We start from the raw sequence: 439,655 nt of genomic DNA on the forward strand, positions 1-439,655 counted from the left end.
TGGTGCGCGCGCGCGTGCTGGCCAAGCGACTCGACAACGCCCCGCTCGCCATCGTCGACAAGCGCCGCGAGCGCGCGGGCGAATCGGAGGTCATGAACATCATCGGCGAAGTCGAAGGCCGGTTCTGCATCCTGGTGGACGACATCGTCGATTCGGCAGGCACGCTGTGCAACGCCGCCGCCGCACTCCGCGAAGCGGGCGCGGAGGACGTCGTCGCCTATGTCACGCACGGCGTGCTGTCGGGCGGTGCGGTCGCGCGCGTCGAGGGTTCGGTGCTGCGCGAACTCGTCATTACCGATTCGCTCGGCAATCACGAGACGATCGGCAAATCGGGCAAGATCCGCCACCTGCCGATCGCGCCGCTGCTGGGCGAGGCGATCAAGCGGATCGCGGACGAGACGAGCGTGAGCAGCCTCTTCGACTGAAGACGGGCGCGGCGCCTGGCACGGCCCGAGGGGCGGCATGGTGTCTGGAACGGGACGCCGGCAAAGCCGCCGTCGATCGGGTTCGCCGGGCGACCCGTCGGCCGCGCTGGTCGCGGCGCTTTGCGCCACGCGGCGGGCGTGGCCGCGCCTGCGACTCAGCGCTGGCTGAGCGCGATGATGTGGTCGAACACGGCGGGGTGCAGCGGCTTGGCGAAGGCGCAGCCATATTTGAACTTGTCGCGCCAGGCGACTACCGCCTCGAGCGGGGCGAGGCCGGGGATCGTCAGCCACACCGCGGTGCCGGGCCAGAGCGTGAAGCTCGTCTCCGCGCGAAAGCCCGACATGGAAAGATCGGTCACTTCGATCTCGAACCGGGTCTGCCCGCGGTCGCGCAGATGCGCGCGCATCTTCACCGATTTGCGCAGTGCCTGGCGATTTTCGTCACCCATGACGGGATCGGGGATGGAGGCGGGCTGGTTCATTCCCCGATTCCTACGCCAAGATCGTTACTTTTCCCCAAACGCCGGCGCGCGGACGCCACGGTTGCGTCGCCGCTTCAGCTCGGCCTTCAGCGCCACCGGATCGGGCGCGACGAGGAAGCCGAAGCTCACCGTTCCACCCTTGGTTTCGACCACATGGTGGAGCCGGTGCGCCTGGACGATCCGCTTCATATAGGCCGATTTCGGCAGATAGCGCGTGGGGATGCGCCGGTGGACGATCACGTCGTGGAAACCGAAATAGATCGCCCCATAGGCCGCGATCCCTGCACCAATCCACGCGAAGCCCGGCCACCAGCCGAGCTGCACGCCGCCGAGCAGCAGCACGAACGACGGCACCGCGAAGATCGCCGCATACAGGTCGTTCAGCTCCCAATTCCCCGAACGCGGCCGGTGGTGGCTCTCGTGCAGGAACCAGCCCGGACCATGCATGATCCAGCGGTGCGCGGCATAGGCGAACGCCTCCATGCCGAGCACGGTCGCGAGGAAAAGCAGGATACCGATCGGCCAGGACATAGCCGCGATATAGGTCTGGGCGCTTGCAAAGGCGAGCCGCGACGTGCTTTAGGCGCGTGCATTCCCGATCCTCGAAAAAGGCGCGCGGCCCCCATGAACATCCACGAATACCAGGCCAAGGAATTGCTGGCCAAGTTCGGCGTCCCCGTTCCCGCGGGCTTTGCGGCGCTTTCCGTAGAGGAAGCCGTCGAGGCGTCGAAGAAGCTGCCCGGGCCGCTCTATGTCGTGAAGGCACAGATCCATGCGGGCGGCCGCGGCAAGGGCAAGTTCAAGGAACTCGGCCCCGATGCCAAGGGCGGCGTGCGCCTCGCCAAGACCGAGGACGAAGTCCGCGCGGCCGCCACCGACATGCTCGGCAACACGCTGGTGACGATCCAGACGGGCGACGCGGGCAAGCAGGTGAACCGCCTGTACGTGACCGACGGCGTCGACATCGCCAAGGAATTCTACCTCGCGCTCCTCGTCAACCGCGCGACCGGTCGCGTGTCGATGGTCGCCTCGACGGAAGGCGGCATGGACATCGAGACGGTGGCGCACGACACGCCCGAGAAGATCCACAGCATCGACATCGACACCGCCACCGGCTTCATGCCGCATCACGGCCGCGCCGTGGCCGCCGCGCTCGAGCTGAAGGGCGATCTGGCCAAGCAGGCCGCCCATGTCGCGTCGAAGCTCTATGCCACCTTCCTCGGCACCGATGCCGAGCAGATCGAGATCAATCCGCTCGCCGTGACCGAGGACGGCAAGCTGATGGTGCTCGATGCCAAGGTCGGCTTCGACGGGAACGCGATGTTCCGCCACAAGGACCTGATGGAGTTGCGCGACGAGACCGAGGAGGATCCCGCCGAGCTGGAAGCCTCCAAATACGACCTCGCCTATATCAAGCTGGACGGCGATATCGGCTGCATGGTCAACGGCGCGGGCCTCGCCATGGCGACGATGGACATCATCAAGCTGAACGGCATGTTCCCGGCCAACTTCCTCGACGTGGGCGGCGGCGCTAACAAGGAGAAGGTGACTGCGGCGTTCAAGATCATCCTCGGCGATCCGAACGTGAAGGGCATCCTCGTCAACATCTTCGGCGGCATCATGCGCTGCGACATCATCGCCGACGGCATCGTCGCGGCGGCCAAGGAAGTGAATCTGAGCGTTCCCCTTGTCGTGCGGCTCGAGGGCACCAATGTCGAAAAGGGCAAGGAGATCCTCGCGAACTCCGGCCTCGCCATCGTTCCGGCAAACGATCTGGGCGATGCCGCCAAGAAGATCGTCGCCGAGGTGCAGAAGGCGGCTTGAACCAACATGTGTCCCCGTCGAGGCGGGGACCCAGACTGGGCACCTGCCTTGGCGGGTGAACATCCTCCCCGGGAGCAGTTTGGGTTACAGGAGCGGATGGAATGAAGGTACTGGTCCCCGTCAAGCGCGTGCTTGACTATAACGTAAAGCCCCGCGTGAAGGCGGACGGGACGGGGATCGACCTCGCCAACGTCAAGATGAGCATGAACCCCTTCGACGAGATCGCCGTCGAAGAGGCGATCCGCCTCAAGGAAAAGGGCGTCACCGAGATCGTCGTCGTCTCGATCGGCGAGCCCAAGAGCCAGGAAACGCTGCGCACCGCGCTTGCGATGGGCGCCGACCGCGCGATCCTCGTCACCAGCGAGACCAAGGTCGAGCCGCTGGGCGTCGCCAAGATCCTCGCCAAGATCGTGGAGGAGGAAAAGCCCGACCTCGTGATCCTCGGCAAGCAGGCGATCGACGACGACAACAACCAGACCGGCCAGATGCTCGCGGGGCTGCTCGGCTGGGGCCAGGGCACGTTCGCGTCCAAGGTGGAGATCGCCGACGGCTCGGTGAACGTCACGCGCGAAGTGGATGGCGGTGCCGAGACGGACACGCTGAAGCTGCCTGCGATCATCACCACCGATCTGCGCCTCAACGAGCCGCGCTATGCCAGCCTGCCCAACATCATGAAGGCCAAGTCCAAGCCGCTGGCGCAGAAGACGCCGGCCGATTTCGGCGTCGATGTCACCCCGCGTCTCACCACGCTGAAGGTGGTCGAGCCCGCCAAGCGCACCGCGGGGATCAAGGTCGCCGACGTGGACGCGCTCGTCGACAAGCTCAAGTCCATGGGAGTTGCGAAGTGAAGACTCTGGTTTGGGTCGAACATGACGGCACCGCCGTCAAGGACGCCACGCTGTCGGCGGTGACCGCTGCATCGAAGCTGGGCGAGGTTCATCTGCTCGTCGCCGGGCAGGGCGTCGACGCCGTCGCCGCGGAGGCCGCGAAGATCGCCGGTGTGGGCAAGGTGCATGTCGCCGACGACGCGGCCTTTGCGCATGCGCTGGCCGAAAATGTCGCACCGCTGGTCGCCGAACTGATGGGGCATCACGACGCGTTCGTCGCGCCGTCCACCACCAACGGCAAGAACATCGCGCCGCGCGTCGCCGCGTTGCTCGACGTTATGCAGATCAGCGACATCCTGTCGGTGGAGAGCGAAGACACGTTCACGCGGCCGATCTATGCCGGCAACGCGATCGCGACCGTGCAGTCGTCGGACGCGAAAAAGGTCATCACCGTGCGCGGCACCGCGTTCGACAAGGCCGCGACCGAAGGCGGATCGGGCGAGATCGCGGCGGTCGCGTCGACCGGCGATGCCGGCCTGTCGACCTTCGCGGGCGCGGAGATCGCGAAGAACGAGCGTCCCGAGCTGACCTCGGCCAAGATCATCGTCTCGGGCGGACGCGCACTCGGATCGGGCGACAAGTTCCACGAGCTGATCGATCCGCTCGCCGACAAGCTGGGTGCGGGCGTCGGCGCCAGCCGCGCCGCAGTCGATGCGGGCTATGCGCCGAACGACTATCAGGTGGGACAGACCGGCAAGATCGTCGCCCCCGAAGTCTATGTCGCGGTCGGCATCTCGGGTGCGATCCAGCATCTGGCCGGCATGAAGGACAGCAAGACGATCATCGCGATCAACAAGGACGAGGACGCACCGATCTTCCAGGTGGCGGACATCGGCCTGGTGGGCGACCTGTTCAAGATCCTGCCGGAACTGACCGAGAAGCTTTGAAGAAAAGGCGACGTGGGAGGGCTTCCCACGTCGCCTGTTGAGATGGCGGCCGCCGCTTGCCCGATCGCGGCCAGAGCGGCGTCGGTTCAGCCAGCGCTCGCGACGGGCGGCACGCCGCGCAACCGGATCGCGATGCCCAGCGCCGCAAGACCCAGCACGCCGCAGAACCCCGCGACGCCCGGCCAGCCCGCGCGGCTCCAGGCGATGCCGCCCAGCGATCCGAGCACGCTCGATCCGGCATAATAGAAGAACAGATACAGCGCCGCCGCCTGGCCTCGCGCACCCGTCGCGCGGCGGCCTACCCAGGCGCTGGCGATCGAATGGCCACCGAAGAAGCCGACCGTCACCACCGCGATCCCGATCACCACCCATGCGAGCGGCGCGGCGGTGGTGAGGGCGACGCCCGCGATCGTCACCGCCACCGGCACCCAGAACACCCGCCGCCTCCCTGCCCGCCCGGCGAGCGCGCCGAACCAGGCCGAGCTGATCGAGCCGAGGATATAGAGCAGGAACACCGCGCCCACCGCCGCCTGCCCGAGGCTATAAGGCGGTGCGAGCAACCGAAAGCCTGCATAATTGTAGATGGTGACGAAGACGCCCATCAGCAGGAACGCCTCGGCATAGAGCCATGGCAGCGCGCCATCGCGAAACAGCCGTGCGGCGCTGCGGGCGAGATCGCCCGGGCGCCCCGCGACCGCAGCGAAGTGGCGCGAGGGCGGCGCGAGGCGGCGGAACCCCTCCGCCATGGCGAGCCCGCTTATCCCGACGCTGCCGAGCGCCCAACGCCAGTCTGCGACGTCCGCGACGAGGCTGGCAACGAGCCGGCCGCCCATTCCGCCCAGTGCCGACCCCGCGATATACAGGCCCATCGCTGCCCCGACCGAGCCGGCATCCACCTCCTCGGCGACATAGGCCATCGCCACCGCGGGGACTCCGGCCAGCGCGACGCCGGTCAGCAGGCGTGCGACGAGCAGGGCGCTCCAACCGGGTGCCAGTGCCGCGGCAAGCGTCAGCGCCCCGGCGGCGAACATCGCCCCCACCATCATCGGCCGGCGCCCGATCCGGTCGGAGAGCACGCCGGCGAACAGGATGCCGATCGCGAGGGGGCCGGTGGCGAGCGATACCGCCAGGCTCGCCCCCTCAGCACTCAGGCGATAATCCTGCGCGAAGAGCGGCAGGAGCGGCTGAACCGCATAGAGCAGCGAAAAGGTCGAAAAGCCGGCAAAGAGCATCGCGAGCGTCAGCCGGCGATAGCCCGCGCTGCCCCGCGCATGCGCCCCGCTCGCGACCGGCGCGTCAGACGCCGCCAAGAAAGCTTGCCACGTTGGCGCCGAGCGCGTCCACCGCATAGCCGCCCTCCATCACCACGACGGTCGGCCAGCCACAGCCGGCGATCTCGCGCGCGAGCACCGCGTAATCGGGGGTGCGCAGCGCGAAATGGCTGATCGGATCGCCCTCCCACGTATCGGCGCCGAAGCTGACCACCAGCAGCCCCGGCGCGAACGCCGCGATCGCGGTCAGCGCCTCGCCCTGCGCCCGCCGGAACGCGTCGAGCGACGTGCCGTGCGGCAGCGGCCGGTTGAGCGTCGCGCCCGCGCCTTCGCCCGCGCCGGTCTCGTCCAGATGCCCCCAGTAAAAGGGGAAGTCGGTGGCCGGATCGGCATGGATGCTGGCGTAGAAGACGTCGCCGCGTTCCCAGAAGATGTCCTGCGTGCCGTTGCCGTGGTGATAATCGATGTCGAGGATCGCGACGCGCTGCACGCCGGCATCGCGCGCCGCCTGCGCGGCAATCGCGGCCGTGTTGAGGTGGCAATAGCCGCCGCAATAATCCGCACCCGCATGGTGGCCGGGCGGACGACACAGGGCGAAGGCCGCGCGATCGCCCGCGAGCACCGCCTGGGTCGCGGCGAGTGCGGACTGCGCGCTGGCATAGCTTGCTCCCCAGCTCTCCGCGGTGATCGGCGTCGTGGCGTCCATGGCGTAACGCCCCATCGCCGCATCGATCCGGTCGAGCGGCACATCGCGCCGGCGCACGACGGGAAAGGCATAGGGGATAGCATCGCCCGAGCGACCGGCCGCCTGCCAGCGCCTGGCCGCGGTCTTGAGGAAATCAATATAGCCCGCATCGTGCACGGCCCTGATAGCCGCCTCGCCCGCATCGCCCGGCAGTTCGGTGGGCCCGATCGCGGCGAGGATCGCATCCACCCGCGCCGGCGTCTCGGCATAGGGCACGAACGCGCCGTTGTGCAGCTCCAGCGCCGGCGCGTGCCGTCGCTGATCGGGGGAAAAGAACAGGCGCATCCGCGTCAAACGCCGCGAACGCCCGCGCGGTTGCTCAACGCGCGAGCGCCTCCGCGATCAGCGCGCGCGAATTGGCGATGCCGTAGAGCGCGATGAAACTGCCCATGCGCGGCCCCTGGCTCGATCCGAGCAAGGTTTCGTAGAGCGCGCGAAACCAATCGCGCAGCTCGGCGAATCCGCCCGTCTTGCCGATCTCGTACACGCTGTTCTGGATCTCCTCCGCGCTCGCGCCCTCGGGCATCGCGGCGAGTTCGGCATCGAGCCGCCGGAGGGCGGCGACCTCGACGCCCTCCGGCGCGCGGCGCTGCAACGTCGGCGCGACGAAATCGCGCGCATAGGCCAGCGCATGGTCGATCAGCCGGTCGAGTTCGGGATAGGCCGCGGGCGAGGCATCGGGCACGTAATTGGCGAGATAGCCCCACACCTGCTCGCGGCTCGCATCGCCCATCACGCCGACCAGATTGAGCAACAGGCCGAACGTCACCGGCAGCGCGCCCGTCGGCACGGCGCCGTCATGGATATGGTGCACCGGGTTGCCGAGCTTCTGCTTGACGTCTTGGACTGCGTAATTGCCGCGGAACTGCCAATATTCGTCCACCGCGCGGGGGATTACGCCCATATGAAGCGACTTGGCCTTTTTCGGCTCGCGATAGGCGAAGAAAGCGAGACTCTCTTCGGGGCCATAGGTGAGCCACTGGTCGAGGCTCAGCCCGTTGCCCTTCGATTTCGAGATCTTCTCGCCATTCTCGTCGAGGAACATCTCGTAGTTGAAGCCTTCGGGCGGACGGCCGCCGAGCACGCGCGCGATCTTGGAGGATTGGGTGACCGAATCGATCAGATCCTTGCCCGCCATCTCGTAATCGACGCCGAGCGCCACCCAGCGCATCGCCCAGTCGACCTTCCACTGAAGCTTGGCCTTGCCGCCCAGAGCCGATTGCTCGATCCAGTCCCCGCCATCCTGAAAGCCGATGATTCCGGCCTCCGCATCGACGACGGTGACGGGCACCTGGAGCACGATCCCGCTGCTGGGGCTGATCGGCAGCACCGGCGAATAGGTCTCGCGCCGCTCGGCACGCAGCGTCGGCAGCATCACGTCCTGAATGCCCTGGAAGTGGCGCAGCACGCCCTTGAGCGCCGCGTCGAACCGGCCCGCGGCATAATAGTCGGTCGCGGAGACGAACTCATAGTCGAAGCCGAACCGATCGAGAAACGCGCGCAGCATCGCATTGTTGTGCGTCGCGAAGCTGTCATGCGTGCCGAACGGATCGGGGATGCGCGTCAGCGGCTTGCCGAGATGTTCGGCGAGCATCGCGCCGTTCGGCACATTGTCGGGCACCTTGCGCAGCCCGTCCATATCGTCGCTGAACGCGATCAGCCGGGTCGGCTGGTCGGACAGCGCATGGAAGGCGTTGCGCACCATCGTCGTACGCAGCACCTCGTTGAAGGTGCCGATATGCGGCAGGCCCGATGGGCCATAGCCCGTCTCGAACAGGATGGGCGCGGGCTGCCCGTCCTTGGCGGGCTTGCCGTCCGGCCAGCGCTTCAGCAGCTTGCGCGCCTCTTCGTAAGGCCAGGCCTTGGATTCGAGAGCGGCGGAGCGGAGGGCGTCGGTCATCCGAAGCTGCTAGTGCATGGGCGTCGCCCTGCACAACCCCGCGGCGCCATCGGGCAAGAGGGCGGATCGCCGGATCGCAGGGTTGCCATTCTGTTCCGGCGGCGTATCTGAAGGCGATGGCGTTGCCCTATCCCGCTCTCCACGCGAGCCATGCCGGCATCTGGATCGCCGACGACAGGGCGACGCGGCCGGTGGGGCGGGGCGAGGCGATCCGGATCGTGGCGGACACGCCGGTGATCCTGCTGAACGCGCCGCTGGTCGGGCAGCGGCTCGGCTATGCGGAGCTGTCGGGGCTCGACCTGCTCGAACTCTACGCCTTTCTGCGTCCCGCGCGCTTCATGGTGCCGACCGCCAAGGGCGTCGCCGCGGCCACCGGGCTGGCGATGCCCGCGCGCGACGAAGACGTCGCCGCGTTCCTTTGCGAGGCGGCCGAGGCGATGCTCGCGGTGCCGGCCGGCGATTGGCCCGAGCGTGAGGGCGCATGGACCGCGGCGCAGTCGCTGCTGCGGATGCGCTGGCCCTGGGGGCCGCTGGTGAACGAGCGGCTCGCGCGACCGGCCGAGAACGAACGCTGGCTGTTCGCCCGGCTTCCTGAATGGGAGGAGGCCGCCCCCCGCCCCGCCCCGCGCACCGTCATGATCGAGCCCGGCGCCGCGGAGGCGCGGCTCGATGCGCTGACCGGCGATGGCGCCGAGGAACGGCCGGGCCAGCGCGCCTACGCCGGGGCGGCGGCGGCCGCCTTCGCACCGCGGGCCATGCGCGACTCGCCCAATCTGGTGCTCGCCGAAGCGGGAACCGGGATCGGCAAGACGCTCGGCTATCTGGCACCCGCCAGCCTCTGGTCGGAGCGCGCCGGCGGGGCGGTGTGGATCTCGACCTATACCAAGGCGCTGCAACGGCAATTGGGCCAGGAGACCGCGCGGCTCTATCCCGACGAAACCGTGCGCAAGGCCAAGGTCGTGACGCGCAAGGGCCGCGAAAACTATCTCTGCCTGCTGAACCTGGAGGATGCGCTGCAGGGCGGCTTTCAGGGCCGCGCGGCGATCCTGGCGCACCTCGTCGCGCGCTGGGCGGCCTATAGCGCGGACGGCGACATGGTGGGCGGCGACCTGCCCGGCTGGCTGCCGACATTGTTTCGCCGCAACGGCCCGGCGGCGCTGACCGACCGGCGCGGCGAATGCGTCTATGCGGGCTGCCCGCATTACCGGAAATGCTTCATCGAACGCGCCGCGCGCGCGAGTGCCGAGGCCGATATCGTGATCGCCAACCACGCGCTGGTGATGGTCAACGCCGCGCGGGGCCGCGAACTGGCCACCCGCCCCACGCGCTATGTGTTCGACGAGGGGCATCACCTGTTCGATGCCGCCGATTCGATGTTCGCCACCGCGCTGACCGGGGGCGAGACGATCGAGCTGCGCCGCTGGATCACCGGACCCGAGGCGGGCGGGCGCGGACGCCGGCGCGGGCTCGCCGCGCGGCTGTCCGACGTGGCGAGCTATGACGAACAGGGCGGCCGGGCGATCGCCGACGCGGTCGATGCCGCACGCGCGCTCGCCTCGGACGGATGGCTCCAGCGGCTGAACGAGGGCCAGCCCTTCGGCGCGATCGAGACGCTGCTCGCGACGGTGCGCGGCCTCGCCTATGCGCGCGCCGAACAGTCCGGCCCCGACGGGCAGGGCGCGGGCTATGGCCTGGAGACCGAACTCGCCGAGCCATCGGCCGAACTGATCGAGGCCGCCGCCCCCGCCGCCGCCGCGCTCGATGCGCTGGTGCGGCCGCTGGTCACGCTCGGGCGGCGGCTGGAGGCGGTGCTGGCCGAGGCGCCCGACTGGATGGACGCGGCGGCGCGCGCGCGGATCGAGGGCGCGATCGCCTCGACCGGCTGGCGCGCCGAGACGGTCGCGGGATGGCTCGCGCTGCTCGCGCGCGTCGGCGGCCCGGCCGACCCCGATTTCGTCGACTGGCTCGCCGTCGATCGGATCGAGGGGCGCGAATATGACATCGGCCTTCACCGCCACTGGCTCGATCCCACGCGCCCCTTCGCCGAGATCGTGCTGAAGCCGGCGCATGGCGCGCTCGTCACCTCGGCGACGCTGACCGGCGGCGGCGATTGGGAAACGGCGGAGGCACGGGTCGGCGCGCCGCACCTGCTGCGCGGCCCCGCGCGGTTCGAAGCGGCGAGCCCCTTCGACTATATCAACCAGTCCGAGGTGCTGGTCGTGACGGATGTGAAGCGCGGCGACGTCGCGGCGCTCGCCAACGCCTATTCGCGACTCATCGTGGCGAGCGGCGGCGGGACGCTCGGGCTGTTCACCGCGATCCGCCGGCTGCGCGCGGTGCACGCGCGACTGGCCGACCGGCTTGCGCAGGAGGGGCTGCCGCTCCACGCGCAGCATGTCGATCCGATCGACACGGGCACGCTGGTCGACATCTTCCGCGACGATCCGCACGCCTCACTGCTCGGCACCGACGCCTTGCGCGACGGCGTCGACGTGCCGGGCGAATCGCTGCGTCTCGTCGTGATGGAGGGGGTGCCCTGGCCCAAGCCCACCGTGCTCCACGCCGCGCGACGGCTCGCGGGGGGCGGCGCGGCCTATGACGACCGGATCGTGCGGGCGCGGCTCGCCCAGGCGTTCGGCCGGCTGATCCGCCGCGCCGACGATCGCGGCGCGTTCGTGATGCTGTCGGCGGCAATGCCCTCGCGATTGCTCACTGCCTTCCCCCCCGGCGTGACGATCGCGCGCGTGACGCTCGACGAGGCGGTGGCGCGCGTCGCATCGCGGCTTTCCTCGCGCGCCGCGCTGGGGCATGGGCGGCGTGAACCGGTGGGAGGGGCTTCTTGAAGACGCTGACGCTGCTGCGACATGCCAAATCGGGATGGGACGATGCCGTGGCGCGCGATTTCGATCGGCCGCTCAACGCCAAGGGCAAGCGCGCGGCGGCGCTGGTCGGGCGCCATATGCGCGGCGCGAACCTCGAATTCGATCACGTCGTCGCCTCGCCCGCGCTGCGCGTCACCGAGACGCTGGACGAGGTGGCGCGGGGTTACGGCCTCATGCCGGCACCGTCATGGGACCGCCGGGTCTATCTCGCCTCGGCGACGACCTTGCTCGACATCGTGCACGAACTGCCCGCCGACGCCGCGCGCGTGCTGCTCGTCGGGCATAATCCGGGCCTTGAGGATCTCGTGCTGACGTTGGTGCCCGATGCCCCCGAACCGCTGCGCGACTCGGTCGAGGAAAAATACCCGACCGCGACGCTCGCCGAGATGACGCTGGACGTGGACGACTGGGCGCGCGTCGCGGCGCGCGGCGCCCGCCTCACCCGCTTCGTGCGGCCCCGCGACCTCGATCCGACGCTGGGGCCCGACGCGCACTAGCGCCCTTCGAGCCGCGCCTTCAGCCCCGCGAACGGGCCCATCTCCACCTCGTCCTCGCTGACGACCCCCGCCGCCCGGAGCGCGGCGGCGGCATTGGGCCCGCGCGGGAACGGGTCGAGCGCCAGCGCCATCGTCTCCGCGGCGGCTTCGCCCAGATCGACCGCGCCGCCTTCGATCGGGATCGTATCGAGCGCCGTCTCGTCCAGTTCCACCTCTTCGGCGTCGCCCAGCGATTCGACGAAGCGCAAGTCGACCGCCTCGTCCACGCCGACCGTCAGCGGCTCGTCGGTGACCGAACAGGCCTGCACCACGGATGCGGTCACCTGCCCCCGGGCGAGGATCCCCGCCGCCTCGCGCCGCACGCGATAGGTCGCCTCGAGCCGCTCGACCGCGACCAGGCCGAACCGGCGCGCGAGGGCGGCCCGTTCCTCGGGGCGCGCCTCGATCGCGACGACGCGCTCGCCCTCGCCGATCGTGTCGACACGCTCGGGGCGGCTGAATTCGGGCGTCACGGCAAGTCTCCGGTCATGAGCAGGGCCACGGGCATCGGCGCCAGCGCGACGGACCAGGCGGTCAGCGAATCGGCGACATGCGCCAGCGCGGCGGCGTCGGGCGCCTCACCGCGGTACAGGTTGCGCACCAAGGCGGGGCCGAGATCGCCCGCGGCGAGGCCGTCGCGGTATGCTCCGAGCCGGCCGCCCAGCATCGCCATCATCCGGCCGATATGCTTGCCGACCACCACGTCGCCGATGCCGAGTTCGCGCAACTGCCCGTCCATGTCGTCGACGAAGCGCTCGGCGAGCCGCGCACCGGGTTCGGCCCCGTCGGGCGTCGCCTCCAGCCGGATCAACAGGATCGCGAGGACGGCCGCGATCATGTCGAACCGGCCGTCCACCGTATCGGGCACCTGCCCTTCCACATACCAGTGCGGCGCGCGGGCGCGCAGCACCACGGCATTGTAGGCGAGAAGCGCCTCGTCGCCGCGTTCGCCCAGCAATCGTCCCAACCAGCCCAACCGCCGCTCCCGTCCGAAACCCTGTCACGCCACGCGCGGCTTGTGCACCCGGCGCTCCTCGCATATCGAGGCGATCGGCGGCCGATGCAATCGCCGCCCGTGTGTCGCGTAGCCCGTCCGGGAGATTTCGAGTGAAGCTTCGTTCCGCCCGCACCGGGCTGGTGACCATCGCGCTGATGGCGGGAATCGGCGCGTCCGGCTGCACCCAGTTGCGCTCGCACCAGGGCTATGTCGTCGATACCGATCTCGTCAATTCGGTCCAGCCGGGCGTCGACAACCGGCAATCGGTGTTGGCGACGCTCGGCAAGCCGACCTTCGCGGCGCAGTTCGATGCCGGCGACTGGTATTATATCGCGCGCGACAGCCGCAACTACGGCTTCACCAACCCGCATGCGCGCGACCAGATCGCGATCCAGCTGACGTTCGATCCGGCCGGCAACGTGCAGACGATCCGCCGCAGCGGACTGGAACAGGTCGCCTCCGTGCATCCCTACGGCAAGACGACGCCGACGCTCGGCAAGAAGCGCGGCTTCTTCGAGGACCTGTTCGGCAATATTGGCACGGTCGGCGCGGCGGGCGGCACCGGCAATCCCGGTGGCGGCGCCGGCGGCGGTCGCGACACGCCCTGACGGGTTCATCACGCTGATCCGGCAGAGTTTTTGCAAGTCGGCGAAGATCGCGCTTGGCGATAGCGCTCATTCTCGATCCATCTCCGATTGCTCCATAATGGTTCCGATCTAGCCTTTGGCCTCCACGTTGGGGGCAGCGGGATGTTCGAGCCGATTCGCGTGATGGATTTCATCACGCATGAGACGATGCTGTGCGCCGGTGTCGGGCTGTTGCTCGGCGGGATCGACGATCTCGTCGTGGATCTGATCTTCATCGTGCAGCGGCTGTGTCGCGGCCCTGCGGCGCGCCCGACGCTTGCGACGCTCCCGATCTCGCCCGCGCGGCTGCGTCTGGCCGTTTTCGTCGGCGCGTGGGACGAATCGGCGGTGATCGGCGCGATGCTCGCCAACGCGGTCGCCCGGTTCGACCATGACGATTACCGGATCTATGTGGGCGTCTATCCCAACGACCGCGCGACAATCGACGCCGCCGCGGCGGTCGCCACGCGCGATCCGCGCATCCGGCTGGTGATCGGCACGCGCGACGGTCCTACCACGAAGGCGGATTGCCTCAACACCGTGTGGCACGCGATGCAGCGCGAGGATGCAGCGCGGGGCCGCCCCACCGATGCGATCGTGCTGCACGACGCCGAAGATTTGGTGCATGGCGGCGAGCTGCGCGTGTTCGACGCGCTGCTGCGGACGCATGCGGTGGTGCAGATTCCGGTGCTGCCGCTCGTCGCCCGGGGGTCGCCGCTCGTGTCGGGCCATTATGCCGATGAATTTTCCGAAGCTTCTTAGGCGTTACCGCAACGAGCGGCTGGCCTCATGCGGAACGAGCTATATAAAGAACAAACGTGGAACAGGGTGTCACCTGCTCCTGTGATTCGCGAGGAGGATAGTGTGCAGCCGGAAAGCAATTCGGATCAGCCCCGCCCAGCGTTCGGAGCTTGGTTGGCGACACAGACGGACCGTAGCGGGCTCGTTGGACAACTTGTGGCGGGAGCGGCTGCCGATCGTCGCTTCCCACGCCAGGGTGACCCGGAAGCGGTTCGCAAGCACCTGTCGGCGATGCAAGCCGATGGCGACCTGTTCGAGGCCGTCGACGAAGCTGAGATTGATTGGCTGGCGTCGTAATGCACGCGGCATGGGAACAGGCATTCGCGCTTATGGCTGGTCACGGCCACAGCGGTGCCTGCGGCATCGTCGTGGAGGGTATGCAGAAGACGCCTCCAGATGCGCCTGAACAGTTCCGCGGATGGCACGCCATCGCAGAATGTCTGAACGCTATCGCCGCTGCGGCGGCGACCCGACATTGATGCGAGGCTCAGGGCTATCGGGCTTCCTCTTACAATAGTTATGAGGTGCGCTAAGCTGTTTCGCGATGCCATACGATCCAGCAAACCGACCGTCATGGGCGCCGGCAGCGGATCACCTTCCGTCTCTGCCTTCGATCACGACTTACTCGGATGCCGATCTGCTCATGCGCTATCAGCAGACGACCGGCGAGCGTGAAGACGCCGTGGCGAACGTTGTCCTCGCAGAGATAAAGCGCCGTAATCTCGACCTTTGATCTGCCAGGACACGGGGTTTCGTTGTTGGAGAGCATAGCGGGTTTAGCCTGTCGCGGCTGGTAGCCTCTGGCGCAGCGGATACGTCGATGAGCGATAAACCGATCGATCCCGGCTGGATGAGCCTCGGGAACATGCGGCAGAACGGAGCGACATCGGTGGATCTGCACTGCCATTGCGGGCATCATGCCACCGTCGATATCGGCCGCCTGCCGGACGCCTTCAAGGTGCCGGCGGTGCGGACCCTCTATCGCTGCTCGGAATGCGGGGCGCGGCCGTATAGCTCGCGCCTGCACTGGCCAACCCGCTAGGGGGCGGGCGGAGGTTACCTCTGCCTCGGTCGCCTTCTTCCGCCGGGTCTAGCTGGCCCGATACCCGCAAATTCGATTGCAAATACCCGGTCTCGCGATCTGCCGCTATCTCAGACTTGGACGCTCAGATGACAAGGAGTTTCCCCGATATCGGCGTATGTCCATGCCCACGAGGAATTGACTATGCCGACCAACACCGATTTTCCAAAGGCGCCTTACCGCTACGATCCATACCGCAACTACAAGTTCCGACTGAAGTGGGACGGTAAGTATGTAGCGGGCGTGTCGAAGGTCAGCGGGCTCACCCGCACGACCCAAGTCGTCACCCATCGCTCGGGCGGCGACCCGTCCACATCGCGGCGCATGCCCGGCCAGAGCGAGTTCCCCGCGATCACGCTGGAGCGCGGCGTGACGCACGACATTGCGTTCGAACGATGGGCGAGCAGGGTGTGGGACTATCACAATTCGACGATCGACGATCAGCAGGGCGGCAGCGGCAACCAGGTCGTCTCGCTCAAAGACTTGCAAAAGGACGTCATCCTCGAAGTATACAACGAGGCGGGGCAGAAGGTCATCGCCTACGATATCTACCGCTGCTGGCCGTCGGCGTTCGTCGCGGTGCCGGAGATGGATGCGAACGGCAACGCCGTCGCGATCATGTCGCTGAAACTCCAAACCGAGGGCTGGGAACGCGACGCCTCGGTCGTCGAGCCCACCGAACCTAGCTACACGCTGCCGGCTAGCTAGCCCGCGACGACGCATGGCACCGCGAAGGTCTCGCGATCCGAAGACCGAGGCTGTTGTTCGTGTCTCGCCGCTGAAATGCGGCCAGTCCGTTCTCAACCACAATGGGACATCCCCGATCGCGCCAGCCACGGCGGAGATTACCTCCGCCGCGTCGCCATTGTTGGCACGGTTTACCGCGCATTTCGCTGTACCGGGTCGGGCGTGATACCCGACCCGGTACCCGCCTCAGCCGATCCCAAGCGCCTTCAGCAGCGCCAGGCCGATTGCGACGATCGGCGTCGGCTTCACCGATGCGAGCACCTCTTCGAGCACCAGGCCCGCGAACTGCTCCGCATCGGTGACGACCGCGCTGACACCACCCTTTGCCGCCTCGGTCACGACCAGCGGCGCAACAGCCGCGATCACGTCGGCGCGCTTATCGGCGCCCGGCTTTCCGGTTACCTCGGCCGCCGTGACCGCCGCGAGGGTCGCAGCGCCGATGGGGTTGCCGATCTGCGCGGCGACCGCGACCGCCTTCGTCAATCCCGAAGCCGCGGCGGTGCCCAGGGTGACGCCCTGAGCCTTCAGGGCGGCGAGCTGCGCATTGGAGATGATGCGAATACCGAACATGCTGACGATCCTTGTGAACGACGGGTGACGCGCGTGTTCAGCCGCCGTCGCCGGCTGGCGCGTATCGGGCCAGCCATGAGGCTGGTCGGATGGTGGAAAGCGCTGTGGGCGCGGCTGAGTGGGAGAGCAGCCACGCTGCCTCGCGCTCAGGACGGTTCGCCATCCGCTAGAAAGACGTTATCCGGGGGTTATGGAAACAGATCGCCGCTTCGTTCTGGGTGCCGCGTTGACGCTGGCTTGCCCGCGCTCAGCCGTCGCGGCGCCCGTACGGATATTCACGCCAGAGGAGTTCGGCGCAAAAGGAGACGGCCGTACAAACGATAGCTTGGCGTTTGGACGGCTGGCGAATGCGGTCAACATGTACGGTGGTGGCACCGTCTCTTTCCGGAAGACCACCTATCTGGTTGGACTGCAGGGTCTCGCGCCAAACGATTTTTACCTTTTTCCGCCGCGAGATCTGCTGACCTTCAAGGGCTGTCACAGCCCTCTACTCCTAGAGGGTAACGGTGCGAGGATACTGTGCGAAACAGGTCTGCGGTTCGGCGTATTCGGACTAGACGGTCTGCCCTCGCATCACCCAATGCCCTACACCGGTCCGGGCCTCGCATCGCCTTACAAGGCCATGATATCGGTTGAGAATTGCACCGCCGCTGTGCAGGTGTCGGACTTCGATCTCGAGGGATGTACCGACGATCTCATCATCGGCGGTCAATACGGCGATGTTGGCTGGCAAATCCCGGCATACGGCCTGTTATTGCGCGATAACCTCGGGTCAGAGGTTATCGAGCGCATACGATCCCACAGCCACCCGCTAGACGGCATTGGCATCATTGGACCCGACAAACCGACCGCAGCGGCTGTCCGAACATTGATTGATGTCATCGCGGATCGGAACGGCCGACAGGGGTGCAGTCTGACAAGCGGTCACGATTATGCGTTTAAACGGTGTAATTTTACGCGAACTGGTCGAGGCAAGATCAGCAGCGCTCCCGGCGCAGGGATCGACATCGAAGCTGAAGATCGGCTGATACGCCATATTTCGTTCGAAGATTGTCATTTCGCCGACAATGCCGGATGCGGCATGGTTGCCGACAGCGGAGACTCAGCGGACATCCGGTTCGATCGTTGCGTGTTCGTCGGGACAACCAGTTGGTCGGCGTGGCCAAGAAAGCCGGGTATGCGATTTATCGCGTGCAAGTTCGTTGGCGCTATCGCGAACGCCTTTGGCAATCCCGACCCATCACGAGCTGCCCAGTTCTATCGTTGCACGTTCGACAATAACCCTGCGCTATCATCAACCGGCAAGGTATACGGCGGATCGAACACCGATCGCCCACTAGCCGATCTTTCCAGCGAAATTAATGTCCTGTTCGACCAATGCAAATTCTCTGCGTTGCATCGCGGATCGCTGCCGTGGTCGACAGGCGCCATCTACCGCGACTGTACGATGGTTGCCGGCTTCGATATCACGAGCCACACCCGTGGTCATTTTTTGGGTTACAATACCATAGTTGGGAAAGTCGATTTAAGCGGGTCCAAGATCGTTGGCGCCGTGATGTTGAATGGCAAGCTGTTGCATTAGAACCTGATCCCGCAAGCCGCAATCCAGCGCCAATGAACCGCGTGCGCGCGGATCGCGCTCCAGCCTGTCGCTCCGAGGGTTAGCCCGGCGCCAAGCACGTAATCGCCGATAGGACCGACCGCGCTGTCGGCAGTGGTTTGGTCGACGTAGCGATGCGCCACAAGGGCGGCGCCAGCTGCGGTGAGCGCGTGGCGGAGCAGGGCAGCAGCGATGGCACGCGCGGCGGTCGCCGCCGGCGCAGATGCGTCGGACATGGTGGTCATCTCCAGGCATGAAAAAGGGGCCGCCGAAGCGACCCCATTAGAATACTGCGTTTAGACCTGGGTTAAGCGGCGCGGCGAGTGAGCAGCCGCGGGAGATAGGCCAATGCAGCCCCGTCGCGATCAGCGAAATAGTCGGCAGCCCGCTGCGGCAGCCATACGTTGCGGAAGTGCGCGCGGAAGTGGTGGATCATTTTTTCGGGGTAGGCCTTTGCCCGCACTGGTTGCCGCTTGTCCTCAAAGGTGTGGATGTACGTTGGCATAGCGTCAGTATCGATCCCATGCTCATCGCGCAGAAACTTCGCGAACATGCGCCCCGACGAGATATCGGGCCATAGTCGCTCAGGAAGCGAGTAACCGAGCGCTTCCATCGGCGCGATTAGTAGCAGGGTGAGCTCCGTCAACACCGAAAAATGCCCGGTCGGCACGCTGTACTGGTTCGCTAAATAGCGTCGAATGTGAAACGGGAGCTCAGCGGGTCGCCTTGGGGCGCCCTTTCCCGACATCCAATCCAGTACCCATTGGGAAACCTGAACGGCGAAGTCGCCAGACAGGTAGCTTGCTAAATTGATGGCGACTTGCGGATGAACCCAGGTGCCGCGTACGTCATTCGCCCCGGTCACGATCGACTGGATGAGGAGGTCCCTGTGAATCTGCAGGGACCTCTCCAACGACGTGATAAACGCTTCGGTCTGCCCAATACGCCGATATGCGGACCACTCCGATCCGGCGGCTTTGCACATCGCTGTAGCGTTGATGTAGCCATCCGTCGCGCGCTGCTGGATCAGCGAACCTTGATATGTGTGCGGCACGAGCGTGAGCTGAAATTGGCTGGCGCTATGCTGTGTCGGTGACGTGCTCATTATCCATCGTCCTACTCGGAACCCGATCGAGGGACGTTGACGATGGTGTCAACACGCAATAGATATCATCCGAAGCCACGGTGATGTCCCTCCCACGGGTCATTGCTTTCACCAGAAGCCGCGTTTGGGTCTAGTCCACCCTGGCGCGGTTTCTGCGTTTCAGAGCCGAATGCTCATCAACCATTCGTAAATACCTGCGAAGGGCCAGTTGCGTCAAGCGACGCCTGACTTTGTCGCTGAAACGGCTCGTGGAACATCCAGTGTTCTCAATTTGGTCAAGTGAAAATGTGCGCGGCGCGCGCTCGTCTGCGGGCCGCCGAAAACGCAAGAGAACGGGTCGGGAACAAAAACTTTTCCTCGGGCTTGGTCACTTTTCGTTCTTCAACGCCGGTTTAGAGACGAATCAAGAACATTAGGTGCGAATCAAACACTGCGCCCGCTCTCGTCGCCGGCGCAGCGTCAGCCCACGCACCTCGACCAGCTTGCCGTCCACGCGCGCCTTGTTCCAGGGCATGAATAGGTCGCATCCACCGCGCCAATCGCCGCGATTGAAGTGGATCGCAGCCCCAGAGCCGCAGAACGCCGGCACGCCGATGTTGTGCGCCAGGCGGGTGGACGCCGCCCACTGGTAAGGGCGCGAGCGGAGCCCCGGCACGCACGCGGCGACGCCATCCTGTTCCAGCTTCACGTCGGCCGCGAGGATCGTTTCGCACTGCGTGTCCGTGTGGAGCGTGCCGACCTTCGACGTGCGATCGGCGTGGCCGAAGCAATAGGTCGGGATCTTCGCCACATCGAGATAGGTGCGGTTGACCTTGCCTTCGTCGGGCTTGATCCCGGCAACCGCGAGCGCGGCGGTCATCACAGCCACGGCGGCAAGGCCTGCGGCGTTGGTCGCTGTGGCCGCCACGCGCGACTTCGGCGCCGCGCCCGCGAGGGGCGGCTTGGTATCTGCCATTGGTGTTCTCCTCTTCAAACTGAAGTCACACGGGCTTCATAGAACGGCTGCTACAGCGTACTTTTTGCAAGGACGTGAAGTCATGAGCGTGATCCTGATAGGTGCCATGATAATCTTCGTCATCGCCGCTGTTTTTTTCTTCATTCGGAGAAGTCGGAGTGCCGCCCGTGCACGGGCCAGAGTGCGTCATCAGGAAAAAGTATTTCCTGACTGGCAAAATGTTCTTGACGAAAGACGAGTGGCGAAGGGGAAGTAGCGTCCTAGCCTTTAAGCCACTTTGCGGCCGATCGCGTTCACGCAGTCCTGGAGCTTATCGAACCTCGCGCCGGTGTCCCGCGCCTGTTCTTTCAGCAGCAGCTTGATCTCGCTCATGTCGGAGGCAAGCCCATCCTGCTTCTGCTCGAGCTTGCCGATCGAGATCAGCATGGCGCGAATGTCGCCGCTGTTGCCGTCGATCCGGTCCTTGAGGCCCTGCTCGACGGTGAGCCGATTATCCTTCAGGTGGTCGATCGCCTTCTCGATCTCCACGCGCGGCATGAAGTCGGAGCACTTCACCTCGACCGTCTTCAGCCGATCCTCGACGCTGTCGTTGTGCCGGTCGATCTGGCCCATGAAGCGGTCTTCCCGCTCCTGCATGGCCTTTTCGTTCTCCAGCCGGGTGGCCCGAAGAGCGCGCAGGATCGTCATGACGCTGCCCGCGAGACCCACGAGCAGGATTAGGCCAGCGACGGTCATATAGCCGTCGAGGATCGTCTTCGGCGCTGCTGGCTCAGCCGCAGCGGCAACCAGCATGGTGATGATCATTTGGTTCTCCAGCTACCCGCAGAGCAAAATGCGAGGCGTCATTCGATGCATCCTGCCCCGCGAAGATACGCGATGGCAGGATCATAAGATGTCATGATGATTCAGTCTGTCGAGCCACCTAAATGCCCGAAGGCGATAGGTCACTCGCCGCGAATGCCGTCTGGCACAGGTGTGATTTGCACCGTATCAAGTCCGCTATTCGCGTAAAGCCGAAACGCCGTCGCCGCTTACTGTTTTAAATTGGGGCGGCCAGGATAGACCTTTAAGAGAGCCACTCGATAATCGAGTAGCGAAGTGCGAAGTTGCTTGGAAGCGCTATCGGCGCCGCGATTTGCACTTGGATGAGCGCGTTTGATTGCCAGTTAAAAGACAGAGGCGCTTGAGCGAACGTGAGATCGCCATTTGGGCCACGTAATGTAAGGACGACGTCGGTGAGGTCTTGGCTAGCGACAGAAGTTGGCAGTGAAACATTGACGAAGTAGCGAAGGTTCCCGCTGACGGGGTTGTAGCTGCCCCAAGTTGGTTGCGCCTTCTCACCACGAACTCGCTGGCGGTACAGCGGTAAGGCACTACCGTTCGACGCTAGCACTGGCGTTAGCAGTGCAGGGGCTACAACGGTGATCGCGCCAGCTACCGGTCGCATCAACCCCGCCGGCCCAACCGCCTGAATTCTGCCGCCGAACACGTTAACGACACCTGCTTGATTGAAGAGACCATTCGCCGCCGCCTGTCCAGTCGGATTTGAATTTCCGGTCACGTCCGCGTCGTAGATGTCGAGAATGGTACCTGTGGAAACGTCGATCCCCGCTCCGTCACCTTGTCCATTTAACGCGTTTGCCCCACCGACAAATTTGCCGCCCCTGATCTGCGCCGTCGTATAATTTAGACTTGCACCTGCCGAGTTGGCGGACACGAAGCGGCTATTAACGATCTGAAGGTCAAGGACGCCGTAAGTTGCGCCGCTAATCACCTGACCTTGCACTGATAAGGCCGGGACCGCGTTCGTCACCTCGATAGCACAATCCTCGTAGATAACGGTTCGAAGATTGAATGGATCAACCGCAGCAGGGAGGGCTCCCGCACCGGCCTGCCCGTAGCCGACACAGCGCAGGGTCCGGACTTTGAAAATCGGGCCGTATTCGTGATAGATGGCCTCGCAGGGCACCAACGCGCCGCCGTCCCAAGTCGTCGTCTCGGTGTTGGAATAGCAATCGACGCGAAGCACCTCGACATCGCCGGTGCTCTCGAAGCAAACTTGAGAATTGAAGGCGCGGCATCGGCGGCGTTCAATACCGCGCATTTTGCGCTGCCCATTGTCACCGCCGTAATCAGCCGAATCATAATGAGCGTAGCCGGTCGCGTCATAAACATCGACTCGTTCGATTATGGTACCAAACGCGTCTTGATTCTTCGCACGGATTGTAACGCCCGCGACCCGGTCGGTCAGCGAACCGCCCAACCCCGAACGCTGGCAATATACCGAGTAATTGCAACTGCCTCCGTTAATATCATCAAGATGATAAACTGTCTGCACCGGGGTAGTCCGAGTTCCAAACGGAACTGGAATAATGTATATTGAACTTACTGATCGTGTGACACCAACCAGCCACTTACCAGAAGGTACAATGATAACCGCCTCTACGTCTGACGGTGGGATCGAAACATAGTGCGAAAGCGAACCGAGGTTAAGTGTTTGTACCATCGGCGCCGCTAGCGCAGTGTTTAAGATAGATCGCGCATCAATTTCCGCGCCGCCCAAGGCACCAAACTGCGCGGCGTAAAACGGCTGGTCCAACGCGAGTTGCCACATCGCACCATCAGCTGAATGGAACCAACTGTAACCCTCTTGTGACGGATCTAGCGTTGCAGCAGTGCGCTGATAGGTAGCAGCGCCACCGTCGTTGGCCGCTTCTCGTCCGCTCGTGCGTATGACATCTGTCGCATCATCGATTGAAGTGGCTGTTGCCTGAGTGAATGTGCCTACGATATAGATCATTTTTCTCTCCGCTGAGGAAGCTAAGCACGGATCTTGTCGTAATGATAGATTGCTTAAGTGGACCATTCAGTAAGCATGTAGCGAATTGCGAAGCCGCTCGGCAGCGCGACAGATGAGGCAATCTGTACCTGGATCAGCGCATCCGATTGCCAATTCCACGACAACGGCGCTTGCGCGAAAGTCAGATCGCCGTCCGGCCCATGCAGCGACAGCATCACATCAGTCAGGTCGCGGCTGGCAACGGAGGTCATCAGCGCGATGTTGACGAAGTAGCGCTGGTTGCCGGCAGCCGGGTTGTAACTGGCCCAGCTCGTCTCGGCTGCTTCTCCGCGGACACGCTGGCGATAGCTGGGCAGGGTGCTGCCGCTGCCCGCGGTCGTCGGCGTCATGATCGGCGTCGCTGCGAACTGAACCGTGCCGCTGTATGCGAATTGAAGACCAGCGGGGCCATTCGCCGTCAGGATTCCCGCGCCATGCCAGCGCACCACACCTGCCTGCTGGTTGAGCCCATAAGATGCACCCTGGCCGGCCGGATCGCTATTTCCGGTCAGCGACGGCGCATAGAGATCAAGCATCGCGCCGATGCTGACGTCGATACCGGCTCCATTACCAAGCCCATTCGCCGCGCTGTTGCCCCCAATATACGTCCCGCCTCTGATAATCGCCGCCGTGTTGGCAAAGCTGGCGCCAGCGGCATTCGCCGATACAAAGCGGCAGTTGAGGAGCTGCAAGTCTTGAACGACGTAGAGGGTGCCGTGGGTCATCTGCCCGATTGCGATGATGGCCGGCACCGCGTTGGTCACCTCGATGTCGCAGTCCTCGTAGATGACGGTGCGAAGATCGTACGCGTCCGCAGTGATCGGATGCGCCCCGGCGCCAGCTTGACCGAAGCCGACACAGCGCAGGCTCCGGACTTTGTAGATCGGGCCGTATTCATGGTAGATGACCTCGCAGGGCACCAACGCGCCACCGTCCCAGGTCGTGATCGAGACGTTGGCGTAGCAGTCCTCGCGAAGCACTTCGGCGTCGCCGGTGCTCTCGAAGCATACCTGAGAGTTGAACGCCCGGCACTCGCGTCGTTCGATGCCGCGGAGTTTGCGCTGCGGCCCGCTACCGCCATAATCGGCGCTGTCATAGTGCGCGTAGCCGGTTGCGTCATAGACATCGACACGCTCGACAGTTGTCCCGCAGCCGTCCACATTCTGAGCGCGGATCGTCACGCCCGCCACACGATCTCCAAGCGATCCGCCGAGCCCGGATCTCTGGCAGTAGACCGAATAGTCGCGCGAGCCGCCATTCACGTCGTCGGTATGCTGGACGACCTGAACCGCGCGGCTGCGCGTGCCGAATGCTACGGGAACGACATAGATCGCGCTGACCGATCGCGTGATGCCGACCAGCCATTTGCCGGCAGGAAGCGCGATGATCGCGTCGACAGCGCTGGGTGGGATCGAGCAGTAATGCGACAGCGGCCCAAGGTTCAGGGTCTGGACCATGGGCGCCGCCAGCGCCGCGTTCAGGATCGGGCGCGCATCGATACCGTTCCCGCCGAGCGCCCCGAACATTGCCGCCATGAACTGCTGACCCGCTTCCAGCACCCACTGCGATCCGTCCGCCGCCTGGAACCAGCTATAATCCTGCTGCGCGGCCGTAAGCGCCGGCATCGGTGCCACCCACCGGACATAGCTGGCCGCGCCACCATCGCCGCGCAACTGGCGGCCGGTCGTGCGGATGCGGTTGATGCCGCCGGCAAAGGCCATCCCCTTTGCCGCAGCGAACAGGCCCACTTCAGTCGCGCTCGCGCCGGGGGAGCCTTGGACGAAGTCGGGAAGCTGGTTGGCGTATGCCTGCGCCCGGTCGGCCTGCGTCTTGGCTGCCGCGACCGCGGCTTGCGCCGTCACCACCAGCGCAGCTGCGGCGATGCTCGCCTGCGACAGGGCGACTTGGATCAGGTCCATGCCAGCGACCGACACCGCAACGCCGCTGTCTCCGATCGTCAGCACGATCCCTGCCGTCGCGACACCGCATCCGCCCCCGCCGACGCTCACCGGCCGGTTAGCGGGAGCGCCATCGCTGTCGATCGGAGAGGCCAGCGCCAAGAAGGCTCCGGTGAGACGCGTCGAGCCCGAGATTTGGATCGCATAGGTTCCGATCCAGGGATCACCCACCTCGCCGGCGTACGGCAGCGCCTGCATTGCCGCCTTGGTGACCTGGAGTGCGGCATGGCCGGTTGGCACGCCCGCTACGTCGAAGGTCGTCGGAAGGATGCGGATGCCGCTCGCCGCAGGATCCGCCGTCTGGGGCAGATCCTGCGTCAGGAACGGGTTGTCGCCGCTCTGGCGGATCTGACCGCGGATCGACAGCGCGGCGAGATCGACGCCGGGGACGGCGATCGGGATCAGGCAGGCTTCGTTGCGCCAGCCACCCAGGGCCTGCGTTGCATATGGCAGCATCATGATGTCCTTGCAGGAGGAAGTTAGCCTGCGACCCAGGCAGAGCCGTTGCAGAAGACGGGCGCCACGACGCTTCCGCCACCCATGAGCGGGCTTAGGAAAGTCGGCGCGGTTGCATCGGTGACCACCGAGCGGGTGCCGCGCGCGGCGGTGTTGCAGGTCACGAGCGCAGAGACGGTGCTGGCGCCGGTGGTCTGCACCGTCGTCCCCAGCACAGTGGCTGCGTAGATGGACGACAGCCTGGCCGACGCGGACCCGATGCCCACGGCACCGTCGTTACTCGGCACCAGCGCCGACAGCCCCATGTTCAGAGACGCACCCCCTGCGCCGCCACCGAACAGGCGGGTAAGCCCGTTGTTGCCGTTATTATAGCCAAGATAGATTCCGTCGCTGCTCGCGTTCATGTTCGCCAAGACACGGACGCTGAAGTAATTGTCCGCTGTCGCCATATCGACGCCGATGCTGCCGGCAGCCTGGCCGCCGACGATCTTGGCGGCGAAGGTCTGGGCAGCGCCCCATGTATTCGCGGTATTCAGGAGCGGCACCGTCGCGCCGCTCGTGCCGGTGTTGGCGGTAGCCGCGGTGCCAAGGCCAAGGTTCGTACGTGCGGCGGCGACGGAGGCAACATCAGACAGATTGTTACTGACGGCTAGCCGTGCCGTGGTGTCGCTGGCGTTGATCGTGATCGGTGCCGATCCGTCAAATGGCACGCCATTAATCGCGCGCGGCGTGGCCAGCTTGGTTGCGGTGCCAGCGTTGCCGGTGACATTCGTCTGGTCGCCGGTGTTCGTGCCGGTGATCCCGTCGAGTTTGGACTTATCCGCCGCGGACATCGTGCCCGCCGCGCTGCTGGTCGCCGCGCCGATCGACAGCGCGAGGTTGCCGGTGAGCGTTCCACCACCGGCGAGCGGCGCCGCGGTGCTGATCGTCAGCGACGTGGGCACGCGTGCGGTGCTGTCTGTGGCGTTCGACCCAAGGCCGAGCGTGTTGCGCGTCGTCGGCGCGTCCGGCTGCGTCAGCAGGCTGAGGCCGAACGGCGTGGTCGCGCGGGCTGTGGGTGACGATGTTAGCGCCGCAATCGCGGCTAAGTCGGCGTCGCTCGGCTGAAACGTGCCGGAGGAACCCGCATAGCCGACGATTTGGTTGAGCGTCATCAGGACGCCGGAACAGGTCGTGCCCGACATGCAGAGGCTCGGCTGCTGTGCCAGCACGGTGTCCGTGCCGCTGGCAGGTCCGGCCGGCGGGAAGGCATTGAGCCGCTGCGCCGCGGCAGGCGCGCATGCGAGGAACCCCGCCGCGATGATTGCGGCGAGGCGGACGAGCTTCATCATGATCGCTCCTATGGGATCTGGGCGTTGGAGAGGCGCTGCTGAAGCGTGGTGATCTGTTCGGTCATCGTCGTGCAGGGCAACTCGGCGTTCCCGGTGTCCATGTTCCCGCGGACTCATGAGACGCGGTTCTGCGGCGACTGGCAGGGCTCGACCTATGGTGGCGGCGACGATGGCGAACGTATCGTGGTCGCCTTCCCCACCGCGGTTTCTCGCGCAGCAGCATGATGCGGGCGGCAGCGTCCCACCCGGACCTGATCGCATTCGCGGAAGCCCTTGCACGGGCTCACGTGGTGCGGGACATACAGGCTGCTCGCAAGGAATCGCCCCGTGCGCACCGTCATCTACGCTCGCTACAGTAGCCAACTCCAGAACCCTCGTTCGATCGAGGACCAGATTGCTGCGTGTCGCGAGCGGGCAGCCCGTGAAGGTTGGACGATTGCGGGCATATACGACGACCATGCAATCAGCGGCGCCGCAGGGCTGGATACGACGCAGCGGCCGGGGCTGCATGCTATGCTCGCCCATGTCGAGGCTGGCGGTGTCGACCAGGTTCTCACCGAAGCCACCGATAGGATCGCGCGTCATCAGGGCGACGCCTTCGCGGTGCGCGAGCGGCTTCAATATGCCGGCGCTCGCCTGTTCACGCTGATTGATGGTGAAGTCGACGAGATCACCGGCACGATCAAAGGCCTGTTCGACGCCCGCATGCGCAAGGACCTCGCGCACCGGGTCAGGCGCGGGCACGTCGGCAACATCAACCAGGGCCGGGCCGCATCGGGCATCGCATATGGCTACCGCCGCGTGCCGCACCTCGACGAGCGCGGCGAGCCCGTTCGCGGCCTGCGTGAGATCGAGCCTGATCAGGCGGAGATCGTGCAGCGCATCTATCACGAGTACGCGGCTGGGCAGAGCGCGCTGGCTATCGCCAAACGGCTGAACGTCGAAGGCATCTCTCCGCCGAGGCGTGGAATCTGGCGAGCCTCGACGCTGATTGGTCACCGCGCGATCGGGTTCGGCATCCTCTGCAACCCCATCTACGTCGGCCGGCTGAGCTACGGCCGGAGCAAGAGCGTCGTGGATCCTCGCACTCGCGAACGTCGGACCAAACCCGGCACGGGCGGCATCCACGAAGGATGGGCCCCTCACCTCCGCATCATTACCGATGCGCTGTTCGACCAGGTGCAGGAGCAAATCGAGCGCCGATCATCACCAAGCCCCGAGCGCCAGCGCCGTCCCAAACACGTGCTGTCCGGCATCGGTCAGTGTGGGATATGCGGGAGCAACTGGATCATCACCCGGAAGGGGTATTGGGGATGCAGCCGGGCCGACGCCGGTCACGCGTGCGCCAACCGTCGGCTGATCCGGACCGAAGAATATGAGCGACGCGTCCTGGACGAGTTGAAGGGGCAGATGCTCGCACCCGACGTCGTGTCCGCTTACCTGCGTGAATACCACCGTGAGCATGCGCGAGTGACGGCCACCATGGCCAAGGATCGAGATCGCACTCAGCGCAAGTTCGACGAAGCAGCGCGCAAGGTGCAGCGCCTGGTGGATGCAGTGGCGGCCGGTGGCAGCGACTTTGCCGAGATCCGCGAGCTGCTCACCGGAGCGAGAGACGAGCGCGATCGGCTGGCCAAGGAGATGGCGAGCATGGAGGCGCTACCGATCCTTTCGCTTCATCCCGGGCTGGCCGACCAGTACCGCCGCGAGGTTGCCGAACTGGAGCAGTCGCTCGCGGACGAAGCCACACGGCTTGAAGCGGTGCCGAAGCTGCGAAAGCTGATCGCACGGGTTGTCGCGATCCCCGCGGACGCGCCACGGGGAGTCGCTCTGGAGGTCGTGCGGCAGATCGACGAGGTGCTGAAGCTCGCCGTCCCCCGGCTCAGTTCGTCGCTGTAGGTCCAGCGAGTTTGTTAGCCTGTGTCCCGGCCAGCTTTTCAGCACAATCGAGGCATTCGGCCAGCTTCAACGCCAACATGGTTTCTTTTGCTTCGTCAGCGCAGCGCAACAATTCACTTAGTGAATCGATCATTGATTTAAGTTGCACACCCAATCCTATCCACGCCACGGACCCTGACGGATCAAGCTGGCATAGCTTAGCCCTGGGCTTTAGCTTCTTACCATCAAATGAAATTAAATCGAACGCAGATAAATGACCATTTTGTCATAGCCCTGCTGTGACAAGCTCGCCGGCTTATTACCATTGGGGAGAGCTGTCAGTCCTTCATCAGCCAGAGCACGCATCCATTGCAGGCGTACCGTAGAAGTGGATTCTGAATTTCGATCGGTTTCAGGCGCCGCGCCTAGAGGATGAGGGGCCTGCACGAACAAACTGAGTAGCAGTTCCCAAGCGTGATCCGTTACCAACTTCATACCAAACATCACGCTGCGTCGCTCGTGATCATCGTACAGCTTCCTAGCCTTCTCACGTAGAAGGGGGTGTTCGTCATCAAACTGCATATATTGGTCTTTGTAATGGCGTCCACGCGCGCTCAGGTAGGCCTGCATCTAGTCGGCGAGAGTGCCGAAGCGTGCCGAGCACGAGGAGCGCAAGCATAGGGTAGCCAAGGAATGCAGGAGCCCTGAGGTAGACGACTGGCAGGATGGTTGGATCGAACGCACGCACACCATGCACGCCGACATCCAGCAGATGAAGGGCAGCGATGTACATGGGCCAGTAGCGATCAGCTCGCGCTGCCACTGCCATCAGGCCGATCATAAGCGTGACATCTACCGCAAGGCCCCACGTGTTCACCTCGGCGTAGGTGCGTCCGGGATAGGTGACCGCCGTGCTGGCAAGAGCCGCCACGAACAGCATGATGCCGACTAGACGCTCTGGCGCTCCTCCCCGGTAAACGGCGTGAGCGGAGACGAGCGCCAGAGCAGCATAGAAGACAAGAATGTGCGTCACTGCCACCTATCCTGATGTGCGTATGATCAGGCCACGGCCAACGTAGGACCGACCACCGCAATGTCGGAGGCTTGGGGGGGACAGTTCGTGTCGCCAAAAGCATGAACGTCATAACCGAGCGAGTCGCCAAGCCGGCGGAGGAGCCGATGGCCGTCAGCGCTGTGTCCGAGGGCATCGCTGATGTGCAACGTCACCCGGCTCATCTGCGAGATGAACTGGTGGCCAGTCAGCGGAGGAAGACCCTCGGCGCTCGATGCCGCTGCGAACGCTGCGTTGACGCGTGCGCTTGCGGCATAGCTGTCGCGGATCAGCCGTTCCATATCCGTTAGGGCGTTTGCGAGCTCATCAAGGTTGGCATGACGCGCCAGGTCATCGCGTCGCTCGACCAGCGACAATGTCAGAGGCGAGGCGGACGGTGTCTGCGAGGACGCCGAACCCGACTGCGAAGACGAGAGCGATGATGGGGATCCAGATGAGGCGAGCGAGGGGGCTGAGGTCATTGTAGGCGGCTCCTGTCGGGCGGAAAGGAACCAGCTTTCGCCACATGGGCATAGCTGGTTCGCTGACCCCAGTTGCCGGTGAAAGCGACGATTTCCCTACCCCTACAGGATCGAGTTCGAATTTTTGGGGGATCTTCATGCCTTGCTCGAAGGCGTGCAGCTGTTCGGCCGCATCAACTCGATCGCGCGCACGAAGGATGCGGATCGCCTCGGTGCAGTAGGTCCCGACCGTGCCGACCGACAGGCCGAGGATCGCCGCGATCTCCTTCGTGCGCTTGCGGTCGTAGGCCAGCCGCAGGCATTCTCGCTGGCGAGGTGACAGCCGGTCAAAACGCTGGTCCGTGAGGATCGTCATATAGATTAACTAGGACGGAACGGCGACGCTTGCGATCCAGAATGTTGCCCGGACACAAACACGCGCGTTTCAGAAAAATACGTCGTCGCCCTCCGCCTTCGGCCTCCTGTCCCTGTCATGGGTTCGGCCGTGGCGATGTTGAAGCTGCGGAAGCGGCGGCCGGAGCTTTCGCTATGGCAACTGCCAAGTGAAGCGGCCGCTGCGCATGACTGTTAAATCGCCCTGAGCGATCACGTCCATGCCGATAAGAAGATCAAAATCGCCGTTGTCTCTGAAGTCTACGCCGTTTACCTCGTCGAACCAGTAATACCCTCGCACCCCGTCGTCATCGTAGATCGCGGCTAGGGCGAAGCGGTACTGGTTATGGTGTTCGATGCTGGAGACCCCGCCTAGGCGCATTTTTCCTCGCGGCCGGAGTCCCATGGCCTGCGCGGCGCTACGGGTGATGCACGTCCTTTGTGCACCGGTGTCGATCAACCCACGGAGTGCGCTGACCGAACTGGATGCTATAAAGGGTGTTGGTGCAACGCCAGGGACCACAATTTGCGCAGGCTGCACCGCTACATCGATTAAAATCCGGCGGTGCCGATCGACCGCTCCTGCGATCGTCCGCACCTAGGCGATAACGTGGGAGAAGAAGCCGAGGTCCACCACCTCGTCAGTCACTTCCTGGATAGAGAACATGTCGTCTTTGTATCGCGCCATGCCGTTGCCTTCAGCGACGCTGGCGCTGGGGTAAAATTCGATGATCTCTCCATGGCGCAGCAATGCCCACTCGCCTTTTCGAGCAGGCAGGTACTGCTGAACGAGGCGCTGGAAACTGTCGAAGTTCCCATCGATCTCGTTTTGAAGGGCGTTCATGGCGGGGGCTCCCATGGCTGTTAGAGATTCCTAACACGCTGCGATTCTCGCATACAACCGCTAATGATCCCTATCGGTGCCCTTTGAGACTTCCTGACACTTCCTGGTACTTCCTGAAGCGCCCTGAAGCCGCGTTGCGGTAACGCCTAGTGCGTTGAAGCGCATGCCAAGACGATCGTCGTCCGCACCGCGCTCGGTGCGGGCATGCCGCTCGCGGGCACGGGCTGCGCCATTTCGGTGCCGATGCTGGAGTCGATCGCGGGCCAGCGCAGCGGCGATCCCTTCGATGCGGACAGTCTGACCGAAGATTACGAACTCGGCCTGCGCATCGCCGAACTGGGCGGCCGGGCGACGTTCGCCAGGGTTCGCGACGAGGATGGCGCGCTCGTCGCGGTGCGTGCCTTCTTCCCCGCCACGATCGATGCCGCGGTTCGCCAGAAGGCGCGGTGGCTGACCGGGATCGCGCTCGCGGGATGGGACCGGACGGGCTGGTCGCGCGCGGCGGCGATCGGCGATCACTGGATGCGAATGCGCGACCGGCGCGCGCCGCTCGCGATGCTGGTGCTCGCGATCGCCTATGGCGCGCTGGTCTGCTGGGGCGCGGACGGCGCGCTGCGCTGGGGGCTCGGCGAGCCTGGGGTCGCGATGCATCCGTCCTGGCTGATCGCGGTCAACACGGCGTTGCTGATCTGGCGGATCGGGTCGCGGATGGCGTTCACCGGCGCCGCCTATGGCTGGCGGGAGGCGCTCTGGGCGGCACCGCGCTTCGTTGTCGGCAACTATATCGCGCTGCTGGCGGCGCGGCGCGCGCTGTTCCGCTATGTGGCGATGCTGCGGGGCGCGCCGACCGTGTGGGACAAGACGGTCCACGCCTTTCCCGCAGAACTGGTCGCAGAGGGTCGGTGAGAGACGGGCGGCCGCTTCGCTTCCTCACTGTCACGATCGTCGGTTGGGTGGGCTTGCGCGCGGCGATGCTCGTGCCGGGCGCGGAACCCCTGGAGCCGCTGATGCGCGCGTTGGCGCCGCCGCTCGTCGCGCAGATATTCCTGCCTGAAGCGGCGGCGTTCGCACGCCCGACGCCATTCTTGCACGTCGCTCCGCTCACCCGCGTGCCGCGTGCCGAGGCGCCAGTGGCGCCACCCGAGAGCCCGCCCGAGTCGCCGCCCATGACCGGAGGCCCGGTTGCCGTCGCCGCGCCACGATCGATGCCCGGCATCCTGACGGCGCCGCTTCGGCCGACGCCGATCGCCGCAGGGCCGGGAAGGCTCGCCGGCAGCGCGTGGCTGCTGGCGCGCGGCGGCGCGGGCGGCACCGTGTCGGGCGGGCAGCTCGGCGCCTCGCAGGCCGGCGTCCGGCTCACCTACGCGCTGGGCCATGGCCGGCGCGTGGCGATCGCCGCGCGGCTCGCCACGCCGCTGAGCGGTACGGGCAAGGAGGCCGCGATCGGACTGGAATGGAAGCCGACTCGGTTGCCGTTCCGCCTGATCGCGGAGCAGCGCTTCGTGCTCGACGGCGGGCGCGGAGGACCGACGATCGGGGTGATCGGTGGCTATGGCCCGGCCGAGATCCTGCCCGGCGTCCGCATCGAGGCCTATGGCCAGGCGGGCGCGATCGCCCGCGACGGGGTGGAGGGGTTCATCGATACCGCCGCGCGCCTCACCCACCCCACCGCGCGGATCGGCCATGCCCGGCTCGATCTGGGCCTCGGCGCCTGGGGCAGCGCGCAGCGCGGCGCCGCGCGGTTCGATCTCGGGCCCACCGCCGGGCTCGCGCTGCCGGTGGCCGGGCGCAACCTGCGGCTGGCGCTCGACTGGCGCCAACGGCTGGCAGGTGCGGCCCATCCCGGTTCGGGGCCAGCCTTCACGATCGGCAGCGACTTCTGAAGCCCCTCGCGGTCGTCCGGCGACGGCCCAGGAAAGCAATTGATACTCACTCGCATCAGCGCTATATGAAGTTCATGGCCTCGCACATCAGCCTCGAAACTCTGCCGCGCCGGTGCCAGGCGACGGTCGAGACGATCGAATGGAACCGCCTCGGTGCGCCCGAAGCGCGCCGCCTGCGCGAACTCGGCTTCGACGAGGGCGTCGGGGTGGAGGTGCTGCACCGGGCCACGCTTGGCCAGGGCCCGATCGCGTGCCGTATCGGCCGCATGACGGTTGCGCTGCGCCGTGCGGTCGCCGCCTCGATCCACGTCGCGCCCCTCGCCCACTGACATGCATGCCGCGCCCCTGGTGGCGCTGGTCGGCAATCCGAATGCCGGCAAAAGCGCGCTGTTCAACGCGCTGACCGGCGCGCGGCAGAAGGTGGGCAATTATCCCGGCGTCACCGTAGAGCGGCATTCGGGACGGCTGATCCTCGAGGATGGCCGTCCGGTCGAGCTGGTCGACCTGCCCGGCGCCTACAGCCTCGATCCCTCCTCCCCCGACGAGCGGGTGACGCGCGATTTCGTGACCGGCACGCAGGCGGGCGAGCGGCTGCCCGATGCGCTCGTCGTGGTGGTCGACGCCGCCAATCTCGACAATCACCTGCGCTTCACGCTCCAGCTCATCGCGCTCGGGCTGCCGATCGTCGTCGCGCTCAACATGGTCGATCTGGCCGAACGCGACGGGCTGACGCTCGACGCCGCGCTGCTCGCGCGCGAGCTGGGCGTGCCGGTCGTCCCCACCGTCGCCGTCCGGCGGCGCGGGATCGACGAGCTGAAGGCAAAGCTGGGCGGCATGGTCGGTGCGGGGCCGGCGCGGCTGCGCGCCTCCGACGGCAGCGTGCAGCAGGATATCGTGACGCTGCAACGCCGCGCCCGCGTCATCGCGCGCGCCGCCACCGTGGCCGAATCGCCCGTACGCCGGTGGACGAACGCGTTCGACGCGGTGGCGCTTCATCCGGTTGCCGGGCCGCTGCTGCTCGTCGCGATCATGTTCGTGATGTTCCAGGCGGTGTTCACCGCGGGTGCCGGACCGGCCGATGCGATCGCCGCCGCGTTCGATTCGGTGGGGCAGGCGATCAAGGGCATCATGCCCAACACCGTGCTGCGCTCGCTCCTCACCGACGGCGTGATCGCCGGGATCGGCGCGGTGGTGAAGTTCCTGCCGCAGATCCTGATCCTGTTCCTCTTCATCCTGGTGCTGGAGGCGAGCGGCTATATGGTGCGCGCGGCCTTCCTCATGGACCGGATGATGGCCGCGGTGGGCCTGTCGGGCCGGGCGTTCATCCCGCTGCTCTCCTCCTTCGCCTGCGCGGTGCCCGGCATCATGGCGACGCGCACGATCGAGGACGAGAAGGACCGGCTGACCACCATCCTGATCGCGCCGCTGATGACCTGCTCCGCCCGCCTGCCCGTCTACACGCTGGTGATCGGCGCGTTCATCCCGAACCGGCAGGTGCTGCCGCTCGTCGGGCTGCAGGGGCTGGTGATGCTCGCGCTCTACGTCATGGGCGTGGTCGGCGCGTTCGTGGTGGCGCTGATCCTGCGCAACACCGTGACCAAGGGCGCGTCGTCGGGCTTCATGATGGAAATGCCCAAATACCAGATGCCGCGGCTGCGCGACGTGGGGCTGGGATTGTGGAGCCGCACCGAAATCTTCCTGAAGCGCGCCGGCACCATCATCGCGACGACGACGATCGTGCTGTGGGCGCTGCTCAGCTTTCCCCGGCCGCCGATCGGCAGCCCGGTGTCGAGCGTCAATTATTCGGTGGCGGGGCGGATCGCCAATGCGATCGAGCCCGGCTTCCGTCCGATCGGCTTCAACCGCGACATCGTGCTCGCGCTGATCCCGGCGATGGCGGCGCGCGAGGTGGCGGTGGCGGCGATCGGCACGGTCTATGCGGTCGATCATCCCGAAAGCGATGCGGGGGGCGAGGCGATGGTCGCCGATCTGCGCGGTCATTGGAGCCTGCCGACGGCGCTCGCCTTCCTGATGTGGTTCGTCTTCGCGCCGCAATGCATATCGACCATCGCGGTGACCCGGCGCGAGACGAACGGGTGGAAATGGCCCGCCTTCATGGTTGGCTATCTGTTCTTTGCCGCCTACATCATGGCCGGAATCACATATTGGCTGGCGGTGCTCGCCGGCTTCTGAAGGGGCGTCATATGGCGGGCAGCGTCAACAAGGTCATCATCGTCGGCAATCTGGGCCGCGATCCCGAAAGCAAGTCGTTCCAGAACGGCGGCAAGGTCGTCAATCTGCGCATCGCCACGTCCGAATCGTGGAAGGACAAGATGTCCGGCGAGCGGAAGGAAAAGACCGAATGGCATTCGGTCGCGATCTTCAACGAAGGGCTGGCCAACGTCGCCGAGCGATTTCTGCGCAAGGGATCGAAGGTGTATATCGAAGGCGCGCTGCAGACCCGCAAATGGCAGGATGCGCAGGGCCAGGACAAGTACAGCACCGAGATCGTGCTTCAGGGCTTCAACAGCGTGCTGACGATGCTCGACGGCCCGAATGGCGGCCAGGGTGGCGGCGGCGGCGGCGGTGGGAGCCGCGGCGGCGGTGACGACTGGGCCGGCGGTGGCGGCGGCAACGATTTCGGCGGCGGCCCTTCGGGCGGTCGTGGCGGCGCCTCCTCGGGCGGCGGTTCGCGCGGCGGGTTCGGCCAAGGCGGCGGCGGTGGCGGCTTCTCGGACGATCTCGACGACGACGTGCCGTTCTAGGCCCGGGCCACGACCCGCTTGACCATGGCCGATGCGGTCGATCCTTCGTCGGAAGCCGAACGCACGCGCGTGATTTCGGCTTACGACATCGAAGCGGTGCGCCACGAGGGCGCCCTCGACGACGTGACTGCTTTCGTGTCGCGGCTGTGCGAGGCGCCCGTTGCGCTCGTCACGGTGGTGGGCGAGACCGAGCAGCTTTTCCTCGCGCGCACCGGCTTCGCCATGACGGGCACGCCGCGCGACATCTCGTTCTGCACGCACGCGATCGGCCAGGACGGGCTGATGGAGGTGCGCGACGCCACGCGCGACCCGCGCTTCGTGAACAACCCCCTCGTCACCGGCGAGACGCAGGTGCGCTTCTACGCGGGCATGCCGCTCGTCACGTCGGACGGCGTGGCGCTGGGCAGCGTGTGCGTGCTCGACACGACGCCGCGTCCGGAGGGGCTCACGCCGCTGCAGCGCGAGGGCCTGACGATGCTCGCCAGCCTGGTGATGGCGCGGCTCGACGATCGCCGCGGCGCGATCGCGCGGACGGTCGATCAGGCGGCCGCCGCGCGCGCGTTGGAGGCGAGCGAACTGAAGTTCCGCACGCTGGCCGACACCATGCCGCAGATGGTCTGGTCGACGCTGCCGGACGGCTATCACGACTATTACAACGCGCGCTGGTACGAATTCACCGGCGCGCCGTCCGGCACCACCGATGGCGAGGGCTGGAACGGCATGTTCCATGCCGAGGACCAGGACCGCGCCTGGACGACCTGGCGCCACAGCCTGGAGACGGGCGAGCCCTATTCGATCGAATACCGCCTGCGCCATTTCGACGGCACCTATCGCTGGGTGCTCGGCCGGGCGCTGCCGATGCGCGACGAGGGCGGCGCCATCGTGCGATGGTTCGGGACGTGCACCGACATCCACGAACAGAAGCTCGCCTTCGAAGAGCGCGAGGTCATCAGCCAGGAGCTGAGCCACCGGATCAAGAACATCTTCGCGGTGGTCGCCGGGCTCATCAGCTTCGCCGCGCGGCGAACCCCCGCATTCGCCCCGATCGCGACCGATCTGCGCCACCGGATCACCGCGCTGGGCCGCGCGCACGACTTCGTGCGGCCGCACAGCGCGCGGTCGCGGCCGAGCGTTAGGCAGGACAGCCTCATCGGCCTGCTCGACGAGCTGTTCGCGCCCTATCAGCCCGAAGAGGGGCGCCATCTCACGGTGGACGGTGCGGACATCGCCATCGACGATCAGTCCGCCACGCCGCTCGCGCTCCTGTTTCACGAGCTCGCCACCAACGCGACCAAATATGGCGCGCTGGCCATCGAGGGCGGTCGCGTCGCGGTCTCGATCGAACAGCGCGGCGACACGGTGCGGCTCGTCTGGCGCGAGACGGGCGGCCCGCGCATCCTCGAAACGCCCGAGCAACATGGGTTCGGCAGCCAACTCATCGAAATGAGCGCTGTCCGTCAGCTGGGCGGGGCGGTCACGCGCGACTGGCGGCCCGAGGGGCTGGCGATGACTGTCCTGGTGCCGATCGAAGCGCTACGGCGGAACTGAAGCGCGCGTCCGTTCCGCTGCCCTCACTGCGAGACCGGGCCGGCGATCAGCCGCCGATCGGTAGAAGCGCGGTGCCGGGTGCCTGGCCTTCGCCCGCCAGCGCGGCGGCGGCGAGGATATCGGCTTCGCTGAACGGCTTGCGGATATAGCCCAATGCCTGGCCCCCCTGCCCGATCTGCGCGGGATTGGCGGTCACGAAGACTACTTTGATGCCATAATCGCGCGCGATGGCCTCCGCGATCGCGGGGCCCGTCGGCCCGTCGCGCAGATTGACGTCGACAAAGGCGAAGCTGCACCCCGGCGCGGCTTCGAGCGCGCTCGCCCGGTCGGCCGCGATCCCGCCCACCACATAGCCCGCATCGGTGAGGATGCGTTCGAGATCGAGGGCGACGAAGATCTCGTCTTCGACGATAAGGGCAGTCTTGCTCACGGCATTTCCTAAAGGGTCCGCGTTGGAACCTTTGCACGCGCCGCAAGTTCCGCGCAACCATTTCGGCTGAGCAGAAACACCGCATGTTCCGCCATCAGATTGGCCCCCGCCGCGGTGGTCCGCTTGCCGCGCGACAGGAACCAGGCGCCCTCCACCACGATCCCGCGGCCGTTCAGGAAATGGCGGAAATCGTCGATCGTCACGTGATGGATGTTGGGCGTGTCGTACCAGCGTTCGGGCAATAGCCGCGTCACCGGCATCCGCCCGCCCCACAGCAGCGACAGCCGAACGCGCCAATGCGCGAAATTGGGGAAGGAGACGAACGCACGCATGCCGATCCGCAACAGATGATCGAGCACGACATCGGGCGCGCGGGCGGTCTGGAGGGTCTGGCTGAGGATCGCATAGTCGAAGCTGCGATCGGGATAGGCGGCAAGCTCGATATCGGCGTCGCCCTGGATCACCGACAGGCCGCGCGCGACCGCGGTGGCGACGTTGCCGGGATCGATCTCCAGCCCGCGCGCGTCGACGCCGCGTCGGTCGCGCAGCGCCGCCATCAACTGGCCGTCGCCGCACCCGATATCGAGCACGCGCGATCCCGGCGCGACATGGTCGGCGATCACCGCCAGATCGGGGCGCAGGCTCATGGCGCGGCCTTCAGCGCGGCCATGAACGCCGGATCGAGCCGTTCCATGAAACGCTCCGGACGGATCGGCGAACGAAAGCCGACCGCTTCATACACGCCGTGCGCATCCGCCGTGACGAGGGCGAAGCGGCGAACGCCGGCCAAGCGCGGATGGTCGACGAACCAGCGCACCATGTCCCGCCCGAGCCCCTGCCCGCGCGCCGTTTCCTCGACCCAGACGTCGGCGATCCAGGCAAAGGTCGCGTGATCGGTAATCACCCGCGCGAAACCGATCTGTTCGCCATTTCGATACGCACCCAGCGGATGCGAGCCGGCGATCGCCCGTTCCACCAGGGCGCGTGCGATCCCGGGCGACCAGTAGCTGGAGGCGAGCCACGCATGGATCCGGTCCATATCGAGCTGGGCGGGATCGTCGGACAGGAGGATGGCGCTCATGCCGATGCCCTCAGAAAACCGTCGACGACGCGGTTGAGCTCGGGCGATTCGAGCAGGAACGCGTCGTGACCGTACGGGCTCGACAGCTCGACGAAGCTGGTCGGCGCTCCCGCCGCGTTCAGCGCGTGGACGATCGTGCGGGATTGCGCGGTGGGGTAGAGCCAGTCGGTATCGAAGCTGACGAGGCAGAAGCGCGCGCGCGACGCGCGAAAGGCGTTGGCGAGCAGCCCGCCATGCTCCTCGGCCAGATCGAAATAGTCCATCGCCCGCGTGATGTAGAGATAGGAATTGGCGTCGAACCGATCGACGAAGCTGATCCCCTGGTGCCGCAGATAGCTTTCCACCTGGAAATCGGCGTCGAAGCCGAAGCTCTTGGCCTCGCGGTCCTGCAGCTTGCGACCGAATTTCTCGGTAAGGCCGGCTTCCGACAGATAGGTGATGTGCGCCGCCATCCGGGCGACCGCGAGGCCCGCCGCGGGTGGCTCGCCATCGGCGTAATAGGCGCCGCCGCGCCAGTCGGGATCGGCCATGATCGCCTGCCGCCCGACCTCGTGAAAGGCGATGTTCTGCGCGGTGTGGCGCGCGGTCGCGGCGATCACGACGCAGGCGCGCAGCCGATCGGGCTGGCTCGCCGCCCAGGACAGCGCCTGCATGCCGCCCATCGACCCGCCGACCACCGCCGCCAGCACGCGCACGCCCAGATGATCGAGCAGCATCGCCTGCGCGCGCACCATGTCGCGGATGGTGATGACGGGAAAGCGCATCCCCCAGGGCACGCCCGTCGCGGGATCGATGCTGGCCGGCCCGGACGACCCCATGCAACTGCCGAGCACGTTGGCGCAGATCACGAAATGGCGCGCCGGATCGATCGGCCGCCCGGGCCCCACCATGCGCGTCCACCATCCGGGCTTGCCGGTGCGCGGGTGGGCCGAGGCGACATGCTGGTCACCGGTCAGCGCATGGCAGATCAGGACGGCGTTCGCGGCATCGGCATCGAGCGTGCCATAGGTCTCGTACGCGATGTCGACCGCGGGCAGGACGCCGCCGCCGTCGAGCCGCAGCGGCTGGGCCAGGGTCACGCGGCGCGAGAGGCCGAAGCGCGGATCGTCGGACATGCCGGCTGGCTAGGGCGCGGCGCTTTGCAACGCAAGCCGCGCGCCGCTATGGCCCGGCCATGACAGCCCCCGCCCCCAAACCCTGGATCCTGGGCATCGCGCCCTATGTTCCCGGCCGATCGACCACCGACGACGGCCGCACCGTCGCCAAGCTCTCGTCCAACGAGAACCCGCTCGGCACCAGCCCCGCCGCAAAGGCCGCGTTCGACGCCGCCGACCGCACGCTGGAACGCTATCCCGATGCGGGCGCGGGCGCGATGCGCGAGGCGCTGGCGGGGGCGTACGGCCTCGACCCCGCGCGCGTGATCTACGGCACCGGATCGGACGAGATCCTGCATCTGGCCGCGGGCGCCTATGCGGGCGCGGGCGACGAGGTGATCTTCGTGCGCTATGGCTTTGCGGTCTACGAGATCGCGACGCGGCGCGTGGGCGCCGAGCCGGTGATCGCGGCGGACGCGGATTACGCCACCGACGTCGATGCGATTTTGGCCGCCGTGACGCCGCGCACGCGCATCGTGTTCGTCGCCAATCCGAACAACCCGACCGGCACGTTCACGCCGCGCGCCGAGATCGCGCGGCTGCACGCGGGGCTGCGCAAAGACGTGCTGCTGGTGCTCGACCAGGCCTATGCCGAATATCTGACGCCCGAGGAGGACGATGCCGGGCTGGCGCTCGCGATGACCGAAGCGAACGTGCTGGTCACGCGCACCTTTTCCAAGATCCACGGCCTTGCCGCCGAACGGATCGGCTGGGGCTATGCGGCCACGCAGGTGATCGACGCGATGCACCGCATCCGCGCGCCGTTCAACGTGACGACCGCCGGCCAGGCCGCCGCGATCGCCGCGATCGGCGATGCGGGCTTCGTTGAGGCGACGCGCGCGCACAACACGCGCTGGCGCGACTGGTTCGCCGGCGAGATCGGCACGATGGGCCTGCACGCGGTGCCGTCCAAGGCCAATTTCGTGCTCGTGCTGTTCGAGGGCGCGTTGACCGCGGAGGCGGCCTATCACGGGCTGATGGACGCGGGTTACATCGTGCGCTGGTTGCCCAATCAGGGCCTGCCCCAGGCGCTGCGCATCTCGATCGGCACCGAGGCGGAGACGCGCGGCGTGACGGATGCCTTGCGCCGGCTGGTCGAGCGGGCGGGCTGATGCTGCCCTTTGCCCGCGTGTCCATCCTGGGACTCGGGCTGATCGGATCGTCGATCGCGCGCAGCGTGCGTGCGCGCATGCCGACGGTGCGGCTGACCGGGCATGACGCCGATCCCGACGTACGCGCGACCGCCGACCGGCTGCAGCTCTGCGACGACATCGCGGAGAGCGCGGGCGCGGCGGTGATCGATGCCGATCTCGTCATCCTGTGCGTGCCGGTCGGTGCGATGGGCGCGCTGGCGGCGGCGTTCGCCGACGATCTGCCGGCCGAGGCGATCGTCAGCGACGTCGGCAGCTGCAAGGCGGAGGTGGCGCGCGCGCTGCGCGAGGCGCTACCGGGTGCGGTGATCGTGCCCGCGCACCCGGTGGCGGGCACCGAGCGCAGCGGCCCCGAGGCGGGGTTCGCCAGCCTGTTCCAGGGCCGCTGGTGCATCGTCACCCCCACCCCCGACGCGCCCGAGGGCGCGGTCGAGCGCGTGCGCGCGTTCTGGGAGCGGCTGGGCGCGGAGGTGGAAACGATGACGCCCGAGCATCACGACCGCGTGCTCGCGATCACCAGCCACCTGCCGCACCTGATCGCCTATACGATCGTCGGCACCGCAAGCGACTTGGAGGCGGTGACGCAGTCGGAGGTCATCAAATATTCGGCGGGCGGGTTTCGCGACTTCACGCGCATCGCCGCCTCGGACCCGACGATGTGGCGCGACGTGTTCCTCACCAACCGCGAGGCGGTGCTGGAAATGCTCCAGCGTTTCAGCGAGGATCTGAGCCAGCTGCAACGCGCGATCCGCTGGGGCAAGGGCGACGAGCTGTTCGACCTGTTCACCCGCACCCGCGCGGTGCGGCGATCGATCGTCGAGCAGGGCCAGGACGACGCCGCCCCCGATTTCGGGCGCACCCACGGGTAAAGGGGATGGCGTTCGTTCGATCGCGCCCGCCCATCCCGTTCGTGCCGAGCTTGTCGAAGCACGCTTGCGCCGGCGAGCCCTCGCATTCGGTACAGGCCCTTCGATAGGCTCAGGGCGAATGGGAGAGGTACAATCCCGCGCGCGGCTGAAATCACACGGTCGGGGTCGCGACGACGCGCAGTGGGGTTCACGCGGCGGCGCGGAGATGTCGTCCGCGCGGCAGCGCGCCGTTATCCGACACTCAGGTGATGAAAGGCCGCTGGCGCGACAGGTGGCTGACCTCCTCCGCGCCTACGCGTGAACACCTGCTTTTCAGAGCGTCCGACTACGGCCGGTCCAGCGCGTTCATCGCGGCGTGCACCCGCGCCTCGATCTCCTCTCGGCCCAGACCCGGCGGGATGACCTCGCCGAAGCGGAAGGTGATCGTGCCCGCCCGCTTTGCGCCCTTCTTGGGCCACAGCACGCCGCTGTCGCACGCGACCGGCACCGTTGGCAGCGCGAGCAGGCGATAGAGGCCGGCAAAGCCCGATTTCAGCGGCGGCTGTTCGCCGGGCAGGACGCGCGTGCCTTCGGGGAAGATCAGGATCGATCGCCCCTGCCCTTTCGCCAGCGCCGCCTCGCGCATCATCTTGCGCAGCGCGGTGGACGAGGCGTCGCGATCGACCACCAGCGCGCCGTAGCGCCGCGTCGCCCAGCCCCAGACCGGAATGTCCGCCAGCTCCTGCTTCAGCGCCATGGCGGGGCCGTCGAGCATGCGCTGCAGCTCCATCGTCTCGAACATCGCCTGGTGCTTGGCGGCATAAAGCGCCGGCCCCTCGGGCAACACGCCCTCGATCCGGACATGGATGCCGAGCAGCACGCGCGTCGCCCAGGCGTGGAACCGCGTCCACACCGTGGCGTGCGCGATCACCGCCTTTTGCCCGAAGAGTGCGCTGACCGGCACCGTCGCCACGATCGGCACCGACAGGCCGTAGAAGATCGTGCGGAACACCAAAGTGCGGATCCAGGCGATCACGATCCCATCCCCGACCAGAGCGCCACGCGGCGCAGCAGCAATTTGTCATATTCGTTGATCGTCGTCATCAGCCGCGGGTTGCTCGGCACGCCGTCGCCCAGCACCACGGTGCCGCGCGGCGCGGCGGCGCGCAATTCCATCGTCGCGCGCGCGACATGCCAGTCCGAGGTGACGAGCCGGATCGTGCGATAATGGTGTTCCAGCATCCAGCGCGTCGTCTCCTCGGCGTTGGACCGCGTGTCGACCGCCTCGCGCCCCAGATCGATGCAGCAGGCGAAGAGCGCGGGCGAAGCGCGATATTCGCGCGCCAGATCGCGCGGGCGCACCCCGGCGCCTACCCCGGTGACGAGCATCCGCTTCGCCCGGTGATCGCGCAGCAGCGCCAGCCCGCGATCGATCCGCCCCGCCCCGCCGGTCGGCACCACGATGCCGTCGGTCGTCCCCTCGTCCAGCGGCCCGGGGAGCGTGAGCATGAAGACCGCGAAGCCCAGCGCCCAGAGGATGCCCAGCACCGAGAGCGCGCGCACGATCACAGCGTGCGCCGCAGACGCGTGACGACCGCCACTCGCGCGACGATCGTCGCCAGCAGCACATAGGCCGGCGGCAGTAGCGCGAGCACCACCCAGTCGCCGGTCGCGAGCGTCACGTTGCCCAGCAGCTCCGATCCGAGCGCGGCCAGCCGCGTGCCCACCAGCAGGATCACCGCCACCGCCGCGATCCCGCCGATCGCGCCGCCGATCGCGGCGTCGCGCGCCAGCCGGCGCTGGAACAGCCGCGCGACCTGCACGTCCGTCGAGCCCAGCATGTGCATCACCTCGATCGTCGCGCGGTGAGTCTCGAGCCCCGCGCGCGCGGCCAGCACGATCACCGCCGCCGTGGCCGCCGTCATCAGCGCCACCAGCGCGATAGCGAGCAGCACCATGGTGTGGAGCACGCCGCTGACGGGGCTCATCCAGCTTTCATGCGCATCGACGCGCACCCCCGCCAGCGGCGCGAGCGCGGCGCGGACGCGGCCGGGATCGCCGCCCGCGGCCAGATCGACGTCGATCATCGCGGGCACGGGCAATTCAGGGTCCGCGCCGTCGCTGCCGAGCCACGGCGCCAGCAGCCGGGCGAGTGCGGCATGATCGACCGGCTGCACGCGGGTAACGCCGGCCACCTGACGCAGGATCGCCGCCGCGCGCGCCGCGGTCACGTCGCGTCGCATCGAATCACCATCCACCACCTGCACCGTCAGCCGCCCGGCCAATTGCCGATCGAGCAGCCGCGACGCGCCCGCGGTGGCGAGCCCCATGGCGGCGGCGAGCAAAGTGAGGAACAGCATGATCGCCATCACCCCCGTCATCGCGCGAAAATCGCCCGCGGTGTCGAGCACCCGGCGTTCGCGGTGGCCCCGGTTCATCGCCACGCCCTCATCGGTCGCGCGGCGGCGGCGGATAGCGCAGCGCGCCGGTCGGATCGAGCAGCCGGCCGCCGTCCAGCCGCATCATCTGCGCGCCGGGGATGCGGCTGAGCAACTGGAAATCATGCGTCGCCACCACCACGGTGGTGCCGAGCCGGTTGAGCGAATCGAACAGGTGGAGCAGGCGCTCGGCCATGTCGGGATCGACATTGCCGGTCGGTTCGTCGGCGACCAGGATCTCGGGCCGGCCGATCACCGCGCGTGCGATCGCGACGCGCTGCTGCTCGCCGCCGGACAGCGTGGACGGCAGCGCGTCGGCGCGGGCCGACAGCCCCACCCAGGCCAGCATCTCGCGCACCGGCTGGACGATGTCCGCCTCGGGCACGCCCGCCACGCGCAGCGGAAGCGCGATATTGTCGTGCGCGGACAGGTGCGGCACGAGCCGAAAATCCTGAAACACCACGCCGATCCGCCGGCGAAACCCGGGCAGCCGGCCGCGCGAGAGCAGCACCGCATCCTCGCCGAACAGCCGGATCACGCCGCGGCTGGGGCGCTGCGCCAGATAGAGCAGCTTCAGCAGCGAGGTCTTGCCCGCGCCGCTGGCGCCGGTGAGGAAATAAAAGGCGCCGCTGCCGAGCGTGAAGCTGATGTCGGACAGCGTCTCCTGGCCCGTGCCGTAGCGCAACCCGACATTCTCGAACTGGACGATGTTCGCCATGACGGGAGCCGCTTGCCGCTTTCTGCCGGAGCCTCAAGAAGATCCATTCGCCTTCGCACGCCGCCCGCGCCGCTTCAAGCTTGCCAGCCGCGCGCGCGGCGTGGCAAGCTCCCGACCGGGGGAAGGCCACGCGTCCGTGGGCCTCGAGTGAAGCGTCCGCATGATTCTGGAATGTCCCGAGTGCAGCACCCGTTATCTGGTGCCCGACAGCGCGATCGGCGTCGATGGACGCACGGTGCGCTGCGCCAATTGCCGCCACAGCTGGTTCCAGCCGGCGGCGCCGCTGCCCGAGCGCCCCCAGCCGCCGGCGATGCCGCTGCCGCCGGTGGGCGGGGAGCCGGTATTCGCGGGCGCGTCGCCCATCTCGGCGCCATCGGGCGCCTCGCCCGTCGCGGCGCCCGCATTCCCGTCCGCCGCCACGCCCCCGTCTTCGCCGATCGCGATGCCGGCGTTCGCATCCGCGCCCTCCGCCGCGCCCGAGGTGATCGTCCCCGATTACGATGCCTTCGCACATCGGCCGCCGTTCCGCGCCAGCGCCAACATGACGCGGCGGTGGACGATCGCCGCGACGATCGGCGCGCTGCTGATGCTGGCCGCGGTCGCCGCGATCCTGCTCTCGGGCACGCCGGGCCTAGCCGGCAAGCTCGGCATCGGCAGCGAGGAAACCGCGCTGCGCCTGAAGGACAATCCGATCGAGCGCCGCCAGTTGGAGAACGGATCCGAGCTGTTCGCGGTGAGCGGCCAGGTGACCAACCCCTCCGCCAGCCGCCAGCGGGTGCCCGATATCCGCGCCGAGCTGCGCGATGCGCAGGGCCGGATGGTGTATAGCTGGACGATCGCCCCGCAGCAGCGCACGCTGGCGCCCGGTGGCGCGATCGACTTCAATTCGGCCAAGCTCGACGTGCCCTCAAATTCGAAGCGGCTGGAGCTGAGCTTCGCGGGCGAGACGCGCCGCTGAGGCGCCGACGACGAAAGGACGTTGCAGCGCCGGTTTCACCCTGCTAGGGGCGCTCGCCTACCTGCTGCCGGCCCGGTCCGGCAGAGTTCATGTGCGGTCGTGGCGGAATTGGTAGACGCGCAACGTTGAGGTCGTTGTGTCCGAAAGGACGTGGAAGTTCGAGTCTTCTCGACCGCACCACCTATCTGCAAAGCCGGGGCTCAGCCGCCCGATCCATCCAGGATCTGCGCGAGCGAGGCGAGCGGCAGCGGCGCCACGAAGCGGAAGCCGAAGCGCCCGTCATAGGCCCAGCACACCGTGCCGAACAACGCGGTCGCGCTGTCGGTGAGCGTCACCTGCCCGGCCTGGCCGCGCTGGACGGGCGATGCGCTTTCCAGCTTCACGCCGCCGGGCGAAATATCGAGCACATGCGCCTTGAGCCGCTCGCCCCCCAACCGCAGCGACGCCGCGGTGACCAGGGGAAAGCGCGGCGTGCGCGCCACCAGCCCGTCGTCGCGCTTGATCCGGAACACCGCATCGACGTCCTGCCGTTCGTCGAATTCGCAGCCGGCCTTTGGGCCGCGTACCCAGCGGACGGTGGCGGCGATCGGCGGCAGGCCGCGCACCTCGACGTCGATCCGGTCGCCGACCGCGGGCATGGCGGTGAAGCGCGCCATCAGCCCGGTCGGCGAGATGTCGTGGACGAGGCAGGCGGAGATCTCGCCGCGCTGCATCACCTTGCCGACCAGCAGCACCAGCGCGTGGCGCTTGCCCTTGCGGCGCTGATCCGACCGTACGGCATTGCCGTCGTCGGCGTTCGCATCATCGATCCCGACCATCATTCCCATGTACCCGATCCAGGTTAATTTTCCTTCGCCGCCGGCGCCGGTCGCGCCCGCGCCGGCTCACCCGGAAGCGACCGCGCCGTCGCCCGGATCATGCGCGCGCGAAATTTCACGCGTTGCCACATGGTTGCGTCGTCCAGCCGCCAGCGCGCGATCGCCTGCGCGGCGAGCGAATCGATCAGTTCCTCGGCCGCGCCGGGAGTCATCGCGGCAAATTCTACGGCGAGCCGCTCCAGATCGGCGCGGTCGGTGATTCGGTGCGGGGCGGAAAGCGAAGGCAGAGGGAGAAGCATCGTCAGTTCACCTGTACGCGGTAGCGAAGTCGAAAGCTGGTGCCGGCGGCATGGGTGCCCGTCATCGTCACGCGGATCGCGCGCACATGGGCATCGCAACCCGCAGCGTCGGCCACGGGAACATAGGCCCAGCTCGATCCGTCGGAGAATTCCAGCCCGTCGCTCGCGCTGGCCAGCGACGTGAAGCGATAGGCGAGCCCCGTCGCGAGCAAGCCGGTGCCGAGCAGGCTGCCGTCCCCGAATTCCACCGGGCCGCTGCCGCTCGCGCCATAATCGGCGATCCGCAGCTTCACCGTGGCGGGGATCGTCTCGGTGATTGCGATCGACCCCACGGGCGCGATTCCGTTGGCGACCGGATTGGTGACCATCAGCGCGTAATCCACCGTCGCCCCCGGCAGCGCCTTGGGATTGGCGGTGCTGACCGAATCGGCGACGACGCTGCTCGACTTGACGAGCGTGAGCGGTGCGGCCGGCGCAACGGCTGCGGCGAAGGCGGCGAGCAAAGGCGCCAGGAGGCGCTTCACGAGCCGCGCCCCGTCAACGCCCGGGCGGCATGGCCGAGGCTCGCCTGATCGAACTTCAGCCGCATCGTCACATAGGGGCCCGCCCGGGTGTAGCGATCCGCCTCGAAATCGCGGTCGCGATAGCCCGCGACGTTATAGCCCGCGCTGATCCAGACATTAGGCGCCGGCGACACCCCCGCCGAGGGGCCGCCGCTGAAGGAAAAGGCGCCCGCGCTCCAGCCATGCTGAACCGAGCCGGCGACACCTAGGTCGAAGCGGCGGCCGATGTCGCGGCGCAGTTCGAACCCGGTCACGTCGACGAAACCGGTATAGGCGTCGTCGGCGAAGCGCCCGGCGATATATTTGGCGCCATAATAGACGGTCACCTCCAGCGCATGGCGCGCGCCTTCGGCGCCGCTGCGATAATCGATCGCGAGATTGTTGATCGCGCGCGTCGTCACCTGATCGCCCACGCCGCCGGCGCTCACGCCCAGCAGATTGGTGTCGGTCAGCCCCGCATCGGCGCGTTCGTGGCGCAGTTCGAGCCGTTCCAGCAGCGACCAGCGGCTGTCGAGCGGGCGCAGCGCCAGCGCGATGTCGGCCGAGGCATAGGTGCCCTGCGCGCCCGCCGCGTCGCGCAGCGTATAGGCCTTGATGCTGGAGGCGAGCGTGCGCCCCTCGCCTAGCGTGCGCAACATGTTGGTGGTGATCCCCCAGCGATCATTGGCATCCGAGCTGCGATGCTCGAGCCGGCCGTTCCACGACCAGCGCGCCGCGCGATAGGTGGCGCCGAGCGTCGCGGCGGCATAGCGGCCATTGGTCTGATCCTGCCCGACGAACCCGCCCGAGGCGGCCGGCTGGAAGGCGTTCACCTGCGCACCCGGATCGATATGGCCGCTGATCGTGCTGCTCGCATCGAGCGTGGCGTCGATCGTCCAGCGCCGCCCGAGCGGCAGCGATTGCGACAGGCCATATTGGGCATAGGTGCGCTGGCCGTTCTCGCCGACCGCCTGCTGGTTGAGCGTGCTCATCAGCTTGGCACCCGTCCACGGTGCGACGTCGAAGCCCAGCCGCGCGGTGTGCGCGACGAAATCGGCGCCGTCGGCGATCTCATAGCCGCCGATCAGCCGGATGCCGGGCGTGACGCGGTACGAGGCGGTGAGCTGGTGGCGGATGGGGAAATCGACGCTGTCCTTGTCGCCGCCCGGCGCGAACTGCGTCTGGCCGCCCACCACCAGCGCGCCGTCGAACAGCGCGCGGCTGCCGCCGAGCGTCAGCAGGCGCGAATCGCGGTCCTTGCCGTCCAGCCCGCGATCCTCGGCGATCTGCACGCCCGCGAACAGCGTGTCGGTGCCGTGCCGCCAGTCGATCCGCGCCTCGCCCGCGGTGCGCTGGCCATCGCCCACCAGTTGCGCCTGATTCCACGCCACCGCGGTGACGCTGAGCGCATTGCTCCACCGCCAATGTGCGTCGAAGCCGATCTTGCGCGTGCCCGCCTCGACGAAATTCTGCTGGCCGACGCCGAAGCCGCTATCCTGCCGGCGGACATAGCCGAGCATGTCGAGCCGGCCGCCATGGTGATCCAGCTCGGCCAGATAGGCATGGCCCGCGGCGAGCCCGCCCTTGCCGCCATCGGCGAATTCGGCGCGGATCTCGGTCGTCCGGGTGAGGTGCGCCTTTACGTCCGCGCCCAGCACGGTCGCGCGGCCGATCGTCTCGTCGCGGATCGCGCCCAGGCCCAGCTCGACCCGGTCGCCCGCCAGCCGCGTCGCGACGCGGGCGGCGGCGGCGAGCTTGGCGGACTGGCCGCTCTCGACCTCGTAGTCGACGACGATGAAGACGGGGTTGAGCGCGGCGTCGCGGCCGAGCACGGGTTCGCGGAAGCGGATCGTGCCCATGTCGGGATCGATGTCGTAATCGATGTGCCGCGTGAGGCTCGTGCTGGAGACGATCACCTCGGAACGGAAACGGTCGCGCACCTCGATCGTGATCTTGTCGCTGTTGGGCACGATGCCGCGCGCTGCCAGGCGATAGGGGCCGGACAGGCCGCTGCCCTGGATCTCGTCGCGCGCGTAACGCTGGTCGGTGTGCGCGGCGAAACCGGTGGCGCGGACCCGGCGGCCCTCATAGGCGGCCTTCACGCCGTTCAGCGTGCGATCGTAGCGCAGCAGCTGCGTGTCGGTGAAGCCGGTCTCGAAATCGCCGAACAGCGCATAGGCCTCGCGGCGTTCCAGACGGACATAGATCTTGCGGCGGGTCGGCGCGTCATAGCCCTGGAGCGCGCCATCGCCATAGACGGTGTAATAGCGGTTCGGATCGATCGTGCCGAGCAGCCCGCGCGTCGGATCATAGGCGCGCTTGCTGTCATAGGCGATCGTCAGCAGCCACGATCCCTTCACGCGACCCTTGGCATAGAGCGCAAGCTGACCATCTGTAGTGACGCGGTCGCGGTCGGCGCGGGGCAGCGCCTCGTCATGCGCGCGCAGCACGTTGTAGCCGAGCGTTCCCTTGCCGAAGCCGACCAATGTCCAGTCGCGCGCGCTCGCCGCCAGCCAGGCGCGGATCTCGGTCTTGCGCTCCACTTTGTCGTCGGTGAGCGTCACGGTGACGTGCGCGGCGCCCGCCTGCGTGGTCGGCTGGAGCGCGACGAACGCCAGCCCGTCGTCGCCGACGACGCGCGCGGTGGTGGCGCTGCGCTCGCGGCCGGCGAGCTGGCGGCCCTGTTCCAGCGCGGCCTCGATCGCGGCGGTGTAGGGCGCATCGACGCGGAACGGCACCAGCGTGCCCGCCTGCACCGGACGCCCGGCCTTGTCGATCACGCGCACCGCGATCAGCGGGCGGGTGAGACCGTCGGCGACGAGCCGGCTGTGCGCGGGATCGAACACCGCGGTGCGGCCCGCGCCCGAGACATGCACGCCGCGCTCGAGCGTGGCGACGGTCGCCCCCCGCGAATCGAGCACCCGCGCGACCAGACGGTTGTCGCCCGCCAGCAGCGGCAGGCCGCTCCATTTCGACACCGCGACGCCGTGGCCATCGGTGTCGGTGGCATCGAAGCTCAGCGGATCGACCTGGGCGCCGTTGACGGTAAGCGCGACCCGCTGATCGGGGGCGTGCTTGATCGCGACGCGCAGCACCGGCGCGCGCGGGTTGTAATCCTCACCCGGGAACAGCCAGCCGGTGCCAGGCGTCTGCCCCGCCAGCCAGTCGCGGTTGCCCGCGGCCACGGCGTCGTCCGCGACCGCGATCGGCAGAGGCTGCACCGCCGCGGCGGCCTTGCCGGTGGGCGCGAGCTGGAAATCGACCCGCTTCATCAGGCCGCCACTGGCCTCGACATAGCGCGCGATCGCGCTGCCGGCGCTGCGCGTATCGCGGTCGCAGGCGACCGGCGCATGCGTGGCAGGCACACTCTGCGTGTCGAGCTGGACGACGTGCGTGCCGGGGCGGACGCCCTCGAAATGGTAGAGGCCGTCGCGATCGGTGACGGTGAAGGTGCCGTCCTCCAGCAGCAGCCGGATGCCGGGCACGCCGCGCCGGTGATCGACGGGATCGCCGCACGCGCCCTCGGTCACGCGGCCGATCAGCGTCATCGCGTCGGTGAAGAGCAGCGCCCCCAGCCGCACCGACGCGATCGCTTCGTTGCTGGCGCCGCCCGAGACCTGGGCGCGGTTGCGCGCCTCGCCGACCGGCGCGCCGGGCGCGACCGTCACCAGATAGCGGAGCTCGACCGATGCACCGGGCGCGAGCGCGGGCACCGCGAAATCGAGATCGCGGCCATTGGGGGTGACGCCGGGCTCCGCACCGCCGCGCGTGGATCCGCGCGTATAATGCAGCCCGATTGGCAGCGTGTCCGCGATATGGAGCGCGCCGGAGGGCGATTTGCCGCGATTGGCGAGTTGCAGGCGATACTGAATCACGTCGCCGGGCGAGGCATCGCGCACCGACGCGGTCTTGGTCAGCAGCAGCGGCGCATCGCCGCTGCGATCGATCGGGATATCGGCATAAAACGGATCGGGCGTCTCGAGCGTCAGCACCCCGCCATAGCTCGCCTCGTTCAGCACGAAAGGATGGCCGGACGGATCCTTGAACGCGGCGAGCGTCGCGTGCGCGACCTTGGACGGCGCGGCATAGCCTTCGGGCGGTACGACCTTCAGCGTATATTGTCCCGGCGGCACGAGGGGGAAGCGGTAACGGCCGGTCTCGGCGGGATAGATACGGCCGCGCGCATCGGTGACGCTCGCGCCGCTGACCACGGTGGAGGGATAGCGGCTGACGCCGTCGTCGCCATAGACGCTGGCGGGCTGACCCTGTGCGTCGAGCAGTGTGACGGTCGCGCCGTCGACGAGTTGGCCGTTGGCCGAATCGAACACCAGGCCGGCGGGATCGATCAGCAGCTGGATCGTCGAGGCCAGGCTGTAATCATCCTCGGTGAACGACAGGGTGATCGCGGCACCACGCTGGTTGCGGATCTCGCAGGGATCGAGCGCGGGGTAGCGGCCGGTCGCGGTCGCGGGGATGCCGCCGGCGAAGATGCCGGTGTCGGCCCCGGTCTCGATCAGCACCAGCGTGGTGTGGATCGTGCCGACCTGAACCGCGATCGTCGCCGTCTCGCGCGTCAGCGGATCATGGTTGCCGGCCTGATTGTCGAGCACCAGGATCATGTCGGTATAGATGTCCACCGCCTTGGCCAGCGGCGAGGCGGCATAGGTGGCGGCATCGATCGGCGCGGGGGTGAATTGCGGGACGCTGCCGCCGGTGTCGCACGCCATGCCGGTAAAGGCATAGCCGGGGGGCGGCAGGTGGAAGCTCAGCACCGTGGGGCGCTTGGCGATCGCCACGTCGAAGCCGACGGTGTTCGACCGTACCAGCTGTTCGGCGGCGCCGTTGCGCACCGTGAGCGTGGCGGTGTTCTCGACATGCGTCTGCGCAAAGGCCGCCGCGGCAAACGCGGAGCAGAGCCCGAGCAGCAGCGCGAGCGCGCGCAAGAGGCGATGGGACAAGGGCATGGCGAAGGGTTTCCCGGCGCGCGGGGGGGAGCGCGCCGGGAAGATCGGTTCCTCTTGGGAAAGGGGGTGTTAGTTGATCGTCACGCGGAAGCTGGCGGCGACGGACGTGCCGCCGGCCAGCGTCGGGATCGTGGCCGTCACCGTCTTGGTGCTGGTGTTGTACGATCCGCCATAGAGGCCGGTGGTCGATCCATCGTCGGCGACCGGCAGGCCGCTGACGAGGCACGCGCCGCCAGCGCCGATGCCGCCAACCGTGATCGATCCGGGCACATAGCTGGTGTTGGCGGGGATCACGTCGGTCAGCGCGACGCCGTTGGCCGGCACCAGCAACGTGCTGTTGGTGACGGTCAGGCAATATTGCACGACGGCACCCGGCAGCGCCTTGGGATTGATCGCGTTGACGCCGTCCGAGAGAACCTGCGCGGTCTTGACGACCGTGAGGTTCACCGAGCGCACGCCGACTTCATAGGCGAGATAGGCCCGCGCCTGGCCGTTGCGCGCGATATCCGGGCCGATGCCATCCGAATCATTGTCGGCAAAGACGACGTCGACCGTGTTGTCCTGGTTCAGGATGTTGAGGTCGGTCGGCACCAGCGCGGCCCCCAGCGTGCCCGACGTGCCGCCGGTCGCCACCGTCGCGCGGAGCGAGACGAAGGCGAGGTTTTCGCCCGCCGTATTGGGAATGTCGCCGACCACGAAGACGGTCGCGGTGCCGTCCTCGGGCAGTTCGTCGATGAACGTGGCGGTGTCGGTGCCTGGGTCATAGGTGCCGTTGCCGTTCGAATCGACGAATACCTTGAGGTTCGTCGCATCGAAATTGTCGGTGCCCGGAAGGACGCCGAGCGAGACGATCTGATCGGCCGACAGGATGAAATCCTGCGTGCCGTTGGTGTTGTTCGTCACCTTGAACGTCAGCACCGCGCCGGTCTGGCCCAGATTGACCTGGGTGTTGGTGGCGGGGCTCGCGACGACCGTCAGGTTCACCTTGCGGTCGACCACGAAGGTCGCGGTGTTCGACGTTGCGGTCTGCGCGGTGCCGTTGACGGTGAAACTCGCCTGCGCGGTGTTGCTGACGAGCGTGCCGGCGGCGGTGCCGGACGTGGATTGCGCATGCGCGGTGCCGGCGCATGCCAGCGCACTGCCGGCGAGCAGCAGGCACCGGAGCCTGGTTGCGATCATAATGGGATCCTCCTGTTATGCGAGCGGGTTACGCGGTCACTTCAACGCGGCCTGGAAGGCGAGTTCGCCTTGCCCGCCGGCCGCGAGCGGGGTGGAAAGCCGCCAGCGCACCGCGGTCACGTCGTCGGGGCGGGCGGGGCGACTGCCGCCGCCGGGCAGCGCGACCGTCAGGGCGGCGAGCGTCCCGTAGGTGCGCCCGTCGACGGACAGTTCGGGGGCGGGCGAGCCGGCGCGCGGTGCGCGGTAGGCGATCGCAGGCGGCAGCGGGTTGGCGAGCACCAGGTTCGCGATCGGCTCGCGGCCGGTGTTGCGATAGCCGAGCACGAAGACGACGCGGTCGCCGGGCACGACGCGCGCGGGCTTGGCCAGCGCGACCCGCGTGGTGCCGTCCGCCGCGGCGGTGCGCGTCTCGACCAGCACGGTGCTGGTGACCTGCAACGGGCCGGCGAGCGCGGGTGCGGCGCTCAGGGTCGCGACGGCAAGGGCGATCAGGGGATGCACGGGCATGGATGAACTCCTCATTGGATCTGAACCTGAAACTGGATGCGGCGGGTGACCGGGCGCGGCACCGGGCCGAGCGCGACATGGACGGCGCTGCCGTCCCCGGCATCGGCCAGCGCGACGCCGTCGAGGCGCAGCGAGCCCGCGACATAGCGGGTGCCGGCGGGCACCGGATCGTCGATCCGCGCATCGTCGGCCGCCACCGCGAACCCGGCGTCGAGCACATAGGTGACGATCGCGCCGCGCACCGGGCGGCTGCTGCCGTCGGGGGCGAGCACGCTCTGCGACTTGACGAGCGTGGGCGGCGCGGCCGCGGCGACGGGGATGGCGAGCGTGGCCGCGGCGCCGGTTACGCCGACCACCGCGTCGCCGCCGCCGTCGCCGCGATCGGCGATGACGGTGCCGGGCGTTCCCGAACCGGTGAGCGCCACGGCGCCGATCGTCACCACGCCGCCGGGCGCGACCGCGCCGGTATCGGCGACGATGACGAGCGCCAGCGTGGCGCCGGGGGCGATCTCGGGAGTGTGGCCGTCGGTCAGCGCCGTATCGACCGCAGGATCGTAGCGGCCATCGCCGTCGCGATCGATCGCGACCGTCGCCGCGCCGCCGGCAACGCCGGAAACCTGGATGGCGAACGCCTCATGGCCGTTGCCGCCGTTCGCGAGCAGCACGGCGACGGGCGTGCCGGCGCCCTGGGGCAGCGGAGCGGTGGCGGCGCGCGCGAGCGTGACGTCGAGCCGTTCGGCGACGATCAGCGCGACGCTGTTCGAGTCGACCGCCTGGATCGCGCCCGCCGAACCGTAACGCGCCGTGGCGATGTTGGTGATCCGGCTGCCCGCATCGGTACCCCAGGCGGGCGAAGCCGCAAGCACGGCCATGGCGACCGAAAGCGCCGTGGCACCTCCGCTCATCCTGCCATGCTTGTGCGATGCCGCCATCTTTGCCTCCGACTCGATGTCGCAAACAAAAATGGCTGACCGTTGTTAATTAAAGACTTTTAAATCGTTTTGACAACGATAGTGAAAGTGGTTCTACTGAAGAACCACCGTGGTTTTATTATCGCTGCCTGGAACGACTGCCAAACCCATCGGGCCGACGTCGGTTCCATCTTGTTCGAATATTTTGAAATCATGTCGATCGGCGTGGATCAGCGGCGGACCTCAGGGCCGGCATCGCGCGCGCTCAGCGGACGGCATGCTCCAGATAGCGGCTGACTGCCGCCACGCCGGTATCGCTCAGCGACACTTCGATCCGGCGCCGGTCGAGCGGATCGGCTACCCGATCGAGCAGCTTCAGCTTGGCAAGGTGATCGATCCACCGCTGCGACGTGGTGACGGGCGCATCCGCGCAGGCGACGAGCGTCTTCACGTTCAGCGTCCGCCGATCGACATGCGCGACATAGAGCGCGAGCAGCATGTCCCATGCCGGTTCGTGGAACAGTTCGTCGGGCAGGAAATCGCGCCGGGCGCGGCGCTCGTCGAGCAGACGTACCGCGCGCGCGCGATGATCGATGTTTGCCGCTCCAGCTTCATCGGATCCGCGTACGACCACGGCCTGCTCGGCCCGGCCGCTAAATTCCGCCGCGACCGCGTGCAGGCGGGTCGTCAGATCCTTGATAAGCGCGACTACCGCTTCCTGTTCCAAAGCGTCACCTTTCGCTCGCCCCCTCGCCCAAGATTTCGCACCGAAATGGTATTTATCCGGTCAGTATCCTTGTGCGTCTATGCAAACGTAACGCGATGCGCCGACGCTGGCTATGGCCGAAGCAATTGGAAATCCGTATTTTCGTCAAAACCGCATCCAGAAGGATATGCATTATCGGCATGGCCGTATCTCCGATAAGGGATAACGCGTGACCACAGCCCAGAAAGAGCCGGCCACCCGCACCGTTCAGGGCACGAACTCCGCTCCCCGAACGTTGGCGCATCTCGCACCGGAAAGGATTTCGTGACCGCCTATCTCAATGCCGTCGCCAGCGCGGTGCCCGATCACGACATCCATGCCGCCTTCATCGGCTGGGCGCGCACGCGGGTTGCGCCGGAAACGCTGCGGCTGTTCGATCGGATGGCGGCGCGCGCCGGGATCGGCCATCGCTGGTCCGTACTGCCACGAATCGGGGATGCGGGATCGCCCGTCGGCCCGGGCGGCTTCTATGCCGAGGGCATGCCCGGCACCGCCAGCCGCATGGCGATCTATGCCGAGGAAGCGCCGCGACTGGCGATCGCCGCCATTGCCGCCCTTGCGGACCGTATCGCGCTCGACGGGATCACGCATCTCGTGGTCGCGAGCTGCACGGGTTTCGTGGCGCCCGGGATCGACCAGATCGTGGCGCAGGCGATCGGCCTGCCCCCGCAGGTCGAGCGGCTGCTGATCGGCTTCATGGGCTGTTATGCCGCGGTCGCCGCGCTGCGCAGCGCGCGGCACATCGTCCGCTCCGATCCGGATGCGCGCGTTCTCGTGCTGACCGTCGAGTTGTCGACGCTCCACCTCCAGGATGCGCACGCGATCGAGCCGCTGCTGGCGATGCTCCAGTTCGGCGACGGCGCCGCGGCCGGGCTCGTCACCGCCGATCCCGCCGGCTTCGCGCTCGACACGCCGTTCGCGACCACCCTGCCCGATTCGGCGGAGCTGATCCGCTGGGCGATCACCGATACCGGCTTCGCCATGCACCTCTCGGGCGCGGTGCCGGGCCGGATCGCCGAAGCACTCGCCGAGCCGGAATTCGCCGCCGCCGCGACGGGGGGCCGCGCACCCGCGACGATCGACGGCTGGGCGGTCCATGCCGGCGGGCGCTCGATCCTTGATGCGGTGGAGAATGCGCTTCATCTGGCCCCCGACGCGCTCGACGACTCGCGCGCGGTGCTGGCGGCGAACGGCAACATGTCGTCGGCGACGCTGATGTTCGTGCTCGAGCGGCTGCTGGCCGGGCCGCGCGTGGAAAACGGCGTGGCGCTCGCCTTCGGTCCCGGGCTCGCGGCCGAGGGCTTCGCCTTCCAGAGCGCCGCATGAGCCTGCGCGTGCGGGCCGAGGCCGAAGAGCTGATGGACGCCGACGATCTCGACGCCGGCACCTATGCCGCGGTGGTCGGCGATCTGGCGAAGGTGAACCGCGCGACCCTGGCCGCGCGGCCGACGCTCGCGTTCCTGATGCGCGCGATCCGGACGAAGCGGCTGCGCCTGCTGGACGTGGGGTTTGGCGACGGCGACATGCTGCGGCGGATCGCGCATTGGGCGCAGCGGCGCGGGATTGCGGCGGAGCTGGTCGGCATCGACCTCAATCCGCGCAGCGAGGCCGCGGCGCGCGCGCATACCCCGGCCGATCTGCCGATCCGCTACCTGACCGGCGATTATGCCGCGCTGGGCGGCGAGCCTTGGGATGCGATCGTCAGCAGCCTCGTCGCGCATCATATGAGCCATGCGCAGCTCGTCGCGTTCCTCCGCTTCATGGAGGCGCATGCGACGGCCGGATGGTTCGTCAACGATCTCCACCGCCATGGCTTCGCGCATCGCGGCTTTCCCCTGCTGGCGACGCTCGCGCGCTGGCACCCGATCGTCCGCCACGACGGCACGCTGTCGATCGCGCGCTCCTATCGGCCCGCCGAATGGGCGCCGATCCTCGCCGAGGCGGGGATTGCCGACGCCCGCGTGTTCCGCGCCTTTCCGTTCCGGCTGTGCGTCGAACGCCGGCGCTGATCGTCGGCGGCGGGCCCGCGGGCGCGGCGACCGCGATCGGCCTGGCGCGCGCGCGCCTGCCGCATCTGCTCGTCGAGCGGGCGCGCGAGACGGGCGATGCGCTGTGCGGCGGCTTTCTCAGTTGGCGGACGCTGGAATCGCTCGAACGGCTCGGGATCGCGGCCGATACACTCAACCCGGTGCGCGTCGGCCGGGTGCGGCTGTTCGCCGGATCGCGCGTCCGCGAAGCCGCGCTGCCGCAACCCGGGCTCTCGGTGTCGCGCCGCCGCCTCGATACCGTGATGCTCGCCGCCGCCGTCGCCGAGGGGGCGGCAGTGGAACGCGGCGTGGAGGTGCGCGCGATCGACGCCGATGGCACGCGCACCGCGGACGGCGCCACGATCGCCGCCGACGCGCTGTTCCTCGCCAGCGGCAAACACGATGTCCGCGGGCTGGCCCGCCCCGAGACGGCGCGCGGCGACGATCCCACGCTCGGGCTACGCATCCGGCTCGCGCCGCATCCGGCCCTGGCACGGATGGTGGGCGATGCGGTCGAGCTTCACCTGTTCGACCGCGGCTATGCCGGCATCGCGCTTCAGGAGGATGGCGCCGCCAATCTGTGTATGGCCGTCCACCGCTCGCGGTTGCGCGCGGCGGGCGATCCGCGGGGGCTGCTCGCCGAACTCGCGCGCGCGCATCCCGCACTGGGCGAGCGGATCGCGTTCGCGGACGATGGCGCGCGGATCGATGCGATCGCCAACGTCCCCTATGGTTGGCGCGAACGCGGCGGCTCGGCGGGACTGTTCCGGCTGGGCGATCAGGCGGGGGTGATCCCGTCGCTCGCGGGCGAGGGCATGGGGATCGCGATCGCCAGCGGCATCGCCGCCGCCGCCGCCTATCGCGACGGCGGGGCCGCCGGGGCGGCGGCGTGGCAACATGGGTTTGCGCGGCGGCTCGCGCGGCCGATCGGCGTGGCCGGGCTCGTTCGCCGCGTCATGGAGAGCCGGTTCGCGCCGCTGGCCACGGGCCTGGCGGGGCCGGACCTGATCCAGATCATGGCAAAGCTGACCCGGATCGCGCCGTAGCGGCTTGACCCGATCCGGCCCACGCACGAACATGGGCGTCATGGACCAGCTCAATCTCTCTGAAGCCGAGTGGCGCAGGAAACTGACGCCCGCCCAATATCATGTGCTGCGCGAGGCGGGCACGGAGCGGGCCTTCGCCGGCGTGCTGACCGACAACAAGCTGCCCGGCCTCTATCGGTGTGCGGCCTGCGCGAACGATCTGTTCGAGAGCGCGGACAAGTTCGATTCGGGCTCGGGCTGGCCGAGCTTTACCCGGCCGATCCGCCCCGATGCGGTGAGCGACCATAGCGACACCAGCCACGGCATGACTCGCACCGAAACGCGCTGCGCGCGCTGCGACAGCCATCTCGGCCATGTCTTTCCCGACGGGCCGCCGCCTACCGGGCTTCGCTATTGCATGAATTCGATCGCGCTCGAATTTCGCGCGCGGGCGCCGGGCACCGCCACTGCGTGACCGCTTGTAGGCGCCGCGCTTAACGCGTAACCGCGCATGGCAAATGGCCCGTGCGCGTACCCCTCGTTCCCCCTGGCGCCGCCGCTTCGTTCGGCTGGTGCAGGTCCTTGTCGGTCTGGCGGTCATGGCCGCGATCGGTCTCGCCATCGCGGTGTATGTCGCGCGCGAGCAATTGCCGAGCTTCGACGAGCTGAAATCCTCGCCCAACGGCCAGATGATCCGCGTCCATGCCGCCGATGGCAGCGTGCTCGTGTCGCTCGGCCCGAGCTTCGGCGAGTGGATTCCCTATGACCGGATCCCGCAGGTGATGCGCGACGCGACGGTGGCGGTCGAGGATCGCCGCTTCCGTTCGCATATCGGCGTCGATCCGATCGGCGTGGCGCGTTCGGTCGAGGTGCGGTTCCAGCGCGGCCATTGGGTGCAGGGCGGCTCGACGATCACGCAGCAGCTCGCGCGCAACGTGTTCCTCTCCAGCCAGAAGAAGTTCGGCCGCAAGTTCCGCGAATGGATCCTGGCGCTCGCGCTCGAACGCAAGTTCAGCAAAGACCAGATCCTCGAACTCTATCTAAACAAAGTCTATTATGGCGGTGGCGCGTACGGCATCGACGCCGCGAGCCGCAAATTCTTCGGTTATGGCGCCGACCAGCTAAGCCTGGCCGAGGCCGCGGTGATCGCCGGGCTGGTGAAGGCGCCCTCCAATTATTCGCCCACTGCGGATGCCACCGCGGCGGTCGGCCGCGCGGGCGTCGTGATCGCGCAGATGGAGCGCAACGGCTATATCAGCGCGAGCGAGGCAGAGGCCGCCGATCCGCACGGCCTGAAGCTCGCGCCCGAGGCCAAGCAGAACAGCGTGCGCTATTTCACCGATTGGGCGCTGCCGCAGCTCGACACGCTGATCGATGAAACGACCGCGCCGCTGGAGGTGTGGACGACGCTCGACCCTGCCATGCAGCGGATGGGCGATGCCGCCGTCCAGCAGAACGTGCCCGCCGGCGCGCAGGGCGCGCTCGTCAGCCTCGATCGCGACGGCGCGGTGCGCGCGATGGTCGGCGGCACCGACTATGTGTCGTCGATCTACAACCGCGCGACCCAGGCCGTCCGCCAGCCGGGATCGGCGTTCAAGCTGTTCGTCTATCTCGCCGCGCTGGAGGCGGGGCACAAGCCCGGCGACACGATCGTCGACGAACCCGTCACGATCGACGGGTGGAGTCCGCGCAACGATTCGCGGCACAATAGCGGCCCGGTTTCGCTACGCACCGCCTTTGCCTATTCGCTCAACACCGTCGCGGCGAAGCTCGGGCAGGAGGTGGGCTTTTCGACCGTGGCCGACATGGCGCGCCGGTTCGGCATCACCACGCCCGTCAACACGCATCCCTCGATGGTACTCGGCACCTCGGACGTGCGGCTGATCGACATGACGCGCGCGTTCGCCAGCGTGGCGTCGAACGGGATCGCGGTGACGCCCTATGGCATCACCCGCGTGACCGCGAACGGCCAGACGATCTACACGCACGAAGTGGATCGCAGCCATGTGCTCGTCGCGCCCTATGTCGCCGCCGAGATGACCGACCTGCTGCAGACCGCGGTGAACACCGGCACCGGCCGCCAGGCGCAGATCGGCCGCCCGGTCGCGGGAAAGACGGGCACAACCACGTCGAACAAGGACGGCTGGTTCCTGGGATTCTCCAGCGGCCTGACCACCGGCGTCTGGATGGGCCGCGACGATGCCCGGCCGATCGCGGGGTTACACGGCGGCACCGCGCCCGCCCACGCGTTCGCCGCCTTCATGAAGCCCGCCACCGCCAACCGGCCGATCGAACAGTTCGAGACTCAGGTGACGATGCCCGAATGGCAGCTCGGCAACGAGGAAGACGCCTATTTCGGCCAGCCCGACAACGGCATGGCAGTGGATGCCGACGGCAACCCCGTGCAGACCGCACCCGCCCAGCCCGCCGACGACGGCCCCGCACCCGACCCGCGCGCGCCGGCGCCCAGCGACGATGCCGATTCCGCGCCGCCGCGCCAGGAGCTCAACCAGGACTGGATCGACCGCGTGACCGGCCGCGATCCCCGCCGCACCGCGCCGCCCGCTCCGCGCGAGCGGGCGCCTCAGGACGACCGGCCGAACCCGTGAAGCGCGGCGCCATGCGCGCGCAGCCATGCGCGTGCAGGCGTCGGATCCTCGCCATAGAGATCGGCGACGAGCGCGTGGAACGCCGCGCCGTGGTTCATGTGTACCCGGTGCGCGACCTCGTGCGCGACGGTGGCACGGCGGACCCAGCCGGGCGCCAGGATCAGCCGCCAGCTATAGCGGATCGTGCCGCTCGACGCGCAACTGCCCCACCGCCCGCGCGCATCGCCCACCGCGACCTTCGCTACGGTGACGCCCGCCTTGGCCGCATATTCGGCGGTTTCGCGCGTCAGCAGGTCGAGGGCGATCCGGGCGAGCCACGCATGGACGCGTCGCGGCAGCGTCTCCACCGGCCCCTGCGCGCAGAGCCGGTCGCCGTCACGCAACAAGGTGCGGCGCGCGCCGTCCTGCCAGTCGAGCCGGATCGGCGCGTCCGCCACCGTCATCGTCATGCCCGGCACGATCGGCTGCGCGGGCGGCAGCCGCGCGCGCTGCTCCGCCACCCATTCCACCTTGCCCTCCGCCCAGGCGAGCGCGGGCTTTAGCGCGGCACGCGGCGGCAGCGTCAGCCGCACGCGCCCACTGGCCGGATCGATCGACAGCCGTGTCCGCCGTGCGCGCGCGTGGCGAACGACCTCTAGCCCCTCGATCACCGCCGATCCGCCGCTCAAAGGATGCGGTCGACGACGAAATCCTCCAGATCCTCGCCGACATCGTCCTCGCTGACCGTCCAGCCGCGCACCGACTGCCCGGCGCGGTGCACCGCCTCGCGGTCGCCGCACACGAGATAATGCCAGCCCGGCAGCGGATCGCCTGCCGCACGCAGCCGATAGGCGCAGGTCGAGGGCAACCAGTCGATCCCGCGCACATTGCCCATCGTCAGCCGCACGCATTCGGGCACATAGGCACGCCGGTTGCGGTAATCGGAACATTGGCCGCTGCGCCGATCGAGCAGCCGGCATGCGACATTGGTGGGCACGAGCTCGCCCGTCTCCTCGTCCTCCAGCTTGTGGATGCAGCATTTGCCGCATCCGTCGCACAGGGCCTCCCACTGGCCGCGGTCCAGCGTCTCGATCGGGCGTTCCCAGAACCGGTCCATCAGTGCGCCCAACGCTCGATCTCGGCGACGATCGCCTGGGGATCCTGTTCGCTGGGCAGGAGCACCAGCGGTTTGCCGGAAGGATCCATCAGAAAGGCGACGCGGCTGTGATTGACCATGTAACCGCCGCCGGGCGCGGGATCGCCCTTGGCATAATAGACGCCATATTCTTTCGCGACCTTGGCGATCGCCGGCGCGCTGCCGGTCAAGCCGACGATGCGCGGCGAGAAGGCGCCGACGAACGCCTTCAGCACTGCCGGCGTATCGCGCGCCGGATCCACGCTGACGAAGACGGGCACGATCCGCGCCGCGAGCTTCGGATCGCTCGTCTCCAGCAGGCGCATCGCCGCGCCGATATGCTGCATGTCGACGGGGCAGACATCGGGGCAGAAGGTGTAGCCGAAATACATGATGCGGTAGCGCCCGGCGAAGTCCCGGTCGGTGACGGTGCGGCCATTCTGGTCGGTCAGCGCGAACGGGCCGCCGATCGCGGCGCCGGCCAGCGGTGCGTGCGCCGGAGGCTCGGCCGCGCGCGAACCGCAGCCTGCCAGTGCAAGCGCCATCAGCGGAAACATTCGGGACATGTTCATGACGTAGCCTTGATCTGATAGCAACCACGGCGCAAGTCATCCCGTCCGTTCTCGCCAGGAAGCCACCATGCCGCGTCCATCGCTCACCGCCGCCCTGCTGATCGCGCCAGCCCTGTTCGCCGCCGCCGTGCCGGCGTCCGCGCAGCTTTCGCAGTCTCAGGGCTATAAATTCCTCCAGGCGGTGAAGGACGGCAAGAACGACGAGGTGATCCAGGCCTTGTCCAAGCCCGGCAGCACGATCGTCAACGCGCGCGACGTGACGAGCGGCGACGGTGCGCTGGCCATCGTCATCAAGCGCGGCGACATGGCGTATCTTAATTATCTGCTGCAGATGGGCGCGGACCCCAATCTGCGCGACGGCAAGGGCAACACGCCGCTGCTGCTGGCGGTGACCGAGGGCGAGACGGACATGATCCCGGTGCTCGCCAAGGCCAAGGCCAATCCGAACCTCGGCAATGCCGGTGGCGAGACGCCGCTGATCCGCGCGGTGCAGCGCCGCGACCTGGCGATGGTGCGCGCGCTGCTGGCGGCCGGGAGCGATCCCGACCAGCGCGACTCGCTCGCCGGGCTGTCCGCGCGCGATTATGCCACGCAGGATCAGCGCAACCTGCCGATCGCCAAGATCTTCGCCGAAACGCCGAAGACCGCCAAACGCGCGGTGGCCGGGCCGAAATTCTGACCGCCGAAGCGGGATGCGTATCGGTCGATCCGGTTTTTCATCCGTTCGTGCTGAGCTTGTCGAAGCACGCGTTCTGCGACGGAGCCATCGCATCCGTGACAGGCCCTTCGACAGGCTCAGGGCGAACGGAGCATAGAATATCATGACATCCTAGGCGAGCGGCAGCACCGCCGCCTCGGGATCGGCCAGCGTCACCAACCGTCGCGCCGCGCGACGGGCAAAGGCCAGGGTGCCCCGTTTGCGGGCATGCGCGGCGAGCGGCAGCGTGTGCGCCTCGCGGACGATCGCCGCGTCATAGCGGTCGGCGACGATCACGCCGGTCCGCTCGGGCAGGAACGCGGCGCCGTCGAGCGGCGTGGCATCGAAGCCGGCCGGCACCGCCCAATAATAACGGTCGCAATGCGCGAGGTAATCGGGCCATTTGCCGTCGCCGAGCAGGTCGGCGCGGGAGACCTTGATCTCGACGATCACCAATTGCCCGCGCGCGTCGATCGCCATCAGATCGGCACGGCGCCCCCCTTCCAGCGGCACTTCGGGAATGGCGATCAGATCGTGGCGGAACAGCATCCGCGTCACGCCGCGGCACACATCCGCGGCGCAGAGCGAAGACTCGGGATGGTCCAGACAGGCGGCGGAGGGCGCGATCATGTCCGCCCGATTAGAACATCATGCGAACGCCGCCAAGGGGCCGACCGCGTCGACGGCCCCATCCGACCGGCGATCTCGCCGCACGATCAGCGATAGAAGATGTGGTTGCCGATCGCGGCGACCTTGGTCATCCGGGCCGATGCCGAGACGCTGCGCGCGTGGAAGAACAGCGCGTCGGGCGCGGGGCTGTCCCAAGCCGCGCGCAACGCCACCTTGGCGACCGCGAGCGCGGTGCGATAGGCGGCGCGCGACGAGTCGATCGACGGGATGATCCCGGCGTGCACGAACGAGAACTGGCCGCGCTGCGTCACGACCGAGCATACGGAGGTGGGGAAGCGCCCCGACTTGGCGCGGTTGATGATGACCTGCGCGACGGCGAGCTGGCCCGAGAGCGGCTCGCCCTTGGATTCGAAATAGACTGCGCCGGCGAGGCAGCGGGCATCGTCGTCGCTGCTGGTGTCCTGCGCGGCGACCGCGGCATCAAGGCTGTCGAAGGTGGCGGGCTGCGGCTTGGGCACATCGACGGGCTGAACCGGATCGGCCTGGGCGGGGGCAGCGGGAAGAACGGGGATCGCGGCCGGGGCGGGCGGCGTGACGCGGAACAGCGCCTGGGTCGTCGAATCGATCAGGGCGGTGGAGCCCATGATGGCGGTGCCCATGGCGCCGCGATCGATCTCGGTGGCTTTACCGGGGGTGCTCATCACGAGCCCGGCAAGCGAAAAGGTCATCACCGCGAAGGTCGCGGCGCGCTGCAAAATCGTCATTCACTCGAATTGTTATGCGGTTGGACCACGGACCCGACCATCAGGATGGTCGTCCGGGCATCCCCCCGACTGCGTAACCGTTCCGGATCGCACCCGAAGCGGCACAACGCCATTTGCGATGAGCCGACTTTGCCGGGGGAACTTTTCGAGTCAATGTTACAGCATCGTTTCAGCGGCGAACCGTTCTGCCGATGGGACGTCCAGTTCGATCACCCACAGATCGGGGTCGCGCCCGCGCCGCCGCTGCCAATAGGATTGGGGATCCTCCGACCGGTTCGACTCGATCAGCGCGGGCTCGCCGGCTGGTCCTACCCCCCGTTCCAGCACGCGCGTCGCGCCCGCCCGATCGACGATGCACACGAGCAGCCCGCCCGCCTGCGCATCGCCCCTGGCCAGCACGACGCCGATCCCGCCGGCATCGTTGGCCCGGCGCAGCAGGGCGCCGACGACCAGACCGGTGGGCAGCCGATCGTTCACCGGCTGCCATAGCCGCTGAGCCCGGCGAGCGCGATCCGCGACTTCATGAAGGTGCCGGTGCCGCGCGCCGCCTCTTCGCCGGTGGCGTCGATCAGCCGGGCATCCGCCACGAACACGCGGCGCTGGCCGCTGATCCAGCGCCCCTCGGCGACCACCGGCCCGGCGCGCAGCGGACGGGTGAAATGGAGATTGAACGCGGTGGTCAGCAGAAACCGGTCGGTCACCAGGCTGTTGGCCGCATAGAAGGCGGCATCGTCGAGCATCTTGAAATAGCTGGTGCCGTGCGCGGCGCCGCCGGCGTGGAAATGGCGCTCGTCGATCGTGAAGCGGATCCGCGCCACGCCCCGCGCCGGAATTTCCAGGATCGATTCGAACAGGCGGTTGATCGGCGCGGCGGCATAGAGCCGTTCGAGCGCGCGGAAATGCGCGTCCTCGCCCGCGCCGGATGGCAAGGGATCAGGCAGCGTCGCGCGCCTCGTCCGCGGTGAACAGCGCGTAGAGCGCATCGCGCGATCCGGCGCCGCGCAGCTTGGCGAGGAACGCCCGGTCACGCATTCGTCGCGAGATCCGCGCGAGCGCCTTCAGATGATCGGCCCCCGCCTCGGTCGGCGACAGCAGCATGAAGACGAGATCGACGGGCAGCGCATCCACCGCCTGGAACTCGATGCCCTGCGCCAGGCGCGCGAAGACGCCGGTCACCGCGGGCAATCCGGGAAGCTTGGCATGCGGGATCGCCACGCCGCCGCCGAAGCCCGTCGAGCCCAGCTTCTCGCGCTCGCCCAGCCGGTCCGCGATCGTCTTCGCATCGCAAGCGACGATCCCCGCCGCCGCCCCGCCAAGCTGCTGGAACAGCGCTTTCTTGTTGGCGACCGACACGCCGGTGAGGATCGCCTCGGGGCGAAGCAGATCGCTGAAATCGAGCATCGTGGTTTCCGGCATGCGGTGGCACGCGGTGGGCGCCATAGCGCCAACCGCGTGCCGACGAAAGCCGCAGCTCCCTATCCCATGTTGCCGGGGATCTCAGGTCAGGCGGCGCGCTGCGGCTCCACCCAGCCGATGGTGCCGTCACCGCGGCGATAGACCATGTTGTACGCGCCCGTTCCGGCATTCTTGAACAGCAGTGCGGCGGTGTTGCGCAGATCGAGCATCATCACCGCATCGGAGACGCTTGCATCGGGCACGTCGACCCGCGTCTCGGCAACGATCAGCGGCGCATCGCCGACATCCTCCTCGCCGGCCGGCTCCTGGAACAGCGTGTAGCCGGCATTGTCATAGCCGTTGGCCTCGGCCATCTCGACCGCTTCGCCCACGTGACGATCCTTCAGGCGGCGCATGTAGCGGCGCAACTGCTTCTCGATCTTGTCGGCGACGCCCTCGAAGGCGGGATGCGCTTCCTGTGCGTCGTGCCGGCCTTTCAGCACCAGGCCCTTCATCACATGCGCGACGATATCGCAGGTAAAACCGTTATCGTGCGGCCCCTTGCCGAAGGTGACCTCCGCCGAGATGGCCCGGGCGAAATATTTGTCGGCGATACCCTGAAGTCGGTCCTCGACATGGCTCTTGAGCGCATCGCCAATGGCGACCTGATGACCAGAAATCCGGATATCCATTCTCTTCTCCATTCGATGTCCGCGGCCCTGTTGAGTCCGCAGAAGGCGTCATCCGGACGCCGCGGCCCCCCATATCGGATCGTCGATCCGTTTCATGAACGCCGCATGGGCGGCAAGTTCTCCCTCGGACGCGGCGAAAATCCGTGGCGGGCGCACCACCCGGGGCGTCTTCGCCGCAACCGGGCCCGCCGCCGCGACGGGTGCGTCCGAGACGAGGCCCAGCCCGATCTGCCGCCCGCCGAGCAACTCGACATAGACCTGCGCCAGAAGCTGCGCATCGAGCAGCGCGCCGTGCAGCACGCGGTGGCTGCGATCGATCCCGTAGCGCGAGCATAGCGCGTCGAGCGTGTGCTTGGCGCCCGGATGCCGTTGCCGCGCGATCTGCAGCGTATCGACCATCCGCGTCCGGTGGCAGACCGGATCGCGCCGACACCGCGTCAACTCGCCGTTGAGAAAGGCGAAATCGAACCCCGCATTGTGCGCGATCAGCGGCGCATCGCCCAGAAAGGCGATCAGGTCGTCCACCGCCTCGTGGAAGCGCGGCTTGTCCGCCAGGAATGCCGCCGACAGGCCGTGGACCGCGAATGCCTCCTGCGGCATGTCGCGCTCGGGGTGATAATAAGCGTGGAAGGTGACGCCGGTCTCCACGCGGTGAACGAGCTCGACGCAGCCGATCTCCACCATCCGGTCGCCACCGGGAAAGCTCAGACCCGTGGTTTCGGTATCGAAGACGATCTCGCGCATCGGGCGGTTATCGCGCCGCCTTGCCGACGAGGCAAGCGATGACGTCGCGCACGGCGTCGCGCGTGTGGTTGAGCGGCACGTCGGTGCGGATCACGAAACGGGCGCGCGCCTGTTTTTCGGCATCGGGAAGCTGGCGTGCCAGAATCGCGTGGAGCTTGGCGGGCGTCATGCCGGGGCGCGCGAGCACGCGCTGGCGCTGCACCGACGGCGCCGCCGTCACGACCGCCACCACGTCCATCGCCGAATCGCCGCCGGTTTCGTAGAGCAGCGGCACGTCGAACAGCAGCAACGGCGCGCCGCGATGCGTGGTGCGGAACAGCGCCCGCTCCTCCGCCACGGCGGGATGGACGATCGCCTCCAGCGCGCGGATCGCCATCTCGTTGCCGAACACCAGCGCGCCGAGTGCGTCGCGATCGACGCCGCGGCGCCCGGTCGATCCGGGAAAGCGCGCCTCGATCGCGGGCAACAGCCGGCCGCGCGGACGCTGCAACCGGCGCACCGTGGCGTCCGCATCGAATACCGGCACGCCTTCGTCGGCGAACATCGCGGCGACAGTCGATTTGCCCATTCCGATCGAACCGGTGAGGCCGAGCGCGATCATGCGACCAGCAGCGCGCGCAACGCGTCGTCGCGCTCGCGCGGGGGCGCCGCACCGAACAGTATCTCGAACGCGAGCGCGGCCTGGCCCACCAGCATCTCCAGCCCGTCGACCGTCTCCAGCCCGCACGCATGCGCGGCGGCCAGCAACGGCGTCTCGAGCGGCGCATAGACGATGTCATAGACCAGCGCATCGTCCGGCAGGGGGGTCAGGTCGATCGCGAGCGGCGGCTGGCCCGTCATGCCCAGCGTCGTCGCGTTGACGAGCAAGGCACATGGCGGAAGCGCGGCGGTGAGCGGCAGCGCCTGCCCCTTCAACCCGAAGGCCGCCAGCAGTGCCGCGCCCTTCAGCGGATTGCGGTTGAGCAGGGTCACGCGGCCCACCCCAATCCGCGACAGCGCGAACAGGATCGCGCGCGCCGCACCACCGGCGCCGATCACCGTAACCGCCTTACCCGCCAGATCGCGATCGGCGATCGGCGCGTAGAAGCCGCCGGCATCGGTGTTGGTGCCGATCAGCGCGCCGTCCTGTCCGCGGAATACGGTGTTGATCGCCCCGATCGTGCCGCGCACGTCGCCCGGATCGCCGACATGATCGAGCGCGGCCAGCTTGTGCGGCACGGTGACGTTGCACCCGCACCATGCCGGATCGGCGCGCCGAGCGGCCAGCCACGCGCCCAGATCCTCGGGCGCCACGCGAGTGGCGCGGTAATCAGCGTCGATCCCCAGCGCCTTCAGCCAGAAACCGTGGATCATCGGCGATTTGCTGTGCGCGACGGGATCGCCGATCACCTCGGCATAAGGCTGGCTCATGAACGGGTTCCGCTTGGGGAAAGGGACGTCGCAACGGGATCGACCGGCGGCGCACGGTATCGGACCATCCGGTTCACGCCGGCATCAACCCGCGGACGCGCAGATAGCCGAGCACGGGCAGCAGCGGCAGGCCGAGCACGGTGAACTGGCTACCCTCGATCCGGTCGAAAAGCTGCGCACCCGGACCCTCGATCCGGTAGCAACCCACGCATCCGGCGATCGCGGGCCATTCCCGGTCAAGATAGGCGGCGATGAACGCGTCGCTCAAGGGGCGGACGTGCATCCGCGTCGCCTCGACATGACGCCAGACGGCGCGGCCCCCTTGCGCGATCACGGCACCGCTCCACAATTCGTGGCGCGCGCCGCTCATCCGGCGGAGATGCTCGGCGGCCTGTTCGCGGCTTTCGGGCTTGTCGAGCAGGCTGCCATCGGCGAGCGCCACCACTGAATCGCTGCCGAGCACCAGCGCCTGCGGATGACGCTGCGAGATCTTCACCGCCTTCAGCTCGGCGAGCGCATCCGCCAGGTCGCGTGGCGAGAGATGCGCGAGCGCCGCCTTGGCCGCGTCCTCGTCGACGCCCGCTGCGACCGCCTCGAACGATACGCCCGCCGCCGTCAGCATCGCGCGCCGCGACTCGCTTTGCGAGGCGAGGATCAGCGTTTCGGTCATTCCGCGACGATGCCCGGCGTGCCACGGCGTTCGTTGCACAGCGCGATGATCGCCGCGGCGGTCTCCTCGATCGAACGGCGCGTCACGTCGATCACCGGCCAGCCATGGTCCGCGAACAGGCGCCGTGCGAACATCAGCTCCTTCTGCACCGCATCCTCGTTCACATAGGCCGTTTCGGGTGCCTGGTTGAGCGAGAGCAGCCGGTTGCGCCGGACCTGGATCAGCCGGTCCGCGCTGGTGGTAAGCCCCACGACCAGCGGGTTCCTGAGCGTATAGAGCGCGGCGGGCGGCGGGCTTTCGACCACGACCGGGATGTTGGCCGTTTTATAGCCGCGGTTCGCCAGATAGATCGACGTGGGCGTCTTGGACGAGCGCGACACGCCCGCAAGCACGATATCGGCCTCTTCCCAATCCTCGTGCGCGATGCCGTCGTCATGCGCGATCGTGAACTGGATGGCGTCGACGCGGGCGAAATAGGCGGCATCCAGAACGTGCTGGCGCCCCGGCCGCGCCTTGGCCTGCTGCCCCAGCAGCCCCGACAGCGCATCGTTCACAGGATCGAGCGGGGCGACCACCGGAAGGCCGAGGCTCGCACAGCGCTGTTCGAGGATCCGCCGGCTCCCCGCGTTCACCAGCGTGAAGATCACCAGCCCCGGATTCTGCGCGATCTCTTCCAAGATGCGCTCCAGATGCGTCTCCGTGCGCACCATCGGCCAGAAATGCCGCACCGTCTCGACATCGTCATATTGCGCCAGCGCGGCCTTGGCGATGTTCTCCAGCGTCTCGCCGGTGGAATCGGAGAGCAGGTGAAGATGGAGCCGCACCGTCACGGGCGCCGGAACGGAACTGTGGACAACATGGGGACGAACGCTAGCGCAACTCGCACGATCGTCCAAGCCACCGGGATGCCGTGGAAAACCGCGGGCTTATCCACATCGCCGCGCACAGGCGCCGCTTTGGCGCACAGCCTGTGGATAACGGGGACGGTGCGATCCGAATCGGCGCGTTCGCGCGGGCGCGCCACGGTCAAGCTGTTGGCATTTCGGGGACGAACGCCTAACCCCCGCCACCCACTGTGCAACTACTGCAACATCCTCTTTTTAGAATCTCTTATAGTGATAGAAGGGCTTTCGCGCTGACCGATCGGGCTTTCGACAAACCGCTGCTCGCCACGCTGAAGGGTGACAAGCCTTTGGTGCCGCCGGTATGGTTCATGCGTCAGGCGGGGCGCTATCTTCCCGAATATCGCGCACTACGGGCGGAGAAGGGCGGCTTTCTCGCGCTTGCCACCGATCCGGAGGCCGCTGCCGAAGTGACCATGCAGCCGATCCGGCGCTTCGGCTTCGACGGCGCGATCCTGTTCTCCGACATCCTGATGGTGCCATGGGCGCTGGGGCAGGATCTGAGCTTTGGGGTGGGCGAGGGTCCCCGGCTGGAGCCCCCGCTGGTCGATCATGCGCTGGCGGCGCTCCAGAGCCATGCCGAGCGGCTCGAGCCGGTCTATGCGACGGTGGCGCGGGTCGCGGCGCTGCTGCCCTCACAGACCGCCTTCCTGGGCTTTGCCGGATCCCCCTGGACGGTCGCCACCTATATGGTGGCGGGGCATGGCAGCCGCGACCAGGCCGAGACGCGGCGGTTCGCGCATCGCGATCCGGCGGCGTTCGGCGCGATCATCGATGCCATTGCCGATCTGACCATCGAATATCTCGCCCGCCAGATCGAAGCCGGCGTCGAGGCGGTCCAGCTGTTCGACAGTTGGGCTGGCAGCCTCTCGCCGACGCAGTTCGAACGCTGGGTGATCGCGCCCACCGCGCGGATCGTGGCGGCGCTGGCGACGCGGTGCCCCGGCGTACCGGTGATCGCCTTTCCGAAAGGCGCGGGGGGCAAGCTGCCGGCCTATGCGCGCGAGACGGCCGCGACGGCGGTCGGGCTGGACGAGACGGTCGATCCCGCCTGGGCACATGCCGCGCTGCCGCCGGGATTGCCGGTGCAGGGCAATCTCGATCCGCTGGCACTGATCGCCGGCGGCGCGACGCTCGACGCAGCGATCGACCGCGTGCTGGGCGCTTTTGCGGAGCGGCCCCATGTTTTCAACTTGGGCCACGGCATCCAGCAGGATACGCCGATCGCGCATGTCGAGCAGGCGCTCGCACGGATACGGAGGACGGCATGATCGGCTGGCTGGGCGCTTCCTATGACTGGGTGAAGGCGGCGCATCTGATCTTCGTGATCTTCTGGATGGCGGGGCTGTTCATGATGCCGCGCTATCTCGTCTATCATCAGGAGGCGCTGGCCCGCGGCGACGCGGCCGAGGCCGCCGCCTGGGTCGAGCGCGAGGGAAAGATCCGCCACATCATCCTGACGCCCGCGCTGATCGCGGTGTGGGTGCTGGGGTTGATGCTCGCCGCCAATCTCGGCCTGTTCGCCGGGCAGCCCGGGCTGGGCTGGCTTCATGCCAAGCTGCTGATCGTGCTGCTGCTGTCGGGCTATCATGGCTGGGCAGTGGGCTATGCGCGCAAGCTCGCGGGCGGCCGCCCGACGATGACGGGCAAGGCGCTGCGGATGATGAACGAGGTGCCCGCGCTCGCGGTAACGCTGATCGTCATCCTGGTGATCGTCCGCCCCTTTTGAGGGCCGCTTGACTTGGAGGTGGGCCGGGCCTAATTCCCGTTCAACGTAAAAACCGGCGTCCTGCCGTGCTTTCCATGCGTGTTCTCCAGCATCGTCCTCGCCGCGAAGATTTCGCCGAACGACGCACCTTTCTGCCGACCTTTCGCGGACACTCCCCATGCATCTCAAAGACCTGAAGAAGAAGAAGCCCGCCGAACTGGTGAGCATGGCCGAGGAGTTGGGCGTCGAGAGTGCGTCCACGCTCCGCAAGCAGGACCTGCTGTTCGCGATCCTGAAGGTGCAGGCCGAGAATGGCGACCAGATCATGGGCCTTGGCACGATCGAGGTCATGCAGGACGGCTTCGGCTTCCTGCGCAGCCCCGAGGCGAACTATCTCGCCGGGCCGGACGACATCTACATCTCGCCCAACCAGGTGCGTAAGCACGGGCTCCGCACTGGCGACACGGTTGAGGGCGAGATCCGCGGGCCCAAGGACGGCGAACGCTATTTCGCGCTGACCAAGCTCACCAGCGTCAATTTCGACGATCCCGATGCGGTGCGCCACCGCGTCAACTTCGACAATCTGACGCCGCTCTATCCCGAATCCAAGCTGACGCTCGATCCCGCCGACCCGACCGTGAAGGACAAGTCGGCACGCGTGATCGACATCGTCTCGCCGCAGGGCAAGGGCCAGCGCACGCTGATCGTGGCACCCCCGCGCGTCGGCAAGACGGTGATGCTGCAGAACATCGCCAAGGCGATCACCGACAACCATCCCGAAGTCTTCCTCATCGTTCTGCTCATCGACGAGCGGCCCGAGGAAGTGACCGACATGCAGCGCAGCGTGAAGGGCGAGGTGGTCAGCTCCACCTTCGACGAACCCGCGCAGCGCCACGTCCAGGTGGCCGAAATGGTGATTGAAAAGGCCAAGCGCCTGGTCGAGCACAAGAAGGACGTCGTGATCCTGCTCGACAGCATCACCCGCCTCGGTCGTGCCTACAACACCGTGGTGCCGTCGTCCGGCAAGGTGCTGACCGGCGGCGTCGACGCCAACGCGCTCCAGCGGCCCAAGCGCTTCTTCGGCGCGGCGCGCAACATCGAGGAGGGCGGCTCGCTCTCGATCATCGCCACCGCGCTGATCGACACGGGCAGCCGGATGGACGAGGTGATCTTCGAGGAGTTCAAGGGAACGGGCAATTCCGAGATCGTGCTCGACCGCAAGGTGGCCGACAAGCGTATCTTCCCCGCGCTCGACGTGGGCAAATCGGGCACGCGCAAGGAAGAGCTGTTGGTGCCCAAGGAGAAGCTGTCCAAGATGTGGGTACTGCGCCGCATCCTCATGCAGATGGGCACGATCGACTCGATGGAGTTCCTCCTCGACAAGATGAAGAATTCCAAGACCAACGAGGATTTCTTCGACAGCATGAATCAATAGCCGCATGCGGCCGGCGCCATGCTGGCGCCGGACTCGCGCTGGCGCGGCCGGCGGTCTTCAGACCCGACCCACCGGTGCAGGCTTGGTCTGCACCCCGCCACGCCTCACCACCCGCAACATGACGAAACCGTCATAGTCTTTGCGGCAAGCGGCCGAACGGCTACATGGCGGCAATGGTCATCTCCCTTCTCGCTGCTGCCGCCACCGGGCCGGGCTCGCCCGCGCTGATCTGGCAGCACATTGTCGCCGATTTCGCGAACATCGGCAGCCCGTCCGCGCTGGCCGCTTTCGTGCAGGTGCTGATGATCGACGTCGTCTTGGCGGGCGACAATGCGATCGTCGTGGGCGCGCTCGCCGCGGGACTGCCGGTCGCGGAGCGCAAGCGTGTGATCCTGATCGGCATCCTCGCCGCGCTCGTGCTGCGCATCGTCTTTGCACTCGGGGTGAGCTGGTTGCTGGGGATGATCGGGCTGATCTTCGCCGGCGGCATCCTGCTGCTGTGGGTGGCGTGGAAGATGTGGCGCGAATTGCGCCACGCCCAGGCGCATCCCGAAACCACCGCCGACGTCCGCCCCGCCAAGAGCTTCATCGCCGCCGCGTGGTCCGTGGCGATCGCCGACGTGTCGATGAGCCTCGACAATGTGCTGGCGGTGGCAGGCGCGGCTCGGGCGCATCCGGGCATTCTGATCGTCGGGCTGCTGCTGTCGGTCGCGCTGATGGGGATCGCGGCCAATCTGATCGCGCGCTATATCGAACGCTATCGCTGGATCGCCTATATCGGGCTGGCCGTGATCCTCTATGTCGCGGGCAAGATGATTTATGACGGTATGACCGACCCGCATGTCGGCATCCTGACCCTGTTCTGAGCTGCCGGAGACCGCGCGATGAAGATCACGATCGACCTCGACTGCACCCCGGAAGAGGCACGCCGCGCGATGGGGCTGCCCGATCTCACGCCGCTTCACGAACGCTATGTCGCGATGATCGGCGACGCGATGCAATCCGGGATCAAGCCCGAGGCAATCGAAGCGATGATGCGCGGCTGGGCGCCGATGGGCGATGCCGGCATGGCGATGTGGCGGCGTATGTTCGAGGGTCAGGCGGGCGGCTGACCCCGTGGATACGATCTTCGCGGTTTCGAGCGGCCGTCCCCCGGCGGCGATCGCCGTCATCCGGATCAGCGGCGCGCGCGCGATGGACGCCGGACGTGCGATCGCGGGCACGCTGCCGGTGGATCGCCGGGCCGGCATGCGGCGGCTGCGCGACGCATCGGGCGGCACGCTCGACCACGGCCTCGTGCTGGCGTTCGAGGCGGGGGGCAGCGTCACCGGCGAAGATCTGGTCGAGCTTCACTGCCATGGCGGACGGGCGGTGATCGCGGCGGTGGAGACGGCGCTGGCAGCGATGCCCGGCCTGCGGCGGGCCGAGCCAGGCGAGTTCACCCGCCGTGCACTGGTTCACGGCCGGATCGATCTGGCGGAGGCAGAGGGTTTGGCCGATCTGCTCGAGGCCGAAACCGAGACGCAGCGGCGATCGGCATTGATGGCCGCGGAAGGGCAGGTGAGCCGCGCCATACGTGGCTGGATGGCTGACCTGTCGGGTCTGGCGGCACGGGTCGAGGCGTCGCTGGATTTTGCGGATGAAGCGGATGTCGGAGATGATGCCGATGGCCTGGCGGACATCGTAGCGGAGGCGCATGCGCTTGCAGCGACGATCGCCGCGGTCGCTGCGGCGCCCGCTGTCGACCGGTTGCGTGACGGAATTAGCGTCGTCATCGGCGGGCCGCCCAACAGCGGCAAATCGACCTTGCTCAACCGGCTGATCGAACGCGACGCGGCGATCGTCTCACCCGTCTCGGGCACCACACGCGACCGGATCGATGCGCCCGTGGTACGGCAGGGGATAGCGTATCTGGTGACCGACACTGCCGGGCTTACCGACCGGACCGAGGACGTGGTCGAGCAGATCGGTGTGGTACGCGCCGGAGAAGCGATCGGTGCTGCGGACATCCTCCTGTGGCTCGCCGACGATCCGCCACCGCGCGCGGATGCGTTGTGGCTGCATGCGCGGGCCGATCTGCCAGGACGGGGTTTGCCGCAGGGAGGACAGCATCTGGTCGTGTCTGAGCATGATCCACAATCGCTCACGACATTGTGGGAGGCGATCGAGGATCGTGCCCGGCATGTGTTGCCGGCTCTTGATGCATTGCCGCTCAAGCGTCGCCAGCAGCAATTATGCCAAGCGGCGGCAGCGGAGCTCGAGACCATCACCACGCGTGACCCGTTGATCGTGGCCGAGCATCTGCGGTGTGCGCGGGTGCCTCTGGCAGGTTTGGTAGGCGACGATGCCACGGAAACGATGCTCGACGCGCTGTTCGGACGCTTCTGCATCGGCAAGTGACGACGTTCCACGTGGAACAATTTTGACGATGTTCGGCGCGGGTCGTAGGGCTGTGGAATGACCCAAACTTCGTTCGACGTGATCGTCATCGGCGGTGGCCATGCCGGTACCGAAGCGGCTGCGGCCGCTGCGCGGCGGGGCGCACGTACGGCTTTGCTGTCGTTCGACGTCGCGCAGATCGGCGCTATGTCGTGCAACCCGGCAATCGGCGGCCTTGGTAAGGGGCACATCGTCCGCGAGGTGGATGCATTCGACGGCCTCATCGGGCGCGCGGCGGACCAAGCCGCGATTCACTACCGCATGCTCAATCGGAGCAAGGGCGCGGCGGTTCAGGGGCCGCGCATCCAGGCAGACCGTCGCCGCTATGCCCAAGCGATCCAACAGGCGCTCGCGTGCGAGCCAAAGCTGACGATCATCGCCGCCGATGTCATCGCGCTGCTGCTTCGCCATGGCAATGTGGCTGGCGTCCGGCTTGCCGATGGTCCTGACATTGAAGCACGTGCCGTCATCTTGGCGACCGGCACCTTCCTTCGCGGCCGGCTGTTCCGCGGCGACGAGCGCGATGTCGGCGGACGGATCGGGGAACGCGCTGCCACCCGGCTCTCCGCGCAGTTGCGCGAACTGAATCTGCCGATGGGGCGGCTGAAGACAGGCACCCCGCCGCGGCTTGATGGGCGGACGATCGACTGGGGGCGACTCGCGGAACAGCCCTCGGACGCCGACCCCTGGACCATGTCGCCCATGACGCAGAGGCGTCCTCTGCCGCAGATCGCGTGCGCGATCGCGCGTACAACGCCCGAAACTCACGCGATCATCCGGGAGGCCCTGGACAGGTCGCCGCTCTTCACCGGCGCGATTGATGCGCAGGGTCCGCGCTATTGCCCCTCAATCGAGGATAAGGTGCACCGGTTCGGCGATCGCGACGGCCACCAGATCTTCCTCGAGCCTGAGGGGCTCGATGATACGACCGTCTATCCAAACGGGCTTTCGACATCCCTTCCCACGGACGTGCAGCAGGCGATGCTCACCAGCATCGCGGGGCTGGAGCGTGCCACGATCACCATGCCGGGTTATGCCGTCGAATATGATTATGTCGATCCGCGCGCACTCGATCGCCGGCTGGCCCTGGCCGTCCTGCCAGGGGTGTTCTGCGCGGGGCAGATCAATGGGACGACTGGCTATGAGGAAGCGGCGGGGCAGGGGCTCGTCGCCGGTTTGAACGCCGCCGCCCATGCGTGCGATCTGGCGGCCGTCCAGCTCGATCGCGCATCCAGCTATATCGGGGTGATGATCGACGATCTGGTCCTGCAAGGCGTGACCGAGCCCTACCGCATGTTGACGGCGCGCGCCGAATATCGGCTGGCATTGCGTGCCGACAACGCAGAGACCCGGCTGGGACCGATCGCGAGCGATGCCGGCTGCCTCTCCGAAGCGCGGCGGCGTCATCAAGGCGAGTGTGCGCAGGAGCGTGCCGCGCTTCGGCAATTGCTCGATACTCCGATAACGGCCTCTGAGGTCTCCGCACGCGGAGCGTCTGTCGGGCAGGACGGCGCGCGGCGTAGCATCTTCGACTGGCTCCGCTTCGAAGGCGTACGGCTCGATCAATTGCTCGATTGTCCGCTGGCTTTGGCCGATGCCGTCGTCGCAGAGATGATCGAAGACGCGCGCTATGCGCCGTATCTCGACCGCCAGGCGGACGAGATCGCGCGGCTGCGGAGCGATGAACGAATCGCTTTGCCGGCCGATCTCCGGTTTGAGGCGATCGCCGGATTGTCCACCGAGATGATCGCGCGTCTATCGGCCGCGCGTCCGGCCTCGCTTGCCGAGGCGTCGCGGGTGCGTGGCGTGACCCCGGCGGCCCTATCTGCTGTTCTACTGCACAGCCGGCGAGCTGCTGCATGACCGAGGCCGAAGCGCGGGGCTTGGCCGTCACCATGATCGGCAACAATGCGGCGGCCCGGGTTGCTGAATTCGCGGCCATGGTGGTGACGGAAAACGCGGCGCAGAACCTGATCGCGCCATCGACGATCGAGACGATCTGGAGCCGGCACGTCGTCGATTCGCTCCAGCTGCTGCCACACGCCGGGGAGCGTTCGGGGCTGTGGATCGACATCGGCACCGGCGGTGGATTTCCCGGCATGATCGTCGCGCTTGTCCGTTCAGGGCCTATCCTGCTGGTCGAACCCCGACGGCGGCGTGCGGAGTTCCTTGAATCCAGCGCCGCAGCGCTGGGCTTGAAGCACGTCACGGTCGTTGCCAACAAGGTGGAGACTGTCACAGATCGGCCCGCCGCGATCATTTCGGCGCGGGCGGTGGCATCCGTCGAAAATCTTTTGCATGCGGCGAAGCGGTGCGCCACACCGGCGACGCGGTGGCTGCTGCCGCGCGGCCGGATCGATTCCGCCGAGCTCGCCAGCTTGCAGAACAGGGGCACCATGTTTCACGTGGAACAGAGCATCACCGATCCTGAATCGCGCATCCTCGTCATAGACGGAGCGGGCGCATGACGATCTGCATCGCCGTGGCCAACCAGAAAGGCGGGGTGGGCAAGACCACCAGCGCGATCAACCTCGCCACCGCTTTGTCCGCAACGGGGATGCATGTGCTGCTGATCGATCTCGATCCGCAGGGCAACGCATCCACGGGCCTCGGCATCGGCCAGTCGCAGCGGACGCGTTCCAGCTATGACCTGCTGGTCGGCAACGTCACGCTCGACGACACGGTGATCGCGACGCGCGTGCCGCGGCTCGATCTGGTGCCGGCCACGGTCGATCTGTCCGGCGCCGAAATCGAGCTGGTGGAGTTCGATGCACGCACCCACCGGCTCGATCGCGCAGTCAAGGGATCGAGCCGCCGTTGGGACATCATCCTGGTCGATTGCCCGCCATCGCTCGGCTTGCTCACGATCAACGCGATGGTCGCGGCAGATTCGCTGCTCGTGCCGCTCCAGTGCGAGTTCTTCGCGCTTGAAGGCCTGTCGCAACTCCTGTCGACCGTCGAACGGATTCGCGCGCGGTTCAATCCCGGGCTGTCGATTCTGGGCGTCGCGTTGACGATGTATGATCGGCGCAACCGGCTCACCGAACAGGTGTCCACCGATGTGCGCGCGGTGCTCGGCCGCGTCGTGTTCGAAACCGTGATCCCGCGCAACGTCCGCCTGTCGGAGGCACCGAGCCATGGGTTGCCCGCATTGATCTACGATCATCGCTGTTCGGGATCGGAAGCCTATATCGCGCTCGCCCGGGAGCTGATCGCGCGGCTGCCCGAATCGGCGGAAGCGGCATGAGCGATCGTCGCGGGCGACCGGCGGGGCTCGGCCGGGGCCTCAACGCGCTGCTGGGTGAGATCGCGCGTGAACAGCCGGTCGAGCCGGGCGCTGCGCCGATGCCCGGCGTGAGGATGCTGCCCGTCAGTTCGCTGTCGCCGCATCCCGATCAGCCGCGCCGCAAATTCGACGAGGCGTTGCTCGACGAACTCGCCGCTTCGATCGCGTCGCGCGGGCTGATCCAGCCGATCGTCGTCCGGCCGCATGGCCATGACTATCAGATCGTGGCGGGCGAGCGGCGCTGGCGTGCGGCGCAGCGTGCGCATTTGCACGAAGTGCCCGTCGTCGTCCGCGAGTTCAACGACGCCGAAACGCTCGAGATCGCACTGATCGAGAACATCCAGCGCCAGGATCTGAACGCGATCGAAGAGGCGCAGGCCTATCAGCGGCTGGCGGGCGATTACGGCCATACGCAAGAGGCGCTGGCCAAGATCGTCCACAAGTCGCGCAGCCATGTCGCCAATCTGCTTCGTCTGCTCGAACTGCCCGCCGCCGTGCAGACGCATGTCGTCGATGGCGCGTTGTCGATGGGGCATGCGCGCGCATTGCTCGGCGCGCGCGATGTGGAAGGCTTGGCCGATCAGGTCATTGCGCGGCAATTGTCGGTGCGAGAAACCGAGAAGCTTACGCGGGCAGCCAAGCCGTCACGGGGCCCGAGGGCCGCGGACGAAGGGAAGGGCGGCGCAAGCCGGCCGGCAGGGCCCGATGCCGATATCCAGGCGCTCGAACACCAGCTTGCCGATTTACTGGGATTGAACGTGCGCATCAGCCATTCGGATAAGGGCGGCACGCTGACGCTCGGCTATTCGACGCTGGATCAGCTCGACATGGTCTGCCAGCGGCTGACCGGAGACACGATCTAGCCGCGTTTGCCCATAGCGTGCGCTATCTCCACAATCACCGATTCCGCGAGCACGGTTCCGGCATTGCCGGGCGCCATTACCGCGCGTTCGGCCTCGCGCACGCGGGCCAGGGCGCGGGCCAGCAAGGGGGCGGACCAGCGGCGCAGCACGCGTGCGGTGCTCGCTTCCTCCTTGTAGAACACCCGGTGGCGCTTCATCACCGCGTCGGCGTTTTCGCCGCGATCGATCGCGGCGCGCATCTCGGCGAGCACGATCAGGCGACGGCCGATCTGCCGCAACCAAGGAATGGGCGAGGTGGTGGCATCGCCCAGCAGCACCAGTTCATGCCCGAGATCGGCGGCGCGTCCGTCGATCAGCGCATCGACCGCGCGCGTGGCCTCCGAATCACCCAGGTCCGCGCCGACCGCGTCGAACGCGGCATCGTCCAGATCGGCGGGGCGATCGGGTGCCGCATCGAGGTAGAGCGCGAACTTCTCGACCTCGCGCGCGATGATCGCACGGTCGCCGCCGCTCGCTTCGGCGATCTTATGGGCAGTGCCGCTGGCGATCCGAAGGCCGTGCTCGCGGGCGAGCGCGACGACGATCTGCTCGGCTTCCATCGCGCTCGGCGCGTAACAGGCGAAGGCGAGCGCATAGGGCGAGTCGATCGCCAGCTTCACCAGCTTGCCGCTCGCTTTGATCGCGGGCGCGATCGCGACGACCGGGTTGCCCGCCCGCTCGGCGGTCAGCAGCGCGGCAAACGCATCGAACGCCTCTTCTCCCACCGGCGTCACGCGCACGAACCGGGCATCGCCGAAGAGCGACAACGCCGCGGCTTCGTCCGCCAGCCGGGCGGGGTCGGCGCGCAGCGTCGGCCCGTCCAAGTCGATCCGCTCGGCCCCGGCCCCCATCGCCTTGCTCAATCGCGCGGCGAGATCGGCGGCGCCTGCATCGTCGGGCCCGTGAAGCAGATAAAGGCGGATCTCGGCGCGGGGGCGGTCGAGCGCGGATCGGATTTGGCTGGCGTTCGCCTTCACGGCGTCGGTTTGGCTGTCCGCCGCTGCGCATAGAGCGCCACGCGCGAGACGATCTGATCGGCAACGATCCCCGCGAGCCGCTCCAGCGCGGTGTTTTCCGCGGCGATGGTGGCATATTCCGAACCCACCACGTCGATCCCCGCGTCGGAGCCCGCGGTCGCGTCGAGCAGCACGGTGCCGTCGGCCAGGTTCACGAGCTGGAAGCGGGCACGCAGCGTCCGCCGCTCGCGCGTCACGCTGTCGTCCTGACGAACGCCCAGTCCCTTGATCTCGTCATTCAGGCGCACGTCGAGCCGATAACGCGGCGTACCGTTCTCCGGCAGCCGATCGCGCAGCGCGTTCGACATGAGATAGCCCGACTTGCCCTCGATCGGCGCGACCTGCACGGCATCGAGCGCGGTCGCGACCGAGCCCGAACCGCCGCCCGCATAAAGCGGATGAAGCCCACAGCCGGGCAGCGCCAGCGCGAGCAGGATTGCCAGCCGCCTCATGCGACGATGTTCACGAGTCGATCGGGCACGACGATCACCTTTTTGGGAGCACGGCCTTCGAGCAGGCGTATGATCTTGTCCGAGGCAAGCGCGGCGGCTTCGATCTCTGTACGCGGGGCGCCCTTGGGAAAGACAAGCGTGTCGCGCAGCTTGCCGTTCATCTGCACCGCGATCGTCACTTCGTCATCGACCAGCATCGCCGGATCGACCACCGGCCAGGCGGCGTCGGCGATCAGCCCGGCATGGCCCATGGTAGCCCAGGCCTCTTCGGCGACATGCGGCGTCATCGGCGCGACCAGCAGCAGCAGCGTGTGCGCCGCATCGGTGCGGTCGCGCGAGGGCGGGGCCTTCTCGATCGCGGTGGCCAGCGTGTAGAGCCGCGCGACCGCCTTGTTGAACTGCAGCGCATCGATATCGTTGCCGATATCGTTGGTCGTGCGGTGCGCGAGCTTGCGCAGCGCGATATCCTCGCCCCCTGTGGGTTCGGCCTCCTGCGCCACCAGCCGCCACAGTCGCTGGACGAAACGCCACGCGCCCTCGATCCCCGCCTCGCTCCAGGGAAGATCGCGCTCGGGCGGAGAATCGGAGAGCATGAACCAGCGCACCGCGTCCGCGCCATATTGATCGACGATCGGTTCGGGATCGACCGTGTTCTTCTTGGATTTCGACATCTTCTCGACGCGGCCCACCATGATCGGCGCGCCCGTCTCGATCTCGGTGCCGTCGCGCACCTGTTCGGGGGCGAGCCAGCGGCCGTCCGCCGATTTGTACGTCTCGTGTGTCACCATCCCTTGCGTGAACAGGCCGGCGAACGGCTCGGCAATGTCGAGCAGCCCGATATGCTTCAGCGCGCGCGTCCAGAAACGAGCGTAGAGCAGGTGGAGGATCGCATGCTCGACGCCGCCGATATACTGGTTCACCGGCAGCCATCGCTCGGCACCGGCGCGATCGAACGGCCGGGCGTCGGGCTGGCTGGCAAAGCGGATGAAATACCAGGACGAATCGACGAACGTATCGAGCGTGTCGGTCTCGCGCACCGCCGCGCCGCCGCAGGACGGACAGGCGACGTGCTTCCAGCTCGGGTGACGATCGAGCGGGTTGCCGGGCACCGCGAAGCTCACATCCTCGGGCAGGACGATCGGCAACTGGTCCTTCGGCACCGGCACCGCACCGCAGGCGGCGCAGTGGATGATCGGGATCGGCGTGCCCCAGTAACGCTGGCGGCTCACCCCCCAGTCGCGCAAGCGATAGACGGTAGTGCCCGTGCCCCAGCCTTCGCCCTCCGCCCGCGCGATCACCGCGCGCTTGGCGTCGGCGATGTCCATGCCGTCGAGAAAATGCGAGTTCACGAGCCGGCCGGGGCCGGTATAGGCAGCGTCGCCCACGAACACGGGCGCGTCGTCGGCGCCTTCGGACACGACGCGCTTGACTGGCAGGCTATATTTGCGCGCAAAATCCAAATCGCGCTGGTCGTGCGCGGGCACGCCGAACACCGCGCCGGTGCCATACTCCATCAGCACGAAATTGGCGACGTAGACGGGCAGGCGCCAATTCGGATCCAGCGGATGCGTGGCGGTGAGCCCGGTGTCGAAGCCGAGCTTTTCCTGCGTGTCCATCTCGGCCGCGGTGGTGCCGCCGCGCTTGCACAAGGCGATGAAGTCGGCTGCCTCGGCATTGGTTTCGGCCAGATGGCGCGCGATCGGGTGATCGGCGGCGACCGCGACGAAGCTCGAACCGAACATCGTGTCGGGCCGGGTGGTAAACACCTCGACGGTGCCGCCGTCCGACAGCGCGAAGCGGAATTGCAGGCCCTGGCTCCGGCCGATCCAGTTTTCCTGCATCAGCTTGACCTTGTCGGGCCAATGTTCGAGCGCGCCCAGGCCGTCGAGCAGTTCGTCGGCGAAGTCGGTGATCTTCAGGAACCATTGCGACAGCTTGCGCCGCTCGACGAGCGCACCCGATCGCCAGCCGCGGCCGTCGATCACCTGTTCGTTGGCGAGCACGGTCATGTCGACCGGGTCCCAATTGACCGCCGATTCCTTGCGATAGACCAGGCCCGCCGCGAACAGGTCGAGGAACAGCGCCTGTTCGTGGCCGTAATAATCGGGCTCGCAGGTGGCGAGTTCACGGCTCCAGTCGAGCGCGAAGCCGAGCCGCTTCAACTGCGCCTTCATCGCCGCGATATTGGCGCGCGTCCAGTTGCCGGGATGGACGCCCTTTTCCATGGCGGCGTTTTCGGCGGGCATGCCGAACGCGTCCCATCCCATCGGATGAAGCACCTCCATGCCGCGCATCCGCCGATAGCGCGCCAGCACGTCGCCCATCGTGTAGTTGCGGACGTGCCCCATATGGATCTTCCCCGAAGGATAGGGGAACATCTCGAGCACATAGCTGCGCGGCTTTGCGGACGAATCGTCCGCGGCGAAGGTCTGGCGCTCGTCCCAGACCCTCTGCCAGGCCGCGTCCGCCTTCAGCGCGTTGAAGCGCGACGCCATGGGCAAATCCTCAGCCCTGGATCGAGGCGCGGCGCAGATCGCGGGCGTGCGTCAGGATGATGTCTTCCAGCTTCTGCACCGTGGCGGCGCGCACGGGCGCCGCGACCCACTGGCCGTTCTGGTTCACCTGGCGCAGCGCCGCGACCGACAGCGCATCGGCGCGCAGATCCTGATCGAGGATCGAGACGGTCAGCTTGATGCGCTCGGCCGGCGCCTGCGGGTTGACGTACCAATCGGTGACGATCACGCCACCATTGGAATCGGTCTGAACCAGCGGCATAAACTTCAGCGTGTCGAGGCTCGCGCGCCACAGATAGCTGTTCACGCCGATCGTCGTGATCTTGGACGGCGACATCTCGGTCTTGGGGCGCACATGGTGCGAACAGGCGACGAGCGGCAGGGCGGTGAGCGCCATCAACGCGATACGCAACGGGCGGAACATGGGCATCATCCTGGCATGAAGAGGGATCGTTCCGGCTCTACAGCCGGGGCCGCGCGCCCGCAAGCACGAGGACGGACGTGCCGGCCGGGGCGAAGACGAGAGCAAGACGAGCAGGGCGCGAGTCTGTGGGGCTTTTGCAACACTCCGACAGAATCCATTACCGATGCTGGTTGCAGGGGATCAAAGCGTGATAGGCGCGTTCGGCACATAGGGCGGAATACACCGCCGGGGGTGGACGTGAAGAACAGGCGCGTGATGTCGGGAATTGCTGCCGTGGCGCTCGTCGCCATGGGCGCTCTCGTCGCGCCTGCCTTCGGCGCATCCGAACAGATGGCGCGCCCGGTTCGCCGCCCGGCGATGCCGGCGCTCAGCATCGCGGGGTTCACGCCCGCCGCCGCCGATCCGCGGCTCGCGGCGGTGTTCGCGCGGGGCGGCCTCGATACGAGCGACTTCCGGTTCACCCCCGCCGATACAAGGCGTGGCGGCCGTGCGGTGACGGTGGCCGTGCGCGCGCGCAACAGCAGTCGCGCGTTCGACGGAACGCGCCTGGCCGCGACCGCGGCGGCGCCGACGGTCGGGCTCGCGCCGGTCGCCTATAATCTGGGCGCGGCGGTCGGCTGGAAGCGGTTCGCGGTCACCGGCGACGTCGCGCATGTCGACCTGGCGAGCACGCCCGGCAGCCGCGACAGCGCCGATCTGGCGCTCAGCTACACCGCCTCGCGTTTCAGCAGCCGGGTGAAGGCGGCGGCCGATCGGCCGATCGCCGGAACGCCGCAGCTCCTGACCGACATGCCGAGCTATTCGGTCGATCTCAGCAGCTCCTATGCGCTGACCCGCAATCTCGCGGTGACGGCGGGCGTGCGCTATCGCACCGATCGCGAGCGGCTGGCGCAGGTGACCGACGATCGGCGTGACAGCCAGGCCGTCTATCTGGGTACCGCCTTCCGCTTCTGATCCGGCCTAGGGTGCAGCGCGTCGATCGCCGCCCAGCCCTGAAATCCCAGCGCCGCGATTCGCCCCCAGCGCCGCGCGTCCATGCCGCCCAGCGCGATCACGGGTATGCCGAGCCCAGCGCCGATCCGCGCTGCGCGCATCGGCCCGATCGCCCGCGCGCCGGGATGCGAGCGGGTCGCATGGACGGGCGAGACGAAGAGCAGGTCGGCGCCCGCGCGAACCCCCGCGATCGCCTCACGCCGGTCATGCGCGGGCCAGGTGCGCAGGCCGCGCCCGACACGCGCGCCATGGATGCCGTCGCCCGCCAGCGGCACCGATCCGGCGACCACGAGCACCAGCCGCCGCGCCAGCGCGATTCGGCGGACGCGGGCATGAAGCCGGCGGCGTTCGGCGGCGGGCGTCGCATGGTGGCGGAACACGACGCCCGATCCGGGCGGCAACGCGCGGAGCGCGGCCCAGAGCCGATCCCCCATCCGCTCGTCGGTCATCAGCCAAGGGTATCGATCGCGCACGGCGCCTCCTATAGCGCGGCGATGATCTCCGACGACACCATCCAACGCCTGGAGGACGTGCGCGCCGCCATAGCGCACGCCGCCGCCCTGGCCGACCGCCCCGCCGCTTCGGTCACGCTGATCGCGGTCTCCAAGACTCACCCGGCGGAGGCGATCGTGCCGCTGCTCGACGCCGGGCAGCGCGCGTTCGGCGAAAATCGCGTGGCGGAGGCGGCGGCGAAATGGCCGGCGCTGCGCGTGCGTTATGCGGGCGTGACGCTCCATCTGATCGGGCAGCTCCAGTCGAACAAGGCGGACGAGGCGGTCGCGCTGTTCGACGCCATCCACGCGGTCGATCGTCCGTCGCTCGTCGCCGCACTCGGCCGCGCGATGGACGCTGCAGGCCGGCGGCCGGACTGTTTCGTCCAGGTGAATATCGGCGAGGAACCGCAAAAGGGCGGCTGCGCGATCGCCGATCTGCCCGCCCTGCTCGCCCAGGCGCGGGAGGTGGGGCTGCCGGTGGCAGGGCTGATGTGCCTGCCGCCCGCCGATGTCGAGCCAGCGCCCTATTTCGCGCTGCTCGCCAAGTTGGCGCGAGACCATGGCCTGTCGCAGCTCAGCATGGGCATGTCGGGCGATTATCCGACCGCGGTGACGATCGGCGCGACTCACGTCCGAGTCGGTAGCGCGCTCTTCGGGGTGCGGGAGGCATGACCATCCCGGTGCGCTTCGCCGCCCTGCTCTTCGATTTCGACGGCGTGCTGATCGAAAGCGAATATGCGGGCAACCGCCAGATCGCCGAATGGCTCACCGCGGCGGGTCATCCGACCACGCCCGAACAGTCGATGGCGAATTTCATGGGGCTCTCAGGCATGGCCTTCACCGGCGCGATCGAGGCTTGGATCGACGCGCCGCTGCCCCCGGGCTTCGCCGAGGCGCGCGCGGCGGAGGATGCACGGGTGATGGCCGATGGGCTGGATGCGGTGAACGGCGCGATCGCCTTCGTCGAATCGCTGCCGCCGTCGCTGCCGCGCGCGATCGTGTCGTCGAGCACCACCGATTGGATCGCGCACCATCTCGATCATCTCGGCCTGCACGGCGCGTTCGGCCCGCACATCTATAGCGGGCGCGAGCATGTCGCGCGGGGCAAACCCGCGCCCGATCTCTATCTTTATGGCGCGCGGATGCTGGGCGTCGACATCGCGGATTGCGCGATCATCGAGGATTCGCCGGTGGGGGTTACCGGCGCGGTGGCCTCCGGCGCGTTCGTGATCGGGCTGTGCGCGGGCACGCATTGCGGTGCAGGCCATGGCGCTCGGCTGAAGGCGCTCGGCGCCGACGTCATCGCCAACGATTTCAGTGCGGTCGCCGCCGCGATCGCCTGATCCGCCACGCCGCCCAGCCGCCGGCGACGAGATCATAGGGGATGGCCGCCGCCTCGCGCAGATGCATGCGCAGCCACGGGCGGTTGCCGGGCGTCTCGGTGCGCGGGAACAGGATCGGCGTCGCGCGCATGCCGAACAGCGCGAACAGCATCACGACGCGCGGCTGATGATAACGATCGGTGCAGGCGATGCACTGGTCGATCCCGCGGGCGCGTGCGAAATCGGTGGCCGCGGCGACGGTCTGGAGCGTGTCCACGCTCGCTTCGTCCCGATACAGCCGTTCGGGCGCGACGCTCGCCGACAGCATATCCGCCATGACGCGGGCTTCGGACGGGCCGAACCGGCCCTTGGCGCCCGAGCAAAACAGCAGCGCCTGCGGATCCTGCGCAGCGGCACCCGCGGCAAAGGCGATGCGGCGGCGCAGCGCCGGGCTGGGGGTGCCGTCGCGGCGCACCGCGGCGCCGAACACGACGATTAGCGGGCTAGAGCTGATGGCCCGTCCGGTCGCGTTTGGTGGCGAGATAACGCTCGTTGTGCGGATTGGGCGGCAGCCGGTGCGGCACGCGCTCGATCACGCGGACGCCGGCTGCCTCCAGCCCCTCCACCTTAGCGGGGTTGTTGGTCATCAGCCGCACGCGCGGCTGGGCGAGCAGCAGGAGCATGCGCGCCGCCACGCCGAAATCGCGCGAATCGATCGCGAAGCCCAGCCGGGTGTTGGCATCCACCGTGTCGAACCCTTGATCCTGGAGGTGATAGGCGCGCAATTTGTTGACCAGGCCGATCCCGCGTCCTTCCTGGCGCAGATAGAGCAGGATGCCCCAGCCGCTCGCCTCGATCGCGCGGATGGCGGCATGAAGCTGCGGGCCGCAATCGCATTTGAGGCTGCCGAGCACGTCGCCCGTCAGGCATTCGCTGTGCAGCCGCACCAGCGGCGGCTGGCCGTTGGGCCGCCCGATCAGCAGCGCGATATGCTCGTCCGCGCCGCCATCGCCGCGAAACGCGACGATCTCGGTATCCTCGGCGCCCGCCACGGGCAGGCGCGCGCGCGTCGCGATCCGCAGGCGGCCGGCATCCTCGTGCGCGTCGATATCGGCGGGCGCGATCGCGACTTCGGGATCGCGCCCGCCGACGAAAAAGGCGGGCAGCAGGCCGGCGATCCGCGCGAGGCGGAGCGCGGCGGCCGCCGCCGCCCGGTCGGCGAGCGGAACCGCGCGGAATGGCCCCTTCATCGGCATCGACAGATCGAATTGCGGATCGGCGACCGCGGTGGCGGCGGCAAGGTCGATCCACGGCGCGCGCTCCACCTGCACCGGCGAGTCGGGATCGGCAGCGGCGCGCTGGTTGGCGAGCCCCAGCGTGGTCGCGCGTCCGGCCGAGATCAGCAGATCGGCGGCGGCTTCGGGATCGAACGCGGCCAGGCGATCGGGATCCGCCGTCTCCACCGCGAGCAGCACGAGCGGCCCCACGCCCACCGGCCAGCCGCGCCGCAGCGCATCCACCGCGCGGGCGGCGGCGCGGGGCGCGCTCAAAAGGCGAACTCGGTCATGATCGGGATATGGTCGGAGGGCTTCAGCCAGTTGCGGCAATCCTCGAACACGCTGTGCGCGCGCGCCTGCGTCGCGGCGGTACCGCGCGCCCACATATGATCGAGCCGGCGCCCCCGGTCGGACGCTGCCCAGTCCTTCGCGCGGTAGCTCCACCAGGTGTGCAACCGGGCCGGCGCGGGGTGGAAATGGCGGCCCAGATCCACCCAGTCGCCCGCCGCCTGCAACCGCCCGAGCGCGTCCACCTCGATCGGCGTATGGCTGACGACATCGAGCAACTGGCGGTGGCTCCACACGTCGGATTCGAGCGGCGCGACGTTGAAATCGCCCGTCAGGATGGTGGGCCCGTCGAGCGATTCGGACCAGCGTGTCATGCGTTCCAGGAAATCGAGCTTCTGGCCGAATTTCGGATTGGCCTCGCGGTCGGGCACGTCGCCGCCGGCTGGCACATAGACGTTTTCCAGTCGCACGCCGTTCGGCAGCCGCACGCCGATGTGCCGCGCCTCGCTGTTGGCCTGCCAGTCGAGCCGGTCGTCCTCGACGATGGGCACGCGCGAGACGATCGCGACGCCGTGGTGCATCCGCTGGCCGTGCAGCATGACGTGGCGATAGCCAAGCGCGCGAAACGCCTCGATGGGGAAATCACCGTCGATCACCTTGGTCTCCTGCAGGCACAGGATGTCGGGATCGGCGGCGCGCAGAAACTGTTCGACGATACCGATGCGGAAACGCACCGAATTGATGTTCCAGGATACGATCTTCATGTCGCCGGCGATGTAGGACGAATCATGGGGTTCGTCATCCCGGTTGAGAGAGCGGTAGCGCTGCGGCGAAGCCGCGTCTTCCGACCTCGCCGTTGGCGAGGCCGGCCGCGCTTGGGCGGCTGCGCCGTTGCGCATGCGCCCTGCGCAGAAAGGCCCTCGTTCCGGGGGCATGGAACGAGGGCCGACTCAGCGTTCGTCACGCAGGCGAGATGTGCACCGACCGGGTAACAGGGGGGAAATCCCGATCCGCCTCACATCCGCAACGCCCGTCTAGGCCCCGCAACCTGTCGCCGCGATGAATGGCGTGCGGCAAATCGTTCAGTTTCGCCCGCCCGTTTTCCGCGGGTCGTTCCAGCGGAACGTCCCGTCGCTCACCGGCACGCCATAATGCTGATTCGTCAGCCGAATCGTGGTGCGATTGCCCTGGCTGTCGAGCGCCACCCAGCCCTGAAGCGTCAGCCCGGCCGGGCCGGTGCTATTCTGCGCGAAGACCAGGGTGATGCGGCCATATTCGGGATGTTTGGGATCGTTCGCCTCGACCGACAGCACGCGCGGATCATAGCCGGGCACGATTTTGGCATAGCGCGTGATGTCGCGGCTGGGGTCGAGCAGCACGCCCAGCGGCGAATTCTTGATCGGCCAGCGCTGCACCTGCTTCACCGAATAATCGATGAAGGTGAGCGCGCCGCCCTCCGCCACGATCAGCAGCGGCACGCCCTTTTCATATTGGAAGCGCAATTTGCCCGGCGTCTTCAGCGTCAACTGGCCGGTCAGCACCTTGCCGTCGCGATCGGTCTGGCTGAAGTCCGCGGTCATGCTGGCGATGCCCTGGAGGTGGCGCTGGACGGTCGCCAGATCGCCCGTCGCCTGCGCGGCGAGCGGCGCGGCGACGAGCACCAGGGGGGCGAGCGCCATGGGGACGAGCGACGGGCGGAACATGCGATTTCTCCTTGGCGCCGGAATTGTCACCGGCGGATTGAATAGGGAGTGAACCGGCGAGCCCACGCCACGGGTGAACCGTTACAGAGTCACCGCGGCCTTCATGCCGAGGATGCCGACATCGGTGCGGCGGCTCACCCCGCCGGGATTGTGGACGAGCTGCAGATTGGGGCGCAGCTCGAGCCAGTCGAGCGGATGAAGGCTGTAATAGACCTCGGCCGCATATTCGGCGCCCTGCACCGCGGGCCGCGTCGGATCGATCCGCTCGCCGTCCGCCACGCGCCCGTTGACGTTGGTCCGCGCGAGCGCGAGCCCCAGGACGTCGCCCGGTACCCAGGGCACCAGCCCCTTGTAGAAGAGCCCCAGCGCCACCTGATTGTCGGTCACGCTGGTGGCGCGATCGGCCTGGGTGACGTTGAGGAACGCGCTCAGCCCCTTGAATGCCTTGCCGTCCTTCACGGTGCCGGTGATCTGCTGCTGCACGTTCAGATAGATGCCGTAACGGGCGCTGTGCTGGAGCGGCTCCAGCCCGGTGACCGCCAGCGGCTGGCGGTTCACGTCGAGATACACGTCGGCGCCGCGCGCGGTGCTCACCCAGCCGCCGATCTTGTAGGTGCCGACATGGCCGCCGCGTTCGCGCGTCGTGCCGAATTCCAGCGGCAGCAGCACGCCCGTCGCGCCGTGAAAATAGCCGATCACGAAGGCGCGATCGAGGTTCCGCGGATTGACCTCATAGGCCGCGCCCTGGACATAGGCGTGATCGCTCAGATCGACGCGCAGCCGCGCGCCCCATTGGCTCACGGGCCAATTGTACCAATAATCGCCGACGAGGTTGCCCGGCTGCGCGCCGCAGAAGCTCAGATTTTCGAAATGACAGGAAAAGGCGGCGAAATCCTCGCCCGGATTGGTGCGGCCGATCTTCACCTCGACCTGTCGGCCGAGCCGCTGCTCGTACCATAATTGAGTCACGCGCACGGTCTGGCCGCGGCCATAGACCTCCTGCACCTGCTGCAGCACGCCCAGACCGGCATCGACGCCCAGATCGCGTCCGCGCCGCCAGGTCACGGTGCCTTGGAACGCGCCGCCCTTCAGCCCCGCCACCTTGTCCAGATCGAGCAGCACGCCCGCGTCGAACTGGCCGGTCTCGTCGAGTTGGTGCTTGTCGCCCCCGCTCACATTATACGCGCTTTCGGACGCATAGCGTGCGGTGACGCCGATGCCGCGCTTCGCCAACGCGGTGCGGATTGCGTGCCAGTCGCCGATCAGCCCCGGCGGTGGGGTGCGGCGCGTATCGGCGGTCAGCGCACTCGGTGACAGGTCGCTGTCGGCGCGCCCGGCCCCGGTCGGCGCACGGTGCTGGGTATCGCCCTGTGTGGTGGCAACCTTGCCGGGCGTGGCGGCCTGCGGTGCGGCGTCGGGATCGGCGGCGATCGCGGGGCTCGCCCCCAGCATCAGCGCGAGAAGCGCGGCACCCCACCCGTATCGGGAGATCGTCATCCTGCCCACCCCGTCAGATTGCATGGCCTTCGGTATCGCGCAGCACCTCGCGGCGGCCGACATGATCGGGACGGCCGACGATGCCGTCCTTTTCCATTCGCTCGATCAGCCGCGCGGCGGAGTTGTAGCCGATGCGAAGCTGGCGCTGGAGCCAGGAGGTGGAGGCCTTTTGCGATTCGCAGACGAGCTGGATCGCGCTGCGATATTGCTGGTCCTCCGCCGAATCCTCGCCGGTGGGCGCGCCGTCGAGCGCGAAGCTTTCCTCGGGCTCCTCGGTGACCGACGAGATATAGTCGGGCTGGCCCTGCGCGCGCCAGTGATCGGCGACGGCGCGCACCTCGTCGTCGCTGACGAAGGGGCCGTGGACGCGCACGATGCCCTTGCCGCCCGGCATGTAGAGCATGTCGCCCTTGCCGAGGAGCTGTTCGGCGCCCTGTTCGCCCAAGATCGTGCGCGAATCGATCTTGGAGGTGACGTGGAAGCTGATCCGCGTCGGCAGATTGGCCTTGATGACGCCGGTAATGACGTCGACCGATGGGCGCTGCGTCGCCATGATGAGGTGGATGCCCGCCGCGCGCGCCTTTTGCGCCAGCCGCTGGATCAGGAATTCCACCTCCTTGCCCGCGGTCATCATCAGGTCGGCCAACTCGTCGACGATCACCACGATCTGCGGCAGCACGTCATATTCGAGCTTTTCCTCCTCATAGACCGGCTGGCCGGTATCGGGATGGTAGCCGGTCTGCACCTTGCGACCGAGCGGCTGGCCCTTGGCCTTGGCGCCGCGCACCTTGTCGTTGAAGCTGGCGAGGCTGCGCACGCCGACCGACGACATCTGCCGGTAGCGGTCCTCCATCTGCTCGACCGCCCATTTCAGCGCGCGCACCGCCTTGGCCGGATCGGTGACGACGGGGCTGAGCAGGTGCGGGATGTCGTCATACATGCTCAGTTCGAGCATCTTGGGATCGATCATGATCATCCGGCACTGCGCGGGCGTCAGCTTGTAGAGCAGCGACAGGATCATGCTGTTGAGGCCGACCGACTTGCCCGATCCGGTCGTGCCCGCGACGAGCAGATGCGGCATCGGCGCCAGATCGGCGATCACCGAATCGCCCGCGATGTTCTTGCCCAGGATGATCGGCAGTTGCGCCTGCTGGTCGTCGAACGCCTCGCTGCCGACGAGTTCGTGCAGCGACACCGCCTCGCGCTTTAGATTGGGCAGTTCGATGCCGATGACGTTGCGCCCGGGGATCACCGCGACCCGCGCCGAGATGGCGGACATGTTGCGCGCGATGTCGTCGGCCAGCGCGATCACGCGGCTCGCCTTGATGCCGGGCGCGGGCTCCAGCTCGTACATCGTGACGACGGGGCCGGGGCGCACTTCGGTGATCGCGCCATGCACCTTGAAATCGTCGAGCACGTTCTCGAGCAGGCGGGCGTTGCGTTCCAGCGACGCCTTGTCGATCGTGCCCTTGGGCGAGGGCGGTGCGGGGGTCAGCAGGTCGAGCGGGGGCAGCGTGAAATTGTCGCGCAGGTCGAGCTGGCTCTGCGCCCTGGGCCGCGCGGCGGAGGGCGCCAGCTGGCGGTCGGCGATCACCGGGGCGGGGCGCGGATCGGGCTCGGCCACGGCGCGCGGCGTCACCGGCTTGCGCTGCAGTTCGAGCGGCGCGTCGAAATCGTCGATCGGCGCCACTTCGCCGCCACCCGATCCGCTTCGCGACCGGCGCAGGCGGCGGCCATGTTCGGCGAAATCGATCTCCAGGCTGCGCGCCCAGACGACCACCCCGGCGATCCCCGCCAGCAGCCCGGCAGCGCGTGCGCCCCAGAGCGCCACCTCGGGCCGGTTGGTGAGCGCGAGCGCCGCGTCGACGCCGCTCACCGCGGCCAGCCCGATCGCACCGCCCCAGCCCGCGGGCAGCGCCAGCACCGCGCCGTTCGAGACGAAGGCGAGCGTGCAGCCCATCAGCGCCACGCCGATCGCGGCGCCGCCCAGCATGCGGCCCCAATGGCCGGCGGGCTGTTCGCGCCACAGCCGCATGCCGATGATCGGCGCGACCGGCAGGATCAGCGCGACCGCGGGGCCCAACAATGTCAGCGCCAGATCGGCGAACCAGGCGCCGGGCGCGCCCAGCCAGTTGGCAAAGGGACCGCCCGCCGCGGTGTTGATCGCCGGATCGCTCGCATGATAGCTGGCGAGCGCGGCCACCATCGCCAGCACGCCGGCGAACAGCGCGCAGGCGGTGATGAGCGCGCCGCTGCGCACCGCACCCGCCTTCACCGTCTCGCGCCACAAGGCTGGCTGCGCGCGGCTGGCCATGATCCTGATCCCGTTCCTGCTATGAGCTACGATCATCGCCGGCCACCCGCCCGGCGTCAAGGCGGCGAGCGTTGGCAGCGCGGCATTGCGCGCGTAGAGCGGCCGGATGGACACAGATGTCATCATCCTCGGCGGCGGCCTGGTCGGCGCGACGCTCGCTCTGGCGCTCGATGCGAGCGGCCTGACTGCGACCGTGATCGATCCCGCCGATCCCGCGGTCACGCTGGCGCCGGGCTTCGACGGCCGTGCGTCGGCGGTGGCGAGCGCCAGCGGGCGAATGCTGGAGGCGATCGGGGTCGGCGCGCGGCTGGAGGGGAAAGGCTGCCCGATCCGCGCAATCCGGGTGAGTGACGGGCTGGAGCCCGGCGCGCTCGATTTCGAACCCGATGCGGGCGATGGCGCGCTGGGGGTGATGTACGAGAATCGGCTGTTGCGGCGCACGCTGCACGAGGCCGCGGTCGCGGCGCCGGGGATCGACCTGCGGATGACGACGCGCGCGGTGGCGGTCGATCGCGGCGCCGCGGGCGTAACGGCCACGCTCGATTCGGGCGATGTCGTGCGTGCGCCGTTGCTGATCGCGGCCGAGGGGCGCCATTCGCCCACGCGCGAGGCGGCGGGGATCGCGGTCGCGCGCTGGTCCTACGACCACGCCGCGATCGTCGGCGCGTTCCATCACGAGCACCCCCATGAAGAGACCGCGTTCGAGATCTTCTATCCCGCCGGCCCCTTCGCGCTGCTGCCGCTGCCCGACGATGCCGCAGGGCACCGCTCCGCGATCGTGTGGACGGTGGATGCGAGGGACGCGGCCGGCATGATGAAGCTCGGGGATCGCGGCTTCCTGGCCGAGGCGGAAAAGCGGATGGGCGGCTTTCTCGGCGCCCTGTCGGGGGCGAGCCCGCGCGCGAGCTATCCGCTCGGCTTCCATCATGCGGCACGGATCGTGGACGAACGACTCGCTCTGGTGGGCGACGCGGCGCACGGCATCCATCCGATCGCGGGGCAGGGGCTTAACCTTGGCTTTCGCGACGTGGCGACGCTCGCCGAAGTGCTGGTCGAGGGCAAGCGCACCGGGCTCGACCTGGGCGATGCGGCCTTGCTCGCGCGCTACCAGCGCTGGCGCGGGCTCGATACCTTCATGGTGGCGGCGGCGACCGACACGCTCACCCGGCTGTTCGGTGTGCGCGGGCGGACGGCGAGCGCGGTGCGGCGGTTCGGCATCTCGGCGGTGAACGCGATCCCGCCGCTCAAGAACCGCTTCATGGCCGAGGCGCGCGGCGAAAGCGGCGATCTTCCGCGGCTGCTGCAGGGGCTGGCGATCTAAGGGGGAGTTCACGCGGAGGCGCGGAGGGCGCAGAGATGATTCGCGTGTGGCAGCGCAGGCGTGTTTTACGCCTGGCGACGGAAATCATGAGGATCCCGCTCGCCACCGTTCGCCCTGAGCTTGTCGAAGGGCCTGTTCCGCGTGCGGATTTCGATTGCGGAAAGCGTGCTTGACAAGCTCGGCACGAACGGATGGGTCAAGCTTCAAGGGCTGCTCCCGCGACCGTCTTTCGCTCCGCGCCCTTTGCGCCTCCGCGTAAACCTCTCCTTCGAACCGCGCACCGGCCAGCGATCAGAGGCGCCGCGCTTCCTCGACCAGCATGACGGGAACGCCGTCGCGCACCGGATAGGCGAGCCCCGCGGCGTCCGACACCAGTTCCTGCGCCGCTTCGTCATAGCGCAAAGGCGTGCGCGTCACCGGGCAGACGAGGCGTTCGAGCAGCCACGCGTCGATCATTGCAGCGTCACCCGATCTTCGCCGTCGTGGCGGCCGAAGAACTGCATGAGCTGGACGATCAGCTCGGCGCGCGCCTCGATCCCCTCGGCCTCGAGCAGCGCCTGTTTGGCCGCCGAATCGAACGGCGCGATCTGCGCGATGCCGTTGACGAGCGCCTCGTCGTCCAGCCGCGCGACCGAATCCCAATCGACCGCATAGCCCTGCGCCTCGGCGAACCGGCGCGATTCCAGTTCCAGCGAGGCGCGCATGCCGAGCGACAGCGTCTCGTCGGCGCCGACCGGCAGCAAGTCGGCCTCCACCTGCCGGAAGGCGGTGGTCACATCGAGCTCGCGGACGATGCGGAACAGCGCGACGCCCTCCAGGATCACATTGTAGCGGCCATCGTCCATCGCCTCCACCTCGGCGATCCGCCCGACACAGCCCAGGTCGAACAGCGGCGGGACCGAGCCCTTGGCCACCGCGGTGGGGCGCGGCTGGACCATGCCGATCCGCCGGTCGCGCGCCATCGCATCCGAGATCATGGCGCGGTAGCGGGGCTCGAAGATGTGCAGCGGCAGGTGCATGCCGGGAAACAGCAGCGCGCCCGGCAGCGGAAAGATCGACAGCCGCGTGGTCATCCAAAGAGGATCGCGGAGAGGCGGCGGCGCTGCGCCGACACCCAGGGGTCCATCAGCCCCACGACGTCGAACAGTTTCAGCAGTTGCGCGCGCGCCGCGCCGTCGTTCCAGTCGCGATCCCGGGCGATGATCACGAGCAGCGAATCGGCCGCCGCGTCGCGGTCGCCTGCGGCCATCTGCCCGCCCGCCAGACGGAAGCGCGCATCGAGATCGTCGGGATGGGCGGCGACTTCGGCGGCGAGGCCCGACAGGTCGTCCACCGGTGCGGCGCTCTTCGCCAGATCGAGCGCGGCGCGCGCGCGTTCGATCGCCGGATCGGCGGCGATGGCGGGATCGAGCTCGCCGAGCCAGGCCTCCGCCTCGTCCAGCTCGCCGCCCGCGACGAGCGCGCGGACGAAGCCCGAATGGACCTGCGGGCTGTCGGGCGCGATTTCAGCAACCTGGCGGAAGATCGACAGCGCGCGCTCGAAATCGCCGCCCGCGAGCACCTCTTCGCCCATCGCGATCAGCGGCTCGATCTCGGCGGCGGTGTCGGCTGCTGCAGAGGGGATCGGCAATTGCTTCAGGATCTGGTCGAGCATCGTGCGGAGCTGTGATTCGGTCCGCGCGCTCGTCAGATCGGCGACGAGCTGCCCCTGGAACATCGCATAGACCGTCGGGATCGACTTGATCTGGAATTGCGCGGCGATGAACTGGTTCTTGTCGGTATCGACCTTCGCCAGCACGACGCCCTTATCGGCATAATCGGCGCAGACCTTTTCGAGGAGCGGCGTCAGCGCCTTGCACGGCCCGCACCATTCCGCCCAGAAATCGATGACGACCAGCGCGGCCATCGACGGTTCGACGACGTCGCGGCGAAACGCCTCGACCGCGTCTTTCTGGGCAGGTGACATTCCAAGCGTGGCCAAGTGATGCTCCCGTTGTTCGGCGCGCCCTATCTGGGGCGGCGGCGCGGTTAATGGAAGTCCCGTGATCTGGGCAGGACGCGCACGTCGCGCGGATGACCGTGGCGCGGGTCGCGCGAGCGAGTAGGGACGGGCTTGAGCACCGCATCGGCGGGCGCGATCGGCGGCTCCAGCGCGCGGTCGTTCGACAGCCGCGCCAGCTCGGCGCTGCGATCCTGCACGCGGACGGTCATCAGATGCGTGACGCCCTCGTCGCTGCGCTGGATCGTGCCCTCCAGCACCATGAGGCGCGAGGCCATCACCGCGCGCCGGTTCGCCTCGAAATCGCGCGCCCAGATCAGGCCGTTGGTGATCCCGGTCTCGTCTTCGATGGTCACGAAGATCGCGTTGCCCTTTCCCGGCCGCTGGCGGACGAGGACGATCCCGGCGACACGCGCGCGGCGGCCGTCCTTTGTCACGTTGGCCTGTGCGCTCGACAGGATCCCCTCGGCGGCGAAGAGCGGGCGCAGAAAGGTCATCGGATGCTCCTTCAGCGACAGCCGCGTGGTCTGGTAATCGGTCGCGACGTGCTCGCTGAGCGGCATCGGCGGCAGGGGCGGATCGGGTTCGGGGGCGAGTTCGGGCGCTTGCGCCGCCGCGAACAAGGCGAGTTGCCGAGGCGGGGTGCGCCGCACCTCCCACAAGGCCTGGCGCCGATCCTGCCCGATCGAGCGGAACGCATCCGCATCCGCCAGCAGCCGCAGCGCGCGTTCGGGCACGTGCATGGCGAGCTGTTCGATCGTGGCATAGGGCGCATGGGCGACGATCGCGGTCGCCCAGTCCGTGCGAAATCCCTCGACCTGGCGAAAGCCGAGCCTGATGGCGAGCGGATCGTCCTCCAAGAGGTTGTCCCACCGGCTTGCGTTCACGTCCACCGGCCGCACCTCCACGCCGTGCTCGCGCGCATCGCGCACCAGTTGCGCGGGCGCGTAGAAGCCCATCGGCTGCGAATTGAGGATCGCACAGCCGAACACCGCGGGGTGGAAGCATTTGATCCAGGCGGAGACATAGACGAGCCGCGCGAAGCTCAGCGCATGGCTTTCGGGAAAGCCATAGGAGCCGAAGCCCTCGATCTGCTTGAAGCAGCGTTCGGCGAATTCGGCGGTGTAGCCGCGCCGGACCATGCCGCCGACGAGCTTGGCCTGGAAGTTCTCCATCCCGCCGACATGGCGAAACGTCGCCATCGCCTTGCGGAGCTGGTTGGCCTCGTCCGGCGTAAAGCCGGCGGCGACGATCGCCAGCTTCATCGCCTGTTCCTGGAACAGCGGCACGCCATAGGTGAAGCGCAGCAATTGGCGCAGCTCGTCGGGCGGCCCGAAGCGCGGATCGGGCGAGGGGAACTCCACCGGCTCCTTGCCCGAACGGCGGCGCAGATAGGGATGGACCATGTCGCCCTCGATCGGCCCCGGCCGCACGATCGCGACCTGCACCACCAGATCGTAGAGCTTGCGGGGCTTGAGGCGCGGCAGCATGTTGATCTGCGCACGGCTCTCCACCTGGAACACGCCGATACTGTCGCCCTTGCATAGCATGTCGTACACGGCGGGATGTTCGGCGACGGCGATCGTGTCGAGCGCGTGATCGCCGAGCCCGTGCTGACGCATCAGGTCGAAGCTCTTGCGGATGCACGTCAGCATGCCGAGCGCGAGGATATCGACCTTCATCAGGCCGAGCGCGTCGATATCGTCCTTGTCCCATTCGATGAACGTCCGGTCCTTCATCGCGCCGTTGTGGATCGGCACGGTCTCGTCGAGCCGGTTCTGGGTGAGGACGAACCCGCCGACATGCTGGGAGAGATGGCGCGGAAATTCGATCAGCCGATCGACCAGCATCCGCAGCCGCGCGATCTCGGGATTGGCGACGTCATAGCCCGCCTGCGCGAAGCGTTGTTCCTCGAACCGGCGCGAGAAGCTGCCCCATACGGTGCTCGTCAGCCGCTGCGTCACGTCGTCGGTCAGCCCCAGCGCGTGGCCGACCTCGCGCACGGTGCTGCGCGCGCGATAATGGATCACGGTCGCCGCGATCGCCGCGCGGTGGCGGCCATAGCGGCGATAGATATACTGCATCACCTCCTCGCGCCGCTCATGTTCGAAATCCACGTCGATATCGGGCGGCTCGTCGCGCTCCGCCGATACGAAGCGCGAGAAGAGCAGATCGTATTTCATCGGATCGACCGAGGTGACGCCCAGCAGGAAACACACCACCGAATTGGCCGCCGACCCGCGCCCCTGGCACAGGATCGGGGGCTTCTGCGCGCGCGCGAACCGCACCACGTCATGGACGGTGAGAAAATAATAGGCGTACTTGCGATCACGGATGAGGTGGAACTCCTCGAACAGCAGCGCGCGCATCTTTTCGGGCACCATGTCGTCGAAGCGTTCCAGCGCGGTCTGCCAGACGATATGTTCGAGCCAGTCCTGCGGATCCCAGCCGGACGGCACGGGCTCGTGCGGATATTCGTAGCGCAATTGATCGAGATCGAAGCCGATGCGCGCGGCCAGCGCGGTGCTTTGCGCGACGGCATCGGGCCGGTCGCGGAACAGCCGCGCGATTTCGGCGGCATCCTTCAAGTGCCGCTCGCCGTTCGCGGCCAGCCGGCGCCCCGCGCCCTGAATCGTCGTGCCCTCGCGGATGCAGGTGACGATGTCGTGGAGCGGCCGGTCCTCGGCATAGGCGTAAAGCGCGTCGACCGTCGCGAGCAGCGGCACCCCGGCCTCGTCCGCCACCGCACCCAGCCGGGCGAGGCGGCGCCGATCGCCCCCCGCATGCGGCATGGTCGCGGCCAGCCACACGCGGCCGGGCGCGGCTTGCCGCAGCCGCGCGAGCGTTTCCGCCAGGCGCGTGGCCGGGGTGCCGTCGCGAAGCGGGGGCAGGGGCGGGGGGCCGGCGCCGTCGTTGGCGGCGACCGCGCGGACGCGCGCCCCTCGATCGGTGCTCTCGGGCATCGCCACCAGCAGCAGATCCTCGGCGTGGCGAAGCAGATCCGCAAAGCCGAGGATACAATCGCCCTTTTCCGCGCGCCGGTTGCCGAGCGTGAGCAGCCGGGTGAGCCGGCCCCAGCCGAAGCGCGTCGCCGGATAGGCGACGATGTCGGGGGTGCCGTCGGCGAAGACGAGGCGCGCGCCCACTGCCAGCCGGAAGGCGAGCGGCGGCAGCCTGGCGCCCAGCAGCCCGGCGCGCGCCTTCTTGAGCGCCTGATGCGCGCGCACCACGCCGGCGACGGTGTTGCGGTCGGCGATCCCGATCCCGGCCAGACCCAGTTCGACGGCGCGCGCCACCATGTCGGTGGCGTGCGACGCGCCATCCAGGAACGAGAAGTTCGTCGCCGCCACCAGCTCGGCAAAGGCGGGTTCGTCGGTCATCGGGGTTCACGCGAAGCCGCAAAGAGATGCGCGCGCGGAGACGCGGAGGACGCGGAGGCGTTGCGCCCGCGGCCCCGTCGTGGCCCCATCATCGAACTCTGATGGACTGCCGATGATCGTGCCGGAAGGCCGCCCCGTTCGCAGCCTCTCGACGTCCTTCCCGCCTCTGCGCGAGCATCCCTTCTTCGCGTCTCGTTAGACCGGTCACCGCGAATCACGCGAACAGCCCGTGGACATACCAGCGCGGATGTTCCGCCTCGCTGTAAAGGCCGTGGCGGAAGATCCAGAAGCGGCGGCCGCGCTGATCCTCGATGCGGAAATAATCGCGCGTCGGGATGGCGCGATCATGGACGCGCCACCATTCCCCCGCGATCCGCTCGGGCCCCTCGGCGCGCGCCACCTCGTGCAGGTTGCGCCGCCAGCGGAAGCGGTGCGGCGGCCCGTCGGGCACCTCGGCCATCACCGCCTCGATCGGCTGCGGCGGATCGAAGAGGTAGATCGGCCGCAGCGGGGGCTCGCCCGCCTGCGGCTCGGGCCAGGCGGTGGGCGCCGCGCCACTCGCGACCGGATCGGCGGCGGGCAGCATCAGCTCGGCCTGTTCGGGAATATGGCTGGCGCGCGGCGCGAAACGGCGCACCTGGCCGCGCCCGAGCCGGGTGGTGAGGCGGTCGACCAGCGCGGCGACGTCGCCGCGCTCGCCCCGGGCGCCCTTGTCGCCCCGCTCGCCCCCCTCCGCGGTGCCGCCCTCCAGCTTCAACTGGCTCGCGTCGAGCGCCTCGGCCAGGGCGACGTCGAGGCGGATGAGGTCGTAGCCGAAGCCCGGATCGAGCGGATCGGCCAGCCCGTCGATCCGCTCGCGGAACAGCCGCAGCAGCACCGCGGCGTCCCGCGTCGGCGCGCCCGTCTCGATTCGCAGCCGCTGCACCTGGCCATCGGCGCGGTAGAGCCGCGCTTCCCAGCGGCGACCGCCCTGGCGGCGGCGTTCGAGCAGCACCGCGGCCTCGCCGACCAGTTCGCCCAGCACGTCCAGCGCATAATCCGTGCGGCCGATCGGCTCGGCGAACCGGCGCTCCACCCCGATCGGCGGCGCGACGCGGCGCGGGCTGATCGCCATCTTCGCCTCGCCGCTCAGCCGGCGCACCGCGGTCGCCGCCTCGGCGCCGAAGCGCGCGGCGAGCCCCGCCATCGGCCGCGCCATCACGTCGCCCACCGTCTTCAGCCCGGCGCGCACCAGCGCGGTGGTGGCCTCGTCATCCAGCCCCAGCGCCACCACCGGCAGCCGCCGGATCGCGCCGCGCTCGTCGGGCGCGGGCGCGCCGGCATGGCGGGCAAGCGCCAGCGCGGCGGCGGGGCCGTCGCCGAACGCATGGCGCACGGCCACCCCGCGCCGCGCCATGCGCGCCTCCGCATCCGCCGCCAGCCGCCGCTCGCCATCGAAGGCGTGGGTGCAACCGGCGATGTCGAGCACCAGCGCGTCGGGCGGATCGAGCGCCACCAGCGGGGTGTAGCGGATGCACCCGTCCGCCAGCCGTTCCAGCCAGTCGAGATCGGCATGCGGATCGTGCGGGAACACCTCCAGCTCGGGAACGCGCGCGCGCGCGTCGGCCAGCGTCAGCCCCACGGTCAGCCCCGCCTGCACCGCGCTGCGATCGAGCGCGGCCAGCCGGATCCCGCCGGAGACGGCATGGGTGAAGGCCAGCGGCGCCTCATCCCGTCCGGCGAACAGGTGCGCGCGGGTGTTGCGCAGCCGCTCCACGGGGAGCCAGGGGAAGACGAGCGCCAGATAGCGGCGCGGGATCGAAGCATCGGTCGTCACGGTTCCACTCCACGCACCAGCGCTGCCCGGCCGGGCCGCCGCGCCGGCGCACACATTCCACGTCGAAGGCCGGCCGGCCCGGCGCATCGGCCTCCAGCGCCGCCGAGGGGCTGGCCGACACCGACCAGCGACTCGCCGCCGCACTCGCGCCCCCTCCGGCGCCCACGCGCAGCACCAGCACCGCCACGCCCGAGGCCTCCGCCGCCAGCATCAGCCGCCGCGTCGCGGTCAGGTCGAGGCCCGGCGCGGGGCCCCAAGCCTCCACCAGCAGCGTGCCGAGCCCGGCGCAGCGCGCGCCATCGGCGGCGGCGCGCAGCAGCGCCGCCTCGTCCTCCACCACCGCCAGCACCAGCGCATGGGGCGACAGGCCCATTTCGAACAAGCCGGTCGCGTGCAGCCGGCCGCTCTGGCGTTCAGCGGCGCGCGTGCGCAGCCACAACAAGGGCGTTGCGCCCGCGGCGAGCGCCAGCGCCACCGCGAACCCCGCCACCGCCGCGCCGTCGTTCGCCTCGGCGGCATGGATCTCGTGAAGCTGCGCTGGATGCAGCCCGCCCGCCAGCCACGCATCCATCGGCCGCGGATCGGCTTGCGCGGGTCCGGTGCCAGCGGCAACACGCCGCAACCGGGCGATCAGGGCGGACGAGTCGCGCATCGATGTTCTTGTAATGTTCTTATGCTGGATTCGCCAAGCGCGAATTGTGACGACAAGGGGTTGCCGTCCCCGAACCCCCACGCTAAGAGCGCGCCTCACCCAGCCGGTCCGCCGGTTCGTGACGCCAGAGCGGGCGTAGCTCAGGGGTAGAGCACAACCTTGCCAAGGTTGGGGTCGAGGGTTCGAATCCCTTCGCCCGCTCCAGTCTTTTCCGATGCGTCGGATCGGACGACATCCATCCGACGATGTGCGGCGTTTTATGCGGGTACGGCCGGTAGCAATCCGCCGCCACTCCGCATCACCGCTTCAAAGCCGCCATCCCGTAGCCGCACAGCATCACCAGCGCGGCACCGGCGGTGAGGTAGGGCAGCGCATGCTGCGCCTCGTACAGCGCCACGCCGATCGAGGGGCCGAGGACGAAGCTGGCGCCGTTGACGCTCGTCACGCGCCCCGCGACCGAACCCTGGCCCGCGCTTCCCACCGCGAGCGATGCGCCGGCGGTGAAGCCCGGGCGGGTGAAGCCGAAGCCGAGGCTGGCCAGCGCATAGGCGGTGGCGATGCCGTAGAGCGAGGTGGCCAGCCCCGTCAGCGCGCAGCCGACCGCGGCGATCGCGGCGCCCACCAGGATCAGCCGGCGCGGCGACAGATCGAGCGTGGGGATGATCCCCCATTGCGCGAGCAGCGCGGCGCCCGCCCCCATCATCAGCACGAGCCCGGTCGGCTCCAGCGCGGCGACCGGCGCGAGGTGAAGCCGGTCGATCACCAGAAAGCCGATCGCCTGGCTCGTCATCGCCTGCGCATGGCCCGCCACCAGCCCGGCGATCATCCAGGCGCGGATGCGGGGATCGGTATAGCCGACCGGCTCGGCATGCGGCTCGGTCGCCGCGGCGACGCTCGCGCCGGTGGGGGCGCCGCCGATCGAGGGATAGGCGCTGCTGGCGCCGCGGCTGCCGCCTTCGCCCGGCCGATCGGCACGCAGGCTGAGCCGCACCGTCAGCCACACGGCGATCCCGAACAGCGCGGCGAGAAAGGCGGGGCCCGCCAGCCCGATCTCGACGCCGCCGATCGTGCCGAGGATCAGATAGGGCGCGACCGCGGGGCCGAGGATGGTGCCGAGCCCGAAGGCGGAGGCGAGCAGGGTGAGCGCCCGCGTCCGCTCGTCACGCGTCGTCTCGCCCGCCACCAGCGCCTGCACCGCGGGGGGCGCCGCCGATCCGAACAGGCCATAGACGAGGCGACCGCCGATGAAGCAGGCAAAGGCGGTGGGGCCCGCGATCCAGTGGTTGATGCCGGCCGCCAGGAACAGGCCGCACAGCGTGAGCGACAGCGAAAACCCGCCGAGACCCAGCAGGATCATCGCGCGCCGCCCGAACCGATCGAGCCGGTTCGCCCAGAACGGCGCGGCGATCACCCACAACAGCGCCGAGACGGAAAAGGCCGCGGCGGTCTCGCGGTCGGCCACGTCCAGCGAGCGGCTGAGCGCGGGCAGGATCGATTGCAAAGCGGTGTTGCCGCCCGCGATCGTCAGCATCACGAGGAACATCAGCGCGAAATTGCGGTCGAAGCGCGGCGCCCGCGTCATTCGCCGGGCCCCGCATAGCTGCGCGCGACGGTGGCGACCGCGACGCTGTAGCGATCATACCAGACCGTACGCCCACGCGCGCGAATCGCGGCATGCGCCGGGTGCGCGCGCCAGGCGGCCGCAGCGGCCTCGTCCGTCCAATAGCTGACGGTGATGCCCAGCCCCGCGGCATCGCGAACGCTGTCGATCCCGCGATAACCCGGCTGCACGCGCGCGAGCGCCTCCATCGCCGCTGCCGCCGCCGCATAGCCTTCGGCATCCGCGTCCGAGCGCTGCGACACGAAGATCACCGCCGTCTGCCCTGTGCGAACCGCCATCATCCGCCCCGCGTAGGATGCTTCTTTCGTGAAACAAAGCGTCACGATCGGGCCGCGCGTGCAACCCACGGCCTTGAACATCGTTCGGAAAACGTGCGACGGGAGGACCTGTTGCCCGCGCTTGCGGATCAGGTAAGGAAGCCGATGCCCAGTTCGACCACCGCCGCCCGCCGCGCCCGAAGCCGCGCCGCCGGCGTCCCCTCGCCCTGGCAGATGTTCTTTTCCGGTTTCCTGAAACATCCCGTCATGGTCGGATCGATCGTGCCGTCGTCGGACAAGCTGATCCGCAAGATGCTCGATCGGGTGGACTGGGCCAATTGCAAGCTGTTCGTCGAATATGGCCCTGGCGTGGGCACCTTCTGCCGCCCGATCCTCGACCGGATGGCGCCCGATGCCAAGCTGATCGCGATCGACACCAATCCCGATTTCATCCGCTATCTGCGCCACACCATCACCGATCCGCGCTTCGCCGCGGTGGGCGGTTCGGCGGCGGACGTCGCGCAGATCGTCGGCGATCACGGCTTCGCGCATGCCGATTACATCCTGTCGGGTCTGCCCTTCTCCACGCTGCCGCCCGGCGTCGGCCCGGCAATCGCGGCGGCGACGCATGCCACGCTTCGCCCCGGCGGCGCGTTCCTCGTCTATCAGTTCAGCCCCAAGGTGAAGGATTTCCTCACCCCGCATTGGCAGACGATCGATCACGACATGGAATGGTGGAACGTGCCCCCCGCCCAGCTCTATTGGGCCTGGAAGGACTGAGCGCGCGCGCGGCTTATTCGTCGATACCGAAATTCAGCCCGCGCGATACGCCGGGATCGAGCACCGCGATCAGCAGATAGGCGCCGAACTGGCGCAGGCGCTGCCACCACCCCGTCCGCGCCTTGTAGAGCGCGGCGGTCACCTCGCCCGAATCGGCGATCTCGCCCTCGATATAGGCGCGGACATGATCGGCGAACGCCGCATCCTCGATCCGCAGCATGAGTTCGAGGTTGATGAACAGGCTGCGCATGTCGAAATTGGCGGACCCGACATGCACCGCCGAATCGATCACGTATAATTTGGTGTGGAGCTTGGTGGCGGCATATTCGAAGATTCGCACGCCCTTGCGCAACAGCCCGGCATAGGTGAAGCGCGCCGCCGCGACGGTGGCGTTGTTGTCCGATTTCGCCGCGGTGACGATCCGCACGCCCGCGTCGCGCCGGCCGGCCCGGTCGAGCCGCCGCAGCATCGTCGGGCTCGGGGTGAAATAGCCGGCGATCACGTCGATCCGGCTCGCCCGGCGCATGTCCGTCCGCACCGTCCGCGCCCAGGGCGACAGCCGCCGCGTCGGGCCGCCGATCAGCCAGCGCAGCGGCCCGTCCGTCTCGCTATACCGGGTCAGCGCGTGATTGAGGTGGCGCAGCTTGCCCTTGGGCCGCATCACCCATTCGTGCAGCGCATCGAAATAGGGCGACATCCGCCCCGCCGCGGCGCCTTCCACCACCAGCCCCAGATCGCGCCAGGCGGCATCCTCGGGCTTGCCGAAATAATCCTCCTCGATGTTGAAGCCGCCGATCATGATCCGCGCGCGCCCGGTCTCGCCATCGGCCAGCAACAATTTCTGGTGGTTGCGCAACAGATAGCGCCGGCCGAGCCGGGGCGAGAAGACGCACACCGTGATGCCCGCCTCTCGCAGGCGCGCGAAGGCGACGTGGCGCTCCGCCTCCTCGCTGCCGAAGCCGTCGACGATCAGCGTGACTCGCACCCCGCGCCCGGCGGCGGCGATCAACGCGTCGCCAAAGGCGCGGCCGGCCGCATCGTCGGCATAGATGTAATAGAGCGCGCGCAGGCTCGTCCGCGCGCCCTCGACCGTGGCGATCAACGCCGCCCAGCGCGTGGCGCCCTCGGTCAGAAGGGTCAGCCGGTTGCCGTCGACGGTGAAGCTCGGTTCGCTCATCGTGCCGTGATGGACCGCGGCCGCCCGGCACGGCAAGGCGAAATCCTTGACTTGCGGGCGCGCGGCCGCTAGCGAAACCGGCTTCCACCCATCGTCGTTTGCGAAGGAAGCGTTACCATGGCGCGCGTCACCGTCGAAGATTGCGTCGACAAGATCCCCAACCGCTTCGACCTCGTGCTGATGGCCGCGCAGCGCGCCCGCCAGATCTCGGGCGGTGCGGACCTGACGATCGATCGCGATCGTGACAAGAATCCCGTCGTCGCGTTGCGCGAGATCGCGGAGCAGACGGTGCGCCCGGCGCATCTTCAGGAATCGGTCATCTCGGGCCTGCAGCGCGTGCAGCAGGACGATGACGACGAGGCCGATGCGATCGGCAGCCTGGCCGCCTCGGCCGAGGCGCTTCGCCTCACCGCCGCCGCCCCGCCGCGGAACCAGAATCTGGGCGGCGATTACGAAGCGTGAGGTAGGTCGCTAGCATTTGCTAGCGACCGTTCGGCTCAGGCCGAACCGAATGCCGGCCGGCGAGGGGCCGTGAGGCTCCTCGACCGACGACCCGGCTTTGCCGTGGCGCGAACGCTCGTAGCGGGATGCTCTCCCCAAGCGCGCCTTTCTACCACTCCTCCTCCATTGCCTGCGCCGGGTCGTAAGTCGGCGCTTTGCGCCGCTGGCCTAGCCGGAAATTGCGCTGTGTGCATCGGCAGGCGCCTATTTCCGGCCTTGCGCGACCACGAACCATTCCACCGATCCCTTGCGGCTCGCCGGTGGCTTGGCGTGCTTTACGCTCGTGAAATTGCGCTTCATCTCGGCTACGAGCTGCTGGTCCGCACCGCCGGCGAAGACCTTGGCGACGAACGCGCCGCCCGGCGCCAGCACGTCGCAGGCAAAGGCCAGCGCCGCCTCCACCAGCGCCATCGTGCGCAGCGCGTCGGTCTGCGGATGGCCGACCGTGTTGGCCGCCATGTCCGACAGGACGAGGTCGGGTGCGCCGCCGAGCGCCTCGATCAGCCGGTCGGGGGCGGCATCGTCCATGAAGTCCATCTGGAAGATCGTCACGCCCTCGATTGGATCGACCGGCAGCAGGTCGATGCCGACGATCGCCGCCTTGGGCACCTGGCGGCGCAGCACCTGGCTCCAGCCGCCCGGCGCCAGCCCCAGGTCGACCACCCGCTTCGCGCCCTTCAGGAACGCGAATCGCTCGTCCAGTTCGATCAGCTTGTACGCGGCGCGGCTGCGATAGCCCTCGGCGCGTGCGCGCTTCACATAGGGGTCGTTCAACTGGCGTTCGAGCCAGCGCGTCGATCCCGCGGTGCGCCCGCGCGCGGTCTTCACGCGAGTATGGCCGCCGCCACCGCCGCGGCTCACGGCCGGGGGGTTCCCATGAGCCGGCGCAGGATGCCCTCGCGAATGCCGCGATCGGCGATGCCGAGCCGTTCGGCTGGCCATAGGTCCATGATCGTCTCCAGGATGGCGCAGCCCGCCACCACCAGGTCTGCGCGCTCCTGCCCGATACAGGGCACACGCGCGCGCTCCTGGATCGACATGCGCGAAAGGTCGCGGCTGATGTCGCGCATCGCCGCCGAGGGCACGATCAGCCCGTCCACGGCGGACCGGTCGTAATGGCTCAGATGCAGGTGGACGCTGCCGAGCGTCGTCACCGTGCCGCTGGTGCCGAGCAGCCGTGGCGAACGCACGTTTCGCGGCAGGCGGCGCGCGAAGCCGGCGAAACTGTCCATCACCAACGCGCGCATCCGGGCATAGGCGTCCGCACGCCCTGCTTCGCCCTCGCCGCCGCCCGCGCTTTCGGTCAGCGAGACGACGCCCCAGGGCGCCGAATGCCAGTCGAGCACGCGCGGCATCGGGCCCGAGGTGTCGATCAGCACCAGCTCGGTCGATCCGCCGCCGATATCGAAGACGAGCGCCGGATCCTCGCCCGGTTCGATCAGCGCGTGGCAGCCGAGCACGGCGAGCCGCGCCTCCTCCTCCGCCGAGATGACGTCCAGGTGGATACCCGTCTCGGCCAGCGCGCGCGCGATGAAGGCGGGGCCGTTGGTCGCGCGGCGGCATGCCTCGGTCGCGACCGAGCGTGCGAGCGTCACGTTGCGGCGCTTCAGCTTGTCGGCGCACACCTTCAGCGCCGCGAGCGTGCGGTCGATCGCCGCATCGCTCAGCTTGCCCGAGGCGGCGAGCCCCTCGCCCAGCCGGACGATGCGCGAAAACGCATCAACGATCGCGAAACCGGGCCCTTGCGGACGCGCGATCAGCAGTCGGCAATTGTTGGTGCCCAGGTCGAGCGCGGCAAAGGCCTGCGCATCGGACCATCGCCCGCGCATCGGGCGGGCCGGAACCGGACGGGCAGGGCTGTCCTGCCGGTACGGCATTCGGGCGGATTCGTCCCCCATGCCGCGGTGCTCGCTATTCTGTTATGCCGGCGCGGGCACGATGCCCGTTCGGTGCTTGGCCACAGATGTAGCGCAGGCAAGGCCTTGCGACAAGGCGAGCCGCCGAACCCCGTTGACAGCCCCGGACACCCCGCCTAGAGCCGCGCCGCTGCCGTTGCCCCGTCGTCTAATGGTAAGACTGCGGTTTCTGATACCGCCTATTGAGGTTCGAATCCTCACGGGGCATCCAGCGCCCACTCTCGCATCGATACCCGCCCGCAGCGACGCCGCGTTACGACGCCTCCGCGATCAGCTTGGCGGCCTCGGGCGTGTTCCAGGCGTTGCCGCCGGTCATCCGCCATACTTCGTGGCCCGTCGAATCGATCAGGATCGTCGTCGGCAGGTTGGCGCGATAGGCCAGGCTGAGGCCGAGCTTCGGATCGAGATAGGGCGTAAGCGCCTTGAAGGCATGCGCGGCGAAGAACGGCGCCACCTTGGCCTTGCCATCGAGATCCTGGCTGACCGCCAGCACCGCGACGCGCCCCTTCAGCCGCTCGGCGGCGGCATCGAGCGTCGGCATCTCCGCGACGCAGGGCGCGCACCACGTCGCCCACAGGTTCAGCAGCACGGGCTTGCCGCGAAACGCCGCGAGCGTGACGGGCTGGCCCTCGGGATCGGTGAAGGCGAGCGCGGGCGGGGTCTCGCCCTTGTGGCTGCGATCGAGCTTCTGCGCCGGGGCGGCGGGCGCCGCGGGGGCGGTGGCCTCGTCGCTGGCGGCCACGATGTTGGCGGCGGGCGTCGGCGTCGCTTGCTCCGGCGCGGGCGATTTCCTATCGCAGCCAGCGGCCATCAGGCCGATGCCCAGGAGACAGGCGATAGCGGCGCGCGAGGACATGGTCGGTTCCACGGGGGACGGCTCCAATGCGATGTGGGGCGGCCGCTTCGCGGAGGGTCCCGCAGCGGTGATGCGCGAGATAAACGCGTCCATCCCCTTCGACAAGCGGCTGTGGCGCCAGGACGTGGCGGGCAGCAAGGCGCATGTCGCGATGCTCGGCGCGCAAGGGATCGTCTCGGCAGAGGATGCCGCCACGATCGCCGCCGGGCTCGATTCGGTCGCGGCCGATTACGCCGCGAACGGCGTGGCGGAGGATCTCGCGCTCGAAGACATCCACATGCAGACCGAGGCGAAGCTCGCCCGGCTGATCGGCCCCGTCGCCGGGCGGCTCCACACCGCGCGTTCGCGCAACGACCAGGTCGCGACCGATTTCCGCCTGTGGGTGCGCGATGCGATCGACGAGGTGCTCGCCGCGCTCGCCGGGTTCCAGGCGGCGCTGCTGGCGCGCGCGGACGAGCACGCCGCCAGCGTCATGCCGGGCTTCACGCATCTGCAATCCGCTCAGCCGGTCACGCTCGGCCATCACCTGATGGCCTATCATGCGATGATCGCGCGCGATGCCGGGCGCTTCGCCGATGCGCGCGCGCGGATGAACCGCTCGCCGCTCGGTTCCGCGGCGCTGGCGGGCACGGGCTTTCCGATCGACCGCGCGATGACGGCCAGGGCGCTCGGCTTCGACGGGCCGATGACCAATTCGCTCGACGGCGTGTCGGACCGCGATTTCGCGATCGAATATCTCACCTGCGCGACGCAGACCGCGCTGCACCTGTCGCGGCTGGCGGAGGAGTTCGTGCTCTGGGCGTCGCAGCCCTTCGGCTTCGTGGCACTCAGCGACCAATGGTCGACGGGCAGCTCGATCATGCCGCAGAAGCGCAACCCCGACGCCGCCGAGCTGGTGCGCGGGCATAGCGGCCGGATCATGGGCTGCATGACCGCGCTGATGGTGACGATGAAGGGCTTGCCGCTCGCCTATTCCAAGGACATGCAGGACGACAAGCCGCCGGTGTTCGAGGCGCACGACCTGCTCGCGCTGTCGATCGCGGCGATGACCGGCATGGTGGAGAGTGCGACCTTCCGCACCGACCGGATGCGGCGCACCGCCGAGGCGGGTTTCGCCACCGCGACCGATCTGGCCGACTGGCTGGTGCGCGAGGGCGGGTTGCCGTTCCGCGAGGCGCATCACGTCACCGGCCGCGCGGTAAAGCTGGCCGAGGAGCGCGGCGTCGCGCTCGACGCGTTGCCGATCGCCGACCTGAAGGCGATCGATGCGCGGATCGACGAACGCGTCTATGGCGTGCTGTCGGTGGACGCATCGGTCGCCAGCCGGACGAGCTTCGGGGGCACCGCGCCCGACAATGTCCGCGCGGCGATCCGCGCGGCACGGGGGGAATGACGATGCGGCGCTGGCCGATCCTGGCGATCACGATAGGGGGCGCGCTGGCGCTGACCGGATGCGGCTCGGCGGCGGCGCTCAAACCGCCGGCGGGGCAGGCGCTGCCGGTCGCGCCTTACGGCGCACGCACGACGCCCACGCCCAAACAGCTGCTCACCCCCACGACGCAGCAACGCCCGCAGCGCAGCGACGAGCTGCTCACCCAATCCCAGGCCCGCCGCAGCGACGAGTTCGATCTGCCGCCGCCAAACTGACGAGGGTCCGATGGACCATTTCCACGAACAGGGCGGCATCCTCCATGCCGAGAACGTGCCGCTGACCGCGATCGCGGAAGAAGTCGGCACGCCCGTCTATGTCTATTCCGCGGCGACGTTCCGCCGTCACGCGCGCGTGTTCCGCGAGGCGCTCGCCGCGGCCGGGCCGCGCGTCCACATCGCCTATGCGATCAAGGCCAATCCCAATATCGCGGTGCTCCGCCTGCTTGCCGACGAGGGTTATGGCGCCGACGTCGTCTCGGCCGGCGAGATGGCGCGGGCGCTGGCGGCGGGGATCCCGGCCGCGCACATCGTGTTCTCGGGCGTGGGCAAGACGCGCGACGAGCTGGGCCGTGCGCTCGATGCGGGGATCGGCCAGTTCAACCTGGAGCTGGAGGAAGAGGGTGTCGTGCTCGCCGCCCTGGCCGCCGAGCGCGGAATCGTCGCGCCGGCGGTGCTGCGCGTCAATCCCGACGTCGATGCCGGCACCCACGCCAAGATCTCCACGGGGCGCAAGGAGAACAAGTTCGGCGTGCCGATCGACCAGGCGCCGGGCATGTTCGATCGGCTGGCCGGGCTCGAGGGATTGGACCTGCGCGGCGTCGCGATCCATATCGGCAGCCAGCTCGCCGATCTGGCGCCGCTGGAGGCCGCCTATGCGCGCGTCGGCGAACTGGTCGCCGAACTGCGCGGCGCGGGGCACGCGATCACGCATGTCGATCTGGGCGGCGGCCTGGGCGTGCCCTATCGCCCCGACGACGTGTTGCCGAGCCCGGCGGATTATGGCGCCATGGTCGCCCGCGCCACCGCCGGGTGGGACGTGACGCTGATGTTCGAGCCGGGCCGGGTGATCGCGGGCAATGCCGGGGTGCTGCTGACCAGCGTCATCTGGGTCAAGCCGGGCGTGACCCACCCCTATGTCATCGTCGATGCCGCGATGAACGATCTCGCGCGCCCGGCGCTGTACGACGCGTTCCACGATTTCGTCGCGGTGAAGCCCTCGGGCGCGCGGATGACGGCGAACATCGCCGGGCCGGTGTGCGAGAGCGGCGACACATTCGCCATGGGCCGCACGATCGATGCGGTCGCGAGCGGCGATCTGGCCGTCTTCCGCACCGCCGGCGCTTACGGCGCGACGATGGCGAGCACGTACAACAGCCGCGCGCTGGTGCCCGAGGTGCTGGTGGACGGCGACCGGTTCGCGGTCGTGGCGGACCGGGTGAGCGCCGAGACGCTGATCGCCGCCGAACGCGTGCCGGAGTGGCTGAAGCGGTGACGCTCCACAGCCTGCCGCTGTTCGTCAGGCTGGCAGGCCGGCCGGTGATCCTGCTCGGCGCGGGCGAGGGGGCCGACGCCAAGCGGCGGCTGCTCGAACGCGCGGGCGCGGCGATCGTCGGCGAGGCAGGCGTGGCGGCGCTCGCGATCGTGGCGATCGAAGATGAGGACGAGGCGACGGCGGCGGTCGCGCGGTTGAAGGCGCGCGGCGTGCTGGTCAACGCGGTCGACCGGCCCGATCTGTGCGATTTCACGCTGCCCGCGCTCGTCGACCGGGCGCCGGTGCTGGTCGCGATCGGCACCGGCGGCGTGTCGGCGGGGCTCGCCGCCGCGCTGCGCCAGCGGCTGGAGGCGCTGCTGCCCGCCTCGCTGGGCGCGCTGGCGGATTCGCTGTTCGCGGCACGGGCACGGCTGCGCAGCGCGTTCCCGGATCCGGGCGAACGCCGCCGGGCGCTCGCCCGCGCCATGGCCGCGGGCGGCGATCTCGATCCACTCGGCCTGGATCCGGACGTGGATGGCTGGCTGCGCGGCGATGCCGTGCGCGACCGGCCGACGGGCGAGCGGGTGCGCATTCGCTTGCGTTCGACCGATCCCGACGACCTGACGCTGCGCCAGGCGCGCGCGCTGGCCAGCGCCGACTGCGTGTATCACCGCCCCGACGTGCCGCCCGCGATCCTGAACCGCGCGCGCGCCGATGCCGCGCGAATCGCTTGCGCCGCGCCGCCGTCGGATGTGGAACCCGGCCTGTCCGTCGATGTGGAGATGATGCGGTGAGCGGTTTCGGATTCCGGATCACGGGCGGCGAGGCGGTGCGCGTGGACGTGAAGGAGGCGCTGGGCTGCACCGCCGATCTCGTCTGGGTGCATCTGTCGACCAACGCCGAAGCCGCGCAGACCTGGCTGCGCGACGAGGCGAAGCTGTCCGATTACGTCGTCGATGCGCTCACCGCCACCGAGACACGGCCGCGCTGCGAGGCGTTCGGCGACGGCGCCTTTCTCAACCTGCGCGGCCGCAGCGACGAGCAGCTCGACAGTTCGGACCTGCTCGCCTCGGTGCGGATCTGGGCGGTGAAGGGGCGCGTCTTCTCGGTCACGCGCAAGCGCGTCGTGGCGGTGGGCGCGGTCGAAAAGGTGGTGGAGGCCGCCGAGATCCGCGATCCGGGCGATCTGATCGCCGCCTTCGCCACCGCGATCACCGAGGATCTCGATCCCGAGGTGGCGGCGCTGGGCGACCAGCTCGACGATTGCGAACAGGCGCTCGATGCCGACAAGGTCTTCGAACTGCGCCGCACCGTCACCCGCGTGCGCGTCGCCGCGATCGGCTATCGCCGCTTCCTCAGCCCACAGCGCGCCGCGCTGGAGAAGCTGGCGAGCCTGCCGGGCGAATGGCTGCAGGACGACGACCGGCTGCATCTCGCCGCCGCCGCCGACCGCGCCGCGCGCATGGCCGAGGAGCTGGAGGCGATCCGCGAGCGATCCTCGCTGACTCACGAGGCGCTGACCGACCTGCGCGCCGAGCAGATCGATCGCCGCACGCTCGTCATCTCGATCGTGGCGATGGTGTTCCTGCCGCTCACCTTCATCACCGGGCTGCTCGGCATGAACGTGAAGGGCATCCCCTATGCCGACGAGCCCTGGGCGTTCGACGGGGTGATGGCGTTGTGCACGGTAATCGCGGTCGTCATCACGCTCTATTTCATCCGGCGCCACTGGTTCCGCTGAACCGCACCGGCCGCGTCACGCCGCGCGGGCGGTCTTCCAGGCGTCCGCGATCTCTTCCAGCGTGGCGGCGGTGTTGCGGAACGGCGCGGAATCATGGCCGATCGAGGCATTGACGATCGTGCGCCGCGCCCCGCCATAGAGCCGCGACAGCGTGACCGCGACCTCGCCGCCCTTCTCGAAATCGAGCCCGGCCTCCAGCGCGAAGAGGATCGCGGTCGCCCGCGTCACCCGCTCGCTCTTGACCGAAAACTTGCGGTTGTCGGTCGCCCAGGCGGCGGCGCGCAACGCCGCGACCAGCTCTTCGTAGAGGAGCTGGACGAGCGCGGGGCCATCGGCCTGCGCGGTGCGGCCGGCGATGTCGATCCGGCGATAGGTGGCAGCGGGATCGCGCGTCAGGGTGGCGTAGCTGGTCATCAGCTGCTCTTGTCCCAGGCGGCGATCTGCTGCGTCAGGAACGACTGGGTCGATTTATACGCCGCGACCTTGGCGTCCATCGCCGAGAATTGCTGCGTCAGCCGCGTCTTGGTGTCCGCCGCCGCGGTCGTCTGATCCGCCTGCTCGCCGGTCACCGTGGTCTGTTGCGCGGTGTAGCGCGCGGTCGCGGCGTCGAGGCCATAGGTGTTGTTGGTGGCGGTCGTCGTGATCGCGTTGAGCGCGGCGTACAGCCCGTTGCCCGTGCTGGCGGTGCCCGTGCCCAGCGCGAACAGCGCCTCGACATCGGCAGGATAATTGGCGAGCGCGGTGGCGAGCTGCGTCGAATCGACGCTGAGCGTGCCGTCCTTGTTCGTCTTCACGCCGATCTCGGCCAGCGTGCTCGGGCCCCCGGTGGTCGAAGGAGTTGCCAGCTTGGTCGTCGTCAGCACGCCGAGGCTGCGCGCCAGGCCGGTCACCGTGGTCTCGCTCTTGAGCACGCCGTTCACCGGATCGGTCTGCGTCTGCAGCACGCCCATCACCTGGTTGAACGTGGTGACGATGTCGTTCACCGCTTGGCTCAGCGCCGATGTGGGCGGCGTCGTACCGATCGTCACCGGCGTGGTCGATGTGCCCGTCAGGCTGAGGCGCACGCCGGTGATGAGGTTGTTGATCGTGTTGCTCGACCGCTGGAACGTCGCGCCGTCGAGCGTGACCACCGCATCCTGCGCGCCCGTGCCGATCGTCGTGCCGGTCGCGTTGCGCCCGACGTTCAGCGTCGACAGGCTCGTGCCGCCGGTGCTCGACGCATCGTCGGTGCCGGTCAGCGTGAACGCCTGGCTCTGGCCGGTCGCGCCCTTGATCGACAGCCGCTGACCGTTACCATCGGCGATCACCGTGGCGGTGACGTTCGCGCCCGCGGCGTTGATCTTGGCGGCGATGCCGGCGAGCGTGGCGTCACCCGATCCGATGGTGATGCTGACCGGGTTGCTGCTGCCCGCGGTGAAGCTGGTGTTGCCGTTCGCATCGGTCGAATCGCTGCCGAACTGGAGCGAGAAGGTGCCGGTGTTGAACGCCGTGGTGCTGGGGATCGCGGTGTTCATCGTCGCGGCCTGCGCGCTGGCGAGCTGCTTGACGAGAATGGAGGCGGACAGGCCGGCGAGCTTGGCGCCCGATTGCGCGGTGGCGGTCAGCACGCCGGTGTTCGAACTCGACGGCTGCGTGGTCAGGGTGCCCCCCGTCACGAGCGAGTTGAACGCCGAGCTGAAGCCGGTGACGCTGCTCTTGACGCTGGCGATGCCCGAGATCTGCGAGGTGAGCGTGTCCGCCTGGTTCGCGAGCAGCGTGTTCTTCGCGGCATATTGCGCGGCGACGAGCGACGTGACGAGCGAGGCGGTGTCGATCCCGGATCCGACGCCCAGCGTCGAGGTGATCGACGCGATCGACGAGGCCGCGGTCGTGCTGGTCGTCGTGCTGGAGGTACTCGTGGTCGTCGTCATGCCATGTTCCGCCCATGCTCCCGCGTCATTCTGTTAACGGCCGGCCGGCGCGAGAATTTAGGAGGTTTTTGCGCCATTCTCGTCGAAGCGCGCGCCCGGCGGCACGACGACCGGCGGCGGGGTGGCGCCGCCCGCGCGCGCGTTCACGCCGAACACGAAGGCGAGCACGGTGGCGATCGCCATGTACAGGTCGTCGCGCACCTCCTGCCCCTCGCGGCTGGTGTAATAGACCGCGCGCGCGAGCTGGGGATATTCGAGCACCGGGATGCTGCCGCCGGCCAGTTCGCGGATCGCCAGCGCCGTCGCGCCGCGCCCGCGCGCCACCACGACGGGCACCTGATCCTTGCCGTGATCGTAGCGCAGCGCGACCGCGAAATGCGTCGGGTTGGTCAGCACGACATGCGCGCTTTCCACCGCCTTGCGCATGCTGCGGTTCGCCATCGCGCGCTGCTTGGCGCGAAGCTGGCCCTTGGCCTCGGGCGAGCCTTCGGTTTCCTTGTGCTCGTCCTTGATCTCCTGCTTGCTCATGCGCAGCTTGCCGAGCAGGCGGATGAGCTGGATCGGCACGTCCATCCCCGCGATCAGCGCAAGACCGATCGCCATCACCAGCAGGATGCCCATGAACGTGCCCGCCAGCGCGGTGAGCGAGGTGGAGAGATCCGACGAGGACAGGCCGAGCGTCATGTGCGACGCGTTCCACAGCATATAGCCGCCGATCGCGCCCAGCAGCACGATCTTCAGCAGCGACTTGCCAAGCTCGATCCAGCCGTTCGCGCCGAACACGCGCTTCATCCCGGCCATCGGGTCGATCCGGCTGGCCTTGGGCGCGAGCAGCGATCCGTTGAAGCCGAACGAGCCGAGCCCCGCGGTGCTGAGGATCGCGGCCACCAAAGTCATCGCGAACAACAGGCCGATCGAAGGCAGCAGCTTCGATCCCGCCTCGGCGAGCGCGCGAAACGGCGAGAAATCCTCGATATCCCCGCGTCCGAACTGGAAGCTCGCCGTCATCAGCGCCTTGCACGCGCCGACCAGCGCCGGCCCGAACAGCGACAGCCATGCCACCCCGGCCAGCATCACGAGCGCGGTGCCGAAATCCTTCGAGCGCAGGACGTTGCCGTCCTTGGTCGCGTCGCGTTTGCGCTTGGCGGTTGGTGCTTCTGTCTTGTCGCCGAATTCGTCCGCCATCAGCCGAACACCAGATTCTGTGTGGCGGCCAGGCTCTCGCGGACGATTACCAGCATGTAATCGCCCATCGCCGGAAACGCGACCGCCAGCGCCACGACGCCCGCCGCCAGGCTGGCGGGCAGGCCGATCGAGAAGAGGTTGAGCGCGGGCGCGGCGCGGCTGAGCATGCCCATCACGAGATTGAGGCAGAGCAGCAGGAAACCGACCGGCAGCGCGAGCAGCAGCCCGGCGAGAAACGCATAGCCGCCGAAGAACGCGATGCCGCGCAGCCGTTCGGCGCCGAGCCATGCGGCGCCCGGCGGCAGCGCATCATAGCTGCGCACGACCATGTCGACGAGGATCAGGTGGCCGTTCATCGACAGGAACAGCAGCGTGAGCATCACCGAGAAGAATTGGCCGAGCGCGGGGCTCGAATGGCCGTTCTGCGGATCGACCGACGAGGCGAAGCCGATCCCCATCGACCCGCCGATGATCTCGGCGGCGACGAGCGGCGCGGCGAACGCGATCTGGAGGACGAAGCCGATCGCGAGCCCGACCAGCGCCTCGGCCACGACGGACAGCATCGTGGCCACGCTGAAGATGCTGGCAGGCGCCGCGATCGCATGCGTGCCCATCACCAGAATGCCGATCGCGCCGGCGAGCGACACGCGCACGACGAGCGGCAGCGATACCGATCCGAAGACCGGCGCCGCCACGAACGTCGCCCCCACGCGCACCATCACGAAGACGAGCGTCCAGAGCTGCGGTTCGATCGAGAGGCCGAAGCCCAGCACTCGCTAGCGCACCAGATCCGGAATGCGTTCGAAGATGCCGATGGTGAAATCGCTCAGAAGCCCGAGGATCAGGCTGCCGAAGATCACGATCGACAGCGCCACCACGATCAGCTTGGGCACGAACGACAGCGTGGCCTCGTTGATCGAGGTGGCGGCCTGCACCATCCCCAGGATCAGACCGCACAGCAGCGCCGGGATGAGGATCGGGGCCGACGCCAGCGCCAGCACCCACATCGTCTGGTTGGCGAGCGTGAGGAAATAATCGGCGTCCATCGCCCGTCAGACCGCGAAGCTGTTGGCGAGGCTGCCCATCGTCAGCGCCCAGCCGTCCACCAGGACGAACAGGAGGAGCTTGAACGGCAGCGAGATGATCTGGGGTGAGAGCATCATCATGCCCAGCGCCATCAGCACCGTCGCGACGACGAGATCGATGACGATGAACGGCAGGAAGATCAGAAAGCCGATCTGAAACGCGGTCTTCAGCTCGCTCGTGACGAAAGCGGGGAGCAGGACCGAGAAGGGAATGTCCTTCGGGCTGGCATAAGGGCCCGATTTGGCGAGGTTCGCGAACAGCGTCACGTCCTTGACCCGCGTCTGCTTGGCCATGAAGTCATGCAGCGGCACGCCTGCCGTCGTAATCATCTGCGTGCCGGCGAGCTTGCCCGCGGCATAGGGCTGGATCGCCTGTGCGTTGATCTGGTTGATCGTCGGCGCCATCACGAAGAAGCTGAGGAACAGCGCGAGGCCCAGCAGCACCTGGTTGGGCGGCGTCTGTTGCAGGCCCATCGCCTGGCGCAGCATCGCCAGCACGATGACGATCCGGGTGAAGCTGGTCATCATCAGCAGGATGCCGGGCAGGATCGTCAGCAGGCCCATGATGATGAGCACCTGGAGCGACAGCGAGAGCGAACCGCTCTGGCCGGTGCCGCCCGATGCCTGGCCGCCCAATTGGCCGAGCGCGCGATCGACCGCATCGCCCACGCCGGGCGCGGCCAGAGGGGCCGCTTGCGCGAAGGCGGGGGCGGCGATCAGGATCGCGACGAGGAGCGCCAGCAGGATCCAGACGAGCTTGGCCCCCGAGCGCTTCGGCCGCGCCCGCGCCGCCACGAACAGCGCGGGGCCGGTGCCGTGGCGGGTGATCGTCACGCTCATGCGTCGACCTTCTCGATCAGGTTGACGCCGCCGCGGCCGACCGAGACGAGCAGCCGCTTGCCCTCGAAATCGATGACCGCGAGGCGCAGGCCGGGCGAGATCATCATCGTCTCGCGCACCGCGATCATCCGCGACGACGGCTTGCCGGGCATCCGCCCCTCGAACTTGCGCCACAGATAGAGGCAGCCGATCATCAGCCCGCACACCAGCGGCAGCAGGACGACGAGCTTCAGGATATAGGTCCACAGCATCGGATCAGGCCCGGCCCGCGACCGACTTGTCGGGACCGGCCAGTTCGGTCATCCGCACGCCGAAGCGCTCGCCCACCGTCACCACCTCGCCACGGCCGATCAGCGTGCCGTTGACGAACACGTCGAGCAGTTCGTTCGCCTGGCGATCCAGCTCGATCACGCTCGATTCGCCGAGCGCCAGCAATTCGCGCAGCGTCAGGCTGGTCGAGCCGATCTCGACGGTCAGCTTCACGTCGACGTCCTGCAGCAGCCGGAAATTGGCGGCGACCGATGCATCGACGGGGAACCCCCCGGTCATGTCGTTCATGAATTCTGTCCTTCGTCGAGGCGGGTGAGGGCGGTCAGGCGGATGGCGGCGCGGCCGTTCGAGGTGCCGACGGTGCCGACGCCCAGCCGGTCGGTGCCGACCATCACGGGCACGTCGCCGGCGATGGTGATCGGGATGACGTCGCCGGGCTTCAGGTTCATCAGCATCGACAGCGGCACGACGGGTTCGGCGAGCACCGACCGGATCGGAAAGCGCACGTCCATCGCCGCGCGGGTCAGACCGTTGCGCCAGGCGGGATCGGGCTCGGCCGATTTGCCCAGCACCTTGGCGGTGAGCGAGGCGCCGTGCGGCTTCAGCGCGGCGACGGGATAGACGAGGTCGATGAAGACCAGCTTGGCCGGCCCCGCCGCGATGCCGAACCGGGTGACGACCACGGGATCCTCGCCATCGATATCGGCGATCATCGCCGCGTTCGATTCGGGGCGGCCGACGGTGAAGTCGATCCGGGCGAGCGGTTCCCATGCCGTGCGCAGCGGGGCGGCGACCATGGCGCCGATCCGCGCGATCATCGCTTCGGCCGCGGGCGAGAATTCGCCGGGCAGCGTGAGCGGCGCGGCGCCGGTGCCGCCGAAGAACAGATCGAGCAGCTCGAGCACGAACTTGCCGTCCAGCACGCACAGCGCCTGGCCGTGTGCCATCATGCCCTGCATGCCGAGCGGCAGCCACGCGATCAGCGGCTCCATCCGCTCGGCGCGGTAATCGGCGAAACGCTGCACGGCCAGCGGCTCGGCCCAGCAGCGGAGCTCCTGGCGCATCAGCGGCTCGAACACGCCGCGAAACGCGCGGGCCAGCCGTGCCGACAGATGCTGCAGCGTGTGCAGATCGCCGAACGGATTGAGCTTCGGCGCGCCGAGCATGCCCTCATGGGCCGCCTGGCGATGCCGCTCGCGCCGTTCGGGCGCCGTCGGGTGGGAGGCCGCGTTAACCATGCCTCACTGAACAACGAAATTGGTAAAGTAGACGTTACCAACGCCGCCGAATCCCTCCTTTTGCTTGAGAGTCGCGTTGATCGCATCGACGAGCCGCTTGGCCAGCTTGGCCTTGCCCTCGCTCGTGAACACCTGGTCTTCGGGGGTGTCGCCCAGCGCCATCAGGATCGCCGATCGCACCGCGATGTCGTCGGTCTTCAGATTCTGGATCACCGAATCGTCATAGGGCGTCGAAACCGCGAGGCCGACCTGGATGAAGTGCGGCGAATTCTGGAGATTGGCGGTGAAATCCTTCTCCATCGGATAATAGTTGGAGGCGTATTTGTCGCCGCCGTCGCCATGCGCGCCCTTTTCCGACTTGCCGCCGCCCTCGCCGGCTTCCTTGGGCTGCTTCTGCTCGCTCTTGGGCACCAGCTTGGGGCCTTCGTCGACGGGCGCCGCCTTGGCGCTGCCGCCCATCATGCCCGATTTGGCCGCGTACAGCCCGGCGCCGACGCCCCCGCCCAGCAGGACGAGCGTGCCGACGCCGATCACCAGCAGCTTGCCGAGCTTGCCCTTCTTCTTGGGGGCGTCGGTGGCTGCGTCCTTCTTGTCGCTCATTTCGTGATTCCTCAGGCTATGCGGATGTCGTCATTCGCCCCCACGGCGACCGTCGCGCGTGCCGGGGCGGGGATGGGAAGGCCGGGCAGGGGCTGGGCCGGCATGCGCTGCTGCTGCGCCTGGGGCTGGCCACCGCCACTGCCCACATTGGTGTCGCCCAGGCGCAGCCCGCGCGACTGCGCGATTTCCGCCAGCTGCGGCTGCGCGTCGGCCAGCATGGTGCGGGTGGCGGCCTGTTCGGCGGCGAAATGGACGTGGATCGTGTCGCCGTCGCGCTTTACCGACAGGTCGATCGTGCCGAGCGCATCGGGCACCACCCGGATCTTCGAACTCGTCGCGTCCGCCGCATCGCGCAGCGATTCGATGTGATCGATCATCTGCGCGGGCCAATGGTCGCGCCGGGTGTCGAGCGTCTGCTCCTGCGCCGCCCCCGTGGCGGCGACGGCGTGACGGACGGTTTCCATCGGCGCGAGCGCAGAGGCGGCCATCGGCGCGATCGGATCGCCGTCGTCGCGCGTGCCCGATGGCGTATCCTGTTTCCACCCGGCCCGCATTGCGCCGGCAAAGGCCTGAAGCGCGGGCGTCGCGGTCGCGGGGCGCGAAGGATCGGGCAACGCGATCGGCAGCGGCCCCGCCGCGATGGCGAGGGGCTGGATTCCCGAAACGCTCGACGCCGGAACGGGCGCGGGGGCCGGCGCGGTGATGGCCATGGTGCTCGCCAGATCGCTCCCGGTCACCGGCAGGGGTGTCGCGGCGAACGGTATCAGTGGGGGAACGGCCGTGACGTCGGGCGCCGCGCTTGGGAGCGGCGGGAGGAGCGCGGCCATCGCCGTGGCCGGTGTGGTCTGCGTGGTGACGGTCGGCGATGCGCTGGCCGCTACCGGTGCGGCGGTCGCCGGTGCCGCACCTCGGGGCGATGCGGACGCCGTATCGGCCACGACGGACGGCGTGGCCGCCGCCGTGGGCAGGACGGGTGCGACGATCGATGACGTCGGATCGGGCGAGGCCGGGATGGTCACCGAAGCCGGCGCGGCTTGCAGCGGCACCACCATCGCTGCGCCGGCCACCGTCGGCGCGGCGGCGATCGCAGGCGTCGCGACCGGCGCCGATCCCGATGCGGGTGCGGGTGCGGCCGGGATCGGCGGTGCCGCCGGCGGAACGAAGGCGGCGATCATCGCCGCAGGGTCGAGGACCATCATGGTTGCCGCGCCGGAGTCGGCCACCGGCTCGGTGTCGGGTGCCGGATCGGGATCGGGATCGGCCGATGCGATCGCGGGAGTCTCCGAAGTGGCCTGAGCCACCAACGGAGACGCGGCGTCGTTCGGTGCCCGCTTTGCCGGGGTGGCGAGCGGCGCGCGCGCGGGAACCGGCTTCGCCTTCATGGGCACCGCCTGTAGCGGGACGGGCAACGGCGTCGTGGCGGGGTCGGGCTCGAGCGTCGCGGGCTGGATCGCGCGCGCCGGCATGGCCGGATCGGCGGCGAGCAACGGGGTGGCCGCCGCCACCGCGGCAGCGATGACCGGAACGGACCCGGCCGCCGGCTTGGGTGTATCCGCCGCGACGGCGGGCGCAGCCGCCACGACCATGTCGATCGTCGCCGTTGCGGTCGTGGGCGCTGCGATCCAGGCGAGGCGCGGATCGGACGAGGCGTCGCTATTCGGCAGATCGCTGCCGTCGGCGGCGGTGTCCTGCCGGGCGTTGCCGTCCGCCGCCGGCAGCGTCGCGCCCGCAACCGGCGGATCGGCGGGGGCGTCGCTGCCCGAAACCGCGGCCAGCGACAGCGTGAACGGCGAGGGCGACGACGCCACGCGGCCCGCCGTCGTGACGGAAGGGGTGCGGGGCGTGGACACGGGCTGGATCATGCGAAGGGTCTCTGAACAACGTCTCGCGTTACGGTTCGCAAGGATCGTGCCGGGTGCGCGTGGTGAGCGGCGCGGCTTCCAGTTCCTTCATCGCACGGCGCACCGCGTCGGCATCGGCGCGCGCGATCAGCTTTTCCATGGCGGCCTGATCGCGCCACGCCGATCGGGCGGTTTCGGTGGCCGCCTCCGCGCGAACCATGGCGCTGCGGGCACGCGCCTGCGCCGCATCGGCCGAGATCTGGAGCTTCTCGCGGTAATGAGCCGCCGCCCCGAGCGAGAAACCGGCCATGGCCTGAGGCGCGGGCGCGATGGCGTCGGCCAGTTCGGCGATGCGGGCGCCGAGCGCCGCTTCGGTCGCGGCCTTGTCGTGCGCGCGCGCTTCGTCGGCGCGCGCGAGGTTCAACTGGATGGTGCGCACGCGGTGCAGCCGCGCGAGCGTCTGGCCGCGGTCGCGCATCAGCCGGTGCCGAACACGCCGACGAGTTCGGCGACGGCATCGGCCTGCGCGACCGCGGCGTCGGCATCCTGGCGGATGAATTCCATGATCGCGCCGTGACAGGCGATCGCCTGGTCGATCGCGGGATCGGCGCCGCTGCGATAGGCGCCCATCAGCACGAGATCGCGATTCTCCTCGTACGTGGCGAGGTGGCGGCGCAGCTGCCGCGCGGCGCGGGCGTGTTCCGCGGGCACGATGTCGGTCATCACGCGGCTCACCGACTTGCTGACGTCGATCGCGGGATAGACGCCATGTTCGGCGAGCGCCCGGCTGAGCACGATATGGCCGTCAAGAATGGAGCGCGCCGAATCGACCACCGGATCGTTGCCGTCGTCGCCATCGGCGAGCACGGTGTAGATCGCGGTGATCGATCCGCCGCTATGCACGTCGACGCCCGCGCGCTCGATCAAATTGGGCAGCATCGCGATGGCGGACGGCGGATAGCCGCGCGCCGATGCGGGCTCGCCCAGCGCCAGGCCGATCTCGCGCCCGGCATGCGCCACGCGGGTGAGCGAATCCATGATGAGCAGCACGTTCTTGCCCTCGGCGCGAAACGCCTCGGCGATGGCGGTGGCGCGCAGCGCGCCACGGATGCGCAGCACGGGCGAGTGGTTGGCGGGCACCGCGACCACGACGGAGCGTGCCCGCGCCGCGCCTGCGACCTTGGTTTCGAGGAAATCGGCGACTTCGCGGCTGCGTTCGCCGATCAGCCCAATCACCACGACGTCCGCCTCGGCGGCGCGCACGATCATGCCGAGCAGCACCGATTTGCCGACGCCCGATCCCGCCATGATGCCGACGCGCTGCCCCTGGCCGACGGTCAGCAGCCCGTTGATCGCGCGCACGCCCACGTCGAGCGGCTGGAGCACGCGGCCGCGGTCGAGCGGAGATTGCAGCTTGCCCGCCAGCGGCCAGCGCCCGGCGCCGCGGATCGGGCCCAATCCGTCGATCGGCTTGCCCGCGCCATCGACCACGCGGCCGAGCAGCGCGGCGCCTACTTCGGCCTCGCCCGGCGCCCCCACCGGGCGCACCGGCGCGCGCGGCAGCAATGCGGCTGGGCCGCCGAGATTCATCAGCAGCGTGCGGCCGCCGCGAAAGCCGATCACCTCGGCCTCGACCTTGGCATCGCCATGCCCGCCCACCTGGCAGACCGTGCCGACCGGCAGCGTGAGGCCGACCGCCTCCATCAACAGCCCGTCATAGGAGGACAGCCGACCCGAGACTTTGGGCGTGGCCACGAAATCGGCCGCCGCCAGCGTATCGAGATAATCGGCGGTGAAGCGGTTCAGCATGCGCCGGGCATGCCCACGCGGTCGATCGCCGCGGTCAGTTGCTCCAGCCACAATTCGGGCCCGTCCTCGACGATGGTCGAGGCGGATTCGAGCACGAAGCTGCCCCGCGGCACCGCGGCGTCGCCGGCGGCGAACAGGTTGCGCGGCAGGCGCCCCTCGAGCAGCGCCACGTCGTCGGGGTGGACGCGCAGCAGCGCGGATTCGGCTTCGTCGGCGAGCAGGTCGGTGGCCGCGTCGATCCGCTCGGCGAGCCGATCGGGCGAGATGCCGATCTCGCCGACCAGCTTGGCGACGAGCAGCATCACCGTCTGGCGCATCTGGCGCGCGACGCGTTCGCGGTCGAGCCGGCTGCCGGTGCCCAGGCTCTTGCCCAGCGCATCGAGCAGCGCGCGGTCGCGCGCGGCCTCTCCCGCGTTTGCCGCCTGCGCGGCGGCATAGCCTTCGGCATAGCCCGCCGAATGCGCGTCCTCGAGCGGATCGATATAGAGGCTGTCGGTCTGTTCCGGATCGAGCGGATCCCAGCCCTCGGTCGGCCGCGCGTCGCGGTCGGCGGGGCTGAAATGGCGCGGCGTGGCGGGCGCTCCGCCGCCGCTGCGTTCGCGGATGTCGATGGTGGCGAAGCCGCTGGCGGGGGCGAAGGCCTGGGCCAGCACATGCGGCGCGGCCTGATGGCGGGGCGCGAAGCCGGCGACGAAATCAGACATAATCGTCATCGCCCGCGCCCATCATGATCGTGCCGTCCTTGGCCAGGTTGCGCGCGATCTGGATCATCGCCTTCTGCGCATCCAGCACCTCGGCGAGCTTCATCGGCCCGCGCGCCTCCATCTCGTCGCGGATGCCGTCGGCGGCGCGCGCCGACATGCAGCCGAGGAAGCGTGCCCGGATCGTCTCGTCCACGCCCTTCAGCGCGCGGGTGAGGATGTCGCCGTCGACGTTGCGGATCAGCGTGCCGAGATTCTTGTCGTCCATCTCCAGCAGATTGTCGAAGACGAACATCGCCTCCTCGATCGCCTTGGCCACATCCTTGTCAATCTTGAACAGCTTGGGCATCACGCGCTGCTCGGTCGCCTTGCGCGCGCCCGACAGGATCTTGGCCGCCTCGCGCGTGCCACCCAGCGTCACGCCGGTGCTCTGGGTCGACGAACCGGTGCGGTTCGCCAGCATCGTCTTCAGCGTCTCGACCGCCTCGGGCGTGATCGGCCCCAGCCGGGCGATGCGGTGGAGAATGTCGGGCTGCACCGCATCGGGCAGCAGTTCGAGCACCTGCCCGCCGACGGCGGCGTCCAGGTTCGCGATCAGCACGGCCGCGATCTGCGGATGCTCCTTCTCGATCATCGCCGCGATCTCGCCGGCATCGAGCCAGTCGAGCAGCTCGAGTTCGCACGCCGCCTCGGGCGGGGTGATGCGCGCGAGCACGCTCTCGGCCTTTTCGGGGCCGAGCGCGCGGTTCATCACCGCCTCGATCTTCGGGCGCGGATCGAAGCCGATCGCGGTGCGCTCGCGGGCGCGGCCGACGAAATCGTCGAGCACGTCCTCGACCTCCTGTTCGGAAACATCGGCGACCTTGAACATCGCCGCGCCCAACTGGCGGACCTCCTCGGGATCGAGCTTCTGGAGGATGGCCGCGGCCTCCTCCTCGCCGACGAGCATCATCAGCACGGCGGCGCGCTCGACGCCGGTATAGCTGCGCAGCGCGGCCGGGGCGGGGAGGGCGTCGCTCATGACTTGATCATGTCGCGCACGGCGAGCGCGGCGCGCGTCGGATTGTCGCGGGTGAAGCCGCGCACCGCGCCGATCCGGTCGTCATAGCCGCGCGTGCTTTCGAGCTGGTCGAGGCTGACGGGCGCGGTCGGCACGCCCTCGGCGTCGGTTTCGGGCTCGGCGGGGCCGGCGATGGCCAGCGCAGGCGTGGCGTCCTCGCGCTTCTTCATCAGCGCCTTGGCGAGCGGCCGCACCCCCAGCATCAGCACGAGCAGCGCGATCAGGATCGCGGTCACGTTGCGCGCCACGATCGGCAGCCAGGCATTGTCGTACCAGGCGGGCTTGGCGGCGGCGAGGTCGTTTTCGGCGAACTTCTTGCTGATGACGGTGACGTTGTCGTTGCGTGCCTGGTCGAAGCCGACCGCGCTTTTCACCAGATCGGTGATCTGGCCGATCTCCATCGTCGTGCGGCGGCCCTTTTCGGGATCGCGCAGCAGCACCGCGACCGACAGGCGCTTGATGCTGCCCGGTGCCGCCCGCGTCACCGAAACCTCCTTGCCGAGATCATAGGCGCGCTGGAACTGGTCGGACTGTTTCTGCGGATCGGGCGCGGCGCCGCCGGCGACGGGCGCGGGCGCCGGGGTGCCGGGATTGCCGGTCGCGGGCTGCGGCGTCGTCAGCGTGCTGGCGGCGGGCGGCGTGTTGCTCAGCGCGCCGGGAATGCCGCCCGGTGCGGTGGCGCCATCCTTCTGGTTGCCGGTCCAATTGCCGGTCTCGGCGCGCAGCACGCCCGCCTTGTCGTAGCTTTCGCGCGTCGCCTGGCTTTCATCGAGATTGACGTCGGCCTGCACCTCGGTGGTGAAATTGCCGGCGCCCAGCAGCGGCGTCAGCAGCTGGATCAGCTGGGTGCGGTACTTGTCCTCGACGCGGCGCTGGAAATCGATCCGCTCGTCATTGCCGTTGCCGCCGCCCGCGCCGCCGCCGGGCTTGGTCAGCAGCGCGCCGAGCTGGTCGACGATCGTCACGCCCTCGGGCTTCATCCCCGGCACCGACGAGGCGACGAGGTTCACGATCGACGCCACCTGCGCGTCGGAGAGCGAACGGCCGCCCTGCAGCTTCAGGATCACCGAAGCGGAGGGGCTCGCATTGTCGCGCACGAAGACGCTCGCCTCGGGCATGGCGAGATGGACGCGCGCCTCGGCGACGGCGTCGATGTCCTGGATCGAGCGGGCGAGCTCGGTCTCGCGTGCCTGGCGCAGGCGCTCGCCTTCCACCGCGCGGCTGACGCCCATCGGCAACTGGTCGAGAATGGCATAGCCGCCGGGCGCCGCCTTGGGCAGGCCCTGGCCCGCCAGCAGCATCTTGGCCTTGCTGTAATCCTCCTCCGCCACGGTCAGCGCGCCAGTGCCCTCGTCGACATGGCTCTTGATGTTCGCGGTGGTCAGCGCGGACGTGACCGCGGCCTTGTCGGCATCGGGCAGCCCGGTGAAGAGCGTCTTCTGCGTCGGCGTCGCCAGCGCCATCCAGGCGAGTGCCGCGGCGGCGATCAGGCCGACCATCAGCGCCATCGGCAGCGAGCGGCGCACTGCGGGCTGCGCGAGCGCACCCCGGATCTGGTGGAGAGGATTGGCGAACCGTTCGGGCGCGCCGGGGGTGATGGTGGTGAGGGCTGTGCTCATGGCGTTACACCGGCATGCTCATGATGTCCTTGTAGGCGGACAGGAGCTTGTTGCGGACCTGAAGCGTGGCTTCGAAGCCGACCGAGGCCTGCTGGCGTGCCAGCATCACCTTGGCGATATCGACCGTCTCGCCGCGTTCGTAGCTTTCGGACAATTTGGCGGCCTGGGTCTGGCCGTCGTTCACGCTTTTCAGCGCATCGTCGAGCGTCGAGGCGAAGCTGGTCGGCTTCGTCTCGGCGGCGGGCGTGGTGGCCGCGGCGCTGGTGTTGGCGCGGGCGAGCGCCTGGTTGCGCTCCAGGATCTGCTGCCGAAGCTGCATCACCCGGTCGACGCTCATCGCGCCGCCGCCGATCCCGGCGATGCTCATGCCGAGACCGCCCGGACGATGTCGTCACCCTGTTCGCGCGCCTTGGCGAGACGGTAACGCAAGGTGCGCTCCGAAATGCCCAGCCGCTTGGCGGTTTCGATCCGGCTGCCGCCGCACGCGCGCATCGTCTCGCGGATGGCGGCGAATTCGCTGATCTGGACGATGTTGCCGAGCGTGGCGGGCAGGTCCGCGCTCCGCTCCGCCGCCGCTGCGGCGGGCTGGGGGGGGCGGTCGAACACGATGTGATCGGCATGGATGGTGTCGCCCGCGGCGAACAGCAGCGCGCGCTGGATCACGTTTTCCAGCTCGCGGACGTTGCCCGGCCATTCGTGCGCCACGAGCAGGTCGACCGCGGCCTGGTCCGGCCAGGGGATCATCTGCCGGTTGCCGGCATGGCGCAGGATCATCGTGGCGGCGAGCGCCGGGATATCCTGGCGGCGCTGCGACAGCGGCTTGGTGGTCAGCGGAAACACCGCGAGCCGGTAATAGAGATCCGAACGGAAGCGACCCTCGGCCACCTCGGTCTGCAGATCGCGGTTGGCGCAGGCAACGATGCGCACGTCGACCGGCTGCGGCGTGCTCGCCCCGATCGGGACGACTTCGCGCTCCTGCAGCACGCGCAGCAGCTTGGACTGGAGCTGGAGCGGCATCTCGGCGATCTCGTCGAGCAGCAGCGTGCCGCCGTTCGCCGCGCGGAAGAACCCTTCGCCGCCCGAGGATGCGCCGGTGAACGCGCCCTTCTGGTGGCCGAACAGCAGCGCTTCCAGCATCGATTCGGGCAAGGCCGCGCAGTTGATCGCGACGAACGGGCCGTCCTTGCGCGCCGACTGGTTGTGGATCGCGCGGGCCAGCACTTCCTTGCCGGTGCCGGTCGGGCCGTTGATGAGCACGGTGATGTCCGCCTGCGCCACCCGCTCGGACAGCGCCATCAGCGCGAGCGATTCGGGGTCCGCCGCGGTCGGCATCTCGGGGCCGGCGATCAGCGCGCGGGCGAAGGCGCGGCCGATCTCGGCATCCTGGGGGGCAAAGGCGATGCGCGCCGGATTGCCGTCGCGGGCGGGAAGGACGGTGCGCCCCTCGTCGCCGATCACGATCGTGCGGGCCGGTGCGGCCGGCACTTCGCCCTCGCAGACCAGGAACAGGTCGCGCGGGCCCGGCTGGGCGGTGGCCGATCCGATGCCGAAGCCTTGCGACCGCAGCGACGAGACGAGCGCGTATTTGCGGGCGGTGACGGCGGCAGATGGAAAAATCGAGCGCATGCAATGTCCCTTTCGACATGCTCCAAATGCCATCCGGTTGGTAAATCGACCGTTAATGCGGCAGCCGCCCGGCAGAATTTTTCCGGGCGGGCGATCGCGCGCGCGCGGGCGTGGTTTTCCTACGCGCGCGGGGCGGTTCTTGCCGGCAACGCGGCCGGCAAGAACCGGCAAAAATTGTTCGGTCGCCGGCTAAAGTCTGCCGGTGGGTTGCCGTTTGTGCATTCAGCGGCTCGGCTTCCAGTTCGGAAAACGGGGGGGCGCTGAAAAGGAGACCCAACATGACTGTCATCGGAACCAACATCTCGGCACTGCGCGCCACCAACGCTTCGACCAGCGCCCAGATGGCACTGTCCACGTCGATGCAGCGCCTCTCGACCGGCAAGCGCATCAACAGCGCGAAGGACGACGCCGCCGGCCTCGCTATCAGCGCGTCGATGACCGCACAGATCACTGGCATGAACCAGGGCATCCGCAACGCGAACGACGGCATCTCGATGGCGCAGACTGCGGAAGGCGCGCTGGACGAGGTGACGAACAACCTGCAGCGGATGCGCGAACTGGCGGTGCAGAAGACCAACGGCACCTATTCGGCCAGCGACATCACCAACATCACCGCCGAGCAGAACGCGCTCGCCGCGCAGATCACCAACACGCTGACCAACACCCAGTTCAACGGCCAGAACCTGTTCGACGGCACCGCCGGCACGAGCGGCAAGGTCAACATCCAGGCCGGCGCCAACAGCAACGACGCGATCAAGCTCGATCTCGGCAGCAACCTCAACACCGACACCACGATGGCGGCGGTCGTCACCGACACGGCCGGCGTCGGCACCGCCAACACCTCGGCCACGCTCGCCAATTTCGACTCGGCGATCGCCACGATCTCCAACCGCCGCGCGAATCTCGGCGCCTCGCAGAACCAGCTCCAGTCGGCGGTCAACAACCTGACCAGCAACGCGACCAACCTGTCGGATGCGCGCAGCCGGATCGAGGACACCGATTTCTCGGCCGAGACGACCGCACTCGCCAAGGCACAGATCCTGAGCCAGGCATCGACCGCGATGCTGAGCCAGGCCAACCAGAGCTCGCAGAGCGTCCTGAAGCTCCTGCAGTAATCCCAGGGTTCCGGTTCCGAAGCCCTGCCCCCCCATCGAGGGCAGCGGAACCGGACGCCCCGGATCTACCGAGTGGCGGAGCACCCCCGGCGACGGTCTCGCCGGGGGTTTTCGCGGCGGCGCAATTTTTTTTCTAAAGGTCATTCCTAACCGGCCGTTACCCTTGCTGGCGTCTCGTCCCATGCCTTGGGGGCGGCGGAGAGCGTCGGAGGAGACCGGACATGACCGTCATCGGAAGCAATATCGCGGCACTGCGTGCCACCAACGCCTCGACCAGCGCACAGATGGCGCTGGCCACGTCGATGCAGCGCCTGTCGACCGGCAAGCGCATCAACAGCGCGAAGGACGACGCCGCCGGCCTCGCCATCAGCGCGTCGATGACGTCGCAGATCACCGGCATGAACCAGGGCATCCGCAACGCGAACGACGGCATCTCGATGGCGCAGACCGCCGAAGGCGCGCTCGACGAAGTGACGAACAACCTGCAGCGGATGCGCGAACTGGCGGTGCAGAAGACCAACGGCACCTATTCGGCCAGCGACATCACCAACATCACCGCCGAGCAGAACGCGCTCGCCGCGCAGATCACGAACGTGCTGACCAACACCAAGTTCAACGGGCAGGCGCTGTTCGACGGCACCGCGGGCACCAGCGGCGTGGTCAACATCCAGGCCGGCGCCAACACCAGCGACGCGATCGCGATGAATCTCGGCGGCAATCTGGGCACCACGACGCAGATGAGCGCGGTCGTCGCGAGCGGCGCCTCGGTCACGACGGCGACGCTCCAGAATTACGACGATGCGATCGCCACCGTGGTCAACCGCCGCGCGAGCCTCGGCGCCACGCAGAACCAGCTCCAGTCGGCGGTCAACAACCTGACGAGCAACGAAACCAACCTGTCGGACGCGCGCAGCCGGATCGAGGACACCGATTTCTCGTCCGAGACCACCGCGCTCGCCAAGGCACAGATCCTGAGCCAGGCATCCACCGCGATGCTGAGCCAGGCGAACCAGAGCACGCAGAGCGTGCTGAAACTGCTGGGTCAGTAACCGCGCCGGCCCCGGCACCGCGCCCCCACTCGGGTGGCGGGGCCGACCGGACCGGTTCTCAGCGGATTTGGTCGAGGAGACCCCGGTGGCCCGTGCCGCCGGGGCTTTTCTGCGTGGCGAAGGGCCCGCAGCGCGGGCGCGCGCATGCACCTAAATCTATGTTACATACGGTTAATTAGCAGTTTGAGTGCTAACGAATCGGCATGGATACGATGCGATGAGTGGCTGCCAGGGCTGTCGGCAGCCGGACACGAATTTCGACCTGGCGATGGCGTTCCAGCCGATCGTCGATATCGAGACCGGCCGCGCCTGGGCCTATGAGGCGCTGGTGCGCGGACCGAATGGCGAGGATGCGGGGCAGGTGCTCGCCGCCGTCACCGAGGCGAATCGCTATGCCTTCGATCAGCAATGCCGCGTCGCCGCCATCACCCAGGCGGTCGCTGCCGGTATCGTCGAGACGGGCGCACGGTTGTCGATCAATTTCCTGCCGAACGCCGTCTATTCGCCCGTCGCGTGCATCCAGTTGACGCTGAAGACCGCGGCGGCGGTCGGCCTGCCCACCGATCGGCTCGTCTTCGAATTCACCGAAAACGAGGAGTTCGCCGACACCGCGCATGTGGCCAACATCATCGACACGTACCGGCGCATGGGCTTCGCCACCGCGCTGGACGATTTCGGCGCGGGCCATGCCGGGCTTTCGCTGCTGGCGCGGCTGCAGACCGACATCGTCAAACTCGACATGGAATTGGTGCGCGACATCGATGCCAGCCAGCCGCGCCGCATGATCGTCGAAGGCCTGATCGCCATGTTCGCCCGCATGAACATCGTCGTCGTGGCGGAGGGGATCGAGACGACCGCGGAATATGAGACGCTTCGCGCCCTTGGCGTGCGCTACATGCAGGGCTATCTGTTGGCGCGTCCCGGATTCAGGATCCTGCCGCCGCATGCTCTGCCGGAACCGGCGTCGATCGGGCAGGTCGCCTAGCGGACGCGAACCGATCCGGCAGGCGGCCCGTCGGATGGCCGCTCGTCAACGCCCAACCGGGGTTAGCCCATGCGCCTGATCGCGATCGAAGAGCATATCCTGCCGGCCGACGTGCGCGAGGCGTGGGCCGCGGCGCCGCCGCCGCACGATCCGGTGTCCGCCTTTGCCGATGGCGGCGATAACGGATCGCGCCTCGCCGATCTGGGCGCGGGCCGTCTGGCGCTGATGGACGAGCAGGGCGTCGACGTGCAGGTGCTCTCGCTCACCACGCCGGGGCTCCACAATCTCGAAGCCGGACCCGCCGTCCAGATGGCGCGCCGCGTCAACGACCGGATCGCCGAGGCGTGCGTCCGCCACCCCGACCGGTTCCAGGGCTTCGCGGCCCTGCCCACCGCGGACGGCGATGCGGCGCCGCGCGAGCTGGAACGCGCCGTCCGCGAGCTGGGGCTGAAGGGCGCGCTGCTCTGCGGCCGAACGCGCGAGCGCCATCTCGATCATCCCGCCATGCGGCCCATGCTGGCGAAGGCGGCGGAGCTCGGCGTGCCGCTCTTCATCCATCCGCAGACGCCGCTGGCGGCGGTGCGCGAGGCCAATTATTCCGGGATAAGCGAAACGGCCGACCTCGTGCTCGCGGCGTTCGGTCTGGGATGGCATTATGAGGCCGGCCTGCAATGGGTCCGTCTGGCAGCGGCCGGCGTGTTCGACGAGCTGCCCGATCTGCAGATCATCCTCGGCCATTGGGGCGAGGTGGTGTTGTTCTATCTGGAGCGCATGGCCCCGGTCTTCCAGCGCGCGCTCCCGCTGCAACGCTCGCTGGCGGATTATGCGCGCGACAATCTCTACGTCACCGGAAGTGGGATGTGGAGCGAGACCTATCTCCAACGCTGCCTCGCCATCGTCGGCCGGGAGCGGCTGCTGTTCTCCACCGATTTTCCCTACCAATATCGCGAAGGCGGGGCGCCGCGCCGCTTTCTCGAATCGGTCGCGCTCGACGATGCGGCGCGCACGGCCTTCGCGCACGGCAATTGGGAGCGGCTGACGGGTAGGCGCGGCTAGCGCGTCCGCCTCATCGCTCGCGCGTGGGGCCAAGCGCCGCCGCGGCCGCCAGCAACAGCGCTGCGCCCGCCGTGGCGATCCACAACGCCCGCAGGCCGAGGACGGGAAACACCGCCGCACCCGCGATCGCGCCGGCGACCAGCCCCAGCCACAGCAGCAGATACGGCACCCAGGCGAAGCGCGGACCCCCGGCGAGCGCGGCCGCCAGATGCTGGCCCAACTTCACGAGCGTGCCGGTCATATAGGTGACGCCGACGCTCACCTCGCCATCGCGCTGGAACACCGCATTGGCCGCGCCCATCGCGGCCGCCATCAGCAGCGGCGCAGGATAGGGGCCGATGCCGAGCGTGGCCGCGGCAGCCGCCATCGCCAGCGCCGTCAGCACGAACGCCAACACCGCCTGCCGGCGCCACCGCCCCGCGATCCGTCCGATGGTCGCGCCCGTCATGACTCCGCCGACGAACGCCGGGATCAGCACCGCCGCGGCCAGGCCGTTCGGCACGTCGCCGGCCAGGCCGACCGCCATGCGCGTCGAGTTGCCGCTCATGAACGAGACGAACAGGCCGCCCAGCTTCAGAAAACCGAGCGCATCGACGAAGCCGGCAAGCATGGCGAGCCCGATCGCCAGCAGACGCGGGCCTGTTTCGAAGCGGCGCATGGCGCATCATAGCGCGGTCGCCCGGCAAAGGGGAGCCGGCGCGCGGCGACGAGGCGCCTCACCGCAGCGCGGCGAGCGCCTTTTTCAGCCGGTCGTGCGCCGATTTCTTGATCTGGCAGACGCGTGCCTGGCCGACGCCGAGCACCTGGCCGATCTCCTCGAGGTTCATTTCCTCGACATAATAGAGCTGCACCACCTGCGCCTCGCGCGTCGGCAACGCGCCGATCGCCTCGACGAGCGCGGCGCGCAGGTCGCCATCGGCGAGCTGGGCGAAGGCGTCGGGGGTGTCGTCGGCGAACCAGGGCAGATCGTCGGCATAGATCTCGTCGACCGATTCGAACCGGACGGGATCGGCGGTGACATATTCGGCGCGCAGCTTGGCGACCGTGACGCCCAGCTTTTCGGCGGTTGCGGCCTCGGTCGGCGCCTTGCCGGTCTGCGCCGTCAGCGTGGAAACGGCATCGGCATAGGCACGCCGCCGCCGCATCGCGCCGCGCGTGGTGGTCGCCTGGCGGCGCAGTTCGTCGATCATCGCGCCGCGCAGCCGGGTGGCCACATATTGGCGAAAGGTCGCGCCGCCGCGATCCTCGAAATGGGCGGCCGCCTCGACCAGCGCGATCAGCCCGACCTGGACGAGATCCTCCACCTCGACGACGCTGCTCATGCAGCCATGGACGTGCCACGCGATCCGCCGGACGAGCGGCAGATGCTCGCGCACCAGCGTGTTCGCGTCCATGCCGGCGCGCTGGCCGGGACGATAGGTGAGGGGGCCGGTTCCCGACCCGAGCGCCGTTGCATCGACAAAGGCGGATTTCATGCTGAGCGCGTTCATGCGGGCAGGGCTCCGGATGCGCCGATCACCGCGATCACCTCCACCGCCTTCTCTTCGGGAACCTCGAAGAAGGAGAGGACGGGGGTGTCGGGCAGGCAGGTCTTGACGAGTTTGCGGATGGCCACGCGAATCGCGGGCTGGACGACGAGGGCGAAGGGCTTGGCCTCGGCGAGCATCGGCTGCGCGGCGCGTTGCAGCGCCTCGACGATGCGGCGGCCGAGATCGGGTTCGATGACGTGGCGGCGCGACGCGTCGGAGCGCATCGCCTGGCCGAGCAGGCCTTCCAACTGCCCCTCCAGCGTCATCACGCGCAGCGGCTCGCGCACGCCGCACAGCTTGCCGATGATGAGCGGGCCGAGTTCGGGGCGGATCGCCTCGATGATTTCCTCGGCGTCCTGCGTCTTCTGCGCGGCGACCGCGATGGCGGCGGCGATGCGGCGGAATTCCTTCAGCGGCACATTCTCCGCCAGCAGCCCGCGCAGCACCTGGGTGAGCGTGGTGAGCGGCAGCGGCGCCGGGCTGAGGCTCGCCACCAGTTGCGCGGCGCGCTCCTTCAGGCCGTCGAGCAGCGCCTGCACCTCGTCGGGGCCGAGCAGGTCCGACGCGTTCTGGCCGAGCGCGTGGTTCAGGTGCGTCGCCATCACGGTGCCGGGATCGACCACCAGATAGCCCATGCCGGTCGCGGCATCGGCGTCGCTGGTGGAAATCCAGGTGGCGTCGAGGCCGAAGGTCGGATCCTTGGCGGTCTTGCCCTGAAGCGTGCCATAGGCCTGGCCGGTGTCGAGGGCGAGCATCTCGTCGGGCGCGACCTGGTCTTCGCCCAGGCACACGCCGTTCAGCATGATCCGATAGGTGTAGGGCGCGAGATTGATGTCGTCGCGCACGCGCACCTGCGGCACGACGAAGCCGAGTTCCTTCGACAATTGCCGGCGCACCCCGGTGATCCGCCCCATCAGCGGCGATCCGCGACGCTCGTCCACCAGCGGCACGAGACCGTAGCCGATGTCGAGATTGACCTGCATGCCCTCGGTCACCTCGTCCCAGCCGATCTTGGACTGGTCGACCGGCTCCACCACGGCGGCGGGAACGACCACCGGCCGGCGCGCGATCTGGCGCAGCTTCCACGCGGCGAAGCCGGCGATCGATGCCGCCCCCAGGATCACCAGATGCGGCATGCCGGGCATCAGCCCCAGCAATCCGAGGATCACCGCGACCGGCGTCCAGGTGCGAGGGCTGCCGAACTGGCTGCCGATCTGGCCGGCCAGATCGTGCGTCGAGGTGACGCGGGTGACGATCGCGGCGGCGGCGATCGAGAGCATCAGCGACGGGAGCTGCGCGACGAGCGCGTCGCCGATCGCCAGCAGCACGTAATTGTGCGCGGCGGCGCCGATCGTCATGCCGTGGCTGACCGGGCCGAGGATCAGCCCGCCGACGATGTTGGCCGCCAGGATCAGCATGCCCGCGACCGCGTCGCCCTTCACGAATTTGGACGAACCGTCCATCGATCCGTAGAATTCGGCTTCGGTCGCGGTGTCGATGCGGCGCTGCTTGGCTTCGTCGGGGGTGATGAGGCCTGCGTTCAGATCGGCGTCGATCGCCATCTGCTTGCCCGGCAGCGCATCGAGCGTGAAGCGCGCGCTGACTTCGGACACGCGGCCCGCGCCCTTGGTCACCACGATCAGGTTGATGATGAGCAGGATCGCGAAGACGAACAGGCCGACGACATAGTCGCCGCCGATCAGGAAGGTGCCGAACGCCTCGATCACATGACCTGCCGCACCCCCGCCTTCGTGCCCGTGCACCAGCACGACGCGCGTCGAGGCGACGTTGAGGCCCAGGCGGAACAGCGTCGCGAACAGCAGCACGGTGGGGAAGGCGGAGAAGTCGAGCGGCTTCTGCGCGTTCAGCGCCACCATCAGCACCGCGAGGCTGATCGCGATGTTGGTGACGAAGAACAGGTCGAGCATCGCCGCGGGGATCGGGACGACGAGCAGCACGACGAGCAGCAGGATCGCGAGCGGCAGGGCGCCGCGGCGAAGATTGGAGAGCAGTGCGTTCATCGCGTCAGCCGCCCATCCGTGCGAGCATCAGATAGGCGAGCCGCGCGGTGTCGGGGGTCGGCCGCAGCAGCGACGCGGCGGTCGTGCCGACCGCACCGGTGCCGCGTCCGAACTTGCCGAGCGTGGCCGATGCCCAGGCGAGTGCGTCGGTCGCACTCTCGCCCGTGCCGGTGACGACGGTGGCGCCGTTCATGTCGAGCGCCTGCGCGGCGAAGCCGGTGTTGGCGGCGGCGGTCGCGGCGGCGTCGGCCGTGCTGCCGTCCAGCTTCGCGGCGAAGCGGGCATAGATTTGCGACAGGCTGCGCGGCGTGCCGTCGCTGCCATAGAAGACGCTGCGATTGGCGGCGGCGGCGGCCGGGAACAGCGCCGCGCCGCTTGCGTCGGGCGTCGCCTGCATGGTCGAGAGGAATTTCTTCGCGCCGCCCAGCCCCAGGAAATGCGCCATGTAGAGATCGGTGCCGGTCACGCTGCGGCCGAGCGTGCCCTGGAGCGCATCCTTGTTGTCGGACGCATATTCGGCGGCCATCATCGAGGCGGTGGCGGGGTCGTTGCGCAGCGCCAGGATCGCCGCCTTGGTGTTGCCGTCGGCGACCGACAGCTTGCCGCCCGCGCCCGGCTGGATCGCATCGGCGGCCCAGGACAGGCCGTTCTCGGCGCCGTGTTTCTTGACGATCGCGAGCCAGCTCTGGTCGATGAACTGGTAGAGGCCCGACGCGCTGGAGGTGGAGGCGCGGGCATCGCTGCGCAGGCCGCTTTCCAGCTTGGCCTGGCCCAGCAGATAGCCGAAATCCACGCCCGTCTTGCTGCTCGCAAGCTGGATCGCCGATTGAACCCTGGAATTGGTGATCGCCGTAACGGTCATGGTCTTGCGGAAATGCCCCCTGTTCGGAGGATCATCAGCAAGGACCGTGCCAACCGCCCGTCAGGCGGCGGCAGGAGCGTCAGGCATAGGCGCCGGCGATGCCGGGGCGGTAGGAAGCGGCATGATCGCCGGCCAGCATCTGCAGGCGGCGGCGAACATTTGCCGCCATCAGGTTCACATAGATCCGGCAGGTCTCGTTCAGCCGGTTCGCCTCGTCGGCCAGTTCGCGGATCTCGGGTCCGGCGGGGCCGGTGCCGAGCAGCGCGACCTGCTCGATGGCGGCCAGCTTCTCGCGCGTCGCGCGTTCCAGCGCGTGCACGTCGTTGGTCTTCAGCGCGGCGATCTCCGCATGGAGCGAATCGATCACCGTCACGAGCGCATCACGCCTTGTCATGCGTCGTCCAGTCCATCTTCAGCGCGAGCATGCGATCGGCGATCGTCGCCGGCAGAATGGGAAATGTGCCATTGGCGATGGCCTTGCGGATCTCGGCGACGCGTGCGGTGTCCACCGGCGCGGCGCTGGCCAGCTGCTTGGAAAGGGCGATCGACTGGCTCGCCGTGCTCGCCCCGGCCGGTGCGGCCTTCGCGGTATCCTGCGGCTCCGCCGAGGCGGTCACCGTCGTCGACGCGCGGAGGAGATCCGCGCCCGCAACCTTGTTCACGCCTATCGCATCGACCATGTCTGCACCTTCCCGGCATCGCTGACACGGGTAAAGACGGCCGATCGGCGCGAAGCTTTAGCGATTTTTTCATTCGCCCCAGCCCGGCAGCGTGGCACGGCCGCTGGCGCGCGCGATCGCCTGGACGGGCGTACGGGCATCGTCCACCTTCACCATGAAGCGCGCGCCGGGCGCGGCATCGCCCATCGCGACGCCTTCGCGGCTGATCGCGAAGCCCTCGGTGCCCGCCTCGATCACCACCGGATCACCGCGTTTGATGACGGCTTCGGCCCGTTGCATCGGCGGCTGGATCACCGTCGCGCCCGACAGGCCGACCGCCGGAACGGTGCGCATCGGCACGTAGATCCGCCAGTCCGGGCCCGAACAGGCGATCACCACCGCGTCGTGCGCGGGCGTGCGCCACGACAGCGCGACCGTCGGACATTGGGCGAGCTTCAGCCGCGCATCCACCGCGGTGCGCGCGCCGCCCTCGTCGCCGATCGCGTGGCCGGTAAAGGCCGCCACCGCGCGGTCGAGCGAGGCGGTGTCCTGGAACCCGCCGGCCGCCGCGACCGTGGGGGCGGCGAGCAGGAGGAGGGGAAGAAGCCGGATCATGGGACGCTCCGTGAAGGTTCGCCGGCAAAGGCGAGGGTGACGATCGCCCGGCGCAGGCCGGGCCGTTGGGTGGTGGCCAGCGCGATCCGGCCGGTCGCGACGTGCGCGGCGGCGAGCGCGGCCACGACGGCGCGCGCCCGGTCGGCGGCGAGCACCGCGCCGCTCTGTGTCGCCGGATCGACATCGCCCGCGGTGCCGTCGCTCGTCCCCGAGACGTTCAGCGCCACGCGCGGATCGGCGAGCGCCTGGCGCGCCCAGGCGATCAGTGACGCGGGGTCGTCGGGCAACGCGGCCGAGCCGGTCGCGAAATCGGTGGTCGCAAAGGCGGCGACCGGCATCGGCGTGGATGCCGGGGCAAGGCCGGTGACGCCGAACCGGTCGTGCAGCCCCGCGACCAGCGCCTTGCGGTCGGCGCGTCCGGTCGCCTGGACGAGAACGAGGAAGCCGAGCAGCAGCAGCGCGAGATCGGCGAGTGTCACCAGCCAGATCGGCCGCATCGGCGCGGGTACGGGGAAATCGTCGGTCATGCCGCGCTCGCCAAGGCCACACCCGGGGCTTCGCGGGCCGCGAGCGCGACGAGCGGCGCCTCGATCCGCGCGCGCTCCAGCACTTCGTGACGGGCGGATGCGCGCAGCCGGTTGGCGATCGGCAGGAAGACGAGATTGCCGAGCAGCGCACCATAGAGCGTGGAGAGCAACGCGATCGCCATCGCGCCGCCGATCGTCGCCGGGTCGCGCATCGCCGCGAACATCGCCGCCAGCCCGACGAGCGTGCCGACCATGCCCATCGCCGGGGCGGCCTCGGCGGCGCCCGCCCAGACATCGGCGGCCGCGGCATGGCGCTCGCAGCGCGCGCGGCGGCGCCAGGCGACGAGGGCCGCGATCGCATCGGGCTTGTCGCCATCGACGATGCCGGCGATCGCGGCGGCGATGTCGGGATCCGCGATCACCGAGCGATCGAGCGACAGCACGCCGCTGCGCCGGGCGATCCGGGCGAGCGCCGCGATCTGCGCCAGCGCCGGCTCCGCCGAGAAGGGCGCGCGGGCGAGCGTTCGCAAGGCGGCGAGCGCGCGGCGCAGGTCCCGCAACGGCGAACGCAGCACCGCGGACAGGAGCGTGCCGCCACCGACGATGGCGAGCGCGGCCGGATCGAGAAGTTGCGAGAGAAGCACCATGACAGCCGTTCTGCAAGTCATGGGCCAATCGCGCCGGGGTCGCGTCCCTCCCCGCGGCCGATGCCGCCGCCATCGCCGGTGCGGCAAGCCTTGCCGCCGATCCGGCAAACCCTTGCCGCCCCCACGCCGCTGCCGCTGCCGGGACGCGCCGTGCAAAGGCTTCGATCGAATTGGCACGGCCATTGCTTGGAGGACGCCGAGCACATCCCGTGCAGGAGTTCGGTTCGGTGGCAGCGGAAACGCTTTTCGGAGTTCATGGCGCAGCGCTCGAGGTGCGGTCGCGTCGCATGGGGCTGCTCGCGTCGAACATCGCGAACGCCTCCACGCCCGGCTTCAAGGCGCAGGACGTCGACTTCCGCTCGACGCTGTCCGCCGTCGAACAGTCGGGCGATGCCGCGAGCACCGACGCGTTCCAGGCGGCGGTGAAATACCGCGTGCCCAATCAGACCTCGATGGACGCGAACACGGTCGACCTGAACCAGGAGCAGACCGCCTTCGCCGAAAACGCGGTGCAATATCAGACGACGCTGTCGTTCCTGAACGGGCGAATCGGCCAGATCACCCGCGCGCTGAAGGGAGAATAGGATGGCCGACGCATCCCCGATGACGATCTTCCAGGTGGCGGGTCGCGCGATGTCCGCGCAGCTGCTGCGGATGAACACCACCGCGTCGAACCTCGCCAATGCCGGCGGCATCGCCGGCTCGGCCGAGACCGCGTACAAGACGATGAAGCCGGTGTTCCGCACCAGCTACGATTCCGCCTCCGGCCTTTCGACGGTCGACGTCGAGAAGGTGGTGAGCGCGGGCGAAGCCCCGACCAAGCGCTACGATCCCGCCAATCCCGTGGCCGACAAGGACGGCAACGTCTTCGAAGCCGCGGTCGACCAGACCCGCGAGCTGGTCGACATGATGGAGACCGCGCGCAGCTATCAGAACAACGTCGAGGTGATGAACACGGCGAAGTCGCTGATCCTCGACACCCTCAAGATGGGCCGCTGACCATGACCTCCACCACGATGGCATCCACGCTTTCCAGCCTCGGCATCGCCACCACCGCATCGGCCGCCGCCACGGCCGGCGCGGCGGCGAACAAGACCAGCCAGACGCTCGATCAAAGCGATTTCCTGACGCTGATGACCGCGCAGCTCAAGAACCAGGATCCGTTCAACCCGGTCGATAACACGCAGATGATCGCGCAGATGGCGCAGATGTCGAGCGTGACGGGCATCAGCCAGATGAACACGACGCTGACCGGCATCGCGACCAAGCTCGGCGCCACCTCGGCGACGGATGCGATGAACTATGTCGGCAAGACGGTGCTGACGGAAGGGTCGACGGCGTATGGCCGCACCGCAGGCGGCATCGCCGGCGCGGTCGAGCTCGACGGTGCGGCCACCAATGTCGACGTCACGATCGCCGATGCCAAGGGCAACGTGCTGAAGACGGTGTCGCTCGGCGCGCAGTCCGCGGGCACCGCCACCTATGATTGGGACGGCACCACCGATGCGGGCGCCAGCGCCGGCACCGGGCCGTTCAAGGTCACGGTCGCCGCGGACGACAACGGCACCACGGTCACCAGCCGTTCGCTCGTCTGGGCGCCCGTCGAATCCGTCTCGCTGCCGTCCAGCGGCGATCCCACGCTGACCGCCACCGGCATCGGCACGGTCAAGCTTTCCGCCATCCGTTCGGTCGGCTGAACATTTTCCAGGAGCAACGCGCATGACTTTCTACACATCGCTTTCCGGCCTCCAGGCCTCGCAGACCGAAATGTCCACGATCTCGCACAACATCGCGAACGTCGCGACCACGGGTTTCAAGAAGAGCCGCACCGAATTCGCCGACGTCATCGCATCGAGCCTGGCCTCGGATCCGACCAAGCAGGTCGGCTCGGGCGCGGTGGTGAAGGAAAACCGGCAGCAGTTCAGCGAAGGCAATCTGACGACGACTTCGTCCTCGCTCGACCTGACCGTCTCGGGCGACGGGTTCTTCGCGGTGAAGACGAACGGCACCACGCCGACGACGGCCTATACCCGCAACGGCAGCTTCCGCGTCGATACCGACGACAATGTCGTCGATGCGCAGGGCAGCTATCTCCAGGTGTATCCGGTCGATTCCGCGGGCAATGTGACGGCGGCGGGTGTGGACGGTCTGACCAACCTCATGCTCCCCGAAACCAGCGGCAGCGCGCAGGCGACCGGCAGCGTCGCGTTGAACGTCAACCTGTCGTCTAGCGCCGCGGCCCCCTCGACGGCGTTCGATCGCACCAAGGCGTCGACCTACAACAATTCGACCGCGACGACCGTCTATGACGCGGGCGGTAACGCGATGACGATGAGCAGCTATTATGTCCGCGACGCGAGCACCGCGACCGACGGATCGAGCACCTGGTCGGTCTACAGCTATGTCGGCAACCAGCAGCTCACGCAGGGCGGCAGCACCAATCCCGTCCAGATGACGTTCGATTCGACCGGCAAGCTGACCGCGCCGACGGCGCCGGCGAGCTATGATTCGTTCGTTCCGACCGGCGGCACGAAATCCCAGACGATCGCGCTCAACCTTGCGGGCTCGACCGCGATCGGCAGCGCCTTTTCGGTCACCGCGCGCAGCCAGGACGGAACGTCCGTCGGTCAGCTCCAGGGCGTGACCGTGGACAAATCGGGCATCGTCACGGCCAGCTTCTCGAACGGCGACAGCAAGGCGCTGGGCAAGGTGGCGCTCGCCAACTTCACCGATCCCGCCGGGCTTCGCCAGGTCGGCACCAGCTATTGGACCGGCACGGGCCTGTCGGGCACGCCGCAGCTCGGCGCCGCCAACGAAAAGGGCTTCGGCAGCCTGATGTCGGGCACGCTCGAGGGATCGAACGTCGATATCACCGAGGAACTGGTCGACCTGATCTCGGCGCAGCGCAACTTCCAGGCGAACGCCAAGGCGCTCGATACGCAGAACCAGATCTCGCAGACGATCTTCAACATCCGCAACTGATCGATCGGGGGCAGGGGCAGGCATAAATGGACAAGCTGGTCTACACCGCGGCGACGGGCTTGCGCGCGCACATGGCGGCGCAGGCGGCGATCGCCAACAACATGGCGAACGCCTCGACGACCGGCTTTCGCGCCGATCGCGTGGTGTTCGACCAGATCCAGCTCAAAGGCGGCGGCACCCAGCTGGAGGCGCGCGCGCCAGCCAGCGAAGAGGTGACCGACGCCGACCGCACGCCGGGGGCGATCCAGATGACCGGCCGCTCGCTCGACGTGGCGATCACCGGCAACACCGACTGGCTGGCGGTGCAGGCCGCCGACGGCAGCGAGGCCTATACCCGGCGCGGCGATCTGGAGATCGCGCCGTCGGGCGTGCTGCAGACGGGCGACGGCCATCCGGTGATCGGATCGTCGGGCCCGATCACCGTGCCGCCCTATGATTCGCTCACCATCGCCGGCGACGGCACGATCTCGATCGTGCCGCAGGGCGGCGATCCCAAGAACCCACAGGTGCTCGACAAGCTGAAACTTGCCAACACCAAGGGGTCGGACACGGTGAAGGGCCTCGACAACCTGCTGCGCGTGCGCGGCGGGGGCGTGCTGCCCGACGATGCCGAGGCCAAGGTGCAGGGCGGCGCGATCGAGGGATCGAACGTCAACATGACGCAGGCGCTGGTCGACATGATCGAGAACCAGCGATCCTACGAAGTGCAGGCCAATCTGATGAAGTCCGCCAAGGACATGGACGAAAGCGGCGCATCCGTGATGCGCCTGCCGAGCTAAGGGAAACAAGCGATGTCATCCGCCGCCATGCATATCGCGCGCACCGGGCTCGACGCCCAGGACATGCGCATGCGAGTCATCTCGAACAACCTCGCCAACGTGAACACGACGGGGTTCAAGAAGGACCGCGCCGCGTTCGAGACGCTCGCGTACCAGACCGTCACCGCGGCGGGCGCGCCCAGCACGGCGGAGAGCAAATATGCGACCGGCCTGAACCTCGGCACCGGCGTGCGCGTGCAGGGGACTGCGCGGATCGACACGCAGGGGTCGATGCAGACGACGGGCAACAGCATGGACCTGGCGCTGGACGGCGACGGCTATTTCCAGGTGCAGATGCCCGGCGGCACGCTGGGCTACACCCGCGCCGGCAATTTCTCGCGCTCGGCCGAAGGGCTGCTGGTGACGAGCGAAGGCTATCAGGTGCAGCCCGGCATCACCGTGCCGCAGGGCGCGACCGGCCTGACGATCGGCAACGACGGCACCGTCTCGGCGACGATCGCCGGCCAGACCGAACCCGCCACGCTCGGCCAGATCGCGGTGGCGAGCTTCCCCAACGGCGCCGGGCTCCAGTCCAAGGGCGACAATTACCTGGTCGAGACCGCGGCCTCGGGCGCGGCCAATGTCGGCGTGGCCGGCACCGAGGGGCGCGGTTCGATCAAGCAGGGGATGCTCGAGGCATCCAACGTCAACACCGTCGAGGAGCTGGTCGACATGATCGAATGCCAGCGCGCGTATGAGGTGAATTCCAAGATGATCTCCGCCACCGACGACATGCTCAAATATGTCAACCAGAACATCTGACATGGCATCCAGGGCACCCAATCCGTTCCGCATCGGCCATCACTGGATCGAGATCGCGCTCGGCGCCGCCACCGCGGCGCTGCTCGTCGCCGGGCTCAGCCCGCAGGCGGCGGACGCCGGCCTTCTCGGCAAGAAGAAGACCCCGGAGGATTTCACCGCCATCCGCGCCGCGCCCGTCGCGGTGCCGCCGGCGGCGGCCAACGGCTCGATCTTCCAGGCCGAAGGCGGCTATGCCGCGCTGTACGAGGGATCGCGCGCGCGCCGCGTCGGCGATCCGCTGACGATCGTGCTGGTCGAGAAGACCGCGGCGACCAAATCGGCGGGCTCCAAGCTCGATTCCAAGGGCGACCTGAGCATCACCGCGCCGACCACCGGCGTGCTGTCGTTCCTGAAGAACCAGAGCACCAGCGCGGGCACCGGCCGCACCTTCAACGGCACGGGCGCGGCGGACCAGTCCAACTCGCTGTCGGGCGAGGTGAGCGTGACGGTGGCGCAGGTGCTGCCCAACGGCACGATGCTCGTCCAGGGGCAGAAGCGCGTGACGCTCAACCGCGGCGACGAGTTCGTCCAGATCAAGGGCCTCGTGCGCACCGCAGACATCGATGCGGACAACCGCATTCTCTCCACCCGCGTGGCCGATGCGCAGATCGCCTATACCGGCAAGGGCGATGTCGCCCGTGCGAGCCGCCAGGGCTGGCTCGGGCGGTTCTTCTCGGTCGTCAGCCCGTTCTGATCGCCGTGGTTAGCGGGATGGTAACCTTTTGGGCGGCAGGATCGGCGGCATGATGGTTCTTCGCAGCTTCGTCCTCGCGCTCGCCTCGCTCCTGGTCGCGGTGGCGCCCGCCCATGCCGACCGGATCAAGGATCTGGGCGGTTTCCAGGGCATCCGCGCCAACCAGTTGACGGGCTATGGCATCGTCGTCGGGCTTCCCGGCACCGGCGACGACAATCTCGAATATACCGTGCAATCGCTGAAGGCCGTGGCCTCGCGGTTCGGGCTTCAGCTTCCCGCGGGCGTCAATCCGGGCATGAAGAACGCCGCGGTGGTGATCGTGACGGCCGAACTGCCACCCTTCGCCAAGCCCGGCCAGCGGCTCGACATCACCGTCGCGTCGATGGGCAAGGCCAAGTCGCTGCGCGGCGGCAGCCTGATCCTTACCCCGCTGATGGGTGCCGACAACCAGATCTATGCGATGGCGCAGGGCAATCTCGCGGTCGGCGGCCTCGGCGCCGAGGGCGCGGACGGCTCCAAGATCGTCATCAACATTCCCTCGACCGGCCGCATCCCCGAGGGGGCGACCGTGGAGCGCGCGGTGGCGACCGGCTTCGGCACCACGCCGACGCTGGTGTTCAACCTCGCGCGCGCCGATTTCACGACCGCGCAGAACGTCGCGGGCGCGATCAACAAGAAACTCGGCTTCGGCAGCGCCGAAGCGGTGGACGCGGTGTCGGTGTCGGTGCGCGCGCCGCAGGGCGCCGATGTGCGCGCCACTTTGATGTCGGAGATCGAGAATCTCGACGTGGTGTCGGCCGAACCGCCCGCCAAGGTGATCGTCAACGCACGCACCGGCACCGTCGTCATCAATTCGGCGGTCCGGGTAGGCCCGGCGGCGGTCACGCACGGCAAGCTGACCGTCCGCATCGACGAGACGCAGCGCGTCAGCCAGCCGGGGCCGCTGAGCAACGGACAGACCGCGGTCGTCACCAAATCGGGCGTCGCGGTGGATGAAGAGAAGAAGCCGATGTTCCTCCTCTCGCCGGGGCCGCGCCTGGCCGACATCGTCAAGGCGGTGAACGCGATCGGCGCATCGCCCGCCGATCTGGTGGCGATCCTCGAGGCGCTGAAGGAAGCCGGCGCCCTGAAGGCGGAACTGATCGTCCTGTGACCGACATCGTCACGCCTCCGGCGGCGGCGGCCGCGCCGACGACCGGCATCGCCACCGACACCAGCCGGTTGAAGTCGGCCGCCAATCTGAAGGCGGCGGGCCAGAAGTTCGAGGCGGTGTTCGACGGCATGATGCTGAAGGCGATGCGCCAGACGAAGCTGGCCGATCCGCTGTTCGATTCGAAGGCGATCGACACCTTCACCGAGATGCAGGATGCGCGCCTCGCGCAGAGCATGGCCGAACACGCCCCGATCGGGATCGGCAAGGCGATGACCGAATTCCTGAAGAAGTCCGCCGGCCAATGATCGATTTTTTCGTGAAATCGCAATCAGATATTAACCCGGGCGCGGCAGACCGCTCCCCATGAGCGACTTGCTCTCCATCGGCGCCTCGGGCGTCCGCGCGTATCAGACCGCGCTGTCGACCGTTGGCGAGAACATCGCCAATTCGGGCGTCACCGGCTATTCGCGCCGTTCGGTCGCGCTGACCGAGATCGCCGGCGTCTCGGGCACGGTGGCGATCAAGGCCGATGCCGGAAGCGGCGTCGCGGTCGGCAGCATCGCGCGATCGACCGACACCTATGCGACGGCAGCTTTGCGCTCGGCCAGCGCCGATCTCGCGCGCACCACCACCGCCTCCACCTGGCTGACGCAGATCCAGTCCGCGTTGACGGGCAACAATCTCACGTCGCGCATCACTGCCTTCTACTCCTCGGCGAGCAGCCTGTCGGCGGATCCGTCCTCCACCTCGCTGCGCGCCAACATGCTCGGCACGGCGACCTCGACCGCTGCCGCGTTCACCGCGACCGGGAATGCGTTCGACCAGATCCAGACCGACCTCGACACCAGCGGTGGCGAAGCGGCGCAGACGCTCACGTCGCTCGGCGCCTCGCTCGTGCGGATCAACGACGGGCTCGGCCGCACCCAGCCCGGCACCTCGGCGGCGGCGCAGCTCGCCGACCAGCGCGATTCCGTGCTCGGCCAGATGAGCGCGCTCGCCAGCGTCGATGCGAAGACCGATTCGCTCGGCCGCGTGACGGTGAAGCTGGGCGGGGCGAACGGCACGCCGTTCGTGTCCAACACCCAATCGGGCGCGGTCGGCTATGCGCGTGCCGCCGATGGCTCGGTCGGCTTCACGGTCAGCTATGCCGGCGCCAACACGCCGCTGGCCACCGAGGGCGGCGCGATGGCGGGGATCGTCGACGGCGCGCAGAAGATCGCCGCCGCCCGCACGGCGCTCAACACGATCGCGAGCGGCTTCACGACCTCGGTCAACACGGTCCAGGCGCAGGGCGACGATCTCAACGGCACCGCCGGACAGCCGATCTTCGCGACCGGCGCCGACGCCACCGACATCACGGTGGCGATGACGGACGGCCGCGGGATCGCGGCGGCCACGCGCGGCGCGGGCGTGCGCAACGCGGGCAATCTTGATGCGCTCCAGGGCGCGCGCATGACCGGCGGGTTCGAATCGAACACGACCGATCTCATCACCAACACCGCAACGGCGATCACGCAGAAAGCGACCATTTCGGATGCGCAGACCGCGATCCGCGACGGGGCGGCGACCGCGCTTGCCAACTCGACCGGCACCAGCCTCGATTCCGAAGCGGTCGACCTGATGCGCTTCCAGCAGGCCTATTCCGCCTCCAGCCGCGTGATCCAGGTCGCGCGCGATACCTTCTCCACGATCCTCGAAATCAAGTAGGGCACGATGCAGATCTCCAGCAGCATGTTCTACGATACCGCGGCCAAGCGGATGTCGGCGCTCAACGATCATGCCACGCTGCTCCAGACGCAGATCTCGACGGGCAAGAAGATCCAGAGCCCGTCGGACGATGCGGTGCTGTCGCAGCAGATCGCGCAGTTCGACCAGCAGGATGCCGCGGCCGCGGTGTATCAGACCAACATCACGCTCGCCTCGTCGCAATTGGAACAGACCGACGGGACGCTGTCGTCGATCGCCACGCAGGTGCAACGCGCGATCGAGCTGACGACGCAGGCTGCCAACGGCACGCAGAGCGATTCGACCCGTTCGATCATCGGCAACGAACTGAGCTCGATCGTCACTTCGCTGACCGGCCTTGCCAACACCAAGGACGTCCGCGGCCAGCCGCTGTTCGGCACCGCCAGCGGCACGCCCGCGGTGACCGCGAACAGCGACGGCAGCTTTTCCTATGCGGCCACCGATGTCAGCGCGATTCCGATCGCGCAGGGCCAGTCGGTGCAGGCCAATGAATCGGCATCGCGCGTGTTCATGACGGGCAGCACCGATCTGCTGAGCGTGATCTCCAATCTCGCCAAGGCGCTTCAGGGCGGCGGCGACGTTTCGAGCACGGTGTCGAGCGCGCTCGACAGCCTCAATGCGGGCAACGACCAGATTTCGGCGGTCCGCGCATCGGTCGGCGCGCGCGCGGCGCGGGTCGATCTCCAACAGACGCTGCTCACCAATGCCAACACCGATCGCGCCGCGCTCCGCTCGAAGGACGAGGATGTCGACGTGACGTCCGCCATCGCCGATCTGCAGAAGACGATGACCGTGCTGTCCGCCACACAGGCGAGCTTCACCAAACTGTCGCAGCTCTCGCTGTTCGATTATCTGAAATAAGGCGCTGCGCCGACGGCGCATCTGGTAACCGGATGGCTACGATTTCCGGTTAACGCTGTTCCCGAAACGGTCCGTTCGGATCGATGCTTTCGGGGAAAGTCACCGCCATGTTTCCGGCTATCGGCCTCGTCGTCCTTCTCGCCATGGTGTTCGGCGGCTTTGCCATCACCGGTGGCAATCTCGGCCCCGTCATGGAGGCCATCCCGCACGAGATGCTCATCATCGGCGGTGCCGCTGCGGGCGCGCTCATCATCGGCAATTCGGGCAAGGAACTGAAGGCCATGGGCGGCGGCCTCGGCAAGGTGTTCAAGGGCCCGAAATACAAGAAGCAGGATTATCTCGACGTGATCTTCCTCGTCAGCAAGCTGATGAAGATGCTGCGCACCGAGGGGCCGATCGCGGTCGAGCCGCATGTCGAGGATCCGCAGTCCTCCGCGGTGTTCTCGGAATATCCCAAGCTTCTGAAGGACCATACGCTCGTCAACCTGATCGCCGACACGCTGCGCCTCGTCGTGGTGTCGAGCGGCACGCTCGACGTGCATGCGGTCGAGGAGGTGATGGATCATTCGATCAAGAGCCACCATCACGAGGTGGAGGGGCCGCACACCACGCTGTCCAGCCTTGCCGATTCGCTGCCCGCGCTCGGCATCGTGGCGGCGGTGCTCGGGATCGTGAAGACGATGGGCTCGATCGACAAGCCGCCTTCAGTGCTGGGTGGCATGATCGGCTCCGCGCTCGTCGGCACGTTCATGGGCGTGCTGCTCGCCTACGGCATCGTCTCGCCGCTCGCGGGACGGCTGAAGCAGGTGATCGATGCCGACGGCGCGATCTACGACGTGGTCAAGCAGATCATCATCGCCTCGCTTCACGGCCATCCGCAGCCGCTGGTGATCGAGGCGGCGCGCGCGGGGATCGCGCACAAGAACCAGCCCGGCTTCGCCGAGGTGTTCGACGGCTTGCGGGGCCGCTGAGATGGCGCGCGCGCCCCATGGGCAGAACGTTCCGCCCAAGATCATCGTCAAGAAGATCTATATCGAGGGGCATGGGGGCCATCACGGCGGCGCGTGGAAGGTGGCCTATGCCGATTTCGTGACCGCGATGATGGCGTTTTTCCTGCTGCTCTGGCTGCTCGGCGCCACGACCGAGAAACAGCGCAAGGGCATCGCCGACTATTTCGCGCCCACCGTGCTCGACACGCATGCGCTCGGCATCGGCGGCAGCGGGCTGTTCGGCGGTGAATCGATCCTCGACAAGAACCGGCTGGGGCCCAAGACGGGGCAGGGCATGATGCCCGCGCTCGTCGTTCCCAATGCCGGGCGCGGCGGCCCGCAGCCCGGCACCGCCGACAAGGGGCTGACGCGCAGCAGCAGCGCACTGGCGAACGAGGATCGCAAGAATTTCGAGCAGATGCGCCGCCAGGTGATGGAGCAGATCAGCAGTTCGGCGACGCTGTCGAAACTCGCGAACCATATCCGTTTCGTGCGCACGCAGGACGGGCTGCGGATCGATCTGGTCGACGATGCGGATTATTCGATGTTCGCGCTCGGCACGACCGCGCTCGATCCGCGGGCGGCCTCGCTGATCGGGCTGATCGCGGGATCGATCAAGACGATGACCAATCCGATCATGATCCGCGGCCATACCGACAGCGTGCCCTATGGCGATCCGCGCGCGATGAACAACTGGATGCTGTCGAGCGGTCGCGCCGAGGCCACGCGCCGCCAGCTCGCCGCCAGCGGCATCCCGGAAGCGCGCTTCAACCGGATCGAGGGCGTCGCCGACCGCGAGCCCATGATCGAGAAGGATCCGAGCGATCCGCGCAACCGCCGCGTGGCGATCACGCTGCTCTATCGGGCGGGCAGTTTCGGGCAGTAGCGGCCGAAGCACGCCTCATCACAAAGCCCGCGCACCACGCGGCACGCGGGCTTTGTGTCGTGCCGGACGGGGCGATTACTCCGCGGTCGTCTCGGGCACCTTGCGCTTGCGGGGCGCGGGCGCAGGTGCGGCGTCTTCGGTCTTGCGCGCGCCGGGCTTGCGGCCGAGGCCGATCTTCTTGGCCATCGCGCGGCGGCTTTCCGAATAGCTTTCGGCGACCATCGGATAGTCGGGCTTCAGGCCATAGCGTTCACGATATTCGGCGGGCGTCATGCCGTTGGTCGAGAGATGGCGACGCAACGTCTTGTAAGGCTTGCCGTCGATCATCGAGATGATGTGATCGGGCGACGCCAAGGATTTGCGCACCGATACGGCGGGCGTATACTCAGTGGGTGCGCTTTCCGCCGGCGCCTGATCGGACGTGCCAAGCAGCGCCGCAACCGTCTCGTGCATCCGGCCAAGGAACGCGGGCACCTCGTCTGCCGAGATCCGGGTGTTGGGATTGCCGAGCCAAGCAATCGTCAACTCCGTCGCCAATTCCAGTGCATTCAAATCGGGGGTATCGTCGTTCATGGCCTGCTCCTTGATTTGATCGAAGTCCGTAACGGGCCTTTCGGGCAGGTCAATCGCAATGTTGTCTTCACGCAACGACAACGCTTTGCGCAGGGCTGTGGCGCTCCGCGGGTCCTTGTCTCTCCCGCCCAAACTCTCCGCCCGTTTTGCTTGTCGGTTCGACGGCGGCGGACTCGACCGGTGGGCTGTGCCGCTGTGCATCATCGCCGTTGCGGCACCGGGGCGGCCCGCCTAGGGCGGCTCGCGATGCGCGCCACCTATTCGTCTCGGCCGGATTCGACCCGAGCGCCCGCGCGGCGGCGTGCGGTGTCGTTCGCGCTCACGATCGTGGCGCATATCCTGATCATCCTGCTGCTGCTGCACCTCACGCCCACAGCGGTCGTCCAGCGCAAGCCCGATGCGCGCCCGGCGGCGTTCCAGCTCCTGCCCGATCCACAGGCCGCACCGATCCCGTCGCCGCGCGTGCCACGGGTCGCGAAGGTCAAGCAGCCGAGCGGCGGCGCCGCCCCCCGCGCGCCACGCCCGCCCGCGCCGCCGACCGCGCCGCCTTCCACCCAGCCGCCGTCGGCGTTCCCGGCCATGCTCGGCGGGCGCGAACTGTTCCAGGCCGCCGATGTCGCCAAGCTGCCGGCCCATCCCGAGGATCGGCAATTGGCGGGCGGCGACAGCGACGGCGCGGGGCAGGGGCAGGGCAAGGACAGCGGCTCAACCTATGGCCCGGGCGCCGGGCCGGGCGGCGAGCGGCTCTACAATGCGGATTGGTATCCTCGCCCGCCGAGCCATGCCGAGATCGCCGGTTATATGCCGCCGTCCGGCGCGCCGATGGGCAGTTGGGCCGAGATCGCGTGCCGGACGATCGAGAATTATCATGTCGAGAATTGCCGCTCGCTGGGCGAATCCCCGGTCGGCTCGGGGCTGGCGCGGGCGATGCGCGAGGCGGCGTGGCAATTCCGCGTGCGGCCGCCGCGCGTGGGCGGCAAGGCGATGGTCGGCGCCTGGGTGCGCATCCGGATCGATTTCACCGAAAAGGGCGGCGACTGACGCGCGTCCGCGCGGTCATTTCAGCCGCAGCGGCAGCCCGGCCACGATCAGGTCCACCCGCTCGACCGCGGCGGCGACGCGCTGATTGATGATGCCCGCCGAATCGCGAAAGGCGCGGGCGAGCGCGTTGTCGGGCACGATGCCGAGCCCCACCTCGTTGGCGACGAGGACGATGCGCGCCGGCGTGGCCGCGATCGCGGCGAGCAGCGTATCGGTGGCGGCGGACGCATCCCGATCGGCCAGCAGCAGGTTCGACGCCCAGAGCGTCAGGCAATCGACCAGCAGCACGCCGCCGCGGGCGCCCGCTTCGCCGATCGCGTCCGGCAGGTCGATCGGCGCCTCCACCGTGCGCCAGTGGTCGTCGCGATCGGCGCGGTGGCGCGCGATTCGATCGGTCATCTCGTCGTCGAACGCCTGGGCGGTGGCGATGAAGACGCAGGGCTCGCCGCACGCCTCCGCCAGCCGCTGTGCGTGGCGGCTCTTGCCCGATCGCGCACCGCCGATCACGAACAGGCTTCGCCCGAACGACTCCATCGCTTCCTCCCGGCCCTTGCCGCATCGCGTGCGATTGGCGATGGCGGCGGATCGAAGCGGTGTCGAGGGGCGTAAGGTGCGGGGCTTGAGCGAACATGGCGGCCGCCTCGACGTGGCGGCCGCGCGCTTCCCGGCGGCGCCCAGGCCCTGGCTCGACCTGTCGACCGGGATCAACCCCCTGCGCTGGGACGGCGAAGCGGGCCCGGTCGATCTCGGCGCGCTGCCGTCGCCCGCCGCGCTGGCGGCGCTCGAATCCGCGGCGGCAGCCCTGTTCGGAGTGGCGGCAGAGCGCGTTGCGGCGGTGCCCGGCAGCGAGATGGGGTTGCGCGCGCTCGCCGGGCTCGATCTGCCCGCGCCGCATGCGCATGTCGCGCCCGCTTACGGCACGCATGCCGCGATCTGGGCGGACGGCGTGGCGATCGGCGTCGACGCGCTGGATGCCACCGCCTCGCGTGGTGGCACGATCCTGCTCGCCAATCCCAACAACCCCGATGGCCGATTGCTCGCGCCCGATCGGCTGCTGGCACTCGCCCGCGCACTTGGGGCGCGGGGCGGATGGCTGGTGGTGGACGAGGCGTTCGCCGACACCGATCCCGCGATCGGGCTGCTGCCGCATCTGGCCGCCGACGATCCGGTGCTGGTGCTGCGCTCGTTCGGCAAGTTCTTCGGCGTGGCGGGCGTGCGGCTCGGCTTTCTGTGTGGGCCGCCCGCCATGCTCGACCGGTTGCGTGCGCGGCTCGGGGCGTGGCCGGTCTCGGCGCAGGCGATCGCGATCGGCACCGCCGCCTATCGCGACGCCGGGTGGATCGCGGCGACGCGGGCGCGCCTGCCCGTCATGGCGCGCGATCTCGATACGGTGCTGATCGAACATGGGCTGGTTCCGGTCGGGGCCTGCCCGCTGTTCCGCCTCGTCACGCGGGGCGACGTGCCCACCCTGTTCGACCGGCTCGCGCGGGCGGGGATCCTGACGCGGCCGTTTGCGGACACGCCGCATCTCCGCTTCGGCCTGCCGGGGGACGCCGCCGGGCTGGCGCGACTCGATCGGGCGCTTCGTGGTTGAGCCTTATGCGCTGCTCGCGCTGGCGATCGATGCGGCGTTCGGCTGGCCCGCCTGGCTCTATGCGCGCATCGGCCATCCCGTGGGCGGCTTCGCGCGCGCGATCGATGCGGCGGAGCGCGCGTGGAACGCACCCGCGCGCTCAACCGCCCGACGGCGAACACTTGGTACGCTGCTGCTGGTCCTGCTCGTCGGCACGGTCGCGGCGATCGGCTGGGGCGTGCAGATGGCGCTGGCGGCGTGGCTCGGCCGATACGCGTGGATCGGCACGGCGCTGCTGGCCGCCCCGGCGCTCGCGCAGCGCAGCCTTCACCAGCATGTGCGGGCGGTGCGCGATGCGCTCGCCACGGGCGATCCGTTCGCGAGCCGGCGGGCGGTCGCCCGGATCGTCGGGCGCGACACCGCGCGGCTCGACACCGCCGGGGTCGCGCGGGCGGCGATCGAAAGCCTCGCCGAAAGCTTTTGCGACGGCATCGTCGCCCCGCTGTTCTGGCTGGTGCTGCTCGGGTTGCCGGGGATCTGGGCGTATAAGGCGATCAACACCGCGGACAGCCTGATCGGCCACCGCGAGCCGCGCTACGCGGCGTTCGGCTGGGCCTCGGCGCGCACCGACGATGGCGCGAACTGGGTGCCGGCGCGGATCGCGGGGCTGGTGCTGTGCGTGGCGGGCGGGGGCGGCTTCGCCACGATGCGCCGCGACGCGCGCCGCCACGCCTCGCCCAATGCGGGCTGGCCGGAGGCGGCGCTGGCGGGCGTGCTGGGCATCCGGCTCGCCGGGCCGATCGCCTATGACGGCGTCACCCGGATCAAGCCCTGGATCGGCGACGGCCGCACCACGGCCAACGCGGCGGACATCACCCGCGCGCTCCAGGTCCATGCGCGCGCCTGCCTGATCCTTTGGGCGATCACGGGGGTGCTCGCATGGGTGCGGTGATGCTGCAGGGCACCGGGTCGGACGTCGGCAAGTCGGTGCTGGTGGCCGGGCTGTGCCGCGCACTCGCCAATCGCGGGCTCGTCGTGCGACCGTTCAAGCCGCAGAACATGTCGAACAACGCCGCCGTCACCGCGGACGGCGGCGAGATCGGCCGCGCGCAGGCGACGCAGGCCTTCGCCGCGCGGGCGGCGCCCAGCGTCGACATGAACCCGGTGCTGCTGAAGCCGCAGGGCGACCGGACCTCGCAGCTCGTGGTGCGCGGCGTCGTGCGCGGCACACTGGCGGCAGCGAACTGGCGGCAGGGGCGCGAGGGACTGCTGGCCGAGATCCTCGCCAGCTATCACCGGTTGCGCGCTGAGGCCGATATCGTCGTGATCGAGGGCGCGGGCAGCCCGGCGGAGATCAACCTGCGCGCGGGCGACATCGCGAACATGGGCTTCGCGCGCGCCGCCGGCGTGCCCGTGCTGATCGTCGGCGATATCGATCGCGGCGGCGTCATCGCCGCACTCGTCGGCACACAGGCGGTGATCGCGCCCGAGGATGCCGCGATGATCCACGGCTTCCTCGTCAACAAGTTCCGCGGCGACCCCGCGCTGTTCGACGACGGTTACCGGGCGATCGCCGAGCGCACCGGGTGGCGCGGCCATGGCGTGGTGCCCTGGCTGCCCGAGGCGGCGCGGTTGCCGAGCGAGGATGCGGTCGTGCTCGAACGGCGTGGCGGGCCCGCCAGCGGGCGGACCGTCGTGGCCTGCCCGATCACCGCGCGGATCGCCAATTTCGACGATCTCGATCCGCTGAAGCTGGAGGCCGACGTCGATCTGGTCATGGTGCCGCCGGGCACGCCGATCCCGCCCGCCGCGCTGATCGTGCTGGCGGGCAGCAAGGCGACGATCCCCGATCTGGCCTTTCTGCGTGGCCAGGGGTGGGACGTCGATATCCTCGCGCATCATCGCCAGGGGCGGCCGGTGCTCGGCCTGTGCGGCGGATACCAGATGCTGGGGCGGACGATCGCCGATCCGGATGGCATCGAGGGCCCGGCGGGGCAGGTCGCGGGCCTGGGGCTGCTCGACGTTGCGACGCTGCTGACCGGCGCGAAGGCGCTGAAGCCCGTCACCGGCACCGCGCTCGGCGCGCGGTTCGAGGGGTACGAGATGCATATGGGGGTGACGCGCGGGCCGGGCACCGCGGCGCCGCTCGTCCGCTTCGACGACGGCCGCGGCGACGGCGCGTCGAGCGCGGACGGGCTGGTGGCGGGCACCTATGTCCATGGGCTGCTGGGCCATGCCGCGCAGCGCAAGGCGTGGCTGGCGCGGATCGGGGTGGCGGGGCGCGGCCCCGATCACCGTGTCGCGATCGATGCGGCGCTCGATGCCATTGCCGACACGCTCGAACGCCATGTCGATATCGACGCGATCGTCCGGCTGTCAGACCGTGCGGACTGAGGCGATCGCGAGCAGCAGGCCGGTTTCGACCAGTTCGATCCCGGCGCCATGCGCATCGCCGGTCACGCCGCCGATGCGCCGCTTCAGCCACAGCCCGACACCCGCGATCATCAAGGGCGCCGCGGTCAGCGCGGGCGCGATGGTGCAGGCGGCGGCCAGCAGCGCGGTCCAGCCGATCAGGTCGCGCCGCCGCACCGCCCGCGCGACCATCGCACCCAGCCCGGCATGGAGCGGCGGCAGCCAGCGCGCCCAGGCGAGCGGCCCGATCCTCGCCGCGAACGGCACCAGCACGAGCGCCCAGCCGGCAGCGCCGATGGCGTGGAGCAGCACGAGCTTGGCGACGAGCTGCAGTCCGATCGCGACGACGCCGAAGCTGCCGATATGCGAATCCGCCATCACCGCGAGCAGCCGAGCGCGGTCGCCATGCGCCGCGCCGATGCCGTCGGCGAGATCGCCCAGCCCATCGAGATGGAGCGCGCCCGTCACCGCGACCCATGCGACCAGCGCGGCCAGCGCCCCCGTCCACGGATCGATCCGCCCGCCGAGCCACCCCGCCGCTGCCACCATCACCCCGATCGCAAGCCCCACGACCGGATAGCAGCGGATGGCGCGCGCGAAATCGTCGCGCGTGGCGCCCACCGACGGCATCGGCAGCCGCGTCAGAAAGCCGAAGGCGGCGACCAGCGGCTTCATGCCTGAAGTCCGGTGATCTGCGCGGCATCGGGCCACAGCCGCAACGATAGCAGCGCCGCGCAGGGCAGGTCGAACGCCCAAAGTTGGCGCCGGTCGAACCCGCACAGCGTGCCGATCGCGGCACGGATCGATCCGCCATGCGCGACCACGAGCGTGGTGCCGTCCAGCGCGCCGAGCGCGTCGGCGACGCGCGCTACGAGCGTCGACCACAGCTCGCCGCCGGGCGGCGGACCGGCATCGGGATTCTGCCAGAAGGCAGCGAGTGCCATGGGATCGATCGCGTCCGGCGCCAGCCCGTCCCAGGCGCCGAAATCGAGCTCGCGCCACCGCGGATCGATCGTGACCGGCACGCCGTGCCGCGCACCGATCGCCGCGGCGCAGGCCTGCGCGCGTTGCCGGTCCGACGTGACGATCCGGTCGAACGCGAGCGGCGCACCGCGCGCCACGCAGGCCGCGATTCCCTCCGGCGTCGCGAGGCTGTCGGTGATGCCGAGCATCCGTCCCGCCAGCACCGGCGCGCCGTGGCGCATCAGGTGGAGCGTGCGGGCCGCGCTCATCCCCCCGCCACGCCGGCCTCGGCAAAGGTCGCCATGCCGTCATGCGCCGCCAGCGCCGCACGGATCACGCCCGCCGCCACCGCTGCGCCGCTGCCCTCGCCCAGCCGCATGCCGAGCGCCAGCAGCGGGTCCAGCTCCAGCCGCGCGAGCAGCTTAGCATGGCCGGGCTCTGCCGAGACATGGCCGGCGATGCAGTGGTCGGCGATCCGGGGCCAAGCCGCGGCGATCGGTGCGATCGCGGCGCTGCCGATGAAGCCGTCGAGCACGACGGCGATCCGTGCGGTGCGGGCCGCCACCACCGCACCCGCCATCGCCGCGATCTCGCGCCCGCCGACGCGGCGCAGCGTTTCGAACGGCGTGCGCGGTGCCTCCGCATGACGGGCGAGCGCGGCATCGACCGCGGCGGTCTTGCGCGCCAGGCCGTCGCCATCCACGCCCGTGCCGGGGCCCACCCACTCCGCGCCGCTGCCGCCGAAGCTGCGTGCGCAAAGCGCCGCCGCGGCGGTCGAATTGCCGATGCCCATCTCGCCGAGCACGAGCAGGTCGATGCCATCCTCCACGACGGCCGCGCCCGCGTTCAGCGCGGCGAGGCATTCGGCCGCGTCCATCGCGGGGCCGCGCGTGAAGTCGGCGGTCGGCCGGTCGAGATCGAGCGGTACGACGCGCAGTTCGAGCCCGGAGGCGGCGGCAAGCGCGTTGATCGCGGCACCCCCGGATGCGAAATTGGCGACCATCTGCGCGGTCACTTCGGGCGGAAACGCGCTGACGCCGCGCGCCGCCACGCCGTGATTGCCCGCGAACACCACCGCACGACCGCGATCGATCCGGGGGCGCTCGCGGCCCTGCCAGCCGGCGAGATCGATCGCGATCGCCTCCAGCCGGCCGAGCGACCCCGGCGGTTTGGTGAGTTGCGCCTGACGCTCGGCGGCGGCGGCGCGCGCGGCCCGGTCGGGCGCGGGCAGGCTGGCGAGCGCGGCATCGAACGCGGCGACGCTGGAAAAGCCAATCATGCGACGACAAATCCGGCGGGCGGCGTGCGCGTCAGGAAATGGCCTTTGACGCCCTCGGGCCAGCTTTTGTACGGCACCTGCCCGTCGTCGCTCGCGGCATGGAGCACGGCATGATCCAGGATCGCGCGCGCCGCCGCCTCGTCGGGCGTGAACCGGCCGAGCACGTACCCGATCTTGCCGGGCGCGCGCAGATGGACGGTGCACGAATCCTGGCAGGCGAACAGGCACGGCATCGCCTGCACCGCGACGCCGGCATAGGCCGGGTCGGATGCCTTGACCGCGCGCAGCGCCGCGACCAGCCGCGTTCCGCCGCGGGGGCCGGTGGCATCATCGCCCGAGCGGCAGGTGGAGCAGGCGACGATCGCCGGGCCGTCCTCGACGGGGATCAGCATGGGCGGCACGGAATAGGGGATAGGGTGAACGGCACAGGAATCTCCTCGCGACACGGCACAGGCCGGCACGCGAGGCGCCGGCCGACGATGCCGCCGCTCGGGATCACGCGGACCCCGCCCGCTCGGCGCACCCTGGCCGGACGGAGGACGACCGCGACGGGCAGGTCTCCTGGCTCGCGGGTCGTCACCGTCCGCGCCGCCTTCTCGGGAGGAATCCCAATGGCCTGTGGCGCGATGGCTCGCCGCGTACAGTTGCAGGGGCAGCCGGGGTGAGCCCCGTTCCCTTTTCACCCCGTCGCCGGGGAACCTGTCGCGCCGCCGGCCTATCGGTGGGCGATGGGGCCGTCAACGGCGACCCGCGCGCGGGTGGTCAGAACTCGATTCCCGCCTGCGCCTTCACGCCGGCGCGAAACGGGTGCTTCACCGGCGTCATTTCCGTGACGAGGTCGGCCGCCGCGATCAGCGCCTCGGGCGCGTTGCGGCCGGTGACGACGACATGCTTCATCGGCGCGCGGGCGGCGAGCACCGCCAGCACCTCGTCCAGCGGCAGATAGTCGTAGCGCAGCACGATGTTGAGTTCGTCCGCCACCACCATCGCATAGGCCGGATCGGCGATCATCCGCTTCACCTCGTCCCAGGCGGTGCGGGTGACGGCGATGTCGCGGGCGCGGTCCTGCGTGTCCCAGGTGAAGCCCTCGCCCATCGGCTTGAAGGTCACTTGATCGGGAAAGGCGTCGAACACCGCCTTCTCCCCCGTGGCCATCGCGCCCTTCACGAACTGGACGACGCCCACCGTCATGCCGTGGCCGATCGCGCGCGCCACCATGCCGAAGGCGGCGGTCGACTTGCCCTTGCCCGCGCCGGTGTGGACGATCAGCAGCCCCTTCTCGATCGTCTTGTCCGCGATGATCGCCTGTTTGGCCGCCTGCATCCGGCGCATCTTGTCGGCATGGCGCGCGTCGTCGGTCATTCCATCAGTTTCTTCTGGAGGTAGGTCATCGTCAGCGCGGTGGTACGCGCGGTCTGCTTCAGGTCCGCGCCGGAGCCGTGCCCGCCCTCGGTATTCTCGTAATAATAGAAGGGCAGCTTCATCGCCTCCATCCGCGCGGCGAATTTGCGCGCATGCTGGGGGCCGACGCGGTCATCCTTGGTGGTGGTGAAGATGAACGGCTCCGGATAGGCCACGCCGGCGCGCAGATTCTGGTAGGGCGAGGTCTTCTGCCAGAACGCCATCGCCGCCGGATCGGCGTTCACGTCGCCATATTCGCCCTGCCACGACGCGCCCGCCGCGATCTTGGAGATGCGGATCATGTCGAGCAGCGGCACCTGGATGACCACCGCGTTCCACAGTTCGGGATGCTGGGTGAACTGCACGCCCATCAGCAGCCCGCCATTGGAGCCGCCCTCGATGCCGAGCCGCCGCGGGCTGGTGATCCGCCGCGCGATCAGGTCGCGCGCGACGCTCGCGAAATCGTCATAGACGATCTGCCGCTTCGTCCCGAGCCCCGCCTCGTGCCATGCGGGACCGAATTCGCCGCCGCCGCGGATGTTCGCCAGCACCAGCGCGCCGCCGCGTTCCAGCCACAGCTTGCCCGTCGTGCCCGAATAGGAGGGCGTCATGCTCACCTGGAACCCGCCATAGGCGGTCATCAGCGTCGGCGTGGTGCCGTCATAGGCGATGTCCTTGCGGTGGACGACGAAATACGGGATTTTGGTGCCATCGGTGGAGGTGGCCTCGCGCTGCTCGACCACGTCGCGCGACGCATCGAATTTGGGCGGCAGCGTCTTCACCGTCTGCAGCGTGCCCGTCGTCGTGTCGGCCAGATCGACCGTCGTCGGCGTCAGGAAGCCGTTGGTCACCACGAACGCGCGGTTGCTGTTCTCGTCGGTCGATCCGAAGCCGACCGACAGATTGTCGGGCAGCGCCAGCCGGGTCATGGTCCAGCCGCCGCCGCGCTTGGGCGCATAGACGAACGCGCGGCCCTGCACGTTGCTGAGCGTCTCGATCAGCAGATGGTCGCGCGTCGATGCGGTGCCGTTCAGCGCGTCGCGCGGGCCCGGGGTCCACACCAATTTGGGCGCCAGCCGATCGGGCGTGGCCTTCACCGCCGCCAGATCCAGCTTGGCGAGCGCGCCCGATACGAAGCTTGCGCCATGCGCCGGCCACGCCTCGTCCAGCCGCACGATGACGCGGCCATCGACCAGCTCGGCGACGCTCGCCTTGTCGGGAATCGCGAGCTGCCGCGTGCCGGTGGGCGTCACGACGAAGCTCTGGTGGCGGAACGTGTCGAGCGGCCGCTCGATCACCGCCAGCGTGCGGCCCTGGCCATCGCGCAGCACGCTCGGCGAGACGCCATAGCCGCCATCGTCCTTGCCGCCGCGATACACTTCGGTCGCCTGCGCCATCGCTTGGCCGCGCGCGAGCCGCTTGACGACATAGGGATAGCCGGACGGCGTCAGCTCGCCCGGAATCCAGTCGGTCGCGACGAGCAGATGGTCGATATCTTCCCAGGCGACGCGGTGCTTGCCGCGCGGCAGGTGGAACCCGCCCGCCACGAAGCGCATGGTGTCGAGATCGAACTCGCGCACCTCCACCGCATCCTCGCCGCCGTCGGACAAGGATACGAGGCAGCGTTTCTCATCGGGCGGCAGGCAGTCGAAACCGTGCGAGACCCAGCTCTTGCCCTCGGCCTTGCCCAGCGCATCGATGTCGAGCACCGTCGTCCATTGCGGATCGGCGGTGCGATAGCTCTCCAGCGTGGTCTTGCGCCAGATCCCGCGCAGATGCTCGGGATCCTGCCAGAAATTGTAGATCGCGCCGTGGATGAAGCCGGGCATCGGGATCCGGTCGCGCGCGCCCGCGATCGCCAGCGCCTCCTGGTAAAGCACGGGATAGCGCGGATCGGCCTCCAGCCGCTTCGTGCTGGCGGCGTTGTGACTTTCTACCCACGCCATCGCGCGCGGCGAGGCGGGCTCCTCCAACCAGATATACGGATCGTCCTTCATCGCCTGAGCGTGGACGCCCACCGGCGTGGCGGCAAGGGCGAGAAGGGCGATCAGGGTCTGGCGCATCTGCGAACTCCGGGGGCGGAACGATGCCGCCATGTCTACGCAAAGCCACCGGCATGGCAACCAAAGTCCGCCTGACACGTCCTCACGCTGTCCAGCCGAACACCGGAGCGTGCCCATGTCCTCGACCGTCGCCGAACTGCTCGTCGAAACCTTGGCGGAGATCGGCGTCCGCCAGGTCTTCGGGATCGTGGGCGACGCGCTCAACCCCTTCACCGATGCGATCCGCCGGCAGGACCGGGTCGAATGGATCGGCGTGCGCCACGAAGAGGGCGCGGCGCTGGCCGCGGCGGGGCAGGCCAAGCTGACCGGGCGGCTGGGCGTCTGCTGCGGCACCACGGGCCCCGGCGGCAACCATCTCGTCGCCGGCCTATACGAGGCGCGCAAGGATCATGCGCCGGTGCTCGCGATCTCGGGCGGCGTGCCGTCCAACCTGCGCGGCACCGATTATCTCCAGGAGGACAGCCCCGACCTGCTGTTCCGTGACGTCGCGGTCTATACGCAGACACTCGGCGCGCCCGAGCAGGCGCCAGCGGTGTTCCACCAGGCGATCGCCGAGGCCTATGGCGCGCGTGGCGTCGCGCATCTGTGCATCCCGCCCGACGTCTTCGCGGCCACGCTGTCGAAGGCGGTGCCGAGCATCCCGACGCTGCGTCCCCGACCCGAGGTGGCGCCCGCGCCCGAGGACATCGCTGCGGCGATCGCGCTGATCGACAAAGCCGAGACGATCGCGGTGTTCTGCGGCGCGGGCGCGCGCGGCGCCGAGGCGGAGCTGATCGCGCTGTCCGAGCGGCTGAAGGCGCCGCTCACGCACACCTATCGCGCGCAGGAACTGCTGCCCTACCATGATCCGCACTGGATCGGCGGCGTGGGGCTGATCGGCGGCCGGGCGGGGGTGGATGCGGTGCAGAAGGCGGACCTGCTGCTGATGCTCGGCACCGATTACCCCTATGTCGATTTCCTGCCCAAGCACGGCAACGTCATCCAGATCGACGAACGCGCCTTCGCGCTCGGCCGCCGCGCGCCGATCGCGCTCGGCATCGTCGGTTCGGTGAAGCCCGCGCTCCGGATGCTGCTCGACCGGCTCGCCGCGCGCGAAGACGATGCGTTCTTCGCCACCGCGACGAAGGCACGCCACGCGTGGGACGCGATGCTGGACGAAAAGGCCGATCCCGCGCGCAGCGGCGACCGGATCCACCCCCAGGCGGTGGCGCGCGCGATCAGCGATCATGCCGCCGACGATGCGATCTTCGTGACGGATACCGGCGAGGTGACGCTGTGGGCGGCGAACTGGATGCGCCAGACCGGTCGCCAGCGGATCACGGGATCGTTCAACAACGCCGCCGTCGGCACCGGGCTCGGCATCGCCAACGGCGCGCAGGCGCTCGACCGCGACCGGCAGGTGATCCTGCACAGCGGCGACGGCGGCATGACGATGCTGATCGGCGAGTTCATGACCGCGGTCGAGCACAAGCTGCCGATCAAGGTGGTGGTGTACGACAATGCCAGTTGGGGCCTTGTCCATCTGGAGATGGAGGGCGCGGGCAACCCGCCCTCGTCGGGCGCGAATTTCCCCAACATGGATTTCGCCGCCTTCGCCCGCGCCTGCGGTGCGCAGGGCTTCACCGCGCGCGATCCGGCATCGCTGGTCGCGACGGTGCAGGCGTTCCTCGCATCGCCGGGGCCGGCCATCCTTCACGCCATCGTCGATCCCGACGAGATCCCGGCGATGCCCCATATTGAGATCGGCCAGGCGTGGAAGTTCGGCATCGCCAAGGTGCGCGAGGCGATCGCGGCGGTGAGTCCCGCCTGACCACAGGCGCCGTGGATCAGTCGGCAATGCCGAGGGCGCGCCTCAGCCGGGCGATGGCATAGCGATCGGCATCATAGGCGCCGCGAACGATCGCGCCCATGCCGAACATCGCGTGCGTGACGCCGGGGAAGGTGCGTTGCTCGACCGTGTCGCCTGCGGCCTTCATCGCGGCGGCCAGCGTCTCGCCGTCCGAGCGGAGCGGATCGATCTGTGCGTTGACGATCGTCGTCGGCGGCAGGCCGTGCAGGTTGGCGCCGACCAGATTGAGCCGCGAATCCTGCAGGTCGGCCGTCCTGTTCGTTTCGTAATAGGCGAACCAGTTCAGCATCGCGCCGTTCAGCGGCCGGGCGTTAGCGGCATCCATCCGCGACGGCAGCGCCATGCTGCTGTTCGCGATCGGATCGACCGCCAGGACATGGACGGGCCTGGTCAGGCCGTCGTCGCGCGCCCGGATGGCGGTGGCGATCGCCAGATTGCCGCCGGCGCCTTCGCCGGCCAGCGCGAGCCTGGCGGTGTCGCCGCCCCAGCTCGCCGCATTGCGCAACACCCAGCGATAGGCGGCGAACGCGTCGTCATGCTGCGCCGGAAACTTGAATTCGGGCGCGTGGCGATATTCGACCGACACGACGATCGCGTTCAGTTGCCGGGAGAACAGCCGGGGCAGCGCGTCATAGGCGGTCACATCCGCGAGCACCCAGCCGCCGCCGTGATAATAGACGATCACGGGCATCGGCGCGCCCGTCGCCGCCACGGGTGTGTAGATCCGCGCATAGTGCATCGGATCGCTGCCATAGGGCAGGTCGCGCGTGGTCACCGCCGGATCGGGCGCGGTGGGCAGGCCCTTCCGGCGCATCACCGCGCGCACCGCATCCGCCGCAGAGGGCTGGATCCGCGCCTCGGCCGGCGTCAGCGTCTCGATCGGCTTCGATCCGAGGCGCGCGAGCTGATCCAGCACCGCCTGCATGTCGGCGGCGGCTACGGGTGGCTGCGTAGCGATGCGCGGGGGCAGGGGCGGTGGCGCGTCCGTCGAAGAGCGCGATTGCGCGGTGGCGGCGCCCGATGCCCCGAGCAACGCGGCGGCCAGTAAAAGCGTGATGGTCATGGATGATGTCCTGTTTCCGCTTCGGCCCCAAACATGGCCGGCAAAGCCTCGTTCCCCCGTCGCGCCGCTGAAAATGGAAGCACTGATGCACATCACAGGGAACAGCTTAAGGCGGAACGCTGCGTGATCTACCGGGTTCTGGTGGCGACATTGCCAAGAACGAGTGTTGCCGCATGCCCGCCATCCTCACCGACGATCTGACGATCGCCTATTCCGAATTCGGGCCATCCTCCGGCCGCCCGGTGCTGCTGCTTCACGGCTGGCCCGACGATGCGTCGAGCTGGGATCGGGTGGCGGCGGCGCTGGCGGACGCGGGGTTGCGCGTGATCGTGCCGACGCTCCGCGGCTTCGGCGAAAGCCGGTTCCGCGGCGATGCGCCGCGCACCGGCAACAGCGCGATCCTGGCGATGGATGCGATCGCGCTGCTGGATGCGCTGGGCATCGACCGGTTCATGGTCGCCGGGCATGATTGGGGCTCGAACGCCGCCGAGGCGCTGGCGGTCGGCTGGCCCGATCGAGTCGAGCGGCTGGCGATGCTGGCCACGCCGCCGCGGATGGGCGGCATGCCGACGCCGCCGTTCGAACAGGCCCAGCGCCAATGGTATCACTGGTTCATGGCCACCGCCCGCGGCGCGCAGGCGGTGCGCGACGATCGCAAGGGCTTCGCGCATATCCACTGGGTGAACTGGTCTCCGCCGGGCTGGTTCGACGAAGCGACGTTCGACCGGGTGGCGCGCGCGTTCGAGAATCCCGACTGGGCCGACGTCACGCTCCACAGCTACCGCGCGCGCTGGGACGAGGCCGCTCCCGATCCGCGCAGCCTGTGGCTGGAGGAGAAGGTGAAGGCGACCCCGGCACTGTCGCTCCCGGCGCTCTATATCCAGGGCGCGCGCGACGGCGTGAACCCGCCCTCCGCCAGCGAACGCGTGCCCGCGAAGTTCACCGGTCCGTTCGCCTTCGTCACGCTCTCGGGCGTCGGCCATTTCCCGCAGCGCGAAGCGCCCGATGCCGTCGCGCGGCACCTGATTCACCTGTTCACCGGCGATCCCGCCGCGCTCACCGACACCACCGACCGGAGCCTCATCATGACCAAGACCAAGCCATTGCTCATCGGCCTCGCCGCGGTGGGCGTCGTCGCCGCTTCGGCGATCGGCGTCGCGCAGGCGCAGACCCGATCGACCGCGCTGACGCAGGTGGCGCAGTTCGATCATCAGGTTACCGGCGTCGCCGTCACCGCCGACGGCCGCCGGTTCGTCAACTTCCCGCGGTGGACCGACGATGCGCCGATCTCGGTCGCCGAGGTGCTGAAGAACGGCACGCTGCGCCCCTATCCCGATGCCAAATGGAACAGCTGGCGCAACGCGCGCGCCAACGAACTGCCGGTCGGCGACTATTTCGTCTGCGTCCAGTCGATCGTGCCCGATGGGCACGGCCATCTCTGGGTGCTCGATCCCGGCGCCCCGGGCAACGAGAAGATCCTGGAGGGTGCGCCCAAGATCGTCCGGATCGATCTCGCCACCAACCGCGTGACGAAGGTCGTGAAGCTGCCGCTCGATGTGGCGCTCCAGGGCACCTATCTCAACGACATCCGCTTCTCGCCCGACGGCAAGACGGGGTACATCACCGACAGCGGCACGCGCGGCGCGATCATCGTGGTCGATCTGGAAACCGGCAAGGGCTTCCGTGCGCTCGACGGCCATGCCTCGACCCAGATCGACAAGACGGTGACCGTCACGGTCGACGGCAAGCCGCTCGTCCGGCCGGATGGCCGCCAGCCCGCCTTCGCCGCGGACGGGATCGCGATCTCCAACGATGGCCGCACGCTCTATTATCAGGCGCTGACGGGCAACACGCTCTATGCGATCGACACCGCGCTGCTGCGCCCGGAGGTCGATGAAGCGGCACGCGCGGCAGGCGTGCGGACGGTGGCGCGCACGCACGTCGCCGACGGGCTGTGGATGAGCAAGGCGGGCACGCTCTACATCACCTCGCCGACCGACAACGGCATCTCCCGCCTCGTCGGCGATCATGTCGAGCCGGTACTGACCGATCGCCGCCTGCGCTGGCCCGATACCTTCTCGGAAGGGCCAGATGGCCGCATCTACGTGACCGCGAGCCACATCCAGGACACGAATTGGTTCAAGCCCGGCGCGCCGGCGTCGATCGTCACCCAGCTCTTCTCCTTCGCGCCTGCGGGGTGACGATCTGGCTGTCCGGTATCCAGCCACGGTAACGCGATCGGCCCGGTGCCGATCGCCCCACCCCCGGCCCATTCACAGATCATAGCTGGGGATGTCGTCCTCCAGCGGAGAAGAGGGGTAGACGACCGGCATGTCGCCGAAATGCCGCTTCACGATGCGATCGCGCCGGTCCATGACATCCTCGTCCGGATCGATCTCATCGGCTTAGTATATGCCACCTCGAAGGTGTTGCCCTGATGAAATATGCGATTTCCGCCCAGCGGTTTTACCCAGATCCTTGAAGACCGGTTGCCCAGTTACGTTGCGATCGAATTGGGCGTATAGTAGCGTTGGCTCCGACGGATAGTGATCGTCGGCCATCAGCAACCCGCCGATCCCAGCCAGCAGCTTTTCCGATTCCGTTTCTGCCATGGCGCTTCTCCGATCGTTCATTGGAAAATTGTTGGCTTTTCTCTTTGCAAATTGTCCGCCGCACATTGATCGTCGACGGCGGAATGGAGTGGCCGCTGAATTGCGGAACGATTTTCACCGCCACCGCCCGTCCGGCACGCTTGTCCCGCGCCCATTCGTTCTCGAGCAGACGGTAGCTGCCCCGGTTGAATTCGCATCTGTGCGAAATGGTTGAAGGCTAGGTGGGACCGTTGAAGCGCGCCGCGACGTAATGACCACCGTCGTCGCTCGCCCTGCGTTCCGCCCCACCTGCCTGCCGCTGTGACGTACGAGACCGCGATGGCGTGTCGGCAATCGTCAACATGCCGGAAACATGCCGCGTTCGTTCTCGCGTGTCGATTTGATAGGTGTAGCCGTTTCGAACGACCGTACGAAATCGCTCGCTTTGCGCGCTTGCAGATCGTGGCGATGCCGTGCCCGTCGCGCCGGAGCGATCCGCAGACCCGATGACGATCCCCGAACCGAGTGAGGAGGCCGGAAGACGTCTTGGCTCGGATGGACCCCATGTTCCCGATGCCCCCGCGCCACCAAAGCTACCGCCGCCACCTCCGGTAAACTCGCCACCGGTCCATGTGCCTCGGTCGCACCGCCGCAACCAACCTTTCCGCCACCACCGCCGGAGAACCCGCCGCCCCACTGCCGCCCAGTATCTACGAAAGTGAACCGTCCGGTTTCGGGATCATGCCATCGATTGAACTTGAGTTCGATCCCATCGGCACTTCTTGGCGATGACAGCCTGCCGCTTCGCAGCCATATCGAGAAGGCACGCCGCCGTTCGTCGTCTGACATGCCGATTATCTGCCGCCCGGCTGCCCACGCGGCGAGAACATCCGAGCAACATTCTCCAACATGTCAAGCCGGAGCCGGCTAGGGCGGCCCGTTCGGCACCTAAGTGATGGTGCCCGGATTTATCCGCAATAAGACTCGCTTGCACGAGTATGGTGCCCAGAAGAGGACTCGAACCTCCACGACCTTGCGATCGCCAGCACCTGAAGCTGGTGCGTCTACCAATTCCGCCATCTGGGCACGGGGTAGGCCGGCGCCTCTAGGGGACGGTCGGCGGCCTTGTCAACTGGGCGCTTGCTGGGGCAAGGGCGATCGCGAGACGAGCGAGGGCAGGACGGGCATGAACGACAGGCTGGTGACGCTGATCGGCGGCGGGGGATTTCTCGGCCGCTACGTGGCGCAGGGGCTGCTGGCGGCGGGCGCGCGCGTGCGGATCGCGCAGCGCGATCCGCGGCAGGCGTATTTTCTGCGGCCGCAGGGCGGGCTGGGGCAGACGCAGTTCGTCGCGATCGACGTGAACCGTCCCGAAACGGTCGCGCGCGCGGTCGAGGGGTCCGATTCGGTGGTGAACCTCGTCGGCATCCTCGGCGGCAATTTCGACCGGATCCATGTCGCCGGCGCGCGGCATGTCGCCGAGGCGGCGCGCGCGGCGGGCGTCGAGTCGCTGATCCACGTCTCCGCGATCGGCGCGGATGCACGCAGCCCGTCGGCTTACGGCCGGTCGAAGGGCGAGGGCGAGGCTGCGGTGCGTGCCGCCTTCGCCGATGCCACGATCATGCGCCCTTCGGTGGTGTTCGGCCCCGAAGATGCGTTCGTGAACCGATTCGCGGGCATGATCGCGAAGCTGCCCGTGGTGCCGGTGATCCGCGCCACCGCGAAGTTCCAGCCGGTGTTCGTCGGCGATGTCGGCGTCGCCATCGCCAACGCCGCCACCGCGCCGCAGGGCACGATGGGCAACACCTATGAGCTGGGCGGACCCGACATACTCGCGATGGGCGCGCTGGTGCGCTGGATCGCCGGCGCGCTTCACCGCGACGTGGCGATCGTCGACGTGCCCGATCTCGTCGGCTCGGCGATCGCACGCGCCGGCATGCTGCCCGGCGCGCCGATCACCTGGGATCAATGGCTGATGCTCCAGCACGACAATGTCGTGTCCGACGGGATGCCGGGGCTGGCCGCGCTGGGCGTCGTGCCCACGCCGCTCGCGTCCGTCGCCCCCGACTGGCTGGTGCGCTTCCGCCGCCAGGGCCGGTTCAACCGCCGCGTCGAGGATCTCGCCGCCTGATCGCTTCGTCCTGAAGGCCCTTCCCGGAGAATCGCGTGACCGACCTGCTGACCGTCATCCTCCTCGGGATCGTGGAGGGCGTGACGGAGTTCCTGCCCGTCTCCTCGACCGGGCATCTGATCCTTGCCACGCGGCTGCTCGGCTATGACGCGGAGCCGTGGAAGGTGTTCAACGTCGTCATCCAGCTCGGCGCCATCCTCGCGATCGTGGTGCTGTACTGGCGCACCTTCTGGGCGGTGCTGATGGGGTTGGCGCGCCGCGAGCCCGCCTCGATCCGCTTCGTGCGCAACCTGCTGGTGGCGTTTCTGCCCGCGGCGGTGATCGGGCTGGCGCTGCACAAGCGGATCGAGGCCCTGCTCGGCAATGCGGACGTCGTTGCAATCGCGCTGATCGTCGGCGGGTTCGCGATCCTGGCGGTCGAGCGGTTCGCGCCGCCGGGAAGAATCTCGGGCGTGGCGGAAATTCCGCTCGGCAAGGTCGTCGGGATCGGCTTTCTCCAGTGCCTCGCGATGGTGCCGGGCGTCAGCCGCTCGGGCGCGACGATCCTCGGCGCGCTGGCATTGGGGGTCGAACGGCGCACCGCGGCCGAGTTCAGCTTCTTCCTCGCCATCCCGACGATGCTGGGCGCGAGCGCGCTCGAACTGTTCAAGGATCGCCACGTGCTGGCAGGCGGGCAGGGCGTGGGGCTGGCGGCGATCGCGATCGGTGCGGCGGTGGCGTTCGTCGTCGCGCTGCTCGTGGTGCGCTGGTTCGTGGGGATCGTCACGAAACATGGCTTCGTGCCGTTCGCGATCTACCGGATCCTTGCCGGTGGTGGTGCGCTGGTGTGGCTCTTGACACGTTAGGGCCACGGCGGACCCTGTTCTTCGGATAGCGGTCGTTTTTGGCACGGCTATCGAAAAACTGGCGCCAATTATGGCAGTATTGCTGCCTATACTAGCAATTCGTGCGTGACTCCGGAGTAAAACGCAACTAATGGCCATGGCGGAGGTCCGTCATGGCGAACGATCGAATGCTGCAATTTGTCGAGCGTGAGCAGGCCTATCCCGGCAAACGGGCTGCTGGCGACCGCGCCGCCGATTTCCGCGAGATCGCGGATCGCTACGCGGTGCCCTCGGCGGAGGATCAGGCCGGGCGCTGCTCGCAATGCGGCGTGCCCTATTGCTCGGTGCATTGTCCGCTGCACAATCACATCCCCGATTGGCTGCGCCTGACCGCCGAGGGGCGGCTGCGTGAAGCCTATGAGCTGAGCAACGCGACGTCGACCATGCCCGAGATCTGCGGCCGGATCTGCCCGCAGGACCGGCTGTGCGAGGGCAATTGCGTGATCGAATTCTCAGGGCATGGCGCAGTGACGATCGGCTCGGTCGAGAAGTTCATCACCGATACGGCGTGGGAAGAGGGCTGGGTCGAGCCGCTCGTGCCCGGCCGGCCGCGCGGTCAGTCGGTGGGTGTGATCGGCGCCGGGCCCGCCGGGCTGACAGCGGCGGAATATCTGCGCGCGGCCGGCTATGACGTGCACGTCTATGACCGGTACGACCGCGCGGGTGGTCTGCTCACCTATGGGATTCCTGGCTTCAAGCTGGAAAAGCCCGTCGTGACGCGGCGCATCGACCGGCTGAAGGCCGGCGGGATCGTCTTCCATCACGGCTTCGCGGTGGGCGAGGATGCGGGTCTCGACGAATTGCGCGCGCGCCACGATGCCATCCTGATCGCGACGGGCGTCTACCGCGCCCGTGCGGTGGACGTGAGCGGCGCAGACTCGGCCGGCGTGGTCGCGGCGCTCGATTATCTGGTCGCGTCGAACCGGAAGGGCTTCGGCGATGCGGTGCCCGCCTTCGACGACGGTTCGCTTGACGCCTATGGCCGCGACGTGATCGTGATCGGCGGCGGCGACACCGCGATGGATTGCGTACGCACCGCCAAGCGGCAGGGCGCGCGATCGGTGAAATGCCTCTACCGCCGCGACCGCGCCAACATGCCGGGCTCGCAGCGCGAGGTCGCCAATGCCGAAGACGAGGGCGTCGAATTCGTCTGGCTCTCCGCCCCCGCCGCCTTCGAGGGCGAGGGCGCGGTGTCGTCGGTGCGCGTCCGCCGCATGCGGCTCGGCGCGCCCGATGCGAGCGGCCGGCGCGCGCCCGAGCCCGATCCGGCGGGCGACGAGACGCTCCACGCCGATCTCGTCATCAAGGCGCTGGGCTTCGACGCGGAGGATCTGCCGACGCTGTTCGGCGCACCCGATCTGGGCGTGAGCCGCTGGGGCACCGTGCTGGTCGACGGCCGCACGCTGATGACGAGCCTCGACGGCGTGTTCGCCGCGGGCGACATCGTGCGCGGCGCGAGCCTGGTCGTGTGGGCGATCCGCGACGGCCGCGACGTGGCCGCGACGATGCAGGCCTGGCTTAAGACCAAGGCGGCGCGCGAACGGGTGGCGGCGTGAGGCTGAAGCAACGCGACATCGATGCCATCAAGCGGGCCACGTCCGAAACCTTCGGCGCGTCCGCGACCGTCCGGCTGGTCGGCAGCCGCGTACGCGACGATCTGCGCGGCGGCGATATCGATCTGCTCATCGAAGCCGACCGCGACGATCGGGCCGAGTGGCGGCGCGTCGGGGCCTATCGCGATGCATTGTTCCGCCACATCGACGAGCAGAAGGTCGATGTCGTGTTGATCGAGCGCGGCAGCACGCCGTCCGCGTTCGCGCGACTCGTCGCCCTGGATGCGGTGCCGCTGCCGTGACGGTCGAGGAGGTGATCCGGGCGTCGGTTGCGCGCTGCGACCGGATCGTTGCCGGCATCGAGGACGTGCGGCCCATCCTCGCCCCGATCCTGCCGGCGACGGATGATGATCTCAGCCAGTCGCCGCTGCTCGAGCGTATCGCGTCCATCGCGATGCTGAAGCGTTACGAGCAGTTGCAGGACATGCTGGGCGGTCTGTTCCGCGCGTATCTGAGCTGGGAGGCGGAGGATGTGCGCGCGACGACCAGACGCGATCAGGCGAGCCAGCTCGAGAAGATGGGGATCGTCGATGATGCCGACGAGTGGATCGACGCCGTCGAGCTGTGGAACCGCCCGGTCCGCGAATATCCGATCGCGGAAAGCGAACAGGTCGATCGGGTGAACGACACCTGGGCCGCGATGCAGCGGCTGACGACAACTTACGCGGTGCCGCGAACGCGCATCGCCGCTCGGGGATTGCTGCCATGACCGACGAACGCACCCGCCTTGCCGAACACGGCATGTATCGCCCCGACTATGAATCCGACGCGTGTGGCGTCGGCCTCGTCGCCGCGACCGACGGCAAGGCGTCGCGCCGCGTCGTGCAGTCCGCGATCGATGCGCTGAAGGCGGTGTGGCACCGCGGCGCGGTCGATGCCGACGGCAAGACGGGCGACGGCGCGGGGCTCCACGTCGATCTGCCGCATCGGTTCTTCGACGATGCGATCGCAGGGTCCGGCCATAAGGTGCGGCCGAACCGGCTGGCGGTCGGCATGATCTTCCTGCCGCGCACCGATCTGGGCGCGCAGGAATCCTGCCGCACGATCGTCGAATCGGCGATCATCGAGGCGGGCTACACCATCTATGGCTGGCGCCAGGTGCCGGTCGATGTGTCGGTGATCGGCATGAAGGGGCAGGCGACGCGTCCCGAGATCGAGCAGATCATGATTGCCGGCCCGCTGCCCGAGGATCAGGATGCGGGCGAATTCGAGAAGAATCTCTATCTCGTCCGCCGCCGCATCGAAAAGCGCGTCATCGCGGCGCAGTTGCAGGGCTTCTATATCTGCAGCCTGTCGTGCCGCTCGATCGTCTACAAGGGGCTGTTCCTCGCCGAATCGCTGTCGATCTTCTACCCCGACCTGACCGACCGGCGCTTCGAATCGCGTGTCGCGATCTTCCACCAGCGTTATTCGACCAACACCTTCCCGCAATGGTGGCTGGCGCAGCCGTTCCGCTGCCTGGCGCATAACGGCGAGATCAACACGATCCGCGGCAACAAGAACTGGATGCTCAGCCACGAGATCCGCATGGCGAGCCTCGCCTTCGGCGAGGATTCGGAGGACATCAAGCCGGTGATCCCGGCGGGCGCCTCCGACACCGCGGCGCTCGACGCGGTGTTCGAGGCGATCTGCCGGTCGGGCCGCGACGCCCCCACCGCCAAGCTGATGCTGGTGCCCGAAGCGCTGGACGAGCGCGGCGACACGCCCGACGCGCATGCCGCGATGTATCGTTATTATGCGAGCGTCATGGAGCCGTGGGATGGCCCCGCCGCGCTGGCCATGACCGATGGCCGCTGGGCGGTCGCGGGGATGGACCGCAACGCGCTGCGCCCGCTGCGCTACACCCGCACGTCGGATGGGCTGCTGATCGTCGGCTCCGAGAGCGGCATGGTGGTGGTCCCCGAAAGCACGATCGTCGCCAAGGGCCGGCTGGGGCCGGGGCAGATGATCGCGGTCGATCTCGACGAGGGCGTGGTGCTTGAGGATCGCGCCGTGAAGGACCGGATCGCGGGCGAGGCGGATTATGCCGCGATGACCGGTGCGTTCCTGACGATCGGCGATCTGCCGGCCAGCGACACCGTCATGCGCTATCCGCGCGCCGAACTGACGCGGCGGCAGGTCGCGGCGGGGCAGACCGTCGAAGACATGGAGCTGATCCTGTCGCCGATGATCGATGGCGCCAAGGAAGCGATCGGATCGATGGGCGACGACACGCCGCTCGCGGTCATTTCCGACAAGCCGCGGCTCATCAGCCAGTTCTTCCGCCAGAATTTCAGCCAGGTGACCAACCCGCCAATCGATTCGCTGCGGGAACGCCATGTGATGTCGCTGAAGACGCGGTTCGGCAATCTGGCCAACATCCTCGATACCGAGGATCGGCGCACGCGCGTGCTGGTGCTCGATTCGCCCGTGCTGACCTGTGCGGACTGGGATCGGCTGAAGGCGCATTTCGCCGGCAGCGCCGCGACGATCGACTGCACCTTCGATGCCGGGGGCGGCCCCGAACGGCTGCGCGCGGCGATCCAGCGGATTCGCAACGAGGCCGAACAGGCGGTGCGCCAGGGCAAGAGCGAATTGTTCCTCACCGACGAGCAGGTCTGCGAAGACCGGGTGGCGATCGCTGGCGTGCTCGCCGCGGCCGCGGTGCACACGCATCTCGTGCGGCGCGGCCTGCGGTCGTACGCCAGCATCAACGTGCGCAGCGCCGAATGCCTCGACACGCATTATTATGCGGTGCTGATCGGCGTGGGCGCGACGACGGTGAACGCCTATCTGGCCGAAGCCGCGATCGCGGACCGCCATGCGCGCGGGCTGTTCGGCGATCTGGCGTTCGACCAGTGCCTGGCACGGCACCGCACCGCGATCGAGGACGGGCTGCTCAAGATCATCTCGAAAATGGGCATCGCGGTGATCTCGTCCTACCGCGGCGGCTATAATTTCGAGGCGGTGGGGCTCAGCCGCGCGCTGGTGAACGATCTGTTCCCCGGCATGCCGGCCAAGATCAGCGGCGAGGGCTATGCCTCGCTCCATCTGAATGCCGCACTGCGCCACGAGGCGGCGTTCGACGCGGCGGTCGCGACGCTGCCGATCGGCGGCTTCTATCGCCAGCGGCACACCGGGGAGACGCACGCCTATTCCGCGCAACTGATGCACCTGCTGCAAAGCGCGGTGGCGACCGACAGCTATTCGCAATATCTGCAGTTCGCGCGCGGCGTGGCGGATATGCCGCCGGTCTATCTGCGCGACCTGCTACAGTTCAACTTTCCGGCCGAGGGCGTGCCCGTCGACCAGGTCGAGGCGATCACCGAAATCCGCAAGCGCTTCGTCACGCCCGGCATGTCGCTCGGCGCGCTGTCGCCCGAGGCGCACGAGACGCTGGCGATCGCCATGAACCGGATCGGCGCCAAGGCGGTGTCGGGCGAGGGCGGCGAGGACGTGCTGCGCTACAAGCCCTATGCCAACGGCGACAACGCCAATTCGGGCGTGAAGCAGATCGCCAGCGGGCGCTTCGGCGTCACCGCGGAATATCTGAACGCCTGCGAGGAGATCGAGATCAAGGTGGCGCAGGGCGCCAAGCCCGGCGAGGGCGGGCAGTTGCCCGGGTTCAAGGTGACCGAATTCATCGCGAAGTTGCGCCACGCAACTCCGGGCGTGACGCTCATCAGCCCGCCGCCGCATCACGACATCTATTCGATCGAGGATCTGGCGCAGCTCATCTATGATCTGAAGCAGATCAACCCGCGTGCGCGTGTGTGTGTGAAGCTCGTCAGCTCGGCGGGGATCGGCACCGTCGCGGCGGGCGTGGCCAAGGCGCATGCGGACGTGATCCTCGTCTCGGGCCATGTCGGCGGCACCGGGGCGTCGCCGCAGACCAGCATCAAATATGCCGGCACGCCGTGGGAAATGGGCCTCAGCGAGGTCAACCAGACGCTGACGCTCAACGGCCTGCGCGGTCGGATCCGGCTGCGCGCCGATGGCGGTCTGAAGACCGGGCGCGACATCGTGATCGCCGCGATCCTGGGTGCCGAGGAGTTCGGTATCGGCACGCTCTCGCTCGTTGCGATGGGCTGCATCATGGTGCGGCAATGCCATTCCAACACCTGCCCGGTGGGCGTGTGCGTGCAGGACGAGCGGCTGCGCGCCAAATTCACGGGCACGCCCGAAAAGGTCATCAACCTGATGACCTTCATCGCCGAGGAGGTGCGCGACATTCTCGCCCGGCTCGGCTTCCGCAGCCTGGACGAGGTGATCGGGCAGACGCAGTTGCTGCGCCAGGTAAGCCGCGGCGCCGAGCATCTCGACGATCTCGATCTGAATCCGATCCTCGCCAAGGTGGATGCCACGGACGCCGAACGGCGCTTCTCACTTGCGACCTTCCGCAATGCGGTGCCCGACAGCCTGGATGCGCAGATCATCAAGGACGCCGCCGCCGTGTTCAGCCGCGGCGAGAAGATGCAGCTCACCTATTCGGTGCGCAACACGCACCGGGCGGTCGGCACCAGCCTGTCGGGCGAGATCACGCGCACCTTCGGGATGAGCGCGCTCGCCGACGGGCACGTCACGGTGCGGCTGCGCGGCAGTGCGGGGCAGTCGCTCGGCGCGTTCCTGTGCAAGGGCGTGACGCTCGAGGTGTTCGGCGACGCCAACGACTATGTCGGCAAGGGGCTGTCGGGCGGCACCATCATCGTGCGGCCCGCGGTGTCGTCGCCGCTCGCCAGCCAGGACAACACGATTATCGGCAACACCGTGCTCTATGGCGCGACGAGCGGCCGGCTGTTCGCGGCGGGCCAGGCGGGCGAGCGGTTCGCGGTGCGCAATTCGGGCGCGACCGTGGTGGTCGAGGGCTGCGGCGCCAATGGCTGCGAATATATGACCGGCGGCATCGCCGTCGTGCTGGGGCAGGTCGGCACGAATTTCGGCGCTGGGATGACGGGCGGGATGGCATTCGTCTACGATCCGCACGGTGCGTTCGCGCGCCGCGCCAATCCCGAGGGAATCGTGTGGCAGCGCCTCGCATCGCTCCACTGGGCGAGCGTGCTGCAGGATCTGGTGCGCGAGCACGCGCGCGCCACGGACAGCAAATGGTCGCGCGGGCTGATCGAGGATTGGGACCGTGTCGCGGGTGATTTCTGGCAGGTGGTGCCAAAGGAAATGCTGACGCGGCTGGCGCATCCGCTGGATGACGCCGAGGCGCTCGTCGCGGCGGAGTAGCGCTTGGCATAGGCCGTCCGGCGGGCCTACACGGGCGGGATGTGGCAACTCTACCAATTCCCGCTCTGCCCGTTCAGCCGCAAGGTGCGTCTCCTGCTGGGGGAGAAGAGCGTCGGCTATGAATTGGTGCGCGAATCGCCCTGGGACCGGCGCGACGAATTTCTTGACATGAACCCCGCCGGGCAGACCCCGGTGATGACCGACGCGGCGCGCGGCCTGTTGCTGATCGATTCGATGGCGATCTGCGAATATCTCGAGGAGACGGTCGACAAGGCGGCGATGATCAACGGCCCCGCCGCCAACCGTGCCGAGATCCGCCGGCTCGTCACCTGGTTCGACACGCAATTCTACCGCGACGTCACCGGCCCGCTGCTCCACGAACGCATGGTGAAACGGCTCGCCCACCGCGCCGCGCCCGATGCCAAGGGGCTGCGCGAGGCGATGAAGGCGGCCGTCGGGCATCTCGATTACACCGATTATCTGCTCGATCACCGCAACTGGCTGGGCGGCGCGACGATGAGCCTCGCCGATCTGGCGGCGGCGGCGCAGATCTCGGTGGCGGATTATCTGGGCGGCATCGACTGGAAGAGCCACGAGCAGACCGCGCGCTGGTATCGCGGCTTCAAGAGTCGGCCAAGCTTCCGCCCGCTGTTGTCCGAACGGATGGAGCTGATCGGGCCGCCCGCCCATTACGACAATGTCGATTTCTGATGCACGTCGCGCATGATCCCGCCGCCCCGGCGGCCGATTTGATCGGCTTCGAGGATTTTCTGAAGGTCGACATCCGCGTCGGCACCGTGATCGCGGCCGAGCCCTTCGCCAAGGCGCGCAAGCCCGCGCTGATCCTGACGATCGATTTCGGCCCGACGGTGGGCGTGAAGCGATCGTCCGCGCAGATCGTGGAGCATCATCCGCCCGAGACGCTGATCGGGCGTCAGGTGGCGGCGGTCGTCAATTTTCCGCCGCGACAGATCGGGCCGATGATGTCCGAGGTGCTGACGCTCGGCTTCCCCGATGCCGCGGGCAAGGTGGTGCTGGTGACGCCCGCCGCGCCGGTGCCGAACGGCGGCCGGCTCTTCTGATCGCGCCAGCGCGGCGCGGTTTCTGCGTCAGGCGAGGCTTTTCGACGCCTGTTCGAACAGATCCTTCGACACGCCGGGTGCGGCGACGATCCGTTCCAGCTCGCCCCGCATCAGCGCCGCACGCCCGGCATCGAAGCGGCGCCAGCGCGCGAGCGGCGGCAGCAGCTTGGCGGCGGTCTGCGGGTTCAGCCGGTCGAGCGCCAGGATCTCGTCCGCAAGGAAGCGATAGCCCGAACCGTCGGCGGCGTTGAACGCGCGCTGGTTCGCGCCGAACGCGCCGATCAGCGCGCGCGCGCGATTGGGGTTGGCGAGCGTGAAATCGGGGTGCTCCGCCAGGGCGCGGACCACCGCCCCCGCATCGTCGCGCGGCGACAGCGCCTGCGTCTGGAACCATTTGTCCAGCACCAGCGGATTGTCGCGATAGCGGTTGTAGAAGATATCGAGCGCCGCCTCGCGCAGATCGGACGGGCCGGCGACGAGCGTGGTCAGCGCGCCCTGGCGATCGGTCATGTTGTCCGCCTGTTCGAACTGCGCGAAGGCGAGTGCCGCGCCGTCGCCCGCGCCGCTCGCCGCCAGATAGCCGAGCGCCACGCTGCGCAGCCGCCGCAGCCCCTTGTCCTCGGGCGTGTAGCGATAGGGGCGTTCCGTGGGCAGCGCATGCGCGCGGCGCCACGGCCCCTCCAGCGCGCGGCCGAGGTCGCGGCGCAGCGCCTCACGCGCGTGGAAGATCGCCTGCGGATCGACGGTCGCCATCTGGTCGCCGATGAAGCTTTCGGACGGCAGCATCACCGCCTCTGCGACGAACGCGCGGTCGAGGCCGGGGTCCGCCAGCGTATGCGCCACCGCATCGATCACCGGCTGGTGATTCGCCGCACGGCCGGCGGCCGACGTCACCAACGTATCGAGCATGAGCTGCTGCATCGCCTCGTAGCGCGCGAAGGGATCGTCGTCATGCGCGCCGAGAAAGGCGAGGTCCGCCTGGCTTCGATCGCTCTCGATCACGACGGGCGCCGAAAAGCCGCGGTTGATCGATAGCACCGCGCGCTCGGTCAGCCCCTCGAATGCTATCGCGGCGTGCGGCGAATCCAGCAGCACCAGCCGCTCGTCGATCAGCGCGCGTCCGCTTTCCGCGCCGAACAGCCGGATCTTCAGCGGCAGCACCATGGGCTGTTTGCGCTCCTGCCCCGGTGTCGGCGGCACATGTTGGGCGAGATGGAGCGTCGCCCGCTCCCCTTCCTGCACCAGGCTGGCGGAGACGCGCGGCGTGCCCGCCTGCGCATACCAGAGGCGGAACTGCGTGAGGTCGATCCCGCCTGCCTCCTCCATGCAGGCGACATAGTCCTCGCAGGTGGCGGCGGTGCCGTCGAACCGGTCGAAATACAGATCGGTCGCCGCGCGGAACTTCACTGGCCCCAGCATCGTCGCCATCATCCGAATAAGCTCGGCGCCCTTGTTGTAGATGGTAGCGGTGTAGAAGTTGCTGATCTCCTGATAGCTGTCGGGGCGCACCGGGTGCGCGAGCGGGCCGGCATCCTCCGGGAACTGCGCCGCGCGCAGGCCGCGCACATCCTCGATCCGCTTGACCGCGGGCGAGCCCTGGTCGGCGGAGAAGCCCTGGTCGCGATAGACGGTGAAGCCTTCCTTGAGGCTCAACTGGAACCAGTCGCGGCAGGTGATCCGGTTGCCCGACCAGTTATGGAAATACTCGTGCGCGACGACGGCGGCGATCGCGTCGTAATCATAATCGGTCGCGGTGTCGGGATCGGCGAGGATGTAGCGGCTGTTGAAGATGTTCAGCCCCTTGTTCTCCATCGCGCCGAAGTTGAAATCGTCCACGGCGACGATGTTGAACACGTCGAGATCATATTCGCGGCCATAGACGCGCTCGTCCCACGCCATCGCCAGTTTCAGCGCATCGAGCGCGTGCGCGGTCTTGGCCAGATCGGCGGCGCGCACCCAGATGCCGAGCCGCACGCGGCGGCCCGAGCGCGTGACGAATTCGGCGCGGTTCTCGGCGAGGTCGCCCGCGACGAGCGCGAAGAGGTAGCTCGGCTTGGGGAAGGGGTCGTGCCATTCCGCCCAGTGGCGGCCGTCTCCCGCATCGCCCTGCGCGACCGGGTCGCCGTTCGCGAGCAGCACCGGATAGCGCGCGGCATCGGCCGTCATCCGCACGGTGTAGACGCTCAGCACGTCGGGGCGATCGGGGAAGAAGGTGATCCGGCGAAAGCCCTCCGCCTCGCACTGGGTGCACAGGTTTCCGCCGCTGGCGTAGAGGCCCATCAACTGGGTGTTGCGATCGGGCGCGATGCGCACCTCGGTCTCGATGCGGTGCCGGTCGCCGGCGAGCGGGATCACGAGCTGGTCGCCCTCGATCCGCCAATCGTTCACCGCCACGCCGTCGACGCGGACGGCGAGTGGCTGCTGCCCGGCGCCGTCGAGGCGCAGCGGGGCGTCGTGCGCGCCGTTGCGCGTGACCGTCAGCGCGGCCGTGACGCGCGTGTTCGCCGCATCCAGGTCGAAGTCGAGCGCAACGGTCGGCACCAGCCATTCGGGCGGTCGGTAATCTTCACGCTGCGTGACGGCGGGCTGGGCGAAGTGGTGGCGGGCGTCGAGCATCGTCTCGATATAGGCCAAGCCCGTCGCGCCGCCAGCCAAAGCTTGCATGGAGATGTTCGCGTGAACAAACGCCCGGGATCGCGCACGGCGGAAAACCGGCTAAGGATTGAGCCATGATCCATCTGTTCGTCTTCGGCATGGGATATAGCGCACGCCGCATCGCCGATCGCGTCGCCGCGCAGGGCGGATCCGTCGGCGGCACGACGCGGAGCGGCGGAGCCGGGCTGCTCCGCTTCGACGACGATGCCGCGGTTTTCGGCGAACTCGCGCGGGCGACTCACATTCTCTCCTCGGTTCCCCCCGACGGCAACACCGATCCCGTGCTGGCGCGCTACGGCGATGCAATCGCGCGGAGCGGCGCGTGGCTGGGCTATCTGTCGTCCACCGGCGTCTATGGCGATGCGGGCGGCGCGTGGGTGGACGAGACGGCACCGCTTGGCGGCCGGCGTCCGGCGCGAACCGCGGCGGATGCGGCATGGTGCGCAATCGACGCACACGTGTTCCGCCTGCCCGGCATCTATGGCCCCGGCCGGTCCGCGCTGGAGCGCGTCGCGGCGGGCACCGCGCACCGCGTCGGCCTGCCCGAACAGGTCTTCAGCCGCATCCATGTCGACGATCTGGCAAGCGGCGTGGTGGCGGGGTTCGCGGCGCCCCCCGGCGCCTATAATCTGGCGGACGACCGGCCGTCTTCGCAGGACGACGTCATGGTCTTCGCCGCGCGCCTGCTGGGATTGCCGCCGCCGCCGGTGGTGGCGCTGGAGACGCTGTCGCCGATGGCGCGCGGCTTCTACCGCGAGAATCGGCGGGTGGCGGCGGGCAAGGCGAAGCGCGTGCTCGGCTGGGCGCCGCGTTATCCCGATTACCGTGCCGGCCTGCGCGCCCTGAGCGCGATCACGAGCCCGATCGCCGCGAGCACCGCGCCACCCACCGCGAGCGGCGACCAGCGATAGCCCTCGAAGAGGGTGGAGAGCAGCATCGCGATCACGGGCACGATCACGCCCGAATAGGCCGCCTTGGCCGGCCCGATCGCGCGCAGCACCTGGAAATAGAGCGTGAAGGCGACCGCCGATCCGAACAGCCCGAGATAGAGGATGCCGGCGAAATAGCCGAGACGCAGCTCGATCACCGGCGGCCCGGTCAGCGCATAGGCGACGCCGGCATCGAGCGCCGCACCGATCAGCATCGCCACCGCCAGCATCGCCGCCATGGGGTAACGCTTTGCGGTCTGGGTCGCCTGCATCACATTGGCGGTGGAGGCCGCGGCAATCCCGCACAGGGTGAGGCCGATGCCGGTGAGCGCCGCGCCGGGCCCGGCGGTCGCGGATCGGGCCTCATGGACGAACAGCAGCGCCACGCCGCCCATCGCCACCGCGGAGCCGACGATCAGCTGCCGCCCCATGCGCTGCCCGAGAAACACGCGCGCCAGCACCGCATTGGGCACCAGCAGCAGCGCATAGACGAGCGCCACCAGGCCCGAGGTGATGAACGCCTCCGCGCGGTAGACGAAGTTGAAGTTGAGGCAGAACTGGCTGACGCCCAGGAGCACTGCGAAGCCCCATCCGCGCGCATCGAAGCCGAGCCGCTCGCGCCGCGCCAGCGCAACCGCCGCCATCGCGAGACCGCCGACGAGGAAGCGATAGCTGACCGACCAGCTCGGCGGCACCACCGCGATCTGGTCGCGGATCACGAGCCAGGTCGATCCCCAGATCAGCGTGACGATGCCGAACGGGATCAGGATCGCCGCCTGCGCGGAACGGGGCGGCGGCGAACCGCTCACAGCGCGCCGATCGCCTCGGCCAGCGCCGCCACCGCGTCCACCGGGCTGTCCCAGGCGGTGACGAGCCGGATCTCGCCCGGCGCCCAATCGTAGAAATCGAAGCCTTTCGCCCGCAACGCCGCGGCCTCGGCGGGGGTGGCGCGCAGGAACAGCTCGTTTGCCTGCACCGGATGGACGAGCCGGCCGCCCGCCTGCGCTCCCAGCGTAGCCGCGCGCGCATTGGCGGCACGGCCATTCTCGATCCACAGATCGTCGTCGAGCATCGCGAGGATCTGCGCCGCCAGATAGCGGCCCTTGGACAGCAGCAGCCCCGCCCGCTTGCGCCGCCGCAGCGTTGCATCGGCGAGGTCGGTGCGGAAGAACACCAGCGCCTCCGCGCTCATCGCGCCGTTCTTGACGAAGCCGAAGCTCAGCACATCGACGCCCGCGCGCCACGTCACCTCGGCGGGCGTGCAGCCGGCGCTGGCGACGGCGTTGGCGAATCGCGCGCCGTCCATGTGCAGCCCCAGCCCGCGCGACTTGGCCAGCGCGCCGATCGCGGCGACCTCGTCGGGATCGTAGACGAGGCCATATTCGGTGGCGTTGGTGATCGAGATCGCGTGCGGCTGGACGCGGTGCACGTCGTCGGCCACCGCATCGATCACTGCCGCGATCCCGTCGGGCGTCAGCTTCGCGCCATCGCCCTCGGCCAGCATCAGCTTGGCGCCGTGGGTATAGAATTCGGGCGCGCCGCCCTCGTCGTTCTGGATATGCGCGTCGCGGTGGCACACCACGCCGCCATAAGGCGGGCACAAAGCGGCAAGCGCGAGGCAATTGGCGGCCGTGCCGGTCGGCACCCACAGCACGCGCACCGCGGTCTCGAACGTCTCCGACAGGCGGCCGTCGAGCGCCTTGCTCCACTGATCGCCGTCATAGGCGGTGTCGAGCGTGTTCGCGGCGGCGATGGCGTCCATCACGTGCGGGTGAACGGCGGCGGCGTTGTCGGAAAAGAAGCGCATGGCCGGATGCGTAGAGAGGCGGAGGGGGCGCCGTCAACGCGCGTCGGTGGGCTTCACTCGCGGTCGGGCGGTCCGTCCTCCGGGCGGCGATCCTCGGGCGGGGGTCCTTCGCGGTCGCGGTCCCGTTCGCGCCCACGGCCCAGCGTGATGCTGCCGTCATTGCCCAGATGCAGATCGAGGCCGAGGCCCTGCACCGCACCGGCGATACTGCCCGCGGCATTGTCGACATCGGTCTGGATCGAATCGGGGTCGACCGCCTCGTCGTCCACGGTCGGCGGCGGCGCGGCGGGCGCGAGGTTCAGCGCCTGCGTCATGAAGTCGCGCCACACGCGGGCGGGCACGCCGCCGCCCGACAGCCCGGGATTGGCGCTGTTGTCGTCGTTGCCGACCCACACGCCGACGACGAGCCCCTGCGCGAAGCCCATGAACAGCGCGTCCTTGCTGTCCGACGTGGTGCCGGTCTTGCCGAACGCGTCGACCGCAATGTTCGCCTGCCGCCCGGTGCCGTTGCGGATCGAGGCGGCCAGCAGGTCGAGCATCTCGGTATGGATGGTGTCGGGCATCGTCGTCGCGCCGCCGGTGAGCGACTGATACCAGCTCTTCTGCCGCACATCCTCCAGCCCGCGCGGCTGCACCGGATAATGGCCCGCCTCGACCGCGGCATAGGCGGCGGTGAGCTCGAGCAGCGAGACGGTCGAGGTGCCGAGCCCGATCGTCGCCTCGTTGGCGATCGGCGTCGAGATGCCGAGATCGCGCGCTGCCTTGATGACGGCCTTCACGCCCACCTGCTGCGTCAGCCGCGCGGCGGCCACGTTGGACGAGCGAGCGAACGCCTGTCGCAGCGTGATCCGCCCCTGATACCGGCCATCGGCGTTGCGCGGCTTCCAGTCGCCGATCGTGACGGGTTCGTCGAGCACGGTCGAATCCGGCGTCATCCCCGCGCGCATCGCCGCCAGATAGACGAACAGCTTGAAGGTGGAGCCGGGCTGGCGCCGCGCCTGGGTGGCGCGGTTGAACGGGCTGGCGGCGTAATTCTTGCCGCCCACCATCGCCACCACCTCGCCATCGGGCTTCATCGCCACCAGCGCGATCTGCGCCTGGCGCAGCCCGGCGCGCTTCACCGCGCGCTCGGCGTCGCGTTGCAGCCGGGGATCGAGCGTGGTGCGCACCGTCGCCTCGGTCTTGATCTCCCCCGCCTGGTCGCGCGCTTCGGGCAGCACCCAGTCGGCGAAATACGTGCCGCTCGGCAGTTGCTGCGGCCCCTGCGCCAGCACGCGCTGCGGCTGCACGTCCGCGGCCTGCGCCGGGGTGAGGAAACCGGCGGCCACCATCGCCTGTACCACCACCATCTCGCGGTCGCGCGCGCCCTCCAGATTGCTCGTGGGGGCAAGGCGCGAAGGCGCCTTCACCAGCCCGGCGAGCATCGCCGCTTGGCCGATGTTGAGCGTGGCCGGCGTCCGCCCGAAATAATGTTTCGCCGCGGCCGACAGGCCATAGACGTTGTCGCCGAAATACACGTTCGACAGATAGCGCGACAGGATCTCGTTCTTCGACAGCCAAGCCTCGAGCCACAACGCGATCATCGCCTCGCGGATCTTGCGCCCCGCGGTGCGGTCCGAATCGAGGAACGCGTTCTTGGCGAGCTGCTGCGTGATCGTGCTGCCGCCCTCGCGCACGCTGCCGCCGCGCAGATTGTGCCAGCCCGCGCGCGCCACGCCGCGCGGGTCGATCCCCCAATGCGAATAGAAGCGGCGGTCCTCGATCGCCAGGAACGCCTGCGTCACATGCTTGGGTAGCGTTGCCGCATCGACCCGGGGCCCCAGGATCGCACCGCGCCGCGCGATCGGCGTATGGTCGTCGTTCGCCAGCAGCGTGATCGACGGCGGCGTCGGCGGCTGGAGCGATTTGGACAGCGGTGCGGTGATCGCCAGCCACAGGCAGGCGATCACCAGCAGCAGGATCAGCCCGCCCAGCCCGCGCATGAACCACCGCCACCGGCTCGTCCGCCGCGGCGCGGGGGTTCCGTCATCGGTCGGAAAGCGGGCGAGCTGATCGTCCCAGCCCTCGAACCGGTCGTCCAGATCGGGGGGCGGCATCCGCGTATATCCGTGATCGGCCATCGCGCTGTATTACCGATCTACGACAGTCGCCGCAACGCCGATGATGCGGCTCAGTGGATCAGGAACTGCGCGGCGAGCAGCGCCAGCCCGAGCGCACCGACCGTGGCGGCCAGGATCACGAACAGCGGCCGGGGCCCCGCTTCGAGCAGTTGCGCCAGCGGCGAGCGGATCGCGGTGGCGGTGACGGCGGTGGCGAGCAGCCCGGTCGCGGTCCGCTCCGCGCCGCTCGCGATCACCGGCGGGATCACGCCCAGCGAATTGATGCCGGCCAGCACGAAGAAGCCGATCACGAACCAGGGCAGCCCCGGTCCGCGCGCGCCGCCCTCGCCGCGCGGCAGGAACAGCGCCACCACTGCGAGCACGGGGGCGAGCAGCGCCACGCGCGTGAGCTTCACGATCGCCGCGATCTCGCCTGCGCCCTTGGAATAGGAATAGCCCGCGCCCAGCGCCTGCGCGACGTCGTGGATCGACGCGCCGAGCAGGAACCCGGCGCGCAGGTCGCTCATCCCCAGCGCGTGGCCGATCAGCGGATAGAGCACCATCGCGGTGGCGCTCATCGCCGAGATGCCGACGAGGACGAGCGTCAGCTGCGCCTGGCCCGCGCGCTTCTCGCCCAGCGTCGTCGCCAGCGCCATCGCCGCCGATGCGCCGCAGATCGCCACCGCGCCGCCCGCCAGCGTGCCGAAGGCGGGTCCGAGCCCCAGCCGCCGCGCGACGAGGATGCCGATTCCCATCGTCGCCGCTACGATCGCGACCACCGCGAGCAGCGCCACCGGGCCCAGCGCGGCGATCTGCCCGAAGGTGATCCGCACGCCTACCAGCACGATGCCCCAGCGCAGCAGCGTGCGCGAAGCGAGCGCGAGGCCCGGCGTCAGCCGCGCATCCGCCGACAGGAAGTTCAGCCCCAGCCCGATCAGCAGCGCCATCAGCGTCAGTGGCGCGCCGTAATGATCCGACAGGAACCCCGCGGCCAGCGTGCCGAGCGCGGCGATCGCGACGCCCGGCAGATAGCCACGCCAGGTGGCTTTGGGGCTGGGTTCGATGTCGCCGTAGAGGTCGGCGGCCATCGGCAGGGTGCGGGGTGTGGTCATGGCCCGCTGTACGGGGGCGGCGACGCTTGCGCCACACCCCTCCTATGCGGGCGTGGCGCCGATCACTCCTGCCGCAACGTCACGTCGTCGCTGGCGATCACATGTGCGATCGCCGGCAGGATGTTGTCGATCGCGAACCGGTGCAGCGCTTCGCTGCGCGAGGTGCACGCATCCTCGGCGATCACCACGTTGTAGCCGAGTTCCCAGGCGCTGCGGGCGGTCGACTCCACGCCGAAATTGGTCGCGACGCCCGCCAGCACGATCGTCGTCACCCCGCGCCGGCGCAGCTGGAGATCGAGATCGGTGCCGATGAACGCGCCCCAATGATGCTTCAGGACGACGATGTCGCCGGGCTCGCGCAAGCCTGCGGTCAGGTCGCTCCAGTCGGCGGGGAAGCCGCCGGCCGGCGCGGCCATCGGCTTGTCCGCCTCGGCGCTCGGCCGCTCGCCCTCGCCGAAGCGGACATGGACGAGCACCACGGGCGAACCCGCCGCCCGGAACCGCGCCGCGAGGTCCTTCGAGCGTTCGACCACCAGATTCGCGGGATAGGGCGCGAGGTCCATGGCGAGGATGCCGTTCTGCAGATCGATCAGGACGAGCGCGGTGGTGGCGGGGTCGAGCGTCTTCATGGGGCCTATCTCCGTGGGATCGGAGGCGCAAACGGGCGGCGGGCCGCGCGCGTTCCCGCCATCCCGTCATCCGCGACGCTTCGCCCGGCCGCCGCCGCCGCCTATTCGGCCAGACCGCGTTCCAAGAACCGCTCCGCCACGCTGCAATGCATCGCGATCCCGCGTGCCATCACCCCCTCGGCGATCGTCATCCGCGTGTTGTGCAGCGGCGGGTTGGTCGCGGGGTCGCTGCCCTCGGGCGCGGTGCCGATGAACGCCATCGCGCCGGGTATCTCGCGCAGCACATAGGAGAAATCCTCGCCGCCCATCATCGGCGCGGGCATCGTCGCATAGCCGCCCGCGCCGCCGATCGCGGTGGCGCAGGCGGTCATCAGCGCGGTCGCGCGCGCGTCGTTGGCGGTGACCGGATAGCCTTCCTCGATCCGCGCCTCGCCGGTCAGGCCGTGCGCGGCGGCGACATTCTCGACGATGCGGAGGAACGCCGCGCGCATCAACCGCCGCGTCGGTTCGGACAGGGTGCGCAACGTGCCGAGCATCGTCACCGTGTCGGGCACCACGTTGTGCGCGAAGCCGCCCTCGATTTTGGTGATCGACAGCACCGCCGGATCGGCCACCGGCACCTGCCGCGCGAGGAAGGTCTGGAGCGCGCCGACGATCTCGCACGCGACCGGGATCGGATCGAGGCATTCGTGCGGCATGGCGGCATGGCCGCCGCGCCCGCGGATCGTGGCATGCAGCGTGTCGGTCGACGCCAGCAGCGCGCCCGCGCGGCTGACGACCGCGCCCGCGGCGATGTTGGGCGAGATGTGCAGCGCGAACGCCGCCTCGGGCCGCGGCTCGGCCAGCAGGCCGTCGGCGATCATGTGGCGTGCGCCGTGATGGCCCTCCTCGCCCGGCTGGAACATGAAGACGATCGTGCCGGTCAGCTGCTCGCGCCGCGCGCACAGCGCCTTGGCCGCGCCCACCAGCATCGCGGTATGCGCGTCATGGCCGCACGCGTGCATCGCACCCGGCGTGCGCGAGGCGAAGGGCAGGCCCGTCTCTTCGGTGAGCGGCAGCGCGTCCATGTCGCCGCGCAGCAGCACCGTGCGGCCGTTGCTGCCCGACCCGGCTGCGTCGTCGCTGCCGCCGCCGCGCAGGATCGCGACGAAGCCCGTGGTGGACGGCCCCTCGCGGATCTCCAGCGGCAGCCCGGCGAGCGCGGCCTTCGCCTTTTCCGTGGTGCGCGGGCAGTGCAGCCCCACTTCGGGGTCGGCGTGGATCGCGCGGCGCAGTGCGATCGTGTCGGCCAGTTCGGCCTCTCCCGCGGCGATCCAGTCGGTGGCGAGACGTGCGTCCATGATTCCGGTTCCTTGGGTAAACCGTCAATGTGGACCCGCAGCCGCCCGATTGCCAGCGATGCGCGATTGGGCTTTAACCCCGCCCCATGAAGATACTGCTCGCCACCAGCCTGGCCGCACTGGCGTTCGCCGCCACGCCCGCGTCCGCCCGCCCGCTCACCATCGCCGACGTCACGATGCTGTCGCGCGTTTCCTCGCCCGCCGTGTCGAAGGACGGGCATTGGCTGGTGTGGCAACAGCGCGAAACCGATCTGGCCGCCGACAAGGGCCGCTACGATCTCTGGCGGCTCGACCTGACGCGCAAGGGCGCCAAGCCCGAGCCGCTCGCCGCCGAGGCCGACGTCAACGAGACGAGCCCGCAATTCTCCAACGACGGGACAACCGTCTATTTCCAGAGCGACAAGGGCGGCGACGATGCGGTCTGGGCGATTCCCGTCACCGGCGGCGGCGCGCGCAAGCTGACCGGCTTTCAGGGCGGGTTCGGCGGCTTCAAGGTCGCGCCGACCGGCGACCGGCTGCTGATCTGGGCGGACCGCAAGCCCGGCGCGCCGAGCCTTGCGCCCGCGGTGACGAAGAAGGACCCCCAAGCCGGTCAGGCGCGGACCTATGACCAGCTCTTCGTGCGCCACTGGGACACATGGGCGGACGGCACCCGGTCGCAGCTCTTCGTGCTGCCGCTCGGCCGCGACGGAGCGCCCGGCGACGGGGTCGCGATCGAACACGGGTTGATCGGCGACACGCCGTCGCGGCCCAATGGCGGCGGCGAGGAGGTGGCGTGGAGCGCGGACGGCCGCACCGTCTATTTCGCGCTGCGCGAGGCGGGGCGGATCGAGGCGCTCTCGACCAATCTCGACATCTTCGCCGCGCCCGCCGACGGATCCGCCGCGCCGGTGAACCTCACCGCGGCCAACCAGGCGACCGACACGCTGCCGACCGTCTCGCCCGACGGCCGCACGCTCGCCTATGTCGCGATGAAGCGGCCGGGGTTCGAGGCGGACCGGCAGGTGCTGATGCTGCGCGATCTGGCGAGCGGCCGGGTGCGCGCGCTGACCGAAGGCTGGGATCGCTCGATCGGATCGATCGCGTGGAGCCCCGATTCCCGGCGGATCTACGTCACCGCCGAGGACGTTCAGGACAATCCGCTCTGGTCGGTCGATCCCGCCAGCGGCGCCGTGACGCGGCTGACGGGGGCGGGCAATATCGCCGCTGCGGTGCCGACGCCGCGCGGGGTGCTGGTCGCGATCGACAGCCTCGTCGCGCCCGACGATTTCTACATGGTGGAGGGCAAGCGCGCGCCGCGGCGGCTGACCGCGGTGAACGCGACCAGGCTCGCCGGGATCGATCTGCCCAGCGTGACGCGCTTCAGCTTCAAGGGCGCGAAGGGCGACACCGTCTGGGGCTATGCGGTCCGGCCGCACGGCTCTCCGGCCAAGGTGCCGATCGCGTTCATGGTGCATGGCGGGCCGCAGGGGTCGAGCAACGACAGCTGGTCCTATCGCTGGAACCCCGCGGTGTTCGCGGGCGCCGGCTACGGACTGGTGGCGATCGATTTTCACGGGTCGACCGGTTACGGCCAGGCCTTCACCGATGCGATCAGCAACGATTGGGGCGGCGCGCCGCTCGAGGATCTGAAGGCCGGGCTGAAGGCGGCGACCGACCGGTTCGGCTGGCTCGATGCGGACGATGCCTGTGCGCTGGGCGCGTCCTATGGCGGCTATATGATGAACTGGATCGAGGGCAATTGGCCCGATCGGTTCAAGTGCATCGTCCAGCATGACGGCGTGTTCGACGCGCGCGCCATGGCCTATGAGACGGACGAACTGTGGTTCGACGAATGGGAGCATGGCGGGAAGGCCTATTATCAGGACCCGCAGGCGTTCGAACGCTACAACCCGGTGAACTATGTCGCGCAGTGGAAGACGCCGATGCTCGTCATCACCGGCGAGAAGGATTTCCGCATTCCCTACACGCAGGGGCTGGCGGCGTTCACCGCGCTCCAGCGGCGCGGCATTCCGTCGCGGCTGGTGGTGAACCCCAACGAGAATCACTGGGTGTTGAAGCCGCTGAACAGCCGCCAATGGTATGGCGAGGTGCTCGGCTGGATGGATCGCTGGACCGCGAAGAAGTAGCGCGGCGCGACTTTCTCTCGTTCCCTGGCCTTCGTCGGGGAACGGGGATCACCCCTGCATCAGATGGTGCAGCACGATTCCGCTCGTCGTCGCGACGTTGAGCGAGTCGAAACCCGGCGCCATCGGGATCCGCACCCCCGTCGCGCGCGCGACGATCGTGTCGGGCAGGCCCGGCCCCTCCGCCCCGAACAGCGCCGCCATGCGCGCGCCCGGTACGATCTCGGCGAGGGTGTGCGCGCCGGTGAGGCTCAGCGCCAGCACGGTGAAGCCATGCGCCTGGAGTTGCCCGACCATGTCCTCGCCGCGCGCCAGCCTGGCGAACGGCACGGTGAGTGCGGCGCCCACCGAAACGCGGATCGCCTTGCGGTAGAGCGGGTCGCAGCAATCCGCATCGAGCAGCACCGCATCCGCACCGAACGCGGCGGCGTTGCGGAAGATGCCGCCCATATTGTCGTGATTGGCGATTGCGGACAGCGCCACCACGCGGGCGCGTTCGGGCAGTCCGGCCAGCAGCGCGTCCGCATCCGGCGCCACGATCCGCCGTCCGATGGCAAGGATGCCGCGGTGGAGCGGAAAGCCCGCGATCGCATCGAGCACCGGCTGTTCGGCGGCATAGACCGGCACGGCGTCGGGCACGTCCGCGAGCAGGTCGCCAAGGCCCGCGATCCGGTGCGCGGCGATCAGCAGCGACTGGGCGGCGAAGCGCGGTGAGGCGAGCAGCATCGCCAGCACCACGCGGCCCTCCGCCACGAACAGCCCTTCGCGGCCGACCAGATCGCGCTCGCGAATGTCGCGGTACGCGGCGATCCGCGGGTCGGCGGGATCAGCGACCGGGTGGATCATAGGTCGCGCCGACATGGGCCTGCCCGCGCGCCTCGGCGAGCCGGGCCTGGCGGTGGCGCTCGGCATAGCCCGCGCGGGCCGCATCGTCGCGCGTGCCGTGGCAGGCCGGGCAGGCGACGCCGTCCTCGTAGAGCGGCGAGGCGCGATCCTCGGGCGATACCGGCATCCGGCAGCCGCGGCACAGGACGTGCGTGCCGGCGGCGAGCCCGTGGCCGACCGCGACTCGCTCGTCGAACACGAAACACTCGCCCGCCCAGCGGCTTTCGGCGGGCGGCACGGTTTCGAGATAGTTCAGGATGCCGCCATCAAGGTGGAACACGTCCGCCACGCCTTCGCGCTTCAGCAGCGCCGTCGCCTTTTCGCAGCGGATGCCGCCGGTGCAGAACATGGCGACCTTGCGCCCCGCCCATTCGTCGCGATGCGCGCGGAACCAGGCGGGAAAGTCGCGGAAGCTGTCGGTGCCCGGATCGACCGCGCCCGCGAAGCTGCCGATTTTCACCTCATAGGCGTTGCGGGTATCGATCAGCACGGTGTCGGGATCGGCGATCAGCGCGTTCCAGTCTGCGGGGGCGACATAGGTGCCGGCCTCGTCCAGCGGATCGACCGCCTCGCCCATCGTGACGATCTCGGCCTTCATCCGCACCTTCAGCCGGTGGAAGGGCATCGCTGCGGCATCGGCATATTTGGGCGTCAGCGCGGCGCAGCCGGGCAGGGTGCGCAGATGCGCGACCACCGCCGCGATCGCATCGGGCGCGCCGGCGATCGTTCCGTTCAGCCCCTCGCCCGCGAGCAGCAGCGTGCCGCGCACGCCGTGCGCGCGGCACAGCGCTTCGATCGGCGCACGGAGCGCCTCGGGATCGGGAAAGCGCGCGAACCGGTAGAGGGCGGCGACGCGGATCGGCTGGTCGGACATCCGCGCGCGCTTACCGCAAGCGGTGTCAGGGGTCGAGATCAGCGCCGGCCATGCCGCTTTTCCAGCGCGGTGCCCGCCAGATTCTGCGCGCGGCCGATATGGCGGATGCGGACGCGCGCGAAGCCCGCGGCCTCCGCGCGGAACGCGTCGCGCTCGGCGGCGAGCGCCGCGCTGCGGCACGGCGCGCCGTTCGCCTGCGCCACGACGCGCGCCGAATCGCCGACGAGCACGATATCGGTCGCACCCAAGTCGCGCGCCACGCGGAGCGCATGACGCGCGGCGCGCCACTCCGCCTGGTCGTTGCTGCCGATACCGATCCCGGTGGCGTGATGCACGATCCCCCGCGCCACGACCGCGGTTTCCATCGGGCCGGGATTGGGCCGGCAGCCGCCATCGAAGAAGAGCTTGAGCATGGGGCGTCGTAGCATTTCCCTCTAACATAACAGCTCCCCGGCCTTCGCCGGGGAACGATGGTGCGGATGAACCTCCTCGCGCCCCTCCCTGATCGTGCGCGAATCGGCTAGGGCGCGGCATGGAGTATGACGCGATCATCCTGGGGGCGGGGGCCGCCGGCCTCATGTGCGCCGCGGTCGCGGGCCAGCGGGGGCGGCGCGTGCTGCTGGTCGACCATGCCGATCGGCCGGGCAAGAAGATCCTGATCTCGGGCGGCGGCCGGTGCAACTTCACCAATCTGGGCACCGCGGCGGACCGCTATCTTTCCGCCAACCCGCATTTCGCCAAATCCGCGCTCGGCCGCTACACCGCGGCGGACTTCCTAACGCTCGTCGAAAGCCACGGCATCGCCTGGCATGAAAAGACGCTCGGGCAGCTCTTTTGCGACGGCTCCGCCAAACAGATCGTCGCCATGCTGGAGGACGAATGCGCCAAGGGCGGGGTGACGCTCGCGCTCGGCCACCCGGTCACGAACGTCGCGCACGCCGATGGCCGTTACCGCGTGACGATCGGCGATCGCAGCCATGACGCGTCCGCGCTGGTGATCGCGACCGGCGGCCCATCAATCCCGAAAATGGGCGCGACCGGCTTCGCCTATGATCTTGCACGCCAGTTCGGGCTGAAGCTGGTCGAGCCGCGCCCCGCGCTCGTGCCGCTGACGTTGGGGCAGGACGAGGCGCTGTTCCGCGAATTGTCGGGCGTGTCGGCCGACGTGGTCGCCGGATGCGGCAAAACGCGGTTCCGCGAGGCGGCGCTGTTCACGCATCGCGGGTTGTCGGGGCCCGCCATCCTCCAGATCTCGTCCTATTGGCGCCACGGCCAGCCGGTCGCGATCGACTTCCTGCCGGGGCGCGATCCCGACTGGCTCGTCGCCGCCAAGCGCGAGCAACCGCGCGCCACGTTGCGCAAGCTGCTCGGCGGCGCGCTGTCGGCGCGGCTGGCCGAGACGCTCGCCGATCGGATCGGGCTGGACGGCCCGCTGGCCGGCGCGACCGACCGCCGCCTGGCCGAGGCGGGGCGCGCGCTGGCGGCGTGGCGGTTCGCGCCGAACGGCACCGAAGGCTATGCCAAGGCGGAGGTGACGATCGGCGGGATTTCGACCGCGGAGCTGTCGTCGCAAACAATGGAAGCCAAACGCGTGCAAAACCTGTATGCGGTCGGCGAAGCGGTCGATGTCACGGGATGGCTCGGCGGCTACAACTTCCAATGGGCATGGGCGAGCGGATGGGCCGCGGGCCGGGCCCTTTGACTTGTGCACGCCTTGCCCGTGGTGGCGGCGCGCCCCATCTTGGACCCGATCATGCCTTTCTCGAAACTCCCCGCGCTCCTGTCGGACGCGCTCACCGCGCGTGGCTATGAAGCACCCACCCCCGTCCAGGCCGCCGTCCTCGAACCCGAGGCGCATGGCCGCGACCTGATCGTCTCGGCGCAGACCGGTTCGGGCAAGACCGTCGCCTTCGGTCTCGCCATGGCGGACCAGCTCATCGGCGATAACGGCCTGCCGCCGCCCGCCAAGCCGCTCGCGCTCGTCATCGCGCCGACGCGCGAACTGGCGCTCCAGGTCAGCCGCGAGCTGATGTGGCTCTATGGCAAGGCGGGTGCGCGCATCTCCACCTGCGTCGGCGGCATGGATGCCTCCAAGGAGCGCCGTTCGCTCGGCCACGGCGCGCATATCGTCGTCGGCACGCCTGGCCGCCTGCGCGATCACCTGGAGCGCGGCGCGCTCGACCTGTCGTCGCTGCGCGTCGCGGTGCTCGACGAAGCGGACGAGATGCTCGACATGGGCTTTCGCGAGGATCTGGAGCAGATTCTCGACGGCACGCCCGATCAGCGCCGCACGCTGCTGTTCTCGGCGACGATGCCGCGGCCGATCGTGGCGCTCGCCAAGCGGTACCAGCGCGACGCGCTGCGGATCTCGACGGTGGGCGAGGATCGCGGGCATGGCGACATCACCTATCAGGCGGTGACCGTCAGCCCGTCCGAGATCGAGCATGCGGTCATCAACCTGCTGCGCTTCCACGAGGCGGAAACGGCGATGCTGTTCTGCGCCACGCGCGACAATGTCCGCCACCTTCACGCCAGCCTGCTGGAGCGCGGGTTCGCCGCGGTCGCGCTGTCGGGCGAGCATTCGCAGTCCGAGCGCAACCAGGCGCTCCAGGCGCTGCGCGACCAGCGTGCGCGGGTGTGCGTCGCGACCGACGTGGCGGCACGCGGTATCGATCTGCCGACGCTCAGCCTCGTCGTCCATGTCGAGCTGCCGCGCGATGCCGAGGCGCTGCAACACCGTTCGGGCCGCACCGGTCGCGCGGGCAAGAAGGGCACCGCCGTGCTGATCGTGCCCTATCCCAAGCGCCGCCGCGTCGAGGGCATGTTGCGCGGCGCGCGGATCAACGCCGAGTGGATCGACGCGCCGACCGCCGACGACATCCGCGCGAAGGATCGTGACCGCCTGATCGAGACGCTGCTCGCGCCCGTCGAGATCGACGACGAGGATCGCGCGCTGGCCGAACGCCTGCTCGCCGAGCGCACGCCCGAAGAGATCGCCGCCGCTTTGGTGCAGGCGCATCGTGCCAAGCTGCCCGCCGCCGAAGAGCTGATGGAGGCGGGCGCCCCGCGCCAGAGCGATCGCAACGAGGGGCCGCGCGCCGGATTCGAGGACACCGTCTGGTTCCGGATGGACGTCGGCCGCCGGCACAATGCCGATCCGCGCTGGCTGCTGCCGCTGATCTGCCGCCGCGGGCACATCACCAAGAACGAGATCGGCGCGATCCGCATCGGCCCGAACGAAACCGCGTTCGAGATCCCGCGGATGGTGGCGGCCAAGTTCGCCGATGCGGTGAAGCGCACCGCCAAGAGCAATGCCGACGACGAGAGCGGCGTGCAGTTCCTCCCCGCCGATGGCGATCCCGGCCATGCCGCGAGCGGCCCGCGCCGCAACCCCCGCCAGTCGAACGCCGCCCCGGTGCGGCACAAGCCGCGCGCGTATCAGGGCAAGCCGGCGCGGTGAACCTGCGCATCCTGGTCGACGCGGACGCCTGTCCGGTGAAGGACGAGGTGTACAAGGTGGCGTGGCGGCACGGCGTGGCCGTCACGATCGTGAGCAACCAGCGGATCCGGATCCCCGACCATCCTCTGGTGTCGCGCGTCGTGGTGAGCGACGCGTTCGACGCCGCGGACGACTGGATCGCCGAGACGGTCGACCGGGATGCGGTGGTCGTAACCGCCGATATCCTGCTCGCCGACCGCTGCCTGAAGGCGGGCGCGCAGGTGCTCGGCCCCAATGGCAAGCCGTTCACGACCAGCTCGATCGGCGGTGCAATCGCCACGCGCGCGATCATGGCGGATCTGCGCGCGGGCGGCGACGCGATCGGCGGCCCGGCGCCGTTCGCCGCCGCGGACCGGTCGCGCTTTCTCTCCGCGCTCGATGCCGCGCTCGTCCGGATGAAGCGTCGCCCGGCATAATCCTGCGACAATTGGCGGCTAGCGGCGGCACGGCACCGGATCGATTTCGTTCGCGGAGGATCGGGCCGCGCGGGTGAAGGGGTGAACATGCGTTTCGAAATCGGGTTGATCGCGGCGCTGGGCGTCGCGCCGGGCATCGCCGCCGCGCAGGACGTGCCGGCGGCGCAGGCCGGTGCGCCCAAGACCACATCGCCCACCCGCGCCACGCCCGCCGACGAGGCGACGGACGAGCCCGACATCATCGTCCGCGGCACGCGCACGCCGCCCGGATCGGTGATCGGCGACATCACCCCCGATCAGGTGCTCGGGCCCGCCGACATCCGCTCCTATGGCGTGAGCACCATCGCGGACCTGCTGAACGAGCTGTCGCCGCAGACGACCAGCGGCCGCGGCAGCGGAGCGCCCGTCGTGCTGCTCAACGGCCGCCGCATTTCGAGCTTCGCCGAGATCCGCGACATCCCGACCGAGGCGATCGCCCGCGCGGAGATCCTGCCCGAGGAGGTCGCGCTGAAATATGGCTATCGCGCCGACCAGAAGGTGGTGAACATCGTGCTGCGCCGCCGCTTCCGCGCGGCCACGCCCGAACTGAACGACACGCTCGCCACCGCCGGGGGCCGCAACACGCCGCAGGGGCAGATCGACCTGCTTCAGATCGCGCGCGACAAGCGGTTGAACCTGCACGTCAATTATACGGAGAGTTCGGCGCTGACCGAGGCCGAGCGCGCTATCGCGCCCGTCGCCGGCACCACGTTCGACGGCGTCGACCAGCGCCCCTATCGCACGCTGCTACCCTCGGCGCGCGACTTCAGCACCAATGCGGTCCTCGCGCGCAACATTTTCGGCACGATCGGCGCGACGCTCAACGCCCGGATCGAGGCGACGCAAGGGGTCGGCGATTTCGGCCTGCCGACCGTCGCGCTCACCGTGCCCGCCACGAGCCCGTTCGCGGCGGCGGGCACCGGCACCGTGGTGCGGACGCTCGGCACCGATCCGCTGACGCAGACGAACGAGGCCATCACCTATCACGCCGGCACGACGTTCAACGGCGATCTCGGCCATTGGCGCTGGTCGCTCACGGGCAATTACGACCGGGTCGACAGCAAGACCTTCACCGCCACCGGATTCGATGCCAGCGCCTATCAGGCGCGGCTGAACGCGGGCGATCCGACCGCCAATCCGCGCGGACCGCTGAACGTCGGCGACTTCGATGCGCTCGGCGTGAACAGCGCGCGCTCCACTTCCAATGTCGGCGGCGCCGATGCGCTGTTCAACGGCACGCTGTTCGATCTGCCAGCGGGCGCGATCGGCACCAGCGTGCGCGTCGGCGCGTCGGCGAGCGATTTCACCAGCCGCTCCTATCGCTCAGGCCTGACGCAGAGCGGCGACGTGTCGCGCGACATCGTCAACGGCCAGGTGAACATCGACGTGCCGATCACCAGCCGGTCGAAGAATTTCCTGTCGGCGGTCGGCAATCTGTCGGCCAACTTCAACCTGGCGGAGGACCATCTCTCCGATTTCGGCACGCTCCAGACGCTTGGCTATGGCGCGAACTGGTCGCCGATCGAGGCGCTGCGCTTCCTCGTCTCGCACACCGATCAGGACGAGGCGCCGACCGCGGCGCAGCTCGGCAACCCGCAGGTGACGACGCCCAATGTCCGCGTATTCGACTATATCGCCGGTACCACCGCGACCGTCACGACGCTGACCGGCGGCAACCCGAATCTCGTCGCGGACGATCGCCACGTCACCAAGATCTCGATGACGCTGAAGCCGTGGAAGGCGAAGGACCTGACGCTCACCGCGGATTATGTGGCGAGCCGGATCGAGAATCCGATCGCCTCCTTCCCGAGCGCCACCGCAGCGATCGAGGCGGCGTTCCCCGGCCGCTTCACGCGCGACGCCGACGGGCAGTTGCTCCGCGTCGATTCGCGCCCGATCAACTTCGCCGAAAGCCGCAGCTCGCAACTGCGCTGGGGAATCAACTTCTCGCACCCGCTCAAATCCAAGATCCAGAAGGAGATCGCGGCGTTCCGCGCCGGGCTCGGCCCGAATCCCTTTGCGGGGCTGAACTTTCCCGGACGGCCGGGCGAGCGCGGGCCGGGCGGCGAGGGGCCGCCTCCCGGTGGCGGGCCGGGCGGAGCCCCGGGCGGCGGTGGGCCCGGTGGTGGTGGTCCCGGCGGCGGCGGCGGGCGCGGCTTCGGTGGTGGCGGCGGCGGTCCCGGTGGCCGTGGCGGGCAGGGCGGTGGGCGGATCCAGTTCGCGGTCTATCACACCTGGCACTTCACCGATCGCGTGCTCGTGCAGCAGGGCGGCCCGTCGCTCGATCTGCTGAACGGCGACACCGTCGGATCGGGCGGCGGCCAGGCGCGCCACGAGGTGGAAGGCCAGGCCGGGATCACCAACAACGGGCTGGGGGCGCGGCTGTCGGTCAACTACGCCAGCGGCACGCGCGTGAACGGCGGCACGACGGCCGCGCCGGAGACGCTGAACTTCGGCGGGCTCGCCACCGCCAATCTGCGCCTGTTCGCCGATCTGGGACAGCGGCTCGATCTGCTGAAGGCGCACCCCTGGGTGCGTGGCATGCGGCTCAGCCTGTCGGTCGAAAACATCCTCGACAGCCGCCAGCGCGTGACCGACGCGACGGGGGCGACGCCGGTCAGCTATCAGCCCGACTATCTCGATCCGCTCGGCCGCACCGTGCGCTTCACGATTCGCAAGCTGTTCTTCTAGAGGCCGATCGTCCTGGCCAGCCAGCGCGCGGCCGCTTCCGGGCTCTGCTTGTCGGAGTCGCGGTCGACGCGGTAGTTCGCCGCGCGCATCGCCGCCACCGGCACGCGCCCGACGAGCGGGCGCAGCGTCGCCAGCAGCCGAGCATCATGCGCATGCGCGGGTGCGACGAGCAGGATCGCGTCATAGCCGGGGATCGCGCGTGCGGGATCGCTCAGGACGCGCAGGTGATCGGCGGCGATCCGCCCGTCGGAGGAAAAGGCCGAGATCGCATCCGCCCGGCCGCTCTCCAGCGCGCGGTACATGAAGGTGGGGCTGTACGGCGTCGTCGCGGCGAACCGCATCGGATAGGCGCGCTTCACCGCCGCCCATTCGGGCCGGTCGAGAAATTCGAGATCGGAGCCGAGCCGCAGCGCGGGCGAGGCGCGCGCCAGATCGGCGAGCGTCGCGATCCCCCGCGCCCGCGCATCCTCCTCGCGCATCGCAAAGGCATAGGCGTTCTCGAAACCGAGCGGCCCGACGAGCGCGACGCCGTGCGCGCGCGCCGCCCAGTCGCGGATCGCTGCCACCATCGCGGCATGATCGGGCACGTCGGTGCGCTTCATCTCCGCGGTCCAGATCGTGCCCGCATAATCGACATACACGTCGACCGCACCGCTCGCGACCGCGCCGAAGATCACTGCCGAGCCCAGGCCGTCGCGATAAGTGACATGGTAGCCCGCGCGCGTGAGCCGGTCGCCGATCAGGCGCGACAGAATATATTGCTCCGAGAAGTTCTTGGCGCCCACCACGATGTCGCGCGATCCGGCACGGTGCGCCCAGAGCGGCGCGGTCGACAGCAGCGCGCCGCCGAGGAGCGCCGCCACGCCGGCGACGATCATCCAGCGCCGCCGCTCCGTCAGCCCGCGCTCGATCAGCCCGATCAGCAGATCGACCGCGAGCGCGAGCGCCGCGGAGGCGACGCAGCCGGCCAGCACCAGCGCCCAGGCCTGGGTCTGGAGCCCCGCGAAGATCAGGTCGCCGAGACTCGCATAGCCGACCGTGGTCGACAGCGTGGCGGCGCCGATCGTCCACACCGCGGCGGTGCGGATGCCCGCGATCAGCACGGGGGCGACGAGCGGCGCCTCGACCAGGCGCAGTTTCTGCGCGGGCGTCATCCCCACCGCATCCGCCGCGGCGATCACCGCGGGATCGAGCCCGTGCAGCCCCGCGACCGCGTTGCGCAGGATCGGGAGCAAGGCATAGAGCGTCAGCGCGATCAGCGACGGCAGAAAGCCGAGCGCGGGGATGCCGCCGCCCACCAGCGACGAGAGGATCAGCAGCAGCGGATAGAAAAGCGCCAGCAGCGCGAGGCTGGGGATGGTCTGGACGAGGCTGGCAAAGCCCAGCGCGACCCGCGCGACCGCGGGCCGCCGCGCCGACCACATACCCAGCGGCAGGCTGATGACGATGCCGAGCAGCAGCGCGCTGCCGGCGAGCAGCACATGCCCGGCGAGCAACGGCGGCACGCGCGCCATGGCATCCCAGAACGCGCTCACGGCGTGCGCTCCCGCAGCCGTTCCGCCTGGTCGCGCGGCACCGCGACGAGCGCCTGCGCCGCATCCCCGCCCCGGCCCGACAGAAGCGCGGCCGGCGTTTCATCGGCGACGATCCGCCCGGCCTTCATCACCAGCACGCGGTCGGCGAGCAGCAGCGCCTCCGCCATGTCGTGCGTGACGAGGATGGTGGTGAGCCCCAGCCGGTCGTGCAGCGCGCGGATCGACCGGCCGAGCGCGTCGCGCGTCACCGGATCGAGCGCGCCGAACGCTTCGTCGAGCAGCAGCAGCCGGCCGCCCGGCGCCAGCGCGCGCGCGATGCCCACCCGCTGGCGCTGGCCGCCCGAAAGCTGGCCGGGCATGCGCCCGGCGAGCGCGGGGGGCAGCTCGACCTGTTCGAGCAGCGCTTCCACCGGCGCGTCGGCACGGCCGGCGATGCGCAGGCCGATCGCCACATTCTCGGCGACCGTCATATGCGGGAACAGGCCGATCTCCTGAAAGACATAGCCGATCCGCCGGCGCAGCGCCGGCGCGGGGCCGGCGGCGACATCGACCCCGTCGATCGTCACGCGGCCCGCGCTCGGCACGACCAGCCGGTTGATCGTCTTCAGCAGCGTCGATTTTCCCGATCCCGACGTGCCGACCAGCGCGACGAACGTGCCGCCGGCGATCGCCAGCGACACGCCATCGACCGCGGGCGCGCCCTCGCCGAAGCGTTTCGTCACGCCGTCGAAGGCGATCGCGGGGCCTTGCGGGTCTGCCATCGCCCGAAAGCATGGGCGATGGCCGAGGGCTGGTCAAACCGGTAACTCAGCGCGCGGCGGGCACCGCCGTTGCGACAGGCGTCACCGAGGGTGCGGCGACCGCTGCGGGCGGCGGGGGCGGCGGCGCGGCGCGGTCGTCGGGGCCGGGGCCGTGATCCGGGCCGTCGCCATGGGGACCGTGGCGGCCATGCGGCCCGCCGAGCGGCTCCAGCGCGGTCACCTTGCCATCGGGGCCGACGAGGAAGGCGGCATGGAGGAAGCCGCGATCGAACCGGCCCTGCACGGTCACCGCCTCGCTCGGGCGGATGAGCCCGCCGTCTTCGCCCTGGCGGCCGGTATCGACCAGCGCGCGGCCGGTGGAATCGGCCATCACGAACTTGTTGCCGAAGACCTCGACGACGCGGCCGCGGATGGTGACGATGCCGTCGTCGCTGAGCGAGCGGATCGCGACCGGGGTGGCGGGCGCCATGGTGACGCTGGGCCGCGTCGCCTCGACCGCGAGCGCACCGGCGCCGCCGCCGAGGACGAGCATGCCGGCCGCGACCGCGGCGATCGTGCCGCGGCGGCCGAGGCGATGGCTGATGGAGCGGGGGCTGATGGAGCGGGGGCGGATGGAGCGGGGGGGGATGGAGCGGGACGAATCGGTCATGATGGTTACTCCTCGAGTTGACGATGCCCTTCTATCGCTGCCATCCCGACCCCCACTGAACCGCGCCGTTCAGCTTCGGTTTGGTCGGGGGCGATAGCGGTCGGGGCAGGAGGACGGCCATGCGCATCTTGGTGGTGGAGGACGATGCCGCGCTCGGCGACGGGCTCGCGCGGGCGCTGCGGGCGCAGAATTTCGCGGTCGACGTCGCCACGGACGGCGAGGATGGCGCGCATCTGGGCGAAACCGAGCGCTACGACGCCGCGGTGCTCGACATCGGCCTGCCCAAGCGCGACGGGATCGCGGTGCTGCGCGGCTGGCGCGCGGCTGGGCGCGATCTGCCGGTGCTGATCCTGACCGCGCGCGACGGCTGGTCGGAAAAGGTCGAGGGCTTCAAGGCGGGGGCCGACGATTACCTCACCAAGCCGTTCCGCATCGAGGAGGTGGTGATGCGGCTGCGCGCGCTGGTGCGCCGCGCGGCAGGCCATGCATCGGCCAGAGTCGTTTGCGGTCCGCTCGCGTTCGATGCGCAACTCGGCACGTTCGAGCTGGACGGGCTGCCGCTGAAGCTCACCGCCTTCGAATGGCGCGTGCTGTCGCAACTGATGCTGCGCCGCGAGGTGGTGGTGGAGCGCGCCGACCTGATCGAGCGCGTCTACGAAGGCGATGCGGACGTCGATTCCAATTCGATCGAGGTGATCGTCGGCCGCCTGCGCCGCAAGATCGGCGCGACGCTGATCGAGACGGTGCGTGGGCGCGGCTACCGCCTCACCGCGGACGGCCGGGCGTGAGGATCTGGGCGTGAGAATCTGGGCGTGAGAATCTGGGCGTGAGGACCTGGGCGTGAGGATCGTGCCGCGGTCGCTGTACGGCCGGCTGCTGGGCATTTCCGCGATCACGACGCTGATCGCGCTGGCCTTTGCGGGCGTGGCGATCGGGCGCGTGCTCGAACGGTTCGTGGTGCGCGGGCTCGACCAGCAGCTCGATGCCGAGACCGGGATGCTCGCGCGCGCGGTGCGCCCCGACGGCGTGCTGATGCCCGGTCGGATCGTCGACCTGCCGGCCTTCGCCGATGCCGAGCCGGGCTGGGGCTGGCGCGTCGATTCGCCCATGCGCCACTGGGTGCGCGGCGATGCGGCGGATGTGCCGCCCGCGCAAGCGCCGGACGGCCCGGGGCCCCGGCGACATGGCGGTCCGCATCCCGGCGAGGCGCGGGCGCTGGGGGGCGAGCGCGTCCATCTGCGTAGCGTGACGGTCGCGACTGGCGCCGGACCGGTGACGATCGCCGCCAATGCCCCGGCCCGGATCGCGTTGGCGCCCTTGTACGAGGCGCTGGTCCCGCTGCTCACGTCGCTGGCGGTGCTGGGGCTGGGGCTGGCGGCCGCGACCGCGCTCCAGTTGCGGCTGGGGCTGCGCCCGCTGCGCCGGCTCGCCGGTTCGCTGGGCGCGGTGCGCGCGGGGCGGGCGCGGCACATCCCCGCGGACCAGCCCGCCGAGATCGCACCGCTCGCCGCCGAGCTCAATGCGCTGATCGACCAGAATAGCGAGCGGCTCGACCATGCCCGGCGTCATGTCGCCAATCTCGCCCACGGCCTGAAGACGCCGCTTGCCGCGCTGGGGCTGGCACTGGCCGAGGAGGGGCGCGATCCCGACGGTACGCTCGGGCGGATGGTCGCGCGCATCGACGCGCAGGTTCGCCATCATCTCGGCCGCGCCCGTGCGGCCGCGCCCGGCGGCGGGCAGCGCGTGCGCACCCCGCTGGGGCCCGCCGTCGCGGATCTGGCGGCGGTGCTGGCGCGCATCCATGCCGATCGCGCGGTGACGGCGACGATCGCGGTAGCGGACGATCTGACGGTCGCGGTGGACCGGCAGGATCTGGACGAGATGCTCGGCAATCTGCTCGACAATGCCTGGCGCCACGCGCGCGGCGCGGTGCGGATCGCGGCGGTGCGCGCGGGTGCCGTCATGGTGCTGGCGATCGAGGACGACGGCGCGGGGCTCGATCAGGGCGCGCGCGTCGAGGCGCTGGTGCCCGGCCGCCGGTTGGACGAGCGCGGCGACGGGCATGGCTTCGGCCTGCCGATCGCGGTGGAGCTGGCCGAACTGAACGGCGGCACGCTCACGCTCGAACCCGCGGCCGGACTCGGCGGATTGCGCGTCGTGCTGACGCTGCCCGCCTGACCCTCGACAGCGCGGCCGGCCCCGCGCATGCTGCGCGCAAAGAGGAGAGATCATGGCGAACGAACGGGCGATCTTCATCACCGGCGGCGCATCGGGAATCGGGCGGGCCACCGCGCAACTGTTCGCCGGCCGCGGCTGGCGCGTCGCGCTCGCCGATGTGAACCCGGCGATGCTCGTCGAAACCGCCGCGACGATCCCCCGGGGCCTTGCGACCACCTATGTGATGGACGTGCGCGACCGCGATGCCTGGGTCGAGGCGCTGGACGCGTTCACGGCGATGACGGGGCGGCTCGACGTGCTGTTCAACAATGCCGGCATCGGCCTCGGCGGGCCGCTCGCCGAGGCGCCGTTCGACGCGATCGACCGGGTCGTCGCGATCAACTTCATGGGCGTGCTGAACGGCGCGCGGATCGGCCATGCGTATCTGGCGCGGACGCCGGGCTCGTGCCTGCTCAACACCGCATCGGCGTCGGCGATCTATGGCTCGGCCGGGCTCGCCACCTATTCCGCCACCAAATTCGCGGTGCGCGCGCTGACCGAGGCGCTGGACGGAGAATGGGCCGCGGACGGGATCAAGGTGCGCGGGCTGGTGCCCGCCTTTATCGACACGCCGCTGATCGACGCGCCGCCCGAAGGCTCGAACCGCTCGATCCGCACCGTGGTGAGCGATGCCGGCATGGAGATCACCCCGGTCGAGCGGGTGGCGCAGGCCGCGTGGGACGCGGTCCACGGCGATCGGCTGCAGACGCTGGTCGGCCGCACCGCCCACCGGCTGGCGTTCGCCGCGCGCTGGATGCCCGGATCGCTGCGCAAGCGCATGCGCCAGCGGCGGCGCTAGCGGTCGAGGATCGCGTCGATCGCGGTCGCCATCTCGATGTCGCGCGGCGACAGGCCGCCGGCATCGTGCGTCGTCAGCAGGATGGCCACGCGGTTCCACACGTTCGTCCATTCCGGGTGATGGTCGGCCTTTTCCGCGATCAGCGCGACGCGCGCCATGAAGCCGAACGCCTCGGCGAAATCGGCGAAGACCACGTCGCGCGTGATCGCGTCGCGCGCCTCGTCATAATCCCAGTCGGGCAGTCCATCGAGCGCCTCGGCCCGTTCCGTCTCGTTCAGCGCCTCGATCACCGTTCGCCTCCCCTCGCTCGCCCGCTTGCCGTGGCCGCGACGCCACGGGTATGGCGGCGGGGATGGCGGGGCAAGCGACTTTCACCGATCGGCACGGCGCGCTGGCCCTGACGGGCGTCGCCTGCACGCGGGGCGGCCGGATGCTGTTCGAAGGGCTCGACCTCGCGCTCGGCGCAGGCCAGGCGGTGCTGGTGACCGGCCCCAACGGTGCGGGCAAATCGAGCCTGTTGCGGATCGTGGCGGGTCTGCTCGCGCCATCGCACGGGCAGGCGCGATGCGAGGGCGGCGTCGCGTTGCTGGACGAACGCCATGCGCTCGATCCCGAACGGCGGCTGTGCGACGCATTGGGATTCTGGGCGCGGCTCGATGCCGGGGAGGCCGCACTGGCGGCGCTGGCGCTCGATCGTCTGGCCGCGGTGCCGGTGCGGCTGCTTTCGACCGGCCAGCGCCGTCGTGCCACGCTCGCGCGCATCGTCGCCGGCGACGCGTGGCTGTGGCTGCTCGACGAACCCGCGAACGGCCTCGATGCGCCCGGGCTGGCGCTCGTCGAGGCGCTGATCGCGGGCCATCGCGCGGCGGGCGGTGCCGTCATGGTGGCGACGCACCTGCCGATGGCGCTGCCCGGCGCGACGGCGGTGCGGCTCGGATGAGGGCGTTCGCCACGCTCGTCGGGCGCGACCTGCGCCACGCCTGGGCCGGCGGCGGGGCGGGCTGGCCGATCGCCTTCTTCCTGCTCGTCGCGATCCTGTTCCCCTTCGCAGTCGGGCCGGACACGGCGTTGCTCGCGCGGGTCGGCGGCGGCGTGATCTGGGCGGCGGCGCTGCTCGCGGCGCTGCTTCCCGTGGACCGCCTTTTCGCGCCGGACCTGGAAGCGGGGGTGATCGACCAGTTCGCGGTGCGCGGGATCGCGCTCGCGCTCGTCGCCGCTGCGCGCACGCTGGCGCATTGGCTGAGCTTCGGGCCGCCCTTGATGCTGGCGGCGGTGATCGCGGCGGGGTTGCTGGGGCTGCCGGGCGCGACGCTCGCGCGCGTCGAGCTCGGGCTGGCGATCGGGACGCCCGGCCTCGCCGCGCTGGCGGTGGCGACGGGCGCGCTGGTGGCTGGCCTGCGTCCGGCGGGGGCGGTGGCCGGGCTGGTGATGCTGCCGCTCGCGGTGCCTTTGCTGATCTTCGGCGCGGGGGCGATCGATGGCGGGGCGGGCGCGATCAAGCTGCTCGCCGCGGTGTCGCTGCTGCTGCTGGCGGGTGGCCCCTTCGTGGCGGCGGCGGCGCTGCGGGCGGGGATGGACTAGCCTGCCCGCGGCACGGCGTCTTGGTCGTTCACGCCGTGGATCGCCTCCAGCACGTCGTCGGTGCGCGCCGGATCGCCGATCGCGAGCACATGGCCCGCGCTCGCCGCGGTCAGCGGATCGCCGTTCCAGTCGCACATCCGCCCGCCCGCGCCCTCGACCACGGGCACCAGCGCGGCGAAATCATAGAGTTGCAGGCCGGATTCGCACACGATGTCGAGATGGCCGCTCGCGAGCAGCCCGTAATTGTAGCAATCGCCGCCATAGACCGGTCCCTGGCGCGGCTGCCCGCCCGAGACGGCGGCCACGAGCGCGAGGAAATGCGGCACGTCGCCCTCGCCGAACAGATGCGGGCTGGTGGTGGCGACGATCGCGCCGTCGAGCTGCGCGCAGGTCCGCGTCCGCGTCGCCACGCCGTTCAGCGTCGTCGGCCGCCCCGCCACGCCCAGCCAGCGCTCGCGCTGCACCGGCTGGTCGATGATGCCCAGCACCGGCCAGCCATCCTCCACCAGGGCGATCAGCGTGCCGAAGATCGCCCGGCCGACGGTGAAGCTGCGCGTGCCGTCGATCGGATCCAGCACCCATTGCCGCCCGGTGATGCCCGGCTTCTCGCCATATTCCTCGCCCACGATCCCGTCGCCCGATCGCTCGGCGTCGAGCAGCCGGCGCATCGCCGCCTCGGCCTCGCGGTCGGCGCGGGTGACGGGGGAGCGGTCCGCCTTGATCTCCAGCCCCTGTTCGGCGCGGAAATAGGGGCGGATCGCGGCACCCGCCGCATCGGCGAGGCGGAGCGCGAGTTCGATGTCGGCGCGGGAAACGGGCATGCGCCGGTGCCTATCGCAACGCCGCGGCGCGCGCTAGGATGGGGCTCGATCATACAAGGATGTCCCCGATGCGCCGCCTGACCCTGCTCGCCGCCCTTTTGCTCGCGGCCCCCGCCATGGCAACGCTCGCACCGGGCGCCAAGGCACCCGATTTCACCACGCGCGGCGCGATCGCGGGCAAGGTGTTCAGCGTCCATCTCGCCGACCAGCTGAAGAAGGGCCCGGTCGTGCTGTATTTCTTCCCGGCGGCCTATACCGGCGGCTGCAACGCCGAAGCGCACGCCTTTGCCGAGGCGATCCCGCAGTTCCAGAAGGCGGGTGCGACGGTCATCGGCATGTCGGGTGATCCGGTCGACACGCTGGTCAAATTCTCCGCCGAGAAATGCGCGGGCAAGTTCGCGGTGGCGAGCGCGGGTCCTGCGGTCATCAAGGGCTATGACGTGAGCCTCGGCCGCCAGGTGATGGGCCATGACGCCACCACGCGCACCAGCTATGTGATCGCCCCCGACGGCAAGGTGGCGTTCGTGCACGACGACATGAACCCGGCCGATCACGTCGCGATGACGCTGGCGGCGGTGGAGAAGATCACCCACCGCTGAGGATTTACGGCGCGCGGGCAATCTTATCCTAACCATTTCGTGTCAGCAGGGCAGGGGGAACGGAGGGAGCGATGGGAAAGGCGCAGGGACGGCCAAAGGAGGCGGACGATCTGTACGATCGCATCGGCCTGTTTCTGGCGACCCAGGGGCTGAGTGCCGAGCCCGAGCATTACCGCTTCGCCTATGCCGCGCTCGCCGATCCGGAGAGCCTGGTGGGGCAGGCGGTGGCACGGCTGACGTTGGATGGCGTGCGACTGACGCGCCAGGATATCGAGCGGCTCGGCGGATCGGTCTCGACCCGCCAGCCGCCGGTCCGCGCGCGCGCGCCGGGTGACGACGAGGCGGAGCGTCTCGTCGCCGAAACCGCGGCGCAGGTGGATGGCTTCGCCACGATGATGCAGGCGATCCGCGAGGAAACGCGCGATTTCGGCGCCGATCTCGCGCAGAGCGCCGCGTCGATCCAGCGCTCCCAGGAACAGGCGGGGATCGAGCGGATCGCGCGCGTCGCGAGCGCAATGGTCGCTCGCGTCCGCGAAACCGAAAGCCGGCTCGCCCAGGCGACGCGCGAGACCGAGGCGTTGCGCAGCAAGCTGGCCGAGGCCCGCAACGCCGCGCGGCATGACGCGCTGACCGGCCTGCCCAACCGGCGCGCGTTCGAGGAAGCCTTTGCGGCACGCGATGCGAGCGACGGCCCGTGGTGCCTGGCGGTGATCGACGTCGATCGCTTCAAGCAGGTGAACGATGCGCACGGCCATGCGGTGGGCGACCGCGTGCTGAGCGCGATCGGCAAGGTGCTGACCGAAATGTGCGCGGGCCATCTGGTGGTGCGCCATGGCGGCGAGGAATTCGCCGTGCTGCTGCGCGGCGTCGCGCTCGCCCAGGCCGCCGAGGTGTTGGATGCGGCGCGTGGCGAGATCGCGGGCAAGCGCTTCCGCAGCCGCGAAACCGGCCAGCCGCTGGGCGAGGTCACCTTTTCCGCCGGCGTGACGGCGGTGCGCAAGAGCGAGACGGCGGAAACCGCCTTCGCCCGCGCCGACCGGCTGCTTTATGCGGCCAAGGCTGCCGGCCGGGATCGCGTGAGCGCCGGCTGAACGAACGCGCCACAAGCTGGCGCGATTTCATGGACGAAGATGGCGGAAATCGCCACTATCGATCCCGCCAAAACAAAGAAACGAGCGAAACCAGCCATTTAGCGATTTGGCACGGGGCCTGCAAAGCGTCTGGGGTCACCGGATGATCCGGTGGCAGAAGCCGAAGGAACCCACCATGTCGCTCCGTTTCGCCGCCGCCCAACGCTTCGCCCTCACGCTGTCGGGCGCGCTCGTCTTCGCCGCGCTGTTCGTCAGCGCCGCCGTCCCCGTCCTCCCGGTCGCCTGAGCGCCGAGCCTGTCCGGGAGATCTCCGATGCGCCCCACGCTCCTCATCGCACTCGCTTCGTTCGCGACCTCCATCCTCGTCCTGTTCGGCACCGGCGGGACCGCGCTCGGCTGAACCGTCAGGCGGGTACGCCCGCACCGATCGGCCCCGCAGGCACCGCTTCGCCCCGCGAATAGGTGCCGATCAGCAGCGCGGCGGCCAGCACATGCCCCTGCATCGCCTCGACCAGCGCCGACCGTCCGGGGGTCGCGCCGGGATCGGTCGCGCCTGCACCCAGCGCGAAAAGCTGGAAGGCATAACGATGCGTGCCATGCCCTGTCGGCGGATCGGGCGGCAACCAGCCCTCGCGCAGGAACGAATTGCGGCCGACATCGCGGCCGGATGAATCGCCGTCGCCGTCCGCCACGATCGCGCCTTCGGCCAGCCGACCGATTTCGGGCGCGAGGCCCCAGACGATCGCATGCACCAGTGGCGAAGGCGCGGGCGCGTCCGCATCCTCGACGAGCAGCGCCAGCCGCGCGGTGCCGGCGGGCGGCGCCTCCCACAGTAGCGGCGGCGAGACCCCCGCGCCGTCCGCGGTGAAGCGTTCGGGCAGGCGCGCGCCGTCGGCGAAGGCGGGGCTCGTCAGGCCGAACGTCGCAAAGCCGTTGCCGAGCTTGGCGATCGCCAGCGTATCGGCGCCCGCGCGCCAGCCCGAGAGCGCCTGGCCGAGCCAGCCGGGAATATGTTCCAGCATCAGCCGGCCGCCGCGGCGCTGCCGTTGCCGGCTCCGGTGCGGGCGGGATCGCGCGGTGCGCCGTCGCCCGATGGGCAATCGCCGGCGCGGGTCGCCGGCGCCGCGCCCGCATACCAGCGCGAGGTGGCACCCATCGTCGCGGCGTCGTGATAGCAGGCCTCGCCCTTGCGTGTCTTGGGATCGACGAAGAGCGTCCAATCATGGTCGCCGCAATCATGCGCCTCGCAGCCCCAGCTCGCGATCCGTCCGCGATCGGCGAAGATCGGCGTCTGCGGTCCGCCGCCGTTCACGATGATCCGGCGCACCTTGGGGTCGATCACCGCGCCGTTGAGCGCGCTCGCCACTTCGGTGCGATCGAAGAACGCCACGCCGTCCACCGCATCCGACGGATAGTGGCCGACATAGGCGGTGATCGGCGTGGTCTGCGTCTGGCCGGGCAGCGGCGTGGCGGGCTTAACCTCGGGCGGCACGAAGCCGGCCGCCACTGCGGCATTGCCGGCCGCGGCGGTATCCTCGGTCGATTTGTGGCACGCCGACAGGGCCAGCGCGGCCACCAACAATCCCGTCAACTGCGTGCGCATAGGCGATCTCCGTTCGACCTTCCAACGCCGCGATCCGCCCTGCGGTTGCGCAGCCGTCACGATCAGCCCGGCCGGCGCATTCGGAACAGCGCATCCTCGGTGATCTCGAAGTAATCGGCCGGGCCGCCGCCGCGCGTGATCGGCCGCGCGCGCGCCGTCTGGTACACGCCGTCCTCCAGCATCGCGGTGTCGATATGGACGCCGATCGCCTCGCCGATCACCAGCCACTGGTCGAGCGCGCGACCCTCCTTCGTCTCCAGCCGGATCAACTGCGTCAGCCGGCATTCGAAGCTCACCGGGCTCGCCGCCACGCGCGGGGGCGCGACGAGGCGCGAGGGCGCCGTTTCCAGCCCCGCCAGCGCGAATTCGTCCACCGCGGCGTCGACGCCCGCCGAGCTGGCGTTCATCGCCTCGGCCAACGGGCGGGTGGCCAGATTCCACACGAACTCGCCCGTCGCTTCCGCATTGGCCACGCTGTCCTTCCAGCCCATCGAGGAAAAGCCGATCAGCGGCGGGCTGTAGTTCAGCGCGTTGAAGAAGCTGTAGGGCGCGAGATTGGCGACGCCGTCCTTCGAGACCGTGCTGATCCAGCCGATCGGCCGCGGGGCGACGATCGCGTTCAGCGGATCGTGCGGCAGGCCATGGCCTTGCGCGGGCTCGTAGAAATGCCATTCGGTCATGCGGTTCGTTCCTGCTATGCTGTGGCCAGAAGCGAAGGACAGGCATGGACGTTCCCCCGACCCCCGGCAGTTTGGTCCACCGGCATCGCCTGGCGACGCGGCTCTGGCATTGGGCGAATGCGGTGGCGATCCTGATCCTGCTTGGATCGGGCCTCGGCATCTCGAACGCGCATCCGCATCTCTATTGGGGCAAATATGGCGCCAATTTCGATCACGCCTGGGCGAATCCGCCGTTCATGCCCGGCTGGATCACCATTCCCACGACCTACAATCTCGCGCTGTCGCGGCGCTGGCACCTGTTCTTCGCGCTGGTGCTGGCCTTCTCGCTGCTCGCCTTTCTGGTGGCGGGGCTCCTCAACCGCCATTTCCAGCGCGACCTGACGATCCGCGCGCGCGAGCTCGCGCCCCGCCATCTCCGGGCCGACGTCAAGGCGCATCTGGCGTTCCGCTTCCACGATCCCGATCGGCCGATCGCCTACAACATCCTTCAGAAACTGGCCTATGCCGTCGTGATCTTCGGGCTGATCCCACTGATGATCTTCACCGGGCTCGCGCTCTCGCCCGGCATGGACGCGGCCTGGCCATGGCTGCTCGACATCTTCGGCGGGCGCCAGTCCGCGCGTTCGATCCATTTCATCTGCGCCTGCGCGGTCGGCGGCTTCGCCGTGCTCCACCTCGTGCTCGTGATTCTGGCGGGGGCGGGCAATGAATTGCGCTCGATCCTCACCGGCTGGTGGCGCGTGCCCGACGAACCCCCGCACCGGGAGCATGGCGCATGATCGACCGTCGGACCGCGCTGGTCGGCGGCGCCGGGCTGCTGCTCGCGGGCTGCGACCAGGTGGCGCAGATCCCCGCCGCGCGCAAACTCCTGTTCACCGGCGAGACCGCGAACCGCGTGCTGCAACGCAGCCTCCAGACGCGCCTCGGCGGCCGCGGCGCGCTCGCCCCCGAATTCACCGCGGCGGACATGTCGCCGATCTTTCGCGGCAACGGCACGCAAAATCCCGGCACGCCGCAATATGACGCGCTGGTGGCGAACAATTTCGCTGACTACCGGCTCCGGATCGACGGGCTGGTGGATCGGCCGCTGTCGCTGTCGCTCGCGCAGATCCGCAGCCTGCCGGCGCGCACGCAGATCACCCGGCACGACTGCGTCGAGGGCTGGAGCGCGATCGGCAAATGGCACGGGCCGCTGCTCGGCACCTTGCTGAAGGCGGCGGGGGTGCGCGCCGGCGCGCGCTACATCGTGTGCATCTGCGCCGATTTCGGCGGCACCTATTATGATTCGATCGATCTGATCGACGCCTTCCATCCGCAGACGATCCTGGCCTGGGCGATGAACGACCAGCCTTTGTCGGTGGTGCACGGCGCCCCGCTGCGCCTGCGTGTCGAACGCCAGCTAGGTTACAAACAATCCAAATATATCATGGAGATCAGGGCGGTCGCCAGCCTTGACGGCATCGGTGGCGGCAAGGGCGGCTATTGGGAGGACAATGTCGATTACGATTGGTATGCTGGAATCTAGGCGCTAGTCGGGTCTGCAATGGCTTTGATCGATCGTTTCCTCGCCCGCCGCGTCAAGCGCGGGCAACTCACCGTCACGCATGCCGATGGCAAGACACTCCGCTTCGGCACGCCCGATCCCGCTTTTCCGGACGTGGCGATCCGCTTCACCGATCGCGGCGCGGCGAGCTTCATCGTCCGCCATCCGGCGCTGGGTGCGGCGGAGGCGTTCATGGACGGCCGCCTGGTGGTCGAGCGCGGCGACATCCGCGATCTCGTCAACCTGCTCACCGCGAACGATCCCTGGGAGGCCGGGGCGGACGCGCTCGCGGCCAATCCCTTGCGGCGCAGCGTGGCCGCGGTCACGCACCGCCTGAACCGGATCAACATGGCGCGCCGCTCGAAGCGTAACGTGGCGCATCATTACGATCTGTCCGACCGTCTGTACGATCTCTTCCTCGATGCCGACCGGCAATATAGCTGCGCCTATTTCACCGATCCGGCGAACACGCTGGAGCAGGCGCAGGACGACAAGAAGGCGCATATCGCCGCCAAGCTCGCGTTGCGGCCGGGCATGCGCGTGCTCGACGTCGGCTGCGGCTGGGGCGGGATGGCGCTGTATCTTCACGCCAAGACCGGCGCCGAGGTGCTGGGCGTGACGCTCAGCGAAGAACAGTTGAAGGTGGCGCGCGCCCGTGCCGAGGCGGCGGGCGTGGCCGACAAGGTGCGCTTCGAACTGATCGACTATCGCCACGTCACCGGCCGGTTCGATCGCATCGTCTCGGTCGGCATGTTCGAACATGTCGGCCCGGCGCACTACAAGGCGTTCTTCCGCCAGTGCCGCGACCTGCTGACCGACGACGGCGTGATGCTGATGCACACGATCGGGCGGATGAACGGCCCCGGCATCACCGACGACTTCACCACCAAATACATTTTTCCGGGCGGCTATAATCCGGCGCTGTCGGAGATCGTGCGCGGCTATGAAGGGCTGCGGATGTTCCCGACCGACATCGAGGTGCTCCGGCTCCATTATGCCTGGACGATCGACCATTGGTACGACCGGACGACGGCCGCCAGGGCCGACATCGTCGCGCTGTACGACGAGCGGTTCTTCCGGATGTGGCAATTCTATCTGGCGGGTGCGGGCGCGGCGTTCCGGCACGGGGGCCTCTGCAACTATCAGGTGCAGCTCGCACGCAGCCGCACCGCGCTGCCCGTCACCCGCGATTACATGATCGCGGGCGAGGCCGCGCTGCGCCGGGCCTAGACGTCATCGAATAGCCGGCGCCGCGCGACCGGCCTCAGCGGGGCCCGCGCGCGAGATCGGCCTTGGCGGCGGCGCCTTCGTTCGCGCTGATCTGGCCGTTGCGGTTGCGGTCATATTTGTCCATCATCTTGGCGAAGAGTGCCTGCGCCTCGGCCAGCGTCACCTTGCCGTCCTTGTTGGCGTCGGCATTGTCGAACCACAGATCGGCCAGCCGCTTGGCATGCGTGGGATCGACATTGGCCTGGCCCGTCTTCATCTGCGCAGTGCGCGCCTGCACCTCGGCGCGGCTGAGCGAACCGTCGTGGTTGGTGTCGGTCGCGGCGAACTCGGCCTTGAACTTGGCGGCGGCCGATGCGCGCGTTTCCACCGCGAGCGCAGGGGAGGCGAGCGCGGCGGCGGCGAGAAGGGCGGGGACGAGGCGCATGGGAAACTCCGTTGAAAGGACGGCATCGGCCCTGCGGCCCGACGCTTGTATGCGAGGTGAACGCGCGAGCGCGTCGGCGCAGGAGCGTTGCACGCACGCGCGACTGGGCATAGGGGCGCGGGCGACTCTTTCGCAGCCCGAGGACCGATTTCCATGAGCGACGACATCAAGCGGGTAGTGCTCGCCTATTCAGGCGGCCTCGACACCAGCGTCATCCTGAAATGGCTGCAGCAGAATTACGGCTGCGAGGTCGTCACCTTCACGGCCGATCTGGGGCAGGGCGAGGAACTCGAGCCCGCCCGTGCCAAGGCCGAGATGATGGGCGTGAAGCCCGAGCACATCTTCATCGACGATCTGCGCGAGGAATTCGTGCGCGATTACGTGTTCCCGATGATGCGCTCGAACGCGCTCTACGAGGGGTTGTACCTGCTCGGCACCTCGATCGCGCGGCCGCTGATTGCCAAGCGCCAGATCGAGATCGCGCGGATGGTGAACGCCGATGCCGTCAGCCATGGCGCCACCGGCAAGGGCAACGACCAGGTCCGCTTCGAACTCGGCTATTACGCGCTCGCCCCCGACATCAAGGTGATCGCGCCGTGGCGCGAATGGGACCTGACGAGCCGCACGAAGCTGATCGAATTCGCCGAGGCGCACCAGATCCCGGTCAGCAAGGACAAGCGCGGCGAGGCGCCGTTCTCGACCGACGCCAATCTGCTCCACACCTCGTCCGAGGGGCTGGTGCTGGAAAATCCGTGGGACGAGGTGCCCGATTACGTCTATTCGCGCACCAGCAACCCCGAGGACGCGCCCGACGCGCCCGAATATATCACGATCGATTTCGAGCGCGGCGACGGCGTCGCGATCAACGGCGAGGCGCTGAGCCCCGCCGCGCTGCTGGCCAGGCTCAACGATTATGGCCGCACCCACGGCATCGGCCGGCTCGACCTGGTCGAGAACCGCTTCGTCGGCATGAAGAGCCGGGGCATGTACGAGACGCCGGGCGGCACCATCTATCATCTGGCGCATCGCGGCATCGAACAGATCACGCTCGACCGCGGCGCCGCGCACCTGAAGGACGAACTCGCGCCGCGTTATGCCGAGCTGGTCTATAACGGCTTCTGGTTCAGCCCCGAGCGCGAGATGCTGCAGGCCGCGATCGACCATAGCCAGGAAAAGGTCTCGGGCACGGTGCGCCTGAAGCTCTACAAGGGCGGCGTCTATGTGGTCGGCCGCAAATCGCCGCACACGCTCTATTCGGAAAAGGTCGTGACGTTCGAGGACGACCAGGGCGCCTACGACCAGCGCGACGCGGCGGGCTTCATCAAGCTGAACGCGCTGCGGCTGCGGCTGCTCGGGCGACGGGATCGGTGAGCGGGGGCCTGTCCTAACGCGCGCTTAACCATCCGCCGCTAACCCGGTGGCATGGAGCGCACCGATTTTCGCCGCGACGTGCTGGTCGCATGCGCACTCGCGATGGTGTTGGGCATAGGTTGGACGATCCGCGATTGGAGTGCGCTTCGCATGCTCCAGTTGCCGGATACCGACGATGTCATGCGCCTTCAACAGGTGCGTGACTGGTTGGCGGGGCAGCGCTTTTCAGACCTGACGCAACACCGGCTCGGGGCGGGCGTGCCGATGCACTGGTCGCGGCTCGGGGACCTGGGGCCGGCCTTGCTGATCGTCGCGTTCCGTTCGTTGGGATCGCACGTCGCCGAACTGGTCGCGGTCATCGTCTGGCCGCTTCTCCTGTTTGCGGTGGCGCTTTCGCTCGTCGCGCGAACGGCCCGTGCGATCGGCGCGTCTGCGGGGACTGCGACGGTGGTCGCGGCGCTCGCCTATCCCGCAACGACGATCTTTCTCCCGGGGCGGATCGATCATCACGGGCTTCAATTGGTCCTGCTGCTGATCGCGATCGGCCGGTTGCTGGCGCGGGATGGTGACGGCGCCTTGTTGTCGGGGGGAATGCGATCGGGCGCCGTCATCGGTGTGGCGGCAACCGCCAGCCTTGTTGTCGGGCTGGAAACGACACCCTTGCTGGTAACGATCGGCGGCCTCGTCACGCTCGACTGGGTGGCTGCGCGGATGGGTTCGGCGGACCGGCTTATGGGGTTGGGGGCCGGTGCGCTGATGGCATTGGCGGTGGCCAGGCTCACGCTTGCTCCCGACGCCTTCGCCTTTGCGGCCTGCGACGGCTTCACCGCCGATTCATGGGCAGCCGCCATGGCCGGTGCGGTCGGGGCTTTGCTGCTCGGGTCGATCGGTCGCGCGCTGACGCTTTCGCGGGGCGCGCGCATTGCGTTCGCGGCGGCGGCGGGGGCAGCGCTAAGCCTGGCGGTGGTTCGCGTCGCGCCGCGCTGTCTGACGCCCTATGGGGCCGTCGATCCCGAACTCGCGCGCTGGTGGCTCGCGCGCGTGGGCGAGGCTCAGCCGCTGCTGCACGCGGCACCCGCGACCGCCATCGGCTATGCGGGCATCATGGCCGCAGGGCTGGTCGCGACTGCGTGGTGGCTTCTGCGGGAGCGATCCCGCGGCTGGGCGATGTTGCTGGCCCTTCAACTCGTTGCCATGGCGACGACGATGGCACAATTGCGTGGTGCCTATGTGGGCGCGGTACTCGGCGCGCCGGCGCTCGCGATGACGATCGCAGCCGCGCGCCGCCATGGTGTGTTGCCGCTGGCGATCGCCTGGGGGATGTCTGCGGGCATGGTCTACCCGATCGCGGCCGAAGCGTTCATGCCCAGCGAGCGATCGGCCGCCGCGGGGACGGCGTGCACCGCACCCATCGTCGTGCAGCGCTTGGCCGATCTGCCACCGGGAACGCTGATGGCGCCGATCGACGTCGGCGCTTGGGCGATCGCCGCCACATCCCAGCGGCCGGTCGCCGGGCCCTATCACCGCAATACGGCCGGCAATCGGGCGATGCTCGGCTTCTTCCGTGCCGATCCCGATCGGGCCGCGCGGATCGCAGGGACATGGCGGGTGCGATATGTTCTTCTGTGCGACGCCGACGGGGCGGCGTTTGCGGCCTCGCCAAATGCAATCGCGAGCCGCATCGTGGCAGGCCGGCCGCCGCTTTGGCTGCAACCGCTTGCCGCGCCCGGGATCGGTGTTCACCTCTTCATCGTCCGTCATGTCGCGCACTGACCAGCCCGCCCCCGCAACCATCGCGCGGCTCTCTCAAACCAGCCGCGCGTGGTGGCAAGGCAGGGGGTTCCTGCTGTTCGTCGCATTCTGCGCGGTGGCTCCGTTGCTGATACCCGCCGTGCCTCCCCTGGTCGATCTGCCCGGCCATATCGGACGCTACCGGATCCTGGTGGAGGCGGGGCAGGCTCCGCTGGCCCGACACTGGGCGGTACATTGGTCCTTGATCGGCAATCTGGGTGTCGATCTGCTGGTGGTGGGTCTTCATCCTTGGCTCGACGTCGAACCGGCGGCGCGGTTGATCGTGACGCTGATCCCACTTGCGACCGTGATGGCGATGCTCTGGGCCGCGCGCGAGGCGCATGGCCGGCTGCCGGCTGGAGCCGCCTTGGCCCTGCCGCTGGCCTATGCCTATCCCTTCCAGCTCGGCTTCGTGAACTTCTGCCTTGCGCAGGCGATGGCCATCGCCGGCCTCGCGCTGTGGCTGCGTTTGGCGAAGACGCGGCCGACGTTCTGCCGCGTCCTGGTCTTTGCCCCGATCGCGCTGGTGATCTGGCTGTGCCACAGCTTCGGATGGGCGATGCTGGGCGTTTTCGTGTTCGGCGCGGAATGGCAACTCGGTCGGATGGCGGGCCTATCCCCCTTGCGATCGGCGTTGCGCGCCGCATTGTTCTGTGTGCCCATGGCGCTGCCGCTGATCGCCATGGCGGCAAGCGACGATCCTATGGTGGGCGAAACCGGCGATTGGCTGAACGGCGTGGGCAAGGCGCAATGGATCGCATCGATTCTCCGCGAGCGCTGGCGTGTCTGGGATGTAAGCGGCGTCATCCTGATGGCCTGCGTGTTGTGGACGGCTGTGCGATCGCGCCGTCTCGGCTTTGCGCCGCTGCTGGGCGTACCCGCCCTGCTCGGGCTCGGCGCGTTCCTCATCCTGCCAAGGTTGTTTCAGGGTGGTTCCTATGTGGACATGCGCATGCTGCCGGCCAGCGTCGCGCTCGCGCTGCTGGCGATCCGGGTAAAGCCGGGCGAGCGAACGATCGCGCGCCGGCTGGCGATCATGGCAACGGGCTTCCTGATCGCGCGAACCGTGGTGACGACGATCGCATTCCTGTTCTATGCGCAAGGTCAGGTGGCCGTGCTGCGCGCGCTCCCGGCGTTGCCAATCGGGGGTGGGGTGCTGGTGCTGGTCGACGAACCCTCCAGCCGGCAATGGTCCCAACCGCGTTTCACGCATATCGCCGGCATCGCGATCGCCCGTCGGCGGGTGTTCCAGAACGAACAATGGTCGCTTCCCGGCCAGCAGCCGATCCGCCCACTTCACTCCGGAGCGGCACCGTTCGAAAGCGATCCATCGCAACTCGTCTACCCGCGTAACGGGGAATTCCGGACGACCGATTTCGACGATGCGGTCGCTCGCTTCGATCGATGCACCTATGGGTCGGTCTGGACGATCGGCTTTCCCGCAGGCCGCGCGCAGGCCGCGGATCTGCGGCTGGTGTGGCACGATGGCCGCTCGGCAGTGTACCGCCTGCGGCATGGCGCGCACGCCGCTTGTCGGTAGCCCCCCTGCCCGGCTAGAGAAGGCGGGATGACACCGATGCCGCCCGTGAAACTCCATTGGTGGCAGACGCGACTGTTCGTCGCGTTGGCGGCGCTTGCCTCGATGGTGCCGCTGTTGCGGCCGGCGATCCCGCCGCTGGTCGATCTGCCGGGCCATATGGGGCGCTACCGGGTCCAGCTCGACGGGGCGACCTATCCGTGGCTGGCGAACTGGTATGATTTCCACTGGTCGCTGATCGGCAATCTGGGCATCGATCTGCTCGTCGTCCCGCTCGCGCCGGTGTTCGGGCTGGAGCTGGCGGTCAAGCTGATCGTGATGGCGATCCCGCCCCTGATCGTCGGAGGGCTGCTGTGGATCGCGCGCGAGGTGCATGGGCGGATCCCACCGACCGCGCTGTTCGCGCTGCCGATCGCCTATTGCTATCCGGTGCAGTTCGGCTTCGTGAACTTCGCGCTGGCGATGGGCCTCGCGCTCAATCTGTTCGCGCTCTGGCTACGGCTGGGGCGGCTGGGGCGGCTGCGGTTCCGCGCGGCGCTGTTCGTGCCGCTGTCGTGCCTGCTCTGGCTGTGCCACACCTTCGGCTGGGGCGTGCTGGGCGTGCTCGCCTTTTCCGCGGAGATGATCCGCCAGCACGACAAGATGGCCGGCCGCGGCGTGCGCCATTGGGCCGATGCCTGGATCCGCGCGGGGCTCGGCTGCCTGCCGCTCGCGCTGCCCCTGGTGCTGATGGCGGTGTGGCGGTCGGGCGATCACGTCACCGGGCAGACGTTCGACTGGTTCGACTGGCGCAACAAGTTCGGCTGGATGGCGATGATCCTGCGCGACCGCTGGCTGGCGTTCGATATCGCCTCGGCGATGGTGATCTACCTGATCCTGGTGCGCGGGATGCGCGATCGCAGCATCGAATATTCGCGCAACCTGGCGCTTTCCGCGCTGTTCCTGATGGCGGTGTTCCTGCTGCTGCCGCGCGTGGTGTTCGGCTCGGCCTATGCGGACATGCGGCTCGCGCCCTTCGCGCTCGGCATCGCGGTGATCGCGCTTCGCCCGCGCAACCGCGTGTCGATCCGCGGCGCCACCACGATCGCCGCGCTGGGGCTGGCCTTCTGTCTCGTCCGGCTGGGCGGCACGACGGTCAGCTACTGGATCTATGCGGACAGCTACGACCGCACGCTCGCCGCGCTCACGCGCGTGCCGCAGGGCGCGCGGCTGGTGTCGTTCGTCGGCCGGCGCTGCCGCGACGACTGGGCCTATACCCGGCTGGAGCACGTGCCCGCGCTCGCGCTGGAGCGGCGCCAGGCCTATACCAACGACCAATGGTCGATGGCGGGGGCGCAGTTGCTCACCACCCGCTATGCGGCGGCCGGCCGGTTCGCGCACGATCCGTCGCAGGTGGTGACCGATCGCCAGTGCCGTGGCGAATGGTGGCGCCCGGTGAACAAGGCACTCGCGCTGTTTCCCCGAGGCGCCTTCGACTATGTCTGGATGATCCAGCCGCCCGCCTTCGATCCGCGGCTCGTCGCGGGGCTGACGCCGGTGTGGCATGATTCGGCCAGCACCGTCTTCCGGATCGACAGCCGGGTTCAGCCCGTCTTGCGGAAGGGCGTCATCTCGCCGAGATAGTCGCGATCGGCGGCCACCGCCTCGCGCTCGCGCACCAGAAACTCGGCGACGGCGCGGCGAAAGCCCGCATCGGGGATATAATGCGCCGACCAGGTGGGCACCGGCGCATAGCCGCGGGCCAGCTTGTGCTCGCCCTGCGCACCCGCCTCCACCGTCTTCAGCCCGCGCGCGATCGCGGCGTCGATCGCCTGATAATAGCAAAGCTCGAAATGGAGGAACGGCACCTCCTCGGTGCATCCCCAATAGCGCCCATAGAGTGTATCCTCGCCGATCAGGTTGAGCGCCCCGGCGATCGGCACGCCGTCGCGCTCGGCGAGGATCAGCAGCACGCGGTCCCCCAGTGCCGCGCCCAGCATCGGGAAAGTGGCGCGCTTCAGATAGGGCTGGCCCCATTTGCGGCTGCCCGTATCCTGGTAGAACGCCCAGAACGCATCCCAGTGGCGCGGCTCGATCTCGGCGCCGGTCAGATGCCGGATGGTCAGCCCCTCCACCGCGGCGGCGCGTTCCTTGCGGATCGCCTTGCGCTTGCGGCTGGCGAGCGCGGCCAGGAAGTCGTCGAAGGTCGCATAGCCGTCGTTCGTCCATTGGAACTGCGTTCCCTGCCGGATCAGCCAGCCCGCCGCCTCGAACAGCGGCACTTCGTGCGGCGCGATGAAGGTGGCGTGCGCGGACGACAGGTCGCTGCGGTCGGTCACCGCCTCCAGCGCACCGATCAGTGCGGGCGCCAACGCCGGATCGCGGAGCAGCAGCCGCGGCCCCGGCACGGGCGAGAAGGGCGCCGCGATCTGGAGCTTTGGGTAATATTGGCCGCCGGCGCGCTCCCAGGCATCGGCCCAGGCATGGTCGAACACATATTCGCCCTGGCTGTGGCTCTTGGCATAAGCCGGCGCGATCGCGGCGGGGCGCCCGTCCGCGCCGTCGATCACGATCGGCAGCGGCTGCCAGCCCGACCGGCCGCCGACGCTGCCCGATTCCTCCAGCACGGAGAGAAAGCCGTGGCCGACGAACGGATTGCCGGTGCCGGCACAGGCATCCCAGTCGGCCGGGGCGATCGAGGATGCGCCATCGGCGATTCGGGCGGATACGGCTTTGCTCATGCCGGCCCTAGATGGGCGCGCGCGGGCCCCGGCTCAACCCAGCAAGGAGCCGGAAGCCGCGACGACCGCGTCGCGGCGTCCAGCTCAACCCAGCAAGGAGCCGGAAGCCGCGACGACCGCGTCGCGGCGTCCAGCTCAACCCAGCAAGGAGCCGGAAGCCGCGACGACCGCGTCGCGGCTTCCAGCTCAACCCAGCGAGGAGCCGGAAACCGCGACCACCGCGTCCACCTCGACCGCGGCGCCGAGCGGCAGCACGGGCACGCCCACCGCCGAGCGCGCATGCTTGCCCGCCTCGCCGAACAGGGCGACCATCAGGTCCGACGCGCCATTGGCGACCTTGGGCTGATCGGTGAAGTCGGCGGCCGAATTGACGAACACGCCCAGCTTCACGATGCGGGCGACGCGCGCCAGATCACCGCCGAGCGCCTGCTTGATCTGCGCGACCAGCATCAGCGCGCAGGCGCGTGCGGCCTCCTGCCCCTCTTCGAGCGACACGCCGTCGCCCAGCCGCCCGGTGATGAGCGCGCCGTCGCGAAACGGGAGCTGGCCCGAGATGTGGAGCATCCCGTTCGCCTCGACCACGGGGACGTAGGAGGCGACGGGGGCGGCGGCCTGCGGCAGGGCCAGGCCGAGCTCTTCGAGCTTGCGGGCGATACGATCGGTCATGCCTTTGCTCAACACGCCGCAGCGTCGGCGGTCAAGCGGTCGGCGGGCAGGCCAGCGGCGAATCGTGCCGCGATCCAGCCCTGCGCGGTCGGCCAGTCGTCGATCCGCGCGTTCGCGGCCGGCGCCGCCTCGACATGGGGCGCGAGCAACGGCTCCGACACCATCTGCAGCCGGTGGACCCGCGGCGCGTGGCGCATCACCGAATCATGATGCACGCCCAGATCGTCGACGAACACGGTGACGGGATCGCCATGTTCCGCCACCAGCCGCGCGACCGGCTCGCCCTTGCCGCCGGTGTTGCACTCCACGCGGTGATGGATGCCGAACCGCGCGAGCTGTTCGATCCGCGGTTCGCGGCATTGGTCCTGAAGGTTGGTCAGGATCACGATGTCCGCGGTTTCGGCGAGCGCGGCCAGCGCCTCGGCGGCGTGCGGCACCAGCGTCTGGCGGTGCATCTCGCCCGGAAAGAAGCCGCCGAGCAGATCCCACATCTCCTGCTGCGTGGGCACCGTTCCGCCGTCGCGGCGCGTCATGCAATGCGCGAAATCGCCCTTGCCGATCGCGAAGTCGATCGCGTGCGCGTCGGCCAACCAGTCGCGGAAATGCGACACCATGTGGAGCAGCACTTCGTCGCAATCGCAGATCAGCAGGGGGCGGGTCATAGGGTCTCCAGCGTCGCGCGCGCATCGACGAGCGCGGCAGGGGGAACGCCCAGCGACTCGGCGCAGGCGATCAGGTCGGGTTCGTAGGATTCGAGGAACAGCAGCGCGGCGGCCAGCACCGACGGCTCGCCGATCCGGGTGCGCAGGTCGTGGGGCGCAAGGCCCGTGGTGTCGAGCAGCCGCATCGCGCGCTGCGGCTCGGCCAGCGTCCACACCAGCGCACGTAGCGCGAGCGCATCGGCCGCCTCTCCATTTGTGTCCTGCGCGCGCATTGCCTAACGTCGGCCTTCCTCAAGGATCGGACGGACGCGTGGCAAAAAGGGTGCTCGTTGTCGAGGACAACGAACTCAATCTGAAGCTCTTCTGCGATCTGCTGCGTGCGCATGAATATGCCGCGGAGCCGGTGCGCGACGGCCGCGAGGCGGTGGAGCGCGCGCGGGCGTTCCAGCCGGACCTGATCGTGATGGACATCCAGATGCCCCACGTCACCGGCTATGAGCTGATCCTGGAGCTGAAGGCCGACGAGGCGCTGCGCGCGATCCCGGTGATGGCGGTGACGGCCTATGCCGGCCGCGACGACGAGGAGCGGATCCGCGCGGCGGGGGCGGACGCCTATGTGTCCAAGCCGATCAGCCTGGCGCGCTTCATGGACGTGGTCGGCTCGCTCGTGTGACTTCGAAACGACGCGCACGCGAAAAGACCGCGGGCGTCGCCGCCCGCGGTTCGCGCTTCGCGTAGCGCCAGGCGGCCTAGGCCGCCCGCGGCTTACTTGATCTTGGCTTCCTTGAACTCGACATGCTTGCGCACGACCGGGTCGTACTTCTTGAACGACAGCTTTTCGGTCTTGGTGCGCGGGTTCTTCTTCGTCACGTAGAAGAAGCCGGTGTTCTCGGTGCTGACGAGCTTGATCTTGACGGTGGTCGGCTTGGCCATGAGCCCAATTCCTGGAAAACTGAATAGACAGGGGAGCGGCCGGCCTGCGCCCGTCGCTCGATCAGGGGCGGCGCATGGCGGATTGGCCGCACGAAGTCAACCGATCGCCCCTTTACGCGGCGTTCATCGCTCCTGCTGCAAGATGCCGACAGGACAGGACAGGACAGGGGAGCGGGCGCATGGACATCGAAGCGGTGAAGGCGGAACTGGCGGCACGGATCGCAGCGATCGACGTGCGCGCGCCCTATGCGCGGCCCTGCGAGCTGGCGCCCGACATCGACGCGATTCGCGTGATCGCGCACCGCAGCGGCATGGCGCCGGCCGTCACCGTCACGCATTTCCTCGATTCGGCGCTGTCGCGCGGCGAGCATGGCGCGCTGGTCCATGGCTGGCTGGCGATGCTGCGCGACGCGGTGACGAGCGAGCGGCAGGACGTGGCCGCGGCGAACACCTTCGCGGCCGCTTGCTCGGTCCGCCTCGCGGCCTGAGCGTATGGACGCGCTGATGGCGGCGATCGTCGCCGCGGCGCTGGCGCAGATCGGCGACCGGACGGCCTGGCTCGCCGCGATCCTCGCCGATCGCTACCGCCGGCCGCTGATCCTGATCGCGGCGGCGGCGATCGCCATCGCGTGTGCCAGCGCGCTGGCCGCGGCGGCGGGCGTCTACCTGGCGCCGAAACTCGCGCCCAATGCCAAGGCGGTGATGCTCGGCCTGGCGCTCGTGCTCCAGGGCGGCGGCGCGCTGTTTCCGGTCAAGCCGCCCGAGCGGCTCGCCGGCTGGCGGCTGGGCGCGGCGCTGACGGGCCTGACCGGGCTTTTCGTGCTGGCCTTCGGCGACGGCGTGCAGTTCATCGTGCTGGCGCTCGCCGCGCGCAGCCCGGTGCCCGCGCTCGCCGCGGTGGGGGCGACGCTCGGCTCGCTGGCGGTCGTCGTGCCCGCGGTGACGATGGGCGAGACGGCGTGGACCGCATTGCCGCTGAAGCCGATCCGCATCGCCATCGGCGCGGCCTTCGTGGTGGTCGGGATCGTGCTCGGGCTGTCGGGCCTCGCGCTGATCTGAGCGGAGCGATTCGGCGGCGTGGCCGTTGTGGCGTGCGAACCGTTCTATCCGGAGAGCCCGCCATGTCCGAACCCAATCCCGCGCTCGAAACGCCCACCGATCTCAATCGCAACGACACGCGCTCGGTGGCCGAGGCGCTCAACGCCGCGCTGGCGGATTGCTTCGCGCTGTATTTCAAGACGAAGAATTTCCACTGGCACGTCTCGGGCCCGCATTTCCGCGACTATCACCTGCTGCTCGACGACCAGGCGGTGCAGATCCTGGGGGTGACCGACGCCATCGCCGAGCGGGTCCGCAAGACGGGCAACACGACGCTGCGCTCGATCGGCGACATCGCCCGGCGCCAGACGCTGGCCGACAACGACATGGAGTTCGTGGGCGCCGCCGACATGCTGGCCGAATTGCGCGAGGACAATCGGAAGCTCGTCGAAAGCTTCCGCACCGTGAAACAGGCCGCCGAGGATGCGCGCGACAACGCGACGAGCGGCATCGTCGACGAATGGACCGACCAGGCCGAGGAGCGCGCCTGGTTCCTGTTCGAGGCCAGCCGCAAGGGCTGATCGGGAACCGGCGGGGCGATCCGCCGGTTCATCCCGCAACAGGAGAATCGCAGTGTTGAAGGCCGCCTTCTTATTTCTCGTCATCGGCGTCGTGCTCGCGGTGCTGGGCTTCGGCGGCATCGGCGGCGCGTTCATCGGCATCGCCAAATTCCTGTTCTTCGTGGCGATCGCGCTGTTCGTGATCTTCCTTGCGCTGGGCATCATGGCGGGCAAGCGGATCGCCGGGCGCTAGATCCACCGCGCTCGGCCTTCCGACGATGCGCGCGTTCGCGGCTCTGCTCGATTCGCTGATCTACACGCGCTCGCGCAATGCCAAGCTGAAGCTGATCGGCGATTATCTGCGCGCCACGCCGGACCCGGATCGGGGTTGGGCAATCGCGGCGCTGACCGGCGATCTCGACTTGCCGGGCGTCAAGTCGGCGGTCATCCGTGCGCTGATCGAGACGCGCGTCGATCCCGTGCTGTTCCGCATGAGCCGCGATTTCGTCGGCGACACCGCCGAGACCGTGGCCTTGCTCTGGCCCGAACCACCGATGCCCGCCGATCCCCGGCCGCTGGGGCTCGCCGACGCGATCGACCGGCTGATGACCGTTCCCCGCGCCGAGGCGCCTGCGGCCCTCGCCGCGATGCTCGACCGGTGCGATGCCGAGGAGCGGTTCGCGCTGCTGAAGATGGCGACGGGCGCGTTGCGCGTCGGCGTGTCCGCGCGGCTCGCCAAGACGGCACTGGCCGAGGCGTTCGGCATCGACGTCGATGCGGTGGAGGAGGTGTGGCACGGTCTTGCGCCGCCCTATCCGACCCTGTTCGCCTGGGGCGAGGGGCGGGGCGAGCAGCCGACGCCCGCCGATGTGCCCGTCTTCCGCCCGTTCATGCTCGCGCATCCGCTGGAAGAACTGCGCGTCGATCTCGCCGATTATGCCGCCGAATGGAAATGGGACGGCATCCGCGTCCAGATCGTCCATGTCGCGGGCGAGACGCGGCTCTACAGCCGCACCGGCGACGACGTGACCGGCAGCTTCCCCGACGTGGCCGCCGCCTTCCGCACCCCCGGCACGGTCGATGGCGAATTGCTGGTGAAGGGCGCGCACCAGGGCGGCACGCTGGAGGAGGGCGGTGGCGCCGCGAGTTTCAACGCGCTCCAGCAGCGTCTGGGGCGCAAGACCGTCTCGGCGAAGATGCTGGCCGACTATCCCGCCTTCGTGCGGCTGTACGACATCCTGTTCGATGGCCCCGAGGATCTGCGTGCGCTGCCCTGGACCGATCGCCGCGGGCGGCTGGAGGCCTTTGCCGAGCGGCTCGATCCCGATCGCTTCGATCTCAGCCAGGTGATCGATGCGGCGGACTTCACCGCGCTGGAGGCGGTGCGCGCCACCGCGCGCGACGCGGCGATCGAGGGCGTGATGCTGAAACGCCGCGATTCGCCCTATGTCGCGGGGCGCCGCACCGGCCTGTGGTACAAGTGGAAGCGCGATCCGCTCACCGCCGATTGCGTGATGATGTACGCGCAGCGGGGCAGCGGCCGGCGCTCCTCCTATTATAGCGACTATACCTTCGGCTGCTGGACCGAGGCGGGCGAGCTGCTGCCCGTGGGCAAGGCCTATTCGGGGATTACCGACGAGGAGCTGCGGATGCTCGACGCCTTCGTCCGGCGGAACACGCTCGCGCGCTTCGGCCCGGTGCGCGAGGTCGAGAAGACGATGGTCCTGGAGATCGCGTTCGACGCGCTCCAGGAATCCAAGCGCCACAAATCGGGCATCGCGATGCGTTTCCCGCGCATCGCCCGCATCCGCACCGACAAGCCCGCCGCCGAGGCGGACCGGGTGGAGACGCTGCGACGCATGATCGGCACCTGAGCCGGTGGGCTCAGGGCAGCCGGATCTCGAACAGCGTCGGCCAGTTCTTGCCCGTCACGTACAGATGGTCGCCGCGCGCATCATAGGCGATGCCGTTCAGCACCGCGTCGCGACCGCTCGCCTGCACCTGCGTGCGCAGCGCGCGCAGGTCGATCAATTGCTTCACGCGGCCGGTGGCGGGGTCGATCCGCGCGATCGTCGCGGTCTGCCAGATATTGGCGAGGATCTCGCCCTTCACATATTCCAGCTCGTTCAGATTCGTCACCGGCGTGCCGTCGGCCAGCTTCACCGAGATCGCGCCGCGTTCGGCGAAGGTCTCGGGATCGCGGACGTGCAGCACGTCGGTGCCGTCGGACTGGACGAGCGCGTCGCCCATCGTCGTCATGCCCCAGCCTTCGCCCGAATAGCGGAACGTGGCGGTGCGCTTGAGCGTGGCGCGATCCCAGCGATAGCCGATCCCACTGCGCCACGTCATGCTGACGAGCGCGCCCTTCCACGCGCCGATCCCCTCGCCGAACAGCGTGGGATCGATCGTCGCGCGCGCCAGCACATGGCCGTCGGACAGCCGCACGCGGCGGATGTCCGACTGGCCCTCCATCCCGGTGCTCTCGTATAGCGTGCCGTCCGCCCAGAGCAGCCCCTCGGTGAAGGCGCTGCTGTCGTGCGGATAGCGTTTCACGACGGATGCGGTGCGAAGCGGCGTGCCATGAACCTGCAGCGGCGCCGCGACCGGCGTGGCGGCGGCGGTGCCGAGCAGCAGAAGGGGAAGCGCGGACCGCGCAAGCAAAGGGCCCGGACCGCGCGAACGCGATCCGGGCCCCGTGATGCCGGTGGTCCGCGGCCGAGGCCGCGCCACGATCAGCCTGCGGCCGTCAGGTTCACCGCGGCGTATTTGCCGCGACGATCGACCTCGAGCTCGAACTCGAGCTTGTCGCCCTCGTTCAGCGTCGACATGCCGGCGCGCTCCACGGCCGAGATGTGAACGAACGCATCGGGCTGGCCGTCGTCGCGCTGGATGAAGCCGAAGCCCTTCATGGCGTTGAAGAACTTCACCGTGCCCGTTGCCTTCTCGCCGGTGAGCTGACGCTGCGGCGCACCGCCGCGGTCGCCACCACGATCGCCGCCGAAGCCGCCCGCACCGCCACGCGGCGCGGCGCGGTCGCCGCCGAAGCCGCCTTCGCGGGGCTCGCGGGCCGGACGCTCGGTCGCCGCCATCGGCTCGCCGTCGATCTTGAGATCGGTGGCCGAAATGCGGCCGCCGCGATCGACGAGCGTGAAGCCGAGCGGCTGACCCTCGGCGAGCGCCGACAGACCGGCCTGCTCGACGGCGCTGATGTGGACGAACACGTCCTCGGCGCCATCGTCACGCACGACGAAGCCGAAACCCTTCTGCGCGTTGAAGAACTTGACCACGCCGGTGCCCTCGCCGACGACCTGGGGAGGCATGCCGCGACCACCGCCGCCGCCGCCGCCGCCACTGAAGCCGCCGCCACCGCCGCCGCCGCGGTAACCACCGCCGCCGCCACCGCCGCCACCGCCGAAGCGATCGCCGCCGCCGCCGAAGCTGCTGCCACCACCGCCGTAGCTGCTGCCACCGCCGCCGCCGTAGCTGCTACCGCCGCCGCCGAAGCCGCCGCGATCACCGCCGCCGAAGCTGCTGCCGCCGCCGAATTCGCTGTCTCCGCCGCCGAAGCCATCACGCTTGTCGCGGCCACGTCCGCCACGGTTCCCGCGGCCACCTTTGTCGAAACTCATAACCCTGTTCGTCTTCCCGGTTCGCCCAACCAATCCTCTCAAGAACCTTGGCGTCGGACGACGAACGCAGGCCTTCGCGGCGCGAAACCCTTTGCGCCACGGCCTTCTCCATAGCGCATTTGGCAAGGCCCCGCGAATGAAATCGCCGCCGAAGTCAATCGAACTGCATCGCTTTCGGGCAGGAGCGTTGCCCGAACGGCACACCGGAGCGAAGAATGGGACGCCCGGCGTCGCTTCAGGAGGGCGATCCCGCCGAAGCGGCGCCCCCGAGTCGGCTCGCCCATTGAGCGAAGCGGCGGTTGCGGCTAGGCGGGCGGCATGACCGTCCATTTCCACGAGGAAGACATCCCCGCGGGGCTCTTCGCGCCCGGCGCCGCCATCGCCGTCGACACCGAGACGATGGGGCTGCTGACCCCGCGCGACCGGCTCTGCGTCGTCCAGCTGTCGGACGGCGGGCCGGACGAGCATCTCGTCCGCTTCGCGCCCGACAGTGACTATGCCGCGCCCGAGCTGAAGGCGCTGCTGGAGGATCCCGACCGGCTGAAGCTCTACCATTTCGGCCGCTTCGACATCGCCGCGATCGACTTCTATCTGGGCGTCGTCGCCGCCCCTGTCTATTGCACGAAGATCGCCTCGCGGCTGGTGCGCACCTATACCGATCGGCACGGCCTGAAGGAGCTGGTCCGCGAGCTGCTCGGGCAGGACATTTCCAAGCAGCAGCAATCGTCCGACTGGGGCGCGCCCGATCTGAGCGACGCGCAGAAGGATTATGCCGCCTCCGACGTGCGCTTCCTCCACCGGCTGAAGGCGGAACTCGACAAGCGGCTGCTTCGCGAGGGGCGGATGGAGCTGGCGCAGGCATGCTTCGATTTCCTGCCCGCGCGCGCGGCGCTGGATCTGGCGGGCTGGCCCGAGGTCGACATCTTCGCGCATGTCTGAGGCGGCGCGCGCCGAACGCACCGCGCGCGAGCGCTGGGCGGCGCCGGGCAGCGGGCACGACCGGATCGTCGCGCTCATGCGCGTCGGGCTGCCGGTGGGCATCGGCGTGCTCGCCGCATTCCTGGTGATGGCGCCGCTGACCGCGGGCGGCGACGTGTCGTTCGTGCTCGACAAGAAGAAGGTGGCGGTCGCGCACGAGCGGCTGAAGATCCAGGCGGCGACCTATCGCGGCGAGGATCAGAAGGGCCAGCCCTTCACGCTCACCGCGCAATCCGCGATCCAGCGCAGCTCGGCCGAGCCGATCGTGCATCTCAAGACGCTCGACGCCGCGCTGCAGCTCACCGACGGCCCGGCGCACATCGCCGCGCAGACCGGCCGCTACGACATGGACAGCGAGCAGGTTCGGCTCGACGGTCCGCTCGATTTCACCGCCGCCAACGGCTATGACCTGAAGACGCACGACGCCACGATCGACATGAAGACGCGCCAGATGCAGAGCGGCGGCGCGGTGACGGGGTCGCTGCCGCAAGGCGTGTTCAGCGCCAACAGCCTCCATGCCGATCTGGAGAACCGCGTGGTCAAGCTCGACGGCAATGCGCGCTTGCGGATCGTGCCGAAGCGTACGAGATAGCGGGCATGCGCGCGCTCCCGATCCTCGCCATCCTCCTCGCCGCGCCGCTGATGGCGCAGGGGCATCACGATTCGAACGCGCCGGTCAATTTCGGCGCCGACCATATCGAATTGCAGGACAAGGCGAATCGCGTCCTGCTGACCGGGAACGTGACGCTGAAACAGGCCGAGATGACGCTCAACGCGCAGCGCATGACGGTCGCCTATACCGGCCAGGTGGTGGACGGATCGCCGCAGGTCTCGCGGTTCGACGCGGCGGGCAACGTCGTCGTCACGCGGCCCGATCAGGTCGCGCGGGGCCAGTACGGCATCTACGATCTCAACCGCCGCGTCATCACGATGCTGGGCGGCGTCACGCTGACGCAGGGCACCAACACCGTCAACGGATCGCGGCTGACGATGAACCTCGACACCGGCCGCGCGGTGATCGACGGATCGTCGGTGCCGGGCGGCGCGGGCGCCGGCGGCGGCACCGTGACGCAGAGCGGCGGCCGGGTGACCGGCACCTTCTCGGTGCCCAAGCGCAACTGAGCCCGCGGGCGGTAGCAGGATCACCCCTGCCCGCATCATGCAGGTTTCCTGCCAAGCGGCCATCCGCTAAGGTGTGCGCAACCCATCACCGGCCAAGGCACCCCATCCATGGATGCAGTCACTCTCCAGTCCGGCCTGCACGAACCCGCCCCCGAACCGCTGGTGGCGACCGGGCTGCAGGTGGTCTCGATCGCCAAATCCTATGACAAGCGCACCGTGCTGACCGACGTGTCGGTGACGGTGGGGCAGGGCGAGGTGGTCGGGCTGCTCGGCCCCAATGGCGCCGGCAAGACGACCTGCTTCTATTCGGTGATGGGGCTGGTGAAGCCCGATTCGGGGCGCATCCTGCTCGACGGCGAGGATATCACCGGGCTGCCCATGTACCGCCGTGCGATCCTGGGCCTGGGATATCTGCCGCAGGAGACCTCGATCTTCCGCGGCCTGTCGATCGAGCGCAACATCCTGACGGTGCTCGAACTGTCCGAGCCCGACAAGGCCGCGCGCCAGGCCAAGCTCGACCGGCTGCTCGACGAATTCGGCCTGACGCGGCTGCGCACCGCGCCTGCGATGGCGCTGTCGGGCGGCGAACGCCGCCGCGCCGAGATCGCGCGCGCGCTGGCGGCGGATCCGTCGATCATGCTGCTCGACGAGCCGTTCGCCGGTATCGATCCCATCTCGATCGCCGACATCCGCGATCTGGTGAAGGATCTGAAGCGGCGTTCGATCGGCGTGCTCATCACCGACCACAATGTGCGCGAGACGCTCGATATCGTCGATCGCGCCTATATCATCTATGACGGGCGCGTGCTGTTCTCGGGAAGTCCCGCCGAGCTGGTGGCGGATGCGAACGTCCGGCGGCTCTACCTCGGCGAGACCTTCTCGCTCTAGCACGATGAGCCTCGCCCCCCGCCTCGACCTGCGCCAGTCGCAATCGCTGGTGATGACGCCGCAATTGCAGCAGGCGATCAAGCTGCTGGCGCTGTCCAACCTCGAGATCGAGGGCTTTCTCGCCGAGGAGATCGAGCGCAACCCGCTGCTCGAGGCGGCGAACGAGGGCGAGGCGCCCGAACGCAAGCCCGAGCGCGACGAGCCGCCGAGCGCCGACGAGCTGGTGGCGGGCACCGCCGCCGAGCCGCTCGACGTCGATTACGCCACCGAAAGCCATCATCAGGACAGCGTGGCGGATGGCGGCGCCGGGATCGACGGCGGCCTGTCGATGACCGGCAGCAGCGGCGGGACGGGCGGCGGCAGCGAGGACGGCCCCGATCTCGACGCCTTCGCCGCGGCGGCCGCCAATCTGGCCGATCATCTGATGGCGCAGGCGGGATCGGTGCTGGACGGCGCCGATCTGGCGATCGCCGCGCATCTGATCGACCAGATCGACGAGGCGGGCTATCTGGGCGTCCCGCTGCTGGAGGTCGCCGGCCGGCTGGGCGTGCCGCTCGCCCGCGCCGAGGCGGTGCTCGCCACGATCCAGACCTTCGATCCGACTGGCGTTGGCGCGCGCGATCTCGCCGAATGCCTGGCGCTGCAGGCGAAGGAGGCGGACCGCTACGATCCCTGCATGGCCAAGCTGATCGACCATCTGGAGCTGCTCGCGCGCGGCGAGCTCGGCCGGCTGAAGCGGATGTGCCAGGTGGATGACGAGGACATGGCCGACATGATCCGCGAGCTGCGCGGTTACGATCCCAAGCCCGGGCTGCGCTTCGGCGGCGAACCCGCGCAGGCGGTGGTGCCCGACCTGTTCGTCGCGCGCACCAAAGGCGGCTGGGCGATCGAGATCAATTCCGCCACGCTGCCGCGCGTGCTCGTCAACCGCAGCTATTATGCCGAGCTGAGCCACGGGCCGCAGGACAAGGCGTCCAAGGCGTGGCTGTCCGACGCGCTGGCCAGCGCGAACTGGCTGGTGAAGGCGCTCGACCAGCGCCAGCGCACGATCATCAAGGTCGCGACCGAGATCGTGAAGCAGCAACAGGCGTTCTTCGAACAGGGAGTCGCGCATCTCCGCCCGCTGACGCTCGCGCGCGTGGCCGAGGCGATCGGGATGCACGAATCGACCGTCAGCCGGGTGACGAGCAACAAATATCTGTCCTGCGCGCGCGGGCTCTACGAGCTGAAATATTTCTTCACCAGCGCGATCCAGGCGGCGGACGGCGGCGAGGCGGTGTCGGCGGAGGCGGTGAAGAACGCGATTCGCGGCCTGATCGCGAACGAGGGCGCGACGATCCTGTCGGACGACACCCTGGTCGAACTGCTGAACGCCAAGGGCTTCGACATCGCGCGGCGCACCGTCGCCAAATACCGCGAGGCGATCGGCATCGGCAGCTCGGTGCAGCGGCGGCGCGCACGGGCGCTGGAGGGGGCGTAGGTCTTACCGCTTCGGCGGCACGAACGGGTTCTTATCCAGGTTCATGCTCCGTATCGCCGGCACCGCGCGGATCGCGCCGATGTGGCGCTCGACGATGCGGTGCGTCTCGGCGCCAAAGCTGCGAAAGGCGGCGCTGCCTCCAGCGGTCGCCTCGGTGGCGAAAGCCGCGCCGTCACCGTCATGGAGCGTGGCCATTTCCGTGAGATAGGCCTGATCGAACGCCGGGCCCGACAGGCTGCGCAGATGCGCAAGCTTGCCTGCAAATTCGGCGTTGGGCGTGGCCGCGACAGGAATGGCCTCGCTGCCGGAAATCGCCTTCAGCCGATCGCCGACCAGCCGATGATCGTGCACCTCGGCGACCGCGAAGTCGCGCACGTCCTGCGTGGCGCCGCGCATCGCCGCAAGCTCGCCGGCGGCGACCTCGAACATGCCGCCTTGCGACACCTTGGCGACGAAGGCGCGATCCTGCGGCGTGGCGTTGGCGGCGAGCGCAGCGGAGCCGAACACGGCGCCGACGGCAAGGACGGTGCAAGCGATGATCTTCATGGAGCGCTCCTTCGTGTCGGGTGCGGAGCGCGCGAGCGACGGCGAGGTTCCGCGCCGTTCCCGGTTCGGCGCTGGCGAAAGCTTCCCCTCAGTTCGGCGTTTGCCCCGATGGCGGCGCGGCGGACAGGCTCGCGCCGTGCGGTGGCGTCGGGCTCTTCGCCTCGCCCACCGCCTGATCGTACCAGCGCGACAGATCCGCCTTCATCGCGCGCAGCGCCTCGGGGTTCAGATACGCCATATGGCCCGACGGATAATAGCGGAACTGGAGGTTCCGCTGCTGCGCCGGCTCCAGCATCATATGGCCGAGATCGTTCTCGGTGCCGAAGAACGGCGTCGCCATGTCGAACCAGCCGTTCAGCGACAGGACGTTGAGATAGGGGTTCTCGCGCATCGCCGCCGCCAGATCGACCGCGGTGTTCGGGTTGTTCTGCTGGCCGCCGCGGCCCGGCGCCTCGTGCTTCCAGTTCCACGTCCAGCCCGGCGCGTCGCGCGCGCTGAGGCGATAGGGCATCTCGGTCTTGTAGCCGAGCGTATGCGTCACATAATCGCTGAACGTGGCGATGAACGCGCCCGAGATCGCGGTGTCGGACGCGTCCGTCTCGGGCCGCTCGCCCGCGGCATCGACGTCGACGCCGGTGTAGCGCGAATCGAACCGGCCGATCGTCAGCCGCCGGTCGCGCAGCAGCTCCTTCTGGAAGCGCGCGAGATCGATGCGCAGGTTGGATCGCTTGATGAAGTCGGGCGAGATGCCGATCAGCTGGCTCATCTGCTGCGCCACCGCATCGCGTTCGGCATCCGGGATGGTCTGCCCTTTGGCGAGCGCGGCGGCATAGGGGCCGGTGGCAAACGCGCGCGCCTGCGCCACGATCGTCGCCACGTCGGCCGGCCGGTTGGGTATGCGGTTGTGATACCAGGCGGTCGCCGCATAGCTCGGCAGATAGTTCAGATACACCTCGTCGAGGCCGGGCTGGCGATAGCCATAGTTCATGATCGACGAGAGCAGCACGACGCCGTTCAGCGCCATGCCGCGATCCTGCAGCTGATAGGCGAGCGCGCCTGACCGCGTGGTGCCATAGCTTTCGCCGAACAGGAATTTGGGGCTGTTCCACCGGCCATAGCGCGTGGCGTAGCGCAGGATGCCGCGCGCGAAGGCGTCGGCATCCTCGTCGGTGCCGTAGAAGGCGGACGGCTTGGTATCGCCCAGCGGCCGCGAATAGCCGGTGCCGATCGCGTCGAGGAACACCATGTCGGTCTTGTCGAGCAGCGTGTCGGGATTGGGCCCGAAGTCATAGGGCGCGGGCTTGATATATTCGGGGTTGGCGGTGCGCAGCCGGACGGGCGCGAACGATCCCATGTGCAGCCAGAAGCTGGGGCTGCCGGGGCCGCCATTGTAGAAGAAGGTGATCGGCCGCTTCGTGCCGGGCTTGGTGCCGTCGAGCGTATAGGCAGTGTAGAACATGCTCGCATTGGGCTTGCCCTCCGCATCGCGCAGCGTGAGCGTGCCGGCGGTCGCGGTGTAGGGCAGGGTCCGCCCGCCCACGGTCACGCTGTCGCGGTGGGTGAAGGCCTGTTCGGCGACGGGCGGGTTCGCGGTGCCCGCCTCGGCCTCGGCCTTCATCCGCTCGGCGTTGCTCTCGGCCGGCTTCTCGCGCTTGGGCGCATCCTGCGCAGGTGACGTGGAGGAAAGGGCAAGGAGCAGCAGCGCGGCGAGCTTGGGCATGGAGGGCACGGAAATTCCTCGGGAATTGGCGATGCCCGCATCATTGCGACAAGCCGGCGGCCACGCAAGGCCTGTCCTACAGCCGGGGTTCGTGAGAGGGTCGCGACGCTCTTTGACCCGTCAATCATCTCGATCCGTTCGCGCCGCGCAAGCGGCCGTCCGTCGGAGACGTGCACGCGAAGTGGAAACACGCCACACGCCTCCACTTCCTCCACTTCCTCCACTTCGCAACAAAATGTCGTCAGTCGTCTTCGTCCTCGAATCCCACCAGCGCGAGCGCGCGCGCCTTGATCTGGCGAGTCATGCACCAGTGGATCAGCGCATCCTCGCGGCCATGCGTCACCCAGACTTCCCGGGGCGCGATCTCGGTGAGCGTCGTGGTCAGTTCGTCCCAGTCGGCATGGTCGGACAGGATCAGCGGCAGCTCGACCAGCTTCTGCCGGGCGCGCTGGCGCACCCGCATCCAGCCGCTGGCCATCGCGGTGATCGGATCGGGCAGCCGCCGCGACCAGCGATCGTTGAGCGCGCCCGGCGGGCACATCACGACATGCCCCGCCATCTCCGCCTTGGCGGCGTCCGCCACGGGGCGCAGCGCGCCCAGCCGCACGCCGTGATCGGCATAGAGATCGCAAAGCCGTTGCAGCGCGCCGTGGAGGAAGATCGGCGCCTCGTGGCCCCGTTCGCGCAGTTCGGCGATCACCCGCTGCGCCTTGCCCAGCGCATAGGCGCCGACCAGCACGCAGCGATCGGGATTGGCGTGGAGCGCGGCGATCAGCTTGTCGATCTCGTCGCCCGTGTCGGGATGGCGGAACACCGGCAGCCCGAACGTCGCCTCGGTGACGAACACGTCGCAGGCGACCGGCTGGAACGGCGTGCAGGTCGGGTCCGCGCGACGCTTGTAATCGCCCGACACCACGACGCGTTCGCCGCGGTGGTCGAGCACGATCTGCGCGGAGCCCAGCACATGGCCGGCGGGAACGAAGCCCACCTCGACGTCCCCCATCCGCATCGTCTCGCCATAGGCGACCGGGTGCCCCGCCTGCGGCCCGTAGCGCGCCTCCATGATCGCGAGCGTCTCGGGCGTCGCCCAGACCGCCTCGTGCCCGCCGCGCGCGTGATCCGCATGGCCGTGCGTGACCAGCGCGCGTGCCGAGGGGATGGAGGGATCGATCCACGCATCGGCCGGCTTCACATAGATGCCGTGCGGATGGGGTTCGAGCCAATCGCCGAGTTTCGCCATGGGGAGATTACGCACGAGGACGCGAAAGGCTACCGCCCGACCCGGATGCTGGCGAGGATCGCATCCATCCGCGCCGCCGCGGCTTTCTGCGTCGGCGCGCTTGCGGGTAGCGGCTCGGCGGCGGTGACGGCATAGGTCACGCGGTCGATCGCGTAGCAGGCGCCGTTCACCACGGTGCGCCAATCGGTGGCGGTGATCTGCTGGCTCATCCCCGCATCGCCGTTCCGGTACGCGGTCCAGCGATGGCCGCCGAGCATCCGGTTGGGCAGCCGCTTGCCGCTGGGGCCGAGCGCGCCCGTGGTGCCGCAGTGTGCGACGACGCCGGGATTGCGGCTCATGCCCAGCTGCACCAGCTCGGTGACCATGCCTTCTCCGCGGGCGGGCCGCGCATCCTGGGCGAAGCGGACGATCCCGGTGCCGGGCCCGACGGGGGCGCCGTCCCAGGACAGGCGCCAGCCCGCCGTCATCAGCGACTTGCCCGAAAAGTCGGTCGTCGGCCGCAACGTCGCGGGATAGGTCAGGTGGACGAGGCCGCCGGCGCCGACGAACGTGCGGGGTGCCGGCGCGGCGGCGATCGCGAGCAGGGGCAGCAACAGGGCAAAGCGGATCGGCATCACTCTCTCCTCGCTCCATGGCGGAGCGTGCGTATCCATCCCATATGCGATCCCGATGCGTGAACCCGCCATGACCGATCTGCCCCCGATCCTGGAGACGTGGTTCGCGGGCCGCGGCTGGCAGCCGCGCCGCCACCAGCGCGACATGCTGGTGGAAGGGCGCGCCGGCCACCACGCGCTGCTGGTCGCGACGACGGGCGCGGGCAAGACGCTCGCCGGCTTCCTGCCGACCCTGGTCGAATTGATCGAGGCACCCACCCAGGGGCTCCACACGCTCTACGTCTCGCCGCTGAAGGCGCTGGCGGTGGATATCCAGCGCAACCTGCTGGGGCCGATCGAGGAGATGGGGCTCGACATCCGCGTCGAGACGCGCACCGGCGACACCCCGTCCGATCGCAAGGCGCGCCAGCGCGTCCGGCCGCCGCAGATCCTGTTGACCACGCCCGAATCGCTGTCGCTGCTGCTCAGCTATCCGGACAGCATGACGATGTTCGAGGGGCTGCGCACCATCGTCGTCGACGAGGTCCATGCCTTCGCCACCGGCAAGCGCGGCGACCTGCTCTCGCTGTGCATGGCGCGCCTGCAGCGGATCGCCCCCGCCATGCGGCGCGTGGCGCTGTCGGCCACGGTCGCGGATGCCGATGGCTATCGCGCCTGGCTGGCGCCCGACGGCGATATCGACGCCGTCGCGCTGGTGCGCGGCGAGCCGGGCGCGGATCCCGACATCGCGATCCTGCTGCCCGAAGGGCGCGTGCCCTGGTCGGGCCATTCGGGCCGCTATGCCGCCGAACAGGTGATGGCCGAGATCGAGACCCACCGCACCACGATCGTCTTCTGCAACACGCGTAGCCTGGCCGAGCTGATCTTCCAGGATCTGTGGAAGGTCAACGCGATGAACCTGCCGATCGGCGTCCACCATGGCAGCCTGGCGCTGGAGGCGCGGCGCAAGGTGGAGGGTGCGATGGCGGACGGGCGGCTGCGTGCGCTCGTCGCCACCGCCAGCCTGGATCTGGGCGTCGACTGGGGCGATGTCGATTGCGTGATCCAGATGGGCGCGCCCAAGGGTTCGTCGCGCCTGCTCCAGCGGATCGGCCGCGCCAACCACCGGCTCGACGAGGCGTCGGAGGCGATCCTCGTGCCCGGCAACCGTTTCGAATATCTGGAAGCGCGCGCCGCGCTGGATGCGGTGGAGGCCGGCGAGCTGGATCCCGACCTGTTCCGGCCCGGCGCGCTCGACGTGCTGGCGCAGCATGTGATGGCCTGCGCCTGTGCCGCGCCGTTCCGCGAGGCGGATCTGCTGGGCGAGGTGCGCTCGGCGCTGCCCTATTCGGCGCTGACCGCCGAGACCTTCGCCCGCGTGCTCGGCTTCATCGCGGATGGCGGCTATAGCCTGAAGGCCTATGACCGGTTCAAGCGGCTGACGCAGGAGGCGGACGGGACGTGGCGGATCAGCCATCCGCGCTTCACCACGCAGCACCGCCTCAATGCCGGGATCATCGTCGAGGCCACGATGCTGACGGTGCGCTTCCGCAACGGCCGCGCGCTCGGCAAGGTGGAGGAGGGCTTCGCCGCCACCCTGGCGCCGGGCGACACCTTCTTCTTCGCCGGCCTCAGCCTCGAGGTCGAGAAGATGGATACCGAGGATCTGGTGGTGCGCGCGACCGCGAAGCCCGCGCGCATCCCCACCTATGGCGGATCGCGCATGCCGCTTTCCACCAATCTGGCGGACCGCGTCCGCGGGTTCCTGGCGGATGGTTCGCAATGGGCGCGCTTTCCCGACGACGTTCGCGAATGGCTCGAATTCCAGCGCGCGCGGTCGGTGCTGCCGCAGCCGGGGCAGCTGCTGGTCGAGACCTTCCCGCGCGAGGGGCGCCATTACATGGTGGCGTACAGCTTCGAGGGGTGGAACGCGCACCAGTCGCTCGGCATGCTCGTCACCCGGCGGATGGAGACGCTCGGGCTGAAGCCTTTAGGGTTCGTCTCGAACGACTATGCCTTGGCCACCTATTCGATCGAGAAGGTCACCGATCCGGCGGCGCTCTTTTCCGCCGACATCCTCGAACATGAATTCGTCGATTGGGTGCAGCAATCCGCCCTGCTGAAGCGCGCCTTTCGCGAGGTGGCGGTGATCGGCGGCCTGGTCGAGCGCCAGCACCCCGGCAAGCGCAAGACCGGGCGGCAGGTGACCTTCTCGACCGACCTGATCTACGACGTGCTGCGCCGCTACGAACCGGGGCATCTGCTGCTGGAGGCCGCCTGGGCGGATGCGCGCGCGCGGATGACGGATGTGGGGCGGCTCGCCGGCCTGCTCGACCGCGCCGCCGAGACGATGCTGCATATCGACCTGCCGCGCGTGACCCCGCTCGCCGTCCCGGTGCTGACGCTGATCGGGCGCGAGAAGGTGGCGACGGGCACCGCCGACGACGCGCTGCTGATCGAGGCGGAAGCGCTGGCGGCCGAGGCGATGCGGCTCGATTGAGGCCGGTCCTTGCCAAGGTGCGTCGCCGGGCGCAGTCTTGCGGGCATGAAGGGGGCTCTCGCGTCGCTCGTCGCGCTGCTGGCCGCGCCGGCCGGCGCGCAGCTCAGGGTTGCCGATCCGAGCCCGGCGCCGCTGCCGCTCGCCGACGAATCGCTGCTCGCGTTCGGCACTGCGAAAACGCGGATGACGGTGCCGGTGACGATCGCCGGAAGCGGTCCATGGAATTTTGTCGTCGATACCGGCGCCGAACGCACCGTCATCGCGCGCGAGCTGGCGGGCGTGCTGGGGCTGCCGGCATCGTCCGACGTGCGGGTGACCGCGATGACGGGCACCGTCGCCGTGCCGACCGTGATCCTGCCGGCCCTGTCGACGGGCACGATCGCCCACGCCGCGATCCAGGCACCGACGCTGGCGATGCGCGATCTCGGCGCGCTGGGCCTGCTCGGGATCGACGCCTTGCAGGATCGCAGCGTTTCGATCGACTTCGACCATCAGCGCATGACGCTGCGTATGGCGCACCGGCGCGGCGGCCATGTGGCGGCGGCGGCGGACGAGATCGTCGTCGTCGCCCGGTCGCGCTTCGGCCAGCTGATCGTCGCCGACGCCCGTTGCCGCGGCACGCGGATCGCCGTGGTGGTCGATACCGGTTCGCCCGTCACGATCGGCAACCCGGCCCTGCTGCGCGCGCTGGCCCATGCGGCGCGCCCCCTCGGGCCGCTTCAGCTCACCTCGGTGACGGGCGGCATGCTCGTCACGGACGCCTTCGCGCTCGACGCGCTGGAGATCGGCGGCGTGCCGCTTCGCGACGTGCGCGTGGCCGTTGCCGATGCACCGCCATTTCGCCGGTTCGGGATCGATGCGCGGCCCGCGCTGCTGCTGGGGATGGACGTGCTGCGCCTGTTCCGCACCGTGCAGATCGATTTCGCCAATCGCGAGATCCGTTTCCTGCTGCCGCGCGGGCGGATCGCGCCGCTGCCGCCGGGCCTGCGCTGAGCGGCGTTGCCAACCCACCGGTTTGGCGCTCTATTCCCCGAAACAAAGGGGAATCACGATGATCGGACGGATGTTGGCAGCGGTGGCGGCGATCGCGCTACCTGGGGTGGCGATGGCGCAGGCGCGGCCCGATCAGAAGGCGTTCTTCGGGCTCTACAAGGAGCTGGTCGAAACCAACACGACGCTGTCGTCGGGAAGCTGCACCCAGGCTGCGGCGCAGATCGCCGGGCGGCTGAAGGCAGCGGGCTTCAAGGATGGCGACATCACGCCCTTCTCGGTGCCCGATCATCCCAAGGAGGGCGGCCTGGTCGCAGTGCTGAAAGGCAGCGACGCCGGCGTGAAGCCGATGCTGCTGCTCGGCCATCTCGACGTGGTCGAGGCCAAGCGCGAGGATTGGGTGCGCGATCCGTTCAAGCTGGTGGAGGAAGGCGGCTATTATTACGGCCGCGGCACCGTGGACGACAAGGCGCAGGCCGCGATCTGGGCCGACATGCTGATCCGCTTCAAACAGGCGGGCTATGTGCCACGGCGCACGATCAAGCTGGCGCTCACCTGCGGCGAGGAGACCACCTATGCGTTCGACGGCGCGGAATGGCTGGCGAAGAACCGGCCCGAGTTGATCGCCGCCGAATTCGCGCTGAACGAGGGCGGTGGCGGGCGCACCGACGACAGCGGCAAGCGCCAGTTGCTGGCGCTCCAGGTGGGCGAGAAGGCGGCGCAGAACTACACGTTCCTCGCCACCAACCCCGGCGGCCACAGCTCCGCGCCGACACGGGCCAATGCGATCTACGAACTGGCGGACGCGCTCGAGGCGGTGCGCGGCCACGAATTTCCGGTGAAGTTCACCGACACGACGCGCGCCTTCTTCACCGCCACCGCGGCGGGATCTCCCAAGCCGCTGGCCGACGCGATCCGCGCGCTGCTCGCCAATCCGAACGACAAGGCGGCCGACGCGATCGTCAGCCAGGACAAGGCGCTGCACTCGACGCTGCGCACCACCTGCGTCGCGACGCTGCTGAGCGCGGGCCATGCCGAAAACGCGTTGCCGCAGCGCGCGACCGCCAACATCAACTGCCGGATTTTCCCAGGCGAGACGGTGGAAGGCACGCTTAGCGAACTGAAGCGACTGGCGGGAACCAAGGTGACCGTCACCGCCAACCAGCCGATCCGCCCCACCGCGATCCCGCCGACGCTCGATCCCAAGATCGTGGAGCCTGCGCGGGCGGTGGCGGCGAAGCATTTCCCCGGCGTGCCGCTGCTGCCGCTGATGTCCACCGGCGCGACCGACGGCATCTTTCTCGAGACGATCGGCATCCCGGTCTATGGCGCGCCGGGCGTGTTCATCGACAAGGACATGGGCGGCATCCACGGCCTGAACGAGCGGATCCGCATCGCCTCGCTCTATGACGGACGCGACTATCTCTACGATCTGGTCAAGGCCTATGCGGGCTGACGCAGCGCGCTCCTCCCGATCGGGAGGAGCGTTTCCTAAACGGTGACCTGCTCGCCGAGTTCCAGCACCTTGCCGGGGGGGATGTGGAGGAATTCGGTCGGGTCGCTGGCGTTGCGCTGGAGGAACATGAACAGCCGGTCCTGCCAGGGCGGCATGCCCTTTTCCGCATCGGGTTTGATCGTGCTGCGGCCGATGAAATAGGAGGTCTTCATCGGATCGAGCTCCTTGCGCACCGCTTTTGCGCCGAGGCCCAGGTCGCGCGGCACGTCGGGCGATTCCATGAAGCCGTAGGTGAGCACGATCACCGAGAAATTGTCGTCGATCCGCTCCGCCCGGCCGCGATCCTCGGCCGGCACGATCGGGCGATCGGTGGTGCGCACGCTGACGATCAGGTTGCGCGCGTGAAGCACCTTGTTGTGCTTCAGATTGTGGAGCAGCGCGCCCGGTGCCGCGGTGGGGTTGCCGGTCAGGAACACCGCGGTTCCCTCGACGCGCTCCGGCGGGCGCTTGGCGAGCGCGGCGGCAAGGTCGACGAGCGGGATGCTCTGCCCGCGTTCGAACGCGCCGACGATCCCGCGCCCGCGCACCCAGGTGTAGATCACCAGCCCAATCGCGGCGGCCACCACCAGCGGCACCCAGCCGCCCTCCACCACGCGCAGGATGTTGGCGCCGAAGAAGACGAGGTCGAGCAGCAGGAACGGCAGGATCACCGCGATGGCGAGCGGTCGCGACCAGCTCCAGCGATGCCGCACGACGACATAGGCGAGGCAGGTGGTGATGACCATCGTGCCCGTCACCGCGATGCCGTACGCCGCCGCCATCGCCGACGAGGTCCGGAACTGAACGACCAGCACCAGCACGCCGATCATCAGCAGCCAGTTGATCGCGGGCAGATAGATCTGCCCCGAGCTCGTCGCCGAGGTGTTGCGGATGCGCAGACGGGGCAGAAGGCCGAGCTGGATTGCCTGCTGCGTCAGCGAATAGGCACCGGTGATGACCGCCTGGCTGGCGATGATCGTGGCGAAGCCCGCCAAGACGATCAGCCCGGCGCGCACCGGCTCGGGCGCCATCAGAAAGAACCAGCTCTGGTTGACGAAGGGCACATGCGCCGCATGCGCCTTTTCCAGCGCCGACAGAGCAAAGGCGCCCTGGCCGAGATAGTTGAGCACGAGCGCGGGCGCGACGAGGAAGAACCAGCCGATGCGGATCGGCTTGATCCCGAAATGCCCCATATCGGCGGTGAGCGCCTCGGCGCCCGTCACCGTGAGGAACACCGCGCCCAGCACGAACAGCCCGGTGACGCCGTGCGTCATCAGCAGGCTGATGCCATAGGTGGGGCTGAGCACGCGGAAGATCGAAAGCTCGTCGGCGATGTGCCACAGGCCGAGGCCGCCGATCGTGAGGAACCACAGGATGCAGATCGGGCCGAACAGCTTGGCGATGTCCGCGGTGCCGCGCGCCTGGATCATGAACAGCGCGACGAGAATGACGATCGTCACCGCGAGCACCGTATTCTGGTCGAAGAACGCCGCGGTGGACGGGATCGTCTGCATCCCCTCGACCGCCGACAGCACCGAGAGCGCGGGGGTGATGATCGCATCGCCGTAGAACAGCGCCGCGCCCGCGGCGCCCAGCAGCAGCGCCGTGCGCGACCGCCAGCCGAGCGCCCGCCTGGCCAGCGCGGTGAGCGCCAGCACGCCGCCCTCGCCCTGGTTGTCGGCGCGCATCAGGAACAGCACATATTTGACGGTGACGACGAGGAAGAGCGCCCAGAGCGCGAGGCTCAGCACGCCCAGGATCTCGGACGGATCGATGCCGTCGCCCGCCGCCGGCGTCAGCGCGTCGCGAAACGCATAGAGCGGGCTGGTGCCGATATCGCCGAACACCACGCCGATCGCCCCGATCGTGAGCGCGCGCATGCCCGGATGCCGGTCGTCCGACAGATCGCCGACATGTTCGGCGGGCGCTTGATCGATCGAGACGGCAGACATGGCGGGTAGGACCCCGAGAGCGGACGGCGCGCTGTACGCCGATTGTTACGGCATGCAACGGGAATCGCTGCCCGTCGGCGGGCTTGCCTCGGGCCGGTTACGGCGTCATGGCGGCGCAATGGTTCCCTTTTCGTTCGGCGGACATGATTTCCTCGCGCTGGGGCAGGGCGCGCTGTTCTGGCCCGCGCGTGCCGCGCTGCTGGTGGCGGACCTGCATTTCGAGAAGGCGAGCTGGTTCGCGCGCGGCGGGCAGATGCTGCCGCCCTATGATTCGATCGCCACGCTCGCCGATCTGTCGGCGCTGGCGGCGGCGAGCGGCGCGCGCGAGATCTGGTGCCTGGGCGACAGTTTCCACGACGTCGACGGTTGCACGCGCCTGCCCGAACGCGCGCGGTCGATGCTGCGCACGCTGACGCAGGCCATGCGCTGGACGTGGATCACCGGCAATCACGATCCGGCGATCGTCGATCGCTGCGGCGGAGCGGTGGTGGACGAAGCGGTCGTCGACGGGATCGTGCTGCGCCACGAGGCGGATCCCGCCGAGCCGCGGCCCGAGATGTCGGGGCATTTCCACCCCAAGCTGCGGCTGCGCGTGCGCGGCAAGCCGGTGGCGCGGCGCTGCTACGTCGCCACCGACACCAAGCTGATCCTACCGGCGTTCGGCGCGCTGACCGGCGGGCTCGACGCGGATCATCCCGCGATCGTGCGCGCGGTGGGGTCGAAGGCGCAGGCGCTGATACCGGTCGAGACGCGGATGCTGCGCTTTCCGCTCGCGGCCTGATCGCGGCCGGCGCGACGACCGCCTATTTAGCGAGTGCGGGGTAGGCGGCCTTGAACGCCGCGACCATCGGCTTGTCCCACATCACGATATAGGGATAGGTCGGGTTGCGGTCATAGAAATTCTGGTGATATGCCTCGGCGGGATAGAAGCCGCCGGTCTCGATCCGGGTGACGATCGGCTTGGGATAGGCATGCGCCGCGCCGATCTGCGCGATATAAGCACGGGCCACTCGCGCCTGATCGGGCGTCTGCGGAAAGATCGCCGAGCGATAGCTGGTGCCGCTGTCGGGGCCCTGCCGGTTCAGCTCGGTCGGATCGTGCGCGATCGAGAAATAGACGCGGAGCAGCGTGGCATAGCTCACCTGACGCGGATCATAGGTGATGCGGATCGCCTCGGCATGGCGCGTCGTTTCGCTGGAGACCATGTCGTAGGTCGCGGTGCCCGCGCTCCCACCGGCATAGCCCGCGGTGACCGCGTGTACGCCCTTCACCCGCTCGAACACCGCCTCCATGCCCCAGAAACAGCCGCCGGCCAGCACCGCGGTCTGCAGTCCCGCAGCGGCCGGCACGTCGGCTTTGGCGACTGGGATCGGCACCGCGCGTTCAGCGCGCGCCGCGCCGGTCTGAAGGGCGAGCGCGCCGAAGGCGACGGTGGCAAGGGCTGCGATGGCGATGCGGGTCATGTTCATGATATAATGCGCTTTTCCGCCGAACCAAGCGGTCAGCGCTGGCCGTGGAACGTGGGAATGAAGTGGCCCGCCAGCGCGTGGCGCGCATCGGTCGGCTCCAACGTGACGAGCCCCACCGCGCCGAGCGCGAAGCCGATGGCGAACTGCCACAGGAAACTGGATTTCACGATGCTGCGCATGCCGTGTCCTAACGAGGGTGGCGGACGCGGATGGTCCCGCGCACGCCGAAGCTACGGGCGAGCCATCGGATCGATGCACCGCGCCTGCAATCGCGTTTCTAGAAACGTTGGATTAACGCTCGGTGGACGGCAGCATGACGGATGCGTTCACCGCAGAGCGGCGCACGCATCCTGGATCCGGGTGCATGCCTCGGTCAGCAGCGCGTCCGACGTGGCATAGCTGATCCGCATCGCGGGACTGAGCCCGAACGCCGTGCCCTGCACCGCCGCCACCTTCGCATCGTCGAGCAGATAGCCGACGAACGCCTCGTCGCTATCGATCGTGCGGCCGTTCGGCGTCGTCTTGCCGATCAGTTCGGGGAAGGAGGGATACACGTAGAACGCGCCTTCCGGCGTCGGGCAGTGCATGCCGGGGATCGCGTTGAGCATGCCGACGACCAGATCGCGCCGCACCTGGAACGCGGCGGCGCGCTCCTTCAGGAACGACTGGTCGCCGTTGAGCGCGGCGACGGCGGCGGCCTGCGCGATCGAGCAGGGGTTGGATGTGGATTGCGACTGGAGCTTGGCCATCGCCTGGATCAGCCAGGGCGCGCCCCCGGCAAAGCCGATCCGCCAGCCGGTCATCGCATAGGCCTTGGAACAACCGTTCACCGTCAGCGTGCGATCGTACAGATCCGGGCAGACATCGGCGATCGTCGCGAAGCGGAAGCCGTCATAGGTGATGTGCTCGTACATGTCGTCGGCGAACACCCAGACATGGGGGTGGCGCGCGAACACCTCGCCCAGTGCCTTCAGCTCGTCGACCGTGTACGCCGCCCCGGTCGGGTTGGAGGGCGAATTGAGGATCACCCATTTCGTCCTGGGGGTGATCGCCGCGTCGAGCGCCTCGGGCGTCAGCTTGTAGGCCGCCTCGGGGCCGCAGGGCACGATCACCGGCACGCCGCCGGCGAACTGCACCACGTCCGGATAGCTCACCCAGTAGGGCGCGGGGATCACCACCTCGTCACCGGCATCGATCGTGGCAACCATCGCGTTGAACAGCGTGTGCTTGCCGCCGACGTTCACGCTGATCTGGTTCATGCCGTAGATCAGCTGGTTGTCGCGTGCGAACTTCTCGACGATCGCCGATTTCAGCTCGGGCGTGCCGTCGACATTGGTGTATTTCGTCTTGCCGTCGCGGATCGCCTTGATCGCGGCGTCCTTGATGAAATCGGGCGTATCGAAATCGGGCTCGCCCGCGCCCAGGCCGATCACGTCGACGCCCTTGCGCTTCAGCTCGAAGACGCGCGCGGTGATCGCGAGCGTGGGCGACGGGCTGATGCGATCGAGCGCGGCGGAAGCGTGCATGGGCAGGGCCTTTCCCTTGGAGGCGCGTCGCCTATGCCCGGCGTGGCCCTAGTGCGCAACCGCCAGCACGGCGGGGATCAGCCCGCGCACTGCATTGCCGACGAAGAAGCCGTCCGCCAGATCCGCCGCGCGCACCTGGCCCTCCACCGCGCGCCCGGCCGCGATCAGCTCGGCACGCAGCACGCCGGGCAACAGCCCGTGGGTGAGCGGGGGCGTGACGAGCCTGTCGCCGCGCGGCACGAAGAGCGACGTAAAGCTGCCTTCGCTCAACAAACCGTCCGTTTCGAACACCACCTCGAACGTGCCGGCGGCGATCCGCGCCGCGTCGTAGAAGCCGCGGTCGCTCGTCTTGTGGCGCAGGCGGATATCGGCGGCCGCGACGGGCAGCGGCACGACGGCCACCTCAACCGGCGCATCGGGAGGGACGGGAAGTGGCGCGATCTCCACGGCGATCGCGCCCGATGCGGCGAGCAGGAGGCGGACGCGGGCGGACCGGCGCAGGCGAAAGGTCGCCGCCTGAAGCTCGTTGCGCGCGGCGTGGCGATCGAAGACGAAGCCCAGCGCCTCGGCGCTGGCGCGCATCCGTGCGACATGGCGCTCGAGCAGGGCGATGCCCGCCAGCGGATCGAACGCCATCGTCTCGATCAAATCGAACCCGCGCCCGCCCGCGGTGACGAAGGCCGCCTTGGCCAGCGCCTCGTCCCATTCGGCCCCGGCGTTCGAATCGGCGACGATCCCCCCGCCGACGCCCAGCCGGACCGTGTCGCCGCGCCATTCCAGCGTGCGGATCGCCACGTTGAACCGCGCCGATCCGTCGGCATCGATCCGCCCGATCGATCCGCAATAGGCGCCGCGCGCGCGCTGCTCGACTGTGGCGATCACCTGCATCGCGCGGCGCTTGGGCGCGCCGGTGATCGATCCACAGGGGAACAGCGCGGCGACCGCATCGCAGGCGTCGCGACCGGGCGCGAGCGTGGCGGTGACGGTCGAGGTCATCTGGTGGATGCTCGGATAGCTCTCGATGCGGAACAATTCGGGCACCGCGACGCTGCCCGGCACCGCGACACGGGCCAGATCGTTGCGCATCAGATCGACGATCATCAGATTTTCGGCGCACTGCTTGGGATCGGCGGCGAGCGCGGCGGCGCCGTCATCGCCGGCCACGCGGCGCAGCGTGCCCTTCATCGGGCGGCAGGTGAGCGCATCGCCTTCCAGCGCGAAGAACAGTTCAGGCGACAGCGACAACAGCCGCACCGCACCCGTGTCGACCAGCGCGGCATGCCCGGCCTTCGCCTGCCGCCGCAGCCGCGCATAGAGCGCGAGCGGATCGCCCGCATGCGGCACGGTGGCTGCGAAAGTGAGGTTCGCCTGGTAGATGTCGCCCGCCGCGATCAGCGCGAGTATCTCCACGATCCGCTCGTCATAGGCGGCGCGGTCGATGTCGGGCGCGGGCGCGCCGGCCCTGGCGCCGGCCGGATCGGGCAGCAGCGCGGCCACATCCGCCACCGGTTCGTACGTGTCGAACAGGCCGAACCACAGCAGCGGTCCGTCGCCCCGCGGCAGCGCGACGCCCTCCACGAACGCCGCGCCTGCCTCGTAGGTGAGATAGCCCGCCGCGTGCAGCCCGGCGCTTTGGCCCGCGCGCAGCGCGTCGAGCGCCGGCGCGACCGCCTCGGGTGTGTCCGCCGTGACGATCCGCACCGGCGACCGATAGAGCCGCGCCGGCGCGCCGCCATGCCAGGCATCGTCGAGGAGTACGAAAGGCGCTTCAAGCATTTGGCCGGCATGCCAGCCGCCACCGCCCCGCCGCAAGCGCCGATTGCGGCCACGTCGCCGGGTGCCTAGACGGTGGCGGCATGACCCAGCCCCCCCTTCGCGCGGCGATCGTGCCCGTCACCCCGCTCCAGCAGAATTGCAGCATCGTCTGGTGCACCGCCACGATGAAGGCGGCGGTGGTCGATCCCGGCGGGGATCTGCCCCGGATCCGCGCGGCGATCGCCAAGGCGGGCGTCACCGTCGAGAAGATCCTGCTGACCCATGGCCATATCGATCATGCGGGCGAGGCCAAGCCGCTCGCCGACGAACTGGGTGTGGGGATCGAGGGGCCGCACGAGGCGGATCGCTTCTGGCTCGCGCGGCTGGACGAGGACGGCCGCAATTACGGCATTCGCGGTGTGGTGTTCGAACCCGGTCGCTGGCTGGTGACGGGCGACACGGTGACGATCGGCAACCTGTCGCTCGACGTCCACGAAACCCCCGGCCACACCGCGGGCAGCGTGACGTTCCACCATCCGGCGTCGAAGCTGGCGCTGGTCGGCGACGTGCTGTTCGCGGGTTCGGTCGGCCGCACCGACATGGCGCAGGGCGACCACGCTACGCTGGTGCGCAGCATCGTCGAGACGCTCTGGCCGATGGGCGGGGATACCGCCTTCATCCCCGGCCACGGCCCGATGAGCAGCTTCGCGCAGGAGCGTGCCGGCAATCCCTTCGTCGGCGACGCGGTGCTTTCCGGCTGACGGTCAGCGGCGCGCACCCGCGCTCGCGTCGCGCACCGCCTTGAACTCCGATCCCGCATTCCAGGTCGGCCAGTCGCGCGAATCGGCGAGCGCACGTCCCACCGTGTAGAACAGCCCCACATCCTGCGCCGCGCCGCGCAGGTCCCAATCGGGGCTCCAGGCATCGCAGGTCTGGTGATAGCATTTCATATAGCCGTCGAGCCACGCCTGCCCCGCGGTGCGGCCGCCGGCCACCAGATCGGGCGCGCCGCTGATCGCCATCAGCAGCAGCGTCGGCACGCCCTTGCGCGCCAGCGAGAAATGGTCGGCGCGGTAGAACAGCCCGCGCTCGGGCAGCGCCTCGGGTGTGACGGTGCGGCCCTGCGCCCGCGCGGCCGCGGCCAGCATCGGTTCCAGGCTGTCCTGCCCTTGCCCCACCAGCAGCACGTCGTGCGAGGGGCCGGCGGTCTGGAGGATGTCGAGCGTCAGGTTCGCGACCGTCTTGGCGGCGGGATAGACGGGATGCTCGGCATAGGTCTGCGATCCGAGCAGGCCGCGCTCCTCGCCGCTCCACAGCGCGAAGACCAGGCTGCGCGCGGGCGGCGGGCCCGCCTTGAACGCGCGCGCGAGTTCGAGCACGCCGGCGGCGCCCAGCGCGTCGTCGTTCGCGCCCGGGCGGATGGTGCGGCCCTGCGCATCGGGCTTGCCGATGCCGTAGGCATCCCAGTGCGCGCCGAACATCACCACCTCGTCGGGATGCTTCGTGCCGGGCAGCTTCGCCAGCACGTTGCGGCTGGCGACGCGGTCCTGCGTCACGGGCAGCGTGGCTGAAAAGCGCTGGCGAAGCGGGACGGGGCGGAAATCCTTGCGCCGCGCCGCCACCCGCAGCTTCGCGAGATCGAGCCCCGATGCGGCCAGCAGCCTGGTCGCCGCATCCTCCTGCAACCAGCCCTGCAGCAGCACGGGCACGTCGCCGGCCCCGCGCACGATATCGTAATTCTCGCCGCCCGGCGCGGTGACCGTGCTCCAGCCATAGCCCGCGCCCGCGGTGTCGTGGACGATCAGCGCCCCGATCGCGCCGCGCCGTGCGGCTTCCTCATATTTGTACGTCCAGCGGCCATAATAGGTCATCCGCCGGCCGCCGAACCGGCCGAACGAATCGTCACCCGTCACCGCGGCGAAATCGGGGTCGTTGACGAGGATCACCGCCACCTTGCCGTGCAGGTCGACGCCCTTGAAATCGTCCCACCCGCGCTCGGGCGCCGAGACGCCATAGCCGACGAATACCATCGGCGCGTCGGCGATGGCGACGCGGTCCACCGGCCGCACCGTGCTGAGATAGACGTCACGGCCCTGTTCCAGCGGCGCGTCGCCTGCGCGCACCTGGCCCATGCCCATCCGGGTGTGGACGAGCGGCACCGCCTGCGTCCAGGCGCCGTCCGGGCCGCCGGGTTCAAGTCCCATCGTCTTGAACTGCGTGACGAGCCAGTCGATCGTCTTCGTCTCGCCCGGCGTTCCCGGCGAGCGACCCTCGAACGGATCCGAAGCGAGCGTGCGCACGTCGGCGGACAGGCGCTCGGGCGCGATCGTCTGCGCGGTGACGGGAGCGGCGGCGACGAGCGCGGCGGCGGCGAGGAGCGCGTGGCGGATCATGCGTGCGCCACCGGTGCGACGACCAGCGTTCCCGGCAATCCGGCTTCGCGCGCGCCATAAGCCATCGCCAGCGCCCAGCCCGCCAGCACCGCGAGGATCACCCAGGTGGCGAGCGCGCCGCCCGCCCGCAGCGGATTGGATTGCAGCCGGTCCATGCCGAAGCCGTGCAGGATGCGGGCGATCACGAACGCCATCCCCAGGATCCACAGGCCCATCGGCGATCCTCCGCCCAGTTCGATCAGCGCCAGCAGGATCAGCACGAACGGCGCATATTCGACCAGATTGGCCTGCGCGCGCATCCGTGCGTGCAGCCGCGCATCGCCATTGTCGCCCACCAGCACCTTGTCGCGCAGCCGAGTCGGCACGATCCGGAACGCGAGCCACAGGTTGACGACCGCCAGGGCCGCCGCAATGGTCAGGGTGACGGGCAGGATCATGCGGCACGAACTCCTTCAACGGTACGAACGCCCTGCCACCGGTTCCGCGCGCTTGCAACGGCGGCGGGAATCGCTATAGCGCCACGCTTCGCGAAGCCTCCGGCCAACAGGCACTCACGCGGCCGGTGGTTGTCTCCACCGGTTGCCGAAAGCGTCGGGTCGGGGGCTTCCTGTATTCGAATCCCGAAGAACAAGGTGCCGAAATGGCCGTCCCCAAAAGAAAGACTTCGCCCTCCAAGCGCGGCATGCGCCGTGGGCATGATTCGCTGACCGTGGCTTCGTTCCAGGAATGCCCGAACTGCGGCGAGCTGAAGCGCCCGCATCACCTGTGCAACTCCTGCGGCCATTATAATGGCCGCGAGATCGTCTCGGTCGAGGCCTGACGCCCTCCACTGAAAAAGGATCGCCGGCCGTGTCCGACAACGCCTGGATCGCCGTCGATGCGATGGGTGGAGACGATGGGCTGGCCGTGATGCTCGCCGGGGTCGCACGTGCGCGGCGCCGGTTCGATGACATGCGCTTCCTGCTCGTCGGCGACGAGGAGCGGATCGCAGCCGGGCTCAAGGCGCATCCCAACCTCACGCGCAGCAGCGAGATCGTCCACGCGCCCGAAGTGGTCGGCCCGAGCGACAAGCCGAGCCAGGCGATCCGCCGCGCCAAGACGACCTCGATGGGGATCGCGATCGATCTGGTAAAGCAGGGGCGTGCCGCCGCGGCCGTTTCCAGCGGCAATACCGGCGCGCTGATGGCGATGGCCAAATTGTCGTTGCGGATGCTGCCGGGGATCGACCGGCCGGCGCTCGCCGCGCTGCTGCCGACGCTCGGCGCCAACGACGTGGTGATGCTCGATCTGGGCGCCAACACTGAGTGCGACGCCAACAATCTCGTCCAGTTTGCGGTGATGGGGGCGGCCTATGCGCGCGCTACGCTCGATCTCGCCTCGCCCCGCGTCGCGCTGCTCAACATCGGCAGCGAGGATCAGAAGGGCACCGGCGAGATCAAGGACGCCGCGGCGCGCCTGAAGGCGGCGACTCACATCCCGATGACGTTCGACGGCTTCATCGAGGGCGACCGGCTGTCGCGCGGCGAGGTCGACGTGATCGTGTGCGACGGTTTCTCGGGCAATATCGCGCTGAAGACCGCCGAAGGCACCGCACGATTCGTCGGCGACCTGCTCAAGCGTGCGTTCAGCAGCTCGGCGCGGTCCAAGATCGGCTTCCTGATCTCGCGCCCGGCGACCGAATTGCTGCGCGATCATCTCGATCCCAACAATCACAACGGCGCGGTGTTTCTTGGGCTGGGCGGCATCGTCGTGAAGAGCCATGGCGGCGCCAACGAGCGTGGCGTGGCGACTGCGATGGGTAATGCCGCCAAGATGGTGCGCAACGATCTGATTCGGCGTATCGCCGACGATCTGGGTAATTTCGAGGAAGCGGCATGAACCGGCCCGCCGTGCTGCGCAGCGTGATGGTCGGCACCGGATCGGCCTTGCCCGCCCGCCGCGTGTCGAACGCCGAACTGGCCGAGCAGGTCGACACGACCGACGAATGGATCGTCGAGCGTACCGGCATCCGCTTCCGCCATATCGCCGGGCCCGACGAGACCACGGCGACGCTTGCGGCCGACGCCAGCAAGGCCGCGCTCGCCGCCGCCGGGGTGCTGGCGCAGGATATCGATCTGATCGTGCTGGCCACCGCCACGCCCGACCAGACCTTTCCCGCCACCGCCACCAAGGTGCAGGCGATGCTGGGTATCGACGATTGCGTGGCGTTCGACGTAGCGGCGGTCTGTTCGGGCTTTCTCTATGCGGTGCAGGTCGCCGACAGCATGATTCGCGCGAGAACGGCGCGGCGCGCGCTGGTGATCGGCGCCGAGACGTTCAGCCGGATCCTCGATTGGGAGGACCGCACCACCTGCGTCCTATTCGGCGACGGCGCGGGCGCGATCGTGCTGGAGGCGCAGGAAACCGCCGAGGCGGACGGGCGCGGCGTGCTGGCGACCAAGCTCCATGCTGATGGGCGGCACAACGGGCTGCTCTATGTCGATGGCGGCCCCTCGACCACGGGCACGGTGGGCAAGCTCAGGATGAAGGGGCGCGAGGTGTTTCGCCACGCCGTCGTCAATCTGGCCGCGGTGATGGGCGAATCGCTCGCGCTGGCGGGTCTCGAGACCGCCGATGTCGACTGGGTGGTGCCGCATCAAGCCAATGCCCGCATCCTCGATGCCACCGCGAAGAAGCTGGGCCTGGCGCCCGAGCGTGTGGTCGTCACCGTGGACCGGCACGCGAACACTTCGGCCGCATCGGTGCCGCTCGCGCTCGACACCGCGGTACGCGACGGGCGTATCGAAACGGGACAGATCGTCGTGCTTGAGGCCATGGGCGGTGGTTTCACCTGGGGGGCCGCCGTCGTCCGCGTCTGACGCAAGAAAACATACATTACTTTGCGCCAATGTGCGGTTATGTATACGATATGCGTCACCGGGGGAGTGTGGAATGGACGTTGCGGGTACGTTGACCAGAGCGGATCTGGCCGAGTCGCTGTACCGCGAAGTGGGGCTTTCGCGGGCCGATTCGAGCAAGCTAGTCGAACAGATTCTGTACGAGATGTGCTCGGCGCTTTCGCGTGGCGAAAACGTCAAGATTTCGGGCTTCGGCACGTTCGTCCTGCGCGACAAGGGCGAGCGGGTCGGGCGCAATCCCAAGACGGGCGTCGAGGTTCCGATCGCACCGCGGCGCGTGCTCACCTTCCGCGCCAGCCAGATGATGCGTGAGCGCATCGCCGCCGCCGGATAACATGGCCGGAGACGGACCGGACGAGAGCGGGAAGGCCGCAGGCGCGTTCCGGACGATCGGCGAACTCTCCCGCGACACGGGCCTGCCCGCGCATGTGCTGCGCTATTGGGAAACGCGGTTTCCACAGCTTCGCCCGGTGCAGCGCGCGGGCAACCGCCGCTATTACCGGCCGGCGGACGTGGCGCTGGTGCGCCGGATCGACACGCTGCTGAACGCGCGCGGTTATACGATCCGCGGCGTGCAGCGGCTGCTGGCCGACGAGGACGGGTTTTCGGCGCCGCCGATCGGCGAGGCGCTCGCCGCGATCCGCAACCTGCTCGCGCGGGCGCTCGCCGAGGATGGGGGCTAGGCGGGTCCGTCCTTCGGTGGCGTGCAAAGGCAGGGGGTGCACGCGGAGGCGCGGAGGCAGCGGAGAATATGTGCTGGCCGCAATTGCGGCCTTCATCGTCGGATCTTGAGATAAGAGCGCGTCGCCGCGCGCGAGACATCTCCGCGCCTCCTCGTGAACCGCCTTGTTCAAGCGATCGGCCGCGGCTCCGCCGGTTCACCGCGCCCGGCAGGCGATCGCGGCGGCGTCGATCGCGGTCGCGGCGCCGCCCAGCGCATAGACGTCCGCAAACGGCCGGCCGCCGACGCCCACCGCCTCCACGCTCATGCTGCGGCCCGAGCGAATGGCGGCGACGAGCGCACGGTCGCTCGGCGCGTCTGTCGCCCAGGCATCGATCCGGTCGGCGGCGAGCACGAACCGCCGTTCGCCGACGCTCAGCGTTACCGCCGACGCCCGGTCCCGCTCGTGGCTGAGCCGCACATGAAGCGATTGGCCGAGTCCCCGACCGGGCCAGGTCGCGATGCTCGCGAACGGCCGCCAGCGCGCCTGGCCGCCGGCGCGGACCGGCGCCGCGATCGCATAGCAGCGCGCCGGCACGGCATCGCGAAACGCGGCCCAGCCCTTATACGCCCCGATCGTCTCGCGCGCCGCCACCGGCATCGCCAACCCCACCGCCGAAGCGAACAGGAGCCGCGCCGGCCAACGCTTCATGCCGGCGCATGCCCGGTGCCGCGATGCGCGATCGTCTCGGTGCCGGCCGCGATCAGCGCGATCGATCCCTGCGGCAGTCCGGGCGAGACGGGCACGCCTACCGCCGGATCGCTCGCCGCGCCCGTCATCACGCCGCGCAGCACGCGCGACGAGATGCCGTGCATGACGATCAGCCGGTCGCCCGGCGCATCGCTGTCGGCGAGCCACCCGCCCAGCCGCCGCGCGATCGCCGGATAATCCTCGCCATCGGGCGCGGGGCGCAGCAGCCCGGTCGCGGGATCGATCACCGGCCCCACCTCTGCCACCACGGCCTCGTAATAGCGGCCGCCCCACGAGCCCATGCCGATCTCCGCCAGCCGGACATCGGTCCGGGCGGCGTGCCAGTCGAGCTCGAGATGTTCGGCGATCACCGCCAGCGTCTGCAGCGCGCGGCCGGCGGGCGAGGCCCAGAGCGTGAGCGCGGGGCGAGCGCCCAGCATGGCACGCAACGCCTGCCCCATCGCATCCGCCTGCGCGAAGCCGGCGCGCGTCAGCGGTGTGTGCGGCGCGTCGCCCTGCAGCCGGCGCGCCGCGTTGAACACGGTTTCGCCGTGGCGGGCAATGAAGTCGCGTCCCTGTCGCATGAAGCGGTCTCCCTTGCGGTGCGCACGAAGGCAACCGATTTTCGGTTGTGCCGCGCGTCAGCGTTAACCGCGCGGTTACCGGACTCGCCCGAGGAGGGCCATCATGCTTGTGCCGCCCCCGCCTTGTTGGTTAGGGTCGGCGCGTGGATCGCCCCGCAAGGCCGGGGCCGGGGGAAGATCATGAAGGCGACGATCGAACGCGCGACGCTGCTCAAGGGGCTGAGCCACGTCCAGTCCGTGGTGGAACGGCGCAACACCATCCCCATCCTGTCCAACGTGCTGATCGAGGCGACGGCGGAGGGCCGGCTGCGGCTGATGGCGACCGATCTTGATCTGCAGATCAACGAATCGGTCGCCGCCGCGGTCGACCAGCCGGGCGCGACGACGGTGAGCGCACACACGCTGTTCGACATCGCGCGCAAGCTGCCCGAGGGCAGCCAGGTGCAGCTCGCCGCCGCGGACGGGCGGATGACGATCGTGGCGGGCCGCGCACGCTTCTCGCTCGGTACGCTGCCGCGCGACGATTTCCCGGTGATCGCCGAAGGCGAATTGCCGACGCAGTTCGAACTGCTGGCCGAGACGCTGAAGCAGATCATCGACAAGACGCGCTTCGCGATCTCGACCGAGGAAACGCGTTATTATCTGAACGGCATCTTCCTCCATGTCGCGGACGGCGAAAGCGCCAACCCGGTGCTGAAGGCGGCCGCGACCGACGGCCATCGCCTCGCCCGCGTGACGATGCCGCGCCCTTCGGGTGCCGAGACGATGCCCGACGTGATCGTGCCGCGCAAATGCGTCGGCGAGCTGCGCAAGCTGCTCGACGAGGTGGACGGTTCGGTCGGCGTGTCGCTATCGCCAACCAAGATCCGCTTCGATCTGGGGCAGGCGGTCCTGACGTCGAAGCTGATCGACGGCACCTTTCCCGATTATTCGCGCGTGATCCCGACCGGGAACGACAAGATCCTGAAGCTCGATCCGTCGAGCTTCATGGAAGGCGTCGACCGCGTCTCGACCATCGCCACCGAAAAGACGCGCGCGGTGAAGATGGCGCTCGATCGCGACAAGATCACGCTGTCGGTGACGAGCCCCGAAAACGGCACCGCCGCCGAAGAGGTGCCGGGCGAATATGTCTCCGCGCCGTTCGAAATCGGGTTCAACAGCCGCTATCTGATGGACATTCTCGGCCAGATCGAGGGCGATTCGGTCGAGGTGCATCTGGCCGACGCCGCCGCGCCCACGCTGATTCGCGAAAACGACAAGTCCTCTGCGCTTTATGTGCTGATGCCGATGCGGGTGTGACGCGCCCGCCGGCTTGACGAAATGCCGTGACTGGCTTATTGACAGTGATGTCAGTAAGGAGTCGACCCATGGCGAAGCTTCCTCCCTTTCCCGGCACCAGCGGCCGTCGCGACTGGCGGACCGCGATCGACGCGATCCGCAAGCTGCTCAACGACGGCGACGACACGATCCAGGTGTTCCGCATCATGCGGGCGCTGAACGTCGGCAACGCGCCCGATCTCTATGCGCGGCTGCTGGCGACCGCCGAGGGCGGCCGGATCGCCTATGACCAGGTCGAGCTGGCCGAGCGTTTCGCCGACCCCGCGTTTCGCGCAAGCTTCGCGCCGGGCACCGTCGGCGCGGCCTATCGCGACTGGCTGGCCGAGACCGGCTATTCGGCGGACGGGCTGGTCGCGGTCAGCCGGCTCGATCCCGAGCCCGACATGCGCCACCCCTATGCCTGGGCGGGGCGCCGGGTGCGCGACTGCCACGACATCTGGCATGTGCTGACCGGCTACAAGGCGGACGAGAATATGGGCGAGGCCTGCCTCGTCGCGTTCAGCTTCGCGCAGGTGGGCGGCCTCGGCTGGGCGCTGATCGGCTCGGCCGCTGCGCTGAAGAGCATCGGCGTGACGGGCAACCGCCTGTTCGCGAAGGCGGTGTGGGAAGGCTATCGCCACGGGCGCAGGGCCAAGTGGATCTTCGGCGAAGATTATCTCACGCTGCTCCACGAGCCGCTCGAAGCGGCGCGCGCGCGGCTCGGGATCCTCACGCCGGTAGCCTATCAGACGGCGCAGCGCGAACTGGGGCCGGCGATGGCATCCTATATGAGCCAGCAAAAGGCCAAGAAGGCCGCGCCGGCGCTTTCGCACGCGGCCTGACGCGGCGCGATAAGCGCGCTAGACGCAGGCGCGATGCTGTCGCGCCTCGTCCTCACCGATTTCCGCAACCATGCCGCGCTGACGCTGTCGCCGGGTGCGGGGTTCGTCGTGCTGACCGGCGCGAACGGCGCGGGCAAGACCAACGTGTTGGAGGCGGTGTCGCTGCTGGCGCCCGGCCGGGGCCTGCGGCGCGCCGGATTGGGCGAGATAGCGCGGCAGGGCGGCGGCGGCGGGTTCGGCGTCGCGGCGGTGCTCGACGCAGCGCAGGGCGCGGTCGAGCTGGCGACGGGCGCGATCGCCACCGCGCCCGAGCGCCGCATCGTGCGCGTGCAGGGCGCGGCCAGCGCGGCGACGGCGCTTCCCGAATGGCTGAGCGTGTTGTGGCTCACGCCCGCGATGGACCGGCTGTTCGTCGAGCCCGCCAGCGGGCGGCGGCGCTTTCTCGATCGGCTGGTGCTGGCCTTGCGCCCCGGCCATGCGGTGAATGCCGCGCGCTATGATGCCGCGATGCGCGCGCGCAACCGGTTGCTGGCCGAAGACGTACCGGGCGATCCCGAATGGCTGGCGGCGCTGGAAGCGCAGATGGCCGAGCATGGCGCAGTGCTGGCGCAGGCGCGGCGCGAAACGGTGGCGTTGCTGGGCGAGCGGCTGGCCGCTGCCGCCGCGGTGGGATTTCCGCGTGCCGCGATCGCGCTCGACAGCCCCGGCGGCGATGCCTCGCCCGCCGCGCTGCGCCAAGGCCGCGCCCGCGACGCGGCGGCGGGGCGGGCGCTGGCCGGCCCGCATCGCGACGACCTGATCGTCACGCATGCCGACAAGGGGCAGGCCGCGGCGCTCGCCTCCACCGGCGAGCAGAAGGCGCTGCTGCTCGGCATCGTACTCGCCCATGCCGATCTGGTCGCCGAACGGAGGGCGCGCGCGCCCCTGCTGCTGCTCGACGAGGTGGCCGCGCATCTCGATCCCGCCCGCCGCGCCGCGCTCTTTGCTGCGCTCGCGGGACGCGGGCAGGTGTGGATGACCGGCACCGAGGCGGCTCTGTTCGCCGATGTCGGCGCCGGCGCCACGCGGATCGTGCTCGGCGGCTGAACCCTGGCTGTCGGTCCGGCTCATGGTCGGTTCAAGCGGATGCGGGCATGACGGGCCGACACGATCGAGGAGCAACCGTCATGAAGACCATCCCCATCGCCCTGGCCGGGTTCGCACTGGTGGCCGGCGCCATGCCCGCCGCCGCGCAGGATCGCTGGGACTGGCGCCCCGGCGAGCGCGCCTATGACCTGCGTGGCCCGGGCGTGCCCATCCTGTTTCCCGAACTGCGCGACAATCCGCGCGGGCGCGCGTTCGTGATGCGCAATTTCGACTTCAACGGCGACGGCTTCATCGATCCGCGCGAGGCGCGCGCAGCCGACCGGGCCTTTGCCGAGGCGGCCGGCCCGCGGCGCGACCGGTTCGACTGGCGCGCGCGCGATCGTGGCCCGGTGGTCGAGGCCGACACGCGCTGGGATCGTGGCGCGATGCGCGACTATCATTTCCGCCAGACGCCACGCGGCGCGATGCTGACGCTGCAGGAGGACGTGCTGTTCCAGACCGACAGCGACGTGCTGCGCCCCGGCGCGGTGGAGAAGCTGCGCCCGCTCGCCGCCTATCTGCGCGGCAATCCGGGGGTGCGCGTCGCGATCGACGGCTTCACCGATTCGCGCGGCAGCGTGGCGCACAACCAGGATCTGTCCGAACGCCGCGCCGCGAGCGTGCGCAGCGCCTTCGACGCGATGGGCGTGACACGCGCGCGCTTCTCGGTCGCGGGGCATGGCGAGGCACAGCCGGTCGCCAGCAATGCGACGCCCGCGGGGATGCGCCTCAACCGCCGGGTCGAGGTGACGCTGCTCGGCCAGCGCGCGGACGGGTTCGCGCGCTGAACCGATCAGGCGAAGCGCTTGGCGAGCGCTTCGTTCCCCTGCGCCAACGCGAGGCTGCGGACCGTGTTGCCGTCACCGTCGATCATCGCGGCGTCGGCGCCATTCTCCAGCAACAGGTCGATGATCGCGCTGCGGTCGAACAGGCCGGCCAGCATCAGCGCCGTCTGCCCGGCGGCGTTGCGCCGGTTCACGTCGGCACCGCGCGCGATCAATAGCGCGGCAATGGCGAGATGGCCCTTGAACGCCACCCCCATCAGCGCGGTGTTGCCGCGGTGATCGGCATCGCCGTCGACCGCGGCGCCACGATCGAGCAGCAGCGCGGTCGTGTCCGCATGGCCGTTATAGCTGGCGAGCACGAGCGGCGTGTGGCCGCGGCCGTCGCGGATCTCGATGGGCACACCGGCGTGGAGCAGCGCCGGGATCACGTCGTCCCGCCCCATCCGCGCGGCATCGAACATCAGTTCGCGCAGGCGTTCGGGGGAGGGCAGGGGCGGGGGTGCGGGCGCGTCGGTCATCGCCGTGCGGTAGCGTGGCGCGCGCGCCGCCGGCAACGCCATTTCGCTTCCGTTTCGGCCCCTCGATGCCTATATGCTGGGCATGGCAACATCCCCCCAGAATGCGAACGAATACGGCGCCGAATCGATCAAGGTGCTGAAGGGGCTGGACGCGGTCCGCAAGCGCCCCGGCATGTATATCGGCGACACCGACGACGGCTCGGGCCTCCACCACATGGTGTTCGAGGTGAGCGACAACGCGATTGACGAGGCGCTGGCGGGGCATTGCGACCGGATCGACATCCAGCTCAATCCCGATGGCTCGGTCTCGGTCACCGACAATGGCCGCGGCATCCCGACGGGCATCCACCGCGAGGAGGGCGTCTCCGCGGCCGAGGTCATCATGACCCAGCTCCATGCGGGCGGAAAGTTCGAGAACACCAGCGACGACAACGCGTACAAGGTCTCGGGCGGGCTGCATGGCGTCGGCGTCTCGGTGGTGAACGCGCTGAGCGAGTTTCTCGATCTCACGATCTGGCGCGACGGCGAGGAGCATTACATGCGCTTCGCGTTCGGCGACGCGGTCGCGCCGCTGAAGGTGGTGGGCAAGGCGGCGCCCGGCCAGAAGGGCACGCGCGTCACCTTCCTGCCGAGCCCGGCTACCTTCAAGATCGTGGAGTTCGATTTTGAGAAGCTCGAGCATCGCTACCGCGAGCTGGCTTTCCTCAATTCAGGCGTGCGGCTTTTCCTCACCGATGCGCGGCACGAGGAGCCGCGGACGATCGAGCTCTATTACGAGGGCGGGATTGCCGCGTTCGTCAAATATCTCGATCGCGCCAAGACGCCGCTGATGGCCGAGCCGATTGCGATCACCGGCACGCGCGACGACGTGACGATGGACGTCGCGCTGGAATGGAACGACAGCTATTACGAGAACGTCCTCGCCTTCACCAACAACATCCCGCAGCGCGACGGCGGCACGCATCTGGCGGCGTTTCGCGCCGCGCTGACGCGCACGCTCAACAACTATGCCGAGAAATCGGGGATGTTGAAGAAGGAGAAGGTGACGCTCACCGGCGAGGACATGCGCGAGGGGCTGACCGCGATCGTCTCGGTCAAGCTGCCCGACCCCAAGTTCAGCTCGCAGACCAAGGACAAACTGGTCAGCTCCGAGGTGCGCCAGCCGCTGGAATCGCTGATGGCGGACAAGCTGGCCGAATGGCTCGAGGAAAATCCCGCTTACGGCAAGGCGATCGTCGGCAAGATCATCGACGCCGCTGCGGCGCGCGAAGCCGCTAAGAAGGCTCGCGAGCTGACGCGGCGCAAGGGCGCGATGGATATCGCCAGCCTGCCCGGCAAGCTCGCCGACTGTCAGGAGCGCGATCCCGCCAAGTCCGAGCTGTTCCTCGTCGAGGGTGATTCGGCGGGCGGATCGGCGAAACAGGGGCGCAACCGCCATTTCCAGGCGATCCTGCCGCTGCGCGGCAAGATCCTCAATACCGAGCGCGCGCGGTTCGACCGGATGATCTCGTCCAAGGAGATCGGCACCCTCATCCAGGCCATGGGCACGGGGATCGGTCGCGACGATTTCAACGCGGACAAGCTTCGTTATCACAAGATCGTCATCATGACGGACGCCGATGTCGACGGCGCACATATCCGTACGCTGCTGCTGACGTTCTTCTATCGCCAAATGCCCGAGCTGATCGAGCGCGGCCATCTCTACATCGCGCAGCCGCCGCTCTACAAGGCGACGCGGGGGCGCTCCGAAGTGTATCTGAAGGACGATGCCGCGCTTGACGAGTATCTGGTCGATGCGGGCGTGGCGACGATGATGCTCGATTCGCCGACCGGCGCGCGCTCGGGCGCCGACCTGAAGCACTTGGTGGATCACGCCCGGCGGATGCGCACGCTGATGCGCTATGTGCCGCGCCGCTACGATGCCGGGATCATCGAGGTGCTGGCGCTGGCCGGCGCGCTCGATCCGCAGGCCACGCGCACAGCGCGGCAGGCCGCGGTGACCGAGGCGATCCGGCGGCTCGACGCGGGCGACGATGGCGATGGCGGCACCGCGCGCTGGTCCGCCCAGTTGACCGAGGACGGCTCGATCCACTTCCAGCGACTGTGGCGCGGCGTGACCGACCATCACATCATCGAGGCCAGCTTCATGGCCTCGGCCGAGGGGCGCAAGCTCCACGCGCTGGCGGCCGAACAGGCGGAGAGCTTTTCGCAGGCGGCCAAGCTGGTGCCCGCGCGCGGCGCGCCGGCGATCGTCGCGCCCGAGGACGAACCCGCGACCGACGAGAACGGCAACGTCACCACGCTGGCGCGAGGGCAGACGCTGGTCGCGCGACCGACGCAGCTGCTCGACGCGATTCTGGCGGCGGGGCGCAAGGGGCTGTCGATCCAGCGCTACAAGGGGCTGGGCGAGATGAACGCCGAGCAACTGTGGGAAACCACGCTCGACCCCGCGGTGCGCACGATGCTCCGTGTGACGGCGCTGGAGACGCAGGCGGCCGACGAGGTGTTCTCGCGGCTGATGGGCGAAGTGGTCGAGCCGCGCCGCGAGTTCATCCAGGACAACGCGTTGAACGTCGCCAATCTGGACGTCTGAGGAGCCTGCCAATGAAGATCATCGCCGCACTCGCCGGCTTCGCGCTCGTCGCGACCGCCGCCCATGCCCAGGCCCCCAAGTCCGCCATCGCCGCCGCGCTCGCCGATCCCGCACGCGCGGATCAGCAGGGTGACGACGCACGCCGCGAGGCCGCCGCGGTGCTCGCCTTTTCGGGGGTGAAGCCGGGCGACGCGGTGATCGATTATCTGCCCGGCAAGGGCTATTGGACGCGCATCTTCGCCGGGATCGTCGGCCCCAAGGGCCATGTCTATGCCGATTGGCCCGCCGCGGCCGCCAAATATGCCGCCAAGCCGCTGCCGGCGATCCAGGCGCTGGGCCTCGCCAACGTTACCGCCGCGGTGCAGCCGACGAACCTGCCGACCGCGGCCAAGCCCGTCGACCTGTTCTGGACCGTGCAGAATTACCACGACATCCCCAATGGCGGCCCGTTCGGCGAGGGCGGCGAGCCCGCGATCCGCTCCTTCAACGCCGCGGTCTTCGCGCTGCTGAAGCATGGCGGCACCTATGTGGTGATCGATCATGCCGACGCGCCGGGCACGGGGCTGACGGGCACGAACACGCGCCACCGGATCGATCCCGCGGTGGTGAAGACGCAGATCGAGGCCGCGGGCTTCCGCTTTGTCGGCGAGTCGCCGGTGCTGCGCAACCCGGCCGACGATCACACTAAGCTCGTCTTCGACCCCGCGATCCGCGGCAAGACCGATCAGTTCGTCTTCAAGTTCCGCAAGCCCTGAACGGGCAGTTCCCAAGGGCGGGAGCGTCCGCTAGCGGATAGCGGCGCGGAGCATCGCGCGGCAGCCGCGATGCTCCGTGTCATAGGCCACGCTGGTGCCGAGGCTTTGCGCCATGGCGCGGATCAGCTTGGTGCCGAGGCCCGTGCCGCGCGGCGCGTCGCTTGGGGTGAGGCCGCAGCCATCGTCTTCCACGACGAGCAGGAACGCGGCGTCGCCTTCCTGCGCCAGCGTGATCCGCACTTCGCCCCGGCCTGCGGGATAGGCGTATTTGCAGGCATTGGTGATGAGTTCGGTGACGATCACGCCCAGCGACACCGCGCGGTCGGTCGGCAGGCGGATCGCTTGGGCGGTACAGGCGAGCGTGCAGCGGCCGGTGTCGCGCGCCAGCGTCTCGTCCAGATCGTGGACGAGCGCGACGAGATAATCGGCCATGTCGACGCTCTCCACGTCGTTGGCGCTGTAGAGCCGGCGGTGCACCTGCGCGATGGCGTCGATCCGGCGCTGGGTGTCGGCCAGCGCCTCGCGCGCGACCGGATCGGACAAGGCCGCCGACTGCAGGCTGACCATGGCCGTCACGAGCTGGAGCGAATTGGCGACGCGGTGGTTCACCTCGCCGAGCAGCGCCTCGAGCCGCGCATTGCTCGCGCGCAGATCCGCCTCGGCAGTGGCCTTGGCATGACGCAGCGCGGCCACGCCGCGCACCTGTGCGAAGGTGGCCGCGAGCAGGTCGAAGAAATCGTCGCCGACGGTCTTCACGACATAGTCGATCGCGCCGGCCTTCAGCGCGGCCACCGCGATCCGGCCCTCGTCCGAGCCGGTGACATAGACGACCGGCACGTCGCCGATCGCCTGCAACGCGGCGAGCGTCTCCAGCCCGTCCATTCCCGGCATGTAATGATCGACCGCGATCAGGTCGAACCGATGCGCCTGCGCCAGCCGCACGCCCTCGGCGCCGTCCTCGGCCAGCGTCACGTCATAGCCGCGCCGCGTCAGCGCGCGCGACGCCAGCCGGCGCATCCCCGCATCGTCGTCGATATAGAGGACGCGCGGGGCGTCGCTCATCCCTCGACCTCGGGCACTTGGATGACCGACAGGAAGAGCCCGAGCTGGCGGATCGCCTGGGCGAAGCTCTCGTAATTGACCGGCTTGGTGATGTAGACGTTGCAACCCAGATCGTAGCAGCGCTGGATCTCCACCTTGTCGTCGGTGGTGGTGAGCACGACGACGGGGGTGCGGCGCAGCGGGCTGTCGTCGGCCTTGATCCGCGTCAGGATGTCCGTTCCGCTCATGTCGGGCAGGTTGAGATCGAGCAACACCAGCGCCGGGCCGTTCTTGGCCGGGCCCTCCTCGGCGTTGAACAGATAGTCGACCGCAGTGCCGCCATCGGTGAAGTGGCGGATCGGGTTGTTGATCCCCGCGCGGCGGATGTTCTTCTCGATCAGCCGGGCATGGCCTTCGTCGTCCTCCACCATGACGATGCCGACGGGGCGATGGTCGTTCATGCGCTGTCTCCTGAAGCGTGGGCGGGCGGCGTCTGCGGCAGCACCAGCCGGAAGGTGGAACCCTGGCCGAGCGTCGATTCGACCTGCACCGTGCCGCCCAGCCGATAAGCTGCGGCGCGGACATGCGCGAGCCCGATGCCCTCGCCCTGCTGGTCCTGCGGGCCGGAGCGGCGGAACAGGTCGAAGATGCGCTCGTGATCGCCGGCCGCGATGCCGCGACCGTTATCGGCGACGGCGATCGTCACTCGCCCGCCCTGCGCGTGCGCGGATATGGTGATTCGCGTGGGCCGCCCGGCCGCCTGGTATTTCGAGGCGTTCTCGACGAGGTTGGAGACGATCTGCTCCACCGCGATCCGGTCGCTCGTCAACGGCGGCATGGGCCGTTCGATCGTGACCTCCACGCGGCGATCATCGAGCACGTGGCGGATCGAGCCGACCACATTGTCGGCCATCGCCTCGAGATCCAGCGGCTCGGGCGCAATCGTCCGCCGCCCCTCGCGCGACAATTTGAGGATGGCGTTGATGAGCCGGTCCATCTTCTGCGTCGAGGTGCGGATGAAGCGGATCGCCTCGGGCAGGTCTTCGCGCGCTGCCAGCCGCGCGTCTTCGGTGACGATCGCCGGCGCCTCGGCCTCGGCGCGATCGACCAAGGTCGCGAGTGGCGCGGTGGCGGCCTCCAGCTCGGCGGTGAAGCCCATCACGTTGACGAGCGGCGAGCGCAGATCATGGCTGACGATATAGGCGAAGCGCTGGATCTCGTCGTTCGCCCGGCTGAGATCGGCGGTGCGGGCGCTCACCTGATCCTCGAGCGTATCGTTCAGCGCGCGCAGGCTTTCGCGCGATTGCGCGAGATCGCGCGTGTAACGCACGATCGTCGCGACCGATACGAGCAGCAGCACGGCGATGACCAGCCCGACGATCGCGAGCGTCCAGTAGAAGACGAGCAATGCGGCGCGCTGGTCTGCGGTGCGCTGCGCGAGGATGCGCCGTTCCTCCTGCGCCATCGCGATGAAATAGCCGCGCAACGGACGGAACAGCCCCGGCGAATCCTGCCGCTTGAACAGCGCCGTCGCGCCTTCCAGATCGCCGCGTGCGGCCAGCGCGTTGGTGGCGCGGTGCTGTTCGCCCAGCCGGACGAGCGCGCCGTCGATCCGGCCGATCGCCTCGCGCTGCCCGCGATCGAGGACAAGCGCGTTCAGCCGCCGCATCGCGATCGGCGTGCCGATCGTGGCTTCGCGCCAGCTCCGCCAGGCGAGCGGCGAACCCAGCAGGAAGATGCCGCGCCGGGCATCCTCGCTCTGCTCGATCAACTGCCGCGCCTCGCCGATCGCGACCTCGACCTGATAGCTATGGACGACGCTGCGGTTGCGCGCCTGACTCCGGTCCAGCGCGTGCACCGCGACGGCCGCCGCGACGATCAGCGCGACGAACCCCAGGCCGACGCAGATCGCCAGCAGCCGCTCGACGCGTTGGCCGGTCGTCGGCAGCGGGAGAGCGGGCAGGTCCATCGAGGCGATGGCATAGCCGGGCCATCCGCAAACGCAAACCTCGTGCGATTACAGTAACAAATCCTGGGCGCTCGCCTTGCCCACGCTACCGCCGCCGCGCCGCCGGTCCATCTCGTGATTGGCGGTGAAACGGATGTCGGGATCGCGGTCGGTGAGGAAAGCCATCAGCGTCTCGTGATCGAGTTCGCGCCATTCCTTGCCGCGATCGGGGCCGTAGCGCACGCGCGGGATCAGGCCGGGGGTGCGCGACCATTCGATGAGCTGCGCAAGGCTCGCCTCGTTCAGCATGTCGCGCAGATGGAAGGCGGTGACATAGGCATCGGGAAAGGCGCGGTGCGCGGGCAGCCCGCGCTGCTGGTCCATGCCGTGCGGGCGGCGCCAATAGCGCAGCACCTGATTCGAGAAACTGGGCGAATCGGGCCAGAGCCGCAGCGCGCATTTCCAGGTGCAAATCCATTCGGCGCTGCGCGTCAGCGCGGGCGTGCAGAATTGCTGCTCGAAATCGGCGCGGTGCGCGGCGAGCGCCAGCCGGCGCGGCCAGGGATCGAGCACCTGGCGCGCGCAATCATGCCACCAGGGCGCATCCGCCACGTCCTCGTCGAGGATGTGGTGGATCGCCTGCGTAACCGGGGGGATGGCGCGGCCCGGATTGACGAGGATGCTGCCGCCCACGCCGTGGATCTCCCAGCGGCCGTCGGCGCCCAGCGCCACGTCCTGCCAGCCGATCTCGCACACGCCGTGCGCGGGCGGCGCGGAGCCGGTGGTCTCGAGATCGATGACGCGGACGATCTGCGGCGGGGGAGGGGGAGCCATGGCCGCCATGTGGGGCGTGGCGCGCGCGAAAGCTACCGTTCGATACCGTTCGCGCGCAAGTGCCCGTCGATCGCGGCGAGCAGGCGATCGAGCCCGGCCGCGGTCCGCGCCTCGGCGCGCAGCGTCAGCACGTCCTCGGTGTTCGACGCGCGGAGCAGCCACCAGCCGTCGGATGTCGTCACGCGGACGCCGTCGATCGTGACCATCTCGGCGCCCTCGGCCTCGAGCGCGGCGCGGATGCTGTCGACCACGCCGCGCTTGCGGGCCGGATCGATCGGCAGGCGAAGTTCGGGCACGTCCACCATCTGTGGCATCGCGTCGTGCAGCGCGGTCAGCGTGGTGTCCTTCTGCTGCACCGCGCGCATCAGCTGGATTGCGGCATAATGCGCGTCGTCGAAGCCGTAGAAATCCTCGCCGAAAAAGATGTGGCCGCTCATCTCGCCGCCGATCGGCGCGCCCGTTTCGCGCATCATCGTCTTCATCAGGCTGTGGCCGGTCTGCGCCATGACCGGACGGCCGCCCAGCACGCGGATCCGGTCGAACAGCGGCTGCCCCGCCTTTACGTCGGCGACGATCGGCGCGCCCGGCTGCGCGGCGAGAACGGGTTCGGCGAGGATCGCGAGCAGCTCGTCGCCCCACACCACCCGCCCCGCGCCGTCGACCACCCCGATCCGGTCGCCGTCGCCATCGAAGGCCACGCCGAAATGGAGCGACTTTTCGACGACGACGCGTTTCAGATCCGCGAGGTTGGCCTCGATGGTGGGGTCGGGATGATGGTTGGGGAAATGGCCGTCCACATCGGCGAAGAGCAGATGATGCTCACCCGCCAGGCGATCGACCAGCTTCTGGACGACCGGGCCCGAGGCGCCGTTGCCGCAATCCCATGCCATTCGGAACGCGCCGCCCGCATGGCCGGCCAGCAACCGGTCGACATAGGCGTCCATGACGTCCGCCGACGCGACGCTGCCGGTGCCCGTTTCCCAATCGCCCGCCTCCGCCAGCCGCGCGAGATAGCGGATGTCGTCGCCGAAAAACGGCGTATGGTTCAGCACCAGCTTGAAGCCGTTGTCGTCGCGGGGATTATGGCTGCCGGTTACCTGTATGCCGCCATCCACCTCTAGCGTCGCCTCGGCGTAATAGAGCATCGGCGTGGGGCCAAGGCCGATGCGCACCACGTCGATCCCGCCCGCCACCAGCCCCTCGACCAGCGCGGCCTCCAGCATCGCCGAGGTGAGCCGCCCGTCGCGGCCGACCGCCACGCGCCGTCCGCCCGCGCGGCGTACGCGGGTGGCGAAGCCGCGCCCCACCGCGAACGCGTCCGCCGGGCCGAGATCGACGCCGGCGCGCCCGCGAATGTCATATTCGCGCAGGATCCGGGGGGCGAAGCGGTGGCTCATCCCCGTGGCCCGCCGCGCAGCAGCAGATCGCGCGCGGCATTGACGCGGCGGGTGAGATCGGCCGATCCGCCGCGATCGGGATGGACGCCCGCGATCAGCCGCCGGTGCGCCGCGCGGATCGCCTCATCGCCCGCGGCCGCATCCACCCCCAGCACCCCGCGCGCCTCCGCCTCGGCGGAGGGCTGCGGCTTCGCACGCCGGGGGCGCAGCCAGGTCCACGCCGCCCAGATCACGAGCAGCGCGACGACCCACTTCACGCGGCGACCGGGGCGGGTTCCGGAAGCGCCAGCGCCGCCATCATCTCGCGCAGTTCCTGCCGCGCTGCGACATGCGCCAGCCCCATCGATCCGAACGCCTTGGAATCGATCATGGTCAGCCCGGCGGGGAACAGCTCGCGGTAGATCACGCGCTCGCCCAGCCCCGGGATGATCCGGAAGCCGACGCGCTTGGCGAGCTGGGTCAGCGCATCGGATACGCGGCGCATGTTGCGCGCCTCGACATATTGCAGACGATTGCGCAGCAACACCCAGTCGATCGTGGTGCCGTCGGCCTTGGCGCGCACCTTGCGCGCGTCCCAGATCATCTCCGAATAGAAGCTCGGCCGCGTCACCTTGTACGTCTCGGGATCCACCTGCCCGATCAGGTCGAAATCGACGAAGCTGTCGTTCATCGGCGTGACCAGCGTGTCCGCGAGCATCGCGGCGGTGCGCGCGAACGGATCGTCGCGGCCCGGCGTGTCGATCACCAGGTAATCGGCATTTTCCGAAAGCTGGTCGAACAGGCGCTCGAACCCCGCCTCGGTCTGGTCGGTGTGCGTCGCATGCTCGGGCATCGGCAGTTCGGTGCCGGTACGCTTCACGGTCGCGGCGCGGTTGTCGAGATAGCGGCCGACGGTGCGCTGGCGATGATCGAGATCGAGCACGCCGACGCGCGCGCCCTTCGCCGCGAGCGCGATCGCGACGTGCACCGCGGTGGTGGACTTGCCCGTTCCGCCCTTTTCATTGGCGAAGACGATGACGTGCGTGGCGTTGGGCCCGGTGGGCAATTCGTCGCATCCTGTGTTGATCGCGTGGTTCCCCCTCCATAGAAGCCATGGCCTTGCGTATTAAGGGGTAAAATCGCGTGCAGACCATCCGCGAGCGGGACGCGCTTCGCGCCGCCATCGCCACCTGGCGTTCCGAGGGCGCGCGCATCGCGCTGGTGCCCACGATGGGGGCGCTTCACGCCGGGCATCTGGCGCTCGTCGAGGCGGCCCGCCGGCCGGGAACGAAGGTGGTCGCCTCGATCTTCGTCAACCCCCGGCAGTTCGGCGCGGGCGAGGATCTCAGCCGCTATCCCCGCCGCGAACTGGCGGATATCCGCATGCTGACCGAGGCGGGCTGCGACCTGCTCTGGGCGCCGGGCGTCGATGCGATGTACCCGGCGGGCTTTGCCACCAACGTCGCGGTCACGGGGGTGAGCGAGGGGTTCGACGGCGCGGCGCGGCCGGGGCATTTCGACGGGGTCGCCACCGTGGTCGCCAAGCTGTTCAACCAGGTCGCCCCCGACGCCGCCTATTTCGGCGAGAAGGATTTCCAGCAGCTCGCCGTCATCCGCCGGATGGTGGTGGATCTGGATTTCGCGATCGAGATCGTCGGCGTGCCGATCCAGCGCGACGATGACGGCCTCGCGCTCTCGTCGCGCAACATCTATCTGGACGACGAGCAGCGCGCCAAGGCGGTGGCGCTGCCGCGCGCGCTCGGCGTGGCCGCCCGGGCCATCGGGCGGGGCGGCGATGCCGGCGAGGCGATCGCCGATGCGCACACCACCCTGATCGGCGCGGGCTTCACGGTCGATTATGTGGCGCTGGCCGATGCCGAGACGCTCGCGCCCGATCCGGCGCCCGATCGCCCCCGGCGGCTGCTCGCCGCCGCGCGGATGGGAACGACGCGGCTGATCGATAATATCGCGATCGAGATGATGGCTAACGAAGAGGGTTAACCGCGTTAACCATTTGGTGATGCCTGTCCGCCATGTTCCGATTCGTGAACAAGGGGGCAAGACCATGGCGACCAGCCTGAAGAACGCGCAGTTTCTGATCGATAGCCGGCTGGCCGATGCGGCCAGGGGGGACCGCGCCGCGGCGTACGAACTCGGCATCGTCTATTCGACGGGCGCGAGCGGGATCGGGATCGATCTGATTGCGGCGCACAAATGGTTCAACCTCGCCGCGCTCGCCGGGCTTGAGGAGGCGCAGCATTGCCGCGCCGAAATCGCCGAGGACATGACCGCGCGCGAGATCGCCGAGGCGCAGCGCCAGGCGCGCACCGTGATGGGCGCGGGGATGCGCCGGGCGGCATAAAGCCTTCCCGGCGCTCGGATCCCTGCCCCCGGTCGCGCCGCACGCGCCGCATGGGGGATGCGCTTCGACAGACTTAGGCCGAACGAACGGGTCGGCCGCATGAGGTTCAGCCCTCCGCTTTCGTCTTGGCCCCCGCCTTGGGCGCGGCCTTGGCCTTGGGCGCCGCCTTCTTCGCAGGCTCCTTCTTGGCGGCCGTCTTTTTGGGTGCGGCCTTCTTCTTGCCCTTCTTCGCCGGTGCCGCCGCGGCGCGCGCGTCGATCAGCGATGCGGCCTCCTCCAGCGTGAGCTGGTCGGCCTCGATCGACTTGGGCAAGGTCGCGTTCGTCTCGCCATCGGTGACATAGGGGCCGTAGCGCCCCTCCATCAGCCGGATCGCCAGCTCGGTGCGGGGATGCGCGCCCAGCTCGCGAAGCGGCGCCTTGGCCGCGCCGCGCGCCGGTCGCCCGCCGCCCGCCGCCGCCTCGGCCAGCTTCACCACCGCGGCGTTCATCCCCGTCTCGAACACGTCGGCGGTCGAAGTGAGGCGCGCATATTTGCCGTCATGCACCAGATAGGGGCCATAGCGCCCGATCGAGGCGGTGATCGGTGCGCCCGTCTCCGGATGGTTGCCGATCGTCCGCGGCAGGCTCAGCAGCTTCAGCGCCATTTCCAGATCGAGCGTCGGCACGTCCTTGGGGATCGAGGCGCGTTTCGCCTCCTTGCCCTCGCCGAGCTGGATATAGGGGCCGAACCGCCCCGACTTGCGCTCCACCGGCAGGCCGGTTTCGGGATCCTGGCCCAGCGTCTCGGGGCCGGTATCGCCTTCACCCTCGCCGCCGGGCTGCGCGAAGCGGCGGGTGAACTTGCACGCCGGATAGTTGGAGCAGGCGACGAACGCGCCGAACTTGCCGCCGCGCAGCGCGAGCCGCCCCTCGCCGCAATTGGGGCACAGGCGCGGATCGCCGCCATCGGCCTGGGGCGGGAAGAGATAGCTTTCGAGAAATACATCCAGTTCGGCGGTGATCGCCGAGGGCTGCTGCTCCATCACCTCGGACGTGCGCGGCTTGAAGTCGCGCCAGAACGCCTCCAGCACCGCCTGCCACTGCGCGCGGCCGCCCGACACATCGTCGAGCTCGTCCTCAAGCCCTGCCGTGAAATCATAGCTGACATATTTCTCGAAGAAGCGTTCGAGAAACGCGGTCAGCAGCCGCCCCGTCTCCTCGGCGAAGAAGCGGTTCTTCTCGAGGCGGACATAGCCGCGGTCCTTCAGCACGTCGATGATCGAGGCATAGGTGGACGGGCGGCCGATGCCGAGTTCCTCGAGCCGCTTGATGAGGCTGGCGTCGGAAAAGCGCGGCGGCGGCTGGGTGAAATGCTGCTCGGCCTCGACGCCCTTCCTGGCGGGCGCGTCGCCCTCGCGCAGGCGGGGCAGGCGGCGCGAATCGTCGTCTGCGGCATCGGCCGGCTGGCCGGCGGCGCCGTCCGCGGCCTTGTCGTCGCTGCCCTCTTCGTAAAGCGCAAGATAGCCGGGGAACAGCACGACCTGGCCAGTCGCGCGCAGGATGTTGCGCCCGGTGCCGTCGGCGAGTTCGACCGTCGTGCGCTCCATCCGCGCCGACGCCATCTGGCTGGCGAGCGCACGCTTGAAGATCAGGTCGTACAGCCGCGCATGATCGCCGCCGCCCAGCTTGTCGCGGCCGAAATCGGTCGGCCGGATCGCCTCGTGCGCTTCCTGCGCGTTCTTCGCCTTCGTTTGATATTGGCGCGGCTTGTCGGGCACATAGCTCGCATCATAGCGGTTCGCGACGGCGAGGCGCGCCGCCGAGATCGCCGAGGAATCCATCTGCACGCCGTCGGTGCGCATATAGGTGATCGCGCCGTCCTCGTAGAGGCCTTGCGCGATCCGCATCGTGTGGCTGGCCGAAAAGCCGAGCTTGCGCGCCGCCTCCTGCTGTAGCGTCGAGGTGGTGAAGGGCGGCGGCGGGTTGCGCGTGGCGGGCTTGGTCTCGACCGACTGGACCGAGAAGCGGCCGTCCTCGACCGCCGTCTTGGCGGCCAGCGCATCGCCCTGGTTGCCGATCGACAGCCGGTCGAGCTTCGTGCCGTTCCACTGGACGAGCCGCGCCTGGAACGCGGTGCCGTCCTGTTCGAGCGTCGCGATCACCGACCAATATTCCTGCGCGCGGAACTGTTCGATCTCGCGCTCGCGCTGGACGACGAGGCGAAGCGCGACCGACTGGACACGACCCGCCGATTTGGCGCCCGGCAGCTTGCGCCACAGCACGGGCGACAGCGTGAAGCCGACAAGATAATCGAGCGCGCGGCGCGCGCGATAGGCATCGATCAGATCGGTATCGAGTTCGCGCGGATGCTTCATCGCCTCCGTCACGGTCGCCTTGGTGATCGCGTTGAAGGTGACCCGCTCGACCTCCTTCGGGAGCGCCTTGCGGCCGCGCAGCACCTCGCGGACGTGCCAGCTGATCGCCTCGCCCTCGCGATCCGGATCGGTGGCGAGGATCAGCCGATCGGCGGTCTTCGCCAGATCGGTGATCGCCTTCAACTGCTTGGATTTGTCGGCATAATTCTCCCAGTCCATCGCGAAGCCCTCATCGGGGTTCACCGAACCGTCCTTCGCCGGCAGATCGCGGACATGGCCGTAGCTGGCCAGCACGCGGTAATCGCTGCCTAGGTATTTTTCGATGGTCTTCGCCTTGGCCGGCGATTCGACGATGACAAGCTGCATGGGTTCTCGGAGCGTCCTTACGTGTGCGTACGAGGGTGGGGCGGGGCCGGGGATGCGTCAAGCGGGGCAAAGTGGAGAGGCGAAGTGGAGGAAGTGGAGGCGTGCGAGCGGTTTTCCACTTCGCGTGAGCGGGCCGCCGGGCAAGCGTGGTTCGTGCGGGGTGGATCGATGGCGGGAGGGGGGGGGCGGCGCAGCATGGCATGACCATCCGCCTGTAGGACAGCCCCGGCCGTGCGGCGATCGCATCCAAACCGATCGCGATCGGGGCGTGGGGCCGTTATAGCGCCCGCCTGCGCGCCGCGTCGCCATAGCGAGTTTGCCATGTCCGTGTTCAAACCCCTGCTGCCGGGTGCCACCCTGTCCGCCCGGCTGTTCGCCGCTCTGGGTGCAACCTTCGGCATCTTGGCGACGATCATGCTGTGCGGCGCATGGCCGTTCCCTGCGGCCGACCTGCCCGTTATCGTCGCGCCGCTCGGCGCCTCGGCGGTGCTGGTGTTCGCGGTGCCGTCCAGCCCGCTCGCTCAGCCCTGGCCGGTGGTGGGCGGGAACCTGCTGTCGACGCTCGTCGGCATCGCGGCCTTTCGTCTCGTTCCGGGCACGACGCTGGCCGCCGGCGTCGCGGTGGGCGGCGCGATCCTCGTCATGTCGCTTTGCCGCTGCCTGCACCCGCCGGGCGGCGCGGCGGCGCTCACCGCCGTGATCGGCGGGACGGCCGTCCACGCCGCGGGCTGGCGCTTCGCTTTCGTGCCGATGGGAATCAATTCGCTCGTGCTGGTCGCGGCCGGGGTGCTGTTCCACTGGCCGCGCACGCACCGCTATCCGCACCGGCCTGCGCTCCTGCCGCCAGCTTTCCCCCCTGTGCGGTTGCACGAAGCGGATATCGACGCGGCGCTGGTGCAGATGCGCGACAGCTTCGACATCGACCGCGACGACCTGAGCGCGTTGCTGGCGCATGCGGAGCGCCACGCCGCCGAACGGACAGGCCGCGCGCGTTAGCCGAGGCTCACCCGCCCGCCGGCATGCCGCTCCACCCGCCCCGCCAGCTCCAGTTCCAGCAGCACCGTCTGCACGATCGAGGGCACGCGGCCCGATTGACGGACGAGTTCGTCCACGCCAACCGGCACCGGCCCCAGCAGCGCGGCGATCGCGCTGCGGTCGGCGTCGCTCGCGTCGCCGGGCGGCGGGCCGGCATAGTCGCTCGCCGGCGACCGCACCGCGCGCGGGTCGATCGGGCGGATCTGTTCGAGCACATCGGCGGCGTTCTGCACCAGCGTGGCGCCGTCGCGGATCAGCAGGTTGCATCCCTGCGCCCGCGGATCGATCGGGCTGCCGGGCACTGCCATCACCTCGCGGCCCATCTCGCCCGCCAGCCGCGCGGTGATGAGCGAACCCGATTTCGGCACCGCCTCCACCACGACGGTGCCGATCGACAGGCCGGCGATGATCCGGTTGCGATAGGGGAAGTGGCGCGCGCGGGGTTCGGTGCCGGGCGGCTGTTCGGCGATCAGCAGGCCCTCGTTCGCGATCCGCGCCTGCAAGTCGGCATTTTCGGGCGGGAAGACCACGTCGATCCCGCTGGCGATCACGCCCACCGTCCCGCCGGTGATCGCGCCGACATGCGCCGCGGTGTCGATCCCGCGCGCCAGCCCCGAGACGACCGAAACCCCCGCACCGGCGAGTCCATGCGCCAGCTCGCGCGCGAAGCGGCAGGCGGCGGCGGACGCGTTGCGCGCGCCCACCACCGCGACGCAGGGGCGTAGCGCCAGCGCGACATCGCCGCGCACGATCGGCGCTGGCGGCGGGTTGTCGATCTGCGCCAGCAGCGGCGGATAATCGGGATCGTCGAGGAACAGATAGCGTGCGCCGAGCCGCTCGGTTTCGGCCATTTCCCGCGCGATCCGGTCGGCCGGCGCGACCGCGGGCGGGCGACCGCCGCCGCGCGCGGCGAGCCGCGGCAGCGCGTCGATCGCCGCCGCCGCGCTGCCGAAGCGCTGCATCAACTGGGCGTAGGTGACGGGTCCGATCCCCGTCGTGCGGATGAGGCGTAGCCGGGCGAGGCCGGCGTCAGCCAAGGCTGCGCTTGCCCCCGACGCGCGGCTCGGTGCCCTCCAGCAGCCGTTCGATATTGGCGCCGTGCTTCCACAGCACGATCAGCGCGCAGGCGAGCAGCAGCAGCACGATCTCGAACTGGCCGCAGACCGCGGCCACCAGCGGCGTGCTCGCCGCCGCGGCGATGCCCGCCACCGAGGAAATGCGCAACGTGGCCAGCAGCCCGATCCAGATCGCCGCGAAGGCGAGCCCTACCGGCCAGTAGAGCGCCAGCGCGATGCCCATCAGCGTGGCGACGCCCTTGCCGCCGCGAAAGCGCAGCCACACCGGATAGCAATGGCCGATGAACGCGCCCGCCGCGGCCAGCGGGGCATTGCCGGGGAACAGCCAGTCGGCGATCAGCACCGCCGCCGCGCCCTTGGCGACGTCGAGCAGCAGCGTGGCGACCGCGAGCCCCTTGCGCCCGGTGCGCAGCACGTTGGTGGCGCCGATATTGCCCGAGCCGATGCTGCGCAGATCGCCCGCGCCGCCGAGTCGGGTCAAGATCACGCCGAAGGGGATCGAACCCAGCAGATAGCCGAGCGCGAGCGTCAATGTCGGTGCGATCCAGATGACCTGCGTCGGCATTCGTCCCCCTAAGGGGCCTATATAGCGTTCGATACCGCTGGGGTCCAACAACCTGCATCATTCTTGGTGCCGGAAGGGCGGGGAGATAGGACCAGAATATGAGTGATTCGCGCCCCATCCTGTTTTTCGATTCGGGGGTGGGCGGCCTTTCGGTCGTCCGCGCGGCGCGCGCGGCGTTGCCGGACGCGCCGTTCGTCTATGCCGCCGATTCGGCGGGTTTCCCTTACGGCACGCGAACCGAAGACGAAATCGCCGCCCGCGTGCCCGCGCTCCTCGGGCGGCTGGCGGAGCGCTATCGGCCGCGGCTGATCGTGATCGCGTGCAACACCGCTTCCACGATCGCGCTGCCCGCGGTGCGCGCCGCGCTCGATATCGGGGTGGTGGGCACGGTGCCCGCGATCAAGCCCGCCGCTGCGCTGTCGCGGACGCGGACGATCGGCGTTCTCGGCACGCAGGCGACGGTGCGCCAGGCCTATGTCGACGATCTGGCGGCGCGCTTCGCCGCCGATTGCACGGTGATCCGCCACGGCTCGGCCGCGCTGGTCGAGATGGCGGAGGGCGTGCTCCACGGACGGCCATCGCCCCGATCGGCCTATGCCGCGGTGCTCGCCGGGCTGTTCGACCAGCCGGGCGGCGGCGCGATCGACACGATCGTCAACGCCTGCACGCATTTCCCGTTGGTCGAGGCCGAACTGGCGGCGGAAGCGCCCGAGGGGGTGCGCTTCGTCGACGGTTCGGCCGGGATCGCGCGGCGGATCGTCGCGCTGACCGTGGGGCAGGCCTTCCCCGAATCGGCTGGCGCGGGGATCGCGGTCTTCAGCCGGCTGGGCGCGGCGGAACGCGCGCTGGCGCCGGCGCTCGCCGCGCGCGGCTTCGCGCGGCTGGAGGCGCTGTGAGCGGCGCGTCGCCCCTTGCGCCAAATCCGCTGGAAAACCGCCCGATCGCGTCCTAAGTGTCGCGCATGAACAGCGAGTCCATGGACGTGCGCGTGGACTATTCCCGCGTTTTCACGCAGGCGATCGACCGGCTCCACGCCGAGGGCCGCTACCGCGTCTTCATCGACATCCTGCGCAACAAGGGCTCCTTTCCCAACGCGCGCTGCTTTGCCGGGCATAACGGCCCCAAGCCGATCACCGTCTGGTGTTCGAACGACTATCTCGCAATGGGCCAGCATCCCAAGGTGATCGCGGCGATGGAGGAGGCGCTCCACGACGTGGGCGCGGGCTCGGGCGGTACGCGCAACATCGGCGGCAACACGCATTATCACGTCGATCTGGAAGGCGAACTGGCCGACCTGCACGACAAGGAGGCGGCGTTGCTGTTCACCAGCGGCTACGTTTCCAACGAGGCGACGCTGGCGACGCTGGCGAAGATCCTGCCCGGCTGCGTGATCTTCTCGGACGAACTGAACCACGCCTCGATGATCGCGGGCATCCGCAATTCCGGATGCGAGAAACGCGTGTTTCGTCACAACGACCTCGCGCATCTGGAGGCATTGCTGGCGGCCGAGGATCCCTCGGTGCCCAAGCTGATCGCGTTCGAGAGCGTCTATTCGATGGAGGGTGACATCGCCCCGATCGCCGCGATCTGCGATCTGGCCGACCGGTACAACGCGCTCACCTATCTCGACGAGGTCCATGCGGTCGGCATGTACGGCGCACGCGGCGGCGGGATCTCCGAGCGCGAGGGCGTGGCGGATCGGCTGACGATCATCGAGGGAACGCTCGGCAAGGCGTTCGGCGTGATGGGCGGCTATATCGCCGCCAGCAGGACGATCATCGACGTGATCCGCAGCTATGCGCCCGGCTTCATCTTCACGACCTCGCTGTCGCCCGTGCTCGTGGCGGGCGTGCTGGCGAGCGTGCGCCACCTGAAGGGCTCGAGCGCGGAGCGCGAAGGGCAGCAGGCGAGCGCGGCGCTGCTGAAGGGAATGTTCGCCGAGGCCGGGCTGCCGGTGATGATCGGCGATACGCACATCGTGCCGCTGATGGTCGGCGATCCGGTCAAGGCCAAGAAGATCAGCGACGTGCTGCTCGCCGAATATGGCGTGTACGTTCAGCCGATCAATTATCCGACCGTGCCGCGCGGCACCGAGCGGCTGCGCTTCACCCCTGGCCCCGCGCATACCCCGGCCATGATGCGCGAGCTGACCGACGCGCTGGTGGAGATCTGGGGCCGACTGGCGTTGCGCAAGGCGGCCTGACGCGAGGGCGGGACGACTCAGCTCGATCCGATGACTTGATCCGTTCGTGCCGAGCTTGTCGAAGCACGCTGTCCGCAGGCGTGCCTTCGCAGTCGGTACAGGCCCCTTCGGTGGAGCTCAGGACAGGCTTCGACAAGCTCGGGGCGAACGGATCAAGGTAGCGTCTCGAACCCCAGCCGGCCGGCGCCGGTCAGGCGATCCCGGCGACGATCGTCAGCACTCCGAGTCCCAGCGAGAGCGGCAACCGCAGCGCCATCCAGCCGGCGGGCGCCAGCCCCGCGCGAACCAGCGCCTGGTCCACCGCGAGCGCGGCGATCAGCGCCACGCCCAGCGCGACCAGCGACGGGCCCGGCCAGGCGAGCCCCACCGCCCAGGGCCAGGCGCTGGCCAGCGCGACCAGCGACGGCGCGACCGCAGCGAACCACAGCCAGCGCGGCGGCGCGTCGGCCTTAGCCGCCAGCCCCCACCACAGCCCGCCCAGAAAGCTGAGGATGAGCGCGGCATAGGCATAGCCGAGCGCCAGCGCGGTGTAGCGGCCGAACGGATCGCCGCTCGCGATCACGGCCACCACGGCGATCTGCGGCAGCAGACCGGCGAGCCCCAGGCCATAGGCGAGACGCGGCAGGCTCATACCGCGCCGAGAACGCCCTTCGCCACCACCGGCCCGGTCGGCAGACCGGTCGGCGATCCGCCCAGCGGTTCGATCGAGATCGCGAGCGTGGCGCCCGCCGCGATCCGCGCGCGGTCGGCGGCCGACAGGTTCACGACCTGCGCGCGCGCGCCGAGCAGCGCGAGCGCATGCGGCACCCCGTCGCGGCCGATCACCCAGAGCTGCGCGACGCGCGCGGGCGGCGTCTCGGGCGCGGACGCCACGCGCAGCGATCCGCCACCCGAATCGAACACCGCCGGCACGGGCGCCGCCTTGGCATCCATCGACGCCACCAGCAGCGGCCCCGGCCGCGCCGCCACCAGGACGGGCGCCGGCACCGGCGGCGCCGGGCGCACCGCGACGAACACCAGCAGCGCGGCGGCGACCGCGCTGCTGCCGATCGCCAGCGCCGGCCAGGGCATGCGCAGCCGCGAAACCGGCGCCGGGCCGCCGATGCCGGCATCGATCCGGTCGATCAGCCCCTCGGGCGCCTCCGCTTCGGGCCAGAGGTCGAACAGTTGCGCGAACCGCATCCGCCAGCCCTCCACCGCGCGCGCATAATCGGGGTCGGCGAGGACGCGGCGAAGTGCCGTGGCGCGTTCCTCGCCGTCGAGCAGCCCGAGCGCCAGTTCGGCCGCGCTGGTGTCGCCCGGGATATCGGCTTCGTCAGTCATCGCCCAGGCACTCCTTCAACTTTCCCAGCCCCCGTCTCACCCAGCTCTTCATCGTTCCCAGCGGCACCGCGCTGCGTTCCGCCAGCTCGACATAGGTGACGCCGTCGAAAAAGGCGGTGCGGATCGCGCTGCGCTGGCGTGGCTCCAGCGCTTCGAGACACGCCATCAGCCGCGTGGCGGCATCGCCCGACAGCATCGTCGCTTCCGCATCGGGGCGCTCGTCGGCGATCGGCGGGGCATCGTCGATCGGGGTGGCGCGTCGCACGGCTTGCGCGCGGCGCCAGTCGATCGCGCGATTGCGCGCGATCGTGGCGAGCCAGGTGATCGGGCTCGACCGGCCCGGCTCCCATGCGCCCGCGCGGCGCCAGATCAGGAGATATACGTCGTGCAACACATCCTCTGCCGCCTGCCGTTCGCCGCAGATACGCAGGCAGATGCCGAAAAGCTTCGCATGCGTCAGCGCATAGAGGTCGCGGAACGCCGAGCGATCCTCGCTACCGGTGCGCACCAGCGCGTCGGACAGGCGCGCGCGGGCGGCATCCGCATCGGCGGACCGGCGTGGGGCGGGATCGGGGATCGTGCTCACGCCTGCGAGCCTAGCCGATGCGCGAAGGGTGGCCAAGCCGCGCGCCCGTCGGTAAAGACACCGTTCTTCGACCCCAGATCCAGGACCTGCCGATGCGCATCGCCCTCGCATCCGATCACGCCGCCGTGGCGCTGAAGGCGTCGCTTGCCGAATGGCTGCGCGCGGCGGGCCATGACGTGCTCGATCTCGGCACCGATGGCCCCCAGAGCGTCGATTATCCCGATTATGGTTTCGCGCTCGCCGCCGCGCTGGCCGATGGCCGGGCCGATCGCGGGGTGGCGCTGTGCGGTTCGGGCATCGGCATCGCGATCGCCGCCAACCGCAACCCCGCATGCCGCTGCGCGACGGTGAGCGAGCCCGTCTCGGCCCGGCTGGCGCGCTCGCACAACGACGCCAACGCCATCGCGATCGGCGCGCGGCTGGTGGGCGAGGACATGGCCAAGGCTTGCGTCGAGGCCTTTCTGACCAGTGACTTCTCCGGCGGCCGCCACCAGCCGCGCGTCGACAAGCTTTCCCCAAAGGATCCCGCATGAGCACCCAGCCCCGCGAATTCCACGACGCCCGGACTTATGTCCGCGACGCCGGCTTCTTCACCCGCGGCCTGGCCGATGCCGACTCCGCGATCTTCGCAGGGATCAGCCACGAACTGGAGCGCGAGCAGACCCAGATCGAGCTGATCGCGTCGGAGAACATCGTCTCCAGGGCGGTGCTCGAGGCGCAAGGCTCGGTGTTCACCAACAAATATGCCGAGGGCTATCCGGGCAAGCGTTACTATCAGGGCTGCGCGCCGTCGGACGAGGTGGAGACGCTCGCGATCGAGCGCGCCAAGCAGATCTTCGGCTGCGGCTTCGTCAACGTGCAGCCGCATTCGGGCGCGCAGGCGAACGGCGCGGTGATGCTCGCTTTGGTGAAGCCGGGCGAGACGATCCTGGGCATGAGCCTCGATGCGGGCGGGCACCTGACTCACGGCGCCAAGGCCGCGATGTCGGGCAAATGGTTCAACGCGGTGCAATATGGTGTCGATGCCGAGACGCATCTGATCGATTACGATCAGGTCGAGGCGCTGGCGGTCGCGCATAGCCCCAAGCTCATCATCGCCGGTGGTTCGGCCTATCCGCGCACGATCGATTTCGCCCGCTTTCGCGCGATCGCGGACAAGGTCGGCGCCTATTTCATGGTCGACATGGCGCATTTCGCCGGGATCGTGGCCGCGGGGCTTCACCCGACGCCGTTCGGCCATGCGCATGTCGTCACCACCACGACGCACAAGACGCTGCGGGGTCCGCGCGGCGGCATGGTGATGACGAACGACGAGGCCATCGCCAAGAAGATCAATTCGGCGGTCTTTCCCGGGCTCCAGGGCGGCCCGTTGATGCATGTGATCGCGGCGAAGGCGGTGGCGTTCGGCGAGGCGCTCCAGCCCGACTTCCAGCGCTACATCGCCGCCGTCGTCGAGAATGCCCAGGTGCTCGCGGCCACGCTGAAGGAACGCGGATCGGACGTGGTGTCGGGCGGCACCGACACGCATCTGGCGCTGATCGACCTCACCCCGCTCGGTATCACCGGGCGCGATGCGGACGAGGCGCTGGAGCGTGCAGGGATCACCTGCAACAAGAACGGCATCCCCAACGATCCGCTGCCGCCGGTGAAGACGAGCGGCATCCGCGTCGGCAGCCCCGCCGGCACGACGCGCGGCTTCGGCCCCGCCGAGTTCCGCGAGATCGGCCATATGGTCGCCGACGTGCTCGACGGGCTCGCCAAAAAGGGCGAACATGGGGACCCGGAGGTCGAGGCGGACGTTAGGACCCGCGTGCGTGCGCTGTGTGCGCGCTTTCCCATCTACGAAGGATAAGACCATGGCGATCCAGGACGTGCCGAACGAGATCAAGAACGACCCCAAGCTCGGCCGCAGCATGGCCAAATGGGGCGCGATCGGCGCCGTGGTCGCGATCCCGCTGCCCTTCGTCGGCCCGATCATCGGTGCCGCAGCGGGCGCCGGTTACGCCTATTACAAGAACAAGAAGGGCTGAATGCGCTGCCCCTTTTGCGGCCATGACGACAGCCAGGTGAAGGACAGCCGCCCCACCGAAGACGGGGCGGCGATCCGGCGGCGGCGGCAGTGCGAGGGGTGCGCGGCGCGCTTCACCACGTTCGAGCGGATTCAGCTCCGCGATCTGGTGGTGCTGAAGAGCGAGGAGCGGCGCGAGCCGTTCGATCGCGACAAACTCCTCCGCTCGGTATCGATCGCGGCGCGCAAGCGCCCGATCGATGCGCTCCGCCTGGAAAAGCTGGTGAGCGGCATTCAACGCCAGCTCGAGACGCTCGGCGAAAGCGACGTGACGTCGAAGCGGATCGGCGAGATGGTGATGGACGGGCTGAAGAATCTCGATTCGGTCGCCTATATCCGCTTCGCCAGCGTCTATCGCGACTTCAGCGAAGCCCGCGATTTCGAGGCCTTTGCCGGCAGCGTCGAAGAGGTGGGACGCGGGTGATCGCGCCGGCTCCCGCCATCATCCTCGTCCGCCCGCAGCTTGCCGAGAATATCGGCAAGGCGGCGCGTGCGATGCTCAATTTCGGTCTGACCGAGCTGCGCCTCGTCGCCCCGCGCGACGGCTGGCCCAATGCCGCCGCGCTGCCCGCCTCCAGCGGTGCGGACCGGGTGATCGAACAGGCGCGGCTGTTCGACAGCGTGGCGGACGCGGTGGCGGATTGCGCGCATGTCTATGCGACCACGGTGCGCAAGCGCGGCGTCACCAAGCCCGTCGTCACGCCCGAGGCGGCCGCTACGGCGATCCATGCGGCGCCGGGGCGCGCCGCCATCCTGTTCGGCCCCGAGCGTTCGGGGCTGGAAACCGACGATGTGGCGCTGGCGCGAACGATCGTGACGGTGCCGATCAACCCCGAATTCGGTTCCCTCAATCTCGCCCAGGCGGTGATCCTGGTCGCCTATGAATGGTCGAAGCACGTCGCGCTGGCGAGCCCGCCCGAGACCGATCTGCCGCTGCCCGCGCCGCAGGGCGAGCTGGACGGGATGATCGGGCAGCTCGATTCGATGCTGGCGGAGGCCGGCTTTTATTTCCCGCCGGACCGCAAGCCCGTCACGCAGCGGATGCTGCGCACGCTGCTGACGAAGCCGGGCTGGTCGTCGTCGGAAGTGCGGACGGTGCGCGGCGTGCTGTCGGCTCTCGCAAAGCCCCGCGCGCGCGATTAACGCGTCCGGTCGAAGGCGGCGAGCTCATAGGCGATCGACGCTTCGACCAGCGCGTCCCACAGATCGGCGATCGTGGCGTCGGGCACGCCCGCCTGCGCCGCGGCGGCGCGGGCATTGGCGATCACCTGCGCCTTGCGGCCCTCGTCGCGCACCGCCTCGCGGCCCGGCTTGATGCGCGCGGCGGCGTCCATATAGGCGAAGCGGCGGGCGAGCAGCGCCACCAGCTCGCGGTCGATCGCATCGACGCCGGCGCGCACCTCCGCCATCGTGGTGCAGCGGGCTCCGGGAAGGATATCGGTCATGCCGCCTGATAGCGGTGGCGTGCGGCCTGTCCAATGGCTTGACCTTTTGCGCGTCAGCGATCATAGGCCGCGCCTTCGCAATTGGCTCCGCACCCCGGTGAAGCGGCGGCCCTGCCGGCCTTCGGGCTCCAGCAGGCGATGACCGGGAATGGCCCGCGGCCGGAAACGGCGGCGGGCTCGTTGTTAGCATCTGCCAGGGAATATCACATGTCGAAGCGCCATAGCGCCAAGTACAAGCTCGATCGCCGCATGGGCGAGAACATCTGGGGCCGTCCCAAGTCGCCCGTCAACAAGCGCGAATACGGCCCCGGCCAGCATGGCCAGCGCCGCAAGGGCAAGGTCAGCGATTTCGGCATCCAGCTTCGCGCCAAGCAGAAGCTGAAGGGCTATTATGGCGACGTGACCGAAAAGCAGTTCAAGCAGTGCTACCAGGAGGCGGCGCGCATGAAGGGCGATACGTCGCAGAACCTGATCGGCCTGCTCGAGCAGCGCCTCGACATGATCGTCTATCGCGCCAAGTTCGCGCCGACGATCTTCGCCGCGCGCCAGCTCGTCAGCCACGGGCACATCCGCGTCAACGGCGTGAAGTGCAACATCGCTTCGCGCCGCGTCTTCGCCGGCCAGGAGATCTCGCTGGGATCGAAGGCGCAGGAAATGGCGCTGGTGATGGAAGCACAGGGCCTCGCCGAGCGTGAGATCCCCGATTACGTCGCGCCCGACGGCACCGCCAAGGTGACGCTGACGCGCATCCCGACGCTGGACGAGGTGCCCTATCCGGTGAAGATGGAACCGAACCTGGTCGTCGAGTTCTACTCGCGCTGATCTCCGCCGGGCACCACCCCCCGGAACAGCCAAAGGGCGGTCCTCACGGGCCGCCCTTTTCTGCGTCGCCATGCGCGGGCGGTCGGGCTGCTGACGATCTCCTCGCGACGTGCATTCTTGCGTGCCGCGCGCCAGACTGCCAGAGAAGCGGCGCTAGCGGGAGACCAGATCGTGCGCCGTTTCGAACCCAAAATCCTGTTTCCGTTGATGGCCATAGCCACGCCTGCGCTGGCCCAGACCGCGCCGGCGATCTCGGTCGACACGCTGCGGTCGGTGACCAAGGAGCTGTCGTCGGACGCGTATGAGGGGCGTGCGCCGACGACGCCCGCGGAGGAGAAGACCGTCGCCTATATCGTCGCGCGGATGAAGGGGGCCGGGCTGAAGCCCGGCAACCGCGGCGCTTGGACGCAGGACGTGCCGATGGTGCAGATCACCGCGCACGACGTGGCGCCGTTCGTCTTCACCGGCGGCAAGACGCCGGTCAGCCTGGCCTATCGCACGCAGATGGTGGCCGGCACCTACCGCGTGGTGCCGCGGATCGCCGTGAAGGACAGCCCGGTCGTCTTCGTCGGCTATGGCATCACCGCGCCCGAAAAGGGGTGGGACGATTATGCCGGGGTGGACGTGCGCGGCAAGACCGTCGTTATCCTCATCAACGATCCCGACTGGCAGACGATGACGCGCGACGGGCCCTTCGAGGGCCGCGCGATGACCTGGTACGGTCGCTGGCCGTATAAATACGAGAACGCCGCCAAGCATGGCGCGGCAGCCGCCATCATCGTCCACGATACCGAGCCCGCCGCCTATCCCTTCGCGGTGGTGCAATCCTCCTGGACCGGGCCACAGCTCGAACTGGACGAGAAGGGCGACCATATGGACCAGTCGCAGGTGATCGGGTGGATCCAGAAGCCCGATGCCGAGGCGCTGTTCGCGAGCGCGGGCAAGGATTTCGCGGCGCTCAGCGAAGCGGCGAAGCGCAAGGGGTTCAAGGCGGTGCCGCTGGGCGTGAACTTCGCGACCAGCTTCACCAACAGCGTCCGCCGTCAGGCGTCCAAGAACGTGATCGGCGTGCTGCCGGGCACCACGAACCCGAACGATTACGTGATGTACAGCGCGCATTGGGACCATTTGGGCCATTGCACGCCGGTGAACGGCGACGGCATCTGCAACGGCGCGCTCGACAATGCGAGCGGCGTGGCGGGGCTGGTGGCGCTGGCCGAGGCGCAGGCCAAGGCGGGGCCGGCCAAGCGGTCGATCGCGTTCCTCGCGGTGACGGCGGAGGAATCGGGGCTGCTCGGCTCGCGCTATTATGCCGAGCATCCGGTCTATCCGCTGGCGCATACCGTCGGCGGGGTGAACATGGACGTGCTGAACGTGAACGGCCGCGCGCGCGATTTCGTCATCACCGGGGCGGGCAAGTCGGAGATCGAGGATCTGGTGAAGCCGATCGTCGCCGCCGAGGGCCGCACGATCAGCCCGGAGCCCGATCCCGAGCGTGGCGGCTATTACCGGTCGGACCATTTCAGCTTCGCCAAGCTGGGCGTGCCGATGCTCGACGGCGGATCGGGCGAGGATCTGGTGGTCGGCGGCAAGGCCGCGGGCCATGCCGCGAACGAGGATTATGTCGCGCATCGCTATCACAAGCCGCAGGACGAATATGATGCGCGCTGGGATTGGTCCGGCGCGGTCGCCGATCTCGACATCTATTATACGCTCGGCCGCAAGCTCGCGGACGACACCGGTCTCTGGCCCAATTGGTATAAGAGCGCGGAATTCCGCGGCGTGCGCGATGCGTCGCGGGCGGGGGCGCGGTGATGGCGCCGGCGGCCGAATGGGCGCACCACGAGGCGGTGTGGATCGGCTTTCCCAGCCATCCCGAATTGTGGGCGGAGGATCTGGAACCGGCGCGCGCGGAGGTGGTGGCGTTCGCGCGCGCGGTGCATGCCGAGGGGCGCGGCGAGACGGTGCTGCTCGTCGCCGCGGATGACGAGGCCGCGGCCGCGGCGCGCGCGATGGCGCCGTTCGCCGACGTAGTGACCGAGCGGTTCGGCGATATCTGGCTGCGCGACACCGGGCCGATCGTCGTGGCGGGCGGCGCACGCACGTTCCGCTTCAACGGCTGGGGCGGGAAATACGACCTGCCGGGCGACGACAGCATCGGCGGCCGCCTGGCCGAATGGCGCGGCCTGCCCGCGATCGCGTGCGACTGGGTGCTCGAGGGCGGCGCGATCGATGGCGACGGCACGGGGCTGCTCGTCACCACCGAACAATGCCTGCTCAACCCCAATCGCAATCCCAAGCTGACGCGCGAGGGCGTCGAGGCGCGGCTGCGGGACGATCTGGGCTATGACCGCGTCGTGTGGCTGGGCGAGGGGCTCCACAACGACCATACCGACGGCCATGTCGACAATCTCGCCCGGTTCGTCGCGCCGGGCCGCGTGGCGATCCCGGTGGGCGCGGAGAATGATCCCAACTGGCAGGTGTATCAGCAGGCCGCCGATCGCGCCCATGCCGCCGGGCTGGAGGTGGTGCCCGTGCCATCGCCGGGCCGGGTGATGCGCGACGACGAATTGGTGCCGGCGAGCTATATGAACTTCTATATCGGTAACGCCGCCGTCGTGGTGCCGCTGTACGGCGCGCCCGGCGATCAGGCCGCGATCGCGGCGTTCCAGGCGATCTTTCCCGATCGCGACGTCGTGGGATTGCGGGCGGATCACATCCTGACCGGCGGGGGCAGCTTCCACTGCATCAGCCAGCAGATTCCCGGATGACGCCGGGCGGGCGCCGCCCTATCTGGCGCGCATGACCCAGATCACCGTCGCCGCGCTGCAACTCGGCTTCACGCCCGATATCGACACCAACATCGCCAATGTCTCGCGGCTCGTCCACGAGGCGGCGGCGCGGGGTGCGCAGGTGATCCTGCCGCCCGAATTGTTCGAGGGCGAATATTTCTGCCGGGTCGAGGACGAGGGGCTGTTCGCCAATGCCGCGCCCGTCGCCGAGCACAAGGCGGTGCTGGCGATGCAGGCGCTGGCCGAGGCGCTGAAGGTGACGATCCCGACGAGCTTCTTTGAGGCGGACGGTCCGCATCATTACAACAGCCTGGCGATGATCGGCCCCGATGGCGAGATCCAGGGCGTCTATCGCAAGAGCCACATTCCCGACGGGCCGGGCTATGAGGAGAAATTCTACTTCCGCCCCGGCAACACCGGCTTCAAGGTCTGGCCGCATCCCGCGGGCAAGCTGGGCGTCGGCGTCTGCTGGGACCAATGGTATCCCGAAACCGCGCGCGCGATGATGCTGATGGGCGCCGAGATGCTGTTCTACCCGACGGCGATCGGCAGCGAACCGCACGACACCAGCCTCGACACCGCGCGGCTGTGGCGCCGTGCGATGGTGGGCCATGCGGTTTCCAACGTCGTGCCGATCGTCGCGGCGAACCGGATCGGAACGGAGCATGGCCAGCATTTCTACGGCACCAGCTTCATCTGCGACGAGCGCGGCGACATCCTGGCCGAACTCGGCCGCGACGACGAGGGCGTCATCACCGCGACGATCGACCTGGATATCGTGAAGCGGCACCGCGCCGCGTTCGGCTTCTTTCGCGATCGCCGGCCCGATCTCTATGGGCGGCTCGTGCAGGACGTGTAGTTTCGGCAACATCGCTGCGCGAATCGTTCGCGTAACGAAATTGGCTGTTGTCGGTTGCCGGCCGCCGTGGCAGCGTTTTCTCCGCGAACGCAAAGTCCGGCCCGCAACGAGGCCAGACATCGTTCGGCGCAGGTGGGACCTCATAGCCAAGAGGAGGTTCCATGAAATCGTTCGTTATCGCAGCCCTGCTGCTCGGCGTCGCAGCGGCAAGCCCGGCGCTCGCACAGGATTCGTCCGTTCCCCCGGCCTCGCCGGAAACCGCTGCCCCGCCCGCGGCTCCCGCCTCGGATTTCGCCATCACCGGCGCGGTCGACGTGGCCACCCAATATCGCTTCCGCGGCATCTCGCAATCCGACAACCGGCCCGTGATCCAGGGCACCTTCACGATCACGCACAAGTCCGGCTTCTACGTTTCCACCTGGGGGTCGAGCGCCAGCGGCAACGACGCGGTCAACATCGGCGGGACCGAGATCGACGTCTATGGTGGCTACAGCCATTCGCTCGGCAAGTCGGGCGTCGTGCTCGACGGCGGCGTCTATGGCTATCTCTATCCCGGCAGCAGGAAGGCCGTCGGGGTGAGCGAAAGCTATTTCGAAATCTATGGCGACGTGAGCAAGGCGTTCGGCCCGATCTCGACCAAGGCGGGGATCAACTGGGCGCCCAACCAGGCCTATTTCAAGGATTTCGCGACCCCCAGCCGCTATGACATCTATGTCTTCGGCGAACTCGGCTTTGCGATTCCGAAAACCCCGATCTCGCTGCACAGCCATCTGGGGCATACCGGGGGCGGCCTCGATTATGCCACGCAGGACTATCTCGATTTCGCCGCGGGCGTTTCGTACAAATGGCGCATGCTGACGTTCGACGTCTCGGCGGTGGGGACGAATCTCAGCCGGTCGGACACGCGGCCCTATGATCTCGCGCTCGGCACGGACGATTTCCACCGTGCGGCCAAGACGGTGGTGGTCGGCACCGTCACCGCGAGCTTCTGATCGCGTCGGCGGGGCGGCGATCCGCCCCGCTCAGTCCTGCTCGGCTGGGGCCTGCTCGGCTGGGGCCTGCTCCGCTCGGCCCTGATCGCGCAATTCAAGCGCGCGCGCGAAGACGGCTTCGAACATCGGCGCGGTCAGCCGCCCGGTGTTCGTGTTGTAGCGCGAGCAGTGATAGCTATCGATCAACACGCGCCCGTCGGGCATCCGGTGCTCCGCCAGATGACCGAACTTGCATTTGGGCAATCGCCCGCCGAGCACCTTGACCGCGGATTGGTGGGCGATCTGCCCCAGCGCCACGAACACGCGCGCCTGCGGCAGCACCGCCGCCTGCCCCTCCAGGAAGGGGCGGCAGGTGCGGATCTCCTCGGGCGTCGGCTTGTTCTGCGGCGGCAGGCATTTCACCGCGTTGATGATGATTGCCCCGTCGAGTGCCAGATCGTCTTCGGGCGTGGCGGCATAGGTGCCGGTGGCCAGGCCGAACTTGCCGAGCGTGTCGAACAGCAGCTGGCCCGCATAATCGCCGGTGAACGGCCGGCCGGTGCGGTTCGCGCCATGTTTGCCCGGCGCAAGGCCGACGATGCCGAGCCATGCGCCGGGATCGCCGAATGCGTTGACCGGGGCGTTCCACCAATCGGGATATTCGACGCGTAGTTCGTCGCGGAACGCGACGAGGCGCGGGCAGCGCGGGCAATCGCGCGGCGGTTCGGTCTGCGGGATCGGGGAGGGTGCGAATTCCATCGCGGCGCGGTACGACGCCTGTGTGAGCACGACAACCTATGCGATCGGCCTCGGCGGCAATCGCCGGACGCGATATGGCGACCCCGCCGCGACGCTGGCGGCCGCGCTGGACGCGATCGGCGGCATCATGGCGGTGTCGCGGATCCGGAGCACCGCACCGCTCGGCCCCTCGATCCGCCGCTTCGCCAACGCCGCCGTGCTGATCGCAACGGACGAATCGCCCCCCGAACTGCTGGCGCGGCTGAAGCGGATCGAACGCCGGTTCGGGCGCCGTCCGGGGCGGCGCTGGGGCGCGCGGGCGCTCGATCTCGACATCCTGCTGTGGTCGGGCGGGATCTGGGCTGACCCGGGGCTGCGCGTACCGCATGCCGCGCTGCCGATGCGGGCGTTCGTGCTCGCCCCGCTCGCCGAAATCGCGCCGGATTGGCGCGATCCGACGAGCGGTCTGACGATGCGCCATCTCTCTGCGCGGTTGACCGCCCGCCACCGCAGACCTAGGGCGCGGTGCATCGATGGCGGGGGTCCGTAGCTCAGTCGGTAGAGCAAGCGACTTTTAATCGAGAGGTCCCGGGTTCGAGCCCCGGCGGACCCACCATCGATGATCTGCAGGAGGACCTGCACGGCGTCATACTTGAGATCGAACCGATCCTCCTCGATGATCGGCGCATGGAAGTGGACGAGCTTGTTCCGGGTGCGCTGCAGGAAGTCGACATTAAGCCAGAATGCCTCGTCCCCAAGGTATTTGGCGGCCTTGGGCTTGATCTGCTCGAAGTTGATGGTTCGGATCTTGGCCTCCTGCCCGAGCGCCTTCGCTTCGGCATCCGTCGCCGGCAGGTCCTTGGGCTTCGTCACGCCGACGAACCCCTCATGCTTGAGGACCAGGGCCGTCGCCGAAAGCTCGACGGCTATCTGCATGAGGACGGTGACGAGCGTCGTACGGTCGATACCGAAGGCCGCGTTAGAGCCGTCGCCATGAGCTGCGATCTCCTCCGCCGCCCTCTTGAGGAATAGTCCGACAGTGTGAAGCATGGCCGCGCTGACCTGGTCGGTCAGAGGTGCGCTTGTGTTGCTTCTATCGATCATCTGCTCCCGTCCACGCCAACTCATGCACTTGCATGCCGCGTCCGGCACAAGTTGGCACCATCGATACTTTAAGCGACCCTGCCCGAGGGTCTTCTTCTTCACCATCGCGCTATCCGCCACCGTCATCTTCTGGCTATGATCAACGAGTCCTGGGCCAGGACACCGGGGTCGATTGGCACTACATCGCGCCGGGCAAGGCTCTCCTGAGCAAAGTCGAGAGGCCGTAACAGAATGGCTTTGTGGAATCGTTTAATGGTCGCTTGCGCGACGAGTGCCTGAACGATCACCTGTTCCCATCGCTGGCTGTGGCGAGACGGATCATCGAGGCATGGCGGACGGACTACAACACCGTGCGTCCGCACAGCAGCCTTGGCGGGTTGGCACCCGCTGAGTTTACCAACCGCCCTCGCCACGGGCATAAAGACGACGAAGCTAAGTTATCAGCGGCCTGAAAAAGGGGAGCAGGTCAGAGGAACTCCCACGCCGTCCGCCTGTCAGCCTTGTCGACCAACTGCATCACCGCGAACTTGCTGGTGCGGTCAATGCCAACGAACAGGTATGGCTTGAGGGCGAATTCGCCTACGACAATGGCAACGACACCATCTTTATCGCTAAACCCTGGCCTTTTCAGCAGCCTGTTAAAAGCCATGCCAATGCCGGCAGACATGGAAAGCCTGGCCCACGACCGACTTGCCAAGCAGGCCCAATCGGTCAATCATACGGAGGTAATTATACTCCTACCATTGCACCCATGCCAAACCAAGTGTCGTCGATGGCTAGCTTGATGAGCACGGTCATGGCCGCCGCTGCCGCGTCGGGATCGCCTCGGGCTAACGCCTCGTAGACCCGGCGGTGATCGGGCAGCGGATCGCGTGGCAGCGCGCGGTCGCGCTGTTTGAACCGGGTGGTCCATTCCACGCCCGCGGCGATGCTCGAGCTCAACGCGATCAGCGCGTCGTTCTGCGATGCGCACAGGATCGCCTCGTGGAACGCCCGGTCCGCTTCCAGGCCGCCATCGGTGGCGAGCGTCAGTCGATCCATCGCCTCGAGCGCATTGCGCATGATCGTCAGATCGTCCTCGCTCCGCCGCTCCGCCGCCAGCCGGGCCGCAAAGGGCTCCACCGCCGAACGTAATTCAAAGAGGCTGCGCAACAGCCGGATGTCCGGATCGCCGGCGAACGCCCAGGCGAGAACGTCGGGGTCGAGGATGTTCCAGCGCTGGCGGGGCAGCACGCGCGTTCCCGTTCGGGGGCGGCTTTCGACCAGTCCCTTGGCGATCAGCCCCTGGATCGCCTCGCGATAGGCGCCGCGCGACACGCCGAGCGCCTCGGCATAGGCCACTTCCCCCGCAAGAATGTCGCCGGGCTTATGTTCGCCCGTCAGGATCGCGCGGCCGAGCATATGGATCACCGCGCCGCGCAGTCGTCTGCCGGACCCGCGTTCTTTCCCTGCTTCCTCGGCTATCGTGCCATTCTTCATGCCGATTTTCTCTCCCGCGCTTGGGGTCCGACGCGCTCACGTTTCGCCTGCGACAACGGTAGTATCGGGATCACCGATCGATCGGACCATTGCGCAGGCGAGCAGCTTTGCCGCCCGTCGGCTCGGCCGCCAACATCTTTTCGTCCGACGTCCCGCCGGAATGCCGGGCCATGTCGCCTTTGGAACCTTTCAATCTTTTTACTCCGAGGATTATATTAATCGTAAGCCTAGGCAAAACTCCCAAATCTCAAGGATATATGGAGTGACTGCGTGAGCCGACCGAACCCGGCAGCAAGAATGACATCGATAAATTCGCCATTACCCCTACAAATGGTTGACATCGCCCGGCCGGTGCCGGAGATTGAGCCCATCGAAAGCGGGCAATGATCCGCACGATCAGGAGAGGGAAAAATGGTGAAAACGTCTCGGCTACTTCGTTCGTCCTCGGTTGCAGGTCTCGCGCTCGCGCTGGCCGGTCCCGCCTTCGCTCAGGACAAGACCGCGACCGGCAACGTGATCCCGTCGGGCGATACGTCGACGCTCCGGACCGATGCGGGCGACGGGTCGTCCCAGAAGACGCAGGCGAGCGACGCCGCCACGCCTTCCGCCGGCGACGCCACGACGGGCGGCGACATCGTGGTCACGGGCCTCCGCCAGAGCCTCGCCAGCGCGCAAAACCTGAAGCGCAACGCGGTGGCGATCGTCGATGCGCTGGTCGCCGAGGACATCGGCAAATTCCCCGACAACAACGCCGCAGAGGCGCTCGCCCGCGTCACCGGCGTTCAGGTCGAACGTTTCCGCGACGAAGCCAACAGCGTCGTCATCCGCGGCCTGCCCAACGTGCAGACCACGCTGCAGGGCCGCGAGATCTTCACCGCCGACGGCCGCACCGTGTCGTTCCAGGATTTCCCCGCGCAGTCGCTCGCCAAGCTGGAGGTGTTCAAGAACACCACCGCCGAGAATCTGGAGGGCGGGATCGCCGGCCTCATCAACATCGGCCTGCGCCGCCCGTTCGATTTCAAGGGGTTCGAGCTCGCCGGCTCCGTGCGCGGCACCTACAATGACGAGTCGCACAAATATGATCCCAATGGCAGCCTTCTGATCTCCGATCGCTGGCAGACCGGCATCGGCGAGATCGGCGCGCTGTTGAACGTCTCCTATACCCGCGCGAACTATCTCAACGCGGTCCGCTATCAGGGCTTCCAGGATTATCTGCTGCCCACCCAGACGGTGACCCCGGCGTCGGTCGGACGCAATTTCACCTACCCGCAGGACATCGGCCTCTATTATGCGCGCGGCTATCGCCAGCGGCCGTCGGTCAACGGTTCGCTTCAGTGGCGCCCCACCGACAATCTTGAAATCTATGCCGACGGCCTGTGGCAGGCGTATCGCGGGCGCAGCGGCGACGATTTCTTCGGCATCGCCGTTCAGACGCGCGCGCCCTCGCTCAACAATGTGGTGCTCATTCCCAGCGGCCTGACGCCGGCGAGTTACCAGGCCAATGTCGGGCTGGCGAACGGCCCGTCCAAATGGGTGACGCAGGACCGGTCCGACACCACCCAGGGGGCGATCGGCGCCAAGTGGCACACCGGCATCGCCGAGATCACCACCGATCTGGCCTACACCAAATCGGTCGTGTCGAGCCAGTACAACATGTTCGACACGGTCGTCACGTCGCCGCTTTCGCTCGACGTGCACCTGAACGTGCAGGGCAGCGTCGATTTCACGCCGAGCGGCGTCGATTTCACCCAGCCCTCCGCCTATAATTTCCGCGGGCTCTACGATCAGCGCAGCCGCTCCGCGGGCTCGCAGTGGCAGTCGCTGACCACGTTGAAGCTGGACACGGGCATCACCTTCCTGCCCAAGCTCGATTTCGGTTTCCGCTACGCCAGCCGCGACGCCTCCTCGCAGTCGGGCGATCGCTACGCGTCCTTCCCACAGCTGAACATCCCGATCACCTCGGTGCCCGGGGCGAGTTCGGGCGGGATCATCGCGCCCGGATTCGAGGGTAACGACGTCCAGCAGTTCCACAGCTACTGGCAGTTCTCGACCGACGGGATCGTCAACAATCTGGCCGCGATCCGCCAGTTCGTCCGCCAGGGTCTGGTCGCGTCGGGCGCATCGGCCGCCGCGCAGGCGGTATGGGCGCCGGCGGTGCCCGACTATAATCCGGTCAACTCCTTCGCCGCCACCGAGCGTACGATCGCAAGCTATGCGCAAGGCCATCTGACGTTCGACATCGGCATCCCGATCGAAGGCGTGATCGGTGCGCGGCTGGTCGTCACCAACAACACGCTGCGCGGCACGACATCGTCGACGACGGTGGCGGGCGCGACCACCTTCTCGCCCATCAACACCAAGCAGAGCTATGTCGACATCCTGCCCAACGTCAATTTGCAGGCCAACCTGACCAGCAAGCTGCTCGTCCGTCTCGCCTTCACCAAATCGCTGACGCGCCCCGGCTTCAACCAGATCAATCCCGCGCTGGTGATCCAGCAGGGTACGATCGGCGGCGACATCTCCTATACCGGCAATGGCGGCAACCCTAACCTGCAGCCGATCCGATCGACCAACTACGACGCATCGGTGGAATATTATTTCGGCCGCAGCAGTTCGGTGTCGGTCGCCGGCTTCTACCGCAAGATCAACGGCTTCATCGACGTGTTCGGCACCCGCGAGACCGATCCGACGGTCGGTTCGATCCTCGTCTACCGCCCGCAGAACGCCGGCAGCGGCCAGATCAAGGGCATCGAGGCGGCGTTCTCGACCTTCTTCGACTTCCTGCCCGGCTTCCTCAGCGGCTTCGGCATTCAGGCGAACGGCACCTATATTGACGGCAAGGAAACGCTGCCGTCCGTACCGGGCCTCTCGACCACCGCGGGCGAGATCCCGAACGTGTCGAAGTTCAGCTACAACCTGATCGGCCTGTACGAAAAGGGGCCGGTGTCGGTTCGCCTCGCCTATAACGACCGCTCGCGCTACATCTCGTCCTACACCGCGCCGGGCGTATTCGCGACGGTGTACAACAAGGCGATCAGCCGGCTCGATCTGTCGGCCAGCTACGACATTCTGTCGAACATCACGCTGACGGCGGACGCGACCAATCTTCTGGGCAAGCCTTGGGGAAGCTATGTCGGCGCCCCCATCTATCCGCGGGACGTCCGGTACGAAGGACGCATCTATTCGGTGGGCGCGCGCTTTCGCTTTTAATATAGAAGACAAAAAGCAGGAAAGGCAGAGGATGACGGATCGGATGACCATGGGGCGCCGCGACGTGCTGGCCGGGATGGGCGGACTGATCGGCGGCGCCGCGCTGGCCGGCCAGGCGGCGGCGGCGGTGACGGCGGCGCCGGCTGCGGGGCGCTCGCTGATGACCGAATGCGGTTATGGCGACGTGACGCTGCTCGACGGTCCGGTGCGCAAGCAGTTCGACCAGACGCTCGCCGCGCTGATCGCGATGGATGACGATGCGCTGTTGCGGCCGTTCCGGGTCGCGGCGGGGCTGCCGGTCGGGCCGAACAAGCTGGGCGGCTGGTATGACGCGGCGGAGGGTTTCGACCCTCCGCGCGACATGCACGGCTTCATCCCCGGCCACAGCTTCGGCCAATATATCTCCGCCCTGTCGCGTGGGTACGCCGTGTCGGGCGACGCGGCGGCCAAGGCCAAGGTCGACCGGCTGATCGCCGGCTTCGCGCCGACGATCACGCCCGATTTCTACAAGGACTATCCGCTTCCCGCCTACACCTACGACAAGACGCTGATGGGTCTGCTCGACGCCTATGCCTTCACCGGCAACCAGCAGGCGTTGAAGCTGATCGGTCCTGCGACCGACGCCGTCCTGCCCTATCTGCCGGGACGGGCGCAGGACCGGCAGCTCGTCAAGGTTCCGCCCGGGCGGAACGCCGCGTTCGGCTGGGACGAGACCTATACGCTGCCGGAGAATTTCTACATCGCGGCCGAGCGCGGCGCGGGCGACCGCTTCCACGGGCTGGCGCGCGCCTATCTGCTCGACGACACCTATTTCAACCCGCTCGCCGACGGGCGCAACGTGCTGCCGGGACGCCATGCCTACAGCCATGTCAACGCGCTCGCCTCGGCGATGCGCGCCTATATGGTCGACGGCGATCCGCGGCACCTCGCGGCGGCGCGCAACGGCCTGCAATTCGTGCTGGACCAGAGCTGGGCGACGGGCGGCTGGGGGCCGAACGAGAGCTTCGTCGAACCCGGCTCGGGCGGCCTGGGCAACAGCCTGACCACCACCCATAGCAGCTTCGAGGCGCCGTGCGGCACGTACGGCCATTTCAAGGTCGCACGCTATCTGATGCGGGCGACCGGCGACAGCCGCTACGGCGACGCCATGGAAAAGCTGATGTACAACGCCAGCCTCGGCGCGCTCCCGCTCCGCCCCGATGGCTCGGCCTATTATTATGCCGATTACAGCGAGATCGGGGCCAAATCCTATTTCGAATATAATTGCCCATGCTGTTCGGGGTCGATCGGCCAGCTGGCGGCGGACTACGGCCCCAGCGCCTATCTGCGCGACGACAAGGGCGTGTTCGTCAACCTCTACATCCCGTCACGCGTCGTCTGGCGCCGCGATGGCGCGCCCGCGCTGACGCTGACGCAGCAGGGCGGCTATCCGCTCGGCTCCGAGATCGCGATGGCGGTCGAGGCGCCGCGCCCGGTGAAGATGGCGCTTCGACTGCGCATCCCCGCCTGGGCGGGACCGCAGACGCGGCTCCTGGTCAACGGCCGTGCGGTGGGCGGCGTCGCGCCGGGCCGGTTCGCGGTGGTGGCACGCGAGTGGCGCAACGGCGACAAGGTCGCGTTGTCAATTGACCGCCCGCTGAGGCTGGAACCCGTCGACGCGCAGCATCCCGCCCGTGTTGCAGCCATGCAGGGCCCGCTGGCACTCTTCGCAATGGGTGATCGCTTCGTCCCCCTCACCTCCGCCCAGTTGCTATCGCTTAAACAGACCGCACCTGGAGCCGCAGAATGGACGCTGGCCGCGGATGTCGGCCGCCTGAGGTTCTATCCCTCGTCTGCGATCGGGACGGAGCCGACGCGGCTCTATCAGTTTTTGATCTGACATTGCTGATGCGAGGCTGACGAAACCGATGTAGGAATCGGCGCTTTTGTCATAGCGGGTGGCGACGCGCCGACAGGTGCACGCTCTGCGAAGCGCCGCTGAAATGGATGCGGACATGGGGCGTCGACGTCTGCGAAACCTGCCAGCGCATCGTGCCGCCGTCAGAGGAGGCTGCGCTGGCGGCGGAGCTACGGGCGCCCTACCGCACGTTCGCCCGCCTGGTCTCACCGGTCGCCGGGATGCGCGCCGAAGCCCGGGCCGGGCTACCGGAGCATCTCCGGGCGACTCCGTATGAGGTGCTGCTTCGTCTAAGCTCATCGAAATCGGCATGATCCCGGATCGCCCATGGTTGCCTTTCCAGCCGAAGTCGGCATCGAAACCCGCCCTTCCATCCGGAACGGAAACTCGAGCCTCTGCGTCTTGAAGGACCGCTAGCGACCGGGATCTACACCAAAACTCGCGCAAAACCGTAAGTTGCAATTCTATCTTGGGCCAGTGCGATCGTGCGTCACTTGCCCGTGCGGATGCGGTTCATCACCGCTTCGTGGAGCCAGGTGTTCATCTCGGCCGAACCGTCCTTTTCGCCCGTATAACCGAGTTCGGTGGCGAGCTGTTCGCGGTTGGCGAGGCTCGAATCGAGGCCGAGCAGCTTCATCAGATCGACGATCGACGTCTGCCAGTTGAGGTCCGGATCGCCCTTGGCATGCGCGATCTTGGCGAGGGCGGCGTCCGCGTCCACCGTCTCGGGTGCGGCGGCCGGCGCCGGAGCTGGCGCAGCGTCCTGGGCGGGGGCGGCTTGGGCGGGGGCTGCCGGGGCGGGCTCGGGAGCGGCGACCGCGGGGTGACCGAAGATGGCGTCCTTGATCGAACCGAAGATGCTCATGCCATTGTCCTTGTTGTGGTGCGGCGCCAACGTACCGCGCGGCGTTTCGGGTTCGTGGCGTTGAAGGGAGATGCGATGACGCGAGGCGAGCGGGCGACAGGGGTGGACGGGCTGCGCGGCCGCGCTGTGTTGTCCATGGGCGGCGGCGTCGCCATCGGGGCGGCCGCGGTCGCGGCGCTGCTGATCGTCGGGCGCTGGCTCGTCACGGGTGTGGCGATGGGCGTCGATACCGCCATTCTGGCCGGCATTCGCCGCGCGGATGCGGGCGGCCGATGGCTGGGCGTGGTGACGGACGTTACCGCGCTTGGCAGTGGGCCGGTGCTGACGCTGCTCGTCGCGATCGTGGCGGGGTGGCTGCTCGCCCGGCGACACTGGCGCGATGCGATCCTGCTGGCGGCGGCGAGCGCCAGCGCAGGGCAGGCGGTGAACATCGTGAAGGCGATCGTCGCCCGGACGCGTCCCGAGGTCGTGCCGCACTGGGTCCTCGTCGGCAATTACAGCTATCCCAGCGCGCATTCGGCCGACAGCGCGGCGGTGGCGTCGCTCGTCGCGCTGCTGGCGATGCGGGCGCAGCCGCCGGGGGCGGGGCGGACCTATGTCGCCGTGGCGGCGGTGCTGCTCGTCGGGCTGATCGGGTTCAGCCGCGTCTATCTCGCGGTCCACTGGCCGACCGACGTGCTCGCCGGCTGGAGCTTCGGCACCGCCTGGGCGCTCGGCTGGTGGCGGGCGCTAGGCGCGCGCGAGTAACGTCTGCGCGGCCTTCAGGTGCGGCGCATCGACCATCCGCCCGTCGAGCTGAAGCGCGCCCGCGCCGGGGTTGGCGGCGAACAGGTCGACGATCCGCCGGGCCGCGGCGATGGCTGCCGCGTCAGGCGTGAAGGCGGCGTTGATGACCGGCAGTTGCGCCGGGTGGATCGCCATCATGCCGGTGAACCCGTCGCGCGCGCCGCGCGCGGCATAAGCAGCGAGCCCGTCGCGGTCGCGGAAATCGGGATAGACCGTCTCGATCGCCGGCACGCCGGCGGCATGCGCGCCGAACAGCGTGAGCGCGCGCGCAAGCCGGTAAGGTTCGGTATAGCTCCCGTCCGGCTCGCGCGACGTGGCCGCGCCGATCGCCGCGGGCAGGTCTTCGGCGCCCCAGGTCAGCCCGGCCAGCCGCGGCGTGACGCCGCCATAGCTGCCGAGCGCGAAGATCGCGGCCGGGGTTTCGGTCGCGATCGGCAGGATACGGATCGCGCCCTCCAGCTTCGCGTCGAGCGCGGCGAGGCTCGCTGCCCCCTCCGCCTTGGGCAGCACGATGCCGTCGGGGTGGCCGGGCAGCACCGCGGCGAGATCGTCGTCCGCCAGTCCCGAATCGAGCGGGTTGATGCGGACGAACAGCGGCACCGTCCGTGGCTGGGCGAGGAACGCGGCGACATGGCCCCGCGCCGCCACCTTGGCCGCGGGCGCGACCGCGTCCTCCAGATCGAGGATCAGCGCGTCCACATCGAACGCGGCGGCCTTCGCCATCCGTTCGGGCCGGTCGCCGGGGACGAAGAGCAGCGAGCGCAGCCTCATGGCTGCCGATCGGCGAGCGCGCGCTCCCAGGCGAGCGCATCGCGGACGATGCCGTCGAGATCGGCGCGCGCGGGCTGCCAGTCGAGCGTCGCCAGGATCGCGGCATTGTCCGCGATCAGCATCGGCGGATCGCCCGCGCGGCGCCCCTCGAAGCGGCGGTCGATCCGCATGTTCGTCACGCGGTCCACCGCGTCGAGCACCTCGAGCACCGAAAAGCCGCGGCCATAGCCGGCGTTGAGCACATGGCTGCGCGTCGGCTCCGCCGCCAACCGGTCGAGCGCGGCGACATGCGCCGCCGCCAGATCGCTCACATGGATGTAATCGCGCACCCCGGTGCCGTCGGGCGTGGCGAAATCGGTGCCGTAGACGCCGACATGGCCACGCTTGCCGGTGGCGGCCTCGACCGCGATCTTGATGAGGTGGGTCGCGCCGACGGTCGACTGGCCGCTGCGCCCCGCCGGATCGGCGCCCGCCACGTTGAAATAGCGCAGCGCCGCATAGTTGATCGGGTGTGCCGCCGCCACGTCGCGCAGCATCGCCTCGGTCATCAGCTTCGACATGCCATAGGGGTTGATCGGCACGGTCGGGTCGCCCTCAGCCACGGGCACGCGTTCGGGCGTGCCATAGGTCGCGGCGGTGGAGGAAAAGATGAAGTGCGGCACGCGCTCCACCACCGCGCTCTCGATCAGCGCGCGGCTGGCGGCGGTGTTGTTGCGATAATATTTGAGCGGATCGGCCACGCTTTCGGGCACCACCACGGAGCCGGCGAAATGCATGATCGCCTCGACGCCGTGATCGCGGATCGCGGCGCGTACCCGGTCGTCATCGGCGACGTTCGCCTCCACCAACGCGGCGCGCGGATCGACCGCCCAGGCGAAGCCCGTCACGAGATTGTCGACCACCACCACCGCATGCCCGGCATCGAGCAGCGCCAGCACCGCATGGCTGCCGATATAGCCCGCACCGCCCGTTACCATCACCCGCATGCATCGCTCCTCTTTGTGCTCGGTTAGCGGCTTCCTATCTTGGGCGAAAGGAGACGGACATGACGGATGTTGTAACGCTGGCGGGCGGGTGTTTCTGGTGCACCGAGGCGGTGTTCAAGGATGTGATCGGCGTGGAGTCGGTCGAAAGCGGCTATATCGGGGGGCATGTCGCCGACCCGACCTATCGCGCGGTGTGCGGCGGCGATACCGGCCATGCCGAGGCGATCCGGATCGGCTTCGATCCCGAGCGGCTGGCGCTGGGCGACCTGCTCGACATCTTCTTCGCGACGCACGATCCGACGCAGCTCAACCGGCAGGGCAACGATGTCGGTACGCAATATCGTTCGGCGATGTTCCCCAAGGACGCGGAACAGGCCGCCGAGATGGAAGCCGCGAAGGCGCGCGCGCAGGTTGACTCGGCCAAGCCTATCGTCACCACGATCGAGACGCCCACGGATGCGATCGGCGCCACCTGGTATCCGGCCGAAGGCTATCACCAGGATTATTGGGAGACGTCGGGGCGCTCCAATCCCTATTGCATGGCGGTGATCCCGCCCAAGCTGCAGAAGCTGCGCAAGAGCTTTGCAGAACGCTCGCGGGCGGTGACCGCCTAACGGTGCGCGGCGCGGCGCAGGCGATCCGCTATCGCCGCGCCGATACCGTCGGGCGGGATCGGCGCCACCGCGATCCGCGTGCCCGGTGCGGCATCGGCGCGGTGGAGCGCGGCGAAGAGATTGGCCGCGGCGGTGACGGGGTCGTCGCCGAGGCTCTCGTCGCCGGGGAGCGGGCCATAGCCGATGAACCACTCGCCGGGTTGGGCGGTGGTGGCATCCAGACGGAGCGGCTTGCGCGGCGCATAATGGCTGTCGAGCTGGCCGGGCGCGTTGACGACCCTGTTCCCCGGCGAAGGTCGGGGCCTGGTTGGGGGGGCGCCCTGATATGCGCTGTGCGCGGTCGCGGGAGCCGTCCCCGCTGAGCCCCGGCCTTCGCCGGGGAACAGGATCTGGAGATCGGCCGCCGTCACTGGCCCCGGACGCAGGATTTCGCGCCCCGCCATGATCGTCGACTCCAGCCCCGCCGCACAGGCGCCGTCGTCGATCACAAGCGGCACCGCGTCGCCGAGGCTCGCGACGACATGTGCGGCGGTCGTCGGGCTGATGCCGCCGCTGGCGTTGGCCGATGGCGCGGCGAGCGGCCGACCGCTCGTGGCGATCAGGTCGCGCATCGCCCGTCCCGAGGGCACGCGCACCGCGATCGTGGCCAGCCCCGCCGTGACCAGCGCGGCGATCCCGGCATCGGCGCGCAGCGGCAGCACCAGCGTGAGCGGTCCCGGCCAGAAGGCGTCGGCGAGTGCGGCGGCATCGGCATCGAAGACCGCGATCCGATCGGCGGCGGCGCGGTCGAGCACATGGACGATCAGCGGGTTGAAGCGCGGTCGGCCTTTGGCGGCATAGATCCGCGCGACCGCCTTCGAATCGGTCGCGTCCGCGGCCAGGCCATAGACGGTTTCGGTCGGCACCCCGACGATCCCCCCGGCGCGGATCGCGGCGGCGGCGGCCGCGATCGCGGCCGTGCCGTAAGGGAGAATTCGGGGGTTTGGAGGCGCCATGATGCGCCGCTATAGCCCCGCCATAAGCGAGAGATAAGAGGACGCGACGATGGCTTTCACCCCCCCGACGCAGGAACAGCGTTTCGTACTCGATCAGGTGGTGCGGATCGGCGAACTGGCCGAGACGCCGCGCTTCGCGGCGGCGAGCGACGACGTGGTCGATGCGGTGCTCGACGGCGTCGGCCAGTTCGCGGCGGGCGAATGGGCGCCGCTCAACCGGATCGGCGACACCGTGGGGGCGAAATGGACGCCGGACGGCGTGGTGATGCCCGACGGGTTCGGCGCGGCATACCGCGATTATGTCGAGGGCGGCTGGGGCACGATCGGCGTGGCCGAAGAGTTCGGCGGGCAGGGGTTGCCGTTCGCGATCCAGACCGCGGTGCTCGACACGCTCGGCTCCGCGAACATGGGTTTCGCGCTCTGCCCCACGCTGACGGTGGGCGCGATCGAGGCGCTGGCGCATCACGGCAGCCCCGAGCAGCAGGCGCTCTATCTGCCGCATCTGGCCACCGGCGAATGGACCGGCACGATGAACCTGACCGAGCCGCAGGCGGGCAGCGACGTCGGCGCGCTCCGCGCCACCGCCAAGCCGCTCGGTGACGGCAAATGGGCGATCAAGGGCACCAAGATCTATATCTCGTTCGGCGATCACGACATGGCGGCGAACATCGTCCACCTCGTCCTGGCGCGCACCCCGGACGCGCCGCCGGGCACGCGCGGCATCTCGCTGTTCCTCGTGCCCAAATACCGGCTGGCCGAGGATGGTACGCCGGGCGACTTCAACGACGTGCGCGTCGTGTCGATCGAGCACAAGATGGGGCTGCACGCCTCGCCCACCTGCGTCTTGAGCTTCGGCGATCACGACAATTGCATCGGCGAGCTGATCGGGGCGGAACATGCCGGGATGCGCGCGATGTTCACGATGATGAACAACGCCCGGCTGAACGTCGGCCTGCAGGGCGTGCAGGTGGCCGAGGGCGCGACCCAGGCCGCGGTCGCCTATGCGCTGGATCGGGTGCAGTCGGCGCGCGCGGGATCGCCCGACAAGGCGTCGGTCGCGATCGTCCAGCATCCCGACGTACGGCGCATGCTGATGCGGATGAAGGCGCAGACCCAGGCCGCGCGCGCCCTGGTCTATTATGCCGCCGGCCAGGTGGATCGCGCGGGGCTGGGCGATGCCGAAGCACGCGGTCGGCTCGAGCTGGTGACGCCGCTCGCCAAGGCGCATGGCACCGATCTCGGCAACGAGGTCGCGAGCATCGGCATCCAGGTCCATGGCGGCATGGGCTATGTCGAGGAGACGGGCGCGGCGCAGTATTTCCGCGATGCGCGGATCACCCCCATTTACGAGGGCACCAACGGCATCCAGGCGGCCGATCTGGTCGGGCGCAAGCTTGGGCTGGACAATGGCGGCGTGTTCGCGCGGCTGATCGCCGACATTCGCGCGGAGGCGCGCGACGCGCGGCTGCGCGCGCTGGTCGATGCGTGCGAGGATGTCGGCCGGCGGCTCGCGACGGCGGATGCGGACGACCGGCTGGCGGCAAGCTATCCCTTCCTCACGATGCTGTCGGTCGCGACCTGCGGCTGGCTGATGGAGCGACAGGGCCGCGCCCTGGCCGAGGGTGGAGCGGGCGAGGATGCGTTCGGGCGGATGAAGGCGGCGGCGGTGCGTTTCTATCTCGAACAGATCGTGCCCGAGGCGATGGGATTGCTCGCCGCCGCCACCGCGAGCGCGGAGACGCTCTACGCCGTGGAGCCGGAGATGTTCGCGGCATGAGCTTCGACGTCGGCGCGTATTTCGCGCGGATCGGCATGCCGGCGCGGCCGACGCCCGATGCGGCCGGGCTCCAGCGGCTGCAGCAGGCGCACCGGCTGGCGATCCCGTTCGAAAATCTGGACGTGCGGCTCGGGCGGGTCATCGCGATCGACAGCGCGAGCGTGTTCGTCAAGCTGGTGACCGCGCGGCGCGGCGGTTACTGCTTCGAGCAGAACCGGCTGTTCCTCGATGCGCTCGACGCGCTGGGCTTCGTCGCGCGGCCGCTGCTCGCCCGCGTCTGGCTGGGGGCGACCGGCGTGCCGCCGCTGACGCACACGCTGGCGCTGGTCACGATCGACGGACAGAATTGGATTGCGGATGCGGGCTTCGGCGGCAGCTATGCACCGGTGATGCCGCTGGCGGACGGCGCCGAGACGTTGGCGCCCGATGGCGCGCGCTTCGTGCTCACCAGCAGCGAGGACGGCTGGATGCTCGCGCGCGAGGGCGATCCGCTCACCACCGACGGCCGCGACACGGGCGCGGGGCTGCGCGCGCAATATAGCTTCACGCTGGCGAACGTCGAACCGGCGGACCTGATGCTCAGCAACCACTGGACGTCGACCGCGCCAGACAGCCGCTTTCGCAACCATGCGATCGTCAGCATCGTGCTGCCGCGCGGCTTCGCCACGCTGACCGACCGGCTGTATCGCCGCCGATCGGGCGAGGAGGCGACGAGCGGCGAGGTCGCCGATCCGCGCATCTATCGCATGCGGCTCAGCCTGATGTTCGGCATCGATCTGGACGTGGACGAAGTGGCCACGCTCGGGCTGTTCTAGGCGCGTTCGAGCAGATCGCCCGCGTCGAGGCCCAGTAGCGCGATATGGTCGCGGATGCGGGGCCAGTGGACGCCCACGAACGTCTCGCGTTCGGCGATGCGCAGCCGTTCGGCCGCCCCGGGCAGCACGAACATGCCGACACCGCGGCGCACCTCGACATAGCCGTCGTCCTGGAAGCCCTGATACGCCTTGGCGACGGTGAGCGGGTTGGCGCCATGTTCGGCGGCGAAGGCGCGGACCGAGGGAAGCTGGTCGCCCGCGCCGTAATCGCCGCGCAGGATGCCGGCGGCGATCGTGCCGCGCAGGCGGATATAGACGGGGCTGTCGTCGCTGTTGAGCGCTGTCATGCTGCGTTAATACAGCAAAGGGGCGGCGGCGTCGAGTCTCACGAGCCCCGTCCCTCCGCCCAGACGCTGGCGATCGCCGCCATGTCGGGCCGGGGGCGTTCGTCGAGCGGGCGCGAGGGGGTGCCGAGGAAGACGAAACCGGCGATCCGCTCGGGCGCCTGGCCGAACGCGTCGCGCACTGTCTCGCTGAACGCCGGCCAGCCGGTGAGCCAGCCGCCGGCGAAGCCCAGCGCATGCGCGGCGTGGAGCAGGTTCATGCAGGCCGCCCCGGCGGACAATTCCTGCTCCCAGACCGGGATCTTGCTGGGTTTGGGCGACGACAGCACCACGACGAGCGCGGGCGCCTGGTGCGCGAACTGGGCGAGCCCCTCCAGCTCGGCGGCCTGCGCACCCGGCCGCTCGGCGCGAAAGGCCTCGGCCAGCACGCCCGCCAGCGCCGCGCGCGCTTCCAGTGGCACGACCACGAAGCGCCAGGGCGCGAGCTTGCCATGATCCGGGGTGCGCGCGGCGATCGTCAGGATCGTCGCGAGCTGATCGGGGGCGGGCCCGGGGGCCACGAGGTCGCGCGGCTTGCCCGATCGGCGGGTGGCGAGCAGCGAAAGCGGGGTGGAGGCGTCGTTCAGCATCGTCGCGACAGATAGGCGTGGCCCCCGCATATTTACAGGGCGCGCTTTGCCGCTACGCTGGCGCCGATATCCGCGTATGCCGGCAGTCGGCGACGATATCTGGAGTGCAGAGCCGCCGATGGCCATCGCCGCCTACCCCACGCCGCCGCTTCCCGAGGGGCGCACCATTCTCGGCCACCCCGTCGGCCTGTTCGTGCTGTTCTTCGCCGAGATGTGGGAGCGGTTCTCCTATTACGGCATGCGCGGGCTGCTGATCTTCTATCTCACCAAGCATTGGCTGTTCGACAAGGAACATGCCTCGCTGATCTACGGTGCCTATACCGCGCTGGTGTACATCACGCCGGTGATCGGCGGTTACATGGCGGATCGCTATCTCGGGCAGCGCAAGGCGGTGCTGTACGGCGCGGTGCTGCTGGTGCTCGGCCACGGGCTGATGGCCGTGGAGGGCAGCGGCGGCCAAAGCGATCCGACCATCAACCTGTTCTGGCTCGCGCTCAGCTTCATCATCGTCGGCGCGGGCTTCCTGAAGGCCAATATCTCGGTGATCGTGGGGCAGCTCTATCCGCGCACCGATCCGCGCCGCGATCCGGCCTATACGATCTTCTACATCGGCATCAACACGGGCGCGTTCCTGGGCGCGATCGTCGCCGGCTGGCTGGGCGAACGCTATGGCTGGTCCTGGGGATTCGGCGCGGCGGGCGTCGGCATGCTGCTGGGCCTGGTGGTGTTCGTGCTCGGCCGGCCCGCGCTGCTCGGCCGGGGCGAGCCCACCGATCCAGCGCGGCTGCGCACGCGGACTGCGGGGCTGCCGTTCGAGGCGTGGCTCTATGCCAGCGGCCTGATCGCGGTGGTGGCGATCTGGTGGCTGATCCAGCATCAGGATCTGGTCGGCACGCTGCTGGGCATCGCGGGCGCGGCGCTGGTCGGTTATGTGATCTACACCGCCGTGCTGCGCCTGCCGCGCGAGGACCGCGACCGGATCTTCGCGCTGCTGTTCCTGATCTTCGCCTCGATCCTGTTCTGGGCGCTGTTCGAACAGGCGGGCAATTCGCTGAACCTCTATACCGACGAGCATGTCGATCGCCACATGGCGGGCTTCGACGTGCCGGCCTCGGTCTTCCAGTCGGTCAACTCGCTCTACATCATGATCTTCGGGCCGGTCATCGCATGGCTGTGGACGTTTCTCGCCAAACGCGGGCGCGAGCCGTCCGCGCCCGCCAAGTTCGGGATCGCCATGCTCCAGCTCGGCTTCAGCTTCCTGGTGCTGGTGTGGGGTGCGAAGGCGGCGGGGATCGGGCAGCTGACCCCGGTGCTCTTCATCTTCCTGATCTATCTGTTCCAGACGACGGGCGAATTGTGCCTGTCGCCCGTCGGCCTGTCGGCGATGAACCGGCTGAGCCCGGCCAACATGGCCAGCCTGGTAATGGGCACCTGGTATTTCGCCACCGCGGCGGGCAATTTCGCCGCCGGGCTGATCTCGCAGGCGACCGGCGGGGGCGAGGGCGTGGCGGGGGCAGGCCAGGAACGCGTGCTCGACGTCTACACGACGGTCGGCTGGTTCGGGATCGGTGCGGGCGTCGTGCTGATCGCGATCGCGCCGTGGTTCCGCCGGCTGATGCATCTCGACACGCTCGTCGACGATCCCGCGCATGCAATGGCGGGGCAGAACGAACTGGCCGAACCGTCCGCCGCCGGTTTCCGTACCGACGGCGAGACGGTCCCGCCCCGCAGGCGGTAATTCAGCGGCGGACCATCGCCATCATCGCCTCGCCATAGCGCGGCCCCGCCGTGCCGCCGCGCGGGGCGGCGGCGTCGAGCGCGGCGAGATCGTCGGCGGTGAGCGCGAGATCGGGCGCGGCCATGCTGTCCTCCAGCGTGGCGCGCCGCTTGGAGCCGGGGATCGGCACCACGTCGGGCCCTTGCGCCAGCAGCCAGGCGAGCGCCACCTGCGCCGCGCTGACGCCGTGCGCGTCGGCGATCCGCTTCACCACGGCGACCATTTCCATGTTGCGGTCGAAATTCTCGGGCGCATAGCGCGGATCGTTGCGGCGGAAATCGTCCGGGCCCAGGGTCTCCGGCCGCTGCGCCTGCCCGGTCAGGAAGCCGCGGCCGAGCGGGCTATAGGGCACGAGCCCGATGCCCAGCGCGCGGGCGAGGGGCAGGATCTCCGCCTCAAGATCGCGCTCCCACAGCGAATATTCGTTCTGGAGCGCGGCAATCGGGTGGACCGCGGCGGCGCGGCGCATCGATTCGATGCCGGGCTCCGACAGGCCCAGATGGCGCACCTTGCCCGCCTTCACCAGATCGGCCATCGCGCCCACCGTCTCCTCGATCGGCACGTCGGGATCGACGCGGTGCTGGTAGAACAGGTCGATCGTCTCGATGCCGAGCCGCTTCAGCGATCCCTCGCACGCTGCGCGCACGTTTTCGGGCGTGCTGTTCAGCCCCTGGCCGCGCTTGCCGTCTTCGATCCGGAAACCGAATTTGGTGGCGATCACCAATCCGTCGCGCTTGCCCTTGATGGCGCGGCCGAGCAGCGCCTCGTTGGTGTGCGGGCCATAGATCTCGGCGGTGTCGAAAAGTGTGACGCCCAGGTCGATCGCGCGGTGGATGGTGGCGATGCTCTCGCCCTCGTCCGCCGCGCCGTACATGCCGTCGCCCACCATCGGCATGCAGCCAAGGCCGAGCGCGGAGACGACGAGGCCGTCGCCCAAGGTGCGCTGTTTCATCAGGAGGTCTCCGTGGTCAGGCCCGGTCGTCGGTCGGCCGGGCGCTACGAGCGGAAACGGCCAAGGTGGCGGCAAGGTCCATCATCACGTTGCCGAGCGTGCGGACGATGTCGGGGATGGTCTCCACCGCGACGAGCAGGCCGAGCGGCGCAACCGGCGCGCCCAGCGCCGAGGCGATCGGTGCGATCGCGCTGACATAGCTGATCGTGCCGGGCAGGCTGACCGAGCCGAGCGAGGTAAGCGTCGCCACCACGATCCCGACCGCGAGCACGGCGGGCGTGAGTGTCACGCCGAACCAGGTGGCGACGTAGATCGCCACAGCCAGGTTCATCGCCGGCCCGGTCGCGCGGAAGATCGCCACCGCCAGCGGCAGCGTGACGCCCGAGGTGGCGACCGGCACGCCCAGCGCGCTCGCGCCCTCGATCATCGCCGGCAGCGTCGCGATCGAGGATTGCGTGCTGATCGCGACCGCCTGGCTCGGCAACACCGCGCGGGTATAGGCGCCAAGCCCGGTGCGGCCGCCGATCACCGCCAGCGGATAGGCGGCGAGCGACACCACCGCGCCGACGCCCGCGACGATCGCGATGTAATGGACGAGCGCACCGAACGCGCCGGTGCCCGCGCGCGCGCCGACGACGAGCGCCAGCGCGAACACGCCGACCGGCGCGATCCACAGGATCCATTCGATCACGACGAGCATCGCATCGCGCACCGCGGTGAAGAAGGCGGTGAGCAGCGCGCGGCCCTCGGGCGCGATCCGCGTCATCGCAAAGGCGAAGACGAGCGCGAAGATGATGAGCGACAGGAACGCGTTTTCCGCTGCTGCCTTCACGATGTTGGCGGGGATGATGCCGGCGAGGAACTGGCCGAGCGGCGGCGCCTTGGCGACGGTCTCGTGCCCCACCAGCGCGGCGCGCAGGCTGGCGGCGGAGGCGGCGGGGATCGGCACGATGCGCAGGAAGAGCGGCGTCAGCACCGCCGCCGCGGTGGCCGAGGCGACGAGCAGCGCGACGTAGAGCGCGATCGCGCGCGCGGCGAGCCGCCCCGCCTGCGCCGCCTCGGCGGTGGCCGCGACGCCGGTGATGAGCAGCGCCACCACCAGCGGCACGATCGTCATCTGCAGCGCGTTCAGCCATGCGGTGCCGATCGGCTGGGCGACGCTGGCGGCCGGATCGACCAGGGCGGGCGCGAACGCGGCGAGCGCGATTCCGCCGATCAGGCCGGCGACGAGCGAGAGAAGGATCCGGGTCGCCTGCGACATGGGGGCTTTCGAACGGGTTGGGCAGACATGCGGCGTGCGGCAGGGGGTGGCCCCGCCGCCCGCCGATGCATTAGAGCGGTTGGCGTACGGCTCTAGCGGAACGGACGGCGGCAGGCATGGCAAGAAAATATTTCGGCACCGATGGGATTCGCGGCCTCACCAATGCGGGTGCGATGACCGCGGCGATGGCGATGAAGGTGGGGATGGCGGCCGGCACCTATTTCCTGCGCGGCGATCACCGCCACCGCGTGCTGATCGGCAAGGACACGCGACTGTCGGGCTATATGCTCGAATCGGCGCTGGTGGCGGGGTTCACCAGCGTGGGCATGGACGTGGTGATGGTCGGGCCGATGCCGACGCCGGGCGTGGCCATGCTCACCCAGTCGATGCGCGCCGATATCGGCGTGATGATCTCGGCCAGCCACAATCCGTTCGCCGACAACGGCATCAAATTGTTCGGCCCCGACGGCTACAAGCTCAGCGACGATGCGGAGGCGGCGATCGAGGCGCTGATCGACGGCGACATTCCGCTCGCGGCCGCCGACCATATCGGCCGCGCGCGCCGGATCGACGATGCGCAGGGCCGCTACATCAACTCGGCCAAGGCCACCTTTCCCCGCGACCTGCGGCTCGACGGGATGCGCGTCGTGATCGATTGCGCGAACGGGGCGGCGTACAAGGTCGCGCCCTCCGCTCTGTGGGAGCTGGGCGCGGACGTGATCGCGATCGGGGTGACACCCGATGGCACCAACATCAACGACGGCGTCGGCTCCACCGCGCCGCAGACGCTGTCGGAGACGGTGGTCGCGAGCGGCGCCGATATCGGCATCGCGCTCGACGGCGATGCCGACCGGCTGATCGTGGTCGACGAAAAGGGCAAGGTGGTCGACGGCGACCAGCTGATGGCGACGATCGCGGCCGGCTGGGCGCGGCAGGGCAAGCTGGCGGGCGGCGGCGTGGTGGCGACCGTGATGTCCAATCTGGGGCTCGAACGGCATCTGGCGGCGCAGGGCCTGGGGCTGATCCGCACCAGCGTGGGCGACCGGCACGTGCTGGAGGCGATGCGCGCGCGGGGGTATAATGTGGGCGGCGAACAGTCGGGCCATATCATCCTCGCCGATTACGCCACCACCGGCGACGGGCTGGTCGCCGCGCTTCAGGTGCTGGCCGAGGTGCGCCGCGCGGGCGCGCCGGCGAGCGCGGTGCTGCACCGGTTCGAGCCGCTGCCGCAATTGCTGAAGAACGTGCGCTTCGCCGGCGGCAAGCCGCTGGAGGCCGACAGCGTGAAGGCGGTGATCGCGGAGGCCGAGGCGGAGCTCGCGGGGCGTGGTCGGCTGGTGATCCGGCCTTCGGGCACCGAGCCGGTGATCCGGGTGATGGCGGAGGGCGACGATCCGCAGCAGGTCGAGCGCGTGGTCGACCGGATCTGCGATGCGGTGAAGGCGGCGGCGGCCTGATGCTCGCCATGCACCCCGATTGCGCGCGCTGCGGCGCGGATCTGCCGGCGGATGCGGGGGGTGCGTTCGTCTGTTCGCTCGAATGCACCTTCTGCGCGGAATGCGCCGATGCGCTGGACGAGCGTTGCCCCAATTGCGGCGGCGAGCTGCTCGACCGGCCGACGCGTACCGGCAAGGCGCTGAAGGACCATCCGGCCTCGACCCGGCGGCAATATCCGGGATGACGATCGCGCGCGTGCTGGCGATCGCCGGATCGGACAGCGGCGGCGGGGCGGGGATCCAGGCCGATATCAGGACGATCACGATGCTCGGCGGCCATGCGATGACCGCGGTGACGGCGATCACCGCGCAGAACACGCAGGGCGTGCAGGCGGCGATGCCGGTGCCGGCGGAGATGGTGATCGCGCAGATCCGCTCGGTGGCGGATGATATCGGCGTGGATGCGGTGAAGATCGGCATGATCGGCTCGGCGGCCACCGCGCATGCGGTGGCGGACTGGCTCGGCACCATGCCCGGGGTGCCGGTGGTCTTCGATCCGGTGATGATCGCGACGAGCGGCGCGACGCTGGCCGACGCCGCGACGATCGCCGCATTCGGACGGCTGATGCGGCGGGCGACGGTGACGACGCCCAATCTGCCCGAACTGGCGGCGCTGGGCGGCGAGGATGCGGTCCGCGCGCAGGGCGGCGCGGTGCTCGTGAAGGGCGGGCATGGCGCGGGCGACCGGGTCGAGGACCGGCTGATCGCCACCGACGGCACGCAAAGCCGCTGGTCCGAAGCGCGCATCCCGACGCGCCACACCCATGGCACCGGCTGCACGCTGGCGAGCGGCATCGCGACCGGGTTGGCACAGGGGCTGACGCTGACGGCCGCCGTGGAGCGCGCGATCGGTTTCGTCCGCGCCGCGCTGGCGCACGCGCCCGGCCTCGGCGCGGGGCACGGGCCGATGGGACACGCGATGGGGCGGGTGCCGTATGACGCCTGATCTTGCTTGGCCGCTGCGGCGGCGTGCGAAACATGCCGAAACAGGGTGGTTCGCGCAAAGACGCGAAGACGCGAAGAGGTCGCGCCCGGCCGCGCCGACGGCGCTTTCTTCATCGATGGGTGATGGTGCGGGTGCGCTGCCGCGCACGATCCCTCTTGGCGTCTTCGCGTCTTTGCGCGAAGCCTTCTCTTCCAGGCCAAGCCTCTCCCAATGACTCAAAAACCCACCCGCCCCAGCCTCAAACACGAAAAGCTCTGCCTCGCCCCCGTCGTGGGCGTGGACGAAGCGGGCCGCGGGCCGCTGGCGGGGCCGGTGGTGGCCGCCGCCGTCATCCTGCCGGCCAGGGGCGTGCCGCGCGGGATCGACGATTCCAAGACGCTCTCCGCCGCCACCCGCGCGCGGCTGCACGGGCGGCTGATGGCCTGTGCGGTGGTCGGCATCGGCATCGTCGAGGCGGACGAGATCGACACGCTCAACATCCACTGGGCAACGATGAAGGCGATGACGCTCGCGGTCGAGGCGCTGGCCCGCGAGGGCGGCCAGGCGCCGGGCCATGTGCTGGTCGACGGCAACCGGCTGCCGCGATGGGGCTATGCCGCAACGCCGATCGTGAAGGGCGATTCGCATTCGCTGTCGATCGCCGCGGCCTCGATCGTCGCCAAGCACACCCGCGACACGATCATGCTGGCGCATGCCGAGGCGCATCCGCATTATGGCTGGGCGTCGAACAAGGGCTATGGCTGTGCCGCGCATCTGCGCGCGCTGGCCGAACATGGGCCGACCCCGCTGCACCGCCGCAGCTTCGCGCCGGTCGCCGCGGCGTACCGGATGCGCGAATCCGGGCCCCCGAGTCTTTTCGGCCACACCACCAGCGCTTGAGTCCGCGGGGATCGCCAGACTCCATATCTGGCCGCGAGCGGGTCATCGGCACGGTAGCGCGCCGCTCGCCGCCGGTGCCGCGCCGGCAATCAAGGCTTGACGGATTCCGCCCCGTCCGCAGGAATGGCCGGCGAATTAGGGGCAAGACATGGCAGTGACCGAAACCATCGCGCGACCGCGCACCGCGCGATCCGAGACCGCCGCGCCCGCCGCGCTGCCGCTCGACCAGATTTTGCGCGGCGACTGCATCGCGCAGATGAAGGCGCTGCCGGCGAAATCGGTCGACATGATCTTTGCCGATCCGCCCTATAATCTGCAGCTCGGCGGCGAGCTGTTCCGGCCCGATGGCAGCCATGTCGATGCCGTCACCGACGATTGGGACAAGTTCGACACGTTCGCGCTGTACGACCGCTTCACCCGCGCCTGGCTGAAGGAGGCGCGCCGCATCCTGAAGGACGACGGCGCGCTGTGGGTGATCGGCAGCTATCACAACATCTTCCGCGTCGGCGCCGCGGTGCAGGATCTGGGCTATTGGATCCTGAACGACATCGTGTGGCGCAAGGCCAATCCGATGCCCAATTTCCGCGGCACGCGCTTCACCAACGCGCACGAGACGCTGATCTGGGCGTCGAAGGGCGAGAAGGCGAAATACACCTTCAACTATCGCAGCATGAAGACGCTGAACGACGAATTGCAGATGCGCAGCGACTGGGAGTTCCCGATCTGCGGCGGCGGCGAGCGGCTGAAGAAGAACGGCACCAAGGTGCACCCGACGCAGAAGCCCGAGGCGTTGATCTACCGCGTGCTGCTCGCCTGCACCAAGCCCGGCGACGTGGTGCTCGATCCGTTCTTCGGCACCGGCACGACGGGCGCGGTGGCCAAGCGGCTGGGGCGGCGCTGGATCGGGATCGAGCGCGAGGCGGATTATATCGCCGCCGCCGAGGAGCGGATCGCGGCGGCGCTGCCGCTCGACGAATCCGTGCTCGCCACGATGATGAGCCCGCGCCAGGCGCCCAAGGTGGCGTTCGGCACCCTGGTCGAGAACGGGTATCTGGCGCCGGGCGCGGTGCTGGTCGACGTGAAGCGGCGCTGGCGCGTGACGGTGCGCGCGGACGGATCGCTGCTGAGCGATTGCGGCGCCAGCGGATCGATCCACAAGCTGGGCGCCACGCTCCAGAACGCTCCGGCCTGCAACGGTTGGAGCTTCTGGCATCACGAGGCGGACGGCGCGCTTCGCCCCATCGACACGCTGCGCCAGACCTATCTGCTCGCGACCCAGCCTTGAGCGGCGAGACGCCTCCGTTCCCCGGCGAAGGCCGGGGCCCAGTATTGGGGGGACGCAGGTGATCGGCGTTGCGCATAGTCACGAAGCCCTTTCCAACTGGAACCCGGCCTTCGCCGGGGAACGGCAGCCTTAGATGACCCCGTTCCACCTCCGCCCCGTCCAGTTCGTGGATTCGCCCATCGGTCGCGACGGCACGGTCGCGCGGCTGGCTGGCGGGATGAGCTGGTTCGCGGCCTATGACGTGCACGCCGACGGCGGGCGCACCACCGTGCCGATCGCCGAATTCGAACGCACGCTCGCGCTCGGCCATGAGCGGGCGGCGGCACTCCACGCCGCGATCACCGCGCCGCGTGCGCCGCTGACGCTCGGCGCGCGGACGCTGCGGCTCGATCAGCCGCTGGTGGCGGGCATCCTGAACGTCACGCCGGACAGTTTCTCGGACGGTGCGAAACATGGCGGCGATCCGGCCGCCGCTGCCGCGGCGGGCGTCGACATGGCGGTCGCGGGCGCGGCGCTGATCGACGTGGGCGGCGAATCGACCCGGCCTGGCGCGGCGATGGTGTGGGAGGGCGACGAGACCCAGCGTGTCGTGCCCGTGATCGAAAGGCTGGCGGCGAGCGGCACGCCGGTTTCGATCGACACCCGCAAGGCGGGGGTGATGGAGGCGGCGCTGGCGGCGGGCGCGGCGATCGTCAACGACGTGTCGGCGCTGTTGTGGGACGATCGCGCGCTGGAGGTGGTGGCCAAGGCGGGCTGCCCGGTCGTGCTGATGCATTCGCCCGATCCCGAAAAGGGCGGCCATGGCCGGGTGGCCTATGGCGACGTGGTGGGCGCGGTGTTCGACTGGCTGGCGGCGCGGATCGCCGCGGTCGAGGCGGCGGGCATTCCCCGATCGCGCATCCTGGTCGATCCGGGCATCGGCTTCGGCAAGTCGCTCCAGGACAATCTCGCGCTGCTGAACGGCCTTGCGGTGTTCCACGGGCTCGGCTGCGCGCTGATGCTGGGGGCGAGCCGCAAGCGGCTGGTCGGCGCGCTCGACAACGAGGCGCCCGTCGAACGCCGGCTGGGCGGCAGCCTGGCGCTGGCGCTGAAGGGGGCGGAGGCGGGCGTCCAGTTGCTGCGCGTCCATGACGTCGCCGAGACGGTGCAGGCGCTGCGCGTCTGGCGCGGCCTGCGCGACCGTGCGCTGGTGGGGTGAGGGGCTGGAGCGGGCTGACGTTGGCTTGATGGGATCGCGAAAAAATTCATTCGTGCTGAGCTTGTCGAAGCACGCTTTCCGCGCTCGTGCTTTCGCATTCTGGACAGGCCCTTCGACAAGCCCAGGGCGAACGGATTCAAGTCACGTCATCAAATTCTAGTTCGCGCTGCCCAGTGCCGTGCCGATCGCCGCCAGCGGCGCGGCCAGCACGGCGCGCACCTCGATCGCCGCGAAGATCGCGACAGCCACCCCGCCGAGCGAGATCGCGCCGAACTGCAACACCGTCGCGCGCTGGCGGTTGCGCTCCACCCGACGGCCAAGGCGTCCTTGCGCGGACAGGCGGTCGTGCGCGCGGCGATCGGGTGCAGGGGCGTTGCCGGCCGGCGCGGCCGGCGTGCCCGGTCGGCCCACGCGCGGCTCGTTCACCACGGCGGCCACGCTCACCTTGTCCTGCGTGCGGATGCCGATGAAGCCCTGCCTGCTCCAGACGACGCGGCCCACGATCACCAGCGTGCCGCGGCGGATATCGACATAGCTGCCGTTCTCCGGCGCATCGTCCAGCCCGATCAGCAGGCCGCGCGACGAGATGTTGTGGATGCACGCATCGGACCAGCCGCGGCCGCTCTTCAGGCGGCACGGCACGAGCACCTTCGTCCTTGGCTCTCGCGGCTTCACGCCGATCGTCAACCCTGCCGGCACGTTCGTCCCCCTGGCATGAACGGAGAGGGTAAAGCCTCATCCTCAACATCCGGTTAGTGCGCCCGGGCGACGGGGATCGGGGCGATCGGCGCCGCCCATCGCCGCGATGCGCGTGCGATCGGCCGCATCGGCCCTTGCCCGTCCATCCCGGCCATGCTTCGAGGCGGCATGATCGTCGAAGCCACCCCCCGTTTCCGCCAGATCGTCAGCGAGCTGTGGCGGCCCTTGTCGATCCTGTTCGTGTGGGACGTGATCGTCACCGTCACCTATTATGTGCTGCCGTTCCACGCGCCGTCGCTGCCGCTGCCGCTGTTCGGCACCGCGCTCGCGCTGTTCCTCGGCTTTCGCGACAATTCGGCCTATCAGCGCTGGTGGGAGGGGCGGGTGCTGTGGGGCGCGATGATCAACGCCTCGCGCAGCCTGGCGCGGATCACGCGCAACCAGTTGCCCGAGCCCGACGGGCACGACCTGAAACGCAGCCTCGTGCTCCGCCATATCGCCTATGTGAACGCGCTGCGCTGCCAGCTGCGCCGCCAGCCGGTCGAGCCCGAGGTGCTGCGGTTCCTCTCGCCCGACGAGGCGGCGCCCGCGCTCGCCCGCGCCAATATCGCCAACGGCATCCTCGACGGCACCGGACGGCGGATCGACGAGGCGCGCCGCCGGGGCTGGATCGACACCATCCAGCAGGAGGCGTTCGAGCGCATCCTGGTCGACATCGCCAATGCGCAGGGGGGGATGGAGCGGATCAAGAACACGCCGCTGCCCAACCAATATCGGTTCTTCCCCGATCTGTTCACCCGGCTGTTCTGCATGCTGCTGCCGATCGGGCTGGTCGAGACGCTGGGGTTCGCCACCCCGGTCGGGTCGACGGTCGCGGGGCTGATGTTCCTGGCGGTGCTGAAGATCGGCGACGATCTGGTCGATCCGTTCGCCGATACGGTGCACGACGTGCCGCTCGCCGCGATGTGCCGCACGATCGAGATCGATCTGCTCCAGGCGATCGGCGACACCGCGCCCGCGCCGCTGACGCCGGTGAAGGGCGTGTTGTGGTGAGCGGTTCGTCGGCCGTTCACGCCGCCGCGTTGTCGATCCCCAGCTCGCCGAGCTTGCGGTAGAGCGTAGAGCGGCCGATCCCCAGGCGCCGCGCCACTTCGGTCATGCGGCCGCGGTAATGGCCGATCGCGAGCCGGATCACGTCCGCCTCGATCTCCTCCAGCGCGCGCAGATTGCCGTCGGCGCGAAACAGCGTGACGCCGCCGCTGGCCGCGATCGGCAGCGGGCCGTCGCGGCGGTTGCCGAGTGCGGCGATCTGCGGGAAGTCGGCGCGGGTGAGCGCGGTCGCCTCGCACAGCACCGCGGCGCGGAACAGCGCGTTCTGCAACTGGCGGACATTGCCCGGCCAGTCGTAATCGCCGAGCAAGGCGAGCGCATCGTCGGTGATGCCGAGCGGCCGCAATCCCGGCTGCTGCGCGATCCGGGCGAGCAGATGCCGGGCCAGCGCCGGGATATCGGCGGTGCGTTCGCGCAACGGCGGGATCGTCACCTGCACGACGTTCAGCCGGTAATAGAGATCCTCGCGGAAACGGCCCGCCTCTACCTCGTCGACCAGCGTCTTGTTGGTGGCGGCGATGACTCGTACGTCGACGATCCGCGGATGGCGCGCGCCGATCGGCTGCGCCTCACCCGATTGCAGCACGCGCAGCAGCTTCACCTGCGCCTCGAGCGGCATCTCGCCCACTTCGTCGAGGAACAGCGTGCCGCCGTCCGCTTCCTGGAACCGGCCGATCTTGCGCTCGAACGCGCCGGTGAAGGCGCCCTTTTCGTGGCCGAACAATTCACTTTCGATCAGGTTCAGCGGGATGGCGCCGCAATTCACCGTCAGCATCGGGCGTTTGGATCGCGGCGAAGCGGCGTGGATCGCCTCGGCCACCACCTCCTTGCCGACGCCGCTTTCGCCCTCGACCAGCACTGCGATGCGCGCGCGCGCGGCCTTGGCGGCGATGGCGAGCGCGGCGCGGAAGTCGGGCGACGAGCCGACGATCTCGTCGAAGCCGAGCAGCGCCGGGATCTTCTCGGTCAATGGGCGCAATTCGCCCGCGGCGGTGCCGGCGACGGCAGCGTCGAGTGCTGCCAGCAGCCGTTCGGGGGCGAGCGGCTTCACCAGGAAATCGGTGGCGCCGGCGCGCATCGCGCCCACCGCGTGCATCACCGATCCGTTGGCGGTGAGCATCAGGATGGGCAGCGCGGGGCGGCGCTTGCGCAATTCGGCGATCAGCGCGGTCGCGTCCGCATCGGGGGCGCTGGTGTCGAGCAGGACGGCGTCGAGCTGCATCCCGTCCTGCGTGCCGAGCGTGGCGATCGCCATCTCGCCATCGCCCGCGAAGATCGACCGCCACCCGGCACGCGCCGCCAGCGCCGAGACGAGCCGGCGTTGCGCGGGCTCGTCGTCGATCAGCATCAGCAGCCGCTGCCCGTTTCGCGTCATCCATCCATCCCCGGCTTCGTCCGCCCGCCCTTAGCGCCATGCGGGTAAAGGCGGGCTTAAGCGTGCGCCGGCCGGCGCGGGGTTGGGGGCTTGAGGGGAAGAGCATGGGTGGCTAGGGTATGGCGGAGAGACACCGGATCGGGGACGACGCATGGCGAGTGACGGCGATCTGAAGGCGCACGAGGCCACCTATGTCAGCGTGACCGCGATGCTGAAATGGGGCACGGTCGCGGTGGCGGCGATCGCCATCGCCGTCATCCTCATCATCGCGCGCTGAGATGCGGATCGCCGTCCTCACCGAACGGGCGGACGGCGAGACGCGGGTGGCCGCCACGCCCGAAACGGTGAAGAAGTTCATCGCGCTGGGCGCGAGCGTGGCGGTGGAAGCGGGCGCCGGCACCCGCGCCGCGATCGCCGACGACGCCTATGCGCAGGCGGGTGCCGCGATCGGCGACCGTGCCGCGACGCTGGCGGGCGCGGATATCGTGCTGGGCGTGCAGGGGCCCGCGCCCGAGACGCTGGCGGGCGCGGGGCCCGGCGCGCTGATCGTGGCGGCGCTCGATCCCTTCGGCCAGCGGGCGCGGGTCGATGCCTATGCCGCGGCGGGATATGAGGCGCTGGCGATGGAGTTCATGCCGCGGATCACCCGCGCGCAGTCGATGGACATCCTCAGTTCGCAGTCGAACCTGGCGGGGTACAAGGCGGTGCTCGATGCCGCCGCCGAATATGGCCGCGCCTTTCCGATGATGATGACGGCGGCGGGCACGGTGTCCGCCGCGCGCGTGTTCGTGATGGGGGTGGGCGTCGCCGGGTTGCAGGCGATCGCCACCGCACGGCGGCTGGGCGCGCAGGTCTCGGCCACCGACGTGCGCTCGGCGACGCGCGAGCAGATCCAGAGCCTCGGCGCCAAGCCCGTCTTTGTCGAGGACGTGCGCGGGATCGAGGGCGAGGGATCGGGCGGCTATGCCGGCGAGATGAGCCCTGAATATCAGGCCGCGCAGGCCGCGCTCGTCTCCGGGCACATCGCCAAACAGGATATCGTCATCACCACCGCGCTGATCCCCGGCCGTGCAGCGCCGCGGCTGATCTCGGCGGCGCAGGTGGCGAGCATGCGCGCGGGCAGCGTGATCGTCGATCTCGCGGTCGAGCAGGGCGGCAATGTCGAAGGTTCGGTCGCGGGCGAGGTGGTGCGCGTGGGCGGCGTGACGATCGTCGGCCACCGCAACGTGGCGGGCCGCCTCGCTGCGGACGCGTCGGCCCTGTACGCGCGCAACCTGTTCAATTTCCTCGGCGCCTTCTGGGACAAGGATGCGGGGCGGCCGGTGCTGCCCGAAGCGGACGAGATCGTGGCCGGCGTGCGCTTGACGAAGGACGGCCGGGTGGTGAACCCCCGGCTGACCGCGTGATCGCGGCTCCTTTGCGCGAGGATGGGGTGCGCGTGAGCGTGCACCGGCGTAGCGGTCCGTCATGGTGCTTCGCGGCGCTTGCCACGGCGCTGGTGGGAAAAGAGGAATAGCCATGGATTTCATCGGGGTCCTGTCGATCTTCGTGCTCGCCTGCTTCGTCGGCTATTTCGTGGTGTGGGCGGTGACGCCCGCGCTGCACACGCCGCTGATGGCGGTGACGAACGCGATCTCCAGCGTCATCATCGTCGGCGCGCTGGTGGCGGCCGCGGCGGCGGGGATCGGCACCGGCGCGGGGGTGTCGAAATGGCTCGGGCTGTTCGCGGTGGTGCTGGCGAGCGTCAACATCTTCGGCGGCTTCGCGGTCACCGCGCGAATGCTGGCGATGTACAAGAAAAAGGTGCGCTGAGATGGAGGCCGTGGCCGTGAACCCCTGGGCCGCGCTCGCCTATCTGGTCGCGGGCGTGTGCTTCATCCTCGCGCTGCGCGGGCTGTCGAGTCCGGCGTCGAGCCAGCGCGGCAACCGCTTCGGCATCGCCGGCATGACGATCGCGGTGGTGACGACGCTGGTGACGCATGTGCCGCGCGTCGTCACGCTGCTAGTGCCCGATACGGGGCCGGCGGTGGGGATGGGCACCGTCGCGTGGCCGACGATGCTCGAAATCCTCGCCGCGATCGGCATCGGTGCGGCGATCGGCCTCGTCACCGCGCGGCGGATCGCGATGACCGCGATGCCGCAGCTCGTCGCCGCGTTCCACAGCCTCGTCGGGCTCGCCGCAGTGCTGGTCGCGGCGGCGGCGTTCCTCAACCCGCAGGCGTTCGGGATCGCCGATCTGGTGATTCCGCTGATCGGCCAGCCTTTCGCGGTGATCCACCCGGTCAGCCGGATCGAGATGGGGCTGGGCGTCGCGATCGGCGCGATCACCTTTTCCGGGAGCGTCATCGCGTTCCTGAAACTGAACGGCAATATGGGCGGCAAGCCGCTGATGCTGCCGGGGCGCCACGCCATCAACCTGGCGCTGATCGCCGCCATCCTCGGCCTGATCGCCTATTTCGTCACCGATCAGTCGGCCTGGATCTTCTGGACGATCACGCTGCTCAGCTTCGCGATCGGCTTCCTGCTGATCGTGCCGATCGGCGGCGCGGACATGCCTGTGGTGGTCAGCATGCTGAACAGCTATTCGGGCTGGGCGGCGGCGGCGATGGGCTTCACGCTCCATAACACCGCGATGATCGTCACCGGCGCGCTGGTCGGATCGTCGGGCGCGATCCTCAGCTACATCATGTGCCGCGCGATGAACCGCAGCTTCGTGAGCGTGATCGCGGGCGGCTTCGGCGCGGGTGCGGAGACGGGCGCTGCCGCCGCCGCGACCGACCGGCCGTGGAAGCGCGGATCGGCGGAGGATGCCGCGTTCCTGATGGCGCAGGCCGAACAGGTGGTGATCGTCCCCGGCTATGGCATGGCGGTGGCGCAGGCGCAGCACGCGCTGCGCGAGATGGGCGACCGGCTGAAGGCGCACGGCGTCCGCGTAAAATACGCCATCCACCCGGTCGCGGGGCGGATGCCCGGCCATATGAACGTGCTGCTCGCCGAGGCGAACGTGCCCTATGACGACGTGTTCGAGCTGGAGGACATCAACGGCGAATTCGCGCAGACCGACATCGCCTTCGTCATCGGCGCGAACGACGTGACCAATCCGGCCGCCAAGACCGACAAGAGCTCGCCGATCTACGGCATGCCCGTGCTCGACGTCGAGAAGGCCAAGACCGTGCTGTTCATCAAGCGATCGATGGGCGGCGTCGGCTATGCCGGGGTGGATAACGAGCTGTTCTACCGCGACAACACGATGATGCTGCTGGCCGATGCCAAGAAGATGGTCGAGGAGATCGTGAAGGCGCTGGATTAAGCGGGATGACGTTCGGTTGATCCAGTCCCTCTATGGTTCGTGCTGAGCTTGTCGAAGCACGCTTTCCGCGCTCGCGCCTTCGCATCCTGAACAGGCCCTTCGACAAGATCAGGACGAACGGATCAAAGTAAACTCATCAGATCGAGGCGCGCCAACCGGCCCGTGGCCGTGGTTCCGGCGCGATAGATCCGAAACGATATGCGATACTTGCCCCCGATCGGACGCCATCGCCTATCCTCGTGTCGAACGGGCAAGCGGGGGCGCGGGTGCAGGACGACGAGGAGGCGCGCGGGGCGGCGTTCACCGCCTTCGTGATCGCGGATGATGGGCAGGCCGAGGCGGCCGTGCAGGCGCTGGACCTCGCCCGCGGGCGCGTGCTGCGGCGCATCGGCTGGCAGGCGGCCGCCAGCGAACTCTCCCAGATCGCGGTACGCCCGATCCTGATGGTCGAGGCCTCGGGCGTCGACGAGGCGACGCTGACCGCCACGCTGCCGCGGATCGACGGCTATGCCAGCGCGCTGGAACTCGCCGTCATCGTGGCGCTCGATACCGCGCAGATCGATCTGGTCGCGGCGCATCTGCTTGGCCCCCATATCCACCTGCTGTGCGAGGCGACGCTCGCGGATCGGACGGGCGCGCTGGTGATCGCCGCCGCGCAGATGCGCCCGCCCGCCATGGCGGACCGTGTCGGCGAGGGCGAGGCGGCGCGGCTGAAGCGGCTCAACAGCGAAGTGGCGCGGATCGCCGAGGTGCTGGCCCGGCTCGCCAGCCCCGACGCGCCCGATCCGGGCGAGGGCGTCGCCGATCGGCGGCAGAGCTTCGGTCTGGAAGCCTATGCGGGCCCGCGCGAAACGAGCGGGCGCGACATCCGCCGGATGATCCGCCATCGCCGGCTGCGCGATCACGTGTTTCCCGGCGGCCTGTTCGAAGATCCCGCCTGGGACATGCTGCTGGACCTGTTCGCCGCCGAGCTGGAGCGCGCCAAGGTGTCGGTCTCCAGCCTGTGTATCGCCGCGGCGGTCGCGCCGACGACCGCGCTGCGCTGGATCGCGCGGCTGACCGAGGCGGGGCTGTTCGAGCGCCGACCCGATCCCGCCGATCGCCGCCGCGCCTTCATGGCGCTGACGCCGCGGGCGAGCGACGGCATGCGGCGCTATTTCGCCGGCGTGATACGGGCGGACGCGGGCTGACCCGGGAGCGCCCGGCCGCCGATCATGGGGCTTGCCCCGAACGCCGGGCTTTGGCATCGCGGCGTTTCCCGAGAAGGGGGCGCTTAGCTCAGCTGGTAGAGCGGCTCGTTTACACCGAGTAGGTCGGCGGTTCGAACCCGTCAGCGCCCACCATCCTGATGTCCGGCCGCAAATGAGCTGCATCGATCGCCACTGGTCGAAGGCGCGAGCCGGCGGCGGGCCCGATCAGGAGCAGCGCCGGATCGCGGTCGCCGATCGTGCGGACGAGGAACGCCAGCGCGTCCAGCCGCCCGCGGATCAAGCGTTCGGTGGGCAACGAGACGTTGACCGCGACGATCACCGGCGTTGCGGGCGACAGCCCGGCATGGATCAGGTTGCGCGCTACCTCGGCGGCGGCCGCCCGACCCATATAGACGGCAAGCGTCGCATCCGCGCGCGCCAGCATCGGCCAGTCGAGATCGAGCGGCTCTTCGCCGCGCGCATGGGCGGTGACGAGGGTCAAGGTCCGCGCCTGGCCGCGCAGGGTCAGCGACAGCGTGCCGGATGCGGCGGCGGCGCTGGCCGCGGTAATGCCGGGGCAAATCTGGACCGGCACGCCGTGCGCGGCAAGGGCATCGATCTCCTCGGTCGAACGACCGAACACCGATGGGTCGCCGCCTTTCAGCCGCACCACGCGCTTGCCCGCCAACGCCGCGGCAACGAGCAACGCGTCGATCGTCGCCTGATCCCTGGAATGGCGACCCGACCGCTTGCCCACGCCGATGCGCTCGGTGCCGGCGGGGATCAGGTCGAGCACGCCGGGGCCGACCAGCGCGTCGTAGAAGACGATGTCCGCGGCGGCGATCAGGCGTTCGGCCTTGCGAGTCAGCAGATCGGGGTCGCCGGGGCCGGCGCCGACGAGCCAGACCGAACCGGGGGCGATGAGGTCATGCGGCATGGGGCGTTCCTTGTGACAACAGCCTGGCGAGCGCGGGGCGGCACGATCCGCAATTGGTGCCGGCGCCAAGCGCCGCGCCGATGGCGTGCACGTCGGCGAGATGCTGTTCGGCGATCGCGGCGAGGATGGTGTTGAGGCCGACATCGAAGCACGCGCAGACGATGGCGCCGCGATCGGCCTGCGCGCCCGGTGCGCGCCCGGCCAGGATCGTGGGGGCGGCGCGGGCTTGCGCCAATTGCGCGGCCAGCCAGTCGCGCGGCGGCAGCGACCCGTCGCGCGTGACGAACAGCGCGGCGGACAGGCGGCCGCCGCTCAGGATCGCGATCCGGCGGGTGCCGCGCGCCGCGTCGATCGCCTCGATCCGCTCGCCCGCGGGCAGCAGCGCGTCGAGCCTTGCCGGGTCGCCATCGCCGGCCAGGTCCCAGGCGGCGCCCCCCGACACCGCGATGCGTGTCGCCCAGCGGCAAGCGGGGCGCTCGGACGCATCGCCCCGCACGATCAGGAAGCCGCGCCATGCGGTGACGACGGGCGCGATGTTCGCCGGCGTCGCCTTGAAGCCGGGCTGGCCCGACACGGGATCGGCCAGCGGCCGTGGCAGCAGGCCGGTCCGGCCGCCGCTGGCATTGGCATCGGTCCAGTGGATCGGCACGAACAATTCGCCCGCGCGCTGCGTCGCGACGACGCTGGCGCGGTAGAGGCTTTCGCCCTGCGGCGTCGCGACCCGTGCCAGACCGCCATCGACGATCGCCAGCCGCGCGGCGTCGTCGGGATGGATCTCGACCAGCGGTTCCTCGCGGTGGCGCGCGAGCCGGGGCGACAGCCCGGTGCGCGTCATGCTGTGCCATTGATCGCGGTAGCGCCCGGTGTTGAGCGTCATCGGCCAGGCGACGAGCGGCGCTGCGATCGCTTTCTGCACGACCGACACCAGGCGCGCACGACCGTCGGGCGTCGGGAAGCGCCCATCGGCGAAGGGCGTGCCGCCCCAGCGGAACGGCGTCATCGCATCATAGGCCGCGTTGCCGATCGCCGCCTGGCCCGGCAGCGCGAACAGCCGGCGGCCTTCGTTGCGATAGGTCGACAGGCGGCCATGCTCGCGCCAGATGTCGGCCGCGCGTTCATAGGAAAAGGCGGCCTTCCACCCCATGCGCCGCGCGACCTGCGCGACGATCCACCAATCGGGCTTAGCCTCCCCCGGCAAGGGCAGGAACGGCCGCTGGCGGCTGATCGTCCGATCGGAATTGGTGACGGTGCCGTCCTTCTCGCCCCAGGCGGCCGCGGGCAGGCGAACATGCGCAAAGGCCGACGTGTCGGTGTCGGCGATGACGTCCGACACGACCACGAACGGGCAGCCGGCCAGCGCGTCCCGTACGCGCCCGGCATCGGGCATCGATACCGCCGGGTTCGTCGCCATCACCCAGATCGCCTTGATCCGACCGGTGCCGAGTTCGCGGAACAGATCGACCGCCTTCAGGCCGGGCCGTGTCGCCATGGCGGGTGCGGACCAGAAGGCGCGGACGCGTTCGACATTGTCTGGCGCGAAATCCATGTGCGCGGCGAGCGTCGAGGCGAGGCCGCCGACCTCGCGGCCGCCCATCGCGTTGGGCTGGCCGGTGATCGAGAAGGGGGCCGCCCCCGGCTTGCCGATCCGGCCGGTCGCCAGATGCAGGTTGGTGATCGCGTTGACCTGGTCGGTGCCGGACAGGGACTGGTTCACGCCCTGGCTGAACAGCGTGACGGTGCGCGGGGTGGCGGCGAAAAGCTCGAAGAAGCGCTTCAGATCGGTGGCCGGCACGTCGCAGGTCTGCGCGACCGACCAGAGGTCGTGCCCATGCGCCAGCCCGGCCCAGAAATCCTCCGGCACGCCGACATGGCGGGCGAGATACGCATCGTCGATCGCGCCATGGTCGCGACACCAGGCCAGCAGGCCGTTCATCAGCGCGATATCGGTGCCGGCGCGGATCGGCAGGTGGATGTCGGCCTCCTCGGCGGTTTCGGTGCGCCGCGGGTCGATCACCACCAGCCTGGTGCCCCGCGCGGCGCGCGCGGCGACGATCCGTTGATAGACGACCGGGTGGCACCAGGCGGTGTTCGATCCCACCAGGACGATCAGGTCGGCCGCGTCGAGATCGTCATAGGATGCCGGCACGACATCCTCGCCGAACGCGCGGGTATGCCCGGCGACCGCGCTCGCCATGCAGAGCCGCGAGTTGGTGTCGATGTTGCCGGAGCCGATGAACCCCTTCATCAGCTTGTTGGCGACGTAATAATCCTCGGTCAGCATCTGGCCGGAAACATAGAAGGCCACGCTGTTCGGCCCATGCTGCGCGATCGTCTCGCGAAAGCGGCGGGCGACGAGATCGAGCGCCTTGTCCCATGAGGCGCGCCGCTTGCCGATCATCGGCGCGAGCAGCCGGCCCTCGAGACCGATCGTCTCGCCGAGATGCGTGCCCTTCGAACAGAGCCGCCCCGCATTGGCGGGGTGATCGGGATCGCCCTGGATGTCGACCGAGCGCTCGCCGGTCTGGGTCGCAACGATACCGCAGCCGACGCCGCAATAGGCGCAGGTGGTGCGGACCGGCGCCATGCTACGCCGCCGCCATCGTGGCAGCGCGGCAGAGCAGCACGCGCCCGCCGCTTACTTTCACCGGGATGACCGGCGTGCAGCCGCTATCGTCGCCGAGTGCCTCGCCGGTCGCCAGCGCGATGCGCCAATTGTGCAGCGGGCAGGCGACCGCGCCGCCATGGACGATGCCCTGGCTGAGCCGCCCGCCCTTGTGCGGGCAGCGATCGGCGAGCGCGAAGACCGTTCCGTCGCCGGTGCGAAAGACCGCGATGTCGTCGCCCCCCGTCACCTGGACGGTGCGGCTGCCGCGAACCGGGATCTCGTCGACCCAGCCGATATCGAGCCATTCGCCGATCATGCCATTTCTCGCGCATCGACGGGGGTGAAGCGCGCCATGGGGGCATGCTGCTGGCGATCAGCGCCCGCCGCGCGCGCCGCCCAGGGATCGTCCTGCATGAAGGTCTGGGAATACCGGAACCGTGCGGCGAGCGCATCGCGCCCGGCGGGATCGTCGGCGATGCGTTCGCGGATATAGGCGATGCCGATCCGCTCGATCCACGGCGCGGTCCGCTCGAGATAACGCGCTTCCTCGCGGTAGAGCTGGATGAAGGCGGCGCAGTGATGCATCGCCTCCGCCTCGGTCGCGACCTTGCACAGGAAGTCGGTGGCGCGCACCTTGATCCCGCCATTGCCGCCCACCGACAGTTCGTATCCGCTGTCGACGCAGACGATGCCGAAATCCTTGATCGTCGCCTCCGCGCAATTGCGCGGGCATCCCGACACCGCGATCTTGAACTTGTGCGGCATCCACGACCCCCAGGTCATCTGCTCGACCTTGACGCCGAGCCCGGTCGAATCCTGCGTCCCGAAGCGGCACCAGTCGCTGCCGACGCAGGTCTTCACGGTCCGCAGCGACTTGCCATAGGCATGGCCACTGACCATCCCGGCGGCGTTCAGATCGGCCCACACCGCGGGCAGATCCTCCTTCTTGATCCCGAAGATGTCGAGCCGCTGGCCGCCCGTCACCTTGACCATCGGCGCGTCGTATTTCTCGACGACATCGGCGATCGCGCGCAGCTCGCGCGGGTTGGTCAGGCCGCCCCACATCCGTGGAACCACCGAATAGGTGCCGTCCTTCTGGATGTTGGCGTGCATGCGTTCGTTGACGAAACGGCTCTGTTGATCGTCCTTGTAGGTGCCGGGCAGCGCGCAGAGCAGGTAATAGTTCAGCGCAGGGCGACAGCCCGAGCAACCATCGGGCGTCGACCAGTGCAGCCTCTGCATCACCTCGGGGATCGATCGCATATCCTGCGCGACGATTGCGCGGCGGACGTCGTCGTGGCCGAAGCTGGTGCATTTGCACAGCGTCTTGACGGTGCGCTCGCCTCCGTAATCCGCCCCGAGCGTGATCGACAGCAATTGCTCGACCACAGGGGTGCACGATCCGCAACTGGCCGAGGCCTTGCAGTTCGAGCGGACCGCATCGAGGCTGGTGGCACCGTCGACGATCGCCTGGCAGACCCGGGCCTTGCTGACGCCGTTGCAGCCGCACACTTCCGCATCCTCGGAAAGCGCCGCAACGGCCGCCTTAGGGTCCGCCTGCCCCCCTCCCGAGGCGAAGGCCTGGCCGAAGATCAGCATGTCGCGCATGGCCGCGATATCCTCGCCGCGTTTCAGCAGATCGAAATACCAGCCGCCATCGGCGGTGTCGCCGTACAGCACCGCGCCCACGACGCGGTTGTCCTTGACCACCACGCGCTTGTAGATGCCGCGCGTCGCGTCGCGCAGCACGATGTCCTCGGCATCGGGCCCGCCGGAAAAGTCGCCGGCGGAAAACACGTCCAGCCCGGCCACCTTCAGCTTGGTCGACGTCACCGAACCGCGATAGCCGCTGGGTTTGCCGACCAGCCCGTCGGCGAGCGCACGGCACATGTCCCAGAGCGGCGCGACCAGGCCATAGACGTTGCCGTCATGCTCGACGCATTCGCCGACCGCGAGGATCGACGGATCGCTGGTGACCATATGATCGTCGACCTTGATCCCGCGGCCGATGTCGAGCCCCGCCGCCTGCGCGAGCGCGACCGACGGGCGGATGCCGACCGCCATCACCACCAGGCTGGCCGGGATGATCGCGCCGTCCTTCAGTGCGACGCCCTCGACGCGGGTGTCGCCGACGATCGCGGCGGTGTGCGCCTCGGTCAGGATCGTCTGCCCGCGCGCTTCGAGGGCCTGTTTGAGCAGCCAGCCGGCCGCCTCGTCGAGCTGACGCTCCATCAGCGTCGGCATCAGGTGGATCACCGTCACCTTCATGCCGCGCAGCGTCAACCCGTGCGCCGCCTCCAGCCCCAGCAGACCGCCGCCGATCACCACCGCCGCGCCGCCGCCGCCGGATTTGCCGGCCTCGGCCGCGGCGAGCATGTGATCGACATCGGCCATGTCGCGAAAGCTGATGACGCCGGGCAGATCCCGGCCGGGCACGGGAATGATGAACGGATCGGAGCCGGTGGCGATCAGCAGCCGGTCGTAAGCCACCGTCAGGCCCGATCGCGCGGTCACCGTCTTCGCGGCACGGTCGATCGACCGCACGGGGTCGCTCGTCACCAATTGGATGGCGTTGTCCAGATACCAGGCGTGATCGTTGATGACGATGTCGGCAAAGCTCTTTTCCCCGGCCAGCACGGGCGAGAGCATGATCCGGTTATAGTTCACATGCGGCTCGGCCCCGAAGATCGTGACGCGGTAGCGCGCGGGATCGCGGGCGATCAGTTCCTCGACCGCGCGGCAGCCGGCCATGCCGTTGCCGATGACGACCAGATGCTCGCGGGGATCGCCGCCTTGGGTGTTGACGTGATGTTCCATCGGATCGTCCAGTCCAGTCGAGATCAGAGGTTTCGGGTGTCGGTCGCGAACCGGTCGGCCCGGCGATCGGCGGCGCGGACCCGGGTCAGATCCGCACGCCGGCGGCCGCCGCACCCCAGGTCGCGCGCCATGTGGCCTTCACCAGCGTCAGCCCCGCCAGCGCGATCACGGCCAGCGCCGCGAAGATCAGGAAGCCGGGCGCGAAGCTGCCCGTCGCCTGCTTGGCGATTCCCAGCGACGAGGCGAGATAGAAGCCGCCGATTCCGCCGGCGAATCCGACCAGCCCGGTCATCACGCCGATCTCCGCCGCAAAGCGTTGCGGCAGGAGCTGGAACACCGATCCGTTGCCCGCACCCAGCGCCAGCATCGCCAGGATGAAGAAGCCCAGCGCGGTCGATACCGTGGCGGCGACGCTCACCGCCGCCAGGGCGAGGGCGGCGACGATGAACACGCCGGTCAGCGTCTTCACGCCACCGATCGCATCCGCCACGGCGCCGCCCATCGGTCGCACCAGCGATCCGGCGAAGACACAGGCCGCGGTGCAATAGCCGGCCTGGATTGCCGTCAGCCCGAACCGGTCGGTGAAATAGATCGGCAGCGATGCGGCCAGCCCGACGAACCCGCCGAACGTCACCGCGTAAAAGCCCATCAGCCACCAGGCGTCGGCGCTTTTCAGCGGCGCCAGATAGTGCGCGAAGCTCTTGGGCGCCGGTGCGTTCGGCGCGTCCTTCGCCATCAGCATATATGCGGCAAAGACGATCGACAGCGGGAGGCAGGCGAGCCCCAGCACCGCGTTCCATCCGAGCAGCTTGGCAAGCGCGGGCGCGAACAGGGCGGCCAGCACGGTGCCCGAATTGCCCATCCCGGCAAGCCCCATCGCCTTGCCCTGATGCTCGGGCGGATACCAGCGGCTGGCCAGCGGCAGCGCGATCGCGAAGCTGGCGCCCGCAAAGCCAAGGATCACGCCCAGCACCAGCGTGCCGGCAAAGCTGTTCACACCCAGCAGATAGGTCGACATCAGCCCGGCGATGACGATGATCTGACTGATCGCGCCCGCACGCTTCGGCCCGATCCGATCGACCAGCAGGCCGTTGACGACCCGCAGGATCGCACCGGCCAGCGTCGGCACCGCGACCATCAGGCCTTTTTCGGCCGGGGTCAGCGCGAGCGTCCTGGCGATCTCCGGCGCCAGTGGGCCGAGCAGCACCCACACCATGAAGGCGAGGTCGAAATAGAGAAACGCCGCGATCAGCGTCGGGCTGTGACCGCTCGCCCAGAATCCCCCGGGGGCCTTGCGCGGTATATCGTTGGTCCAGACCGTCGTCGCCATGCTCGTGCCCCCATCTGCGATGGACAAAGAAAAAGCCGCCTCGACGACGATCTTTCAGGATCGCATCGGGCGGCTTCGTTGCCTTGGGACGGCCATCGGGCCGTTCCACGCTCATGGCCCCTTCGTTGGAGCCGAATCGCGTCTATGTCGTGTCAGGCATCCTTGCCCGACCGTATAAGAATGAGCGAATCGCCAAGATCTGGCAAGCATCTTTTCGCGCTCGCAGCACGAAGATGCTCGTAGTGTCATGCGGTCAGGGCAATTGCGCCAGATATCCGGCGATGTCGTTGGGATCGAAGGCGCGGTGGTCGAAGAACTGGTCGCGCCCCAGGATCAGCCGGCCCTGAGTCGATCCGGCGCCGAGCGCGCCGCTTCCGATCGCGCCCTCGATTTTGGAACTCGCACCGGGCAACGGCGCACCCGATCCGGCGAGCGCCGCGCGGTAGATGTCGGGGCGGAACACGCCTTGCGCGATCACCGCCTCGTCGGCCGAGAAGGACGCGCCATCCCAGCGGATCATCTGCGAATACAGCCAGGCCGCCTGGCTGCGCCACGGGAAGTTCGCGGCCTCGCGGTACTGGAACATGAAATCGGGAACGTGCAAGGGCGCGCCATCCGGGACCAGCCGAACGCGGTCGGTGATCGCGCGTTCGATCGGATCGACCGGCGCATCGAGATATTCCGGGCGGGCCAGGATCGCCGCGCTCGCCCGCGTGGTCGCGGGATCGACGAAATGCGCCGCGGCGGCATGGAGCGCGCGGACGAGACGATGCGCGGTGTCGGGCGAGGCCGCCAGCGTCTCGCTGCGCATCGCCAGCACCTTCTCGACGCCGCGGCGCCAGATCTGCGCGGTCACCAGAGCGATACGACCGACGCCCCGATCCACCGCGATGCTGTTCCATGGTTCGCCGACGCAGATCCCGTCCACCTCGCCCGCCGCCAGCGCGTCGGCCGCAAAGGTGGGGCTGGTCGTCAGGATCTCGACATCGGTGTCCGGCCGGATGCCGACGGCCGCGAGCCAGTAGCGCAGCATCAGATTGTGGCTCGAATGGCGGTGCACCACGCCGAAGCGAAGCCGTCGCCCGGCCGCGGCGCGCGCCAGGGCGACGACGCGCAGCCGAGCCCCCAGCGCGTGCGGATCGCCCAGCGCATCGTCGGCGAGCACCTGGGCGGCCAGCGGCAGCGACAGCGTGATGGCGTTGCCGTTCAGCCCCAGCACGAACGGCACCGCCATCGGCACCGCGGGCCGCCCATGGCCGAGCGCGGCCGCGATCGCCAGTGGTGCTACCAGATGCGCCGCATCGGTATGACCATAGAGCAGACGGTCGCGGACCGTGGCCCATGTCACGTCGCGCACCAGCGCGATCTCCAGCCCCTCCGCTTCGGCGAAGCCCTGTTCGCGCGCCAGGATCGGCAGGGCGGCATCGACGAGGGGCAGAAATCCGATGCGAATCGTGTCCAGCGCCATCACATCTCTCCCATCAGCGCGTCGCTGGTCACGATCGCATCGGCGATCTCCGCGATCCGGCGATTGCTCCGCATCGCCTGCGCACGCAGCAGGCCGTAGGCCGCGGGTTCGTCGATCGCGCGGCGCTTCATCAGGATGGCCTTGGCCCGATCGATCGTCGCGCGGTCGGCCAGCGCGCTGCGCGCTTCGTTCAGCTCCGCCTGAAGCCGCGCAAAGGCCTGAAACCGGCGGATGGCGAGTTCGAGGACCGGCTTGATCCGGGGCCGCGACAGACCATCGACGATATAGGCCGATACACCGGCATCCACGGCGGCGGCCGTGGCCTCGGAATCGCTCTGGTCAACGAACATCGCGATCGGCCGCGCCAGCGCGCGCGATACCGCGAAGAATTCCTCCAGCACGTCGCGGCTGGGATTTTCGAGGTTGATGAGCACCACCTCGGGTGCCGCGGCTTCGAGTTGCGCCACCAGCCGCCCCGCGCTGTCGATGACGATGATATCGTCCAGCCCGGCGTCGCGCAGGCCTTCGGATATGATCGCCGCACGCGTCGTGCTGGTATCGATGATCGCGATTCGCATGTCCGTCGCATAGCCCGACTGCGCATGCAGCGCCTACGGACGAACGACACCCTCGCTACGCCCAAGCCGCATTGGCGGTCGCACGACATGCCGCTATCGCCGGCCCTGTTTTCCTCCTGCTTGGATTTGCCATGAGCACAGTCGTTGTCCAGGCGCTGACGAAGCGCTTCGGCACCATGGCGGCCCTCGAGCCGACCGATCTTTCGATCGAAAGCGGCGAGTTCGTCGTCATCGTCGGGCCGTCCGGATGCGGCAAATCGACGCTGCTGCGGGCGATCGCGGGGCTGGACGCGCCGTCGGACGGCCGCGTGCTCATCGGCGGCCGTGACGTGACCGCGCTGGCACCGGCGGAACGCGACGTCGCCATGGTGTTCCAATCCTATGCGCTGTACCCGCACCTGACGGTCGCCGAGAACATCGCCTTCCCCTTGCGTATGGCCAAGCGCGACCGGCGCGACATCGCCGCCAAGGTGGCGGAGATCGCCGCGCTGCTGGAGCTGGACACGGTGCTGGATCGGCGTCCGCGGGCGCTGTCGGGCGGGCAGCGCCAGCGCGTGTCGATCGGCCGTGCGATGGCGCGCGATCCCGCGGTTCTGCTGCTCGACGAGCCGCTGTCGAACCTCGACACGAGCCTCCGCGTCCGGATGCGGCATGAACTCGCGCGGCTGCACCAGCGGCTCGGAACGACGATGATCTATGTGACGCACGACCAGATCGAGGCGATGACGCTCGCCAACCGCATCGTCGTGATGGCGCAGGGCCGCGTCGAACAGGTCGGCGCGCCACTCGACCTCTACCGCGCGCCGGCCACGGTCCGCGTGGCGGAGACGATCGGATCGCCTGCGATGAACCTCCTGCCCGTCCGCATCGCGCGGGCCGGGGCCGCTGGTGCGGCCGTGATGCTCCCGGACGGCGCGACGTGCGGCGTGGCCGCCCACGTGCCGGCCGAGGCCGTCGGAGGCGCCGCGACGCTCGGGCTGCGGCCCGAACATCTGCGTCTCGATCCGCAAGGGCCGTTCGGCGGCGAGGTCGAGCTGTTCGAGCGGCTCGGGCCGCTGTCGTTCGTCCATCTCGGCGCGAGCGGCGGCCGGATCGTGGCGCAATTGCCCGCCGACCGGCACGTCGCGCTCGGCGAGACGATCCGCTTTGCGATCGACGCCACGAAGGCCCAGCTCTTCGCGGCTGACGGCGCGGCCTATCCGCGCATTACCCCTTGATCCCGCCGCCCAGCACGCCGGTGAAATAATAGCGCTGCAGCGCGCCGAAGAGGAGAAGGACGGGCGCGGTGGTCAGCACGGCACCCGCCATCATCAGTTCGGTATCGCGCGCATGTTCGCGGCTGATGGCGGCCAGCGCCACCGGCAGCGTGTAGCGATTCTGATCGGTGATGACGATCAGGGGCCAGAGGAAATCGCTCCAGCTCGTGAGGAAGGTGAACAGTGCGAGCGTCACGATCGTCGGCCGCAGCAGCGGCAGCACGATGCCGGTGAAGATGCGCCATTCGCCCGCGCCGTCCATCCGCGCCGCATCCAGCATCTCGTCGGGGATCGCCACGGTCGCCTGCCGCACGAACAGCACGCCGTACACCCCGGCGAGGCCCGGCGCGAGCACTCCGGCATAGCTGTTCACCAGCCCCACCCATTTCAGCATCAGGAACAGCGGCAGCATCGCCACCTGCGCCGGCACGACGACCAGGGCGAGCAGCCCCTGGAGGAGCTGCGCCTGCCCCGCGAAGCGGAGCTTGGCGAAGGCATAGCCCGCCGGCAGGGTGAGGCCGAGACCGAGCAAGGTCGCCAGCGTCGCCAGCGCGGCGCTGTTCACGATCGCAGGCACGATCTTGTAGCTGGTCGATCCGCCGCTGGCGTCGGGGTGCGGAAACAGCAGCTCGCGGTAATTGGCGAGCGTCGGATGCGTGGGCCAGAAGGGCGGGGGGAAGCTGGCCGACGCGCCCTTGGGCATCAGCGAGACGTTGACCATCCAGCACAGCGGCGCGGCCACCACGAGCGCGAACGCGGCCACGATCAGCGTCCGCACGGCGCCCTTTGCGTTCATAGCCATTCGCGCCGTCTTCCCAAAGCCGTCTGCACCGCGGTGAGCGCCAGCGTGACGACGAACAATAGCACGGCGACCGCGGAGGCCATGCCGAGATTCCACCAGGTGAAGCCCTGGTCGAACATGAAGAACAGGATGGTTTCGGTGCTCTGCGCGGGGCCGCCCTGCGTCATCACATAAGGCTCGGTGAAGATCTGCAGGAAATTGGCGATGCTCAGCACCGACGCCAGCAGCAGCGCCGGGCCGATCGCGGGCAGCGTGACATGACGGAACCGCGCCAGCGCGCCCGCGCCGTCGAGCGAAGCGGCCTCGTGCAGATCCTGCGGAACCACCGCGAGCGCGGCGGCGAAGACGAGCATGTTATAGCCGAACACCTTCCACACGACGAAGATCAGCGTCGCCGGGATGCTGGTGCGCGGATCGCCGAGCCAGTCGACGGGCGCGATCCCGACGAGCGACAGCGCATAGTTCAGCAGCCCCGCCTGCGAGTCGAGCACGTAACGCCACACGAGCGCGGTCGCGACGAGCGTCGTGACATAGGGCGCGAACAACAGCAGTCGCCAGAGCGGTTTCCACCGCAGCGTCGCCGGACCGAGCAGGAGTGCCGCGACGAGCGACGTGCCGATCGAGGCGGGAACGCCGATCGCGGCGAACAGCGCGGTGTTGCCCACCGCGCGCCAGAACAGCGGCGTGCGCAGCAGTTCGGCGTAATTGCCCATGCCCACGAAGCGCAGGTCGTGAAGATCGGCGAGCGCATAGATGTCGAAATCGGTGACGCTGAGCAGGAGCGCGCCGAGCGTCGGCACGACCAGGAAGAGCAAGGTCGCGACCAGGACCGGAAGCGCAAAGGCCAGCCCCGCGCGCGCCTGGCCGGTCACGCGACCCTCCCGCGCTCGAGCAGCCAGCGCCGTTTCTGCAGGATCCGGTCGACCCGCCGGTCCATCTCGACCGTCGCGGCGTCTACGCCATATTCGCCGCGGACCATATGTTCGGCCACGCGCTGCACCTCGGTGACGATCCGCTGCCATTCGGGGATGGCCGGCGGGGCGACGCCGAGCGCGATCTGCCGGGCGAAGCTTTTCGCGACCGGGTCGCGCGCGAGCGCGGGTGCATCCCAGGCGGTCGGCCGCGTCGGCAGGTCGCCGGTGATGCCGTAAAGCCGCTCCTGCAGCGCCGTGCCGCACAGATAATCGACCAGATGCCAGGCGCGCACCGGATCGCGCGCGTCGCGGTTGACCGCCAGGCAGGCGCCCCGCGCCATGGTTTCGCCCGCGCCGGTCCGTCCCGGCGTCGCCGCCACGCCCCAGAGTTCGGGCGGCAGCATCGCCGCGCGGCGGCGCAAGTCGCCGATCGTCACCGCATCGGAGGGCAGGATCGCGAACCGCCCACGGCGAAAGGCGATATAGGTGTCGCCGGCCTCCGCCCCGGCGATGGCCGGCGACAGTCGCTCGTCATAGATGGATTTGTAGAAGCCCAGCGCGGCGCGAAACCCCGACGACGCGAAATTGCCGCGCGTATTATGGTCGCGCAGCAGCGGTTCGGGCTGCTGCACGGCGAAGGCGAACAGCGGCTCGGGCCAGTCGAGCAGATGCAGCGTCGCGTAGCGATCCGGGTGACGGCGGCGGATGGCCAGCGCCATCCGGCGCCAATCCTCCCACGTGAGCGGCGGACTGGCGTAGCCGACCTGGGCGAGCAGATCGCGACGATAGAATTGCACCCAGCTATCCGCGGTCCACGGCACCGCCATGGCCCGTCCGGCGACGCGCACGGAGGCGAGCGCACCCGGATGCTGGTCCGCGAGCATTGGCGATGCGGGCGACGGCGGTGCCAGCGCGCCGAGCAAGGCCATTTCGGGCAGCCATGTGCTGTCCAGCATCATCACGTCGGGCAGCGACCGCCCCGCGAAACCGGTGAGGAGTTTCTCGTGTGCGCCCGTCCAGGGCAGGGCCTGAACGTCGACGCGGATGCCGGTCGCGCGTTCGAACGGTGGCAGCAGGAGCGGGGCGTTCTCGCCCGTCGTGCCCATCGCCCACCATGCGAGCGGCTCCTTGCCCCGCGCCCGACCGCAGGCGGCGAGTGCCGTGGCCGCGCCGAGGCCCAGCACGCGTCGCCGCGATACCATCGTCATGCCGTTCGTCGCCGCGATGGCGTCACCCCAATCCAAGACGAAACCTTACGGGCCACGCGGATCGGCCCCAAGCGCGATCGGGAACCGCCCGGCAATGCAGGTTACCAACACCTTGATAATCTGTGGCTTGTTCGCATCATGCGGGTGGCAAACACGCCGGATCCCTGACCGGTCGATTGACGAAGCGGCCCCATTCATTGCCGAGCGCAATAAAGTTTCAGGGGGGAAATCACATGCCATCGTCCATCCATCGCGTCCGCCTCCTGGCCGGCGCCGCGCTCCTGCTCATGCCGACCTGGTCGCAGGCGCAGACGGTGCCCGCCGCGACGCCCGCCGCGTCGGCAGCGGAGCCGGCGGCATCGGACATCGTCGTCACCGGTTCGCGGATCAGCCGGCCCGATTTCGCCCAGCCCAATCCCATCATCTCGTTCAACGCCGCCGCGATCGAGCAATCGGGCAACACGAACGTCACCACCTTTCTGGAACGCGTCCCCGCGCTGTCCGGATCGCGCGATTTCACGCAGACCTCGGGGGGCAACGCGGTCTATGCCAACCCGTTCGGCGCGGCGGGCCTCAACGAGCTGAACCTGCGCAATCTCGGCACCAACCGGACGCTGGTGCTGGTGAACGGACGGCGCCACGTCGCGGGCGAACCCAACAGCGCCGCCGTCGACATCAACTCCATCCCCACCGATCTGATCGAGCGGGTCGACGTGCTGACCGGTGGCGCCTCGGCGGTCTATGGCGCCGACGGCGTTTCGGGGGTGGTGAACTTCATCCTCAAACGCGATTTCGACGGCGTGTCGGCGCGCAGCCAGACGGGCATCTCGGAGCGCGGCGATGCGGGCAATCGGTTCGCGGCGATCACGCTCGGCAAGAATTTCGCGGACGGTCGCGGCAATCTGACCTTGGCGTACGAATTCAACGCCGACGACCGGCTTGAAAACGACGACCGCGCCTATCTCCGAAGCGACCGGCGCCAGTATCTCGTCCCCAACGATGCCGCCGCGGCCAATCCCGCGCTGCCGCACAACGTGCTGGTCGGCAATCTGCGCTATCCCAACGAGTCGCCGATCGGCGCGGTCGACGTGAACGGCGACGGCTATCCCGATTTCAACGGGCTCGGCCAACCCTATCGCCACGGAACCCCGGCCGCTTATTATTCGACCGGCGGCGACGACACGCCGGTGGCGGGCTTCTATTCGGGCGATCTGGCCCCGCGGATCATCCGCAACGACGCCAATCTGCTCGGCCATTTCGACGTATCGGACGCGCTGAAGCTGTCGGTCGAGGGCAAATACGCTCAGACTCGGGCGACCACCTTCGATTATTATATCGGCACCTACGGCACCGCGATCTCGCTCGACAATCCGTTCGTGCCCGCCGCGATCCGCTCGGCCGCGCTCGCGGCCGGGCAGAGTTCCGTCTCGGTCACGCGCGACAATATCGATTACGGCCGCCACGGCGAGAGCGATTTGCGGCAGACCTATCGCGGCGTGATCGACGCATCGGGCCGGATCAGCCCGCATGCGACCTACGACGTCTATTATGAATATGGCCGCACCGACGTGGCGATCACCAAGCTGAACGACCAGCTTGCCGACCGCTACGCCGCCGCGCTCGACGTCGTGACCAACCCCGCGACCGGCCAGCCGGTGTGCCGCTCCAACCTTGCCGGCGCGAACCCGGCCTGCGTGCCCGTCAGCCTGTTCGGCCCCGGCCCGATCAGCCAGGCCGCGCTCGGCTATTTCCAGGTGAACGACACCAGCTTCGCGCGCATCACCCAATCGGTCGCCAACGCGTCGATCAGCGGCGATTTCGGCGCGTTCTTCCGGTTACCCGGCGGACCGGTGCAATTCTCGTTCGGTGGCGAGTATCGGCGCGAGACGAGCGCGTTCGATCCGAGCGACAACCTCGTCAACAACCGCTTCGTGGCCTATACCGAACCGACGCTGGTCACGGCGTCGGGTGGCCGCTTCGACGTGAAGGAGGCGTTCGGCGAGCTGAACGCCCCCATTCTGCAAGGCCAGCGTTTCGCCGAGACCCTGGCGGTGGGCGCCGCATACCGGTTTTCGCATTATTCGACGATCGGCGACACGCAGACCTGGCAGTTCAACGGCGTCTATGCGCCGGTGCGCGACGTCAGCTTCCGCGGTTCGTACGGCAAGGCCGTGCGCGCGCCGAACATCAGTGAACTCTTCCAACCGATCAGCGGGGATTCCAATTTCTTCATCGATCCGTGCTCGCCGCAGGAAATCGGCAACGGCACGTCCTACCGCGCCGCCAATTGCCGCACCGTGCTCGCGGCGGTCGGCGCGACGGTGTCGTCGGCGCTCCAAACCCCCAGCAACATCGCCGGCATCCGCTCGGGCAATGCCGGCCTGCGTGCGGAAGAAGCGACGACCTGGACCGCGGGCGTCGTGCTGCGGCCCCGCTTTCTGCGCGGGTTCACGGCTTCGTTCGACTGGTACGACATCGACCTGAAGGACGCGATCAACACGCCGTCGCCGTCGCAGCTCGCGACGCTGTGCGTCGATCAGCCGACCACGGACACGGCGTTCTGCCGCGCCATTTCGCGTGCGCAGGGAAGCGGGATCATCAACGGCTATACGGTCACGCCGGAGAATGTCGCGCAGTTCCGCACCGCCGGGCTGGACGTCAACATCGACTATCTCCTCCACACCGCGCGCGCCGGTACGTTCGATCTGCGGCTGGTGGGCGGCTATCTCCATCGGCTCGAATTCGTCGGCACGCCGGGCGCGGCGGCCACCGACAATGTCGACCAACCGGGCGCCCCCAAGTTCAATTTCAACCTGTCGCCGAGCTGGACGCTGGGCGGGTTGACGCTCACCTACAATCTGCGCTGGGCGGATGGCACGCGCACCGTCGACAAGCTGACGACCGACAATGATCCCGATTACGCACCGGCCGCCCAGCTCCGCTACAGCGAGCTGTGGCAGCACGACGTCCAGCTCGGCTATCAGGTGCGCAGCGGCGTCTCCTTCTATCTGGGCATCCTCAACCTGACCGATCAGCAGCCCGATCCCGGCAATGCCATCAATCAGCCCATCTCCGCGGTCGGCCGTTATCTGTACGCGGGGGTCAAGCTTCGAACCTGAGCGCGTGATGCGGATAGGCGGCCGCGCCGGTCAGCGGATCGTCCATTCCCAGAGGGCAGGGTCGCTCCGATCGAACACGAGGCGCAGATAGCGCGTGGTGACGGGGTGAGGCAGTTCGATGGGCGAGCCCTGATGATCCGCCATCGGCACCGCCCGGCGCCATGTTCGGCCATCGTCCGAGACGTCGATGGCGAGGCGGTAGGTTCGGGTCGGATATTCGGGGCGCAGCGCGCTCATGGTGGTGGGGCGGCGTCGGCCCAGATCGGCGATCAGTTCGGATCGCGCCGCCGGGGCCGGGCGCCAGAGCGTCGCGTAATTGTCGTCGGCGGCGCGTTCGGGGCCGTGCAGCGGATCGACCCCCGGCGATCCCGTCGCGCGCCACGGCAGCCCCGGCTCGCGGCGAGCGGCGAACCCCTCCACCGGGGTGCCCTGCGTCGGCGTGACAATGCCCAGCGTGCCGTCGGGGCGGATCGGCAGCCGATCGACCGCCACCTGTCGCAGCACGAGTTCGCCGCCGGGCACGAACGGCAATGCCTGCCGATGATAGAGGATGTGGCTCGCACCGCCGGAGCGGAAGACCGCGTGATGCCCGGGGCTGATGACGTCGGCGGCGACGTCGGTCTGGAGGATCGGGCTGTCCGCCGCCTCGTGAAAGGGCCCGAGCGGCGTATCGCCGATGGCGTAGCGGACCTTGTAGGTGTCCTTCGTGGTATTGCCGTCGCTATAGGACAGGAGATAATGCGCGCCGCTACGCATCATGAAGGGTGCTTCGAAATAATGTTCGGGCGTCACGTCGCGGGGTGTGCCGTCGAACGTCACCATGTCCGGCTTCAGCTTGACCGCGAAACAATGGCCATTCACCCAGTTCAGGCCCGAACCCCAATAGAGATAGGCGCTGCCATCGCCGTCCACGAACGCCTCGGCGTCGATCATGTGATAGCGCGGCGCGAAGGATTTGGCGATCAGCGGCGTGCCGCCATGCGCATCGCGCCACGGGCCGGCGGGCGATGGCGCCGTGCCGACCCATATTTCGCTGCCGACCGAGACATACATATACCATGCGCCGTTCGCCGCCTTGACGACCGATGGCGCCCAGACCTTGGAGTCGCCCGAGGTCGGGCTGGTCGCCGCCTGTTTGGTGGGCCATGCCGGCACCGAGAAGCGCCAGTCGCGGCCATCGGCCGACGTCCATAGCCCCAGGCGATCGTCGCCCCAGGGATCGATGGTGGCGAAGATGTACCAGCGACCGCCATCCCGCACGATGGTGGGATCGGCGAAATAGCCCGGCAGCAAGGGGTTCGCATCATGCGGGGTGGTCCAGTCGACCCCGTCGGCCGCGGGTGCGGCCGCCGGCGCGACCAGCTCGGTGACGGCCGAGAACAGGGCGCATGCGATGGCGACGATCGTCCGGGAGCGGGCCTTGCCGGGGATGGGCTGGATCACGGTAAACATCCTTCATCTCGTTCGGCCCCAGGCGCGGGTAGCGCCTTGGGGCCGGGCCGCCATGCGTGAACAGGGCGGATCGTTTCACATGACGCGGTTGAAGTAGAACACGAACGCGGTGCCGCCGCCCGGCGCCGGCGATTCCTCGTCCGGGCCGGTGGAGTAGCCGAGCCCCGCCATGGCGCTCAGCAGCGGCGGGGCCCGCAATGCGGTTCGCGTCGCGGCGGGATCCATTCCTATGGCGACCCCCGATATCTCGCACAGCGTGATCGTGCACGTCACCCCCGTGCCCGATGCCGCCATGCCGGGCGCATGGCTGCGCAACGTCGCCAGCACGGTCTGCTCGATTCCCGAGCCCCGGGGATCGGCCGCTTGGTCGACGGTGAGGCGCCCCATCAATTGCCCGTCGTCATCGGCATGGGCCAGCGCGGCGACCGCAACCGGCCGCGGCGCCCGGCGGGGCGGCAACGTGGCGCGCGGAGCCGAGCGTCTGGTCACGACCACCGGGGCGGAGGACGGCGGCGCCAGCGCGGCGACCCCGCCGTCGATCACCCGGATCCCCTCTGCCGACGGCGCGGCGCGATGGGCGCCGCTCGCCAGCCAGAGCGAGGCGGCGCCCATGGTCGCGGCGGCCGCCACGATCATCGGCATCCTTCGATAGGGCTGCGCGGCGGTCACGACACGAACGACCATTGTTCGTTGGCATCGCTGCTGCAGGCATAGGTGATGAGGTTGCCGCCGGGATCGCGCGAATCGCCCGAGACGTTGAGGCAGCGGCCGCTGTTCCGGTTGATGATCTGCTTGCCCGAGATGGTCCATTGCGAACGGTTGCCGATCCCGCACGTGGTCTGGACGACGTTGCTGTTGCCATCCCCTTCGGCGATGCACAGCCCGCTCTGCTGAAGGACGAACTGAGTGTAGCCGCCGATGCTGCGCCGCTCCACCTGCTCGTTGGAATCGGTGGTGCAGCCCCACTGGATGAGCCCCGATTCATAGTTGCGCGACTGATTGGCGACGTTGGCGCACAGCCCGCTGGATGCGACCTTCATCGTGACGAGCGTCGTGCCGGAATAGCCGTTCGCGATCGTGCCGGCGGCGGTGTCGATGGTGATCTGCGAGGAGGTGGGCATCGCGATCGACGTGTTGCTGGGGAAGGTGATCGGCAGCCAGACATAGGTGGAATCGTTTGGATTCTGGTTCGTCGCCGGCCCCCAGCGATCGCCGAGATACAGATAGCCCGTGCCGCTCGTTCCCACGATCGGCTGAACATAGGTGGATTGCGAATTATAGGTGGTGGGGTCCCCGAAGGTGGTCGGAGACGTCCATGGTCCGGCCATGCTCGTGGCCGTCTGATAGGCGGCTTGATTGGGGTTCCACCCCGTCGCCGCGGAAGTCAGCAGGAAATAGACGCCGTTGCGCTTGAACACCGCGGGCGCCTCGCGGTGATTGCCGCCCAAGGTGGTGACGAGCGAATCGATGCCGGTGTAGGACGCGTTGAGCTTGTAGATGTTGAGATCGTAATTGTTGTTGGCCGCCGAGATCAGATAGGCGTTCCCGTCCGTATCGGCGAACAGCGTCATGTCGCGCGATTCATAGTTCAGCGGACGAAACTCGCTTTGATAGACATAGTTTCCGTCGACCGTGTCGGATGTGGCGACGACCACCTCGGCATCGTTGTAGTTCTGACCGTTTTCCTTATGCGCCCATAGCACGTATTTCCGCGTACCGGCGTTGTAGATCACCTTCGGGCGTTCTAAATTGGAGGTGTTCAGGCTGGGTGCCGAATTGGCGGTGAGAATGTCGTTGTCGTACGTCCATGTCTTCAGATCGGTCGATTTGTACATCGAGACCGCCTTGAACAGATATCCGTTCCGGTTCTCTCCCAGCATATAGTAATAGCTGCCGACCTTGATGATCCCCGCGCCGTGGGCCTGAAGCGGCTGCCCGTTATTGTCGACGAATTGCGATCCGTTGTTGACCGCCGCGGGCGGCGACGCGGCCGGTAGCGCGCCGATGGGCAGCAACGCGGCGGTCGTGCATGCGACGACGTTCTTCCAGGAAACCATGATTCCATCCTCTCCTGTCCGGTCCGCTAGTGGGCCGATACAAGGGTTAGATTACGCCGATTCTAAAGTCCGACAATATATTTTTTGACAAACGCCGGGGAGCAAAGCCTGCCGGCCCGGACCGGCTTTGTTCGTCAAGGAGGTTGCGATCGCACCGTTGGGAGAGCCAGGATAGGTTCCGGCGCGAAACGGCAGCCCGCACGTTCGAAGAGGCGATGATGATCGAAAAGAACCGTCGGCAACCCGCCCATCTCAAGATCGCCAAGAATCTGGGCATCGCGATCGTCACCGGGGCGCATCCGCCCTACACGACCTTGCCGGGCGAACTCGATTACGCGCACCAGCTCGGCGTATCGCGCAACGTCGTGCGCGAGGCGTTGCGGACGCTGTCGGCCAAGGGATTGCTCGAAAGCCGTCCCAAGGCCGGCACCAAGATCCGCGGCCGGCACGACTGGAACCTGCTCGATCCCGAACTGCTCGGCTGGATGTTCGAGGGCGAACCGCCACTCGAATTCGTCCAGGGGCTGTTCGAACTGCGGATGATCATCGAGCCCGCCGCCGCCGAACTCGCCGCGGTGCGGCGCACCGCCCGGCAATTGTCGGGCATGGGCCATGAGCTGGAAAAAATGGGCGAGGTGGGGCTCGGCAACGACATCGGGCGCGCCGCCGACCAGCGTTTCCACGCGATCATCCTCGAGGCGACGTGCAACGAGCTGCTCGTCAGCCTGTCCGCCAGCATCTCGGCCGCGGTCCGCTGGACGACCTTCTTCAAATATCGCGTGTCCAAGAGCCCGCGCGATCCCATGCCGCAGCATCGCGCGCTGTTCGAGGCGATCGCGGATGCCGACCCGTCCGCCGCTCACAGCGCCACCGCGACCTTGGTCCGCGAGGCGCAGGTGGATACCGAGGCGGCGCTGGGTTCGCTGGCGGCGATGCCCCGCCGCTGAGCCGAGTCAGCGCCTGGGAACGGCGGCCCGACAGTGGCGGGCGATGAACTCCTCGTGGCGCGGCATATGCCCCAGCGCGCTCCGGGTGACGGTGGCGATCCGCGCCAGCCGCGCCGCGGCCATGTCACGCGGCATCGCATCGGCGAGCGGATCATGGCCCTCGGCTTGCAACCCCTGACCGTGCATCACCGCCAGCCAGCTCGTCTTGCTGAACAGATCGTCCGCCTCGCGGAACACCCGGCCCGTCGCGCGATAGATGGCCATCCTTTCCGCCAGCGTCTCCGGCACCGCCATCGTGCGCAGATGATCCCAATAGGGCGTGTCGTCGCGTTCGGTCAGGTGGAAATGGAGGATGATGAAATCGCGAATGCTTTCATATTCCGCGATCATCAGCCGGTTGTAGCGCCGGATATCCGCCGCCGCGAAACGCCGCGTCGGCATCATTTCCAGAAGCCGTGCGATCCCCGCCTGCACCAGATGGATGCTGGTGGATTCGAGCGGCTCCATGAAGCCGCTCGCCAGCCCCAGCGCCACGCAGTTCCTGGACCAGAAGGCGCTGCGCCGCCCCGTCCTGAAGCGCAGGAAGCGCGGCTCGGCCAGCGCCTCGCCGTCCAGCCCGGCCAGCAGCGTCGCGGCGGCTTCGTCGTCGGAAAGATGCGCGCTGGCGTACACATGGCCATTGCCGGTGCGATGCTGGAGCGGGATGCGCCATTGCCAGCCGGCGGGCTTCGCGGTCGATCGTGTATAGGGCGTCGGCGGCCCTTGATTGGCCGACGGCACGGCGACGGCCCGGTCGTTCGGCAGCCAATGGCCCCAATCCTCGAACCCTTCGCCCAGCGCCTCGGCGATCAGCAGACCGCGGAATCCCGAGCAGTCGACGAAGAGATCGGCCTCGATCCGTGATCCGTCCGCCAGCACTACCGCCGCGATGAACCCGTCCTCGGGCCGCAGCACGACATCGGTGACCCGGCCCTCGCGGCGGACCACGCCCATCGCTTCGGCATGGCCACGCAGGAAGCGCGCATAGAGGCCCGCGTCGAAATGATAGGCATAGCCGATATGCGACAGCGGCGTGTTGCCGCCCGGCACGGGCCGCGTGAAGCGGTCGGCATGGGCGGCCGCCGCACAGATCGAATAGGCCTCCAGCGGCTCGCCCCCGCCATCCTGGCGAAGCCGGTGCCACAGCCCCTCGAACGGGACCGCGCCGAAATCCATGCCATAGGTGCCGAAGGGATGGAAATACCGTGCCCCCGGCCGCCGCCAGTCGACGAATTCGATGCCGAGCTTGAAGGTTCCCTGCGTCGCCCGGACGAAGTCGTTCTCGTCGATGCCGAGCAGCGCGTTGAAGCCGAGGATCGGGGGGATCGTCGCCTCGCCCACGCCGATGGTGCCGATCTCCTCGGATTCCACCAGCGTGATCGTGATCGCATCCTTGCCCAGCACGCGGGCGAGCGCGGCGGCGGTCATCCACCCCGCCGTTCCCCCGCCGATGATGGCAATGCTGCGAAGCGCCTGCGGATCGGTCATCGGCGGCGGACCTGAAGAAACAGGTTGCCCGTCAGCCGCCCGCGGCGCGGATCGGCAGGGAAGGCGGGCAGCGTGTCGATCATGCCCGAATGCAGCAGCGCGGCGCGGTAGAGGATGAAGCGATCGAATGCGGCATCGATCCGCCCGATCGGATCGAACAGCGCATTGTCGGCCGTGACGTAGCCGTCGCCCGCAGCGCTTTGCACGTCCGCCTCATAGGCGCTGCGATAGGCGGGAAGCCGATCTTGGTCGATGGTTTCGAAACCGGTGTCGCGGTGGCGGAAAAAGCCGGTGCCCGCGGTCACGTGCGGGCTGAGATAATGAACCGCGGCAAACAGCCAGCGATCCGCCGCATCGACATGCGGCCAGCGCTGATCCGGCGACAGTCGTTCGGGCGGCGTCGTCACCAGCGAGAAATTGCCGCGTGCGCGTACCGGTGCCACGGGACCGGTATCGAAATGGCGGGCGATGAGCGGGAGTGCGAACGCCACCATGGCGTTGACATAGGCGATCGGTGCCGTGCCGAGCAGGCCGGGATAGCCGCCGCCCGTGGTTTCGGCGGCGCTGAAGGCCGAACGCGTGGCGGCGAAATCCACCAGCCCCGCCGCATGGCCGGACGCTTGGTCGGCCATGACGACGGGTTCGCGCTCACGGCCCAGATGATGGACCGCGATCCGCGCGTTCGGCGAAAACGCGAATGCCGATTTCGGCGATGCGTCGATGGTCATGCTCCGCCTCGCCCGCCCGCCTGCCTGATCGCCGGCGTGGCGGGGGGCCACGCCGGCAGGTTGGGGATCAATAGGTCGCGCGGATCGAAAAGCCAAACCGCCGATCGTTGAGCTGATATTGGAGCGGCGCGAGCGGCGTTCCGATATAAGTTTCGTTCATGCGGTTATTGAGGTTCACCGCATCGACCGACACCGCGATATGCTTGTTCAGGTTAGCGCTGATCGAGGCGTCCAGCGAGGCATAGGGGTTGGCGAACTGCAACTGCCCCGGCGCACCGCTGCCCGACGTCGCGTCGAGATAACGGCCACGCCAGCTCCAGGCGAGACGCGCGGTGAGCGGCCCGCGCTCGTACAGACCGACGAGATTGTAGCTGTTCTTCGACAGCTTCTCGAGCGGGCTCTGCTGCGGCGCAGCCGACCCCGGCGTGAAGAAGGGATTGGCGACGCTGCTGTCGACGAGCGTGTAGTTCGCCTGAACGCCGAAGCCCTTCAGGAAGCCCGGCAGGAAATCGAAGAATTGCTGATAGGCGACCTCCAGCCCCTTGATCGTGCCATTGCCCGAATTGACGTTGGTGCTGACGTCGTAGACCGTGCCGTTATAGGTCTGGTTGATGATGCCGCTGGCCAGGAAGCCATTGACCTTCTTGTAGAACAGGCCGCCCGTCAGCGATCCGGCGGGCGCGAAATACCATTCGAGCGTCAGATCGAGATTGTCCGATTTGATTGGCCGCAGGAACGGGTTGCCCGAACTGGCGCTCGGATGGCCGGTGATCGGATTGATCTGGTTGGCCGCGCTGAGCGTCAGGTTGGTCGAGAGCTGATCGAAATTGGGGCGTGCCACGCCCTTCGAATAGGCGAAGCGTGCCTGCAGCTTGGATGTGAGGTGCGCGCGAAGATCAAAGCTCGGCAACGCGTTGAAATAGGTCTGCTGCAGGTCGATCGCGGCGGTCGTGCCGTTGTTCTGGAACACCGTTCCCATCGAGGTGGTGCGCGTCTGTACCAGCCGGACGCCGGCCGTGCCGTCGATCTCCAGCCCGAAGACCGATCCCTTGTAGTCGGCGATCGCGTAGCCCGTGATCGTACGCTCGGTCTGGTGGTTCAGATCGCCCGGCTTGAACTGCGTCTGCGGGGTCGCGCCGAACAGCGCCTCGGTCTTGGTGAGCGAATCGAACAGTCCGTTGCCGGCGACGAAATTGGGATAGACGATCCCGCCCGTCGCGGTCTGGCCGTCGAAGAAGTGCGGGCTCGGGCCGTTCAGCGCGAGCTGCGGATATTGGCTCAACCGCGTGAAGGGCGTTCCGGCGGGCGCACCGCACGTCGCGTCGGGGCCGGTCGCATACAGGCAGAAGGCGTTCCACGATCCGCGCAGATCGATCGTGCTGTGGGCGAAACGCGCACCCAGGCGGAATTTGTCGAGGAAGCTGCCCTCATTGTCATATTCGATGTCGGACGCGAGCGCGAGCTGGTCCGCATCGTTGCGCTGGAGCGAATCGGCCATGTAGGTGAAGCCGTAACTCGCCGGATTGTTGAGTATCGCGGGGTTGCGGACGTCCCAGTGCGGGCGGCTGCCGGTCAGATCGAAATCGACGATCGTCTGGTTGGGCGCGGTCCGGCCGGTTTCGCCGGCCTTGTCATAGAGCGAGATCACGAACCCGTTGCGATCCGCATCGTAGCTCGATTTGAGATACTGGCCGTCGAGGTTGACCTTGATGTGGTCGGTCGCCTGCCATTTGGCATTGAGCGTGTAATTGCCCGACGTGTTCGTCAGATCCTGATCGAAGCGCGCCGATTCGAAGATCTGGCTCTGCAGCGATCCCTTGGTGGCATAGTGCATCACCTGCCCGGTGGCCGGATCGGTGTAGCTGCCCGGGGCGAAGGTGAAGCTTCCCCCGACCAGCGGCGTGGCGAGATTGACGCTCGAATCGGTGGGGCTGGGGTTGTTGCCGTTGTTCGCGTAGAAATATTTGCCGCTGCGGAAGAAGGTGTAGCGCGTGTAGAGCGCCTGCGCCGTCAGCAGCAGCCGATCGGTTGCCTGCCATTGCAGCGCACCGGCCACGCCCAGACGGCGGCGATCGCCCTCGTCGTTGTAAAGCTGCACGCCATAGGGAATCTGCGGGTTGCTCGGCGCGCCGGCGATCGAGCCGGGGGCGACGGGACCGAACGGGCCGATCAGGATCGCGTCCTGGCGGTAATCGCTCTTGGCGTAGCTGACGTTCAGCAACACGCCGATCTCGCCCATCCCGGTCTCGAAACGGTTGCTGTAGAGCGCGGAGCCCGAGCCGCCGAACTTGTCGGCCCGATCGTAATAATTGCCCTTGGCGGTCACGCTGACGACCTGCCCGGGCGCATCGAAGGGCAGCCGCGTGCGCAGGTTGATCGCGCCGCCGATGCCGCCTTCGATGATGTTGGCCGGGGGATTTTTGTAGACGTCGATGCCGGCGAGCAGCTCGGGCGGCATGCCCTCCAGATCGAAGGCGCGACCGCCCGATGCCGAATAGACCGCACGGCCGTCGAGGAAATTCTGCGTCTGGGTCAGGCCGCGCACGGTGACGGCGGGCGAGGTTCGGTGATCGAAATCGGTCGCCCCTTCGCCGTAGCGGCGCTGGATCTGGACGCCGGTGATCCGCTGAAGCGCCTCGATCGTATTCGCGTCGGGCAGCTTGCCGATGTCCTGCGCATTCACCGAATCGACGATCTGGTCCGAATTGCGCTTGATCGCCTGCGCCGAGCGAAGGCTCTCGCGAACGCCGGTCACCACGATGTCGTCCGATTGCGGCGCGGTCGCGGCCTGGTCGGCGTTGAGCGATCCGGTGCCGTTACCGCTGCCCTGTTGCACGTTCAGCGAGCCGGTGGTGGCGCCGTTGCCCTGCTGGACGGGAATGGACCCGGTGACCCCGCCATTGGCCTGCTGCGCATAGGCCGCAGAACCGGCCGACGCGGCGATCGCGGTGAGCGACGCTCCAAGAGCCAAACGAAAACGCTTCATGCTGAAAACCTCCCCTGTTCCAAATCGACCAGTGAGGTTGAATCCTCATCTGTGATTTCAGTTGTCGGACTTTATCAGTGGTGTATTTGTCGCGCAAGCGCTCTTTCGTCGGGTCGGGCGAAATGGTGAAAGATCGGGTCGACGATTCCGTCGTATACCGCCCCATCTCCGGGCAAGCCTCTGTAGAGGCCCGCAAAACCGGGTGTGTCGCCGGGCAGGGCGATTGTTGTGCCCGTGGCGGATCTGCTTGCTGTCGCTGAATAGGCTCGGCCGCGATTGCAAACGCGTCCGTCGTCGAGCTGGCGGCCTTAAGGTGCGCCGACGCATTGCTGGCGCTCTATCGGTGCGATCGGCCAATCCCTTGGAAACCGTCAGGAATCGGCACCGCTATCGCAATCGGCGCAGACGTGTTGACGCTCGAAGCCCAATGTTTATTGTCCTACATCATAAAAGGGGGAGGCTGACGATGGCGGCTCGTGATGCTGAGGGAATCATGGCGCAGGACGCGAGGCATCATGCCGGCAAGGCTGGGCGCAGCCCGGTCGGGCGCGTGGTGGGCCGGTCGCTCCTCGCCCTGCTGCTGGCCGGGGCCGGCGTGCCCGTCATGGCGCAGGATAGCGGTTTCGTTGCGACGGGTTCGGGGAAGCCGGCGCTCCGCGTGGATGGCGCGCCGTTTCTCGTGCTCGGCATCCAGCTCAACAATTCCAGCGGTTTCGCCGGCGAATTCCACAAGCTGGCGCCCGCGATCGCGCGGTCGCACGCCAATGTGGTCATGGCGCCAGTCGGGTGGGAATCGGTCGAGCCCGAGGAGGGCCGGTTCGACTGGTCGGTCGTCGATGGTCTCGTCGCCGAGGCCCGGGCGCAGAAGGTCCGGCTGGCGCTGCTCTGGTTCGGGACGTGGAAGAACGCCAATATGAGCTACACGCCCGCATGGGTGAAGCGCGACACCACGCGCTTTCCGCGGGTGATCGGCGCGGACGGCGCGCCGATCGAGGTGTTGAGCCCTATCGCCGGCGCCAGCCGCGACGCCGATGCGCGCGCGTTCGGGGCCTTGATGGCGCACCTCAAGACGATCGATGGACGGCAGCGCACCGTCATCATGGTGCAGGTCGAAAACGAGGCGGGGACGCTCGGTGCGGATCGCGATCACTCGCCGGCCGCCAACGCGCTGTTCGCCGCACCGGTGCCCGCCGACATGGCTGGCGCGAAGCCCGGGGATTGGGCCGCGAACTATGGCGAACGCGCGCCCGAGGCGTTCATGGCCTATCACACCGCGCGCTACATCGGCGCGGTCGCGGCGGCGGGAAAGCGCGCCTATGATCTGCCGCTCTACGCCAATGTCTGGCCGCGCCAGCAGCCGGGATTGCTGCGGCCGGGAGACAGCTCGCCCTCGGGGGGCGCCGTGTCCTGGCTGCTGCCGCAATGGCGCGCGCTTGCGCCTGCGATCGATGTGGTGGGGGTGGACAATTACGACACCAATGTCGCGCCCTATACCGAGATCGCCGAAGCCTATGACGTGCCGGGTAACCCGCTTTTCGTTCCCGAAACCGGCGGCAGCATGGCGCACGCCCGCCACGCCTTCTGGACGCTGGCCCGGCCGTACGGCGTGGGCATCTCCAAATTCGGGATCGGCGAGGAATTCGGCCGCCGCGACGGCAAGGATGCCGAGGAGCCGATCGCGGTCGACTATCGGCTGTTGCGCGAGGCCGGGCCGTTCCTGATCCCGCTGCGCGATGCGGGGCAGGTGCGCAGCGCGATCGAGGAGGACGGCATGGCCAATGTACCGATGGCGTTTGCCGATCTCGATCTCGTCGCCCGGTTTGGTGAGGTGCGCGACGGCTATGGCGGGCCGCGCGGGCAGGGCAATGCCGATCTGTCGGGCCGGGTGATCGCGGCGCAGGTCGCGCCGGACCGTTTTCTCCTGGTGGGCGCCGCCGCCAACCTGAAGTTCGCGACCAAGCTCGGCCATCCGGGAACGGTGCAGCTCGTCGGCGTGGAACAGGGCCGTTTCGAAAGCGGGCGCTGGGTGCGCGAGCGGCTGCTCAACGGCGACGAAACCGCGTTCGGGCTGATCCTGCCTGCTTCCGGAGCATCGCTGATGGTGACGGTGCAGGCGCCGCGATGACCCCGAACCGGCGTTCGTTCCTCGCGGGCTCCGTCGCGGCGGCGGCAGCGCCGGCGATCGCGCGACCGGCGGCGTCGCCCCCGCTCGCGCGACCGGCGGCGTCGCCCCCGCTCGCGCCCACGCCGCCAATGGGGTGGAACAGCTGGAACAGCTTCGCGGTGACGATCACCGAGGATCAAGCGCGCGAAACGGCGCGGATCATGGCGCGCGAGCTGCTTCCCGCAGGGTACGACATCTTCACGGTCGACCATCAATGGTATGATCCGCGGGCCAAGGGCTATACGTACAACGCCGATATCGTGCCGGTGATGGACGGCTTTGGCCGCTTTCAGCCCGATCCGGTGCGTTTCCCCAGCAGCGCAAACGGCACGGGATTCGCGGCGCTCGCCGGCCATGTCCATGCGCTCGGGCTGCGTTTCGGCATCCACCGCATGCGCGGGATCCCGCGCGCGGCGGTGGCCGCCAACCTGCCGGTGGCCGGCACGCGCTATCGGGCGCGCGACATTGCGGACACCGGCAGCACCTGTTCGTGGAACGTCGACATGTTCGGCGTGGACATGCGCCGGCCGGGTGCACAGGCCTATTATGACGGGGTGTTCGCCGAATATGCGCGCTGGGGCGTCGATTTCGTCAAGGTCGACGATCTCAGCCGGCCCTATGACTCGCATGCGGCGGAGATCGAGGCGATCGCGCTGGCGATCCGGCGATCGGGCCGGCCGATGCTGCTCAGCATGTCGCCGGGCGAGACGCCGGTCGATCGCGCCGTCCACGCACGCGCCCATGCGCAGATGTGGCGTATTTCCGACGATTTCTGGGATGATTGGGCGTTGCTGGAGGCGCAGTTCACCCGGCTGGAAAACTGGAACCCCTATATGGGCGATGGCGGCTGGCCGGATGCGGACATGCTGCCGCTCGGAAGGCTGGCGCTGGGCGAGCGCGACACGCGCTTCACGCCGGACGAGCAGCGCACCGTGATGACGCTGTGGTCGATCGCGCGGTCGCCGCTCATCATGGGCGGCGATCTGCGGCGGCTGGATGCGTCGACCAAGGCGCTCCTGACCAACCCGGAGGTGATCGCGGTCAACCAGGCGTCCGCTGCCAACCGCCCGCTTTTCATCGAAGACGGCACGCGGATCTGGTCGGCGCGCGCGCCGGGCGGTGACACGTATCTGGCTTTGTTCAACACTGGCAAGGCGGCGCGCACGGTCGGGATCGAGCTCGCGATGCTCGGGATCGATCGGCCGGTGGCGGTGCGCGATCTGTGGCAGCGTCGGCCGGACGGCGGCGCGACCCGCCGCATCGAGCGGCGCATCGAACCGCACGGTGCCGGGCTCTTCCGGCTGAAGGCGGCCTGATGCGGATCGCGGTGGCCGCAATCGCGCTGATCGCCATGCCGGCCATGCCGGCCATGCCGGCCATGCCGGCCATGTCCGCGATAGCCGCGCCCGCGGTGGCGCAGGCGCCGGCGACGGAGGTGACGCTTCGTCCCGCGATAGACCGGCCGTCCACGACGTTCGAAGGCTGGGGCACCGCGCTCGCCTGGTTCGCGAACGTCACTGGCGGATGGCCCGATGCCGATCGCGAGCGGCTGGCCGACCGGCTCTACGGGCGGGACGGACTCGGCTGGACGATCGCGCGCTACAATATCGGCGGCGGCAATGCCGAGGGGACCCCGCCTTATCTGCGCCCCGGCGCTGCGGTCGCCGGTTTCTGGCGCCAGCCCGTCGGCATCACGGGCCGCGATTGGTGGCGTGCCGATGACGAACGCCTGTGGGACTGGTCGCGCGATGCCGGCCAGCGTTGGTGGCTGGACGCGATCAAGGCCCGCGTCGATCACCCGATTTTCGAGGCATTCTCGAATTCGCCGCCCTGGTTCATGACGGTGTCGGGCCGCGTCTCGGGCGCGACCAAGGCTACGGACGAGAATCTGCGCGCCGGGTTCGAACGCCCGTTCGCCGCCTATCTGGCGCGCGTGGTGGAAGAATTGCAGCGGCGCCATGGCATCGTGTTCCGGACGCTGTCGCCCGTCAACGAGCCCGACACCGATTATTGGTACGCCGCGAACCGGCAGGAGGGCGCGCATTGGGGGCCGGCCCGCCAGGCCGCGATGATCGATGCCGCCGACGCCGCGCTGCGGGCCCGCAAACTGGCGACCGTGGTGGCAGCGCCGGACGAGACCAGCTCGAGCCGGTTCCTCACCGATTGGGCGGCCTATTCTCCCGCCATACGGGCGCGGATCGGCCAGCTCAACGTGCACAGCTATGGCACGGTGAACCAGACGGGCGTGCGCGATGCGGCGCGGGCGGCGGGCATCCGGCTGTGGATGAGCGAGAACGACACGCCGCTCGGCAACGATCCGGAGGATTTCGCCGGCATGGCATCGGCGCTGGCCTTTGCCGAGCATGTCGTGCTCGATCTCAAGCGGCTGGAGCCGGCGGCCTGGGTGTTCTGGCAAGCGGTGGAGGATCTCAGCGCGCGGGGTGGCAGCGCGGGATCGAACTGGGGGCTCATCAAGGCGGATCTGCGCGCCGATGCCGGCGCAGCCCACCCCTTCCATCTCACGCGCAAATATTGGGCGATGGCGCAGTTCAGCCGCTATATCCGCCCTGGCTATCGCCTGATCGCGGTGGACGATCTCGATACGGCCGGGGCGCTGTCGCCTGATGGCCGGACGCTTGCGCTGGTCCATGTGAACGGCGGCGATCGCCCGCGGCGCCTGAGCGTGCCGGCGGGCTGGCGCAGCCGGATGATCGTCACCGACGCGCACCGCACGGCGGCCTGCACCGCCGGCACGATCGCACCGGCACGATCGATCGTGACGCTGCTGCTGACGCGCGACGGGGCGGGGGATGGCGCATGCACCGCCTCCTGATCGCGCTCGCGCTGATGGCGGGCGCGCGTGATCCGGCGCTGGCCGAGACGCGCCCAGCGCCGCCGGTCGCGCCGATATTGCGCTGGCCCGATATGCCGCTGCACGATCCCTGGATCGTCGCCGATCGAGCGGGGCGAACCTATCATCTCTTCACCCGGAACGAACCGGCGATGACGGGCGACGCCCGGCTGGGGATCATGGCCTATACCAGCCGCGATCTGAAGCGCTGGACGCGGCCGCGCGTCGTGTTCGCGCTGCCGCCGGGCACCTGGGCGAACGACGGAGCCTGGGCGCCGGAGGTCCATCGCTGGCGGGGGCGCTGGTATCTGTTCGCGACCTTCCACAACGACGCGGCGCCGCTTCCCGCCACCGGCACGCGGCATCCCGTTCGGCGCAGCACGATCCTGGCAGTCGCCGATACGCTGGACGGCCCGTTTCGGCTCGCTCATGGCGGCGAACCGATCGTTTCGGCGGCACGGATGACGCTCGACGGCACGCTCTATGTCGATCCCGTGGGCAAGCCGTGGCTCGTCTATGCGCATGAATGGGTGCAGACGGGCGATGGCGCGATCGAGGCGATGCCGCTGACCGATGCGCTGACCGCGGCCGGCACGCCGCACACGCTGTTCCACGCCTCCGATGCGCCTTGGGCCGATGGCAAGCCGCAGCCCGAAGGCGACACGATCTACGTCACCGACGGGCCGGAACTCTATCGCACGCGCACCGGCACGTTGCTGATGCTGTGGTCGAGCTACGACAAGACCGGCTATGTTCAGGGGCTCGCGCGGTCGCGGAGCGGGACGATCGACGGACCCTGGGAGCAACTGCCCCCGCTGGTGCGCGCCGATAGCGGGCATGGCATGCTGTTCCGCCGCTTCGACGGTCGCCTGATGATGGTGCTGCACCGCCCGTTTCGCAACGCGCGCGGCCGGATCTATGCGATGCGCGACCTGGGAGATCGGATCGCGATCGTGCGCGACCTGACCGGCTCCCCACCCGCACCGGCGGCGCGCTGATCGCGTTAGCCTCCGTCGCTATGGATTTCGACATTCTCTCGCCGCGACGCGTGCGGGTTTGTCGCGTTCGCAACGTCTTTCATCAGGAGCCTGCGGCGATGGGCCCGAGGGAGGGGCATGCAATGGTGGAATTCTATGCATCGGCGATGATGGTGGGCGGCACCGTGGGAACTGGGTTGCTGGCGGGTTGGGTATGCCGGCCGATCCGGCGCGGTGCCGAGGCGCGGTTGACGGCCGCCGCGCTCGAATAACGGCCGGCGGAGGACATCGCGGTGCGGGTTTGCCGCATCGGCGACGTCCTATCCACGAGACTTGCAAGGATGGCTGGGGAACCATGATGAACGCGCTATATCCGCTGAGCGTGTTGGGCTGGGCTTTCGAAGGCGCGATGTTGCTTGCGCTCGCGGCCTCGCGCATCGCGCCGCGGGGGCGGGCATGAAGTATCTGGTCAGCGCGGCGGCTTCGATGCTGTTGACCACCGTGGCGCTCAGCTCGGCGCACGGGCGCCACCGGCCCCCCTTCGATGCCGCGCATCATGGCCACCCCATGGGCACATGGCGCGGCCATCACCACGCGCGGTAACGCGCCGCTTTCCATCCCGAACGGGTTCGAACGTCAGGTAAGCGAGGATTTTTTTCGCTCCGGTCCTTCGTCGCTACGGTCGGGCTGACCCTTGTCGAGCGTGTCGCTCGGCCGGCGTGCGTCGCCCTCGTTCTGATGCTCGGTCGAAAGATTGGGCTGCTTCGTCTCGGTCGTGGGTTTGATGGGGTCGCTCATCATCGGCTCCTCGTGGACATTTCAACCTTGCGCGGAAAGCGGTGGCGGTGAGGGCCGCTGCCCGGCCGCGGGCTTGGCCACCTTGCCGGTGAACAGCACGACGAGCGCGATCGCGAGCATGACCCCGATCGCCATCGCGATCAGCAGATTGCGTCGGGCGGTGGCTCCGGGTTCGTCCTTCATCGGCATCGCGCTCCTTCCGGATCATAACTCGCGACCGCACGGAACGGCTCATGCGGCCGATGCTCGCCGGTCGATTGCAGCCCTAGCGTGTCGGAGAAGTCCGAGCGCGGCTGATTCGAAGCCCGATAAAGAGGATAGTCGGCCAGAACATCGTGTTGGCGACATCGCCCAGCGTGTCCGCCCAGCGCCAGGATCCGTAATGCAGCCGGTCCATGATCTCGTTGGCGGCTTCGAACGCCGCCACGACGGCGAGCGGCAACGGCGTGGCCAGCGAGCGGCGGGTGACCACGCGCGTGACGATCAGAATGGCCATGCCGGCATGCACATGGAGCAGCGAATCCGCCATTCCCGTGCCGTCACCGATGGCGACAATCAGGCGGGCATAGAAGCTGGGCAGATCCATGCGCGGCTAGTCGCGCGTGTCGGCCCGGTCTGCAACCCCAAGGCAAGGCGAGACGCCGTCATTCCTCCGCGGGCGCGACCGGGGGATGCAGGCGGAGCCGGTTTACGCGGCGTTCGTCGGCATCGGTCACCTCGAGCTTCCAGCCGCTGGGATGATCGATGCAGTCGCCCACCGCGGGCACGCGGCCGGCGAGGATCGCGGCCATCCCGCCCAGCGTGTCGATGTCGCCATCCGCCTCGCCCAGCCGCGCGTCGATCGTGTCGGCCACATCCTCCAGCTCGGCGCGGGCATCGGCATCCCAGGCGCCGCCGTCGATCGGCACGAGCAGCGCCTCGGGCGCATCGTCATGCTCGTCCTCGATATCGCCGACGATCTCCTCGATCAGATCCTCAATCGTCACGAGCCCTTCGGTGCCGAAATATTCGTCGAGCACGATGGCCAGATGGACACGCTTTTGGCGCATATCCGCCAGCAGATCGAGCGCGCCGCGGCTCATCGGCACATAGAGCGGCTCGCGGATCAAATCGGCGATCCGCGCCGGGTGTTCGGCGCCGGTCGCCAGGATCGCGAACACGTCCTTGATATGGACCATGCCGACGATCGTATCGAGCTTCTCGCGATAGACCGGCAGGCGGCTGTGGCCGGCCTCGGCGAACACCGACACCAGATCGGAAAACGCGATGCCTTCCTCGACCGCCACGATATCGGCGCGCGGCACGCCCACGTCTCCCGCGTCGCGCTCGCCGAAATGGAGCAGGTTGCGCACCATCTGGCGCTCGAGCGGGGTGAGGTCGCCCTTCGCGTCGGGCGCCGGATCGTCCTCGTGGCGGTCGATCGCTTCCTCGAGCTGGTCGCGCAGCGTCTCGTCGTCGCCGCCGCCGAAGATCAACGTCTTCAGCCCGCGCCAGATGCCTTCGCCGCTACTGTCGCCGTTCCCGGCTTGGGGGCCATCGGCCATGTCGCTTCGTCAATCCTCGCGCACCAGATAGGGATCGGCGATGCCGAGCGATGCGAGCGCGTCCCGTTCGATCGCCTCCATCGCGTCCGCCTCGTCGTCCGCCAGATGGTCATAGCCTAGCAGATGGAGGACGCCGTGCACCACCAAATGCGTGGCATGCGTCTCGACCGACACGCCCTTGTCCGCCGCTTCGGCCGTGCAGACGCCGTGCGCCAGGACGATGTCGCCCAGCAGCACCTCGCCGTCGTCCGACCCTTGCGTGACAGTCTCGAGCAGATCGGACTGCACCATCGGAAAGGACAGGACGTTGGTCGGCTTGTCCTTGTGGCGATAGCGGGCGTTCAGCGTGCGCACTTCGTCGTCGGACGTCAGCCGGATCGAGATCTCGATCGTCGCGGGATCGGTGAGCAGGCCGCCATGCGGCGTCCGTTCGATCGCGGCCCGCGCGGCGCGGGTGGCGAGCGCCTCCCATTCCCCCTCGGGCCAGGGTTCGTCGGCGCTGAGTTCGATCTGGATCACGCTGGCCCGTCCGTTCCCTCATAGGCCTCGACCACGCGGCCCACGATCGGGTGGCGCACCACGTCCTGCGTGCCGAAGCGGCAGATCGAGATGCTCTCGATCCCTTCCAATCGCCGCACCGCGTCGCCCAGCCCTGATGCGCCGACGCCGCCGGGGATGTCGACCTGCTTGGGATCGCCGCAGATCACCATCCGGCTGTTCTGGCCGAAGCGCGTCAGGAACATCTTCATTTGCGCCTGCGTGGTGTTCTGCGCCTCGTCGAGGATCACGAACGCATCCGCGAGCGTCCGCCCGCGCATGAAGGCGATCGGCGCCACCTCGATCTCGCCGCTGGCGATCCGCCGCTCCACCTGTTCGGCGGGCAGGCAGTCGTAGAGCGCGTCGTAGAGCGGGCGGAGATAGGGATCGACCTTCTCCTTCATGTCGCCCGGCAGGAAGCCCAGCCGCTCGCCGGCCTCGACGGCGGGGCGCGACAGGATCAGCCGCTGGACGCTGCCGTTGATGAGCTGCGCCACCGCCTGCGCCACCGCGACATAGGTCTTGCCCGTGCCCGCCGGCCCGAGCGCGAAGATCATGTCGTTGGTGGTCAACTCGCGCATGTAATGCGCCTGTGCCGGCGTGCGGGGGACGATCGTCTTCTTGCGCGTCCGGATCATGATCGGTGGCGCGCCGGCGCCGCCCGGATCGGCCTTGATGATGCCCGCCAGCGTCGGCTCGGCGGCCATCGCGATCGCGGCGTCGACCAGGCCGGTATCCACCTCCTCGCCGCGGGTGATGCGGTTGTAGAGATCCTGCAGCACCGCGCGCGCGGTGGCGACGTGATCGGCCGATCCTTCCAGCCCCACCCGGTTGCCGCGGGCGGTGATGTACACCCCCAGGCGATTTTCCAGCGCCACCAGATTCTGGTCATATTGCCCGAAGAGGCGCGGCAGGAGCTGGGGCTTGTCGAACAGGATTTCCACGCGGCTGCGATCGCCGGACTGGGCGGGGACAGGCTTGCGGCTCATGCAGATCCTTGAGGCAGGAGGGCGAAGTGGAGGAAGTGGAGGCGTGAAACGACAAGATGAGCCGCCGCACGACGGGGTTCAAGGGCAGCGGGCGGGCCGGGCGAGTCGGATGGCATCGCCCGTGAGTGTGGCAGGTGGACCGCCTGTAGGACAGTGCGATTTCTCAGGCGGCGACCGCGATGTTCGCGGCGCCGGTGAGCGAATTGGGCCCGGCGGCGGCGAGCGTCACCGAAACCAGATCGCCGATCGCATGATCGCCGATCAGATGCACCGATTGCAGCCAGGGCGATTTGCCGAGCATCTGCCCGGGCAGCTTGCCGCGGCGTTCGATCAGCAATGGGCAGGTGCGGCCGACGCTGGCCAGGTTGAACGCGTGCTGGTCGCGGTTGAGCGCCGCCTGGAGGCGCTGGAGCCGGACGTCCATCACCTCGGGCGGCACCGCGCCGGCCATCGCGGCGGCGGGCGTGCCGGGCCGCGCGCTATATTTGAAGCTGAACGCCTGCGCGTAACCCACCGCATCCACCAGGCCGAGCGTCTCGGCGAAATCCGCCTCGGTCTCGCCCGGAAAGCCGACGATGAAATCGCCCGACAGCGCGATGTCGGGGCGGACCGCGCGGACCCGGTCGAGCAGGCGCAGATAATCGTCGCGGCCATGGCTGCGGTTCATCGCCTTCAGAACCCGCGTGCTGCCCGACTGCACGGGAAGGTGGAGGAACGGCATCAGCGATTCCACGTCGCCATGCGCGTCGATCAGCCCTTGTGCCATGTCGTTGGGGTGGCTGGTCGTATAGCGGATCCGCGCCAGGCCGGGGATGCGGTCGAGCGCGCGGATCAGGTCGTGCAGGCCGCGGCTCCCGGCCGGGCCGCCGTCGTCGCTCCAGGCGTTGACGTTCTGCCCCAGCAGCGTGATCTCGCGCGCGCCGGCATCCACCAGCGCCTTCGCCTCGTCGACGATCGCGGCGAACGGCCGGCTGATCTCGGCGCCGCGCGTATAGGGCACCACGCAATAGGTGCAGAATTTGTCGCAGCCTTCCTGCACCGTCAGGAACGCCGACGGCCCCACCCGCCGCCGCGCCGGCAGCGCGCCGAATTTGGACAGCAGCGGCATCTCGGTATCGAGCGCCGCCTTGCCCGCCGCGGCATCGGCCACCAGCGCCGGCAGGTTGTGATAGGATTGCGGCCCCACGACCACGTCCACCTTGGCGCGGCGGACGATCTCCTCGCCCTCGGCCTGCGCGACGCAGCCGGCCACCGCGATCATCGGCGCGCGGCCCGCCTTGCCCGCATCCTTGCGGATCCGGCCGATGTCCGAATAGACCTTCTCGGTCGCGCGCTCGCGGATGTGGCAGGTGTTGAGCACGACGAGATCGGCCGACGCCGCGTCATCGGTCGCGCTGAGGCCCTGCGCCGCCATCAGCTCGGCCATGCGCTCGCCGTCATAGACGTTCATCTGGCAGCCGAACGACTTGACGTGGAAGGTCTGGGGGGCGGGTTTCATCGCGCGCGCCTTAGCAACATCGGGCGCGCGAGGGGAGGGGCCTCAATCCGCGATCGCCGCGCGCTGCCGATCCGCCCAGGCCTCGCCCTCGTCCCCGCCCCAGAGCAGCCAGGCGATGTAGCCGGCGGACGGATCCTCGTCATTGCCCCATTGATGCGCGTGCGTGTCCTTGTCGACCGCGTGGCGCGCGAAATAGGCGTGCATCGACTTCACGTCCGCGTCGGACATCGCATGCCCGTCGACGATCTGCTGCGCGCGCTTCACGCCCACATCGGTGCCGCCGCGGTGGAACCGTTCGCGCAGGGCGAGGCCCTTCTCGGCGTTGGCGGCCATTGTCTGGGTGGGCTTGTGTTCGCTGGCCATGCGGTCGCTCCTGTCCGTTCGGGGGTACGAACCGGCGGGTGGCGGGGGCGTTCCGGGGCGGGGGGGGGAATGGTGGTGGAGGGCCGATGAGCGGCTTTTGGGAAGGCATCGGACCGACTGGGCTTTCCATACAAGATCGTGCCCCGAGAATGGCTCTACGTTCTCGGAATTCGTCGATGATGGTGTTGAGGAAAAAGGATTTCCTATAAAAGTCGAGGCGCTCACTTGCGGACAAGGTGTGAGAAAGGGCATCATGCCAGTCGGGTAGGGTTATAACAAAGGCCTGATGATGCAAGTTGGTGAAATTGCTTGGATATGCGAGCGAACAATACGTCCGGCTTGCACGTTGTTAGCCGCCTGTGCAACAATATTAGGCACTGTGCTGTTGGCCGAAGTCCAGGAAGTGACGTCCCCTTTGCCCGATACATTTACCAACCCACCGACGTTCTGGATGCCAGATACCGGATCGGTTTGGATAGGTTTCGATCCCCATGACGATCATGTCGTTATACCGATCGTGTTGAACGGGAGGCCCTCTAAGGCACTGGTTGATACAGGAATTGACCAGCTGATCGTTAGCAAATCCTACGCGGACGCCCATCACCTCCCTTTAACGTCATGGAGCAAAGTGGTTGGCTTCGGTGGAGCCGCCCAATACTATACCACGCCGTCTGTCGCGCTGGACATCGGCGCCTTTCGCACGGCAAGACCCGGCGCAGTCACCGTCGTCGATCTCAGCCAGCTTACCGTCTCGAGTTTGGAGGGTGTCGATGTCGTGATTGGCCTACCCTTGCTCGGTCCGTTCGAATGGCAGGTCGATCAAGATCATCATCGCTTCCGTTTGATGAAGTCCGGTTCAGTTCCTGTGGTCGATGGTGTTCCGATCAAGGTCGGACCGGGGAATTCGCGAATGGTCACCAACGGATCGGTCAACGGCAGATCCGTATCCTTGACCATGATCGACACCGGCAGCGATGGCGACGTCTCCCTATCGTCCCGCGCGGTCGAATTGACGGGATTCGCGCCACAGACAGACTTTGCGTCGATCGGCGTAGGCGGCACCGTGGTCCAGCCGCTCGGTCGATTGAAGGACTTCATGATCGGCACGCATAAGGTGACCGGTGCTTATGCTACCGTTGAGGATGGCAGTTGGTGGGGTGCAAAGGAGATTCAGACATCGATCGGTATGGGCGTTCTACGTGCCTATAACATGACGGTCGATCTCACGGCGGGACAGATGAAATTGGAACCCCGAGTGCCGCCCGCCCCTCCGATTTATAGAAGCCTTTCCGGCATTCAGGGGTCCGTTATGAATGGTCGATGGAATATCGCTCATGTCATGCGAGGCTCCCCAGCGATGACAGCAGGACTCAAGCCCAAGATGGCGATATGCGCCATCGACGACAAGCCGGTGTCCGAGGACTTGGTCAGCGGCTATTGGCATCGGGCGGCACCCAAAACGCGCCATTCCTTGAAGCTATGTGATGGTAGTTCGCGGATAATTACGCTTCGTTCGTTCTATTGACACCAGCGCAATAAACGGCGAACCGGTAATGTCGCCTTGGGTTAATGGATGGCTTTACGCCCGTGTTCTTCGCACTCTCGCAAACCAATGTCTGGTGAGAAACGGGTTCATGCGGTCTTCGGCGGTCGCAATCGAAGGCCGAATTCTCAAAATCCGTTGTCGATTGCCCTTCGTCGCAACAGTGCTCTTGCAAATGGAGCTACAGGAAAGGTCTGCCCCGAGCCAACGATTGCCGTGGTCGCAAGGGCGAATCACTTCCACGTCCGGCCAGCCGTCACCCCTCACCCAGCCACCGCCTCGATCCGCGCCCGCGCTTCCGCCGCCACCGCCTTGCGGCCGCCTTCGGGCACGAAGGGCTCCGCGAACGTCAGCGTCGCGGTGAAGCGGTCCGGGCGGCGCAGGACGCGCAGCGCGTGGGCCAGGCCGGGTTCGTCGCCCACCCAGGCCAGGCCGCGCGTGGCGTCGCCGTAATCGATGCGGAGGGGCTGGACGCGCACCCCCGGCGGCGGCGGGTCGACCACGCCGAGCAGCGCCGCCTTGAACGGCAGCAGCGTGACGCCGTCGCCGGTGGTGCCCTCGGGAAAGATCGTGACCGGGCGACCCCGCGCGATCGCCGTGCGCAGCCGCGCGATCTGCGCCGCCACGCCCAGCCGGTCGCCGCGTTCGACGAACAGCGTGGCGTTCAGGCGGCACAACCAGCCGATCAAGGGTACGCGCGCCAGCTCGGCCTTGGCGACGAAGGCGCTGCCCGTCGCGCCCGCCACGAGCAGGATGTCGATCCAGCTCAGATGGTTGGCGAGGAACAGCACGTCGCGGCGCAGCGGCGTGCCGACGATTCGGCTGCGGGCACCGACGATCCGGCCGACGGTTCCGAGAAAGCGCCGCGGCCAGGGCGAGGGCCGACCGAACAGCCGCCACGCGCCGTGGAGCGCGAGTCCCGCCAACAGGGCGAGCAGCAGCGCCGCGATCCGCAGGCCGAGCCGGGCGTTGGCGCGCACCTCAATCCTTGCGGGCGAGACTCACGCCGTAGAGCTCCATCCGGTGATCGACGAGGCGGAAGCCCAGCTTTTCGGCGATCGCCTTTTGCAATTGTTCGAGTTCGGGATCGACGAACTCGATCACCTTGCCCGATTCCACGTCGATCAGATGATCGTGATGCGCCTCGGGCGCGGGTTCGTAGCGGGCGCGGCCGTCGCCGAAATCATGGCGGTCGAGGATGCCCGCCTCCTCGAACAGGCGGACGGTGCGATAGACCGTCGCGATCGAGATGCCGGGATCGATCGCCGAGGCGCGCTCATACACCTTTTCCACGTCGGGATGGTCCTCGGCCTCCGACAGCACGCGCGCGATCACGCGGCGCTGCTCGGTGATGCGCAGCCCCTTCGCGTTGCAAAGGGCTTCGAGGTCGATCTTGCGCGCCATGTCCGTTCCCGCTGTTGTACCCCCCATGTAGCGACGCCACGCTGTTGCGAAAAGGGCGACCGACTCGCAATAACGATAGTGGGCGGCGCCCGGTGGTATCAGGGCAGCGCGCGGCGATAGGTGTGCGCGTCATAGGCCTTGCCCTCGGGCCCGCGATAATAGGCGCGGCGCTCGCCCACCTTGACGAAGCCGTGCGCGAGATAGAGCTTCAGCGCGTCGTTGCCCGCGCGAACCTCGAGGTGGAGGTCGGTCACGCCGGTCGCCGCGCAATCCGCTTCGATCGCGCGCAGGAGCGCGGTGGCGATGCCGCGGCGGCGCTGCGCGGGATCGACCGCGATCAGCAGCAGCTCGGCCTCGTCCAGCACGCCGCGGACCATCGCGAAGCCCGCGGGCACGTCGTCCACCAGCGCGATGGTCAGGCGGATGCCGGGCAGCGCCAGCACGCCCAACGCCTGGCCGCGCGTCCACGCCTCACCGAAGCGCGGGTCGAACGCCGCCTTCATCAGCGCGTCGACCATGGCGATATCGCGCGCGTCGCCGCCGCGAAGCTGGATCGTGCGCGTCGCCATCAGCGCGGCGGCTGAGGCTTCGCGTCGGGCGCGCGGCCATAGACCGGGCGCGGGGGCAGGGCGGCAAAGGCGGGGGGCAGATACACCGCATCGCCCGCATCGGGCAGCGCGTCGGTGCCGGCGAAGCGCGGGTCGATCGCGGCGAGCCGGTGCACCCCGCTGCCGATCGCGGGCAGGCCGCCGAGCGCGCGGAGCGCCGCTTCGGGGCGGAGCGACACCGCCGGGGCAAGGGCTTCCAACGGGGCGGAAAAACGCTGCATGAAGACCTCACCATGGCCGCCCTCGATCACGACCGCAAGCGGCTCGGGCTCGCGCGCCTGCGCGCCCGCCGCGATCAGCGCGAGCGACGAGAAGCCGTGCACCGTCGATCCCCAGCCGAGCGCCAGCCCGCGGGCGGCGGCGATGCCGACGCGGATGCCGGTGAAGCTGCCGGGTCCGCAATCGACCAGGATGCGCGGCGCCCGCCCGCCGTCCGGCAGCGCGGCGATCATCGGCACCAGCCGCTCCGCATGGCCGCGGCCCACCGCATCATGATCGCGCGCCACCACGCGGCCGTCCGCGATCAGCGCGACCGAACAGGCCGCGGTCGCGGTCTCGATGACGAGGGTGAGCACCGGCCGCGCGTCAGGCGATGCGATTGAACTTTTCGAACGCCGGTCGCGGCGAGCGCGCATGGACGGTCGCGGGATCGCCATGGCCGAGCGTCATGATGAAGTTGGTCTTCACGGCCGGCATGTCGTGGAAGAACGCCGCGTCGACCTTGCCCGCATCGAAGCCCGACATCGGCCCGGTGCCCAGACCCAGCGCGCGCGCCGCCATGATGAGATAGGCGCCCTGCAGCGTGCTGTTGCGAAACGCCGATACCGCGCGCAGCTCGGCATTGCCGTCGAACCAGGCCTTGGCATCCACATGCGGAAACAGTTCGGGCAGATGCTCGTGAAAGTCGTTGTCCATGCCCACGATCACGGTGACGGGCGCGGCGCGGACCTTGTCGGGGTTGGTGCCGGTGCAGCATTCGGCGAGCTTGGCCTTCGCCGCTTCGCTGGTGCACCAGACGAGCCGGGCGGGCAGCTGGTTGGCCGAAGTCGGCCCCATCTTCATCAGATCCCAGATCGCATGGAGATCGCTCTCCGCCACGGGCTCGTCGGTATAGCCGTTGAAGCTGCGGCCTTCGCGGAACAGCGCATCGAGCGCTTCGTCGGCGATCTTCGGCATCAGACGGCTCGCACTTCGGTGACTTCGGGGACGTAGTAGCGGAGCAGTTGCTCGATGCCGTTCTTCAGCGTCGCGCTCGACGACGGGCAGCCGGCGCAGGCGCCCTGAAGCTGGAGGAACACCTTGCCCTTGTCGAAGCCGCGATAGACGATGTCGCCGCCGTCGTTCGCGACCGCAGGGCGTACGCGCGTCTCGATCAGGTCGCGGATCTGGCCGATGATGTCGGCGTCCGCGGGATCGTCGGTGGCGATCATGGCGTCGTCCGACGGCACCGCGAACCCCGCCTTGGCGGGCTTGAAGAGCGGCATCGCGGCCGAGAAATGATCGAGCAGCAGCCCGAGCACGTCGGGTTTCAGGCTGCTCCACGCCACGCCCGGCGCCGCGGTGACCGAGACGAAGTCGCGGCCGAAGAACACCCCGGTCACATCGCCCAGACCGAAGATCGCCTCGGCGAGCGGGCTCGCCTCCGCCTCTTCGGGGTCGGCGAAGTCGCGCGTGCCGGCTTCCATGACGGTGCGTCCCGGCAGGAACTTCAGCGTCGCCGGGTTCGGGGTGGTTTCGGTCTCGATCAGCATGAGAGGCATGTGGCGCGTGGGGGGCGTGGGCGCAAGCCATTCCCCTCCTGCCTGTGTGGAGGGGGCGGGGAGGGCTGCCAGGGATTTACCGCGCCGCGGCAGAGCCGCGCCGTCAGCCGATGCCCTCGGCATCGCTGGCCGGGCTCGGCGATTTTTACGCGATTAGCTTTCGCTGATCGCGCACGCCGAGCTCAGACATCGAGCTGCTTCACTGCGGCGTTCCAATGGTCGATATTGTCGCGCGCTTCCTGCACGAAGGCGGAGCGCTTGACGAAACCCATGAAGAAATCCGCGAACCACTTGCCGGGCTGGCGCAAGGGGCGTTCGAACTGGATCAGCAGCACGACGCGGGTGTTCTGCGTGTCGTTCCACACCTCGTGCTGGTAGGTATCGTCGAACACCAGCGTCTCGCCTTCCGCCCAGCGCACGATCCGGTCGTGCACGCGCATCCGCACGTCGCCGTCGCGCGGCACGATCAGGCCGAGATGGCAGGTGATGAGCCCCTTGGTGACGCCGCGATGTTCGGGAATGTGCGTGCCGGGCGCCAGGATCGAGAAGAACGCGCTGTTGAGGCCGGGGATGCGCTCGACCACGTCGCGCGTCTGCGGGCAACGCGCCAGGTTTTCGGGAATCGGATAGCCATAGCCCCACAGGAAGAACGAACGCCACTTGTTCACCTCGGCGATCGAGCGATGATCGGGCGAGATCGTGGCGAGGCTGGGGGCGGCATCACCGCGCAGCGCGACCGCGACCGCCTCGTCGCGGATCGCCTGCCAGTTGTCGCGCAGGATCGCGGTCCAGGCGAAATCGCGCACGTCGAGCACGGGATCGTTGGGAACGAGGCTGGACGAGGCGATCAGCCGGTCGAAGATGCCGCGCAGATGCTTGCCGAACCGGATGATGAGCGGGCGGCCGCGTTCGGCCTCCATCGCGGCGCCCGGCGCGGGCGCGCCCGAGATGACGTTGAGATCGGGCACGCGGGGCCCGCGCGATGCGGTTGCGGCCTCGGCCTCCGCATTGTCGTTGCCCGGATTCCGCCACATTGCGGGGTTCGTCTTGGTTTCGGCCTGCACCGTCATCTCCGTGCCATCTCGGCGGTCCATCGCGCGCCATCACATCGCGGATGCAACATCCGGGCACGCCTGTCGTGACCGGTATGTCGCTGCGCCTAATTGGAATGTGGGTCCAAATCATGGCCGATCCAGCCCCGATGATGGCAGGATGCGCGCGCTGGCGCCGCGGGCGGCGGGGGGCTAGATAGCGCGGATGGCGTACCCCTTGCGCGCGTTTCGCGTCCCCGTCTTCGTCGGCCTCGCAATCGGCCTGGCGATTCCCGTCCTCGGTGCTCCCGCCCCGGATACGGGTGCGTCACCCGCGTTCCAGACGCCGGTCGACCCGAATGCGCCCACGCTGCCGTCGCTTTCCGGCGTCGACACCACCGCCTGGCTGTACAAGGGCAGCGACATCACGCCCGATCCGGCGTGGAAATTCGCCACGCTCGCCAACGGCCTGCACGTCGCGGCGCGGCGCAACGCGGTGCCGCCGGGCCAGGTGTCGATCCGGGTGCGGATCGATGCCGGATCGCTAATGGAGACGGATGCGGAGCGCGGGTTCGCCCATTTCATCGAGCATCTGTCGTTCCGCGGATCGCGCTATGTCCCCGATGGCGAGGCCAAGCGCGTGTGGCAGCGGTTCGGCGCCACCTTCGGCTCCGATTCGAACGCGCAGACCACGCCCACCCAGACGACTTACAAGCTCGACCTGCCCTCGGCGACGCCCGCTGCGGTGGACGAGAGCCTGAAGATCCTGTCGGGGATGATGGCCGATCCGACGATCACCGATACCACGCTCAACGCCGAACGGCCCGTCGTGCTGGCCGAACAGCGCGAGCAGCCGGGGCCGCAGGTGCGCTTCGGCGAGGCGGTGCAGCGGGTGTTCTACGCGGGCCAGCCGCTCGCCGATCGCTCGCCGATCGGCCATGTGAAGACGCTGGAGGCGGCCACCGGCGCCACCGTCAAGGCGTTCCACGATCGCTGGTATCGGCCGACGCGCGCCACCGTGATCGTGTCGGGCGACATCGATCCCGCGGCGGTTGCGGCGCTGGTCGTCAAGAATTTCTCCGGCTGGCAGGGTGTGGGCCCGGCCCCCGCCGATCCCGATTTCGGCAAGCCCGATCCGACGAAGCCGACGACCGGCGCGATCGCGGAGGCCGGCCTGCCGCCCGTCGTCGCGATGGCAGTGGTGCGGCCATGGCATTTCAACGCGGACACCGTGATCTTCAACCAGAAGCGGCTGGTGGATACGCTCGCCGCGCGGCTCATCAGCCGCCGGCTGGAGCAGCGCGCGCGCACCGGCGGCAGCTTCCTCCAGGCGGGCGTCTCGATCGACGACGTTTCGCGTTCGGCCAACGTCACCTCGGTCAGCATCGTGCCCGTCGGCAATGATTGGGAACAGGCGCTGAAAGCGGTTCGCGGCGTGATCGCCGATGCCGAGACGACGCCCGCGACCCCCGCCGAGGTGGAGCGCGAATATGCCGATTTCGACACCATCATGCGCACCGCGGTCGAGACGGCGAAGGTGGAGGCGAGCGCCAAACAGGCCGACGACATGGGCGAGGCGCTCGATATCCGCGAGACGACCACCAGCCCCGAAACCAGCTACGCGATCCTGAAGGATGCGAAGGCGAAGGGGATGTTCACCCCCGCCACCTTGCTCGCCTCGACCAAGGCGATCTTCGCGGGCACCGCGACCCGTGCCGTGGTCAACACGCGCACGCCCGACGCCACCGCGGCGGCCCGGCTCGCCACCGCGCTGAAAGAGGACGTGAAGGCCGCGGTCGTGAAGCGCCGGACGCAGGGCGCGGTCGATTTCTCGATGCTGCCCGCGCTCGGCACCCCGGGAACGGTGGTGTCGCGCGAGCCGCTGGCCGGGCTCGAGATGGAGAAGATCGTCTTCTCGAACGGCGTTCGCATGCTGCTCTCCGCCAATGCGGGCGAGACCGGGCGCGTCTATGTCCGCGTGCGGTTCGGCGGCGGCTATAATGCGCTGCCCGCCGATCGACCGAGCCCGGCCTGGGCGGGCGATCTCGCGCTGGTGCAGGGCGGGATCGGCAAGCTCGACCAGGGCGATCTGGAACAGCTGACGTCGGGACGGCGGATCGGGCTCGATTTCGACGTGAACGACGATGCCTTTTCGCTGAACGCGCTCACCTCGCCCGCCGATCTGGCGGACGAGTTGCGGCTGATGGCGGCCAAGCTCGCGCATCCGGGCTGGGATCCGGCGCCGGTGCAGCGGGCCAAGGCGGTCGCACTGGCGGGCTATGACGGTTACGATTCGTCGCCCGACGGCGTCTTGTCGCGCGATCTCGATCGGCTGCTGCACGACGGCGATCCGCGCTGGGGCGTGCCGCCGCGCGCGCAGATCGCCGCGCTCGATCCGAAGGATTTCCGCAGGCTGTGGGAGCCGTTGCTCGCGACCGGGCCGATCGAGGTGTCGGTGTTCGGCGACGTGAAGGCGGACGATGCGGTGGCGGCGGTGGCCAGGACGTTCGGCGCGCTCAAGCCGCGCGCGGCGAGCACCGCGGTGCCGCCGCCCGTGCGCTTCCCCGCCCACGACATCGCGCCGGTGATACGCACGCATACCGGCGCGGAAAACCAAGCGGTGGCGGTGATCGCCTGGCCGACGGGCGGCGGGATCGACGGCATCAAGGACAGTCGCCGGCTCGACGTGCTGGCGCAGGTGTTCAGCGACCGATTGTTCGAGAAGCTGCGCCAGGCGGATGGCGCGAGCTACAGCCCCAATGTGCAGAGCCAATGGCCGGTGGGGCTGGCGAGCGGTGGCCGGATGATCGCGATCGGCCAGGTGGCGCCCGCCAACGTCGACCTGTTCTTCCGCACCGCGCGCGGCATCGCCGCCGATCTGGCCGCGCACCCGCTCCAGCCCGACGAGCTGAAGCGGATCATGTTGCCGATGAGCCAGTTCCTGCTGCGCGCCTCCACCGGCAACCAGTTCTGGATGCAGCTGATGGCGGGCTCCGCTTATGATCCCCGCCGGATCGACGCGACGCGGTCGCTCGCCAGCGACTTCATCTCGATCACGCCCGCCGAACTGCAGGCGACCGCGGCCAAATATCTGCGGCCCGACAAGGATTGGACGATGGCGGTGGTGCCCAAGGGGAAGTGACGGGGGCCTTCCCCGCTTCGTTCCCCGGCGGAGGCCGGGGAGCGGGAGAGGGATCTACGCCCGATACAACGCGTCCATCCGCTCGCCATAAACCTGCCGCAGCACGTGGCGGCGGATCTTCAGCGAGGGCGTCATCTGTTCGTTCTCGATGGTGAAGGCGCCGTCCGCCAGCACGAAGCGGCGGATGCGTTCGGTGACCGAGAGATCCTTGTTGGTGCGCTCGACCGCGGCGGAGAGCGCGGCGCGATAGTCGCTGTTCTCGCTCAGCCGCGCGAAATCGCACGTATCGCCATTCGCCGCGCACCAGCCTTGCGTCCATTCGGGATCGGGCACGATCAGCGCCACCATATAGGGGCGCCGGTCGCCCGCGATCATCGCCTGCCCGATCTCGGGCTGGAGCGTCAGCATCCCCTCCACCTTCTGCGGCGCGACATTGTCGCCCTTGTCGTTGATGATGAGATCCTTCTTGCGATCGGTGATCGCGATCCGGCCCGCCGCATCGATCTCGCCGATATCGCCGGTGTGGAGCCAGCCGTCCTTCAGCACGCGGGCGGTCGCCGCTTCGTCGCGCCAATAGCCGTGCATGACGAGTTCGCCGCGCACCAGGATCTCGCCGTCTTCGGCGATCCGCACCTCGGTATCGGCAAGCGGCGGCCCGACCGAATCCATCCGGATGCCGGCGCGCGGGCGGTTGCACGAGATGACCGGGCCCGCCTCGGTCTGGCCATAGCCCTGGAGGAAGGTGACGCCGATCGCATGGAAGAACAGCCCGACCTCGGGCGTGAGCGGCGCGCCGCCCGACACCATCGCCTTCATCCGGCCACCGAATTTTTTGGCGATCTTGGGCTTGAACAGCGTGCCGACGATCGCCTGCATCGGCCGATCGACCAGCCGCAGCCGGCCGTCATAGTGCCGGGTGCCGATCGCGATCGCGCGCTCCAGCAGATAGGCGGAGGCGCCGCCCTGTTTGGCGATCGCCTTGGCGATCCGCGTGCGCAGCACCTCGAACAGGCGCGGCACCACGAACATGATGGTCGGCCGAACCTCCTCGATATTGGCGGCCAGCCGGTCGAGGCTTTCGGCGTAATAGATCTGGCCGCCGAGCGAGATCGGCATGTGCTGCCCGCCGGTATGTTCATAGGCGTGCGAGAGGGGGAGGAACGAGAGGAACACCTCCTCGTCGGTCGCGGGAAAATCCTCCGCGATGATCGCCGCGCAGCCCGCCGCATTGTGGAGGATCGCGCCGTGATGCTGCATCACGCCGCGCGGCGCGCCGCCGGTGCCGCTGGTGTAGATGATGCAGGCGGTGTCCTCGCGGGTGAAATCGGCCTCGGCGGCGATCCGAGCGGGATCGGCGGGGTGCGCCGCGATCAGCGCGTGCCAGTCGTGCACGCCGATCCCGGTCTGGCCCAGCCGCATCTCTTCCATCCCGATCACCGCCTGCACGGTGCTCGATCGCAGCACGGCGGGCATTAGCGTGCGCGCGAGCTTCTGCGTCGAGACGATCACCGCGCGGGTGCCCGAATTCTCGATGATGTGCGCGTGGTCGCGTTCGGTGTTGGTGGTGTAGGCGGGCACGGTGATCGCACCCGATGCCATGATCGCCAGATCGGACAGGCACCATTCGGGCCGATTCTCGGCCACCAGCATCACCCGGTCGCCGCGTTCGATCCCGATGGCGCGGAGCGCGGTGGCGAGCGATGCCACCTGCCGTGCGGCCTCGGCCCAGCTCGTCCCGACCCAGGCGCCCTCCCGCTTCACCCAGAGAAACGGCGCGTCGCCCTTCTGGCGCGCCCGGGTGAAGAACATCGTGACGAGATTGGGGAAGCGCTCCATGCGCGTCTCTCCTGCTTTTTTCGTTATGGTTCTACGGCGTCATTCGGCGGGGCGGTTGGTCGGCGCGCCGACCCGGATGATCGGGGCGACGCTGCCGTCCTCGGCCATCGCCACGCCTTCGCTGCGCGGATCGGCGGCACCCACCCAGCGCCCGCCCACCCGCTCGATCGCATTGGCCTTGAGCCCGAGCGGTGCGCTCTGCACGTTTTCGCCCAGTCCGCGCAGCGCGGGCAGCATCGCGTCGAGCTGCGTGCCCTGTTCGGCGACCGCGACCGCGCCAGGTGCATAGAGCAGCCCCAGGCCGATCGCGTCCTGCGCCGACAGATGCCAGTCGAGCACGCCCACCAGCGCCTTGGCCACCTGCGCGATGATCGTGGAGCCACCCGCCGCGCCGATCGCGATCCGCACGCTGCCGTCGGGATTGTAGACGATCGTCGGCGACATCGAGCTGCGCGGCCGCTTGCCGCCCTCCACCCGGTTGGCGACGAGCGCACCGTCCTTTTCGGGAACGATGTCGAAATCGGTGAGCTGGTTGTTGAGGAAATTGCCCGAGACGGTGAGCCCCGATCCGAAATAGCCCTCGATCGTGGTCGTCACCTCGACGACATTGCCCTGCGCGTCGGTGGCGGCGAGATCGCTCGTGCCCGGCACTTCGCTGACGGTCGCCTTGATCCGCGGCGGCGCGCCGGCGGGAACGCCCGCCGAGACGCTGGCCATCGTCGTGTCCGGCGCGATCAGCGCGGAACGCTTCGCCAGATAGCCGGGCGCGATCAGCCCCGCCACGGGCACGCGGACATGATCGGGATCGCCGAGATACAGATCGCGATCGGCATAGGCGAGCCGCTCGGATTCGGCGAACAGATGCCAGGCGACGGGTGAATCCTTGCCGAGCGCGGTCATGTCGAAGCGTTCGAGCTGCTTCAGGATCTGCAGCACCGCGACGCCCCCGGACGAGGGCGGCCCCATCCCGCAGATCCGGTAGGTCCGGTAGGTGCCGCACACCGGTGCGCGCGCCTTGGCGTCGTAGCTGGCCAGATCGCCGGCGGTCATCTTCGACGGATTGCGCGCCGCCCCGTCGACGGTGGCGACGATCGCCTGCGCGGTCGGCCCGACATAGAAGCTGCCGGCGCCGCGCGCGGCGATCTGCGTGAAGAGCGCGGCCTGTTCGGGGTTGCGCACCACCGTCCCGACCGGGAGCGGCCGTCCGTCCGCGCCGAACAGATGCGCGCGCGCCCAGGCATCGACATGGCCGCCGAACCGCGCCAGCCCGTTGTTGAGGCGTGGCGTGACCGCGAAGCCATCGGTGGCGAGCCGGATCGCCGGCGCGAACAGCCGCGCCCAGGGAAGCCTGCCGCCCTGTTCGTGCGCCTTGGCCATCAGCCGCAGGATGCCGGGCACGCCGACGCTGCGCCCGCCCGGCACCGCATCGGCGTGGCTGAGTGGCTGGCCGTCGGGGCCGTAGAACCAGTGCGCGTCCGCCGCCATCGGCGCGGCCTCGCGGCCGTCGATCGTGGTGGTGCGGCCGTGCGCCTGCGCCACCCAGAAGCCGCCGCCGCCGATCCCCGAATTCTGCGGCTCGACGACGTTCAGCGCGAGCATCGCCGCGATCGCCGCATCGGTGGCGCTGCCGCCCGCGCGCAGCATCTCCACCCCCGCCGCCGCGGCACGCGGATCGGCCGCGCTCACCATCCCCGCCGCGGGGATGTTCGTGCGCGCGGCGAGGCCGACGGGAAGCGTGGCGAGCAGGGCGGCGAGGAGCAGGCGTTTCATTGCGCCCGATCGTAACGGCCTTTGCCCTAGGGGCAAGCCGCTATGCCGTGCCCACCGCCTCCGCGACGCTGGCGAAACCGTCGCGTTCGAGCAGCTTGTCCAGATCGCGCAGGATCCGGAGCGCCAGCCCCGGCCCTTCATAGACGAGCGCGGTGTAGAGCTGGACCAGCGCCGCGCCGCTGCGGATCCGCGCATAGGCCTCCGCCCCGCTGCCGATGCCGCCTACCGCGACGAGCGGGATCGCCGCGCCCGTGGCCGCCCGGAAATCGCGCAGCCGCTGGTGCGCGAGCGTGGCGAGCGGCGCGCCCGACAGGCCGCCGATCTCCGCCCGGCCCGGCGACACCAGGTCCGGCCGCGTGACCGTGGTGTTGCCGACGATCAACGCGTCGACCCGCGCGTCGATCGCGGTGCGCGCGATATGGTCGATCGCGTCCGGCTCCAGATCGGGCGCGACCTTGAGGAAGAGCGGGGTGGTGCCCCGCGCCGCGCCGCAGGCGGCGAGCAGTTCGGCGAGCGCCGCGCCCTGCAGGTCGCGCAGGCCCGGCGTGTTGGGCGAACTGATGTTGATCGTGACGTAATCGGCGTGCGGCGCGGCGGCGGCGACGCCGTGGACGTAATCGGCGATCCGGTCCGCGGCATCCTTGTTCGCGCCGACATTGATGCCGAGCACGCCCGCGCGCTTTGCCGGCAGCCGGGCGAGCGCCGCCGCCAGCCCGCCATTGTTGAAGCCGAAGCGGTTCACCACCGCGCGATCCTCGGGCAGGCGGAACAGGCGCGGGCGGGGATTGCCGGGCTGGGGCAGGGGGGTGAGCGTTCCCACCTCGACGCTGCCGAAGCCGAGCCCGAAGAACCCGCCCACCGCATGCGCATCCTTGTCGACGCCGGCCGCGAGCCCCAGCGGATTGGAAAAGGCGATCCCCGCCACGGTCGTCGCCAGCCGGGCGGACGCGAAGACCGGCGCGAGCGGCGCCCCGGCGCGGCCCCAGGCGGCAAGCGCCGCGATCGTCAGCCCGTGGGCGCGCTCGGCATCGATCCGGAACAGGAGCGGGTGGTAGAAGGCCATCGGAATTCCCTCTCCCCCTGGGAGAGGGAGGGAGCTGCGGTAGCGGCGGAAGGGCGAGGGTGACAAGCGCAATGCCGATCATCCGTCTCACTCTCACTCTTCCGCGACCGTGTCGCGCCCTCCCTGTCCCAAGGGGAGAGGGAAAATCCTGCGAGTCGTTCGCAGCCAAACCGGGTTGACGCGTGTGCGGCACCGCACCATCTGCAATCCGAGCGATCCGTTCCGATTGGAAACCATGCGCCTGTCCAGCCTTGCCGACTATGCCGTCGTGATGATGTCGGCCGCCGCGCGCCATTGTGGCGGCGTGGCGCGGCTGAACGCGACGCTGCTGGCCGAGGAGACCGGCGTGCCGCTGCCGACCGCCCAGAAGCTCGTCAGCCGCCTGTCTTCGGCCGGGCTACTGGAAAGCGCGCGCGGCACCGGCGGCGGGTTTCGCCTGGCGCGGCCGCCGGCGTCGATCAGCCTGGCCGATATCGTCGAGGCGGTGGAGGGGCCGATCGCGCTTACCGCCTGTGTCGAGGATGGCCGGCAGGATTGCGGGCTGGATCACCATTGTTCGGTCAAGCCGCACTGGAACGCGGTCAACGATGCCGTGCGCGGCGCGCTCGCGGGCGTGTCGCTGGCGTCGCTGGCGTCTGTCCTCCCCGGCGACGGCCGGAGTCCGGCCGCGACCTCGCTGCAACCTTCCCAACTGGACCCCGGCCTTCGCCGGGGAACGAGAGTGACCGTATAATGGCTACCCGCAACGCCGAGGCTTATGCCGCCGCGAACAAGACCTACGAATGGGGTTTCTCCTCTGACATCGAGCAGGAATTCGCGCCCAAGGGGCTGAGCGAGGACACCGTTCGCTACATCTCCGCCAAGAAGGGCGAGCCGGCCTGGATGCTCGACTGGCGGCTGAAGGCGTTTGCCTTGTGGCAGACGATGGAGGCGCCCGACTGGTCGAAGCTGAAAATGCCGCCGATCGACTATCAGGACGCCTATTATTACGCCGAGCCCAAGGCGAAGCCGAAACTGGGCTCGCTGGACGAGGTCGATCCCGAGATCCTGCGCGTCTATGAAAAGCTCGGCATCCCGATCGCCGAGCAGAAGATGCTCGCGGGCGTCGAGGAGACGAACGAGGACGGCACGCCGAAGCGCCGCGTGGCGGTGGATGCGGTGTTCGACAGCGTGTCGGTCGCCACCACCTTCCGCAAGGAGCTGGAGGCGGCGGGGGTGATCTTCCGCTCCATCTCGGAGGCGATCAAGGAATATCCCGATCTGATCCGCAAATGGCTCGGCAAGGTCGTGCCGCAGCGCGACAATTATTTCGCGACGCTCAACAGCGCGGTCTTCTCGGACGGCACATTCGTCTACATTCCCGAAGGCGTGCGCTGCCCGATGGAGCTCAGCACCTATTTCCGCATCAATGCCGAGAATACCGGCCAGTTCGAACGCACGCTGATCGTCGCGGACAAGGGCAGCTACGTCTCCTATCTGGAGGGCTGCACCGCGCCGATGCGCGACGAGAACCAGTTGCACGCCGCCGTCGTCGAACTGGTGGCGCTGGACGATGCCGAGATCAAATATTCGACCGTGCAGAACTGGTATCCCGGTGACGAGAACGGCGTCGGCGGGATCTACAATTTCGTCACCAAGCGTGCGCTGTGCCAGGGCAAGAACAGCAAGGTGAGCTGGACGCAGGTCGAGACGGGCTCCGCGATCACCTGGAAATACCCGTCCTGCGTGCTGGCGGGCGACGGGTCGGTCGGCGAATTCTATTCGGTGGCGGTGACCAACAACCGCCAGCAGGCGGACACCGGCACCAAGATGATCCATCTGGGCAAGAACACCCGTTCGACCATCGTGTCGAAGGGCATCTCGGCGGGGCGCAGCGACAACACGTATCGCGGGCTGGTGCGCGTCGCGCCGACCGCGGAGGGCGTGCGCAACTTCACCCAGTGCGACAGTCTGTTGCTGGGCGACCAGTGCGGCGCGCATACCGTGCCCTATATCGAGGTGCGCAACCCCTCGGCGCAGATCGAGCACGAGGCGACGACGTCGAAGATCAGCGAGGACCAGCTGTTCTATGCCATGTCGCGCGGGCTTGATGCGGAGGCCGCGGTGGCGCTGATCGTCAACGGCTTCGCGCGCGAGGTGCTCCAGCAGCTGCCGATGGAATTCGCGGTCGAGGCGCAGAAGCTGCTGGGGATCTCGCTCGAAGGCTCGGTCGGATGATGCCGCAGAACGCCGATCGCTGCCTCACACTTTTTGCCAAGAGTTCATCATGCTGAAAATCGAAAATCTTCACGCCGAGATCGACGGCAAGGAAATCCTCAAGGGTCTCACCCTCACCGTGAACGCGGGCGAGGTCCATGCGATCATGGGGCCGAACGGCGCGGGCAAGTCGACGCTGGGCTATGTGCTCGGCGGGCGGCCCGGCTACGAAGTGACCGCGGGATCGGTGACGTTCGACGGGCAGGATCTGCTCGCGCTCGACGCGCATGAGCGCGCGGCGGCGGGCGTCTTCCTCGGTTTCCAATATCCGGTCGAGATCCCCGGCGTGTCGAACGTCCAGTTCCTGCGCGAGGCGTTGAATGCCCAGCGCGCGAGCCGCGACGAGAAGCCGCTGTCGGGCGGCGAATTCCTCAAGCTCGCGCGCGGGCAGGCCGATCTGCTCGGCATGGATCACGACATGCTCAAGCGGCCGGTGAACGTCGGCTTTTCGGGTGGCGAGAAGAAGCGCAACGAGATGGTGCAGATGGGCATCGTCGACCCGAAGTTCGCGATCCTGGACGAGACCGACAGCGGCCTCGACATCGACGCGCTGCGCATCGTCGGCGACGGGATCAACCGGATCATGCGCAAGCCCGACAAGGCGGTGCTGCTCATCACCCATTATCAGCGGCTGCTGGATTATGTCGCGCCCGATTTCGTCCACGTCCTCGAGGCCGGGCGCATCACGCGTACCGGCGGTGCCGAACTCGCGCACCAGCTCGAGCGCGAGGGCTATGCGGCGGTGAGCGCGTGAGCCTGCTCGAACTCCCCTCCACCCGCGCCGAGGCGTGGCGCTGGGCCGATCTCGGTGCGCTGTCCGCCGCGGCGGCGCTCGCGCCCGTGGCTTATGGCCAGGCGGACCATTTCCTCGATCTGCCCGGCGCGCGGCTGCTGTTCGTCGACGGCGTGCTGGATGCCGGGCGGAGCGAACTCGGGCCGGTGGTGCTCGCCGATCTGTCCGGCCACGATCATCCGCTCGGCCGGCATGCGCAGGGCCGTGGCTGGTCGCTGCGGCTGGCCAAGGACGCCGCCGCCGATCCGGTGCAGATCGTCCATGTCGCGACGGGCGCGGAGAACCATCTTCCCGCCGAGATCGTGTTGGGCGACGACGCCACCGCGCAGGTGATCGAGACGTTCGTCGGCGCCGGCTGGTCCAACCGTGCCACCCTGATCCGGATCGGCGCCGCGGCCCGGCTCCAGCGCTCGGTGCGGCTGCTTCAGGGCGCGGGCTTCGTCAGCCTGCGCGAGGATGTCGAGCTGGGCGCGGGCGCGAGCCTCGTCGCGGTGTTCCTGGGCGCTGGCGCCGCGGGATCGCGGATCGACGGCGGCGTGCGCGTGGGGCAGGGCGGCTATGCCGAACTGGGCGGCGCGCTGCTGACCAGCGGCACGCAGCGCCAGGAATGCGCGGTGCGCGTCCACCATGCCGAGCCGGACGGCCAGTCGCACCAGCTCTGGCGCGCGGTCGCGGCGGACCGTTCGGTCGCGAGCCTCGCCGCCGCCGTCGAAGTGGCGCGCCACGCGCAGAAGACGGATGGCGAGCAGTCGCTGCGCGGCCTGCTGCTCCAGCGCACCGCGACGGTGAACCTGAAGCCCGAGCTGGAGATCTTCGCCGACGACGTGAAATGCGCGCATGGCGCCACGGTCGGCGAGCTCGACCGGCGCGCGCTGTTCTACATGGAAAGCCGCGGCATTCCGCGTCCGCGCGCGCAGGCGCTGCTGACGCGCGCGTTCGTGGGCGATGCGCTCGACCGGATCGCCGACGAGACGGTGCGCGACGCCTTTGCCGCGGACGCCGATGCGTGGCTGGCGGCGTTGTTGTGATGACGCAGGCCGACCGGCCGCTCGACGCGCTTGCCGATTTTCCGGCGATCCCGGCGGGCTGGGCGTATCTCGACACCGCCGCCACCGCGCAGAAGCCGAAGGCGGTGGTCGACGCGGTCGCGCGCGCCTATGGCGAAACCTATGCCACGGTGCATCGCGGCGTCTATCAGCGCTCGGCCGACATGACGCTGGCCTATGAAGCGGCGCGGGCCAAGGTCGCGCGCTTCATCGGCGCGGGCAGCGCGGACGAGATCGTCTTCGTCCGCGGCGCGACCGAGGCAATCAACCTCGTCGCCCAATCCCATGCCGCGACCCATCTGAAGGCCGGCGACCGCATCCTGCTCTCGATGCTCGAACATCATTCGAACATCGTGCCGTGGCAGATGGTCGCGGAGGCCAGGGGCCTCGCGATCGACGTGCTGCCGCTCACCGCGGATCACCGTATCGACCTGGATGCGATGGCGCTGATGCTGACGCCCGCGCACAAGCTGGTGGCGCTGGCGCATGTGTCGAACGTGCTGGGATCGGTGCTCGACGGCCGCCGCGCGGCGGATCTGGCGCATGGCGTCGGCGCGAAGCTGCTGCTCGACGGCTGCCAGGCGGTGCCGCGGATCGCGGTGGATGTGGCGGCGCTCGATTGCGACTTCTACGCCTTTTCGGGGCACAAGCTGTATGGTCCCACCGGGATCGGGGTGTTGTGGGCGAGGGCCGAACTGCTCGACGCGATGCCGCCCTGGCAGGGGGGCGGTTCGATGATCGACCGGGTGAGTTTCGCGCGCACCACCTATGCGCCGCCGCCGGGCCGGTTCGAGGCGGGCACGCCGCACATCGTCGGCGCGCTGGGGCTGGCGGCGGCGATCGACTATGTCGCGGCGCTAGGGCTGGATGCCATCCACGCGCACGAGACCGCGCTGGTGACGCGGACGCGCGCGGCGCTGGCCGGGATCAACTCGGTGCGCGTCTACGGGCCGGCGGATTCGGCCGGAATCGTGAGCTTCACGGTGGAGGGGGTGCATCCGCACGACGTCGCCACCATCTTGGACGAGGGCCGGGTGGCGATCCGGGCCGGGCATCATTGCGCGCAGCCGCTGATGGAGGCGCTGGGCGTCGGGGCCACGGCCCGCGCCAGCTTCGGCGTCTATAACGGGCCCGCCGATGTCGACGCGCTGGTCAAGGGTATCGAGAGAGTGACGAGGATCTTCGGATGAGCGACCGGATCGAGATCGAGGAAGTGGACGCGGTGACGCCGCCGCCCAGGGCGCGCGTCGAGGATGCCCCGCGCGAGCGCGATTATCTCCAGGGCTTTCTGGCGCAGAAGCCGCAGGTCGATCCCGCGGGCGAGCCCGGCGGCGCGCTGTACGAGGCGGTCGTCGAGGCGCTGAAGGAGATCTACGATCCCGAGATCCCCGTGAACATCTACGAGCTGGGCCTGATCTATGGCGTCGACGTCACGCAGGACGGCCATGCCGCGGTGACGATGACGCTGACGACGCCGCATTGCCCGGTCGCCGAGTCGATGCCCGCCGAGGTCGAGCTGCGCGTGAGCGCGGTGCCCGGCATCGCCACCGCCGAGGTGGCGCTGGTGTGGGATCCGCCCTGGGATCCGCAGAAGATGTCGGACGAGGCGAAGCTCGAACTGGGGATGCTGTGATGGCCACCGCCGTGCGCCGGCGCCCCGCCGCGCTGATCCTGACCCCCACCGCGCACGCGCGGATCGCCGCGCTGATGGCGCGGGCGCCCGAACGGTCGATCGGCGTAAAGCTCTCCACCCCCAAGCGCGGCTGTTCGGGCCTCGCCTATTCGGTCGATTACGTCACCGAGGCCAAGCCGTTCGACGAGCGCATCGACACGCCCGGCGGCACGCTGTTCGTCGACGGCGGTTCGATCCTCTATCTCATCGGATCGACGATGGACTGGGTGGAGGATGATTTCACCGCCGGCTTCGTGTTCCAGAACCCGAACGCCAAGGGCGCGTGCGGCTGCGGCGAGAGCTTCACCGTCTAGGCGGTATGGTATTCGTTCAATCCCGTCTCTCAGTCCGTTCGTGCTGAGCTTGTCGAAGCACGCGCTCCGCAGGCGTGCTGTCGCCGTCGGTAGAGGCCCTTCGACACGCTCAGGGCGAACGGTTCGAAGTAACGTCATCAGGTTCTAGGGCTGGATCCCGTCCCATTCGGCGCGGTGGTCGGCGGCGTGGTTCTCCATGCCGGGCCGCGTCAGATAGCCGCGGGCGTCTGGGATATGCGCGTAGATCATCCGTTGCGGCTTTTCGTGCCAGGACAGGTTGAACGCCCAGCGCACGGGAAAGAACTCCATCGCCGAATAGGGGAGATGGTCGTGCACCCACCAGGCCAGCCGCTTCCAGTCGCCCGGCTGGTCGAAGCGGTTTGCGAAGCCCGGCACGACGACGCAGGCGGTCGCGCCCATATGGCCGGCGAAATCGCGCAGATCCCAGATGTGATGCGCCGCGTTGCGGGCGTTGGACGCGCAATTATACCCCTTGGCGGCGCCCAGCGCGTTTACCTCGGCCGAGCGATAGGCGGAGCGGATCGCAATCCGCCCGAACGCGTCCTGCAACGGTTCTAGCAGATCCTCGCACAGCCGCGTTCCCGCCGCGATCGCCAGGTCGGGATCGTCGGGGATGTTCGACAGCCCATGGATCGCGGCGATGTCCGAATAGAGGAACTCGCGCAGGAAAAAGCTCTTGGAGAGGGGAACGCGGCCAAGCTCGTCCAGCTTGGCCACGCTCTGCGGCTTCCTCAAGCCGCCAGCTTCCTCAGCACGTACTGAAGGATGCCGCCGTTGAGGAAATAATCCAGCTCGTTGACCGTATCGATCCGGCAGCGGGTCGCGATCGTCTCGGTGGTGCCGTCGGCGCGGGTCATCTCCACCTCGACCTGCTGGCGGGGGCGAAGGGCGGCCACGTCGCGGATCGTGAACGTCTCCGTTCCGTCGAGCTTCAGCGACTTGCGGTCCACGCCTTCGGCGAACTGGAGCGGGATCACGCCCATGCCGACGAGGTTCGAACGGTGGATTCGCTCGAAGCTTTCGGCGATCACCGCGCGCACGCCCAGCAGGTTGGTGCCCTTGGCCGCCCAGTCGCGCGACGAACCGGTGCCATATTCCTTGCCCGCGATCACGACGAGCGGCACGCCGTCCGCCTTGTAGCGCATCGCGGCATCGTAGATCGGCATCGTCTCGCCCTGATAGGACGTCATGCCGCCCTCGACGCCCGGCACCATCTCGTTGCGGATGCGGATGTTCGCGAAGGTCCCGCGCATCATCACTTCATGATTGCCGCGGCGCGCGCCGTAGCCGTTGAAGTCGGCCTTGGTAACCTGATGATCCAGCAGGTAGATGCCGGCCGGCGAGTCGGCGCGGATGCTGCCGGCCGGGCTGATGTGATCGGTGGTGATCGAATCGCCCAGGATCGCCAGCGGCTTGGCGTCGATCACGTCCGTCACCGGCTCCGGGGTCATCGACATGCCCTCGAAATAGGGCGGGTTCGCGACATAGGTGGAGCCGGCGCGCCACTGATAGGTGTCAGAGCCGGTCACGTCGATCTCGCGCCATTTGGCACCGCCGGCATAGACGTCGCCATAGCGGCTGGCGAACATGCCGGCATCGATATTGGCGTTCATCATCGTGGTCACTTCGGCGTTGGTCGGCCAGATGTCGCGCAGATACACGTCGTTGCCGTCGGTGCCCTGGCCGAGCGGCGTCTCGATCATGTCGCTCGTGACGCTGCCCTTGATCGCATAGGCGACGACGAGCGGGGGCGAGGCGAGGAAGTTGGCGCGCACATCGGGGCTGACGCGCCCCTCGAAATTGCGGTTGCCCGACAGCACCGAGGCGGCGACGAGGTCGTTCTCGTTGATCGCGGCCGAAATTTCGGTCGCGAGCGGCCCCGAATTGCCGATGCAGGTCGTGCAGCCATAGCCGACCAGGTTGAAGCCGAGCGCGTTCAGGTCGTCGGACAGCCCCGCCTTGTCGAGATAGTCGGTCACCACCTGCGACCCGGGCGCCAGGCTGGTCTTCACCCAGGGTTTGGCGGTGAGGCCGAGCGCGCGGGCCTTGCGCGCGACGAGGCCGGCGGCGACCAGCACCGACGGGTTCGACGTGTTGGTGCAGCTCGTGATCGCGGCGATCACGACGTCGCCGTCGCCGATGTCATGGTCGCGGTTGGCGACGGCGGCGCGCTGCGGGCGCTCCTTGTGGTAGATCTTGAACAGATCGCCGTTGAACACCTCGTCCACCTTGCCGAGGCTCACCCGGTCCTGCGGGCGCTTGGGGCCGGCGAGGCTGGCGGTCACCGAACCCATGTCGAGTTCGAGCGTATCGGTGAACAGCGGATCCTCGGCATCGTCGTGGCGCCAGAAGCCGTTCGCCTTGGCATAGGCCTCGGTAAGCGCGATCGTCTCCTCCGAGCGCGCGGTGAGGCGCATGTAATCCATCGTGCGCTCGTCGATCGGGAAGAAGCCGCAGGTCGCGCCATATTCGGGCGCCATGTTGGCGATCGTCGCGCGGTCGGCAAGCGTCATCGAGGCGAGGCCGGGGCCGAAGAACTCGACGAAACGGCCGACCACGCCCTTGGCGCGCAGCATCTGCGTGACCGTCAGCACGAGGTCGGTCGCGGTGATGCCCTCGCCGAGCGCGCCGGTCAGCTTGAAGCCGACGACTTCGGGGATCAGCATCGACACCGGCTGGCCGAGCATCGCGGCTTCCGCCTCGATCCCGCCGACGCCCCAGCCGAGGACGCCGAGACCGTTGACCATCGTGGTGTGGCTGTCGGTGCCGACGAGCGTGTCGGGATAGGCGATCGTCGCGCCGCCCTTCGCATGATCGCCGGTCTCGGTGGAGGACCAGATCGCCTGGCTGACATATTCGAGGTTCACCTGATGGCAGATGCCCGTGCCCGGCGGCACGACCTGGAAATTGTCGAGCGCCTTGGATCCCCATTTCAGGAACTCGTAGCGTTCGATGTTGCGCTGATATTCGAGATCGACGTTATCTTCGAACGCCTTGGGGCTGCCGAATTCGTCGACCATCACCGAATGGTCGATCACCAGATGCACGGGCACCTGCGGGTTGATCTTCTCGGGATTGCCGCCGAGCTTGGTCATGGCATCGCGCATCGCCGCCAGATCGACCACGCAGGGCACGCCGGTGAAATCCTGCATCAGCACGCGCGCGGGGCGATACTGGATCTCGCGATCGGAGCGCTGCTCCTTCTGCCAGTCGACGATCGCCTGGATATCGGCCTCGGTGACGGTCACGCCATCCTCGAAGCGCAGCATGTTCTCCAGCAGCACCTTCATCGAGAAGGGCAGCCGATCGATGTTGCCGTATTTTGCCGCCGCCTTGGCGAGGCTGAAATAATCATAGGATTTTCCGCCCGCTTCGAGCGTGGCGCGGGTGCCGAGCGTGTCCTGGCCGATGGCAGTCATGGGTGTCCTTCCCTTGGAGCCGGGCGCGGCGGGGAGGCGGACGGGGGTCCGCGCGGGCGCGCGAGGCGGATGCGAATGCGTTGCGCGGGGCCTTAGCAAGCGGGGACGCAAGGGGAAAGGGTGCGTGGGGAATGCGGGGCAGTTGCGTGGTGGTGGGGGCGGGGTGGGTGCGCGCGCAGGCGCCGGGTCCGCCCCGGCGGCGCGCCTACCGCCCGACGGCGCTATAGGCGAAGCCGGCGGCCTCGACCGCTTCGCGGCGATAGACGTTGCGCAGGTCGACGAGCACCCGGGCGGTCATCACCTCGCCCAAGCGGCGGAAGTCGAGCGCGCGGAACGCGTCCCATTCGGTCACGATCACCACCGCGTCGGCACCGGTCGCCGCGTCATAGGCGTCGCGCGCGAAGACGAGATCGGGCATCATGCCCCTGGCCGCCTCCATCCCCTCGGGATCATAGGCGCGCACGGTGACGCCGGCATCGGCCAGCGCGGTCGCGATGGCGAGCGCGGGCGCGTCGCGCATGTCGTCGGTGTTGGGCTTGAAGGTGAGGCCGAGCAGCGCGACCGTCTTGCCGCGCGGGGTCTCGCCCAGCGCCTTCAGCACCTTGCGGCCCATCGCGCGCTTGCGGCTGTCGTTCACCTTCACCACCGCCTCGACGATGTGGACGGGGGTGGCGTAATCCTCGGCGGTCTTCAGCAGCGCGAGCGTGTCCTTGGGGAAGCAGGATCCGCCATAGCCGGGCCCGGCATGGAGGAACTTGCGGCCGATCCGGTTGTCGAGCCCGATGCCGCGGCTGACGTCCTGCACGTCGGCGCCCACCGCCTCGCACAGGTCGGCGATCTCGTTGATGAAGGTGATCTTGGTCGCGAGGAACGCGTTGGCGGCGTATTTGATGAGTTCGGACGTGCGCCGGCCGGTGAAGAGGATGGGCGATTCGTTGATGAACAGCGGGCGGTACACCGCACGCATCACCTCCATGGCGCGCGCGTCCTCGGTGCCGATCACGATCCGGTCGGGGCGCTTGAAGTCGCCGATCGCGGCACCCTCGCGCAGGAATTCGGGATTGGAAACGACGGCCACGTCGATCTCGGGGCGGCGCTCTTTCAGGATCGCCTCGACGCGGTCGCCGGTGCCCACGGGCACGGTGGATTTGGTGACGACGACGGTCGGGCCGGTCACCGCGTCGGCGATCTCCTGCGTGGCGGCGAAGACATAGCTCAGATCCGCATGGCCGTCGCCGCGCCGGGACGGCGTGCCGACCGCGATGAACACCGCATCGGCGCCCGCGACCGCCTCCGCCAGATCGGTGGTGAAGGTGAGGCGCCCGGCCGCGACATTCTTGGCGACGAGCTGGTCGAGCCCGGGCTCGTAGATCGGCATGCGCCCGGCGTGGAGCGCGTCGATCTTGCCCTGGTCCTTGTCGACGCAGCACACGTCATGCCCGAAATCCGAAAAGCATGCGCCCGACACGAGGCCCACATAGCCGGCACCGATCATCGTTATCCGCATCGAAAAACCCATCGCCCTGAACAAAGGTGGGCCTGCATAGCCGATGCGCCGCGGGATTCCAGTGGCATCGGATTGAACCCGATGCGGGTGCCGCCGGTTGGATACACAAATGATCCATGGCGAGACGATGATGACCGATACGCGCACCGAGACCGACTCGCTGGGGCCGATCCAGGTGCCCGCCAGCGCCTATTGGGGCGCGCAGACCGAGCGCAGCCTCGAGAATTTCCCGTTCGGCGCGCGCGAGCGGATGCCGATCGAGATCGTCCACGCGCTCGCCCTGGTGAAGCAGGCGGCGGCGCGGGTGAACCGCCGCCAAGGTCTGGCCGCCGAGAAAGCGGATGCGATCGAGGCGGCGGCGCGCGCGATCGTCGCGGGCACGCTCGACGACCAGTTCCCGCTGGTGATCTGGCAGACGGGCAGCGGCACGCAATCGAACATGAACGTGAACGAGGTGATCGCCGGCCATGCGAACGAGGCGCTGGCCGGGACGCGCGGCGGCAAGGCGCCGGTGCACCCGAACGACGACGTGAACCGCGGCCAATCCTCGAACGACAGCTTCCCCACCGCGCTGCACATCGCCTGTTCGCTGGCGGTGACCCGGCGGCTGCTCCCCGCGCTCGACCGGTTGCACGCGAGCATCGATGTCAAGGCGCAGGCGTGGGACGGGATCGTCAAGATCGGGCGCACGCATCTGCAGGACGCGACGCCGCTGACGCTGGGGCAGGAGTTTTCGGGCTATGCGCACCAGCTCGCGCGCTGCCGCCGCCGGATCGAACCCGCGATCACGCACGGCACCGACCGGCTGGCGCAGGGGGGCACCGCGGTCGGCACCGGGCTCAACGCGCCCGCGGGCTTCGCGGCGGATTTCTGCGCGGCGCTCGGCGAGATCACCGGCCATCCCTTCGCGCCCGCCGAGAATATGTTCGAAGCGCTCGCCTCCAACGATCCCCTGGTGCATCTGGCCGGCACGCTGGAGACGCTGGCGGTGGCGCTGATGAAGATCGCCAACGACATCCGCCTGCTCGCCAGTGGGCCCCGTTGTGGGCTCGGCGAGATCGAGCTGCCGGCCAACGAGCCCGGCAGCTCGATCATGCCCGGCAAGGTGAACCCGACGCAGTGCGAGATGATGACGATGGTGGCCGCGCAGGTGATCGGCAACGCGCAGGCGGTGACGATCGGCGGGATGCAGGGCCATCTGGAGCTGAACGTCTTCAAGCCGCTGATCGGCGCGAACGTGCTGCGCGCGATCGACCTGCTGGCGACCGCGATGGAGAGCTTCGCCGAGCGCTGCGTCGACGGGATCGAACCCGCGCGTGCGCGGATCGCCGAACTGCTCGACCGGTCGCTGATGCTGGTGACCGCGCTCGCGCCCGAGATCGGCTATGATGCCGCCGCCAAGATCGCAAAGCACGCGCATGCCGAGGGGCTGACGCTGAAGGAGGCCGGGTTGGCGCTGGGGCTGATTGATGCCGCGACGTTCGACCGGGTGGTGGTGCCGGAAGCGATGCTCGGGCGTTGAGCGGCGCGGTATCGAACGAGGAGACTGGCATGAGTGCAACGACCATCGGCGCCCTGATCGGCGGCGCCATCGATTCGATGAGCGGCGACGACAGCGCGGCGGACGGCGCGATCAAGGGTGCGATCGTCGCCAATGTGCTGAAATTCGTGCTGCCGCTCGCCGTCACCTATGCGGTGGGCTGGGCGGTGCTGCGTGGCGCGACCGAACTGAAGGCGCGCGCGTTCGGGGATGGCGGCGAGGGCTGAGCGGACGGCGGGGGCGGCGTTCGGACAACAGGATTTCGCGCGAAGACGCTAAGACGCGAAGAGGTGGTGCAACGCGCAGCGTCATGCTTTACGGGGAATGGCGGAAAACGGGTCTGCCCAACGCGACCTCTTCGCGTCTTCGCGCGAACCCCGTCGAAGCCCCATTTCGCCACCCCCGCCTTGACGCTCCCCGCCATGCGGAGGCAAAGGCGGCCATGCCCCATACTATTCCGCCCGACCACCACGGTTTCAAGCGCCGCGGCGTCCTGTTCGTGCTGTCGTCGCCGTCCGGCGCGGGCAAGTCGACGATCGCGCGCAAGCTGCTGGCCGACGAGCCCGAACTGGCCATGTCGGTCTCCGCCACCACGCGGCCGATGCGGCCGGGCGAGGTGGACGGGCGCGACTATCATTTCGTCGACCTCGAACGCTTCCGCCAGATGGTGGCCGATCACGAGTTCCTCGAATGGGCGCATGTCTTCGGCCAGCGTTACGGCACGCCGCACGCGCAGGTCGAGGCGATGCTCGCGGCGGGCAAGGACGTGCTGTTCGACATCGACTGGCAGGGCGCGCAGCAGCTCTTTCAGATCGCCGGCGGCGACGTGGTGCGCGTGTTCATCCTGCCGCCGTCGATGGAGGAGCTGCACGACCGGCTGCGCCGGCGCGCGACCGATGCCGAATCGGTGATCGACGCCCGCATGGCGCGCGCCGCGGCCGAGGTGAGCCACTGGGACGGCTATGATTATGTGCTCGTCAACGACGATGTCGAACGCTGCTTCCGCGACGTGAAGGCGATCCTGGCGGCGGAGCGCCTGAAGCGGTCGCGCCAGACCGGGCTGATCGGCTTCATCCGCCGGCTGACGCGCTGAGGCGTCACGACCCACGCGCGAAACCCTCTTTCAACTGGGTCGCGCGGCGTGGACGGGAGCAGGTGCGCCCTAAGACGCTGAGACGCGAAGGAAGAGCGGGGTTCGCGCGGAGGCGCGGAGGCGCGGAGAGGGGGCTGGTGCGGCAGCGTTCTTCTCCGTCGCGTTGGTGATGAAGGCCGCATGCGCGGCCGCGCCGGCTTTTGCTGTGCCTCCGCGTGAACCCCTTGCGGGGTAAGCTGGCCCTAGCCCAGCAGCCCGAGGAACCGCACCGCCGCATCGAACTCGGCCCGGCGCAGCGCGCGGGCGTGCGCCGCCTCGGCGTCCTCGCCCCAGAGTTCGGCCTGCCATGCCTCGTCCACGCCGGCCGCGGCCCACACCGTGTCGGGCGTCGCCGCCCCCTCGACCAGCGCGAGCGCGGCGACGAGCGAGCCCGTCAGCGTCACCACCGGCGACAGTCCGGCCAGCGTGAAGGGCGCGAGCGCCGCGACCGCCTCGTTCAGCCGCGCGACCGTCGCGGGCGGCTGCGCCACGGGCATGATCCCGGCCGCGATCGCGAAATGCACGTCGTAGCGCGTCCGCGCCCAGCCGAGCAGCGGATCCCACGCCGCCGCCTGCCGCGCCACCAGCGGTTCGGGGCCCTCGGCACGGTAACACAGAAGATCGCTCTCGCCGTAGCGCGCCAGCCCGGCGGCGAAGGCGGCGGGATCGGGCGCAATCCGGTCGATCGCCGCATTGGCGAGGCCGGTAAGCGTCATCGCGCGCGGATCGATCGTCTCGCCCACCGCGCGCCATTCCGCCGCCACGGCTTCCGCCAGCGCGGGCCTCGGCAGCACCAGCGCGGCGCGACCCGGCGTGCGCACCGGGCGGCCGTCGAGCGCGACGCCGCTATCGGCCTCGGTCGTGACCGTGTTCCAGAACCGCTTCACGATGTTGGCGGCGTCCGCCAGCGCGTGGCGAGCGCGCGCGGCACCGTTGCGATCATCAGCAGCGCCGACAGCACGATCGCGGTGCCGAGGATCTTGGGGCCGATCGCATGGGCGCGGCCGATCAGCACCAGGCCGAAGATCGCGCCCGCCGCGCCAGCGATGCGCACCCCCACCAGCGCCAGCCAGCGCCCGCGTGCCGGATCCGCGTTCATGCCGTCATCAGCCGCGGCAGCGCGGCGACCGTTTCCGCCACCACGTCCGCGCCCGCCGCGACCAGCTCGTGCGGGGCATGATAGCCCCACGCCACGCCCACGCTGCGGACGCCCGCCGCGCGGCCCATCGCCATGTCGAAGCTCGTATCGCCGATCATCACCGTCTCCCCGGGCGCCGCGCCCGCCTCCGCCATCGCCGCCATCAGCATCGCCGGATCGGGTTTGGAGGGATGGCGATCCGCGGTCTGGAGCGTGACGAACGCGTCGTCCAGCCCATGCGCGGCGAGGATGTGCGCCAGCCCCCGATCCGATTTTCCCGTCGCCACGCCCAGCACCCAGCCCGCTGCGCCGAGGCTGTCGATCACCGCGGCGATCCCCTCGAACAGCGGCTCCTCCGCCAGCGCGCCGTCGATGCGAAGCTGGTGGAACGCCGCCTTGTAATCCGCCGCGAGCCGGCGATGCGCGGCATCGTCGCCGGTGGGCTGCAACACCTGCATCGCCTCGACCAGGCTCAACCCCACGATCCGCCGCGTCGCCGCGCGCGCCGGCGGCACCAGCCCGGAGGCACGGAACGCCAGCTCCATCGCGGTGACGATATTGGCCTGGCTGTCGACGAGCGTGCCGTCGCAATCGAACACCGCGAGGCGGGTCATGCCATCGTCTCCGCCAGCGCCCCGTTGCCGGCGGCGGTCAGGCCGCGCACCACGCCGATGCGATCGGCCGCCGTCTTGTTCTGGCTGAGCTTGGCCGTGCCGCGAAGGGCGGTCACCTCCAGTTCGAACCCGCGAATGCCGCCGAGCATCTTCGCGAAGATGCCTGCATCCATCTTGGCGCGAGTCCAGGGGGCCGGGCGCGGCTCATGCACGTCGGCCAGCCGGTCGAGCTGTTCCACCAGGGCCGGCTCGTCGATCGCCATACAGCGGGCCTCGATCTCGATCCCGATATAATTCCATGTCGGCACCTGATCGCCGGTGGGGGCATACCAGTTCGGGCTCACATAGCCATGGACGGGCACCACGCTCAGCAGAACGTGAGCGCCGTCCAGATGCGGCGTGATCCGGTTCGCGCGGGCGACGTGGAACCGCCAGCGATCGCCATGGTGGGTGACCGGCGCGTGCACCAGCATCGGCCCTTCGGATGTGGTCGTGAAGACATGGGCGAAGCCGGTCGCGGCCACCATGTCGAGCAGCGCGGCGTCGTCGGGTGCACGAAAGGCGGAGCTGGGATGCATCAGCGGCGGGGTCCGCCGGGCTTGCTCCCGCTGGGCTTACTGGTGCCGGGTTTTCCGGTGCCTGGCTTCGCGCCGGCGGGCCGCGTGCGGCCGGCGCCGGTTCCGGGGCCCGCCTTGCGCGGCGCGTCCTTCTTGAGCGCGCCCTTGGCGCCCGGGCGCGATCCGGCGCGGGGGGCGTCTTCGGCGCCGCGGCCCCGGCGTTCGCCGCGGCGTTCCTTGCGGACGCCCTTGGCATGCGCCTTGGCGCGCTGTTTCTCCTCCGCCTTGGTCGGCGGCGCCTTCTCCTCGATCGCCAGCGCGTCGCCCAGCTTCTCGTCGAAGCCGAGCTGCTTCAGGCTCTCGGCGAAATGCGTCGGCAGTTCGGCGGTGACGTCGATCTGGCCGCCATCGGGATGGTCGACGCGGATGCGGCGCGAATGGAGGTGCATCTTGCGGCTGATCCCGCCCGTCAGGAACGAGGCCGCGCCGCCATATTTGCCGTCGCCCACGATCGGATGGCCGATCGCCGCCATGTGCACGCGAAGCTGGTGGGTGCGCCCGGTAAAGGGTTGCAGCTCGACCCAGGCGGCGCGGTTGCCGGCGCGCTCGATCACGCGGTAGCGGGTGCGCGCTGCCGCGCCCTCCTTTTCGTCGACGTGCATCTTCTCGCCGCCGGTGCCGGGCTGCTTGGCGATCGGCAGCTCGATGATGCCGTCCTCGATCGAGGGCACGTCGACGATCAGCGCCCAATACGTCTTGCGCGCGGTGCGCCCCGAAAACGCCTTGGCGAAGAACGCCGCGGACCGCGACGTGCGCGCGACGAGCAGCGCGCCGCTGGTGTCCTTGTCGAGCCGGTGGACGAGCTTGGGCCGGCCCTCGTTGTCGAACTGCAGGCCGTCGAGCAGGCCGTCGACATGCTCGGTCGTCTTGGTGCCGCCCTGCGTGGCGAGGCCGGGCGGCTTGTTGAGCACGAAGGCCTGGAAATCCTGGTGGATCACCATTTCGCGCGCGCGCTCGTTCTCCTCGTCGGACAGGATCACGCGCTGGCGTTCGGGCTTGGGGCCTTCCTTCGCCGGCTCGTCGGGGGGGACGCGGATCGTCTGGCCGGTGGCGAGCCGGTCGCCCGGCGTGGCACGCGCGCCGTCGACGCGGAGCTGCCCGGTGCGCGCCCATTTGGCGACCGTGGTGAAGCTGGTGTCGGGCAGATGCCGCTTGAACCAGCGATCGAGCCGGATGCCGTCATCCTCCAGCCCGACGTTGAACTGCCGGACCTCGGTCGCGCGGTCGGCCGGGGCGCTCATGCGATCCCCCGCGCGAGCGACAGGCCGGCGAACAGCGCGACCAGCGCGCCGATCACCGACAGCAGCGCATAGCCGAGCGCCAGCGCCAGCGCACCGCGCTCGATCATGGTGGCGAGATCGAGCGAGAAGGCGGAAAAGGTGGTGAAGCCGCCGAGCATCCCGACGCCGATCAGCAGCCGCCACGGCTCGCCCTGTTCGCCAAGCCTGGCGAGCGTGCCGGCGAGCAGCCCCATCAGCAGCCCACCGATCAGGTTCACGGCGAGCGTGCCATAGGGGAGCGCGGGATCCAGCGCGGCGAGCGCGGCCTTGCCCGTCAGATAGCGCGCGCCGGTGCCCACCGCGCCGCCGAGCATCACATAAAGCAGAGAAATCATGCGAGAGCCCTAGCGCGTGGGGGCTGCGAAGTCACCTTTGCGGTGAGGACGCGCCGATCCGCTTCCGCTTTAACACACTCCACCGCCCCCACCGCACCGTTCCCCGGCGAAGGCCGGGGCCCAGCCGGGACGACGGACGTGATACGCGTCGCGCTTCATCACACGAGCCTTCCCAACTGGGCCCCGGCCTTCGCCGGGGAACCAAGGGGGGAGCCGCGGCAGCGCTCCCCTCACACGCCGCCGTTCGACACCAGATCGACGTCGCTGCCGCCGTCGCCGCGCGGGGTGACGTAGAGGATATAGGCGGCGTTGCCGTGCGTGCCGCCCAGCACCTGGCGCGTGCCGTCCGCCTTGTGTTCGGCGGCATAGCCCGCCGCGGTGCTGCGCGTGTAGAACCAGTCGATGACGCGCGCCGGTGCCGCCCCGCTCGCGAAGCTGACGACGCGCAGCGCGCAGCCGTCGCGATCCGCGCCCGCGGCTTCGCTGACGCGCGCATCGGGATAGAGCGGCAGGCCGGCGGGCAGGCGCGTGGCCCAGAGCGCGCTATAGCCGATGCCCGGCGCGCAATCCGCCACCGACCGGTTCGGCTGGCGCGCGGCGAGCGCGCCCAGCGTCAGCGCGCCCGCCTTCGCCTTGCATTCGGGGCAGGTGGCCGATGCGGCGGGCGCGGGCTTCAGCGTTGCGGGATCGGTCGTGTCCTTGCGCGCGACGGGCAGCGCCACCGCGCCCGGATCGGGGCGGCTGGGCGGCCGGATCGCGTCCGCGTTGCTTTGCTGCGCGAGTGCCGGATCCACCATGATCTGGTCGTGCAGCGCCGCGGTCAGCGCGGGATCCTGTGCGTTGCTGCCCGCGTTCGTCGCGGCCAGCTCGCGATCGAGGCTTTCGAGGCTCTGCGCATCGTCCGCCTTCGGCCCGCAGGCCCCGAGCGCCAGCGCGAGGGACAGGGCGGCGAGCGCGGGCAGCGGGCGTGGGGGTACGAACATCGCCTTTTCCTGCCATGCCGCGCGTTAAGGAAGCGTGAGCCGGGGCTTGCCGCCCCGGCGGCGCGGGGCCATCTTCGCTGCCATGCTCAACATCGTCTCGATCCTCATCGGTCTCGTCACGCTCGCGTTCGGGCTCGTCGCGTTCACGCCGTTCCTGGGCGCGCTCAATTGGATCGTGATCCCGATCGGCATCGTCGGTGCGGCGATCGGCGCGCTGTCGTCGCGGAACGGCGGCCGCAACCTGAACCTGGTGCTGATCGCGATCTTCGCGCTGCGCCTGAGCATCGGCGGCGGCCTGCTCTGAAGGCCGCCGCCGATCATAGTCAGCCGAGCGTCTGCTCGAGCGTGATGTCGGCGTTCAGCACCTTGGAGACCGGGCAGTTCGCCTTGGCATCCTCGGCGATCCGGCGGAACTCGTCGGCGTCGATGCCGTCGATCCGGCCCTTCAGCGTCAGCGCGGAGCGCGTGATCGTGAAACCGTCGCCATCCTTGTCGAGCGTCACCTTGGCGGTGGTCTCGATCGTGCCCGCGTCATGGCCGGCCTTGGCGAGCGCGAAGCTCAGCGCCATGGTGAAGCAGCTCGCATGCGCGGCGGCGATCAGTTCTTCGGGATTGGTGCCGGGCGTCTCCTCGAAGCGCGTGGCGAAGCCGTAGGGGCTGTCCGACAGCACGCCCGACTGGGTCGAGACATGGCCGCGGCCATCCTTGCCGAAGCCATCATAGCGCGCGGAACCGTTGCGGGTGGGCATGGGAAAGAACCTTTCATGGGAGGGGTCGGAGGGTGAACCGCCGGGCGACGCAGGGGTTGCATGCGCATGCCGCCGGGGGTCCGCGGAGATGCATGCGATTTCGGATCGACCGGGTTGCGCGGGCGGGCGCCCCGGCTACACTCCTGCGACCAGGGTGGATCAGGGGACTATCGGCATGACGAAGACACGCGCGCTCGGCGGGGCGGCGATGCTGGCGCTGGCAAGCGCCGGCCAGGCGCAGACGGCACCGGCGGCGAAGCCCGCCTCGGTCTCGAGCCTCGTGCAGGCGGTCACCATCCCGTATCAGCAGTTCGTGCTGAAGAACGGCCTGCGCGTGATCGTCAGCACCGATCGCAAGGCGCCCGTCGTCGCGGTCAGCGTGTGGTACAATGTCGGCTCCAAGTTCGAGCCCAAGGGCAAGACGGGCTTCGCGCATCTGTTCGAGCATCTGATGTTCAACGGCAGCGAGAACGCGCCGGGCGATTTCTTCGCGCCGCTGAAGACGGTGGGCGCCACCGATTTCAACGGCACCACCTATTACGACCGCACCAACTATTTCGAGACGGTGCCCACCGCGGCGCTGCCGCGCGCGCTGTTCCTCGAATCCGATCGCATGGGCTATCTGACGGGCGCGATCACGCAAGCGGTGCTCGACGAGCAGCGCGGCGTCGTCCAGAACGAGAAGCGCCAGGGCGACAACCAGCCTTACGGCCTGACCCAGTATAAGGTGACCGAGGGGCTGTTCCCCGCGACGCATCCCTACGGCCACACCACGATCGGCTCGATGGCGGATCTGGACGCGGCGAGCCTCCAGACCGTGAAGGATTGGTTCCACGATCATTATGGCCCGAACAATGCGGTGCTGGTGCTGGCGGGCGATATCGACGTCGCCACCGCACGGCCGCTGGTGGAAAAATATTTCGGCGGCATCGCGCGCGGGCCGCAAAGCGTGGTGCCGCCTGCGCCGATCCCGACGCTGCCAGCGCCCGTCGCCGAGACGATCAAGGACCGCGTCGCCGCGGTGATGGTGTCGCGCAACTGGGTGGTGCCCGGCCTGAACGACAAGGACGGCGCCGCGCTCGACGTGGCGGCGGGCGTGCTCGGCGGCCTCGCCAGCAGCCGGCTCGACAATGCGCTGGTCAAGCAGGAGAAGCTCGCGGTTCGCGTTTCCGCCGACAATGAGAGCTTCAGCCAGCTCGGCCTGTTCCAGATCCGCGCGATCGTGCGGCCGGGCGTCGACCCCGCGCTCGTCGCGCGGCGGGTGGACGAGATCGTCGCCGAGTTCCTGAAGAACGGGCCGACCGCCGACGAGGTGAGCCGCTATGCGACCACCGCCGTGGCGGACAAGGTGCGCGGGCTGGAATCGGTCGGCGGGTTCGACGGCAAGGCGGTGACTCTGGCCGAGGGCGCGCTCTATTCGAACGATCCCGGCTTCTACAAGAAACAGCTCGAGGAACTCGCGCGGCAGACGCCTGCGAGCGTGAAGGCCGCTGCCGACCGCTGGCTCGGCCGCCCGACCTATGCGCTGACCGTGGTGCCCGGCCCGCGCGACGCCTATGCCGAAGCCAAGGTGCCGCCCAAGGTGGACGTGGTCGCCGCACCCGAGGCCGCGCCCAAGGGCACGCGCGGCACGCTGCCCGCGGTGGGCGAGGTGGCCGGCCTGTCCTTCCCGACGGTGGAGCGGGCGCGGCTGTCGAACGGGATCGAGATGGTCTATGCGAACCGCACCGCGGTGCCGATCACGCGGCTGGCGCTCGGCTTCGATGCGGGCGTCGCCGCCGATGTGGCCGACAAGCTCGGCACGCAGCAACTGACGCTCAACATGATGGACGAGGGCACCGCGACGCGCGACTCGATCGCGATCGCCGAGGCCAAGGAGCGGCTGGGCGCGCAGATCGGCGAGGCCCAGTCGTCGGATCGCACCACGCTGTCGCTCGACGTGCCGAGCGCCAATCTGGGCGCGGGGCTCGATCTTTTCGCCGACATCGTCCAGCATCCCGCCTTCGCCGAAGCCGAGGTGGCGCGCGTGCGCAACCAGCAACTGGCGCAGATCGGGCAGGAGCTGACCAACCCGAACGGCCTCGTCCAGCGCGTGTTGCCGAAGCTCGTCAATCCCGGCTCGCCTTATGCCAAGGCGTCGGGCAGCGGCGATCCGGCGGCGGTGAAGGCGCTGACGCGCGCCGATCTGGTGGCGTTCCAGCAGGCCTGGCTGCGGCCCGAAAAGGCGAAGATCTTCGTCGTCAGCGATCGGCCGCTCAGCGAGGTGAAGGCGGCGCTGGAGGCGCGCTTCGGCGGATGGCGCGGCACGGGGCCGGCCGGCACCAAGGCGTTTCCGGCGAACAGCCCCGCCACGCGATCGCGCATCGTGCTGATCGACCGGCCCGACAGCCCGCAATCGGTGATCGCGGCGGGGCAGGCGACGGGGCTGAAGGGCACCGAGGACCTGCTGCCGCTCATCACCGCCAACGACGCGCTGGGCGGCAGCTTTCTCGGCCGGATCAACATGGACATCCGCGAGACCAAACATTGGTCCTACGGCGTGAACGGCCGGTTCCAGCAGCTGGAATATGCCGCACCCTATATCGTCAGCGCACCGGTGCAGGCGGACAAGACCGGCGCCTCGCTCGACGCGCTGCGCCAGGACGTGCGCGAGTTCGTGACGACCAAGCCGATGACGCAGGAGGAGTTCGACCGCGCGATCACCGGCGGCATCCGCGCGCTGCCGGGCAATTTCGAAACGTCGCCCGCGGTGCTGGGCGCGATGCAGGCCAACGACCTGTTCCGCCGGCCTGACGATTATTATGCCACGATCACGCAGCGTTACCGGGCGATGACGTTGCCCGCGCTGAATGCGGCGATCGATCGGGTGGTGGATCCGGCCAAATTCGTCTGGGTGGTGGTCGGCGATGCGAAGACGGTGAAGCCGCAGCTTGACACGCTGGGCCTGCCGGTCGAGGTCATGCCGGCAGCATCCGTCGCGGGTGCGACGGCGATGCCTGCGGCGAGCGCGAGGACCGCGCCCGGCGCGGGTGTGAAGTAACGGAGAAGACGACATGGCGGATATCGACGGCAGCTGGGATTGCGTGGTGAAATCCCCGCTGGGCGATCAGAAGCTGACCCTGACCGTGACCGGCGAGGGCTCGACCTTCAGCGGCACCGGATCGGGCGCGATGGGATCGAGCGACGTCTCCGGCGCGCTCGACGGCAACACGATGACGTGGAAGATGTCGGTCTCGGTGCCGATGCCGATGACGCTCGACTGCACCGCGACGGTCGACGGCGATACGCTGACGGGGTCGGTCGGCGCCGGCGCATTCGGCAGCTTTCCGCTGAGCGGCACGCGCACCGCTTGATCGGTTTCGCGCGCTGGTGAACGAAGGGCCCGTTCTCCCGCAGGGGAGGGCGGGCCTTTCGCGTTTTCGGGATGGGCCCGCCGGGGCGGGGCCAAGGGGATCATGGCCATGTTCGACAGATTGCTCGCCGCGACGGCGCCCGCCGCGCTGATGTTCGCCGCGCTCGCCGCGCTCGCCGCGCCCGCCGTCGCGCAGAAGGATCCCGGCGCACCGGGCGACGAACATCCCGCCAAGCTGAAGCTGGCCGATGACGGCTATGGCTATACCCGCCGCGTCGTCGACATCCCGATGCGCGACGGCGTGAAGCTGCACACCGTGATCGCGCTGCCTGCGCACGCGCATGACGCGGGCATGCTGATGACGCGGACGCCTTATGATGCGGAGACGATCGCGACGCGCGATCCCGACGTCTATGCCAGCTGGAGCGGCAACCCCGACACGGCCGACGACCCGATCACCGCGGGCGGCTATATCCGCGTGTTCCAGGACGTGCGCGGCATGCACAAGAGCCAGGGCATCTACATGATGAACCCGGCGCCCGCGGGAACGCCGTTCAACCCGACCAAGACCGACGATTCCACCGACGCCTATGACACGATCGCATGGCTGGTGAAGAACGTGCCCGAATCCAACGGCCGGGTGGGCGTGATCGGGATCAGCTATGATGGGTTCCTGCCGCTGATGGCGCTGGTCAACCCGCATCCCGCGCTGAAGGTGGCGGTGCCGATGAACCCGATGGTCGATGGCTGGCGCGGCGACGACTGGTTCCACAACGGCGCGTTCCGCCAGCAGATGATGCCCTATATGCTGAGCCAGGACGGCACGCGCGACGCCGACACGCCCTGGATCGCGGGCCAGGCGGACGATTACGACTATTATCTGAAGGGCGGTTCGGCCGGCGCGATCGGCAAGGCGCAGGGGCTCGACCAACTGGGCTTCTGGAACAAGATCACGCAGCATCCTGCCTATGACCGGTTCTGGCAGGAGGCGGCGATGGACAAGGTGCTGGCGAAGCGCCCGCTGACCGTGCCGACGATGCTCGTCGCCGGGCTGTGGGATCAGGAGGACATGTACGGTGCGCCTGCGGTGTACAAGGCGCTGATCGCGCGCGGTACGCCGACGTCGATGCTCTATCTGTCGGTCGGCCCCTGGTGGCACGGCCAGCAGGCGCGCGCGGATGCGAGCCAGTTGGGCGCGGTGAAATGGGATCAGAACACCGCGAAGTGGTGGCGCGCGCACGTCCTCGCGCCGTTCCTCGCGCATTATCTCAAGACCGACGCGCCGGCGATGGACGTGGCGCCCGTCACCGCCTTCCAGACGGGCACGAACCAGTGGCAGACGCTGCCGGCCTTCCCGGCGGCGGGGGCGGCGGGCGTGCCGCTGTATCTGAAGCCCGGCGGTGCGCTCGGCTTCGATGCCGCCGCCGGGCCGGCCGAGACGCGCGATTACATCTCCGATCCCGCCGCGCCCGTGGGCTATCGCGCACGACCGGTAAAGGCGCTTTATGCGACGGGTTCGACCTGGCACCAGTGGCTGACCGACGACCAGCGCAGCGTTTCGGGCCGCCCCGACATGGCCGCATTCGAGACGCCCGTGCTCACCGCGCCCGTCACCATCTCGGGCGCGCCGCAGGTGCACCTGACCGCCTCGACCAGCGGGACGGACAGCGACTGGGTGGTCAAGCTGATCGACGTCTATCCCGACGGCAAGACCGGCGGGCGCGAGATGGCGGGCTATCAGCTCGCCGTCGCGATGGACATATTCCGCGGGCGATACCGCGACGATCCGGCGGTGGCCAGGCCGCTGGCATCGGGCGTGCCGCTGAAATACGACTTCGCGCTTCCCAACACGAACCATGTGTTTCTGCCGGGCCATCGGATCATGGTGCAGGTGCAATCGAGCTGGTTCCCGCTCTACGATCGCAACCCGCAGACGTTCGTGCCCAACATCTTCTTCGCCAAGCCGTCGGATTACGTGGCGGCGACTCAGAAGATCACCGTCGGCGGACCCGACGAAAGCTATATTAGCCTGCCGGAGGTGAAGTGATGAATCGTCGTTCGTTCCTGATGGCGTCCACCGCGAGCGTCGCGGCATCGGCGCTCCCGTCCTTCGCGCGCGCCGCGGCGCCGGCCACGCCGCTGAACGCGCTGTTCGATTCGCTGGTGCAGGAGCAACTCCGCCGCAGCCCCGAATTTGCGACCAATCTGGGGCTCGACACCGGCGCCAACGCCGATCTGCGCGCGAAGCTGTCCGATCAGTCGCCCGCAGCACTCGCCGCGGACAAGGCGGCGACTCAGGCCGATCTGAAGCGGCTGGGCGCGGTCGACATGGCCGCGCTGACGCCTGCCGAGCGGATCGACCTCGAATGCGTGCTCTATGCCAAGCGTTCGGCCGCCGCGGTGCAGGCGTTCGATTTCGGCGGATCCTCCTATGGCCCCAGCCCCTATGTCGTCTCGCAACTGTCGGGCGCGTACCAGTCGGTGCCCGATTTCCTCGACACCAAGCACAAGGTGAAGACCAAGGGCGATGCGGACGCCTATCTCCAGCGGCTGGGCGCGTTCGCGACGCAGATCGACCAGCAGACCGACCGGATGCGCCACGATGCCGGGGTGGGCGTGGTGCCGCCCGACTTCATCCTCGATCTCGCGCTGACGCAGCTCGAAAAGACCGCGGTGCCGGCCGACCAGGCGCTCGTCGTCACCAGCCTGGCGCGCCGCGCGGCGGCCAAGGGGCTGGGCGACGGCTATGCGCGCGACGCGGCATCGATCTACACCGCGCGCGTGCTGCCCGCGCTCCAGCGCCAGATCGCCGTGGCGCGCGAGCAGCGCGCGCACGCCACTCACGATGCCGGCGTGTGGAAGCTGCCCCAGGGTGCGGCCTTCTATCCGGTCGCGCTGCAGGCGACGACGACGACGCGCTTCTCGCCCGACGAGGTGCACAAGTTCGGGCTCGATCAGGCGGCGATGATCGGCGCGCGGCTCGATGCCGAGCTGAAGAAACAGGGGTTCAGCAAGGGCAGCGTCGGCGCGCGGATGGCCGCGCTCTACAAGGATCCGAGCCAGCTCTATCCCAACACCGATGCGGGCAAGATGCAGGCGATCGCCTATTGCAACGCGCGCCTCGACGCGATCCGCCAGCGCCTGCCGAGCGTCTTCACGCGCGTGCCCCCCTACAGCTTCGAGGTGCGCCGCGTGCCGGCCGCGACCGAAGCGGGCGCGGCGGCGGCGTTCAGCCAGAGCCCGGCGATCGACGGATCGCGCCCCGGCCTCGTCTATTTCAACCTGAAGGATTCAGGCGACTGGCCCAAATTCTGTCTGGCCACGACCGTCTATCACGAGGGGCTGCCGGGGCATCAGGAGGAGGGCGGCCTTGCGCTGTCCAACACGCGGCTGCCGCTGATCCGCAAGGTCTCGGGCTTTTCGGGCTATGCGGAGGGCTGGGCGCTTTATGCCGAGCAGCTCGCCGACGAGATCGGCATGTATGACGACGATCCGCTCGGGCGGCTCGGCTATCTCAAATTCATGCTGTTCCGCGCGAACCGCTGCGTCGTCGATACCGGCATCCACCATCTGCGCTGGAGCCGCGAACAGGGCATCCAGCGCTTCATCGAGCAGGAGGGCGAAACGCCGGGCTTCGCCGCGCGCGAGGTGGAGCGATATTGCGTGAACCCGGGCCAGGCGGCGAGCTACAAGCTCGGCCATTCGGTGTTCGTCGGCATCCGCGAAAAGGCGAAGGCGAAGATGGGCGCGCGTTTCGATCTCAAGGCCTATCACGACACCGTGCTGGGCAGCGGCCGCGTGCCGCTCGACGTGCTCCAGCGGATCGGCGACGACTGGGTGGCGCGCGCCTAGCGCGTCACCGTCGTCACATGGCCCATCTTGCGACCGGGGCGGGTGGCGCCCTTGCCATAGAGGTGGAGGTGCGCGCCCGGCTCGGTCAGCGCGCCGTCCCAGGGATCGTCGCCGATCAGGTTGCGCATCGTCACCTGCCGCCCGGTCAGCGCGGTCGTACCGAGCGGCAGGCCGCAGATCGCGCGAATATGGTTTTCGAACTGCGAGGTCTCGGCGCCCTCGATCGTCCAATGGCCCGAATTGTGGACGCGCGGCGCCATCTCGTTGAACACGGGGCCGTCGAGCCCCACGAAGAATTCGCAGGCAAGGACGCCGACATAGCCGAGCTCGGCCGCGATCCGACCGGCGAGCGCGGTGGCCTCGTCCACCTGCGCCAGCACGGCGGCGGGCGCGGGCAGCGTGGAGGTGCGCAGGATCGCATCGACATGGACATTGTCGGGCGCGTCGTAGCGGACCGTGCCGCCGTCCGATCCGCGGGCGATCAGGATCGAGAATTCATGGGCGAAGGCGATGAAGCCTTCGAGGACCGACGGACCGCCGATCGCGTCCCATGCGGCATCGGCGTCGGCGGGTTCGCGGATCACCGTCTGCCCCTTGCCGTCATAGCCGAAGCGCACGGTCTTCAGGATCGCGGGCGTGCCGATCCGCTCCAGCGCGGCGGCGAGGTCCGCGCGCGAGGCGATCGCGGCCCAGGGCGCGGGGCGGCCGCCGAGCCCCTCGACGAAGCGCTTCTCCGCCACGCGCTCCTGTGCCACGCGCAGCGCCGCAGGCGCGGGGTGGACAAGAACGCGCTCCGCCAGCCACTCGACGGGGCCGAGCGCGACATTCTCGAATTCATACGTGACGACGTCGCAGGCCGCGGCGAACGCGGCCAGCGCGTCGCGGTCGTCGTACTCCGCGCGGGTGAGGCTGGAGGCGGTCTGCGCGGCGACGCTCTCGCGGTCGGGCGCGAGGATGTGCGTGCGATAGCCGAGCTGCGCGGCGGCGACGGCGAGCATCCGCCCGAGCTGGCCGCCGCCCAGGATGCCGATTGTGGCACCGGGCGCGATCATAGCGGATCGGTCGCCACGCCGTCGGTCTGCGCCGCGCGCCACGCCGCCAGCCGCTCGGCGAGCCCCGCGTCGGACAGCGCGAGGATCGCGGCGGCGAGCAGCCCGGCATTCTTGGCCCCCGCCTTGCCGATCGCCAGCGTGCCGACCGGAATGCCGCCGGGCATCTGGACGATCGAGAGCAGGCTATCCATGCCCTTCAGCGCCTTGGATTCCACCGGCACGCCGAGCACGGGCAGCGCGGTCATCGCCGCCGCCATGCCGGGCAAATGCGCCGCGCCGCCTGCGCCCGCGATCACCACCTTCAGCCCGCGCGCCGCCGCCGTGGTGGCATATTCGACCAGCCGCTGCGGCGTGCGGTGTGCGGAGACGACCTTGGTCTCGTGCGCGACGTCCAGCTCCTGCAGGATATGGGCGGCGTGGCGCATCGTCTCCCAATCGGAGGTGCTGCCCATGATGATGCCGACGTCCGCCATGCCTGTCCCCGCGCGAGAGCGCCGTGCCTAGCGAGCAGGCCCGGGCAGGGCAAGCGCATGGGGCGGTGGAACCGCGCCACGGGAGGATCGTTTCGCCCCTGTTATCAAACAGGTCATCAAACAGGGAGGATCGGCATGGCGGACGTGAACAAGGACGAGAAGATCGTAAAGAGCAATTTCAACGTGGGTGGCGTCATCGCCGCGATCGCGTTGCTTCTTCTCGTGCTCGGCCTGCTCAAATATCTGCACATCTCGCCGCTCTGAACGCCGAGGCAGCTCCCTTTCCGGGACGGTGATGTTGGCGATCCGGCCGAGGATCGCCAACGCCCCCGGGCCTAACGCTCGCTCAGATAATAGCGGTCGGTGGCGTTGAGGGCGGCGTCGAGTTCGTAGACGATCGGCTGGCCGGTCGGGATCTCCAGCCCGGTGATCGCATCGTCGGGAATGTTCGACAGATGCTTGACCAGCGCGCGCAGCGAATTGCCGTGCGCGGAGATCAGCACGCGCTGGCCGTCCTTCAGCGCGGGCGCGATCCGGGCGTCCCAATAGGGCAGCACGCGCGCGATCGTGTCCTTCAGGCTTTCGGTGGCGGGAATCGCGATGCCGGCATAACGGCGGTCCTGCGACAGATCATAGGCGCTGCCCGGCTCGAGCGGCGGCGGCGGCACGTCGAAGCTGCGGCGCCAGACATGGACCTGCTCGTCGCCGTGGCGTGCCGCGGTCTCCGCCTTGTCGAGCCCCGTCAGCCCGCCATAATGGCGCTCGTTCAGCCGCCAGTCCTTTTCCACCGGAAGCCACAGCCGGCCCATCGCCTCGAGCGCGAGATCGAGCGTCTTGATCGCGCGCGTCTGGAGCGAGGTGAAGGTCTGGTCGAAATCCAGGCCCTTGGCGGCCATCATGGCGCCCGCCGCGCGCGCTTCGGCCGCGCCCTTTTCGGTCACGTCCACGTCCCACCAGCCGGTGAAGCGGTTTTCGAGGTTCCAGGCGGACTGGCCGTGGCGGATCAGGACGAGGGTGGGCATGGCGATCCTTCGAGCGAAATGGTCATGAAGCGGTTGTGCGGGCTTGGCGGATAGCCGCCGAACACGGGCCCGTCCACGAAGCCCGCGGCCTCATAGAGCCGGCTGGCGGCGGCGAAGGCGGGCGAGGTGCCCGTCTCCAGATACAATCGGCGATAGCCCCGCGCGCGTGCGGTTTCCATGACGTGCGCGAGCATCGCGCGGCCGACGCCGCGGCGCAGCTGCCCGGGCGCGGTGCGCATCGATTTCACTTCGCCGGCGCCCTCGCCCAGATCCTTCAGCGCACACAGGCCGGCGAGCGCGCCGTCGTGCCACGCGGTCCAGAAGGTGACGCAAGCCGCGCTGAGGCCGTCTGCATCGAGCGAATGGCGGAATTCGGGTGGCGAATCGGCCTGTGCATCCTTGCGGTGGAAGGCGAGCAGCGCGGCGACATGCGGTGCGCGCGGATCGTCTTCGCGAAGCTCGATCACCGCGCCGCCTTTTAGAGTTCGTCGATCATCTGGGCGAGCGTTTCGAGCATCGATCGCCCGAGCCGCTGCGAGCGCTCGCCCGACCAGCCATAGGTCGCGTCGGGATTGGGATCGTGATCCTTGAACGGCATCTCGATCGTCATGCTGACCGCGCCGAACCGCTCGGCGAGCTGGTTGGTCGACATCGTCAGGTTCGCCTGTCCGGGCGCGGATCGTGGATAGCCCTTTTCCGTCTGGAAATCGGGCGTGTGCGCGGCGAGGCGGCGGCCATATTCGTAGAATTTGGCGCCGTGCGCGTCGGTCCAGCGGGGAATGCCCTCGAACCCGGCGAGGAAATTGGCGGGGATCGCCTCGTCGCCATGCACGTCCATCGCGACGTCGACGCCGGTTTCGTCCATCGCCGCGAGCACGCAGAGCACTTCGGGGCTGCGCTCCGCGGAGGGCGCCGCCCATTCGCGGTTGAGGTTCACGCCCGCGGCGTTGGTGCGCAGATGGCCGCGGCGCGTGCCGTCGGGGTTCATGTTGGGGACGACATGGACGGTGGCCTTGGCCAGCAGCGGCGCGGCCTCCGGGCCGATCAGCCAGTCGAGCGCGCCCTCCATCCACCATTCGGTCATCGACTCGCCGGGATGCTGGCGGCCATAGATCCACACCGGCCGCGGCCCCGTGCCGATCGTCAAGCAGTCGATCGCCTGCCCGTCGAGGCTCTGCCCGAGTTCGCGGTGGGTGACGCCGGGTGCCTGCGCGATCCGCGCGACGAGGGACGCGTGCCGCTCCATGGGATAGGGCTCGAAATAGGCGAACCAGGCCAGATCACCCTCAGCCGTCCAGTCGAAGCTCAGCACGCCGTCGTCATAGCGCGTCTCGATCATCGGCCAGTGGACCCGGTCGGCGCTCGCGCGCACCTTGTAGCCGGGCCAGCCGAACGGATAGGCGGACTGGCCTGCGTTCAGGATGCGGAAGCGAAGCGTCCGCCCACGAGCCCCCGCCACGCGGAAATAGAACCATTGGAAGAAGTCCGAGTCGCGATCGGGCACTATCTCGAGATCGACCTGATCGCCGTCGATGGCGACGACCCGGATGTTCCCGCCGTCGAAGGCGGCATTGATGCGAAGGCTCATCGGACGGTGATAGTCCGCCCGGACTCACCGGGAAACCCCGTGAACAGCGCCGCGGCCAGTTTCGCCGCCTGCGCCGGCGTCGCCGATTGCGGCGAGCGCAGATCGGCGGCGGTGTGCGCATGGCCTTCCCACACCGGCGTCCGGTCGGCGCGCTGGATCGCGACCGACAATTGGGTCAGCAGCACCTCGCGCCCGCGGCCACCGCCGCCGACCGGGAAGGACACGCCGCCGCCGAGCCCGACGCCGCCACCGCGGTTGCCGCCGAAGCTCGCGCCGCCCAGCCCGACGCTGAACGGCGAACGGCGCGGCGGGCCCTCCTGCGTCTGCGTGTCGAACGTCACGATCGCGGTGAACTGCGCCGGCGTGCCGGGCGCGGGATCGGCATAGCCCGCCTGCAGCAATTGCGCGCGCACCGCATCGGCATAGGTCTGGAACTCGATCGTTGCGGGGCCCGCATCGGCGGGCGGGGCGACCGCGATCGTGCCGCGCGCGACATCGGCGCCCAGATGGTAGCGCAGTACCTCCGTCGGCGGCAGGTTGCCGGCGGTCGTGCACCCCGCCAGCAGGGTCGCGGTAAGGGCCAGGGCAGCGATCGGACCGTGCTTCATGGGATACGCCTTTTCGACTGGAACGGTGGCTTGGGAGCCGTGACGGGGAACGCGCGGACCCGGCATCCGGGTTCCCGCATCTTGACTTGGTGGGCACCCGCATCTAGGCGACGCGCTTTCCGTAGAACAACCCTATTCAAAGAAGCGAATCGATCATGAAGATCCGCAATTCCCTCAAGTCGCTCAAGGACCGGCATCGCGACAATCGCGTGATCCGCCGTCGCGGCCGCACCTATGTCATCAACAAGACGAACCGCCGCTTCAAGGCCCGCCAGGGCTGAGCATGACGGCGCGTGCCGTCGTTTTCGACGTCGGCCACGTTCTCTACGACTGGAGCCCACGGTTCCTGTACGAGCGTCTCATCCCCGAGGGTGAGGCGCTCGACGCGTTCCTGCGCGACGTCGTCACGGTCGAATGGCATTTCCAGCATGATGCCGGACGTCCCTTCGCGGAGACGTCGGCCGAACTGACGGCGGCGCATCCGCAGCATGCCGCGCTGATCGCTGCCTGGGGCCCGCGCTTCCTGGAGAGCATCGGCCCGGCGCTTCCGGGCATGACCGCATTGGTCGAGGAACTCGACGCGCGCGGCGTGCCGCTGTTCGCGATCACCAATTTCTCGGGCGAATTCTTCCCGCCGTTCCGCGCGCAGGAAGCGCACCTGTTCGACCGGTTTCGCGACATCGTCGTCTCTGGCGACGAAAAGTGCGCCAAGCCCGATCCGGCGATCTTCCGCCTGGCGCTGGACCGGTTCGGCCTGGACGCCAACGGCACGGTGTTCATCGACGACCGGCGCGACAATGTCGACGCCGCCTGCGCGCTCGGCATGACCGGGCTGCATTTCGTGGATGCGCCCACCTTGCGCGGCCAGTTGCGCGATTTGGGACTGGTTGGCGCCTGACGGCGTTTGGTGTACAACCGTGTACACGAAAGGAGCGCGACCCATGGAAATGTCCGTCCGCGAAGCCCGCGCGCACTTCGCCACCGCGCTGGCCGCCGCCGAGCGCGGCGAGCAGGTGACGATCACCAAGAACGGCAAGCCGATCGCCCAACTGGGGCCGCCGCCTGCGAAGAAGGGGGGGCTGGACTGGGATCGGCTTGCGCGGGTCCGCGCCGAGATGGGGCTGGACAAGATCGTGTTGGAGCGGCCGCTCGACGACGAATGGCTGGCCGAGTTCAACGATCCGGCGTGGATGAAGGCGTTGCTTGGGCCGGATTATTATGACGACGAGCCCGCCGACGGCGCTCCATGATCCTGCTGCTTGATACGCACTTCCTGCTATGGCTGATGCTGTATCCCGACAAGATCTCGCGGGCCGAACAGGCGGCAATCGAGTCCGCCGAACGCCTGCACGTATCGGTGGTGTCGTTATGGGAGATCCGGATCAAGTGGAATGCGCGCGATCGTCACGGCCGTCGCAAGGGCGAGATCTCGCCCGAACAGACGCTGACGTTCGTGGTCAGAAGCGACATGCGCCTCGAGCCTCTGCACCCCGACGATTGCGTCGCACCGCTGGTGCCGCCGCTCGCGCACAAGGATCCGTTCGACGAGATGCTGCTCACCCATGCGCAGCAGCTGGGCGCCCGCCTGCTCACCCGCGATGCGCGGCTGGCGGACCACCCGGTCGCGTGGATCGCGTGAGGCGGGCTGAGGGTTCGATACCGTCTCCCGCTCCGTTCGTGCTGAGCGTGTCGAAGCACGCTCTCCGCGGTCGAGCCTTCATGCGGAACAGGCCCTTCGACAGCCTCGGAGCGAACGGCGTAAAGGGTAACGTTACCCCGCTCTAACGCCGTTCCAGCTCGTCGCCGATGATGCGGACGACGTGGAGCACGTTGGTCGAACCCGGCGTGCGGAAGGGCACGCCCGCCATCACGATCACCCGGTCGCCAGCCTTCGCCATGCCCTGGCGCAACGCCATGCGTTTCGATTTGGACACCATGTCCTCGAACGATTCAACGTCGCGCGTGTGGACCGCGTGCGTGCCCCATAGCAGCCCCAGGCGCCGCGCCGTCTCCTGTTGCGGGGTGAGAACTAGGATCGGCACCGAGGGACGCTCGCGCGCCACGCGCCGCGCCGTCGAGCCGGAACTGGTGAAGCAGATGATCGCCGTCGCCCCCACCGTCGCCGCGATGTTCTTGGCCGCCTCCGCCAGCGCGTCCGCGGTCGTCGGATCGGGCTTGGTGACCGTGAAGTGCATGCGGTCGCCATGTTCGGGATCGCCCTCCACCGAGATGCCGATCGCATCCATCATCGCCACCGATTCGATCGGCCAGTCGCCGGCCGCGCTTTCGGCGGACAGCATGATCGCATCGGCGCCGTCATAGATCGCGGTCGCCACGTCGGACACTTCGGCGCGGGTGGGCGAGGGGCTCTTGATCATCGATTCGAGCATCTGCGTGGCGACCACCACGGGGCGGCCCATCCGACGCGACACCTCGACGATGCGCTTCTGCAGCGGCGGCACCGATTGCGGCGGCAGCTCGACGCCCAGATCGCCGCGCGCGACCATCACGCCGTCGCACGCCTCGACGATCTCCTCGAGCCGCTCGATCGCGGCGGGCTTCTCGATCTTGGCGAGCAGCGCGGCCTTGCCCCCGATCAGCTTTCGCGCCTCCCACAGATCCTCGGGCCGCTGCACGAACGACAGCGCGATCCAGTCGACGCCCTGATCGACCGCGAAGGCGAGGTCGCTGCGGTCCTTTTCGGTCAGCGCCGCCATCGGCACCACCACGTCGGGCACGTTCAGGCCCTTGTTGTTCGACAACGGGCCGCCGACCTCGACATGCGTGACGATCCGGTCGGCCGAATGCTCGGTCACGCGCAGCACCAGCTTGCCGTCGTCGAGCAGCAGCCTTGCGCCGGGCTCGATCGCAGCGAAGATCTCCTTGTGCGGCAACTCGACGCGGTTGGCGTCGCCGGGTTCGGGCGAGCGATCGAGCACGAAGATGCTGCCCGTCACCAGATCGATCCGGCCCTCGGCGAAGCGGCCGACGCGCAGCTTGGGGCCCTGAAGGTCCGCGAGGATCGTGGAGGGCCGGCCGAACCGTTCCTCCAGCCCGCGGATCGCCTGGATCACCGCGATCTTCGACGCCTGGTCGCCATGGCTCATGTTGATGCGGAACGCATCCGCGCCCGCCTCGAACAGCCGGGCGATCATCTCGGGCGTGTTGCTGGCCGGGCCGAGCGTTGCGAGCACGCGAACCTTGCGGGAGCGGGGTCGAATGGCGGTCATGCCGTTTATCCTTCGGGCTTGTGCGCGCCTGCCTCTAACCCGTAACGCCGCGCGATCAACCACCGAGGCCCGAGATAATAACGATGCCCGACGAACTCGACACGCTGGACGACGCGACCGCGGCGGCCGCCTTTCGCCGGCTGGTGCGCCATCTGCGCCACCGCGACGACGCGCAGAACGTCGATCTGATGGGGCTGGCGGGCTTTTGCCGCAACTGCCTGTCGGACTGGGTGGGCGAGGCCGGAGGGCTCGACCGCGAAGCCGCGCGGCAGGTGGTCTACGGCATGCCCTATGCCCGCTGGAAGGCGGAGCATCAGGGCGAGGCCAGCGCCGAACAGCTCGAACGGATGGCGGCGAGCGTGGCCAGGAACGCCCGCTTGAGCGATCAGGGTTAACCGCCTACACGGCGGGCCGCATCCCGCACGCCCGATTCCGGACGCGGCCCCGGCGGCGCGCCGGTGGCGGGGATGCTCCATGGTTTCAATGAAGGCCGGTCGCGCACCGGCGGGTGGGGAAGACGAGTGATGGCGGACGAACGGCAACACGGCATGGGCGGCGGCCAGGTGGCGGCGGACGAACTGCGCCTCCTGATCGAGCGCGCCGAGCGGCTCGAGGAAGAGAAGAAGGGCATTGCCGACGATATCAAGGACGTGATGGCCGAAGCCAAGGGCCGCGGCTACGATCCTAAGGCGATCCGCAAGATCCTGTCGATCCGCAAGAAAAAGAAGGAAGAATATCAGGAGGAAGAGGCGATCCTGGAAGTGTATCTCCAGGCGTTGGGCATGATCTGAACGGACGGACTCGGGCGGATCGTGCGGGCGTGGCGCCGGCATGATCCGCCAAGGGACGGCGCATTGGCAAACGACGGAGCCTTCGCCGATGGAGTTGAAGACCGGCGCCGCGCTGCGGATCGGGAAGGGGGCGCTCGGATCCTATTTCCTGATCGTCGCGCATGAGCGGCCGGTGCGTGCGCGCCGCGTCGGCTAGCGCGCGGCGGCGGTGACCAGCAGCATCAGCGCGATGCCGGCCAGACTGGCGGCCGTGACGCGCAGTCGGGGATCGCGGGCATGGCTGCGCGGCAGCAGCTCGCACGCGCCGATATAGAGGAACACGCCCGCGAACACCGCGAGCAGCGGTGCCAGCAGCACGCCGGGTACGCGGATCGTCAGCCCGGCGACGACGCCCAGCGTGGGCGCCGCGCCGTTGGCGATGAGCCATTTCCACGCCGTGCCGCGTGCCGACGACGCGAGCACCAGGCTCACCGTGTTGATCCCGTCCGCCACGTCGTGCGTCAGCACCGCCAGCGCCACGATCCAGCCGATCGCGGGCGAGATCTGGAAGGCCAGGCCGATCCCCATGCCGTCGAGGAGGCTGTGCAGCGTGAGGCTCGCCGGCCCCAGATGCGCGCGCCAGGGCCGGGCCGCATGGCCGATCCCGTCGAGCACGCGGTCGAGCAGCAGATAGGCGCCGAGCCCCAAGGCGACATAGGCCAGGATCGTACGCGGCGCATAGATGCCCTCGGCCAGCGCGATCGCCTCCGGGATCAGGTCGAACAGCGCGACGCCCAGCACGATTCCCGCCGCCAGCCCGAGCACGATCGTGATCCGCGCCTCCAGCCGAAGCGCGAGCAGGCCGCCGACGAGCGTCGCGGCGCTGGCGGCCACGCCGAAGGCGAGCGGCACCAGGATCATGCGTGCGGGAACGGTGGCGCGGGGTGGGTCGTCGGCATGCCGTACCCTAGACGCGATGATACATGATATCGCAATGGGAAAAGACCGGCGGGCCGTTGCGCCGGGGCAACGGGCAGGAGCACGACCAATGCGGGCGGGACGGGTGATCGGAGCGGGCCTGCTGGCCGTTCTCGGCATCGCGGCGGGGCTGGGGGTGTCGGCAAAGGATGTGCATGCGGGGTATCTGGCGCCCGGCGCGTTCGACATCCTTGCGGTGCTGCCGCCCGCGCCGATGGACGGCGATGCGCGCGACATCGCCGACCGCGCCATCTTCCGCGCGACTCGCGCTTTGGAGCGCAGCCCGCGCTGGACGCTGGCGACCAGCGACGTCAAATCCGCGCCGGCGGACATGATGCGCGATTTCGGTTGCGCGCTGGGAGTCACGCTGGCGCCGGACGATGCGCCGCGGATGCTCGCGCTGCTGCGCATGGCGGCGGCGGATACGGGCGGCGCCACGGGGATCGCGAAGGACCATTATCGGCGGCACCGGCCCTTCGCGGCCGATCCGGGCGCGACCTGCGAGCCGATCGCCGACACCGCGGGCAGCTATGATTACCCCTCGGGCCATACGACGCTCGGCTGGACGTGGGCGACCTTGCTTGCCGGCCTCGCGCCCGATCGCGCCACCGCGATCCTCGCGCGGGGCCGTGCTTATGGGGAGAGCCGGGTGGTGTGCGGCGTCCACAATGCCAGTGCGGTGGAGGCGGGCCGGGTATCCGCAGCCGCGACGCTGGCGGCGATCGCGGGCGATCCGCGCTTCCAGGGGGATCGCGCCGCGGCGGCGGCCGAACTCACCGCGTTGCGCGCGGATCCCAAGACGGCAAGGCCCGACGCCAAGACCTGTGCGGCGGAGGCGGCACTGGTCGCGCAGCGCGTTTACTGAGAGCCGCCGGAACGGAAGGCGAGGCCGTAGCCTCGCCCCTTCAAACCGCTTGTTAATAGTCGGCCTGTGTCAATCGCAACTGGCAGGCGGAACGACAATCACCATCAACGGATCTAGAGTCTGACGACGTTACTCTGGCCCGTTCGCCCTGAGCTTGTCTAAGCACGAACGGATCCGGCGATCCGGTCGAGCCAATGTATCCCGGTCTTGCGGTTCAAAAACCGCAGGCGCCGCGCCCTTCCAAAATGGCCGGCCCCGATCGCCCAACAGATCCGCTCAAAGCGCTGCGATATAGGCGGCGGCGTCGCGGGCTACGTCGGCGGCGGGCTTGCCGGGGCGGTAGAGATTGGAGCCGAGGCCGAAGCCGTCCGCGCCCGCCGCTCGCCACGCCGCCATCGTCTCGGGCATGATGCCGCCCACCGCCAGCACGCGAAGCGCCTTGGGCAGCACCGCGCGCTGCGCCTTCAGCAGCGCCGGCGGGGTGGCGTCGGCGGGGAACAGCTTCAGCGCGGTAGCGCCGGCTCGCAGCGCGGCGAAGGCTTCGCTCGCGGTGTAATAGCCCGGCAGCGAGATCAGGCCGCCGGCCACCGAGGCGGCGATCACCGCCGGATCGGTATTGGGCGAGACGATGATCGTGCCCCCGGCGGCGGCCACCTGCGTCACCTGATCGGTGGTCAGCACGGTGCCCGCGCCCACCAGCGCCCGGTCGCCCAGCCGCTCGGCGAGCAAGGCGATGCTCGCGAACGGATCGGGCGAGTTCAGCGGCACCTCGATCAGCGTGATGCCCGCGGCGACCAGCGCATCGCCGATAGCGGGCGCTTCGGCCGGCGTGATGCCGCGCAGGATGGCCACGAGGGGACAGGCGGCGAACGCCTGGTCGAAACGTCGGTCGAGTGCGGTCACGGTAAGAGCTCCCGGATGGCATGGATGCCGGCGCGAAACGCGGCGTGGCTGTCGAGCGCGGCGACGCGCCCGCCGGCGGCGACGATCGCGGCGGCGTAGAGATCGGCGAGCGCACCGCTCGCCAGCAGATGGACGTCGCGGCCCGACAGCTCGGCCTGTGCGCCGACATCCGCGCCGATCAGGATGCCGCTCGCCAGCGATGCGGCCTCTGCGGCCGGTCGCATGCCGAGCAGAACGGCGGCGCGCACCTCGAACAAGGCCACCGTCAGGTCGCGCGCGCGCATCCCGCGCGCCAGCCCGTCGTGGAAGGCGGGGCCGTCCGCCACCGGGCCGTCCAGCATGCCCGCCAGAATGCCGTGCGCCTTGACGAGCGCGAACAGCTCGCCCGTCATCGCGGTGGCGAAATCGGCCAGCGCGCCATCCGCCATCGCGATCCATTTGCAATGCGTGCCCGGCTGGCAGAACAGCGCGTCGGCAGGCGCAAGGCCGGCGGCGGTCGCGCCGAGCGCCTGCACCTCCTCGCCGCGCATAACATCGGCACGGCCGTTGGTGCGCAGCGCGACACCGGGCAGGATCGTGACGCCGGGCGCCACGTCCACCGAACCGCGGGCGAGCGCCGCGAGATCCGCGGGCGCATCGACATAGGGGATATCGCGCCAGCCGCGCGTCGATCCGATCATGCCGGCGGCGAGGATCGGGTGATCGCCGAGCCGCGACCGCAAGCCTGCGACTTCGGCATCATAGGCGGCGGGATCGATCGCCAGCACGCCGCGGCCATCGCTTTCGCTGGCCAGCACGGCACCATCGCCGGCCATCAGCCAGGCGCGGCGGTTGGTCGTTCCCCAATCCACGGCGATATATGCGCCTTTGGCCGTCACCGAGCAGCTCTCCCCAATAAGTACGACAATAAAGCTTCACCTAAAGCGGTCAAGCGGTTCGCGCGCGACCCGCCGATCCTGACTAGCCTGGAAGCAATCTACCAATCGGCAGGTACTTCGAGAGGATATGGCCATGGCCGATCCGATGATAGCACGGCATCATGAAAGACCAGCGCGAACCCGGCCCCGATCCCGTCATCCGTTCCGGTCCGTCGGAACGGGATTATCTGCTCAAGCGGGCGGTGGACCACCAACGCTTGGCCGAAAAGGCCGACGAAGCCGGATCGCGGACCATCCATTTGCGGCTGCAGCAACTCTATGAAGAGCAGGCGGTTCTGCTGGCGATGGTATTTGCGGACTAGCGCGTCGGCGAAAAATACTAGGAACACCGGATCTCTCCGGCGGTTGATGCGCCCGAACCGGCCGCACCACCGCGGCCATCCATCGGCACCGCGCACGGCGACGTGGGCGATCGTGCCGATGCCGAGCAAGGCGGAGACGATCATGAACAAGGACGAATTCCAGGGCGGCGCGCGCTATGTCGGCGGCAAGATCGAGAAGACCGTGGGCGATGCCGTGGACAGCCGCGACTGGCAGGTAGACGGCGTGATCGACCAGGTCGCGGGCGGTGCGCAGCATGGCTATGGCCGCGCCAAGGCGATCATCGGCGACGCGATCGACAGCGCCCCCGAACTCGCCGGCGAGGCGCGCGACCGGCTGAAGGCCGCAGGCGAACAGGCGGCCGACCGCGCGCAGCGCGGCGGCAAGGTAGCGGCCGAGGCGGTGCGCGAGACGCCGGTCGTCTGGGCGCTTGCCGCGGCGCTGGGCGGCTATGCGCTGGCCTGGTTCGTCCACGGCCGTCGCGACTGAACCGGCCCATGGCGACCGCATCGTTCAAGACCCTGCGCGAAACCGCCGATCTGCGCCATCTGCGCCAGATCATCGTCGGCCTCGACGAGGGCGTGATCCTGATCGATCCCGACCAGAGCCTGCTCTGGGCGAACGATGCGGCCTTGGCCATGCACGGCGTCGCGACGCTTCCCGAACTGGGCGCCACGGTCGATGAATACCGCGATCGTTTCCAGTTGCGCTATCGCAACAACCATCGGCTCGAAGGCGACGATTATCCCATCGAGCGCGTCGTGGCGGGCGACTCCTTTTCCGAGGTGGTGGTCGAAGTGACGGTCGCCGGGGAAACCGATCCGCGCTGGGTACACCAGGTGCGCAGCCTCGTGCTGAACGACGCGGACGATGGCGATCCGGCGTGCCTGGTGCTCATCATCCAGGACGTCTCCGCGCGCTACGAGGCGGAGGACCGGTTCGAACAGTCGTTCAACGCGAACCCCGCGCCGGCCGTCATCTGCCGCCTGAGCGACCTGCGCTTCGTGAAGGTCAATCAGGGGTTCCTCGACCTGACCGGGCATCGCCGCGATCAGGTGCTGTGCCGCACGGTGTACGACATCGACGTGCTGCGCGCCGCCGAACGCCGCGATCTGGCGAAGGAGCGGCTGGGGGAGGGGCGCACGATCCCGCAGATGGAGGCCGAGCTGGAGCTGCCCGAGGGCGGCACCAAATTGGTGATCGTCGCCGGGCAGCCGATCGATCTGGACGATCAGCCCTGCATGTTGTTCACCTTCGCCGACCTGGAACCGCGGCGCAAGGCCGAGGGCGCGCTTCGCCACAGCGAGGAGCGGTTCAACCGCACCTTCCAGCTCGCGCCGGTGCCCATGGCGATCGGGGCGCGCGACGGGCACCTGCTCTGCGAGGTCAATGCCAGCTTCACCCAGATGACCGGCTATACCGGCACCGAGATCATCGGCCGTCCGCTGGGCGAAGTGGAGCTGTGGGACAGCGGCGCGGTGCGGCGCGAGATCGAGGCGGCGATCGACGGCGGCCACGACCTGCGCGGCCATGAAGCGCGGATCCACGCGAAGGATGGCGCGAGCATCGATTGCATCGTCTCGACCGGTGCGATCCGTTTCGGCGACGACGAATGCGTCTTGTGGGCGTTTCAGGACATCACCCGGCGCAAGGCGACCGAGCGCGAACTCGTCGAGGCGATCGAGGCGGTGATGAAGGACACGAGCTGGTTCAGCCGGTCGATCATGGACAAGCTCGCCCGGCTGCGCGCGCCGCAGGCCGATCCCGACGGGCCGGGGCTGGACGATCTGACGGCGCGCGAACGCGACGTGCTGGCGCTCATCTGCCGCGGCTATGACGACAAGCGGATCGCCCGCACGCTGGAGGTCGCCGGCAACACCGTGCGCAACCATGTGGCGCGGATCTACGCCAAGATCGGCGTCAATCGCCGGATCGCCGCGGTCGCCTGGGCGCGGGCGCGCGGTTTCGACGGCGAGGGCGTGACGCCGCACAGCACCGATCAGGAGACGGCCGCATGACCGCACGATCCAACGGCGACGCGACGCCCGCCCCCGAGATGCCCGCCCCCGAAGCCGAGGTCGCGGTCGTGCGCGCGGCCAAGGGTTCGGTGCACGAGGCGATCGGCAAGCTGATCGGCGACGATGCCGCGCGCGATCATGGCGAGGCGGAAAAGCGCGCCGGCGCCGCGGCGGGGGCTGCGGCGACCGATCCACGGCGGCGCTGATCGCCGCCGACATTCGATTTCAACAGGAGCGACTATGAATACCCATGTGAACAACGGCGTTTCGCCGGTCGACGCGGCTTATCCGGGCAAGACCGCCACCCGCCTGTCCTGGGGGGCGGTGCTGGGCGGCGTCGTCATCGCCATCGCCGTGCAGCTCGTGCTCGGGATCCTGGGCGCGGGTATCGGCCTGACGATGGTCGATCCGGTCGCCGGCACGACGCCGGGAGCGACCGGGTTCGGCATCGGCGCGGGCGTCTACTGGCTCATCACGACGATCGTGGCGCTCGGCGCAGGCGGCTATGCCGCGGCGCGGGTGGCGGGCGTTCACGAGCGGTTCGACGCGCTCGTCCACGGCATGGTCGTCTGGGGCGTCACGCTGATCCTGACGCTTTATCTCCTCACCTCGGCGGTGGGCGGTATCATCGGCGGTGCGTTCCGCACCGTCGGCGCCGTGGCCGGTGCGGCGGGCACGGCGGTCGGCGCCGCGGCACCCAAGGCGGCATCGATCGCCGGCGTCGATGCCGGCGACGTGCGCAGCGAGGCCGCGGCCTATCTGTCGGACGTGCCGAGCGACCCTGCGCAGATGACGCCCGAACAGGCGCAGAAGGAAATCGCCAAGCAATTGCCGGCGCTCGCGCGCGGCGGCACCGACGGGCAGCAGGCCGAAAGCCGGATCGTCGACATCGTCGCCGCCCAGCGCAAGATCAGCCGCCCCGAGGCGCAGGCGCAAGTGAATCGCGCCAAGCAGCAGTTCGTGCAGACGAAGAACGAAACCATCGCCAAGGCCAAGTCGGCGACCGATGCCGCCGCAGGCGCCGCGGCCAGCACCTCGTTCGTGCTCGTGCTCGCGCTGCTCGTGGGCGCCGCCGCCGCCGGGATCGGGGCCACGGCCGCCACGCGCCGCCGCCTGCGCTGAGGCCAGGCCGCGATCGAGGCGTGCCGCAAGGCGCCCTCGCGACGGAAAAAAGAGCGGCATGGTTTCGGCCATGCCGCTTTTTTCATGCCTGCCCGCCACCCGCCGTCCGCAACGTCGCGCTCGCGCGTTCGCGATCGGCTGCTATAGCGCGCGCATGGAGCGTCTGGACGGCGGCTCGGCGATTCCGGCCGAATGGCGGGGCGGGATCGTCGCGCTCGGCAATTTCGATGGATTTCACCGGGGCCATCAGGCGGTGGTCGGCCGTGCGGTGACGCGCGCGCGCGCCGCCGGGGCGCCGGCGATCGTGGCCACGTTCGATCCGCATCCGGTGCGCCATTTCCGGCCCGATACCCCGCCCTTCCGGCTGACCAGCCTCGACCAGCGCGCGCGGCTGTTCGCGGAGGCCGGGGTCGATGCCATGATCGTCTTCCATTTCGACGCCGCGCTCGCCGCCTTGTCGGCGGAGGACTTCGTAACCGATCGGCTGGCGGGTGCGATCGGCGCGAAGGGCATCGTGACCGGCGAGGATTACACCTTCGGCCATGCGAAGCGCGGCACGACCGCGATGCTCGCCGATATGGGCGTGGCGCACGGCTTTGCCGCCGAGGCGGTGGCGCCGGTGACGCTCGACGGCGCGCCGGTGTCGTCCACGCGGATCCGCGCGATGCTGCGCGGCGGCGACATGCGCGGCGCGGCGCGGTTGCTCACCCGGCCCTACCGGATCGAGGGCATGGTGCAGCATGGCGACAAGGTGGGCCGGACGATCGGCTATCCCACCGCCAATCTCGATCTCGGCCGCTATCTTCGCCCGGCCTACGGCATCTATGCGGTGCGCGGGCGGCTGGCCGATGGCCGCGTGCTGGCGGGTGCGGCGAATCTGGGAGTCCGGCCGAGTTTCGATCCGCCGAAGGAGCTGCTCGAACCCTATTTCTTCGACTTTTCCGGCGATCTGTACGGGCAGATGCTCGAGGTCGAGCTGGTCGAATATCTGCGGCCCGAGGCGAAGTTCGACGGGCTGGACGCGCTGACCGCGCAGATGGAGGCCGATTGCGCGCGGGCGCGGGCGATCCTGGCAGGGTGACGGCAGGGCAATCACACGCTAAGCCGCGCGACCGATGACCGATGCTTCCCAACCCCCGCGCGACGCCCAACGCGATTGGCGCGATACCGTCTTCCTGCCGAAGACCGATTTTCCGATGAAGGCGGGCCTCGCCGCCAAGGAGCCCGCGATCCTGGCGCGCTGGGATTCTATCGGCCTCTACGAGCGGCTGCGCGCCGAGCGGCAGGGGCGCGAACGGTTCATCCTCCACGACGGGCCGCCCTATGCCAATGGCGACATCCATATGGGCCACGCCATGAACAAGGTGCTGAAGGACATCATCGTCCGTTCGCAGACCTTGATGGGCAAGGACGCGCCCTATGTGCCCGGCTGGGATTGCCACGGCCTGCCGATCGAATGGAAGGTCGAGGAAGCGTATCGCGCAAAGAAGCTGAACAAGGACGACGTGCCCGTCGCGCAGTTCCGCGCCGAATGCCGCGCCTATGCCGAGAAATGGGTCGCGGTGCAGCGCGCCGAGTTCGAGCGGCTGGGCGTGATGGGCGACTGGGCCGATCCCTATCTGACGATGAAGTACGAGGCGGAAGCCGCGATCGTCGGCGAATTGCTCAAGTTCGCCGAGAGCGGCCAATTGTATCGCGGCGCCAAGCCGGTGATGTGGTCGCCGGTGGAGAAGACGGCGCTCGCCGAGGCCGAGGTCGAATATGAGGATGTCGTCTCGACGCAGATCGACGTGGCGTTCGAGATCGTGGAGGCCCCGAACGCGCCCGAACTGGTCGGCGCGCATGCGGTGATCTGGACGACGACGCCGTGGACGATTCCGGTGAATCAGGCGCTGAGCTATGGGCCGGAGATCGAATACGCCGCTGTCCGGGTCTCGGACGGACGCGTGCTGTTGTTCGCAACGGAATTGTCGAGTGCGAGCCTGGATCGCGCAGGGTTGCAGGGCGAGGGCAATGGCCCCGTCGTTTGGGCCGGCACGGGCAAGGACCTCGAAGGCGCCACCGCGCGCCATCCGATGCACGCGCGCGGCGGCTTCTTCGCCAAGCCACGCCCGTTGCTTCCCGGCGATTTCGTCACCACCGACGCGGGCACCGGGCTCGTCCACATGGCGCCCGATCATGGCGAGGACGATTTCGAGCTCTGCAAGCGATACGGCATCGATCCGGTCTTCGCGGTCGATGGCGCCGGCATGTACCGCCCGGACTGGGCATGGCTCGGCGGGCAGGGCTCGGTCATCAACAAGAAATTCGTCGGTGCTGACGGCCCGATCTGCGCGGACCTGCGCGGCGTCGGCGCGCTGCTAGCGGCGAGCGACGATTTCGCGCACAGTTATCCGCATAGCTGGCGCTCCAAGGCGAAGGTGATCTTCCGCGCCACGCCGCAATGGTTCATTCCGATGGACCGGAGCGCGATCGGCGAACAGCCGGGGGCTGTTCGCAGCGCGGAGGTCGGCGCGCGAAGCGCGGCGTCGGACACGGGCGACAACGGCGCCACGCTGCGCGAAACCGCGCTCGACGCGATCGCGCGCACCTGGTGGATCCCGGCGCGCGCGGAGAACCGGATCACGGCGATGGTCGCGGGGCGGCCCGACTGGGTCATCAGCCGCCAGCGCGCCTGGGGCGTGCCGATCGCGCTCTTCGTGGATCGCCGGACCGGCCAGTATCTGAACGACCCCGCGGTGAACGCGCGCATCGTCGCGGCGTTTCGCGAACAGGGCGCGGACGCGTGGTATGCGGACGGCCATCAGGCGCTGCTCGGCTCCGATTACGACCTCGCCGATTACGAAGTGGTGGGCGACATTCTCGACGTGTGGTTCGATTCGGGCTGCACGCACGTCTTCACGGTCGAGGCGCGCTACGGCGAGGGCGCGCGCGCGAACCTGTATGTCGAAGGGTCGGACCAGCATCGCGGCTGGTTTCAGTCCTCGCTGCTGGAAAGCTGCGGCACGCGCGGCCGGGCGCCCTATGACGCCGTGCTGACGCACGGCTTCGCGCTCGACGGGCAGGGGCGCAAGATGTCGAAAAGCCTCGGCAACGTCGTCGATCCGCTCAAGATCATCGGCGAGAGCGGCGCGGACATCCTGCGCATGTGGGTCGCCTCCACCGATTATTTCGACGATGTGAAGATCGGCAAGGAGGTGCTCGCCACCGCCAGCGACGCCTATCGCAAGCTGCGCAACAGCTTCCGCTACCTGCTCGGCGCGCTCGACGGCTTCACCGAGGCCGAGCGCGTGCCGGTGGCCGAGATGCCCGAGCTGGAGCGTTACGTGCTCCACCGCCTCGGCATGATCGACACCGAGCTGCGCGCCGCGGCGACGGGTTACGAGTTCAACCGTTATCTGCGCCTGCTGACCGATTTCGCGAACGAGGATCTGTCGGCCTTCTTCTTCGATATCCGCAAGGATTCGCTGTATTGCGACGCGCCCGGCGATGCCAAGCGGCGGGCGTATCGCACCGTGCTCGACACGCTGTTCCACGCGCTGGTGCGCTATGCTGCGCCGGTGCTGTGCTTCACGGCCGAAGAGGTATGGCAGGCGCGTTTCCCGAGCGAGGACGGGTCCGTGCATCTGCTCGAATGGCCGGTGCTGCCCGACCGGCACGCGGACGACGCGCTGGCGGCGAAATGGACCGGCGTCCGCGCGCTGCGCGTGCAGGTGACCGAGGCGATCGAGCCGCTGCGCCGTGAGAAGGCCGTGCGCTCCAGCCTGGAGGCGGACGTGACCGTTCCCGATCTGCCGCTGCCCGCCGATGCGCTGGCGGAGGCGTTCATCGTCGCCCGCGTGACGGCGGCCGATACCGTGGCGGTCACGCGCACCGACTATCACAAATGTGGGCGCTGCTGGCGGCATCTGCCCGAGGTGGGCGAGGACGGTACGCTTTGCGCGCGCTGTGCGGAGGTGGTCGATGCGTAGCATTCCCGCCGCGGGGCTCGCCGCCGCCGCCACGCTCTTCGTGCTCGATCAGCTGACGAAATGGGCGGTCACCGGGCCGCTGCACATCGCCGAGCTGGGCGACGTCCGCACCATCCTGCCGATCTTCGCCTTGCGCTTCGTGCCCAATTTCGGCGTGTCGCTGGGGCTGCTGCCAGCCGACAGCCACATGACTCGCTGGGCGCTGGTCGCGCTGACCGGCGCGATCGCGATCGGCGTGGCGGTGTGGATGACGCGCGAACGCAAGCTCGGCGATCAGACCGCGCTGGGCCTCGTGCTCGGCGGCGCGCTCGGCAACATCCTCGATCGCGTGCGGCTCGGCCATGTGGTGGATTTCGCCGACCTGCACTTCGGCGAATGGCGGCCGTTTTTGGTCTTCAATCTCGCCGACGCCGCGATTACCATCGGCGTGCTCATCCTGCTTGTCCGCGCGTTCCTGGTGCGCGACAAGGCGCCTGCCAAGACCGGGCCTGTACCTGTGGAGAATCCGAATGCGTAAGACCGTGCCCCTCGCCGCAGGATTGGCTTGCGTCGCTCTCCTTTCGGGCTGCGCCCATCACAGCTATGATCGCGCGCGGCCGGACGAATTTGCCGTCGCGCGCGCCGCGCCCCTCGTGATCCCGCCCGATTTCGCGCTCACCCCGCCGACGCCGGGCGTCGCCCGCCCGCAGGACAACAGCGCGCAGGCGCAGACGCTCGACGCGCTGTTCGGCGGCGCGGCGCCGCGCAGTGCCTCCGAATCCGTCACGGTGGATGCGGCGGGCGGCGAGGAGGCCGATCCCGGCATCCGCTCCAGCGCCGGCGATCCCAAGACCAACGTGGTCGACAAGGGCGCGACCACGCGCGACATCGTGGCGGCGCCGCAGGGCGACGGCCAAGATGCCCGCGCCTCCACCTCGGGCAGTGCCGCCGCGCCGGCCCCTGCCGCGACGCCCGCACCGGCGAAGTCGCCCAAGTGATCGTACCGGGCGGCTCCTTCGGGGGCCGCCCTGGAGCTTGACGGCGTTACCTTGATCTGCTCGCTCTGAGCGTGTCGAAGGGCCCGTGCCGCAGGCGAACGGAGTGTGAGAGGGTCTAGGGCGAGCGTCCCGCTCTAGAAGCTCACCCCGACATAGCCGAACACGGTCGAGCCGCGGCCGAGCCGGCGGGCGAAGCGATTGGCTTCGGTGATATCGGTATCGACATAGGTGACGCCCACCTTGATCGGGCCGCCGACCGCCTCGGCATTGGCCGACCAGTCCCAGTAATTGTCGTCGGCGAGGCTCGGATTGTCGAGCCCGAGCGAGCCGGCGGTGTGGCCGACATGGCCTTTCAGCGTGACGGGCGTGCGCGGCACCGCGATCGATGCCTCGCCATAGACATAGATATCGTCGTCCTTGCCCGCGGTGAAATCGAGCCCCTTCTGGCCGCCCCAGGCGTAATTGGCGCCCACCTTCGCCGCGATCGGCCCGATCGTGTAGCCGAGCGAGGCATAGGGCTCGAAATAATCGGTGTTCTGGCCCTTCAGCCCGCCGGGATAGTAATAATAGAGCAGCCCGCCGTCGAACGTCGCGCCGTGGAAGCTGTGCGTATAGCCGCCATAGAGATCGATCTCGGTCTGGCCATAGCCGGCGAGCGCGGGCGTGGTGCCGGTGCCGTCGATGTTGGAAACGAAGGTGCCGACATAGAGGCCGGAGGAATGATTGAGGTTGAGCGTACCCTGGACGGCCGGGCTGCCATCGGTCTGCGTCAGGCCGCGAAACCGATAATCGGACACGAGCGTCACGCTGCCGGTGAGCTTCAGCGGCGGCGGCGGCGCGGTGTCCTGCGCGGACGCCTGCGCCGCCAGCGCGAAGCCGACGCAGCCGAGAAGGAGGGTGGAACGGCGCATCGTCTTCCTTTCGAACAAGGGAAAGGCCGACGCCATGCCGGGCCGACGCCCCCGCGCCGGCCGGTCGTGCGATCATACCCCCCGGTGCTGCAAAGGCTGGCAGCATCGCGCGCACGCGACAAGCGCCGTCTGGCCGCAAGCGGGTTTCACGGCGCGGGTGTTGCGCCCCCGCCACAAGCCCCGGCCGCCCCGTTCAGCCGCGCGCGGCGCGGAACCGGTGCAGCCCCGCATCGAGATCGGCGATCAGGTCGTCGGCATCCTCGAGCCCGATCTGCAGCCGGACAAGCGGCCCTTCATGGTCGCGCCGGGTGACGCTGCGGTGCCGCTCGGGATCGACCGGGATCGCCAAGCTCTCGAAGCCGCCCCAGCTATAGCCGATCCCGAACAGCGCGAGGCCGTCGATAAGGGCGGCGCGGGCGGCCTCGTCGCCACCGTCGAGCACCACCGCGAAGAGCCCGGTGGAGCCTTTGAAATCGCGCACGAATATCTCGTGGCCGGGGCAATCGGGCAGGGCGGGATGGAGCACCCGCGCGACGCCCGGCTGCGCCTTCAGCCAATGCGCGATCGTCAGCGCGCTCGCCTGGTGCTGCGCCAGCCGTACCGCCATGGTGCGCAGGCCGCGGCTGCCGAGCCAGCAATCGTCGGGGCTCGCCACTTGGCCCAGTTGGAAGCTGGTGTCGCGCAGCCCGGCGAACCGGCCGGGGCCGGCGGTCACCGATCCCAGCATCACGTCGGAATGGCCGACGACATATTTGGTGCAGGCGAGCACCGCATAGTCGATCCCGCGCGCGATCGCGGGAAACATCAGCGGCGTCGCCCAGGTGTTGTCGAGGATGGTGACGACGCCGCGCGCCTGCGCCGCCGCGACGATCGCGGGAATGTCCTGTACCTCGAAGCTGAGCGATCCGGGGCTTTCCAGCAGGATGGCACGGGTATTTTCGCCGATCAGGTCAGTGATCCCTGCGCCCACCAACGGATCGTAGAAGCGCGTCGTGATGCCGAACCGCTTCAGCAGACCGGTCGCGAGCCCGCGCGTCGGATCATAGGCGCTGTCGACGCACAGCAGCTCGTCGCCGGGCGACAGCACCGCCATCAGCGCCGCCGCGATCGCCGCCACGCCCGAGGGATAGAGGAACGTCCCCTCCGCGCCCGGCTCCAGCGATGTGAGCGCGTCGGCGAGCGTCCACTGCGTCGGCGTGCCCCGCCGCCCGTAGAACAGCCGGTGGTGCGTGTCGCGCGTGGCGCTGTCGCGCAGATGCGCCACCGAATCGTACAGGATGGTCGATGCGCGCCACAGCGGCGTGTTGACCACGCCTTGCGTCCATTCCTTGCGGCGGCCGCCGCCTACCACGCGCGTGCCGTCGCCCATCGCCCGATCGGTGTCGTCGTTCATGCTGCCCCCATGGCCTTGGATGTGGAAGGATCGGCCCCCCATTCGGACCAGCTGCCGTCATAGATCGGCATAGCACGGCCGAGCAGATGCGCGCCGAAGGCGAGCACCGCGGCGGTGATGCCGGAGCCGCAGGTGGCGACCATCGGCCGGTCGGGATCGACCCCGGCGGCGGTGAAGGTGCGGCGCAGCGCCTCGCCCCTTTTCCAGGTGCCGTCGGCGTCGAACAGCGCGCCCTGCGGCAGATTGCGCGAGCCGGGGATATGGCCGGCTTGCGTCGCGGGCCGCGGATCGGGCTCCTCGCCGGTGAAGCGCGCCGCCGATCGGGCATCGACGACCTGCTCCGCCTGGCTGGCGACGTTCGCCGCCATCTGGTCGAGCGTGCGGACGTTCGCGCGGTCGGCCCGGGTGGCGAAGGCCCCGGGGGGCAGGTTTTCCCGGCCGCTCGCCGTCACGCGGCCCTCCGCCTGCCATTTGGCAAAGCCGCCGTCGAGGATCGCGACGTCGCGTGCGCCGAAGCTGCGCAGCATCCACCAGGCGCGCGCCGCCGTATGGTGCGGGGAATGGTCGTAGAGGACGATTCGGCTGTCGTCGCCGACGCCGAGGCGCCGCATCCTGTCGGCGAATTGCGCAGCGTCCGGCAGCATCATCGGCAGGTCGCTGTGGGTATCGCGCAGCGTGCCGAGATCCATGAACACCGCACCAGGGATGTGCGCCGCTTCGTATTCGGCGGCGGCGTCGCGCGGCGTCTCGCCGGGGAAGTTCGCGAAATAGGTGGCATCGACGATCCTCAGATCGCGCGCGCCGATATGTTCGGCCAGCCACTCCGTCGTCACCAGCGCGTCCATATGGATCTCCCTGTCATCGCCGACGCGCCGTAGAGCTTTCCGCCTGGCTTGCGAAGACAGGGCCGCGCTTCAATCGAGCGTTGCGAGGAACCCCGCCGCCTGCGCGCGCAACGCCTGCTGCTTGGCCGGATCGGTGCGCCGCCAGTTGCGATAGGGCATGGCGAGCCGCATGTTGTCGCCCAGCTTGTCCTCGTGGCGCGCCAGGAAATCCCAGTAGAGCGCGTTGAACGGGCAGGCGTCGGGGCCGATGCGCTGCTTCACGTCGTAGCGGCAGCGCCCGCAATAATCGGACATCCGGTCGATATAGGCGCCAGACGCGATATAGGGCTTGGACGCGATCAGCCCGCCGTCGCCGAACTGGCTCATGCCGAGCGTGTTGGGCAGCTCGACCCATTCATAGGCGTCGAGATACACTTCCAGATACCAGGCGTGGACCTGCGTCGGGTCCGCGCCGATCAGCAGCGCGAAATTGCCCGTTACCATCAGCCGCTGGATATGGTGTGCGTGCGCGGTGGCGAGCGTCTGGCCCAGCGCCTCGGCCATGCAGTGCATGTCGGTCTCGCCCGTCCAGTAGAAGCCGGGCAGCGCGCGGTGGTGATCGAGGAAGTTGCGCGTGACGTAATCGGGCCCCTCGCGCCAATAGATGCCGCGCATATATTCGCGCCAGCCGATGATCTGGCGGATATAGCCCTCGACCGAATTGAGCGGCGCGCGCCCGGCGCGGTACGCCGCCTCCGCGCGGCGGCAGAGATCGAGCGGATCGAGCAGCCCGGAATTGATATAGGGGCTGAGGATCGAGTGCCACAGATAGCGCTCGCCGCTGAGCATCGCGTCCTCGTACGGCCCGAAATCGGCGAGCGCGTGCGCGAAGAACAGATCGGCCTGGCGCTCCGCATCGGCGGCGGTGACCGCATAGGCGAAGCCGTCGAGCGAGCCCGGATGATCCGCGAACCGCTCCGCGACGAGCGCGATCACCGCGCGGGTGATCGCATCGGGCGCAAAGGCGTGCGGGCGCGGCATCAGCAGGTCGCCCTTGGCGGGCTTGCGGTTCTGCGTGTCGTAATTCCATTCGCCGCCCACCGGCTTGTCGCCGTTCATCAGCAGCCCGGTCTTGCGCCGCATCTCGCGGTAGAAGAACTCCATCCGCATCGCCTTGCGCCCCTCGGCCCAGGCCTCGAACTCGGCATGGGTGGCGAGGAAGCGGGTGTCCGGCAGGATCTTCACGGGAATGCCGAACAGCGTCTCCCAACCGTCGAGCATCGCGGCCACGCGCCATTCGCCCGCTTCGGTGACGGCGATCCGCGCCGGATCGTGCCGCTGGATCGCGCGCGCGATCTCGCCGGTGAAGCTGCCGCTGTTCTCGGGATCGTCGAGCGCGACGTAATCGACCCGCCAGCCCGCCTCGCGCAGCGCCTGCGCATGGTGGCGCATCGCCGACAGGATATAGACCAGCTTGGTCTTGTGATGGCGGACATAGGCCGTCTCGTCGGACACCTCCATCATCAGCACGACGGTGGTCGCCGGATCCGCCCCGGCGAGCGAGGACAGCCCGAGCGACAATTGGTCGCCGAGCACCGGTACGAGCGTCGTTCCCTCTGGCGTCATGTCATCCTATATGCGCGATCATGACACCCATGCACCTGGGCCAGACGAGCGCGCTTCCCGCGTCTCCCGAAGCCGCGACGCTCGATTACGTTCCCAATCCGCGGGCCGGCCGCACCTATCTGGTGCGTTTTGCCGTGCCCGAATTCACCTCGCTCTGCCCGGTGACGGGCCAGCCCGACTTCGCGCATCTGGTGATCGACTATGTGCCAGGCGCAACGATCGTCGAGTCGAAGTCGCTGAAGCTCTTCCTCGGCGCGTTCCGCAACCATGCCGCGTTCCATGAGGATTGCACCGTCGGCATCGGCGAGCGACTGGCGGCCGAGATGGCGCCGGTGTGGCTACGCATCGGCGGCTATTGGTATCCGCGCGGCGGCATCCCCATCGACGTGTTCTGGCAGACCGCCGCGCCGCCCGCCGATCTCTGGCTGCCCGATCAGGGGGTGGCTGCCTATCGCGGGCGCGGCTAGGCGCCCGCCGCGCTGCAACAATTTTGACGCAGTGCGGCAAACGTGCAACCTTCGTCTTCCTGTCGCGTTGATGAACGGACGGGATCGATGCGGCCAATGGCCATCGATGCCGGGCTGACGAGGGATATTCGATGACCGTACCGACCGATGGACCCAGCCCGATCAACCATATCGCGCTCATCGGGAATTTTTTGCCGCGCAAATGTGGTCTGGCGACCTTCACCACCGACGTGTTCACCGCGATGCGTGGCCGCTTTCCGGATCTGACCGTCGACGTCTATGCGATGGACGATTTCCCCGGTCGCTACGCCTATCCGCCCGAAGTGACGGGCACGATTCCGCAGAACGACCTGTCCGCCTATGTCGCCACCGCCCGCGCCATCGAGGCGAGCGGCGCACAGGCGATCTGGGTGCAGCACGAATATGGCATCTATGGCGGCCCCGCCGGCGAATTCCTGCTGGGGCTGCTCGATCGCACCACGCTGCCGGTGATCGTCACGCTCCACACCATCCTCGAAAAGCCCAATGTCGACGAGCGTCGGGTGATGGAGGGGCTACTGCGCCGCGCCGCCAAGATCGTCGTGATGGCCGATCGCGGCGCCGACATCCTGCAGCGCGTCTATGGCGCCAATCCGCGCCAGCTCGCAATGATCCCGCACGGCGTGCCCGATCGCGAGATGGTCGATCCCGACACGCTGAAGGGCGAGTTCGGCTGGGATGGGCGCAAGGTGGTGCTCACCTTCGGTCTGCTCGCGCCCAACAAGGGGATCGAGACGATCATCGAGGCGCTGCCCGCGGTGATCGCGCATCATCCCGACCTACTCTATGTCGTGCTGGGCGCTACGCATCCCAATCTCGTCGCGCATGAGGGCGAAGCCTATCGCGACCGGCTGAAGGATCTCGCGGCCTCGCTCGGCGTCAGCGACAATGTTCGCTTCGTCAATTCCTTCGTCGAGCATGACGAGCTGCTGCGCTATCTCCAGGCGGCCGACATCTATGCGACGCCCTATACCAATCCGGCGCAGATCACCTCGGGTACGCTGTCCTATGCGGTGGGCGTCGGCAAGGCGGTGGTCTCCACCCCCTATGCGCATGCCACCGAGATCCTGGCGGACGGGCACGGCGTCCTCGTCGACTTCCGCGACGTCGCGGCGTTCGCGCGCGAGATCGACCGGCTGCTGACCAACGACCGCGACCGCAACCGCCTGTCGCAGCGCGCCTATGCGCGCGGCCGCACGATGATCTGGCCGCGCCTCGCCGAGGCCGCGATCGCGCAGATCCGCGCCAGCGTCGCCGCCCGCCCGACGCGGCTTGCCAAGCCGGCGATCACGCCCAAGCCGCTCGCCCCGGATCTCGCCGCCGTCATCCGGATGAGCGATTCGACCGGCATGCTCCAGCATTCGATCTTCTCGATCCCCGATCGCCGCCACGGTTATTGCATCGACGACAATGCCCGCGCGCTGATGCTGATGAGCGCGATTCCCGACATCGACGCCACCACGCGCGACAAGTGGATGACGATCTACGGCTCGTTTCTGCAATATGCCTGGAACCCCGAGGCACGCCGGTTCCGCAACTTCATGAATTTCGACCGGACCTGGTGCGAGGAATTCGGATCGGAGGATTCGAACGGCCGCACCTTGTGGGCGCTGGGTGTCACCGCGCGCGACGCGCACGAGCGCAAGCATCGCGACTGGGCGACCGCGATGTTCGACCTGACCGCCAGCATGGCGTTCGAGCTGGGCAGTCCGCGCGCGCAGGCGTTCGCGATGCTGGGCGCGGCGGCGATGCTGGAGGCGCGGCCGGGCCATGTGCTCGCGCTCCAGATCCTGCAGCGTTTCCCCGACGGCCTGCTCGAATTGCTGGCCGAGACGCGCCGCCCCGAATGGCAATGGTTCGAGATCGTGCTGGCCTATGACAATGCCCGTCTGCCGCAGGCGCTGATCCGCGCTGGCCAGGCGCTGGAGCGCGACGATCTCGTCCGCTGCGGCCTGTCGACGCTCGAATGGATCGTCGGCCAGCAGACCTCGCCCGAGGGCCGTTTCCGCGCGGTCGGCACCGAAAGCTTCGGCCGCCCCTATGGCGCGCCGCTCCAGTTCGACCAGCAGCCGCTGGAGGCGCAGGCCACCGTCGATGCGTGCACCGCGGCATTCGAGGCGACGGGCGAGCGGCGCTGGTACGACGAGGCGATGCGCGCCTATGGCTGGTTCCTGGGCGCGAACGATCTCGATATGCCGCTGGCCTCGACCGACGATGGCGGCTGTTTCGACGGGCTGATGCCGACCGGGCTCAACCGCAATCAGGGTGCGGAGTCGATTCTGGCGCTGCAACTCGCCAGTTGCGCGATTTCGGGGCTTTCAAAGCTGGCCGAAAGCGTGTCAGGAGCCTCGCGCGACGTCGCCTAGCCTCGCTGGCGGCGTCGCGTTGGTCACGGATACGAGCGAGGCTGCGTTCGCGATGGATTTGTTCACCCACAGCCTGCGGCTGCATGCCGATCCCTCGCGGGTCGTCGTGCGGCCTTTCCACATCCCCCGCAGCGTGAACGGCGTCACGCCGGGCCGGACGGAGCGGATGGTCGGCGAAGTGCTGCGCATGTCGCCGATCGAGGCGGCCAACCAGCTCGAGATCGTGCTGAAGGATTTCGAGGCGCGCCACTGGCAGACGCGCCGCGTGTTCATGACGCGCTACGACCAGATCGAGGAGCAGCTCGGGCTGAACGGCGCCGAGATCGGCGACGAGAAGCGCCAGTTGATCGGTGCCTATTTCTGCCACGAATACAGTTATGCCGCCGCCGCGCTGATGAACCCGAGCGCGGTGCCGCATTTCGACCAGACCGGCATGCCGCCCGGATCGCAGCGCATCCTGATGTCGATGCGCGCGGTGGGTGAGGGGCATATCTCGTCGGTTGCGTTCCGCGAGGGCATCATCACCGATCGCAACGAGCTGAAGCTCGCGCCCGAGCCGCCGTTCGCGACCGCCACCGATATGGTGCGCGTGAGCGAGGACGAGATGCCCGAGGGGCCGGTGACGGTCTATCGCCACCGCGACAGCACGCTGTCGGGCACGGTCATCTTCCCGATCACCCAGGCGCAATCCAAGGGGCTGGAGGATCTGCGGATCGTCCATTTCCAGCATGACGACGGCAGTTGGGAATGGATCGGCACCTACACCGCCTATAACGGATCGGTGATCCAGTCCGAGCTGATGCGCACCCGCGATTTTCGCGCGTTCGATCTGGTGCCGATGACGGGCCCGGCGGCGCGCAACAAGGGCATGGCGCTGTTCCCCCGCAAGGTGGGCGGCCAGTATATGATGATCGGCCGGCAGGACGGCGAGAATCTGTTCCTGCTGAAATCGGACACGCTGGAGCATTGGGACGAGGGCGAGATGATCCTGCGCCCGACGTTGCCCTGGGAGCTGGTGCAGATCGGCAATTGCGGGCCGCCGATCGAGCTGGACGAGGGCTGGCTGCTGCTGACTCACGGCGTTGGCGCGATGCGCAAATATTCGATCGGCGCGGTGCTGCTCGACAAGGACGATCCGTCCAAGGTGATCGGCCGCATGCAGGAGCCGCTGCTCGCCGCCAAGGATCAGGACCGCGAGGGCTATGTGCCCAATGTCGTCTATAGCTGCGGCGCGATCCGCCACGGCGACCGCATCTTCCTGCCTTACGGCATCGCGGACAGCTCGATCGGCTTCGCTTTCGTCCGCATCGCGGCGCTGATCGCGGCGATGTGATGCGCGGCCAGGCGCGGTTTGCCCGTTAATCAAACAGGAATGGGTCTGTTTTAAGACACGGACCGGATGGCATTGGATGCCATCCGGTCCGGAGGTCGCGTGCACTCTAATCCCTTTCTTGCCGAGCCCGATGCGTTCGCGGCCGCCATGGACCGGCGGACGCCCGCTGATCCCGCGCTTTCCTCGGAGCCGGTGTTCGACGACACGGCGCGTATCGCGGAGAGCCTGTTCCATGTGGCGAACAGCAGCGTCAGCCTCATCGATACCGGGCGGCAATCATTCAGGGCGCGGCGGGGTGCGGACGTTGGCATGCCCGGCGGGATCGATGCCTTTTGCGCGCACGCGATCGCCGGCGACGGTGTCTTGATGGTCCTCGATGCGACGAAGGACGCGCGGTTCGCCGACGATCCCCTGGTGATCGGGCCGCCGCATACCCGATTCTACGCCGGCGCTCCGCTCGTCACGCCCGACGGAAAGACCATCGGCACGCTGAGTATCTTCGATCCGGCCCCGCGCATCGCGTTCGACGGGGACGAGCGCCGGCAGCTTGCCATGCTGGCCCGGATCGTCATGGACCGGTTGGAGATGCGCCGGCTGCTGATCGAGCAGAAGGAGCGCGCCGTGCTAGTCCGGCAGGTGGGGGCGGCGCTGGACACGGCCGCCCAGACGCTCGACCGCAAGGCGCAGACGCTCGCCCATCTGGCGCAATCCGGCATCCGGCAATCCGAGGCGGCGGTCGAGAATGTGCGCGCGCTGGTCAATCTTGGCGGCGAGATGCAGGACAGCATGGTCGTCATCGTGGACGATATCGAACGTTCGACGGATAGCGCGAAGGGAACGTGCGACGCCGTTCACGGGCTGGGCAC

At 68.7% G+C, this 439,655-nt stretch carries 447 protein-coding genes, 6 tRNA genes, 3 pseudogenes and 1 riboswitch (1 of these 457 running past the window's edge); of the genes and pseudogenes, 218 read left to right on the forward strand and 238 right to left on the reverse strand.

Annotated elements, in window-relative coordinates; genetic code table 11:
• A partial coding sequence (gene prs / locus OXQ95_RS00005; protein ID WP_267378024.1) for a ribose-phosphate diphosphokinase occupies positions 1–425 on the forward strand: 425 nt, incomplete at its 5' end.
• A 155-nt stretch (positions 426–580) separates the two neighbouring features.
• Here prs and OXQ95_RS00010 read toward each other — a convergent pair.
• Both OXQ95_RS00010 and OXQ95_RS00015 read right to left on the reverse strand, forming a co-directional pair.
• Complete coding sequence (locus OXQ95_RS00010) at positions 581–907, reverse strand: pilus assembly protein PilZ (protein WP_242097355.1); 327 nt, start codon at positions 905–907, stop codon at positions 581–583.
• Between the two features lie 24 nt (positions 908–931).
• The gene (locus OXQ95_RS00015) at positions 932–1,438 is read right to left on the reverse strand and encodes a sterol desaturase family protein (RefSeq protein ID WP_242097354.1); all 507 of its coding nucleotides are present in this window, start codon (positions 1,436–1,438) and stop codon (positions 932–934) included.
• Positions 1,439–1,531: 93 nt separating this feature from the next.
• On the opposite strand from OXQ95_RS00015, the gene sucC reads away from it, so the two are divergent.
• From sucC to OXQ95_RS00030, 3 genes are all read left to right on the forward strand, one after another.
• Entirely contained in the window at positions 1,532–2,731 is a 1,200-nt protein-coding gene (gene sucC, locus OXQ95_RS00020) for an ADP-forming succinate--CoA ligase subunit beta (protein WP_242097353.1), read from the forward strand.
• A gap of 101 nt (positions 2,732–2,832) precedes the next feature.
• Positions 2,833–3,579, forward strand: a complete 747-nt coding sequence (locus OXQ95_RS00025; protein WP_267378044.1) for an electron transfer flavoprotein subunit beta/FixA family protein — start codon at positions 2,833–2,835, stop codon at positions 3,577–3,579.
• Positions 3,576–4,505, forward strand: coding sequence for an electron transfer flavoprotein subunit alpha/FixB family protein (locus OXQ95_RS00030; RefSeq protein ID WP_267378046.1), 930 nt, complete (start codon positions 3,576–3,578; stop codon positions 4,503–4,505). The genes OXQ95_RS00025 and OXQ95_RS00030 overlap by 4 nt, the downstream gene beginning before the upstream one ends.
• Before the next feature lie 86 nt (positions 4,506–4,591).
• Here OXQ95_RS00030 and OXQ95_RS00035 read toward each other — a convergent pair whose 3' ends face one another.
• Genes OXQ95_RS00035 through OXQ95_RS00045 form a run of 3 tightly spaced genes read right to left on the reverse strand, consistent with a single transcriptional unit; the run spans position 4,592 to position 8,421 of the window.
• Complete coding sequence (locus OXQ95_RS00035; RefSeq protein ID WP_267378047.1) at positions 4,592–5,815, reverse strand: MFS transporter; 1,224 nt, start codon at positions 5,813–5,815, stop codon at positions 4,592–4,594.
• Positions 5,802–6,806, reverse strand: coding sequence for a histone deacetylase family protein (locus OXQ95_RS00040; protein ID WP_267378049.1), 1,005 nt, complete (start codon positions 6,804–6,806; stop codon positions 5,802–5,804). The genes OXQ95_RS00035 and OXQ95_RS00040 overlap by 14 nt, the downstream gene beginning before the upstream one ends.
• A gap of 34 nt (positions 6,807–6,840) precedes the next feature.
• Complete coding sequence (locus OXQ95_RS00045) at positions 6,841–8,421, reverse strand: lysine--tRNA ligase (RefSeq protein WP_267378051.1); 1,581 nt, start codon at positions 8,419–8,421, stop codon at positions 6,841–6,843.
• Positions 8,422–8,537: 116 nt separating this feature from the next.
• On the opposite strand from OXQ95_RS00045, the gene OXQ95_RS00050 reads away from it, so the two are divergent.
• The gene (locus tag OXQ95_RS00050; RefSeq protein WP_267378054.1) at positions 8,538–11,264 is read left to right on the forward strand and encodes an ATP-dependent DNA helicase; all 2,727 of its coding nucleotides are present in this window, start codon (positions 8,538–8,540) and stop codon (positions 11,262–11,264) included.
• Positions 11,261–11,800: a histidine phosphatase family protein gene (locus OXQ95_RS00055; protein WP_242097346.1), complete on the forward strand. Its 540-nt coding sequence runs from the start codon at positions 11,261–11,263 to the stop codon at positions 11,798–11,800. Before OXQ95_RS00050 ends, OXQ95_RS00055 begins: the two co-directional genes overlap by 4 nt.
• Here OXQ95_RS00055 and OXQ95_RS00060 read toward each other — a convergent pair.
• Entirely contained in the window at positions 11,797–12,312 is a 516-nt protein-coding gene (locus tag OXQ95_RS00060) for a DUF177 domain-containing protein (RefSeq protein ID WP_242097345.1), read from the reverse strand. The genes OXQ95_RS00055 and OXQ95_RS00060 overlap by 4 nt on opposite strands.
• Complete coding sequence (locus tag OXQ95_RS00065) at positions 12,309–12,815, reverse strand: ubiquinol-cytochrome C chaperone family protein (RefSeq protein WP_242097344.1); 507 nt, start codon at positions 12,813–12,815, stop codon at positions 12,309–12,311. The genes OXQ95_RS00060 and OXQ95_RS00065 overlap by 4 nt, the downstream gene beginning before the upstream one ends.
• Before the next feature lie 131 nt (positions 12,816–12,946).
• Between OXQ95_RS00065 and bamE the strand changes: the two genes are divergently transcribed.
• The 5 genes from bamE to OXQ95_RS00090 all read left to right on the forward strand — a co-directional run bounded on the left by bamE (position 12,947) and on the right by OXQ95_RS00090 (position 16,052).
• Positions 12,947–13,444, forward strand: coding sequence for an outer membrane protein assembly factor BamE (gene bamE / locus OXQ95_RS00070; protein ID WP_242097343.1), 498 nt, complete (start codon positions 12,947–12,949; stop codon positions 13,442–13,444).
• A gap of 141 nt (positions 13,445–13,585) precedes the next feature.
• Positions 13,586–14,224 carry a glycosyltransferase gene (locus OXQ95_RS00075; protein ID WP_267378059.1) on the forward strand — a complete coding sequence of 213 codons (639 nt, stop codon included), beginning with the start codon at positions 13,586–13,588 and terminating at the stop codon, positions 14,222–14,224.
• A 153-nt stretch (positions 14,225–14,377) separates the two neighbouring features.
• Positions 14,378–14,560: a hypothetical protein gene (locus OXQ95_RS00080; protein ID WP_267378062.1), complete on the forward strand. Its 183-nt coding sequence runs from the start codon at positions 14,378–14,380 to the stop codon at positions 14,558–14,560.
• A gap of 523 nt (positions 14,561–15,083) precedes the next feature.
• A complete protein-coding gene (locus OXQ95_RS00085; protein ID WP_267378065.1) occupies positions 15,084–15,305 on the forward strand; it encodes a hypothetical protein in 222 nt (73 codons plus the stop codon).
• Between the two features lie 183 nt (positions 15,306–15,488).
• Positions 15,489–16,052, forward strand: a complete 564-nt coding sequence (locus OXQ95_RS00090; RefSeq protein ID WP_267378067.1) for a phage tail protein — start codon at positions 15,489–15,491, stop codon at positions 16,050–16,052.
• A gap of 225 nt (positions 16,053–16,277) precedes the next feature.
• On the opposite strand, the gene OXQ95_RS00095 is transcribed toward OXQ95_RS00090, so the two are convergent.
• Positions 16,278–16,661, reverse strand: coding sequence for a hypothetical protein (locus OXQ95_RS00095; RefSeq protein ID WP_267378070.1), 384 nt, complete (start codon positions 16,659–16,661; stop codon positions 16,278–16,280).
• A gap of 190 nt (positions 16,662–16,851) precedes the next feature.
• Here OXQ95_RS00095 and OXQ95_RS00100 point away from each other — a divergent pair, with 190 nt between their 5' ends.
• On the forward strand, positions 16,852–18,243 hold the full coding sequence (locus OXQ95_RS00100) for a right-handed parallel beta-helix repeat-containing protein (RefSeq protein WP_267378073.1): 1,392 nt from the start codon (positions 16,852–16,854) through the stop codon (positions 18,241–18,243).
• Here OXQ95_RS00100 and OXQ95_RS00105 read toward each other — a convergent pair.
• The 3 genes from OXQ95_RS00105 to OXQ95_RS00115 all read right to left on the reverse strand — a co-directional run bounded on the left by OXQ95_RS00105 (position 18,240) and on the right by OXQ95_RS00115 (position 20,273).
• Positions 18,240–18,506 (reverse strand): hypothetical protein, encoded by a 267-nt coding sequence (locus OXQ95_RS00105; protein WP_267378075.1) that lies wholly within the window; start codon positions 18,504–18,506, stop codon positions 18,240–18,242. The genes OXQ95_RS00100 and OXQ95_RS00105 overlap by 4 nt on opposite strands.
• A gap of 62 nt (positions 18,507–18,568) precedes the next feature.
• Positions 18,569–19,366 (reverse strand): KilA-N domain-containing protein, encoded by a 798-nt coding sequence (locus OXQ95_RS00110; protein WP_267378078.1) that lies wholly within the window; start codon positions 19,364–19,366, stop codon positions 18,569–18,571.
• A 412-nt stretch (positions 19,367–19,778) separates the two neighbouring features.
• Entirely contained in the window at positions 19,779–20,273 is a 495-nt protein-coding gene (locus tag OXQ95_RS00115; protein WP_267378081.1) for a hypothetical protein, read from the reverse strand.
• Positions 20,274–20,403: 130 nt separating this feature from the next.
• Between OXQ95_RS00115 and OXQ95_RS00120 the strand changes: the two genes are divergently transcribed.
• Complete coding sequence (locus OXQ95_RS00120; RefSeq protein ID WP_267378084.1) at positions 20,404–20,577, forward strand: hypothetical protein; 174 nt, start codon at positions 20,404–20,406, stop codon at positions 20,575–20,577.
• Positions 20,578–20,588: 11 nt separating this feature from the next.
• Here OXQ95_RS00120 and OXQ95_RS00125 read toward each other — a convergent pair whose 3' ends face one another.
• The 4 genes from OXQ95_RS00125 to OXQ95_RS00140 all read right to left on the reverse strand — a co-directional run bounded on the left by OXQ95_RS00125 (position 20,589) and on the right by OXQ95_RS00140 (position 26,905).
• Complete coding sequence (locus tag OXQ95_RS00125) at positions 20,589–21,125, reverse strand: hypothetical protein (RefSeq protein WP_267378088.1); 537 nt, start codon at positions 21,123–21,125, stop codon at positions 20,589–20,591.
• A 262-nt stretch (positions 21,126–21,387) separates the two neighbouring features.
• Complete coding sequence (locus OXQ95_RS00130; protein WP_267378090.1) at positions 21,388–23,121, reverse strand: hypothetical protein; 1,734 nt, start codon at positions 23,119–23,121, stop codon at positions 21,388–21,390.
• Positions 23,122–23,174: 53 nt separating this feature from the next.
• Positions 23,175–25,577: a hypothetical protein gene (locus OXQ95_RS00135; protein ID WP_267378093.1), complete on the reverse strand. Its 2,403-nt coding sequence runs from the start codon at positions 25,575–25,577 to the stop codon at positions 23,175–23,177.
• 20 nt (positions 25,578–25,597) lie between these two features.
• Complete coding sequence (locus OXQ95_RS00140; protein ID WP_267378095.1) at positions 25,598–26,905, reverse strand: hypothetical protein; 1,308 nt, start codon at positions 26,903–26,905, stop codon at positions 25,598–25,600.
• Positions 26,906–26,950: 45 nt separating this feature from the next.
• Between OXQ95_RS00140 and OXQ95_RS00145 the strand changes: the two genes are divergently transcribed.
• Positions 26,951–27,130: a hypothetical protein gene (locus tag OXQ95_RS00145; protein WP_267378098.1), complete on the forward strand. Its 180-nt coding sequence runs from the start codon at positions 26,951–26,953 to the stop codon at positions 27,128–27,130.
• A 102-nt stretch (positions 27,131–27,232) separates the two neighbouring features.
• Positions 27,233–28,804 carry a recombinase family protein gene (locus OXQ95_RS00150; RefSeq protein ID WP_267378100.1) on the forward strand — a complete coding sequence of 524 codons (1,572 nt, stop codon included), beginning with the start codon at positions 27,233–27,235 and terminating at the stop codon, positions 28,802–28,804.
• Positions 28,805–29,038: 234 nt separating this feature from the next.
• Here the strand turns inward: OXQ95_RS00150 and OXQ95_RS00155 are convergent, their stop codons facing one another.
• The 6 genes from OXQ95_RS00155 to OXQ95_RS00180 all read right to left on the reverse strand — a co-directional run bounded on the left by OXQ95_RS00155 (position 29,039) and on the right by OXQ95_RS00180 (position 31,532).
• A complete protein-coding gene (locus OXQ95_RS00155; protein ID WP_267378103.1) occupies positions 29,039–29,365 on the reverse strand; it encodes a hypothetical protein in 327 nt (108 codons plus the stop codon).
• Positions 29,355–29,816: a hypothetical protein gene (locus tag OXQ95_RS00160; RefSeq protein WP_267378106.1), complete on the reverse strand. Its 462-nt coding sequence runs from the start codon at positions 29,814–29,816 to the stop codon at positions 29,355–29,357. Before OXQ95_RS00160 ends, OXQ95_RS00155 begins: the two co-directional genes overlap by 11 nt.
• A 26-nt stretch (positions 29,817–29,842) precedes the next feature.
• Positions 29,843–30,136 carry a hypothetical protein gene (locus OXQ95_RS00165; RefSeq protein ID WP_267378109.1) on the reverse strand — a complete coding sequence of 98 codons (294 nt, stop codon included), beginning with the start codon at positions 30,134–30,136 and terminating at the stop codon, positions 29,843–29,845.
• A gap of 49 nt (positions 30,137–30,185) precedes the next feature.
• A complete protein-coding gene (locus tag OXQ95_RS00170; protein ID WP_267378112.1) occupies positions 30,186–30,671 on the reverse strand; it encodes a helix-turn-helix transcriptional regulator in 486 nt (161 codons plus the stop codon).
• Between the two features lie 171 nt (positions 30,672–30,842).
• The gene (locus OXQ95_RS00175) at positions 30,843–31,148 is read right to left on the reverse strand and encodes a hypothetical protein (RefSeq protein WP_267378115.1); all 306 of its coding nucleotides are present in this window, start codon (positions 31,146–31,148) and stop codon (positions 30,843–30,845) included.
• A gap of 138 nt (positions 31,149–31,286) precedes the next feature.
• Positions 31,287–31,532, reverse strand: a complete 246-nt coding sequence (locus OXQ95_RS00180; protein ID WP_267378117.1) for a hypothetical protein — start codon at positions 31,530–31,532, stop codon at positions 31,287–31,289.
• Positions 31,533–31,703: 171 nt separating this feature from the next.
• On the opposite strand from OXQ95_RS00180, the pseudogene OXQ95_RS00185 reads away from it, so the two are divergent.
• The 6 genes and pseudogenes from OXQ95_RS00185 to OXQ95_RS00210 all read left to right on the forward strand — a co-directional run.
• Positions 31,704–32,438, forward strand: a pseudogene (locus OXQ95_RS00185) (glycosyltransferase family 2 protein); the annotation flags it as partial.
• Positions 32,435–33,415 carry a hypothetical protein gene (locus OXQ95_RS00190; protein ID WP_267378120.1) on the forward strand — a complete coding sequence of 327 codons (981 nt, stop codon included), beginning with the start codon at positions 32,435–32,437 and terminating at the stop codon, positions 33,413–33,415. The pseudogene OXQ95_RS00185 and the gene OXQ95_RS00190, both read left to right, overlap by 4 nt.
• A 65-nt stretch (positions 33,416–33,480) precedes the next feature.
• Complete coding sequence (locus OXQ95_RS00195) at positions 33,481–33,744, forward strand: FeoA family protein (RefSeq protein ID WP_267378123.1); 264 nt, start codon at positions 33,481–33,483, stop codon at positions 33,742–33,744.
• A 1-nt stretch (position 33,745) separates the two neighbouring features.
• Positions 33,746–35,608, forward strand: a complete 1,863-nt coding sequence (locus tag OXQ95_RS00200; RefSeq protein ID WP_267378126.1) for a ferrous iron transporter B — start codon at positions 33,746–33,748, stop codon at positions 35,606–35,608.
• Between the two features lie 11 nt (positions 35,609–35,619).
• Positions 35,620–36,180, forward strand: a complete 561-nt coding sequence (gene ssb / locus OXQ95_RS00205; RefSeq protein WP_267378129.1) for a single-stranded DNA-binding protein — start codon at positions 35,620–35,622, stop codon at positions 36,178–36,180.
• A gap of 24 nt (positions 36,181–36,204) precedes the next feature.
• Complete coding sequence (locus tag OXQ95_RS00210; protein ID WP_267379186.1) at positions 36,205–37,728, forward strand: PAS domain-containing protein; 1,524 nt, start codon at positions 36,205–36,207, stop codon at positions 37,726–37,728.
• A 46-nt stretch (positions 37,729–37,774) separates the two neighbouring features.
• Here OXQ95_RS00210 and OXQ95_RS00215 read toward each other — a convergent pair whose 3' ends face one another.
• From OXQ95_RS00215 to OXQ95_RS00230, 4 genes are read right to left on the reverse strand one after another with little or no spacing between them, the layout of a single operon-like run.
• Positions 37,775–38,158 carry a response regulator gene (locus tag OXQ95_RS00215; protein WP_267378131.1) on the reverse strand — a complete coding sequence of 128 codons (384 nt, stop codon included), beginning with the start codon at positions 38,156–38,158 and terminating at the stop codon, positions 37,775–37,777.
• Between the two features lie 8 nt (positions 38,159–38,166).
• Complete coding sequence (gene metW, locus OXQ95_RS00220) at positions 38,167–38,805, reverse strand: methionine biosynthesis protein MetW (RefSeq protein ID WP_267378133.1); 639 nt, start codon at positions 38,803–38,805, stop codon at positions 38,167–38,169.
• Positions 38,802–39,239, reverse strand: coding sequence for a GNAT family N-acetyltransferase (locus OXQ95_RS00225; protein WP_267378134.1), 438 nt, complete (start codon positions 39,237–39,239; stop codon positions 38,802–38,804). The genes metW and OXQ95_RS00225 overlap by 4 nt, the downstream gene beginning before the upstream one ends.
• A complete protein-coding gene (locus OXQ95_RS00230; RefSeq protein ID WP_242097333.1) occupies positions 39,236–40,354 on the reverse strand; it encodes a homoserine O-acetyltransferase in 1,119 nt (372 codons plus the stop codon). Before OXQ95_RS00230 ends, OXQ95_RS00225 begins: the two co-directional genes overlap by 4 nt.
• A gap of 59 nt (positions 40,355–40,413) precedes the next feature.
• Here OXQ95_RS00230 and hisC point away from each other — a divergent pair, with 59 nt between their 5' ends.
• The gene (gene hisC / locus OXQ95_RS00235; RefSeq protein WP_267378137.1) at positions 40,414–41,505 is read left to right on the forward strand and encodes a histidinol-phosphate transaminase; all 1,092 of its coding nucleotides are present in this window, start codon (positions 40,414–40,416) and stop codon (positions 41,503–41,505) included.
• The gene (locus OXQ95_RS00240) at positions 41,505–42,413 is read left to right on the forward strand and encodes a prephenate/arogenate dehydrogenase family protein (protein ID WP_267378140.1); all 909 of its coding nucleotides are present in this window, start codon (positions 41,505–41,507) and stop codon (positions 42,411–42,413) included. The genes hisC and OXQ95_RS00240 overlap by 1 nt, the downstream gene beginning before the upstream one ends.
• A 325-nt stretch (positions 42,414–42,738) precedes the next feature.
• Here OXQ95_RS00240 and OXQ95_RS00245 read toward each other — a convergent pair whose 3' ends face one another.
• The 4 genes from OXQ95_RS00245 to ftsE are packed head-to-tail and all read right to left on the reverse strand — an operon-like array spanning position 42,739 to position 45,548.
• On the reverse strand, positions 42,739–43,425 hold the full coding sequence (locus tag OXQ95_RS00245; RefSeq protein ID WP_267379189.1) for a 1-acyl-sn-glycerol-3-phosphate acyltransferase: 687 nt from the start codon (positions 43,423–43,425) through the stop codon (positions 42,739–42,741).
• On the reverse strand, positions 43,425–43,961 hold the full coding sequence (locus OXQ95_RS00250) for a YdcF family protein (protein ID WP_242097330.1): 537 nt from the start codon (positions 43,959–43,961) through the stop codon (positions 43,425–43,427). Before OXQ95_RS00250 ends, OXQ95_RS00245 begins: the two co-directional genes overlap by 1 nt.
• Positions 43,958–44,830, reverse strand: a complete 873-nt coding sequence (locus OXQ95_RS00255) for a permease (protein ID WP_267379192.1) — start codon at positions 44,828–44,830, stop codon at positions 43,958–43,960. The genes OXQ95_RS00250 and OXQ95_RS00255 overlap by 4 nt, the downstream gene beginning before the upstream one ends.
• Positions 44,831–44,840: 10 nt before the next feature.
• Positions 44,841–45,548: a cell division ATP-binding protein FtsE gene (gene ftsE / locus OXQ95_RS00260; RefSeq protein ID WP_242097329.1), complete on the reverse strand. Its 708-nt coding sequence runs from the start codon at positions 45,546–45,548 to the stop codon at positions 44,841–44,843.
• A gap of 160 nt (positions 45,549–45,708) precedes the next feature.
• Between ftsE and OXQ95_RS00265 the strand changes: the two genes are divergently transcribed.
• Both OXQ95_RS00265 and OXQ95_RS00270 read left to right on the forward strand, forming a co-directional pair.
• Complete coding sequence (locus OXQ95_RS00265) at positions 45,709–46,506, forward strand: MJ0042-type zinc finger domain-containing protein (RefSeq protein ID WP_267378144.1); 798 nt, start codon at positions 45,709–45,711, stop codon at positions 46,504–46,506.
• A 93-nt stretch (positions 46,507–46,599) separates the two neighbouring features.
• Positions 46,600–46,686, forward strand: a tRNA-Leu gene (locus tag OXQ95_RS00270).
• Positions 46,687–46,706: 20 nt separating this feature from the next.
• Here OXQ95_RS00270 and OXQ95_RS00275 read toward each other — a convergent pair.
• The 8 genes from OXQ95_RS00275 to OXQ95_RS00310 form a co-directional block, all read right to left on the reverse strand.
• On the reverse strand, positions 46,707–47,333 hold the full coding sequence (locus OXQ95_RS00275; RefSeq protein ID WP_267378146.1) for a PilZ domain-containing protein: 627 nt from the start codon (positions 47,331–47,333) through the stop codon (positions 46,707–46,709).
• Positions 47,334–47,347: 14 nt separating this feature from the next.
• Positions 47,348–47,623, reverse strand: a complete 276-nt coding sequence (locus OXQ95_RS00280) for a hypothetical protein (protein WP_267378148.1) — start codon at positions 47,621–47,623, stop codon at positions 47,348–47,350.
• A 2-nt stretch (positions 47,624–47,625) separates the two neighbouring features.
• Positions 47,626–48,147 (reverse strand): hypothetical protein, encoded by a 522-nt coding sequence (locus OXQ95_RS00285; RefSeq protein WP_242097325.1) that lies wholly within the window; start codon positions 48,145–48,147, stop codon positions 47,626–47,628.
• Positions 48,144–53,129, reverse strand: coding sequence for a hypothetical protein (locus OXQ95_RS00290; RefSeq protein ID WP_267378151.1), 4,986 nt, complete (start codon positions 53,127–53,129; stop codon positions 48,144–48,146). The genes OXQ95_RS00285 and OXQ95_RS00290 overlap by 4 nt, the downstream gene beginning before the upstream one ends.
• A 69-nt stretch (positions 53,130–53,198) precedes the next feature.
• The gene (locus OXQ95_RS00295; RefSeq protein WP_267378154.1) at positions 53,199–54,308 is read right to left on the reverse strand and encodes a hypothetical protein; all 1,110 of its coding nucleotides are present in this window, start codon (positions 54,306–54,308) and stop codon (positions 53,199–53,201) included.
• Between the two features lie 36 nt (positions 54,309–54,344).
• Positions 54,345–54,815, reverse strand: a complete 471-nt coding sequence (locus OXQ95_RS00300) for a hypothetical protein (protein ID WP_242097322.1) — start codon at positions 54,813–54,815, stop codon at positions 54,345–54,347.
• Positions 54,816–54,826: 11 nt separating this feature from the next.
• Positions 54,827–55,720, reverse strand: coding sequence for a hypothetical protein (locus tag OXQ95_RS00305; RefSeq protein ID WP_267378159.1), 894 nt, complete (start codon positions 55,718–55,720; stop codon positions 54,827–54,829).
• 271 nt (positions 55,721–55,991) lie between these two features.
• Complete coding sequence (locus OXQ95_RS00310; RefSeq protein WP_242097320.1) at positions 55,992–56,453, reverse strand: hypothetical protein; 462 nt, start codon at positions 56,451–56,453, stop codon at positions 55,992–55,994.
• Between the two features lie 303 nt (positions 56,454–56,756).
• Between OXQ95_RS00310 and OXQ95_RS00315 the strand changes: the two genes are divergently transcribed.
• Genes OXQ95_RS00315 through OXQ95_RS00335 form a run of 5 tightly spaced genes read left to right on the forward strand, consistent with a single transcriptional unit; the run spans position 56,757 to position 62,153 of the window.
• Entirely contained in the window at positions 56,757–57,818 is a 1,062-nt protein-coding gene (locus tag OXQ95_RS00315) for a type III polyketide synthase (protein ID WP_267378163.1), read from the forward strand.
• Positions 57,815–58,501 (forward strand): methyltransferase domain-containing protein, encoded by a 687-nt coding sequence (locus tag OXQ95_RS00320; protein WP_267378165.1) that lies wholly within the window; start codon positions 57,815–57,817, stop codon positions 58,499–58,501. The genes OXQ95_RS00315 and OXQ95_RS00320 overlap by 4 nt, the downstream gene beginning before the upstream one ends.
• Entirely contained in the window at positions 58,480–59,565 is a 1,086-nt protein-coding gene (locus OXQ95_RS00325) for an FAD-dependent monooxygenase (RefSeq protein WP_267378168.1), read from the forward strand. The genes OXQ95_RS00320 and OXQ95_RS00325 overlap by 22 nt, the downstream gene beginning before the upstream one ends.
• A gap of 40 nt (positions 59,566–59,605) precedes the next feature.
• Positions 59,606–60,019, forward strand: a complete 414-nt coding sequence (msrB, locus tag OXQ95_RS00330) for a peptide-methionine (R)-S-oxide reductase MsrB (RefSeq protein ID WP_242097316.1) — start codon at positions 59,606–59,608, stop codon at positions 60,017–60,019.
• 43 nt (positions 60,020–60,062) lie between these two features.
• Positions 60,063–62,153 carry a PBP1A family penicillin-binding protein gene (locus OXQ95_RS00335; protein ID WP_267378171.1) on the forward strand — a complete coding sequence of 697 codons (2,091 nt, stop codon included), beginning with the start codon at positions 60,063–60,065 and terminating at the stop codon, positions 62,151–62,153.
• On the opposite strand, the gene OXQ95_RS00340 is transcribed toward OXQ95_RS00335, so the two are convergent.
• The 3 genes from OXQ95_RS00340 to OXQ95_RS00350 are packed head-to-tail and all read right to left on the reverse strand — an operon-like array spanning position 62,129 to position 63,812.
• A complete protein-coding gene (locus OXQ95_RS00340) occupies positions 62,129–62,803 on the reverse strand; it encodes a SprT family zinc-dependent metalloprotease (protein WP_242097503.1) in 675 nt (224 codons plus the stop codon). The two genes, OXQ95_RS00335 and OXQ95_RS00340, sit on opposite strands and share 25 nt — an antisense overlap.
• Positions 62,804–62,817: 14 nt before the next feature.
• Positions 62,818–63,249, reverse strand: a complete 432-nt coding sequence (locus OXQ95_RS00345; RefSeq protein WP_242097314.1) for a YcgN family cysteine cluster protein — start codon at positions 63,247–63,249, stop codon at positions 62,818–62,820.
• Positions 63,249–63,812 carry an SCO family protein gene (locus OXQ95_RS00350; protein ID WP_242097502.1) on the reverse strand — a complete coding sequence of 188 codons (564 nt, stop codon included), beginning with the start codon at positions 63,810–63,812 and terminating at the stop codon, positions 63,249–63,251. The genes OXQ95_RS00345 and OXQ95_RS00350 overlap by 1 nt, the downstream gene beginning before the upstream one ends.
• A gap of 94 nt (positions 63,813–63,906) precedes the next feature.
• Between OXQ95_RS00350 and OXQ95_RS00355 the strand changes: the two genes are divergently transcribed.
• Positions 63,907–64,518: an ankyrin repeat domain-containing protein gene (locus OXQ95_RS00355; RefSeq protein ID WP_267378175.1), complete on the forward strand. Its 612-nt coding sequence runs from the start codon at positions 63,907–63,909 to the stop codon at positions 64,516–64,518.
• Positions 64,519–64,668: 150 nt separating this feature from the next.
• On the opposite strand, the gene OXQ95_RS00360 is transcribed toward OXQ95_RS00355, so the two are convergent.
• The 11 genes from OXQ95_RS00360 to OXQ95_RS00410 form a co-directional block, all read right to left on the reverse strand.
• The gene (locus OXQ95_RS00360; protein ID WP_242097312.1) at positions 64,669–65,166 is read right to left on the reverse strand and encodes an MmcB family DNA repair protein; all 498 of its coding nucleotides are present in this window, start codon (positions 65,164–65,166) and stop codon (positions 64,669–64,671) included.
• Between the two features lie 86 nt (positions 65,167–65,252).
• Positions 65,253–65,930 carry a cell wall hydrolase gene (locus OXQ95_RS00365; RefSeq protein ID WP_267378179.1) on the reverse strand — a complete coding sequence of 226 codons (678 nt, stop codon included), beginning with the start codon at positions 65,928–65,930 and terminating at the stop codon, positions 65,253–65,255.
• Positions 65,931–66,086: 156 nt separating this feature from the next.
• Positions 66,087–66,407, reverse strand: a complete 321-nt coding sequence (locus OXQ95_RS00370) for a DUF1491 family protein (protein WP_267378182.1) — start codon at positions 66,405–66,407, stop codon at positions 66,087–66,089.
• Positions 66,404–66,913 (reverse strand): PaaI family thioesterase, encoded by a 510-nt coding sequence (locus OXQ95_RS00375; protein ID WP_242097309.1) that lies wholly within the window; start codon positions 66,911–66,913, stop codon positions 66,404–66,406. The genes OXQ95_RS00370 and OXQ95_RS00375 overlap by 4 nt, the downstream gene beginning before the upstream one ends.
• Complete coding sequence (locus OXQ95_RS00380) at positions 66,864–67,331, reverse strand: PTS sugar transporter subunit IIA (protein WP_242097308.1); 468 nt, start codon at positions 67,329–67,331, stop codon at positions 66,864–66,866. Before OXQ95_RS00380 ends, OXQ95_RS00375 begins: the two co-directional genes overlap by 50 nt.
• Before the next feature lie 101 nt (positions 67,332–67,432).
• The gene (raiA, locus tag OXQ95_RS00385) at positions 67,433–68,017 is read right to left on the reverse strand and encodes a ribosome-associated translation inhibitor RaiA (RefSeq protein WP_267378187.1); all 585 of its coding nucleotides are present in this window, start codon (positions 68,015–68,017) and stop codon (positions 67,433–67,435) included.
• A 48-nt stretch (positions 68,018–68,065) separates the two neighbouring features.
• Positions 68,066–68,761, reverse strand: coding sequence for a DNA polymerase III subunit epsilon (dnaQ, locus tag OXQ95_RS00390; protein ID WP_267378190.1), 696 nt, complete (start codon positions 68,759–68,761; stop codon positions 68,066–68,068).
• 7 nt (positions 68,762–68,768) lie between these two features.
• Positions 68,769–69,362: a dephospho-CoA kinase gene (gene coaE / locus OXQ95_RS00395; RefSeq protein WP_242097305.1), complete on the reverse strand. Its 594-nt coding sequence runs from the start codon at positions 69,360–69,362 to the stop codon at positions 68,769–68,771.
• The gene (locus OXQ95_RS00400; protein ID WP_267378195.1) at positions 69,359–70,171 is read right to left on the reverse strand and encodes a shikimate dehydrogenase; all 813 of its coding nucleotides are present in this window, start codon (positions 70,169–70,171) and stop codon (positions 69,359–69,361) included. Before OXQ95_RS00400 ends, coaE begins: the two co-directional genes overlap by 4 nt.
• A gap of 73 nt (positions 70,172–70,244) precedes the next feature.
• Positions 70,245–70,841: a nucleoside triphosphate pyrophosphatase gene (locus OXQ95_RS00405; RefSeq protein WP_267378198.1), complete on the reverse strand. Its 597-nt coding sequence runs from the start codon at positions 70,839–70,841 to the stop codon at positions 70,245–70,247.
• The gene (locus OXQ95_RS00410; protein WP_267378201.1) at positions 70,838–71,665 is read right to left on the reverse strand and encodes a pyruvate, water dikinase regulatory protein; all 828 of its coding nucleotides are present in this window, start codon (positions 71,663–71,665) and stop codon (positions 70,838–70,840) included. The genes OXQ95_RS00405 and OXQ95_RS00410 overlap by 4 nt, the downstream gene beginning before the upstream one ends.
• A gap of 311 nt (positions 71,666–71,976) precedes the next feature.
• Here OXQ95_RS00410 and hemE point away from each other — a divergent pair, with 311 nt between their 5' ends.
• From hemE to OXQ95_RS00460, 10 genes are all read left to right on the forward strand, one after another.
• Positions 71,977–73,014, forward strand: a complete 1,038-nt coding sequence (hemE, locus tag OXQ95_RS00415) for a uroporphyrinogen decarboxylase (RefSeq protein ID WP_267379204.1) — start codon at positions 71,977–71,979, stop codon at positions 73,012–73,014.
• Positions 73,011–73,472 carry a CopD family protein gene (locus OXQ95_RS00420; protein WP_242097300.1) on the forward strand — a complete coding sequence of 154 codons (462 nt, stop codon included), beginning with the start codon at positions 73,011–73,013 and terminating at the stop codon, positions 73,470–73,472. Before hemE ends, OXQ95_RS00420 begins: the two co-directional genes overlap by 4 nt.
• A 157-nt stretch (positions 73,473–73,629) precedes the next feature.
• Positions 73,630–74,886, forward strand: coding sequence for a transcription termination factor Rho (gene rho / locus OXQ95_RS00425; protein ID WP_242097299.1), 1,257 nt, complete (start codon positions 73,630–73,632; stop codon positions 74,884–74,886).
• 173 nt (positions 74,887–75,059) lie between these two features.
• On the forward strand, positions 75,060–75,752 hold the full coding sequence (locus OXQ95_RS00430; RefSeq protein WP_242097501.1) for a TerC family protein: 693 nt from the start codon (positions 75,060–75,062) through the stop codon (positions 75,750–75,752).
• Between the two features lie 18 nt (positions 75,753–75,770).
• Positions 75,771–75,998: a DUF6489 family protein gene (locus OXQ95_RS00435; protein WP_267378205.1), complete on the forward strand. Its 228-nt coding sequence runs from the start codon at positions 75,771–75,773 to the stop codon at positions 75,996–75,998.
• 4 nt (positions 75,999–76,002) lie between these two features.
• Positions 76,003–77,286 (forward strand): tRNA uridine-5-carboxymethylaminomethyl(34) synthesis GTPase MnmE, encoded by a 1,284-nt coding sequence (gene mnmE, locus OXQ95_RS00440; protein WP_267378208.1) that lies wholly within the window; start codon positions 76,003–76,005, stop codon positions 77,284–77,286.
• 57 nt (positions 77,287–77,343) lie between these two features.
• On the forward strand, positions 77,344–79,188 hold the full coding sequence (gene mnmG / locus OXQ95_RS00445) for a tRNA uridine-5-carboxymethylaminomethyl(34) synthesis enzyme MnmG (RefSeq protein WP_267378211.1): 1,845 nt from the start codon (positions 77,344–77,346) through the stop codon (positions 79,186–79,188).
• Complete coding sequence (gene rsmG / locus OXQ95_RS00450) at positions 79,185–79,793, forward strand: 16S rRNA (guanine(527)-N(7))-methyltransferase RsmG (protein ID WP_267378213.1); 609 nt, start codon at positions 79,185–79,187, stop codon at positions 79,791–79,793. The genes mnmG and rsmG overlap by 4 nt, the downstream gene beginning before the upstream one ends.
• Entirely contained in the window at positions 79,790–80,572 is a 783-nt protein-coding gene (locus OXQ95_RS00455; protein WP_267378216.1) for a ParA family protein, read from the forward strand. Before rsmG ends, OXQ95_RS00455 begins: the two co-directional genes overlap by 4 nt.
• Positions 80,569–81,474: a ParB/RepB/Spo0J family partition protein gene (locus OXQ95_RS00460; protein WP_267378219.1), complete on the forward strand. Its 906-nt coding sequence runs from the start codon at positions 80,569–80,571 to the stop codon at positions 81,472–81,474. Before OXQ95_RS00455 ends, OXQ95_RS00460 begins: the two co-directional genes overlap by 4 nt.
• On the opposite strand, the gene holA is transcribed toward OXQ95_RS00460, so the two are convergent.
• Genes holA through OXQ95_RS00480 form a run of 4 tightly spaced genes read right to left on the reverse strand, consistent with a single transcriptional unit; the run spans position 81,471 to position 85,891 of the window.
• A complete protein-coding gene (gene holA, locus OXQ95_RS00465) occupies positions 81,471–82,490 on the reverse strand; it encodes a DNA polymerase III subunit delta (protein ID WP_267378222.1) in 1,020 nt (339 codons plus the stop codon). The genes OXQ95_RS00460 and holA overlap by 4 nt on opposite strands.
• Positions 82,487–82,981 carry an LPS assembly lipoprotein LptE gene (lptE, locus tag OXQ95_RS00470; protein WP_242097291.1) on the reverse strand — a complete coding sequence of 165 codons (495 nt, stop codon included), beginning with the start codon at positions 82,979–82,981 and terminating at the stop codon, positions 82,487–82,489. Before lptE ends, holA begins: the two co-directional genes overlap by 4 nt.
• The gene (leuS, locus tag OXQ95_RS00475; protein ID WP_267378227.1) at positions 82,978–85,476 is read right to left on the reverse strand and encodes a leucine--tRNA ligase; all 2,499 of its coding nucleotides are present in this window, start codon (positions 85,474–85,476) and stop codon (positions 82,978–82,980) included. The genes lptE and leuS overlap by 4 nt, the downstream gene beginning before the upstream one ends.
• Positions 85,477–85,486: 10 nt before the next feature.
• A complete protein-coding gene (locus tag OXQ95_RS00480) occupies positions 85,487–85,891 on the reverse strand; it encodes a DUF3576 domain-containing protein (RefSeq protein ID WP_267379211.1) in 405 nt (134 codons plus the stop codon).
• 264 nt (positions 85,892–86,155) lie between these two features.
• Between OXQ95_RS00480 and OXQ95_RS00485 the strand changes: the two genes are divergently transcribed.
• Positions 86,156–86,872, forward strand: coding sequence for a hypothetical protein (locus OXQ95_RS00485; protein WP_346731952.1), 717 nt, complete (start codon positions 86,156–86,158; stop codon positions 86,870–86,872).
• Here OXQ95_RS00485 and OXQ95_RS00490 read toward each other — a convergent pair.
• Positions 86,845–87,384, reverse strand: coding sequence for a thiamine phosphate synthase (locus OXQ95_RS00490; RefSeq protein WP_346731953.1), 540 nt, complete (start codon positions 87,382–87,384; stop codon positions 86,845–86,847). The genes OXQ95_RS00485 and OXQ95_RS00490 overlap by 28 nt on opposite strands.
• Positions 87,385–87,405: 21 nt before the next feature.
• On the opposite strand from OXQ95_RS00490, the gene OXQ95_RS00495 reads away from it, so the two are divergent.
• Complete coding sequence (locus tag OXQ95_RS00495; protein WP_267378230.1) at positions 87,406–88,077, forward strand: YggS family pyridoxal phosphate-dependent enzyme; 672 nt, start codon at positions 87,406–87,408, stop codon at positions 88,075–88,077.
• Positions 88,074–88,748 carry an HAD family phosphatase gene (locus OXQ95_RS00500; protein WP_267378233.1) on the forward strand — a complete coding sequence of 225 codons (675 nt, stop codon included), beginning with the start codon at positions 88,074–88,076 and terminating at the stop codon, positions 88,746–88,748. Before OXQ95_RS00495 ends, OXQ95_RS00500 begins: the two co-directional genes overlap by 4 nt.
• On the opposite strand, the gene OXQ95_RS00505 is transcribed toward OXQ95_RS00500, so the two are convergent.
• The 6 genes from OXQ95_RS00505 to OXQ95_RS00530 all read right to left on the reverse strand — a co-directional run bounded on the left by OXQ95_RS00505 (position 88,720) and on the right by OXQ95_RS00530 (position 95,806).
• The gene (locus OXQ95_RS00505; protein ID WP_267378236.1) at positions 88,720–89,217 is read right to left on the reverse strand and encodes a YdcF family protein; all 498 of its coding nucleotides are present in this window, start codon (positions 89,215–89,217) and stop codon (positions 88,720–88,722) included. The two genes, OXQ95_RS00500 and OXQ95_RS00505, sit on opposite strands and share 29 nt — an antisense overlap.
• A gap of 13 nt (positions 89,218–89,230) precedes the next feature.
• The gene (gene ribA / locus OXQ95_RS00510; RefSeq protein WP_267378239.1) at positions 89,231–90,277 is read right to left on the reverse strand and encodes a GTP cyclohydrolase II; all 1,047 of its coding nucleotides are present in this window, start codon (positions 90,275–90,277) and stop codon (positions 89,231–89,233) included.
• Positions 90,274–91,056 (reverse strand): exodeoxyribonuclease III, encoded by a 783-nt coding sequence (locus OXQ95_RS00515; protein WP_267378242.1) that lies wholly within the window; start codon positions 91,054–91,056, stop codon positions 90,274–90,276. Before OXQ95_RS00515 ends, ribA begins: the two co-directional genes overlap by 4 nt.
• Positions 91,057–91,374: 318 nt before the next feature.
• On the reverse strand, positions 91,375–91,995 hold the full coding sequence (locus tag OXQ95_RS00520) for an outer membrane lipoprotein carrier protein LolA (protein ID WP_242097283.1): 621 nt from the start codon (positions 91,993–91,995) through the stop codon (positions 91,375–91,377).
• Positions 91,996–92,076: 81 nt separating this feature from the next.
• Positions 92,077–93,492 (reverse strand): carbohydrate porin, encoded by a 1,416-nt coding sequence (locus OXQ95_RS00525; protein WP_267378248.1) that lies wholly within the window; start codon positions 93,490–93,492, stop codon positions 92,077–92,079.
• Positions 93,493–93,505: 13 nt separating this feature from the next.
• Positions 93,506–95,806: a DNA translocase FtsK 4TM domain-containing protein gene (locus tag OXQ95_RS00530; protein ID WP_267378250.1), complete on the reverse strand. Its 2,301-nt coding sequence runs from the start codon at positions 95,804–95,806 to the stop codon at positions 93,506–93,508.
• Positions 95,807–95,912: 106 nt separating this feature from the next.
• On the opposite strand from OXQ95_RS00530, the gene OXQ95_RS00535 reads away from it, so the two are divergent.
• Entirely contained in the window at positions 95,913–97,127 is a 1,215-nt protein-coding gene (locus OXQ95_RS00535) for a UbiH/UbiF/VisC/COQ6 family ubiquinone biosynthesis hydroxylase (protein WP_267378253.1), read from the forward strand.
• A 291-nt stretch (positions 97,128–97,418) separates the two neighbouring features.
• Here the strand turns inward: OXQ95_RS00535 and OXQ95_RS00540 are convergent, their stop codons facing one another.
• From OXQ95_RS00540 to OXQ95_RS00565, 6 genes are all read right to left on the reverse strand, one after another.
• Positions 97,419–97,583, reverse strand: a complete 165-nt coding sequence (locus OXQ95_RS00540; RefSeq protein WP_242097280.1) for a Trm112 family protein — start codon at positions 97,581–97,583, stop codon at positions 97,419–97,421.
• Complete coding sequence (locus OXQ95_RS00545; RefSeq protein WP_267378259.1) at positions 97,580–98,200, reverse strand: LON peptidase substrate-binding domain-containing protein; 621 nt, start codon at positions 98,198–98,200, stop codon at positions 97,580–97,582. The genes OXQ95_RS00540 and OXQ95_RS00545 overlap by 4 nt, the downstream gene beginning before the upstream one ends.
• Positions 98,197–99,093, reverse strand: coding sequence for a tetratricopeptide repeat protein (locus OXQ95_RS00550; RefSeq protein WP_242097497.1), 897 nt, complete (start codon positions 99,091–99,093; stop codon positions 98,197–98,199). Before OXQ95_RS00550 ends, OXQ95_RS00545 begins: the two co-directional genes overlap by 4 nt.
• 62 nt (positions 99,094–99,155) lie before the next feature.
• Entirely contained in the window at positions 99,156–102,506 is a 3,351-nt protein-coding gene (locus OXQ95_RS00555) for an error-prone DNA polymerase (RefSeq protein ID WP_267378262.1), read from the reverse strand.
• 214 nt (positions 102,507–102,720) lie between these two features.
• Positions 102,721–104,304 carry a DNA polymerase Y family protein gene (locus tag OXQ95_RS00560; protein ID WP_267379222.1) on the reverse strand — a complete coding sequence of 528 codons (1,584 nt, stop codon included), beginning with the start codon at positions 104,302–104,304 and terminating at the stop codon, positions 102,721–102,723.
• Positions 104,213–104,974 (reverse strand): hypothetical protein, encoded by a 762-nt coding sequence (locus tag OXQ95_RS00565; RefSeq protein WP_267378265.1) that lies wholly within the window; start codon positions 104,972–104,974, stop codon positions 104,213–104,215. The genes OXQ95_RS00560 and OXQ95_RS00565 overlap by 92 nt, the downstream gene beginning before the upstream one ends.
• 129 nt (positions 104,975–105,103) lie before the next feature.
• Between OXQ95_RS00565 and OXQ95_RS00570 the strand changes: the two genes are divergently transcribed.
• Positions 105,104–105,178: transfer RNA gene (locus OXQ95_RS00570), tRNA-Gly, on the forward strand.
• Positions 105,179–105,272: 94 nt separating this feature from the next.
• On the opposite strand, the gene OXQ95_RS00575 is transcribed toward OXQ95_RS00570, so the two are convergent.
• Together OXQ95_RS00575 and OXQ95_RS00580 are read right to left on the reverse strand one after the other, a co-directional pair.
• The gene (locus OXQ95_RS00575; RefSeq protein WP_267378268.1) at positions 105,273–106,556 is read right to left on the reverse strand and encodes an MFS transporter; all 1,284 of its coding nucleotides are present in this window, start codon (positions 106,554–106,556) and stop codon (positions 105,273–105,275) included.
• The gene (locus OXQ95_RS00580) at positions 106,553–106,876 is read right to left on the reverse strand and encodes an antibiotic biosynthesis monooxygenase (protein ID WP_267378271.1); all 324 of its coding nucleotides are present in this window, start codon (positions 106,874–106,876) and stop codon (positions 106,553–106,555) included. Before OXQ95_RS00580 ends, OXQ95_RS00575 begins: the two co-directional genes overlap by 4 nt.
• A 141-nt stretch (positions 106,877–107,017) precedes the next feature.
• On the opposite strand from OXQ95_RS00580, the gene OXQ95_RS00585 reads away from it, so the two are divergent.
• On the forward strand, positions 107,018–107,632 hold the full coding sequence (locus tag OXQ95_RS00585; protein ID WP_242096682.1) for a methyltransferase: 615 nt from the start codon (positions 107,018–107,020) through the stop codon (positions 107,630–107,632).
• 13 nt (positions 107,633–107,645) lie between these two features.
• On the opposite strand, the gene OXQ95_RS00590 is transcribed toward OXQ95_RS00585, so the two are convergent.
• Complete coding sequence (locus OXQ95_RS00590; RefSeq protein WP_267379225.1) at positions 107,646–108,809, reverse strand: phosphatidylserine/phosphatidylglycerophosphate/cardiolipin synthase family protein; 1,164 nt, start codon at positions 108,807–108,809, stop codon at positions 107,646–107,648.
• A 117-nt stretch (positions 108,810–108,926) separates the two neighbouring features.
• Here OXQ95_RS00590 and rpoZ point away from each other — a divergent pair, with 117 nt between their 5' ends.
• Positions 108,927–109,271 (forward strand): DNA-directed RNA polymerase subunit omega, encoded by a 345-nt coding sequence (gene rpoZ, locus OXQ95_RS00595; protein WP_242096681.1) that lies wholly within the window; start codon positions 108,927–108,929, stop codon positions 109,269–109,271.
• A gap of 243 nt (positions 109,272–109,514) precedes the next feature.
• Here rpoZ and OXQ95_RS00600 read toward each other — a convergent pair whose 3' ends face one another.
• Positions 109,515–110,171, reverse strand: coding sequence for an RlmE family RNA methyltransferase (locus tag OXQ95_RS00600; RefSeq protein ID WP_242096680.1), 657 nt, complete (start codon positions 110,169–110,171; stop codon positions 109,515–109,517).
• Positions 110,168–111,208: a Ppx/GppA phosphatase family protein gene (locus tag OXQ95_RS00605; protein ID WP_267378287.1), complete on the reverse strand. Its 1,041-nt coding sequence runs from the start codon at positions 111,206–111,208 to the stop codon at positions 110,168–110,170. Before OXQ95_RS00605 ends, OXQ95_RS00600 begins: the two co-directional genes overlap by 4 nt.
• Positions 111,209–111,363: 155 nt before the next feature.
• Here OXQ95_RS00605 and OXQ95_RS00610 point away from each other — a divergent pair.
• Positions 111,364–111,437, forward strand: a tRNA-Gln gene (locus tag OXQ95_RS00610).
• A gap of 42 nt (positions 111,438–111,479) precedes the next feature.
• Here OXQ95_RS00610 and OXQ95_RS00615 read toward each other — a convergent pair.
• On the reverse strand, positions 111,480–112,082 hold the full coding sequence (locus OXQ95_RS00615) for a TlpA disulfide reductase family protein (protein ID WP_267378290.1): 603 nt from the start codon (positions 112,080–112,082) through the stop codon (positions 111,480–111,482).
• Positions 112,083–112,113: 31 nt separating this feature from the next.
• Here OXQ95_RS00615 and argH point away from each other — a divergent pair, with 31 nt between their 5' ends.
• Genes argH through OXQ95_RS00640 form a run of 5 tightly spaced genes read left to right on the forward strand, consistent with a single transcriptional unit; the run spans position 112,114 to position 116,725 of the window.
• Complete coding sequence (gene argH, locus OXQ95_RS00620; protein ID WP_267379228.1) at positions 112,114–113,475, forward strand: argininosuccinate lyase; 1,362 nt, start codon at positions 112,114–112,116, stop codon at positions 113,473–113,475.
• 2 nt (positions 113,476–113,477) lie between these two features.
• Positions 113,478–113,729 carry a hypothetical protein gene (locus OXQ95_RS00625; protein WP_242096712.1) on the forward strand — a complete coding sequence of 84 codons (252 nt, stop codon included), beginning with the start codon at positions 113,478–113,480 and terminating at the stop codon, positions 113,727–113,729.
• A 10-nt stretch (positions 113,730–113,739) separates the two neighbouring features.
• Complete coding sequence (gene lysA, locus OXQ95_RS00630; protein WP_267378293.1) at positions 113,740–115,005, forward strand: diaminopimelate decarboxylase; 1,266 nt, start codon at positions 113,740–113,742, stop codon at positions 115,003–115,005.
• Entirely contained in the window at positions 115,002–115,778 is a 777-nt protein-coding gene (locus OXQ95_RS00635; RefSeq protein WP_267379231.1) for a bifunctional precorrin-2 dehydrogenase/sirohydrochlorin ferrochelatase, read from the forward strand. The genes lysA and OXQ95_RS00635 overlap by 4 nt, the downstream gene beginning before the upstream one ends.
• On the forward strand, positions 115,775–116,725 hold the full coding sequence (locus OXQ95_RS00640) for a zinc transporter ZntB (protein ID WP_267378295.1): 951 nt from the start codon (positions 115,775–115,777) through the stop codon (positions 116,723–116,725). The genes OXQ95_RS00635 and OXQ95_RS00640 overlap by 4 nt, the downstream gene beginning before the upstream one ends.
• A 15-nt stretch (positions 116,726–116,740) precedes the next feature.
• Here OXQ95_RS00640 and fliS read toward each other — a convergent pair whose 3' ends face one another.
• The 18 genes from fliS to OXQ95_RS00730 are packed head-to-tail and all read right to left on the reverse strand — an operon-like array spanning position 116,741 to position 132,509.
• On the reverse strand, positions 116,741–117,139 hold the full coding sequence (gene fliS / locus OXQ95_RS00645; protein WP_242096675.1) for a flagellar export chaperone FliS: 399 nt from the start codon (positions 117,137–117,139) through the stop codon (positions 116,741–116,743).
• On the reverse strand, positions 117,139–118,635 hold the full coding sequence (gene fliD, locus OXQ95_RS00650) for a flagellar filament capping protein FliD (RefSeq protein ID WP_267378299.1): 1,497 nt from the start codon (positions 118,633–118,635) through the stop codon (positions 117,139–117,141). Before fliD ends, fliS begins: the two co-directional genes overlap by 1 nt.
• A 57-nt stretch (positions 118,636–118,692) precedes the next feature.
• A complete protein-coding gene (locus tag OXQ95_RS00655; protein ID WP_267378302.1) occupies positions 118,693–119,820 on the reverse strand; it encodes a flagellar type III secretion system protein FlhB in 1,128 nt (375 codons plus the stop codon).
• On the reverse strand, positions 119,820–120,593 hold the full coding sequence (gene fliR, locus OXQ95_RS00660; RefSeq protein WP_267378305.1) for a flagellar biosynthetic protein FliR: 774 nt from the start codon (positions 120,591–120,593) through the stop codon (positions 119,820–119,822). The genes OXQ95_RS00655 and fliR overlap by 1 nt, the downstream gene beginning before the upstream one ends.
• Before the next feature lie 3 nt (positions 120,594–120,596).
• Entirely contained in the window at positions 120,597–120,866 is a 270-nt protein-coding gene (gene fliQ, locus OXQ95_RS00665) for a flagellar biosynthesis protein FliQ (protein ID WP_242096671.1), read from the reverse strand.
• Positions 120,867–120,872: 6 nt separating this feature from the next.
• Positions 120,873–121,745 (reverse strand): flagellar type III secretion system pore protein FliP, encoded by an 873-nt coding sequence (gene fliP, locus OXQ95_RS00670; RefSeq protein ID WP_267378312.1) that lies wholly within the window; start codon positions 121,743–121,745, stop codon positions 120,873–120,875.
• Positions 121,742–121,996 carry a flagellar biosynthetic protein FliO gene (locus tag OXQ95_RS00675; RefSeq protein ID WP_242096669.1) on the reverse strand — a complete coding sequence of 85 codons (255 nt, stop codon included), beginning with the start codon at positions 121,994–121,996 and terminating at the stop codon, positions 121,742–121,744. Before OXQ95_RS00675 ends, fliP begins: the two co-directional genes overlap by 4 nt.
• A 4-nt stretch (positions 121,997–122,000) precedes the next feature.
• Positions 122,001–122,303, reverse strand: coding sequence for a flagellar motor switch protein FliN (gene fliN / locus OXQ95_RS00680; protein ID WP_242096668.1), 303 nt, complete (start codon positions 122,301–122,303; stop codon positions 122,001–122,003).
• Positions 122,300–123,253 (reverse strand): flagellar motor switch protein FliM, encoded by a 954-nt coding sequence (locus OXQ95_RS00685; RefSeq protein WP_242096667.1) that lies wholly within the window; start codon positions 123,251–123,253, stop codon positions 122,300–122,302. Before OXQ95_RS00685 ends, fliN begins: the two co-directional genes overlap by 4 nt.
• A gap of 3 nt (positions 123,254–123,256) precedes the next feature.
• On the reverse strand, positions 123,257–123,853 hold the full coding sequence (locus OXQ95_RS00690) for a flagellar basal body-associated FliL family protein (RefSeq protein ID WP_242096666.1): 597 nt from the start codon (positions 123,851–123,853) through the stop codon (positions 123,257–123,259).
• 11 nt (positions 123,854–123,864) lie between these two features.
• Positions 123,865–125,715 (reverse strand): flagellar hook-length control protein FliK, encoded by a 1,851-nt coding sequence (locus OXQ95_RS00695; protein ID WP_267378317.1) that lies wholly within the window; start codon positions 125,713–125,715, stop codon positions 123,865–123,867.
• 28 nt (positions 125,716–125,743) lie between these two features.
• On the reverse strand, positions 125,744–126,172 hold the full coding sequence (locus tag OXQ95_RS00700; RefSeq protein ID WP_267378319.1) for a hypothetical protein: 429 nt from the start codon (positions 126,170–126,172) through the stop codon (positions 125,744–125,746).
• Positions 126,172–127,503, reverse strand: coding sequence for a FliI/YscN family ATPase (locus tag OXQ95_RS00705; protein WP_267378321.1), 1,332 nt, complete (start codon positions 127,501–127,503; stop codon positions 126,172–126,174). The genes OXQ95_RS00700 and OXQ95_RS00705 overlap by 1 nt, the downstream gene beginning before the upstream one ends.
• Positions 127,497–128,216, reverse strand: a complete 720-nt coding sequence (locus OXQ95_RS00710; protein ID WP_346731932.1) for a FliH/SctL family protein — start codon at positions 128,214–128,216, stop codon at positions 127,497–127,499. The genes OXQ95_RS00705 and OXQ95_RS00710 overlap by 7 nt, the downstream gene beginning before the upstream one ends.
• Positions 128,200–129,225, reverse strand: coding sequence for a flagellar motor switch protein FliG (gene fliG / locus OXQ95_RS00715; protein ID WP_242096662.1), 1,026 nt, complete (start codon positions 129,223–129,225; stop codon positions 128,200–128,202). The genes OXQ95_RS00710 and fliG overlap by 17 nt, the downstream gene beginning before the upstream one ends.
• Positions 129,222–130,883, reverse strand: coding sequence for a flagellar basal-body MS-ring/collar protein FliF (fliF, locus tag OXQ95_RS00720; RefSeq protein WP_267378324.1), 1,662 nt, complete (start codon positions 130,881–130,883; stop codon positions 129,222–129,224). Before fliF ends, fliG begins: the two co-directional genes overlap by 4 nt.
• Positions 130,884–130,887: 4 nt before the next feature.
• Positions 130,888–131,250 carry a flagellar hook-basal body complex protein FliE gene (gene fliE, locus OXQ95_RS00725; protein WP_242096660.1) on the reverse strand — a complete coding sequence of 121 codons (363 nt, stop codon included), beginning with the start codon at positions 131,248–131,250 and terminating at the stop codon, positions 130,888–130,890.
• On the reverse strand, positions 131,247–132,509 hold the full coding sequence (locus tag OXQ95_RS00730) for a sigma 54-interacting transcriptional regulator (protein WP_242096659.1): 1,263 nt from the start codon (positions 132,507–132,509) through the stop codon (positions 131,247–131,249). Before OXQ95_RS00730 ends, fliE begins: the two co-directional genes overlap by 4 nt.
• Positions 132,510–132,787: 278 nt before the next feature.
• Here OXQ95_RS00730 and OXQ95_RS00735 point away from each other — a divergent pair, with 278 nt between their 5' ends.
• From OXQ95_RS00735 to OXQ95_RS00750, 4 genes are all read left to right on the forward strand, one after another.
• The gene (locus tag OXQ95_RS00735) at positions 132,788–133,624 is read left to right on the forward strand and encodes a flagellin (protein ID WP_267378330.1); all 837 of its coding nucleotides are present in this window, start codon (positions 132,788–132,790) and stop codon (positions 133,622–133,624) included.
• Between the two features lie 221 nt (positions 133,625–133,845).
• Positions 133,846–134,673: a flagellin gene (locus OXQ95_RS00740; protein ID WP_267378333.1), complete on the forward strand. Its 828-nt coding sequence runs from the start codon at positions 133,846–133,848 to the stop codon at positions 134,671–134,673.
• Between the two features lie 217 nt (positions 134,674–134,890).
• Positions 134,891–135,658, forward strand: coding sequence for an EAL domain-containing protein (locus OXQ95_RS00745; protein ID WP_267378336.1), 768 nt, complete (start codon positions 134,891–134,893; stop codon positions 135,656–135,658).
• 69 nt (positions 135,659–135,727) lie between these two features.
• On the forward strand, positions 135,728–136,714 hold the full coding sequence (locus OXQ95_RS00750) for an amidohydrolase family protein (protein WP_267378339.1): 987 nt from the start codon (positions 135,728–135,730) through the stop codon (positions 136,712–136,714).
• A 10-nt stretch (positions 136,715–136,724) separates the two neighbouring features.
• On the opposite strand, the gene OXQ95_RS00755 is transcribed toward OXQ95_RS00750, so the two are convergent.
• From OXQ95_RS00755 to OXQ95_RS00795, 9 genes are all read right to left on the reverse strand, one after another.
• Positions 136,725–137,372, reverse strand: a complete 648-nt coding sequence (locus tag OXQ95_RS00755; RefSeq protein WP_267378342.1) for a YoaK family protein — start codon at positions 137,370–137,372, stop codon at positions 136,725–136,727.
• Between the two features lie 58 nt (positions 137,373–137,430).
• The gene (locus OXQ95_RS00760; protein WP_267378345.1) at positions 137,431–138,204 is read right to left on the reverse strand and encodes a FliA/WhiG family RNA polymerase sigma factor; all 774 of its coding nucleotides are present in this window, start codon (positions 138,202–138,204) and stop codon (positions 137,431–137,433) included.
• Positions 138,201–140,264, reverse strand: coding sequence for a flagellar biosynthesis protein FlhA (gene flhA / locus OXQ95_RS00765; protein ID WP_267378348.1), 2,064 nt, complete (start codon positions 140,262–140,264; stop codon positions 138,201–138,203). Before flhA ends, OXQ95_RS00760 begins: the two co-directional genes overlap by 4 nt.
• Before the next feature lie 4 nt (positions 140,265–140,268).
• Positions 140,269–141,126 (reverse strand): lytic transglycosylase domain-containing protein, encoded by an 858-nt coding sequence (locus OXQ95_RS00770; RefSeq protein ID WP_267378350.1) that lies wholly within the window; start codon positions 141,124–141,126, stop codon positions 140,269–140,271.
• Between the two features lie 79 nt (positions 141,127–141,205).
• On the reverse strand, positions 141,206–141,520 hold the full coding sequence (locus OXQ95_RS00775; protein WP_242096650.1) for a flagellar protein FlgN: 315 nt from the start codon (positions 141,518–141,520) through the stop codon (positions 141,206–141,208).
• Positions 141,507–141,806 carry a flagellar biosynthesis anti-sigma factor FlgM gene (gene flgM / locus OXQ95_RS00780; RefSeq protein ID WP_267378356.1) on the reverse strand — a complete coding sequence of 100 codons (300 nt, stop codon included), beginning with the start codon at positions 141,804–141,806 and terminating at the stop codon, positions 141,507–141,509. Before flgM ends, OXQ95_RS00775 begins: the two co-directional genes overlap by 14 nt.
• A 69-nt stretch (positions 141,807–141,875) precedes the next feature.
• Positions 141,876–142,400, reverse strand: coding sequence for a flagella basal body P-ring formation protein FlgA (locus tag OXQ95_RS00785; RefSeq protein WP_242096648.1), 525 nt, complete (start codon positions 142,398–142,400; stop codon positions 141,876–141,878).
• The gene (locus OXQ95_RS00790; RefSeq protein ID WP_267378359.1) at positions 142,397–142,927 is read right to left on the reverse strand and encodes a flagellar motor protein MotB; all 531 of its coding nucleotides are present in this window, start codon (positions 142,925–142,927) and stop codon (positions 142,397–142,399) included. The genes OXQ95_RS00785 and OXQ95_RS00790 overlap by 4 nt, the downstream gene beginning before the upstream one ends.
• Positions 142,924–143,574, reverse strand: coding sequence for a MotA/TolQ/ExbB proton channel family protein (locus OXQ95_RS00795; RefSeq protein ID WP_267378362.1), 651 nt, complete (start codon positions 143,572–143,574; stop codon positions 142,924–142,926). The genes OXQ95_RS00790 and OXQ95_RS00795 overlap by 4 nt, the downstream gene beginning before the upstream one ends.
• Before the next feature lie 227 nt (positions 143,575–143,801).
• On the opposite strand from OXQ95_RS00795, the gene flgB reads away from it, so the two are divergent.
• The 13 genes from flgB (at position 143,802) to OXQ95_RS00860 (ending at position 154,504) form a co-directional block, all read left to right on the forward strand.
• Positions 143,802–144,158, forward strand: coding sequence for a flagellar basal body rod protein FlgB (flgB, locus tag OXQ95_RS00800; RefSeq protein WP_267378365.1), 357 nt, complete (start codon positions 143,802–143,804; stop codon positions 144,156–144,158).
• Position 144,159: 1 nt separating this feature from the next.
• Positions 144,160–144,573 carry a flagellar basal body rod protein FlgC gene (gene flgC / locus OXQ95_RS00805; protein ID WP_242096641.1) on the forward strand — a complete coding sequence of 138 codons (414 nt, stop codon included), beginning with the start codon at positions 144,160–144,162 and terminating at the stop codon, positions 144,571–144,573.
• Positions 144,574–144,575: 2 nt separating this feature from the next.
• Positions 144,576–145,271, forward strand: coding sequence for a flagellar hook capping FlgD N-terminal domain-containing protein (locus OXQ95_RS00810; RefSeq protein WP_242096639.1), 696 nt, complete (start codon positions 144,576–144,578; stop codon positions 145,269–145,271).
• A 22-nt stretch (positions 145,272–145,293) separates the two neighbouring features.
• On the forward strand, positions 145,294–146,556 hold the full coding sequence (locus OXQ95_RS00815) for a flagellar hook protein FlgE (protein ID WP_242096637.1): 1,263 nt from the start codon (positions 145,294–145,296) through the stop codon (positions 146,554–146,556).
• Positions 146,557–146,582: 26 nt separating this feature from the next.
• On the forward strand, positions 146,583–147,335 hold the full coding sequence (gene flgF / locus OXQ95_RS00820; RefSeq protein ID WP_242096635.1) for a flagellar basal body rod protein FlgF: 753 nt from the start codon (positions 146,583–146,585) through the stop codon (positions 147,333–147,335).
• Between the two features lie 12 nt (positions 147,336–147,347).
• Positions 147,348–148,136 (forward strand): flagellar basal-body rod protein FlgG, encoded by a 789-nt coding sequence (gene flgG / locus OXQ95_RS00825; protein WP_242096633.1) that lies wholly within the window; start codon positions 147,348–147,350, stop codon positions 148,134–148,136.
• A 1-nt stretch (position 148,137) separates the two neighbouring features.
• The gene (locus OXQ95_RS00830) at positions 148,138–148,869 is read left to right on the forward strand and encodes a flagellar basal body L-ring protein FlgH (RefSeq protein ID WP_242096631.1); all 732 of its coding nucleotides are present in this window, start codon (positions 148,138–148,140) and stop codon (positions 148,867–148,869) included.
• Positions 148,870–148,921: 52 nt separating this feature from the next.
• A complete protein-coding gene (locus tag OXQ95_RS00835) occupies positions 148,922–150,022 on the forward strand; it encodes a flagellar basal body P-ring protein FlgI (RefSeq protein WP_242096709.1) in 1,101 nt (366 codons plus the stop codon).
• Complete coding sequence (locus tag OXQ95_RS00840) at positions 150,019–150,327, forward strand: rod-binding protein (RefSeq protein ID WP_242096630.1); 309 nt, start codon at positions 150,019–150,021, stop codon at positions 150,325–150,327. The genes OXQ95_RS00835 and OXQ95_RS00840 overlap by 4 nt, the downstream gene beginning before the upstream one ends.
• A gap of 58 nt (positions 150,328–150,385) precedes the next feature.
• Positions 150,386–151,729: a flagellar hook-associated protein FlgK gene (gene flgK, locus OXQ95_RS00845; protein WP_267378373.1), complete on the forward strand. Its 1,344-nt coding sequence runs from the start codon at positions 150,386–150,388 to the stop codon at positions 151,727–151,729.
• A gap of 6 nt (positions 151,730–151,735) precedes the next feature.
• On the forward strand, positions 151,736–152,629 hold the full coding sequence (flgL, locus tag OXQ95_RS00850; protein WP_267378376.1) for a flagellar hook-associated protein FlgL: 894 nt from the start codon (positions 151,736–151,738) through the stop codon (positions 152,627–152,629).
• Positions 152,630–152,736: 107 nt separating this feature from the next.
• A complete protein-coding gene (gene motA / locus OXQ95_RS00855) occupies positions 152,737–153,600 on the forward strand; it encodes a flagellar motor stator protein MotA (protein ID WP_242096626.1) in 864 nt (287 codons plus the stop codon).
• 1 nt (position 153,601) lies between these two features.
• Entirely contained in the window at positions 153,602–154,504 is a 903-nt protein-coding gene (locus OXQ95_RS00860) for a flagellar motor protein MotB (RefSeq protein ID WP_242096625.1), read from the forward strand.
• A 75-nt stretch (positions 154,505–154,579) separates the two neighbouring features.
• Here OXQ95_RS00860 and OXQ95_RS00865 read toward each other — a convergent pair whose 3' ends face one another.
• Positions 154,580–155,077 (reverse strand): MucR family transcriptional regulator, encoded by a 498-nt coding sequence (locus OXQ95_RS00865; protein WP_242096708.1) that lies wholly within the window; start codon positions 155,075–155,077, stop codon positions 154,580–154,582.
• Positions 155,078–155,323: 246 nt separating this feature from the next.
• Here OXQ95_RS00865 and OXQ95_RS00870 point away from each other — a divergent pair, with 246 nt between their 5' ends.
• On the forward strand, positions 155,324–156,118 hold the full coding sequence (locus OXQ95_RS00870) for a hypothetical protein (protein WP_267378380.1): 795 nt from the start codon (positions 155,324–155,326) through the stop codon (positions 156,116–156,118).
• 15 nt (positions 156,119–156,133) lie between these two features.
• Here OXQ95_RS00870 and cobU read toward each other — a convergent pair whose 3' ends face one another.
• Positions 156,134–156,652: a bifunctional adenosylcobinamide kinase/adenosylcobinamide-phosphate guanylyltransferase gene (gene cobU / locus OXQ95_RS00875; protein ID WP_242096623.1), complete on the reverse strand. Its 519-nt coding sequence runs from the start codon at positions 156,650–156,652 to the stop codon at positions 156,134–156,136.
• Positions 156,653–156,692: 40 nt separating this feature from the next.
• Here cobU and OXQ95_RS00880 point away from each other — a divergent pair, with 40 nt between their 5' ends.
• The 3 genes from OXQ95_RS00880 to OXQ95_RS00890 are packed head-to-tail and all read left to right on the forward strand — an operon-like array spanning position 156,693 to position 160,085.
• On the forward strand, positions 156,693–157,712 hold the full coding sequence (locus OXQ95_RS00880) for an aminotransferase class I/II-fold pyridoxal phosphate-dependent enzyme (protein ID WP_267378383.1): 1,020 nt from the start codon (positions 156,693–156,695) through the stop codon (positions 157,710–157,712).
• Positions 157,705–158,643, forward strand: coding sequence for an adenosylcobinamide-phosphate synthase CbiB (cbiB, locus tag OXQ95_RS00885; protein ID WP_267378386.1), 939 nt, complete (start codon positions 157,705–157,707; stop codon positions 158,641–158,643). The genes OXQ95_RS00880 and cbiB overlap by 8 nt, the downstream gene beginning before the upstream one ends.
• A complete protein-coding gene (locus OXQ95_RS00890) occupies positions 158,631–160,085 on the forward strand; it encodes a cobyric acid synthase (protein ID WP_267378389.1) in 1,455 nt (484 codons plus the stop codon). Before cbiB ends, OXQ95_RS00890 begins: the two co-directional genes overlap by 13 nt.
• Here OXQ95_RS00890 and cobS read toward each other — a convergent pair.
• The 6 genes from cobS to OXQ95_RS00920 all read right to left on the reverse strand — a co-directional run bounded on the left by cobS (position 160,068) and on the right by OXQ95_RS00920 (position 165,743).
• Positions 160,068–160,778, reverse strand: a complete 711-nt coding sequence (cobS, locus tag OXQ95_RS00895; RefSeq protein ID WP_267378391.1) for an adenosylcobinamide-GDP ribazoletransferase — start codon at positions 160,776–160,778, stop codon at positions 160,068–160,070. The two genes, OXQ95_RS00890 and cobS, sit on opposite strands and share 18 nt — an antisense overlap.
• Positions 160,775–161,335 carry a histidine phosphatase family protein gene (locus OXQ95_RS00900; protein ID WP_267378394.1) on the reverse strand — a complete coding sequence of 187 codons (561 nt, stop codon included), beginning with the start codon at positions 161,333–161,335 and terminating at the stop codon, positions 160,775–160,777. The genes cobS and OXQ95_RS00900 overlap by 4 nt, the downstream gene beginning before the upstream one ends.
• Positions 161,332–162,345, reverse strand: a complete 1,014-nt coding sequence (gene cobT, locus OXQ95_RS00905) for a nicotinate-nucleotide--dimethylbenzimidazole phosphoribosyltransferase (RefSeq protein ID WP_267378397.1) — start codon at positions 162,343–162,345, stop codon at positions 161,332–161,334. Before cobT ends, OXQ95_RS00900 begins: the two co-directional genes overlap by 4 nt.
• The gene (locus tag OXQ95_RS00910) at positions 162,342–162,737 is read right to left on the reverse strand and encodes a DUF1636 domain-containing protein (RefSeq protein WP_242096611.1); all 396 of its coding nucleotides are present in this window, start codon (positions 162,735–162,737) and stop codon (positions 162,342–162,344) included. Before OXQ95_RS00910 ends, cobT begins: the two co-directional genes overlap by 4 nt.
• Positions 162,738–162,878: 141 nt before the next feature.
• A riboswitch (cobalamin riboswitch) is annotated at positions 162,879–163,063 on the reverse strand.
• A gap of 44 nt (positions 163,064–163,107) precedes the next feature.
• A complete protein-coding gene (gene cobO / locus OXQ95_RS00915; protein WP_242096609.1) occupies positions 163,108–163,707 on the reverse strand; it encodes a cob(I)yrinic acid a,c-diamide adenosyltransferase in 600 nt (199 codons plus the stop codon).
• The gene (locus OXQ95_RS00920) at positions 163,704–165,743 is read right to left on the reverse strand and encodes a prolyl oligopeptidase family serine peptidase (RefSeq protein WP_346731933.1); all 2,040 of its coding nucleotides are present in this window, start codon (positions 165,741–165,743) and stop codon (positions 163,704–163,706) included. Before OXQ95_RS00920 ends, cobO begins: the two co-directional genes overlap by 4 nt.
• Before the next feature lie 181 nt (positions 165,744–165,924).
• On the opposite strand from OXQ95_RS00920, the gene OXQ95_RS00925 reads away from it, so the two are divergent.
• Positions 165,925–167,619 (forward strand): thiamine pyrophosphate-binding protein, encoded by a 1,695-nt coding sequence (locus tag OXQ95_RS00925; protein WP_267378405.1) that lies wholly within the window; start codon positions 165,925–165,927, stop codon positions 167,617–167,619.
• Positions 167,620–167,635: 16 nt separating this feature from the next.
• Here the strand turns inward: OXQ95_RS00925 and OXQ95_RS00930 are convergent, their stop codons facing one another.
• Entirely contained in the window at positions 167,636–168,721 is a 1,086-nt protein-coding gene (locus OXQ95_RS00930) for an alpha/beta hydrolase (protein ID WP_267378407.1), read from the reverse strand.
• Between the two features lie 173 nt (positions 168,722–168,894).
• Here OXQ95_RS00930 and OXQ95_RS00935 point away from each other — a divergent pair, with 173 nt between their 5' ends.
• The gene (locus OXQ95_RS00935) at positions 168,895–170,922 is read left to right on the forward strand and encodes an alpha/beta fold hydrolase (protein WP_267378410.1); all 2,028 of its coding nucleotides are present in this window, start codon (positions 168,895–168,897) and stop codon (positions 170,920–170,922) included.
• 265 nt (positions 170,923–171,187) lie between these two features.
• On the opposite strand, the pseudogene OXQ95_RS00940 reads toward OXQ95_RS00935, so the two are convergent.
• Together OXQ95_RS00940 and OXQ95_RS00945 are read right to left on the reverse strand one after the other, a co-directional pair.
• A pseudogene (locus OXQ95_RS00940) lies at positions 171,188–172,009 on the reverse strand (DNA/RNA non-specific endonuclease).
• A gap of 302 nt (positions 172,010–172,311) precedes the next feature.
• Positions 172,312–172,398, reverse strand: a tRNA-Leu gene (locus OXQ95_RS00945).
• A gap of 100 nt (positions 172,399–172,498) precedes the next feature.
• On the opposite strand from OXQ95_RS00945, the gene OXQ95_RS00950 reads away from it, so the two are divergent.
• The 8 genes from OXQ95_RS00950 (at position 172,499) to OXQ95_RS00985 (ending at position 182,233) form a co-directional block, all read left to right on the forward strand.
• Positions 172,499–173,443 carry a complex I NDUFA9 subunit family protein gene (locus tag OXQ95_RS00950; RefSeq protein WP_267378413.1) on the forward strand — a complete coding sequence of 315 codons (945 nt, stop codon included), beginning with the start codon at positions 172,499–172,501 and terminating at the stop codon, positions 173,441–173,443.
• A 35-nt stretch (positions 173,444–173,478) separates the two neighbouring features.
• On the forward strand, positions 173,479–174,288 hold the full coding sequence (locus OXQ95_RS00955) for an undecaprenyl-diphosphate phosphatase (protein WP_242096596.1): 810 nt from the start codon (positions 173,479–173,481) through the stop codon (positions 174,286–174,288).
• Positions 174,289–174,440: 152 nt separating this feature from the next.
• The gene (locus OXQ95_RS00960; RefSeq protein ID WP_242096595.1) at positions 174,441–175,883 is read left to right on the forward strand and encodes an NAD(P)-dependent oxidoreductase; all 1,443 of its coding nucleotides are present in this window, start codon (positions 174,441–174,443) and stop codon (positions 175,881–175,883) included.
• Positions 175,880–176,182: a nucleotidyltransferase domain-containing protein gene (locus OXQ95_RS00965; RefSeq protein WP_267378421.1), complete on the forward strand. Its 303-nt coding sequence runs from the start codon at positions 175,880–175,882 to the stop codon at positions 176,180–176,182. Before OXQ95_RS00960 ends, OXQ95_RS00965 begins: the two co-directional genes overlap by 4 nt.
• Positions 176,179–176,649 (forward strand): hypothetical protein, encoded by a 471-nt coding sequence (locus OXQ95_RS00970; protein WP_267378424.1) that lies wholly within the window; start codon positions 176,179–176,181, stop codon positions 176,647–176,649. Before OXQ95_RS00965 ends, OXQ95_RS00970 begins: the two co-directional genes overlap by 4 nt.
• The gene (gltB, locus tag OXQ95_RS00975; RefSeq protein ID WP_267378427.1) at positions 176,646–181,151 is read left to right on the forward strand and encodes a glutamate synthase large subunit; all 4,506 of its coding nucleotides are present in this window, start codon (positions 176,646–176,648) and stop codon (positions 181,149–181,151) included. The genes OXQ95_RS00970 and gltB overlap by 4 nt, the downstream gene beginning before the upstream one ends.
• Positions 181,152–181,190: 39 nt before the next feature.
• Positions 181,191–181,862, forward strand: coding sequence for a glutathione S-transferase family protein (locus OXQ95_RS00980; protein WP_267378430.1), 672 nt, complete (start codon positions 181,191–181,193; stop codon positions 181,860–181,862).
• Entirely contained in the window at positions 181,862–182,233 is a 372-nt protein-coding gene (locus OXQ95_RS00985; protein ID WP_267378433.1) for a tRNA-binding protein, read from the forward strand. The genes OXQ95_RS00980 and OXQ95_RS00985 overlap by 1 nt, the downstream gene beginning before the upstream one ends.
• A 27-nt stretch (positions 182,234–182,260) precedes the next feature.
• Here the strand turns inward: OXQ95_RS00985 and pepN are convergent, their stop codons facing one another.
• Complete coding sequence (pepN, locus tag OXQ95_RS00990; RefSeq protein WP_267379237.1) at positions 182,261–184,849, reverse strand: aminopeptidase N; 2,589 nt, start codon at positions 184,847–184,849, stop codon at positions 182,261–182,263.
• A 113-nt stretch (positions 184,850–184,962) separates the two neighbouring features.
• Between pepN and OXQ95_RS00995 the strand changes: the two genes are divergently transcribed.
• Positions 184,963–185,799 carry an NAD(P)-dependent oxidoreductase gene (locus OXQ95_RS00995; RefSeq protein ID WP_267378436.1) on the forward strand — a complete coding sequence of 279 codons (837 nt, stop codon included), beginning with the start codon at positions 184,963–184,965 and terminating at the stop codon, positions 185,797–185,799.
• On the opposite strand, the gene OXQ95_RS01000 is transcribed toward OXQ95_RS00995, so the two are convergent.
• The 6 genes from OXQ95_RS01000 to OXQ95_RS01025 all read right to left on the reverse strand — a co-directional run bounded on the left by OXQ95_RS01000 (position 185,709) and on the right by OXQ95_RS01025 (position 192,804).
• Positions 185,709–186,626: an EamA family transporter gene (locus OXQ95_RS01000; protein ID WP_242096588.1), complete on the reverse strand. Its 918-nt coding sequence runs from the start codon at positions 186,624–186,626 to the stop codon at positions 185,709–185,711. The genes OXQ95_RS00995 and OXQ95_RS01000 overlap by 91 nt on opposite strands.
• Positions 186,623–187,624 carry a beta-eliminating lyase-related protein gene (locus tag OXQ95_RS01005; protein ID WP_267378444.1) on the reverse strand — a complete coding sequence of 334 codons (1,002 nt, stop codon included), beginning with the start codon at positions 187,622–187,624 and terminating at the stop codon, positions 186,623–186,625. Before OXQ95_RS01005 ends, OXQ95_RS01000 begins: the two co-directional genes overlap by 4 nt.
• A 53-nt stretch (positions 187,625–187,677) precedes the next feature.
• Positions 187,678–189,744, reverse strand: a complete 2,067-nt coding sequence (locus tag OXQ95_RS01010) for a PBP1A family penicillin-binding protein (protein ID WP_267378446.1) — start codon at positions 189,742–189,744, stop codon at positions 187,678–187,680.
• A gap of 50 nt (positions 189,745–189,794) precedes the next feature.
• Entirely contained in the window at positions 189,795–190,835 is a 1,041-nt protein-coding gene (locus tag OXQ95_RS01015) for a putative sulfate exporter family transporter (RefSeq protein ID WP_242096582.1), read from the reverse strand.
• Positions 190,836–190,897: 62 nt separating this feature from the next.
• The gene (locus OXQ95_RS01020) at positions 190,898–191,464 is read right to left on the reverse strand and encodes a hydrolase (RefSeq protein WP_242096581.1); all 567 of its coding nucleotides are present in this window, start codon (positions 191,462–191,464) and stop codon (positions 190,898–190,900) included.
• 101 nt (positions 191,465–191,565) lie between these two features.
• Positions 191,566–192,804 carry a M20 family metallopeptidase gene (locus OXQ95_RS01025; RefSeq protein WP_267378449.1) on the reverse strand — a complete coding sequence of 413 codons (1,239 nt, stop codon included), beginning with the start codon at positions 192,802–192,804 and terminating at the stop codon, positions 191,566–191,568.
• A gap of 86 nt (positions 192,805–192,890) precedes the next feature.
• Here OXQ95_RS01025 and OXQ95_RS01030 point away from each other — a divergent pair, with 86 nt between their 5' ends.
• Positions 192,891–194,933 carry a S9 family peptidase gene (locus OXQ95_RS01030; RefSeq protein WP_267378452.1) on the forward strand — a complete coding sequence of 681 codons (2,043 nt, stop codon included), beginning with the start codon at positions 192,891–192,893 and terminating at the stop codon, positions 194,931–194,933.
• Between the two features lie 48 nt (positions 194,934–194,981).
• On the opposite strand, the gene OXQ95_RS01035 is transcribed toward OXQ95_RS01030, so the two are convergent.
• Genes OXQ95_RS01035 through OXQ95_RS01045 form a run of 3 tightly spaced genes read right to left on the reverse strand, consistent with a single transcriptional unit; the run spans position 194,982 to position 197,102 of the window.
• On the reverse strand, positions 194,982–195,776 hold the full coding sequence (locus OXQ95_RS01035) for an RNA methyltransferase (protein WP_267378455.1): 795 nt from the start codon (positions 195,774–195,776) through the stop codon (positions 194,982–194,984).
• Positions 195,757–196,689 carry a rhodanese-related sulfurtransferase gene (locus OXQ95_RS01040; RefSeq protein WP_267378458.1) on the reverse strand — a complete coding sequence of 311 codons (933 nt, stop codon included), beginning with the start codon at positions 196,687–196,689 and terminating at the stop codon, positions 195,757–195,759. The genes OXQ95_RS01035 and OXQ95_RS01040 overlap by 20 nt, the downstream gene beginning before the upstream one ends.
• 38 nt (positions 196,690–196,727) lie before the next feature.
• Positions 196,728–197,102, reverse strand: a complete 375-nt coding sequence (locus OXQ95_RS01045) for a reverse transcriptase-like protein (RefSeq protein ID WP_267378460.1) — start codon at positions 197,100–197,102, stop codon at positions 196,728–196,730.
• A 119-nt stretch (positions 197,103–197,221) separates the two neighbouring features.
• On the opposite strand from OXQ95_RS01045, the gene OXQ95_RS01050 reads away from it, so the two are divergent.
• From OXQ95_RS01050 to OXQ95_RS01065, 4 genes are all read left to right on the forward strand, one after another.
• The gene (locus OXQ95_RS01050; protein ID WP_267378463.1) at positions 197,222–198,391 is read left to right on the forward strand and encodes an NAD(P)/FAD-dependent oxidoreductase; all 1,170 of its coding nucleotides are present in this window, start codon (positions 197,222–197,224) and stop codon (positions 198,389–198,391) included.
• Positions 198,392–198,442: 51 nt separating this feature from the next.
• A complete protein-coding gene (locus OXQ95_RS01055) occupies positions 198,443–200,149 on the forward strand; it encodes a DEAD/DEAH box helicase (RefSeq protein ID WP_267378466.1) in 1,707 nt (568 codons plus the stop codon).
• 2 nt (positions 200,150–200,151) lie between these two features.
• Complete coding sequence (locus OXQ95_RS01060) at positions 200,152–200,604, forward strand: YaiI/YqxD family protein (RefSeq protein WP_267379238.1); 453 nt, start codon at positions 200,152–200,154, stop codon at positions 200,602–200,604.
• Positions 200,605–200,691: 87 nt separating this feature from the next.
• A complete protein-coding gene (locus OXQ95_RS01065; RefSeq protein ID WP_267378468.1) occupies positions 200,692–203,334 on the forward strand; it encodes a TonB-dependent receptor in 2,643 nt (880 codons plus the stop codon).
• On the opposite strand, the gene OXQ95_RS01070 is transcribed toward OXQ95_RS01065, so the two are convergent.
• From OXQ95_RS01070 to OXQ95_RS01080, 3 genes are read right to left on the reverse strand one after another with little or no spacing between them, the layout of a single operon-like run.
• Positions 203,331–204,869 carry an ABC transporter permease/substrate-binding protein gene (locus OXQ95_RS01070; RefSeq protein ID WP_267378471.1) on the reverse strand — a complete coding sequence of 513 codons (1,539 nt, stop codon included), beginning with the start codon at positions 204,867–204,869 and terminating at the stop codon, positions 203,331–203,333. The genes OXQ95_RS01065 and OXQ95_RS01070 overlap by 4 nt on opposite strands.
• Positions 204,866–205,630 carry an ATP-binding cassette domain-containing protein gene (locus OXQ95_RS01075; protein ID WP_267378474.1) on the reverse strand — a complete coding sequence of 255 codons (765 nt, stop codon included), beginning with the start codon at positions 205,628–205,630 and terminating at the stop codon, positions 204,866–204,868. Before OXQ95_RS01075 ends, OXQ95_RS01070 begins: the two co-directional genes overlap by 4 nt.
• A gap of 46 nt (positions 205,631–205,676) precedes the next feature.
• Positions 205,677–206,279, reverse strand: coding sequence for a hypothetical protein (locus OXQ95_RS01080; RefSeq protein ID WP_267378477.1), 603 nt, complete (start codon positions 206,277–206,279; stop codon positions 205,677–205,679).
• Between the two features lie 119 nt (positions 206,280–206,398).
• On the opposite strand from OXQ95_RS01080, the gene OXQ95_RS01085 reads away from it, so the two are divergent.
• From OXQ95_RS01085 to OXQ95_RS01095, 3 genes are read left to right on the forward strand one after another with little or no spacing between them, the layout of a single operon-like run.
• Positions 206,399–207,067, forward strand: a complete 669-nt coding sequence (locus tag OXQ95_RS01085) for a response regulator transcription factor (protein ID WP_267378480.1) — start codon at positions 206,399–206,401, stop codon at positions 207,065–207,067.
• A gap of 52 nt (positions 207,068–207,119) precedes the next feature.
• Positions 207,120–208,457, forward strand: coding sequence for a HAMP domain-containing sensor histidine kinase (locus OXQ95_RS01090; protein WP_267378482.1), 1,338 nt, complete (start codon positions 207,120–207,122; stop codon positions 208,455–208,457).
• A gap of 52 nt (positions 208,458–208,509) precedes the next feature.
• Positions 208,510–209,295, forward strand: a complete 786-nt coding sequence (locus OXQ95_RS01095; RefSeq protein ID WP_267378485.1) for an SDR family oxidoreductase — start codon at positions 208,510–208,512, stop codon at positions 209,293–209,295.
• Here the strand turns inward: OXQ95_RS01095 and OXQ95_RS01100 are convergent.
• Complete coding sequence (locus tag OXQ95_RS01100) at positions 209,292–209,585, reverse strand: 4a-hydroxytetrahydrobiopterin dehydratase (protein ID WP_242096559.1); 294 nt, start codon at positions 209,583–209,585, stop codon at positions 209,292–209,294. The genes OXQ95_RS01095 and OXQ95_RS01100 overlap by 4 nt on opposite strands.
• A 62-nt stretch (positions 209,586–209,647) precedes the next feature.
• On the opposite strand from OXQ95_RS01100, the gene ccmA reads away from it, so the two are divergent.
• On the forward strand, positions 209,648–210,235 hold the full coding sequence (gene ccmA / locus OXQ95_RS01105; protein WP_267378492.1) for a heme ABC exporter ATP-binding protein CcmA: 588 nt from the start codon (positions 209,648–209,650) through the stop codon (positions 210,233–210,235).
• Positions 210,232–210,876, forward strand: a complete 645-nt coding sequence (locus OXQ95_RS01110) for a heme exporter protein CcmB (protein WP_267378495.1) — start codon at positions 210,232–210,234, stop codon at positions 210,874–210,876. Before ccmA ends, OXQ95_RS01110 begins: the two co-directional genes overlap by 4 nt.
• On the opposite strand, the gene OXQ95_RS01115 is transcribed toward OXQ95_RS01110, so the two are convergent.
• Positions 210,873–211,697 carry an inositol monophosphatase family protein gene (locus tag OXQ95_RS01115; RefSeq protein WP_267378498.1) on the reverse strand — a complete coding sequence of 275 codons (825 nt, stop codon included), beginning with the start codon at positions 211,695–211,697 and terminating at the stop codon, positions 210,873–210,875. The genes OXQ95_RS01110 and OXQ95_RS01115 overlap by 4 nt on opposite strands.
• Positions 211,698–211,765: 68 nt before the next feature.
• Here OXQ95_RS01115 and OXQ95_RS01120 point away from each other — a divergent pair, with 68 nt between their 5' ends.
• A complete protein-coding gene (locus OXQ95_RS01120; RefSeq protein WP_267378500.1) occupies positions 211,766–212,296 on the forward strand; it encodes a peroxiredoxin in 531 nt (176 codons plus the stop codon).
• Between the two features lie 71 nt (positions 212,297–212,367).
• Positions 212,368–213,387, forward strand: coding sequence for a GGDEF domain-containing protein (locus OXQ95_RS01125; protein WP_267378502.1), 1,020 nt, complete (start codon positions 212,368–212,370; stop codon positions 213,385–213,387).
• Positions 213,388–213,791: 404 nt separating this feature from the next.
• Here the strand turns inward: OXQ95_RS01125 and OXQ95_RS01130 are convergent, their stop codons facing one another.
• From OXQ95_RS01130 to OXQ95_RS01140, 3 genes are all read right to left on the reverse strand, one after another.
• Complete coding sequence (locus OXQ95_RS01130) at positions 213,792–214,409, reverse strand: YbhB/YbcL family Raf kinase inhibitor-like protein (protein WP_267378504.1); 618 nt, start codon at positions 214,407–214,409, stop codon at positions 213,792–213,794.
• Complete coding sequence (locus OXQ95_RS01135; RefSeq protein WP_267378506.1) at positions 214,409–214,990, reverse strand: hypothetical protein; 582 nt, start codon at positions 214,988–214,990, stop codon at positions 214,409–214,411. Before OXQ95_RS01135 ends, OXQ95_RS01130 begins: the two co-directional genes overlap by 1 nt.
• A 62-nt stretch (positions 214,991–215,052) precedes the next feature.
• On the reverse strand, positions 215,053–215,670 hold the full coding sequence (locus OXQ95_RS01140) for a flavin reductase family protein (RefSeq protein WP_267378509.1): 618 nt from the start codon (positions 215,668–215,670) through the stop codon (positions 215,053–215,055).
• 44 nt (positions 215,671–215,714) lie between these two features.
• Between OXQ95_RS01140 and OXQ95_RS01145 the strand changes: the two genes are divergently transcribed.
• The 3 genes from OXQ95_RS01145 to OXQ95_RS01155 are packed head-to-tail and all read left to right on the forward strand — an operon-like array spanning position 215,715 to position 218,443.
• Positions 215,715–216,449 (forward strand): cytochrome b/b6 domain-containing protein, encoded by a 735-nt coding sequence (locus OXQ95_RS01145; protein WP_242096544.1) that lies wholly within the window; start codon positions 215,715–215,717, stop codon positions 216,447–216,449.
• Positions 216,446–217,195, forward strand: a complete 750-nt coding sequence (locus tag OXQ95_RS01150; RefSeq protein WP_267378513.1) for a molybdopterin-dependent oxidoreductase — start codon at positions 216,446–216,448, stop codon at positions 217,193–217,195. Before OXQ95_RS01145 ends, OXQ95_RS01150 begins: the two co-directional genes overlap by 4 nt.
• An 18-nt stretch (positions 217,196–217,213) precedes the next feature.
• Positions 217,214–218,443, forward strand: a complete 1,230-nt coding sequence (locus tag OXQ95_RS01155; protein WP_267378516.1) for a cyclopropane-fatty-acyl-phospholipid synthase family protein — start codon at positions 217,214–217,216, stop codon at positions 218,441–218,443.
• 34 nt (positions 218,444–218,477) lie between these two features.
• Here OXQ95_RS01155 and OXQ95_RS01160 read toward each other — a convergent pair whose 3' ends face one another.
• Positions 218,478–218,867 carry an EF-hand domain-containing protein gene (locus OXQ95_RS01160; protein WP_242096539.1) on the reverse strand — a complete coding sequence of 130 codons (390 nt, stop codon included), beginning with the start codon at positions 218,865–218,867 and terminating at the stop codon, positions 218,478–218,480.
• A 153-nt stretch (positions 218,868–219,020) separates the two neighbouring features.
• Between OXQ95_RS01160 and OXQ95_RS01165 the strand changes: the two genes are divergently transcribed.
• The 4 genes from OXQ95_RS01165 to OXQ95_RS01180 all read left to right on the forward strand — a co-directional run bounded on the left by OXQ95_RS01165 (position 219,021) and on the right by OXQ95_RS01180 (position 225,189).
• Positions 219,021–220,238 carry an argininosuccinate synthase gene (locus OXQ95_RS01165; protein WP_267378520.1) on the forward strand — a complete coding sequence of 406 codons (1,218 nt, stop codon included), beginning with the start codon at positions 219,021–219,023 and terminating at the stop codon, positions 220,236–220,238.
• Between the two features lie 51 nt (positions 220,239–220,289).
• Complete coding sequence (locus OXQ95_RS01170; protein WP_267378523.1) at positions 220,290–222,011, forward strand: hypothetical protein; 1,722 nt, start codon at positions 220,290–220,292, stop codon at positions 222,009–222,011.
• A 118-nt stretch (positions 222,012–222,129) separates the two neighbouring features.
• Positions 222,130–223,569, forward strand: a complete 1,440-nt coding sequence (locus OXQ95_RS01175) for a hypothetical protein (RefSeq protein WP_267378525.1) — start codon at positions 222,130–222,132, stop codon at positions 223,567–223,569.
• Positions 223,570–223,605: 36 nt separating this feature from the next.
• Positions 223,606–225,189, forward strand: coding sequence for a hypothetical protein (locus tag OXQ95_RS01180; RefSeq protein ID WP_267378527.1), 1,584 nt, complete (start codon positions 223,606–223,608; stop codon positions 225,187–225,189).
• Here OXQ95_RS01180 and OXQ95_RS01185 read toward each other — a convergent pair.
• From OXQ95_RS01185 to OXQ95_RS01200, 4 genes are all read right to left on the reverse strand, one after another.
• The gene (locus tag OXQ95_RS01185) at positions 225,150–226,286 is read right to left on the reverse strand and encodes a GNAT family N-acetyltransferase (RefSeq protein ID WP_267378529.1); all 1,137 of its coding nucleotides are present in this window, start codon (positions 226,284–226,286) and stop codon (positions 225,150–225,152) included. The two genes, OXQ95_RS01180 and OXQ95_RS01185, sit on opposite strands and share 40 nt — an antisense overlap.
• A gap of 186 nt (positions 226,287–226,472) precedes the next feature.
• Positions 226,473–226,952, reverse strand: a complete 480-nt coding sequence (locus OXQ95_RS01190; protein WP_267378531.1) for a RidA family protein — start codon at positions 226,950–226,952, stop codon at positions 226,473–226,475.
• 8 nt (positions 226,953–226,960) lie between these two features.
• On the reverse strand, positions 226,961–227,614 hold the full coding sequence (locus OXQ95_RS01195) for an HAD family hydrolase (protein WP_267378534.1): 654 nt from the start codon (positions 227,612–227,614) through the stop codon (positions 226,961–226,963).
• Positions 227,611–227,886 (reverse strand): DUF3572 family protein, encoded by a 276-nt coding sequence (locus OXQ95_RS01200; protein ID WP_242096527.1) that lies wholly within the window; start codon positions 227,884–227,886, stop codon positions 227,611–227,613. The genes OXQ95_RS01195 and OXQ95_RS01200 overlap by 4 nt, the downstream gene beginning before the upstream one ends.
• A 38-nt stretch (positions 227,887–227,924) precedes the next feature.
• On the opposite strand from OXQ95_RS01200, the gene OXQ95_RS01205 reads away from it, so the two are divergent.
• A complete protein-coding gene (locus OXQ95_RS01205) occupies positions 227,925–228,287 on the forward strand; it encodes a response regulator (RefSeq protein WP_242096525.1) in 363 nt (120 codons plus the stop codon).
• A gap of 92 nt (positions 228,288–228,379) precedes the next feature.
• Here the strand turns inward: OXQ95_RS01205 and rpmG are convergent, their stop codons facing one another.
• Positions 228,380–228,547: a 50S ribosomal protein L33 gene (rpmG, locus tag OXQ95_RS01210; RefSeq protein ID WP_242096523.1), complete on the reverse strand. Its 168-nt coding sequence runs from the start codon at positions 228,545–228,547 to the stop codon at positions 228,380–228,382.
• A gap of 179 nt (positions 228,548–228,726) precedes the next feature.
• On the opposite strand from rpmG, the gene OXQ95_RS01215 reads away from it, so the two are divergent.
• The 5 genes from OXQ95_RS01215 to OXQ95_RS01235 all read left to right on the forward strand — a co-directional run bounded on the left by OXQ95_RS01215 (position 228,727) and on the right by OXQ95_RS01235 (position 232,019).
• Entirely contained in the window at positions 228,727–229,035 is a 309-nt protein-coding gene (locus OXQ95_RS01215; protein ID WP_242096521.1) for a hypothetical protein, read from the forward strand.
• A 16-nt stretch (positions 229,036–229,051) separates the two neighbouring features.
• Complete coding sequence (locus OXQ95_RS01220) at positions 229,052–229,606, forward strand: TMEM165/GDT1 family protein (protein ID WP_242096520.1); 555 nt, start codon at positions 229,052–229,054, stop codon at positions 229,604–229,606.
• Between the two features lie 62 nt (positions 229,607–229,668).
• The gene (locus OXQ95_RS01225) at positions 229,669–230,166 is read left to right on the forward strand and encodes a DNA starvation/stationary phase protection protein (RefSeq protein ID WP_267378545.1); all 498 of its coding nucleotides are present in this window, start codon (positions 229,669–229,671) and stop codon (positions 230,164–230,166) included.
• Between the two features lie 52 nt (positions 230,167–230,218).
• Positions 230,219–230,398, forward strand: a complete 180-nt coding sequence (locus OXQ95_RS01230) for a DUF1328 family protein (RefSeq protein ID WP_242096518.1) — start codon at positions 230,219–230,221, stop codon at positions 230,396–230,398.
• A 25-nt stretch (positions 230,399–230,423) separates the two neighbouring features.
• Positions 230,424–232,019 (forward strand): cisplatin damage response ATP-dependent DNA ligase, encoded by a 1,596-nt coding sequence (locus OXQ95_RS01235; protein ID WP_267378548.1) that lies wholly within the window; start codon positions 230,424–230,426, stop codon positions 232,017–232,019.
• A 10-nt stretch (positions 232,020–232,029) separates the two neighbouring features.
• Here the strand turns inward: OXQ95_RS01235 and OXQ95_RS01240 are convergent, their stop codons facing one another.
• Both OXQ95_RS01240 and OXQ95_RS18675 read right to left on the reverse strand, forming a co-directional pair.
• Positions 232,030–232,806 (reverse strand): glutaminyl-peptide cyclotransferase, encoded by a 777-nt coding sequence (locus tag OXQ95_RS01240; RefSeq protein WP_267378551.1) that lies wholly within the window; start codon positions 232,804–232,806, stop codon positions 232,030–232,032.
• A 71-nt stretch (positions 232,807–232,877) separates the two neighbouring features.
• Positions 232,878–233,774, reverse strand: coding sequence for a cold-shock protein (locus tag OXQ95_RS18675; RefSeq protein WP_276588755.1), 897 nt, complete (start codon positions 233,772–233,774; stop codon positions 232,878–232,880).
• Between the two features lie 318 nt (positions 233,775–234,092).
• Between OXQ95_RS18675 and OXQ95_RS01255 the strand changes: the two genes are divergently transcribed.
• The 5 genes from OXQ95_RS01255 to rpoN all read left to right on the forward strand — a co-directional run bounded on the left by OXQ95_RS01255 (position 234,093) and on the right by rpoN (position 238,242).
• On the forward strand, positions 234,093–234,713 hold the full coding sequence (locus tag OXQ95_RS01255) for a ribonuclease D (RefSeq protein WP_242096515.1): 621 nt from the start codon (positions 234,093–234,095) through the stop codon (positions 234,711–234,713).
• Positions 234,706–235,344 (forward strand): LPS export ABC transporter periplasmic protein LptC, encoded by a 639-nt coding sequence (gene lptC, locus OXQ95_RS01260; RefSeq protein ID WP_242096514.1) that lies wholly within the window; start codon positions 234,706–234,708, stop codon positions 235,342–235,344. Before OXQ95_RS01255 ends, lptC begins: the two co-directional genes overlap by 8 nt.
• Positions 235,345–235,349: 5 nt before the next feature.
• A complete protein-coding gene (locus OXQ95_RS01265) occupies positions 235,350–235,874 on the forward strand; it encodes an LptA/OstA family protein (RefSeq protein WP_267378556.1) in 525 nt (174 codons plus the stop codon).
• Positions 235,875–235,982: 108 nt separating this feature from the next.
• Positions 235,983–236,762, forward strand: coding sequence for an LPS export ABC transporter ATP-binding protein (lptB, locus tag OXQ95_RS01270; RefSeq protein WP_267378559.1), 780 nt, complete (start codon positions 235,983–235,985; stop codon positions 236,760–236,762).
• A gap of 4 nt (positions 236,763–236,766) precedes the next feature.
• Positions 236,767–238,242, forward strand: coding sequence for an RNA polymerase factor sigma-54 (gene rpoN, locus OXQ95_RS01275; RefSeq protein WP_242096510.1), 1,476 nt, complete (start codon positions 236,767–236,769; stop codon positions 238,240–238,242).
• A 3-nt stretch (positions 238,243–238,245) separates the two neighbouring features.
• On the opposite strand, the gene OXQ95_RS01280 is transcribed toward rpoN, so the two are convergent.
• The 4 genes from OXQ95_RS01280 to OXQ95_RS01295 all read right to left on the reverse strand — a co-directional run bounded on the left by OXQ95_RS01280 (position 238,246) and on the right by OXQ95_RS01295 (position 242,362).
• Positions 238,246–238,788 carry a DUF4142 domain-containing protein gene (locus tag OXQ95_RS01280; RefSeq protein WP_267378562.1) on the reverse strand — a complete coding sequence of 181 codons (543 nt, stop codon included), beginning with the start codon at positions 238,786–238,788 and terminating at the stop codon, positions 238,246–238,248.
• 88 nt (positions 238,789–238,876) lie between these two features.
• Positions 238,877–240,508, reverse strand: coding sequence for a peptidase S10 (locus OXQ95_RS01285; protein ID WP_267379244.1), 1,632 nt, complete (start codon positions 240,506–240,508; stop codon positions 238,877–238,879).
• 241 nt (positions 240,509–240,749) lie between these two features.
• Positions 240,750–241,748: a ligase-associated DNA damage response exonuclease gene (locus OXQ95_RS01290; RefSeq protein ID WP_242096702.1), complete on the reverse strand. Its 999-nt coding sequence runs from the start codon at positions 241,746–241,748 to the stop codon at positions 240,750–240,752.
• 29 nt (positions 241,749–241,777) lie between these two features.
• Complete coding sequence (locus OXQ95_RS01295; RefSeq protein WP_267378568.1) at positions 241,778–242,362, reverse strand: hypothetical protein; 585 nt, start codon at positions 242,360–242,362, stop codon at positions 241,778–241,780.
• A 70-nt stretch (positions 242,363–242,432) separates the two neighbouring features.
• Between OXQ95_RS01295 and OXQ95_RS01300 the strand changes: the two genes are divergently transcribed.
• The 3 genes from OXQ95_RS01300 to OXQ95_RS01310 are packed head-to-tail and all read left to right on the forward strand — an operon-like array spanning position 242,433 to position 247,287.
• Entirely contained in the window at positions 242,433–244,841 is a 2,409-nt protein-coding gene (locus OXQ95_RS01300) for a ligase-associated DNA damage response DEXH box helicase (RefSeq protein ID WP_267378571.1), read from the forward strand.
• Positions 244,842–244,886: 45 nt separating this feature from the next.
• Entirely contained in the window at positions 244,887–245,834 is a 948-nt protein-coding gene (locus OXQ95_RS01305; protein WP_267378574.1) for a retroviral-like aspartic protease family protein, read from the forward strand.
• Positions 245,835–245,892: 58 nt separating this feature from the next.
• Positions 245,893–247,287: a M20/M25/M40 family metallo-hydrolase gene (locus tag OXQ95_RS01310; protein WP_267378580.1), complete on the forward strand. Its 1,395-nt coding sequence runs from the start codon at positions 245,893–245,895 to the stop codon at positions 247,285–247,287.
• Between the two features lie 35 nt (positions 247,288–247,322).
• On the opposite strand, the gene OXQ95_RS01315 is transcribed toward OXQ95_RS01310, so the two are convergent.
• Positions 247,323–249,206 (reverse strand): potassium transporter Kup, encoded by a 1,884-nt coding sequence (locus OXQ95_RS01315; protein ID WP_267379246.1) that lies wholly within the window; start codon positions 249,204–249,206, stop codon positions 247,323–247,325.
• A 190-nt stretch (positions 249,207–249,396) separates the two neighbouring features.
• Between OXQ95_RS01315 and pdeM the strand changes: the two genes are divergently transcribed.
• Complete coding sequence (gene pdeM, locus OXQ95_RS01320) at positions 249,397–250,059, forward strand: ligase-associated DNA damage response endonuclease PdeM (RefSeq protein WP_267379249.1); 663 nt, start codon at positions 249,397–249,399, stop codon at positions 250,057–250,059.
• Between the two features lie 22 nt (positions 250,060–250,081).
• Here the strand turns inward: pdeM and msrA (OXQ95_RS01325) are convergent, their stop codons facing one another.
• The 4 genes from msrA (OXQ95_RS01325) to pabB form a co-directional block, all read right to left on the reverse strand.
• Complete coding sequence (msrA, locus tag OXQ95_RS01325; protein ID WP_267379252.1) at positions 250,082–250,741, reverse strand: peptide-methionine (S)-S-oxide reductase MsrA; 660 nt, start codon at positions 250,739–250,741, stop codon at positions 250,082–250,084.
• A 38-nt stretch (positions 250,742–250,779) separates the two neighbouring features.
• A complete protein-coding gene (locus tag OXQ95_RS01330; RefSeq protein ID WP_242096504.1) occupies positions 250,780–250,926 on the reverse strand; it encodes a hypothetical protein in 147 nt (48 codons plus the stop codon).
• 147 nt (positions 250,927–251,073) lie between these two features.
• On the reverse strand, positions 251,074–252,273 hold the full coding sequence (locus tag OXQ95_RS01335) for a pyridoxal phosphate-dependent aminotransferase (protein WP_242096503.1): 1,200 nt from the start codon (positions 252,271–252,273) through the stop codon (positions 251,074–251,076).
• A gap of 48 nt (positions 252,274–252,321) precedes the next feature.
• Positions 252,322–254,049 carry an aminodeoxychorismate synthase component I gene (gene pabB / locus OXQ95_RS01340; RefSeq protein ID WP_267378588.1) on the reverse strand — a complete coding sequence of 576 codons (1,728 nt, stop codon included), beginning with the start codon at positions 254,047–254,049 and terminating at the stop codon, positions 252,322–252,324.
• 80 nt (positions 254,050–254,129) lie between these two features.
• Between pabB and OXQ95_RS01345 the strand changes: the two genes are divergently transcribed.
• Positions 254,130–254,789 carry an MBL fold metallo-hydrolase gene (locus OXQ95_RS01345; RefSeq protein ID WP_242096501.1) on the forward strand — a complete coding sequence of 220 codons (660 nt, stop codon included), beginning with the start codon at positions 254,130–254,132 and terminating at the stop codon, positions 254,787–254,789.
• Between the two features lie 3 nt (positions 254,790–254,792).
• Here OXQ95_RS01345 and OXQ95_RS01350 read toward each other — a convergent pair whose 3' ends face one another.
• The gene (locus OXQ95_RS01350) at positions 254,793–256,421 is read right to left on the reverse strand and encodes a M28 family metallopeptidase (RefSeq protein WP_267378593.1); all 1,629 of its coding nucleotides are present in this window, start codon (positions 256,419–256,421) and stop codon (positions 254,793–254,795) included.
• Positions 256,418–256,858 (reverse strand): MAPEG family protein, encoded by a 441-nt coding sequence (locus tag OXQ95_RS01355; RefSeq protein WP_267378596.1) that lies wholly within the window; start codon positions 256,856–256,858, stop codon positions 256,418–256,420. Before OXQ95_RS01355 ends, OXQ95_RS01350 begins: the two co-directional genes overlap by 4 nt.
• A 203-nt stretch (positions 256,859–257,061) precedes the next feature.
• On the opposite strand from OXQ95_RS01355, the gene rpmF reads away from it, so the two are divergent.
• The 5 genes from rpmF to OXQ95_RS01380 all read left to right on the forward strand — a co-directional run bounded on the left by rpmF (position 257,062) and on the right by OXQ95_RS01380 (position 260,001).
• The gene (gene rpmF, locus OXQ95_RS01360; RefSeq protein ID WP_242096498.1) at positions 257,062–257,241 is read left to right on the forward strand and encodes a 50S ribosomal protein L32; all 180 of its coding nucleotides are present in this window, start codon (positions 257,062–257,064) and stop codon (positions 257,239–257,241) included.
• Positions 257,242–257,270: 29 nt separating this feature from the next.
• Complete coding sequence (plsX, locus tag OXQ95_RS01365) at positions 257,271–258,299, forward strand: phosphate acyltransferase PlsX (protein WP_242096497.1); 1,029 nt, start codon at positions 257,271–257,273, stop codon at positions 258,297–258,299.
• Between the two features lie 11 nt (positions 258,300–258,310).
• Complete coding sequence (locus OXQ95_RS01370; RefSeq protein WP_346731936.1) at positions 258,311–259,279, forward strand: beta-ketoacyl-ACP synthase III; 969 nt, start codon at positions 258,311–258,313, stop codon at positions 259,277–259,279.
• Positions 259,280–259,352: 73 nt separating this feature from the next.
• Complete coding sequence (locus tag OXQ95_RS01375) at positions 259,353–259,652, forward strand: integration host factor subunit alpha (protein ID WP_242096496.1); 300 nt, start codon at positions 259,353–259,355, stop codon at positions 259,650–259,652.
• Between the two features lies 1 nt (position 259,653).
• Complete coding sequence (locus tag OXQ95_RS01380; RefSeq protein ID WP_267378600.1) at positions 259,654–260,001, forward strand: MerR family transcriptional regulator; 348 nt, start codon at positions 259,654–259,656, stop codon at positions 259,999–260,001.
• A gap of 195 nt (positions 260,002–260,196) precedes the next feature.
• Here OXQ95_RS01380 and OXQ95_RS01385 read toward each other — a convergent pair whose 3' ends face one another.
• Both OXQ95_RS01385 and OXQ95_RS01390 read right to left on the reverse strand, forming a co-directional pair.
• Positions 260,197–260,691: a hypothetical protein gene (locus OXQ95_RS01385; protein WP_267378603.1), complete on the reverse strand. Its 495-nt coding sequence runs from the start codon at positions 260,689–260,691 to the stop codon at positions 260,197–260,199.
• On the reverse strand, positions 260,688–261,314 hold the full coding sequence (locus OXQ95_RS01390) for a phosphoglycerate mutase family protein (protein WP_267378606.1): 627 nt from the start codon (positions 261,312–261,314) through the stop codon (positions 260,688–260,690). The genes OXQ95_RS01385 and OXQ95_RS01390 overlap by 4 nt, the downstream gene beginning before the upstream one ends.
• Before the next feature lie 180 nt (positions 261,315–261,494).
• On the opposite strand from OXQ95_RS01390, the gene dnaN reads away from it, so the two are divergent.
• From dnaN to OXQ95_RS01410, 4 genes are all read left to right on the forward strand, one after another.
• Positions 261,495–262,613 carry a DNA polymerase III subunit beta gene (gene dnaN, locus OXQ95_RS01395; RefSeq protein WP_267378609.1) on the forward strand — a complete coding sequence of 373 codons (1,119 nt, stop codon included), beginning with the start codon at positions 261,495–261,497 and terminating at the stop codon, positions 262,611–262,613.
• Between the two features lie 68 nt (positions 262,614–262,681).
• Positions 262,682–263,473: a Coq4 family protein gene (locus tag OXQ95_RS01400; RefSeq protein WP_267378612.1), complete on the forward strand. Its 792-nt coding sequence runs from the start codon at positions 262,682–262,684 to the stop codon at positions 263,471–263,473.
• 33 nt (positions 263,474–263,506) lie between these two features.
• Positions 263,507–264,559, forward strand: coding sequence for a DNA replication/repair protein RecF (recF, locus tag OXQ95_RS01405; RefSeq protein WP_267378615.1), 1,053 nt, complete (start codon positions 263,507–263,509; stop codon positions 264,557–264,559).
• Between the two features lie 80 nt (positions 264,560–264,639).
• Entirely contained in the window at positions 264,640–265,386 is a 747-nt protein-coding gene (locus OXQ95_RS01410) for an OmpA family protein (RefSeq protein WP_267378618.1), read from the forward strand.
• 5 nt (positions 265,387–265,391) lie between these two features.
• Here the strand turns inward: OXQ95_RS01410 and OXQ95_RS01415 are convergent, their stop codons facing one another.
• Positions 265,392–265,943, reverse strand: coding sequence for an ankyrin repeat domain-containing protein (locus tag OXQ95_RS01415; protein ID WP_346731935.1), 552 nt, complete (start codon positions 265,941–265,943; stop codon positions 265,392–265,394).
• 40 nt (positions 265,944–265,983) lie between these two features.
• Between OXQ95_RS01415 and gyrB the strand changes: the two genes are divergently transcribed.
• Both gyrB and OXQ95_RS01425 read left to right on the forward strand, forming a co-directional pair.
• Positions 265,984–268,494: a DNA topoisomerase (ATP-hydrolyzing) subunit B gene (gene gyrB / locus OXQ95_RS01420; RefSeq protein WP_242096488.1), complete on the forward strand. Its 2,511-nt coding sequence runs from the start codon at positions 265,984–265,986 to the stop codon at positions 268,492–268,494.
• Positions 268,495–268,505: 11 nt separating this feature from the next.
• Entirely contained in the window at positions 268,506–269,249 is a 744-nt protein-coding gene (locus OXQ95_RS01425; RefSeq protein ID WP_267378622.1) for a methyltransferase, read from the forward strand.
• A 30-nt stretch (positions 269,250–269,279) separates the two neighbouring features.
• Here the strand turns inward: OXQ95_RS01425 and OXQ95_RS01430 are convergent, their stop codons facing one another.
• The 7 genes from OXQ95_RS01430 to OXQ95_RS01460 are packed head-to-tail and all read right to left on the reverse strand — an operon-like array spanning position 269,280 to position 275,514.
• Positions 269,280–270,311 carry a response regulator gene (locus OXQ95_RS01430; protein WP_242096486.1) on the reverse strand — a complete coding sequence of 344 codons (1,032 nt, stop codon included), beginning with the start codon at positions 270,309–270,311 and terminating at the stop codon, positions 269,280–269,282.
• Entirely contained in the window at positions 270,308–270,751 is a 444-nt protein-coding gene (locus OXQ95_RS01435; RefSeq protein WP_242096485.1) for a response regulator, read from the reverse strand. Before OXQ95_RS01435 ends, OXQ95_RS01430 begins: the two co-directional genes overlap by 4 nt.
• A complete protein-coding gene (locus tag OXQ95_RS01440) occupies positions 270,748–272,259 on the reverse strand; it encodes an ATP-binding protein (RefSeq protein ID WP_267378627.1) in 1,512 nt (503 codons plus the stop codon). Before OXQ95_RS01440 ends, OXQ95_RS01435 begins: the two co-directional genes overlap by 4 nt.
• 48 nt (positions 272,260–272,307) lie before the next feature.
• Positions 272,308–273,072, reverse strand: coding sequence for an exonuclease domain-containing protein (locus OXQ95_RS01445; RefSeq protein WP_267378630.1), 765 nt, complete (start codon positions 273,070–273,072; stop codon positions 272,308–272,310).
• A gap of 32 nt (positions 273,073–273,104) precedes the next feature.
• The gene (locus OXQ95_RS01450) at positions 273,105–274,469 is read right to left on the reverse strand and encodes a phosphomannomutase/phosphoglucomutase (RefSeq protein ID WP_267378633.1); all 1,365 of its coding nucleotides are present in this window, start codon (positions 274,467–274,469) and stop codon (positions 273,105–273,107) included.
• A complete protein-coding gene (locus tag OXQ95_RS01455; protein ID WP_267378636.1) occupies positions 274,466–274,726 on the reverse strand; it encodes a J domain-containing protein in 261 nt (86 codons plus the stop codon). The genes OXQ95_RS01450 and OXQ95_RS01455 overlap by 4 nt, the downstream gene beginning before the upstream one ends.
• Positions 274,723–275,514 carry a division plane positioning ATPase MipZ gene (locus OXQ95_RS01460; protein WP_242096480.1) on the reverse strand — a complete coding sequence of 264 codons (792 nt, stop codon included), beginning with the start codon at positions 275,512–275,514 and terminating at the stop codon, positions 274,723–274,725. Before OXQ95_RS01460 ends, OXQ95_RS01455 begins: the two co-directional genes overlap by 4 nt.
• 77 nt (positions 275,515–275,591) lie before the next feature.
• Between OXQ95_RS01460 and panC the strand changes: the two genes are divergently transcribed.
• Together panC and OXQ95_RS01470 are read left to right on the forward strand one after the other, a co-directional pair.
• Entirely contained in the window at positions 275,592–276,449 is an 858-nt protein-coding gene (gene panC / locus OXQ95_RS01465) for a pantoate--beta-alanine ligase (protein ID WP_267378643.1), read from the forward strand.
• 64 nt (positions 276,450–276,513) lie between these two features.
• Entirely contained in the window at positions 276,514–276,810 is a 297-nt protein-coding gene (locus OXQ95_RS01470; RefSeq protein WP_242096478.1) for a hypothetical protein, read from the forward strand.
• 106 nt (positions 276,811–276,916) lie between these two features.
• Here the strand turns inward: OXQ95_RS01470 and topA are convergent, their stop codons facing one another.
• Entirely contained in the window at positions 276,917–279,532 is a 2,616-nt protein-coding gene (gene topA / locus OXQ95_RS01475) for a type I DNA topoisomerase (RefSeq protein ID WP_267378646.1), read from the reverse strand.
• A 321-nt stretch (positions 279,533–279,853) separates the two neighbouring features.
• Between topA and OXQ95_RS01480 the strand changes: the two genes are divergently transcribed.
• On the forward strand, positions 279,854–280,528 hold the full coding sequence (locus OXQ95_RS01480) for an HPP family protein (RefSeq protein WP_267378649.1): 675 nt from the start codon (positions 279,854–279,856) through the stop codon (positions 280,526–280,528).
• Here the strand turns inward: OXQ95_RS01480 and dprA are convergent.
• Complete coding sequence (gene dprA, locus OXQ95_RS01485; RefSeq protein WP_267378652.1) at positions 280,525–281,604, reverse strand: DNA-processing protein DprA; 1,080 nt, start codon at positions 281,602–281,604, stop codon at positions 280,525–280,527. The genes OXQ95_RS01480 and dprA overlap by 4 nt on opposite strands.
• On the reverse strand, positions 281,597–282,208 hold the full coding sequence (gene plsY, locus OXQ95_RS01490) for a glycerol-3-phosphate 1-O-acyltransferase PlsY (RefSeq protein WP_267378655.1): 612 nt from the start codon (positions 282,206–282,208) through the stop codon (positions 281,597–281,599). The genes dprA and plsY overlap by 8 nt, the downstream gene beginning before the upstream one ends.
• 98 nt (positions 282,209–282,306) lie before the next feature.
• Between plsY and murI the strand changes: the two genes are divergently transcribed.
• Both murI and hemA read left to right on the forward strand, forming a co-directional pair.
• Positions 282,307–283,104, forward strand: coding sequence for a glutamate racemase (gene murI / locus OXQ95_RS01495; RefSeq protein WP_267378658.1), 798 nt, complete (start codon positions 282,307–282,309; stop codon positions 283,102–283,104).
• Between the two features lie 65 nt (positions 283,105–283,169).
• A complete protein-coding gene (gene hemA / locus OXQ95_RS01500; RefSeq protein ID WP_276588772.1) occupies positions 283,170–284,411 on the forward strand; it encodes a 5-aminolevulinate synthase in 1,242 nt (413 codons plus the stop codon).
• Between the two features lie 190 nt (positions 284,412–284,601).
• Here hemA and OXQ95_RS01505 read toward each other — a convergent pair whose 3' ends face one another.
• Genes OXQ95_RS01505 through OXQ95_RS01515 form a run of 3 tightly spaced genes read right to left on the reverse strand, consistent with a single transcriptional unit; the run spans position 284,602 to position 286,320 of the window.
• Complete coding sequence (locus OXQ95_RS01505) at positions 284,602–285,042, reverse strand: DUF3429 domain-containing protein (RefSeq protein ID WP_242096472.1); 441 nt, start codon at positions 285,040–285,042, stop codon at positions 284,602–284,604.
• Positions 285,039–285,734, reverse strand: coding sequence for an anti-sigma factor (locus OXQ95_RS01510; protein ID WP_267378662.1), 696 nt, complete (start codon positions 285,732–285,734; stop codon positions 285,039–285,041). Before OXQ95_RS01510 ends, OXQ95_RS01505 begins: the two co-directional genes overlap by 4 nt.
• Positions 285,727–286,320 carry a sigma-70 family RNA polymerase sigma factor gene (locus OXQ95_RS01515; protein ID WP_267378664.1) on the reverse strand — a complete coding sequence of 198 codons (594 nt, stop codon included), beginning with the start codon at positions 286,318–286,320 and terminating at the stop codon, positions 285,727–285,729. The genes OXQ95_RS01510 and OXQ95_RS01515 overlap by 8 nt, the downstream gene beginning before the upstream one ends.
• A gap of 92 nt (positions 286,321–286,412) precedes the next feature.
• Between OXQ95_RS01515 and OXQ95_RS01520 the strand changes: the two genes are divergently transcribed.
• Genes OXQ95_RS01520 through OXQ95_RS01540 form a run of 5 tightly spaced genes read left to right on the forward strand, consistent with a single transcriptional unit; the run spans position 286,413 to position 289,531 of the window.
• Entirely contained in the window at positions 286,413–286,853 is a 441-nt protein-coding gene (locus OXQ95_RS01520) for an RpiB/LacA/LacB family sugar-phosphate isomerase (protein ID WP_242096469.1), read from the forward strand.
• Entirely contained in the window at positions 286,850–288,172 is a 1,323-nt protein-coding gene (gene glyA, locus OXQ95_RS01525; protein WP_267378666.1) for a serine hydroxymethyltransferase, read from the forward strand. Before OXQ95_RS01520 ends, glyA begins: the two co-directional genes overlap by 4 nt.
• 4 nt (positions 288,173–288,176) lie before the next feature.
• Positions 288,177–288,350: a hypothetical protein gene (locus OXQ95_RS01530; protein WP_242096467.1), complete on the forward strand. Its 174-nt coding sequence runs from the start codon at positions 288,177–288,179 to the stop codon at positions 288,348–288,350.
• The gene (gene nrdR / locus OXQ95_RS01535; protein WP_242096466.1) at positions 288,351–288,812 is read left to right on the forward strand and encodes a transcriptional regulator NrdR; all 462 of its coding nucleotides are present in this window, start codon (positions 288,351–288,353) and stop codon (positions 288,810–288,812) included. It begins immediately after the preceding gene.
• Complete coding sequence (locus tag OXQ95_RS01540; protein WP_267378670.1) at positions 288,809–289,531, forward strand: RNA methyltransferase; 723 nt, start codon at positions 288,809–288,811, stop codon at positions 289,529–289,531. The genes nrdR and OXQ95_RS01540 overlap by 4 nt, the downstream gene beginning before the upstream one ends.
• Here the strand turns inward: OXQ95_RS01540 and OXQ95_RS01545 are convergent.
• The gene (locus tag OXQ95_RS01545) at positions 289,528–289,833 is read right to left on the reverse strand and encodes a chorismate mutase (protein WP_242096464.1); all 306 of its coding nucleotides are present in this window, start codon (positions 289,831–289,833) and stop codon (positions 289,528–289,530) included. The genes OXQ95_RS01540 and OXQ95_RS01545 overlap by 4 nt on opposite strands.
• A 207-nt stretch (positions 289,834–290,040) precedes the next feature.
• Between OXQ95_RS01545 and rpsD the strand changes: the two genes are divergently transcribed.
• The 5 genes from rpsD (at position 290,041) to OXQ95_RS01570 (ending at position 295,298) form a co-directional block, all read left to right on the forward strand.
• A complete protein-coding gene (rpsD, locus tag OXQ95_RS01550; protein ID WP_242096463.1) occupies positions 290,041–290,655 on the forward strand; it encodes a 30S ribosomal protein S4 in 615 nt (204 codons plus the stop codon).
• A 207-nt stretch (positions 290,656–290,862) separates the two neighbouring features.
• Entirely contained in the window at positions 290,863–292,470 is a 1,608-nt protein-coding gene (locus OXQ95_RS01555) for a M28 family peptidase (protein WP_267379261.1), read from the forward strand.
• Positions 292,470–293,426 carry an agmatine deiminase family protein gene (locus OXQ95_RS01560; protein ID WP_267378674.1) on the forward strand — a complete coding sequence of 319 codons (957 nt, stop codon included), beginning with the start codon at positions 292,470–292,472 and terminating at the stop codon, positions 293,424–293,426. Before OXQ95_RS01555 ends, OXQ95_RS01560 begins: the two co-directional genes overlap by 1 nt.
• A 31-nt stretch (positions 293,427–293,457) precedes the next feature.
• A complete protein-coding gene (gene aguB / locus OXQ95_RS01565) occupies positions 293,458–294,306 on the forward strand; it encodes an N-carbamoylputrescine amidase (RefSeq protein WP_242096694.1) in 849 nt (282 codons plus the stop codon).
• Positions 294,307–294,467: 161 nt separating this feature from the next.
• A complete protein-coding gene (locus OXQ95_RS01570; protein WP_242096461.1) occupies positions 294,468–295,298 on the forward strand; it encodes a TorF family putative porin in 831 nt (276 codons plus the stop codon).
• A 30-nt stretch (positions 295,299–295,328) separates the two neighbouring features.
• On the opposite strand, the gene OXQ95_RS01575 is transcribed toward OXQ95_RS01570, so the two are convergent.
• Positions 295,329–296,036: a uracil-DNA glycosylase gene (locus OXQ95_RS01575; RefSeq protein WP_267378679.1), complete on the reverse strand. Its 708-nt coding sequence runs from the start codon at positions 296,034–296,036 to the stop codon at positions 295,329–295,331.
• 22 nt (positions 296,037–296,058) lie between these two features.
• Here OXQ95_RS01575 and folK point away from each other — a divergent pair, with 22 nt between their 5' ends.
• From folK to OXQ95_RS01595, 4 genes and pseudogenes are all read left to right on the forward strand, one after another.
• Positions 296,059–296,565, forward strand: a complete 507-nt coding sequence (gene folK, locus OXQ95_RS01580; protein WP_267378682.1) for a 2-amino-4-hydroxy-6-hydroxymethyldihydropteridine diphosphokinase — start codon at positions 296,059–296,061, stop codon at positions 296,563–296,565.
• Positions 296,556–296,631, forward strand: a tRNA-Lys gene (locus OXQ95_RS01585). The genes folK and OXQ95_RS01585 overlap by 10 nt, the downstream gene beginning before the upstream one ends.
• Positions 296,632–296,702: 71 nt before the next feature.
• Entirely contained in the window at positions 296,703–297,047 is a 345-nt protein-coding gene (locus tag OXQ95_RS01590) for a hypothetical protein (RefSeq protein ID WP_267378685.1), read from the forward strand.
• 239 nt (positions 297,048–297,286) lie between these two features.
• Positions 297,287–297,571 (forward strand): annotated as a pseudogene (locus OXQ95_RS01595) (transposase); the annotation flags it as partial.
• 14 nt (positions 297,572–297,585) lie between these two features.
• Here the strand turns inward: OXQ95_RS01595 and OXQ95_RS01600 are convergent.
• Both OXQ95_RS01600 and OXQ95_RS01605 read right to left on the reverse strand, forming a co-directional pair.
• Positions 297,586–297,786, reverse strand: a complete 201-nt coding sequence (locus tag OXQ95_RS01600; protein ID WP_267378688.1) for a hypothetical protein — start codon at positions 297,784–297,786, stop codon at positions 297,586–297,588.
• Between the two features lie 62 nt (positions 297,787–297,848).
• Positions 297,849–298,598 (reverse strand): FadR/GntR family transcriptional regulator, encoded by a 750-nt coding sequence (locus OXQ95_RS01605; RefSeq protein ID WP_267378690.1) that lies wholly within the window; start codon positions 298,596–298,598, stop codon positions 297,849–297,851.
• A gap of 411 nt (positions 298,599–299,009) precedes the next feature.
• Here OXQ95_RS01605 and OXQ95_RS01610 point away from each other — a divergent pair, with 411 nt between their 5' ends.
• Together OXQ95_RS01610 and OXQ95_RS01615 are read left to right on the forward strand one after the other, a co-directional pair.
• Positions 299,010–301,808: a TonB-dependent receptor gene (locus OXQ95_RS01610; RefSeq protein WP_242096456.1), complete on the forward strand. Its 2,799-nt coding sequence runs from the start codon at positions 299,010–299,012 to the stop codon at positions 301,806–301,808.
• A 31-nt stretch (positions 301,809–301,839) separates the two neighbouring features.
• On the forward strand, positions 301,840–303,687 hold the full coding sequence (locus tag OXQ95_RS01615) for a beta-L-arabinofuranosidase domain-containing protein (RefSeq protein WP_267378694.1): 1,848 nt from the start codon (positions 301,840–301,842) through the stop codon (positions 303,685–303,687).
• Between the two features lie 508 nt (positions 303,688–304,195).
• On the opposite strand, the gene OXQ95_RS01620 is transcribed toward OXQ95_RS01615, so the two are convergent.
• Complete coding sequence (locus OXQ95_RS01620) at positions 304,196–304,570, reverse strand: DUF3597 domain-containing protein (protein WP_267378697.1); 375 nt, start codon at positions 304,568–304,570, stop codon at positions 304,196–304,198.
• 75 nt (positions 304,571–304,645) lie between these two features.
• On the opposite strand from OXQ95_RS01620, the gene OXQ95_RS01625 reads away from it, so the two are divergent.
• Positions 304,646–305,317 carry a phosphatase PAP2 family protein gene (locus OXQ95_RS01625; protein WP_267378699.1) on the forward strand — a complete coding sequence of 224 codons (672 nt, stop codon included), beginning with the start codon at positions 304,646–304,648 and terminating at the stop codon, positions 305,315–305,317.
• Here OXQ95_RS01625 and OXQ95_RS01630 read toward each other — a convergent pair.
• Together OXQ95_RS01630 and galE are read right to left on the reverse strand one after the other, a co-directional pair.
• Positions 305,300–306,127 carry a CoA ester lyase gene (locus OXQ95_RS01630; protein ID WP_267378701.1) on the reverse strand — a complete coding sequence of 276 codons (828 nt, stop codon included), beginning with the start codon at positions 306,125–306,127 and terminating at the stop codon, positions 305,300–305,302. The two genes, OXQ95_RS01625 and OXQ95_RS01630, sit on opposite strands and share 18 nt — an antisense overlap.
• Positions 306,124–307,113 carry a UDP-glucose 4-epimerase GalE gene (galE, locus tag OXQ95_RS01635; protein WP_242096451.1) on the reverse strand — a complete coding sequence of 330 codons (990 nt, stop codon included), beginning with the start codon at positions 307,111–307,113 and terminating at the stop codon, positions 306,124–306,126. Before galE ends, OXQ95_RS01630 begins: the two co-directional genes overlap by 4 nt.
• Positions 307,114–307,172: 59 nt before the next feature.
• Here galE and msrA (OXQ95_RS01640) point away from each other — a divergent pair, with 59 nt between their 5' ends.
• Complete coding sequence (gene msrA, locus OXQ95_RS01640) at positions 307,173–307,727, forward strand: peptide-methionine (S)-S-oxide reductase MsrA (protein WP_267378705.1); 555 nt, start codon at positions 307,173–307,175, stop codon at positions 307,725–307,727.
• Here the strand turns inward: msrA (OXQ95_RS01640) and OXQ95_RS01645 are convergent.
• Complete coding sequence (locus tag OXQ95_RS01645) at positions 307,724–308,722, reverse strand: L-threonylcarbamoyladenylate synthase (RefSeq protein ID WP_267378708.1); 999 nt, start codon at positions 308,720–308,722, stop codon at positions 307,724–307,726. The two genes, msrA (OXQ95_RS01640) and OXQ95_RS01645, sit on opposite strands and share 4 nt — an antisense overlap.
• A gap of 49 nt (positions 308,723–308,771) precedes the next feature.
• Here OXQ95_RS01645 and OXQ95_RS01650 point away from each other — a divergent pair, with 49 nt between their 5' ends.
• Together OXQ95_RS01650 and OXQ95_RS01655 are read left to right on the forward strand one after the other, a co-directional pair.
• Positions 308,772–310,499: an acyl-CoA dehydrogenase gene (locus OXQ95_RS01650; protein ID WP_267378711.1), complete on the forward strand. Its 1,728-nt coding sequence runs from the start codon at positions 308,772–308,774 to the stop codon at positions 310,497–310,499.
• On the forward strand, positions 310,496–311,314 hold the full coding sequence (locus OXQ95_RS01655; RefSeq protein WP_267378714.1) for an arylamine N-acetyltransferase: 819 nt from the start codon (positions 310,496–310,498) through the stop codon (positions 311,312–311,314). Before OXQ95_RS01650 ends, OXQ95_RS01655 begins: the two co-directional genes overlap by 4 nt.
• Here OXQ95_RS01655 and OXQ95_RS01660 read toward each other — a convergent pair.
• Positions 311,311–311,661 (reverse strand): GntR family transcriptional regulator, encoded by a 351-nt coding sequence (locus OXQ95_RS01660; protein WP_267378717.1) that lies wholly within the window; start codon positions 311,659–311,661, stop codon positions 311,311–311,313. The genes OXQ95_RS01655 and OXQ95_RS01660 overlap by 4 nt on opposite strands.
• Positions 311,662–311,699: 38 nt before the next feature.
• Positions 311,700–312,287 carry a nitroreductase gene (locus OXQ95_RS01665; RefSeq protein ID WP_267378719.1) on the reverse strand — a complete coding sequence of 196 codons (588 nt, stop codon included), beginning with the start codon at positions 312,285–312,287 and terminating at the stop codon, positions 311,700–311,702.
• 118 nt (positions 312,288–312,405) lie between these two features.
• Here OXQ95_RS01665 and OXQ95_RS01670 point away from each other — a divergent pair, with 118 nt between their 5' ends.
• Positions 312,406–314,025 (forward strand): peptide MFS transporter, encoded by a 1,620-nt coding sequence (locus OXQ95_RS01670; protein ID WP_267378722.1) that lies wholly within the window; start codon positions 312,406–312,408, stop codon positions 314,023–314,025.
• A gap of 1 nt (position 314,026) precedes the next feature.
• Here OXQ95_RS01670 and OXQ95_RS01675 read toward each other — a convergent pair whose 3' ends face one another.
• Positions 314,027–315,016, reverse strand: a complete 990-nt coding sequence (locus tag OXQ95_RS01675) for an aldo/keto reductase (RefSeq protein WP_267378725.1) — start codon at positions 315,014–315,016, stop codon at positions 314,027–314,029.
• Positions 315,017–315,032: 16 nt separating this feature from the next.
• Positions 315,033–316,277, reverse strand: coding sequence for a cation:dicarboxylase symporter family transporter (locus OXQ95_RS01680; RefSeq protein WP_267378727.1), 1,245 nt, complete (start codon positions 316,275–316,277; stop codon positions 315,033–315,035).
• 116 nt (positions 316,278–316,393) lie between these two features.
• Between OXQ95_RS01680 and glmM the strand changes: the two genes are divergently transcribed.
• The 6 genes from glmM (at position 316,394) to folP (ending at position 322,081) form a co-directional block, all read left to right on the forward strand.
• Positions 316,394–317,734, forward strand: coding sequence for a phosphoglucosamine mutase (glmM, locus tag OXQ95_RS01685; RefSeq protein ID WP_267378729.1), 1,341 nt, complete (start codon positions 316,394–316,396; stop codon positions 317,732–317,734).
• The gene (locus OXQ95_RS01690; protein ID WP_242096440.1) at positions 317,734–317,958 is read left to right on the forward strand and encodes a DUF1272 domain-containing protein; all 225 of its coding nucleotides are present in this window, start codon (positions 317,734–317,736) and stop codon (positions 317,956–317,958) included. The genes glmM and OXQ95_RS01690 overlap by 1 nt, the downstream gene beginning before the upstream one ends.
• Complete coding sequence (gene thiD, locus OXQ95_RS01695; RefSeq protein ID WP_267378735.1) at positions 317,955–318,719, forward strand: bifunctional hydroxymethylpyrimidine kinase/phosphomethylpyrimidine kinase; 765 nt, start codon at positions 317,955–317,957, stop codon at positions 318,717–318,719. The genes OXQ95_RS01690 and thiD overlap by 4 nt, the downstream gene beginning before the upstream one ends.
• A 210-nt stretch (positions 318,720–318,929) precedes the next feature.
• Positions 318,930–319,598 (forward strand): ribonuclease HII, encoded by a 669-nt coding sequence (locus OXQ95_RS01700; protein WP_242096438.1) that lies wholly within the window; start codon positions 318,930–318,932, stop codon positions 319,596–319,598.
• A gap of 148 nt (positions 319,599–319,746) precedes the next feature.
• Positions 319,747–320,883: a site-specific DNA-methyltransferase gene (locus OXQ95_RS01705; protein ID WP_276588779.1), complete on the forward strand. Its 1,137-nt coding sequence runs from the start codon at positions 319,747–319,749 to the stop codon at positions 320,881–320,883.
• 133 nt (positions 320,884–321,016) lie between these two features.
• Positions 321,017–322,081 carry a dihydropteroate synthase gene (gene folP / locus OXQ95_RS01710; RefSeq protein ID WP_242096437.1) on the forward strand — a complete coding sequence of 355 codons (1,065 nt, stop codon included), beginning with the start codon at positions 321,017–321,019 and terminating at the stop codon, positions 322,079–322,081.
• A gap of 156 nt (positions 322,082–322,237) precedes the next feature.
• Here the strand turns inward: folP and OXQ95_RS01715 are convergent, their stop codons facing one another.
• Entirely contained in the window at positions 322,238–322,780 is a 543-nt protein-coding gene (locus OXQ95_RS01715) for a PilZ domain-containing protein (protein WP_267378742.1), read from the reverse strand.
• 168 nt (positions 322,781–322,948) lie between these two features.
• On the opposite strand from OXQ95_RS01715, the gene OXQ95_RS01720 reads away from it, so the two are divergent.
• Positions 322,949–323,833, forward strand: coding sequence for a bestrophin family ion channel (locus tag OXQ95_RS01720; RefSeq protein WP_242096435.1), 885 nt, complete (start codon positions 322,949–322,951; stop codon positions 323,831–323,833).
• A 16-nt stretch (positions 323,834–323,849) separates the two neighbouring features.
• On the opposite strand, the gene OXQ95_RS01725 is transcribed toward OXQ95_RS01720, so the two are convergent.
• Complete coding sequence (locus tag OXQ95_RS01725; RefSeq protein ID WP_242096434.1) at positions 323,850–325,265, reverse strand: sigma-54 dependent transcriptional regulator; 1,416 nt, start codon at positions 325,263–325,265, stop codon at positions 323,850–323,852.
• A 151-nt stretch (positions 325,266–325,416) separates the two neighbouring features.
• Here OXQ95_RS01725 and OXQ95_RS01730 point away from each other — a divergent pair, with 151 nt between their 5' ends.
• The 6 genes from OXQ95_RS01730 to OXQ95_RS01755 all read left to right on the forward strand — a co-directional run bounded on the left by OXQ95_RS01730 (position 325,417) and on the right by OXQ95_RS01755 (position 329,918).
• Complete coding sequence (locus OXQ95_RS01730; protein WP_242096433.1) at positions 325,417–325,542, forward strand: aa3-type cytochrome c oxidase subunit IV; 126 nt, start codon at positions 325,417–325,419, stop codon at positions 325,540–325,542.
• A gap of 1 nt (position 325,543) precedes the next feature.
• Positions 325,544–326,671, forward strand: coding sequence for an NAD(P) transhydrogenase subunit alpha (locus OXQ95_RS01735; protein ID WP_267378751.1), 1,128 nt, complete (start codon positions 325,544–325,546; stop codon positions 326,669–326,671).
• Positions 326,672–326,783: 112 nt separating this feature from the next.
• Positions 326,784–327,077 carry a proton-translocating transhydrogenase family protein gene (locus tag OXQ95_RS01740; RefSeq protein ID WP_267378753.1) on the forward strand — a complete coding sequence of 98 codons (294 nt, stop codon included), beginning with the start codon at positions 326,784–326,786 and terminating at the stop codon, positions 327,075–327,077.
• A gap of 1 nt (position 327,078) precedes the next feature.
• On the forward strand, positions 327,079–328,575 hold the full coding sequence (locus OXQ95_RS01745) for an NAD(P)(+) transhydrogenase (Re/Si-specific) subunit beta (RefSeq protein ID WP_242096430.1): 1,497 nt from the start codon (positions 327,079–327,081) through the stop codon (positions 328,573–328,575).
• Positions 328,576–328,814: 239 nt separating this feature from the next.
• A complete protein-coding gene (locus OXQ95_RS18775) occupies positions 328,815–329,765 on the forward strand; it encodes a winged helix DNA-binding protein (RefSeq protein ID WP_267378756.1) in 951 nt (316 codons plus the stop codon).
• 77 nt (positions 329,766–329,842) lie between these two features.
• Positions 329,843–329,918 (forward strand) — tRNA-Val (locus tag OXQ95_RS01755).
• Here OXQ95_RS01755 and cobA read toward each other — a convergent pair.
• From cobA to OXQ95_RS01790, 7 genes are all read right to left on the reverse strand, one after another.
• On the reverse strand, positions 329,875–330,702 hold the full coding sequence (gene cobA / locus OXQ95_RS01760; RefSeq protein ID WP_267379268.1) for a uroporphyrinogen-III C-methyltransferase: 828 nt from the start codon (positions 330,700–330,702) through the stop codon (positions 329,875–329,877). The two genes, OXQ95_RS01755 and cobA, sit on opposite strands and share 44 nt — an antisense overlap.
• Positions 330,692–333,286 (reverse strand): nitrate reductase, encoded by a 2,595-nt coding sequence (locus OXQ95_RS01765; protein ID WP_267378759.1) that lies wholly within the window; start codon positions 333,284–333,286, stop codon positions 330,692–330,694. Before OXQ95_RS01765 ends, cobA begins: the two co-directional genes overlap by 11 nt.
• A gap of 1 nt (position 333,287) precedes the next feature.
• Positions 333,288–333,623 (reverse strand): nitrite reductase small subunit NirD, encoded by a 336-nt coding sequence (nirD, locus tag OXQ95_RS01770; protein WP_267378762.1) that lies wholly within the window; start codon positions 333,621–333,623, stop codon positions 333,288–333,290.
• A complete protein-coding gene (nirB, locus tag OXQ95_RS01775; RefSeq protein ID WP_267378765.1) occupies positions 333,620–336,124 on the reverse strand; it encodes a nitrite reductase large subunit NirB in 2,505 nt (834 codons plus the stop codon). Before nirB ends, nirD begins: the two co-directional genes overlap by 4 nt.
• An 85-nt stretch (positions 336,125–336,209) precedes the next feature.
• Positions 336,210–337,454, reverse strand: coding sequence for an MFS transporter (locus OXQ95_RS01780; protein ID WP_267378768.1), 1,245 nt, complete (start codon positions 337,452–337,454; stop codon positions 336,210–336,212).
• Between the two features lie 253 nt (positions 337,455–337,707).
• A complete protein-coding gene (locus OXQ95_RS01785; RefSeq protein WP_267378771.1) occupies positions 337,708–338,922 on the reverse strand; it encodes a CmpA/NrtA family ABC transporter substrate-binding protein in 1,215 nt (404 codons plus the stop codon).
• A complete protein-coding gene (locus tag OXQ95_RS01790; protein WP_242096423.1) occupies positions 338,922–339,500 on the reverse strand; it encodes an ANTAR domain-containing protein in 579 nt (192 codons plus the stop codon). Before OXQ95_RS01790 ends, OXQ95_RS01785 begins: the two co-directional genes overlap by 1 nt.
• Positions 339,501–339,631: 131 nt before the next feature.
• On the opposite strand from OXQ95_RS01790, the gene OXQ95_RS01795 reads away from it, so the two are divergent.
• Entirely contained in the window at positions 339,632–340,717 is a 1,086-nt protein-coding gene (locus OXQ95_RS01795) for an ABC transporter ATP-binding protein (protein WP_267378775.1), read from the forward strand.
• On the opposite strand, the gene OXQ95_RS01800 is transcribed toward OXQ95_RS01795, so the two are convergent.
• From OXQ95_RS01800 to OXQ95_RS01810, 3 genes are read right to left on the reverse strand one after another with little or no spacing between them, the layout of a single operon-like run.
• Positions 340,707–341,558 (reverse strand): carbohydrate ABC transporter permease, encoded by an 852-nt coding sequence (locus OXQ95_RS01800; protein ID WP_267378778.1) that lies wholly within the window; start codon positions 341,556–341,558, stop codon positions 340,707–340,709. The genes OXQ95_RS01795 and OXQ95_RS01800 overlap by 11 nt on opposite strands.
• On the reverse strand, positions 341,549–342,430 hold the full coding sequence (locus OXQ95_RS01805) for a sugar ABC transporter permease (protein WP_267378781.1): 882 nt from the start codon (positions 342,428–342,430) through the stop codon (positions 341,549–341,551). The genes OXQ95_RS01800 and OXQ95_RS01805 overlap by 10 nt, the downstream gene beginning before the upstream one ends.
• Positions 342,427–343,716, reverse strand: a complete 1,290-nt coding sequence (locus OXQ95_RS01810) for an extracellular solute-binding protein (RefSeq protein ID WP_267378784.1) — start codon at positions 343,714–343,716, stop codon at positions 342,427–342,429. The genes OXQ95_RS01805 and OXQ95_RS01810 overlap by 4 nt, the downstream gene beginning before the upstream one ends.
• Positions 343,717–343,913: 197 nt before the next feature.
• On the opposite strand from OXQ95_RS01810, the gene OXQ95_RS01815 reads away from it, so the two are divergent.
• Positions 343,914–346,799 carry a TonB-dependent receptor gene (locus OXQ95_RS01815; RefSeq protein WP_267378787.1) on the forward strand — a complete coding sequence of 962 codons (2,886 nt, stop codon included), beginning with the start codon at positions 343,914–343,916 and terminating at the stop codon, positions 346,797–346,799.
• A 30-nt stretch (positions 346,800–346,829) separates the two neighbouring features.
• Here the strand turns inward: OXQ95_RS01815 and OXQ95_RS01820 are convergent, their stop codons facing one another.
• The 3 genes from OXQ95_RS01820 to OXQ95_RS01830 all read right to left on the reverse strand — a co-directional run bounded on the left by OXQ95_RS01820 (position 346,830) and on the right by OXQ95_RS01830 (position 350,308).
• A complete protein-coding gene (locus tag OXQ95_RS01820) occupies positions 346,830–348,242 on the reverse strand; it encodes a family 43 glycosylhydrolase (RefSeq protein WP_267378790.1) in 1,413 nt (470 codons plus the stop codon).
• A gap of 84 nt (positions 348,243–348,326) precedes the next feature.
• Positions 348,327–348,887, reverse strand: coding sequence for a hypothetical protein (locus OXQ95_RS01825; protein WP_242096416.1), 561 nt, complete (start codon positions 348,885–348,887; stop codon positions 348,327–348,329).
• Positions 348,888–348,916: 29 nt separating this feature from the next.
• Positions 348,917–350,308 (reverse strand): family 43 glycosylhydrolase, encoded by a 1,392-nt coding sequence (locus tag OXQ95_RS01830; RefSeq protein ID WP_267378795.1) that lies wholly within the window; start codon positions 350,306–350,308, stop codon positions 348,917–348,919.
• Between the two features lie 218 nt (positions 350,309–350,526).
• On the opposite strand from OXQ95_RS01830, the gene OXQ95_RS01835 reads away from it, so the two are divergent.
• Complete coding sequence (locus OXQ95_RS01835) at positions 350,527–351,255, forward strand: FadR/GntR family transcriptional regulator (protein WP_242096414.1); 729 nt, start codon at positions 350,527–350,529, stop codon at positions 351,253–351,255.
• 6 nt (positions 351,256–351,261) lie between these two features.
• Here OXQ95_RS01835 and OXQ95_RS01840 read toward each other — a convergent pair whose 3' ends face one another.
• From OXQ95_RS01840 to OXQ95_RS01850, 3 genes are all read right to left on the reverse strand, one after another.
• On the reverse strand, positions 351,262–352,782 hold the full coding sequence (locus tag OXQ95_RS01840) for a tryptophan halogenase family protein (RefSeq protein WP_267378800.1): 1,521 nt from the start codon (positions 352,780–352,782) through the stop codon (positions 351,262–351,264).
• Positions 352,779–353,510: a DUF6445 family protein gene (locus OXQ95_RS01845; RefSeq protein WP_267378804.1), complete on the reverse strand. Its 732-nt coding sequence runs from the start codon at positions 353,508–353,510 to the stop codon at positions 352,779–352,781. The genes OXQ95_RS01840 and OXQ95_RS01845 overlap by 4 nt, the downstream gene beginning before the upstream one ends.
• A 67-nt stretch (positions 353,511–353,577) precedes the next feature.
• Positions 353,578–356,496 (reverse strand): TonB-dependent receptor, encoded by a 2,919-nt coding sequence (locus OXQ95_RS01850; RefSeq protein WP_267378806.1) that lies wholly within the window; start codon positions 356,494–356,496, stop codon positions 353,578–353,580.
• 466 nt (positions 356,497–356,962) lie between these two features.
• On the opposite strand from OXQ95_RS01850, the gene OXQ95_RS01855 reads away from it, so the two are divergent.
• The 6 genes from OXQ95_RS01855 (at position 356,963) to OXQ95_RS01880 (ending at position 363,091) form a co-directional block, all read left to right on the forward strand.
• Positions 356,963–358,621, forward strand: coding sequence for a DUF5597 domain-containing protein (locus OXQ95_RS01855; RefSeq protein WP_267378809.1), 1,659 nt, complete (start codon positions 356,963–356,965; stop codon positions 358,619–358,621).
• Positions 358,618–359,976: a glycoside hydrolase family 27 protein gene (locus tag OXQ95_RS01860; RefSeq protein ID WP_267378812.1), complete on the forward strand. Its 1,359-nt coding sequence runs from the start codon at positions 358,618–358,620 to the stop codon at positions 359,974–359,976. Before OXQ95_RS01855 ends, OXQ95_RS01860 begins: the two co-directional genes overlap by 4 nt.
• The gene (locus tag OXQ95_RS01865; protein ID WP_267378814.1) at positions 359,976–361,493 is read left to right on the forward strand and encodes a glycoside hydrolase; all 1,518 of its coding nucleotides are present in this window, start codon (positions 359,976–359,978) and stop codon (positions 361,491–361,493) included. The genes OXQ95_RS01860 and OXQ95_RS01865 overlap by 1 nt, the downstream gene beginning before the upstream one ends.
• Positions 361,478–362,509: a glycoside hydrolase family 43 protein gene (locus tag OXQ95_RS01870; protein ID WP_267378817.1), complete on the forward strand. Its 1,032-nt coding sequence runs from the start codon at positions 361,478–361,480 to the stop codon at positions 362,507–362,509. Before OXQ95_RS01865 ends, OXQ95_RS01870 begins: the two co-directional genes overlap by 16 nt.
• A gap of 122 nt (positions 362,510–362,631) precedes the next feature.
• Positions 362,632–362,760, forward strand: a complete 129-nt coding sequence (locus tag OXQ95_RS01875) for a hypothetical protein (protein WP_267378820.1) — start codon at positions 362,632–362,634, stop codon at positions 362,758–362,760.
• Between the two features lie 184 nt (positions 362,761–362,944).
• Positions 362,945–363,091 (forward strand): hypothetical protein, encoded by a 147-nt coding sequence (locus tag OXQ95_RS01880; RefSeq protein WP_242096406.1) that lies wholly within the window; start codon positions 362,945–362,947, stop codon positions 363,089–363,091.
• Positions 363,092–363,124: 33 nt separating this feature from the next.
• On the opposite strand, the gene OXQ95_RS01885 is transcribed toward OXQ95_RS01880, so the two are convergent.
• The 8 genes from OXQ95_RS01885 to OXQ95_RS01920 all read right to left on the reverse strand — a co-directional run bounded on the left by OXQ95_RS01885 (position 363,125) and on the right by OXQ95_RS01920 (position 368,217).
• Complete coding sequence (locus OXQ95_RS01885) at positions 363,125–363,286, reverse strand: hypothetical protein (protein ID WP_267378822.1); 162 nt, start codon at positions 363,284–363,286, stop codon at positions 363,125–363,127.
• Positions 363,287–363,307: 21 nt separating this feature from the next.
• Positions 363,308–363,469: a hypothetical protein gene (locus OXQ95_RS01890; protein ID WP_267378825.1), complete on the reverse strand. Its 162-nt coding sequence runs from the start codon at positions 363,467–363,469 to the stop codon at positions 363,308–363,310.
• A gap of 82 nt (positions 363,470–363,551) precedes the next feature.
• Positions 363,552–363,872, reverse strand: coding sequence for a hypothetical protein (locus tag OXQ95_RS01895; protein ID WP_242096403.1), 321 nt, complete (start codon positions 363,870–363,872; stop codon positions 363,552–363,554).
• Between the two features lie 58 nt (positions 363,873–363,930).
• Entirely contained in the window at positions 363,931–364,830 is a 900-nt protein-coding gene (locus OXQ95_RS01900; RefSeq protein ID WP_242096402.1) for a hemolysin family protein, read from the reverse strand.
• A gap of 9 nt (positions 364,831–364,839) precedes the next feature.
• Complete coding sequence (gene ybeY / locus OXQ95_RS01905) at positions 364,840–365,349, reverse strand: rRNA maturation RNase YbeY (protein ID WP_242096401.1); 510 nt, start codon at positions 365,347–365,349, stop codon at positions 364,840–364,842.
• Positions 365,346–366,356, reverse strand: a complete 1,011-nt coding sequence (locus tag OXQ95_RS01910; RefSeq protein WP_242096400.1) for a PhoH family protein — start codon at positions 366,354–366,356, stop codon at positions 365,346–365,348. The genes ybeY and OXQ95_RS01910 overlap by 4 nt, the downstream gene beginning before the upstream one ends.
• Before the next feature lie 163 nt (positions 366,357–366,519).
• Positions 366,520–367,854, reverse strand: coding sequence for a tRNA (N6-isopentenyl adenosine(37)-C2)-methylthiotransferase MiaB (miaB, locus tag OXQ95_RS01915; RefSeq protein ID WP_267378831.1), 1,335 nt, complete (start codon positions 367,852–367,854; stop codon positions 366,520–366,522).
• A 42-nt stretch (positions 367,855–367,896) separates the two neighbouring features.
• Entirely contained in the window at positions 367,897–368,217 is a 321-nt protein-coding gene (locus OXQ95_RS01920; protein ID WP_267378834.1) for a hypothetical protein, read from the reverse strand.
• A gap of 385 nt (positions 368,218–368,602) precedes the next feature.
• Here OXQ95_RS01920 and OXQ95_RS01925 point away from each other — a divergent pair, with 385 nt between their 5' ends.
• The gene (locus tag OXQ95_RS01925) at positions 368,603–369,742 is read left to right on the forward strand and encodes an aspartyl protease family protein (RefSeq protein ID WP_267378838.1); all 1,140 of its coding nucleotides are present in this window, start codon (positions 368,603–368,605) and stop codon (positions 369,740–369,742) included.
• A gap of 281 nt (positions 369,743–370,023) precedes the next feature.
• On the opposite strand, the gene OXQ95_RS01930 is transcribed toward OXQ95_RS01925, so the two are convergent.
• The 7 genes from OXQ95_RS01930 to OXQ95_RS01960 all read right to left on the reverse strand — a co-directional run bounded on the left by OXQ95_RS01930 (position 370,024) and on the right by OXQ95_RS01960 (position 374,626).
• Entirely contained in the window at positions 370,024–370,740 is a 717-nt protein-coding gene (locus tag OXQ95_RS01930; RefSeq protein ID WP_267378841.1) for a lysophospholipid acyltransferase family protein, read from the reverse strand.
• 1 nt (position 370,741) lies between these two features.
• Positions 370,742–371,164, reverse strand: coding sequence for a Fur family transcriptional regulator (locus tag OXQ95_RS01935; RefSeq protein ID WP_242096395.1), 423 nt, complete (start codon positions 371,162–371,164; stop codon positions 370,742–370,744).
• 98 nt (positions 371,165–371,262) lie between these two features.
• Positions 371,263–371,733, reverse strand: coding sequence for a GNAT family N-acetyltransferase (locus OXQ95_RS01940; RefSeq protein WP_242096394.1), 471 nt, complete (start codon positions 371,731–371,733; stop codon positions 371,263–371,265).
• The gene (gene tsaB / locus OXQ95_RS01945) at positions 371,733–372,347 is read right to left on the reverse strand and encodes a tRNA (adenosine(37)-N6)-threonylcarbamoyltransferase complex dimerization subunit type 1 TsaB (protein WP_267378844.1); all 615 of its coding nucleotides are present in this window, start codon (positions 372,345–372,347) and stop codon (positions 371,733–371,735) included. Before tsaB ends, OXQ95_RS01940 begins: the two co-directional genes overlap by 1 nt.
• 10 nt (positions 372,348–372,357) lie before the next feature.
• On the reverse strand, positions 372,358–372,948 hold the full coding sequence (locus OXQ95_RS01950) for a malonic semialdehyde reductase (protein ID WP_267378847.1): 591 nt from the start codon (positions 372,946–372,948) through the stop codon (positions 372,358–372,360).
• Positions 372,948–373,523 (reverse strand): NifU family protein, encoded by a 576-nt coding sequence (locus tag OXQ95_RS01955; RefSeq protein ID WP_242096691.1) that lies wholly within the window; start codon positions 373,521–373,523, stop codon positions 372,948–372,950. The genes OXQ95_RS01950 and OXQ95_RS01955 overlap by 1 nt, the downstream gene beginning before the upstream one ends.
• A gap of 191 nt (positions 373,524–373,714) precedes the next feature.
• Positions 373,715–374,626, reverse strand: coding sequence for an aspartyl/asparaginyl beta-hydroxylase domain-containing protein (locus OXQ95_RS01960; protein WP_267378849.1), 912 nt, complete (start codon positions 374,624–374,626; stop codon positions 373,715–373,717).
• A 163-nt stretch (positions 374,627–374,789) separates the two neighbouring features.
• On the opposite strand from OXQ95_RS01960, the gene OXQ95_RS01965 reads away from it, so the two are divergent.
• Complete coding sequence (locus tag OXQ95_RS01965; protein WP_267378852.1) at positions 374,790–377,705, forward strand: M16 family metallopeptidase; 2,916 nt, start codon at positions 374,790–374,792, stop codon at positions 377,703–377,705.
• 54 nt (positions 377,706–377,759) lie between these two features.
• Here the strand turns inward: OXQ95_RS01965 and OXQ95_RS01970 are convergent, their stop codons facing one another.
• From OXQ95_RS01970 to OXQ95_RS01980, 3 genes are read right to left on the reverse strand one after another with little or no spacing between them, the layout of a single operon-like run.
• Positions 377,760–379,541 carry an AMP-dependent synthetase/ligase gene (locus tag OXQ95_RS01970; RefSeq protein ID WP_267378854.1) on the reverse strand — a complete coding sequence of 594 codons (1,782 nt, stop codon included), beginning with the start codon at positions 379,539–379,541 and terminating at the stop codon, positions 377,760–377,762.
• A 39-nt stretch (positions 379,542–379,580) separates the two neighbouring features.
• On the reverse strand, positions 379,581–381,311 hold the full coding sequence (locus tag OXQ95_RS01975; RefSeq protein ID WP_267378856.1) for a gamma-glutamyltransferase family protein: 1,731 nt from the start codon (positions 381,309–381,311) through the stop codon (positions 379,581–379,583).
• 40 nt (positions 381,312–381,351) lie between these two features.
• On the reverse strand, positions 381,352–382,374 hold the full coding sequence (locus OXQ95_RS01980; RefSeq protein ID WP_267378858.1) for a quinone-dependent dihydroorotate dehydrogenase: 1,023 nt from the start codon (positions 382,372–382,374) through the stop codon (positions 381,352–381,354).
• A gap of 235 nt (positions 382,375–382,609) precedes the next feature.
• On the opposite strand from OXQ95_RS01980, the gene OXQ95_RS01985 reads away from it, so the two are divergent.
• From OXQ95_RS01985 to OXQ95_RS02015, 7 genes are read left to right on the forward strand one after another with little or no spacing between them, the layout of a single operon-like run.
• Positions 382,610–383,107: an SUF system Fe-S cluster assembly regulator gene (locus OXQ95_RS01985; protein ID WP_267378860.1), complete on the forward strand. Its 498-nt coding sequence runs from the start codon at positions 382,610–382,612 to the stop codon at positions 383,105–383,107.
• Complete coding sequence (gene sufB, locus OXQ95_RS01990; RefSeq protein WP_242096385.1) at positions 383,107–384,591, forward strand: Fe-S cluster assembly protein SufB; 1,485 nt, start codon at positions 383,107–383,109, stop codon at positions 384,589–384,591. Before OXQ95_RS01985 ends, sufB begins: the two co-directional genes overlap by 1 nt.
• A 49-nt stretch (positions 384,592–384,640) precedes the next feature.
• Positions 384,641–385,384 carry a Fe-S cluster assembly ATPase SufC gene (sufC, locus tag OXQ95_RS01995; RefSeq protein WP_267378864.1) on the forward strand — a complete coding sequence of 248 codons (744 nt, stop codon included), beginning with the start codon at positions 384,641–384,643 and terminating at the stop codon, positions 385,382–385,384.
• Positions 385,381–386,451: a SufD family Fe-S cluster assembly protein gene (locus OXQ95_RS02000; protein WP_267378867.1), complete on the forward strand. Its 1,071-nt coding sequence runs from the start codon at positions 385,381–385,383 to the stop codon at positions 386,449–386,451. Before sufC ends, OXQ95_RS02000 begins: the two co-directional genes overlap by 4 nt.
• Complete coding sequence (locus OXQ95_RS02005) at positions 386,451–387,659, forward strand: cysteine desulfurase (RefSeq protein WP_267378870.1); 1,209 nt, start codon at positions 386,451–386,453, stop codon at positions 387,657–387,659. Before OXQ95_RS02000 ends, OXQ95_RS02005 begins: the two co-directional genes overlap by 1 nt.
• Complete coding sequence (locus tag OXQ95_RS02010; RefSeq protein ID WP_267378873.1) at positions 387,656–388,102, forward strand: SUF system Fe-S cluster assembly protein; 447 nt, start codon at positions 387,656–387,658, stop codon at positions 388,100–388,102. Before OXQ95_RS02005 ends, OXQ95_RS02010 begins: the two co-directional genes overlap by 4 nt.
• Positions 388,102–388,455 carry an iron-sulfur cluster assembly accessory protein gene (locus OXQ95_RS02015; protein ID WP_267378875.1) on the forward strand — a complete coding sequence of 118 codons (354 nt, stop codon included), beginning with the start codon at positions 388,102–388,104 and terminating at the stop codon, positions 388,453–388,455. Before OXQ95_RS02010 ends, OXQ95_RS02015 begins: the two co-directional genes overlap by 1 nt.
• Positions 388,456–388,599: 144 nt before the next feature.
• Here OXQ95_RS02015 and OXQ95_RS02020 read toward each other — a convergent pair whose 3' ends face one another.
• From OXQ95_RS02020 to OXQ95_RS02030, 3 genes are all read right to left on the reverse strand, one after another.
• Positions 388,600–389,211: a hypothetical protein gene (locus tag OXQ95_RS02020; protein ID WP_267378879.1), complete on the reverse strand. Its 612-nt coding sequence runs from the start codon at positions 389,209–389,211 to the stop codon at positions 388,600–388,602.
• A complete protein-coding gene (gene acnA / locus OXQ95_RS02025; RefSeq protein WP_267378882.1) occupies positions 389,208–391,895 on the reverse strand; it encodes an aconitate hydratase AcnA in 2,688 nt (895 codons plus the stop codon). The genes OXQ95_RS02020 and acnA overlap by 4 nt, the downstream gene beginning before the upstream one ends.
• A 205-nt stretch (positions 391,896–392,100) precedes the next feature.
• Positions 392,101–393,402, reverse strand: a complete 1,302-nt coding sequence (locus OXQ95_RS02030; protein WP_242096377.1) for a UDP-glucose/GDP-mannose dehydrogenase family protein — start codon at positions 393,400–393,402, stop codon at positions 392,101–392,103.
• Positions 393,403–393,532: 130 nt separating this feature from the next.
• Between OXQ95_RS02030 and fumC the strand changes: the two genes are divergently transcribed.
• The 3 genes from fumC (at position 393,533) to gmk (ending at position 396,035) form a co-directional block, all read left to right on the forward strand.
• Positions 393,533–394,924, forward strand: a complete 1,392-nt coding sequence (gene fumC / locus OXQ95_RS02035; protein WP_267379275.1) for a class II fumarate hydratase — start codon at positions 393,533–393,535, stop codon at positions 394,922–394,924.
• 29 nt (positions 394,925–394,953) lie between these two features.
• Positions 394,954–395,169 (forward strand): hypothetical protein, encoded by a 216-nt coding sequence (locus OXQ95_RS02040; protein WP_267378885.1) that lies wholly within the window; start codon positions 394,954–394,956, stop codon positions 395,167–395,169.
• Between the two features lie 215 nt (positions 395,170–395,384).
• Positions 395,385–396,035, forward strand: coding sequence for a guanylate kinase (gene gmk, locus OXQ95_RS02045; protein WP_242096375.1), 651 nt, complete (start codon positions 395,385–395,387; stop codon positions 396,033–396,035).
• A gap of 242 nt (positions 396,036–396,277) precedes the next feature.
• Here the strand turns inward: gmk and OXQ95_RS02050 are convergent, their stop codons facing one another.
• The 7 genes from OXQ95_RS02050 to OXQ95_RS02080 form a co-directional block, all read right to left on the reverse strand.
• A complete protein-coding gene (locus OXQ95_RS02050; RefSeq protein WP_267378890.1) occupies positions 396,278–396,961 on the reverse strand; it encodes an ATP12 family protein in 684 nt (227 codons plus the stop codon).
• On the reverse strand, positions 396,958–397,173 hold the full coding sequence (locus OXQ95_RS02055) for a hypothetical protein (RefSeq protein ID WP_242096373.1): 216 nt from the start codon (positions 397,171–397,173) through the stop codon (positions 396,958–396,960). Before OXQ95_RS02055 ends, OXQ95_RS02050 begins: the two co-directional genes overlap by 4 nt.
• Positions 397,170–397,826, reverse strand: coding sequence for an HAD-IA family hydrolase (locus OXQ95_RS02060; protein WP_267378893.1), 657 nt, complete (start codon positions 397,824–397,826; stop codon positions 397,170–397,172). The genes OXQ95_RS02055 and OXQ95_RS02060 overlap by 4 nt, the downstream gene beginning before the upstream one ends.
• Positions 397,823–398,404: an FMN-binding negative transcriptional regulator gene (locus tag OXQ95_RS02065; RefSeq protein WP_267378896.1), complete on the reverse strand. Its 582-nt coding sequence runs from the start codon at positions 398,402–398,404 to the stop codon at positions 397,823–397,825. The genes OXQ95_RS02060 and OXQ95_RS02065 overlap by 4 nt, the downstream gene beginning before the upstream one ends.
• Positions 398,404–399,684, reverse strand: a complete 1,281-nt coding sequence (locus tag OXQ95_RS02070) for an RluA family pseudouridine synthase (protein WP_267378899.1) — start codon at positions 399,682–399,684, stop codon at positions 398,404–398,406. Before OXQ95_RS02070 ends, OXQ95_RS02065 begins: the two co-directional genes overlap by 1 nt.
• Positions 399,681–400,058, reverse strand: coding sequence for a fluoride efflux transporter CrcB (gene crcB, locus OXQ95_RS02075; protein WP_267378901.1), 378 nt, complete (start codon positions 400,056–400,058; stop codon positions 399,681–399,683). Before crcB ends, OXQ95_RS02070 begins: the two co-directional genes overlap by 4 nt.
• 230 nt (positions 400,059–400,288) lie before the next feature.
• Positions 400,289–401,041, reverse strand: coding sequence for a hypothetical protein (locus OXQ95_RS02080; protein WP_267378904.1), 753 nt, complete (start codon positions 401,039–401,041; stop codon positions 400,289–400,291).
• A gap of 82 nt (positions 401,042–401,123) precedes the next feature.
• Here OXQ95_RS02080 and OXQ95_RS02085 point away from each other — a divergent pair, with 82 nt between their 5' ends.
• Positions 401,124–401,345: a hypothetical protein gene (locus OXQ95_RS02085; RefSeq protein ID WP_267379278.1), complete on the forward strand. Its 222-nt coding sequence runs from the start codon at positions 401,124–401,126 to the stop codon at positions 401,343–401,345.
• A gap of 19 nt (positions 401,346–401,364) precedes the next feature.
• On the opposite strand, the gene OXQ95_RS02090 is transcribed toward OXQ95_RS02085, so the two are convergent.
• Positions 401,365–401,790: an OsmC family protein gene (locus tag OXQ95_RS02090; RefSeq protein ID WP_242096366.1), complete on the reverse strand. Its 426-nt coding sequence runs from the start codon at positions 401,788–401,790 to the stop codon at positions 401,365–401,367.
• A 175-nt stretch (positions 401,791–401,965) separates the two neighbouring features.
• Here OXQ95_RS02090 and OXQ95_RS02095 point away from each other — a divergent pair, with 175 nt between their 5' ends.
• From OXQ95_RS02095 to OXQ95_RS02110, 4 genes are all read left to right on the forward strand, one after another.
• Positions 401,966–404,830, forward strand: coding sequence for a pitrilysin family protein (locus OXQ95_RS02095; protein WP_267378908.1), 2,865 nt, complete (start codon positions 401,966–401,968; stop codon positions 404,828–404,830).
• A gap of 13 nt (positions 404,831–404,843) precedes the next feature.
• Positions 404,844–405,143: a hypothetical protein gene (locus OXQ95_RS02100; RefSeq protein WP_242096364.1), complete on the forward strand. Its 300-nt coding sequence runs from the start codon at positions 404,844–404,846 to the stop codon at positions 405,141–405,143.
• 108 nt (positions 405,144–405,251) lie between these two features.
• Positions 405,252–407,189, forward strand: coding sequence for a CocE/NonD family hydrolase (locus tag OXQ95_RS02105; RefSeq protein WP_267378912.1), 1,938 nt, complete (start codon positions 405,252–405,254; stop codon positions 407,187–407,189).
• Entirely contained in the window at positions 407,189–408,994 is a 1,806-nt protein-coding gene (locus tag OXQ95_RS02110; protein WP_267378915.1) for a DUF885 family protein, read from the forward strand. Before OXQ95_RS02105 ends, OXQ95_RS02110 begins: the two co-directional genes overlap by 1 nt.
• On the opposite strand, the gene OXQ95_RS02115 is transcribed toward OXQ95_RS02110, so the two are convergent.
• Positions 408,991–410,046, reverse strand: a complete 1,056-nt coding sequence (locus OXQ95_RS02115) for a 5-(carboxyamino)imidazole ribonucleotide synthase (protein ID WP_267378917.1) — start codon at positions 410,044–410,046, stop codon at positions 408,991–408,993. The two genes, OXQ95_RS02110 and OXQ95_RS02115, sit on opposite strands and share 4 nt — an antisense overlap.
• On the reverse strand, positions 410,043–410,519 hold the full coding sequence (gene purE, locus OXQ95_RS02120; protein WP_242096360.1) for a 5-(carboxyamino)imidazole ribonucleotide mutase: 477 nt from the start codon (positions 410,517–410,519) through the stop codon (positions 410,043–410,045). Before purE ends, OXQ95_RS02115 begins: the two co-directional genes overlap by 4 nt.
• Positions 410,520–410,654: 135 nt before the next feature.
• Between purE and OXQ95_RS02125 the strand changes: the two genes are divergently transcribed.
• Positions 410,655–410,783, forward strand: coding sequence for a hypothetical protein (locus OXQ95_RS02125; protein ID WP_267378922.1), 129 nt, complete (start codon positions 410,655–410,657; stop codon positions 410,781–410,783).
• A gap of 71 nt (positions 410,784–410,854) precedes the next feature.
• Here the strand turns inward: OXQ95_RS02125 and gpmA are convergent, their stop codons facing one another.
• The 4 genes from gpmA to OXQ95_RS02145 are packed head-to-tail and all read right to left on the reverse strand — an operon-like array spanning position 410,855 to position 413,737.
• Entirely contained in the window at positions 410,855–411,541 is a 687-nt protein-coding gene (gene gpmA, locus OXQ95_RS02130; protein WP_242096359.1) for a 2,3-diphosphoglycerate-dependent phosphoglycerate mutase, read from the reverse strand.
• Positions 411,523–412,008 carry a GNAT family N-acetyltransferase gene (locus OXQ95_RS02135; protein ID WP_346731966.1) on the reverse strand — a complete coding sequence of 162 codons (486 nt, stop codon included), beginning with the start codon at positions 412,006–412,008 and terminating at the stop codon, positions 411,523–411,525. Before OXQ95_RS02135 ends, gpmA begins: the two co-directional genes overlap by 19 nt.
• 11 nt (positions 412,009–412,019) lie before the next feature.
• Positions 412,020–413,129: a M14-type cytosolic carboxypeptidase gene (locus OXQ95_RS02140; protein WP_267378924.1), complete on the reverse strand. Its 1,110-nt coding sequence runs from the start codon at positions 413,127–413,129 to the stop codon at positions 412,020–412,022.
• Positions 413,126–413,737, reverse strand: a complete 612-nt coding sequence (locus tag OXQ95_RS02145; RefSeq protein WP_242096357.1) for a DUF4136 domain-containing protein — start codon at positions 413,735–413,737, stop codon at positions 413,126–413,128. The genes OXQ95_RS02140 and OXQ95_RS02145 overlap by 4 nt, the downstream gene beginning before the upstream one ends.
• 155 nt (positions 413,738–413,892) lie before the next feature.
• Between OXQ95_RS02145 and ykgO the strand changes: the two genes are divergently transcribed.
• Genes ykgO through OXQ95_RS02165 form a run of 4 tightly spaced genes read left to right on the forward strand, consistent with a single transcriptional unit; the run spans position 413,893 to position 415,376 of the window.
• Positions 413,893–414,018: a type B 50S ribosomal protein L36 gene (gene ykgO / locus OXQ95_RS02150; protein WP_003046794.1), complete on the forward strand. Its 126-nt coding sequence runs from the start codon at positions 413,893–413,895 to the stop codon at positions 414,016–414,018.
• 2 nt (positions 414,019–414,020) lie between these two features.
• Entirely contained in the window at positions 414,021–414,635 is a 615-nt protein-coding gene (locus OXQ95_RS02155; RefSeq protein WP_267378927.1) for an HAD family phosphatase, read from the forward strand.
• A gap of 43 nt (positions 414,636–414,678) precedes the next feature.
• Positions 414,679–414,987, forward strand: coding sequence for a type II toxin-antitoxin system prevent-host-death family antitoxin (locus OXQ95_RS02160; RefSeq protein WP_242096355.1), 309 nt, complete (start codon positions 414,679–414,681; stop codon positions 414,985–414,987).
• Positions 414,984–415,376, forward strand: coding sequence for a type II toxin-antitoxin system VapC family toxin (locus OXQ95_RS02165; RefSeq protein WP_267378931.1), 393 nt, complete (start codon positions 414,984–414,986; stop codon positions 415,374–415,376). The genes OXQ95_RS02160 and OXQ95_RS02165 overlap by 4 nt, the downstream gene beginning before the upstream one ends.
• Before the next feature lie 142 nt (positions 415,377–415,518).
• On the opposite strand, the gene pyk is transcribed toward OXQ95_RS02165, so the two are convergent.
• Positions 415,519–416,967, reverse strand: a complete 1,449-nt coding sequence (gene pyk, locus OXQ95_RS02170; protein ID WP_242096353.1) for a pyruvate kinase — start codon at positions 416,965–416,967, stop codon at positions 415,519–415,521.
• 83 nt (positions 416,968–417,050) lie between these two features.
• On the opposite strand from pyk, the gene OXQ95_RS02175 reads away from it, so the two are divergent.
• Together OXQ95_RS02175 and OXQ95_RS02180 are read left to right on the forward strand one after the other, a co-directional pair.
• Positions 417,051–417,362: a DUF1244 domain-containing protein gene (locus OXQ95_RS02175; protein ID WP_242096352.1), complete on the forward strand. Its 312-nt coding sequence runs from the start codon at positions 417,051–417,053 to the stop codon at positions 417,360–417,362.
• Between the two features lie 153 nt (positions 417,363–417,515).
• Positions 417,516–417,758: a DUF2312 domain-containing protein gene (locus OXQ95_RS02180; RefSeq protein ID WP_267379283.1), complete on the forward strand. Its 243-nt coding sequence runs from the start codon at positions 417,516–417,518 to the stop codon at positions 417,756–417,758.
• Between the two features lie 192 nt (positions 417,759–417,950).
• Here OXQ95_RS02180 and OXQ95_RS02185 read toward each other — a convergent pair whose 3' ends face one another.
• Positions 417,951–418,658 carry a ZIP family metal transporter gene (locus OXQ95_RS02185; RefSeq protein ID WP_242096350.1) on the reverse strand — a complete coding sequence of 236 codons (708 nt, stop codon included), beginning with the start codon at positions 418,656–418,658 and terminating at the stop codon, positions 417,951–417,953.
• Positions 418,659–418,785: 127 nt separating this feature from the next.
• Here OXQ95_RS02185 and OXQ95_RS02190 point away from each other — a divergent pair, with 127 nt between their 5' ends.
• Positions 418,786–419,580, forward strand: coding sequence for a phosphatase PAP2 family protein (locus tag OXQ95_RS02190; protein ID WP_267378941.1), 795 nt, complete (start codon positions 418,786–418,788; stop codon positions 419,578–419,580).
• Positions 419,581–419,856: 276 nt separating this feature from the next.
• Here OXQ95_RS02190 and OXQ95_RS02195 read toward each other — a convergent pair whose 3' ends face one another.
• Together OXQ95_RS02195 and OXQ95_RS02200 are read right to left on the reverse strand one after the other, a co-directional pair.
• Positions 419,857–420,483, reverse strand: a complete 627-nt coding sequence (locus OXQ95_RS02195; RefSeq protein WP_267378944.1) for a 2-dehydro-3-deoxy-6-phosphogalactonate aldolase — start codon at positions 420,481–420,483, stop codon at positions 419,857–419,859.
• A complete protein-coding gene (locus tag OXQ95_RS02200; RefSeq protein WP_267378948.1) occupies positions 420,480–421,361 on the reverse strand; it encodes a 2-dehydro-3-deoxygalactonokinase in 882 nt (293 codons plus the stop codon). Before OXQ95_RS02200 ends, OXQ95_RS02195 begins: the two co-directional genes overlap by 4 nt.
• Before the next feature lie 161 nt (positions 421,362–421,522).
• Between OXQ95_RS02200 and OXQ95_RS02205 the strand changes: the two genes are divergently transcribed.
• The 9 genes from OXQ95_RS02205 to OXQ95_RS02245 all read left to right on the forward strand — a co-directional run bounded on the left by OXQ95_RS02205 (position 421,523) and on the right by OXQ95_RS02245 (position 429,830).
• Positions 421,523–421,723 (forward strand): hypothetical protein, encoded by a 201-nt coding sequence (locus OXQ95_RS02205; RefSeq protein WP_242096346.1) that lies wholly within the window; start codon positions 421,523–421,525, stop codon positions 421,721–421,723.
• A 118-nt stretch (positions 421,724–421,841) separates the two neighbouring features.
• The gene (locus OXQ95_RS02210; RefSeq protein ID WP_242096345.1) at positions 421,842–422,231 is read left to right on the forward strand and encodes a CsbD family protein; all 390 of its coding nucleotides are present in this window, start codon (positions 421,842–421,844) and stop codon (positions 422,229–422,231) included.
• Positions 422,232–422,239: 8 nt separating this feature from the next.
• A complete protein-coding gene (locus OXQ95_RS02215) occupies positions 422,240–423,760 on the forward strand; it encodes a PAS domain S-box protein (protein WP_242096344.1) in 1,521 nt (506 codons plus the stop codon).
• Positions 423,757–423,966 carry a hypothetical protein gene (locus OXQ95_RS02220; RefSeq protein WP_242096343.1) on the forward strand — a complete coding sequence of 70 codons (210 nt, stop codon included), beginning with the start codon at positions 423,757–423,759 and terminating at the stop codon, positions 423,964–423,966. The genes OXQ95_RS02215 and OXQ95_RS02220 overlap by 4 nt, the downstream gene beginning before the upstream one ends.
• Positions 423,967–424,000: 34 nt before the next feature.
• Positions 424,001–424,882 carry a hypothetical protein gene (locus OXQ95_RS02225; protein WP_267378953.1) on the forward strand — a complete coding sequence of 294 codons (882 nt, stop codon included), beginning with the start codon at positions 424,001–424,003 and terminating at the stop codon, positions 424,880–424,882.
• Between the two features lie 154 nt (positions 424,883–425,036).
• Complete coding sequence (locus tag OXQ95_RS02230) at positions 425,037–425,963, forward strand: bifunctional riboflavin kinase/FAD synthetase (RefSeq protein WP_267379284.1); 927 nt, start codon at positions 425,037–425,039, stop codon at positions 425,961–425,963.
• 34 nt (positions 425,964–425,997) lie between these two features.
• Complete coding sequence (ileS, locus tag OXQ95_RS02235; protein ID WP_267378956.1) at positions 425,998–428,853, forward strand: isoleucine--tRNA ligase; 2,856 nt, start codon at positions 425,998–426,000, stop codon at positions 428,851–428,853.
• Entirely contained in the window at positions 428,846–429,370 is a 525-nt protein-coding gene (gene lspA, locus OXQ95_RS02240) for a signal peptidase II (protein WP_242096340.1), read from the forward strand. Before ileS ends, lspA begins: the two co-directional genes overlap by 8 nt.
• The gene (locus OXQ95_RS02245; RefSeq protein WP_242096339.1) at positions 429,363–429,830 is read left to right on the forward strand and encodes a DUF3035 domain-containing protein; all 468 of its coding nucleotides are present in this window, start codon (positions 429,363–429,365) and stop codon (positions 429,828–429,830) included. Before lspA ends, OXQ95_RS02245 begins: the two co-directional genes overlap by 8 nt.
• Before the next feature lie 134 nt (positions 429,831–429,964).
• Here the strand turns inward: OXQ95_RS02245 and OXQ95_RS02250 are convergent, their stop codons facing one another.
• The 4 genes from OXQ95_RS02250 to OXQ95_RS02265 form a co-directional block, all read right to left on the reverse strand.
• Positions 429,965–430,741, reverse strand: coding sequence for a TorF family putative porin (locus tag OXQ95_RS02250; protein WP_267378963.1), 777 nt, complete (start codon positions 430,739–430,741; stop codon positions 429,965–429,967).
• Between the two features lie 193 nt (positions 430,742–430,934).
• Positions 430,935–432,134 carry a cystathionine beta-lyase gene (metC, locus tag OXQ95_RS02255; RefSeq protein ID WP_267378966.1) on the reverse strand — a complete coding sequence of 400 codons (1,200 nt, stop codon included), beginning with the start codon at positions 432,132–432,134 and terminating at the stop codon, positions 430,935–430,937.
• A complete protein-coding gene (sseA, locus tag OXQ95_RS02260; RefSeq protein WP_267378969.1) occupies positions 432,131–432,979 on the reverse strand; it encodes a 3-mercaptopyruvate sulfurtransferase in 849 nt (282 codons plus the stop codon). The genes metC and sseA overlap by 4 nt, the downstream gene beginning before the upstream one ends.
• A gap of 69 nt (positions 432,980–433,048) precedes the next feature.
• Positions 433,049–434,584 (reverse strand): cryptochrome/photolyase family protein, encoded by a 1,536-nt coding sequence (locus OXQ95_RS02265; protein WP_267378972.1) that lies wholly within the window; start codon positions 434,582–434,584, stop codon positions 433,049–433,051.
• A gap of 20 nt (positions 434,585–434,604) precedes the next feature.
• Between OXQ95_RS02265 and queF the strand changes: the two genes are divergently transcribed.
• The 4 genes from queF to OXQ95_RS02285 all read left to right on the forward strand — a co-directional run.
• Positions 434,605–435,051 (forward strand): preQ(1) synthase, encoded by a 447-nt coding sequence (queF, locus tag OXQ95_RS02270; RefSeq protein WP_242096334.1) that lies wholly within the window; start codon positions 434,605–434,607, stop codon positions 435,049–435,051.
• A 131-nt stretch (positions 435,052–435,182) separates the two neighbouring features.
• Entirely contained in the window at positions 435,183–437,456 is a 2,274-nt protein-coding gene (locus OXQ95_RS02275; protein WP_267378975.1) for a glycosyltransferase family 4 protein, read from the forward strand.
• Between the two features lie 52 nt (positions 437,457–437,508).
• On the forward strand, positions 437,509–438,789 hold the full coding sequence (locus tag OXQ95_RS02280) for a glycoside hydrolase family 130 protein (protein ID WP_242096332.1): 1,281 nt from the start codon (positions 437,509–437,511) through the stop codon (positions 438,787–438,789).
• Between the two features lie 99 nt (positions 438,790–438,888).
• On the forward strand, positions 438,889–439,655 hold the 5' portion of the coding sequence (locus OXQ95_RS02285; RefSeq protein ID WP_267378978.1) for a methyl-accepting chemotaxis protein. It continues 490 nt past the right edge of the window; only the first 767 of its 1,257 coding nucleotides appear in the window; the start codon lies at positions 438,889–438,891; the stop codon falls past the right edge of the window.

Source organism: Sphingomonas sp. GC_Shp_6 (assembly GCF_026540835.1).
Taxonomy (GTDB): Bacteria; Pseudomonadota; Alphaproteobacteria; order Sphingomonadales; family Sphingomonadaceae; genus Sphingomonas.

What these genes read in the sequence shown, in the direction of transcription:
- OXQ95_RS00010 (WP_242097355.1), bottom strand. Translation starts at nt 907, where the DNA reads ATGAACCAGCCCGCCTCCATCCCCGATCCCGTCATGGGTGACGAAAAT.
- OXQ95_RS00015 (WP_242097354.1), bottom strand. Translation starts at nt 1,438, where the DNA reads ATGTCCTGGCCGATCGGTATCCTGCTTTTCCTCGCGACCGTGCTCGGC.
- sucC (WP_242097353.1), top strand. Translation starts at nt 1,532, where the DNA reads ATGAACATCCACGAATACCAGGCCAAGGAATTGCTGGCCAAGTTCGGC.
- OXQ95_RS00025 (WP_267378044.1), top strand. Translation starts at nt 2,833, where the DNA reads ATGAAGGTACTGGTCCCCGTCAAGCGCGTGCTTGACTATAACGTAAAG.
- OXQ95_RS00040 (WP_267378049.1), bottom strand. Translation starts at nt 6,806, where the DNA reads ATGCGCCTGTTCTTTTCCCCCGATCAGCGACGGCACGCGCCGGCGCTG.
- OXQ95_RS00045 (WP_267378051.1), bottom strand. Translation starts at nt 8,421, where the DNA reads ATGACCGACGCCCTCCGCTCCGCCGCTCTCGAATCCAAGGCCTGGCCT.
- OXQ95_RS00050 (WP_267378054.1), top strand. Translation starts at nt 8,538, where the DNA reads ATGGCGTTGCCCTATCCCGCTCTCCACGCGAGCCATGCCGGCATCTGG.
- OXQ95_RS00075 (WP_267378059.1), top strand. Translation starts at nt 13,586, where the DNA reads ATGTTCGAGCCGATTCGCGTGATGGATTTCATCACGCATGAGACGATG.
- OXQ95_RS00085 (WP_267378065.1), top strand. Translation starts at nt 15,084, where the DNA reads ATGAGCGATAAACCGATCGATCCCGGCTGGATGAGCCTCGGGAACATG.
- OXQ95_RS00090 (WP_267378067.1), top strand. Translation starts at nt 15,489, where the DNA reads ATGCCGACCAACACCGATTTTCCAAAGGCGCCTTACCGCTACGATCCA.
- OXQ95_RS00095 (WP_267378070.1), bottom strand. Translation starts at nt 16,661, where the DNA reads ATGTTCGGTATTCGCATCATCTCCAATGCGCAGCTCGCCGCCCTGAAG.
- OXQ95_RS00100 (WP_267378073.1), top strand. Translation starts at nt 16,852, where the DNA reads ATGGAAACAGATCGCCGCTTCGTTCTGGGTGCCGCGTTGACGCTGGCT.
- OXQ95_RS00105 (WP_267378075.1), bottom strand. Translation starts at nt 18,506, where the DNA reads ATGACCACCATGTCCGACGCATCTGCGCCGGCGGCGACCGCCGCGCGT.
- OXQ95_RS00110 (WP_267378078.1), bottom strand. Translation starts at nt 19,366, where the DNA reads ATGAGCACGTCACCGACACAGCATAGCGCCAGCCAATTTCAGCTCACG.
- OXQ95_RS00120 (WP_267378084.1), top strand. Translation starts at nt 20,404, where the DNA reads ATGAGCGTGATCCTGATAGGTGCCATGATAATCTTCGTCATCGCCGCT.
- OXQ95_RS00125 (WP_267378088.1), bottom strand. Translation starts at nt 21,125, where the DNA reads ATGATCATCACCATGCTGGTTGCCGCTGCGGCTGAGCCAGCAGCGCCG.
- OXQ95_RS00130 (WP_267378090.1), bottom strand. Translation starts at nt 23,121, where the DNA reads ATGATCTATATCGTAGGCACATTCACTCAGGCAACAGCCACTTCAATC.
- OXQ95_RS00135 (WP_267378093.1), bottom strand. Translation starts at nt 25,577, where the DNA reads ATGATGCTGCCATATGCAACGCAGGCCCTGGGTGGCTGGCGCAACGAA.
- OXQ95_RS00140 (WP_267378095.1), bottom strand. Translation starts at nt 26,905, where the DNA reads ATGATGAAGCTCGTCCGCCTCGCCGCAATCATCGCGGCGGGGTTCCTC.
- OXQ95_RS00155 (WP_267378103.1), bottom strand. Translation starts at nt 29,365, where the DNA reads ATGCAGTTTGATGACGAACACCCCCTTCTACGTGAGAAGGCTAGGAAG.
- OXQ95_RS00165 (WP_267378109.1), bottom strand. Translation starts at nt 30,136, where the DNA reads ATGGAACGGCTGATCCGCGACAGCTATGCCGCAAGCGCACGCGTCAAC.
- OXQ95_RS00170 (WP_267378112.1), bottom strand. Translation starts at nt 30,671, where the DNA reads ATGACGATCCTCACGGACCAGCGTTTTGACCGGCTGTCACCTCGCCAG.
- OXQ95_RS00180 (WP_267378117.1), bottom strand. Translation starts at nt 31,532, where the DNA reads ATGAACGCCCTTCAAAACGAGATCGATGGGAACTTCGACAGTTTCCAG.
- OXQ95_RS00195 (WP_267378123.1), top strand. Translation starts at nt 33,481, where the DNA reads ATGAAGTTCATGGCCTCGCACATCAGCCTCGAAACTCTGCCGCGCCGG.
- OXQ95_RS00200 (WP_267378126.1), top strand. Translation starts at nt 33,746, where the DNA reads ATGCATGCCGCGCCCCTGGTGGCGCTGGTCGGCAATCCGAATGCCGGC.
- ssb (WP_267378129.1), top strand. Translation starts at nt 35,620, where the DNA reads ATGGCGGGCAGCGTCAACAAGGTCATCATCGTCGGCAATCTGGGCCGC.
- OXQ95_RS00210 (WP_267379186.1), top strand. Translation starts at nt 36,205, where the DNA reads ATGGCCGATGCGGTCGATCCTTCGTCGGAAGCCGAACGCACGCGCGTG.
- metW (WP_267378133.1), bottom strand. Translation starts at nt 38,805, where the DNA reads ATGAGCCTGCGCCCCGATCTGGCGGTGATCGCCGACCATGTCGCGCCG.
- OXQ95_RS00225 (WP_267378134.1), bottom strand. Translation starts at nt 39,239, where the DNA reads ATGAGCGCCATCCTCCTGTCCGACGATCCCGCCCAGCTCGATATGGAC.
- OXQ95_RS00230 (WP_242097333.1), bottom strand. Translation starts at nt 40,354, where the DNA reads ATGTCCGACGATCCGCGCTTCGGCCTCTCGCGCCGCGTGACCCTGGCC.
- hisC (WP_267378137.1), top strand. Translation starts at nt 40,414, where the DNA reads ATGACAGCCCCCGCCCCCAAACCCTGGATCCTGGGCATCGCGCCCTAT.
- OXQ95_RS00240 (WP_267378140.1), top strand. Translation starts at nt 41,505, where the DNA reads ATGCTGCCCTTTGCCCGCGTGTCCATCCTGGGACTCGGGCTGATCGGA.
- OXQ95_RS00255 (WP_267379192.1), bottom strand. Translation starts at nt 44,830, where the DNA reads ATGAACCGGGGCCACCGCGAACGCCGGGTGCTCGACACCGCGGGCGAT.
- ftsE (WP_242097329.1), bottom strand. Translation starts at nt 45,548, where the DNA reads ATGGCGAACATCGTCCAGTTCGAGAATGTCGGGTTGCGCTACGGCACG.
- OXQ95_RS00265 (WP_267378144.1), top strand. Translation starts at nt 45,709, where the DNA reads ATGATTCTGGAATGTCCCGAGTGCAGCACCCGTTATCTGGTGCCCGAC.
- OXQ95_RS00275 (WP_267378146.1), bottom strand. Translation starts at nt 47,333, where the DNA reads ATGGGAATGATGGTCGGGATCGATGATGCGAACGCCGACGACGGCAAT.
- OXQ95_RS00280 (WP_267378148.1), bottom strand. Translation starts at nt 47,623, where the DNA reads ATGCTTCTCCCTCTGCCTTCGCTTTCCGCCCCGCACCGAATCACCGAC.
- OXQ95_RS00290 (WP_267378151.1), bottom strand. Translation starts at nt 53,129, where the DNA reads ATGCCCTTGTCCCATCGCCTCTTGCGCGCGCTCGCGCTGCTGCTCGGG.
- OXQ95_RS00295 (WP_267378154.1), bottom strand. Translation starts at nt 54,308, where the DNA reads ATGATCGCAACCAGGCTCCGGTGCCTGCTGCTCGCCGGCAGTGCGCTG.
- OXQ95_RS00300 (WP_242097322.1), bottom strand. Translation starts at nt 54,815, where the DNA reads ATGCCCGTGCATCCCCTGATCGCCCTTGCCGTCGCGACCCTGAGCGCC.
- OXQ95_RS00305 (WP_267378159.1), bottom strand. Translation starts at nt 55,720, where the DNA reads ATGAGCGGAGGTGCCACGGCGCTTTCGGTCGCCATGGCCGTGCTTGCG.
- OXQ95_RS00320 (WP_267378165.1), top strand. Translation starts at nt 57,815, where the DNA reads ATGAGCCTGCGCGTGCGGGCCGAGGCCGAAGAGCTGATGGACGCCGAC.
- msrB (WP_242097316.1), top strand. Translation starts at nt 59,606, where the DNA reads ATGGACCAGCTCAATCTCTCTGAAGCCGAGTGGCGCAGGAAACTGACG.
- OXQ95_RS00335 (WP_267378171.1), top strand. Translation starts at nt 60,063, where the DNA reads ATGGCCCGTGCGCGTACCCCTCGTTCCCCCTGGCGCCGCCGCTTCGTT.
- OXQ95_RS00345 (WP_242097314.1), bottom strand. Translation starts at nt 63,249, where the DNA reads ATGGACCGGTTCTGGGAACGCCCGATCGAGACGCTGGACCGCGGCCAG.
- OXQ95_RS00350 (WP_242097502.1), bottom strand. Translation starts at nt 63,812, where the DNA reads ATGGCGCTTGCACTGGCAGGCTGCGGTTCGCGCGCGGCCGAGCCTCCG.
- OXQ95_RS00355 (WP_267378175.1), top strand. Translation starts at nt 63,907, where the DNA reads ATGCCGCGTCCATCGCTCACCGCCGCCCTGCTGATCGCGCCAGCCCTG.
- OXQ95_RS00360 (WP_242097312.1), bottom strand. Translation starts at nt 65,166, where the DNA reads ATGATCGCGCCCTCCGCCGCCTGTCTGGACCATCCCGAGTCTTCGCTC.
- OXQ95_RS00365 (WP_267378179.1), bottom strand. Translation starts at nt 65,930, where the DNA reads ATGACGATTTTGCAGCGCGCCGCGACCTTCGCGGTGATGACCTTTTCG.
- OXQ95_RS00375 (WP_242097309.1), bottom strand. Translation starts at nt 66,913, where the DNA reads ATGCGCTCTACGCGCTGTTCACCGCGGACGAGGCGCGCGACGCTGCCT.
- OXQ95_RS00380 (WP_242097308.1), bottom strand. Translation starts at nt 67,331, where the DNA reads ATGCTCGATTTCAGCGATCTGCTTCGCCCCGAGGCGATCCTCACCGGC.
- raiA (WP_267378187.1), bottom strand. Translation starts at nt 68,017, where the DNA reads ATGGATATCCGGATTTCTGGTCATCAGGTCGCCATTGGCGATGCGCTC.
- dnaQ (WP_267378190.1), bottom strand. Translation starts at nt 68,761, where the DNA reads ATGCGCGAGATCGTCTTCGATACCGAAACCACGGGTCTGAGCTTTCCC.
- coaE (WP_242097305.1), bottom strand. Translation starts at nt 69,362, where the DNA reads ATGATCGCGCTCGGCCTCACCGGTTCGATCGGAATGGGCAAATCGACT.
- OXQ95_RS00400 (WP_267378195.1), bottom strand. Translation starts at nt 70,171, where the DNA reads ATGAGCCAGCCTTATGCCGAGGTGATCGGCGATCCCGTCGCGCACAGC.
- OXQ95_RS00405 (WP_267378198.1), bottom strand. Translation starts at nt 70,841, where the DNA reads ATGACCGAAACGCTGATCCTCGCCTCGCAAAGCGAGTCGCGGCGCGCG.
- OXQ95_RS00420 (WP_242097300.1), top strand. Translation starts at nt 73,011, where the DNA reads ATGATCGGCTGGCTGGGCGCTTCCTATGACTGGGTGAAGGCGGCGCAT.
- rho (WP_242097299.1), top strand. Translation starts at nt 73,630, where the DNA reads ATGCATCTCAAAGACCTGAAGAAGAAGAAGCCCGCCGAACTGGTGAGC.
- OXQ95_RS00430 (WP_242097501.1), top strand. Translation starts at nt 75,060, where the DNA reads ATGGTCATCTCCCTTCTCGCTGCTGCCGCCACCGGGCCGGGCTCGCCC.
- OXQ95_RS00435 (WP_267378205.1), top strand. Translation starts at nt 75,771, where the DNA reads ATGAAGATCACGATCGACCTCGACTGCACCCCGGAAGAGGCACGCCGC.
- mnmG (WP_267378211.1), top strand. Translation starts at nt 77,344, where the DNA reads ATGACCCAAACTTCGTTCGACGTGATCGTCATCGGCGGTGGCCATGCC.
- rsmG (WP_267378213.1), top strand. Translation starts at nt 79,185, where the DNA reads ATGACCGAGGCCGAAGCGCGGGGCTTGGCCGTCACCATGATCGGCAAC.
- OXQ95_RS00455 (WP_267378216.1), top strand. Translation starts at nt 79,790, where the DNA reads ATGACGATCTGCATCGCCGTGGCCAACCAGAAAGGCGGGGTGGGCAAG.
- OXQ95_RS00460 (WP_267378219.1), top strand. Translation starts at nt 80,569, where the DNA reads ATGAGCGATCGTCGCGGGCGACCGGCGGGGCTCGGCCGGGGCCTCAAC.
- lptE (WP_242097291.1), bottom strand. Translation starts at nt 82,981, where the DNA reads ATGAGGCGGCTGGCAATCCTGCTCGCGCTGGCGCTGCCCGGCTGTGGG.
- leuS (WP_267378227.1), bottom strand. Translation starts at nt 85,476, where the DNA reads ATGGCGTCGCGCTTCAACGCGCTGAAGGCGGACGCGGCCTGGCAGAGG.
- OXQ95_RS00480 (WP_267379211.1), bottom strand. Translation starts at nt 85,891, where the DNA reads ATGGCGCTCACCGCCCTGCCGCTCGTCGCCTGTTCGCACCATGTGCGC.
- OXQ95_RS00495 (WP_267378230.1), top strand. Translation starts at nt 87,406, where the DNA reads ATGATCTCCGACGACACCATCCAACGCCTGGAGGACGTGCGCGCCGCC.
- OXQ95_RS00500 (WP_267378233.1), top strand. Translation starts at nt 88,074, where the DNA reads ATGACCATCCCGGTGCGCTTCGCCGCCCTGCTCTTCGATTTCGACGGC.
- OXQ95_RS00515 (WP_267378242.1), bottom strand. Translation starts at nt 91,056, where the DNA reads ATGAAGATCGTATCCTGGAACATCAATTCGGTGCGTTTCCGCATCGGT.
- OXQ95_RS00520 (WP_242097283.1), bottom strand. Translation starts at nt 91,995, where the DNA reads ATGTTCCGCCCGTCGCTCGTCCCCATGGCGCTCGCCCCCCTGGTGCTC.
- OXQ95_RS00525 (WP_267378248.1), bottom strand. Translation starts at nt 93,492, where the DNA reads ATGACGATCTCCCGATACGGGTGGGGTGCCGCGCTTCTCGCGCTGATG.
- OXQ95_RS00530 (WP_267378250.1), bottom strand. Translation starts at nt 95,806, where the DNA reads ATGGCCAGCCGCGCGCAGCCAGCCTTGTGGCGCGAGACGGTGAAGGCG.
- OXQ95_RS00535 (WP_267378253.1), top strand. Translation starts at nt 95,913, where the DNA reads ATGGACACAGATGTCATCATCCTCGGCGGCGGCCTGGTCGGCGCGACG.
- OXQ95_RS00540 (WP_242097280.1), bottom strand. Translation starts at nt 97,583, where the DNA reads ATGATCGACGCGTGGCTGCTCGAACGCCTCGTCTGCCCGGTGACGCGC.
- OXQ95_RS00545 (WP_267378259.1), bottom strand. Translation starts at nt 98,200, where the DNA reads ATGACCACGCGGCTGTCGATCTTTCCGCTGCCGGGCGCGCTGCTGTTT.
- OXQ95_RS00550 (WP_242097497.1), bottom strand. Translation starts at nt 99,093, where the DNA reads ATGTCACCTGCCCAGAAAGACGCGGTCGAGGCGTTTCGCCGCGACGTC.
- OXQ95_RS00555 (WP_267378262.1), bottom strand. Translation starts at nt 102,506, where the DNA reads ATGACCGACGAACCCGCCTTTGCCGAGCTGGTGGCGGCGACGAACTTC.
- OXQ95_RS00565 (WP_267378265.1), bottom strand. Translation starts at nt 104,974, where the DNA reads ATGCGCGACTCGTCCGCCCTGATCGCCCGGTTGCGGCGTGTTGCCGCT.
- OXQ95_RS00575 (WP_267378268.1), bottom strand. Translation starts at nt 106,556, where the DNA reads ATGACGCGGGCGCCGCGCTTCGACCGCAATTTCGCGCTGATGTTCCTC.
- OXQ95_RS00580 (WP_267378271.1), bottom strand. Translation starts at nt 106,876, where the DNA reads ATGATGGCGGTTCGCACAGGGCAGACGGCGGTGATCTTCGTGTCGCAG.
- OXQ95_RS00585 (WP_242096682.1), top strand. Translation starts at nt 107,018, where the DNA reads ATGCCCAGTTCGACCACCGCCGCCCGCCGCGCCCGAAGCCGCGCCGCC.
- OXQ95_RS00590 (WP_267379225.1), bottom strand. Translation starts at nt 108,809, where the DNA reads ATGAGCGAACCGAGCTTCACCGTCGACGGCAACCGGCTGACCCTTCTG.
- rpoZ (WP_242096681.1), top strand. Translation starts at nt 108,927, where the DNA reads ATGGCGCGCGTCACCGTCGAAGATTGCGTCGACAAGATCCCCAACCGC.
- OXQ95_RS00605 (WP_267378287.1), bottom strand. Translation starts at nt 111,208, where the DNA reads ATGGGGGACGAATCCGCCCGAATGCCGTACCGGCAGGACAGCCCTGCC.
- OXQ95_RS00615 (WP_267378290.1), bottom strand. Translation starts at nt 112,082, where the DNA reads ATGTCCTCGCGCGCCGCTATCGCCTGTCTCCTGGGCATCGGCCTGATG.
- argH (WP_267379228.1), top strand. Translation starts at nt 112,114, where the DNA reads ATGTGGGGCGGCCGCTTCGCGGAGGGTCCCGCAGCGGTGATGCGCGAG.
- OXQ95_RS00625 (WP_242096712.1), top strand. Translation starts at nt 113,478, where the DNA reads ATGCGGCGCTGGCCGATCCTGGCGATCACGATAGGGGGCGCGCTGGCG.
- lysA (WP_267378293.1), top strand. Translation starts at nt 113,740, where the DNA reads ATGGACCATTTCCACGAACAGGGCGGCATCCTCCATGCCGAGAACGTG.
- fliS (WP_242096675.1), bottom strand. Translation starts at nt 117,139, where the DNA reads ATGACCAGCTACGCCACCCTGACGCGCGATCCCGCTGCCACCTATCGC.
- fliD (WP_267378299.1), bottom strand. Translation starts at nt 118,635, where the DNA reads ATGACGACGACCACGAGTACCTCCAGCACGACGACCAGCACGACCGCG.
- OXQ95_RS00655 (WP_267378302.1), bottom strand. Translation starts at nt 119,820, where the DNA reads ATGGCGGACGAATTCGGCGACAAGACAGAAGCACCAACCGCCAAGCGC.
- fliQ (WP_242096671.1), bottom strand. Translation starts at nt 120,866, where the DNA reads ATGGACGCCGATTATTTCCTCACGCTCGCCAACCAGACGATGTGGGTG.
- fliP (WP_267378312.1), bottom strand. Translation starts at nt 121,745, where the DNA reads ATGAGCGTGACGATCACCCGCCACGGCACCGGCCCCGCGCTGTTCGTG.
- OXQ95_RS00675 (WP_242096669.1), bottom strand. Translation starts at nt 121,996, where the DNA reads ATGCTGTGGACCTATATCCTGAAGCTCGTCGTCCTGCTGCCGCTGGTG.
- fliN (WP_242096668.1), bottom strand. Translation starts at nt 122,303, where the DNA reads ATGAACGACATGACCGGGGGGTTCCCCGTCGATGCATCGGTCGCCGCC.
- OXQ95_RS00685 (WP_242096667.1), bottom strand. Translation starts at nt 123,253, where the DNA reads ATGGTTAACGCGGCCTCCCACCCGACGGCGCCCGAACGGCGCGAGCGG.
- OXQ95_RS00690 (WP_242096666.1), bottom strand. Translation starts at nt 123,853, where the DNA reads ATGAGCGACAAGAAGGACGCAGCCACCGACGCCCCCAAGAAGAAGGGC.
- OXQ95_RS00695 (WP_267378317.1), bottom strand. Translation starts at nt 125,715, where the DNA reads ATGATCCAGCCCGTGTCCACGCCCCGCACCCCTTCCGTCACGACGGCG.
- OXQ95_RS00700 (WP_267378319.1), bottom strand. Translation starts at nt 126,172, where the DNA reads ATGCGCGACCGCGGCCAGACGCTCGCGCGGCTGCACCGCGTGCGCACC.
- OXQ95_RS00705 (WP_267378321.1), bottom strand. Translation starts at nt 127,503, where the DNA reads ATGCTGAACCGCTTCACCGCCGATTATCTCGATACGCTGGCGGCGGCC.
- OXQ95_RS00710 (WP_346731932.1), bottom strand. Translation starts at nt 128,216, where the DNA reads ATGACGATTATGTCTGATTTCGTCGCCGGCTTCGCGCCCCGCCATCAG.
- fliG (WP_242096662.1), bottom strand. Translation starts at nt 129,225, where the DNA reads ATGAGCGACGCCCTCCCCGCCCCGGCCGCGCTGCGCAGCTATACCGGC.
- fliF (WP_267378324.1), bottom strand. Translation starts at nt 130,883, where the DNA reads ATGAGCACAGCCCTCACCACCATCACCCCCGGCGCGCCCGAACGGTTC.
- fliE (WP_242096660.1), bottom strand. Translation starts at nt 131,250, where the DNA reads ATGAGCATCGCCGGGATCGGCGGCGGCGCGATGAGCGTCGACCGGGTG.
- OXQ95_RS00730 (WP_242096659.1), bottom strand. Translation starts at nt 132,509, where the DNA reads ATGCGCTCGATTTTTCCATCTGCCGCCGTCACCGCCCGCAAATACGCG.
- OXQ95_RS00735 (WP_267378330.1), top strand. Translation starts at nt 132,788, where the DNA reads ATGACTGTCATCGGAACCAACATCTCGGCACTGCGCGCCACCAACGCT.
- OXQ95_RS00740 (WP_267378333.1), top strand. Translation starts at nt 133,846, where the DNA reads ATGACCGTCATCGGAAGCAATATCGCGGCACTGCGTGCCACCAACGCC.
- OXQ95_RS00745 (WP_267378336.1), top strand. Translation starts at nt 134,891, where the DNA reads ATGAGTGGCTGCCAGGGCTGTCGGCAGCCGGACACGAATTTCGACCTG.
- OXQ95_RS00750 (WP_267378339.1), top strand. Translation starts at nt 135,728, where the DNA reads ATGCGCCTGATCGCGATCGAAGAGCATATCCTGCCGGCCGACGTGCGC.
- OXQ95_RS00755 (WP_267378342.1), bottom strand. Translation starts at nt 137,372, where the DNA reads ATGCGCCGCTTCGAAACAGGCCCGCGTCTGCTGGCGATCGGGCTCGCC.
- OXQ95_RS00760 (WP_267378345.1), bottom strand. Translation starts at nt 138,204, where the DNA reads ATGAACGCGCTCAGCATGAAATCCGCCTTTGTCGATGCAACGGCGCTC.
- flhA (WP_267378348.1), bottom strand. Translation starts at nt 140,264, where the DNA reads ATGAACGCACTGCTCTCCAATCTTCGCCGCGGCGCCCTGCCGCTCGCG.
- OXQ95_RS00770 (WP_267378350.1), bottom strand. Translation starts at nt 141,126, where the DNA reads ATGACCGTTACGGCGATCACCAATTCCAGGGTTCAATCGGCGATCCAG.
- OXQ95_RS00775 (WP_242096650.1), bottom strand. Translation starts at nt 141,520, where the DNA reads ATGACAAGGCGTGATGCGCTCGTGACGGTGATCGATTCGCTCCATGCG.
- flgM (WP_267378356.1), bottom strand. Translation starts at nt 141,806, where the DNA reads ATGGTCGATGCGATAGGCGTGAACAAGGTTGCGGGCGCGGATCTCCTC.
- OXQ95_RS00785 (WP_242096648.1), bottom strand. Translation starts at nt 142,400, where the DNA reads ATGATCCGGCTTCTTCCCCTCCTCCTGCTCGCCGCCCCCACGGTCGCG.
- OXQ95_RS00790 (WP_267378359.1), bottom strand. Translation starts at nt 142,927, where the DNA reads ATGACCGACGATTTCCCCGTACCCGCGCCGATGCGGCCGATCTGGCTG.
- OXQ95_RS00795 (WP_267378362.1), bottom strand. Translation starts at nt 143,574, where the DNA reads ATGGTGCTTCTCTCGCAACTTCTCGATCCGGCCGCGCTCGCCATCGTC.
- flgC (WP_242096641.1), top strand. Translation starts at nt 144,160, where the DNA reads ATGGCCGACGCATCCCCGATGACGATCTTCCAGGTGGCGGGTCGCGCG.
- OXQ95_RS00810 (WP_242096639.1), top strand. Translation starts at nt 144,576, where the DNA reads ATGACCTCCACCACGATGGCATCCACGCTTTCCAGCCTCGGCATCGCC.
- OXQ95_RS00815 (WP_242096637.1), top strand. Translation starts at nt 145,294, where the DNA reads ATGACTTTCTACACATCGCTTTCCGGCCTCCAGGCCTCGCAGACCGAA.
- flgF (WP_242096635.1), top strand. Translation starts at nt 146,583, where the DNA reads ATGGACAAGCTGGTCTACACCGCGGCGACGGGCTTGCGCGCGCACATG.
- flgG (WP_242096633.1), top strand. Translation starts at nt 147,348, where the DNA reads ATGTCATCCGCCGCCATGCATATCGCGCGCACCGGGCTCGACGCCCAG.
- OXQ95_RS00830 (WP_242096631.1), top strand. Translation starts at nt 148,138, where the DNA reads ATGGCATCCAGGGCACCCAATCCGTTCCGCATCGGCCATCACTGGATC.
- OXQ95_RS00835 (WP_242096709.1), top strand. Translation starts at nt 148,922, where the DNA reads ATGGTTCTTCGCAGCTTCGTCCTCGCGCTCGCCTCGCTCCTGGTCGCG.
- flgK (WP_267378373.1), top strand. Translation starts at nt 150,386, where the DNA reads ATGAGCGACTTGCTCTCCATCGGCGCCTCGGGCGTCCGCGCGTATCAG.
- flgL (WP_267378376.1), top strand. Translation starts at nt 151,736, where the DNA reads ATGCAGATCTCCAGCAGCATGTTCTACGATACCGCGGCCAAGCGGATG.
- motA (WP_242096626.1), top strand. Translation starts at nt 152,737, where the DNA reads ATGTTTCCGGCTATCGGCCTCGTCGTCCTTCTCGCCATGGTGTTCGGC.
- OXQ95_RS00860 (WP_242096625.1), top strand. Translation starts at nt 153,602, where the DNA reads ATGGCGCGCGCGCCCCATGGGCAGAACGTTCCGCCCAAGATCATCGTC.
- OXQ95_RS00865 (WP_242096708.1), bottom strand. Translation starts at nt 155,077, where the DNA reads ATGAACGACGATACCCCCGATTTGAATGCACTGGAATTGGCGACGGAG.
- OXQ95_RS00870 (WP_267378380.1), top strand. Translation starts at nt 155,324, where the DNA reads ATGCGCGCCACCTATTCGTCTCGGCCGGATTCGACCCGAGCGCCCGCG.
- cobU (WP_242096623.1), bottom strand. Translation starts at nt 156,652, where the DNA reads ATGGAGTCGTTCGGGCGAAGCCTGTTCGTGATCGGCGGTGCGCGATCG.
- OXQ95_RS00880 (WP_267378383.1), top strand. Translation starts at nt 156,693, where the DNA reads ATGGCGGCGGATCGAAGCGGTGTCGAGGGGCGTAAGGTGCGGGGCTTG.
- OXQ95_RS00890 (WP_267378389.1), top strand. Translation starts at nt 158,631, where the DNA reads ATGGGTGCGGTGATGCTGCAGGGCACCGGGTCGGACGTCGGCAAGTCG.
- cobS (WP_267378391.1), bottom strand. Translation starts at nt 160,778, where the DNA reads ATGAAGCCGCTGGTCGCCGCCTTCGGCTTTCTGACGCGGCTGCCGATG.
- OXQ95_RS00900 (WP_267378394.1), bottom strand. Translation starts at nt 161,335, where the DNA reads ATGAGCGCGGCCCGCACGCTCCACCTGATGCGCCACGGCGCGCCGGTG.
- cobT (WP_267378397.1), bottom strand. Translation starts at nt 162,345, where the DNA reads ATGATTGGCTTTTCCAGCGTCGCCGCGTTCGATGCCGCGCTCGCCAGC.
- OXQ95_RS00910 (WP_242096611.1), bottom strand. Translation starts at nt 162,737, where the DNA reads ATGCTGATCCCCGTCGAGGACGGCCCGGCGATCGTCGCCTGCTCCACC.
- cobO (WP_242096609.1), bottom strand. Translation starts at nt 163,707, where the DNA reads ATGACCGACGACGCGCGCCATGCCGACAAGATGCGCCGGATGCAGGCG.
- OXQ95_RS00920 (WP_346731933.1), bottom strand. Translation starts at nt 165,743, where the DNA reads ATGAAGGACGATCCGTATATCTGGTTGGAGGAGCCCGCCTCGCCGCGC.
- OXQ95_RS00925 (WP_267378405.1), top strand. Translation starts at nt 165,925, where the DNA reads ATGTCCTCGACCGTCGCCGAACTGCTCGTCGAAACCTTGGCGGAGATC.
- OXQ95_RS00930 (WP_267378407.1), bottom strand. Translation starts at nt 168,721, where the DNA reads ATGACCATCACGCTTTTACTGGCCGCCGCGTTGCTCGGGGCATCGGGC.
- OXQ95_RS00935 (WP_267378410.1), top strand. Translation starts at nt 168,895, where the DNA reads ATGCCCGCCATCCTCACCGACGATCTGACGATCGCCTATTCCGAATTC.
- OXQ95_RS00950 (WP_267378413.1), top strand. Translation starts at nt 172,499, where the DNA reads ATGAACGACAGGCTGGTGACGCTGATCGGCGGCGGGGGATTTCTCGGC.
- OXQ95_RS00960 (WP_242096595.1), top strand. Translation starts at nt 174,441, where the DNA reads ATGGCGAACGATCGAATGCTGCAATTTGTCGAGCGTGAGCAGGCCTAT.
- gltB (WP_267378427.1), top strand. Translation starts at nt 176,646, where the DNA reads ATGACCGACGAACGCACCCGCCTTGCCGAACACGGCATGTATCGCCCC.
- OXQ95_RS00980 (WP_267378430.1), top strand. Translation starts at nt 181,191, where the DNA reads ATGTGGCAACTCTACCAATTCCCGCTCTGCCCGTTCAGCCGCAAGGTG.
- OXQ95_RS00985 (WP_267378433.1), top strand. Translation starts at nt 181,862, where the DNA reads ATGCACGTCGCGCATGATCCCGCCGCCCCGGCGGCCGATTTGATCGGC.
- pepN (WP_267379237.1), bottom strand. Translation starts at nt 184,849, where the DNA reads ATGCTCGACGCCCGCCACCACTTCGCCCAGCCCGCCGTCACGCAGCGT.
- OXQ95_RS00995 (WP_267378436.1), top strand. Translation starts at nt 184,963, where the DNA reads ATGATCCATCTGTTCGTCTTCGGCATGGGATATAGCGCACGCCGCATC.
- OXQ95_RS01005 (WP_267378444.1), bottom strand. Translation starts at nt 187,624, where the DNA reads ATGCGCTTCTTTTCCGACAACGCCGCCGCCGTTCACCCGCACGTGATG.
- OXQ95_RS01010 (WP_267378446.1), bottom strand. Translation starts at nt 189,744, where the DNA reads ATGGCCGATCACGGATATACGCGGATGCCGCCCCCCGATCTGGACGAC.
- OXQ95_RS01015 (WP_242096582.1), bottom strand. Translation starts at nt 190,835, where the DNA reads ATGACCACACCCCGCACCCTGCCGATGGCCGCCGACCTCTACGGCGAC.
- OXQ95_RS01020 (WP_242096581.1), bottom strand. Translation starts at nt 191,464, where the DNA reads ATGAAGACGCTCGACCCCGCCACCACCGCGCTCGTCCTGATCGATCTG.
- OXQ95_RS01025 (WP_267378449.1), bottom strand. Translation starts at nt 192,804, where the DNA reads ATGGACGCACGTCTCGCCACCGACTGGATCGCCGCGGGAGAGGCCGAA.
- OXQ95_RS01030 (WP_267378452.1), top strand. Translation starts at nt 192,891, where the DNA reads ATGAAGATACTGCTCGCCACCAGCCTGGCCGCACTGGCGTTCGCCGCC.
- OXQ95_RS01035 (WP_267378455.1), bottom strand. Translation starts at nt 195,776, where the DNA reads ATGATCCACCCGGTCGCTGATCCCGCCGACCCGCGGATCGCCGCGTAC.
- OXQ95_RS01040 (WP_267378458.1), bottom strand. Translation starts at nt 196,689, where the DNA reads ATGTCCGACCAGCCGATCCGCGTCGCCGCCCTCTACCGGTTCGCGCGC.
- OXQ95_RS01045 (WP_267378460.1), bottom strand. Translation starts at nt 197,102, where the DNA reads ATGCTCAAGCTCTTCTTCGATGGCGGCTGCCGGCCCAATCCCGGCCCG.
- OXQ95_RS01050 (WP_267378463.1), top strand. Translation starts at nt 197,222, where the DNA reads ATGGAGTATGACGCGATCATCCTGGGGGCGGGGGCCGCCGGCCTCATG.
- OXQ95_RS01055 (WP_267378466.1), top strand. Translation starts at nt 198,443, where the DNA reads ATGCCTTTCTCGAAACTCCCCGCGCTCCTGTCGGACGCGCTCACCGCG.
- OXQ95_RS01065 (WP_267378468.1), top strand. Translation starts at nt 200,692, where the DNA reads ATGCGTTTCGAAATCGGGTTGATCGCGGCGCTGGGCGTCGCGCCGGGC.
- OXQ95_RS01075 (WP_267378474.1), bottom strand. Translation starts at nt 205,630, where the DNA reads ATGGCAGACCCGCAAGGCCCCGCGATCGCCTTCGACGGCGTGACGAAA.
- OXQ95_RS01080 (WP_267378477.1), bottom strand. Translation starts at nt 206,279, where the DNA reads ATGACCGATTCGTCCCGCTCCATCCCCCCCCGCTCCATCCGCCCCCGC.
- OXQ95_RS01085 (WP_267378480.1), top strand. Translation starts at nt 206,399, where the DNA reads ATGCGCATCTTGGTGGTGGAGGACGATGCCGCGCTCGGCGACGGGCTC.
- OXQ95_RS01095 (WP_267378485.1), top strand. Translation starts at nt 208,510, where the DNA reads ATGGCGAACGAACGGGCGATCTTCATCACCGGCGGCGCATCGGGAATC.
- ccmA (WP_267378492.1), top strand. Translation starts at nt 209,648, where the DNA reads ATGGCGGGGCAAGCGACTTTCACCGATCGGCACGGCGCGCTGGCCCTG.
- OXQ95_RS01110 (WP_267378495.1), top strand. Translation starts at nt 210,232, where the DNA reads ATGAGGGCGTTCGCCACGCTCGTCGGGCGCGACCTGCGCCACGCCTGG.
- OXQ95_RS01115 (WP_267378498.1), bottom strand. Translation starts at nt 211,697, where the DNA reads ATGCCCGTTTCCCGCGCCGACATCGAACTCGCGCTCCGCCTCGCCGAT.
- OXQ95_RS01120 (WP_267378500.1), top strand. Translation starts at nt 211,766, where the DNA reads ATGCGCCGCCTGACCCTGCTCGCCGCCCTTTTGCTCGCGGCCCCCGCC.
- OXQ95_RS01125 (WP_267378502.1), top strand. Translation starts at nt 212,368, where the DNA reads ATGGGAAAGGCGCAGGGACGGCCAAAGGAGGCGGACGATCTGTACGAT.
- OXQ95_RS01130 (WP_267378504.1), bottom strand. Translation starts at nt 214,409, where the DNA reads ATGCTGGAACATATTCCCGGCTGGCTCGGCCAGGCGCTCTCGGGCTGG.
- OXQ95_RS01135 (WP_267378506.1), bottom strand. Translation starts at nt 214,990, where the DNA reads ATGCGCACGCAGTTGACGGGATTGTTGGTGGCCGCGCTGGCCCTGTCG.
- OXQ95_RS01140 (WP_267378509.1), bottom strand. Translation starts at nt 215,670, where the DNA reads ATGACCGAATGGCATTTCTACGAGCCCGCGCAAGGCCATGGCCTGCCG.
- OXQ95_RS01145 (WP_242096544.1), top strand. Translation starts at nt 215,715, where the DNA reads ATGGACGTTCCCCCGACCCCCGGCAGTTTGGTCCACCGGCATCGCCTG.
- OXQ95_RS01150 (WP_267378513.1), top strand. Translation starts at nt 216,446, where the DNA reads ATGATCGACCGTCGGACCGCGCTGGTCGGCGGCGCCGGGCTGCTGCTC.
- OXQ95_RS01155 (WP_267378516.1), top strand. Translation starts at nt 217,214, where the DNA reads ATGGCTTTGATCGATCGTTTCCTCGCCCGCCGCGTCAAGCGCGGGCAA.
- OXQ95_RS01160 (WP_242096539.1), bottom strand. Translation starts at nt 218,867, where the DNA reads ATGCGCCTCGTCCCCGCCCTTCTCGCCGCCGCCGCGCTCGCCTCCCCT.
- OXQ95_RS01165 (WP_267378520.1), top strand. Translation starts at nt 219,021, where the DNA reads ATGAGCGACGACATCAAGCGGGTAGTGCTCGCCTATTCAGGCGGCCTC.
- OXQ95_RS01170 (WP_267378523.1), top strand. Translation starts at nt 220,290, where the DNA reads ATGGAGCGCACCGATTTTCGCCGCGACGTGCTGGTCGCATGCGCACTC.
- OXQ95_RS01180 (WP_267378527.1), top strand. Translation starts at nt 223,606, where the DNA reads ATGCCGCCCGTGAAACTCCATTGGTGGCAGACGCGACTGTTCGTCGCG.
- OXQ95_RS01185 (WP_267378529.1), bottom strand. Translation starts at nt 226,286, where the DNA reads ATGAGCAAAGCCGTATCCGCCCGAATCGCCGATGGCGCATCCTCGATC.
- OXQ95_RS01190 (WP_267378531.1), bottom strand. Translation starts at nt 226,952, where the DNA reads ATGACCGATCGTATCGCCCGCAAGCTCGAAGAGCTCGGCCTGGCCCTG.
- OXQ95_RS01195 (WP_267378534.1), bottom strand. Translation starts at nt 227,614, where the DNA reads ATGACCCGCCCCCTGCTGATCTGCGATTGCGACGAAGTGCTGCTCCAC.
- OXQ95_RS01200 (WP_242096527.1), bottom strand. Translation starts at nt 227,886, where the DNA reads ATGCGCGCGCAGGACACAAATGGAGAGGCGGCCGATGCGCTCGCGCTA.
- rpmG (WP_242096523.1), bottom strand. Translation starts at nt 228,547, where the DNA reads ATGGCCAAGCCGACCACCGTCAAGATCAAGCTCGTCAGCACCGAGAAC.
- OXQ95_RS01215 (WP_242096521.1), top strand. Translation starts at nt 228,727, where the DNA reads ATGGACATCGAAGCGGTGAAGGCGGAACTGGCGGCACGGATCGCAGCG.
- OXQ95_RS01220 (WP_242096520.1), top strand. Translation starts at nt 229,052, where the DNA reads ATGGCGGCGATCGTCGCCGCGGCGCTGGCGCAGATCGGCGACCGGACG.
- OXQ95_RS01225 (WP_267378545.1), top strand. Translation starts at nt 229,669, where the DNA reads ATGTCCGAACCCAATCCCGCGCTCGAAACGCCCACCGATCTCAATCGC.
- OXQ95_RS01235 (WP_267378548.1), top strand. Translation starts at nt 230,424, where the DNA reads ATGCGCGCGTTCGCGGCTCTGCTCGATTCGCTGATCTACACGCGCTCG.
- OXQ95_RS18675 (WP_276588755.1), bottom strand. Translation starts at nt 233,774, where the DNA reads ATGAGTTTCGACAAAGGTGGCCGCGGGAACCGTGGCGGACGTGGCCGC.
- OXQ95_RS01255 (WP_242096515.1), top strand. Translation starts at nt 234,093, where the DNA reads ATGACCGTCCATTTCCACGAGGAAGACATCCCCGCGGGGCTCTTCGCG.
- lptC (WP_242096514.1), top strand. Translation starts at nt 234,706, where the DNA reads ATGTCTGAGGCGGCGCGCGCCGAACGCACCGCGCGCGAGCGCTGGGCG.
- OXQ95_RS01265 (WP_267378556.1), top strand. Translation starts at nt 235,350, where the DNA reads ATGCGCGCGCTCCCGATCCTCGCCATCCTCCTCGCCGCGCCGCTGATG.
- lptB (WP_267378559.1), top strand. Translation starts at nt 235,983, where the DNA reads ATGGATGCAGTCACTCTCCAGTCCGGCCTGCACGAACCCGCCCCCGAA.
- rpoN (WP_242096510.1), top strand. Translation starts at nt 236,767, where the DNA reads ATGAGCCTCGCCCCCCGCCTCGACCTGCGCCAGTCGCAATCGCTGGTG.
- OXQ95_RS01280 (WP_267378562.1), bottom strand. Translation starts at nt 238,788, where the DNA reads ATGAAGATCATCGCTTGCACCGTCCTTGCCGTCGGCGCCGTGTTCGGC.
- OXQ95_RS01285 (WP_267379244.1), bottom strand. Translation starts at nt 240,508, where the DNA reads ATGCCCAAGCTCGCCGCGCTGCTGCTCCTTGCCCTTTCCTCCACGTCA.
- OXQ95_RS01290 (WP_242096702.1), bottom strand. Translation starts at nt 241,748, where the DNA reads ATGGCGAAACTCGGCGATTGGCTCGAACCCCATCCGCACGGCATCTAT.
- OXQ95_RS01295 (WP_267378568.1), bottom strand. Translation starts at nt 242,362, where the DNA reads ATGCCGATCCGCTTTGCCCTGTTGCTGCCCCTGCTCGCGATCGCCGCC.
- OXQ95_RS01300 (WP_267378571.1), top strand. Translation starts at nt 242,433, where the DNA reads ATGACCGATCTGCCCCCGATCCTGGAGACGTGGTTCGCGGGCCGCGGC.
- OXQ95_RS01305 (WP_267378574.1), top strand. Translation starts at nt 244,887, where the DNA reads ATGAAGGGGGCTCTCGCGTCGCTCGTCGCGCTGCTGGCCGCGCCGGCC.
- OXQ95_RS01310 (WP_267378580.1), top strand. Translation starts at nt 245,893, where the DNA reads ATGATCGGACGGATGTTGGCAGCGGTGGCGGCGATCGCGCTACCTGGG.
- OXQ95_RS01315 (WP_267379246.1), bottom strand. Translation starts at nt 249,206, where the DNA reads ATGCGCGCGCTCACGATCGGGGCGATCGGCGTGGTGTTCGGCGATATC.
- pdeM (WP_267379249.1), top strand. Translation starts at nt 249,397, where the DNA reads ATGGTTCCCTTTTCGTTCGGCGGACATGATTTCCTCGCGCTGGGGCAG.
- msrA (WP_267379252.1), bottom strand. Translation starts at nt 250,741, where the DNA reads ATGACCCGCATCGCCATCGCAGCCCTTGCCACCGTCGCCTTCGGCGCG.
- OXQ95_RS01330 (WP_242096504.1), bottom strand. Translation starts at nt 250,926, where the DNA reads ATGCGCAGCATCGTGAAATCCAGTTTCCTGTGGCAGTTCGCCATCGGC.
- OXQ95_RS01335 (WP_242096503.1), bottom strand. Translation starts at nt 252,273, where the DNA reads ATGCACGCTTCCGCCGCGCTCGATCGCATCAGCCCGTCGCCCACGCTC.
- pabB (WP_267378588.1), bottom strand. Translation starts at nt 254,049, where the DNA reads ATGCTTGAAGCGCCTTTCGTACTCCTCGACGATGCCTGGCATGGCGGC.
- OXQ95_RS01345 (WP_242096501.1), top strand. Translation starts at nt 254,130, where the DNA reads ATGACCCAGCCCCCCCTTCGCGCGGCGATCGTGCCCGTCACCCCGCTC.
- OXQ95_RS01350 (WP_267378593.1), bottom strand. Translation starts at nt 256,421, where the DNA reads ATGATCCGCCACGCGCTCCTCGCCGCCGCCGCGCTCGTCGCCGCCGCT.
- OXQ95_RS01355 (WP_267378596.1), bottom strand. Translation starts at nt 256,858, where the DNA reads ATGATCCTGCCCGTCACCCTGACCATTGCGGCGGCCCTGGCGGTCGTC.
- rpmF (WP_242096498.1), top strand. Translation starts at nt 257,062, where the DNA reads ATGGCCGTCCCCAAAAGAAAGACTTCGCCCTCCAAGCGCGGCATGCGC.
- OXQ95_RS01375 (WP_242096496.1), top strand. Translation starts at nt 259,353, where the DNA reads ATGGACGTTGCGGGTACGTTGACCAGAGCGGATCTGGCCGAGTCGCTG.
- OXQ95_RS01380 (WP_267378600.1), top strand. Translation starts at nt 259,654, where the DNA reads ATGGCCGGAGACGGACCGGACGAGAGCGGGAAGGCCGCAGGCGCGTTC.
- OXQ95_RS01385 (WP_267378603.1), bottom strand. Translation starts at nt 260,691, where the DNA reads ATGAAGCGTTGGCCGGCGCGGCTCCTGTTCGCTTCGGCGGTGGGGTTG.
- OXQ95_RS01390 (WP_267378606.1), bottom strand. Translation starts at nt 261,314, where the DNA reads ATGCGACAGGGACGCGACTTCATTGCCCGCCACGGCGAAACCGTGTTC.
- dnaN (WP_267378609.1), top strand. Translation starts at nt 261,495, where the DNA reads ATGAAGGCGACGATCGAACGCGCGACGCTGCTCAAGGGGCTGAGCCAC.
- OXQ95_RS01400 (WP_267378612.1), top strand. Translation starts at nt 262,682, where the DNA reads ATGGCGAAGCTTCCTCCCTTTCCCGGCACCAGCGGCCGTCGCGACTGG.
- recF (WP_267378615.1), top strand. Translation starts at nt 263,507, where the DNA reads ATGCTGTCGCGCCTCGTCCTCACCGATTTCCGCAACCATGCCGCGCTG.
- OXQ95_RS01410 (WP_267378618.1), top strand. Translation starts at nt 264,640, where the DNA reads ATGAAGACCATCCCCATCGCCCTGGCCGGGTTCGCACTGGTGGCCGGC.
- OXQ95_RS01415 (WP_346731935.1), bottom strand. Translation starts at nt 265,943, where the DNA reads ATGGCGTTGCCGGCGGCGCGCGCGCCACGCTACCGCACGGCGATGACC.
- gyrB (WP_242096488.1), top strand. Translation starts at nt 265,984, where the DNA reads ATGGCAACATCCCCCCAGAATGCGAACGAATACGGCGCCGAATCGATC.
- OXQ95_RS01425 (WP_267378622.1), top strand. Translation starts at nt 268,506, where the DNA reads ATGAAGATCATCGCCGCACTCGCCGGCTTCGCGCTCGTCGCGACCGCC.
- OXQ95_RS01430 (WP_242096486.1), bottom strand. Translation starts at nt 270,311, where the DNA reads ATGAGCGACGCCCCGCGCGTCCTCTATATCGACGACGATGCGGGGATG.
- OXQ95_RS01435 (WP_242096485.1), bottom strand. Translation starts at nt 270,751, where the DNA reads ATGAACGACCATCGCCCCGTCGGCATCGTCATGGTGGAGGACGACGAA.
- OXQ95_RS01440 (WP_267378627.1), bottom strand. Translation starts at nt 272,259, where the DNA reads ATGGACCTGCCCGCTCTCCCGCTGCCGACGACCGGCCAACGCGTCGAG.
- OXQ95_RS01445 (WP_267378630.1), bottom strand. Translation starts at nt 273,072, where the DNA reads ATGGCTCCCCCTCCCCCGCCGCAGATCGTCCGCGTCATCGATCTCGAG.
- OXQ95_RS01450 (WP_267378633.1), bottom strand. Translation starts at nt 274,469, where the DNA reads ATGAGCCACCGCTTCGCCCCCCGGATCCTGCGCGAATATGACATTCGC.
- OXQ95_RS01470 (WP_242096478.1), top strand. Translation starts at nt 276,514, where the DNA reads ATGGCGACCAGCCTGAAGAACGCGCAGTTTCTGATCGATAGCCGGCTG.
- topA (WP_267378646.1), bottom strand. Translation starts at nt 279,532, where the DNA reads ATGCAGCTTGTCATCGTCGAATCGCCGGCCAAGGCGAAGACCATCGAA.
- OXQ95_RS01480 (WP_267378649.1), top strand. Translation starts at nt 279,854, where the DNA reads ATGTCCGTGTTCAAACCCCTGCTGCCGGGTGCCACCCTGTCCGCCCGG.
- plsY (WP_267378655.1), bottom strand. Translation starts at nt 282,208, where the DNA reads ATGCCGACGCAGGTCATCTGGATCGCACCGACATTGACGCTCGCGCTC.
- murI (WP_267378658.1), top strand. Translation starts at nt 282,307, where the DNA reads ATGAGTGATTCGCGCCCCATCCTGTTTTTCGATTCGGGGGTGGGCGGC.
- hemA (WP_276588772.1), top strand. Translation starts at nt 283,170, where the DNA reads ATGAACAGCGAGTCCATGGACGTGCGCGTGGACTATTCCCGCGTTTTC.
- OXQ95_RS01505 (WP_242096472.1), bottom strand. Translation starts at nt 285,042, where the DNA reads ATGAGCCTGCCGCGTCTCGCCTATGGCCTGGGGCTCGCCGGTCTGCTG.
- OXQ95_RS01510 (WP_267378662.1), bottom strand. Translation starts at nt 285,734, where the DNA reads ATGACTGACGAAGCCGATATCCCGGGCGACACCAGCGCGGCCGAACTG.
- OXQ95_RS01520 (WP_242096469.1), top strand. Translation starts at nt 286,413, where the DNA reads ATGCGCATCGCCCTCGCATCCGATCACGCCGCCGTGGCGCTGAAGGCG.
- glyA (WP_267378666.1), top strand. Translation starts at nt 286,850, where the DNA reads ATGAGCACCCAGCCCCGCGAATTCCACGACGCCCGGACTTATGTCCGC.
- OXQ95_RS01530 (WP_242096467.1), top strand. Translation starts at nt 288,177, where the DNA reads ATGGCGATCCAGGACGTGCCGAACGAGATCAAGAACGACCCCAAGCTC.
- nrdR (WP_242096466.1), top strand. Translation starts at nt 288,351, where the DNA reads ATGCGCTGCCCCTTTTGCGGCCATGACGACAGCCAGGTGAAGGACAGC.
- OXQ95_RS01545 (WP_242096464.1), bottom strand. Translation starts at nt 289,833, where the DNA reads ATGACCGATATCCTTCCCGGAGCCCGCTGCACCACGATGGCGGAGGTG.
- rpsD (WP_242096463.1), top strand. Translation starts at nt 290,041, where the DNA reads ATGTCGAAGCGCCATAGCGCCAAGTACAAGCTCGATCGCCGCATGGGC.
- OXQ95_RS01555 (WP_267379261.1), top strand. Translation starts at nt 290,863, where the DNA reads ATGGCCATAGCCACGCCTGCGCTGGCCCAGACCGCGCCGGCGATCTCG.
- OXQ95_RS01560 (WP_267378674.1), top strand. Translation starts at nt 292,470, where the DNA reads ATGGCGCCGGCGGCCGAATGGGCGCACCACGAGGCGGTGTGGATCGGC.
- aguB (WP_242096694.1), top strand. Translation starts at nt 293,458, where the DNA reads ATGACCCAGATCACCGTCGCCGCGCTGCAACTCGGCTTCACGCCCGAT.
- OXQ95_RS01570 (WP_242096461.1), top strand. Translation starts at nt 294,468, where the DNA reads ATGAAATCGTTCGTTATCGCAGCCCTGCTGCTCGGCGTCGCAGCGGCA.
- OXQ95_RS01575 (WP_267378679.1), bottom strand. Translation starts at nt 296,036, where the DNA reads ATGGAATTCGCACCCTCCCCGATCCCGCAGACCGAACCGCCGCGCGAT.
- OXQ95_RS01590 (WP_267378685.1), top strand. Translation starts at nt 296,703, where the DNA reads ATGGAAGTGGACGAGCTTGTTCCGGGTGCGCTGCAGGAAGTCGACATT.
- OXQ95_RS01600 (WP_267378688.1), bottom strand. Translation starts at nt 297,786, where the DNA reads ATGTCTGCCGGCATTGGCATGGCTTTTAACAGGCTGCTGAAAAGGCCA.
- OXQ95_RS01605 (WP_267378690.1), bottom strand. Translation starts at nt 298,598, where the DNA reads ATGAAGAATGGCACGATAGCCGAGGAAGCAGGGAAAGAACGCGGGTCC.
- OXQ95_RS01610 (WP_242096456.1), top strand. Translation starts at nt 299,010, where the DNA reads ATGGTGAAAACGTCTCGGCTACTTCGTTCGTCCTCGGTTGCAGGTCTC.
- OXQ95_RS01615 (WP_267378694.1), top strand. Translation starts at nt 301,840, where the DNA reads ATGACGGATCGGATGACCATGGGGCGCCGCGACGTGCTGGCCGGGATG.
- OXQ95_RS01620 (WP_267378697.1), bottom strand. Translation starts at nt 304,570, where the DNA reads ATGAGCATCTTCGGTTCGATCAAGGACGCCATCTTCGGTCACCCCGCG.
- OXQ95_RS01625 (WP_267378699.1), top strand. Translation starts at nt 304,646, where the DNA reads ATGACGCGAGGCGAGCGGGCGACAGGGGTGGACGGGCTGCGCGGCCGC.
- OXQ95_RS01630 (WP_267378701.1), bottom strand. Translation starts at nt 306,127, where the DNA reads ATGAGGCTGCGCTCGCTGCTCTTCGTCCCCGGCGACCGGCCCGAACGG.
- galE (WP_242096451.1), bottom strand. Translation starts at nt 307,113, where the DNA reads ATGCGGGTGATGGTAACGGGCGGTGCGGGCTATATCGGCAGCCATGCG.
- msrA (WP_267378705.1), top strand. Translation starts at nt 307,173, where the DNA reads ATGACGGATGTTGTAACGCTGGCGGGCGGGTGTTTCTGGTGCACCGAG.
- OXQ95_RS01645 (WP_267378708.1), bottom strand. Translation starts at nt 308,722, where the DNA reads ATGGCGCCTCCAAACCCCCGAATTCTCCCTTACGGCACGGCCGCGATC.
- OXQ95_RS01650 (WP_267378711.1), top strand. Translation starts at nt 308,772, where the DNA reads ATGGCTTTCACCCCCCCGACGCAGGAACAGCGTTTCGTACTCGATCAG.
- OXQ95_RS01655 (WP_267378714.1), top strand. Translation starts at nt 310,496, where the DNA reads ATGAGCTTCGACGTCGGCGCGTATTTCGCGCGGATCGGCATGCCGGCG.
- OXQ95_RS01660 (WP_267378717.1), bottom strand. Translation starts at nt 311,661, where the DNA reads ATGACAGCGCTCAACAGCGACGACAGCCCCGTCTATATCCGCCTGCGC.
- OXQ95_RS01665 (WP_267378719.1), bottom strand. Translation starts at nt 312,287, where the DNA reads ATGCTGAACGACGCCTCCACCCCGCTTTCGCTGCTCGCCACCCGCCGA.
- OXQ95_RS01670 (WP_267378722.1), top strand. Translation starts at nt 312,406, where the DNA reads ATGGCCATCGCCGCCTACCCCACGCCGCCGCTTCCCGAGGGGCGCACC.
- OXQ95_RS01675 (WP_267378725.1), bottom strand. Translation starts at nt 315,016, where the DNA reads ATGAAACAGCGCACCTTGGGCGACGGCCTCGTCGTCTCCGCGCTCGGC.
- OXQ95_RS01680 (WP_267378727.1), bottom strand. Translation starts at nt 316,277, where the DNA reads ATGTCGCAGGCGACCCGGATCCTTCTCTCGCTCGTCGCCGGCCTGATC.
- glmM (WP_267378729.1), top strand. Translation starts at nt 316,394, where the DNA reads ATGGCAAGAAAATATTTCGGCACCGATGGGATTCGCGGCCTCACCAAT.
- OXQ95_RS01690 (WP_242096440.1), top strand. Translation starts at nt 317,734, where the DNA reads ATGCTCGCCATGCACCCCGATTGCGCGCGCTGCGGCGCGGATCTGCCG.
- thiD (WP_267378735.1), top strand. Translation starts at nt 317,955, where the DNA reads ATGACGATCGCGCGCGTGCTGGCGATCGCCGGATCGGACAGCGGCGGC.
- OXQ95_RS01700 (WP_242096438.1), top strand. Translation starts at nt 318,930, where the DNA reads ATGACTCAAAAACCCACCCGCCCCAGCCTCAAACACGAAAAGCTCTGC.
- OXQ95_RS01705 (WP_276588779.1), top strand. Translation starts at nt 319,747, where the DNA reads ATGGCAGTGACCGAAACCATCGCGCGACCGCGCACCGCGCGATCCGAG.
- folP (WP_242096437.1), top strand. Translation starts at nt 321,017, where the DNA reads ATGACCCCGTTCCACCTCCGCCCCGTCCAGTTCGTGGATTCGCCCATC.
- OXQ95_RS01720 (WP_242096435.1), top strand. Translation starts at nt 322,949, where the DNA reads ATGATCGTCGAAGCCACCCCCCGTTTCCGCCAGATCGTCAGCGAGCTG.
- OXQ95_RS01725 (WP_242096434.1), bottom strand. Translation starts at nt 325,265, where the DNA reads ATGACGCGAAACGGGCAGCGGCTGCTGATGCTGATCGACGACGAGCCC.
- OXQ95_RS01730 (WP_242096433.1), top strand. Translation starts at nt 325,417, where the DNA reads ATGGCGAGTGACGGCGATCTGAAGGCGCACGAGGCCACCTATGTCAGC.
- OXQ95_RS01735 (WP_267378751.1), top strand. Translation starts at nt 325,544, where the DNA reads ATGCGGATCGCCGTCCTCACCGAACGGGCGGACGGCGAGACGCGGGTG.
- OXQ95_RS01740 (WP_267378753.1), top strand. Translation starts at nt 326,784, where the DNA reads ATGGATTTCATCGGGGTCCTGTCGATCTTCGTGCTCGCCTGCTTCGTC.
- OXQ95_RS01745 (WP_242096430.1), top strand. Translation starts at nt 327,079, where the DNA reads ATGGAGGCCGTGGCCGTGAACCCCTGGGCCGCGCTCGCCTATCTGGTC.
- cobA (WP_267379268.1), bottom strand. Translation starts at nt 330,702, where the DNA reads ATGCCGCATGACCTCATCGCCCCCGGTTCGGTCTGGCTCGTCGGCGCC.
- OXQ95_RS01765 (WP_267378759.1), bottom strand. Translation starts at nt 333,286, where the DNA reads ATGGCGCCGGTCCGCACCACCTGCGCCTATTGCGGCGTCGGCTGCGGT.
- nirD (WP_267378762.1), bottom strand. Translation starts at nt 333,623, where the DNA reads ATGATCGGCGAATGGCTCGATATCGGCTGGGTCGACGAGATCCCGGTT.
- nirB (WP_267378765.1), bottom strand. Translation starts at nt 336,124, where the DNA reads ATGGAACATCACGTCAACACCCAAGGCGGCGATCCCCGCGAGCATCTG.
- OXQ95_RS01780 (WP_267378768.1), bottom strand. Translation starts at nt 337,454, where the DNA reads ATGGCGACGACGGTCTGGACCAACGATATACCGCGCAAGGCCCCCGGG.
- OXQ95_RS01785 (WP_267378771.1), bottom strand. Translation starts at nt 338,922, where the DNA reads ATGGCGCTGGACACGATTCGCATCGGATTTCTGCCCCTCGTCGATGCC.
- OXQ95_RS01790 (WP_242096423.1), bottom strand. Translation starts at nt 339,500, where the DNA reads ATGCGAATCGCGATCATCGATACCAGCACGACGCGTGCGGCGATCATA.
- OXQ95_RS01795 (WP_267378775.1), top strand. Translation starts at nt 339,632, where the DNA reads ATGAGCACAGTCGTTGTCCAGGCGCTGACGAAGCGCTTCGGCACCATG.
- OXQ95_RS01800 (WP_267378778.1), bottom strand. Translation starts at nt 341,558, where the DNA reads ATGGCTATGAACGCAAAGGGCGCCGTGCGGACGCTGATCGTGGCCGCG.
- OXQ95_RS01815 (WP_267378787.1), top strand. Translation starts at nt 343,914, where the DNA reads ATGCCATCGTCCATCCATCGCGTCCGCCTCCTGGCCGGCGCCGCGCTC.
- OXQ95_RS01825 (WP_242096416.1), bottom strand. Translation starts at nt 348,887, where the DNA reads ATGATCGTGGCGGCCGCCGCGACCATGGGCGCCGCCTCGCTCTGGCTG.
- OXQ95_RS01830 (WP_267378795.1), bottom strand. Translation starts at nt 350,308, where the DNA reads ATGGTTTCCTGGAAGAACGTCGTCGCATGCACGACCGCCGCGTTGCTG.
- OXQ95_RS01835 (WP_242096414.1), top strand. Translation starts at nt 350,527, where the DNA reads ATGATCGAAAAGAACCGTCGGCAACCCGCCCATCTCAAGATCGCCAAG.
- OXQ95_RS01840 (WP_267378800.1), bottom strand. Translation starts at nt 352,782, where the DNA reads ATGACCGATCCGCAGGCGCTTCGCAGCATTGCCATCATCGGCGGGGGA.
- OXQ95_RS01845 (WP_267378804.1), bottom strand. Translation starts at nt 353,510, where the DNA reads ATGACCATCGACGCATCGCCGAAATCGGCATTCGCGTTTTCGCCGAAC.
- OXQ95_RS01850 (WP_267378806.1), bottom strand. Translation starts at nt 356,496, where the DNA reads ATGAAGCGTTTTCGTTTGGCTCTTGGAGCGTCGCTCACCGCGATCGCC.
- OXQ95_RS01855 (WP_267378809.1), top strand. Translation starts at nt 356,963, where the DNA reads ATGGCGGCTCGTGATGCTGAGGGAATCATGGCGCAGGACGCGAGGCAT.
- OXQ95_RS01860 (WP_267378812.1), top strand. Translation starts at nt 358,618, where the DNA reads ATGACCCCGAACCGGCGTTCGTTCCTCGCGGGCTCCGTCGCGGCGGCG.
- OXQ95_RS01865 (WP_267378814.1), top strand. Translation starts at nt 359,976, where the DNA reads ATGCGGATCGCGGTGGCCGCAATCGCGCTGATCGCCATGCCGGCCATG.
- OXQ95_RS01870 (WP_267378817.1), top strand. Translation starts at nt 361,478, where the DNA reads ATGCACCGCCTCCTGATCGCGCTCGCGCTGATGGCGGGCGCGCGTGAT.
- OXQ95_RS01875 (WP_267378820.1), top strand. Translation starts at nt 362,632, where the DNA reads ATGGTGGAATTCTATGCATCGGCGATGATGGTGGGCGGCACCGTGGGA.
- OXQ95_RS01880 (WP_242096406.1), top strand. Translation starts at nt 362,945, where the DNA reads ATGAAGTATCTGGTCAGCGCGGCGGCTTCGATGCTGTTGACCACCGTG.
- OXQ95_RS01885 (WP_267378822.1), bottom strand. Translation starts at nt 363,286, where the DNA reads ATGAGCGACCCCATCAAACCCACGACCGAGACGAAGCAGCCCAATCTT.
- OXQ95_RS01890 (WP_267378825.1), bottom strand. Translation starts at nt 363,469, where the DNA reads ATGAAGGACGAACCCGGAGCCACCGCCCGACGCAATCTGCTGATCGCG.
- OXQ95_RS01895 (WP_242096403.1), bottom strand. Translation starts at nt 363,872, where the DNA reads ATGGATCTGCCCAGCTTCTATGCCCGCCTGATTGTCGCCATCGGTGAC.
- OXQ95_RS01900 (WP_242096402.1), bottom strand. Translation starts at nt 364,830, where the DNA reads ATGGCCGATGGCCCCCAAGCCGGGAACGGCGACAGTAGCGGCGAAGGC.
- OXQ95_RS01910 (WP_242096400.1), bottom strand. Translation starts at nt 366,356, where the DNA reads ATGAGCCGCAAGCCTGTCCCCGCCCAGTCCGGCGATCGCAGCCGCGTG.
- miaB (WP_267378831.1), bottom strand. Translation starts at nt 367,854, where the DNA reads ATGAAACCCGCCCCCCAGACCTTCCACGTCAAGTCGTTCGGCTGCCAG.
- OXQ95_RS01920 (WP_267378834.1), bottom strand. Translation starts at nt 368,217, where the DNA reads ATGGCCAGCGAACACAAGCCCACCCAGACAATGGCCGCCAACGCCGAG.
- OXQ95_RS01935 (WP_242096395.1), bottom strand. Translation starts at nt 371,164, where the DNA reads ATGGCGCGCAAGATCGACCTCGAAGCCCTTTGCAACGCGAAGGGGCTG.
- OXQ95_RS01940 (WP_242096394.1), bottom strand. Translation starts at nt 371,733, where the DNA reads ATGGCGACGCGCACGATCCAGCTTCGCGGCGGCGACGCGCGCGATATC.
- OXQ95_RS01950 (WP_267378847.1), bottom strand. Translation starts at nt 372,948, where the DNA reads ATGCCGAAGATCGCCGACGAAGCGCTCGATGCGCTGTTCCGCGAAGGC.
- OXQ95_RS01955 (WP_242096691.1), bottom strand. Translation starts at nt 373,523, where the DNA reads ATGCTGATCGAGACCGAAACCACCCCGAACCCGGCGACGCTGAAGTTC.
- OXQ95_RS01960 (WP_267378849.1), bottom strand. Translation starts at nt 374,626, where the DNA reads ATGGACCGCCGAGATGGCACGGAGATGACGGTGCAGGCCGAAACCAAG.
- OXQ95_RS01965 (WP_267378852.1), top strand. Translation starts at nt 374,790, where the DNA reads ATGGCGTACCCCTTGCGCGCGTTTCGCGTCCCCGTCTTCGTCGGCCTC.
- OXQ95_RS01970 (WP_267378854.1), bottom strand. Translation starts at nt 379,541, where the DNA reads ATGGAGCGCTTCCCCAATCTCGTCACGATGTTCTTCACCCGGGCGCGC.
- OXQ95_RS01975 (WP_267378856.1), bottom strand. Translation starts at nt 381,311, where the DNA reads ATGAAACGCCTGCTCCTCGCCGCCCTGCTCGCCACGCTTCCCGTCGGC.
- OXQ95_RS01980 (WP_267378858.1), bottom strand. Translation starts at nt 382,374, where the DNA reads ATGGCCTTCTACCACCCGCTCCTGTTCCGGATCGATGCCGAGCGCGCC.
- OXQ95_RS01985 (WP_267378860.1), top strand. Translation starts at nt 382,610, where the DNA reads ATGCGCCTGTCCAGCCTTGCCGACTATGCCGTCGTGATGATGTCGGCC.
- sufB (WP_242096385.1), top strand. Translation starts at nt 383,107, where the DNA reads ATGGCTACCCGCAACGCCGAGGCTTATGCCGCCGCGAACAAGACCTAC.
- sufC (WP_267378864.1), top strand. Translation starts at nt 384,641, where the DNA reads ATGCTGAAAATCGAAAATCTTCACGCCGAGATCGACGGCAAGGAAATC.
- OXQ95_RS02005 (WP_267378870.1), top strand. Translation starts at nt 386,451, where the DNA reads ATGACGCAGGCCGACCGGCCGCTCGACGCGCTTGCCGATTTTCCGGCG.
- OXQ95_RS02010 (WP_267378873.1), top strand. Translation starts at nt 387,656, where the DNA reads ATGAGCGACCGGATCGAGATCGAGGAAGTGGACGCGGTGACGCCGCCG.
- OXQ95_RS02015 (WP_267378875.1), top strand. Translation starts at nt 388,102, where the DNA reads ATGGCCACCGCCGTGCGCCGGCGCCCCGCCGCGCTGATCCTGACCCCC.
- acnA (WP_267378882.1), bottom strand. Translation starts at nt 391,895, where the DNA reads ATGACTGCCATCGGCCAGGACACGCTCGGCACCCGCGCCACGCTCGAA.
- OXQ95_RS02030 (WP_242096377.1), bottom strand. Translation starts at nt 393,402, where the DNA reads ATGCGGATAACGATGATCGGTGCCGGCTATGTGGGCCTCGTGTCGGGC.
- fumC (WP_267379275.1), top strand. Translation starts at nt 393,533, where the DNA reads ATGACCGATACGCGCACCGAGACCGACTCGCTGGGGCCGATCCAGGTG.
- OXQ95_RS02040 (WP_267378885.1), top strand. Translation starts at nt 394,954, where the DNA reads ATGAGTGCAACGACCATCGGCGCCCTGATCGGCGGCGCCATCGATTCG.
- gmk (WP_242096375.1), top strand. Translation starts at nt 395,385, where the DNA reads ATGCCCCATACTATTCCGCCCGACCACCACGGTTTCAAGCGCCGCGGC.
- OXQ95_RS02055 (WP_242096373.1), bottom strand. Translation starts at nt 397,173, where the DNA reads ATGAACGCGGATCCGGCACGCGGGCGCTGGCTGGCGCTGGTGGGGGTG.
- OXQ95_RS02060 (WP_267378893.1), bottom strand. Translation starts at nt 397,826, where the DNA reads ATGACCCGCCTCGCGGTGTTCGATTGCGACGGCACGCTCGTCGACAGC.
- OXQ95_RS02065 (WP_267378896.1), bottom strand. Translation starts at nt 398,404, where the DNA reads ATGCATCCCAGCTCCGCCTTTCGTGCACCCGACGACGCCGCGCTGCTC.
- OXQ95_RS02070 (WP_267378899.1), bottom strand. Translation starts at nt 399,684, where the DNA reads ATGAGCGCCCCGGCCGACCGCGCGACCGAGGTCCGGCAGTTCAACGTC.
- crcB (WP_267378901.1), bottom strand. Translation starts at nt 400,058, where the DNA reads ATGATTTCTCTGCTTTATGTGATGCTCGGCGGCGCGGTGGGCACCGGC.
- OXQ95_RS02080 (WP_267378904.1), bottom strand. Translation starts at nt 401,041, where the DNA reads ATGTTCGTACCCCCACGCCCGCTGCCCGCGCTCGCCGCCCTGTCCCTC.
- OXQ95_RS02085 (WP_267379278.1), top strand. Translation starts at nt 401,124, where the DNA reads ATGCTCAACATCGTCTCGATCCTCATCGGTCTCGTCACGCTCGCGTTC.
- OXQ95_RS02090 (WP_242096366.1), bottom strand. Translation starts at nt 401,790, where the DNA reads ATGCCCACCCGCAACGGTTCCGCGCGCTATGATGGCTTCGGCAAGGAT.
- OXQ95_RS02095 (WP_267378908.1), top strand. Translation starts at nt 401,966, where the DNA reads ATGACGAAGACACGCGCGCTCGGCGGGGCGGCGATGCTGGCGCTGGCA.
- OXQ95_RS02100 (WP_242096364.1), top strand. Translation starts at nt 404,844, where the DNA reads ATGGCGGATATCGACGGCAGCTGGGATTGCGTGGTGAAATCCCCGCTG.
- OXQ95_RS02105 (WP_267378912.1), top strand. Translation starts at nt 405,252, where the DNA reads ATGTTCGACAGATTGCTCGCCGCGACGGCGCCCGCCGCGCTGATGTTC.
- OXQ95_RS02110 (WP_267378915.1), top strand. Translation starts at nt 407,189, where the DNA reads ATGAATCGTCGTTCGTTCCTGATGGCGTCCACCGCGAGCGTCGCGGCA.
- OXQ95_RS02115 (WP_267378917.1), bottom strand. Translation starts at nt 410,046, where the DNA reads ATGATCGCGCCCGGTGCCACAATCGGCATCCTGGGCGGCGGCCAGCTC.
- purE (WP_242096360.1), bottom strand. Translation starts at nt 410,519, where the DNA reads ATGGCGGACGTCGGCATCATCATGGGCAGCACCTCCGATTGGGAGACG.
- OXQ95_RS02125 (WP_267378922.1), top strand. Translation starts at nt 410,655, where the DNA reads ATGGCGGACGTGAACAAGGACGAGAAGATCGTAAAGAGCAATTTCAAC.
- gpmA (WP_242096359.1), bottom strand. Translation starts at nt 411,541, where the DNA reads ATGCCCACCCTCGTCCTGATCCGCCACGGCCAGTCCGCCTGGAACCTC.
- OXQ95_RS02140 (WP_267378924.1), bottom strand. Translation starts at nt 413,129, where the DNA reads ATGAGCCTTCGCATCAATGCCGCCTTCGACGGCGGGAACATCCGGGTC.
- OXQ95_RS02145 (WP_242096357.1), bottom strand. Translation starts at nt 413,737, where the DNA reads ATGAAGCACGGTCCGATCGCTGCCCTGGCCCTTACCGCGACCCTGCTG.
- ykgO (WP_003046794.1), top strand. Translation starts at nt 413,893, where the DNA reads ATGAAGATCCGCAATTCCCTCAAGTCGCTCAAGGACCGGCATCGCGAC.
- OXQ95_RS02155 (WP_267378927.1), top strand. Translation starts at nt 414,021, where the DNA reads ATGACGGCGCGTGCCGTCGTTTTCGACGTCGGCCACGTTCTCTACGAC.
- OXQ95_RS02160 (WP_242096355.1), top strand. Translation starts at nt 414,679, where the DNA reads ATGGAAATGTCCGTCCGCGAAGCCCGCGCGCACTTCGCCACCGCGCTG.
- OXQ95_RS02165 (WP_267378931.1), top strand. Translation starts at nt 414,984, where the DNA reads ATGATCCTGCTGCTTGATACGCACTTCCTGCTATGGCTGATGCTGTAT.
- pyk (WP_242096353.1), bottom strand. Translation starts at nt 416,967, where the DNA reads ATGACCGCCATTCGACCCCGCTCCCGCAAGGTTCGCGTGCTCGCAACG.
- OXQ95_RS02175 (WP_242096352.1), top strand. Translation starts at nt 417,051, where the DNA reads ATGCCCGACGAACTCGACACGCTGGACGACGCGACCGCGGCGGCCGCC.
- OXQ95_RS02180 (WP_267379283.1), top strand. Translation starts at nt 417,516, where the DNA reads ATGGGCGGCGGCCAGGTGGCGGCGGACGAACTGCGCCTCCTGATCGAG.
- OXQ95_RS02185 (WP_242096350.1), bottom strand. Translation starts at nt 418,658, where the DNA reads ATGATCCTGGTGCCGCTCGCCTTCGGCGTGGCCGCCAGCGCCGCGACG.
- OXQ95_RS02190 (WP_267378941.1), top strand. Translation starts at nt 418,786, where the DNA reads ATGCGGGCGGGACGGGTGATCGGAGCGGGCCTGCTGGCCGTTCTCGGC.
- OXQ95_RS02205 (WP_242096346.1), top strand. Translation starts at nt 421,523, where the DNA reads ATGAAAGACCAGCGCGAACCCGGCCCCGATCCCGTCATCCGTTCCGGT.
- OXQ95_RS02210 (WP_242096345.1), top strand. Translation starts at nt 421,842, where the DNA reads ATGCCGAGCAAGGCGGAGACGATCATGAACAAGGACGAATTCCAGGGC.
- OXQ95_RS02215 (WP_242096344.1), top strand. Translation starts at nt 422,240, where the DNA reads ATGGCGACCGCATCGTTCAAGACCCTGCGCGAAACCGCCGATCTGCGC.
- OXQ95_RS02220 (WP_242096343.1), top strand. Translation starts at nt 423,757, where the DNA reads ATGACCGCACGATCCAACGGCGACGCGACGCCCGCCCCCGAGATGCCC.
- OXQ95_RS02225 (WP_267378953.1), top strand. Translation starts at nt 424,001, where the DNA reads ATGAATACCCATGTGAACAACGGCGTTTCGCCGGTCGACGCGGCTTAT.
- OXQ95_RS02230 (WP_267379284.1), top strand. Translation starts at nt 425,037, where the DNA reads ATGGAGCGTCTGGACGGCGGCTCGGCGATTCCGGCCGAATGGCGGGGC.
- ileS (WP_267378956.1), top strand. Translation starts at nt 425,998, where the DNA reads ATGACCGATGCTTCCCAACCCCCGCGCGACGCCCAACGCGATTGGCGC.
- lspA (WP_242096340.1), top strand. Translation starts at nt 428,846, where the DNA reads ATGCGTAGCATTCCCGCCGCGGGGCTCGCCGCCGCCGCCACGCTCTTC.
- OXQ95_RS02245 (WP_242096339.1), top strand. Translation starts at nt 429,363, where the DNA reads ATGCGTAAGACCGTGCCCCTCGCCGCAGGATTGGCTTGCGTCGCTCTC.
- OXQ95_RS02250 (WP_267378963.1), bottom strand. Translation starts at nt 430,741, where the DNA reads ATGCGCCGTTCCACCCTCCTTCTCGGCTGCGTCGGCTTCGCGCTGGCG.
- metC (WP_267378966.1), bottom strand. Translation starts at nt 432,134, where the DNA reads ATGAACGACGACACCGATCGGGCGATGGGCGACGGCACGCGCGTGGTA.
- sseA (WP_267378969.1), bottom strand. Translation starts at nt 432,979, where the DNA reads ATGGACGCGCTGGTGACGACGGAGTGGCTGGCCGAACATATCGGCGCG.
- OXQ95_RS02265 (WP_267378972.1), bottom strand. Translation starts at nt 434,584, where the DNA reads ATGACGCCAGAGGGAACGACGCTCGTACCGGTGCTCGGCGACCAATTG.
- queF (WP_242096334.1), top strand. Translation starts at nt 434,605, where the DNA reads ATGACACCCATGCACCTGGGCCAGACGAGCGCGCTTCCCGCGTCTCCC.
- OXQ95_RS02275 (WP_267378975.1), top strand. Translation starts at nt 435,183, where the DNA reads ATGACCGTACCGACCGATGGACCCAGCCCGATCAACCATATCGCGCTC.
- OXQ95_RS02280 (WP_242096332.1), top strand. Translation starts at nt 437,509, where the DNA reads ATGGATTTGTTCACCCACAGCCTGCGGCTGCATGCCGATCCCTCGCGG.